Genomic DNA, 409550 nt, shown 5'->3' with positions numbered 1-409550 from the left:
TTCCGGCGGGCGCGTCCGTGACCGCGCCGTCGTGGTTCAGCAGAAAACCAAACGACCGGTTCAGTTCGAGATAATGGACACGGCGCGAAAGACGATGCGGGCATGGTTGGAGCGACGTGGAGGGACACTGAACGACTTCGTTTTCCCGAGCCGCAACGACTACATGGACCATATGAGCACGCGGCAATATGCCCGCCTTGTGCGCGAGTGGGTGGTCGGCATCGGCCTTCCGGCGCAGGATTATGGGACGCACTCGCTACGGCGCACGAAAGCATCGATCATCTACAAGGCGACTGGTAACCTCCGCGCCGTTCAGATCCTTCTCGGCCATGCCAAGATCGACAGCACGGTGCGCTACTTGGGGGTTGACGTGGAAGACGCTTTGGAATTGGCCGAACGCACCGAGGTCTGAGCGGACCCAGAAGCGGACGCTGAAAGGCTCCTCGCTTCTCCCCAACTCCGGTCACTCGTTCATTCTCAAACCCGACGTGATTGGGTCGAGCCGCCGTACCCGGTTACAGCAATATCTTTATCTGCTACCTCCCCAGGCGATGCGGCGGCTTTTGCCCTTTCTTGCCTGTTTAATGCTCGTCCTGACCGCCTGGGTCGGGGTGGCGCATGCGGCTGAAGTCGGCGGGTGCATCGAGACCAGCCAGTACGAGGCCGCGTCGCACCTTGATGGCGACGGGGATCAGGTCGCTGCCGATGCCGACAAGGGCTATCCACACCATCATGGCAGCTGCCACGCGCACCACATGAGTGCGCCCGACGCCGACACGCTTGCCGGCACGACCGGTCCGGCCGGCTCGATGCTCGCGCCCGTTGCTGGTGCCACGCTCGTCGGCCGCGATGCCGACGCCGCTCTGAGACCGCCGAAAGCCTGACGTGTCGATCGGGTGCGCCGTGCGCGCCCGCGTCCCCGTCGTCAGGAGCATCCCAATGCATCGCACCATCGCGGCCGTCATGGCCGCAGGGGTCTGCGCATCGTCGCTGCAGGCCCAGACCAGTCCGCCGGCCTCGGCCGAACCGGTACTAACCCTCGCCGAGGCGCTGGCCCGCGCTGGCGCATCCTCGCCCTTCCAGGATGCAGCATCCGCCGGAGTCCGCGTCGCCGAAGCACAGCGTCGCGTCGCCGCGCTTCGTCCGAACCCGTCGATCGTCGCCGAGACCGAGAACGTCGCCGGAACCGGCATCTATCAGGGACTGCGGTCGTCCGAGACGACGGTCGGCCTCGCACTGCCGTTCGAACGCGGGGGCAAGCGCAGCGCCCGGATCGCTGTCGCCGAGGCGCAGATCGGCCGCGCCGGTATCCAGGCCGACATCGCCCGTGCCGACCTGCGCCTGCGTGTCGCGCAGACCTATACCGTTGCCGTCGCCGCGCAGCGCCGCCTCGGCATCGCCCGCGATCAGCTCAGAATCGCCGCCGAGGTCCTGCGCGTAGCCCGCGTGCGGGTCCAAGCCGGTCGGGCATCACCGCTTGAGGAACAGCGGGCCGACGTTGCATGCGTAGCCGCCGATGGCGCCGTCGAGCGCGCGGCGCGTTCGGCGGTCGTCGCCACGGCGAACCTTGCCCACCTTCTCGGCATACCCGTTGGAGCGCTCGACGACGCATGGTTCCAACGCGTGGATACGATCCGCCAGTCGCCCGCTCCCGGCACCGCAAGCACGCTGACCGCAGCCGCCGCCCTCGCCGATCTCGACACCGCCACGGCCCAGGTTCGCCTTGCGCGAAGCCAGCGCGTGCCGGACCTCACGCTCAGCGCCAGTGCCCGAAGGCTCGAGCAGACCAACGATGTCGCGGCGGTCTTCGGCGTCTCGATCCCGCTCACCGTCTTCAACGGCGGCCGTTCCGCCGTCGCCGTGGCGAACGCCCAGCGCGACAAGTCCGACGCGCTGCGCCGCGTGGCGCTGCTCGACGCCGAACAGGATATTGCCGAAGCGCGGGTCGATGCAGCGAACGCCGCCACGACGGCGCGCAACGCCACCGGCCCTGCCCTCGCCTCCGCGCAGGAGGCCGCGCGGATCGCTCGCATCGGCTACCGCGAGGGCAAGTTCGGGCAGCTCGACCTGCTCGACGCCGAGCGCACCCTTCTCGATACCCGGACGGCCGCGATCAATGCGCTCGCCGCCTATCATGACTCACAGGCCCGTCTCGAACGGCTCACCACCGCCGCGCCGACGCCCAAGGACACCGATCGATGACCATCACCATGCGGGCGATCGCGCCCATCGCCATCGCCCTGGCCGTTATCGGCTGCGGACGCTCCTCCGAGCAGGAAACGGAGGCCGGCGCCAAAGCGCGTGTCGAAAAGGACAGCAGCCGAGGCGATCCCGCCGTCGCCACTCTGTCGGTCCAGCAGATCGCGGATGCCGGCATCGAGGTAACCCGCCCGACAGTGGGCGGCGTAGCCGGGGCGATCGAGCTGCCGGCGACGATCGAAGGCGATCCGCAGAGCGTGCAAATCGTGTCCGCCCCGATCGGCGGCAGGTTGGTTTCACTCACCCGGAATCTCGGCCAGTCGATCGGTCGCGGCGAGACGCTGGCGATCATCGAAAGCCGCGAGGCCGCCTCGCTCAACGCCGAGGTGGAGGCAGCCGGTGCGCGGTCCGCGCTCGCCCAGTCGAACCTCCGCCGCGAACAGCGACTGTTCGCCGAGCGCGTCTCGCCCGAGCAGGATCTCGTCGCCGCACGCACCGCCGCGACCGAGGCCGGCATCGCGCTGCGTATCGCGCGGCAGCAGCTGTCGGCCACCGGCGGCGGCGGCGGCGCGCTCAATCGCATCGCGGTGCGCTCGCCCATAGCGGGTCAAGTGATCGCCCGGTCGGCCACGCTCGGCCAGCAGGTCGCCGCCGATTCCGAGCTGTTCCGCGTCGCCAACCTCGCCAAGGTATCGGTGACGATGTCGCTGGTGCCCGCGGATGCCGGACGCGTGAAACCTGGCGCGCGCATGGAAGTGACCTCCGCCGGCCGCCGTCAGGAGGGCCGCGTCACCTTCGTCTCGCCGATCCTCGACGAGACGACGCGCCTGGTCCCCGTGATCGCCACGATCGACAATGCTGGCGGCGTGTGGCGTGTCGGCGAGAATGTCGGCGTCTCGGTCCTGCTGCCCGCCAGTGGCGACCGCAGCGTCGCCGTACCTTCGGCGGCCGTGCAGATGATCGGCGACCGGCCGCACGTGTTCGTCCGCATCGCGACCGGCTTCCGCGCCACGCCGGTGACGCTCGGCCGCACCAATGGCGGCACGGTCACCGTGACCGCCGGCCTGACCGGCGAGGAGCGCATCGCCTCCACCAACTCGTTCACGCTCAAGGCCGAACTCGGCAAGGGCGCGGCGAAGGACGAGGATTAAGCCATGCTGTCCCGTATCGTAACGCTTGCCGTCGAGAAGCGCTGGCTCGTCCTGCTGCTGACGCTTGCCGCCGCGCTCGCCGGCGTTTTCGCTATCCAGCGGCTGCCGATCGACGCCGTCCCCGACATCACCAACAACCAAGTCCAGATCAACGTTGTCGCGCCTGCGCTCTCACCCGACCAGATCGAGAAGCAGATCGCCTTCACCGTCGAGACCGCGCTCGCCGGTATTCCCGGTCTCGAATACAGCCGCTCGCTCAGCCGCAACGGCTTCGCGCAAATCACCGCCGTGTTCGACCAGAAGACCGACATCTATTTCGCGCGATCGCAGGTGGCCGAACGGCTGCGGACCGCCGAGGCCGACCTGCCCGACGGCGTGACGCCCGAGATGGGGCCGATCGCCACCGGCCTGGGCGACATCTTCATGTGGACGGTCGAATATCGCGAGCTCGACCAGGTCAACCACCGCAATGGCGAGCCCGGCCTGCAGAAGGACGGCAGCTACATCACGCCCGAAGGCGACCACCTCGTCAGCGAACCCGACAAGGCGACTTATCTGCGCACCGTGCAGGATTGGATCGTCACGCCGCAGCTGAAAAGCACGGCGGGTCTCGCCGGCGTCGACAGCCTCGGCGGCTACACCAAACAGTATCTCGTCGTCCCCGATATCCAGCGGATGGCGGCGATGAAGATCACGCTGAACGACCTCGCCACCGCGCTCGAACGCAACAACACCAGCGCCGGCGCCGGCATCGTCGACCGCAACGGCGAAGGTCTCGCGGTTCGCGCCGACGGCCGCGTCCGCAACGCCGACGAACTCGCGCGCACCGTCGTCGCGACGCGCGAAAGCGTGCCGATCCTACTCAGCCAGATCGCCACCGTCCGCACCGGCCAGGCGCTGCGCATGGGGTCCGCATCCGAGAACGGCCACGAAGTCGTCGTCGGCACCGCGGTCATGCGGATCGGCGAGAACAGCCGCACCGTCTCGACGGGCGTGGGCAAGCGGCTGGACGAGATCGGCCCCGCGCTGCCCGTCGACGTCGTGGTGAAGCCGGTGCTCAACCGCACCGAACTGGTCAACGCGACGATCGCGACCGTCGCCCGCAACCTCGCCGAAGGGGCCGTGCTGGTCATCGTCGTCCTATTCGTACTGCTCGGCAACTTCCGCGCGGCGCTGATCGCGGCGCTGGTGATCCCGGTCACGATGCTGCTCACCAGCATCGGCATGCTCAAGGCCGGAGTGTCGGCCAACCTGATGAGTCTGGGCGCGCTCGACTTCGGGCTCATCGTCGACGGCGCCGTCATCATCGTCGAGAACGCGCTGCGTCGCCTCGGAGAAGCACAGCATGACAGAAATGCACCGCTATCGCTTCGAGACCGCCTGGATCTGGTCACCGCATCGGCACGCGAGATGATCCGCCCGTCGGTCTATGGTCAGGCGATCATCATTCTCGTCTACGCCCCGCTGCTGACGTTCACCGGCGTCGAGGGCAAGATGTTCGAACCGATGGCGCTGACCGTCATCATCGCGCTCGTCTTTGCCTTCATCCTGTCGATGACGTTCGTCCCCGCCGCTATTGCGATAGGGCTGAGCAGGCCGGTCGACGAGAAGGAAAGCGGCATCGTCGGCTGGCTGCGTCGCCGCTACGAACCCGGGCTGGGCAAGGCGATGGGTCGTCCGAGCATGACGCTCGGGATCGCGGTCGGCGCGCTAGCGATCGCAGGAGTCGCCTTCACCACGCTCGGCCAGGAATTCCTGCCGCAGCTCGACGAAGGCAACATCCTCGTCCAAGCGGTCCGTATTCCCGGCACCTCGGTCGACCAGAGCCAGGCGATGCAGTTCCAGGTCGAGAACATGCTCGCGCGCCAGCCCGAGGTCCGCTTCGCCTTCTCGCGCACCGGCACGTCCGAGATCGCAAGCGACCCGATGCCGCCGAACGCTACCGACACCTTCGTGATCCTGAAGCCGAGGCCCGAATGGCCCGACCCGAACCTCGCCAAGGCAGCGCTGGTCGAACGGATCGAAAAACGGCTCTCGACGCTGCCCGGTAATGCGTACGAGATCACGCAGCCGATCCAGATGCGCTTCAACGAGCTGATCGCCGGCGTGCGCGGCGATATCGCGGTGAAAATCTTCGGCGACGACTTCGGCGGCATGAACGCCGCCGCCGACCGCATTGCCGACGTCCTGCGCAAGACCCGTGGCGCGGTCGACGTACGCGTCGAACAGACCGAGGGCCTGCCGATGCTCGACATCCGTCCGAACCGCATGGCGATGTCGCGGATCGGCGTCACGGCCAGCGACGTACAGGACACGGTCGCCGCTGCGATCGGCGGGCGCGGAGCCGGCCTGATCTTCGAGGGCGACCGCCGCTTCCCAGTCGTGATCCGTCTATCGGAGGCATCGCGTTCCGACCTGACCCAGGTGGCGCAGGTCCCCGTGCCGACGTCAGCCGGCGGCTTCGTACCGCTATCGACCGTCGCCGACATCGCGGTCGTCGACGGCCCTAACCAGATCAGCCGCGAGAACGGCAAACGCCGCGTCGTTGTCCAGGCCAACGTCCGCGACCGCGACGTCGCCGGTGTTGTCGCCGACGCGCGCGCTGCAATCGATGCGCAGGTGAAGATGCCGCCCGGCACCTATGTCGAATGGGGCGGGCAGTTCGAGAACCTCGCTTCCGCGCGCGATCGGCTGCTGCTCGTCATACCCGTTTGCTTCGCGGTCATCATGTTGCTTCTGTACGGCGCGCTCGGCTCGATCCGCGACGCGGTGATCGTGTTCACCGGCGTGCCGCTCGCGCTGGTCGGCGGCGTGCTCGCGCTCGTGCTGCGCGGCATGCCGTTATCGGTATCGGCCGCGGTCGGCTTCATTGCGCTGTCGGGGATCGCTGTGCTCAATGGTCTGGTGATGGTCTCATCGATCCACGACCTGATGGCCCGCGGCATCGACCGGGTCCGGGCCGCGCACGACGGCGCGCTCGCCCGATTGCGCCCCGTGGCGATGACTGGGCTCGTCGCCAGCCTCGGTTTCGTGCCGATGGCGCTCGGCCACGGCGCCGGCGCCGAGGTGCAGAAGCCGCTGGCGACCGTCGTCATCGGCGGCCTGATCTCGGCGACGCTGCTGACGCTCTTCGTCCTGCCAACGCTCTACGCACGGTTCGGCGCTGGCGGGCTTCGGAGGATATGACATCCGGGGACGAACTTGATCGGGGGGACGCTTGATGAGCTAAGACTGCCACGACCCACATTCGGTCGCTCAGCTCGCGTTTTCTGCTCCCCAGATCCGGTCGTTTGTTCAGGTCAGCTGCGCCGGTACGATCGAAGGTCAACGGAGGTCAGCAACAGTCCTGCCCTAAGCTCAGGCGCCAGCCAACATGTCGCTCACAATCTTGCCGACCTTTCCGTCCCGTTCGGCAAAGCGGAACGGCGTCACCTCGTCAACGATGATCTCATCCGCGGACGGGTGCGCGATGAGTTGCGCCATCACGTCGTCGGCAAATTTCGCGAGCGGAACGCTGAATGGGGAGTCCTTCAGTCCTTCCAACAGCTCGGTCGCCACTTGCGGGGGGATGATCTCGATCACCTGCGGCACATTTCGCAGAAGGGCGCGCAACGACACTGTGTAGGAATGCAGCGCCGCCTTGCTTGCCGAATATGTCGGTGCGCTAGGATACGGCACGAAACCGGTGCCCGAGGAAACCATGACGATGGCCGCTGCCGGACGATGCTTCAGATGCTCGACGAGCGCGTCGACCATACGGATCGTCCCCAGAAGATTGGTTTCGATCATCCTTTCGGCGCGCGAAAGGTCACGGGCGATCGTGGGATCTTCCACCCCTGAAATACCGGCGCAATTGACCAGCACATTGAGGTCCGGATGCTCTGCGATCAGTCGCCGGGCGACGGTGGCGATCGCGTCGGGGTCGGTGATGTCCAACTCGTAGAACGCCATGCTGGGTCGACCTTCGATCGTTTCCTGCAACGCGCTGCACCGACGACCAGCAACGATGACCGTGTTGCCCAGATCGTGCCAACGATGCGCCAGAGCCTTACCGATGCCGGAGCTTCCTCCGGTGATGAAAATGGTGTTCCCGACGGTATTCATGCTGCCTCCATGCGTGTCAGGCTGCAGATAGGCTGGTGCCGTATGTTCGGCGCACCCGATCCTGCCCGATCTTTGCCTATTTCTGGCAAACCGTTGATCGATGGCGTTCGGCCTGACATGTGCGCGCCATGGATCAGGTTATCGCCGAGCTGGCTGCCACGGTCGCTCGCAAGAGCGAGGAAGGGCTCACGGCCACCCCCATGCCGAATGTCGGGCTGTACAAGGTGAGCCGGTGCATCGACCTGCTGCCGGAAACCTATTGTCCGGTCGTCAGCCTGATATTGCAGGGCGAAAAGCAGCTCTCGATCGGGGATGAGATCCTGATCTATCGCGCTGGGCACACCTTTACCGCGGCTCTTGATCTCCCGGTGCTGGGAAAAATTACCGAGGCGAGTGCAAATCGCCCCTATCTCGCGATCAGTCTCGCGATCGAAGCTGAGATCGTCTCCGGTCTCACCATCAACATGCCTGATTTTATACACCGAGCCGATCGGAAAGGGTTCGCAGTCGATTTTGCTGACCGCGACCTGCTTGATGCCTGGAGCCGGATGCTACAGCTGATCGACCGGTCCGAGGAGGTCGGGATCATGGCTCCGCTGCTGGAGCGAGAGATCTTGTATCGCCTCTTGCGTGGCCCACAGGGCGCGGTCCTGCGGCAGATCGCGACCGCCGACCCTAGGGCATCGCAGATCAGAAAGGCGCTTGCCTTGATTGCGGAAAACTACGCCTGCCCTTTCAGGGTCGAGGACATCGCGCAGTCGGTCGGCATGAGCGGCTCCGCCTTTCATCGGGGATTCAAGGCCGCGACGGGCATGGCTCCACTTCAATATCAAAAAACCCTTCGACTCCACGAAGCAAGACGGTTGCTCTTGAACGAACCGACGAGCGCGAGCTCGGCCGCCTTTTCGGTCGGTTACCAGAGCGTGTCTCAATTCAGCCGGGAATACCGGCGAATGTTCGGCACACCGCCGATGCAGGACATTCGCACGCGCAGGTTGGATTGATCGCCAATCCGAGCTTCCATGTATGCGCGTGAACGGCCGCGCCTATTGCGGTCTACGACCCACAAACGGAAACTCAGCAGCTGCCAGCTGCTTACCGAAACCGGACGCCCATTCATCTTCGACGGCGGAGGACATAGGACAGCAAACGAGCTGAAGAAATTAGTGCGCATGTTCTCCAGCGTCAGTCGCACGCTCGAAAATCGTGAAAAGCTACGGATCGCCGCGATCGCGCGCCGCGAAGGGACTCCAAGCGAGGGTCCCGAACGGCGAGGTAAAAATTGAGAAAGCCCGTGTAGCTCTCGCAAGTTGCGCTCAGATCAGGACATCCTGTCGATCGACACTGGTGAAGCCATAGGTCCTGTACCGGCTCTCCACCTTGCGGCCGGCAATCGTGATGTCGGTATAGCCCTCCGGCGTGCCGAGGAACGAGCCGTGCCAGTCGGCGCCGGCGACGGCACCGGTCGTGATGAAGGATATCCCATTGAGCTCGATCCGCTCATAGACGTGGCTATGCGCCTGGAGCACGGCCAGCACGTCAGAGTCGCGCAGGATGCGCAGCACCTCCCGGCCGTTGACGACGAACGTCCAGTTATGCGGGGTGTCGAGCCAGGATTCGGGTTCGTAGCAGCGCATCGCGGTGACGAGCGGGATGTGCGTCACCACGATCATCCGCGTGCCTTTGGGTTGCGCGGCGAGATCGGCGCGCAACCATGCCAGTTGGGCGGCGTCGACGCGGCCTTCGTAATTGCGGTCGGCGGTCAGGCCGATCGAGTCCAGCACGACGAAATGCACGCCCTTGTGATCGAAGGCGTAATAGCGCGGCCCGAACCGATCGATGTAGAATTGCTTGCCGTAATCGGGCGCGGACGGATCGATACCGCTCTTGGGGAAGACGCCCAGGCAATCGTGGTTGCCGATGACGTGGTGGATCGGCTTGCGCAGATGCGCGCGTTCGGTGCGCTGATAGAGATCCATCAGCAGTGTCGCGCGGTCCCGCCCCGTTTCGAGCGCGTCCTCGACATGGTCGCCGCCCTGGATCACGAAATCGACGGGCGACGCGGAAATCTGTTCGAAGCACTGCGCGCAGGCGCGATCCGCGCCCAGTTCCGGCCGGATGTGGCAATCGCCCACGAACGCGAAGCTGAAGCTGTCGCCGCCGCCTACCGGCTCGGTCGCCGCGGCGCGGGCTGCCAGGGGGACGAGCGGCGCGCCAAGGGCGAGCTTCAGGAGATTGCGGCGTTCCATGGGGCACCTGTCGACAGGAGGATGAGGGGGCATTCCCGATACGCGGCGACGCTCAAAAGTGGACGCGAACGGTGCCGAACACCTGGCGCGGTGCGGCGGTTTGCAGCGTCGTGTACGTGCCGTTCGGATCGGACGTGACGAAACCGGCGGTCCCGGTCGAGGCGATGTATTTCTTGTCGAACACGTTCGTCAGGTTGAACTGGACGTCGAACATGCGGCTGAACCGATAGCCTGCCGACAGGTTGACGTTGACCGCGCCGGGCAGCTTCGTGTCGTTGAGATAGCTGTAATAGCGGGCGCTGCGGTAATGCGCGTTGACCCCGCCCCAGATCGTGCCGTCGTCGTAGTTGAGCTCGGCAGTGCCGACGTTCCTGGGCGACGCCACGACCTGCTTGCCCTTGGTGGCGACGAGCGCGCCGCCGAGCGGCTGGACATCGTCGTCATAGGTCGCGTCGTTATACGCATAGCTGCCGTAGAGCGACCAGCCGCGCGCGAACTTCCAGTTGGCGGCCGCTTCGGCGCCCCTCGACGAGACTCCGCCGACGTTCTGGAGCACGTTCTGGTTGCCGACGATGGTCGCGCTGATCGACGAGGCGAGCAGGCGGTTGGAGAACTTCACGTAATAGCCGGTCAGCGAGAGCTGAAGATCACGATCGTGGAAGCGGTAGCCGGCCTCGAACGTGTTGGTCATCTCGGGCTTCAGGTCGCTGCGGATGAAATCGAACCCGGCCTGCGAACTGCTCGAGAACGGGCCGCTGGAGGTGGACGCGACGAACGCCGCCATGTTGCGCGTATAATCCGCGAACACTTCGTTGTTGCCGTCCAGCGTATACAGCGCGCCGACGGTCGGCAGGAACCAATTCTTCGCCTGGATCGAGCCGTCGATCGGCTTCGTGCTGACGACGCTGTGCGCGCGGTTGGTCGACACCACGCCCTTGACGCCCGCGTTCAGCCGCAGCGCGTCGGTCGCCTGCCACGTGTCGCTGATATCGAGCTGGACGGTGTTCGTGACGTATTCGTTGTAGAAATTCGTCTTGAACGGGTTGGTGTAGAATTTCTGGAACTCGCTCGGCGCGACGCCCTTTTGCAGGCCGTAGAGATACGAACCCTGATCGAAGGCATTGCGTTCGTACCAGATGCCCCCCTCGATCTTGTGATCGCCGGCGGCGAACTTGAGCCGCGAGATCACCCCTTTCCGGTTGATCGCGTAGCGGAGCGCGGACACCGAGACGGGCGAGCCGCCAAACGCCGCGGGCGTCGCGTCGTACGGGCTCGCATAGGTGCCGATTCCCTTGTCGAGATGGATGTAGCCGGTGGTGAACCCCGACAGCCGCGACCCCAGCGTATAATCGAGCTTCTCGTACGCCAGCAGATCGCGCCGTACGCCACCGCCCTGGTAGATCGTGTCGTCGGCGGCGGCGAACGGTGCCGGCGGGGTGCCGCCGTTCTGGACGATCGTGGCGAGTTGCTCGGCCAGCGCGAAATCGCGGATGTTGTCGAACCTGTAGCCATAGGTCTTGAGGCGGGCGAGCGAGACGTCGTTGTAATCGTCCTCGCGCCGATCGATCAGGTTGAGGAACGTGGTCGACTTGACCGCGTCGCCCAACGGCTGGACGTATTTCGCGTTGATCTGGTCCTGCACCTGCTTGCCCCAGCCACGCCATTTGCCTTGCCGGTCATGCGCGTAGGACACCGCCAGCCGGCCGCCCCACGGCAGCTCGCCGCTGTTGACGCGAGCAAACGAGCGCCACGAATTGGCGCTGCCGTAGCTTTGTTCCAGATCAATGCCGAGTTTGTCGGTGGGATCGATCGAGGTGAAATCTACGGTGCCGCCGATGTTGCTGGTCGAGGCCGTGCCAAGCGCGCCGCTGCCCTGCGAGAGCGTCGCGGCGCCGTTGTTCTCGCTGAGCAGCGCACGGTTGATCGAAAGGCCGTTGTTGTTGCGGTACTGCATATTGCCGAGCGGCACGCCGTCGAGCGTGAAGCCCATCTGGTCGGTGAGGAAGCCGCGGATCGAGAGCTGCGTCGCCGCCTCGTACGTGCCGTGCGCGTCGGAGGAGTCGAAGTTCACGCCGGGCAGTCGACCGAGCGAGCGCAACGGCGACGATCCGCCGGTCAGCTTCGCCATCGCCTTGGCGGAGACCGTCTGGACCTGGCGGGACTGGCCCTGGCCCAGTACGACGATATCCTGTCCCACGGGGCTGGTGGCCGCGGTGTCGGTGGAGTCCTGCGGCGGTTCGGCCGGAGTGACCTTCAGCGATATCATCGAGGGGGTTTCCTCGGCGATCATCAGCCCCTGCCCCGCGATCAGACGGCGGAGCGCCTCGCCGCGCGTGAACCGACCGCGCAACGCCGCCGAACGACGATTGGCGACGGCATCGTAGGGAAAGCTGACATGCACACCCGCCTGCCGGGCGAACGCGTTGAGCGCGGTCGCGGTGTCGGAGGCCTTGATGTCGAACGCGACGCTTGCCGCCTGCGCCTGCGCACCGGCGGCAACGGGAATCGCCGCCACCGCCACGATGGCCGTCGTCGTCAAAAACTTGAACATGAAATCCCCGCATCGCACCGTGTGTCGGAGCAGGGATGGATGAGCGCGGACAAACCGCCATCGACCGCGAAAATAAATGCTACGCGCGGGTCAGGACTATCCCTCCGGCCGAGCCTGCGGTCGCGCGGATGCCGAACGAGCTGCGCAGCGCGCGCAGGAATTCCGCGGGCCGGGTGGTCGCGAAGCTGCCGCCCACACGGAGCCGCGACAGCGCGGGATCGCCGACCACGATCTTGTTCGGCAGATACCGGTTCATTTCGGCGACCGCATAGTCGAGGCTTTCGCCGTTGAGCACCAGCGTGTCGTGCTGCCACGCGGTGACCCCGCCGAGATCGTCGCGCGGCTGGACACTGACCTGCCCCGCCGTGACGAGCGCGACCTCGCCCGCACCGATGCGCAGCGTCGATCCATCGGCAATGCCGCCCGCCAGTACCGCCAGTTCGCACCCCGCGCCGCGCAGCCGGACGTTGTACGCGCCGGGATCGAGCTGGAACTGCCCCCCCGGCGTCATCAACTGCAGGCGCTGGTCGGCCGCCAGCCGCAGCGCGATCTCGCCGCGATCGAGCCAGAGCCGTGCAGGCGTTCCGTTGCGCCAGTAGACGCGGCTATCGGTATTCAGGTCGAGCGATATACCGGGCGTCACCGCGACCGCCATCCGCTGACCGACCCGCGTCTCCGCCATATCGCGCGCCGCAGCGCGGTAGGCGATTCCCCCACCGACCGCGGCAACGGCCACGATCGAGCCGGCAGCACGCAGGAGCTGGCGCCGGTTCGGCCGCGCGACGGTTTTCGGCACGGGCTGCGTTTCAGGCGAAGCCCTCGTCTCGCTCCGTGTGCCGCGCAGTGCGTCAAGATCCCGCCACATACTGGCGACCTCTGCAAAGGCTACGGCATGGCGAATATCGGCGTCGCGCCACGCCTCGAACGCCGCGACATCCGCCGATCCCGCGTCGAGCGCGGCCAGCCAGCCGGCAGCCTCGTCGGTCAGGTCGGCATGACGCTGCGGAATGTCGGAACGGCCTGGCACGCTTCCTCCGCCTGCGCTTCGCTATCGCGCCGGGCTCTCGTGATGAGCGCCAGCCCCTTAGCGATATGCTTTTCCACGGTCGAGACCGATATGCAAAGCGCTTCGGCGATGGCGCCCGGCGGCATCCCCTCGACCTTCCGCATGCGCAGGACACGCGAGCATTGCGCGGGCAGCGCGTCGATCAGGTCGAGCAGGCGTTGCAACTCGGATCGTCCCGACGCGATTGCAAAGGCGTCGGGCGCCGGGTCCGCGACTCCCAGCAGATCGAGCGAGGCAAACGCGTCGATCCGCACCACGTTCGCCCGTCGCAATCGTTCGAGGGCAAGATTGTGCACGATCGTCAAGACGAAGCCGCGCGGCGTGACGATCGCGCGGTAATCCGGCGTCTTCAGGACCCGCGCATAGGCATCCTGGACCAGATCCTCGGCATTGTCGCGGCCGCACAGATACGCCGCCTTCGCGCGATAGGCCGCCGCATGCGGCAGCACCTCGGCGAGAAACCAGCGGTCGATGTCACGCAGCCAGCTCAACACATGCTCCAAAAGCCATGCTGAGCCGCCTAGCCCGGTATTCTTACACGACGGGGACAGTGTCAATGAAACGTGGCATTCGAACGCAGCCCTCTGCTAATGCCCTGCGGCTGTATGCTCGCCCCCCGTAAAACGACCCATAAGTCGCCGTTCCCGGCGCTTTTCCGCGTTCCCAACTTCCGACATTCATTCATCGGTTCGCGACCGACCTGCCGCGCCGCGGGAATGGCGAAAATTGGGACATTTTTGCCGTTCGGCACCGCGACTGCGAATGTCCGGCTACGCCTAAACCGGCCGTTCGCCGGACCCTGAAAACCCTCTCTCCTATGATCAGGCCTGAAGACGATCCGGAAAGGCAGGTTACGAGACACGACAACGGGATGACGGACATCCAAATTGATCGGTGCCGGCTTCCACATCTGACCCTTGTCAGCCGTTCCATAGGCGATTGCCAGGCCACAGATGCGGAAATAGTCGATGAAGGCCAGATTGGCGACCGAATGGCTTTCGGCGTTATATGGAGTTGATCGCTGCAGAGTGCAGATTTCGCCGAGCCGCTCTTCATACATGGCTTTCGCGATCGCCTGAAGCTCACGCTCGGTTATATCGGTCTTACGCCTAGCTTCTTGCTCGAGCATCTCCAGCACCCTCGGCGTCACCGACGTGAGCGCCGCTCCCATATTGCGTGCCGCGTTCCTGTTCGTAGTCCGCAGCGATAGGCGCACATCTAGGGCACCATTGTCGAACAAACGATGAATTCGGCGCCACCAAAAAATGTGCCCACGCCGATAGACATGCTCCAGAGAATCCAAACCGGAGGCCTTCCCGGCCAGCGCATTGGCACAATGAGATGCACAATCGTGCATGTGCCAACGAGCCGGCCATCATGGTCATCCAGCTTTGTCAGATACTTAGTAGATCATTGGCTGAGATTACCAATGACTTGGCTGGGGCGGCAGGGTTCGAACCTGCGCATGGCGGCATCAAAAGCCGCTGCCTTACCACTTGGCGACGCCCCAACAGAGGCGGCCTTATAGCGGGGCCGCCGGATGTGAAAAGCCCTTCCGCGCCTCAATCGGCGAGATGGTGCAGCCAGCCATTGGCGTCAGGCGCCGTGCCGCGCTGGATCGAGACGAGCGCGTCGCGCATCCGCATCGTCAGCGCACCGGGAGCACCGTCGCCGATCGTGAAGCGGCCCTCGGGACTCGCTACGGTACCGATCGGAGTCACGACCGCCGCGGTGCCGCAGGCGAATGCCTCGACCAGGCGACCGCTCGCGGCGTCAGCCCGCCACTGGTCGATCGTATAGCCTTCCTCGCGGACCTCGACGCCCTGGGCTCGCGCCAGCGTGATGATCGAATCGCGCGTGATGCCCGGCAGGATCGTACCGGTCAGCGCCGGCGTCGCCATGCTGCCATCGTCGAACACGAAGAAAATGTTCATCCCCCCCAGTTCCTCGACCCAGCGCCGCTCAGCCGCATCGAGGAAGACCACCTGGTCGCAACCGTTGCGGATCGCCTCGGACTGCGCGAGCAGGCTGGCGGCGTAGTTGCCGCCGCACTTGGCCGCGCCGGTGCCGCCCTGTGCAGCGCGCGTGTATTGCTGGCTGACCCAGATCGACACGGTGGGCGCGCCACCCTTGAAATAGGCGCCGACCGACGAGGCTAGCACCATGTAAAGATATTCCGCCGAGGGCTTCACGCCGAGGAACACCTCGGACGCGAACATGAACGGGCGCAGGTAGAGCGCGCCGCCATCGCTTTCCGGGATCCAGTTCGCATCGGTCTTGACCAGCCGCTCGACCGATTCGAGGAACAGCGCTTCGGGCAGTTCGGGCATCGCCATGCGTCGTGCCGAATCCTGGAACCGGCGCGCATTCGCCTCGGGGCGGAACAACGCGGTGCCGCCATCGGCGAGTCGGTACGCCTTCATCCCCTCGAAGATTTCCTGCGCATAATGCAGCACCGACGACGCCGGATCGATCGTCAGCGGCGCGCGCGCGGTGATCCGCGCATCGTGCCAGCCTTCGGTTTCGCTATAGCGGATCATCGCCATGTGATCGGTGAACACACGCCCGAAACCCGGATCGATCAGCCGCTTGGCGCGCTCGTTCGCCTCGACCGGAGTCGCGTTCGGTTCGTGCCGAAACGCGGAGGGCGACGTAATTGCTGGAGCGGACATCGAAAATCTCTCTCGTGGCGGGTTGCCGACGACTACGGGCGATGGCTAAACCGGTCAACATGCCTGCCACAGCGTCCTCCGCCTCACCCCTGTTCCTTCGAGAACCCGAACTCCGCCGCGGCATGGAGCTGCTATACTTCGGGTATAGCCACCTGACGCGGTCGATCGACGCGGGCCTGGCGGAACAGGGACTCGGCCGTGCGCACCACCGAGCGTTGTACTTCATCGCGCGCAAACCCGATCTGACGGTCAGCGAATTGCTGTCGCTGCTGGCGATCACCAAGCAATCGCTCGGCCGGGTACTGAACGAGCTCGCCGAACGCAAGCTGGTCGAGACGCGCCCCGGCGAGCGCGATCGACGCCAGCGGTTGCTGCGCTTGACGGCAGAGGGCGCGACGCTGGAGCGCGAACTGTTCGAGGCCGCGCGCGTCCAGATGGCCGCCGCCTATGCCAGCGCCGGCCAGAGCGCCGTATCCGGATTCTGGGCGGTGCTCGAAGGTCTGGTGCCGGAAAGCGACCGCTCGCAGGTGTTCGGCCTGCGCGGTTAGTCGCAAGGCCAATCGCGAGCGGCGGTGTTTCTCGCGACGATCCGACCAACCCCGTCATCCTGACGAACGGCATCCCGCCCTTAACGCGCGGCGGCGGCCATTTCGCGATTGCGGCGTTCGGAGGCTTCCAGCGTCTCAACGAGCAACGTCACCAGCGCATCGTCGCGGTCGAGCACGTTCAGCCCTTCCCGAGTCGAGCCGCCAGGACTGGCCACGCGATCGGCCAGCACCGCGGGAGATACGTCCGAATCGGCCGCCATGATCGCCGAGCCCTCCAGCGTCGCGATCGCGAGCCGTGCGGCCTGATCGGCGGGCAGTCCGAGTGCGGCACCGGCCTTCGCCAGCGCGTCGGCAAAGCGGAACACGAACCCCGGACCACACCCCGCCAGCGCCGTCACCGCATCGAAATGCGCCTCGTCGGCGATCCACTCATAATGCCCAAGCGGCGCTGCAAAGGCTTCCGCCGCGGCAACGGCCTCGTCGGGGGCATCGCGCGCATACAGCGACGTCACGCCCTTTCCGATCGCCACCGGCAGGTTGGGCATCGCGCGGACGATCGTCTCCGCCTCGAAGCGCCGAGCCAATGCCGCATGGTCGACCCCGGCGAGGATCGACAGCAACAGCTTCGGCACGCTGCGCAACGGCGCGAGCAACGCCTGCGCCGCATCGATCTGCTGCGGCTTGAGCGCCAGCATGAGCGTCACTGGTGCATCCTCGTCGGGTAGCGCGGTCATCGATCGGACGCCCTCGGGTGCCCCCTGCCCGCTTCGCGTGATCACGGTCACGGTCGCAGGATCGAGCCCGGCCGCGATCCACCGCCGCAGCATCGCACCGCCCATGTTGCCGCAACCGATCAGCCACAACGGGCCTGCCGGAAAGCCCTTGCTCGCAATGCCCGTCATCAAGCCTCGCCGTGGGTTTCGATCAGCGCCGCGGCGATCGCGTCCTTGGGACTCTTGCCGCCCCAGAGGACGAACTGGAATACGGGGTAAAAGCGCTCACACTCCTCGATCGCCGATTCGACCAGCAGTTCGGCCGCGTCCAGCGACATCGTCCCGTCGTCGCCGCCATCGACCATCGCCGCGTGTCGGAACAACAGGATGCCGCTCGTCGACCAGAGTTCGAAATGGCCGATCCAGAGCTGTTCGTTGACCAGCCCGATCGTCTCGTACACAGCCAGCCGTCGCTCGTCGGGCACCTTGATGTCCGGAAACGCAAGGAATTGCAGCACGCTGTCGTCTTCGCGCCAGAGCGCGCGCAGCTCGTAGGTCGTCCAGCTGCCCTTGACGGTCGCGACGATCTCATCGTCATGACGCTCATGCTCCCAGCCATGCGCAGCGTAATAGCTTTCGAGCATGTCGATCGGGGCGGCGTCTTCGTGGTCGTGATCTACTTGGTCGAGCATCATAGGGTCCTGGCGGTCCTTATCGCACAACAAAGGGTGCCGAGGCAAAAATGCTTCGGCAACCCTATCGAACACGTTTCCGCGGAAAACTGTGGAAAAGTCAGTCGACCGATACCCCGGCCGGCGCATGGACTGCAGTCTGCGCGGCCGTTTTCGCCTCGATGGCATCGAGCCGTGCCTTCAACACGTCGTTTTCGTCGCGTGCCGCGGCAGCCATTGCCTTGACCGCGTCGAACTCTTCACGGCTGACGAAGTCGAGCCCGCCAAGCCATTCGCGTGCCCGCTCGCGCGCGCCTGAACCGGCTTCGCGGCCGACACCGGCCAGCGTACCCGCAGCACCGTTCAGGACCTTGACGATATCGTCGAATACGCGGTTTTCGGACTGCATTGCTTCAATTCCCGGAAGACTATTTCGTCACAGCATTTGGGACGTATGGCTGACCGGCGCAAGGGTGTCGGCGCCGGGGTTCAACTGCCCGATACTGAAGGCGAGCACACCGGCAAAGCTGATCCACACCATATACGGCACCATCAGCCACGCCGCAGCCGGCCGAATCCGCGCGAACACGAAGGTCGCGGCGATCGACAGGACCAGCATCGCAACGATCACGAGCACCGACAAACCGATCTTGTGCGCGCCGAAGAACATCGGCGTCCAGGCGAGGTTGAAGACGAACTGCGCGACGAACAAACCCACCGCCAGCGCGCGCTGCCGTGCACCGCGTGCGTTCAGGATCAGCGCGATCGCCAAGCCCATCATGACGTAGAGCGTGGTCCAGACGACCGGGAAAACCCAGCCCGGCGGATTCAGTGCGGGCTTGGCGAGCGCGGTGTACCACGCATTGTCGCTGCCGACCGATACGGACTGACCCGACGCGAAGCCGAGCAGCAGGATCAGGGGCACGGTCACGACCGCCCAGCGGAGGAACGACATCCTCAACTGGCCCTTCGAAGCGATACCGCCCACACACGTCCTTCCGTCTCTACGCGGGCACGTCCTGCCGCGCCTTTGGCGATCCGTAAACCGTATGTGCGAAGGAATCGTTCCGCTAGTGGTTCATTCCGGCACGGTGGGCCATCGCGTACCTGGATCAGACACCGCCTCCCTCCGTCATCCTGACGAAAGTCAGGACCCAGGGTACCAGGCGTGCCCTTTGTGGCTCCGGGTCCTGACTTTCGTCAGGATGACGGCAATGATCTGGTATCGCCCCGCACTTCTGCGCCGGTGTGTTCCACCGTCGTTCCGTCGATCTGCAAAGCAGCGATCAGGAACTCGACATTGCCTTCGGGGCCAGTGATCGGGCTCTCGACCACCCCCTCGACGTGCCACCCCTGCCCGGTCAGCCACGCCGCAACCTCGTCGCACACCCGCTGGTGGATCGCAGGGTCACGGACGACGCCGCCCTTCCCCACCTCCTCGCGCCCCGCCTCGAACTGCGGCTTCACCAGCGCCATCAGCCGCGCGTCGGACTTGGCGAAAGACATCGGCCGTTCCAGCACCTTGGCCAAGCCGATGAAGCTCGCATCGCACACGATCAGATCGATGGCTTCCGGGATATGCACGGGCGTCAGGATGCGCGCACTCGTCTGTTCGTGGACGATGACGCGGTCGTCCTGACGCAGCGACCACGCTAATTGGTTTGTGCCGCTATCGACCGCGTACACCTTCGCCGCGCCATGCTTGAGCAGCACGTCGGTGAAGCCGCCGGTCGACGAGCCGACGTCGATCGCCACCGCGCCGGTCACAGTCCAGCCAAAATGCGCGAGGCCATGCGCAAGCTTGATCCCGCCGCGCGACACCCAGGGATGGTCGCGCCCGCGCACGTCGAGCACGACGTCATCGGCAAGCGTCTGCCCCGGCTTGTCGACCTTCTTCGTACCAGCGAATACGAGGCCCGCCATGATCAGCGCCTGCGCCCGCGTCCGCGACTCGACCAGCCCTCTGTCGACCAGCATCTGGTCCGCGCGCAACTTTCCCATACCCCGCCTATCGCGCCGCAATCCGGCCGCCGCAAGCTGCCTTCCTTTCGCCGCAATCCCATTGCCCATTAGATAAGTAGGATTAGCTTCAACGTCGGGGAGCGAAGCCGGACGGCGTCCCCTAGAGCGTCGTTCGGCTACGCTCTCCACCCCGCTGAACGGGGTTTTGGAGAAGGAGAAACGCCGTGGGTAGTTTCGCACCGTATGAGTCCGTCCAGCCGACCATCCTGACCGTGCCGGGTCTCGGTGGTTCGGGGCCTTCGCATTGGCAGACGCTGTGGGAAGATGCGCGGCCCGACACGGTGCGCGTCGAACTCGGCATGTGGAACACGCCCCATCGCAACGCCTGGGTGACGCGGCTCGACGAAGCGATCCGGCGCGCCGATGCGCCGGTCATCCTCGCCGCGCACAGCCTTGGTTGCCTCGCGGTGGCGTGGTGGGCCGAACTCAGCCCGCAGCCCTATGGCTGGCCGGTGGCGGGCGCGTTGCTGGTGGCACCGGCGGATGTCGATCGGGGCGGTGCACAGGCGGAACTGAAAGGCTTCTCCCCCACACCGCGGACGCCGCTGCCCTTTCCGTCGATCGTGGTGGCGAGCAGCGACGACCCGTGGGTCACGCCGCAGCGCGCACATAGCATGGCGGCGGACTGGGGCAGCCACTTCGTCGACGCGGGGCCGCAAGGGCATCTCAACGCGGCAAGCGGGATCGGCTGGTGGCGCGAGGGGCAGGACCTGCTGGAGCGAGTGATCGCGGCGAGTGGTGATGGCCGGGGGCAGGCTCTGCCGCCCAGCACGGCGCGCTCGATCCTGGCGGTGAGCGCGACCGATGCAGCGCAGACGCATTATCTGGGAGGGTGACTTATCTGGGAGGGTGACGCCCCCCAAACGATACACCACACCGGCGGAGGCCCGCGCCCAGTTGGGGGACGTTGCTAATTGAGCGCCATCCCCCGTTACTGCGACCTCTCCAACTGGGCCCCGGCCTTCGCCGGGGTGGTGTGTTGGGGTTGGCCGCTCACGAAATCCGCGAACCGTTCTCATCGAACAGTTCGGGATTCGCCGCCTGCTCGGCCTTCGCCGCCGCGAGCCCGCCGCGCATCCGCCGCCACATCGCGATGTTCAACGACACCATCACGATCACCGCGAGTGCGATGATCACGAGGCCCTTGGTCGGCCCGGTCATGCGCGCGCTTCGGCAACCCCGCGCGAATTGTGGCGGAGCGCCTTGAGGACCGTGTCGACCAAAGCCGTAGCGTCGAGCCCGGCCTCGGCATATTGGACTTCGGGCTTGTCCTGATCCTGATACACGTCCGGCAACCGCAGCGTGCGGAGCTTGAGCCCGCCATCGATCAGCCCCTCGTCCGAGGCCATCGTCAGGACATGCGCGCCAAAGCCGCCGACCGAATTCTCCTCGATCGTCACCGCGACCTCGTGCGTGGTGAGCAGCTTGCGGATCAGGTCGACGTCGAGCGGCTTGGCGAAGCGGAGATCGGCGACCGTGGTCGACAGCCCCTTAGCTTCGAGGATCTCGGCGGCCTTGAGCGCCTCCTCCAGACGCGTGCCGAGCGACAGGATCGCGACCGTCTTACCCTCGCGCACGACGCGGCCCTTGCCGATCTCCAGCAGCTGCGGGATCTCGGGCAGCGCGACGCCGGTGCCGTTGCCGCGCGGATAGCGAACCGCGATCGGGCCGGTGTCGTACTGCGCCGCGGTATGCGTCATGTGGACGAGCTCGGCCTCGTCCGCCGCCGCCATCACGACGAAGTTCGGCAGCGTCGCCAGATAGGTGACGTCGAACGACCCGGCATGAGTCGCGCCGTCCGCACCGACCAGCCCTGCGCGGTCGATCGCGAAGCGGACCGGCAGGTTCTGGATCGCGACGTCGTGCACGACCTGATCGTAGGCGCGCTGGAGGAACGTCGAGTAGATCGCGCAGAACGGGCGCATTCCCTGCGCGGCGAGCCCGGCCGCGAAGGTGACGCCGTGCTGTTCCGCGATGCCGACATCGAAGAACCGGTCGGGATAGGCTTTCGCGAACGCGTCGAGCCCGGTGCCCGACGGCATCGCCGCGGTGATCGCGCAGATCCGCGGGTCCTTGGCGGCCTCGGCGACGAGCTGCGCACCGAACACGTTCTGGTATTGCGGCGGCCCCGGGGGCGCCTTGGTCTGGACGCCCGAGACCACGTCGAACTTCTGGACGCCGTGATATTTGTCCGCGGCGGCCTCGGCGGGGGCATAGCCCTTGCCCTTCTTGGTGACGACATGGACGAGGATCGGGCCCTCCTCGGCATCGCGCACATTTTCGAGCACCGGGATCAGATGGTCCAGATTATGGCCGTCGATCGGGCCGACATAATAGAAGCCGAGTTCCTCGAACAGCGTGCCGCCCATCGTCATGCCGCGCGCGAACTCGTCGGTCTTGCGCATCCCGCTTGCGATCGGTCGCGGCAGCCGCTTGGCGAGTTTCCGGGCCAGATCGCGGAAGCCGAGGAACTCGCGACTCGACACGATGCGGCTCAGATAGGCCGACAGACCACCAACCGGCGGCGCGATCGACATATCGTTGTCGTTGAGGATCACGACCAGGCGATTGCCCGCCTGCGCGGCGTTGTTCATCGCCTCGTACGCCATGCCCGCGGACATCGCGCCGTCGCCGATGACGGCGATGCCCTTGCCTGGCGTGCCGGCGATCTTGTTGGCGACCGCGAAGCCCAACGCCGCCGAGATCGAGGTCGACGAATGCGCTGCGCCGAACGGGTCGTATTCGCTCTCGCTGCGCTTGGTGAAGCCGCTGAGACCGCCGCCTTGGCGGAGCGTCCGGATCCGATCGCGCCGGCCGGTCAGGATCTTGTGCGGATAGCACTGGTGACCAACGTCCCACACCAGGCGGTCGCGCGGGGTATCGAAGACATAGTGGATCGCGGTGGTCAGCTCGACCACGCCGAGGCCCGAGCCGAGATGCCCGCCGGTGGTGCCGACCGCGGAAATCGTTTCGGTCCGCAGTTCGTCGGCGAGTTGGCGGAGCTGGTCCGGACGCAGCTTGCGGAGGTCGTCGGGTGTCGAAACGGTGTCGAGCAGCGGTGTCGCAGGAAGGTCGGCCATCGGACGGGCTTAATGCAGCACGCGTATCGTGTCGATTGTTACCGCGTCTTGACGTAGCATTCGCGCTGGAATCGCTCGGGAAGTGCACAAATATGACCTTTACGTACCGTGTTGCCGTCGAGGCGGATATCCCGGCGATCTCGGCGCTGATGGCGCGTGCGATCGGCGCGTTGCAGGGGGACTTCCTGACGCCCGCGCAGGTCGAGGCTAGCCGTGCGGTGATGGGGCTCGATACGCAGCTGATCGCGGACGGGACGTATCTGCTGGTCGAGACGGACGGGCGACTAGCCGGGTGTGGCGGGTGGAGCCGGCGGGCGACGCTCTATGGTGGCGATCACAGTACGGCATTGCGTGATGCAGCGTTGCTGGACCCGGCGCGCGACGCGGCGCGGATCCGGGCGATGTATACCGACCCGGAATTTACGCGGCGGGGTGTAGGGCGGTTGGTGTTGTCGGTTTGCGAGACGGCTGCGCGCGAGGCGGGGTTTGCGCGGGCGGAGATGATGGCGACGCTGGCGGGGGAACCACTGTACCGCGCTTGCGGGTATCTGCCGATCGAGCGGATCGAGACGCCGGGCGAGGTGCCGGTGCCGATGATCCGGATGGGGAAGGATTTGGGGTAGAACCTGATCCTCCCCCGCCGGGGGGGGGCGTAGGCGACGGAGTGGGAGGACACGGAACAGAGGTTGCCCTTCCCTCCCCCTCCGTCTGGCTAGCGCCAGCCACCTCCCCCTGGCGGGGGAGGATTGAGCGGACAGGCTACTTCGCCTCGCACTCCGCGCAGCGACCGCGGACTTCGATGACCGGCCTCACCGGGGAGAAGCCTGCCGCCTCCGCCGCGTTCCGCACACCCTTGGTGATGGTGTCGTTGTCGAGATGCGTGGTCTGGCCACACGAGTCGCAGACCAGGAAGATGCAGTCGTGCAGGCAATCCGGGTGTGCGTTGGCGACGTAGGCGTTGGCACTTTCGACTCGCCGCGCGAGGTTGGCGCCGACGAACAGGTCGAGGATGCGGTACACGCTGTTCGCGGCGACGCGGCGGCCTTCGGCTTTCGAGACGGCTTCGGCGATATCGTAGGCGGAGGCCGGCTTTTCGAAGCTGGCCAACGCGGCGAACACGCTGGCGCGCATCGTGGTCCACTGCTCGCCGGCCTTTTCGAGTGTCAATTGTGCTGCGACGGTGAGATCGGCGCCCTGCGGTTCGGTGTGGGTGTGAGCGTGCGCCATGCTGGGTGAAGTAGGATGCCGGAACGGTTCCAGCAACCCGCTCAGCTTTCGGCGCGACGGTTGAGATCGTGGCCGAATGCGAGCAGCCCGACGCCGACGATCGTCCACAACGTCTCGCCGCCGCCGCTGTCGTGCGGCAGTGTCATCGCGCCTGCCATGATGCCGAGCCCAAGCGCGCCCATTGCTGCGGGCATCATATAGCCGTGGTTCAAGACGCCGCGTCCGAGCGCCAATGCACCGAGGCCGATCGCGATCGTCAGGCCGACTTCGTGGAAGATCGGATCGAGCAGGAACCCGCCAGCGGTCGACATGAGCGCGACCAGTACCGAGGTGGCCAGGCAATGCACCATGCATAGGCCGGACAACCCGATCGCATAGCGATCGAGACCGGCGAAGCGGTGGGTATGCGTGGCCGAGGGCGTCATCGTCTGCCGGATATAGACGCCCTGTTGAAAGGATACAACATTACATCGCGCTTTTCTTGCGGGTAAATTTCGCGTTTCTCAGGCTGGATCTTGGTCCGGTATCTCGGGGAAGCCACGCCTCTCGATCAACTCGGCGGCGACTGCGCCATCTCCCATTCCCTCCGTCATCCTGACGAAAGTCAGGATCCAGAGCCTCAAACGGCGGCATGCGTTACTCTGGATCCTGACTTTCGTCAGGATGACGGGCGGAGAGGTTTACTCCCCCGCCTCCGCCGGCCCGGCAACATGAAGCAATGGCACACCATGAAGGAATGGCGCCGGGCTGCGCAAAGGACTATCTCATCGCCATGCTTCAACCCAGCGCCGCCTTTCTCACCAAAGCCCGTCCTCGTTCCGTCGCCCTGTGGTTGTTCACGGTCGCCGGCCTGATCGTCGCGATGGTCGTCATCGGCGGGATCACGCGGCTGACCGAGTCGGGGCTGTCGATCACGCAGTGGAAGCCGATCAGCGGGATCATCCCGCCGCTCAACGATGCGCAGTGGCAGGCCGAGTTCGACGCCTACAAGCGCATCCCCGAATACGCCGCGTTCAACGCCGACATGACGGTCGGCGGGTTCAAGGCGATCTTCTTCTGGGAATACCTCCACCGGCTGTGGGGCCGCGTGATCGGTCTCGTGTTCGCGGTGCCGCTGATCTGGTTCGCGGTGCGCAAGCGTATCCCAGTCGGCTATGGCTGGCGGCTGTCGGCGCTGCTGGCGCTCGGCGCGTTCCAGGGCGCGATCGGCTGGTGGATGGTCGCCTCGGGCTTGTCCGTCCGCACCGACGTCAGCCACATCCGACTCGCCGTCCACCTGCTGACCGCACTGACGATTCTCGCCGGGATCGTGTGGACCGCGCTCGACCTGATGGCGCTGCACCGCAATCCGCTCGCTGCCCCTGCCCGCCTCGCACCCGTCGCGATCCTCGCGCTGGCGCTGCTGTTCGTCCAACTCGTCTACGGCGCGTTCACCGCCGGGCTCGACGCGGGGTATGCCTTCGCAAGCTGGCCGCTGATGGGCGACGGGCTGTTCCCCGCCGACGTACCGATGGTCAATCCCGCCTGGAGCAACGCCGTCGACAACCCGATCGTCGTCCAGTTCATCCACCGCTGGTTCGCCTTCGCCGCCGCCGCCGGCCTCATCTGGCTGGCGATCAAGGCGACCAAGACCGGCAGTAGCGCTGGCTTCTTCGTCGTCGGACTGGTCACGCTGCAGATCATGCTCGGCATCGCGACGCTGATGACCGGCGTGCAGATCGACGTCGCTGTCGCGCACCAGGGCAACGCCGCGCTCCTCCTGATCGCCGCGATGTTCGCCGCGCACGCAGTCGGCAGCGCACCCCGCATCAAGCAACGGGTATAATAATACCCGTCAGGAAACCGGCGGAAAGCTTGACTTGAAGCCCCCCTTTCAGCATTAGGCCGGCATTCGCGCTGCGGGGCCTCCCCTTGGTGCGCTTGCATTCAATCTGGAAGGTCTAACGCCCATGAAGGCGCTCATGAAGACCACCAAGTCGGCGAAGCCGGCTGAGGTGGAGAAGCAGTGGCATATCGTCGACGCGGAAGGTCTCGTCGTCGGCCGTGCCGCATCGATCATCGCCAACGTCCTGCGCGGCAAGCACAAGGTGTCGTTCACCCCGCATGTCGATTGCGGTGACAACGTCGTCGTGATCAACGCCGACAAGATTCGCTTCACCGGCAACAAGGCCGCGAAGAAGATCTATTACAAGCACACCGGTTATGCCGGCGGCATCAAGGGCATCACTGCCGCCAAGGTCCTCGACGGCCGCTTCCCGGAGCGCGTTCTCGAAAAGGCTGTCGAGCGCATGATCCCCCGCGGCCCGCTGGGTCGTGAGCAGATGCGCAACCTGCGTATCTTCAAGGGCACCGAGCATCCGCACGAGGCACAGAACCCTGCCGTGCTCGACATCGGCAGCATGAACCGCAAGAACAAGGTGGGCGCATAATGTCCGACAACCGCCAGTCGCTCGCCGATCTCGCGAGCCTGACCAACCAGCCCGCGCCGGCTGCCCCCGCCGAGCAGGCTCTGCCGACCAGCGAAGGCGATATCGCAGCGCCGGTCTCGAACGAGCCCGTCCGCGAGCCGATGCCGCTGCGCGAGCAGATCCTCGACAAGCAGGGCCGCGCCTACGCGACCGGCCGTCGCAAGGACGCCGTCGCGCGCGTCTGGGTCAAGCCCGGCACCGGCAAGATCACGATCAACGGTCGTGACCAGGAAGTGTATTTCGCACGTCCGACGCTGCGTCTCGTCATCAACCAGGTGTTCGGGATCACCGAGCGCGAAGGTCAGTACGACGTCGTCTGCACCGTCAAGGGCGGTGGCCTTTCGGGCCAGGCCGGCGCGGTCAAGCACGGCATCAGCCAGGCACTGACCCGCTTCGAGCCGGTGCTGCGCGCCTCGGTCAAGGCAGCAGGCTTCCTGACCCGCGACAGCCGCGTCGTCGAGCGCAAGAAGTACGGCAAGGCGAAGGCCCGTCGTAGCTTCCAGTTCTCGAAGCGCTAATTTCGCTTTCAGTATTGCGTATCAGAAGGGCGGTCCGGCAACGGGCCGCCCTTTCTGGTTTGGGGCGTGCAGCTAAGATGACGGGTTGAGAGCTCTAGCGAAGCCCAAATCCCAAGCGGCCTCCCTTCCCTGAAGGGGAGGGGTTGGGGGTGGGTCGGCCAGCTTTAGCCTCAAGCGGTCGAATATGCGGAAACCGACCCACCCCCTGCCCCTCCCTTCCAGGGGGGGAGAGCGTTGGAGATGCGGTGTGCGGAATGGACCATCGCCTGCGCCCCCGCCAAGTCGAACAAGCTGCTGCTGGCGCTTGGCTAGGCCAACGCCCTCAGGATTTCATCGAGCGACGCATTGCGGATGCCGCGGCGATCGAGCGCATCGAGCATCGTCGTCCACCATGCATGGAAACGCTTGAGGTCCGCCGCATCGCGCACGTACGGCGTATGACCCGGCACCAGCGACGGCGAGTGGAACGACAGGTTGAACAACTGAAGGCCCTCGCCCGCCGCGACCGCGACGGCTTCGAGCGCGGCCTCGATCGGCATATCCTCCGGCGTCAACGCGATCCGCGACAGCAGGCCGGTCCGCGCGAAGAGCCCCCTGCCCTTCGGAATACCGCTCAGCGCCCGATACAGGCGCGCGCCGCCCTTCCGTACATAGCCCGTGAAAACCGTCGTCAGCGGCAGTTCGACGATCCCCTGCACGCGATACGCCTGCGCGTCCGCCAGCCCAAAATCGGGGCCGCCCTTGCCGCGGTAATCGTATCCCGATCGTACCGAGCTATCGATCGCGTACCCCAGTCGCCTCAGAAGGTCGAAACTGTTCGGGCCGATACCGTAACGTCCCGCCCGATAGACGCGCGGTCGAACCCCGAACGCCGCAGTGATCTCCCTCGTCAGCGTTTCAAGTTTCGCCGCCTCGACCGCAGCGGGAAGGTTGCCGGCAAAGCTCGATGTGTCGCCGGCACCGTCCTCGAACGGCGGCGTGACCCACGAATGCAGTTGTGCCCCGATCTCGGACCGACCGTCCTCAAGCACACGTGCCAGGATCGCGACCGCACGCGGGTCGGTGGCGATCGGGTGATCGACCATGCAGGTCAGGGCGACGCCACGCTCGGCGAACCGGCGATGCGCGGCGGGGAACGCCGCCATCGCGGTGGTCGCTCGGTTGCGGGGGTCGGGCGGCGCGTCCCAGTCGAACTCTTCCTCGACATCGACCATGACCGTGAAACGGGTCCCGAACGAGTCCGGCCAGACGATGCGTTGCGCGGTCGTCGGCCCCGCGGGGCGATACGCGCGGTCCGAAATCACCGGTGCTCGTCGACCGCGCGCTCGGGCTGGTCGGCGGCGGACTGCGTATCCGACGCAGGGAGCTGCAACGTGAGGCTCTCCATGCCGATCGTCAGCGCACCGCCAAGCTCGACGGCCAGATTCTGCGCGAGCCGCAGGGCGAAGCCCGTGCCCAGCAAGGGTGCCCCGTCGCCATCGCTCTCCTGCTCGGCGTCGATGCTCAGCAGGACGTCGGTCGCATGCGCGGCCAGCGCGGCGGGTCGGTCGAACGCGATGGTGACCGTCTCGCCGACCGGTCGCACGACGACGCAGAGCCGCTCGTCCGGCCGCCCCGCCGACACCAGCGCCGCCATCAGCCGCCCGATCAATCGCTCGACCGCGCGATCGTCGCCGAGGATATCGCAGTCGCCCGCCGGTGCGACGATCGCCACGCTCGTCCCGCGCAGCGCCGCGAGCGGTTTGAGATCGGCCACCACACGGTCGAGCAGCGGCAGGACCGGTACGACGCTGGGCCGCAGATCGAGTGCATGGCCTTCGATCCGCGCCGCGGTATCGAGATCGTCGATCGCCGAAAGCAGATCGCCTGCCTGCGTCCGGATCGCGGTCGCGCGGTCGCGATAGGTCGGCGAAACCGGCCCCAGCAGCTGAGTCTCGATCAATTCGGCGAACCCGGCGATCGCGTTGGTCGGCGTCCGCAATTCGTGCACCAACTGACGCAGCGAGTCGGATACCGGCGACGACATGCGGACCGGCGCGGCGGTCTCGTCGCGACGCGGTCGGCGTGCGGTACCGCGAAAGCCGATGAAGCGACCCGACGCATGCTCGAACGCGGGCACCCCGGACAAACGCCACGACCCGAATGCGTCGGACAATCCCCCGACCTCGAGCCGCGCATCGCTGAACCGCGATCGCCGCCGAAACGCGCCGGCCGCAACGCCGTCGAGCTGCGCCTCGCCCTGCCGCGCCGCATAGCCGAGCGATACGCCGACCAGCGCCGAGCGCGCGACACCCTCGATCATCCGAATCACGCCGTGCGCATCGGTTTCGTAGCGGAACGTCTCCGCTTCGACCGAGGCCGGCGCCGCCGTTTCGGCACCGACCGTACGATCCTTGTTGAACGCCTCGATCCGCGCGACGAGGTCGGAAATCTCGAACCGTTCGACATCCGCGTTGGGAGACGGCTGGTCGATCGGCGGCGGCGGCGCGTCCTCGGCGAGCTTGGCGTGGCGCATCGCCTCGGCCATGAACGGCAACCCACGCGCGACCTCGCTGAGCGCGAGGAACGGCGTCTCGCTCAGCGGCGCCGTTGGCGGCGTCGATACTGGCGGCGTCGTTATAGGTAGCGGCGATACAGGTGGCGGCGGCTCGGCCACGACGCGCTCTGCGACGGTCGGCACCGCGTCGTCGTTAGCGGCCTGCTCGGGCGCCACGTCGGCCTGTGCCTCGTCCGCTACCGCATCCTGCAAGACTTCAGGCTGAGGCAGGATGAAATCGACCGGACCGAAGCTCTGCAACCCGCGCTGGACGGCAGCGGGGAGATCGCGACGATGACGCAGCACGGAGCGACCCGCGGGAGTCAGTCGCGGCAGGATCGTCAGCCAATCATCGGAGGCGAGCTTGGCGGTGCGCAACACCGGCGCGGCGATCGCGAGCGCGTCTTCGGCGAAGAACGCGACCAGCAACGCATCCGGCGCGGCAAAGGCCAGCGCGCGGGCGCTAGCGGCACGCACCGTCACCGGCACTTCCGGACGCAACATCCGCAACCGGGCGATCAACGGCTCGTCGCACGCGATGCGACCACGGCCCATCAGATCGACGAGTTGCCGCCATGCCGACTGCGCTCCAAATCCGGAGGCCATGTCTGCAGAGAGGATCGTCTTCAGGCTGTCGTCGAACCGCACATCATCTCCCGGAACGGATGGCCTAGCACGCCGTCCGTTCCGATTCCTTAACGCGCGCGACTCTTCGAAGAAACTGCGCATTTGCCAGCCTTCAAGGGTTCGTCGCAATGTGGGACAATTGCGTTTCGCCGCAACAATCTTATCGCTATGGGGAAGGAACCAATTGGTTTGCGATGTTGCTCGGGAGTTGCGTGAAATGAGTTTTGACCGGATCGATCGGCAGATCCTGTCGCTGTTGCAGGCGGACGGACGGATGACAAACGTCGATCTGGCCGACCAGGTCGGGCTGACCGCTCCGCCCTGCCTGCGTCGCGTCCGCGCGCTCGAAGAAGCGGGGGCGATCCGTGGCTATCACGCCGATCTCGATGCGAGCCGGCTCGGGTTTCCGATCACGGTGTTCGCGATGGTCTCGCTACGCAGCCAGGCCGAGCATGACCTCGCGGCGTTCGAGAATCACATCGCCGACATTCCCGAGATCCGCGAATGCCACATGCTGAATGGCGAGATCGACTTCATCCTGAAGATCGTCGCCGCCGATCTGAAGAGCTTCCAGGAAATCCTGACGACCCACCTGACGCCCGCACCCAACGTCGCGAGCGTGAAGACGTCGCTGACGATCCGCACCGCCAAGGCGCTCTCGGGTATCCCGGTAGTGGTCGGCGACTGACCAACTCTCGGCGCGCTCCCCAAAGCCGGTCGCGGCACCTGAAACGAAAACGGGGCGGCATCGCTACCACCCCGCTTCCCCAGATCCGACCGGATCGGCTTAAGCGGCAGGAGCCGCCAGCCAGGTCGTCCACAGACCCGCGACATCGGCCTTCGGCGAGGCCTTGACCGCGGCGAACGCAGCCGCAGCGCCAGCCTTGTCGCCCGACTTCGCGAGCGCAATGCCGAGATGCAGGTTCACGTCGTCGGCGTCGACACCACCCTTGGTCAGCGCCAGCTTATAAAGCTCGGCAGACTTGGCGTAGTTGTTCTGCCCGAGATACGCGTCGGCCGTACCCGCGGCGAGCTTGCCGTTCGCAGCGGTACCGGCGCGCTTTTCGAGACCCGTAAGCGGACCATCGGCAGCGATGTTCTTGGTCGCGTCGGCCAGCAGGCCCTTCGCCATCGCGTTACCGGCGGGGATCTTGCCCTGCGCCATGCCTTCCTTGATCACCGCCTGCGCCTCGCTAGGCAGGCCGCGACGGTTCACGCTGTCCGCATATTGCAGATAGTCGGTCTGGTCGGCGAGCGAATTGGTCGCCCGCATCAGGCGGAAGATGTCGACCTTCTGCGCTTCGTCGAGCGTGATCAGCGCATTCTGCTGGATGCCCGCGAGGATCAGCGTGTCGCGCCAGTTCTTGGCCGACGGATAGGCGGTGACCCACTTCTTCAGCCACGCCATCGTGTCGGCGTTACGCTTGGCGGCGTAGGACTTGGCGATCGCATACCGATAATAATCCTCGGGAGCCTTCTGGCCCGCCGCGGTCATCTGCGTGATGGCAGCGTCGAGATCGGCGGTCGCGCCGGTCACGTCGCCGCTCTCCATCTTCGCCTTGACGATCTGCAGCCCGAGGTCCGGATTGGTGTAGCCGAGTTCCTTCGCCTTCGCGAAATACTGGAGCGCGATCGGATACTGCTTGCCGTTGAACGCGAGCGCACCGCGACGATACGCATATTTGCCGCGGTCCGCCGCCGGGGTGGCCGCATTGTTGATCAGCGCATCGAGCGGCTTGGCGAGCGTCGTCTCGTTGATCGGCGCGTTCGGGTTGGCGGCCTGCGTTGCGACGATCTTGTCGTTCTCGAGCTGATAGCGCAACGCGGCACCGATATACTTCTCGTAATCGGTCTTGGCGGCGGCATCGATCTGGTCGATCGCGGTCTGCGCACCGGCGAAATCCTTGGCGGCCAGCGCGGTTTGCGCGGCAATGCCGGGCTTCTGCACTTCGGGGCTCAGCTTCATCGCCGGCGCCGCGTCGGCCTTCTTGTCCTTGGCGAACGCAGGCTTCGACAGCGCGAGGCCGCTCGTGCCGGTGGCGAACGCCGCAATCAGTGCAAGCTTCGAAATGGTCTTCATGCGGAAACTCTCCCTCTGCGCCGACCTCGAATACCTTCGTGGCGCGCGGCGACGCTATATGGTCCGTCGTGCATACGTTCAAGCAAGCGGCTTGGATCCCATCAAAGCGGTTTTGCGCGTGAACGTCGATTGAACGTGCCCATTGCGGTCGCTAGATCGCGGACATGATCGCTGTCCTATCGCCCGCCAAGACGCTCGATTACGAGAGCGCGCTGCCCAAGCTCGACCCGACCGCGCCGCGGTTCGCCGCAGAGGCGACGACGCTCGCGCACGCCGCGGCGCACCTGACGCAGAAGAAGCTGTCCGAGCTGATGCATATCTCGCCGGCGCTGGCGAAGCTCAACGCTGACCGGTTCCGCGATTTCGACACCCTGCCCGAGCGGCCGGCGATGTTCGCGTTTGCGGGCGACGTTTACACCGGGCTGGAGGCTAAGACACTCGACGAGGCGTCGGTGGATTACGCGCAGGATCATATGCGGATGCTGTCGGGGCTGTACGGGCTGTTGCGGCCGCTCGACCTGATGCGGCCCTACCGGCTGGAGATGGGCACGCGCTGGGCGCCGCGGAGGACGAAGCTGACCGACTGGTGGGGGGACCGGATCGCCAAGCTGCTCGCGGACGATGTCGAGGCGGAGGGGTCGGGGACGATCCTCAACCTCGCGAGCCAGGAATATTGGGCGGCGGCGGACGGCAAGCTGCCGAAGTCTATCCGCGTCGTCGCGATCGATTTCCGCGAGGGCGAGGCGCAGAAATTCGTCAGCTTTCATGCAAAGAAGGCACGCGGGATGGTCGCGCGGTGGCTGGTCGAGCACCGTGTCGACGACATCGAGGGGATCAAGGGGTTCGACAGCGACGGCTATGCGTATGACGCGGCGGGCAGCAGCGACGCGCAGTTCCGGTTCGTCCGCAAGTGAGCAGCGCGGTCGTCATCGGCGTCTCGGGCGGCATCGGCAAGGCGCTGGAAGAGGCGCTGATCGAGGAAGGGGCTTTCGACAAGGTCTACGGGTTCGCGCGTTCGGAGAGTGGTGATCGGCATCTCGACCTGGAGGACGAGGCGAGCATTGCGGCGGCGGCTTCGCGGGTAGGCTCGCCGACACTGGTGATCGTCGCGACGGGGTTGCTGCACGACGGCGACAAGGGTCCCGAGAAGGCGATGCGCGAGCTCGATCCGGTGTGGATGGCGCGCAACTTCGCGATCAACGCGATCGGGCCGGCGCTGGTGGCGAAGCACTTCCTGCCGACGATGCCAAAAGCGGGGCGGATCGTGTTCGCGGTGCTGTCGGCGCGGGTTGGCAGCATCGGCGATAACAAGCTCGGCGGCTGGTACGGGTATCGTGCGTCGAAGGCGGCGCTGAACCAGCTGGTGAAGACGATCTCGATCGAGGACAAGCGCCGCAATTCGAGCGGGATCGTGGTGGGGTTGCATCCGGGGACGGTCGATACCGGGCTGTCGAAGCCGTTCCAGGGGAATGTGACGCCAGGCAACCTGTTCAAGGCCGACCGGGCTGCGGTGCAGTTGCTCGACGTGATCGACGGCCTGCGCGCGCCGGATAGCGGCAAGCTGTTCGCGTGGGACGGCGTAGAGGTCACGCCTTAGAAACCTGCAATCCTCCCCCGCCAGGGGGAGGTGGCTGGCGCTTGCCAGTCGGAGGGGGAGGACAGCGAAACCTCTGTTCCGTGTCCTCCCCCTCCGTCGCCTTCGGCGCCACCTCCCCCTGGCGGGGGAGGATCGCCGACCTCCGTCGCCCGATCCATGACGCCGATTTCACCTCGTTGCCACACTCCGTTCAGGTCCCCCGGCGCAGTCTATCCGCATCGTCCACCAAGGCCGAAACGAGAGGATACCCGCATGAAGAAGTCCCTCCCCCTCGCGATCCTCGCCGGTAGCGCGCTGCTCTCCGGCGGCGCAGCGGTTGCCGCCACGCAGGCGCAGACCAAGACCGTCCAGCCGAAGACCGTCGCGACGCACACCACGACGACCAAGACCACCACGCCGATGGGCAACACCAAGGTCGCCAAGCGCACGACGACGGTCAAGAAAGGCCGCATGGTCAGCGCCAAGCTCGCGAACGGCAAGACCGTGACCTATGATTGCTCGCTCGCCGGCAACAAGACCAAGACCGCCTGCAAATAAGCCCCAAATTAACGATGAAACCCTTCTCCCTCGCGTGCGTACGCGTGCGCGGGGGTAGTAAGGTGCCCCCCCCTCGGCTAAGGTATGTCATCATACCGCAACAAGCCGAAAGCGTTCAGATTTGACCGACGAGACCATACTCGCCGAACCCCAAGGCGGCGAGCCCGCCGGCATCGCCACGATCTCGATCGTCGACGAGATGAAGTCGAGCTATCTCGACTATGCGATGAGCGTCATCGTCGCGCGCGCGCTGCCCGACGTCCGCGACGGCCTGAAGCCCGTCCACCGCCGCATCCTCTACGGTGCGCACGAAAGCGGCTTCGTCGCCGGCAAGCCCTACCGCAAGTCCGCGCGCATCGTCGGTGACGTGATGGGTAAATACCATCCGCACGGCGACAGCTCGATCTACGACGCGTTGGCCCGCATGACCCAGGACTGGTCGATGCGCGTGCCGCTGATCGACGGCCAGGGTAACTTCGGCTCGATGGATCCCGATCCGCCCGCGGCGATGCGCTACACCGAGGCACGCCTCGGCAAGGTAGCCAACGCGCTGCTCGGCGATCTCGACAAGGATACGGTCGACTTCACGCCAAACTATGACGGCTCGGAGCGTGAGCCTTCGGTGCTGCCGGCGCGGTTCCCGAACCTGCTGGTCAACGGCGCGGGCGGCATCGCGGTCGGCATGGCGACCAACATCCCGCCGCACAATCTCGGCGAAGTCATCGCCGCGTGCCTCGCCTACATGGACAATGGCGCGATCACGACCGAGGAACTGTTCGAGATCGTCCCCGGTCCCGACTTCCCGACCGGCGCGATCATCCTCGGCCGTGCGGGCGCCAAGTCCGCCTACGAGACCGGCCGCGGCTCGATCATCGTCCGCTCGCGCCACATCGTCGAGGAGGGCAAGGGCGACCGTCGCTCGATCGTCCTCACCGAGATCCCGTTCCAGACCGGCAAGAACGGCCTGGTCGAGAAGATCGCCGAAGCCGCCAAGGACAAGCGGATCGAAGGCGTCAGCGACATCCGCGACGAATCGAGCCGCATGGGCGTGCGCATCGTCATCGACCTAAAGCGCGACGCGACCGTGGACGTGGTGCTCAACCAGCTCTGGCGGCACACGCCGGCGCAGTCGAGCTTCCCCGCCAACATGCTCGCGATCCGCGGCGGCCGTCCCGAGCTGCTCAACCTGCGCGACATCATCGGCGCGTTCATCACGTTCCGCGAGCAGGTCATCACCCGCCGCTCGAAGTTCGAACTCGCCAAGGCCCGTGAGCGCGCGCACCTGTTGCTCGGCCTCGTCATCGCGGTCACCAACCTCGACGAAGTCGTCAAGATCATCCGCGGCTCGTCCAGCCCGGCCGAAGCGCGCGGCAAGCTGCTCGCACGCGAATGGCCGGTCGAGGAGATCGCGCCGTACATCGCGCTGGTCGAGGCCGTCGAGGACAAGCAGGCCGACGGCATCTACAAGCTGTCCGAACCGCAGGTCCGCGCGATCCTCGATCTCCGCCTGCACCGCCTGACATTGCTCGGCCGCGACGAGATCGGCGACGAGCTGAAGGCGCTGGCCGCGACGATCGGCGAGCTCCTCCACATCCTCGGCGACCGTGCGAAGCTGTACGAAGTGATGCGCGGCGAGCTGATCGCGATCCGCGACGAATTCGCCACCCCGCGCCGCTCCGAGATCGCCGCTGCCGCCAACGGCATCGACGACGAGGACCTGATCGAGCGCGAGGACATGGTCGTCACCGTGACCATGCAGGGCTATATCAAGCGCACCAGCCTCGACACGTTCCGCGCGCAGGCGCGTGGCGGCAAAGGTCGCGCGGGCATGTCGACGAAGGACGAGGACGTCGTCACCGAGCTGTTCGTCACCTCGACGCACACCCCGGTGCTGTTCTTCTCGAACCTCGGCAAGGTCTATCGCTACAAGGTCTGGCGCCTGCCCGAGGGTGGCCCCGCCACGCGTGGGCGGCCGATGATCAACCTGCTGCCGCTGGCGCCGGGCGAGACGATCTCGACCGTGCTCCCGCTGCCGGAGGACCTGAGCGAGTGGAGCCGCCTGCACGTGATGTTCGCGACGCAGCGCGGCCTCGTGCGCCGCAACGCGATGGACGCGTTCACGAACGTGCCGTCGAACGGCAAGATCGCGATGCGCTTCGAAGAGGGTTCGGAGGACAAGCTGATCGGCGTCGCGCTGCTCAGCGAGCATGACGACGTGCTGCTCGCGACCAAGTGCGGCAAGGCGATCCGCTTCGCCGGCGACGACGTCCGCGAGTTCCAGAGCCGCACCTCGACCGGCGTGCGCGGCATCACGCTGAAGGGCGACGACGAGGTCATCTCGCTGTCGGTCCTGCACCGTGTCGGCGCAACGCCCGAGGAGCGCGAGACGTATCTCAAGTTCGCACCGTGGAAGGGCGAGCGCGAGGGCGATCACGGCATGGGCGCGGACCGCTACAACGATCTCAAGGACCGCGAGCAGTTCATCCTGACGGTCTGCGAGAACGGCTATGGCAAGCTGTCGAGCGCCTATGACTATCGCCGCACCGGTCGCGGTGGCCAGGGCATCACCAACATCGACAACATCGCGCGCAACGGTCCCGTCGTGGCGAGCTTCGCCGCGGCGAAGGGCCATCAGCTGATGCTGGTGACCAATCAGGCGAAACTGATCCGCACGACGCTCGCGTCGCTCCGCGTGATCAGCCGCAACTCGGCGGGCGTGAAGCTGTTCGACGTGGCGAAGGGCGAGCACGTCGTCTCGGCCGCGCGGATCGAAGAAACCGAGGACGAGGCCGAGGTCAACCTGGCCGACGCGACCCCGGAAATCGCACCCGACACCGGCGCGACGATCGGCGAAGACACGGCGGCAGGACCGGAGGACGGCGAATGAGCCGCGATCCGATCGCGTATAAGGTGCTGACGGGGGAGCAGCTGGCGACCCTGGAAAGCGGGAGCTTTGCGGGGGCGCCGGTGGATCTGGCCGATGGCTATATCCACCTGTCGACCGCCGAGCAGCTGACGGAGACGGTCGACAAGCACTTCACCGGCCAGTCGGACCTGCACGTCGCCGCGATCGATCTCGAAGCGTTCGGCGACGACGTGAAGTGGGAAGAGTCACGCGGCGGACAGCTGTTCCCGCACATCTATGGCGGGCCGTTGTTGCTGGAAGTCGTCCTGTCCTACGGCCCCCTGGAACGCGACGACGAGGGCAAGGTTAAGCTCCCCATCGCCGGCTGACCGGCACTCAAACCCAAGCCTGTTCTCCCGCGAAGGCGGGAGTCCAGCCTGGGCCCCCGCCTTCGCGGGAGAACAAGTTAGCAGGAAACATAGGTCGACTAGAGCATGTCGGTTCCGACCATGCTGCAACCACCCCGGCGAAGGCCGGGGCCCAGTTGGGGAACCTCGCTAACGGAGCGCTGTCCTCGGTTACATCGACCTTTCCAACTGGACCCCGGCCTCCGCCGGGGTGGATAGTTTACTTAAGTAGGCTGACCCCGGGCACAAATTCACCCAGCCGCGAACGCCGCCCGCACGAACCGCGCGCACGCCTCCGGCGCAGTGATCGGGATCATATGGCCGCCCTCGATCGTGTCGATCTTCGCATCCGCAATCACCGCCGCAGTACGGTGACCATTCCACGCCGGATCGAGGATCGCGTCCTGCCGCCCGTACAGGATGCGCGTCGGGAGCTGGATTTCGCCATACCTCACCGCCATCGCCGTCACGTCGTCGTTCGCCCCTGCCAGATCTGCTGCCGCTGCGGCGATCGCGATCGGTCGCGCCGCGAGCGCACCGCCGCCGCGGGTCACGAAGTCCTCAGGCACCGCCTCGGGGGCGAACACGCCTTGCAGCGTCCTGGTCGCCGTCAGCCGGCTGAGGGGCGTCCCCAGCACCTGCGCGAACGCGAGACGCGCACCGGCAGGAATCCGCGCGAGTCCGCGAAAACTCTCGGGCACCTGCTCCAGCGGCTGCGTCAGCGGCGCGATCAACGCCAGCGCGCGGACGAGGTGCGGATGATCGAGGCCGACCGCCAGCCCGATCGCGCCGCCCAGCGAATGGCCGACGAACAGCGGCCGATCGAGCCCGAGCTTCTGGATGAAGTCCGCGATGATCGCACCCTGCGCGATAATCCCCGGCGTGGCGTTGCCGGTCGCGACCGAATAGCCCGAACCAGGCCGATCAACGGCGATGACGCGATAGTCATCCTTCAGCAGATCGACGAGCGCGTAGCTGAAGTTGCGCAATTGTCCGCCGAGGCCATGGACCATGACGATCGTTGGTCCAGTCTGCGATCCGACATCGATATAATGGAGACGTGCTCCGTCGACGTCGAGAAAACGCCCGTCGGGCGGCACCAGATTTTCGGCGTGACGCGCGAGCCGGCTCGAATAGAGCGACAGCCCGAGCCCCGACATGGCCGCCAGCATCGCGCCCCCGATCAATCCCCTACCCGTACGCTGCATCACGATCTCCTGAATATGGTCCGGCATCTCAACGCCGCGGCCTGATCAAAGTCGCATTCCGGCGATGGAGATCGGCGAGGACCCCGAGATCGCGCATCGATGATGCGGAGAATGCCGTCGTTCAACAAGCCGGCATGAGAAAATGGTGCACCCAGAGCGATTCGAACGCCCGACCCTCAGATTCGTAGTCTGATGCTCTATCCAGCTGAGCTATGGGTGCATCGCCATACCGTGTCCGGTCCGGCCAAGCCCGCCGTGAAGCGGAAAATCCTGGTGCACCCAGAGCGATTCGAACGCCCGACCCTCAGATTCGTAGTCTGATGCTCTATCCAGCTGAGCTATGGGTGCACTGGAGGGGCGCTGATAGCAGGCATTTTCCGGGGCGCAAGGGTTTGCCGCGATAAAGTTGTGTCGCGATACGCGACGGCATAGAGCGGCGGACATGAAACACACCGTATTGCTCCGCCTCACATCGCTGGCCCTGATCGTCGTGATGGGCGCGTGCACGGAGGACAAGACCAGCTATCCGTCGCTTGGCGTCCGGCCGATCGAGAAGCTCGGGTTCGCCGAGCCCGCGGTGAAGGCCGCGGTCGCAGCACCCGATCCGGCGCTCGATGCGGAGATCGCAACGATCGCCGACAAGCTGGACGTGATCGCCAAGGGGTTCGCGCGCGACGCGGCCAAGGCTGAGGCGGCGGCGCGGACCGCGCGCGGCGCGCCGGTCGGCAGCGAAGGCTGGATCGCCGCGCAGTCGGCGCTGGCCGCGCTCGACGACTGGCGCGCGCAGAGTTCGTCGCTGGTCACCGACATCGAATCGCGCGCGACCGACCGCGCCGCCAAGCTCCAGCCCGACTATCCCGCGCTGGCTACGATCCGTGAAAAGGCGCAGGCCGAGACCGACCGCGAGGGCGCAACGATCGCCCGCATTCAGGCCACCCTGCCCGCCGCCTGAGCGCGCTTAAAACCCCTTCAACAGCGGCAGGATCGTCGAATAGTCGTCGGTCCACCCGGTAAAGCCCGCGCGCGGCGTCAGCGCGGTCCAGCCCGGGTCGCCGGCGCGCATCGCCGCAATGCCACGGGGATCGCGTGACAAGGCCACCCAGTCCGATGCCGAAGCGCGGTCGACGAGCAGGCTCGGTGGGCGATAGCGCAGGATGACTGCGGTCCAGCCGCCCTCGCGCGCCGCGGCGGCCACCACCGGCTCGAGATCGATGAACCGGTTCGAGATATGCACCAGCAACAGGCCGTCGTGCGCGAGCACCCGGCCATAGGTCGCGAACGCCTCGCGCGTCATCAGGTGCATCGGCACCGAATCGGACGAGAACGCATCGAGCGCCAGCAAGTCGAGGCTGTTCGACGCGTCGTGCGCCAGCGCGATCCGCGCGTCGCCCATCCGGATCTCGGGGTTGGGCAGGCATTTCGCCAGATAGGTGAACTGGCCGGTGTCGCGCGCGATCGCCACGACCGCCGGGTCGATCTCGTAGAACCGCCAGCGCTGACCGGGTTTCGCATAGCAGGACAGCGTCCCGGTCCCGAGCCCGACGACGCCGATCCGCGCAGTCGCTCCGTACAAAGCGGGTGCGGCGAGCATCGCCTGCCCGACGCCCGAGCCTCGTGCGTAATACGTGGTCGGCGTCCGCTCGCGAGCCCGCGAACCGCGCAGCTGGATGCCGTGGACGGTCGTCCCGTGATCGAGCTCGCGCGTCCCGCCGTTCGGGCCCGGCTCGTCACGCACCGTGTAGACTCCGAAATAGCTGCGGACGCGCGCGCCGGGCTCGATCGACAGTTCGAGCGAGCGGTAGCCGCCGAACAGCACGAGCGCCCCGGCCAGCACGATCATGTACGGAACGCGCGCACCGATCGCCAAGAAGCCTAGCGCCGCGATGACGAGGAAGTCCAGGCCCTGCCGGCTTTCGCCGAACACGCCGTCGGGGTGCGTGATTCGGAGGCCCGCGACCATCAGCAGTACCAGCGTGATCACGGCGAGCGCGAACCACTTCGTCCGCCCTCCCCCTGTCCACAGCGCGCGGAACTGGGCGAGTAGGTAAACCTGCGGCACCAGCGCCCCTGCTGCGAGGATCAGCAGCGGATATTCATAGGTCCAGTCGAACACCACCGGCGCGACCAGCGCGGCGAACACGCCGCCGAGCGCACCGCCTGCCGACATCGCAAGGTAGAACCCGGTCAACCGATCGGGCGCGGGGCGCTTGCGGTACAGCGCGGTGTGCAGCGCGACCGAGATCATGAACAGTAGCACCAGCGCGATACCCGCGCTGAAGAACGGGCGTTCGTTCATGCCGCCCATGATGATGCCGCCGAACAACAGAATCGTGATCGGCGCGATCCGCGTCAGCAGGTCGGCGAGCCAGCGATCGTTCGCGAACGCCACGCTGAAGCTCAGCAGATACAGCCCCAGCGGGATCACCCACAGCAACGGCATCGCGACGATATCGGTCGAGATATAGGTCGATGTCGCCAGCATCATCCCCGAGGGCACGAGCGCCAGCGCGATCCAGTGCGCGATCCGCCCGGCACCCGGCGGCGGGCTGGTCGCGGCGACGTGGTCGACCGCCGCGGTCCTGGGCAGGCGCGTGGCACAGGCGAGCACCAGCACGATCAGCAGCAGATAGCCGCCGCTCCACAGCAAGCTTTGCCCGTGGACCGCCATCAGCGGCTCGACCAGCAGCGGGTACGCGATCAGGCCGGCAAAACTGCCCAGATTGGACGCCGCATACAGCGCATAGGGATCGCCGCCCCCGCTCGCGTCGCTGAACCAGCGCTGGATCAACGGCGCCTGCGCGGAGACCGCGAAGAACAACGGACCGATCGACAGCCCCAGCAGCCAGGGCACCCAGAGCGCCGGCTGCGCCTCCGCCGACGGCGCCATCGCGACCAACCCGATCGGTAGCCACAAGGCCGCGACGATCAGCACGCCGAGGTGGATCGCCGCCTGCGCGCGCGGCCGCACTCGCCCGAGCCAATGCGCGTACGCATAACCCGCCAGCAGCAGCGCCTGGTATACCAGCATCGCTGAGTTCCACACCGCCGGCGCGCCGCCAAGCCGCGGCAGCGCCATCCGCGCCACCATCGGCTGGACGAGGAACAGCAAGAACGACCCGGTCAGGATCGTCGCCACGAACATCGTCCGGCACCAGCGCGCCATCAAGGGGGTTTCAGACATAGGCGGGACGGTCGATCCGGTAGAGGATGTGGCGGCGGAGAGCGTCGTCTTCAGCCAATTTTGGATGGTCGAAATCACCACCATGGACGCGCGCCATGCCGAGCCGTTCCATAAGCGTGCGGCTGGCGGTGTTTGCGGGGACGGTGATTGCCCAGACTGTCGGAAGGTTCAATTCCCGCCAGCCCCATGCGAGCGCCGCCTCGGCGGCCTCACGCGCGTAACCCTGCCCCCAATGCGCGCGCACCAGGCTCCAGCCGATTTCCGGCTCGTCTTCGATCGGCGTCCCGACCGGACCGGGCTTGATCCCGCACCAGCCGATGAACGTGCCGGTATCGCGTCGTTCGAGCGCCCAGAAGCATGCGCCAGAGCCGACGAGCATCGCGTTCTGGCGCACGACCACCGCGGCGGAATCCTCCAGCGACGGCGCCGGCCCGAGATACGCCATCACCGCCGGATCCGCACACATCGCATGATGCGCGGCAGCATCATCATCGCGCCAGCCGCGCAAGGTGAGCCGCGCCGTCTCGATCATCACCCGAGCAATTTGGCCGCGTGCGCCGCGTGGTAGGTCAGCACGCCCGAGCAACCCGCGCGCTTGAACGACATCAGCGTCTCCAGCACCATGACGTCGCGCTCGGCCGCGCCCGCGGCAACCGCGTGCTCGATCATCGCGTATTCGCCCGACACCTGGTAGGCGAACACCGGAACCTCGAACGCCTGTCGCACGCGGACGATGATGTCGAGATACGGCAGGCCGGGCTTGACCATCACCGTGTCGGCGCCCTCCGCCAGGTCCATCGCGACCTCGCGCAAGGCCTCTTCGGCGTTGGCGTTGTCCATCTGGTACGTCTTCTTGTCGCCCTTGAGCAGCCCGCGCGACCCGACCGCGTCACGGAACGGACCGTAAAACGCGCTCGCATATTTGGCGGCGTAGGACATGATCTGCACGTTGTGATGCGAGTCCGCCTCCAGCGCGCTGCGGATCATGCCGATCCGCCCATCCATCATGTCCGATGGCGCGATGATGTCGGCGCCCGCGTTCGCCTGGTTGAGCGCCTGCGCAACGAGCATCTCGGCGGTCGTGTCGTTGACGACGTAGCCGGCGTCATCGACCAGCCCGTCATGACCGTGACTCGTGTACGGATCGAGCGCGACGTCGGTCAGCACGCCGATCTCGGGCACGGCATCCTTCAGCGCGCGGATCGCCTGGCACATCAGGTTGTCGGGGTTGAGCGCCTCCCGACCGTCTTCGGTCCGGCGCTCGACCTGCGTGTACGGGAACAGCGCGATGCACGGGATGCCGAGGTCGCGTGCCTCGCGACCGCGTGCGACGATCCCGTCGACCGACCAGCGCGACACGCCCGGCAGGCTGGCGATCGGTTGCTCGACCCCCTCTCCTTCGGCGACAAACAAAGGCCAGATCAGGTCGGCGGGAGTCAGCACGGTCTCGGCATGGAGGCGGCGGCTCCAGGCGGAGGCGCGGGTGCGACGGAGGCGAAGCGCGGGATAGCTTGCGGTCATGCGCGGGCTTTGCGGGATGCGCACGGGCCAATCAAGCGTTACTCCAGAGCGTTACGGGTGCGAAACCGCATGCCGTGCGTTGGGGGCCTTATGTCGAACGATACGATCACGTCCGCGGCGCTCGTCGTCAACGCGAAGTCGCGCAAAGGCCAGAAGCTGTTCAAGCGTGCGTGCGCGGCGATGTCCGGGTTGCCATACGAGGTCGACGCGCACGCGGTCGAGGACCCGAAGGATCTCGAATCTACCGTGCTGCGCGCGCTGGCGAAGAAGCCAGACCTGCTGATCCTCGGCGGCGGCGACGGCACGGTCAGCGGGCTGGTGGACCTGATGGTCGGCCACGACGTGATCCTTGGCGTGCTCCCGCTCGGCACTGCCAACAGTTTTGCGCGCACGCTCGGCATTCCGCTGAATATCGAAGGCGCGGTCGAGGTGATCCGCACCGGCAAGCCGCGGCGGATCGATCTCGGCATGATCGACGGCGATTATTTCGCAAACTGCGCCGCGATGGGCATCAGCCCGAAGATCGCCGAGACGGTCCCGCACGGGCTGAAGAAGATATTCGGCAAGGTCGGCTACCTCGCGTGGGCGACGTATCAATACATGCGCTTCCGCCCCTTCACGCTGATCGTCGGCGAAGGCCCGACCGCGGTGAAGATCCGCGTCGTCGAGGTGCGGATCTCTAACGGGCCGTATCACGGCGGTACGGAACTAGTGGATGCCGCGGCGGTCGATTCGGGCGAGATCGTGGTGCAGGCGGTGATGGGGCATGTGAAGCGACGGCTGGTGCAGAACTGGGCGTCCAGTGTGTTCCGGCTCGAGTCTCGACATGAGAAGGTGCGGGACTTTCGGGGGAAGAGCCTGAAGATCAACACGATCCCGCCGTTGCCGATCTCGATCGACGGCGAGGTCCTGGCGAAGACCCCGGTGACTGCCAAGGTCGCGGCCGGGATCATCCGGGTGATGGCGCCGGCCTGAGGGCGAAGGTCAGCCCCCGCCCTCTTGTTCTCCCGCGAAGGCGGGAGCCCAGTCTGGGTCCCCGCCTTCGCGGGGAAACAATTTAGTGGGGGGTAACCTTTCCTCACACCACCCCGGCGAAGGCCGGAGCCCAATCGGAAAGGTCAGAGTAACTGATCGCAGTCCTACGTTAGCAACGTTCCCCAATTGGGCCCCGGCCTCCGCCGGGGTGGAATTGAGTGGTGGCCTTACTTTACTCGCCGCACCGTCAAAATCTTAACCGGCGCAGCAATCATCTGCCCCTTCATCACCCCAACCCCAGCCGTAGGCGAAGTCGGCGCAGCAAGGATGCGCTTCACCACGTCCATACCTTCCACCACATGCCCGAACGCCGCGAACCCCGCCGTATCCCCACTCCCCGCCGGATTAGCATCCAGCGACAACACCGGCCCGACGGTAATGAAGAAGTCCGCAGTCGCGCTCCCCGGCGCGAACCGTGCCATCGAGATCGTCGCGTCGACATGCGACAGCCCGGTCTGGCTGGTCGGCTCATGCTTTACCGGCGGTAGCAGCCGCTTCACCTCACCCTGCGGCCCGCCCTGGATCAACCCCGCGTCCGCCCCGAGCTTCATCGCGCGATAGAACGTCACCCCGTCGAGCCGCTTCTGGTCGACATACCGCAGGAAGTTCGCGGTCGTCAGCGGCGCGCGATCCTTCTCCAGCGCCAGCGTGATCGGCCCCTCGCTCGTCGTCATCACGATCGAGACAGTCGCCGGAGCAGCGGGTGGCGGCGCAAGCGGAGCCTCCTGCGCCGAGACGGAAGCGGCGCCGAGAACGGCAAGAGCGAGCGTGACGAATCTGGAAATCATCCGCTACGCTACCGCGTCCTCCCCTCCCTGTCAGCGGCCCGCGACACGATATTGCGCGCGGCAAAGTTTTGCTTGGGTTTGCACGCCCGCGCGCAATGCGTATCCGGGAAGCGATGACCGATCTCGCCATTCTCTACGAGCACCCGCTCTGGTTCGAACCGCTGTTCGCGGCCCTCGATCGCCGCGGCGTCGCGTTCACCCGCGCGACGTCCGACGGCTTCTGGAACCCCGCCGACCAGAGCGCCCCCGCCCCCGTCGTCTTCAACCGGATCGCGATGTCGAGCTTCCTGCGCAGCGACGAGCATCCGATCTTCGACACGATGGCGATGCTCGATCACTGGCGCCGCACCGGCGCGCGCGTGATCAACGGCACCGACGTCCTCGCGATCGACGCCTCGAAAGCCCGGCAGTTGTCGCTGATCGCCTCGCTCGGCCTCGCGATCCCCGAAACGCGCGTCGTCCACCGCGCCGCCGACGTCGTCCCCGCCGCCCAGACGCTCCGCTTCCCGCTGGTCGTCAAAGCGAACATTGGCGGTTCGGGGGCGGGCATCATCCGTTTCGACAGCCTCGCTGAACTGCGCACCGCAGTGGCCGCCGCCGGCCTGCCGAGCAGCGTCGACGGCGTCCTGCTGGTCCAGGAATACGTCCCTGTCCGCGACGGCGCGATCACCCGGATCGAGACTCTCGACCGCAAATTTCTTTACGCGATCGACGTCGCGGGCGGCGGCGCATTCGATCTCTGCCCGGCGGATGCATGCGTCGTCCCCGGCTCCGGCATCAAGATGTCCGCGGTCGAGCCGTCGCAGACCTTGAAAGACGCCGCCGAGGCGATCGCCCGCGCCGTTGATCTCGATGTCGGCGGAGTTGAGGTGATGATCGACGACCGCGACGGCGTGGCACGCTTCTACGACATCAACGCGCTGTCGAACTTCGTCGCCAAGCCGCTGGAAACGCTCGGCTGGGATCCGCACGACCGGCTCGTCGATTACCTCGTCGAACAGATCGAGAAGGCCCGCTGATGCGCTACGGTTACTGGACTCCCGTCTTCGGCGGCTGGCTCCGCAACGTCCCCGACGAAGGGATGGAGGCGAACTGGGCGTACACCAAGGCGCTGACGCAGAATGCCGAGCGCTGGGGCTATGACCTGACGCTGATCGCCGAGCTGAACCTCAACGATATCAAGGGCATCGAACAGCCTGCGCTCGACGCATGGTCGACCGCGGCGGCGCTGGCGGCGGTGACCGACAGTATCGAGCTGATGGTCGCGGTCCGCCCGAACTTCCACCACCCCGCGCTGTTCGCCAAGGCGGCGGCGAACATCGACCGCATTTCGGGCGGTCGCCTCGCGCTCAACGTCGTGTCGTCCTGGTGGGCGGACGAGGCCAAGCAATACGGCCTCCAGTTCGACCAGCACGACGATCGCTACGCGCGTACCGCCGAGTGGCTGACCGTCGTCGACGGGCTGTGGACGCAGGAGCGGTTCGACTTCGCGGGCCAGTTCTACACCACGCAGCAGGCGATCTGCTCACCCAAGCCCGCCAAGCGCCCGACCGTCTACGCGGGCGGCGAAAGCGAGAAGGCCAAGGCGATGATCGCCGCGCAGTGCGACGCGTACGTCATGCACGGCGACCCCGCTGACGCGATCGCCCCGAAGATCGCCGACATGGCGGCGCGGCGTGAGGCAGCTGGCGGCGCGCCGATGCAATACGGCATGGCCGCCTATGCGATCGTCCGCGACAGCGAAGCCGAGGCGAAGCGCGATCTCGAACGCATCACCAGCGTCACCGAACTCCCCGCCGGCTACGCGAACTTCGACCAGTGGCTATCGGGCACGCAGCTCGAACGCGAACTCAAGATCCAGGAATACTCGGTCTCCAACCGCGGCCTGCGCCCCAATCTGGTCGGCACGCCCGAACAACTGAAGGAGCGCGTCGCGGAATACGAGGCCGCCGGTCTCGACCTGCTGCTGCTCCAGATGAGCCCGCAGGCCGAGGAAATGGAGCGGTTCGCCGCGCAGGTCATGGGCACCGCATGATCCGCCTTACCGTCGTCGTTAAAACCTACCCGGCAAGCGAAGCGGCGGCCCTAGACGGCGTATCGCTCGAAATCCCCGCACGCGGCGTGTTCGGCGTCATCGGCCAGTCGGGCGCAGGCAAGTCGACGCTGATCCGCCTGATCAACGCGCTCGAACGCCCGACTTCGGGCCGGGTCGAAGTCGATGGCGTCGACGTAGCCGTGCTGTCGGCCTCAGACCTGCGCGCGCTACGCCGCCGCATCGGCATGATCTTCCAGAACTTCGGCCTGCTGTCGTCGCGCACGGTCGCCGCAAACGTCGCGTTCCCGCTGGTGCTGGCGGGCGTATCCAAAGCCGAGCGCGAGACGAAAGTTGCCGCGCTGCTCGACCGCGTAGGCCTCGCCGATCACGCCGCGAAATACCCTGCCCAACTCTCCGGCGGCCAGAAGCAGCGCGTCGGCATCGCCCGCGCGCTCGCCACCGACCCCGACATCCTGCTCTGCGACGAAGCGACCAGCGCACTAGACCCCGAAACCACCCGCTCGGTCCTCACCCTCCTCCGCGAGCTCAACCGAGACCTCGGCCTGACGATCGTCCTGATCACCCACGAAATGGATGTCGTCCGCTACGTCTGCGACCGCGTCGCCGTCCTTGAGCGCGGCCGTATCGTCGAGACCGGAGACGTTACCGACATCTTCGCCAACGCCGCCCACCCGGCAACGCAGCGCATGCTCGCGGCGCTGGCGGCATGAGCTTCTTCGCCAACATCGACTGGTCGGACATCGGCCAGGCCTGCCTCGACACGCTGATCATGCTCGGCGGATCGCTGATCCTCACCATCGCGTTCGGCCTCCCGCTCGGCGTCCTGCTCTACCTCACCGGCCAGGGCCGCCTGTCGCAGAACCGCGTCGCCAACGCCGTGCTCGGGGTCGTCGTCAACATCCTCCGCTCGGTGCCGTTCATCATCCTGCTGATCGTGATGATCCCGCTCACCGTGATGCTCGTCGGCACCTCGCTAGGCGTCGCCGGCGCGATCCCGCCGCTCGTCGTCGGCGCAGCGCCATTCTACGCGCGCCTCGTCGAGGGATCGCTCAAGGAAGTCGACCGCACCACGATCGAGGCGGTGCAGGCGATGGGCGCCACCACGCGCCAGATCGTCACCGGCGCGCTGATCCCCGAGGCGCTCCCCGGACTGATCGCCGGCGCCACCGTGACCGCCGTCGCGCTCGTCTCGTTCACCGCGATGGCGGGCGTGGTCGGCGCGGGCGGGCTCGGCGATCTCGCGATCCGCTTCGGCTATCAGCGCTTCCAGACCGACGTCATGGTCGTCACCGTCGTGCTGCTGGTCGTGCTCGTCCAGATCATCCAATATGCCGGCGACGCGCTCGCCCGCCACTTCACCCGCCGCTGATTTAACGCCGCTAGGAATTCGCATGAACCGCCGCACCTTGCTCGCCTCGTTCTCGCTGCTCGCGCTCGCCGCCTGCGGTGGCACCAAGACCAACGACGGCAAGACGCTGACCGTCGCCGCGACCGCCGTGCCGCATGCCGAAATCCTGGAGTCGATCAAGCCGACGCTCGCCAAGGAAGGCGTCGACCTCCAGATCCGCGTCTTCAACGATTACGTCCAGCCCAATCTCCAGGTCGAGCAGAAGCAGATCGACGTGAGTTACTTCGAGACCAAGCCGTATCTCGACCAGTTCAACGCCTCGCGCGGCACGCATCTCGTGACCTATGCAGGCGTCCACGTCGAACCGCTCGGTGCCTATTCGCGTAAGTGGAAGTCGATCGCGCAGATCCCAAACGGCGCCACCGTCGCGATCCCCAACGAGCCAAGCAACGGCGGCCGCGCGCTGCTGCTGCTCCAAAAGGCCGGGCTCATCACGCTCAAGAACCCGACCAACCCGCTGTCGAGCCTCAACGACATCGCCACCAACCCGCGCAACCTGCAGTTCAAGGAGCTGGAGGGTGCCACCCTGCCCCGCACGCTCGGCGAGGTCGATCTCGCGCTGATCAACACCAATTACGCGCTCGACGCGAAGCTCAATCCGGTCCGCGACGCGCTCGCGATCGAGGACAAGAACAGCCCCTACGTCAATTTCGTCGTCGGCCTGCCCGGCGGCGAGAAGGATCCGCGCGTCGTCAAGCTGATCGCCGCGCTGCGCAGCCCGGCCACCAAGACCTTCATCGAGCAGCATTATCGGGGTGCGGTGTTGCCGGCGTTCTGATACCGGCGCGAGCCCAGTCCGCGTAATCCTCGAGGCTCCATGACGGTCGTCGCCGCGTATCTCTATCGCCATGGCAAGCGTGTCCGCGCGGTCTCGATCGACGAAAAGGTCGATTGCCCGGCGGATCGCTCCGAGTTCGTCTGGATCGGCATCTGCGACCCGACCGACGCCGAGATGCGAACGCTGAAGGACCAGTATAACCTTCACCCACTGGCGGTGGAGGACGCCATCAAGGCGGACCAGCTGCCCAAGGTCGACGTCTATGGCGACCAGCTCTTCGTGGTCGCGCGCACCGCGCAGCTGGAGCAGGACAAGATCGCATATGGCGAAACCGCGATCTTCGTCGGCCACAGCCACATCATCAGCGTCCGCCACGGCTCGGCGCGGTCGCACAAGGCACTCCGCGAACAGCTCGAAGCCGCGCCGACCTTGCTGATCAACGGCGTCGATTACGTCCTCCACGCGATCCTCGATTACGTCGTCGACGGCTATCTCCCGATCGTCGAGAGCATTGAGGACGAGGTACTGGCGATGGAACAACGCACGATCGACGCCTTCCTGGGCCGCGACGAAATCGTCCGCATCTTCGGGCTCCGACGCGAGATGATCCGCTTCCAGCGCATCCTGGGCCCGATGGGCGAGGTCGCGGGCAAGATCGTCCGCCTCGACCTGCCCTGCATCGACACCGAGGCGAAACCGTATTTCAGCGACGTACTCGACCACGTCCGCCGCGTGCAGACGATGGTCGAAGGCCTTCGCGAGGTGCTGACGTCGGTGTTCGAATTCAGCAACCTGCTGGAGCAACAAAGGACCGGCGCGATCACCCGCCAGCTCGCCGCCTGGGCTGCGATCCTCGCCGTCCCGACCGCGATCGCGGGGATTTACGGCATGAACTTCGAACACATGCCCGAGTTGAAGACGGAATACGGGTATTTCGTCGTGCTGGGTGTGATCGGCGTCGTCTGTGCCGCGCTGTACGTGAAGTTCAAACAGGCGAAGTGGTTGTAGGCACGCGGATCGACCTGATCGTCATTTCAGCGAGGCGGTCAGACCTTGCCCCCACCCCGGCGAAGGCCGGGGCCCAATTGCGGGACGCGAATGACGGGCGATACGTTCCGTTACTGCGACCTTTCCAATTGGACCCCGGCCTTCGCCGGGGGGGTAGCTGCTGGAATGGAGGAAGTTTAACTCAAACCTTGACGAGCATCTTCCCCGTATTCCCACCCGAGAACAGCCCGAGAAACGCATCCGGCATCGTCTCGAGCCCCTCGTGCACCGTCTCCTGCCGCTTCAGCGTCCCCGCCGCCAGCATCCCGCCCATGTCCTTGTAGAACTCCTCGGCGCGATTCATGTAGTCGCTGACGATGAACCCGCGGATCTGCACACGGTTACCGATCAGCCGCGCGAGGTACTTCAGCTGCGTCGCCGCGCCGCTGTTGTACACGTCGATCATCCCGCACACCGCGAACCGTGCGTGCATCCGCGCATGCGCCAGCGCCGCGTCGAGATGCTCGCCCCCGACGTTATCGAAATACACGTCGATACCTTTCGGAGCGGCCTCGCCGAGCGCCTTCACCACCGGCACGTCGCTCTTATAGTCGATCACCGCATCCGCACCGAGCGACTTCACCCACGCGCATTTCTCCGCGCCGCCGGCCGAGCCGATCACCGTCATGCCCTTGGCCTTGGCGACCTGCACGACCGTCGATCCAACCGCACCCGCCGCCGCCGACACGAACACCGTGTCGCCCGCCTTCGCCTCGGCAACCTGGAGCAGCCCGAAATACCCGGTCATGCCCGGCATGCCGAGTTGACCCAGAAAAGCCTGCGCGGGTACATCGAGCGTGGGCAGCTTCTGCACCTGTGCGGCCGGCACCACCGCCTCGTCACGCCACCCCGCCATGTGCAGCACCATGTCGCCGACCTTGATGCCGTCGTCGTTGCTCTCGACCACTTCGCCGACCGCGCCGCCCTGCATCGCCTCGCCCAGCGCGAACGGCGGGACATAGCTTTTCACGTCGTTCATCCGACCGCGCATGTACGGGTCGACCGACAGCCAGCGATTGGCGATACGCACCTCGCCGGCGCCGAGCATCGACTGGTCGAGATCGATCATGGCGAAGTCGGTATGCTTCGGCATGCCTTGCGGACGTGCCTTCAGGCTCCATGCACGGGCCATAAACTTGCTCCTGTCTTGATTATTCGTGAACCGGGTATGGCGAAACGCGCGTCCGGCGCAACCCGCAAAAAAGCCCGGACGGTTTCGCCCGGGCTCGTTTTCGGCTAACGTCACGCGACGTCAGCCAATGCTTTCAAACGATTAGTATGTGGTCGACCCGGACTTGCCGAGCGTGTCCGATGTCGTGCCCGTGGTCGACGTCGCGCCGGCAGTGCTGCCGGCCTGCGTGGTCGAAGCATACCCCGTCGTAGCGGCGTCCTTCTTGTCGCCGCCGGTGCGATCGCCATAGTCGAACATCGCCGAGTTGCGCTCTTCTTCCTTCCACGCTGCCTTGGCTTCGTCGGCCGACTTCGACAGCGTCACCTTGCCGTCGACGGTCTTGATCCAGCGCGACGGGATCGAATGATGCACGCCGCCCGCATCGCGGTCGTTCTTGGTCAGCAGAATCCGGTCGCCCTTCACCTTGTCGACCGTGCCGACATGGCTGCCGTCGGACCCGACGACTTCCATGTGCTCGGTGACCTGCGACAGCGCACTGCGCTGGCCCTGCCGCTCGGTCCGCCACGACGAGAACTCGTTTTCGAACTTCGAGCGATGCTCGTTGCGATATTCGTCGTAATCACGGTCGAGTTCGGCAATCTGCGTGTTGCGCCAGCTGTGATAGTGATCGTCGTGCGGGTGCGACGACCGGCTGCCCGTCTGGCGGTCGTACCGCTCGTCATACCGCGCATCCGCCTCGCGACGACGCTCCGCCTCGTCATCGCCGAACCACGAGCGCACTTCGTCACCGGCGCGCGCGATGAATCCGCGATCGTCATAGTCGTAGCCCTGCGGCTGGCGGCCATAGCCACGATCCAGCCCACGACCGCCACGATCGCGGCCCTGATTGCGGTAATCGTCATCGGCGTGGCGATTCGGGCCGACATCCTCGAAACGACGCCCGTCCGACGCGTAGCTGCCATGATATTCGCTGGTGCTGCCGTACGACTGCTGCGAGCCACCGCGGTCATTAGGCTGGTAATTCCCGTATGATTCGCGGCCACCACGATCCTGTTGTGCGTAGTTGCGGCCATAGCCATCGCCGCGTGGCTGGCGGTCGCCTGCAGATCGATCGGAACGATTGTCGCGATCATACTCGCCGGCAGCTTCGTACTCGCGTGCGCTGGAGCGGCCATAGCCACCGCCATCGGTACGGAAGTCGCGGCCGTAATCCTGCGAATTGGGCCGGCCGTAGTAATCGCCGGAATTGGGGTCGCGGGTGTAGCGTTCGTAAGCCATAGGAAACTCCTATTGTAACGTCCTGCGGTTGCCGGCCCCGTCGGATGCGACGCCGTACAGTCCGACCCTTACAAGCGCCGAAAACCGCTTATGTTCCTGTAGTTACGCGGGTGTAACGTCGATCGGCCCCGCTATCGCGACGATCTGCGCGCGCAAGTTCCGGCAGCGCGATCGGACCGGTTGCATCGCCCAAAACGACCGGCTATTGGCTCGATCATGGCCTTTGGCCACAGGGCGCGGGGCCGTAGCTCAGATGGGAGAGCGCTGCAATCGCACTGCAGAGGTCAGGGGTTCGATTCCCCTCGGCTCCACCAGCGCCAAATGCTTCGAAGTGCGCGACGACGTGATACCAGCAGGCGCCTAAGCTTCAGGCCACGTTCGCGATCGGCGCATCGGCCGACTGCACAGCCGACATCCACTGCACGAAATTCGACGGTTCCATCGGCCGCCCGAACAGGAAGCCCTGCGCTTCCTCGCAGCCGATCTGCGCCAAGACGGAGGCCGCGTCCTCGGTCTCCACGCCTTCCGCGACCACCCGGTAGCCAAGCCGCTGCGCCAACCCGATCATCGTCTCGACAAGAACGAAGTCCGCGCCCGCCGGCACTGTCAGGTTGCGCACGAAGGCTTGGTCGATCTTCACCACCTGCGCCGGCAACCTTTGCAGATAGGCGAGGCTGCTGTGTCCCGTCCCGAAATCGTCGATCGCCAGCGAGATGTCGGTCGCCGCCAGTTGCGCGAGCATCGCCATCGCCTGGTCGGGGTGGTCCATGATCGCGCTCTCGGTCAGTTCGATCTCGAGCTGATTGGGGCGCAGATTTCGCCGCAACAAGGCCATCTGGATGCGTTCGATCAGATCCGGTTCTTGAAGGTTGGCCGCCGATATGTTCACCGACACCGCGACGGTGATGCCCGCCGCGGTCCAATCGACGATCTGGTCCAGCGCCGCGTCCAGCACCCATTGCGTCGTCGGACGCGCGAGCGAGGTATGTTCGATGATCGGGATGAATTCGGCCGGTGAAATCTCGCCAAGCTCGGGATGACGCCACCGCAACAGCGCTTCGACACCGATGCAGCGCCGCGTCGCAAGCTCGATCCGCGGTTGAAACACGAGCCGGAGCTGGTCGCCGGCTTCGAGCGCGGTCCCGAAATCCTCCAACAACATATACTGGCGGCGGTGTGCGATATCGTTTTCGGGCGAATACAGCGCGATCGCGCCGTCCGCGCTCCGTGCGTCCTGCGCCGCGCTGGCGGCGGCGCGCAACACGTCGCCAGCCGATGCATGACCCAGCGTGAAGGATCGCACGCCGATCGCGACGTTGGTTACGAACCGCAGCGACGACGATTCCCGAATCTTGGCGAAGCTGGCCTGAAGATCCGCCATATACACATCCTGCTCGACGCCGAGCGGGCCGAGAAACGCGAACTGGGCCGCGCCGACATGATAGGCGATTCGTGACGGATCGAGCGCCTTGCGCAACGACTGCGCGGCCTCCCGGATCAATTCGTCGACGCGCGTTGCGCCCATCGCGCGCAGGATCCGGTTGATCTGGTCGTCGCGCGCCAGGTCGACGACGACCACCAGACGCTGTTCGCCGTGGTGATCGCGCGTCAGGTCGATCAAATCCTCGCGAAACTGATTCCTGTTCGGCATGCCGCTGACCGAATCGATCCGGCCGAACGCGTGCTGCAATTCGATCTGAGCCATGACCATCGCCGCGAGATCGGTCAGCGCGGCCATCTCCGATTCGGACGCCTTGCGCGGCTCGGTGCCGAGCACGCAGAGCGATCCAAGGCCGTAACCGTCGCTCGTGACCAACGGTGCGCCCGCGTAAAAACGCGTGCCGGCAAGGCTCAACGGGCTATCGGCGTAGAATGCGTCCTCGAGAAAATCCTCGATGACCAGGGGACTGGTCGACTCGGCGACCTCCGAACACGGCGCCTTTTCGCGCACGATCGTGTCGTGGTCGATGCCGACGCGCGACTTGAACCATTGCCGGTCCTGATCGGTCAGCGACACCGCCGCGACCGGCAGGCCGAAGATCTGGCTGGCCATCCGCGTGATGCGGTCGAAACTCTCGCTTGGCGGCGTGTCCAGCAGCTTGAGCTGGTACAACGCGTCGAGCCGAGCCTTTTCTCTGTAATCAGGCACGCCATTCCCTTTCGGGACTGTCAGTAAATTACAATCATTAATAGTTTGATCTATGTAAGTCGCGCCGCATCAATCTTTTGCGAATTAAATCTACCCCTTAACCATGGTCGCCGCTTGTGCGCGAGCCAGCCTCGCCCAAGGATGGGAGGGCACAAGGCCCTCCCGCGGGATCATCCCTCCATGTCTTCGAGTTCGCGGCCGCGCGTTTCGTTGACCATCGCCTTCACGAAGAAGAACGACGCTGCCGCGAAGAAAGCGTAGCCGAAATAGGTGACGCTCAGGCCGGGCGAGACCGCCAGTGCCGGAAAACTCACCGAGATTGCGGCGTTGGCGATCCATTGTGCGAAGCCGGCGACAGCGAGGCCCGAGCCGCGGATCTGCTGCGGGAACATCTCGCCGAGCATCACCCACATCACCGGGCCCCAGCTGGCGTTGAAGAAGATGACGTAGAGGTTGGCGGAGATCAGCGCGATCAGGCCGTTGTGACCCGGCAGGCTGACCGCGCCTGCGGCATCGGTGACCGCGGTCGAGAACGCATAGGCGACGATCGCCAGCGTGACCGCCATGCCCGCCGAGCCGACCAGCAACAGCGGCTTGCGGCCGATCTTGTCGACCGTCGCGATCGTGAACAGGCACGCCGCGATCGACAGGACGCCCGACAGGATGTTGATCTGCAGCGCGTTGTCCTCGGTGAAGCCGACCGCCTCCCACAGCACCGCGCCGTAATAGAACACGACGTTGATACCGACGAACTGCTGGAAGATCGCGAGGCCGATGCCCGCCCACAGGATCGGCCGGATCTTGCCGCTGGTCTTGTCGATCAGGTCGGACAACTTGGGCTTGTGAAGATCCTTGGCCAGCGAATTGCGGATTTCGATCACCTTGCGATCGGCCTCCTCACGGCCGAACAGACGGGTGAGCACGGTATGCGCCTGCTCCTCGCGGCCCTTGGCGACCAGGAAGCGCGGGCTTTCGGGAATGATCGTCAGCGCGACCAGATAGATCGCAGCCGGGATCGCCTGAAACCAGAACATCCAGCGCCACGCCGACTGGTGAAGCCAGAACTCGGCGGTCGAACCACCGGCATAGCGTGCGACCGCGAAATTCGCTACGAACGCGCCGGTCAGGCCCGAGATGATCATGACCTGCTGGACGCTCGACAGGCGCCCGCGGATCGCCGCCGGCGTGACTTCGGAGATATAGACTGGCGAGGTGACGCTGGCGGCGCCGACGCCGAGACCGCCGATGATCCGCGCCAGGATGAAGATCGCCGACGAGCCTGCCGCGCCCGCGACCAGCGCCGACACCAGGAACAGCACCGCCGACAGCATCATCACGCTGCGTCGACCGATCGCGTCCGACAATCGGCCGGCGCCGAATGCACCGATCGCCGAACCGACCAGAATCGCGCCGACGTTCACGCCGATACCGAGCCGGCCGAGCGCAAAGGCGGCCTCGAGCCCCTTCTGCGTGCCGTTGATCACGCCCGAATCATAGCCGAACATGAACCCGCCGATGGTGGCGACGGCGACGATCGCGGTGATGAAACCGTAGTTTACCGCCGATCCGCCCGAGCCACTGCCGGCCCCTTGGATAGTCTGCGTCATAACCCCTCCTAAACGCCGTATTTATCGGCTGATTTGTGCATGTTGCAGGACGATGCCCAGATGATTTCGCAGCCTCCGGCTCCTCGTTCGAGCACGCTGGAATCGCCGATCCTGGCTGTGATCACGGTCGATGCGGCCGGTCGCAATCGAGGGTAGCGGCCGGGCAGACCGGGGCCGCGCACAGAACGGATGTAGAGTCGGTTTGATCACACCCAATCCTCAACAACGGCGCAGGTATCGATCGGCCGATCCGCGTCTCTATGGTATCGCTATCAATTCTGCGGCTCGCGTCAAGTGCGGCTCTCGCGCGGTCGACGGCGCGGCGCGGCGTCAGACTGGCGGCGGATCAGCGTGAAATCGAGCGTCTGGTGGCGTTCGATCTTTGCGCCGTTGCCCGATTGGCGGATCGCGGTGACCAGCAGGTCGACTGCCGCACGCGCCATATCGGCGATCGGCTGGTGGATCGTCGTGAGTTCGGGCCAGATCGCGGTCGACAGAGTCGTATCGTCGAACCCGCACACCGTCAGATCGCCCGGCACGTCGATCCCGCGACGATGCGCGATCGCGACGGTCGCCGCTGCCATGTCGTCGTTGGACGCGAAGATCGCGGTCGGCGGATTTTCGAGCGCGAGCAGTTGTTCCGCCGCGTCGAGTCCCGAGCGGTAGGTGAACAGGCCATCGGCGACCAGCGCCGGATCGAACGGCAATCCCGCCTGCTCGAGCGCCGCAGTATAGCCCGCATAGCGCTGGCCGCTTGCCGACAGATTAGGATCGCCGGTGATGAAGCCGATCCGGCGATGGCCGAGATCCATGATGTGCTGCGTCATGATCGACGCCGCTTCGCGATCGTCGATGCCGATCGCCAATTGGTCTGCGGATGGCATCGCGGTCGCGACGGCGATCGCCGGGATGCCCGCCTTGGCGAGAAGATCAAGGACTCCCGCGGCTTCGCACAACGGCGGCGGCAGGATGATTCCATCGATCCCACCCTCGATCAGATGCCGCGTGACCTCAAGCTCGTGATCGCCCAGTTCGCATTTTTCGACGACGATCTGCACGTCGCGGCGACTCGCCTGTTCGAGACTGCCGAGCAGGAATTCGCTCAGGAAGCCCGCGCTCGGATTGCTGTAAAGAAGACCGATCCGAGTCTGCCCGGCCCCGGCTAGGCTGCGCGCCGCGGGATTGGGCGCGTAGTTCAGCGCCTCGATCGCCGCATTGACGATCTCGCGGGTCTTGGGCCGCACGTTCGTCTCGCCGTTGATGACGCGCGAGACGGTCATCGGCGATACACCCGCGCGCGCCGCCACGTCGCTGATGGTGGGAGTCGAGCCTCCGCGGCGCGAGGAGCGGATTGGCGCTGGCGAAGAGACTGTCATGACAGCGGTGTTAGCGCAACGATCCGGGACCGCAAACCAAGTCGGCACGATTTCCGTTACTATGCCGAAGAAGCTTGAAGCTGGCGAACGGAGGTTCGACGAACGCGCCAGACTTGCCGACAAGACTAGGGTGGATCGAAATCGAATCTGCCTCTCTCTTGAGAGGAAGGGTCCAGCGTCTTTTCGCCTTCGCGAAAGGGAGGGTTGGGCGTGTATCGGCCCGCTTATGCTGCCGACGTTTGGTGATATGGAACCCGATCCTCCCCTCCCCCACCAATCCAAGACGGGGCGAAATGAACGACGGGGTCGCGAAGTCGGAGGTTCGAGAAATGGATCTGCCTGCAACGGCGAATCCGCCGCCGCGCTTCGTCAACGCTTGCCCATTGCCGACGCCCTGCATATGGTAGCGGTATCGATATTCACCGACAGGCTCCGTAGAGGGCAGGCGGTAAAAGAGAGGACCTATCCGCAATGCGCCATAGCCTGTTCCCCCGCACCGCACTGGCGATCGTCGCTCTCAGCGCGACCTCGCTGACCGCGACGATATCGGGCGCGCAATCGACGCCGCCGAAAACCGGATCGACGATCAGCCCCGATGGCAGACAGTATCGCGCGCAGCCGCTGACGCGCGAGATCTACGCCGCCGATCCGTCGGCTCATGTCTTCGGCGGCAAGATCTATATCTATCCCAGCCACGACGTCGACGCCGGCATCCCCGACGACGATCTCGGCAACCAGTACGCGATGCACGACTACCGCGTCCTCAGCATGGACCGGGTCGGCGGACCGGTGACCGTCCATCCGGTCGCGATCGACGTTAAGAACATCCCCTGGGCGTCGAAGCAGAGCTGGGCGCCTGATGCCGCCTACAAGAACGGCACCTATTACCTCTACATCCCCGCGCGCGACGCCAAGGGCGTCTTCCGGATCGGCGTGGCGACGTCGAAGTCGCCGGTCGGTCCGTTCAAGGCCGAACCGATGCCGATCAAGGGCAGCTATTCGATCGATCCGGCGGTGTTCACCGATACCGACGGCGCGAGCTACATGTATTTCGGCGGCATCTGGGGTGGCCAGTTGCAGCGCTGGGCGACCGGCAGGTTCGATCCGAACGCCGGCGACACCGACCTCAAGCAGGACGACAAGCCCGCGCTGATGCCCAAGGTCGCCAAGCTGACGCCCGACATGAAGCAGTTTGCCGCGCCACCACGCGACGTCGTCATCCTCGACGAAGCCGGCAAGCCGCTGCTCGGCGGCGATCACGATCGGCGCTTCTTCGAAGCCTCGTGGATGTTCAAGCGCGGCGGCAAATACTATTTCACCTATTCGACCGGCGACACGCACTTCATCGCCTATGCGACCGGCACCAGCCCGCTTGGCCCGTTCCGTTATCAGGGCAAGATCCTGCTGCCGGTGCAGGGCTGGACGACGCATCATTCGATCCTGAAGGTCGGCAACACGTGGCAGCTGGTCTACCACGATACGCAATTGTCGAACCGCAACCATCTGCGATCGGCGAAGATGACCGAGCTCACCTTCAATCCCGATGGCTCGATCCGCACCATCGATCCGTTCAAGAAGTAAGCGCATGTTTCTCGGAATCGATATCGGCACGTCCGGCGTAAAGGCGGTGGTGCTCGACGAGGCCGGCGCGGTCGTCGGCCAGGGCACCGCCGCGCTCACCGTCCAGCGCCCCCACCCGCTCTGGTCCGAACAGGATCCGGATGCGTGGTGGCGCGCGACCAACGCCGCGGTGCTAGCGATCGACGCCAGCGTCCGGCGCTCGGTCCGCAGCATCGGTCTCGCCGGGCAGATGCACGGCGCGACCGTCCTCGGCGCGGACGATCGTCCGCTGCGCCCCGCGATCCTGTGGAACGACGGCCGCTGCGCCGCGGAGTGCGCCGAACTGGAGGCTGCAGTACCCGAACTGCGCGCGATCTCCGGCAACATCGCGATGCCGGGCTTCACCGCCCCCAAGCTGCTGTGGCTGCGCAACCACGAGCCGGACGTCTTTGCGAAGATCGCGACGGTGTTGCTGCCCAAGGATTACGTCCGGCTGCAGATGACCGGCGACAAGGCGTCGGACCTGTCGGATAGCGCCGGCACCCTGTGGCTCGACGTCGGTGCGCGACGCTGGAGCAATACGCTGCTGTCGGCATGCGGCCTGTCCACCGCGCAGATGCCCGCGTTGTTCGAAGGGTCGGCGATAACCGGCCAGCTTCAGGCCGACATCGCCGAGACATGGGGCATGCGGCGCGTACCCGTCGCCGCAGGCGGCAGCGACAACGCGGCCGGCGCAGTCGGTGTCGGCGTCGTCCGCGATGGCGACGCGCTGCTCTCGCTCGGCACGTCGGGGGTGATCTTCGTCGCCACCGACGACTTCCGGCCCAGCCCGGAGCGCGCGGCGCATACCTTCTGCCACGCGCTGCCCGGCCTGTGGCATCAGATGTCGGTGCACCTGTCGGCTGCCTCGTGCGTCGACTGGGTCGCGCGGATCACCGGGACGCAGAGCGTCGCCGACCTGCTTGCACGCGCCGAGTCGGTCGGACCGGCCGGCGGCCCCGAGCTGTTCCTCCCCTATCTCTCGGGCGAGCGGACGCCGCACAACGACGCCGACGTCCGCGGCGCGTTTCTGGGCCTCGACAACGACACCGACGGCAACCGCCTCGCACAGGCCGTGCTGGAGGGCGTCGCCTTTGCGCTGGCGGACGGGCTCGACGTGCTGCGCGAGACCGGCACCACAGTCGATCGCCTGTCGGTGATCGGCGGCGGCGCGCGCTCGGGCTATTGGGGCCGGATCATCGCTGCGGCGATGGATGTCGAACTCGTCTATCTCGAAGGCGGCGAGGTCGGCCCGGCGCTCGGTGCCGCCCGGCTCGCGCAGCTCGCGGTCGACGGCGGCGATCCGGCCTCGGTCTGCGTCGCGCCGCCCGTTGCCCGCACCATCGTTCCCGATCCCGCCATCGCGGATACGCTCGCCGCCAAGCGAGACGCGTTCCGTGCCGCCTATTCCCGCATCACCCCCAAAAACTCGCCAAGGAATTTTTGATGGCCGACTTCTTCGCCGACATCGCCCCGATCAAGTACGAGGGCCCGGACACCACCAACGAACTCGCCTACCGCTTCTACGACAAGGACCGGGTCGTGCTCGGCAAGACGATGGCAGAGCATCTGCGCTTTGCCGCCTGCTTCTGGCACACCTTCTGCTGGCCCGGCTCCGACGTGTTCGGCGGCGGCACGTTCGATCGCCCGTGGCATCGCGGCGCCAACGACAGCGCGGCGGCAGCGGAAAAGCGCGAGGCGGCGTTCGATTTCTTCACCCGCCTCGACGTGCCCTTCTACTGCTTCCACGACGTCGACGTGATGGCCGACGCGAACTCGGTCGCCGAGCACCGCAAATACTTCGCCGAAGCGGTCGACCATCTCGAAAAGCTCCAGGCGTCGTCGGGGCGCAAGCTCCTGTGGGGCACCGCCAACGCGTTCAGCCACCCGCGCTACGCCGCCGGCGCCTCGACCAATCCCGACCCCGAAGTTTTTGCGTTCGCCGCGATGCAGGTCCGCGATGCGCTCGAGGCGACGCACCGTCTCGGCGGCGAGAACTACGTGCTGTGGGGCGGTCGCGAAGGCTATGAGACGCTGCTCAACACCGACATGAAGCGCGAGCTGGATAATTTCGGCCGTTTCCTCAACCTGGTGGTCGAGCACAAGCACAAGATCGGCTTCAAGGGCACGATCCTGATCGAACCCAAGCCGCACGAGCCGACCAAGCACCAGTACGACTTCGACACCGCCACCGTGTACGGCTTCCTCAAGCGCTACGGCCTTGAGAACGAAGTGAAGGTCAACATCGAGGCGAACCACGCCACGCTGTCGGGCCACACCTTCGAGCACGAGATCGCCACCGCCGCCGCGTTCGACATCTTCGGCTCGATCGACGCCAACCGCGGCGATCCGCAGAATGGCTGGGACACCGATCAGTTTCCCAACTCGGTCGAGGAACTCACGCTCGCGATGGTCGAAATCCTGCGCGCCGGCGGCTTCAAGACCGGCGGCTTCAATTTCGACGCCAAGGTCCGTCGCCAGTCGATGGACCCGATCGACCTGTTCTACGGTCATGTCGGCGGGATCGACGTCGTCGCCAAGGGCCTGCTCAACGCCGCCGCGCTGATCGAGGACGGTCGTCTCGATGCGTTCAAGACCGAGCGTTACGCCGGCTGGAACGGTGAGCTCGGCAAGATGATCGGCACCAGCGACCTCGCGACGATCGCCGACCTCGCGGGCGACCGCGCGATCGATCCGAAGCCGCGCTCGGGCCGGCAGGAGCGGATCGAGAACCTGATGAGCCGCTTCATGTGATCATCAGCCCCCCGGCGATGCGATCCCACCAAGGGACTCGTATCGCCGGGTCGCTGCCTTGCGTCGACGACAGCGACCGCCGCGCGCGTCAAACACCTGTTAAGATTGCTCCGAGCAATTGCTAGTGTCGTATGCGACGATAAAGGCATAATGCAAAGTTATGGACGAACCCCTCTCCGCGACACCAGAGCCCACCTCAGACGCGACGTTGCCACTGCGATCGTCGGGCCGCAGGTTGCGCGGGGCGGTGGCGAACAAGCTCGGCGTGGCGATCCTGTCGGGCGAATTCTCGCCGGGTGAGACGCTGTCGGGTGAGATCGCCTTCGCCGAGGAACTCAACGTGTCGCGCGGTGCCTACCGCGAGGCGATCCAGGTCCTGACCGCCAAGGGCTTGGTCGAGAGCAGGCCCAAGGCGGGAACGCGCGTGTTGCCGCGCAACCGCTGGAACCTGCTCGATCCCGACGTGCTGGCCTGGGCGTTTACCGGCGAACCCGATCCGCAACTCGTCCGCAGCCTGTTCGAGATGCGGATGGTCATCGAGCCCGCCGCCGCGGCGATGGCGGCGGCACGGCGCAACAAGGCCGAGTTGAAGATCATGCGCGACGCGCTCGCCGCGATGAAGCGCTTTTCACTCGCGACCGAGCAGGGCCGCCAAGCCGACCGCACGTTCCACGACACGATCTTGCAGGCGACGCAGAACGACGCGATGGTCGTGCTGAGCGCGTCGATCGGTGCGGCGGTCAACTGGACGACGCAGTACAAGCAACGCCTGCGCGCGCTGCCCCGCGATCCGATCCCCGATCACGTCAAGGTCTTCGACGCGATCGCCGCCGAGGATGCCGAAGGCGCCAGCGCGGCGATGACCGCGCTCGTCACGCTGGCGCTGGAGGATACGCGCAGCGCGATGGAGCGCTGAGCGAAGCGTCAGGGCGGATCGCACTTTAAAGGCCGACAGATCAGTTTGCTCTTCAGCATACCGGTGACGCGCACTGTTGGACTGCCGCAACGCCAGAACACTGCCCACACGCCGAATGACGCGCGCCCGACGTCGCCGGTGCCCATCCCCCTCGAAGAAGGACGAGGCCGCAAGGGTATGGCAACATGTCCCTCCATGTTCTCCCGCGAGGGCGGGAGCCCAGTCTGCATCCCCGCCTTCGCGGGGAAACATGTCTTGCGCGAAAGGGATAACCGCCGACGTCTTCCGCTGCCGTTTCGTCAACGCGTAAGAGCCGCCGATCCCCAATCGACCGAGATCTGCGCGCCACCGGCACCCGGACTGCGTGCGACCAGTTCGATGATCTTCACCCCCGCGACGTTCGCCGACAGGTCCTGCGCCGCCTCGCCGCCCCGCGCGGCACGCGACTGCGCCAACAGCCGCCCGTCGCCGTACACCAGGAAGGTCACCGCGCGCGCACGGTCGGTCGTCGAATCGTCGATCCCGACACGCGTCCGCAGCGTGCGATAGCCGGTGTTTCGAACCTCCAGCCGCGAATTGGCGAGCACGCCGAGACTGTGCGGCAGCGCTTCCCCCGCCACCCCCAGCGGCTGGTCATACGGCGTCCGATCGACGCGGGCCCCGCCCCAGCCACCATAACGCGGGAAGTCCCCCGCTCCTCGCGTGCCCTGCCACGCCAGCGGCGCACGGTGCACCAGCGGATCGGGTTGCGGCGTTTCCACCCCGTCGACCGCCGGATTGACGCTGCCCGGTTGCTCGGACAGGAACACGCCGCCGCGCAACTGCCGATCGCCCTTGGCGGTGAAGATCAGCGTTTCGCGCGGGGCCAGCTTCAGGCTCTGCTGCTTGCGGAATTTGCTGTGCGCGCCGGTCCACAGATCGGTCAGTTCGACATCGGCGGTATCGCGATACGCGAGATGATCCGCGGTCAGGACGACGTCCGCCGCGCCGCTCCCGCGATTGAACACCGCCACCGCCTTGTCGCCGTTGGCCAGCGTCTTGACGAAGATCTGCACCTCGTCGGTATCGAACGCCAGCGTCGCCTGGTTGCCCGCGCGATCCTGATTGACCGCGATGATCCGGGCGTTGCCGATCAGGTCGAGCAACGCGGGCGACGCTTTCCGCAGGTCGTAGCCGATGAACAGCGGCGCGTTCTCGATCGCCCACAACGCGAAATGCGATTTCGCCTCAGTCATGTGCCGTTCGTCGAAATCGCCGCTGCCCACGAACAGCATGTCCGGGTCGTTCCACGATCCGGGATGCGCATACAGCGCGCGCCGCGACACGGTGTCGAGATTGTGCAGCATCCGCCCCCAATGCGGCGAGATGTCTTCGCTGGTCCGCGATATGCCGCCGATGTTCTTGCCCCAGGCGCGGACATCGGCCGATCCCCACAGGCACAGCGAGAACAGATAGTCGTTCGTGTCGTTATACTTCGCCAGCGCGTCGGCGACTTGGGTGTACAGCCCGCGCACCGCCGGCACGTCGGTGCGCGCCAGCGAATCCGCATCGATCAGCGGCACGAACGCGCGGTACTTGCCGGCTTTCACCGCGGGATTGCTCGCCGGCAGACCGCGGATACCGCACGCATCGACCTTGATGAAGTCGAACCCCCAGTCCTTGAAATACAGCCGGATATCCTGATCGACATGGCCGTACAGACCGATCTCGCGCTCCATCACGCTGCCTTCGGGCTGGTTGGGCATCGTCGAGGTGAAGACCTGGCCACAGGAATTGCGCCCGATGTCGCTGTAGATCCCCGCCTTGAACCCCATCGCGTGGAGCTTGTCGGTGAACGGCCGGAAACTCGGGTCCTTGCCCGCGATCACCGAGGACGGGAAATTCGCCGATCGGATCATCATCCGGCTATCCGACAGACGTCGCTTCAACCACCAGCCATCGTCGATATTGATATAGCGATAGCCCTTGGCGGCCAGTCCCGTGTCCGCGATCACCCGCGCCGATGCGAGGATCTTGTCCTCGGTGATGTCGGTCGCGAACGCATTCCACGAACTCCAGCCCATCGGCGGCAGCGCGGCATCGCCGCGCTGGTTCGCGCTCCAGCGGCCGGTCGGCGTCAGCGGATCGGCCTGCGCCGCCGCAACCTGCGCCCCAACGGTCGACAGCAAAACCGTCAGAGCAGCCGTTATCCCGTGTCGGCGAGTAGTGCGCATTGTCTGATCCTCGTCCGTGCCGATCGTCACGCATGACCTGCGCGTCAGCGAGCGTATCCTCTGATTATGCGGGATCTTGTCAGGCTATATAGCGGCGCTGTCAACGCAGCAGGATAGTATTCGATATTCCGCTCGCCAGTAGAAAATCTCAACTTCCAAGTCGAACCTACGAAATGTCGTAGCCATTGCGCCGCCGCCCGGCTTAAGGTCACTCCTACAAAATACTGGAGGATGCTGGGGTGATACAGTCGCGAAACACTGCGAAGGGCAAATCGACGTTCGGCGTACTGCGCACGCTCATGCTGACCGGAGCTGCGCTCGCCGCCCTGCCCCTTCAGGCGCAGACGTCGCCAGCACCGCAGACCGATGCAGCGCGTACCCAGGCCGACGCGCTCGCCACGGCGATCGTCGCGCGGATGACCGTCGACGAGAAGCTCCCGCAGTTGCTCAACGTCGCGCCGGCAATCCCGCGGCTCGGCATCCCCGCGTATAACTGGTGGACCGAATCGCTTCACGGCGCGCTCGGGCCGGTGCCGACCACCAACTTCCCCGAGCCGATCGGCCTCGCCGCGAGCTTCGATGCGCCGCTCGTCCACGATGTCGCCGGTGCGATCAGCACGGAGGTCCGCGCGCTGCACACGTTGGGCCGCCGGACCGGACGGCTCGGGCGTATCGGCACCGGGCTCGATACCTGGTCGCCCAACGTCAACATTTTCCGCGATCCACGCTGGGGTCGCGGCCAGGAGACCTATGGCGAGGATCCGTTCCTCGCCGCGCATATGGGCGTCGCGTTCGTCACCGGGATGCAAGGGCCCAATCCGTCGTTGCCCGACGTGATCGCCACGCCCAAGCATTTCGCGGTGCACAGCGGGCCTGAATCGACGCGGCACAAGGCCAATGTGTTCGTCTCGCCGCACGATCTCGAGGACACCTATCTCCCCGCCTTCCGCGCGGCGATCGTCGAGGGTGGCGCCGGCTCGATCATGTGCGCGTATAACCGCATAGACGGGCAGCCCGCGTGCGCGAGCGACCTGCTGCTCAAGGACCATCTGCGCCAGGCTTGGGGCTTTACCGGCTTCGTCGTATCCGACTGCGATGCGGTGAAGGATATCGCCGACAACCACCACTACGCCCCCGATCAGGCGAGCGCCGTCGCTACCGCGCTGAAAACCGGCGTCGACAATGAATGCAACACCGCGACGCTCGGCGATCAGGCGGGGCTCGGCGAACGCTTCCGCGAGGCGCTTGACCGCGATCTGATCTCGGTCGGCGACATCGATCGGTCGCTCGTCCGGCTGTTCTCCGCGCGGATCCGCAATGGCGACCTGCCGGGGATACAGACCGGGCGCGATCGTGTCGTGCCGGTCGCGCAGATCGGCACGCCGGCGCACGACGCGCTGGCGTTGAAGGCGTCCGAGGAAAGCCTTGTCCTGCTCAAGAACGCCGGCATCCTGCCGCTCAAGCCGGGCACGAAACTTGCGGTCATCGGCCCGCTCGGCGACGCGACGCGCGTGCTGCGCGGCAATTACTCGTCACCGTTGTCCGCGCCGCCGGTGTCGGTCCTCGACGGGCTGCGATCGGTAATGCCGGCGGGCGACGTCACGCTGGTGCCGTTCTCCCCCTCGGTCACCGACGGCGACCGCGTACCGACGTCGGCGCTGCGCACGCCCGACGGCAAACCGGGCGTCCTCGTGCGCTACTACAACCCGACCAAAAAGCTGCCCGCGCTGTTCGATCCCGCGACCATGAAGCAGCAACTCGACGCGATCCGCTATCAGGACACCCCCGTCGCCGAACGGGTCGAGCGCGACGTCGGCGACTATAATCTCTCGCTCGCCAAGGTCGACACGCACCACCGTACCGTCTGGGCGGGATCGCTGACTCCCCCCGAAAGCGGCACCTACCGGGTCGGCCTCTCGGGCAAAGGCGGCGTGCTCGAATTCGCCGGCGCGGTCGCGTCCGATCGCAAGGGGTCGCAGTGGAACGACCTGCCGACCTTCACCACGATCGACCTCGTCAAGGGCCGCCGCTATCCGTTCCGCGTCACGTCGAACGATGGCGCAGACCTCGTTTGGAAGCGGATCTCGGCCTCCCCCGATGCCGACCTCGCGAGTGCCGCCTCGACCGCCGACGTGCTGGTCGCGGTCGTCGGGCTCACCTCCGACCTGGAGGCAGAGGAGACCGGCGTCACGGTGCCGGGCTTCGAGGGCGGCGACAAGACCACGCTCGACCTGCCCGCGGACCAGGTGGCGATGCTCGCCAAAGCCAAGGCGACCGGCAAGCCGGTGATCGTCGTCGCGATGAACGGCAGCCCGATCAACCTCGCCTGGGCGAAGGATAATGCCGCCGCGGTCGTCGAGGCCTGGTATCCGGGCCAGTCGGGGGGCCTCGCGATCGCCAACGTCCTGAGCGGCCGGACCAACCCCGCAGGGCGCCTGCCGCTCACCTTCTATCGCAGCGTCGCCGACCTGCCGCCGTTCAGCGATTACGCGATGAAAGGCCGTACCTACCGCTATTTCGAGGGCAAGCCGGTCTACGCCTTCGGCCACGGCCTGAGCTACACCAGCTTCGCCTACACGCCGCTGACCGTCACCCCCGCCGCCCACGGCGCCGAAACGGGACTGCGGGTCACCACCGAAGTCCGCAACACCGGCGCGCGGACCGGCGACGAGGTGGTCCAGCTGTATCTCAACTTCCCGGACCAGCCGGGCACTCCGCGCGTGGCATTGCGCGGATACAAGCGCATTGCGCTGAAACCGGGCGAGCGCCGCAGCGTCAGCTTCGACCTGTCGCCGCGCGATCTCAGCAGCGTCGCGACCGACGGCACGCGCCGGGTGATCGCCGGTAAATACCGCGTGACCGTCGGCAGCGGCCAACCCGGCACCGGCGTCCCCGGCCAGTCGGCGGCGTTCACCACCACGCGCGCGTTGCCGCTACCGCTCTGAATACGAAAGTCCCTACCGCTCCCGACCGGGAGCGGTAGGGCGCCGTCTTATTGCAGGTCGAGCACGACCACCGACATCGGCGGCAACGTCGCCGACACCGTACCGCCCGCCGCCTGCGCGCTGTTGAACGCGACCGGGCGCACCGTATCGGGCTGCTCGAAGCTGTTATGCGCGTCCATCGTCGTTCCCGTGACGATCCGCCCGGTCACGCCGCTCGCCTGAACGCCCGCGAGCGTCATCGCCACCGGGATAGCGCGATGCGGATCGAGGTTGACGAGCGCGACGTGCACCTTGCCCGCGACATCACGGACCGCCGAGACGCTGACCGCCGGCACCGCCACTTCGGACTCGTGATACCAGGGCGATTTCAGATCGACCGGCAGCGTCGTCGCGTCCTGCCAGGGCTTGTACAGGTCGAACACCCAATAGGTCGGCGTCTTCACCATCTTGGCGCCGTCGGTCAGCAGCATCGCCTGCAACACGTTCACCATCTGCGCGATCGCCGCCATCTTCACCCGATCGGCGTGATGCGCGAAGATGTTGAGGTTGAGCCCGGCGACCACCGCGTCGCGGACGCTGTTCTGCTGCACCAGGAAGCCGGGGTTGCTGCCCGGCGTCGGATCGTACCACGTGCCCCATTCGTCGACGACCAGCCACTTGGTCTTGCCCGGATCATATTTGTCCATGATCGCCGAATGCTTGGTGACGAACTCCTCCATCTGCAGCGTGTGCTGCATCGTCAGCGCCCATTCATGCTCCGAGAAACCAAGCGCCGGGCCCTTATCGGTCCACACCTTGTCACGCGGCCGCGTGTAGTAATGCAGCGACAGACCATCGATGTTCTTGCCGGCGATCCGCATCATCGTGTCGGTCCAGTCGTAATCCCCCTCGCTGGGGCCGCTGGCGATCCGGAGCATCTTGCCGTTCCCCGACTTGGCGAACACGCCGTAGCGGTTGGTCAGGTCGGCGGCATATTCGGCGCGCATGTTGCCACCGCAGCCCCACAGCTCGTTGCCGATGCCGACATACGGCACCTTGTACGGTGCGGGGTGGCCGTTCGCCGCGCGCTCCTTGGCGAGCGTCGAGCCATTCGGCGAGGTCATGTATTCGAGCCACTGCGCGGTCTCGCTGGGCGGCGCGCTGCCGACGTTGGCGGAGATATACGCTTCGGCGCCCAAGCGCTCGGCGAACCCCATGAATTCGTTGGTTCCGAACGCGTTGTCCTCGTTCACGCCGCCCCAGTTGGTGTTGATCTTGATCGGCCGCTTGCCGCGCGTGCCGATGCCGTCGCGCCAGTGATATTCGTCGGCGAAGCACCCGCCCGGCCAGCGCACCATCGGCACCTTGACCGCCTTCAGCGCCTCCAGCACGTCGCGACGATAACCGTGGTCGTTGGGGATCGACGACTTCTCGCCGACCCAGATCCCGCCATAGATGCCGTGGCCGAGATGCTCGGCGAACTGGCCGAACACCTGTCGGTTCATCACCGGGCCGGGCCGGCTCGCGTCGATACCGACCGTCGCCGTGGCGCTAGCCGGAGCGGCCGCGGGCGCGTCCTGCGCGGAGGCGGACATCGCCGTGGTCGTCATCAGAGTCATTGCCAGCGCGACGTTGCGATACAGTTGGCGCATTTCGATCCCTCCCGTTTTTATCTGCCGCAACCGATATTGGGCCGTCGAAGCGCGGTCAATATGTAAGACTAATTGCGCGACAGGATCTCACGGCAAGACCGCCTTTGCATGCAATTAGGGCCGAACAACCCACCTTGCCACTGGCTGATCTTGTCCGAGCAGACCGCCGTGCCGAGGACAGACCACCGATCCAATCGCGATCGAATTCATATTGCTACCGTCCCTGTTCCGCGTCAGCTTCCCCCAGCAGGGCGAAAGCCCGACCTCGCCGTGTTCGCCCATTCGATCCCCGCCCCGACACCTCTGGACTCGGTCGGCAATTTCCACAGGAGCCTCGATGCTGTTCAACCATGTTTCGCGTCTGTCGCTGAGCGTCGCCGTGCTGGCGCTGTCCTCACCCGCGCTCGCGCAGACGGCGCCCGCAACCGCCGCCGCGACCGGCACGCGCTACGGAACCTTCGGAATCGATCTGACCGCCGCCGACAAGTCGGTGAAACCCGGCGACGATTTCTGGACCTACGCGAACGGCAACTGGAACAAGCGTACCGAGATCGCCGCGGACCGGACGTCGGCCGGCGGCAGCGTCGTCCTTGCCGATCAGGCCGAGCAGCAGGTCCGCGCCATCCTCGATGACGCCGCGCGAGATCCTGCGGCGGTCGGGCCGGGTGCGAAACAGTTCGGCGATCTCTACGCCAGCTTCATGGATGAGGGGGCGATCGAACGCGCCGGCACGACACCCCTGAAGCCCTATTTCGCGAAGATCGATGCGGCCGGCGACAAGCAGAAACTGCAGACGCTGTTTTCAACGGTCGGCTACGCATCGCCGGTCGAGATCGGCCAGTTGCCCGATCCTGCCGATCCGACGCGCTATGCGGTCGCCGCCGGACAGGGTTCGCTCGGGATGGGCGGACGCGATTACTATCTCGAACAGGGCGCGAAGTACGACACCTTCCGCACCGCCTACCGCGCCTATGTCGAGAAAATCCTGACGCTGTCGGGGATTGCCGATGCGTCGGCCAAGGCGGACCGGATCGTCGCGCTCGAAACCGCGATGGCGAAGGTGCAGTGGTCGCCGGTCCAGTCGCGCGATCTCAAGGCGATGCTCAAGCCGATGGATGCCGCGGGCCGCAAGGCGCTGGCGCCCGATTTCGACTGGCCGCTGCTGCTGAAGACTGCGGGCTACGGCAATTTCCCGACCGTCTACATGACGAACTCGACCGCGCTGACCGAGCTGGCCAAGCTGTTCGCCGCAACGCCGGTCTCGACCTGGCAGGACTGGATGAAGTTCCGTCTCGCGTCGGCGAGCGCACCGGTCCTCCCGAAGGCATTCGATCAGGCGACGTTCGACTTCTACGGCAAGACGATGGCCGACCAGCCGCAGCAGCGCGCACGCTGGAAACGCGGCATCGCCGTCGTCAACGGCACGATGGGAGAGGCCGTCGGCGAAGTCTACGTCAAGCGCCACTACCCGCCGCAGAGCGAAGCGAAGATGGGCGAACTGATCGCCAACCTGCGCGCCGCCTACAAGGAGCGGATCGGGGCGAACACCTGGATGGACGCGCCGACCAAGACGCAGGCGCTCGCCAAGCTCGCCGCCTTCGATCCGCGGATTGGTCATCCGACCAAGTATATCGATTACAGCGCGCTCACCATCGTGCGCGGCGATCCGCTCGGCAATTCGCTGCGGTCGGGCGAGTTCGACCACCAGCTCGACCTGTCGCGCCTCGGCAAGCCGGTCGATCGCAGCCTGTGGGGTATGACGCCGCAGACCGTGAACGCCTATTACGACCCGCTCAACAACCAGATCACGTTCCCCGCGGCGATCCTGCAACCGCCCTATTTCGATCCAAACGCGGATGCAGCGGTCAATTACGGCGCGATCGGCGCGATCATCGGCCACGAGATGGGCCACGGCTTCGACGATCAGGGCAGCCAGTTCAGCGCATCGGGCAAGTTCGAGAATTGGTGGACGCCCGAAGCGCGCGCCGCCTTCACGAAGCATACCGCCGCGCTGTCGAAGCAGTACGACGCGTACGAGCCGATTCCCGGCGTGCACGTGAAGGGCGCGCTGACGCTCGGCGAGAATATCGGCGATCTCGGCGGCGTCGAAACCGCCTATGCCGCGTATCGGAAATACCAGTCGGTGCACGGCAAGGCGCCGGTGATCGGCGGGCTCACCGGCGACCAGCGGTTCTTCCTGTCCTATGCGCAGGCCTGGCAGGCGAAGCTGCGCGAAGGCGCGGCGCGCGCGCGGCTACTGACCGATCCGCACTCACCGCCGTTCTACCGGGTTAACGGCATCGTCCGGAATGTCGACGCCTGGTATACCGCGTTCAACGTGAAGCCCGGCGATGCACTGTACCTGACGCCGGCGCAGCGCGTTCACATCTGGTAATCCGCCGAGGGTGCGCGGCATGCCCGCGACCCTCGTTCGCCGATATATCAGGCGATCTCGAGGACCGCGGTCTTCACCTGCGCCGAACTCGGTCCGGCCATGATCGTGAACAAGCCGGGTTCGACAACCTCGCGCATATCGACGTCCCATAGCGCGAACGCGTCGGGCCCGAGCGTGAAGCGCAGCGTCCGCCGCTCGCCGGGCGCGAGCGTGACGCGTTCGAACCCCTTCAGCTCCATCACCGGCCGCGCCACCGATGACACCTGGTCGCGGACGTACACCTGCACGACCTCGTCGCCAGCTCTCTGCCCGATATTGGCGACGTCGACCTCGACCCCGACGCTGCCGGCGATGCCGATCTTCGCCGCCGACAGCCGCGGTGCGCCGACATCGAAGCGCGTATAGCTGAGGCCGTGGCCGAACGGGAACAGCGGCGCCATCTCCGCGAACAGATAGCCGCGCTCGGTCGACGGCTTGCGGTTGTAATAGAACGGTACCTGACCGACTTCGCGCACCACCGTCACCGGCAGCTTGGCGCCCGGATTGATCCGCCCGAACAGCGCCTCGGCCATCGCCGTGCCGCCCTCCTGCCCCGGATACCAGCATTCGAGCACCGCGTTGGCCTTCGCCATCACATTGGGCCAGCTCGGCGGACGCCCGTTGATCGCCGTGACCACGATCGGCTTGCCCAGCGCATGCAGCGCGTCGAACAGCGCATTCTGCTCGCCGATCAGGTCGAGCGTCGTGCGATCGCCGAGATGGTTCTTCGAGAACCCCTCGCGGCTGGTCTGCTCGGTATCGCCGATCGCGAGGATGATCGTGTCGGCACCGCGCGCGACCTCGACCGCCTCGGCGATCAACGCGCGGTTCCGGGCCGGATCGGCGAGCAGCACCGCGTCCTGCGATCGGTCCTCGCTCTGCGTGATGAACACGCCCTGCGCATGGACGATCGTCGCGCCGCCGCCGACCAGCGTCTTCACGCCCTCCAATAGCGACACCGTCTGGCGTGGCGGGGCGGAATACCCGCCGAGCCGCGCGATCGCCGCGTTGGGGCCGATCACCGCGATCTTGCCCTTGGGCGCAAGCGGCAGCGTGCCGTCGTTGGTCAGCAGACACAGCGCTTTCCGCGCCGCTTCCAGCGCGACGCCCCGCGCCTCGGCATTGCCGGTCAGGCGAGCCGCCGCACGCGCATCGACCAACGATTCCTCGAACAAGCCAGCGCGAAACTTCAACGCCAGCATCCGCGCACAGGCGGCATCCACCTCCGCGATCGGCACCGTCCCCGCCCGTACCTGCGCGGGCAACGTCCGATACGCCATCCCGTCCGGCAGAGCGCTATCCACGCCGGCCGCCAAGGCCAACCGTGCGGCATCGCCAAGATTGCGGGCGATGTGATGGATCGTATCGAGCTCCTCGATCGCGCCGTAATCACTGACAATCGCGCCCGAAAACCCCCATTCGCCGCGCAGCACGTCGCCGAGCAACCAGTGGTTGGCATGGCTCGGCACGCCGTCGATCTCGTTGTAGGACGGCATCACCGCGCCGATCCCGGTGCGCGTCACGACCGCGCGGAACGGCGGGAAGAAGCTCTCGCGCAGCTCGCGCTCACCGATCGGGGCGGGGCCGATATTGTTGCCCGCCTGCGGCTGGCCGTGGCCGGTCATGTGCTTCAGCGTTGCGAATACCTTGCCGGGCGCCAGCGTCGTGCTGTCGCCCTGCAAGCCCTCGACCGCCGCGACGCCCATTTCGCCGCACAGATATGGGTCCTCGCCGAACGTCTCCTCGATCCGCCCCCAGCGCGGATCGCGTGCGATGTCGACGACCGGTGAGAGCGAGAGGTGGCTGCCATGCGCACGAACTTCGCGCCCGATGATCGCCTGCCCGCGCCGCATCAGGTCGCGGTCGAACGTGCCGGCCATGCCGATCGCCTGCGGGAACATCGTCGCATCGGGCGCCATATAGCCGTGCAACGACTCTTCGTGGAAAATCACCGGGATGCCGAGCCGCGTTCCGCGCGCCCAGCGCTGGACCGCGTTGACGAACGCGATCGTCGACGCCGATCCCCGCCATTGCGCACCCGTACCGCCCGCCACCGCGGCTACCGCCGGACCGCCGCGCTTATCCGACGGCCGCGTAACCTGGCCGAACCCCGCCGGATACGCCGCCGTCGCGCGCGCCGGATCGAAGTCGAGCCCGCCGGGTGTCATCACGTCCGCCTTGGTCGCCCATAACGAAATGGTCTGCGCGACCTTTTCCTCCAGCGTCATCCGTCCCAGCAGGTCACGGACTCGCAGGTCGACCGGCGCACGCGCATCGCGGTAGATCGGCAGCGCGGTCGCAGCCCGTGCGATCCCGGGGATCAATCCGGCGACGGAAACCGATCCGAGCAGCCCGAAAAGGTCGCGCCGGGTCGGTGCGATCGTGGCAGTGTGCGGTCCGGACAATCCTGATCTCCCATCGTGAAACGCGGCATTGCTGTCGACGCCGTCGTCGTGATAGCGATACCATGACTGGTCATCCGCGACCCTGTCAATCGATCGCGGAACCGTGGGAGAGGTTTATGACGGCATTCGGCCGATGGATCGGCAAGGGCGCGACGATCATCGCGGCGCTGCTCGGCGTGGCTGGATCGGCGCATGCCGAGGACGGCTACGATCTCTGGCTGCGCTATCGCGCCCTGCCGACAGCGGAGGCCGGCGCGGTAGACGTGCACGGCAATTCGCCGACCATGGTCGTAAGCGCGAACGAGGTACGACGGGGAATCGCCGGCCTGTCCGGCAAGGCGCCGCTAGATGACCGACGTGCGCCCGCGATCCTGCTCGCCACCGCGAAGGATCGCGACGTGGCGGCGCTCCACCTGCCGCTCGCGCCCCTGGGTTCCGAGGGATACCTCGTCCGCCGCGTCTCACTCGGCAACCGCCAGGTCGTATTGGTCACCGGCAATACCGACATCGGCGTGCTCTACGGCAGCTTCGCGCTGCTGCGTCACCTCCAGACCGGCGGCAGCCTCGACCGGATCGACCTGACCTCGACGCCGCGGGTGAAACTGCGCGTGCTCGACCATTGGGACAATCTCGATGGCGTGGTCGAACGCGGTTATGCCGGCGCATCGCTGTGGGACTGGTGGACGCTCCCCGACTTCCATGACCCGCGCTACACCGACTACGCGCGCGCCAACGCCTCGATCGGGATCAACGGCACCGTCCTCAACAACGTCAACGCCAAGGCCGACAGCCTGACCGCGCCGTATATCGCCAAGGCGGCCGCGCTCGCCGACGTGTTCCGGCCCTACGGGATCAAGGTGTACCTATCCGCGCGCTTCTCCGCCCCGATCGAGCTCGGTGGCCTGAAGACCGCCGACCCGCTCGATCCCCAGGTCGCGGCGTGGTGGAAGGCGAAGAGCGACGAAATCTACCGCAGCATCCCCGATTTCGGCGGTTTCCTGGTGAAGGCGAACAGCGAGGGCCAGCCGGGTCCGCGCGATTATCACCGGACCCATGCCGACGGCGCCAACATGCTCGCCGCCGCGGTGCGCCCGCATGGCGGCATCGTGATGTGGCGCGCGTTCGTCTACGCCGAGACCGACCCCGAGGATCGCGCGAAACAGGCCTATACCGAGTTCAAGCCACTCGACGGCAAGTTCGCACCCAACGTTATCGTCCAGGTCAAGAACGGCGCGATCGACTTCCAGCCGCGCGAACCGTTCCACCCGCTGTTCGGCGCGATGCCCAAGACGCCGCTGATGATCGAATTCCAGATCACCAAGGAATATCTCGGTTTCGCCACGCACCTCGCCTATCTCGGCACGCTGTTCGCCGAGACGCTGACGAGCGAGACGTTACAGAAACCCGGTGAGATCGTCGCGCAGGTCGTCGATGGTGCGGCCGAAGGTCATACGCTGACCGGGATGGCGGGAGTCGCCAATATCGGCCGCGACCGCGATTGGGCGGGCTCCACCTTCAACCAGGCGAACTGGTACGCGTTCGGCCGGATGGCGTGGGATCCGACACTTGGCGCCGACACCGTCGCGCGCGAATGGGCCGCAATGACGTTCGCGCCCTCCCCCGCGATCGTCGATCCGGTGACGCGGATGATGATGGGATCGCGCGAAGCGGTGGTCGATTACATGACCCCGCTCGGCCTCGCGCATCTGATGGCGACGGGCCACCATTACGGGCCTGGCCCGTGGATCGCCGATCTCAAGCGCCCCGAATGGAACCCGGTCTATTACCACCGTGCCGACCAGGCCGGCATCGGCTTCGACCGCACGCGCACCGGCAGCGACGGCATCGCGCAATATAGTCCGGCCCTCGCGCGTCGCCTCGCCGATCCCGCAACGACTCCCGAACGCGAGTTACTGTGGTTCCATCACGTCGCCTGGGATCGTCGTCTATCGTCGGGTCGGACGGTGTGGGCGGAAATGGTGCACGATTACGATCGCGGCATCGCCTATGTCGCCGACATTCGCCGCACATGGGACGCGTTGAAGCCTGCCATCGATGTCGAACGCTGGACCAAGACCGCGACCTATCTGGCGGTGCAACAGCGCGAAGCCAGATGGTGGCGCGATGCGAGCCTTGCCTATTGGATGTCGGTCAACGGGTTGCCGCTACCCGCGGGCACGGCGCCGCCGAAGCATGATCTGGCATGGTACAAGGCCCAGCGCTTTCCCCATGCTCCGGGCAACCCGCAATGATCGCGACGGCACGCGGATAACCACGTCACTCGAAGGAAAGCGTCAAAGCGATGAGCAATAAGCAGGGTTCGCAGAAGATCACGCGACGGCACGGGCTGGCGATGCTGGGCGGCCTTGCGGTGTCGACCTATGCCGGTGCCGCGGTACCGTTCCAGGGTGCCGGATCGCCGCGGTCGAGCGGACTTCAGGCGATCGCGGCGACTAAGAATATGCGCCTGGGATCGTGTTTCGGCTGGAGCCCGCCGGGCGCCGATCGCGGATCGTTCGCCAACCCTGCCTATGCCGCGCTGCTGACCCGCGATTGCGGGCTGTTGGTGCCCGAAAACGAGATGAAGTGGCGCGCGATCCGGCCGACCGCGACCAGCTTCGACTTCGCGCACATGGACGCGATGATGGCATGGGCGACCGCGCACGCATTGCCGGTACGCGGCCATAATCTGCTCTGGCATCAACCCAAATGGATGCCGCGCTGGGAGGAAACGCACGACTTCGGCGCGAATCCGGCGCGGGCGGCGGCGCAGATGCTCGTCGAGCACATCACCACCGTCTGCCAGCGCTACGGCACCCGGATCGGCAGCTACGATGTGGTCAACGAAGCGGTGACGCCGGCGGATGGAAGCCTGTACCAGACCGCACTGTCGCGCGCGCTCGGCAGCCCGGAAGCGACGCTGGATCTGGCGTTTCACACCGCACGTGACGCAGCGCCTCACGCACAACTCGTGTACAACGACTATATGAGCTGGGAGCCCGGCAACGCGAACCACCGTGCGGGCGTGCTCAAGCTGCTCGAGGGTTTCAGGCGGCGCAACGTGCCGGTCGATGCGCTCGGCGTACAATCGCATATCGTCACGCAGGGTATCGATACGCGCAACGTCATCGCCGCACTCGAGGGCGATTGGCGGCGCTTTCTCGATGCGGTGACGACGATGGGCTACGATCTGGTGATCACCGAACTGGACGTCCGCGACAATCGGTTGCCGGCCGCTATCCCGATGCGCGATCAGGCGGTGGCCGACTATACGCGCGGCTATCTCGACCTCATGTTCGCCTATCCCTCGGTGCGCGACGTGATGCTGTGGGGGATGACCGATCGCTACAGCTGGATCGAAGGGTTCGAGCCGCGTGTCGACAAGGCGCGTCGTCGCCCCTGCCCCTATGACGCGGCGTTCGTCGCCAAGCCGATGCGCGCCGCGATCGCCGCAGCCCTCGCCGCGGCGCCCGCGCGCACGCCTCGCCACGATGCACCGACCGTGAGGACCGATCGATGAGCCGCTGGGCAACCGCAATTCTGGCCGGCGTCCTGATGGTCGCGAGCGCCGACGCCCGCGATACCGTCCCGCGCGCGCATTCGAACGCGGCCGACGCGCACTGGATCGCCAGCTGGGGATCGTCGCAGATGATCGCGGACGGCGACAACGCGCTGCCCGCCGATCGTGCGGCGGCGGTCACGCTACGGCAGGTGATCCGGCTTTCGGCAGGCGGCGATCGGGTTCGCGTGCGGCTGTCCAACGCGTTTGGGACGCAGCCGCTCGCGATCGGTTCGGCCCGGATCGCGCGCACGACTGCACCCGCCACGCCCCAGGTCGGCGGCGGCCTCGTCTTGACGTTCGCCGGACAGCCGGGGGCGGTCATTCCGGCTGGCGCCGAACTGTATTCCGATCCCATCGCGATGCCGGTCGCGCCCGGCGCTGATCTTGCCGTCAGCCTGTATCTGCCCGAAGCCGCCGTCCCGCAGACCGGCCACCCCGGCGCCCGCGCGTTCAGCTACACGCTGGCCGGCGATCACGTCGCCGATCCGGGTTTTGCCGGTGCGCGCCAGACGACGCACTGGTATGCACTCGCCGATCTCGAAGTATCCGGTGCCGAGACCGTCGGCACGATCGTGGCGATCGGCGATTCGATCACCGACGGCTACGGCGTGAAGCCCAACCACAACACGCGGTGGACCGACCGTCTCGCCGAACGGCTCCGCGACACCGCGGCGACGCGCGGGATCGGCGTCGTCAATGCCGGGATCGGCGGCAATCGCATCCTGCTCGACGGGCTCGGTCCCAATCTGATGGCGCGCTTCGACCGCGATGTCGTCGCGCGCAGCGGCGTGCGCTGGGCGATCCTGATCGAAGGGGTCAACGACCTCGGCGTGCTCACCCGAGAGGCGCCTGCCACCCCTGCGCAACATGCGGCGATCGTGGCGCAGGTCACCGCTGGCTACACGCAACTCGTGGCGCGGGCGCATGCGCACGGCATCCGGATGATCGGCGGCACGATCACGCCGTTCGGGGGCAACGACTATTACCACCCTGGCCCCGCCACCGAAGCCGACCGTCAGGCGATCAACGCCTTCATCCGCACCTCCGGACTGTTCGACGCGGTCATCGATTTCGACCGCGTGATGCGCGACCCCGCGCATCCGGACCGGCTGAACCCGGCGTATGATTCGGGCGATCATCTCCATCCATCCGAAGCGGGGTATCGCACAATGGGCGAGGCGGTACCGCTGGCTCTGTTCGCCAAGCCGTCGCGCCAGGTGATCGGCGCGGCTGCCACGGTACCCGTTGCCGGTACCGCAGAGACGCGTCCGGCGATCGCGATCACCTTCGACGATATCCCGGCGCATGGTCCGCTGGCGCCCGGACAGACCCGCGTCGACGTGATCCGCGGCATCACCGCCGCGCTCGCAGCCGCGCATGCCCCGGCCTTCGGTTTCATGAATGCAGGCTTCGGACTCGACACGCCGGCGGACTCCGCGAAGGCGATCGCGGCATGGCGCGCCGCAGGGCTGCCGCTCGGCAACCACACCTATTCCCACGGCGATCTGGCTAAGGTCGGTGCTACCGCATTCCTCGCCGATGTCGTCCGCAACGAAGCCCCGCTCGTGCGCGCCGCCAAGGGCACCGACTGGCACTGGTTCCGCTATCCATTCCTGTCCGAAGGCAAGACCTCCGCGGAACACGACGCCGTCCGCGCCGCATTGCGGGCGCGCGGCTACCGTATCGCTGCCGTCACGATGAGCTTTGACGATTACAGCTGGAACCCGCCCTACGCGGCCGCAGCTGCCAAGCACGACACGGCGGGGATCACGACGCTAGAAACCAGCTACCTCGCCGCGGCGCGCTCGGCAGCGCTGGCATCGCGTGCGCGGGCCATGTCGCAGGTCGGGCATGACATACCGTATGTGCTGCTGATGCACGTCGGTAGTTTCGATGCCCGGATGCTGCCCCGGCTGCTCGACCTCTATACGTCGATGGGATTTCGCTTCGTCACGCTACCGCAAGCGGAGGCCGACCCATATTACGCCGATACCGGTGCGACGGCGGCGGTTGCTTCGCATCGGTGAAGGGGGCACGGCGGCCAACGCAAACACAGGAGAGAGAGATGACCGTAAAAATCGTCGCGCTGGTTTCCGTCCTGCCGGGCAAGGAAGAGGCGTTCATCGCCGCCGCAAAAATATGCGTCGCGGCGTCGCGGGCCGAACCGGGCGTGCTGCACTACGAGCTCTGGCGTGAAACCGAGGGCGAACGGTGCTTCGTATTCAACGAGCTTTATGCCGACGATGCCGCCGTCCAGCAGCACATGGCTTCCGACCATTTCAAGGCGCTCGGTATGGCCGCCCGCGATCTCGCTGCGGGACGCCCGACGATCATCATGACCAATCCCGTCGATATCGACTGAAGCAGCCGCGATTGCACTGCGAAGGATAGCGACGGTAAGAGGTCGGCGGGTCGCAAGCCCGCCGACCGGAAAGAGTGTCGATGACCGTGATGGATCTGATCCCCGCCCGCGCCGCGAGCGTAGCCGCTCCCGGTACGGCCGCCGAACTGGTGACCAAGATGGGTAAGAACGCCCGCAGCGCCGCGCGACTGCTCGCCGTCAGCGATGGCGACGTGCGGAACCACGCCTTGCGCGCCGCCGCCGCTGCACTTCGCGACACGAGGCAGGCGCTGCTCGAAGCCAATGCTGCGGATGTCGCGAGCGTCGCCGACAGCAAGCCCGAATCGTTTCTCGATCGATTACGCCTCGACGCGGAACGGATCGAAGCGATGGCGCAAGCGCTCGACGATATCGCCGCGCTACCCGACCCCGTCGGTCGCGAGCTGGCCCGGTTCACCCGGCCGAACGGGCTGGAGATTACGCGCGTCGCCGTGCCGATCGGCGTGATCGCGATGATCTACGAATCGCGCCCCAATGTCGGGGCCGATGCAAGCGGCCTCTGCATCAAATCGGGCAATGCGATCATCCTGCGCGGTGGATCCGAAAGCCACCGCTCCACCGCCGCGATCGTTGCGTGCATGCAGGCCGGGCTCAGGGCCGCCGGGCTCCCCGAAACCGCGGTGCAGACCGTCGACACGCCCGACCGCCAGGTCGTCGGCGAACTGCTGCGGGCAGTCGACCATATCGACCTCGCCATCCCGCGCGGCGGCCGTGGCCTGGTCGAACTGGTCCAACGCGAGGCGCGCGTCCCGACCCTGCTCCATCTCGACGGCAATTGTCACAGCTATGTCCACGCCGAGGCCGACGTCGCCGAAGCGGTCGCGATCATCCGCAACGCCAAGCTGCGCCGCACCGGCGTGTGTGGCGCCACCGAAAGCATCGTCGTCGATCGTGCGATCGCCGGCGCGCTGCTCCCCGCCTTGGTCGATGCGATGCCTGATTGCGAACTGCGCGGCGACGCCGAAGCGGTCGCGATCGAACCCCGCCTCGTGACGGCCGATGCCGACGACTGGGATACCGAATATCTCGACGCGATCGCTTCCATCAAGATCGTCGACGGGCTCGAGGCCGGTATCGCCTTCGTCGCCGCGCACTCGTCGGGCCATACCGACGCGATCCTCACCCGCGACGCCGCCACCGCGCGCAGGTTCATGCTGGCGATCGACAGCGCGGTGGTTATGCACAACGCCTCGACGCAGTTTTCCGATGGCGGCGAGTTCGGCATGGGCGCCGAGATCGGCATCGCCACCGGCAAGATGCACGCCCGCGGCCCGGTCGGCGTCGAGCAGCTGACGAGCTACAAATATCTCGTCCAGGGGACCGGCCAAATCCGCCCCTGATCCTGCCGTTTCGAACGGCGTACCATGACGAAGATGTCATCGTATACAGACGCATCCTTGGTATCGATCGCGCGTTGCACCTCCGAAATGACGCCCCCTCAGCCGTCATACTGCACGGAGAACGATACGATGAGCCTGTTCGACGATCAGGTGGTCATTGTCACCGGGGGCGAGTCCGGGATCGGCGCTGCCTGTGCCAAGACCCTGGGTGAATCCGGCGCGCGCGTCGTCATAACCTATTTCAAGGATGCCGACGCGGCGCATGCCGTCTGCGCCGCGATCGGGGGCGAGGATCGCGCGATCGCGGTTCAGACCGATGTCGGTGACGAGACGGCGATCAAGCGGCTGTTCGCGCAGGCGGAATCGACCTTCGGCACGGTCAGCCTGCTGGTCAATTCGGCCGGGCTCAACATGAGCGGCGTGATGCTGGCCGACATGGAACTGGCGCAGTTCGACCGTGTGATCCGCTCCGATCTCTACGGTCCGTTCCTGACCTGCCGGCAGTTGGTGCGCGGGCTCGAAGCGAAAGGCGCCAAGGGTCGGATCGTCAACATCTCGTCGATCCACGAACGCGCACCCCGCCCCGGCGGTGTAGACTACGATTCGGCAAAGGGTGGCCTGGCACAGCTCACCGCGACCCTCGCGCTCGAACTGGCGCCCAAGGGCATCGCCGTGAACGGCGTGGCACCAGGCATGATCCTCACCCCGATGAACCAGTCCGCGCTCGACCACCCGCAGGAACTGGCGGCGAAGGAGGCGGCGATTCCATGGAAGCGCGCCGGCCGCCCCGACGAGGTCGCGGCACTGGTCGCGTTCCTGCTATCACCGGCTGCGGACTATATCACCGGCACGACCGTCACGATCGATGGCGCGCTGTCGCTCACCGTCGCACAGGGCGCCTGACCGATGATCACCTATACGGTCGAACAGCTCGATACGGTCGCCATCTCCGCTGGCTCGGTGATCGACGGCATGGACCTGATGAGTCCCTTCGTGTGGAAGGAAGGCAATCTCCACCGGATCATGGTGCGCGGCGTCCCCTATCCGCTCGGACCGCATGATCCGACCGGGGTGATCGCCCGCGGTGAAAGCCGCGATGGCCTGACCTTCACGATGGATCCGGGCCTCGCGATCGTACCCGGCCCCGGCGCCGAGGATCTCGGCGGGTGCGAGGACCCGACCGTCCTCGTGACCCCGAACAACGAATATCTGGTCTATTACACCGGCGTCGATGCGGCCCGATCGCAGGGTTGCATGATATTGGCAGCCGGGCTCGACCTCACCGCGCTGACCAAACAGGATTTGGTCCTGAAAGCCCCGCCTGGCGAGGGCAACATCAAGGAGGCGACGCTCGCACAGACCGATGCGGGCGACTGGCGGTTGTTTTACGAATATGCCGCAGATGGTGCGTCGCGGATCGGCATGGCGTCCGGACCGACCGCAAAAGGGCCGTGGACCGTGCAGCCCGACCCGTTCGACATCCGCGACGACAGTTGGGACAATTGGCATCTGTCGACCGGGCCGATGTGGCAGGCACCGGGCGAAGATCCGGTGATGTTCTACAATGGTGCGACGCACGACGCCCGCTGGCGGATCGGCTGGATCAGTTTCACCCCCGACTTCGCGCGCGTGACCGGGCGTGGGATCGAGCCGTTGCTGCTACCACCCCCCGCCGTAAGCCGCGACGCCACCGATATCGCCTTCGCCGCCTCCACAGTCGCACATGGCGACCAGATCGCCCTATATTATTCGCTGGAAGACCGGATGCTGCGCCGGGCGCTGATCGCCAGATACGCGCGCTAAGGGTTAGCGCGCCAAAGCCTGAAGTCTCGGGCGGACGCGGAGGAACCCTCGATACGTCCGCTCCAGCACCGCCAACACCACCCGGTTGCGGGCAGCTAAGCCAAGCGGGCGAAGCAGCGGAATGGCGCGCCACATCGCGGCGAAGGCCGCGGCGCCCGAGAGCATGCGGCCATCTTCCGAGGCGTGAAACCGAGCCAGCAACGCGTCGCGGTCGGTTGGGCATGTGGTTCCGGGGTCGCTCGCATCGACGAACTCGATCGCGCCACGACGATCGAGCCGCCGCATCAACGCGATCTCGCGCCGACACAAGGGGCATGACCCGTCATGCCAGACGGTCAGTTTCGTCATACCGACGACCCGCTCTTATCGTTGTTCCGCACCGAGATGCGTGCCGCCAATAGCGTAGCAAAGCCGAGCCAAGCCACGAACGGCACGCCCAACACCGCCGCCGGACGATCGACCTTGGCGGCGGTCGCGATATAGGCCGAGCCGCTGACGATCATCGCGCCCGACGCGATCGCGCCGGCTTCCAGATCGCGCTTGCGAAAAAATATCTCGGTCCAGGCGCCGATCATCCCGGTGTTCAACAGCCAGAGTCCGACCGCGGCGTTGCGGGTCCGATCGGAAGGCTGACGGAGCAACCGATAGCCACCGACAGCCAGCCCGGTTTCGAGCACCGGCCAAACTGCGCCGAACACCGCGTCGGGCGGGGTGAAGCTCGGTTTGTCGAGCCGCTTGTACCATCGGCGGATGCGCGGGTGGGATGGATCTGGCGCATTGCGTCGACCGAGCATCGCGCTGAACCCGAGCACGGTCGCGACGATCGCCACCGCCGCGGGACGCGACAGACCGGTAGTCGTTGGTGCGCGTTCACCGCTAATATCGATGATTTGCGTCATGATGCCAGATACCGCTCGAGATCGTCGCTGCCGCCGATCCGCTCGCCATCGATGAACACCTGCGGTGTAGTTGAAACGCCGTGTTCGCCCTTGAACGCATCGACATCCTCGCGCGACCGCAGGATCCGGTCGTCGACATCGAAGCCGTTATCCTCCAGCATCGCCTTCGCCCGCACGCCGAACGGGCAGGTGTGATCCGGCAGGATCATCCGGTACAGAATCGCGAGCTTCGCATCGGCCATATGAATTATCCTCTTTACCACTCGATCCCGATTTTTCCGAAATGCCCGCCACTCTGTTCGAACGCAAACGCCTCGGCGAGATCGTCCAGAGCGAAGCGGCGATCGATCACGGGGCGAATTCCGGTTGCCTCCAGCGCCCGGACGAAGTCCTGCTGCTCGCGCCGGCTGCCGACGATCAGCCCCTGGAGCCGCGCCTGCTTGCTCATCAGCGCCGCGGTCGGCACCTCGCCACCGATTCCCGTCAGGACACCGATCAACGAGATATGCCCGCCGACCCTGACCGCATCGATCGACTGCGCCAGCGTACCGGGTCCGCCGACCTCGACGACATGGTCGACCCCGCGCCCGCCGGTCCAGTCCGCGATCTTACGCCCCCACCCGGGCTCGCCACCATAGTTCACCGTGAAGTCGGCCCCCAGGTCGCGGGCGCGCGCGAGCTTGTCGTCGGACGACGACGTGATCGCCACGGTCGCCCCCATCGCCTTGGCGATCTGCAATGCCCAGATCGACACGCCACCGGTGCCAAGCAGGAGCACGGTGTCCCCCGCCTTGAGCTTGCCGTCGACCACCAGCGCACGCCAGGCGGTGAGGCCCGCGGTGGTGATCGAGGCGGCCTCGACGGAATCATAGCCCTCGGGCGCCTTGGTGAACGCGGTGGCCGGCAGCACGACATGGGTCTGGGCGAACCCGTCGATGCCATCGCCGGGCGTGCGGCTGAAATCGCCGATTATGGGCGTGCCGTCCTGCCAGTCAGGGAAGAAACACGACACGACGTGATCGCCGACCGCAAATTCGGTCACCCCCTTGCCGACGCTTTCGACCACGCCCGCGCCATCGGACAACGGCACGCGGCCATCCTCGGTCGGCATCCGACCGAGCGCGACGCCGAGATCGTGAAAATTGAGCGAACTCCCGTGTAGCGCGACCCGGATCGCACCCGGCGGTGGCGCCCCCGGATCGTCCCGCTCGGCGATCACGAGATTGTCCAGTCCGGCCGGGGATCGCAGCGTCATGATCTTCATATCGGTTCCTTCGACCTCCCAACGCGCCGACCGACCGAACCGACCCCAGATTTTCACGCGAGTATGCGTATCCGATCACAGGGGCACAAAAAAAAGGGCCCGCCATCGCTGGCGAGCCCTCAGGTCGGGGAGAAGAGGGATCAGAACTTGATCGTCGTACCGATCGCAATGTTGCGGCCGAGCGAATCGTAGCGCTGCGGGATCGTGTTGGTCCGCGCGAGCGCGACGTTGTACGAGTCCGGGACGATCGGCGGGTTCTTGTCGAACAGGTTGTTCGCGATCAGACGCAGCGAAAACTGCTTGGCGATCGCGAAGTTGAGCGCGAGATCGAAATAGCTCTGCGGCGCGACCCGGTAGTAGCTGGTCCGGGCGCGATCGGGAGTGCCGCCGATCGCCGCGTCGCCCGAATTGTCGGCGTTGGTCAGCGATCCGACATAGCGCCAGTTGAACGAAGCACTGAAGCCCCGGCCGACCGTCGTGTAGGTCGCGCGCAGACCGTGCGACCATTTCGGGATCAGCTGGCCGCAACCATTGCCGTAATAGCCCGCGCAATTGCGCTGCGGCTGGACCGGCGAGTCCTGGCCGCCCGCAAACGTCGTCAGCGATCCGTTGAAGTTCCAGTCGATCTTGCCGACCGTATCAAGATCCATCGTGTACTGCGCCTGGAAATCATACCCGCGCGCAATCGAGGTGTAGTAGTTGGTAGTGCCCTGGCGAATGAAACCCGTCGTCGGGTTGGTGCTTGCGTCCGAGTACAGCGTGCCGGTGCCAGGATTGCGGACGATGCCCTGACAGAAGAACGCGTCGCCGTTCGAACGCTGACAGCCATCGGTGTAATAGCTGTAGTCGTTGTACCCGAGCGAGTCGTTGATCTTGATCCGGTAACGATCGATCGAGAAGACCAGCCCGCGAACGAACCGCGGCTTCACGATCAGGCCGTAGGTCTGCGTATACGCGGTTTCCGGGTTGGCGGTGTATCCACCCGAGCGGACGGTGCACGCGGCCGAGCCGTTCGGGGTCGTTCCGTTGCTGCAGAGCAGGGTCTGGCTGCCGTAGAGCGCGTCGGACAGTCCGGTTGCCCGGCATACCTCACGCGACGCGACCGGCGCGCCGTAGGTCACGCCGTTGGGCCCATTGGTCACGGTCGGCGCACAGAAATCGTTGAAGCTGCCTGACCCGCCGGATGCGAAGTCGACGTTCGTCGCCTGGCGGATTTCCGTGACCGTCGGCGCGCGCTGCGCCTTGTTGAACGAGGCGCGGAACGTCAGATCGCTGACCGGGGCGTAGATGCCCTCGACCTTCCAAGTATTGAAGGTGTCCGGATTGCTGCTGTACTTCGACAGGCGATAGCCACCGTTGACTTGCAGCAGATCGGCAAACCGCTTGTGCTCGACCAGCGGGGCCTGAATTTCGGCGTTCGCTTCCCAGACGTCCTGCTTCAGATAGCTGTCGGTGCCGCCGAGGGCACCGCGATACGCCGCGTCGGCGGTCGATTTCAGCGTGTCCTTGCGGTATTCGGTCCCGAGCGCAATCGCCACGCCCTGCTCGGCGAACGGCGAGGTAATGCCGTATTTGCCGAGGTCGCCGGTGACGTTGGCCTGTACGTCGTACAGCGTGCCGGTGGTGACAGCGGTGCCCGTGTTGAACAGGTAATTGATCAGTGCGGGGTTGGTGTTGCCGGCGCTGAACGCGTCGAACGGAACGCAGGCGGCATCGGTCGTCGTGGCGCAGGTCGGTGCGGCGAGCGTGCCGCCAACGTTGATCGCGTTCTGCAACCGCGTCGAATCGACGAAGCTCGGCGTGTAGTCCTGATGGTTGCGTGCATAGACGCCGCCGACGTCATAGGTCCACGCGCTACCGACCTTGCCGCGGATACCGGCGGTGAAACGGGCGCCGGTATTCACATAGGTATCCGCCTGATCGTTGTTCCCGCCAAGACGATAGGCGAGATTGATCGGCGCGGTCGCGGCGGTGCCGGCGGCCGCACCGCAGATCGCGGTGGCCTGCGTGCCCGACAGGAACGGGTTGTTGCAATTGACCTGAACGGTGCCGCCCGCGATCGCTGGATAGTTATTATATGACTTATCGCGGAACCAGATCCCCGAGCCGTACAGCTCGGCGTTGGGCGAAATGTCGAGGCTGACGAAGCCGCCCGCGTTGAGGCGCTCCGAGGGACGCTGATAGGCGTAATTGCTGAAATAGTTCGAGGCGTTGCCGGCGCCCGCACCGAACGGCACGAAGGTGCGCGAACCGTTGGGATTGTTGACGTATTGCGCGTTCGCGTTGGCGCCGCTGAGCGGGGTGACGAGACCGCTGGTCGAGCTGCTCGGCGTCAGACCGCACGAGAGCGGCGCGTTCAGGCTGGTCTGCGTCAGATAGCAGCCGGTGTTCGACCGATCCGACAGCAAGATCGGGTCTGTGTGCTTGTAGTTCACGAACCCGGAAATCCGCAGCTTGCCGTCGAACAGCTTCTTCCCGGCGGTGAGCGTCAGGTCGGCACGGCCGCCGTCGTTGGTCAGGCCACGAATGCTGTTGAAGCCTGCGGCACGTGCCAGCGGCGACACCACCGTGTCCTTGTTGTTGTGGTTGTAGAAATTATAGTTGCCGTCGAGCTGGATGCCTTCGAAATCCTTCTTGAGGATGAAGTTGACCACGCCCGCGACCGCATCCGAGCCATACACCGACGAGGCACCGCCGGTCAGCACGTCGACACGCTCGAGCAGAGAGGCCGGGATGATGCCAACGTCCTGGCCGTTCTGCGTGCCGATGCGCTTGCCGTCGATCAGAACCAGCGTACGTTCGAACCCGAGGCTGCGCAGCTTGATGCGCTGGCGACCATCCGAGTCGTTATAGGTCTGCTGGCTGTCCGGCGCGACCTGCGGCAGGCGGTTCAACACGTCCTCGACATTGACCGCAGCCTGCGCGCGAATGTCCTGCGAGGTGACCGAGGTGATAGGCGCCGCCGACGTCGAGTTCGGCCGCTGGATGCGCGATCCGGTGACGACAATCGACTCGTTTGCGCCACTATCGGCGTTGGCGGGAGCCACTGCGGTGGTCGCGTCGGCCTGCACCTTGGCTTGTGCTGGGGTGTTGGCGCCGGCCTCGGCGGGGGCCTGAACCGGGGCTTGTGCCGTAGCCTCTGCCGGAGCTGGCGTTGCCTCAGCCGGAACTCGCGGCGGGGTCACCGGGCCGGCCGCTGCGTCCTGCGCGAGCACCGGCGTTGCCCAGATCATGAGCGAGCCCACGAGTGCGACGCGCGATACCGAATGACTGAAATTCATATCCTACCCCTAATGACCGACGCGCCGTAACGCCCGCGCAGTTCCTGTCCGGCACGCTTGATCAGATAAATGGTTCCGTCAATACCTATGCAATACCTTTATGGAACATTCACGATGAAATGTTGCAAAAGCGTGTCACCTCTTGGCGGATCGGCATACCCTGCGTAGCATGCCGTCCAATCGCCCGATGGAGGATCGACCGTTGACGACAAGGCGCTCATTGCTCGCGGGTCTCGGGACCTGCGGAACTCTATCGTTGGCCGCAACCTACGCACAGGCGGCAGGCGTCGCCGCTCCCGAAGGCACGTCCGGGGGCACGGGCGCAATGATCGTCTCGACCTGGGATTTCGGCGCGGCGGCGAACGCTGCTGCGTTTGCGAAACTCAGGTCGGGCGGCACGCTTATCGACGCGGTCGAGGCCGGGGCAATGGTACCTGAGGCGGATCCGACCAACCACAGCGTCGGCTATTCGGGCTATCCGGACCGTGATGGCCACGTCACGTTGGACGCGGTCATCATGGACGACGCGGGTGGGGTCGGCGCGGTCGCCGCGCTGGAGAATACGATCCACGCAATCTCGGTGGCGCGACGGGTCATGGAACGGACCCCCCACACGTTTCTGGTCGGCGAGGGCGCGACGCGGTTTGCGCGCGATCAGGGCTTTCCCCAGCAATCCCTGCTGACTCCGGAGTCCGAGAAGGCCTGGCGCGACTGGCTCAAGACCGCGAAATACCAGCCCGAAGCCAACAGCGAGAACCGTACGCGTACACCCGGTGGTGCGCTCGACCACGACACGATCGGCCTGCTCGCACGGACCGGCGAGGGTCGACTCGCCGGCGCCTGCACGACCTCGGGAATGGCGTTCAAGATGCGCGGCCGCGTCGGCGATTCACCGCAGGTCGGTTCGGGTCTCTATGTCGAAGCCGGCATCGGCGGTGCGACCTCGACCGGGCTGGGCGAGGAAGTCACGCGGGTGGCGGGTTCGGCGCGCGTCGTCGCATCGATGCGGTCTGGCGCCTCTCCGCAAAAAGCCTGCGAGGAGGTGGTTCGTCACATCGCCCATCTGCGCGGCGACGCCATTCGTGGCGTACAGGTTGGCTTCCTGGCGCTCGATCCAAAGGGCAATGTCGGCGCATTCTGCCTGCTGCCGGGCTTCACCTACGCCGTCACCGACGCGCACGGCGTGACCAAGGTTCTCAAGGCTGCGTCGCTGTTTCAGGCCTGACACGGGATCGACACCCGCTGCCGACGACGGCGGACCATACCAATTAAAACACGAAAGCACCTTTTAAAACCACGACATTCATGTTCGACCATGAACCGGGGCATGGCGGCCCCGGTTTACAAGGAGATCATGGGCTGGTGCAGTCGCTTACCCGATCGGTAAATCGAACAGCAGTTCGCGGACGTAACGCACCGGTGGCGACCCGTGGTTCAGTAACGCATCGTTGTAGCGCTTCAGATCAAACCCCGCCCCCTGCCGCTTTTTGGCTTCCTCACGCAGTGCCATGTGTTCCGAATAGCCGGTGAAATAGCTCAGCAGCTGGGTGGAGCCGAGCGACGCGCGGACCCATTTGCCCGCCGCCTCGCGCTCCTGCTGGAACGCGGTGTGGGTCATCAGCTGCATCGCCTGCTCGCGCGTCATGCCCTCGGTATGAATGCCGATGTCGAGCAACGAGTTCGAGATCGAGCGCAGCCGCATCTTCAGCACAGTCAGCTTGAACAGTGGATCGCCGTTCATGAAGCCCTCGTCCGCCATCATCCCCTCGGCATAGACCGCCCAGCCCTCGATGAACGGCCCCGAACCGAGCACCGCACGCAGCGTCGACTGCGTGGCGTTGGCGTGCGCGAGTTGCAGGAAATGCCCCGGCATCGCCTCATGCACCGCCAGGTCGTGGATCATGTAGTCGTTATATTCGCTGAGGAACGACGTCGCTTGCGCCTCGGTCCAGTCGCCAGGAACCGGCGACACCGCGAAGAACGTGCCCAGCCCCTTCTCAAGCGGCCCCGGTGAATCGCAATAGGCGACTGCGACGCCCTGCTGAAACTTAGGCATCGTGATGATCTTCACCGGACCGTCGGGCATGCCGACCAGTCCCTTGTCGCGGACGAAGGCCGTCGCCTGCGCCAAGGCCTTAGTCGAGGCGTCGATCATGCCGTCGCGCGCGGGGCGCTTGGCGTAGGTGAGTTCGAGCGCAAGCTGGATCGCGGCCTGTTGCTGCGCCTCCGACGGCTTGTCAGGGAGCAGCAGGGCGCTTGGCTTGGCACCGAGCACCTGGCGGGCGATCGCGTACATCTGCGCGCGCGTATCGACGATCGCGGCCTCGGCCCGGCGCTTGATCTCCGCTCGCGTGAGGTCGGATTGCAGCGCAAACTTGAGCTTTGTGTCGTACAGTGCCGCGCCGAGCCGGAAATCGCCCTTCGCCGCCGGGACGAGCGTCTTGTCGAGCCACAGCTGATGCTCGGCGACCGCGATCTTCAGCTTGGCGAGTGCCGCGTCGAACCGCTTGGCATCCGCCGCTGATAGCTCGCCACGATGTGGCGCGAGCATGCTCTCGGCGATATCGACGATGCCGCTGTTCTGCTTGGCCACCGTCGTCGCATAGATCGACGGCACGCGCGCCGGTATCAGGTTCGCGCGCGCCTGCGCGAGCAGCGCGGGCATCGCCTCCATCCGCGCGGTCGCCCCGTTCAGCCGCTGCGGCCACGGCGCGAAATCACGCGCGGCGAGCGAATAGAGCGAGCTGCCGGCGATGTCGTTATAGACCTGCGGATCCCACGCCCAGCCGCCAAGCGTCTCGGTATCCCAGATGTCGTAGCGCAGCGCATTGTCGAGCAAGGCCGCATCGACCTGCTCCTCGCGCGACAGCGTCTTGCGATCGATCCGCTGGAGATCCGCCAGCATCGTCTTCGAAAACGCCTCGCGCTTGGCGCGCCCGGCCGCCGACATGTCGGTGACCTGCGTGTCGTACCGGTGATCGCCGAGCCCGGTCGCCGACGACGGGTTGAGCCGCGCGAGGCCGTCGACGTAGCGCTTCGAAAGCGCGGCGAACGACGACGTCTCTCGTGCCTGGGCCGCAGCGACGGGCGCTGGAATCAACGAGACGGGAAGCGCCAGGATCGCAGCGCCGAATAGAAGGCGGAAATTACGCATCATGAATTCCTGACGATCAGCGCTGGGGACCAGAACCGAGTTGGCTGTTGAGATAGACGGTCACGAGCGCGGCGCGCTTGGCGTCCTCGATCCGGTCGGCGCCGGCCGCGTGGCCGCCTTCGGGGTTCTCGTAATAGAAGAACGGGTCGTCGTACGCTTCCAGCCGCGCCGCGAACTTTCGCGCATGGCCGGGGTGGACGCGGTCGTCTTCGGTCGAGGTATAGATGAACGGGACAGGGTATTTCACGCCGCGCTTCAGATTCTGGTAGGGCGAATATTTGGAGATGAACGCCCAGTCCGCCGGTTTGTCGGGATCGCCATATTCACCCATCCACGACGCGCCCGCTGACAGATGCGAATATTTCTGCATGTCGAGCAACGGCGATCCCATCACGATCGCACCGTACAGGTCGGGTCGCTGCTCCATCGCGACACCGACCAGCAGGCCGCCGTTCGACCGGCCCGACACCGCGATCTTCCGTTTGGCACTGACACCCGTCCGCACCAAGTCGTCGCCGACCGCGTGGAGATCGTCATACGCCTTTTGCCGGTTCTCGCGCAGCGTCGCCTGATGCCAGCGCGGCCCGTATTCGCCGCCGCCGCGAATGTTGGCGAGCACGAACGCGTTGCCTTCCTCGACCCAGAACAGCCCGGCCGGGCCCGAGCGATAGGGCTGGTCGACCAGATAGGTCGGCGTCTGCGCGTTGCGGAACCCGCCATAGGCGTGGACCAGCGCTGGGACGGGCACCGCCGCTGAACCTGGCGCGCCCTTTTTCCGCACCAGGAAATACGGGATCTTGGCGCCGTCCTTCGACGTCGCGAACCGCTGTTCGACCTGCATCGTTGAGGCGTCGAATCGCGCCGGCAGCGTATCGACGGCGGTCGGCTTCGCAGTCGGACGAACCGCGTAGAGTGCGGGCGGGCTGAGGAATCCTTCGACCATCGCGAACGCCAGATCATCCTTGCCGGCGGTCGCCTCCAGATGGATCGTCGACGCGGTCGGCAACGCCGCGACGCTCTGCGTCCAAACGCCATCCGGGCCGCGCGTCAGCGATACCAGCCGCCCCGACACGTCGTCGAGCATCTTCACCCACAGCACCGACTTGCTCGAACCGACCTGTTCTACGGCCAGGGTCGACGTCGGCACCAGCACCCGCTCGATGGTCGGCGACCGCCCCGCCAACACGTCGGCGATCGAATAGGCCACCACCGCCCCAGCCGGAATGCCACGCCAGTCGGATGCAAGCGTCGCGATCAACCGCCCGTCGAGCACCGCGTCGATCACCACATCGTCGGGCAGCGGCGTCGGTACGAGCCGGCCATCGCCAGCAACATGACTGCGCTTCGAATGGAAGAAGTCGGTATCGCGGGACACCAGCGGATACCGGCGATCGCCCTCGGTAAACACCGCGACATTGATCCCGACATCGCTCGGCGCCGCGCTTGCGATCTCGGTCGCGGCGGTCAGCGGCGTGCCCCGGCGCCACAGCTTGGCGGTCCGCGGCAGGCCCGACGTGGTGAGGCTGTCCGGTCCGAAATCGGTCGCGAGATACAGCGCATCCGGCCCGGCCCAATTCACCCCGGACTTGAACATCGGCACCACGAAGCCATCGGCGACGAACTTGCCCGAGGGGATATCGAACTCACGCTCGACCACCGCGTCGCCGCCGCCGTTCGACAGCGCGACCATGCAGCGATCATACGAGGGGGACCGACAGGTCGCGCCCTTCCAGACCCAGCTCTTGCCCTCCGCCTTGCCCAGCGCATCGACGTCGATCAACGTCCGCCACACTGGCTTGCCGCTGGTGAACGACGCCAGCGACGCGACGCGCCACAACCCGCGCGGATTCGCCTTGTCCTGCCAGAGGTTCACGACCTGATCGCCCAGGATCTGGTCCGGCGTGGCGATCTGCCGCGCGTCCTGCAACAGGTCGAGCGCGCGCTGGCGATACGCTGCATAACCCGGCTTCGCCTCGAGCGCCGCGAGCGACCGCGTGTTCCACCGCTTGACGGTCTCCAGAGCCCGCGCACCGTGAATGTCCTCTAGATAGGCGTTCGGATCGGCGACCGGCGCTTGGGCGAGCGCACTGGCGGAAACGGCGAGCAGGGTAAGAAGCGGCAGGCGAAGGTGCATCATCACTCTTTCTTCGTTCGGTTACCCGACCTTAGGCACGATCACCCTCCAGCGCGAGCAGTGCAAATGTCGCCAGCCAATGCTCGCCCATGTAATCGTCCGCGAGGTGCGGCAGCGCCGCCTCCAGATGCACGTCGGCGATCGCCAGCGCCTTGGTAGGATCGGGCATGGCGGCGGCCAACGCCCGCCAGCACCACGCACGCGCCAGGTTCAGCCCATCGAGATGCGCCAGCCGACCATCGGACCGATCGCTGACGACGGCGGGGGTTCGCAGACACGTCGTCGCCGCGCCGAACGGGTCGGGCATGAACGCCGCCAGCCAGTCGCTGAAATCCTCGGCGAGCACCGCCTGCATCAGCACCGCCTCGCACAATGTCGCCGACAGGAAGTCTTCGCCGCTTGGTTCGAATGGCCGACAATCATTATCGCCGCCAAACCAGTCGCGCGCGCGCGCTTCGATCAGCGTGGCGAGCGCGGCGTCGTGCGTCCTCGCCCAGCGGAGCGCGTGGACAAGCGCGAACGCGGTGCAGTCATGCTTGCCGCTCCGCACCGGATAGATCAGCTTCGACAGATATGCCGCAAACCGCGCGGCAAAAGCCCGCGCGAGCGGCTCGACCGCCGCCGCCCACGGTCGATCGGGCCGCAGCGCGAGTTCGTCATGCAGCGCGAGCAGCCAGCCCCAGCCATAAGGCCGCTCGAAACTCCCAGTTGACGGTCGGTCGAGATATGCGACCTCACCCGCGACCAAAGCCGGCACCAGCATCTGGTCCGCCAACGCCTCGACCTTGGCGGCTTCCGCCATGTCGGGGTAAAGTCGTGCGAGCCGCATCACTTGCCACCAGCCATGCACGCAGCTGTGCCAGTCGAAGCTGCCGTGGAAGACGGGATGGAGCGTCTTCGGCAACGCCAGATCACCCGGGCCTGTCAGCACCTGATCCAGCTTGTACGGCCATTCGCGCGTCAGATGCCCCAGCGTCAGCGCGGCAAACCGCGCCGCGGTCGTGCGATCGAGCGTTTTCGTCATGTCGTCGTCCTGTCGATGTGCGAACCCGACGTCAGCTGCTGTGGTCCGCGATGATCTGCCAGGCTGCACCGCGCCGCTCGAAGACCAAGGTCGTCATCCCGCTCTCCGTCGTCGACGGTCCGGTCAGCGTCCAGCGCGCGAACAGCATCGCATGACGCGGGTCCAGTCCGCGCATCTCTAGGAACGCGAACGACAACGTGCCGCGCGCATTGCCGATGCCGCGAAAGCTCGGCCGGTATTTGGCCGATATCGCCGCCTTGCCGCGCAACAGCCCCTTGGGCGTCACGAACACCGCGTCGTCGGCATACACCGCCATGAACCGCGCGAGATCGCCCGCATTCCAGCCTAGTGCGCTGGCCTCCATCGCCTGCCGGATCGCGGTCTCGGCCGGTACGGGTGCTGGCGCAGCAGCGACGGTCATCATCGCGATCGGTATCATCACGCCGCGCATCATTCGCTCCCCATCAAGTCGAGCAGCGCCGCCTCGTCGACCGGCTCGGAAAACAAGAAGCCCTGGTACAGGCCGCAACCGCCCGCCGCGAGCAGTTCGAGCTGCGACGACGTTTCCACACCCTCGGCGATCACCGCGAGGCCGAGCGACCGCGCCATCGTGATCGCCCCCGCGACGACCACGCGGTCGCGCGCCGATCCATCGATATCGCGGACCAGCGACTTGTCGATCTTGACGTAATCCAGCGGCAGCGACTTGAGGTAGGCGAGGCTGGAATACCCCGTACCGAAATCGTCGATCGCGACGCGGCATCCCGCCCCGCGCAATTCCGCCAACAGCCCCGATGCCGCCGCCAGATCCTCGATCAGTCCGGTTTCGGTGATCTCGACCGTCAGCCGTCCGCGCGGGAACCCGCTGGCGTCGACCCTGGCGAGAAACAGCGCTGCGAACCCGGGCCGCGTGATATCCGCGGCAGTCAGGTTCAGCGACACGCGCAACGCTCCCAGCGCCTCGGGCCATGCCACCGCACGCGCCAGCACGAGCCGCTGGATATGATCGGACAGTGCGATCCCCAGATCGGCGCGGTCAGCGGCATCGAACAGCGTGTCGGCGCCTAGAGGCCCCAGCGTGGGATGTCGCCAGCGCGCCAACGCCTCGACCCCGGTGATCTTCCCGCTCGCGATCTCGACCTGCGGCTGCCAGCGCAGATCGATCTCGTCGCGTTCGATCGCATGGTGCAGGTCGATCGCCAGCGCATCGATCGGCGCGACGCCATCGGGCAGCGCGACATGGAGCACGGATCCGTCGCTCACCTTGGCCTCGGCCAACGCCTCGCTCGCCCGGCGCAGCAACGCCGCCGCGTCGTCGCCGGGTTGGCGCTGCGCCACGCCGAACCGGCAGCCGAGCACCGCACGCGTCTCCGCCACCCGGAACGGGCGCGCGAGCGCGGCGTCGAGCGCCGTGATCGCCGCGGTCACCGCCGCCCCCGACGCCTCGAGCACCAGAGCGAACTCCGAGCCCCCGAGCCGGGCGACCATCGAATCAACACCGATCGCCGCGTGCGCAATCGTCTCGGTCCGCCGCACCGCTGTCTCGATCAGCGCGTCGACTGCGGGGCGGCCATGCGCTGCATTGACGATATCGAGCCGCGACAACGACACAAGCACCACCGCGACCGGGCAATCGCCCGCGATCCGCGCGATGATCCAGCGGCGCACGTCGCCGGTTTCGCGGTCGTAGAGCGACGCACCGGGGATCTTGCGCCGGTCGACCGCACTGCCCGCCGTGCGGACCGCGTGACGCCCGGCGAAGCGCAGCGCCTGGATCAACTCGCTGTCGCTGGCCGGACTGGTCAGAAACTGCGTCGCCCCCGCATCGAAGAACTCGCCGATCGCCTCCACGTCGCCGCGCGACACCAGCACCAGCAGCGCCGCACCGTTGGTGGCGACCAACCCGCCAAGCGCAAGCGTCGCCGCCACCCCCTCGTCGAGCGCACCGCGCGCGTCGATCAACGCCACCGCTGCGCCACTCGCGAGAAAGCGGCTTTCGATCGCGACCGCGTCGCTCGTCACCGCCGCATGCCAGTCCCCGCCGGCGCCTGCGCCCGCCAGAATCCTCGCAATCTCATCGCGTTGACGGAACGATACCGCGAACAGCGTCGTTGCCGTCTGCATGTCTTCCATATCCGTCGCACCCTGCCCCATCGGTGCGAGCCTAGCTGGCGTATCGCCCCCCGCCAATCCATTTGCCACTCCGATACCGGCCGATCCGGCCTTGTTACCGGCACAGTCAAGTCCTAGCTCTGAAGCGATGACGATCGCGCAAGCCCTAAAGCAGAAGCCGTTGCAGGATACGCACGGCCGCACGATCAAGTATCTCCGGATCTCGGTCACCGATCGCTGCGACTTGCGTTGTCGCTATTGCATGGCGGAACAGATGACGTTCCTGCCCCGCGCCAAGCTGTTAAGCCTCGAAGAGATCGCGATCATCGCCGAACGCTTTATCGCGCGCGGCGTTACCAAGATCCGGCTGTCCGGCGGCGAGCCTCTGGTGCGCCGCGACGTCGCGGAACTTGTCCAGCGCCTCGGTCACAACATCGGGTCGGGTCTCGAAGAGCTGACGATGACCACCAACGGCACGCGGCTGGCGCAGCATGCCAAGGCGATGGTCGACGCCGGCATCCGCCGCGTCAACGTCAGCATGGACAGCCGCGATCCCGAGCGCTTCCGCTATATTACCCGACACGGGGACGTCGCGCAGGTGATCGGTGGCATCTACGCCGCGAGCGATGCCGGCCTCGCGATCAAGATCAACATGGTCGCGCTGAAGGGTTTTAACGAGGACGAGATCGCGCCGATGCTCGCCTGGTGCCGCGACGAGGGGTTCGACCTTTCGCTGATCGAGACGATGCCGCTGGGCGCGATCGATGAGGACCGCACCGACCGCTTCCTGCCGCTCACCAAGGTGTTCGAAGACCTCGGCCAGCGGTTCACGCTCGCCCGCGACTCGCACAAGACGGGCGGCCCAGCGCGCTACTGGAATGTCGATGGCACGCCGACGCGCCTTGGACTGATATCACCACTGACGGCGAACTTCTGCGACGGCTGCAACCGCGTTCGCCTGACCACCGAGGGCAAGCTGTACATGTGCCTTGGCCATGACGACCAGGTCGACCTCAAGGCAGCCTTGCGCGAGGGCGGCACCGCCGGGCTCGACGAGGCGATCGACGCGGGCCTGTTTGCCAAGCCCAAGGCGCACGACTTCCGCATCGGCCAGGGCGAAGGCCCCGCGGTCGCGCGGCATATGAGCGTGACGGGCGGATGAGCCGGTTCGAGCGGCGGGCGCTGGTCGCGTCCACCACCCCGCCCGCTCGGGCTGCCGAGGCCCAGCTTGCCGATCTCGGCGATTGGGTGCCCGTCGACGATGCCGACGTGATCATCGCGCTCGGCGGCGATGGGTTCATGCTTCAGACGCTCCACGCCATGCTGGAGCGCCGCAAGCCGCCCGTACCGGTGTTCGGGATGAACCTCGGCACGGTCGGATTCCTGATGAACGAGTGGCGCCATCATGGCTTGGTCGACCGCCTCGAACGCGCCAAGCCGTTCAAGGTCGTGCCGCTCAGCATGACCGCCGTTGGCATGGACGGCCGCACTCACACGCTGCCGGCGATCAACGAGGTGTCGTTCCTGCGCGAGACCCGCCAGACCGCCAATCTGGAGATCACGGTCAACGACCGCATCGTGCTGCCCGAACTCGCCTGCGACGGTATCCTCGTCGCCACGCCGGCCGGCTCGACTGCATACAATCTTTCGGCGCATGGCCCGATCCTGCCCTTGGGCTCCGGGATGATCGCGCTGACGCCGATCAGTCCGTTCCGCCCGAGACGCTGGCGTGGTGCGATCCTGCCCGACAAGGCGCGGATCGGTGTCCGTGTGCTCGATGCCGGCAAACGTCCGGTCTCGGTGGTCGCCGACCAGCGCGAAATCCGCGACATCGCACGGGTCGACATCTGCATGGACCGCGCGCGCGAACTGACGCTGCTGTTCGATCCCGAGCACGCGCTCGACGATCGCATCACAATGGAGCAGTTCGTCGCCTGACACCGGGTTCGACGTGGCCTTCCGCGCGAAAGTTACGGATATGCGTCGAAACCGGGTTGCATGATCCGGAGGGCCAGTTATAGAGCCGCCCTCGGCAACGATCCCTGATAGCTCAGCGGTAGAGCTCTCGACTGTTAATCGAGTGGCCGTAGGTTCGAATCCTACTCAGGGAGCCACCCCGCCTTGAAAAAGGGCGGTGGTCAGCCGAAATCGAGATTGTCGATTTCGTGCATTTCACGCACGGCGCCACGACAAGCGCGTGGCAGCGTCATCATTCGATTGAGAAACGTCGGACGCGTGCAGGTTCAGCTTCCGATGACGTCCGGCATCAGAATATAGCCGTTGCCCCGGACCGTGCGGATGATCTCGGTCGTGTCGAACGCCTGCAGCTTGCGCCGGAGACGGCTGATATTGACGTCGATCGTACGGCCGCGCGACATGCTTTCTGCCCTGCCCGACTGCGCGATCATGTCGTCGCGCGAGTGAACGCGCTGCGGTTGCGACACGAACACGTTGAGGAGTTGGAATTCGCCATCCGTCAGGCGCACGGCGGTGCCGTCGGGCGTGTGGAGCGTCCGCATCCGGCAGTTCAAAGTCCAGCCGGCGAACGTGTAGGCTTCGACCCGGGCTGGCGTTCGTGTATCGCGTGCCGCGAGATCGGGCGTTGTAGAGGGGGCAGCCGCGCCGCCGCCACGACGACGCAGAACCGATCGTATCCGCGCGAGAATCTCGCGCGGACTGGACGGCTTCGTGACATAATCATCCGCGCCGAGTTCAAGCGCGACCACCCGGTCGACCTCGCCGGCGAGCGCGGAGAACATGATGACGGCCGGCGCGTCGCCGCTCTGCGTGAGTGTCCGCAGCACGGACAGCCCGTCCTCGCCCGGCATCATCATGTCGAGCACGATGAGATCGCACGGATGGCGGCTGAGCAGCGCACGCAGCGCAGCACCGCTCTCCACCGCCTCTGCGCGAAGCCCGTGATCGACCAGGAACTCGGTCAGCAATTCGCGCAGGCCGGGATCGTCGTCGACGATGACGATCCTCGCACTCTCGACGGTATGGTCGTCGCCGTCGCATGGGGCGATCTGGCGCGCGGGAAGATTTTGGTGGTTCGCGATCATGATGCGAACCGTGCATCGCACGTTTGTCCGGGATATTTCCGGATGTGACGCTCATGTTGCGGTGCGGCACGGATGGCAGCACGACCTACCGGTGGCAGGCTGCTGGTGGCCGGAAAGCGCGGGGCGGCAATGCGCCGCCCCGGCTGGTGGCTAGAACTTGAGGTTCGTGCTGACGAAGAACGCCCGACCGTATGGGTCGTAGGTCGAAGGATAGGTGTTCGCCTGTTCCTGGTTGTCGCCCAGGATCGGCGGCTGTTTATTGAAGACGTTATTCACGCCGACCGACCAGGTGAAGCCAGGCTTGACCTCGAACGCCGTGCTCAGGTCGAAATAATGATACGCCTTGATGTGATCGACCGAATACCCGCCGGTGTCGTCGTCGACCGGCGACAGATACCGGTAGAGCACCGAGACGGTGACGGGGCCGGTCGCGAACGTCGTCCGGCTCGACAGGCGCCATTTCGCGTACGGATTGCCACAGGTCGTCCCGAACTTGCCCGCACAGTCGATCTTGAGATCGGGGATCGCGGCGAGCGGGTTGTAGTCGAACGCGATCAGACGCGTGCCGCTGACCCGGAAATCGAGCCGGCTCGTGCCGCTGCCGAACGCACCAAACCCGAGCGGCACCGCATAGCGTGCCTCGAAATCGATACCGCGGGTGGAAACGCCGCCGGTGTTGGCCAGCGTGTTGACCGCGTCGGTGATCGCGTAGCTGTTGGCGTCACGCGGCAACGATGCGCAGTAACTGGTGTTGTACGAAACGTAGTTATTGCCCGCATCGCCATAGCAGGCGCGCAACAGGTTGGTCGTGCCGACGGTCGAGATGTAGTTTGCGATCTTGATCTTGTAATAGTCCGCGGTGAACGAGAAGCGCGGCAGGAACCGCGGCTGAAGGACGATACCCGCGGTGTAGGTGTCCGACGTCTCCTCGCGCAGCGCAGGGTTGCCGCCGTTGACCGTCTGGATCTGCGTGCTGCCGCCGTCATACGCGGTGCCGATCGCCGACGCCGGGACGCCGGTCGCCCGGCAGCTTGCGTTCAGGTTGGTGTTGGTCAGCGCGACCGCAGTCGTGCACGGGTCGGTCGCCGCCGGGAAATCCTGCGACGAGCCGCTGTAGAGATCGTTGACGGTCGGCGCGCGAACCGCGCGCGAATATTGCCCACGGAACGAGATATCGTCGATCAGCGACCACACCGCGCCGCCCGAATAGGTGTTCACCGACTTCGCCGCGGTCGAATAATAGGAATAGCGATACGCGCCGTTCACCTCGAGTTTCTTGATCAGCGGCTTGTCGGCGAGCAGCGGCACCGCGATTTCGGTATAGGCTTCCTTGACGTCGTACCCGCCGCCCAGGCCCTCGCCGGCGTTGAAGCCGACCACGTCGCCCGACGACAGCGAGAAGTCGGGATTGTAGCTGCCGTGCTCGCGGCGATATTCGGTGCCGAACACGATGCCGACGGGACCTGCGCCGAGATCGAACAGGTTGCGGTTCGAGATCGACGCGCTGGCGACCTGTTCGCTGATCGTGCTGGAGTTCTGCACCGGGATCGTGATGAACGCTGCCGCGGCCGAACTGATGTTGCCCGCGCCGAAGATGTTGAGCGGGACGCAGCCGTTGCTGGTATCCGAGCACACCAGGTTGCCGCTGGCGTCGTAGGTCGTGCGGAGCGCCTGAAGGACGCGGCTGCGTGAGACGTTGCCGGTCTGCGTCTCGATCGATTTGGTCCGCGAATAGCTGTAATAGGCGTCGTAGTTCCAGCCGCCGCCGATATCGCCGTTGGCACCGATCACCGCGCGGTAGGCCGAATTATCGAGGCTCGAGACGCGCGCGCCGACCTCGGTCAGGCGGCGATAGATCGTCGAGGTCACATAACCGTCGCCATCGGTGTCCTGGCTCTGCAACAGCGCCCGCGAACTGGCGGACAGAAACGACGAGTCCGCATCGAGCGCGACCGATCCGGTGAACGGCGTCGGCGCGAGCTGGTTCTTTACGCGATTGTTGATGAACTGGCCCTCCGCGTAGACATTGAGCGCCGAGCTGACCTCGTAGTGCGTCTGCGCGCTCAGCAGGAACCGCTCCTGCGGCACCTGAAGATAGTTCGACGGCGCGTAGTTATAGGCGTCGGTCGCTGCATTATAGGCGCTGTAGCTGCCGTCGGTCTCGAACTTGCGGTTGACGCCGCCGATCGCGAACCGCGTGCCCTCGATCGATCCCGAGCCGCCGTTGATCAGCCCGCCCGAACCGTCGTCGACCTTGGCCTGCTGCGAATAATCGCGCGCGGACTGAAGGATGCCGTTGCGCTTGGTGTAGTCGAAATAGATCGTCGCATTACCGCGGCCATCTTCGAAATTACCGCCAAGCAACAGATTGCCGTTGAAGGTGCCGCCATCGCCCGCTTCGTTGATGCGGTAGTTCGCGCCCGCCTGGACGCCGCTGAAATCCTTCTTCATCACGAAGTTGACGACGCCCGAGATCGCATCGGACCCGTAGACCGCCGAGCGACCGCCAGTGACGATGTCGACGCGCTCGATCAGCGCGGCCGGGATCGTGTTGAGATCGACGACCTGATTCGAGTCATAGGCGACGTAGCGGCGGTTGTTGACGAGCACGAGCGTTCGCGTCGAACCCAGCCCGCGCAGATCGGCAGTCGCCACGCCGCCACCGGGATTGTTCGATGCGCCGGTCGTGCTGGGGATCAGCTGCGGCAGGTCCTTCAACACGTTCTCGACGTTGATCTGGCCGGACAGCGCGATCTCCTTCGCGCTCACGACCGAGATCGGCGATGCCTGCTTCAGGCTGTCTCCGCCAAGACGCGATCCGGTCACGACGATCGCTTCGCCGTCTTCCGGCGCAGTCGGAGCGATGGTCGGATCGGTCGATGGGGATGCGGGCACGGCCGCCGGACCGGCAGTCTGCGCCCAAACCGGTGTTGCGAGGCCAAGCAACAGCGTAGACGCCAGAAGGCGCTTGCGAAAATCCAGACGCATGTCGGTACTCCCTGAACCGCAACATCAAGTGCTGCAGTGATTTTTTGCGATAACGGATCGGTTCCGCCGCCTTGGTTTGCGGTCGTCGTCGGGGTTCGACAAGCGCAAACATCGCCGCGAACAGTCATCGAAACGTCATCGTCTAGGGGTGTTGTATGGCCGGCACGGTTTGATACGGTGCGTTACGCATTGGCGACTTAATGCGACCAGCGGATCACCACAGCGACGTGCAAACCAGGGTTTGGGCGCAGAATTGCATTCAATAAAATCGCCGTGGCCGCCGTCGAGCGCGAGGCCCTCTCGACCCGGTCGCCGAACGCAATCCTAAAAGTCCGGCGGACCGCGCCGTAACCGTTTGGCGTGGTCTTGCCGGCGGGTGGGATCATCGGGCCTATTATGCACCCGGTCACTGGAACGTCGCTCCGCTTGCAATTGCCTTGCTGGGACTGAGCCCCTGTTGTTCGAGGAACTGGTTGAGCCCCGCGACCAACGCTTGTGCGGCGACACTGGTCAAGGCGATACGCCCGACGACCACGCGCTCGAGCGAGGGCGGCTGGAGCGCGTGATCGCAACGCGCGCTTTCGAGCGTCACGACGATGACCCCGTTGAGGTTCGCAAACCCCGCAAGCCCGGTCGCGAAGACCTCGGGTGCGAAGGGATTGTCGATCAACGCGGGCAATTCTTGCGACGGCATGGGCGCCGACGTCGGGATACCCTTGATCTCGATACGCATGATGTCTTCCTTACACTGGACGGTTCGGCCTTGCGGTCGACCGTGGCGTAAGGCGCTCCAATGTCCCCCACGTGTCCCGTGAGACACGACTGCGACACATGCGGGATCGCGAGCGACGTCGGCGTTGCCCGCCGTCGGTCAGTCCTGCGGGGTGACGCGAGCGTCGCCCTCTCCCTCGACACCCGCACTGCCGATCGAGCGGTCGATCATGCCCGAGCGGCTCATCCACCAGAACAGCGCCACGCCCGGCAACGCGAGCACCGTCGTCAGCAGATAGAAATCGACATAGCCGAACGCATCGATGAGCGCGCCGGCGGTAGTACCGGTGACGATCCGGCCGACCACGCTGGCCGCCGCCGAGATCAATGCAAACTGTGCTGCGGTAAAGCGCAGGTCGCATAGCGCGGAAAAATACGCGATCACGACGACGCCCCCGAAGCCGCTCGAGGCATTCTCGAAGCCGATCGCCGCAGCCATTCCGAAATTAGAATGCCCCGCCGCCGCCAGCGCAGCGAACGAGAGGTTCGATACGCCCATGAGAACGAGCGACAACAGGACCGATCGCTTCATCCCCATCCGCGCATAGAGGATGCCGCCAATGAAGATGCCGACCAGATACGCGAAGAAGCCCACGCCGACATCGTAGAACGCGATCTCGTCGCCGGTGAAGCCGAGATCGTCGAACAGCAGCCGCAAGGTCAGGTTGGCCAGCGTGTCGCCGACCTTGAAGATCAGAATGAAAGCGAGGACCACGAACGCACCTTCGCGCGAAAAGAACTGCACGAACGGCACCCAGATGGCACGTAACCCCTCGCCCAACCCGCGCCGTTCGATTGGCGGGCGGCGACGTTCGGGCTCACCGAGCACCAGCCCGGCCAGCACCGCCGGCAGGGCGAAAATCGTGCAGGCCAGATACGCCGCGTTCCAGCCGGCACGTTCCGCGACGACGAGCGCGAGCGCACCCGCGCCTGCGGAACCGATCCGCCAGCCATATTGGCTCATGCCGGAGCCGACACCCAGCTGGCGCGGTTCGAGGATCTCGATCCGGAACGCGTCGATCACGATGTCGAAGGTCGCCCCCGCCGCGCCGACCAATATCGCCGCGGTCGCGGTACTGGCGATGCTTGCAGACGGATCGACCAGCGCGAGATTGACGACCGCTGCTACTACCAGCGCGGCGGTCACGGTCAGCCAGGAAACGCGCTGACCCAGTCGACCGATGATCGGTAACCGGATGCCGTCGACGATCCAAGCCCACAGAAATTTAAGATTATAGACGAGGAAGGCAAGACTGAACGCGGTCACCGTCTTCTTGTCGATACCGCTTGCCGCGAGCCGGGTGGTGAGCGTCGCGCCGATCATCGCATAGGGAAAGCCCGACGACATCCCGAGTGCGAGCGCGGCCAGCGGCGCCTTTTCGGCATAGGGTCGAAAGCCGTCGCTCCAGCGCTTGCTCGCGGTTTCGTCCATACGCCAAACTCTCCCTACTCGATCGAGCGGGACCCTAACGCGAAAACCACGGGATGCCAGCGCCGGCTAGATTCGATGCCGGGCCGGCGCCGGCTAGGTCAGCGTCTCGAACAGCCGGAACCCAGGCGGCAGGCGCTTCGGCGCAGCTCCGCCAATCTTCGCATCGATGACCGCGATCGCCCCGATCAGATCGCGCGGCGTATAGGGCTTTGCGAGGCAACCCATTGCCAGCGCCATTGCCTCGTCGGGAAAATTGCCGGTCACGAACATCACCGGCACGCCCCGCGCCTGCGCTGCGCGGGCTACATCGAGCCCAGAGCCATCCGCGAGATGAACATCGACCAGCACCAGATCGATTTGGGTACCACCGCCCGCATCCGTGCTGGCGGCGATGATCGCGAGCGCATCCGCCACCCGGTCGACCGTCGCGACGACCGTGTAGGCAGCGTCAGTCAGGAAATGCTCGTTGTCGAAGGCGATCAGGGGCTCGTCCTCGACCAGCAGCAGACGCACGATGTTTCGCTTCTTCTTGCCGAACAACATGATCGTCGAGACCCCAAAGCGCGCCGGACGGTCGTTACGCTTGCGTGTCCTAACGCGCCGCAGCACGAACGGTCGCAAATATTTCGCGCTGGGAGGCGATCCATAGTATCAGCCGCGCCATGACGACTTCAAAAGACGATAACCCGACTGCCAGCCCGTCGAACGACGCGCCCGCAACCTCCCCCGACGCTGCTGCACCGATCAAGGGCGACCGCATCGCCAAACTGCTCGCCCGCGCCGGGATCGCCTCGCGCCGCGATATCGAGCGGATGATCGCCGAGGGGCGCGTCGCGCTCAACGGCTCGACGCTAGATACCCCCGCGACGATCCTGCGCAACCTCAACGGCGTGACGGTCGATGGCGACCCGGTCGAAGCGCCCAGTTCCGCACGACTGTTCCTGTATCACAAGCCGACTGGGCTGCTCGTCACCGAGCGCGATCCGGCCGGGCGCACGACGATCTACGACCGCCTGCCGCAGGACTTGCCACGACTGGTGCCGGTTGGCCGCCTCGATCTCAACACCGAGGGACTGTTGCTGATGACCACCGACGGTGGGCTCAAGCGCCAGCTCGAACTGCCCGCGACCGGGGTCGAGCGCGCCTATCGCGCGCGCGCTTACGGTAACATCACGCAGCCGCAGCTCGAGGAACTGATCGAGGGGATCGAGATTGAGGGCGTGCGCTACGGCTCGATCAACGCCAATATCGAGCGTCGCACCGGCGCGAACGTGTGGATCGAGATGATCCTGACCGAGGGCAAGAACCGCGAAGTCCGCCGCGTCTTGGAACATCTGGGGCTTCAGGTCTCGCGGCTGATCCGGACGCGCTATGGTCCGTTCATACTCGGCGACCTGCCGCCTGGGCAGATCGGCGAGGTGCTCCAGCACGACGTCGTCGCGTTCCAGAAGGAGCTGGCGAAGGGGCGTCCGGAGGGTCCGGGCGCGCGCGCGAACATCGGGATCAGCGCGAGTGCCGGCGCGGGGGCCGGGATCGGCGTACGATCGAGCCAGCGGGGCAGCAATGCCGCCCGTTCTGCGCCGATTGGGCGACCCGCTACGGGCGCGCGGCCTGCAGCCGGCGGTGCACGTGCTCAGGTTCGCAGCCCATACACCGCACCGGCGAGTTCGGGGTTCTCCAACGGTACTGTACCGACCGATCGGCCTTCGCGACCTGCTCGGCCGGAGCGGATCCGGCCGACTGCGGCGATGCAGCGCGGCGATGTCAACGATCCCTGGGCGCGGCCGGATGCGCGCAATGCCGCTCGGCCGACGGGGACGCATCACGCCCGGCCGACGAGTGGCGAAACCTCGAAGCCGTATGTGCGTCAGGAGCGGGCGGATCGTGGTGAGGAACTGAGCACCAACCCGAAAATCAAGCATTTTCGCGCCGCCAAGCCCCCGCGTGATCGCGCCGCACCGTCGCGCGTTGGAGCTAGCGGGACGGCGTCGCCCCGTACCGCTAGCGGTACTGCGTCGCCCCGTACGGCTACACCACAGCGGCAGGAGCCCCAGCGCGGTTTCCGCCCTCAGGCCGACGATTCGCGGGGACGCGGCGCACTCGACAAGCGGGCGGCACGTAGTGCGCACGGTCGGCCCGGTGCAGAGCCGCGGCCAACGCGGTCGGAGAGTCCCGCCCGGCCAGAGCGCGGCAATCGCCCGGCGGCTCCCGGCAAGGGCCCATCGGGCGGGCGCGGTCATCCGCCCAAGGCGCCGCGGACACCAAGTGGAGGGAAGCGCTGATGCGGATCATCGCAGGGCAGTATCGCGGCCGTCAGATCGCCGCACCCAAGGGTGACACCACCCGCCCGACCGCGGACCGGATGCGCGAGACGCTGTTCTCGATGCTGACCAGCCGCGTCGGCAGTTTCGAGGGGCTGGCAGTCGCCGATCTGTTCGCAGGCTCGGGCGCGCTCGGGATCGAGGCGCTCTCGCGCGGCGCGGCGACGTGCATGTTCGTCGAATCGGACAAGCTGGCGGTCGACGCGCTGAAGACCAACCTCGCCAAGCTTGAGATCCGCGGCGATGTGCGCGCGACATCGGTGATGGCGCTAGGACCCGCACCAGCGCCGCTCGACGTGATCCTGATGGATCCGCCGTACAACACCGGTGCCGGGCTGGTCGCGCTCGACAAGCTGTCGCGGCTTGGTTGGGTCGGACCGGCGACATGGATCAGCTTGGAGACGGCGAAGGCCGAGCTCGTCGAACTTGCAGGGTTCGAGGTCGACGCCACGCGCGTGCACGGCAAGGCGCGCCTGACGCTGTTGCGGCCAGCGTCAGCGTAAAGGCATGTTCTCCCGCGAACGCGGGAGACATGCCTACCTCTTCGGGGTACGACCGAGGATCAGCAGCCCACCGAGGCTCAGAACACCCGCCGCCATCAGATACCCACCGACCAGCCACAACCCGCGCGGCGCGAGCGCCTCCGCCACGATCGGCGCGAGCGCACCGCCGAGCACGCCGCCCAGATTGAACGTCATCGACACGCCGGTGTAGCGCACCCCCGCCGGAAACAGGCTCGGCAGCCATCCGCCGAGCGGGCCATAGGCGAACCCCATCACGAACAGCGCGCCCGACAGCCACAGCCACACCGTGAACAGCGATCCGGAGCCGAGCATCGGCCCCATCAACGCGCCGACGCCGATGCAGCCGGCAAACCCGATCGCCAGCATCCGTGCCGCGGAATGCCGGTCCGCCAGCACGCTCGCGACGATCACGCCGCCTGCCAGAAACCAGATCGCCACGAGTTCGACCGCAAGGAACGCCTCGCGCGAATAGCCGAGTGTCTTGGTGCCGTAGCCGAGCGCAAACGCGGTCGCGAGGTAGAACAGCGCGAAGCACGCGATGACGCCGAACGTGCCGGCCAGCGTCGCGCGGAGGTGCTGCGTCAGCAACGTCGCGATCGGTACCTTGGGAAGCGCTTCGGTCGCCTCGGCTTCGAGAAAGGCGGGCGTCTCGGTGAGCTTCAGGCGCACCCAGAGGCCGAGCCCGACGAGGATCGCACTCAACAGGAACGGAATCCGCCAGCCCCAGGCCAGGAACTGAGCGTCGTCGAGCACCAGCCCGATCACCAGGAACAGCCCGTTCGCCGCCAGGAACCCGACCGGCGCGCCGAGCGGCGGGAACATGCCCCAGGTGTTCTTGCGGTGCGGCGGCGCGTTCTCGACGGCGAGCAACGCTGCCCCGCCCCATTCGCCGCCAAGGCCCAGACCCTGCCCCAGTCGCATCAGGCAGAGCAGCGCGGGCGCGATCCAGCCGACTTGCTCGGAGGTCGGCAGGAACGCGATCCCGACGGTCGATCCGCCCATCAGCAGCAGCGAGGCGACAAGCGTGGACTTGCGCCCGACCCGGTCGCCGAAATGCCCGAATACGACCGCGCCGACGGGGCGGGCGACGAAGGCCAGACCGAACGTCGCGTAGCTCAGCAGCAACTGCGTCGAGGCCGACTGCCCCGAAAAGAACAGCGGGCCGAAAACGAGCGCGGCGGCCGTCGCATAGATATAGAAGTCGTAGAACTCGACCGCGGTGCCGACCAGGCTGGCGGCAAGAATGCGGCGATGGGAGGCTAGCGTCGTCATGCGTTCGACATCGCCTTGCGAGCGGACGCGGTCAACCGATTGCCGCGACGCTCAAGCGGGGAGGACGATCCTTGCAACCAGTCCGGGGGCGTTGTCCGCGAGTTCGAAATGGCCGTCGTGCAGCCGCGCGACCGCTTCGATCAGCGCCATGCCGAGGCCAGCGCCGGGTGTGGAGCGCGCACTGTCGAGGCGGCCGAAGCGTTTCAACGCCTGTGCGCGGTCGGCCGCCGCGATGCCGGGGCCACGGTCCTCGACCTGGATCGCGACGCCGTCGGTGCGGTGGACGATCCGCAACGTGACCTCGCCGCCGCCCGCGCCGTGGCGGAGCGCGTTGTCGATCAAATTCGTGATCGCCTGGCTGATCAATTCGCGGTGGAGCTTCATCGGCGGCGGACGGTCGTCGATCGCGATCGTGAAGACGAGGCCCGCGTCCTCCGCGACGGGGGCATAGAGTTCGCCGATCTCCTCGAGCAGGTTCGCGGGCGACACCTCGATAAAACGATCGCGCGAGACCGAGCCCGAGCGGCTGATCTCGATCACCATCGTCAGCATCCGCATGACAAGGTCGGTCTCGACCAACAACCCGCCGAGCGCGGCCTCGCGTGCCTCCGGATCAGCGATCAGAACCGCTTGCTCGGTCTTGGTCCGCAGGCGCGCGAGCGGCGAGCGCAGATCGTGCGCCAGACTGTCAGTGACAATCCGCAACTCTGCCATCACCCCTTCGAGCTTGCCGAGCATGACGTTGAGGCGCGCGGCTAGCCGATCGAAGGCGTCGCCTCCCCCAGCGATCACATCGACACGACGTGACAGGTCGCCTTCCCCCGCCGCCTCAATCGCCTTGGCGATCCCGTCGAGCCGACGGCCGACATAGCGGGTAAGGACCAGCCCGCCGACAACACCGAGCGCCAGCGACAGGAACACCGCTACCGCCAGCGCACGCTCGATCGCACGCTCCTCCGCGGCGATCAGGTCGAGGTTCCGCCCGGTCAGCAGCCAGTAGTTCCCCAACGGGTGGAGCGCGTACCCCGTTTCGCGGGCGTGCCAGAGTTCATCGACGCCGAGGCGGGCAATCCGGAACTGCGTGGCCTTGAGCGGGACGGCGAGGCGTTCGGGCGCGATACCGACCACCGCCCTCCCCTTGGGATCGACCACCGCCAGCACCAGGGAAACATCACCGGGAACAACCGCGCTATCGATCGCCTGTCGAATCGCAGGCAGCCCGCCGGTCCGCCACACGGCACGCAACGCTTCGGACTGCTCGGTGGTCTCGCGGCGGATCGCGTCGATCGCGTCGGCGCTCGTGGTCTTCCAGACGAAACCGACCAGCGCAAGGTTCGAAACGAGCGCGAGCGCTATCGAGAGAAGCGCAATCCGGGCGGTGACTGAAAGGCGGATCACCCGCGAGCGTCAGTTTTCAACGGCTAGCCGGTAGCCTGCGCCGCGAACCGTGTGCAGGATAGGCGTCGGAAAGCCATCCTCGAGCTTGCGGCGAAGGCGACCGATATGGACATCGACGACGTTCGAGCCAGGGTCGAAATGATAGTTCCAGATCTTCTCGAGCATCATCGTGCGCGTGACGACCTGACCAGCGTGGCGCGCCAGGAATTCGAGCAGATTGAACTCGCGAGCGCCAAGCGGGATCGAGCGGCCGGCACGTGACACGGCGCGGGCGAGCAGGTCGATCTCCAGGTCGCCGACGGAGAGCTTGGTCTTCTGCGGCTCGGTTGCGGCGCGGTCGGAGCGGCGGAGCATGGCCTCGATCCGGGCGGAGAGCTCGGCGAACGAGAAAGGCTTGCAGAGGTAATCGTCGGCGCCGGCTTTGAGCCCATCGACACGATCATCGACCGCGGCGAGCGCGGACAGTATCAGGACTGGCGTGGCGATGCCGGCGGCACGAATAGCGCTGACCATCGACAGGCCGTCGAGGCCGGGCAGCATGCGGTCGGCGATGATAAGGTCGAAGATGCCCTCGCTGGCGAGGAACAGGCCGTCGCGGCCGTCGGCGCAGGCTTCGATTGCATGCCCGGCTTCGGCTAAACCCTTGGCAAGATACGCGGATGTCGACGCATCGTCCTCGACGATCAGAATCTTGCGGCTCAACGCGCTATCACCTTCCCTGCCACCGAAATCGGTCACTATCTCCTGCCCTCATAAACGGAAAGGCCGGCGGAAAGAAGTCTTCCCACCGGCCCCCACGGTACCCCCGGGAGTGACGGGCACCGATCTCTGGAAACGCGTGCGACCGTTGCTGGCCACGGGTTGGTTCTAGGATCGAGCGGGGGTCAGGGCGATGACTGACGGGTGACAATTGCGTCATGTTGATGGGGGGGCGAGATGTCCGCGACAACGGATGCATCGCGAGTGTGCTTGCGATGATGGAGCGAGCCATCAAGGTGAACGAGAGTGGGTCGATACCCCCCCTCCGTCATCCCGGCGAACGCCGGGACCCATGGTTGCGGGATTGGTGGTGGTTGCGCGCTAACGCAGGGTGCCCCGTATCCGTGGGTCCCGGCGTTCGCCGGGATGACGGAGGGGGGAACCGAGTGACGTAAGATCGTCGCGCTCGGTAGCTTGTTCCCCCGCGGAGGTCGGGGCCCAGTCTGGGCCCCCGCCTCCGCGGGGGAACAACCTTACTTACGCCTACTCACCGTCGAGAATTGCCGAAATCGCCGAACCGACGTGCGCGATATCCGCCATACCATCGACCCGGTGAACCAGCCCCCGGGCGTCGTAAATCGGCAGGATCGGTGCAGTTTTCGCGCGGTATTCCGCCATGCGGTTGTGGACCGTCTCCGCGTTGTCGTCGGGACGGCGCTTGAACTCGGTCGAGCCGCAGACGTCGCAGACGCCCGCCACAGCCGGCTTCTTATAGCGATCGTGATACCCCGTACCGCACTTGGCGCAGGTGTAGCGGCCAACGACGCGGTCGATCAACGCGGCTTCGTCGACGCCAAGTTCGATGACGTAGTCGAGCGTGCGACCACGATCGGCAAGCAGACCGTCGAGCGCTTCCGCCTGAGCAGCCGTCCGCGGATAGCCGTCGAAGATGACGCCGTTCGCGGTGTCCGGCTGGTCGAGACGCTCGCCGATGATGCCCGAAACGATCTCGTCCGAGACGAGACCACCGGATTCCATCACGGACTTCGCCTGGAGGCCGACCGGCGTTCCGGCGGCGACGGCTGCGCGCAGCATGTCGCCGGTCGAAAGCTGGACCATGCCGCGCTCGTTGACGAGCGTGGCGGCTTGCGTGCCCTTGCCCGCGCCGGGCGGTCCAAGAAGGATGATATTCACGAAACGCACTCCCCTCGTTCGTGCAGGAATTAAACCGGGTTAGCCCCGCAACTTAACGAAGTCGATTGCCCTTGAGCTTCGCCTTCTTGATCAGGTCGCCATACTGGTGCGCCAGCAGGTGCGACTGAATCTGCGTCACCGTGTCCATCGTCACGTTGACGACGATCAGCAGGCTGGTCCCACCGAGGTAGAACGGGATCTGCAACGCGGTCACCAGATATTCCGGCAACAGGCAGATGATCGTCAGATACGCCGCACCGATCACTGTGATGCGCGTCAGCACGTAATCGAAGTAGTTCTCGGTGTTCTTGCCCGGACGGATGCCGGGAATGAACCCGCCGTTGCGCTTCAGGTTGTCGGCGGTTTCCTCGGGGTTGAAGACGACCGCGGTGTAGAAGAACGAGAAGAAGATGATGCCGGCGCCGTACAGCAGCATGTACACGGGCGAACCATGCTGAAGGTACTGGTTGAGCGTGATGATGAAATCACCCCACTTCGACTCACCCGCAACGCGCTGTCCGGCGAACTGCGAGATCGTCAGCGGCATCAGCAGCAGCGACGACGCGAAGATCGGCGGGATGACGCCGGCGGTGTTGATCTTCAGCGGCAGATGGCTGCGATCGGCCTGCATGCCGCGCTGCGTCTGGCGCTTGGGATACTGGATCAGGATGCGGCGCTGCGCGCGCTCCATGAAGCAGATGAACAGGATCAGCACGACCACCGCGACGACGATGCCGATCAGCTTGATCGGATCGAGCGAGCCCGAGCGGCCGCCTTCGAGCAGGTTGACGAGCGTGACGGGCAGATGCGCGACGATGCCGGCCATGATGATCAACGACACGCCGTTGCCGATACCACGGCTGGTGATCTGCTCGCCGAGCCACATCAGGAACATCGTGCCGCCGATCAGCGAGATGACCGCGGCGACGCGGAACATCATGCCGGGCTCGATGACCGCCTGGATGCCCTGTGCCGCGCCGAGCGTCTCAAGGCCGACGGCGATGAAATAGCCCTGCACCGCGGTTAGACCGACGGTGCCGTAGCGCGTGTACTGGTTGAGGCGCTTGCGACCCGATTCGCCGTCCTTTTTGATGGCCGCGAGCGTCGGCGACAGCGAGGTCGCGAGTTGCACCACGATCGAGGCGGTGATGTAGGGCATCACGCCGAGCGCGATCAGCGACATGCGGCTGAGCGAGCCACCCGAGAAGGTGTTGAAGAAGTCGAGCACGCCGCCCTGCGTCTGCTGCGAGAGCAGGCCGAGCGCGGTCGGGTCGACACCCGGCAGCGGGACATAGCTGAGCAGGCGGAAAATGATCAGCGCACCGATCGTGAACCACAACCGCTTCTTGAGGTCGGTCGCCTTCGCGAATTTCGAAAGGCTGATGCTTTGCGCCATCTGGTCGGCTGCGGATGCCATGCGTGTGATCGTCCTGGAAACAAAGAAGGCGGGATGCGTTGTGACCGCCCCCGCCGCTCATATAGGCGCACGGGCGCGCTTGTCTAATGGCTAAGGCGGATATGGATGGGTGGAGAGCCACCTCGTCCATTCAATTCCGCCGTCTTGTTGCCCTCACCCCATTCCGTTCGTCCCGAGTAGACGTCGAGCTTGTCGAGACGGCGTATCGAAGGACTGGCCCGCTCGGGTCTTGTACCTCGATACGAGTTCTCGACTACGCTCGACCTCTACTCGGCACGAACGGGATGGGGGTAAGATCGCGTGGGCTGCCACGGCGGAGCATCTCAGAAGCCCTTAACGAAAAGGGGAGGGAGCGCACCCAGCGCCCCCTCCCCCATCAAGGTCAGGCTTTGAACGACGCCTTGTGCGCCGCACGCTCCTTGTACTTCACGCCCTTCTTGGCGGCAGCCTTTTCGGCTGCGGGGACGAAGTGGATCACCTCGACCTTGCCGCCGATCTTCTCGACCGCCTCGATCGCGCCCTTCGACGCGCCGTCGACGGTGAACGAGAGGACCGTGGTCAGCTCGCCCTTGGCGAGGAGGCGGACGCCGTCCTTGCCGCCGCGTGCCAGGCCAGCAGCCTTGAGCGCGTCGTGGTCGAGCGTGGCGTTCGCCTCGATCTTGCCGGCGTCGACCGCGAGCTGGATCGCGCCGAGGTTGACCTCTGCGAAGTCCTTGCGGAAGATGTTGTTGAAGCCACGCTTAGGCAGACGCATGTGCAGTGGCATCTGGCCGCCTTCGAAGCCGGCGATGGACACGCCCTCGCGGCTCTTCTGGCCCTTCTGGCCGCGGCCTGCAGTCTTGCCCTTGCCCGAGCCGATGCCGCGTCCGACGCGCATCTTGGACTTACGGGCACCCTGGTTATCGCGGAGTTCGTTGAGCTTCATGGTAATGCACTCGCTTTCGCTTGTTACGCGCTGGTTGGATTCACGGTTGGAAACCGGAAATGAGGAAGGGGGCCGTTAGCCCCCTTCCCGGTATTTGTCACTAGGTAGCGTGAAGGCTCAGCCTTCGACCGACACCATGTGCTGCACCTTGCGGATCATGCCGCGGACCTCTGGGCTGTCTTCCAGCTCGCGGGTCTTGTGCATCTTGTTGAGACCGAGACCGATCAGCGTTGCGCGCTGATCCTTCTCGCGGCGGATCGGCGAACCGGTCTGCGTGATCTTGATGGTTGCCATGATCGCTTACTCCGTGATCGCAGCTGCATCGGCCTCGGCGGTCTTCGAACCACCATGGCCGAGCAGGTCGGCGATCTTCTTGCCGCGACGCTGTGCGACGGCCTTGGGCGAGGTCTGCTCGCCAAGGGCCTCGAACGTGGCGCGGATCATGTTGTAGGGGTTCGACGTGCCGACCGACTTGGTCACAACGTCCGCAACGCCCAGCGATTCGAAGACGGCGCGCATCGGGCCGCCCGCGATGATGCCGGTACCCTGAGGCGCCGACCGCAGCGTAACCTTGCCGGCACCGAAGTGACCGTTGCCGTCATGATGCAGCGTGCGACCGTCCTTCAACGGAACGCGAACCATCTTCTTCTTGGCAGCAGCCGTCGCCTTCGAGATGGCTTCCGGCACTTCGCGTGCCTTGCCATGACCGAAGCCTGCACGACCCTTGCCGTCGCCGACGACGACGAGCGCTGCGAAGCCGAAGCGCTTACCGCCCTTGACCGTCTTCGAGACGCGGTTGATGTGCACCAGCTTCTCGATCAGCTCTTCGCCGCCATCGTCCGCACCCGGACGACCACCACGATTGTCGCGACCGCGACCGCCGTCACGACCACCGCGGTTGCCGCCCGGGCCACCGCTGCGGTTGCCACCGGGGCCACCACGGCCACCGCCGCCGCCACCGGGACCGCCGCGACCGCGACCGCCACCGTTGTTGCCCTGGTAGCCAGTGCTCTGCGGGACATTCTGAGCCGTGACGTCCTGCGCGGTCGTCTCGGGAGCGATTACTGCCCCAGCGTTTCCTGGCGTGTTGTTTTCGTCAGCCATGTCTTAGAACTCCAATCCGGCTTCGCGCGCGGCATCGGCAAGAGCCTTCACGCGACCGTGGTAGAGGAAGCCGCCGCGATCGAACACGACCTGGGTCACGCCCGCTGCCTTGGCAGCCTCGGCGACGCGCTTGCCGACCGAAGTCGCCGCGTCGATGTTGGCGCCGGACGTGCCGCGCACGTCCTTCTCCAGCGTCGAGGCCGATGCGACCGTCGTGCCAGCGGCATCGTCGATCACCTGGGCATAGATGTGCTTGCCCGAACGGTGCACCGACAACCGCGGACGGGTGCCTGCACGTGCGCGGAGCGCGGTACGGTTGCGGCGACGCCGCTTGGCGAAAAGAGAAAGTCCCTTGGTCATTACTTCTTCTTCCCTTCCTTGCGGAAGATGAACTCGCCGTCGTACTTGATACCCTTGCCCTTGTAAGGCTCGGGCTTGCGCCACTGACGAATTTCCGCGGCCAGCTGACCGACCATCTGCTTGTCCGAACCCGAGATCTCGATCGTCGTGTTGTCGGGGGTTTTGACTTCGATCCCCTCCGGCACGTCGATGTTGACGTCATGGCTGTAGCCGAGCTGCAGCTTGAGGTTGCGACCCTGCGCTGCGGCACGATAGCCGACGCCGGTGATCAGCAGCTTCTTGGTGAAGCCTTCCGACACGCCGGTGACCAGGTTCTGCACCATGGTCCGCTGCATGCCCCAGAACGCGCGAGCGCGCTTGGTATCGTTTGCCGGCTGCACCGAAATGCCGCCGTCTTCGATCGTGTAGCTGATCTCGTCGCGAAGCGGCATCTTGAGGGTACCCTTGGGGCCCTTCATCGTCAGCTGCTTGTTCTCGATGGTCGGCGTGATGCCCGCCGGTACGGTGACCGGCTTCTTACCAATGCGGCTCATCAGAACACCTCCGCGAGGACTTCGCCGCCGACGTTCTGCTCGCGTGCTTCGGAATCCGACAGCACGCCGCGGGGCGTCGAGACGATGGTGATGCCGAGGCCGTTACGGACGCGCGGGAGTTCCTGCGAGCCAGAATAGACGCGACGGCCGGGCTTCGAGACGCGCGCGACATGCTTGATCGCAGGCTGGCCCTCGAAATACTTCAGCTCGATGCGAAGGCCGGCCGCGGGGCCCATCTGCTCTTCGCTATAGCCACGGATGTAGCCTTCGCGCTGCAGAACGTCGAGCACGCGGACGCGCAGCTTCGACGCCGGCGTGAGGACGGAGTCCTTCTTCGCGCGCTGGCCATTACGGATACGGGTGAGCAAATCACCCAGGGGATCGGTCACTGCCATGATTTAGTCCTTACCAGCTCGACTTCGTGACGCCGGGGATGAGGCCCTTGTTGGCCAGATCGCGCAGCTGAATACGGCAGAGCCGGAACTTGCGGTAATAGGCGCGCGGGCGACCGGTCAGCTCGCACCGGTTACGGATGCGGGTCGGGTTCGCGTTGCGCGGCAGTGCCGCCATCTTGAGGCGAGCGATCAGACGCTCACCGTCGTCGAGCGTCTTGTCCGCTGCGATAGCCTTCAGTGCCGCGTACTTCGGGGCATACTGCTTGACCATGCGCTTGCGGCGCTCGTTCTTGTTGACTGAACTCAGTTTCGCCATCGACTTAAGTTCTTTCTTTCTTCTGCCCCCTCGCCCCTCCGGGGAGAGGGTCGGGGTGAGGGGCAGCCCAGCAGGACCGCGCCTCCCGTTTTCGGGCGGGGCGAGGGAGACTCACTCCCCCTCACCCCAACCCTCTCCCCGAGGGGAGAGGGAGTTACTTAAGCTGCCTTCTTCTCGTCGGCAGCGTCGTCTTCGATCGGGAACGGGAAACCGAACAGACGGAGAAGCTCGCGAGCCTCGTCGTCGGTCTTTGCGGTCGTCGTCACGATCACATCCATGCCACGGACCTTGTCGACCCGGTCATAGCTGATTTCTGGGAACACGATCTGCTCCTTGATACCGCAGGCATAGTTGCCGCGGCCATCGAAGCTCTTCGGGTTGAGGCCGCGGAAATCGCGGACGCGGGGAAGAGCGATCGTGATGAAACGGTCGAGAAACTCGTACATGCGCTCGCGGCGAAGGGTGACCTTCACGCCGATCGGCATGCCCTCACGCAGCTTGAACTGCGCGATCGACTTCTTGGCCTTCGTCACCACAGGCTTCTGGCCGGCGATCAGCTCCATTTCGGAAGCAGCCTGATCGACCTTCTTCTTGTCCTGCGTGGCTTCGCCGACGCCCATGTTCAGCACGATCTTGTCGAGCCGCGGGATTTCCATGACGTTCTTGTAACCGAACTTCTCGGTCATCGCCTTGATGATCGTCTCGTCGTACAGCTTGCGCATGCGCGCGACGTAGACGGCCTCGGTGCCGGTGTTCTCAGCGCCAGTGTTCTGATCAACCATTGATCTTCTCCCCGGTCTTGACGGCGACGCGGACCTTCTTGCCGTCCTGCTCCTCGAAGCGGACGCGGGTCGGCTTGCCGTCGGCGGTCACGTGCGCGACCTTCGAAACGTGCATCGGTGCTTCCTTGCGGATCAGGCCACCCTGCGGGTCACCCTGAGTCGGCTTGGTGTGGCGCACGGCGATGTTGACGCCCGATACGACGACCTTGTCGGTCTTCGGCATGGAGACGGTGACTTCACCGGTCTTGCCCTTGTCCTTGCCGGACAGGACGATGACCTTGTCACCCTTCTTGATACGCTGCGACGCCATTACAGCACCTCCGGCGCGAGGCTGATGATCTTCATGTGCTTCTTGCCGCGCAGCTCGCGAACGACTGGGCCGAAGATACGGGTGCCGATCGGCTCCTCGTTCTTGTTGACCAGCACCGCGGCATTGCCGTCGAAGCGGATGACCGTACCGTCTGCACGGCGGATATCCTTGGCGGTACGCACGATCACCGCGCGGTGAACGTCGCCCTTCTTCACACGGCCACGTGGCTGCGCTTCCTTGATGCTGACGACGATGATGTCGCCAACGCCTGCAACACGACGCTTGGAACCCCCAAGCACCTTGATGCACTGCACCCGCTTCGCGCCGCTGTTGTCAGCGACGTCGAGATTGGACTGCATCTGGATCATGGATCCGTATCCCTTCTCTGTCTCTGGGGTCGATACCGACCGAACCCCGCCTAAAAAATCACCCCGCCACGGACGAACCGCAGCGGGGAGGAGCGGCCGCTTAGCCGTTCCCGTTTACGAAAACAAGAGCGCAGGAGGTTTCCCCCCTGCCCTCTTGACTCAAACCCGTCACCCCAGCGAACGCTGGGGTATCCCTGTTCGAGCCGATCGCCCTTCACCACGAGATCCCAGCTTTCACTGGGATGACGGGGTTTGGAGCGTACCAGTTCAGCCCTCGGCCGAAGCCCGCTCCGGCGTCGCGTGGGTGTTGACCCGCTCGATCACCTTCCAGGTCTTCAGCTTGGAGATCGGTGCGGTCTCTTCGATCCGCACGGTCTCGCCCTGCTTGAACTCGTTGCTCTCGTCATGAGCATGATACTTCTTCGAGCGACGGATGATCTTCCCGTAGAGCGGGTGCTTCACCTTACGCTCGACGTTCACGACCACCGTCTTGTCGCCCTTGTCGGACACGACCAGACCGGTCAGCACGCGCTTCGGCATGATACGTTCCTTACTTCGCGGCTTCAGCGCTGGTGCGCTGAGCCTGCAGGGTCTTGATGCGAGCGATGTCGCGGCGGACCTCACGAACGCGGCTCGGCTTTTCGAGCTGGTTCGTGGCGGCCTGGAAGCGCAGGTTGAACTGCTCGCGCTTCAGTTCGCCGAGCGACTCCGACAGCTGGTCGTCGCTCTTGGTCTTCATGTCGTCGATACGAGCCATGATCTTACTCGCCTCCCAGATGCGAGGTGTCGCCCAGGCGGGCAACGACCTTTACCTTGATCGGCAGCTTCATGGCCGCCCGCTCGAACGCCTCGGCGGCGATCTTGCCGTCGACGCCGTCGAGCTCGAACAGGATCCGACCCGGCTTGACGCGAGCGGCCCAGTATTCCGGCGCGCCCTTGCCCTTACCCATGCGGACTTCGGCTGGCTTTCCCGAGACCGGAAGGTCTGGGAAGATGCGGATCCACAAACGCCCCTGGCGCTTCATGTGACGCGTGATCGCGCGGCGAGCCGCCTCGATCTGGCGTGCGGTGATCCGGTCGGGTTCCATCGCCTTGAGGCCGTAGGAGCCGAAATTGAGCGAGAAGCCACTCTTGGCGTCACCCGAAATCTTGCCCTTGAAGGCCTTCCGGAACTTGGTCTTTTTTGGTTGCAGCATGTCTGTTCCTGCCCCTTAGCGACGATCGTCGCGCTGCGGCCGCACGCCGGAGGTCTGAGCCTCCATCATGATGCGGTCGTACGACGTCGGATCGTTGCCGAGAATCTCGCCCTTGAAGACCCAGACCTTCACGCCGCAAACGCCGTAAGACGTGTGCGCCGTAGCCTCGGCATAATCGATGTTCGCGCGCAGCGTGTGCAACGGAACCCGACCCTCACGATAGCTCTCCGACCGTGCGATCTCGGCGCCGCCAAGACGACCACCGCAGTTCACCCGGATGCCCTCGGCACCGAGACGCATCGCCGACTGGACCGCACGCTTCATGGCGCGACGGAAGGCGATACGACGCTCGAGCTGATCGGCGATGCCCTGCGCGACGAGACGCGCATCGACTTCCGGCTTGCGAATCTCGACGATGTTCAGCGACACGGTCGACGACGTCATCTTGCCGATCGTCGAACGCAGCTTCTCAATGTCCGCACCCTTCTTGCCGATGATCACGCCGGGGCGTGCAGCGAAGATGGAGATGCGGGCCAGCTTGGCCGGACGCTCGATGACCACCTTGGAGATCGCGGCCTGTGGCAGCGTCTTCATGATGAATGCGCGGATCTTGAGATCCTCGAGCAGGAGCCGACCATAGTCGGCGCCTTCGGCGTACCAGCGGCTATCCCAGGTACGGTTGATCTGCAGACGCAGACCGATGGGGTTGCTCTTCTGACCCATTATGCTTCTTCCTGCTCGCGCACGACGATGCGCAGACGGCTGAATGGCTTGAGGATGCGGGTCGACTTGCCGCGGCCGCGGGTAGCGAAGCGCTTCATCGTGATCGACTTGCCGACCGAAGCCTCGGCGACGACGAGTGCGTCGACGTCGAGGTTATGGTTGTTCTCGGCGTTGGCGATGGCCGAGGCCAGCACCTTGCGCGCTTCGATCGCCATGCCCTTGGTCGAGAAGGCGAGGATGTTCATCGCATCGCCGACCTTCTTACCACGGATCAGCGCAGCCACGAGGCCGAGCTTCTGCGCGGAACCACGGATCTGCGTACCGACCGAAAGCGCCTCGTTGTCCGCGACCTTGCGCGGGCTGACTTGCTTAGACATCAGCGCTTGCCCTTCTTGTCGGCGGAGTGGCCGGGGAAGTAGCGCGTGGGCGCGAACTCACCGAGCTTCATGCCGACCATGTCTTCGTTGACCGAGACGGGCACGAACTTGCGGCCGTTATAGACGTTGAACGTGAGACCCACGAACGACGGCAGGATCGTCGAGCGACGCGACCAGGTCTTGATCGGCGAACGCGCGTTGGTGTCCTGGGCGGTTTCTGCCTTCTTGAGCAGATGAAGGTCCACGAAGGGGCCCTTCCAGACTGAACGAGCCATGTTAGCCCTTCCTCTTCGTCGAATGACGCGACCGGATGATCATCTTGTCGGTCGACTTGTTATGACGCGTGCGCGCACCCTTCGTCGGCTTGCCCCAAGGCGTAACCGGATGACGGCCACCCGAGGTCCGGCCTTCACCACCGCCGTGCGGATGGTCGACCGGGTTCTTGGCGACGCCGCGCGTCAGAGGACGGATACCCATCCAGCGCGAACGGCCTGCCTTGCCCAGGTTCTGGTTCTGGTTGTCGGGGTTCGAGACCGCGCCAACCGTCGCCATGCAATCGCTGCGGATGTAGCGCTGCTCACCCGAGTTCAGGCGGACCATCACCATGCCCTTGTCGCGACCGACGACCTGCACGTACGTGCCGGCCGAACGGGCGATCTGGCCACCCTTCATCGGCTTCATCTCCACGTTGTGGACGATGGTGCCGACCGGCATCTGACCGAGTTCCATGGCATTGCCTGGCTTCACGTCCGTCTTCTTGGCCGCAAGGACCTTGTCGCCGACGGCCAGACGCTGTGGCGCCAGGATGTAGGCGAGTTCCTCGTCCGGGTACTTGACCAGGGCGATGAACGCGGTGCGGTTGGGATCATACTCGATCCGCTCGACGGTGCCTTCGACGTCCCACTTGCGACGCTTGAAGTCGATGTAGCGGTACTTCTGCTTGTGACCGCCGGCGATGCCGCGCGAGGTCACATGGCCCTTGTTGTTGCGACCGCCGGTCTTGTGCTTACCTTCGGTCAGCGCCTTGACGGGGCGACCCTTCCAGAGCGACGACTTGTCGACCAGGATGAGACCGCGGCGTGCCGGCGATGTCGGATTATAATGCTTGAGTGCCATGGCCTCAGATCCCCGTCGTCACGTCGATGGACTGACCGTCCTTCAACGTCACGATTGCCTTTTTCATGTCGGAGCGCGAGTAGTTCGTGCCCTTCCACTTCTTGGTCTTGCCCTTCTGGACGAGCGTGTTCACGCCGACGACGTTCACGTCGAACAGCGCCTCAACGGCCGCCTTGATCTCGGGCTTCGTGGCATCGTTCGATACCTTGAACACAACCGCGTTGAACTCCGACAGGGTCGTCGTCTTCTCGGTGATGTGCGGGGCCAGGATAACGTCGTAATGACGATTATCGATGCCCGCCTTCTGCTTCTTAGCCATGGAAGCGCGCCTCCAGCTTTTCGACAGCGGCGCGCGTCAGCACCAGCGTGTCATGCTTCAGGATGTCGTAAACGTTCGCGCCGGCAGCCGGCATCACGTTCACTTCGTACAGGTTGCCCGCAGCGAATGCGAAGCTGGTGTCGACCATGTCGCCGTCGATGACGAGCGCACGCTTGCCGAAGCCGAGCTTTGCGAGATCGCCCTGCAGCGTCTTGGTCTTGCCACCCTCGACAGCCAGGCTGTCCATGATGACCAGCGAACCCGCCTTGGCGTGGCTGCTGAGAGCCATCCGCAGGCCGAGCGAGCGAACCTTCTTGTTCAGCGACGGGTTGAAGTCACGGACGCGTGCGCCGTGAGCCTTACCACCACCGATGAACACAGGTGCGCGACGATCGCCGTGACGAGCCGTACCGCCGCCCTTCTGGCGACCGAACTTCTTGCCGGTGCGAGCGACGTCTGCGCGCTCACGGGTGCCGCGAGCCGTCTCGCGACGCTTCTCGAGCTGCCAGGTGACGACGCGGTGCAGGATGTCGGCGCGCGGGTCGAGGCCGAAGACCTCGTCGTTGAGCTCGATGTCCGCTGCGTCAGTGCCGGCGAAAGATGAAACCTTGATCTTCACGCTCAGCCCTCCTGGCCGTCGGCTGCAGGTGCGTCGGTCGTTTCGGCCGGCGTGTCTGCTGCGGTGTTGCTGTTTGCGGTCTTGAGACCGGCGGGGAACGGTGCGTCGGCGTGGCGCGCGACCTTCACCGAGTCCTTGACGAAGAGCCAGCCGCCCTTTGAGCCAGGAACCGAACCCTTGACGAACAGGAGACCACGCTCGACGTCCGTCGATACGATCTCGAGGTTCTGCTGGGTGCGATACTTGTCGCCCATGTGGCCGGCCATCTTCTTGTTCTTGAAGACCTTGCCCGGATCCTGGCGCTGACCGGTCGAACCGAGCGAACGGTGCGAGACCGACACGCCGTGGGTTGCCCGCAGACCGCCGAAGCCCCAACGCTTCATGCCGCCCTGGAAGCCCTTACCCTGGGTCTTGCCCTGGATATCGACGATCTGGCCTGCGACGTAGTGGTCGGCCGAGATCTCGGCGCCGACGTCGAGCAGGCCGTCTGCGTTCACGCGGAACTCATGGACTACAGCCTTGGGCTCCACTTCGGCCTTGCCGAAATGGCCGCGCTGCGGCTTTGCGACATTCTTCGACTTGGCGACACCTGCACCAAGCTGGACGGCAGTGTAGCCGTCACGATCCATTTCGCGAACGGAAACGACCTGATTGCCTTCGAGTGCCAGAACGGTGACCGGCACGTGCCGACCATCTTCCTGGAACAGGCGGGTCATCCCCATCTTCTTCGCGATCACGCCAGTACGCATGATCTTGTCCCTTCCTAGACAGAGGCCCCATCGGACTATTCCTCGGGGGCTTGCGGACCACGTCCGGAGCGAGCTCCATTATGCGTCCACCTGACCCCATCCCCGGCAAAAGCCCTGAATGGAGTCGGTTCAACCCGGTAAATACGAAACGTGCCCCCGTCCCGGGCTGGTGCCTCTGCGAATGCGGAAGCGTGACGGGGGACGCTGCCCCGTCGGTTTTCACCGACGGCGGTATCCCAATGTCGAACGGCGCGGGACCGTTACCGGTCGACCGCGCCGCGCCAGCCCTTAGGCGAGCTTGATCTCGACGTCAACGCCAGCGGCGAGGTCCAGCTTCATCAGCGCATCGACCGTCTGCGGCGTCGGCTGGACGATATCCAGCATACGCTTGTACGTACGCACCTCGAACTGCTCGCGCGACTTCTTGTCGATGTGCGGGCCGCGGTTCACGGTGAACTTTTCGATGCGCGTCGGAAGGGGAATCGGACCGCGGATGAGCGCGCCGGTGCGGCGTGCGGTGTCGGCGATGTCGCCAGTGGCCTGATCGAGCACACGGTGATCGAACGCCTTCAGACGAATGCGGATATTGCTGTCCATAGTCCCTACCGATGCGAAAGAGCGGGCCCGTTTCCGGGCTCTTGCTGGTTGATGTTTAAACCGAAGGCGGGCCATTACGGGAGAGTCGGGTGAAATGCAACCGGGGGTTGCGGGTTTTCCGGCTCAACTCGCCCGACACATGCTACCCATCGATCCTCCCCCGCCAGGGGGAGGTGTCGCCAAAGGCGACGGAGGGGGAGGCAAGCGATGCGGCTCAAAGGATCTCTACCCGGCCGCAGCAACGCCAAGCGCCTCCGAAAAAAGATGACCCCGCCAGAGATCGCCCTTTGGCTAGCGCTACGAGGCAATGAAGAAGGCCTACGCTTCCGAAAGCAACACGCCGCAGGCCCCTACGTCCTGGATTTCTACTGCGCCCCAGCTCGACTCGCGATTGAGGTAGATGGCGAATCCCACAACCACGGCAACCGCCCCGAACGAGACGTAATCCGCGACGCCTGGCTAGTCGCCCAAAACATCCTAGTCCTCCGCTACCCAGCCCGCGAAATGCTAGCCAACCTCGACGACGTCGTCCGCCAGATCACGTCCGTCGCACTCCAACGCCGAACCATCATCGAAAGCTAATCGCCCCCTCCCCCTCCGACGCCTCCGGCGCCACCTCCCCCTAGCGGGGGAGGATTGGGTCGAAAGCGGAATGGCGGGTTTCGGGAAATGCTTGCCAAGGTCCAGACATACGCATCCGAACCGCAGCGCAAAGACGGCAAGTCAGTTGATCCACAGGCCAGCCTGAGCCTCCGTGCGATCGCGGTTTGTCACCAGCCGTATGTTTCCGCCGTTCGCAAACTCCGGCGGGGTCACCTCATACAGCGTTGATGCCTCAAACTCGGGCCCCAGCTTTGGGCCGCCAGAATAGGTGTAGCTACTACCTTCGACACGGCGCTGCCGAAACGCAGCACCTTGAACGAGCTTCGGGAAGTCGGTTGGATTTAAGCTAAAGGTGCACGTTTCTAAAGTGTCCGGAAAGCCCCAGCTTTCACATTGAGCTTTACTTACTGATGCCGGAACAGTCGCAATTCGGAGAATTCCCGCGATGCGCCTCGCCGGTCGATGATGATGTGCGTAAGCCCCAGCAATTCCGGCTGCAAACGCTGCTAGCGCGCCCCAAACCCATTTCCCGGCTCGTCCCATATCATTACGCTAGGAGTTGGCAGCAGCGTTAGCAATCGGTTGGCAAAAACTCGCTATGGATGGGTCCTGGCAACGTCCGCGTTCAGGGTCCGCGTTCAGGAACGCTTTCGTCGCTCTTGAAGGTCCGGGGATGCCGCCCCCCAAGTCCCCAAAAACGAAAAAGCCCGGCCTCTCTCGCGAGAAGCCGGGCTCTTCGATCAACTCCCGAAGGAGGCGATACTTACTTGTCGATCTGGCTGACGACGCCTGCACCGACGGTACGGCCGCCTTCGCGGATCGTGAAGCGCTGGCCCACGTCCATGGCGATCGGTGCGATCAGCTTGATGCCGAGCGACACGTTGTCGCCTGGCATGACCATCTCGGTGCCCTCAGGCAGCTCGACGGTGCCGGTCACGTCCGTCGTACGGAAGTAGAACTGCGGACGGTAGTTGGCGAAGAACGGCGTGTGACGGCCACCCTCTTCCTTCGACAGCACGTACACTTCCGAGTTGAAGTCGGTGTGCGGCTTGATCGTGCCTGGCTTGCAGAGCACCTGGCCACGCTCGACTTCGTCGCGTGCAACGCCGCGGATCAGCGCGCCGACGTTATCGCCAGCCTGGCCCTGGTCGAGCAGCTTGCGGAACATCTCGACGCCCGTGACCGTGGTCTTGCGGACGGTCGGGTGGATGCCGACGATCTCGACTTCCTCGCCAACCTTGACGATGCCGGTCTCGACGCGGCCGGTGACGACCGTACCACGACCCGAGATCGAGAACACGTCCTCGATCGGCATCATGAACGGCTTGTCGAGCGGACGCTCGGGCTGCGGAATGTAGTCGTCGACAGCCTGCATCAGCTCGGTGACGGCGTCGGCACCCAGCTTCTGGTTCGAACCCGACAGTGCGCAGGTAGCCGAACCCTTGATGACGGGGATGTCGTCACCCGGGAAGTCGTACGAGCTGAGCAGCTCGCGGATTTCCATCTCGACCAGCTCGAGGATTTCCTCGTCGTCGACCAGATCGACCTTGTTCATGAACACGACCATTGCGGGCACGCCGACCTGGCGTGCGAGCAGGATGTGCTCACGGGTCTGTGGCATCGGGCCATCGGTCGCCGAAACGACGAGGATCGCGCCGTCCATCTGGGCTGCGCCGGTGATCATGTTCTTCACATAATCGGCGTGGCCCGGGCAATCGACGTGCGCGTAGTGACGGTTGGCCGTCTCGTACTCGACGTGTGCGGTCGAGATCGTGATGCCGCGCTCGCGCTCCTCGGGAGCCTTGTCGATGTTGGCGAAGTCGACAGCGGTACCGCCGGTCGTCTCTGCCAGAACCTTCGTGATCGCAGCGGTGAGCGACGTCTTGCCATGATCGACGTGACCGATGGTGCCGATGTTGAGATGCGGCTTGTTCCGCTCAAATTTTGCCTTGGCCATTGTTTCCTACCTTCTGATTCGTATTCCGGTGCCACCCCGGGAACCGCGCGAACGCGGCCCAATAGCGGCTGTTAAAGCGTTGCGCCAGCCCCTGCTTGGGGAGAGGCCGACGCGGAAGTAAATTCCGCGTCGTCGAACTTCGGTCGCTGACCGAAGCCGGCCGGCCTTTCGGCGTCTCCGAGCCAGGAAAACCTGGCTCGGCGCGCCTCGGGCTTACGCCAGCTTAGCCTTCACCTCGTCAGCAACGTTCTGCGGCACTTCGTCATAGTGCGAGAACTGCATCGAGTACTGAGCGCGACCCTGCGTGAACGAGCGGAGCGAGTTCACATAGCCGAACATGTTGGCCAGCGGGACCATCGCCTCGACCGTCTGCGCGTTGCCGCGGCTGTCGGTGCCCTGGATCTGGCCACGACGGCTGTTCATGTCGCCGATGACGTCGCCCAAGTAATCCTCCGGGGTGACCACCTCGACCTTCATGACCGGCTCGAGCAGCGTGATGCCCGACTTCTGCGCCACTTCGCGCATCGCGCCACGTGCACAGATTTCGAACGCCAGTGCCGACGAGTCGACGTCGTGATACGCGCCGTCATACAGCACGATCTCGAAATCGATGATCGGGAAGCCGACCAGCGACCCCGAAGCAGCGGTTTCGCGGAAGCCCTTCTCGATCGCAGGCAGATATTCCTTCGGAATGTTGCCGCCCTTGATCTCGTCCTTGAACGTGATGCCCGAACCGCGCTCGCCCGGCGTGACCTTGACCTTCACGCGACCGAACTGGCCGGTACCACCCGACTGCTTCTTGTGCGTGTAGTCGACGTCGACCGGCTTCTTCAGATACTCGCGGTATGCGACCTGAGGAGCGCCGACGTTCGCCTCGACCTTGAACTCACGCTTCATGCGATCGACCAGGATCTCGAGATGGAGCTCGCCCATGCCCTTGATGATGGTCTGGCCCGACTCGGGGTCCGACGACACGCGGAACGAAGGATCCTCGCGTGCGAGACGATTGAGCGCGACGCCCATCTTCTCCTGGTCGGCCTTGGTCTTCGGCTCCACCGAAAGCTCGATCACGGGCTCGGGGAATTCCATCCGCTCGAGAATGATCGGTGCGTTCATCGCGCAGAGCGTGTCACCGGTCGTGGTATCCTTGAGACCCGCGAGAGCGACGATGTCGCCGGCGAATGCCTCCTGGATGTCCTCGCGGCTGTTCGCATGCATAAGCAGCATGCGACCGACCTTTTCCTTCTTGTCCTTGACCGAGTTGGTGACCTGCGATGCGGTCTCCAGCTTGCCCGAATAAATGCGGGCGAAGGTCAGCGTGCCGACGAACGGATCGTTCATGATCTTGAACGCCAGTGCCGAGAACGGAACGTCGTCCGACGAAGGACGCTCGTCCGGCGTCACGCCGTCGAGCTTCAGACCCTGAATCGCGGGAACGTCGAGCGGCGAAGGCAGATAGTCGACGACGGCGTCGAGCAAAGGCTGAACGCCCTTGTTCTTGAACGCCGAACCGCAAACGACGGGGACGAACGCCATGCTCAGCGTACCCTTGCGGATCAGCTTCTTGAGGTCAGCGACGCTCGGCTCGTTACCTTCGAGATACGCCTCCATGAGGGCATCGTCCTGCTCGACGGCCATCTCGATCAGCTCGCTGCGATACTTCGCGGCCTTCTCGACCAGATCCGCGGGGATCTCGGCATATTCGAACTTCGCGCCCAGGCTCTCTTCGAGCCAGATGATCGCGCGGTTCTCGACGAGATCGACGAGGCCCTTGAAGCCGCCTTCCATGCCGATCGGAAGATACAGCACGGCCGGACGCGCGCCGAGACGCTCGATGATCGAGTTGACGCAGAAGTAGAAATCGGCGCCGGTGCGGTCGAGCTTGTTGATGAAGCACATGCGCGGCACGCCGTACTTGTCGGCCTGACGCCACACGGTCTCGGACTGCGGCTCGACGCCGGCAACGCCGTCGAAGCATGCAACCGCGCCGTCGAGCACGCGAAGCGAACGCTCGACTTCGATCGTGAAGTCGACGTGGCCGGGCGTATCGATGATGTTGATAAGGTGCTCTTCGCCCTTACCTTCTTCGGCGCGCCACTTGCAGGTGGTCGCAGCCGACGTGATCGTGATCCCGCGCTCCTGCTCCTGCTCCATCCAATCCATCGTCGCGGTGCCTTCGTGCACTTCGCCGATCTTGTAGGACTTGCCGGTGTAATAGAGGATGCGCTCGGTCGTCGTCGTCTTACCGGCGTCGATATGCGCCATGATTCCGATGTTGCGGTAACGGTCGAGCGGATGGCTGCGGGCCATGATCGTGCTTCCTTAAGGATATGGGGAGCCGAACGTGCCGGCTCCCCAATATATAGGTGTTTGCATGACAGGCGAAAGACCGCCCGTCACACGGATAGCAATGCTAGGCTTCAAAGCCCGCTGTTACCAGCGGCAGGAAGCCCGCTGTTACCAGCGGTAGTGCGAGAAGGCACGGTTGGCTTCCGCCATCCGGTGCGTATCTTCACGCTTCTTGACCGCGTTGCCACGGTTGTTGGCGGCATCCATCAGCTCACCCGACAGCCGTGCGGCCATCGTGTTCTCGCTGCGCGAACGCGCCGCACCGATCAGCCAGCGAATCGCCAGCGCCTGTGCACGCTCGGGACGAACCTCGACCGGCACCTGGTACGTTGCACCACCGACGCGGCGCGAACGGACTTCGATGCCCGGCTTCACGTTGTTCAGCGCATCGTGGAAAACGCCGATCGGATCGCGCTTGGCGCGGCTCTCGACGGTTTCGAATGCACCGTACACGATCAGCTCTGCGACGGACTTCTTGCCGTCCAGCATGACGCTGTTCATGAACTTCGACAGAACCTCATCCCCGAACTTGGGATCAGGCAGGATGACCCGCTTTTCGGGACGACGACGACGTGCCATTTTGTATTCCTTCTAAACTTCAGCCTTGATGATCAGATACCTGACCGGCTTACTTCGGACGCTTGGCGCCGTACTTGGAACGCGACTGACGCCGGTCCTTCACACCCTGTGTATCGAGCACGCCGCGCAGGACGTGGTAGCGAACACCGGGAAGATCGCGGACACGACCGCCACGGATCAGGACAACCGAATGCTCCTGAAGATTGTGGCCCTCGCCCGGGATGTAGCTGATGACTTCGCGCTGGTTGGTCAGGCGAACCTTGGCCACCTTGCGCAGAGCCGAGTTCGGCTTCTTCGGGGTCGTCGTGTAGACGCGCGTGCAAACGCCACGCTTCTGCGGATTTGCTTCCATCGCAGGGACCTTCGACTTGGCCTTCTGCGGATCGCGGCCCTTGCGGACCAGCTGGTTGATCGTCGGCATTGAAGCCTTCACCTTTCAAGTGGTTACTTTGCTGGAGCCATGAGGCGCCTGAGAATACAAAAAGGACCATAGGAACGCGGGAGCGCCCCTCAGGTCCTGGAATGCATCCAGCAATGTTCAAGCATGCCCGGCGGGAAACACTCCCGAAGAACAGGCCGCGCCTATAGGTCAGGACGTGGCTCGGGTCAACGGGGCGGAATCGGTTTGGGTGGGGGTAGCCTATTGGTTTCAGGTGGAGACAATGGCTCAAGCGAGTCCGCCGACGACACCTCTCTCATCCTCCCCCGCCAGGGGGAGGTGGCACCGGAGGTGACGGAGGGGGAGGAACACGAACGACTATTGCCCTTTCCTCCCCCTCCGTCTGGCAAAAGCCAGCCACCTCCCCCTAGCGGGGGAGGATCGCCCGGCATGCGTTACCGCGATCGCGTCCCGAGCACGGCAAGCAAAGTCTTCTCGAATCGCGCGGGATCCTCGACCTGCGGCGAGTGCCCCAACCCCTCGAGCATCACGAGGTTCGCATTCGGTATCTGCTTCACCGCGCGCGGCGCCACCATCGGCACCGGCTCGAGGAACTTGCGCAGGTTCGCCGGCGCCTGCGCGCGGCCGAACGCGGTCTTGTCGAGCGTGCCAATGATCAAAGTGGTCGGAGGCCTGATCCGATACAGCTCATGCGCAACTGGCTGCGTCTTAATCATCTCGCTGGTCTTGGCTTGGGCAAGCGCGACGGTATCGCGGCCTGGCCCTTGATACATGCCCGCCTGCATCCAGACCCAGCGATCATAGGATGGCTTCCACACACCGTGGTAATAGTTCTCGAGCTGATACGCCTTGATCGACGCGTAGCTCGTCTTTTTCTCGTTCGCCCAGAGCGTGTCGACGTCGGTATAGGGCACGCCCTCCTCGCCGCGATCCTTCAGGCCGAGCGGATTGACGAGCACCAGCTTCTCGACCGACGCCGGGTAGAGAATGGCGTAGCGCATCGCGAGCATGCCGCCCATCGAATGCCCGACGATCGTCGCGCGTATAATGCCGCGCGATTCGAGCAGCCGCTTGGTGAACGTCGCCAGCATTTCGAAGCTATACTGTGCCGCGCGAGGCTTGGACGATTTGCAAAAGCCGATCTGGTCGGGAACGATCACGCGGTAACCAACCTCGCTCAGCGCCCGCGCCGTACTGCCCCAGGTCGCGCCGCAGAAGTTCTTGCCATGGAGCAGGACGACCGTCCGGCCATTGGGGCGCTGCGGCGCGATATCCATGAACGCCATCTGCGCAGGGCTCCCGACGATATCGACTTCCATCGTCTGGACCGGCCACGGGTAGGTGAAGCGTTCGAGCTGTGGCCCGAGGTCCGGCACCTGCGGAACCGGCCCCGCCCCCATCAGCAACGCCGCGACCGGCAGCGCCAGCATCCCCAAACCTGCTCGCATACGATTACGCTTTCCTACATCCCACGATACGGCGTACGGTTAACGGGCAAACACGACCGTGTGCAATGCATCATCCTCATGGTGACGAATTGCACGCGAGACGCTTGCCCTTCCCGAAAACGCTGGGTAAGGGGCGCGTCCGTGTAGGAGTGTAGCTCAGTTGGTTAGAGCGTCGGTCTCCAAAACCGAAGGCCCTCGGTTCGAATCCGAGCACTCCTGCCACCCCCTTTAAGTTCCGGTTTTGAAGCGCACCGTTTTAGACGGTGCATTCGCGCGTCCATCGCGATTGCAGAAAATGCATTTAATAATGCAATTTTCGCAATTGCTCTCTTCGGTGCTGCGATGCACAACGATCAGGCCTTTCAGGCATCCTCTCCTAAAAACTTTCATGGCCGGTCTCGTACCGGCCTTTTTTTTCGTCCGCGTTGCGCGTACACCGGCCATGCCGTCGTCAAGCCGAACGATAAAAAGAAACCGTGGGAGCGGAGCCGCCGGTGAAACCGGCACCGGCAAGACGATCGTGCGGGGGATCGAGTGACCCAAGCGCTCTCCCCCGCCACTTCTCCGGCCATGCGACCACTCTCCCAGCACGTCGCCCCGCCCCGCTCCTGCCGCGCACTTGCTTTCACCTGTGACGGCAGCTATCTGCCGCGCTTCCGACAGCGAGGACGGACCTGCCGCCGTTGCCCTTCACAGGGAGCGGCTAGTGGGTCTATGTCTCGCATCTCAGTTTCTCAATCAGCGGGTTCGAAGAACATCGTGGCGAAGACGTCCCCCCTCGAATTCATCCAGCAGGTCCGCAACGAGACCGCGAAGGTCACGTGGCCGACGCGTCGCGAGACGGTCATGACCGGCGTGATGGTGGTGATCATGACGACGATCCTCGCGCTGTTCTTCCTGGGCGTCGACTCGATCCTGCAAGCGATCGTCTCCGCCCTCCTCAAACTCGCTCAGTAAGCAAGGTTCCGTCATGGCGCGCTGGTACATCATTCACGCCTATTCGGGCTTCGAGGGCAAGGTCCGCGACTCGATCATGGCCGAGGCGACCCGGATGGGTCTCGAACAGCTCGTCGAGCAGATCGAAGTCCCGACCGAAACCACCACCGAAGCCCGTCGCGGCAAGAAGATCGCGGTCGAGCGCAAGTTCATGCCGGGCTACGTGCTCGCCAAGCTGAACATGAACGACGACGTGTATCACCTGGTGAAGAACACGCCGAAGGTCACCGGCTTCCTCGGCAGCATGGGCAAGCCGCAGGCGATCAGCGAGGCGGAAGCCACGCGGATGCTGAACAGCAAGGAAGAAGCCGCCGCTGCGCCCAAGCAGAAGGTCAAGGTCGACTACGAGATCGGCGATCAGGTCAAGGTCCTCGACGGCCCGTTCGCGACCTTCAACGGGCTTGTGGAAGAACTCGACTTCGACCGCAGCCGTGTGAAGGTTTCGGTGTCGATCTTCGGACGTGCGACCCCGGTCGAGCTCGAGTTCGAGCAGGTCGAAAGAAGCAAGTAAGACGCAAAGCGGCGCACTTGTGGCCGCACGTGATTAGCTGACGGCTAATCACGAGACGGTTTCGACCGGCCGGCGGGCCAACGGCCCGGCCGACGACGCGGGATTTACTCCCGCGTCGCGTTTTAGGCGGGCGCGTCTAGCACCAGAGCCATTCCCCGTTCCGTCATCATGACGAAAGTCAGGATCCAGAATTACCGAACGTTGACCGGCTTGGCTCTCGATCCTGACTTTCGTCAGGATGACGGGGAAAAAGGCATCATACGATCCCAGAAACGTGCTCGAACCCTTGTCGTCCTCGCTTACAAGCGGATCCTCAAGACCGAACGCTATCGCCCACCACCCGAGCAGCCGCCGCGCTGCGGTCGTAGTAATACAAGCTCGGCGCCTTGTACGTCATCATATACAGCTTCCCGCATATACAGCTTCCCGCCGACCGTCGCGCCGCCGCAACCTCCCGTTCTGCTTTGAGACGGTATAGTTGAAGCGCACACCCTTGTTGCCAGCAAACTTGATCGGCCCGTCGTCCCGAGGCGTCTTCGAGTTCGTATATCTGAGGTCGAATTTAAGCCTCCAGGTGCGCGTGCCGCACCGCAAATGTCCGCCGTTCGCCGAATTGCCTATGCCAAAGTCCGGTAAGGATCGGCACGACGATCGATGTCACAATCACGCAGATGGCGACCAATGCCGTGGCATTTTTAGCTGTATGCTGGAATTGCGGGGCGATGGCCGCGATCGCTAAAGGATTGGCAACCGCTGCACCAGCCGTAGACGATGCTGCAAGGCCAGCAGTCCCGTTGCCTCGCCCAATCAGAATGTCAGCGATTATCAGCGGGACGCCAGTTACGACGATTACAAAGAGAGCGAAAACGACACCGAGTGTCCCGAGCGGGGAAAGCAACGTATGCAGATCAATGGTATTGCCTAGCGCGAACGCAAAGAATGGGATCAGCATTTTAGACCCCGGCGAGAAGAGGATGCGAAGCTTGGGATCTATATTACCAAAAGCAAACCCCGCCATAAATGGTAGGATAGCGCCAATAAATATCTGTAGCTTAAAATTCGCCACCCCCGCTGCGCCGAGTATGAGCATGCTCATCAGCGGCCCAGACTCAATCGACAACAAGACAAAAGCCCCCGCCTCCTCGGTGCTCCCAAAACTTTGCATGAGCGAAGCGTAAAGTCCTCCATTAGTCATATCGACTGCGCAGACCACTGCGAGCAGAGACATGCCGGCGAAAAACCCGGTCTGAACACCTTCAGGCGGAATATACCGGGAGGCGATGGAGACGATCACCCACGCAGTCAAGAGCTTGGTCAGCAACAGCGAACCAGACTTGCGGAGCACGGTCGTGGTCGTGCTCAGATGGACGGATGCTCCTATACAGAAGAACCACACGGCAAGTACCGGGATTACCCCGGTCATGAGCCCCTGCGTAAAGCCGCCGAAATAATTCGGCACGGTTGGGGCGAAGGTTCGGCATGATGCACCGATGAAAAGCGGCAGTAGCATCATGCCACCCGGAATACGGTCAACACGGTCTTTAATATTCATCATGACACCGCCATCGTTGCGAATTAGCTGAATTAAGCGAAGATCGATGTCTTTTACGATGTCAGGGGAATGATCAGCAGATACGACTGGTCGACCGATCCGTTACTACTCGCGGATATATTTCTTGCTGGCGCGAATATGTGCCGTCCGGTTCGGCGCGTTTTCTCTCAACCTGCGGTGCTTGCCGACTGATCACCCGTCAGAAGACTGCGGGTCGCGGCTTCTACATCGTCCTTGCGCATGAGGCTTTCGCCGACCAGAAACGCGTTGATGCCACACAGCTTTAGTCGCTGGCAGTCGGCATGGGTAAATATGCCGCTTTCCCCGACGATCAGACGATCGCTTGGCACCATCGGTGCCAAATTCTCGCTATTGGCCAAACTGACATCGAAGGTCCGCAGATCGCGATTGTTAATGCCGATGAGCGGCGATGACAGTTTCAGGGCTCGTTCCATCTCCGATGCGTCGTGGACTTCTACCAATACATCCATACCGAGCGCGAAAGCTTCGTCCTCGAGACGCTGCGCGTCGTCATCCGACAACGATGCCATGATCAGCAGGATGCAGTCTGCACCCCAGGCACGGGCCTCCTGAACCTGGTAGGTCTCGAACATGAAGTCCTTTCGCAAGACTGGCAACGCGCAGACATCACGCGCGGCAGTGAGGAACCCCGGAGCGCCTTGGAAGCTCGGTGCATCGGTCAGCACCGAAAGGCAGGCGGCGCCACCGGTTTCATACGCTCTCGCGAGGGCGGGGGGATCGAAGTCCGGACGGATCAGCCCCTTGGACGGACTGGCTTTCTTGATCTCGGCGATCAAACCAAACCGGCCTGCCGTCTGCTTTTCCATCAACGCTCGGCAAAAGCCCCGCGGCTCCGATTGTTCGGCTTGCATTGCCTTGAGGTCTGCAAGCGAAACTTCTGCCTTTGCTGCCGCGATCTCCTGACGCTTGTAAGCCTCGATTTTTTTAAGAATGCCAGTCATGTCGGAAGCACTTCTTTCATTCGCTGCGGTAAAAAGATTCCGGCTGTCAGGCAGCACGACAACATGCCTTCTACAGGGCAACCACCGGCGCCGCATCGGGCCGAATCGGTACTTTATCGCGGAGTTCGACCGTTTCGACCGACGCTCAACCTCCAACATACGACAGTCCGTCACCCCTCCCGATCCTTCAACCGCCAGCCGCCGAACAGCGCCAGACCCGGGTTGTGGGAGACCTTCGTCGGATCAGCCTTGCTCCACCCCGTGACCTGATCGAGCGCCGGCAGGTGTACCGCCTTCGGCGTCGGATACGGGTTCATCAGGGTCGGTTCGCCGCGTTCGTTGCGGGCGGCTTCGGCGAGGTCGAAGACTTCGCGGGCGCGGGCTTGGCGGGCTTCGTACATTGCCGACAGGCGGTAGCTGTGGGCTTCGCTCGATTCGCCGCGGCGGCGCTTGATGTGGGGCGGCTCCTCTTGGAGGTGGACCGTCTTGGCGTGCAAATGGAGGAGTTGCAGCGCCTGGTTCGCGGTCATTGGCGGGATCGGCGGGGGATCGTTGTGGCGCCACTCGTCATGGTCGTGCGCGCCGGGCAGCGATCCGGCGAGCAGCGCGGACTCGACCTGTTCGTAGCCTAGTTCCAGCGCGAGGCGCATTTCGCGGGCGAAGGCGGGGCTGGCTTTGCGGCGGGCGTAGAAGGCGGAGTGGCTGAACCCGGCGGCGGCGGCCGAGAGGCGGATGTTGGCGGTGGCGGAGAGCGCGGTGAGGAAGGCTTGCTCGGCGGCGTGGTCGAGGCGGTTGGCGGGCGGGCGACGGAGCTGGAGGCGGCCGTTGGCGGTTCTTGTCGTGGTGGGGGATCCGGTCGATACGGCGGCGTTCGTGGCACTCCCCTCCCCCGACCCCTCCCGCAGGCGGGAGGGGAGTTTTAGAGCGGCGGATGCTAGTGCCAGCGCGGCGTTCCATTTTGTGGCGAAGGCGGGGTGGGCTGCGCGGCGCTTGGTGAAGGTGGAGCGGTTGTAGCCTAGCGTGCTGGCGGCTTCGCGGGCGTTACCGGTTCGGCGGAGGGCGGCGAGGAATGCGGCGTTCTGCGCGGCCTGGCGGCGGGTGAATTGGTCGGGGGTGAACGGGCGCGCCATCGCTAGTGGGTCTGCCTCGATATCCTACATTGCAAGGGGCTTGGGCTGCGTGCGTGGTTTCCAAGTTTGTTTCCCCGCGAAGGCGGGGACCCAGGCTGGGCTCCCGCCTTCGCGGGAGAACAAGGAAGCGCTGTCTTTGGCAGGATTGGTTCACGCTAAGGCGCGGGGGCGCGAAGAGGAGTGAGAAGAGAAGTAGATTCGGGGTTCGCGCGGAGGCGCGGAGACGCGGAGGAGAAGGACGCGGAGAAGTTAGGGGCGGGTGTTGCCGCTTTGCGGGTTTTGGGGTATGCGCGCCGGCTTCCACCTTCACTGTTGGAATTGCGGGAGGTTGCCGAGAGGTAGCCGCCATCACCGCTAGACTCACATAAAGAGAGTGACATGGCTAAAAAGATTACCGGATACATCAAGCTGCAGGTGCCTGCAGGCGAGGCAAAGCCCGCGCCGCCGATCGGGCCTGCGCTGGGTCAGCGCGGCGTGAACATCATGGAGTTCTGCAAGGCGTTCAACGCCGGCACGAGCGAACTGAAGAAGGGCATGCCGATCCCGACCGTCATCACGGTCTATGCGGATCGCTCGTTCTCGTTCGAGACCAAGACCCCGCCAGCATCGTACCTGATCAAGGAGGCCGCTGGTCTCAAGTCGGGTTCGAAGGAGCCGGGCAAGGTCGTCGCCGGCACGATCAAGCGCAGCCAGCTGAGCGAGATCGCCACGACGAAGATGAAGGACCTCAACGCCAACGATATCGACGCTGCGACGAAGATCATCGAAGGCAGCGCCCGCGCAATGGGCCTCGAAGTGGTGGAGGGCTGATATCATGGCTAAGCTGAGCAAGAAGCAGAAGGCCGTCACGGTCGACCTCGTCAAGCTGCACGGCATCGACGAGGCCATCGGTCTCGCACGGTCGGGCGCCACGTCGAAGTTCGACGAGACGATCGAAGTCGCGCTGAACCTGGGCGTCGATCCGCGTCACGCCGACCAGATGGTCCGCGGCGTCGTCACGCTGCCCAAGGGCACCGGCAAGACCGTCCGCGTCGGCGTGTTCGCCCGCGGCGCGAAGGCTGAAGAAGCCCTCGCAGCAGGCGCAGACGTCGTCGGCGCCGAAGACCTGATGGAAATCATCCAGGGTGGCACGATCGATTTCGATCGCTGCATCGCGACCCCGGACATGATGGGCATCGTCGGTCGCCTCGGTAAGGTGCTGGGTCCCAAGGGCCTGATGCCGAACCCGAAGCTGGGCACGGTCACGATGAACGTCGCGCAGGCGGTCAAGGACGCCAAGGGCGGCCAGATCGAATACCGCGTCGAGAAGGCCGGCATCATCCATTCGGGCATCGGCAAGGCGTCGTTCCCGGCGGAAGACCTGCGCGCGAACTTCGACGCGCTGGTCGACGCGGTGGTCAAGGCCAAGCCGACCGGCGCCAAGGGCAAGTATGTCCGCAAGGTCGCGATCTCGTCGACGATGGGTGCGGGCATCAAGGTCGATACGACCGAGGTTGCAGGCGCCTGAGCCCGAGCCGCACGTGGTTAGCGCGAGCTAGCCACGAGACGGCGACAGGCCGGCCGGCGCGGTTCTACCGCGACCGACGATGCCAAAGACGGGGACGGGATTTATTCCCGTCCTGCCGCTTAGAGACAGAGAAGGGCCGGGAGCGATCCCGGCCCTTTTTTGCGTGCACGGTGATCGCATCGACCGACCACAGTTAGCGCCGCTCGGCTGCAAAGACGTCCGGTATTCCGGCATGCCGCGCGAAATCGCTGGCTACAACGCAGTCGGCGCGCATTTCAGTTCGTAGGGCATCACGCTCGGCGAAGCGGCAATCGCCGCGCCATTGACCCGCAACTGCACCTTGGCCTTGCCGATCGTGGCGGCACGCGTGCGGTCGAGCCAACCCGCGAATTCCTGCGCCGAGGCATAATTGTCGAACACCAGAGGCGCCGACGCCCCCAAACCAGGCGAGGCGATCAGACCTTGGCCATCCGGCGTCACGATTTGCCACAAGGGCAGCTGAGTCTCCTCTTCCCGCACCAGTATATGGCCGGCGGGTCTAGTCTCCCCTTGCACGAGCGAGACCGTCTGCTTGCCTTCGGTATAATATTCCGCGCCGGATTCGACCCGGCGCATCAGATACCGCATCGTCACGGAAGCCCGAACCGCGCATTTTATCGGTGGAGACAGCGGCTCAAGATCGATCGATGCCGCCTTCGCGGTTCGCAAGACGCCGTTTTGGACCAGGTCCTGGCTGGCCGCGAGAAACACGAGGGGAAGAATGTTGCCGTTCTCCGGCAGGCGCGGCACGATCGTCAGATTGACGATGGTGTTGCCGACGACGTCGAGCCCGCGCTCGCTTTCCCGGACGATGGTCATCGTCTCCGGGTCGATGTCGATGTTCAGCTTCTCGTATTGCTGGACGATATCCGCGCTGGTCGTGTGGCTTCGCGATGCCTTGCCGGAAATGCCGACGTCCCCGAGCGCCTTGATCGGCGGCGCCAGACTGACATCCAGCGACGCATCGCTCGTCGTCGAAAGCTTGGCGATGTCCTGAACCCTGTTATCGGTCGCAGCGATCGTGTAGCCGGCAAACTCGAACGACCGATTGACGGGCTTGATCGTGACGACCGTTCGCATCAACCGATCGCCAACGCCCGCACTGGCCGGTTTCTGGACCGAGACGACCACCGTGCGATCGAGCCCTGGACGGATCGTCGGGCCGATACCATGCTCGCCGTCGATCGGTGCAGCGAGCCGTTGTCGCAAGGTAGCGGCATCGCCCACCCCGCTCATCTGCGCGATATACGCCGCCTGTCCTTCCCCCGTCAGGTCGCGGAGCCGCATCACCGACCGACTCACCTGCGGCGTGGCGAATGAATATACCGCAACCGTCGGGGACTCGGTGTCGGTGGCGGATGCCGGTACCAGTGCGGCCCAGCGTCGATCCTCCGGATGCGCACATGCCGTGAGAGACAGAGCCGCGAGCGATAAACCGCCAAGCCAATATGCCCGCTTCACTTTGCACCGCCTTCTTCGTCGAACGCCGCTTCGAACTGGCTGGTTTTCAACGCGCAGATATATGCATCGAGTGGAGCGCCGCCGAACTGCGACGTGACGCTATGCTGGCCGATAGGAACGATGCTGCTACGCGGCCAAGTTGCGGCGGTCGATGACGGGTTGACCGATCTGGTCGCCATCAGGCCTGGGAAAGTACCCAGCAGCGTGACCGGTACGCCGACCGGCAAAGTATCGTATAGATAATATTTGAGTATCAATCCAAACATTGCCTGCCCCCCCGATCGCGACTTTTAGTGTTATACGTATACGCGAATTTTCAACATATTCGACATTACACCGAAACACTATCATCGAGCAGATTATTGTATCTGTTATGGCGGCAATTCATACCGAATACTGAAATGATATGTCCATTTTGGCAGAAGTCACCGCCATTGCCTGGACAAATAAACTTACACCGCCATGTGTCTAGACTACCCCTGGCTTCATCGAGCTTGCCTGGTCTCTTCGGAAGCTCGCGGAGATCGGCGGCGGGACCACGAGGTACGACCGGCACGATCCTCAACGCCGCACAGGTTGACTCCCCCACCAATTCCGCTAAGGCGCACCTTCGTTCGGCGGGCTTGCTCGTCGAACTCCGTCCGAGACAGTGGGTGCAGCGGGTTCGCCGGTGCTTAATCTCCCACCTAGACGGGGAATGGAATTTCAGCCCTGAGCCTTGCTCTTGGCGGTGTCGTCTGCCTCGTGCGTCGACTCTCCCATGCCCCATCGACGAGACACCCCGGAAGCGCGGGTTTGTCTGCGCCTCCGGTTAGTAACCGGGTCCTCTGCGCAAGCGGTGAACTCGTAAAACGTGGAGAATGGCATGGATCGTGATCAAAAGACCGCGGCCGTAGCCGAGCTGAACCGCACCTTTTCCGAGGTCGGCGTCGTCGTTGTCACGCGCAACCTCGGCCTGACCGTCGCACAGTCCACTGTGCTGCGGAACAAGATGCGCGACGCCGGCGCGACCTACAAGGTCTCCAAGAACAAGCTTGCCAAGATCGCAATGGACGGCACCGACTACAGCTCGCTGGGCGACATGCTCACGGGTCCGGTCGGTCTGGCCAGCTCCATCGATCCCGTCGCGGCCGCCAAGGTGGTCGTGGAATTCGCGAAGACGAACGACAAGTTCGAAATCGTGGGTGGGGCGATGGGCGCGACGACCCTCGACGTCGACGGTGTGAAGGCGCTCGCAACGCTGCCCTCGCTGGACGAACTGCGTGCCAAGATCGTTGGCCTCATCGTGGCACCTGCCACGAAGCTGGCGACGATCACGCAGGCGCCGGCAGCGCAGCTCGCGCGCGTGCTTTCCGCCTACGCGGAGAAGGAAGCCGCCTGATCTTGCAGGCCTTTCGTTACCTTTTTGAACTGATGGGGCACGAGCCCCGAGATGGAGATTTATCATGGCAGACCTGAACGCGCTCGTTGAGAGCCTGAGCGAATTGACCGTTCTCGAAGCGGCTGAGCTTTCGAAGCTGCTCGAAGAGAAGTGGGGCGTTTCGGCCGCAGCAGCGGTCGCAGCACCGGCAGCAGGCGGTGGCGCAGCTGCTCCTGCAGCAGAAGAGCAGACCGAATTCGACGTCATCCTGACGGGCGACGGTGGCAAGAAGATCAACGTCATCAAGGAAGTCCGTGCGATCACGTCGCTCGGCCTGACCGAAGCCAAGACGCTGGTCGAGTCGGCTCCCAAGGCCGTCAAGGAAGGCGTGTCGAAGGACGAGGCCGCCAAGATCAAGGCGCAGCTCGAAGCAGCCGGCGCGACCGTCGAGGTCAAGTAAGCCGCAGCGGGAGAGACGGGCCATACTGGCCCGCACTCCCGCAAGGCCGGCCGGCGGTGCCTGCACCGACCGACGAAGCAGCGGCTTTGCCCCTGCTGGCCGCAGCTAAGAAAAGGGCGGCCCCAGCGATGGGGTCGCCCTTTTCGTGTCTGGTGATGTCGACGGCCCGCTCCCACTTCACGCCGGGCTGGTTCCGGCCACCGGTTCGCGGGCTTCGCAGCGACTGGTCCGCGGAGCCGTGGATGCCGGAACGAGTCCGGCATGACGGAGAAGTAGATCAGGTCGCCGTGCCGAACACCGCTTCCGACCGACCACCTCGCACCGCAACCCGCGGCATCAGATCCACCCCTGCCCTCGTCGCGGCCCGCATCGCGGCGTAATAACCGCCAGCGGCCATGACCGCTGTCAGCCACCCGACCAGCAGCGAATCGACGATCAGAGCCGGCCAAAGCAGCACCTTCGGCCCGGCCAGTCCCAGCGCCGCGAACCCGTAATGCGGAATCATCAATGGCAGGATGACGACGAGTGTGAAGGCGAATGTCCACGGCACGTGTCGCGCCATGATCGAGATCGATCCGCGAGGTCCGATCGCCGGATTGCCGAGCGACGCGGCGACGCCCCACGCTAGCAACAGGTTGCCGACGATCGTGCTGACCACGAAGCTGACCGCCAGCACCATTCCCGACTGCGGAAGGGCGAACAGCTCGATCGCTGCCAGTGCGATGTTGAACGCAAAATATACCGCAAAGAGCTGGATCGCCACGCGGTCAGACGTACGGGCAAAACGCGCGTCGCGCTGTGGCAGAAACCGGACGACCCAGTAGAAGGGCAGTGTCAGGGACGCCACCTTGAGCATACCGAATGCCATGCGCAGCGGATGATGCTCGGTCGCCTTGGCCGCCGCGATGCTGTCATACATACCGATATGCACCTCGACCGCGTGCTGCATCAGTTCGAACACGACCGGGACCATTGCGAGCAACGGGCACGCGATGAGAAACGCCACGCTCCCGCTGTACGTGGCCTTGAATGCTTGCCAGAACGTCATGCCTCTTCCCCCTCTTGCGTGAAACTCAAGATCTCCCCCGGCTGGCAGCCGAGCACGGTGCACAGCGCCTCCAGCGTCGAGAAGCGGATCGCTTTCGCCTTGCCGGTCTTCAGGATCGACAGGTTCGCCATCGTGATGTCGACGGTCTGCGACAGCTCGGTCAGCGTCATGCCGCGCGCGGCGAGCACGGCGTCCAGCGTGACGATGACGGGCATCAGACGGTCATCGCCAGATCGTCGCGCATGCCTGCGCCGAGACGGAACACGCGGGCGAGCACGAAGATCATCACCACGCCGATCCATCCGGTGAAGGACGGGGTCCAGGTTACGAAATCGACGTTGATCCGGCTGAAATAAAGCGCGATCGCGCCGAGGACGAGGTCGAGCAACTGGAGTGCGAGCAAAGCCCAGCCGATCCGCTGTAGCCGGTCCGCATTGATCGCGACGAACGGGTCGCCGACGCGCACGCTCTCGACGATCGCGATCAGACGGGTGAAGAGCTGGTGCACGGCGACCGCCGCCACGATCGAGAGTATGCCGAGAATTCGCATGGTCGCCACCGTCTCCGCCACATGACGGCCGTGGTATTTCAACGCGATCTGCGCGGTGAGTGCGTCGGCGAAGACGAACGACAAGACGATCGCGACGGCAAAACCGATCGCCGACGTCCAGTTCACCCCGTTGGCGAACCGCAGCATGCCGCTCGCGACGCCGAGAAACCGATCCTGCATGCCGCCCTCCGTTTATCGAAGAACGATATGTATCGTTTATCGATAAACGTCAACAACGGTGCGAAAGCGGCGTCCTAGCTGTCGAACTCGGTCGCGTGCGGGCGGGCGGCGACGTTGCCGTACATGCGGGCGGGGGCGTCGAGCCAGAACGGCGCGAGCTTGGGGGAATCGACGCGCTCGATGCCGATCGACCAGGCGCGGGCGGTCTGCGCATCGTCGCCGGCGGTGACGTAGCGCAGGTTGGCGGCGACCACGGGGACGAACATCGACCGGTTGGCGGCGGTCATCGTGCGGATCGCCTCGCGCGCGACCGCGACGACGGTGCGCAGCATGCGCGTCTCGCCGGGGGCCAGCGCGAACGGCGCGGCGACCGGGCGGACGACCGGGGCGGCGTTGAAATTGGCGAGATCGATATCCTGGCCCGCATGGGCGGTCAGCAGCGACAGTCCCGCACGGATCGACTCGGCGGGGGCTGTGCCGGTGTTCGTGACGATCACCTCGCACTCGACCGTGGCGCTGAGCAGGTTGAGACCGGCGCGCAACGGCCGCAGTTCGCAGGCCAGGCGTGCCCGGGGCGACACGGGCGGGGACTTGCCGCGAGGCTCGAGGAATTTTGGTGCGGTCGGAGCCGAAACCGCGGCGGCGGCTGGCGCAGCGACCTCGGGGGCGATCTCGCGCGCGATGGGAGTCGCGACGGGTTCCGATACCACCGACTCGGCCTGGGCAGGTTCGGGGATCGGTTCGGGGACGCTCTCCGGCTCGACGCGATCGTAGCGGCTGGCGGGCTTGCGGCGGCGGAGGAACCAGAGGCCGGCGAGCACGACCACGACGACCGCCAACGACAGCCAAAGCGGCATCGCCCTGCCCGTTTCGGGCGCGGCGAGCGTCGACTCCTGCGACGTCGCCGGTGAAGGCGTGGGTGTTGGCGCCACGGACGGCGCGGAGTCGGACGTGGTAGCCGGCGCGGTCGGTGCGGGAACCGGCTCCCGCGTCGTTACCGGTTCCGGCGCGGTAACCGACGGCGCCGGACGCGGCGAGGTCGCACTCGTGTCGTCGGCGGACGGACGCGTGCGCGGCGTGGACTGTTGGGCGGGGCGGGTTGCCGACCGTTCGTCGTTCGCTGCCGCCGGGGGTTTCGCGCTGGGTTTCGTGGCGACCTTTACGGCAGTCGTCGACGGGGTCGTCGTGCGCGGCGGACGCGAAGCGGATGGCGTGATGCCTGGGAGGACGATCTTCGGCGCATCGGGGACCGGGATCTGCGATGTCTGGGGAGTCGTCAGCACTTCCAGGCCGCGGACCGGGGCGGGCTGCGGCGTTTGCTCGGTCTGCGACGTCTGCGCGGCGGTCGGTGTCGCGCTCAGCATCGTCAGCGTGGCGAGCAGGGCGGCAAGCGCCCCGCGGTCGGTCGTCATCGTCGAAAATCCCCTGCGCGCGGTCGTCGCGGCGTTGTGGGCGGGGGAGGCTGAACCTGCCGCGACGGCAACCCGCTATGCGACGAACTGCGTCTGGGCAGCGATGAAATGCGCAGGGGTGTTGCAGGGGTTTACCCCTGGACGCCGAGCGACAGAGGGTCGCCGGATCACAGCATCCTTGCATTTGGGCTTCGGTCTTCGCCGGGGTGATGCCGAGGTTCGAGGTTGCGGCGCAATCGCCATCATCCTCGGCATCCAATTTCACGCGTCAGCCTTTCCCATCGTTCCCGATGCAAAAACCAAAAGTTTCTCGGCTGATGCCCGCAAGGAGACAAACAGATAAAGTATTTGTCATTTGCTCCGTGGGCTCATCCTCAATAGCGTCCTCGCAAATACGAGGGAGAGATAGAAAGATGTCGCTACGGCTTGTGTTGATGATCTTGTCCGGATTGGCATTTACGACCAGTGCGCAGGGCAGCCCGACAACGTCGCGAGCGGCATGCATGATGACAGTCGTTAGCCCTACCCCCGCATTGGAGAATTCACACGCGGTGATGTCCAAGGGGACATTTTGGGGCCCTGCCACGCAGATGCGTATTGGGTTGACTGATGGGCACGTTAGCTACTGTGCGCATGGCGACTATTGCTACCCGGCGGATCACTTGCGATTCGTGACGCCCTGCACGCCCGATGCTACGCCAATGCCTGCGGACGCGGGCGACACCGAACGCTTTTATGGCTTACGCGGCCAGCCTTCCCGCTGAGCCATTGCAACAACAATCCCGGTGACCCCAATTCACCATCTGAGATCGTTGTGATTCAAAAATCACAGACCCAGCATCACAAGAAAAATGGTGGAAATCGGCGCACCGCCGTGATGCATATCTCTGACGCGTCGCCCATGCCGTTCTCCCGTGGAGGCGAGGGTCTAGGGTTGCGGAAGTTGGTGATTGTGGCTTCTGGCACCCCGCGTTCGCGGGGGAATGAAGAGCCGATCTGTTTCGCGCTGCTTACCGCGCGGTGACGACGACCGCGCCGCCCTTCATCACAAAGCTCGGATGTTCCAGCGCGCGGACGTCGCGGAGCGGGTCGGTGTCCACCGCGATCAAATCGCCGAAGCGGCCGGGGGCGATCGCGCCGACGTCGGCGGTCTTGCCGAGCGCCTGGGCCGCGCTCGACGTGGCAGCCTGGATCGCCTCGATCGGGGTCATGCCCCATTCGACCATCTTGGCGAACTGGAGCGCGTTGTTGCCGTTGGGGTAGACGCCGCCGTCGGTGCCGAACAGCATCTTCACCCCGGCGGCGTGCGCGGCGCGGAAGGTCTGGCGCTGCTTCAGGCCGATCGCGCGCTCCTTCTCCAGGCTCTCGGCGAAGACGCCGTTCTTGGCGCCCTCGGCGAGGATGTAATCGTCGTCGTAGATATCCATGTCGAACCACGCGCCGCTCGCCTTGGCCAGCTTGAACGATTCGGCGTCGGCGAGGCTGGCGTGCTCGATCGTGTCGACGCCCGCCCGCAGCGCGTCGTTGATGCCTTCGGTGCCGTGTGCGTGGACCGCGACCTTCATGCCAAGCATGTGCGCCTCCTCGACGATCGCCTTGATCTCGGGAAGGCTGATCTGTTGCGCACCGACGCTGTCGGTCTTCGACAGGACGCCGCCGGTCATGCAGACCTTGACCACCTCGGCACCGTATTTGCGGATCGTGCGGACGGCGCCGCGAAACTCGCCGGGCGTGTTGGCGATCTGCGGGTGCGGGACCTGGATCGAGGGCGGGAATTCGGTCGCATCGCAGTGCCCACCGGTCGCGCCGAGCGCGTAGGTGGCGGGGACGATGCGTGGGCCGGGAACATAACCGCGCTCGATGCCCTGTTTCAGCGCGACGTCGTCGTAATTGGCCGAGCCGACGTTGCGGACGGTGGTGAAGCCTGCGTCGAGCGTCTTGCGCGCATTGGCGACGCCGACGACGGTCCAGAAATTATCGGTGAATTCGAGCGTGCGATAGCCGCTGAGCGTCGGGTCGCTGGTCAGATGGACGTGCATGTCGATCAGGCCGGGGAGCAGCGTGCGCGTCCCGAGGTCGACGCGCTCGGCGCCGGCGGGAACCGCGTCACCCTTGCGCCCGACCGCGGTGATGCGGCCGTCGACGATCGTCACCTGCGGATTGTCGACCTGTTTGCCGGCGAGCACGTCGATCATGTGCGCGGCGGTGACGACCACCGTCTTCGCGTCTGCGGTGGTGGCGGCGGTCGCAAGCAACGCTGCGGCGAGAATCCTGGCGATCGTCATAGTGTCCCCTTCCCCGAATTGCCCTTCGTGTGCGGCACTGAGCGCGATCGGGCAAGAGGTGCCGCTGTGCAATCCTCCCCCGCCGGGGGGAGGTGGCGCCGTAGGCGACGGAGGGGGAGGACACGGAACAGGCGTTTCGCCTGCCTCCCCCTCCGTCTGGCAAGCGCCAGCCACCTCCCCCTGGCGGGGGAGGATCGAGAAGGAGTCCTTGCCCTAAAATCGACACCGGTACAGGCCATCGGTGATACCCCAGACGACGAGATCGCCCGTGATGATACTTCGCCTTCTTCCGTTCTGCGCACTGGCCGCCGCGCTCGTGCCGGCAGCCGCGAGCGCTGATCCCGCGCCGTTCGACCTGACGGGTCCCAGCTTGCGCGTCGGGGTGACGCATGGGACGACGACCTTGCCGATCGCGCAGGTGCCGCGGCTCGCGACCGGCGACCGCGTGACGATCGCGGCGGACCTGCCTACCGGGAAGACGGACGATGGCGCCCGCTATCTGCTGGTGGCGGGATTTTTGCGGGGTGCGACCGAACCGCCGCCGAAGAACTGGTTTTTCAAGGCTGAGACGTGGAAGACCAAGAAGGCCGCGCTGACGTTGACCGTCCCCACCGGGGCGCGGCAGTTGGTGGTGTTCCTTGTGCCCGACAGCGGGGGGTTCGATACGGTCGTGGCGGCGGTGCGCAAGCAGCCGGGGGCGTTCGTGCGCGCGGTGCAGGACCTCGATCAGGCGTCGCTTGACCGGGCGCGGCTGGATGCGTTTCTCGACGGGATCCATGCGCTGGAACGGACGCGGCCGGAGCGGATCGAGGCGGTGTCGCCGCTGCTGTCGCGCAGCCTGGCGATCAAGCTGAAGGCGGAATGCCTCGATCTCGCGGCGGATCTGCAAGCCTCCTGTCTTACACAAAGCCGCGATTCGCTGGTGCTGGCGGACGGCCAGAGCTCGACGCTGGCCGATACTTTGGTGGGGGCGCCGACCGATCTGGCGCTGCAACTGAGCGCGACGCCGGCGGGCGGGCTCGGCTATTACAGCCCGTATATCGGCGTGGTGCGCGATCTGGCGAAGATCTTCGGCGCGTTCCAGTCGACTCAGTTCCGGTATATTCCGGCGCTGGCACGGATGCGCGAGGACCGGATGGCGCTGCTGCTGAACGCGGCGCCGTCGTTCGCGAGCCCGAAATCGGTGATGGTCGTCGCGATGCCGGTGATCGAAACGGGCACGCCGCAGATCCCGACGCTGCGCCGCGAGGAATCCGACCGGCTGGTCTGCGCGGCCAAGCCCGATCTGGTGCTGCCGGTCGAGGGAGCCCCGCTGATCTATGCGACCAGGTTCGCGCACGACATGAGCTTGCGGGTGACGACGCCGCAGGGGGGCGTGGTCGAGCTGCCGGTGCAGGCCGATGCCGAGCGAGGCGGGTATGTGCTCGATCAGGTCGGGATGCGGACCACGGGGTTGAGCGCGGTGACCGATGCGACGCTGCACGGGCGCTGGGGCTTCACGCCGTTCGACGGGCCACGGTTCCGCTTGCAGGTGCCGCGCGCGGGCGGCTGGCAGATGGTCGACACCGATCCGGAGAATCTGGTGGTCGGGCGCGACAATACGGTCGCGCTGGCCGGGCCGACGCCGAGCTGCGTCGAGGCGGTGACGCTGACCAGTGCGGCGGGCGATGTGCCGCTGGCGTGGACGACGACGGCCGACCGGATCGGACTGACGCTGCCGCTCGCGAAGATCGCGCCGGGGAAACTGACTCTGCTGGTCAAGCAATACGGGATCGAGGCACCGGAGAAGATCGCGCTGACCGCGCTCGCCGAGGCGGGGCGGATCGATGGGTTGACGCTGTATGCGGGCGATGCGGCGGGGACGCTGGCGGGAACGCGGCTCGATCTGGTCGCGTCGATGACCGTCGACGGGGTGGCGTTCAAGCCGGGCGAGGTCGTCCGCGCGGACAAGGGCGATCTGCTGCCGCTGTCCGCCGATACCAGTCCGGCGTTCGCGGCGGGTCAGACGAAGACCGCGCTCGTCACGCTGACCGACGGGCGCAAGCGGTCGGTGAAGTTCACGGTAGCCGCCGCGCGGCCCAAGGCGACGCTGATCGCCAAGAGCGTGGCAGCACCGCCCTCCCCCGGTCTTGCCGTGACGTTGGCGGGCGACGCGGCGATCGCGCAGGATGCCCGGCTGACCTTCTCGCTGCGCGCCGAGGGGGCGACCAGATTCGCGGCGGGGGACGCCGTCGAGATCGGCGCGGTTGCCGGTGGGGCGACGACGAGCATCGCGTCGGGGCGCGGGCTGACGGTGCAGGACGAGCGGATCGCGGTCGTGTCGGTCGAGCCGGGCAAGGCGCTGGGGGTGTCCGCGCATGGGCCGCTGCGGTGGCGGCTGGTGCAGGACGGGGTCGCGGGCGACTGGGTGCCGTTGACGAGCCTGGTGCGCGTGCCGGCGCTGGCCGGGGTGACGTGCAAGGACGTGTGCACGCTGGCGGGGAGCGACCTGTTCTTGATCGAGTCGGTGGCGGCGAACGCGGGATTTGCGGATGCGGCTCGGGTGCCGGAAGGGTTTACCGGGGCTTCTCTGACCGTGCCCAAGCCGGTTGGCGGCGCGCTATTTCTGAAGTTGCGGGACGATCCGGGCGTTACGGCGACGGTGGCGGCGAAAAGCTAGCGTTCGAACGCGCGATCCTCCCCCGCCAGGGGGAGGTGGCGCGAAGCGACGGAGGGGGGAGGACACGGAACGCCGGTCATCGCTTGCCTCCCCCTCCGTCTGGCAAGGGCCAGACACCTCCCCCTGGCGGGGGAGGATCGCGCAGTTTGCGTTCGCCCCCCAAAGTTTACGGGATCAGCCGGTCGGCGCGCAGGTCCGCGAACAGGTCGAAGAACGCGTCGTCGGTGGGCTGGTATTCCTTGAACCCGAGCCGGCGGCTCTTGCCCATGTCCGTCACCACCTCGATCGGTCGGCCGAGATCGGCGTCGGTGTGCCACGGCGAGGCTAGCCGTGACAGGTCGGCTTCCGCCAAGCCTTCACGCGCGGCGATCTCGCGCCAGATTCCCGCATCGTCCTTCATCTGCTCGTCGAGCGTCAGGATGGTGCCGTCGAACGGGGCTGGCTCGATCCCGAACCATTCGGCGATGCGACCCCACATCCAGCTCCACCGGAAGACGTCGCCGTTGACCACGTTGAACGCCTGGTTGCGCGCCTCGGGCGTGGTCGCCGCCCAGATCAGGTGATCGGCGAGCATCGTCGCGCTGGTCATGTCGGTGAGGCCGTTCCACTGCGCCGCCGACCCGGGGAAGCGGAATGGGCGACCCGTCTCGCGACACAGCGTCGCGTAGACCGCGAGCGTGGTGCCCATATTCATCGCGTTGCCGACCGCCTTGCCGATGATCGTGTGCGGGCGGTGCACGCTCCAGCCGAAGCCGTCGCGCGCGGCAGCCTCGAACACCGCGTCTTCCTGCGCGTAATAGAAATTCTCGACGTCGAGGCGGCCCTGCTCTTCGCGGAACGGGGTCTGCGGGAGGACGCCCTTGCCGTACGCTTCGAACGGCCCGAGGTAATGCTTCAGGCCCGTCACCAGCGCGACATGGCCAACGCTGCCCGCCGGCGACAGCGCGCCAAGCAGGTTGCGGACCATGCCGCCGTTGACGCGGATGTTCTCGGCTTCGCTGTCCTGGCGCGACCAGGTGGCGATGAACACCGCGTCAGGCTTGAGGCCGGTGAGTGCCTTTTCGAGGCTGCCGGGATCCTGAAGGTCCGCCGCGACGGGCTGGACGCCGTCCTGCTCGGTCGGGCGCCGCGCGAGACCGTGGACGGTCCAGCCCGATTTCACCAATGCCGCGGCGGTCGCGCTGCCGACGATCCCGCTCGTCCCTACTACCAATGCCGTCTTGGCCATCTTCAGCTCCTTATCTGCTCGCTACCAGCTAGGCACCGAACGCACGCGCTTCTAGAAGGCACCCTTTGGGGACATAGGCACCGGAAGGTATCCACATGCAGGCGGGAACGGCCGACGAGGAATGGCGCGAGGATTGCGCGCCGCGGCGGACGCTCGAGCTGTTCGCGACCAAGTGGACGAGCATGATCCTGCACACGCTGCACGTACGGCACGACGGCCCGGCGCGGACCGGGGTGCTGCTGCGCTCGATCCCCGGCATCTCGAAGAAGATGCTGACGCAGACGTTGCGCGAGATGGAGGCGGCGGGGCTGGTCGTGCGGACCGTACATGGGACGGTGCCGCCGGCGGTGGATTATGCGCTCACGCCACTAGGCGCGCGGTTCGTCGAGCCGGTCGAGCTTCTGTACGATTGGGGCCGCAGGAATGCCGACGCGCTCGATGCGTTGCAGGCCAAGCCGACGTCGCGGCGGGAGCCGTGAACCCGGTTTGCGATGGCGACAGGCGTGCGATCTTCGCTATGGGGCGCGGATGACCGCATCGGAACTCCAGAGCCTGTTCGTCACCGACCTCGTCCGGCATAACAGCGGCGATCGGCGGCGGTGGCGGCTGATCGTCGGCGACGTGAAGGTCTACAGCCTCGCGACGCACGCGCATTGCAACTGGGCGGTGACCCCGTCGGGCAGCGCGAGCGAGGTGGACGCGGTCGAGCGGCTCGCGGACCGGCTGCGGGCGGATCACCCGATCATAACCGGCGGCTGACCGCCTTTTCTCTACGCAGGAGCATCACATGGCAAAGCAATATTGGGCGCAGATCATCGAACTCGACGAGGAAATGACCGCCGCGACGATTCCCGGCGCAACCGATCACGAGGATGCCGCGGATTCGCTGGTGGCGGATTTCGTCGGCGCGATGGGCGGCGAGATCACGTCGGGCGCCGTCCGCGTCTGGGTGCAGGGCGGGGTCGAGAAGGTCTACGACTGGAAGGCGGACTTCACGATGCCCGACATGGACGAGATGGGCGACGAGGACGAGATGGAGGTCGAAGGCGAGATTGAGCTGACCGAGCGGGTTTGAGTTCGAGCGGCGTAGCTAATTGCTCCACCCCGGCGAAGGCCGGGGCCCAATTGGCAAGGTCGGCATAACGGAGCGCCGTCTTTCGTTAGCGACGTCCCCCAATTGGGCCCCGGCCTTCGCCGGGGTGAAGTCAGGGTACAGTCTGACCGGCCGGCGCCAGTTCGTGCCAGACATGGCCGTCCTGCTCCAGGAGCGCATCCGCCGCGGCCGGCCCCAGCGTCCCCGCCTCGTACATTTCCGGCGCGCCGCCGTTCCCCCACAGGTCGAGGAACGGCTGCACCGCGGCCCAGCCCGCCTCGATCGCATCGGCACGCTGGAACAGCGTCTGGTCACCGACGAACAGGTCGTAGATCAGCGACTCATATCCCGTCAGATGGCCGATATCGAACGCATCGGCGTACCGGAAATCGAGCGCGATCGGCGCGGTCGCCACCTCGAGTCCTGGCCGCTTGATGTTGATGTCCATCGCCAGCCCTTCGTCGGGCTGGATCTGGATGATCAGCCGGTTGGGCGGCAGCATGTCGGCGGGTGCGCCCGGGAACGACGCGAACGGCACCGGCTTGAAGGTGATCGCGATCTCGGTATCCCGACACGTCATCGCCTTGCCGGTGCGCAGGTAGAACGGCACGCCCGCCCAGCGCCACGTGTCGACCATCAGCTTCAGCGCGACATAGGTCTCGGTGTTGCTGTCCGGCGCGACATCGGCGGTGGCGGTGTAGGCCGGAACGTCGTGATCCTGGACCTTGCCGGCGGTGTATTGCCCGCGGATGCCGTTGCGCCCCGCCTGCTCGGGGGAATAGCGCCGCACGGCTTTGAGCACCTTGCCCTTTTCGTTGCGGACCGCCTCCGCGTCGAAGCTCGCGGGCGGCTCCATGGCAACCATCGCGAGCAGCTGGAACAGGTGGTTCGGGACCATGTCGCGCAATGCGCCGGTCCCGTCGTAGAATTTGCCGCGCGTGCCGACATCGACCGCCTCGGCGGCGGTGATCTGGACGTGCGCGATGCAGTCGGCGTTCCACACGCGCTCGATCATCATGTTCGCAAAGCGTGCGGTCATGATGTTCTGGACGGTTTCCTTGCCGAGGAAATGATCGATCCGATAGACCTGCGCCTCGCCGACCTTGGACAGGATGCGTGCGTTGAGCGCCTGTGCGGAGGCGAGGTCGTGGCCGAACGGCTTCTCGATCGCGATCCGACGGAATGCGTCGGGGGTTTCCTCCATCAGCCCGTGGTCGGCGAGTTTGTCGACGATATCGCCGAAGAACTTGGCGGGGACCGCGAAGTAGAAAGCGAGGTTGCCGCTGACACGCGCCTTCAGCGCTTCGTAGACGCCGTCCTGCGTAAAATCGCCCTGGAGATAGCCGACGCGGTCCTTGAGCCGCGCCCAGGCATCACCCTTCTCACCCGCGCCCTCACCGCCCTTGGCATCGAAGCTGCCGAGCGCATCGCGGAGCGTCTGGTCGTTGCCCTCGTCGATGCCGACGCCGAGCACGTGAAAATCGTCGCCGACCAGCCCGAGCCGGGTCATGTTGATGAGCGCGGGCATCAGCAACCGCCGGGTCAGGTCCCCCATCGCGCCGAAGATGACGAGGGTCGTGGGCGGCGCGGGCTTGACGGGGGTGCTCACGAAGACGCCTCGGACATGGAAGACCCTTTCTGTAGTGGCCCCCTGAAACAGCGGGACGCACACCGATGTTCCGCGCCGCATAGCCGCGTGCCGATCGGGCGGCGACCAAAAAAAACCACCCCGTGCTAGTAGCACGGAGTGGCCTAGGTTCAGGGAGGAGGGACGCTAGAAGCGTCCCGTACGGCGCCGCGAAAGGGGGGGGACACGATGCCGTACCAAAGCTAAATGGGTGAGCGCCGATTTGGTTCAACCCTTGTTGCACCGCATCGCAAATAATTTTGCTTTAGCGGCCGGACCCGCGCTCAGCGGCGCCCGAAAACCGGTGCCATCCGCGCCAGCACCGTGTCGCGCAGCAGCAGGTGATGACGCAACGCCGCGCCGATATGCAGCACGACCAAGGCTAGCATCAGCCAGCCGAGCAGGCCGTGCGCATTGTGACCGAAGCTCGCCACCGCGCCCGATACCGGCAGTTGCGGGATGTCGAACAGGCCGAACCACGCGATCGGGTGGGGCTTGGCGGGATTGGACACCATCATCCAGCCGGTCAGTGGCATCGCGATCATCAGCAGGTACAGCGCCGCGTGCGTGGTATGCGCGAGGCCCCGCTCCCACGCCGGGGTCCGCGCCGGCAGCGGCGGCGGGCGGTGCGCTAGCCGCCATGCGACGCGCGCCGCGGTCAGCGCCAAGATGGTGATGCCGAGCGCCTGATGCGCGCCCATCCAGGCCCGCAGCGCCGGCACCGACTCATGCAGCAGGCCGACCGCGAGATTGAGGATGACCAGCAGCGCGATCGTCCAGTGAAACCAGATCGCTACCGTGGAATAGCGATCCGAACGATACTGCGCTGCCATGGGCCGTCCTCGTGGTTAAAGCCTCAGACGTTGAACTGCGGTGCGGCCATCTGCGGCTGCGGGGTCTGGCCGAGCTGCGCCTGGCGCGCGAAGATATCGCGCATCAGCGACAGCGAGAACAGGTGCGCGTAGAGCAACGGCAGCATGCCCGACTTGCTCATCTTGCGCAGCGCATCGCCGCGCATGTCGATCAGCTTCTCTTCGTTGATCATCTGGAAACCGCGATAGACGAACGGCTGCTCGGCGCCTTCGGGCTGGATCGTGACTTCGCCGTCCATCAGCAGCTCCAGCTCGCGCAGTTCGTTCATGAAGTTCTGCGTGCGCGCGCCGGCCTGTTCGAACGACTCGTTGAAGCCGAGGATGTTCTTGGTCAGCTCGGTCGGCTGGCCGTTCTCGAACAGCGCATCGCCGTCCTCGAACTCGCCCAGCGCCTGCGAGGTCGGATCGAAGCAGAGCGACAGCTCCTGCGCGTCGGGGTGGAGCCGCGCGAGCATGTACGGGTAGCGGCGGACATAGGCGGGGACATAGAAGGTATTCTCGGTCAGCTTGCCGTCGTCGCCGACGAACACGTTGACGCCCTCGTTCAGGCCCATCAGCGCGAGCGGGATGGCATCGTCACCGACCGAGAAGACGATCGGCATGTGACGCTGGACCAGCGGGAACTCGTCGACGGTGATCGGGATGGCGTGCTGGCCGACCAGGAACGGCGCGCTGTCCTGCGGGCGGACCTTGTAGTTGGCGTGCGTATCGCTCGAGAGCGGCTCGAGGCCATTGTAGAAAAGCGGAAGCTGGGCGGTGCTGGCCATGTTACTCTCCGGATCGGTCATTCGAATGCCGATGGCTGCTGCCACCGATTGGGGCGAGGCTCTATGGTGCGGCGGGCGGGCGTGCAAGTGTGACGAGCTTGCCGGGGTTGAGGATGCCGAGCGGATCGAACGCGGATTTGATCGCGCGCAGGGCCGTCATCCGCGCCGGCGACGAGAGGCGTTCGAGTTCGCCCAGCTTCATCTGGCCGATGCCGTGCTCCGCCGAGATCGAGCCGCCCGCCGCGACGACGAGGTCGCCGACGAAGCGGGTCACGACCGGCGCGTCCTCCGCATACCAGCGCGCGGGGTCGGTGCCGGGCGCGGCGCGGACGTGGAAATGGACGTTGCCGTCGCCGAGATGGCCGAAACCGCTCGCGTGCGTGCCGGGGAAGCGCGCGTCGCATGCCGCCGCCGCCTCGATCATGAAGCGCGGCATCGTCTCGACCGGGATCGAGATATCGTGCTGCGTCGCGGGGCCGAGCGCGCGTTCTGCGGCGGACAGCGAATCGCGGAGCAGCCAGAACGCGTCGGACTGCGCCTCGCTGGCGGCGATCGTCGCATCGTCGATCGCGCCGGCTTCGAGTGCGGCACCAAGCAGGCGTTCGAGCAGGGCCGAGGGAGATTCGCCGTCGGTGGTGGCGGCGGTCGCCTCGATCAGCAGATGCCAGGGATGACGCCCGCTGAGCGGCGCGCGCGCGTCGGGAAGATAGGCGATCGCGGCGTCGAGCGACTTAGCGGGGAGAATCTCGAAGCTCTCGATCGCCTCGGTCTTCGCCTGCATCGTCCGGAGCAGTTTCAGCGCCGCCTGCGGAGACGCGATACCGACCCAGGCGGTGGCCCGCGCCGCGATCGCCGGGGCGAGGCGGAGCGTCGCGGCGGTGACGATCGCGAGCGTCCCTTCCGCGCCGATGAAGAGTTGATCGAGATCGTAGCCGCGATTGTCCTTCTTCAGCGCGGACAGGCCGTCATGGATGCTGCCGTCCGCCAGCACCGCCTCGACCCCGGCGACGAGCCCGCGCATCGTCCCCCAGCGCAGCACCTGCGTACCGCCCGCGTTGGTCGAGACGAGCCCGCCGATCGTCGCCGTCCCGCGCGCGCCGAGCGTCAGCGGGAAGCGCCAGCGCTGCCCATTGGCGGCGGTGTCCAGGTCGGCGAGGATCACGCCTGCTTCGGCGATCGCGAGGCCCGCGTCGGAGTCGACGCTGCGGATGCGATTCATGCGGCGGAGCGACAGGATCAGCGCGCTGCCATCCGCCGGGGCCGTCGCGCCGCCGACCATCGAGGTGTTGCCGCCCTGCGCGACCAGCGGCACGCGGTGCTCGGCGGCCGCCGCGACGATCAGCGCCACTTGCGCCGTCGAGGTCGGTGACAGCATCGCGGGCGCGACGCCGTGAAAGCGGCCACGCCAGTCATGCAGCCAGGGATCGATATCGGCGGGGTCGGTGACGATCGCCTTCGCGTCGAGCCGCGGCCCGAGCGCGGCGAGCATCGCGGCTTGCGAAGGGGTCAGGGTTGCTGTCGGAATGTTGCTCACGCACCGGGCGCTAGACAAAATTCATCGCGCGTTCAACGATAAGCCCTAACGGTTACGTCAGCATCATGATCCATCCCGCGATTCCCACCATTTTGCTTGCGCTCGCAGGCCCCGCCGCCGCGGCCGCCGCGCTGCGGAATCCGCCGGTGCGTCCGGTGCAGGCGCGCGTCCAGATCACGCAGATCTCGATCCACGAACGCGTGATCATTCGCGTGCCGCGGATGAGCCGGATGCCGACGGTCGACCGATTTACCGAATGGAAGGAGCACAAGGGCCCCAAGTGTATCGCGGTCGCCGAGATCGCCGGGGCGATGCTGAACAAGGACGGCGCCGTCGATCTGCTGATGGCCGACCAGACTCGACTGCGCGCGCGTCTCGACGGCGATTGCCAGCCGCTCGATTATTATTCGGGGTTCTATCTGCGGCCCGGGCCGGACGGGATGGTCTGCAAGGAACGCGATGCGATCCGGATGCGGTCGGGGGCGCGGTGCGAGATCGATGGGTTCAAGAGTTTGCGGCCGAAGAAGTAGCGGGGCGTGGTCTTTGGCGGACCTGCCCTGCCCAGCCGCTGTTCCGTTCACGTATCATCCGCTCCCCCGTCATCCTAACGAACTTCAGGATCCAGGGTGACCAAGGGCGACGCTCGTGGCTCTGGATTCTGACGTTCGTCAGGATGACAGGCGGGCGTCAGGATGATCACGCATCACCATTTAGCCCGAATACGCCCTCTCCAGCTCCTCCGCTTACTCGATCCACCGCGTTTCCTTGACATTTGTCGACAAATCGGCGAGCCGGAAAGAGCTTGAGGGCAGTGCATTTCACCCTCCATTTACCGGACATTTGCATGAGTTTTGCCGATCTCGGCCTCTCCGACGAACTGCTGAAGGCAGTCACCGACTCCGGCTATACCGAGCCGACCCCGATCCAGGCCGGCGCGATCCCGTCCGTGCTGATGATGCGCGACATCATCGGCATCGCCCAGACGGGCACCGGCAAGACCGCGTCGTTCGTGCTGCCGATGATCGACATTCTCGCGCATGGCCGCAGCCGCGCGCGGATGCCGCGCTCGCTGATCCTCGAACCGACGCGCGAACTCGCCGCGCAGGTGGCGGAGAATTTCGAGAAATACGGCGTCAATTCGAATCTCTCGATGGCGCTGCTGATCGGTGGCGTGTCGATGGGCGACCAGCTCGCCGCACTGGAGAAGGGCGTCGACGTCCTGATCGCGACGCCGGGCCGGCTGATGGACCTGTTCGGGCGCGGCAAGATCATGCTCAACGGCTGTTCGATGCTGGTGATCGACGAGGCGGACCGGATGCTCGACATGGGCTTCATCCCCGACATCGAGGAAATCTGCACGAAGCTGCCGAAACAGCGCCAGACCTTGCTGTTCTCCGCGACGATGCCGCCGCCGATCAAGAAGCTGGCGGACAAGTTCCTGACCAATCCCAAGACGATCGAGGTGTCGCGTCCGGCGTCGACCAATCTCAACATCAAGCAGTATCTGGTGCCGGTGCCGAGCCAGACCGCCAAGCGCGACACGCTGCGCCGCATCCTCGCGCAGGACGAGGTGACCAACGCGATCATCTTCTGCAACCGCAAGACGACGGTGCGCGACCTGAACAAGGTGCTGAAGCAGGCGGGCTACAAGTCGGGCGAGATCCACGGCGACATGGAACAGCCGCAGCGACTGGCCGAGTTGGAGCTGTTCAAGACGGGCGCGGTGACGATCCTGGTCGCATCGGACGTCGCGGCGCGCGGGCTCGACATCAAGGGCGTGTCGACGGTGTTCAACTATGACGCGCCGTGGCATCCGGACGACTATGTCCACCGGATCGGGCGGACGGGTCGCGCGGGGGCTACGGGGACGGCGTATACGTTCGTGGCTCCGGACGATTCCGAGAATATCGTCAATATCGAGAAGCTGACGGGTCAGACGATCGAGCGGTTGAACGTAACCGAGCCGAAGGCCGCCGCACCCGTGGCTGAAGACGAGGGCGCTGCACCGCGCGGTCGGCGACCGCGTCGTGGGGCTCGGTCCGAGACGTTTACGCCGGTGCCGGTTGCGGAAGCCGTTGCCGAGGAATCGGATCGGCCGCGCACGCGGCGAGTGCCGCGGGCGGATACGGTCGCACCGGCAATCGTCGCCGAAGTGCTGGCTGCGGCCGAGCCGGTTGCGGTTGCCAAGCGTCCGCGCTGGGAGCGTACGCCGATCGACGAGCCGGTGCCTGCCGTGGTGCCTGCGGCAATGCTACGCGCCGACGCGCCGGTCGCGGTCGAGCCTGCGTATCGGGAGCCGGCGCGTGCCGAGCCGGTTCGGTCGGAACCGGTTCGTTCGGAGACGGCGCGGGTCGCGCAGGCCCGGCCACCTGCACAGGCCAAGCCTCAGCCGGATCGCGCGCCTGCTCGTGCGGACGCCCCGGGTCGCCGCCAGTCGGTGGACGATGCGCCGGCGGATGGCTGGAACGGGCCATTCCCAAGCTTCCTCAATGCCGTAATCGGAGGGTATGACTGATGACGATATGCCGCCTCGCCGCCCTTGCCCTTCTCGCCACGGCGGTCGCCGCCCCCGCGGCACCGCGCGCGAAAGTCGCGGCGCCGCATGTGAACACGGCCAGCTTCGACAAGCTGCCACAGCCCCTGCCGCTGCCGTATGACGAGGCGGCGAATGCCAATGCGCAGGTCGCCGCGGCGCGGGCACGCGCGCTGAAGACGCACAAGCGGTTGCTGATCGACCTCGGCGGCAACTGGTGCCTCGACTGCCGGTTGCTCGCGGGCACGATCGACCTGCCCGAGATGAAGCGCTTCGTCGACAGCAAGTTCGTGGTCGTCACGGTCGATATCGGCCGGTTCGACAAAAACGGGCAGATCGCGGCGGGCTATGGGATCAAGGGACGGCTCAAGGGCGTGCCTGCGGTGCTGGTGGTCGACCCGCGGACGAACAAGCTGTTGAATGCCGGGCATGAGACCGAGCTGGCGGATGCGCGGTCGATGGGTCCGCAAACGCTGGCTGATTGGTTGGCGAAGTGGGCAGCTTGATCATTTCTGGTTGAGGAATGCAGGCGGGATAGCGTTGATTGGCCTCGCGCAAGGGGCCTCGTTTCCCGGCGAAGGCCGGGGTCCAGTTGAGCGGACGGTCGCGAGAATCTGGAAGGCCTATCCAACTGGGCCCCGGCCTTCGCCGGGGAACTCTGGAGGGCTGTCCATTTGCCCTCCGTTCTCCCGCGAACGCGGGAGCCCAGGGCCCAGCAGCGATATCGATTGGAATCCTGGGCCCCCGCTTTCGCGAGCGAACGGTCAGGGCGCTTCGCTCCCGACATCTACCGGGATCAGCGCATCGTCCAGTGCGCCGGCTCGCACATAGGCCGGGCGTGCCTTCAACCGATCGGCATAGTCGGCGAACGCTGGACGGTCGGGGAGCGAGCCGAATTGCAGGCCCCAGATGACCTGCGATCCAACATAGACGTCGGCGGCGGTGAAGCGGTTTCCGGCGATGTGGTCATGCGCGGCTACCGCGCTTTCCAACACGTCGACGGCGGTATCGTAGCTACCATAACCGACCATCCGCTGCTGGCTGTCGGTGGGCACTACGCCTAGCGAGCGATTTGTGATCGCAGCTTCGAGGGGTCCCGCGGCGTAGAACAGCCAGCGGTAATAGGCGGCGCGTTCGTCGGGGCGCGGTGCGAGATCGGCGTCGGGGAACGCCTCGGCCAGATACGCGCAGATCGCGGCGCATTCGGTGACGGTCTGGCCGTTGTGGACGATCGTCGGGACCTTGCCCATCGGGTTGATCGACAGGAACGGCTCGGCCTTCATCGTCGAGGCGTAGTCGAGCACGACCGTTTCGTACTCGGCGCCGACCTCTTCGAGAATCCACCGCGCGATCCGGCCGCGGGACATCGGGTTGGTGTAGAGCGTTAGCATCATGCGACTCTCCTGAGAACGGATCGTGAACGACGGTCACATGGAGAGTACTGAAGGTCAAGTGGACGGGTATTAGAAGTAAGCTTGTTCTCCCGCGAAGGCGGGAGAACAAGGACGTGAAGTGAGGAACTCGGTTACGGGCCCTCGCCCCCGGTTACACCAGTGCCTTGTCGAACAGGGCGAGCATGCGAGCCCAGGCCTTGTCGGCCTGCACAGGGTTGTAGACCTTCGAGTCGGGCGGGCACCAGCCGTGCATGGTGCCAGCGTAGACCTCGATCTCGGCGGGCAGTTTGGCCGCGGCGAAGGCAGTGCGGAGCGTGTCCTTTTCGGTCGGGGCGCGCGCGTCGTCGTTGGCGGCGATCGCGATCAGGTACTGCGCCTTGGTCTGCGGGATCAGGAGATGCGGGCTGTCGGGGGTGTCGGTGACGAAGCCGCCGCCGTGGAAGGTCGCGCCCGCGCGGATCCGGCTCGGCACGGCCGCGGCGGTGCGCAGGACCATCGGGCCGCCCATGCAATAGCCGGTGCTGGCCATGCCGCGCTTGCGGTCGGTCTGCGGCTGCGCATCGATGAACGCGGCGAACGCCTTCGCGTCACGGACCGTGCCTTCGGACGTGAGCGCTTCGCGGAACGGGGCGATGCGGCTTTTTACTGCAGGTTGGTCGTAGGATTCGCCGGGCTTCAGGAACGGTGCCTTGGTCGAGCGATAGAACTGGTTGACGACCAGCACCGCATAGCCGGACTGCGCGAGGCGGTCGGCCATCTGGCGGAAGGCGGGACGCAGGCCCATGATGTCGGGCCAGATCAGCACGCCGGGGTGCTTGCCGGTCGCGGGCGCGACGAAATACGCGTCGGCCTTGCCGTCGGGGGTGGTGATCGAAACGTCGCGACCCTTGACCGTCGCGGCGTTCGCAGGCGCCGGGAGCATCATCGCGAGACCCGCGGCGCCCGTCATCATCCCGAACTGACGGCGCGAGACGCCGGCCAGATACTTTTCGTTATCCTCTGCGGTATGGTCGTCGCACATCGGGCTCTCCTCTGGGTTAAGCCCTTGATAAACTAGCTTGCGCGCCACCACCACACGCCATCGACGGTTTCGCCGATCGCGCGGCCCTCGACTTCGAGGCGGCGGAGGTGCGCGAGTGCTTCGCCGGTCGCCATGCCGAGCACATCGGGGCCGATCGCACGGCGGAACAGCCGGCCGAAACAGTCGACCGCGCGGCGCGGCTCGGCGAGAGAGACGGCGAGTTCGTCGAGTCGCTCGCGATGTTCGCGGTCCATCGCGTCGAGGCGGGTGTGGAGGCCGGTGAACGGGTCGCCGTGGCCGGGGAGGACGAGCAGGTCCGACGGCAGCGTCTTGAGCTTGGCGATCGAGGCGAACCATTCGCCCAGCGGGTCGGCGCTCGGTTCGGTGACGCCGAGCGAGACGTTGGGGCTGATGCGCGGGAGGACCTGGTCGCCGGCTATGAGGATGCCGCCGGCTTCGTCGAGCAGGCAGGCGTGTTCGGGGCTGTGGCCGGAGCCGGTGACGATCCGCCAGTCGCGCGCACCGATCGTGAGTGTATCGCCGTCCTGGAGGCGGGCGTAGCTGAGCGGGAGCGGGGTGATGATTTTCCGGAAGCCGGCCCAGCCCTTGGCGGTGGCGTGGTCGATCTGCGCGTCATCCCAACCTGCGCCGCGCCAGAAGGCCAGCATTTCGGTCGGGACGGACTCGCGAGCGTCGGCGGCGAGCATGCGCGCGGTCAGCCATTCGCCCCGGGTCATGATGAGGGGCGCGGCGTGGTGGTCGCACATCCAGCCGGCGAGACCGATGTGATCGGGGTGGAAGTGCGTGCCGATCATCCGGGTTATGCGGACGCCGGACTTGGGCCCCTTGAAGACCGCTTTCCAGGCTTCGCGCGCTTCCGTCGTGTTCATGCCGGTGTCGATCAACGCGTCGCCGTCGGTGTCGGCTAGGAGCCAGCAGTTTACGTGCCGTAAGGGGCCGGGGATGTGAAGGCGGACCCAGTCTATGCCGGGGCCGACCTGCATCGTGCCGCCTACTTCAGGTTCTGCGCCACCAAACGGGTAGGTCAGCCCCTTGTGGCTGGTCGGCGCGAAATTGGTATCGGGTGCGGTTGCCATCCGTTGCGGTTAGCAACTGGATGTGGCGGGAGATAGTGCGGGCGGGCGTTGGGCCCTCCCCGTCATCCTGACGAACGTCAGGATGACGGGGAGGGGTGCGCTTCTCTATCTCCGCAGCGTACGGGGCTTACCTCGCTCACTCGCCGTATCGAACAAGGTAAGCGCGTGCTCACCACCTTCCCCCCCCCCCCCCGCTTGCGGGAGGGGGGAAGTTTAGGTCAGCGCTTGAAGGGGTCGTCGAAGAGCGGCTTGACGGGGAGGACGCCGCCGTCTGCCACGAACTGTGCATCCGCTGCCGCCTGGGTGCGCTCGGCGCGGAGCTGCTGGAGGAGCACTTCGCGGTCGCCTTCGAGGCGGGTGTCGGTCGGGGCTTCCATGCCGGCGGCCTTGGCCGCCTTCGCCACCGCTGCGTCGAGTTCGCGCTGCGAGGTCAGGCCGAGCGTGACCGGGTCCTTCGGCGTGATGTTGGCGATGTTCCAGTGGCTGCGGTCGCGGATCGCGGCGATCGTCGTGCGGGTCGTGCCGATCAGCAGCGAGATCGCGCCGTCGGTGATCTCCGGGTGGTTGCGGATGATCCACGCAATGCCGTCGGGCTTGTCCTGGCGCTTCGAGACCGGCGTGTAACGCGGCCCCTTAGTGCGGCGGACCTGCTCGGGGCCCTTGATCATCTTGAGCTGGTAATCGGGATCGGCGGCACCCTTGTCGATCTCCTCCTGAGTCACCTCATGCGCGCGGACCGGATCGCGGCCGGTGAGCTTGGTCGAGGTCGTGTCGTCGGCGATCGCCTGGATCTCGAGGATGTGCAGGCCACAGAAGTCCGCGATCTGCTCGAAGCTGAGCGCGGTATTGTCGACCATCCAGGCGGCGGTCGCATGGGGCATGAGCGGCTGGGCCACGGCGAGAACTCCGTAAAAATAGAAAGGGCCGCCCCTTTCGGAGCGGCCTGACATGGAACGGACTTAGTGTGCGGCGGGCTATCAAGCAAGCACGCAAGCATGAGGCGGTATCAGGCCGCCATGAGCGGACGGTCCAGCGGGCGATCGAGCGGCACCAGCGCGTGCAGGAACTGCCGCGCGCTGGCCGGCCAGCTGTAGCGCGCGGCATAGGCGCCGCAGGTGACGCGGTCGCGGGTTAGCGCAGTGGCGATCGCGACGTCGAGGTCGTCGTGCATCGCGCCGACACGGGTGTCGAGGACGTCGATCGGGCCTGTGACGGGATAGGCGGCGACGGGCGTGCCGCACGCCAGGGCCTCTATCATGACGAGACCGAACGTGTCGGTGCGGCTCGGGAAAACGAGGACGTCGGCGGTGCGATAGGCGGCGGCGAGGTCGAGGCCCGAGCGTTGGCCGAGGAACACCGCGTCCGGAAACCGGCGCGCGAGCGAGGCACGCGCGGGGCCGTCGCCGACCACGACCTTGGTGCCGGGATGCGCGGAGGACAGGAACGCCTCGATATTCTTCTCGACCGCGACGCGGCCGACATAGAGCTGGATCGGGCCGGGCAGCGCCGCCATCTCGGGATCACGCGCGCCGTCGAGGCCGAACTGCGCGAAGTCGACGCCCCTGCCCCATTCGCGCACCTGATGCAGGCCTTGGGCGGCCAAGGTGGCGGCGACCGAGGGCGTGGAAACGAGGATCGACTGCGCGGGGCGGTGGAACCAGCGGATGTAACGCCAGATCCAGTCGGGGTTCGCGCCGGTGCGCGCGGCGATATAGTCCGGGAATTGGGTGTGATAGGCGCTGGTGAACGGGAGCGCGCGGGCCAGACACCACGAGCGCGCGGCGAGGCAGACCGGGCCCTCGGTAGCGAGGTGGATGGCGTCCGGGCCGAAGCTTGCCAGCATGCGGCCGACCGCGCCGGAGCGGGCGAAGGCGAGGCGGATCTCCGGGTAGGTCGGGCACGGCATCGAGGCGAAACGCTCGGGCGAGACGACCATGACCTGGTGGCCGATCGATTCGAGTTCGCGCTGGACCGCCTGGAGGGTGCGGACGACGCCGTTGACCTGCGGGCTCCAGGCGTCGGTCACGATCGCGATACGCATCGGCTTATCCTTTTCTCAAGCCCTCTCCCCATCGGGGAGAGGGAGGGGCCCGCTTGGCGCAGCCAAGTGGGAGGGGGAGGGCACGCTGTTCGCTGGCGTGGTGGACTTGCCCTCACCCTCGCCGCTTCGCGTCTTTCCCCTCTCCCCGACGGGGAGAGGGTTTAGGTTAGGCGGCCAACGCTACGACCTTGCCCTTCTCACGGGCGGCGATTTCGTCGCCCCAATGGAGCAACTCCATGCGGCCGTCGAAATGCTCGACCAGCGCGGTGCAGCCTTCGACCCAGTCGCCGTCGTTGTAGTAAGCGATGCCGGCGATCTCGCGCATTTCGGCGGTGTGGATGTGGCCGCAGACGACGCCGTCGACGCCGCGGGCATCGGCGGCATGCGCGACGACCTCCTCGAAGTGCGAGATGAAGGCGACCGCGTTCTTCACCTTGGCCTTGGCGTGCTTCGACAGCGACCAATAGGGCATGCCCATGCGGCGGCGGGCGCCGTTGACCCAGCGGTTGAGGCCCATCAGCATCGTGTAGGCGGCGTCGCCGATGTGCGCGACCCAGCGGTGCGCGAGCGTGATCGCATCGAACTCGTCACCGTGGAGCACCAGCAGGCGACGGCCGTCGGCGGTCTCGTGGATCGCCTTCCGACGGATCGAGATACCGCCGAAATCGAGTCCCGAATATTGCCGGAACACTTCGTCGTGATTGCCGGGAATATAGACGACGCGGGTGCCGCGCTTGGCGCGCTTGAGCAGGCGCCAGAGGACGTCGTTGTGCGCGGCGGGCCAGTAGAACTTCTTCTTGAGCCGCCAGCCGTCGATCATGTCGCCGACGAGGTACATCGTCTCGCTGTCGACGTGATCGAGGAAATCGTTGAGCATGCCTGCGTTGCAGCCGCGCGTGCCGAGATGGACGTCGGAAATCCAGATCGTGCGATATTGGCGCCGCTCGACGATCGGTTCGGGGGCTGCCGGCCACGAATGGATGAAGTCGGCGATATCGGTGATGTCGGCGCCCAAGACGCTAGATGGCGGAAACGTCGTAATGGCGTTCATGAGCCTGTCCCCCGGCAAGGTATCCCTTGTCGCGAGTATTAGCCGAGTATTGTTACAGGGTGGTCGCAGTCCGGTGACTGTTAGAAGTCATCGCCGAGTATAGCGTCTTTCCCCCGATGGCGGGGCTCCAGACTGGGCTCCCGTCTTCGCGGGAGAACAATTTTTGCTGGGTCGGCGCTTTCCTCCCCCCCCCCCCCGGCGAAGGCCGGGGCCCAATTGGAAAGGTCGCAGTAACGGAGGACGACGAATCGTTACTCAACGTTCCCAATTGGGCCCCGGCCTTCGCCGGGGTGGTGGTGAGCTTGGGGTGACCGTTGTCCGTCAAACGAGGGACCCCAGCTTTCGCTGGGGTGACGGGAAAGGGGCGAGGTGGCGGAATTTGGGGCCCCTTCCCCTCACCCCATCGTCAGGACGATCTTGCCGACATGATCGCCGGCTTCCATTAGCGCGTGTGCGGCGGGGGCGTCGGCGAAGGCGAAGGTGCGGTCGATGACCGGTTTCAGCTTGCCTGCCTCGACGTGTGGCCACACCGTCCGAGCCAGTTCGTCGGCGACCAGCGACTTGAACGCGGTGTCGCGGGGGCGGAGGGTGGAGCCGGTCAGCGTCAGGCGACGGCGCATGATCTCGAACAGCGGGACGGTCGCCATCATGCCACCCTGGACCGCGATCGAGACATGGCGGCCGTCCTCTGCAAGGCATTGCAGGTTGCGCGAGACATAGTCGCCACCGACCATGTCGAGCACCGCGGCGACGCCCTTGCCGCCGGTGATCTGCTTCACGCGCTCGACGAAATCCTCCGACTTGTAGTCGATCGCGTGCGTCGCGCCGAGGCTGAGCGCCGCCTCGCACTTCGCCTTCGAGCCGGCGGTGACGATGATGTCGATCCCGAACACGTTGCACAGGCCGATCGCCATCGTGCCGATGCCGCTGGTGCCGCCGTGGACGAGGACGGTGTCGCCCTCCATCGCGTAGGCGCGCTCGAACAGGTTGGTCCAGACGGTGAAGAGCGTCTCGGGCATCGCTGCCGCCTCGACCATCGTCAGCGCTTCGGGGACGGGGAGGCACTGGCCGAACGGCGCGACCGCATATTGCGCATAGGCGCCGCCGGAGATCAGCGCGCAGACCCGCTGGCCGATCTGTTCGTCACCGATCCCGTCGCCGACCGCGACGATCGTGCCGGCAATTTCCATCCCGAGGATCGAAGGTGCGCCGGGCGGGGGGGGATATTTGCCCTGGCGCTGCATGACTTCGGGGCGGTTGACCCCGGCCGCGGCGACCTTGACGAGCACTTCGCCCGGCCCTGGCTGCGGCACGGGACGATCGACGAGCACCAGCACTTCGGGACCGCCCGGCTGCTCCGGGTCGATCGCCTTCATGACGTCAGGTACACTTAAGTTATTGGATTGGTTTTCGGGTATCGCGGTCATCTGCTCGTCACGTCCCTTTTGAACTTCGCGCCTTATTGACATCACTCCGGTGCGGGTCAACGTTACAGAAATTATGGACCTGGAAGACACCCCCTCCCGTCCCGACGATCTGCTCGACGCGCTCGTGCGACAGGACCTCGATCCGTTGTCGGTCGCCGAGCTCGATGCACGCATAACCGTGCTGCAGGGCGAGATCGCCAGATGCCAGGTCAAGAAGGACCGCGCGGTCAGTCACCGGGCCATCGCCGACGACCTCTTCAGGCGGTGATCGCGCTGCCCGCCTCCAAAAGCGTCGCATTTAGGCAGCGCAGGAACGGACGGGGCCGGGTTCAAGTGCTTGATGCGACCGATATCAGTTCCGACATAGTGGCAAAGGGCTTGCGGTCTCGCGGCCCGACAGGAGTATTGTAAATGCCATCATTTGCACCCGCCCTCGAGACCACGCTGCACAAGGCGCTCGAGGCGGCATCGTCCCGGCGCCACGAATATGCGACGCTGGAGCATCTGCTGCTCGCGCTGATCGACGACGAACATGCGTCGAAGGTCATGACCGCGTGCAATGTCGATATCGGTGAACTGAAAAATACCGTCTCGCATTACCTCGACAGCGAACTCGATGCGCTGAAGGTCGATGCGGCGACCGACCCCTCCCCCACCAGCGGGTTCCAGCGCGTCGTCCAGCGCGCGATCCTGCACGTTCAGTCCTCGGGCCGCGATGAAGTGACCGGTGCCAACGTGCTCGTCGCCTTGTTCAGCGAGCGCGAGAGCTATGCCGTTTATTTCCTGCAGCAGCAGGACATGAGCCGCCTCGATGCGGTCAGCTTCATCAGCCACGGTGTCGGCAAGGGTGGCCAGCAGGCGACCGAGGCCTCGACTCCCAAGGGTGCCGACGACGAGAAGCCGACCAAGGGACAGGAGAAGAAGACGGAAAGCGCACTCAAGCAATTCACCGTTGATCTCAACGAGAAGGCGAAGGCCGGCAAGGTCGATCCGCTGATCGGACGCGGCCCGGAGGTGGATCGCACGATCCAGATCCTGTGCCGCCGGTCGAAGAACAACCCGCTCTATGTCGGTGATCCCGGCGTCGGCAAGACCGCGATCGCGGAAGGCCTGGCGCGGAAGATCGTCGAGGGCGACGTGCCCGACGTGCTGTTGCCGGCGATCATCTATTCGCTCGACATGGGCGCATTGCTGGCGGGCACGCGGTATCGTGGCGACTTCGAGGAGCGCTTGAAGGCGGTCGTCAACGAGCTCGAGAAGCTGCCCGACGCCGTGCTGTTCATCGACGAGATCCACACGGTGATCGGCGCGGGCGCGACGAGTGGCGGGGCGATGGATGCGTCGAACCTGCTGAAGCCTGCGCTCAGCGGCGGGACGATCCGGTGCATCGGTTCGACGACGTACAAGGAGTTCCGCAACCACTTCGAGAAGGACCGCGCACTACTGCGGCGCTTCCAGAAGATCGACGTGAACGAGCCGACGATCGAGGATACCATCAAGATCCTCGCTGGCTTGCGCTCGGCGTTCGAGGAGCATCACAACGTCAAGTACACGCCCGATGCGATCAAGTCGGCGGTCGAGCTGTCGGCGCGGTACATCAACGACCGCAAGCTGCCGGACAAGGCGATCGACGTGATCGACGAGGTCGGCGCGATGCAGATGCTGGTGGCACCCAACAAGCGCAAGAAGACGATCACCCCCAAGGAGATCGAGATGGTCATCGCGACGATGGCGCGGATCCCGCCGAAGTCGGTGTCGACCGATGACAAGCTGGCACTCGCCACGCTCGAGACCGATCTGAAGCGGGTGGTATTCGGTCAGAATGCGGCGATCGAGAAGCTGGCGTCGGCGATCAAGCTGGCGCGGGCGGGTCTGCGTGAGCCCGAGAAGCCGATCGGCAACTACCTGTTCACCGGGCCTACGGGCGTCGGCAAGACCGAGGTCGCCAAGCAGTTGTCGACGATCCTGGGCATTCCGCTCCAGCGGTTCGACATGTCCGAATATATGGAGCGGCATTCGGTCAGCCGCCTGATCGGTGCGCCCCCGGGCTATGTCGGGTTCGACCAGGGCGGCCTGCTGACCGACGCGATCGATCAGAACCCGCACTGCGTGCTTCTGCTCGACGAGATCGAGAAGGCGCATCCTGACCTGTTCAACATCCTGTTGCAGGTGATGGATAACGGGCGGCTGACCGACCAGCACGGCAAGTCGGTCGATTTCCGCAACGTCATCCTGATCATGACGACCAATGCGGGCGCCAGCGACATGGCGCGCGAGACGGTCGGCTTCGGCAATTTGTCGCGCGAGGGCGAGGACGAGGTGGCCGTGACGAAGATGTTCACGCCGGAATTCCGCAACCGTCTCGATGCGGTGGTGCCGTTCGGGTACCTGCCGACCGAAGTGGTCGCGCGGGTGGTGGACAAGTTCATCCTCCAGCTCGAACTCCAGCTGGCGGACCGCGGCGTGCATATCGTCCTCGACGACGAGTCGAAGGCGTGGCTGACGACCAAGGGCTATGACAAGCTGTACGGCGCACGGCCGATGGGTCGCCTGATCCAGGAGAAGATCAAGCAGCCGCTCGCCGAGGAACTGCTGTTCGGCAAGCTGGTCCATGGCGGTGAGGTGACGGTGAAGATGAAGGACGGCGCGCTGTCGTTCGCGATCGAGCCTGCTGCGCCGAAGAAGCCGAAGAAGAAGGGCAAGGTGGAACCGGTCGACGCGGACTAATTATTCCGTCGACGTGTTTGTGAAATCGACCAGGTCAAAAATCGGCAAGGTTACAACGTCGGCAAGGGTTTATAACTGCAAGATCCGGCTGCGCCCCACGGCGTGGCCGGATTATTGTAAGGAGGGTCTTTACGATTCATTGGCGAACCTCCTTTTATTGCGGAGACATGATACAGCGCGTTCGCATCGGTTGGCTGCTGGGCCTCATCGCGCTGGTTACCGGGCTTGCCTGCCCGGCGCCGTCGCATGCCGCCGGCCACCCGCTGGCAGTCTGCATCCTCCCCGCCAAACCGGGAATGACCGCCAAGGCGCTGTTCGCGAACCCCGCGCAGTTCGACTGCACCGCGCCGCAATCGCGGTTCGGCAGCGGCGACTTCTGGGTGCTGTCGCAACCTCTTCCGGGCGATATCGCCCGCATCCCGGACCTGGGCGCACGGAGCGCGAGCGTGTGGCAGAACCGACTGACGCTGTTCGTGCTCTACGCCGACGGCGCGATCCGGCGCAGCGGGTTCACCAGCAGCACGGTCGGTCCGCATCTCAAGCTCGGCGCCACGCTGTCGATCGCACTCCCCCGCCACGACGCACCTCCGGCCCGGCTGTTGTGGCATGTCGAGGGCGCCGGCAATCTTCGCGGGGTCTTGCTCGGCGCGTCGGTGGCCACGCAGAGCGAGGCCAATACGAGCGAAACATTGATGGCGGCAATCTATGCCGCGTTCGGCGGGATCGTGCTCGCGCTGATGATCTACAATCTCGCGTTATGGGGTGCGCTGCGCCAGGCATTCCAGCCGGTCTATTGCCTGATGCTGTTCTGTCTGGCGGCCTATGCGTTCTCGTCGTCGGGCGCGCTCGGGCAGGTTATGCCGTCGCTCGACAACAACGATCGGCTGCGGATCAACGTCGTCCTGCTGTCGGCGTCCGCGGTCGCGGTGCTGGCGTTCGCGCGCGTGTTCTTCGAGCGGCGCGTGTTCGCCGGCTGGCTGGGATCGGCGACCAGCGTCGTCATGGCGACCATCGCCGCGACGAGCGTCAGCTATGTCCTGATCGCACCGTCGCATCTGCATGCACTCGATCGCCTGTTGTCGCTGGCCTATGTCCCGCTGATGATGCTGATCCCGGCGATCCTGTACCGGGCGTGGCGGGTGCGCAGCAATTATTTGTGGATGTTCGCGCTCGCCTGGGGTGCGCCGATCGTGTTCGCGGGCATGCGGATCGCGAGTTCGATGGGCCTGATCGCGTGGAGCTTCTGGCTCGATCATTCGACCATTGTATCGATGATGCTGGAGGCGATGCTGTCGAGCGTGGCGATCGCGTACCGGATCCGGTTGCTCAGCCTCGATCGCGATGCGGCGCGCGAGCAGGAGATCGCGGCGCGGGTGCTGGCGGATACCGATCCGCTGACCGGGTTGCTCAATCGCCGCGCGTTCCTGTCGCGCGCGACCGCACGCACCGGCGATCAGACGTTGCTGATCGCCGACATCGACCATTTCAAGACCGTCAACCAGGCGATCGGCCATGATGGCGGCGACGAGGTATTGCGCCGGACCGCGCGGGCGTTGCGGAGCGCGGTGCCGCATGACGCCCTGGTCGCGCGGATCGGCGGCGAGGAGTTCGCGATCCTGATCGATGCGGCGGACCCGGTCCCGCCCGACGCAGTCCTGACGGCGTTGCGCAGCCAGCGGATGCCGCACGACATCGCCGTGACCGCCAGCATCGGCCGCTGTACCGGGCCGATCGCCAACGAAACCGACTGGACCGCGCTGTATCGCAGTGCCGACCGGGCGTTGTTCGATGCGAAGGCTGCGGGCCGCGACCGATCGCGCGACGCGACGTTGTTGCGCGCCGCCTGAGCCGCCTGCCCGACGGCTTGCCGATACGCGCGCGGTGCGGCATGATCCTGGCTCTGGGGGGGACGAAACGATGCGCAGTCGCAGAGGGATCTTGATCGCGGCCGGCGTGGCGACGGTGCTGCTGGTCGCGCGTCACCCGACCGCCGATATCCGGCTGATCACGCACGACGCGCGCGATCCCGCGCCGCACCGGATGCAGGCCGCGGTCGATTTCGGGCTGGTCGGCGTCTCGATCCTCTACACATGGACCGTCCACGGGTTGCGCTGATCGCGACGCGTCGCCTTGACCCTCGTCCGGTGCCTGCGCCATAGCGACGGGCATGGACACGCCGATCGAAGACCTCGCGTTCGAGGATGCATTGAAGGAACTCGAGCTTATCGTCGGGAAGCTGGAAAGTGGCGACACGCCGCTTCAGCAGGCGATCGAGTTGTACGAGCGCGGCAACAAGTTGCGCCAGCGTTGCGCCGACCGGCTGGACGCGGCGCAGGCGCGGATCGAGGCGATCCGGCTCGACGGCGAGGGCAAACCCGCCGGCGTCCGCCCGTTCGCGGCGGGCTGAACCGGTGACCGCGATGTCCGCCCCGCCGCCGTCCACCGCGTTGAACGACGCGCTCGCCGAGGTGGCCGCCGAGATCGATCGGCAGTTCGACCAGCTGCTGACGATCCCCGACGATCCGCGCGGCGACCTGTACCGGGCGATGCGGCATGCGGCGATCGGCGGCGGCAAGCGACTGCGGCCGTTGCTGGTGTTCGCGACCGCCAATCTGTTCGACGTGGCGCGCGAATGCTCGGCCCGCGCGGCGACGGCGATCGAAGCGATCCACGTCTATTCGCTGATCCATGACGACCTGCCGTCGATGGACAATGACGACATGCGGCGCGGCAAGCCGACCGTGCACAAGGTGTTCGACGAGGCGACCGCGATCCTGGCGGGCGATTGCCTGCATGCGCTGGCGTTCGAGATCCTGGCGGACCCGGCGACGCATGCCGATCCTTTCGTCCGCATCGAGCTGGTCCAGGACCTCGCGCGCGCCGCCGGCCCCAATGGCATGGCGGGCGGGCAGAAGATGGATATCGAGGCCGAGAGTACGCGCTTCGATCTCAATACCGTCACGCGGCTCCAGCAGATGAAGACCGGCGCGCTGATCTCGGCGTCGGTCGAGGCCGGCGCTATCCTGGGGCGGTTGCCGCCGGAGGGGCGTGTCGGGCTGCGCGGCTATGCGCATGACCTAGGGCTCGCCTTCCAGATCGCCGACGATCTGCTCGATGCCGAAGGTGACGAGGCGGTGGTTGGCAAGTCGTTGCGCAAGGACGAGGTCGCGGGCAAGGAGACGTTTCTGTCGCTGCTCGGGCCGGAGCGCGCGCGCGAACAGGCGCGGATGCTGGTCGACCAGGCGATCGCGCATCTCCATAGCTATGGCAAGGAAGCCGACCTGTTGCGGGATATCGCCCGCTTCGTGCTCGACCGCGACCGCTAGGAGAGCGCAATGACACCCCGCATCGGCGTTTATCCCGGCACGTTCGATCCTGTGACCCTGGGTCATATGGACATCATCCGGCGCGGCGCGAAGCTCGTCGATCGGCTCGTGATCGGGGTGACGACCAACCCCTCGAAGTCGCCGATGTTCACGATCGAGGAACGGATGGCAACGGTCCGCCGCGAAGTGGCGAGCATCGGCGGCGACATCCAGGTCGTCGAATTCGATTCGCTGCTGATGGACTTCGCCGAGCGTCAGGGGGCGAAAGTGATCGTCCGCGGCTTACGCGCGGTCGCCGATTTTGAATACGAATATCAGATGGCGGGGATGAACCAGCAGATCAATCCGCGCGTCGAGACGGTGTTCCTGATGGCCGACGTCGCGTTGCAGCCGATCGCGAGCCGGCTGGTCAAGGAGATCGCGCTGTTCGGCGGAGACATCGCCAAGTTCGTGCCCGAGGCGGTGCGGGTCGAGGTGGTCGCCCGCGTCGAGAAGATTGGCCGCAAGGGAAGCTGAGGGCCCTCCGTCATCCTGACTTTCGTCAGGATGACGGAGTACGAGGCTAGCGAACGCCCGGCCTGCGACGTCTCCCGAACGTTCAGATTGGCGCAAGCCGGGATTTGCTCTAAGTGGCGGCAGCCTGGTTGCGCCGGGTGTCTTACGAGTGGGAATTTGATGCGCTTTTTCGCCGGTATGTTCGCGTTGCTCGGGTGCCTCGTTGCGATGCCCGCGGTGGCTGCGCAGAAGAAGGATGTCGTCGTGACGGCCGCGCGGGCGACTCCGCCGCTCACGACCGACACGCAGAACCTGTGGCTGCTCGATTTGTCGACCGGTGGCCGCGTAACGATCTGGCTACGGCCCGATGTCGCCCCGCTGATGGTCGAGCGGATCAAGACGCTCACCCGTCAGCATTTCTATGACGGCCTCGCGTTCCACCGCGTGATCGACGGCTTTATGGCGCAGGGCGGCGATCCCAAGGGCGACGGCACCGGCGGCTCGACGCTCCCTGACCTGAAGGCCGAGTTCAATTACCTGCCGCACGTTCGCGGCGCGGTGTCGGCGGCGCGGTCGGACAAGGAGGACAGCGCGAACAGCCAGTTCTTCATCGTCTTCCAGCCGCGGCTCAGCCTCGACAAGAAATACACCGTGTTCGGTCGCGTGCTCGACGGGATGCAGTATGTCGATGCGATCGAGCGTGGCGAGCCGCCCGCGAACCCGACGCGGATCGTCCATGCCTATATCGCCGCGGACAATCCCCCCGCGTATGTCGCCGGACCGCCTGCGCCCGCGCTTGGAGCGCCGGTGACGTTGCCGGATACCGCGACCGGCCCGAACGCCGCAGCGCCGAAGCTTGCTCCCGCCGGCCGCAAGGCGCCCGTGAAGAAGACCCCAGCAAAGAAGTGATCCTGCGTTGAACGTCGACCTTTTCGACTTCGACCTGCCGACCGACAACATCGCGCTCCGCCCCGCGGCGCCGCGCGATGCCGCCCGGATGCTGGTGCTCGAAGGTGATGCGACCCGGGACGCGGGCGTTTCGGACCTCCCGTCGCTGCTGCGGCGCGGCGACATGCTCGTCTTCAACGATACGCGGGTCATTCCCGCGCAGCTCGACGGGCGCCGCGGCGACGCGAAGATCGGGGCGACGTTGCACAAGCGCGAGGGGCCGCGGCGGTGGCGCGCGTTTATCCGCAACGCGCGGCGGCTACACGACGGCGACGTGATCGATTTCGGCAACGGCGTCAGCGCGGCGGCGGTCGATCGCGAGGACGACGGCAGTTATGCGCTGGTGTTCGCGGGCGACGAGCCGGTCGAACTGCTGCTGGAGCGTGCGGGCCACATGCCCCTGCCCCCGTATATCGCCGGCAAGCGCCCGACCGACGAGCGCGATGCGGACGATTACCAGACGATGTTCGCGTCCGAGCCGGGCGCGGTCGCCGCGCCCACCGCCGCGCTGCATTTCACGCCGAAGCTGATGGCCGCTCTCGACGCAGCCGGGATCGGTCATGCGACGCTGACGCTGCATGTCGGCGCCGGGACGTTCCTGCCGGTCAAGGCGACCGATACGACCGAGCACCGGATGCACGCCGAATGGGGCCGGATCGATGCCGCCACCGCTGATCGGCTGAACGCGGTGCGCGCGAACGGTGGCCGGGTGATCGCGGTCGGGACGACGTCGCTGCGGCTGATCGAGAGCGCGACCGGCGAGGATGACGTGATCCGCCCGTTCGACGGCGATACCGCGATCTTCATCACCCCGGGATACCGATTTCGCGGGATTGATGGCTTGATGACCAATTTCCATCTGCCGCGCTCGACCTTGTTCATGCTGGTGTCGGCGCTGATGGGGCGGGAGCGGATGCAGGCGGCGTACGCCCATGCGATCGCGGCGAAGTATCGTTTCTACAGCTATGGCGACGCCTCGCTTCTGCTGCCATGACAGGTGGCATGTTGCTCGCTTTCGCCTTGCTCCAGGCCATTACCGCCGCGCCGCCGCCCGCCGGCGCGCCACAGCCGCCCGCGACGATCTTCGCCGAGCCCGCCGCGCTGTTCATCGCCGCGTGCGATGCGAACGGCGACGGGCGGGTGACGCAGGCCGAGCTGACCGCGGGAGTGGCGCGGAGCTATGCGACCGCCGAGGGCGCTGCGTCGGGGTCGATCGGCTATATCGCGTTTGCCGACTGGGCGCAGGCGTGGCTCGGCGATCGCAACGCGTTGCCGAGCCCGTTCGAAGTCGACCGCGACGGCGACAACCGGATCACGCTGGCCGAACTCCAGGCGCGGTTCGCGCAGTTCTTCGCGCGGTTCGACCGCGACAAGGACAATGTGCTGACCCGCGCCGAACTCATCACCATCCGCGGCGCGCCGGCTGGCGATCGCTACGGCCTGCGCAAGAAACGTTGATATGACTCGTCCCCGCTTCGACTTCACCATTTCCGCGACCGACGGCAAGGCGCGCACCGGCGTCATCGCGATGCAGCGCGGCGACATCCGCACGCCGGCGTTCATGCCGGTCGGCACCGCGGCCACGGTCAAGGGCATGAAGCCCGCCGACGTGGTCGGGGCTGGTGCCGACATCATCCTCGGCAACACCTATCATCTGATGTTGCGGCCGGGCGCGGAACGGGTCGCGCGGCTGGGCGGGCTGCACGCGTTTTCGGGCTGGTCGAAGCCGATCCTGACCGACTCCGGCGGCTATCAGGTGATGAGCCTCGCCGACCTGACCAAGCGGTCCGAGGAGGGCGTGTCGTTCAAGTCGCACCTCGACGGCACGCGGCATCTGTTGAGCCCGGAGCGATCGATCGAGATCCAGCGGCTGCTCGGCTCGAACATCGTCATGGCGTTCGACGAACTGGTGCCGACGACCTCGACGCGCGAGGTGCAGGCCGCCGCGATGGAGCGATCGATGCGCTGGGCGAAGCGGTCGCGCGCGGCGTTCGATGCGGGCGAAGCGCATGCCGAAAACAACGCGATCTTCGGGATCCAGCAGGGCGCGTTGAACGAGGGCTTCCGGAAGTCGTCGGCCGATGCGCTGATCGATATCGGCTTCGACGGCTATGCGGTTGGCGGGCTCGCGGTTGGTGAGGGCCAGGAGGCGATGTTCGGCTGTCTCGACTTCGCACCGGACCAGTTGCCGGTCGACAAGCCGCGCTATCTGATGGGGGTCGGCAAGCCCGACGACATCGTCGGCGCGGTGGAGCGCGGGATCGACATGTTCGATTGCGTGATGCCCACGCGGTCCGGGCGGACCGGCCAGGCGTTCACGCGGACTGGGCCGATCAACATCCGTAACGCCAAATTCGCCGAGGATATGGGGCCGCTCGATCCCGCCTGCCCCTGCCCGGTCTGCGCGACCTGGGGCCGGGCGTATCTGCATCACCTCGTCCGGTCGGGCGAAATGCTTGGCGCAATGCTGATGACGGAGCATAACATCTGGTTCTACGAAACGCTGATGGCAGACCTGCGGGCGGCGATCGCCGCAGGGACGCTGACGCAGTTCGCGAATGATTTCCGCGCGGTGTATGCCCGGAAGAGTGAAGGAGAGCCCAAGTGACCATCAAGATCGACAGCGACACGCCGAACGAAATCCTCGCCGCCGCGAAGGAAGCCAAGCTGCAGGCCGAAGCCGCCGCGCACAACGCCGCGGAGAAGGCCAAGAGCTGGCCGCTTGCGAAGATCGGGCTGGGCGTCGGCATCGGCTCGGCGGCGATCGCGGGCGCCGTGTTGTTCGCCAACCGCAACAAGTAAGGACCTCCATGCGCCTCCTCCGCTCCGCGCTGCTGCTGACCGCAGCATGTCTTCCAGTGGCGGTGGCGGCGCAGACCGCACCAGCCCCTGCGCAAGTGTCGGTCAAGCCGCTCGCCTATACCGAGCGCGCGTTGCCGAACGGGCTGCGCGTGTATGCGATCCGTGACACGGGCACGCCGAACGTCTCGGTCCAGGTCTGGTACGACGTCGGTTCGAAGGACGATCCCAAGGGCAAGTCCGGGTTCGCGCACATGTTCGAACACCTCATGTTCAAGTCGACGCGCAATCTGGTGTCGGAGCAGATGGACCGGCTGACCGAGGACGTCGGCGGCTACAACAACGCGTCGACCAACGACGACTATACCAATTATTACGAGGTGATCCCCGCCAACCACCTCCAGCGGCTGCTGTTCGCGGAAGCCGACCGGATGGCGAGCCTGGTCGTCGAGCCCAAGAGCTTCGGCTCGGAGCGCGACGTGGTGAAGGAGGAGCTGCGCCAGCGGACGCTCGCGCAGCCCTATGGCAAGCTGTTCTCGATCTATTATCCCGAGCTAGCCTATCAGGTTCACCCCTATGCACGACCGGGGATCGGCAGCCTGGAGAACCTCGAAGCCGCCGGGATCGACGACGTCCGCGCGTTCCACGCGACCTATTATCGACCCGACAACGCCATCCTAGTAGTCTCCGGCAATTTCGATCCGGCACAGCTGAATCGCTGGATCGACCAGTATTTCGCGGGCATCAAGAAGCCGTCCGCGGTGATCCCGCGCGTGACCGTGGCCGAGCCTCCGCGGACCAAGGCCGTCACGCGGACGGTGTACGAGCCGAACACCCCCCTGCCCGCGGTGCTGGTCAGCTATCACCTGCCGCCGGACCGCGACGCGGATATTCCCGCGCTGATGGTGCTCAAGGCCGTGCTGGCAACGGGCGAAAGTTCGCGGTTGTACGAGAGCGTCGTGTACCGTGACCAGCTCGCGCAGTCGGCCGAGGCGTTCCTCGATACCAAGCAGGCGACCGGCAACATGGTCGTCTATGCGATCCTCGCGGGCGGAAAGACCGTCGAGGCGGGCGAGGCTGCGTTGAAGCGCGAGATCGCGCGGTTCCGCGATGCGCCCGTGACCGCTGCCGAGCTGGCCGAGGCGAAGAACGAGATCCTCACCCAGTCGATCCAGTCGCGCGAGACCGCTGAGGGCAAGGCGAGCACGCTGGCGTCCGCCGTGCTGGTCGACGGCGATCCGGCCGCGGCGGACAAGCAACTCGCGGCGATCTCCAAGGTGACGGCGGCGGATATCCAGCGGGTCGCGCGGAAATATCTGGGCGATGCTCAATCGGCGACGATCCGCTACATGCCGCTTGCCGCCAAGCCCGCAACCGGCGTTACCGAGACGATCGCGGTGGCGCCCACCGTGCAGGTCGCCGATCTGAAGGCGCCGGCGAATGTCGAGATCGTGACACCCGCGCCCGAAGGCCAGCGCGTCCAGCCGCCCGCACCGGGTGCGCCGGTCTCGCCGACCATCCCGCAGCCGGTCGAGGTTCGCCTCGCCAACGGCATGCGGCTGGTCACGGTGGAGCGGCATGAGTTGCCGATCGTCACCGCCTATCTGGTGACCGCCGGCGGTGCGGCGACCGATCCCGCGAACCGGGCGGGCGTCAGCAGCCTGTCGGCAGAGCTGATGACCAAGGGTACCAAGACGCGGTCGGCGACCGAGATCGCGCGCGCGGTCGAGGGTCTGGGCGGCGCGATCGGGAGTGCGGCGGGCAGCGATGGCGCGTCGGTCGACGTGACCGTGAAGTCGGACCAGCTGGCGCCGGCGATGGCGATCCTCGCCGATGTCGCCGTCAACCCGGCGTTCGCGCCCGACGAGATCGAGCGCGCACGGACGCAGCAGATCGACGCGGTCACGCTGGCGTTGAAGGATCCGGCGCAGGTCGCCGGACTGGTCGCGGACCGCGCGGTGCTGGGTGGCTCGCCGTATGGCGCGCCGACCGGTGGCACGCCGCTGTCGCTGAAGGCCATCGCGCGATCGGATATCACCGCGGCATATGCGCGAAGCTTCCAGCCTGCGCAGGCGACGCTGATCATGGTCGGCGACGTAACCGCGGCGAAGGCGAAGGCGCTGGCCGAAGCGCAGTTCGGCGGCTGGACGTCGCAAGGCGCGGGTGCGCCCAAGGCAGCGGCGGTGGTCTATCCCAAGCCCCGCGTAATCGTCGTCGACATGCCTGAGGCTGGGCAAGCGGGCGTCGTCGTCGCTCGGCCCGGCATCGCGCGCGCCGACCCGCGCTATTATCCGCTCGCGGTGGGCAATACCGTGCTCGGCGGCGGTTTCTCGTCACGGCTGAACCAGGAGATCCGAATCAAGCGCGGGTTGGCGTATGGCGCAGGCAGCGCGCTGGATGCGGGCAAGACGCAAGGAACGGTCGCCGCGCGGACGCAGACCAAGAACCCGACCGCGGCCGAGGTAGTGACGCTGATCGCCGCCGAAATGACGCGGATGGGGACGTCGCCCGTTCCGCCGAGCGAACTCGACACGCGCAAGGCGGTGCTGATCGGCAATTTTGGTCGCAATATCGAGACGACCTCGGGCGTTGCGGGGATTCTCGGCGCCTATGTCCAGAACGGCGTGCCGCTCGGCGAATTGCAGCGCTACACCGGTGCGGTCGGGGCAGTCGATCCGGCCGCGGTGCAGGCGGCGGCAGTCGCGCTGCTCGATCCGAAGGCAGCGAGCATCGTCGTGGTCGGCGACGCCAAACAGTTCATCGAACCGCTCCGGCAAGCCTATCCGAACGTCGAAGTCATTCCGGAAGCAGCGTTAAAACTCGATACGCCAACCTTACGGTAAGCAATCCCTGCCACGATGAATGTCGTCCCGCGTTGGGACGAGCGGAAATGCGGGACAGATTGCAGCGGCGTTTTCGGCTATGCACGATCGTCCCGCGGACCGCGGGCGTTGGCGAGGTAGGAATTTGCGGGTTCGGTTGCAGACATTTCGGCTGATGCGCCGCATCTGGCTCGCCGCGGTCACGGTCCTGCTCGTGATTGGCGCGGGCATTTCCGCTCAGGCCGCGCTGCGGGCGCTGGCCGACCACGGGCGCGGCTCGACCAGCCGGACCGGGGCTGCGATCTCGCCGATCGCCGCACCCTCGGCCGGAAGCCTGGAAACCGCCGCACCCGCCGCCGGCGTGACCGGGACGATCGACCTGCCCGTGCTGCCGATTCCGGCCGGCGCGGTGAGCGATTCCGGCGTGGTCCCTGCCCGCCCGTTCACGATGACCGGCATCTCGGCGATCGACCGGGGCCGGGCGGTGCAGTGCCTGACCGCGGCGATCTATTACGAAGCCGCGTCCGAACCCGATGCGGGCCAGCAGGCGGTTGCCCAGGTGATCCTCAACCGTGCGCGTCATCCGGCGTTTCCCGGAACGGTGTGCGGGGTGGTGTACCAAGGCTCCGAACATGCTGGTTGCCAGTTCAGCTTTGCCTGCGACGGGGCGATGGCCCGCGTTCCCGATCGCGCCGCTTGGATGCGCGCGGCACGGAATGCGGGGATGGCGCTGTCGGGCTATGTCTATGCCCCGGTCGGACTGGCGACGCATTACCACACCTATGCGGTGACGCCGGCGTGGAACCGCAGCCTGGTGATGACCGATGTGGTCGGGGCGCATTTCTTTCACCGCTGGAAGGGGTATTGGGGCACATCTGCGGCCTTCAACCAGCGCTATGTCGGCGGCGAGCCGGTGCCGGGTCCGCATACATCGCTCGCGCCGATCGTGCCACCGACGCCGGAGATGATCGCGGCGGGAATCGCCGCTGCCAAAGCTGTGACGCCGCCGGCAGCACCGGTCGCAGTGGCTGCGGCGAGCGGGCAGCCGGGTGCCACGCCGGCCAAGGTTGCGCCGGTTGCGACCGACACGCTGCCGCCGGAATCGCAGATCCTCGACCGCTGGAAGGATTCGGGTAAGCCGCTCAAATAACCCGCGATTTACGGGACGACGATACGACGAAGCCCGGGTGCTGGTGGCACCCGGGCTTCGTTCGTTTTTACGTCTGACCGCGACGCATCGCAGCGGTGCGCCTATTCGGCGGCGACCATGACGTTCATCATGTTCATGCGCTCGCCACCCGGGGGGGCAGCTTCGCGGGCGGCGCGGAGGACCTGCGTGCGTTCGGCGCGCGATGCCATCTCGTCCCAGGCCTTTTCGGCGCGGCGGCAGCGATCGCGGACGTTGTCGAGCTGCGCGGCATCGCCATTGCGACGCTCTTCTTCAGCACGGGCCCGGTAAAATTCTGGGTTGTCTGCCATGCTGATGCGCTCCTGCAATGATTGGTAAAGGGGTGATGCGGCGACCCCGGGGGTGACCCAGGCGCCGCCGCATCGCAACCGAGATCAGGGTGGCGGACCGTAATCCGCCAGCGAGATCAATCGGCTGGCTGGAGGTTCACGGCCGACTGCTTGCCGCGCTTGTCGGGCTCGAGCTCGTAGGTGACGCGCTGGTTCTGGTTCAGCGTCGGCATGCCGGCGCGCTCAACCGCGGTGATGTGCACGAAGGCATCGTTGCCGCCGCCATCCGGCGCGATGAAGCCATAGCCCTTGTCGGCGTTGAAGAATTTTACGGTTCCGGTGATAGCCATATAACGGCTCCTTCTTAGTAGAGAGTAACCCGACGTTCGGGCGACCCGTGCCGCGGAGCAGGGAAAGAAGGAGAAAGGTGCCGCAAAGCGCCAAGAACCGTCGATGTGCGACTGTAGCTGAGCACTATATGGGCCAGGACCGCCGGAAATGCAAATCCTGCCGGCAAAATGGGTCACACACTGCGTCGATTTGCGCGTATAATATTTTCCCGCGCCGGGCCTGGCGCGGCCTCAATTCAGGACGACCGGCGCCGATATTTCGGCGCCGGTCGAGGCCTTTAGCGGCAGCGCGTCTCGTTGCTCGAGCGATCGACCGCACGCCCCGCGAGCGCACCGCCCGCCGCACCGAGGACCGTGCCGAGCAGACCCGAGCCGCCGGGCGCGATGACGTTGCCGAGCACGCCGCCCGCGACTCCGCCGACGATCAGACCGGTGGTGCCGTCGTTGCGGCGGCAGTAATAGCGGCCGTCGTTACCGCGATAGATGCGCTCGTTGCGCGACAGGCGGCGCTCGCGATAGCGGCGGTCGTCGCGGTAGTAGCGGCCGGCATCGTAGCTGCCATAGGCGGGATCCGGCCGGTTATAGTCGTAGGACCGATAGCGCGGGTCGACGCCGTAGCGGCCGCCGCCGTCGCCGACACAGCCGGCAACCAGGGTGGAGGCGGCCAGCAGGCCCAGCATCGCAACGCGCATTTCGTGTCCTTTCAGTGGGTTGATAGTCTATGCGCAATGCTCGGCGCCGACATTTGGTTGCCGGCGCCGATCATAGATCAATCCTTGAGGTTGGCGGGCACGGTGCCGCCGTTCTTCTCCAGCTCGCGCATGACCGCCTTGATCAGCCACATGTTCATCTCCGCGCTGCCGTCCTTGGCGCCGGTATAGCCGAGCTCGGTGGCGAGTTCCTTGCGGTTGTCGAGGCTCGAATCGAGATCGAGCAGCTTCATCAGGTCGACGATCGAGGTGCGCCAGTTGAGATCCGAACCCCTCTTGGCGGCGATACCCGACAACACCGCTTCGACGTCGACCGGTGCGGCGGCGGGGGCAGCCTGCGGAGTCGGGGCGGGCTGTGCCGCGGTCGTCTGCGGGGCGGGTGCGGCCTGCGTGGTCTGCGGCGCGGGCGCGGCGTCGGCCTTGGGCGTGCCGAAATGGCCGCTGCCGAGCGGGCCATGCTCGCCGAAGATGGCGGACTTGATCTTGCTGAAGATGCTCATGGGGGGTCTCCGTCGTCTGGAAGTGTGACGGCGATTGAACGCCCGGTCGGCGGTTTGGGTTCAGCGACCGGGCGTTTCGCGACGGGCGGTTCGTCGGGTATTTCGGTGTCGGGTATTTCGGCGCCGGGTATTTCAGCGGCTCGCCACCATGCGAAAGCGGAAGGTTCGCTCGGCGTGTCCGGCATCTCCGAGCGCTGCGCATCGCACGCCCAGGCTACCCCGGTGACGCGATCGGCATCGGTGTCGGCGATCGTTTCGACGCCGGCCGCGTCGATCAGGCCGACATCGATCGCATAGCCGAGGAACCACGCGTCGCGGTCCGCGCCCTCCGCCGCCGCGCGCGCGGCGACTTCGCGGCGGCGCGGCGTGTCGAGGATGATCGCCTCGTCGAGCGAGCAGTCGCGGCTGTAATCGTCGTCGCCGAAATGCGCGCCATCCTCGCCGTCGAAGTCGAGCGGCGGCGGGAACGCGGTGCGCCAGCAATCGGCGTCCTCGTCGAACCAGACCGGGTCCCGAACCGCGGGCGCCGTGTCGGATGCGGCGTGAAGTGCAGGAAGTGCAGACGCTGGAGCGATGTCTGCGGCGGCCTTTTGGGGGACGGGTTCTGGGGTGGGTTCGGGGACGGGTTCGGGGGCCAGGCGCAGCAGGCCCGCGGCTTCGGCGCGCGACCATTGCTCGGCGGTCCAGCCGGCGCGCGCGGCGGGATCGAGATCGGCGGTGGCGATGTCGGCCGCGCGCGTCGACCCGGTGCGCAGCCAGAGATCGGCGCGGGCGAGCGCGAGGATCGGCGCCATCGCCGCCTCTGCTTCGCGGTCCGGGTGGGCGCTATCCGAGGGCGCGCCATCCGCGGGGATCCGTTCGCCGAGGAGGAGGCCGCCGAGAAACAGGCCGGCGCGGGCCGGGCCGGCATCGTGCCCGACCAGGTCAAGGAACGCGTCGAAATCGGCGGCGACCAGCCGCGCGGCGGCGTTGCTCGTCTCGCTGTCGGCGGCGTGGCGATCGAGCCGGTTGAGCAGCGCCATGGCGAGGCGGTTGTCGTAGCGGTGGCGCTCGATCACCGCGCCGTCCGGTCTCGTCACGCGCTCGATCTGGCCGGCGATCGCGCGGTGGAACAACGCCTCGGCGACGATCGGTCGCGCGACCAGCTTGGCGGCGTCCCAGCCGAGCGCGAACGCGCCGCCCGCCGCACGGCGGCGCAGGCGGTAGGCGACGCCGGGCGTGAGGCCGACGCTGGCGCTGGCCTCGTCGACGGTGGCGCCTTCGGCGATGCGTTCGAGGAAGCCGCGCTGGCGCTCCGGGGTCCATCCGTCGAGGCGCTGGGTGTAGCGGGCGGGTTGCTCCGGGGTGAAAGCGCGCGGGTCGTGGTCGCGCGCGCGCGCGGCGTCCGGGGTATCGTGGCCGTCGTCGTCGACGGGTTCGGGCGCGAGCGGCGGGGTCGGCGTGGGGGCCGGCGGCGTGGGAGTGGGAGGCGTGGGGGCGGTCATCGGCGCATCGTCCGCGCGAGCGCGGTCCAGCGATCGCGGTTGGCGGCGATCTCGGGGGAGACGGGGATGCGGTGGCCGATGCGGCCGGCGTCGATATGCGCTTGCCAGGCGAGGACGTGGCGGGCGGCGTCGCAGAGGGTGTCGGGGATCGGCCGCTCTCCCGCCACCGCGCGCGGTGCGGCCGGGACCGGTGGATATACGATGCGGGGCTGGGGCGGATGCGGGGCCGGATGCGGCTGACACGGGGCCGGATGCAGTGCGTTCGCCATGATCGATCCTCTCGTACGGTGCGAAGAGGACCGATCAGATATGCCGGATCGGGGTCTGTAGGACAGCGGTTTCGTTGGGGCGGGGCGCGCGGGCTGGTCGGCGTTGGCGACCGCGGGGCCAACCGCGGGCTCGTTCCGCCGCGACAGCGGGGGAACAAGGAGCCACGATCGCTGTCCTGCCTGATCCTGGGCTCCCGCGTTCGCGGGAGAACAAGGGAGGCAATGTCCCCTTCCCGTCCCACCGGACGGGTCCCGGTATCCACCGTTCCGCTCGACCGCGGCTATCGCGTTTGGGGGACCGTGGACCCCGGAACCAGTCCGGGGTGACGGTGTGGGAGGGAGCGGCGTCAGGAGCGGCCTTCTACGATCCTCCCCCGCAAGGGGGAGGTGGCACCGCAGGTGACGGAGGGGGAGGACTCGGAACAGGCGTAATCGCCCCCTCCCCCTCCGTCTGGCAAGAGCCAGCCACCTCCCCCTAGCGGGGGAGGATCAGGGAGGCGCCTCAGCCGAGCGTCGAACCGCGATCCGCGGCGAACGACGGGGCCGGGCCGGTGGCGGGGCGGAGCGACTCGCGCTCGGCCTTGGTGGGGACCGCGGTGGGATCGGGGCGGAAGGCCTCCGGCGCGCGATCGGTCGCACCCGGGCGGGGCTTGTCGAGCGCGAGATCGGGCGCGGCATGCTCGGCGGGGTTGGCCTTCGACCGCAGGAATACCGCCAGCAACGCACCCCCGAGACCGATCGCCGCGGCCCCGATCGACAGCGCATTGATGCCGAACGTCTTGGCGTTTGGCTTGGGTTTCGGGGCGGGCTTGTGCGGGTGAGGCTTGGTCATGGGAATGTCCTTTTGTTCGGTGTGCCAACGGGTCGCGGTTGGTCCGGTTCCGATCCGCTTCGCCTTGACCGACACCGTCGAGCGCCTAGCCTGCCGGTCCCTGGGCCACGACTCTCAGGAAGTAGGCCCACCTGCCGACCGTAAGGACGCCTCTGGCGGAGTACTCGGTTTGTCGTGGTGGCAGGTGGGCTGAAACGCTTGGAGCGACATCCCTCCACGCCCCCTCACGGGCCTCGAAGCGAAGCGAGGCGGCGGCCCACCTCACGCGAGGTCAATACGGGGCTCTAAGGATAAAGTTGCCCAGCGTGGAGAACGGAGACAGCGATTCAGGCCGTACTTGATCGTCCACAACTTTTACCATTCAACTTTCCAGCGGCATCGCTGTAGGATCACGACAGCAATCTTCACGCCCGCCCCCCCCTTGGCGCGCAACCGGGATCGTACGAATGAAATCAATTGCGTTTTTCAATAACAAGGGCGGCGTTGGAAAAACGACGCTGTTATGTAATGTAGCAGGCTACCTTGCACATTATAACAAGCTGAAAATTTGCGTCGTCGATGCAGACCCCCAATGCAACGCGACCCAGTACTTCTTTCCTGATAGCACAATCGAAAAGATATATGGACCCAAAGGATCTTTTACGATCCACAGCGTTATCGAACCTTTATCGCTTGGCGAAGGGTACTCTAAAGACATCGAGGTTCGCAAATCGCCGTCATTTAAGGTAGACGTTATACCGGGCGACCCTAGATTAGCGCTCACAGAAGATTTGCTTGCCCGTGATTGGGGAGACGCCAAAGCTGGCGAGGTTCGCGGTATCCGAACTAATCTAGTATTTTCTGAACTGCTTGGCCAATTGGCCGACTACGATTTAGTTTTGTTTGACGTAAGTCCGTCTCTTGGCGCGCTAAACCGAGCCATTCTACTAAGCGCCGATTATTTTATCAGCCCGATGTCGATCGACATATTTTCCCTTAAAGCATTCGAAAATATTGCTGAATGGATTCATAACTGGTCGAACGATTGGGAACGTGGCTTAGCCAATGTCAAAGACAAAAAAAGAATTCCAGATTTTAAATACGGCCGCGCGGCATTCCTTGGGTATGTCACCCAGCAATATATGGCCAAGAGAGATAGCTCCGGCCAAAGGCGAGCAGTTCAAGCCTATGAGACTATTAGATCTCAAATAGATGCGATAATTGATAGTTCATTCCCAGCGTCCGCGCGGCCCGCGAAACCTTATGAAATGGGAACCGTGCCAAACCTTTTCAGCCTTATCCCCATGTCTCAAAGCAATCATAAGCCAATCTTCGAATTACAAGCTAAAGATGGCGTTGTGGGAGCACACTTTCAAAAGGTAAAAGACGCTAAAGAAATATTCGCCGAGGTCGCCGATGAACTTGTTAAGCGGATATAATCGGTGGATTGGCCACCTAATCTTGTAGAAGATATCGCACGCCGTCGCGCCGTGATCATCATAGGGTCCGGGGCATCTCGCCATGCTACTAATGACAAGGGAAAGACGCCCCCAGACTGGAAGAATTTTCTTCTACAAGCAGTTATAGACTGCCCTGATAAAGATACTGCGCACGTTTCAAAGGCGATTGGTGAGGGAGATTATCTTCACGCATGCGAATGGCTTAAAAAGCGGTTTGATGAGCAGTGGACGCCCTACCTCCGTAAAATATTTCAGCAACCTGGGTATGAACCGGGCGACCTACACAAACAAATCATCGGGTTAGATAACCGAATCGTCTTCTCTCTAAATTTCGACGATATTTACGAACGCGCCGCCCAAGGCGTGCATCGTGGATCACATATTGTTAAACAGTATCATGATCGAGACGTTGGGGAGTTTCTCAGGGGTGACGGCAGATACATTGTTAAAGTCCACGGAAGCCTCAACACTCCCGAGGATCTAATCTTCACTCAACACGATTATGCAAAAGCACGAACGAACTATTCAGCGTTTTATCAAGCATTTGATGCATGCCTTTTAACCCATTCTTTCTTATTCATAGGCGCTGGATACGCAGATCCAGATGTTAACCTTGTTCTCGAGAATCAGGCATTCAGCTTTCCATCGTCATCGCCTCATTATTTCTTAAAAGGCGGCGAGATGGATGCAGACCGCAAAGAATCTTTAAGGAAGAATCGAAACTTGAAAATTGTTGAGTATGATCCCATCGACGATCGTCACAGCGGTTTGGTCAAAGAACTTAAGCAATTAAGCATACTGGTTGATGAGAAGAGGCAGGATATGGCGCTTTACACTAGCTGGTAGAATTCATTGACGCTCACCGCTTCTCCAGCAACGGCGCAAGATACTTCCCCGTAAAGCTGCCCTTGGCCTTTGCTACCTTCTCCGGCGTGCCTTCGGCGACGATCTCGCCGCCCTTGACGCCGCCTTCTGGCCCCAGGTCGAGGACCCAGTCGGCGGTCTTGATGACGTCGAGATTGTGTTCGATCACGACGACCGTGTTGCCTTGCTCGACCAGCGCGTGGAGGACTTCCAGCAACTTGCGCACGTCCTCGAAGTGGAGCCCGGTGGTGGGTTCGTCGAGGATGTAGAGCGTGTTGCCGGTGGCGCGGCGCGAGAGTTCCTTGGCGAGCTTGACGCGTTGCGCTTCGCCGCCCGAGAGCGTCGTCGCCTGCTGGCCGACCTTGACGTAGCCCAGACCGACCTCGACCAGCATCGCCATCTTGTCGCGGATCGGGGGGACCGCCTTGAAGAACTCGGCGGCGTCCTCGACCGTCATGTCGAGCACGTCGGCGATCGAATGACCCTTGAACTTCACCTCGAGCGTCTCGCGATTGTAGCGCGCGCCGTGGCAGACGTCGCAGGTGACGTAGACGTCGGGGAGGAAGTGCATCTCGATCTTGAGCACGCCGTCGCCCTGGCACGCCTCGCAGCGGCCGCCCTTGACGTTGAAGCTGAAGCGGCCGGGCTTGTAGCCGCGCGCCTGCGATTCCGGCAGGCCGGCGAACCAGTCGCGGATCTGCGTGAAGCTGCCGGTGTAGGTGGCGGGGTTGCTGCGCGGGGTGCGGCCGATCGGCGACTGGTCGATGTCGATGACCTTGTCGAGATACTGGAGGCCGGTGATCTTGTCGTGCTTGCCCTGGACGATGCGCGCGCCGTTCAGCTCGCGCGCGGCGGCGGCGTAGAGCGTGTCGATCGTGAAGCTCGACTTGCCCGAGCCGGAAACGCCGGTGATGCAGGTGAAGGTGCCGAGCGGCAGGCTGGCGGTGACGCCGCGCAGGTTGTTGGCGACCGCGTTGTGGACGGTGAGCTTCTTGCCGTTGCCTTTCCGTCGCGTGGTTGGGACCGGCACCTCGCGCGTGCCGTTGAGATAGTCGGCGGTGATGCTGCCCTTCGACTTGAGGATCTGCTTGAGCGTGCCCTGCGCGACGACCTGGCCGCCGCGGACGCCGGCGCCGGGGCCCATGTCGATGATGTAGTCGGCGGTGCGGATCGCGTCCTCGTCATGCTCGACGACGAGCACGGTGTTGCCGAGATCGCGCAGACGGCGGAGCGTCTTGAGGAGCATGTCGTTGTCGCGCTGGTGCAGGCCGATCGAGGGCTCGTCGAGGACGTAGAGCACGCCGGACAGGCCGCTGCCGATCTGCGACGCGAGGCGGATGCGCTGGCTTTCGCCGCCGCTTAGCGTGCCGCTGGTGCGGTCGAGGTTGAGGTAGTCGAGGCCGACATTGTTGAGGAAGCCGAGCCGCTCGACGATCTCTTTCAGGATGCGTTCGGCGATCGCGTTCTGCTGGTCGCCGAGGTGCTGTGGCATGTCGGTGAAGAACTGGAGCGCGTCGACCACCGAGAGATGCGTGGCGTAGGAGATGTCCTTCATCGCGATCTTGACCGCGAGCGCTTCGGGCTTCAGGCGCGCACCGCCGCAGACTTCGCAAGGGGCGGCGGACTGGTACTTGCTGAGTTCCTCGCGCATCCAGGCGGAGTCGGTCTGGAGCATGCGGCGGTTGAGGTTGCCGATGACGCCCTCGAACGGCTTCGAGACGTCGTATTTCTTCTTGCCGTCGATGAAGGTGAGCGTGACGGGCTTGCCCTTCGAACCGTGCAGGATGGTGCTCTGGACCTCCGGCGCGAGGTCGGACCAGGGCGTCTCGATGTCGAACTTGAACTCGCGCGCGAGGCTGCCGAGGACCTGCATGTAATAGGGCGACGGCGGGTTGGATTTCGCCCAGGGCACGACCGCGCCCTTCTTGATGCTGAGCATGTGGTTGGGGACGACGAGGTCTTCGTCGAACAGCAGCTTCTCGCCGAGGCCGTCGCAGGCCGGGCACGCGCCCTGGGGGGCGTTGAACGAGAACAGGCGCGGCTCGATCTCGGAGATGGTGAAGCCGCTGACCGGGCAGGCGAACTTTTCGCTGAACACGATGCGGCCGTCGGGGGCGTTGTTGCCGAGGATCTCCGACTTGGGCGTGTGCGGCTCGACCGGGTCGGCGGGGTCGACATAGGCGAGGCCGTCGGCGAGCTTCAGCGCGGTTTCAAACGACTCTGCGAGGCGCGTGGCGATCTCGCCGCCTACCACCAGGCGGTCGACGACGACTTCGATGTCGTGCTTGTACTTCTTGTCGAGCGCGGGGGCTTCGTCGATGTCGTGGATCGTGCCGTCGATGCGGACGCGCGCGAAGCCGGCCTTCTGCCACTCGGCGAGTTCCTTGCGGTACTCGCCCTTGCGGCCGCGGACGACGGGGGCGAGCAGGTACAGGCGCGTGCCCTCGGGGAGCGCCATGACGCGGTCGACCATTTGGCTGACGGTCTGCGCGGCGATTGGCTCACCGGTGGCGGGGGAATACGGGATGCCGACGCGCGCCCAGAGCAGGCGCATGTAGTCGTAGATCTCGGTGACGGTGGCGACGGTCGAGCGCGGGTTGCGCGACGTCGTCTTCTGCTCGATCGAGATCGCCGGCGACAGGCCTTCGATATGGTCGACGTCGGGCTTCTGCATCAGTTCGAGGAACTGGCGGGCGTAGGCGGAGAGGCTCTCGACGTAGCGGCGCTGGCCCTCGGCGTAGATCGTGTCGAACGCGAGTGAGGACTTGCCTGACCCGGAGAGCCCGGTGATCACCGTCAGCGTATCGCGGGGGATGTCGATGTCGACATCCTTGAGGTTGTGTTCACGCGCGCCGCGTACGGAGATCTTGGTCAGCATGGGGTGAGTTCTACTTCTGTTCTCGGCCGGATGCCAGTCCGCCTTTGGCACCGGCATGTAGGAACGGGATAGACGCATCGCCAGCGCAGTTGTGCCGCACAATCGGTGTCTTATATTCGCGATACACAGGTCTGGAGGACGACATGGCCAAGACGAAGACGGGCACGAAGAGCAAGACCGGCAAGGTCAAGATTCCCAAGCAGATCGGCGGGATGAAAGTGCCGAAGGAGCTCCGCAAGAAAGGCGAGGCGCTGATCGAGAAGGCGAGCACGCCACAGGGTCGCGAGGCGATCACCGCCGGGCTGGCCATGGCGGCGACGGTTGCGGTCGCGGCGATCGAGCGGCAGCGGACCAAGCAGACGGCGGCGCCGGCGGCCGAGGCGAAATCGGAGACGGCGGCCCCGACAGCAGCGGCGCCTTCGGCAGCCGAGGCTACGGCATCGCGGGCAGCGGCGGCCGAGGACGGTCCGCAGAAGCCGGGAATGTCGGGGATGCAGTCTCCGCAGGCCGTCGCGGATGCGATCGGCCAGGCCGCGGAAATGATGCTCGGGCGGTTCTTCAGCAAGAAGGTCTGAGGGGTAGGGGAACGAGGCACGCCCCCTCACCGTCATTCCCGCGGAGGCGGGAGCCCATCGTGGGCTGGCTTAGCCCTCGGATCGCGAGCCTTCGAGGATATGGGTTCCCGCCTTCGCGGGGATGGCGAAAGAGCTAAGGGGCGAGACGGGGCGGGGACATTCCGCGCGACGGGTGTCTTTGTTGCTAGGCTCCTCCCCTATGACGGGAAAAAGCGCGGACTTATTTCCAGTGCGTCTTGGCGGCGGCGGCTTCCTGGTCGCGGGTTAGCGGGTCGCCGGCGGCCATGTCCTGGGCCTCGGCCATCAGCGCGGCGTCGGCGGAGCCGGCCTGGCGATAGTCGCCGGTGGCGGGCGCGGCGCCGATGCGGGTTCGAGTGAGAGTCCAGGCGTCGCTGTCGCGGCAGGCTATGCCGTCGAGCGCGGGCGCGGCGAATACCCGGCAATAGGCCCCGCCCCCGTTGCGAAAGCTCAGGAGCAGGCGGGTGTCGCCGGTCGTCGAGGCGAGCTGGGTATCGAGCGCGCGGGCGAGCGCGCCCGATGCGACGAGCGCGTGTCCCCTCGCCTCGACCGGGCCACTGGTTTGCCACTGGGTGCCGAACCCGACGCCCAGCGCAAGGCAGGCGGCCATCGCCGCGACCTGCATCCAGCGCGTCCGGATGGACGGTCGCGAGACTGCACCAGGAGCTGCAACAGGCGGGGCGAAGGGCACGACCGTTTCGGTCTGCGCACGGATCAGCGCAGCGAGCGGGTCTGTCGCGGGTGCGTTTTCCAGCGGGTAGGCCGCGGCGACGCGCGCACCCAGCGCGCGATGCGACGCGACGACGCGGGCGAGCGCGGGATCGGCGGCGATCGCCCGCTCGACCCGCCTGGCGGCGAGCGGATCGAGTTCGCCGTCGACATAGGCCATCAGCATCGCGTCGTCGGGGATCATGCCGCCTCTCCGAGTTCGGCGATCAACGCCTGGCGCCCGCGAACGAGGCGCGAGGTGAGCGTGCCGATCGGGATATCGAGCACCATCGCCGCCTCCTTGTAGGCGAGCCCCTCGACGAGGACGAGCGCGACCGCCTCGCGCTGGTCGTCGGGCAGGCGGTGCATCGCGGCGTCCACCTCGCCTTGCGCGACGTGACGTTCGATATCGGCGGCGCCGTCGACGCCGACGCTCTCGCCCGCTTCCTCCGCGACGAAGGTCTGGGCGGCGCGGCCACGCGCGCGGGCGGTGTCGATCCAGGCGTTGCGCATGATCCGGTACATCCAGCTATCCATCCTCGTTCCCGGCTGCCACTGCGCGCGGGCGTTGAGCGCCTTTTCGACCGCGACCTGACACAGGTCGTCCGCATCGGCGGCATCGCGCGACAGCGATCGCGCGAACCGACGCAGTCGGGGCAGCACCGCCACCAGCTCATCTTCGAATACCGCCAAGCCGTATCGTCCCGTGCCCGTGTCGTGCCCGTATCGTGCCCTGTTGCCGTGTCGCGGTCTTATAGCGCTCTTGCTGGATGAAACGGATGATAGTGGTCGTTTCATCCGCATGCTGGCATATTTTCAATCATGACGAAGGCGAAGCACCTCGCGACGGCGATAGCGGCGATCTGTGCGATGGCCGGGATCGCGCGGGCGCAGCTGGGCCTGCCCAGTTCGAGTCAGATGCAAGGCCCGGTGCCGGCGTTGGGCGACGTGCTGCGCGGCGACGTCCTGCGGCCGATCGACCAGGGATTCGATCGGATGGCCGCGCTGTCGGACCGGGTGGCGCAACGGCTGGCGGATAGTCGCGCCGCGCGGATCGCCGATCTGGTGCGCACGCATCCTGACCGGATCGCGATCGACCCCGACGGATTTCCCGCGCGCGCCGGCGAAGTGGTGGTCGACGATGCCGACGATGCGCTGATCGCGAAGGCGGTGGCGGGCGGCTATACGGTGATCGAGCGCGGCGACATATTGGGCGTCGGCTTCGCGCGCTTTTCGACACCGCCCGGCCAATCGCTGAAGACCGCGATCCGCGGCCTCCAGAAGCTCGGCGCGCGACAGGTGTCAGCGGATTCACTGCATGTGCAGAGTGGCGGCGTGACTCCGGGCGCTCCGCAAGGCAGCGGCAGGCAGACGGGCGCATCCGGAGGAAGCGCGGTGGGAATCATCGATGGCGGCGCCTGGACCGGGATCGGTGGACAGCGCGGTTTTGCGAGCGGCGCGCCGCGACCGAGCGATCATGGCAGCGCGGTGGCATCGCTGATCGTCGGCCGTGACGGCGTCCGGGGCGCGGACCCGGCGGCGCGGCTGCACGTGGCGGACGTCTATGGCAGCGATCCGGCGGGCGGCAACGCCACCGCGATCGCCAAGGCGCTGGGCTGGCTGGTGGGCGAGCGAGTCCCGGTCGTGACGATCAGTCTGGTGGGCCCGGCGAACCCGCTGCTCGCGCGGGTGATCGCGGCCGCGCAGGCGCGCGGGACGATCGTGGTGGCCGCGGTCGGCAATGACGGGCCGGCCTCGCCGCCGAGCTATCCCGCCTCCTATCCGGGGGTGATCGCGGTGACCGGCGTCGATGCGCGCGGCCGCGTGCTGATCGAGGCCGGGCGGGCATCGCATCTCGATTACGCCGCGCCCGGCGCGGACATGCTGGCGACGACGGCCGACGGGCGGGCGGTGGCGGTGCGCGGCACGTCGTTCGCGGCACCGTTCGTGGCGGCGACGATCGCGCGCGGCTATCGGGTGCCGGATCAGGGCGCGCGCGCGGAGGCGCTGCGGGCGGTGGATGCCGGTGCCAAGGCGGGAGCGCGGTATGGCCGGGGGCTGGTCTGCGCGGCGTGTCGGACGGCGGTGCAATAGGCGCGAGGCTGGGTTCGTCCTTGCGGGATCGGGGCCGGCTATTCCGGGAAAAAATTTTGCTGGGTCGGGATTAAACCGGTTTTGGCCGCCGTTCTCCGGGCATCAGACACGGAGACTGACGATGACCAAAGTATTTTTCGGTGCCGCTGCAATCGCCCTGCTCGCAACCACGCCCGCATCCGCGCAATTGCTCGGTGGTGGCGGCCTTGGTGGTGGCGCGGTCGGCGGGCTCGGTGGATCGCTGGGCGGATCCCTGGGCGGCATGGCCGGCGGCAGTATGCGCGGGGGCGGGATGATGGACGAAGTCGGCCGCGTGCCGGGCTCGGCCAGCAGCACGACGGCACGCAGCACCCACTCGGCGCGGGTCGACAAGTCGATCGACCGCCGCAGCGGCAAGGTCGGCGCGTCGGGCAGCGCGTCGAACGACACGGCGATCGACCGCACGACCACGGTCGCGAACCGGACGATCGGCGGGAACGCGGCGCTGACCGGATCGGGTAGCGGCGGCGTCGATGCGCAGCTTGTCGGCACCGATGCGGTCCGCGGCGTAGGGCAGCAGGCGATCGGCCAGGCCGGGAGCACCGTCCGGTCGGCGCGGGGCGCGGCGGAGTCGGCGCGGGGCGCGGTCGGGTCGACCGTGTCGAATGCGGCCGGCTATGCCCGTTCGGCGGCGGGGTCTGCGGCTGGGTCGGCGGCTGGGTCGGCGGCTGGGTCGGCGGCTGGGTCGGCGGCTGGGTCGGCGGCTGGGTCGGCTACGGGGTCTGCAACGGGATCCGGATCGGCGGGTGCCGCGGGATCGAACGCTACCGGGGGCGGCATGCTGGCACTGGCGGGCAGCGCGGCGGCGAGCGCGCCGGGCTCGCTCGGCATCGCACCGGGGATGGTCGTCAGCGACGCGAAGGGCCGCGCGATCGGCACCGTCCGCGACGTCCGCAGCGCCGCGAACGGCGCGGTGAGCGATGTCGTCATGCAGGTCGGCAACCGGACCGCGACGCTGCCCGCGGCGAACTTTTCGGGGTCGGGGTCTGGCTCGGCGCTCGTGTCGAGCATGGACAAGAGCGACGTGCAGGATACCGCCAAGACGCAGTCGAAGGACGCGAAGTCGGAGAAGCGGCCGGCCGCTTGACGGCTCTGGTCTGCATGCAAAAAGCGCGCTCGCTCCTTGGGGGGCGGGCGCGCTTTTTCTATCTGCGGAGGGCTTGGCCGGACAGGGGCAAAGCCCCTGTCGTCGGACGCGGCTTTTGGCCGCGCCGGCCGATCCGACCGCCGGGGGGCTCGGCCGTAGCTAGCGCTACGGCCTTGCGCGGTCGTATCAGATATGGATCGGCTTGCCCTGTACCGCCATCGCGGCTTCCTTGATCGCCTCGGCATGCGTGGGATGCGCATGGCAGGTGTAGGCGATGTCCTCGCTGGTCGCGCCGAATTCCATTGCGATGGCGGCTTCGGCGATCAGCGTGCCGGCCAGTGACGACACGATCCAGACACCGAGGACGCGGTCGGTCTTGGCGTCGGCGATGATCTTCACGAAGCCGTCGGTGTCGCGGTTGGTCTTGGCGCGGCTGTTCGCGGCGAACGGGAACTTGCCGACCTTGATCTCTGTCTTTTCCTTCGCGGCTTCTTCCGTGAGGCCGACGCCGGCGATCTCGGGCATCGTGTAGACGACGCTCGGGATGACGTCCTCGTTGACGATGCCGGTCTGGCCGGCAATGTTTTCCGCGACCGCGACGCCCTCGTCCTCGGCCTTGTGCGCGAGCATCAGGCCGGGGATGCAGTCGCCGATCGCCCAGACGCCATCGACCTTCGTGCGGAACGAGTGATCGGTCTCGATCTGGCCGCGCTTGTTGAGCTCGAGGCCGATGGCTTCGAGGTTGAGTCCGTCGACGTTCGCTTTCCGCCCGATCGAGACGAGCACCGCGTCGGCGGTCAGCGTCTCGGAAGCGCCACCGGCGGCGGGCTCTACGGTCACGGTCGCGACGCCGTCTGCGACGGTCACGCCGGTGACCTTGGTCGAGAGCTTCAGCTCCATGCCCTGCTTCTTGAAGAGCTTGGCGGTCTCGCGACGGACTTCACCGTCGAAGCCGGGGAGGATCTGGTCGACGAACTCGACGACCGTGACCTTCGCGCCGAGACGACGCCAGACGCTGCCGAGTTCGAGACCGATCACGCCGCCGCCGATGACGACCATGTGCTCGGGGACCTTTGGCAATGCGAGCGCGCCGGTGCTGTCGACGACGGTCGTCTGGTCGACCGCGACGCCGGGGAGCGGCATGACGCTGGAGCCGGTGGCGATGACGATGTTCTTCGCGGTGACCTTCTGGCCGTTCACGTCGACGGTGTGCGCGTCCTGGAACGCGGCCTTGCCCTTGAGCCAGGTGACCTTGTTCTTCTTGAACAGGAATTCGACGCCGCCGGTGAGTTCCTTGACGGCCTTGGCCTTCTCGGCGTGCATCTGGTCGAGGTTCAAGGTGACGCCCTGGAAGTCGATGCCGAACTTCGTCATGTGGCCGCCCTTGGCCTCCTCATAGATCTCGGAGGCGTGGAGTAGCGCCTTGGACGGAATGCAGCCGACGTTGAGGCAGGTGCCGCCGAGCGTCTCGCGGGACTCGGCACAGGCGGTGCGCAGGCCGAGCTGCGCGGCACGGATCGCCGCGACGTAACCGCCAGGGCCCGCACCGATCACGAGGACGTCATAGTCGTAGTCAGCCATTCTTCATCTCCGTCGTTCTCCTGCGAACGCAGGAGCCAAGGGTTACGGGAGGCGCCGTTCGTGGTCCTGGACTCCTGCGTTCGCAGGAGAACGGGTCAGAAGAGCGTCTCGTACAAATCCTTCCAGTGCGGGTTGGTCTGTTCGATCAGGTCGATCTTCCAGGCCCGCTTCCATTTCTTCATCTGCAACTCGCGTTGCCGTGCAGATTGTATGTCGTCACTCGCCTCGAACCAGACAAGGAGGATGCAGCCATGCTCCTTGGAGAAGCCGTCGATCAGGCGGTTGCGGTGTTGGTAGGCTCTGGCGAGCAGGTCGCTGGTGACGCCGAGGTAGAGCGTTCCGTTGCGGCTGCTCGCCATCAGGTAGACGAAACCGGCTCTCATGTTTTCCTGCGTACGCAGGAATCCAGGGTTACGGAGGGTGGTGTCCGTGACCCTGGGCTCCTGCGTTCGCAGGAGAACGAGGACCCGTTGTGGGTCAGAGGTCGATCAGGATGCGCGTCGGATCCTCGATCGCGTTCTTGAGCGCCACCAGGAACGTCACGGCTTCGCGGCCGTCGATCAGGCGGTGGTCGTAGCTGAGCGCGAGGTACATCATCGGGCGGATGACGATCTGGCCGTTGACGACGACCGGGCGCTCCTCGATGCGGTGGAGGCCCAGCACCGCGGACTGCGGCGGGTTAATGATCGGGGTCGACATCAGCGAGCCGAACACGCCGCCGTTCGAGATCGTGAAGGTGCCGCCCTTCATCTCGTCTATCTTGAGCGCGCCTTCCTTGGCGCGCTTGCCGAAGTCGCCGATCGTCTTCTCGATCGTCGCGACCGACATCTGGTCGGCATCGCGGATCACGGGGACGACGAGGCCGCCCGGCGACGAGACCGCGACCGAGATGTCGGCGTAATCGTGATAGACGATGTCGTCGCCGTCGATCGACGCGTTGACCGACGGGATGTCGCGCAGCGCCATCGTCGCGGCCTTCACAAAGAAGCCCATGAAGCCGAGGCGGACGCCGTGCTTCTTCTCGAAAAGGTCCTTGTACTTGGCGCGCGCCTCGATCACCGCGGTCATGTCGACGTCGTTGAACGTCGTCAGCATCGCAGCCGTGTTCTGCGCTTCCTTGAGGCGCTTGGCGATCGTCTGGCGGAGGCGCGTCATGCGGACGCGCTCCTCACCGCGACCCGATGCGGCGGGTGTTGCTGCCGGAGCGGGCGCTGCGGCGGGAGCGGGCGCTGGCTTGCTCGACGCGGCGGCGGTCACGTCTTCCTTGGTGATGCGACCGTCGCGGCCGGTGCCCTTGACGGTGCCGGGATCGACGCCGTGCTCGAGCACTGCGCGACGAACCGACGGGGAGAGTGCGGCGGGCGAGTCGCTGGTGCCGGCGCCGGGCTGGTCGCCGTACCCTGCGCCGGACTCGTCCTTGGCTGGTGCTGAGGGCGTTGCGTTTGCGGCAGGCGCAGGAGCCGACGCAGCGGCGCCGTCACCGGAGTCGATCGTGGCGAGCATCGCGCCGACCTGCACGGTGTCGCCGACGGCGACCGCGTGCTGGCCCATGACGCCGGCGACCGGCGACGGGACCTCGACCGAGACCTTGTCGGTCTCGAGGCTGGCGATCGGCTCGTCGACCGCGACGGGATCGCCGGGCTGCTTCAGCCACTCGCCGAGGGTGGCTTCGGTGATCGATTCACCCAGGACGGGGACGGTGACTTCGGTTGCCATGTTTGCTTCTACCTTTTGTGCTCCTGCGGACGCAGGGGCCTAGGGTTACTCTGCCGGACCCTGGGTTCCTGCTTTCGCAGGAAAACGGGGAGCGGGTTCAATCAGTTTGCGCGGGTGCGGCGGATTTCGTCGCGGACCGAGTGGCCGAGCGCGTCGGCGACGAGCGCCCCCTGCTCCGTCTGGTGACGCTTCATCAGGCCGGTCGCGGGCGAGGCCGAGGCGTTGCGCCCGGCATAGCGCGCGCGCTTGACCGGCGAGTTCACCGTTGCCAGCGCCTCCTCGATCAACGGCTCGACGAAGAACCAATAGCCGTTGTTCTTCGGCTCTTCCTGCGCCCAGACGATCTCCTCCAGGTTCGGCATCCGTGCAACGCGCTCGGCGATCGGCTCGCCCGGGAAGGGATAGAGCTGTTCGACGCGAACGATCTGCGTGTCCGTGTCGCCGTGCGCATCGCGCGCCTCGATCAGGTCGTAGGCGACCTTGCCGGTGCACAACACGAGGCGCTTCGTATCGACGTCCGCCGCACCGTTGGTGTCGGACAGGAGGCGGCGGAAGTGGCTGTCGCCCTGGAAATCCTCCGCGTTCGAGACCGCGAGCTTGTGCCGCAGCAACGACTTCGGCGTCATCACGATCAGCGGCTTGCGGAAGTTGCGATGCATCTGGCGACGAAGCAGGTGGAAATAGTTCGCCGGGCTGGTGCAGTTCGCGACCTGGATATTGTCGTCCGCGCAGGACTGGAGGAAGCGCTCGGGACGTGCCGAGCTATGCTCTGGCCCCTGCCCTTCATAGCCGTGCGGGAGCAGCATCACGAGACCGTTGGCTCGGAGCCACTTCGACTCGCCGGACGTGATGAACTGATCGATCATGATCTGCGCGCCGTTGACGAAGTCGCCGAACTGCGCCTCCCAGAGGACGAGCGTCTTCGGGTCGGCGAGCGCATAGCCATATTCGAACCCGAGCACGCCGTATTCGCTGAGCGGGCTGTCGAGCACTTCGAAACGACCGTGCTCGATCTCCTGCAACGGCACATACTTGTGCTCGTCGGTCTGGTCGACCCACACGGCATGGCGCTGCGAGAAGGTGCCGCGGCCCGAATCCTGGCCGGACAGGCGGACGCCGTAGCCTTCGGAGAGCAGGCCGCCGAACGCGAGCGCTTCGCCGGTCGCCCAGTCGAAGCCCTTGCCGGACTTGAACATCTCGCGCTTGGCGTCGATCACGCGCGCCAGCGTCTTGTGGATCTTCACGCTGTCCGGGACGGTCGTCAGCGTGCGGCCGAGCGAGTCGAACAGCTTGGGGCTGAGGCCGGTCTCGACGTTGCGCCGTGCCGACGCGCCATCCGTGGGCGCGCTGAGCCCGGTCCAGCGACCGCCGAACCAGTCGGCCTTGTTGGGCTTGTACGACGACCCGGCTTCGAACTCGCCCTCGAGGCGGAGCGTGAATTCCTTCACGTTCTCGTCGATCCAGGCCTGGTCGATCACGCCTTCCTTGATCAGGCGATCGCCGTACACCGACGACACGCCGGGGTGCTTGCGGATGATGTCGTACATCAGCGGCTGCGTGAAGGACGGCTCGTCGCCTTCATTGTGACCGAAGCGGCGGTAGCACCACATGTCGATGACGATGTCGCGGTGGAACTTCTGGCGGAATTCCATCGCCATCTTGGTCGCGAAGGTGACCGCCTCGGGATCGTCGCCGTTGACGTGGAAGACCGGCGCCTGGACGCCCTTTGCGACGTCCGACGGGTAAGGCGACGAGCGCGCGAACTGCGGCGAGGTCGTGAAGCCGACCTGGTTGTTGATGATGAAGTGGACGCAGCCGCCGGTGTTGTAGCCGCGGATGCCGGAGAAGCCGAGGCACTCCCAGACGATCCCCTGCCCCGCGAACGCCGCGTCGCCGTGGATCAGCACGGGCAGCGAGGCCGTGTGATCCTTGAGATCGTTGTTGAGCGTCTGGATCGCGCGCGTCTTGCCGAGCACGACCGGGTCGGCCGCCTCGAGATGCGACGGGTTGGCGACCAGGCTCATGTGAACCTTGTGGCCGTCGAACTCGCGATCGGTGCTGGTGCCGAGGTGATACTTCACGTCGCCCGACCCACCGATGTCGTCGGGGTTGGCCGAACCGCCAGCGAATTCGTGGAAGATCACGCGCAACGGCTTGGCCATCACGTTGGCGAGCACGTTGAGGCGACCGCGATGCGCCATGCCGATGACGAGCTCGCGCACGCCCATCTGGCCGCCATACTTGATGACGCTCTCGAGCGCGGGGATCATCGATTCGCCGCCGTCGAGCCCGAAGCGCTTCGTGCCGACATACTTCTTGCCGAGGAATTTCTCCCACTGCTCGGCCTGGATCACCTTGGTGAGGATCGCCTTCTTGCCGTCGGTGGAGAATTCGATCGCCTTGTCCTGGCCCTCCATGCGCTCCTGGAGGAAGCGGCGCTCCTCGACGTCGGAGATGTGCATGTATTCGAGGCCGACATTGCCGCAGTAATTCTTGCGCAACGTGTCGACGAGTTCGCGGATCGAGACCCATTCGAAGCCCATCGTGCCACCGAGATAGACCTTGCGGTCGATGTCTGCGTCGGAGAAGCCGTGATATTCGGTCTTCAGATCCTCGGGCATCTCGCGCTTCGACAGGCCGAGCGGATCGAGGTTGGCGGCGAGATGGCCGCGGACGCGGTAGGTGCGGACGAGCAGCTGCGCGCGGATCGCATCGGCCGCGGCCTTGGCGATCTCTTCCTTAGAGACGGGCGCGGGCGCTGCTGCGGCGGGCGCAGGCTTGCCGCCCTTCGACGGCTTGGGCGCGGGCTCCATCTGGGTCGGATCGAGCGCTGCGGTCAGGTCATCCGTGGTGGTGAGCGGCCAGCGGGCGCTCTCCCAGCTCGGGCCCTGCGCGGAACCTTCGAGACCCTCGAAGAACGCGCGCCAACCGGATTCGACCGAGGCCGGGTCCGCGTTGAACTTGGCGTAGAGCGTCTCCACGAACGCCGGGCTCACGCCGGCTGCGATATCGCTGAAATCCTGGCCTTCGTAGCCCATCGTTCTCGTCCTCAGTGTCCCTCTCCCCGCGGGGGAGAGGGAGGGGCCCACTCGCACTTGCGGGTGGGAGGGTGAGGGCACGGGCGGTAACGTGCCCTCACCCTTCCGCTGCCAAGAGGCAGCTCCTTCCCTCTCCCCGAACGGGAGAGGGGTAGTAGATCAGCCCTTCAACACGCTCAGCAGCGTCTCGCCGAGCAGGCTGGGGCTTTCCGAGACCTTGATCCCGGCGGCTTCCATTGCCGCGATCTTGCTCTCCGCGTCGCCCTTGCCGCCCGACACGATCGCGCCGGCGTGGCCCATGCGGCGGCCCGGAGGTGCCGTACGGCCCGCGATGAAGCCTGCCATCGGCTTCGACCGACCGCGCTTGGCTTCGTCGCGGAGGAACTGTGCCGCCTGCTCTTCTGCGTCGCCGCCGATTTCGCCGATCATGATGATCGACTGGGTTTCGTCGTCGGCGAGGAACAGCTCGAGCACGTCGATGAAGTTCGTGCCGTTGACCGGATCGCCACCGATGCCGACCGCGGTCGTCTGACCGAGGCCTGCGTTCGACGTCTGGAACACCGCCTCATAGGTGAGCGTGCCTGAACGGCTGACAACGCCGACGGAGCCCTTCTTGAAGATCGAGCCGGGCATGATGCCGATCTTGCACTCGCCGGGGGTCAGTACGCCGGGGCAGTTCGGGCCGATGAGCCGCGACTTGGAACCCGACAGCGCGCGCTTGACCTTGACCATGTCGAGGACGGGAATGCCCTCGGTGATCGCGACGATCAGCTCGATCTCGGCGTCGATCGCCTCGAGGATCGAATCGGCGGCGAAGGGGGGCGGCACGTAGATGACGGACGCGGTCGCGCCGGTCATCGCCCTGGCTTCGGCGACGGTGTTGTAGACGGGGAGGTCGAGGTGGGTCGTACCGCCCTTGCCGGGCGTGACGCCGCCGACCATCTGCGTGCCGTATTCCAGCGCCGCCTTGGTATGGAAGCTGCCGGTTTCGCCGGTCATGCCTTGGGTGATGACCTTGGTGTTCTTGTCGACGAGGATGCTCATTCTATCTCCAGTCCGGTCCGCCCCGGCGAAGGCCGGGGTCCAGTTGGGAAGGCGGTTATGGTAACGCGATACGATCGTACAGGTCATCCCAAGCAGGATTGAACCCTTCGATCTCACGCACTTTCCAGGCCCGCTTCCACTCCTTCATTTGCAGCTCGCGCTGCCGTGCCGCTTCCCATTCGCCGCAAGCCTCGTACCAGACGAGGATCTTGCAGCCATAACGCTTGGTGAAACCGCCGAAGCCGTTGCGGTGCTCCCACGCACGTTTCGGCAGATTTACGGTCGAACCGAGGTAGATCGCACCGTTGGAGAAGTTGGCCATGATGTAGACGAACGCTTGTTCTTCCATCATTTCGGCTTTCCCAACTGGACCCCGGCCTTCGCCGGGGTGGTGGTTACTCCTTTTGGTTCCTTACCTCACCTCAAATCAGTTCAGCGAACCATCGATACCCTTGCAGGCCACGATCAGTTCCTTGACCGCGTCGACCGAGACCTGAAGGTTGCCCTTGGCCTCATCATCCAGCTTGACCTCGACGATCTTCTCGACGCCGCCAGCACCGATCACCACCGGCACGCCGACGTACAGATCGGTAAGGCCGTACTCGCCCGAAACATACGCCGCCGCCGGCAGCACGCGCTTCTGGTCGTACAGATACGCTTCGGCCATCGCGATGCCGCTGGTCGCCGGCGCGTAATACGCCGAACCCGTCTTCAGCAGTGCGACGATCTCGCCGCCGCCGCCGCGCGTGCGCTTGACGATCGCGTCGATCTTTTCCTGGCTCGACATACCCATCGCGATGAGGTCGGGGACCGGGATGCCCGACACTGTCGAGTAGCTGATGACCGGGACCATCGTGTCGCCGTGGCCGCCGAGCACGAAGCTGGTGACGTCCTTGACCGAGACCTTGAACTCGTCGGCGAGGAAGTGGCTGAAGCGTGCCGAGTCGAGCACGCCGGCCATGCCGACGACCATGTGGTGCGGCAGGCCCGAGAATTCGCGGAGTGCCCACACCATCGCGTCGAGCGGGTTGGTGATGCAGATCACGAATGCGTTCGGGGCGTTGGCCTTGATGCCCTCGCCGACCGCCTTCATGACCTTCAGGTTGATGCCGAGCAGGTCGTCGCGGCTCATGCCGGGCTTCCGCGCGACGCCCGCGGTGACGATGATGACGTCCGCGCCGGCGATGTCGGCGTAGTCGTTCGAGCCGGTGATCTGCGAGTCGAAGCCTTCGACCGGGCCGCACTGCGACAGGTCGAGCGCCTTGCCCTGGGGGATGCCCTCGGCGACGTCGAACAGGACGATATCGCCAAGGCCCTTGAGTGCTGCGAGGTGCGCGAGCGTACCGCCGATGTTCCCGGCGCCGATCAGCGCGATCTTCTTGCGAGCCATTCCAATCCGTCTCCGTCTGATGTGCGGGGTGATTGGTGACGCCGGTTACGCGCATTATCCCGCTACGGCAACCGCTAAAAGGACAAAAGCGGGTTGTTATTGCAACTCGTTCGCATGTGCAATAAAGAGTGGCTACTCAAACCGAACCACCCCGGCGAAGGCCGGGGCCCAGTTGGGGGACGGTGCTAACTGCGCGCAGTTCATCGTTACGACGACCTTTCCAACTGGGCCCCGGCCTTCGCCGGGGTGGTGCGGATCGTATTAGAGGTGCCCCTCGGCGAGGTATTCCTCAGAGCGCATCTCTTCGAGACGGCTGATCGTGCGGTCGAACTCGAACCGACCGTCACCGCTTTCGTAGAGGTCGCCGGGTTGCGCATCGGCAGCGGCGAGGAGCTTCACCTTGTGCTCGTACAGCGCGTCGATCAGCGCGACGAACCTTGCCGCCTCGTTGCGGTTCTCGGGGCCGAGCTTGGGGATGCCGACGAGGATGACGGTGTGGAATTTTCGGGCAATGGCGAGGTAGTCGGCCACGCCGCGGGCTTCTCCGCACAGCTTCTTGAAGCTGAACACAGCGACACCCTTGAGCGATTTCGGCACCCGGAGCGTGCGGCCCTGAACGATCAGGTCTTCGGCGGGGACGTGCTCGCTGTCGTCGGTCGAGAAGTCGGTGAGGCGGAAGAATGCGGCGGAGAGCTGCGCGGTGGCCTCGGGGCCGTTGGGGACGAGCCAGGTGTCCTGGCTGCCGAGACGGTCGCGGCGATAGTCGACGGGGCCGTTGAGCGGGAGCACGTCGAGGCGCTGCTCGATGGTCGCGATGAAGGGCAGGAAATGCTCGCGGTTGAGGCCGTTCTTGTAGAGATCGGCGGGCGGGCGGTTCGAGGTGGTCACGATCGTCACGCCGGAATCGAGCAGCGACGTCACCAGCCGCGAGAGGATCATCGCGTCGGGGCTGTTGGTGACCATCATCTCATCGAACGCGAGCAGCCGCGTCTCGTCGGCGATCGCGGTGGCGACGGGGACGATCGGGTCGCCGACTTCCTTGCGACGTTCGGCGGCGATGCGCGCGTGGACCTCGAGCATGAACTCACCGAAGTGGACGCGGCGCTTCTTCTCGACGGGCGCGTTGGCGAAGAACAGGTCCATCAGCATCGACTTGCCGCGGCCGACGCCGCCCCAGAGGTAGACGCCGCGAGGGTCTGCTTTCTTGGAGAAGCGCGCGAAGAAGCCGGCGGATTTGGGGGTGGCGAGTTCGGTGGCGAGGGTGTTGAGGCGGGCGGCGGCGGCGGCCTGTTCCGGGTCGGGGCGGAGTTCGCCTGACGCTACTAGTGCTTCGTAGGCCTTGAGGACGGTCACTTACCCATCCCTTTACCACCCCGGCGGAGGCCGGGGCCCAATTGGAAAGGTTTCGATAACGGAGCGGGGCGCTTCAACACTGATCGTTTCCCAATTGGGCCCCGGCCTTCGCCGGGGTGGTGTTAGGTGGCGGTGTCAGCCCTTGGAGGCTTGCCGGACGGCTTGCGGATCGTGGCCGAGAAGGCGGCGATCTTCGTTTCGTCGTCCCCTTGCACCACGAGACCCCGCAGGAACAAGAGGCGGCCGGTTTCCTTGAGCACTTCGACCTGCGCCTCGATCGGCTCGCCGACGCGGCCGCCGCCGATGAACTGCGTGTTGAGATCGAGCGTGACCGCAGTGCCGGCGGTGATCAGGCCGAAGCCCCGCGCGGCGGCGAACAGGGCTACGTCGATAAACGCGAGGAGCGCGCCGCCGTGGACGTTGTTCTGGAGGTTGGAGTGGCGATGCTCGGGGGTGATGCGGACGCGGACCGTGTGGCCGTCGACGCGGTAGAGCATGGGGCCGAGCAGCGTGTTGAAGCGGGTCGGGTCGGAGAGCGACCAGCTCCGCCAGCCTGGGTTGGCGGGGTCTTCGGCTTCGACGAAATGGGGTTGGGGAGCAGTGGTGGTCACGAACCTGTCCTTCGATCCCCACACCGTTCGCCCTGAGCGAAGTCGAAGGGCATTGGGAAATTCCATCCCCCGCCCCCAGCGTGTGCTTCGACTTCGCTCAGCACGAACGGGGGGGAGCGGGACGGGAGAGCGGGACCGGAGGAGGAAATCGAATTGGGACGGAGAAGAGGGGGTGAAACACGCCCCCTCCCCCACAGGATCAGACGATCCGTTCGGCTTCCATCTTCTTGATCTCCGCGATCGCCTTGGCGGGGTTGAGCCCCTTCGGGCACGCGTTCGCGCAGTTCATTATGGTGTGGCAGCGGTACAGGCGGAACGGATCCTCGAGTTCGTCGAGGCGCTCGCCCGTCATCTCGTCGCGGCTGTCGGCGAGCCAGCGATAGGCCTGCAACAGGATCGCGGGGCCGAGGAACTTGTCGGCGTTCCACCAGTAGCTCGGGCACGAGGTCGAGCAGCAGGCGCACAGGATGCACTCGTACAGGCCGTCGAGCTTCGAACGGTCTTCCGGCGACTGGAGGCGTTCCTTGCCCGAGGGCGGCGGGGTGACGGTCTGCAGCCACGGCTTGATCGACGAGTACTGCGCGTAGAAATGCGTGAAGTCAGGGACCAGGTCCTTGATCACGTCCATGTGCGGCAGCGGCGTGATCTGGACCTCGCCCTTGCAATCCTCGATCGCGGTGGTGCAGGCAAGGCCGTTCTTGCCGTTGATGTTCATCGAGCACGAGCCGCAAATGCCCTCGCGACACGAGCGGCGGAAGGTGAGCGAGGAATCCTGCTCGCTCTTCATCTTGATCAGCGCGTCGAGCACCATCGGGCCGGTGTCGTCGAGATCGAGCTCGAAATTATCGTAACGTGGATTCTCGCCGCTGTCGGGATCGTAGCGGTAGACCTTGAACGATTTCAGACGCTTGCTGTCCCCCGAACCCTGGCTCGTAGAGGCGTGCTTGACGCCCTTCTTGACGACGCTGTTTTTCGGGAGCGAGAATTCGGCCATTGCGAGCGGTCCGTCCGTGGTGTGATTATAGGTTGTGGACGCCGATACATGACACGGGCCCCGCTCGCAAACGGTTAGCTTCGCGGGTGCAACATGGGTCACCACCGCTGTCGCGTCGCGTGCTCCCTAGAGCTTAGATGATGTCGAGGACGAGCCCGAGGTCGCGGGCTTCGTCGGCTTCGATGTACCAGTTGGAGGGGGCCTTCTTCTTCAACTCCTCGAGCGACACCTTCGAACCCTCGACGATCGCGCGGAAGCCTTCCTCCTGGATGTTGATCGAGTCTTCGATCTCGTGGAGCTTGGCCTTGAGCGTGTAGGAGAGCGTGTTGAGCGGGCCGTTAAGCTCGATCGTGCTCTGCATCTGGCGCTCGTGGATCATGATGCGGCTGCCGCGCGTCAGGAAACGGCTGTCGACCGGGAAGGCGGACATGAAGGTCGCGCCAGCGGAATAGACCGCGACCTTGCCGAGGAAGAGCGTCTCGCGGCCGGTATATTCGCGGAGCAGGCGGATGTTGTCGCCCATCGCCCGCGCGACTTCGGGATCGCCGCCGAGCGTGGTGATCGAGACGACGAGCGGGCCTTCGGTGGGGGCGGCGACGAGTTGCGACTTGAAAGTGTCGTACATCGCGTCGTCGACAGAGCCGTGGAGGTGGACGTGAGGGGCGGCCAGCAGGGGGTAGTTGCGGGCGTTCGAGGCGGGGGATGTGTCGGTCATGCGCGGCAAACTTTTGCGGGGGCGGTGGGTTCCGGACGGGTTGCGGCATATCAGCACGGTGATTTGGTCTGACCTGTTCGACGTGCTATAGACTGGTCATGATTGAGACCATATTTGCCGGCGCGACGGTTAGCATCAGCGACCTGAAGAAGAATCCCTCCGGCGTCATCGAGGCTGCGGGCGGGTTTCCAGTGGCGGTGCTCAATCGCAATACGCCTGCTGCGTATCTGGTGCCGGCGGCGGCTTGGGAAGAGTTGATGGATCGGCTGGAAGACGTCGAACTGGCAGACCTGGTGCGGGCGCGTGCCAACGAGGTGCCGGTCGCGGTGTCGCTTGGCGACCTATAGTCTCGCTTTCCTGCCGAGCGCGCTGCGGGAGTGGGAGAAGCTCGGCGCCAATGTTCGCGAGCAGTTCAAGGCGAAGCTGACCGAGCGGTTGGGCGAGCCCCACATCGCGGGTGCGCGGCTGAGCGGAATGACCGGGTGCTACAACATCAAGCTGCGGGCTGCGGGGTATCGACTTGTGTACCGGGTGGACGATGGCTTGGTGACGGTGATCGTCGTGGCGGTCGGGCGGCGGGATCGTAATCTGGTGTACAAGATTGCGGCGGGGCGGCTCGAGCGGTAGCACATCTGTCACAGCCGCCCGTTCTCCTGCGAACGCAGGAGTCCAGGGTTACGGAACGTGGCGTTTGTGATCCTAGGCTCCTGCGTTCGCAGGAGAACGGGGTTTTAGTTTACCTGCTTGGCCAAACGCTTGTGCTGGAGGATCCAGCCTACCAGGCCGCCCGGTACGCCGCCCACGAGCGAGAAGAGGGCGTAGAAGGTAATGGCGATCTTTTGCGGTTCTTCGCCCACGCCGCGGGGTTCGATGGCGAAGACGTAGATCGCGGTCAGGATCGCGACGACCACCGGCCATAGGAAGCCGGCGATCATCGGCTGGAAGCGCGTCAGGAGCCCCACCGCGACGGGCACCAGGAACCCGATCGCGATGATGGCCCACGTCATCAGTATACCCGCTTCTTGGGCTTGATGTAGTCGATGTCGTCGGTGAGCGTGTAGTCGTGGACCGGGCGGAAATCGATCTTGGTCTCGCCGCCCTTGCCGCCCCAGCCGTTGAAGGTGGTGATGGTGTGCTTCATCCAGTTCGCGTCGTCGCGCTCGGGGAAATCCTCGTGCATGTGCGCGCCGCGCGACTCGGTGCGGTTGGCCGCCGAGTTCATCGTCACGACCGCCTGGCCGATCAGATTGTCGAGCTCCATCGTCTCGACCAGATCGGTGTTCCAGATCATGCTGCGATCCTTCACGGCGACATCAGTCATCCGACTGTAGATCCCGGCCATCTTCTCGACGCCCTGGTTGAGCAGCTCGGTGTCGCGGAACACCGCGCAATGCTTCTGCATGGTCTGCTGCATGTCGAGACGGATCTGCGCGGTCGGCGACCCGCCCGACGCGTTGCGGAAATGGTCGAGACGCGTGAGCGCCAAGTCTTCCGAACCCTTGGGCAACGGCGCGTGCGCGGTGCCGGGCTTCAGCGTGTCCTTGATCCGCAGGCCGGTCGCGCGGCCGAACACCACGAGATCGATCAGGCTGTTCGAGCCGAGGCGGTTGGCGCCGTGGACCGAGACGCAGGCGGCCTCACCGACCGCGAACAGGCCGGGGACGACCGCATCGGGGTTGCCATCGACGAGGTTGACGACTTCGCCGTGGAAGTTCGTCGGGATGCCGCCCATGTTGTAATGCACGGTCGGCGTGACCGGCAGCGGCTGGCGCGTGAGGTCGACGCCGGCGAAGACTTTCCCAGTCTCGGTGATGCCCGGCAGGCGCTCGGCGAGCACCTTCGGATCGATGTGATCGAGGTGGAGGAAGATGTGGTCGCCGTTCTTGCCGACGCCGCGGCCTTCGCGCATTTCGAGCGCCATCGAGCGGCTGACGACGTCGCGCGAGGCGAGGTCCTTCGCCGACGGGGCATAACGCTCCATAAAGCGCTCGCCCTCGGAGTTGGTCAGGTAACCGCCCTCACCGCGTGCGCCCTCGGTGATCAGCACGCCCGCGCCGTAGATACCGGTCGGGTGGAACTGGACGAACTCCATGTCCTGGAGCGGCAGGCCGGCGCGGAGCACCATCGCGTTACCGTCGCCGGTGCAGGTGTGCGCCGAGGTCGCCGAGAAATAGACGCGTCCATAGCCGCCGGTGGCGAGCACGGTCTGGTGGCTGCGGAAACGGTGGATCGAGCCGTCTTCCATGCACAGCGCGATGACGCCGCGGCAGACGCCGTTTTCCATGATCAGGTCGAGCGCGAAATACTCGACGAAGAAGTCCGTGTTGTACTTCAGGCTCTGCTGATACAGCGCGTGGAGCATCGCGTGGCCGGTGCGATCGGCGGCAGCGGCGGTGCGCTGGACCGGCGGCCCCTCGCCCATGTTCTGCATGTGGCCGCCGAACGGACGCTGATAAATCGTGCCGTTCTCGTTACGGCTGAACGGCATGCCGGCGTGTTCGAGTTCATAGACCGCCTGCGGTGCTTCGCGGCACAGATACTCGATCGCGTCCTGGTCGCCGAGCCAGTCGGAACCCTTGACGGTGTCGAACATGTGCCAGGTCCAGTGATCCGGCGAGTTGTTGCCGAGCGACGCGGCGATGCCGCCCTGTGCGGCGACGGTGTGCGAGCGGGTCGGGAAGACCTTGGTGATGCACGCGGTCTTCAGGCCGCTCTCGGCGATGCCCATCGTCGCGCGCAGGCCGGAGCCGCCGGCACCGACGACGACCGCATCATAGGTATGATCGATGATCTTGTAGGCAGACATCAGGCGGGGGCTCCGGAGAAGGCGACCTTCAGGATCGCGAACAGGGCGATGCCGCCCAGCGTGAAGGTGAACAGGTTGAGGAGGATCATCGTCACGACACGGCTTTCGTCGTGCATGTAATCCTCGATCACGACCTGCAGACCGAGACGGAAGTGATAGAAGACCGACAGGATCAGCAGCGCCATCGGCACCGCGACCCAGGCCGACTGCAGCCAGAGGTGGACCGCGGCGTAATCATAGCCGGGCATCCGCGCGACCGAGATCATCAGCCACAGCATGAGGAACAGGTTCGCGCCCGCCGTGAGGCGCTGCTGCCACCAGTGATGCGCGCCGTGCTTGGCGCTGCCCAGGCCGCGGACGCGACCGATTGCCGTACCCGAACCCATTACTTGATCCCCATGTAGAGCCAGAACACGACCGTCAGCGCAACCGAAGCGACCATCGTCGCGAGCGCGCCCATCTTGTTCCGCTTCAGTTCGTAGCCCGCGCCGGTATCGAGCACGAAGTGGCGGATGCCGGTCATCATGTGCTGGAACAGCGACAGCGTCAGCCCGACCGCGACGATATAGCCGAGGATGTTGAGCCGGCCGGTGTCGGTGGTGAACACGTCGACGAAGGTCGCATACGCCTGATCGCCCGCGGCGATCGCGGCGAGCCACCAGACGAGCAGCAGGCTGCCGACGGTCGCCATCCCGCTGCCGGTCGCGCGGTGCAGGATCGAGACCAGCATGTGCGGCCCCCATTTATAGACCTGCAGATGGGGAGAAAGCGGGCGTGCCGGGTTGCGCGATGCCAAGGGCGGAGTCCTCAGAACAAAAATTGGATTGGTCGACCTATTAGACCCCGCGTGCTGCGATGCAACCCATTGGCCGTCGTCAAGTAACTCAAGGCAATAGCGCGGCTCCGCTCGCCCCGCCCGACGCACGGCGCCCCGCGTGTCGGGAATCGGCGCACAAGATTGCGGTCCATCCCTAACCAGCTTTTAATCAATCGGCCTTAGCGCTGGACGGGCAAAACCCGTTTCCGGAGTCTACCGCCTTGACCACAGACATGCCGATGACCGGCGCGATCGCCGCCACCATCGACCTTCCGGTACGGTTGCGGGCATTCGACTTCGACGGCTCGCTCGCCGCGGCCAGCCGCGCGGTCTGGGATGCGATCGAACCCGAGATCGCGATCGTCTCCAAGGCGTATTGGGAGCAGTGGCAACGCTGTTTCGCTGATGAACGGATCTGGGCGGCGCACAAGACCGAGGAAATGATCGCGATTGGCTGCACGTTCCTGCGCAATCGCTTCCTCGACACCGCGGGCCGCAGTTGGGTCGAGTCGATCGAACGGTCGGTCGCAGCGGCCTACGCCGCCGACGTGTCGCCGATGGCGTTGTTGTCGATGATCAGCGCGAGCGATCGCGCCGCGCTGGACGTACTGATGCGCCGGGTCGATCGCAGCAGCGAGACGTTGCCCGTCTATATCGACACGCTGATGCGACTGTCTGCGCTCGAGGGCGAAATCACCGTCGCGATCTATACCGCGTATCGCGCGCATTCGGCGCAGGACGCGCGCGACAAGCTGGCCACCGAGTTCCGCGACGGGATCGCGGCGATGGTCGAAACCGCGACGCACGAGGGCCACACGTTGCGCGAACAGGCGATCCGCAGCTCCGCGTCGACCCGCGCGGTGCTGGGCAAGGCGAGCGAAGTGGCGGCCGCCGCCGAACAATCCGCGGTGGCGATGCGCGAGGCGGCGCAGACCGCCGCCGGGCTGATCCGCGCGATCGAGGATGCGCGCACCGAAGTGGAGGCCGCCGCCGAAATCGCCAATCGCGCATCGGTGCAGGCGGGTCAGGCCGTCGGCATGTCCGAGGCGCTGAGCGACCATGCGAAATCGATCGAATCGATCCTCGGGCTGATCCGCGACATCGCCGGGCAGACCAACCTGCTCGCGCTGAACGCGACGATCGAAGCGGCGCGGGCGGGCGATGCCGGGCGCGGCTTCGCGGTGGTGGCGCAGGAGGTGAAAAGCCTCGCCAACCAGACCGCGCGGGCGACCGACGACATCGCCGCCAAGATCGCCGCGATCCAGTCGGCCACCCGCGGCACGGTCGAAACCAACGCCAGCATCAAGTCGACCGTCGCCGAGGTCCAGGAAAGCGCCGATCGGATCCGCTACGCGATGGAGGCGCAGGCGCAGACCGTGACCGCGATCACCGCGGCGGTCGACGAAACCGCGCTCGCGGCCGACTCGATGTCGACGACGATCGCGACGATCCGCGAGGACACCGAAACGGTCGCGCGCGAGATCGACAGCGTCGGGCGCGGGTTCGACGTGCTCGACGGGCGGCTCGGCCATCTGAAGAACAGCGCGGGCGATTTCGTGGCCAAGGTCGCCGCATAGGAACCACGATGACCGCGATGTCCGCCAGCCCGTCACCCCGCCCGATCCATCCCGCAGCCTGGGACAGCGACAGTCGATCGCTGCGCGAACGGGTGCGCGACTATGACTGGGACGGCCTGATCGAACCGACCTGCGCGACGTTGACCGCGTTGCTCGACGAGGCGGACCATCGCCGGATCGCCGAGACGTTCTGGCAGCATTACCTGTCGCTGGATGCGGTGCGCCATGTCGTGGCCTATTTCACGCCCGAGCGGCTCGAACAGCGGATCCGGGCCAGCGCGCACTATGCCCGGCTGAAATACCGGACGCCCTATGACGAGGCGTGGAAGGTCATCGCGATCGGCCATGCCGACGATTCGCGGAAATCGGGCATCCCCCTGCCCGCGCTGCTGTCGTCGCTGGCGTTTGCGCACAGCGTGACGCTCAGCCTGGTGGCGGACAAGATGGGGACCGACACCGCGCAGATGCGCACGCTGGGCGATATCGTCCAGCGGCTCGCCTTGGTCGAGGCGGACCTGATGGCGTCGCACCTCGGTGCCACCGATGCTAAACGGGCGCGGGCCGAACGCGGCGCGCGCGCGGCCGATTTCCGCGAAACCATCGCCGCCTCGATCGAGGATACCGCCGCACTCGGCGCGCGCATCCGGGTGCAGGCCGAGGGCGCGTCGTCGTCGACCCGCGGCATGCGGGGCAAGGCGAGCGAAGTCGCCGCCGCCGCCGAACAGTCCGCGGTCGCGATGCGCGAAGCAGCCCAGGTTGCGGCCGGACTGATCCACGCGATCGAGGATGCGCGCGTCGAGGTCGAGTCCGCGGCGCGCATCGCCGACCGCGCCTCGGTCCAGGCCGATCTCGCGGTGGGGACGTCGGACGCGTTGAGCGAGCATGCGAAATCGATCGATTCGATCCTCGGGTTGATCCGAAGCATTGCCGGGCAGACCAATTTGCTGGCGCTGAACGCGACGATCGAAGCCGCGCGGGCGGGCGACGCGGGGCGCGGCTTTGCGGTCGTGGCTCAGGAGGTGAAATCGCTCGCGAGCCAGACCGCGCGCGCGACCGACGATATCGCCGCCAAGATCGCCGCGATCCAGTCGGCGACCGCGGCGACGGTCGCGACCAACGCGATCATCAAATCGACCGTCGCCGAGGTGCAGCAGTCCGCCGACCGGATCCGCCACGCGATGGAAACGCAGGCGCAGACCGTGTCGGCGATCACCGCGGCGGTCGACGAAACCGCGCTGGCGGCGGATTCGATGTCGCACACGATCGCCGCGATCCGCGAGGATACCGAGACCGTCGCCGCGGAGATCGAGGGGCTTGGGCGGCAATTCGGCGAGGTCGACGACAAGCTGGGCGTGTTGCGCGGCGCGGCGGACGGGTTTTCGGCGAGCGTGGCTTGAGGGACGGCGTCCTTCTATCCGGGGCGCGATCGAAGAATTTTGCGCGCAGAGGCGCAGAGGACGCAGAGACTTTCGCGGAACCGTAGGTTCTTCAAATCGCAGTATTGCCGCGCCGTCACCTCGATGTTTACGCACTCTGCGTCCTCTGCGCCTCTGCGCCTCTGCGCCTCTGCGCGAACCCATTTCTCACTTGGTCTCAGGTGACGGCCTGAGCCTGCGGCGCTAGAGCGCGGGGATGACTATTCTTCTTACTGGCTCCAGTCGCGGTATCGGCGCGGCTATTCATGCGGCGCTGACCGACGCGGGCGCTTCCGTCATTGGGCATGGGACCGCCAGCGGTATCCCGGCCGACTTCAGCGACCCTGCGGGGCCGACTGCGTTGTGGAACGCTGCGTTGGAGCAGGCTGGCGGCGCGATCGGTGTGCTCATTAACAATGCCGGCGTGTTCGAGGCATCGCCGCTCGCCGACGACGACTGGACCGCGCAGTGGGAGCGGACGATGCGGATCAACCTGACCGCGTCGGCCGAACTGTGCCGACTGGCGGTGCTGCACTGGCAAGCGCGCGGGGTTGGTGGTCGGATCGTCAATATCGCCAGCCGCGCGGCGTATCGCGGGGATTCGCCGGCGCATTGGCATTATGCCGCGTCGAAGGCGGGGATGGTGGCGATGACCAAGACGATCGCTCGGGGGTATGCCCGGGAGGGGATCCTCGCATTCGCGGTGTGCCCGGGGTTTACGATGACCGGGATGGCGGAGGACTATTTGTCGAGCCGGGGCGGCGATGCGTTGCTGGCGGACATTCCGCTCGGCAAGGTTGCCGATCCGGCGGAGGTCGCGTCGGTCGCACGCTATTGCGCGCTTGAGGCGCCGGCCTCGATGACGGGGTCGGTGATCGACGTGAATGGGGCTAGCTATGTCCGATAGTTGGAAGCTCACCCTCCCCTGCACGCGCGCGGAGGCGGAGGCGATCGATGCGAGTGACGATCTGACGATCGATGGCGTGTTGATGACCACCGAGGAGATCGAGGACGACGTCGAATCCTGGCGGCTCGATGCGTATTTCGAGCATGAGCCGGCGGCCGACACCGTCGCGGCGGTGCGGGCGCTGGTGCCGAGTGCGGCGGGGGCCGAGATCGCGGTCGAGCGGTTGGGCGATGCGGATTGGGTGACGATGAGCCAGGCCGGGCTCGAGCCTTTGTCGGTCGGGCGGTTTATCGTGCATACCGGGGCGCATGCGGGCGCGGTGCCGGCGGACAAGCGGGCGTTTTTGATCGAAGCCAGCCGCGCGTTCGGGACGGGGCATCACGAGACGACCAGCGGGTGTCTGGCGATGCTCGACGGGTTGGCGGATGCCGAGTTTTCGAATGTCATCGATATCGGAACGGGGACTGGCTTGCTCGCGTTCGCGGCGGCGCATCTTTGGCCTGAGGCCAAGGTGATGGGGACGGATATCGATCCGGTCTCGATCGATGTTACGGCGGAGAATGCTGCGCTCAACGGGGTCGAGGGGATCGACCTCGTTGTGGCGGACGGTACGCTGGACGATGCGATCGTGGTTCGGGCGCCGTATGATCTGGTGATCGCGAATATTCTGGCGGGGCCGCTGGTGTCGATGGCGCCGGAGATCGCTTCGATTTCGGATGTGGGGGCGACGATTGTGCTTGCCGGGTTGCTGGAGACTCAGCGGGCCGGGGTCGTGGCGGCGTATGAGGCTTGCGGGTGCTCGCTCGAGGCGGTCGACCGGCGGGGGGATTGGAGTGTGCTTCGGTTGCGCGCCGGGGCGGAGAGGTTCGTGGCGGAGGGGCCGTTCGATCCCAAGGGGCGTGATGGGTGGGCTTTGGATATTTGAGGTAGCCGTAGAAGAGTGTTCCCCCGCGAAGGCGGGGGTCCAGTCTGGGCCCTCGCCTTCGCGGGGGAACAAGTTGGAAAGGGTTGCTCTTACCCCTCACCTGACACCACCCCGGCGGAGGCCGGGGCCCAGTTGGGCGAACCCTTGCGATAGAACCGCACCGCTATCCCAACTGGGCCCCGGCCTTCGCCGGGGTGGTGGCCTCTTCTGGGTAGTGGCCTTTTTGAGCGAAGCTTATGCGGTCTCAGCGGATGCCTTCGACGTCGCGTAGTCCTGCGTGCCTTCGGTCAGCACCACATCGCCTGGCTCGATCCGCGCGACGGGGATATCCGGAAGCGCCTTCAACTCCTCGTACAACGGCGCGAAGTCTGTCTCTACCGTCAGCCGCAGCAACTCCTCGAAGCTCGGGATGACGAAGTAGTTCTGCTGGAAATCGTCGATCCGGTATTCGGTCCGCATTACGCGAGCCAAGTCCAGCGCGATCCTGTTGGGACTCGGATCGTCGAGCGCAAACCGCGTTTCCGCATAGCTGGAAACGATCCCCGAGCCGTAGATGCGCAGGCCCTCGGGTTCCGCGATCAGGCCGAACTCGACCGTGTACCAGTAGAGCCGGCCTAGATATTTCAGTGCGTCCAACCCCAGCGCGCGCTGGCCGCCGCGGCCGTAGGCGGCGAGGTAATCCGCGAAGACCGGGTCGGCGAGCATCGGCACGTGGCCGAACACGTCGTGGAAGACGTCGGGCTCCTGCAGATAATCGAGCTGGTCGGGGCGGCGGATGAAATTGCCGGCCACGAACCGCCGGTTGGCCATGTGGTCGAAGAACACGTCGTCGGGCACAAGGCCCGGCACCGCGACGACCGACCAGCCGGTGAGCTTCATGAGGCGTTCGGACAGTTCCTCGAAATCGGGGATGCCGGGTTTCGAGAGCTTGAGCACGTCGAGCCCGCGGAGCCAGGCGTTCGAGGCGCGGCCGGGGAGCAGTTTGGACTGGCGCGCGAACAGCGTGTCCCAGGTCGCGTGGTCCTCCGTGGTGTAGGCCGCCCAGTTCTGCGGGATCGTCCAGTCGGGGGCGCCTTCGGGCGGGGTGCTCAGTACGTGCGTGTCATTGGCCATGCGGCTGGTCTAGCATGACGGAATGAAGACGGAAACGCGCTGGGTGCGGTGGATTTTATGGGCCGTTGCGGCGGTGGTCGGGGTAATCGCGAGCTATGCGGTAGCGGGGCTGATCGGCGGGGCCATCCCCAGCAATCGTGATTGGATCGCGCCTGCCGAGGGCGTGCATATCTTCGTCGAGAGCAACGGCGTGCATACCGGGATCATCGTGCCGAAGGTGGCCGCCGGGGTGGACTGGCGCGGGGTGGCGCGGGCGGAGGATTTGCGCGATCCGCGGTATGGCGCGTTCGATCATGTGGCGTTCGGGTGGGGGGAGAAGAGCTTCTACCTGGAGACGCCGACCTGGGCTGACGTGAAGCTGCGAACTGTGATCGGCGCGGCGTTCGGCAGCACGCAAACGCTGATGCATGTCGACCATCTGCCGAGGCCGCGCGCGGGGGATGGGGCTCGGGAGATTGTCGTGACGCCGGCGCAGTATCGCCGGCTGGCCGCGTATATCCGGGCGAGCTTTCGCGACGGGGGTGCGCGGTACCGGGGGTATGCAGGGTATGACGCGTTTTATGCGGCCAACGGGCGGTATGACGCGGTGCGGACGTGTAATAGCTGGACGGGGGATGCTTTGCGATTTGCGGGGGTTCGGGTTGGGGTTTGGACGCCGTTTCCGGTTACCGTGATGGGGTGGTTTTAGACGCTGCCCGGCCCGGCCAGAGATTGTTCTCCCGCGAAGGCGGGAGTCCAGACTGGGCTCCCGCCTTCGCGGGAGAACAAGGAGGGCAAGAGCAGGTGTTCGGGCCACCACCCCGGCGGAGGCCGGGGCCCAATTGGGAAACAGCGGTAACTGCGCGTAGTCCGTCATCAGCAGCGTCCCCCAATTGGGCCCCGGCCTTCGCCGGGGTGGTAATTGGGGGGATGGACGGACCGCTCAATACCCCGCGCGATAGCCCTGGTACTGTCCGCATTCGGAGCGCTGTGGGTCCTTCTTGCAGCGCTTGGCCAGTTCCTTGCGTTGCCTACCCTCTTCGGCTTCCTGCTTGCGCATCTTCTTGCCGTAGTTGCGGTCCGATTCCTGCTGGCTGGTCGTCGTCCAGTCGACCGCCTTGCCGGCGACCTGGAACGGCGCCTTCACGATCGAGGTCGCGGTGCCGATGCAGCCACTTACGAGGAACGGCAGCACCGCGAGTACGGGAAGAACCTTACGCATTTACTTTACTCCTGCACGCGCGGTTCCCCGGGCTCGGTCGCGCGCCTGGGCCCCGTATAGCGGAAAGTCGGTGAAGAAACCGTCGATACCTTGTGCAAGGCCGGCGTCGATCTCGGCGGCGATGTCGCCGTGGGCGGCGGGATCGGTGCCGCGGCGGAAGCGGGTCGGTTCGAAATAGTTTTCGGCGCGGTAGGTCCAGGGGTGGACCCGCAGGCCGGCCGCGTGCGCGTCGGCGACCAGCGTCGTCGGCGTCGCGTCGGTCCAGAGCATGCTCTTGTTCGGGCCGATGCCGTAGGCGTAGGCCGCGACCGCCTTGAGGCCGTCGGGCGTGATCATCGCCTTGTAGCTCGGGTGCGCGCCATCGGCGGGACCGCCCTCCCCGTCCATGAGCTGGATCAGGCGGACCTTGGTCATCTTGTGGAGGCGCTGGAGGTTGGCGACCTCGAACGACTGGATGAACACGGGCGCTTTGGCCGAATCCCAGCCGGCCTCGCGCAGTTCGGCGACCAGTTTCGCGTCGGTCGGGTGGCCGATCTTGGCGAAATAGGTCGGATGCTTGGTTTCGGGATAGATGCCGATCGTCCGGCCCGTCTCGGCCGTGCGGCGCTTGGCGAGCGCGATGATCTCGGCGAGCGTCGGGATCTCGAACTGGCCGTCATAGGCGGTGTTCGCGGGGCGGAGCTTGGGCAGGCGCTCCTTAGCGCGCAGCGTCTTCAGTTCGGCGAGCGTGAAGTCCTCGACGAACCAGCCGGTCATCGTCTGGTCGTCGATCGTCTTGGTGGTTTTCCGGCTAGCGAACTCGGGATGGTCGGCGACGTTGGTCGTCTCGGCGATATTGTTCTCGTGGCGTGCGACGAGGACGTCGTCCTTGGTCGGGACGAGATCGGGCTCGATGAAGTCCGCGCCCTGGTCAATCGCGAGCGAATAGGCCGCCAGCGTATGCTCGGGTCGAAGCCCGCTCGCGCCGCGGTGCGCGATGACGATCGGGGGCGACAATCGGGGAGAAGCTGGCGTCATCGCAACAGCTTGCCCGCTCGTCGCCGCCAGTGCCAGCGCAACTATGTATGAGAGCCTGTCGCAATAGGAAACGATTGGTCGCATCGGCGTTGAGTCCTCGAAATCCGTACATTCCCGGCACATTCAACCAGGGGCACCGCCATGCATTTCACGATCAATGGTCAATCATATGACGCCGAGCCCGATATTCGCACGTCGGTGCTCGACCTTTGCCGCGAGCATCTCGGGCTGACGGGCTCGAAGAAGGGCTGCGATCATGGCCAGTGCGGGGCGTGCACGGTGCTGATCAACGGGCGTCGCGTCAATTCCTGCCTGACGCTCGCGGTGATGCACCAGGACGACGAGATCACGACGATCGAGGGGATCGGCCAGCCGGGCAACCTCCACGCGTTGCAGGACGCGTTCGTGCGGCATGACGGCTATCAGTGCGGCTATTGCACGCCGGGGCAGATCTGTTCGGCGGTCGGCATGCTCGACGAGGTCAAGAAGGGCTGGGCCAGCCATGCGTCGGGCGACCTGACCGATCCGAAGTTCGACGATGCCGAGATTTCCGAGCGGATGAGCGGCAATCTGTGCCGTTGCGCCGCGTACCCGAACATCGTCGATGCAATCCGTGAAGTCGGTGGTGCCGAGCCCGCAGGCCGGACCGCGGACGAGAAGGACGCCGCGATGGAAGCAAACGCGCGTGGGGAGCTGGTGGCATGAAGACCTTTACGTACGAGAAGCCCGCGACGCCCGAGGCTGCGGTCAAGGACATCGATACCGTTGGCGCTAAATTCATTGCAGGCGGCACCAATTTGCTCGACCTGATGAAGTTGCAGGTCGAGACGCCGGACAAGCTGGTCGACATCTCGCGGCTTGATCTCGCGAAGATCGAGGAGCGCGAGGATGGCGGGCTGACGATTGGTGCGCTGGTGCCGAACAGCGATCTCGCCGCTGATCGCCGCGTCGTCGCCAAGTACGAGGTGCTGAGCCGCGCGTTGCTGGCGGGTGCGTCGGGGCAGTTGCGCAACAAGGCGTCGACCGGGGGCAATCTGCTCCAGCGGACGCGGTGCTATTATTTCTACGACACCGCCGCGGCGTGCAACAAGCGTGAGCCGGGCAGCGGCTGTTCGGCGATCGGCGGCTTCAACCGCATCCTCGCTGTGCTGGGGACTAGCGAGCATTGCATCGCGACGCACCCGAGCGACATGGCGGTGGCCATGCGTGCGCTCGACGCGACGATCGTGACGCTGAAGGCGGACGGCGATCGTCGGCGGATCTCGATCCACGACTTCTACCGTTTGCCGGGTGATACGCCGCAGATCGAGAACGCGCTCGAAGCGGGTGAACTGATCACGCACATCGAGCTGCCGGCACCGGTCAAGGGCAAGCAGGAATACCGCAAGGTTCGTGACCGTGCGTCGTATGCGTTCGCGCTCGTCTCGGTAGCGGCGATCGTCGACGTGCAGGACGGCGTGATCGCGTCGGCCTCGCTCGCGTTCGGCGGGCTCGGCCCGATGCCGTGGCGCAACCCGGCGGTCGAGGCGGCTCTGGTCGGCAAGGCGCCGTCCGATGCCGTGTTCGAGGCTGCGGCAACCGCGCTGCTGGCCGATGCCAAGGGCTACGGCTCGAACGACTTCAAGATTCCCCTCGCCCGTCGCACGCTGATCGCGACGCTGCGCAACGTCACGGGAGCATAAGCATGTTTGGTCTTGGCACTACGAATAGCCTGACGATGGACAAGCCGCATCCGGACAGTCTTCTGGATACGGGCGTCCAGGGCGTCATCGGCAAGCCGCTCGACCGGATCGACGGTCCGCTGAAGGTCACGGGCACGGCGACCTATGCCGCGGAATACCAGTTCGCCAACATGGCGTACGGCGTGCTGGTCGGCACGAAAATCTCCGCGGGCAAGGTCGTTTCGATCGACGTCGACGCAGTCAAGGCGATCCCCGGCGTGATCGACGTCGTCACCGATTTCGACCAGTTCATCCGCGTCTCGGCGCAGGGCGGTGCGACCGATGCGCCGACGCAGGGCGTTAAGGACATCGCGTTCTTCGGCCAGATCGTCGCGATCGTGCTCGCCGAGAGCTTCGAAGTCGCACGCGATGCGGCGGCGCGCCTGCCGATCGAATATGACGAGGCCGAGGGTCAGTATGATTTCGCCGCGCACCGCGACGAGACGCGGACGCCGCCGGACGACGCGACGCCCGCGCATTTCAAGCAGGGCGACGTCGACAAGGCGATGGCCGAGGCGGCGGTGACTATCGATTCGACCTATGTCACGCCGAGCCAGAACTCCGCGGCGATGGAGCCGCATGCCTCGACCGCGGTGTGGGAAGAGGACGGCTCGCTGTCGCTGTACGGCGCGTACCAGATGCCGACCTCGGATGCGCAGCAGCTGGCGAAGTCGCTGGGGCTGTCGGAGAAGAAGGTGCGGATCATCGCGCGCTATATCGGCGGCGGGTTCGGATCGAAGCTCGGCATCGCGCCCGAGAGCGTCGCGGCGGCGATCGCGGCGAAGCAGCTTGGCCGCCCGGTTAAGGCGGTGATGTCGCGCCCGCAGGTGTTCGAGGCGACGGTGCGGCGGTCGAATACCGAGCAGCATGTGCGGCTTGCGGCCGACGCCGACGGCAAGCTGCTGGCGATCGGTCACGAGACGCTGACGTCGAACCAGCCGACCGAGGATTATTTCGAGCCGGCGGGTATCGGCACGCACCTGCTGTACGGCGGGGAGAACCGATTGATCACGCATGAGGTGGTCGACGTGAACTTCGTGCTGTCGGGCTCGATGCGCGCGCCGGGCGAGGCGGTCGGGATGCTCGCGCTGGAAGGCGCGATGGACGAGCTGGCCGAGAAGCTCCAGATGGATCCGATCGAGCTGCGCAAGCGCAACGATCCGAAGATCGATCCCGAAAAGGACGTGCCCTATTCGTCGCGCAACCTGACGCGCGCGCTCGACGAGGGTGCGAAGAAGTTCGGTTGGGACAAGCGCCGGAAAGCCGGTACGCGTCGCGAGGGCGAGTGGCTGATCGGCATGGGCGTCGCCTCGGCGGTGCGGGGCAACATGATGATGGAATCGTCCGCCAAGGTCGAGATCCATCCGGATGGCACGGCCATGGTGTCGTCGGCGATGACCGACATCGGCACGGGCAGCTACACGATCCTGGCGCAGATCGCGTCGGAGATCCTGGGGATTCCGGTCGAGAACATCACGATGTCGCTGGGTGATACCAACGATCCTCCGGCGGCGGGTTCGGGCGGTTCGTGGGGCGCGGCGTCTTCTGGTACTGCCGTGTATCTTGCGTGCGAGATGCTGCGTGGGAAGCTGGCCAAGGCGGCGGGCGTCGACGAGGACGGCCTGACGCTGAAGGACGGCAAGGCGATCGGCGACAACCGCTCGACGCCGATCGGAGAGCTGGTCGGCAAGGGTCTCGAGGCTACCGGGCATATCAAGCCGGGCAAGCAGGAGAAGGAGACGACGCAGGCCGGGTTCGGCGCGCATTTCGCCGAGGTCGCGGTCAACGTGGTCACCGGCGAAACGCGGGTGCGGCGGATGCTCGGGTCGTTCGCGGCGGGGCGCGTGCTCAACGCGAAGACCGCGCGGTCGCAGTGCCTGGGCGGGATGACGTTCGGGATCGGCACGGCGCTTACCGAGGACCTCGTCCACGACACGCGGACCGGCAAGCTGGTGAACCACGATCTCGGCGAATATCACGTGCCGGCCAATGCGGACGTGCCACAGATGGACGTCCACTTCGTCGACGAGCGCGACATCCATGCGAACCCGATCCACGCGAAGGGGATCGGGGAACTGGGGATTTCGGGTGCGGGTGCTGCGGTGGCGAACGCGGTATATAATGCGACGGGGATCCGGGTGCGCGAGTTCCCGATCACGCTGGATAAACTGCTGGATCAGTTGCCGGCTGTTTGAGGGGGAAGCTGAGTAAAGCTTAGCTCCTGTAACAGTTACCCCCCCGGCGGAGGCCGGGGCCCAATTGGGAAGGCTTTGATAACGGAGGACCGTCCGCCGTTACTCTCGTTTCCCAATTGGGCCCCGGCCTTCGCCGGGGTGGCGTTGGGATGCATAGCGCCCTCGTCAAACGCCCCTGCCCTACCCATATCCTTCCCTCTACCCCGAGGACCGCAGAATGAACGAACACGTGATGGATGCGGCGTTTCGGCCGGGTGGTCTCGACCGCGCGAAGCAGGGCGTTCTTGGGCTCGGGCTCGACCGGATCGAGGGGCCGGCGAAGGTCACCGGTGTGGCCGACTATGCGTATGAGGGCACGCCCGTTCGCATCGCCTATGCCGCGATCGTCGGCACGCCGGTGGGCAGCGGGCGCATTCTCGGCATCGACGTCAGCGCCGCCGAGGCGTTGCCTGGCGTCATCGCGGTTATTCACGGCGATGCGCGCATGCCGGCTGGCGAGTCCAACTCTCGCGCGATGCCGCTGTTCGATACCGATGTCATTCTCCACCTCGGCCAGCCTGTCGCGATCGTCGTCGCCGAGGATCAGGCGATCGCGCGCGATGCTGCGGCGCTGGTCGTGGTTCGCACCGAGGCGGGCGAGGATCGGTTCGATGTCGAGGCACAGCCGGTCGACACCGCGCCGAAGATCGGCTTCCTGCCGCCGATCGACAACGGCGATCTCGATGCGGTGATGGCGGACGCGGCGGTGACGTTCGACCGGACCTACACGACGCCCGTCCATTTCCCCGCCGCGCTGGAACCGCACGCGACGACCGCGTGGTGGGAGGGCGACAAGCTCACCGTGCGGTCGAGCAACCAAGTGATCGGCGGTGCGCGGAAGACTATCGCGAAAGCACTGAAGATCGATGCGGACAAGGTGCGCGTGCTCGCGCCGTATGTCGGCGGCGGGTTCGGGGGCAAGACCGGTGTCGGGCCCGAGGCGATACTCGCGGCGATCGCGGCGGAGGTCGTGGGGCGGCCGGTGAAGGTCGCCCTCCCCCGCCGCCAGACCGCGTATATGGTGCATCATCGCTCGCACACGACACAGCGCATCCGCATCGCCGCTGACGCAAACGGCGTGATCCTCGGCATGGGGCATGAGAGCGTCGTCGCGCAGAACGACGATGGCGAGTTTCTGGAGCCGGTGCCGTTCGGGACGTTGCCGCTGTACCGGGGCGATGCTCGGCGGTTCAAGACCGACCTGGTGCGTGTCGATCTGCCCGCGAGCGGCGCGGTGCGGGCGCCGGGCGAGGCGGTCGGGACGTTCGGGGTCGAGTGCGCGATGGACGAACTGGCCGAGCAGCTCGGGATCGATCCGATCGAACTGCGGCGGCGCAACGAGCCCGAGACCGATCCGGTGAGCGGCAAGCCGTTCTCCACCCGGCGGATGCTCGATTGCTATACGGAAGGCGCCGAGCGGTTCGGCTGGCCTGCGAGCGTGCCGGCGCCGGGATCGGTGCGCGACGGCGAGTGGCTGGTGGGGATCGGCATGGCGGCGAGCCTGCGCGGTAACTTCACGGTCGAGGCGCAGGCGCGCGTGCGGCTGGAGGCGGATGGCCGCGCGACGGTCGAGTGCGACATGACGGACATCGGTACTGGGACGTACACGATCCTGGCGCAGACCGCGGGCGAGATGCTCGGGCTACCGGTCGCCGAGGTGAACGTGCGGCTCGGCGATACCGATTTCCCGCCGAGCGCCGGGTCGGGCGGGTCGTTCGGCGCGGGCAGCGCGTGTTCGGCGGTAGTGCTGGCATGCGAGGATATCCTTGGCGAACTGGCGTTGCGGATGAATGCGGCGCCCGAGGATTTGAGCCTGCACGACGGCTGCGTGAGCGCGGGCGGACGGTCGGTGAAGCTTGCCGATCTGGTCCGCGGCGAACCGATCGTGGCGATGGGCAAGACCGGGCCGGGTGCCGAGAGCAAGCGCACCAGCCAGGCGAGCCACGGCGCGCACTTCGTCGAAGTCGCGGTGAACGCGGTGACGGGCGAGACGCGGATACGGCGGATGCTCGGCGTGTTCGATGTCGGGCGGGTGCTCAATCGCAAGACCGCGACGAGCCAGATCACCGGCGGGATGGCGTGGGGGATCGCCTATGCGCTGAGCGAGGAGGGCGTGGTGGACACGCGGACGGGGGCGTTCGTGAACCCCGATTTCGGTGAATATCATGTCGCGGTGAATGCCGACATTCCTCAGCTGGAGGTGCATTTCATCGAGGAGATCGACGACTCCGCGAACCCGGTGGGAGCGAAGGGCGTTGGGGAGCTCGGGATTTCCGGCGCGGGGGCTGCGGTGGCGAATGCCATCTACAACGCGACGGGGGTGCGGGTTCGGGACTTTCCGGTGACGCTCGACAAGCTGCTGGCTGGACTACCCTCCTTATAAGCGCTGTTCCCCCGCGCAGGCGGGGGGCCAGGATACCAAACGGAGCGTTCGTGGCTCCTGGGCTCCCGCCTTCGCGGGAGAACGAGAAGAGAGACAACATGGCCGAAAACGATAGCGTGCTCGCTGCTGCGAAGACCTGGAAGGGCGAGAAGATGGCGATCGCCACGGTAGTCTCGACCTGGGGATCCGCGCCGCGGCCCAAGGGAAGCCATATGCTCGTCCATGCCGATGGGCGGTTCGAGGGATCCGTCTCCGGCGGTTGCGTCGAGAGCGATATCCTCGCCACCGCCGCAGAGGTGATCGCGGGCGCGCCGTTCCAGGTGCGCAACTACGGCGTCGCGGACGCCGCCGCCTGGGAAGTCGGGCTGCCGTGCGGCGGCGAGATCGCGGTGATGGTGCAGCCTGTGTCCGCCGAAGGGTTCGATCCCGAACTGTTCGACCGGATCGCCGACGCGCGCGACCAGGGCGATGCGCTGACGGTGACGACGGATCTCGCGACCGGGCACAGCGACGCGCGGCCGCTGGAGACGGGCGAGGTGTTCGTTAATCGCTACGATCCGCCACGCCGGCTGCTGATCGTCGGCGCGGTGCAGATCGCGCAGGCGCTGGCGGGGCTGGCCCGCGAACTCGGGATCGAGACGGTGGTGATCGATCCGCGTGCGCGCTTCCTGACCGAGGAGCGGTTTCCGGGCGTGACGCTCGACGATCGCTGGCCTGACGAGGCGATCGCCGCGCTCCGTCCCGGTCCCTCGACCGCGGTCGTGACGCTGAGCCACGACATCAAGATCGACGACCCCGCGCTGATCGCGGCGCTCGCATCCGATGCTGCGTATGTCGGTGCGCTCGGCAGCCGCAAGAGCCATGCGGCACGACGCGAGCGGCTTGCCTCGGAGGGCGTTACGGCGGAGAACATCGACCGGATCGATGCGCCGGTCGGGCTCGACATCGGCGCGATCGGACCATCGGAAATCGCGCTGTCGGTCGCGGCGGCGATGATAGGAGCGTTCAATGATCGCCGCTGAAAACGTCTTCCTCATCCTCCTCGCGGCCGGGCGCTCGGAGCGGTTCGGCATCCCCAACAAGCTGGAGGTGCCGTTCCTCAACAAGCCGCTCGGGATGCACGTCGTTACCGCGTTCGAGAACATTCCGTTCAAGCGGCGGCTGGTCGTCACGGATGGCTGCAAGCTCGACTTCCTCAGCCATCATTTCGAGGTGGTGCATAACGACGATCCGTCGTCGGGGATGTCGCAGTCGGTGAAGCTCGGCGTGCAGTGCGCGAAGGACGAGGGTGCGGAGGCGGTGCTGATCGCGCTGGCCGACATGCCGCGCGTGACCGCGGCGCATATCTATCGGATGCTCGATGCCGCCGATAGCGCCGACGCGGTGGTCGCATCGAGCGATGGCGAGAAGCCCAGCCCCCCTGCCCTGTTCGGGCGCGACCGGTTCGATTTCCTGCTGACGCTCGACGGCGATGCGGGCGCACGCGACCTGGTGAAGGCGGGGCGGCATGTCGTGACCGCGCCCGCCGAGCTGATCGATATCGATACGCCCGAGGATCTGGACCGGCTGCAGGCGCTGGTACGCGATCCCAAGGCCGCGATTACTCGTGCCTTAACGCGTCGATAGGGTTCATTGCCGCCGCGCGCCGCGCCGGAAAATAGCCGAAGACGACGCCGATCACCGCGGAGATCGCGAACGCGAAGATGTTGATCTCGGGAACGAACAGCCACTGAACCTTGATCAGCGGCGCGATGATCGCGATCGCCGCCTGCGCGACGATCAGACCGATGACGCCACCGAGGCACGACAGCGCGATCGCCTCGACGAGGAACTGTAACAGCACCTCGCGCGCGACCGCGCCGATCGCGAGACGGATGCCGATCTCGCGCGTGCGCTCGGTCACCGACACCAGCATGATGTTCATGATGCCGATCCCGCCGACCACCAGGCTGATCCCGGCGACCGCAGCGACGATGCCGGTGAGCAGGGTCGTGGTGCCGGTCAGCGTGTCGGAAATCTGCTTTGTATCGAAGATGTTGAAGTTGTTGTCCTGCCCCGCGGCGAGGTGGCGACGCTCGCGGAGCAGGTCGGTCAGCGACGCCTGGACCTGTTGCGTGTCATAGCCCTGGTCGACGCCGACGAGGATCGCCGCGACGTTCTGGTTGCCGGTAAAGCGGCGCTGGACGGTCTTGATCGGCATGACCACGACGTCGTCCTGATCGCCGCCGAAGCCCGCCTGTCCGCGCGTGCTGAGCGTGCCGATCACGTCGCACGAGATGTCGTTGAGACGGATCCGCTGGCCGATCGGATCGGCGCCGCGGAACAGGTTCTGGATGACGGTATTGCCGAGGATGCAGACCGCCTTGCCTGCCGCCTCTTCCTGGCCGGTGAAGACGCGGCCGCCCGCGAGCGGCCAGGGCTGGACCTCGAAATAGGCGCCGGTGGTGCCGTTGATCGTGGTGCTCCAGTTGGCGCCGTTGTAGATCGCGGTGGCGCTGCGCTGTTCGGTCGGCGCGACCGCGGTGACGCCGGCGATCTGCCGCGCGATCGGATCGATGTCGTCCATCTTGAGCGGCGGCGGCGGCGGCCCGCCACCACCGCGGCCAAAGCCCTGGCCGGGACGGATCTGGAGGATGTTGGTGCCGAGCGACGAGATCGACTGCTGGACGGCGGCCGTGGTCGCCTTGCCGAGCGTGACCATCGTGACGACCGCGCCGACGCCGATTACGATGCCGAGAATGGTGAGGAACGACCGCAGCATGTGCCGGCGGATCGAGCGGAGCGCGAGGACGAGGGTTGTGCCGAACATTATCGCGTCGCTCCGGTATCAAGGACGCTATTCTGCTGCTCCCCTTCCGCTTGCGGGAGGGGTCGGGGGAGGGGCTGACCAAACAGTCCGGACGCCAGTACGTACGTCACGCCCTCCCCTGACCCCTCCCGCAAGCGGGAGGGGAATGCGTTCAGAGGCACGCTCACGAAGCCACGCTTTCGCCCTGGCGGTGCTGGCTTTCGATGCGTTCTACCAAGCCGTCCTTGAAGTGGACCACCGTCCTCGCGAACGCGGCCATGTCGGGTTCGTGGGTGACCATCAATACCGTGATGTTCTTCTCCGCATTCAACCGCGTGAGCAATTGCATGATCTCGATCGAGCGTTCGCTGTCGAGGTTGCCGGTCGGTTCGTCCGCCAGCAGCACGTCGGGGCTGGTCACCAGCGCGCGGGCGATCGCGACTCGCTGTTGCTGGCCGCCGGACAGTTCCGCCGGAGTATGGTCCCACCAGTCCGCGAGGCCGACGGTGTCGAGGCTGGCCATCGCCGCGTCCCGGCGCGCGCGCTTTTCGTCGCCGCGGTAGAGCAAGGGGAGTTCGACATTTTCCAGCGCGGAGGTGCGCGAGAGGAGGTTGAAGCCCTGGAACACGAAGCCGAGGTGGTTGCGGCGGAGCAGGGCGCGCTGGTCGCGGTCGAGCGTCTCGACATGGTGGCCCTGGAACGTGAACGTCCCCGCGCTCGGCACGTCGAGGCAGCCGAGGATGTTCATCGTCGTCGACTTGCCCGACCCCGATGGCCCCATCACCGCGACGAAATCACCCGCCGCGATGTCGAGGTCGACGCCCTTGAGCGCCTGGAACATCGTCGCGCCGGTGCCGTACGTCTTGGTGACGCCGCGTAAGGAGATCAGCGGGGGCGGATTACTGGCCACCACCCGCACCTTTGCTGGCGCCGCCCGACCGGCGTGCGGCGGTCTTGGTCGTGTCGGTGCCGGTGCCGGTGGCGAGCTGACCGATGATGATCTGCGCGCCGGGCTGGAGATTGCCCGACAGCACTTCGGTCATCGTCCCGTTGGTGTCGCCGGTCGTGATCTGCACCGGCTGCGGCGTGCCGTCGGCGCCCTTGACGTAGATCGTCTGCTGCGAACCGCGATCGAGCTTGGCGGTCCGCGCGTTGCCACCGGCGCCGCGCCGTGGCCGGAAGGTCAGCGAGCCGGCGATGCCGCCGCCCGAATCCTTCGCACCGTCCGCGCTTGGCTTGAAGCGCAGCGCCGCGTTGGGGACCAGCATCACGTTGCGCTTGTCCGAGGTGACGATGTCCGCGGTCGCGGTCATGCCGGGGCGCAGCGTCAGCGACGGGTTCGCGACGGTGAGATCGGCGGCGTAGGACACGACCTGACCGGTGGAGGTCGTCGCCGTGGTCGTGGTCGACGAGGTCGCCGAGCTGACCGTCAGGTTCGAGCCGAGATCGACGCGCGTGATCGTCGCCGGGAAGGTCTGGCCGGGGAACGCATCCACCGTGAAGCTGGCCTTCTGGCCGACCTTGACCTCGCCGACGTCGGCTTCGTCGATCGCGACCTCGAGCTTCATCTTGGTGAGGTCTTCGGCGATCACGAACAGCGTCGGCGTGTTGAACGACGAGGCGACGGTCTGGCCGGGATCGATCTGGCGCGCGAGCACCACCCCCGTCACAGGCGAGCGGATGATCGCGCGCGCGCGCTGAGTCTGGTTCTGCGCGAGGAGCGCGCGGCTGGCGACGACGTTGGCCTCGGCTACCTTCTGTGCCGCGACGGCGCGCGCGTAGTCGGCGCGGCCGGTCTGGAGTTCTGTCTTCGACGGCACGCGACCACCCGACAGGCGCGAGACCTCTTCGAGCCGGTTCAGCTGCGCGCGCGATTCGGCGACGGTGGCCCGTGCCTGCGCGACCTGCGCCTGGTTCGCAGCAAGCTGCGCGCTGGTCTGGCGGATCTGGTCGTCGAGCTGTTCGGGGTCGATCAGCGCGAGCGGCTGGCCCGCGGTCACGCGGTCGTTGACGTCGACGACGACCTTGGTGACGAGGCCCGACAACTGCGAGCCGACCGTGACCTGCGTCGTCGGCGCAAGCTTGCCGGTGGCGGATACCGTGACGGTCAGATTGCCACGCTGCGCCGCTTGCGTGGAATATTGCGTCTGCTCTTTCGCGCCGAAGCACTTCGCGAGCAGCAGGCACAGCACGACCACCCCGACCGCGATCGCGACCCACTTCACGTAGCGCCGCCAGGGCGCCTGCGGCTTCACGCCGAGGAAATCGTCGATCGATGCGTCGGCCATCAGCGTGCCTCTGAAGTGTTCTGCGCACGCGGTGGCGCTTCGGGAATGACGGTCGAATCCCAGCCGCCGCCGAGCGCCGCATACAGCGCGATCAGTGCGGTGGCGGCATCGGCGCGCGCCTGCGTCGCGCCGTTGCGGGCGGACAGGAGCGCGGTTTCCTGCTGGTTGAGCGTGGTGAAATCGGTGAGGCCGGTGCGGTACTGGCTACGGCTGAGGATCGCGGAATTGTTCGCCGCGTCGAGCGCGATCGCGAACTGGCGCTCGCGTTCCTGTGCGGCCTGGAGCGCGACGACCGCGTTCTCGACGTCTTCGAGCGACGTCAGCACGGTCGACTTGTAGAGCGCGAACGCACCATCGGCGGCGGCTTCGCTGGCACGGACCTGCGAGCGGAGACGCCCGCCGTTGAAGATCGCCTGGGTCAGTCCGGCGAACAGACTGCCGGTGATCGCGTCACCGATGCTGCCTAGCGAGGTCGCGTTGGTATTGAGGTTACCGGAGATCGCGAGTGCCGGGTAAAGCTGCGCCTTGGCGACGCCGATCCGCGCGGTCGCCGCCGCCAGCGCGCGCTCGGCGGAGCGGATGTCGGGGCGCTGGCGCAGCGTGTCGCCGGGGATGCCGACGCCGACCGCGGCGGGGCCGGTCGGGATCGCCTTCACGGGCGCCATCATCGCCCGGAGCGCGCCGGGCGCCTGCGCGGTGAGTACCCCGATCCGCGCGACGGCGGCGGCATATTGCTGATCGAGACTCGGGATGGTCGCGGCGGTCTGTGCACGCTGGGCGCGGGCCTGTTCGGCGTCGACGCTGGAGACGAGCCCGGCCTGGACGCGGAAGCCGGCGATTTCGAGGTTGTCGTCCTGGATCGCGAGCGAGGCGCGGGCATTGGCGAGCTGTTGCTGGTAGAGGCGGGCGAGGACATAGTTGCGCGCGACCTCGCTTTCGACGGAAATGAGCACGGTGGCGTAGTCGTAGCCCGACGCGGCATAGTCCGCGCGGCTGGCCTCGACGGTGCGACGGATCTCGCCGAAGACGCCGACCTGGTAGCTGGCGCTGGCGCCGAGCGTGAAGCTGTTGGCGCCGCCGCCACCTGTATCGACGACGGTGCCGTCGGGGAGCGTGAACGAGCGCCCGCCGCCGCGGACGTTCTCGTTGCGCTGATAGCCCGCCGAGCCGCTGAGCGTGGGGAGCAGCGACGCGCGGTTCTGGAGCAGGCTCTCGCGCGCCTGGCGGAGCCGGGCGACGGATTGCGCGAGGTCGAGGTTGGCGGCGGCGGCCTGCTCGACGAGCTGGCCGAGGACGGGGTCGTCGAACTTCTGCCACCAGCGGGTGAGGTCTTCGGGCCTGGTCTCGGGCGTGACCGAATAGGCGTCGGGGACGCCTAGCTCGGCGGCGGCTTTCGGGTGGTAGTCGGGGCCGACGGTGCAGCCCGCCAGCAGCACTGGTGCGATGAGGAGGGCGCGGACGCGGAACATGGGCGGCAGGCATGGCCAACGGGCGTTTGCTAGTCCAGCGGTTTTGTGTCGCGAGGTGTCGCAAGCGGGGTGGGTGCAGGGTTTGGGTGACGGTGGCTTCGTGCGGAAACTGCCGCCACCCCGGCGAAGGCCGGGGCCCAGTTGGGCGACCGGTGGTCACGGAGGATTGCGGATCATCACGGGGGACGTGCCACCTGGGCCCCGGCCTTCGCCGGGGTGGTGTTATGGGTGGGCGTCGATCCTAGCCTGATTTGGTGTTGCCTCGCGGACGCGGGCGGGCAGGGTTACGGACGGTGTACTGCTTGATTCCTGGGCTCCCGCTTTCGCGGGAGAACGGGGTTGGGTGCGTCGCTTGGTACGGCGCTTGGTACGAAGCTAGCGACGCTAGCGACCGCGCGATCGGATCGCAGGCGTTACAATTTTGCAGTGCAGCGGAACGGAGCGGTGGGGCTATGGGTTGGACGATGATGCTAGCCGAACGCCAGCCCGCGACTGAAGTCCTCGCGCCGCCGCCTGTCGTGCCCAGCGATGTCAGCCTGTTCTTCGATTTCGACGGGACGCTCGTCGATCTCGCCGCGACGCCCGATGCGGTCGTCGTCGACCAGCGGCTGCTCGATGCACTCGATAGTCTCGCCGACCGCTTTCCGGGGCGGGTCGCGATCATCAGCGGGCGGTCGATCGCGCAGCTCGACGCGATGCTCGGGCGGCGTGCGCAGATGTTCGCGGTCGCGGGCAGTCATGGCGCCGAACGACGTACGCCGCTGGACGGCCATGTCGCCGCCGAACGCCCGGCTTCGCTCGAGGCCGCGGCCGACGCGTTCAAGGCGTTCGCCGACGCCAACGGGCTCGTCTACGAAGCCAAGAGCCTGGGCGCCGGATTGCATTACCGCATGGCCCCTGCCCTCGAGGCGGACGCCGTAGCGCTTGCCGAAGACCTGTCCGCCACGCACGGCCTCACGCTCCAGCGCGGCAAGATGATGGTCGAACTGCGCACGCCCGGCGACAAGGGCGGCGCACTGCGTCAGTTGATCGCGGCGCCCGACATGGCGGGGAGCACGCCGTATTTCTTCGGCGACGACATCACCGACGAGGACGGCTTCGAAGCCGCGCGCGATCTGGGCGGTGTCGGCATATTGATCGGCGAGCCGCGCCCTACCGCTGCTACCTACCGTTTAGACGACGTCGCCGCGCTCCGGCGCTGGATCGACGGCATATTGGAATGATGATGACCCCACTGACCCAAACCGCGGACGTGAATCTCTGGCCGATCGGCAATTGCCAGGTGTCCGCGCTGATCGACAAGACCGGCAGCTTCGTCTGGGGCTGCGTGCCGCGCGTCGATGGCGACCCGGCATTCTGCGCGCTGCTCGGCGGCGATGCGCCCGAGACCGGGTTCTGGGCGATCGAGATCGAGAACGCCGCCAAGACCACGCAGGCCTATATCCGCAACACGCCGATCCTGGTGACGCGGCACGAGGACGAGGCGGGCAACGCGGTCGAGGTGATCGATTTCTGCCCGCGATTCGTGCGCGAAGGCCGCACATATCGCCCCACCAGCTTCGTGCGGATCGTCAAGCCGGTCGCGGGCTCGCCGCGAATCCGGATCCGGATGCGGGTCGCGACCAACTGGGGCAAGCCGACCGAGCAGACGCACGGCTCGAACCATATCCGCTTCCTGATGGCCGACCAGACGCTGCGGCTGACGACCGATGCGCCGGTCGGGCATGTCATCGGCGAGAATTTCTTCCGGCTCGAACGCCAGATGCACCTGTTCCTCGGTCCCGACGAGAGCTTTGCGGGCGTGCTGCACGAGGCCGCCGAGGCGATGCTGTCGCGGACCAAGGAAGAGTGGCGGCACTGGGTGCGCGGGCTCGCGACGCCGGTCGAGTGGCAGGACGTCGTCATCCGCGCGGCGATCACGCTGAAGCTGTGCCAGCACGAGGAGACCGGCGCGATCGTCGCCGCACTCACCACGTCGATCCCCGAGCATGACGGGTCGGAGCGCAACTGGGATTATCGGTACTGCTGGATCCGCGACGCCTATTACACCGTGCAGGCGCTCAACCGCCTGGGCGCGCTCGACGTGCTCGAAGGGTATCTCGAATATCTCCGCAACATCGTCGACGCGTCGAAGGGCGGACATGTCCAGCCGCTGTACGGCGTCGGCGGCGAGGCGACGTTGATCGAGCGGATCGAGAGCGACCTGCCCGGCTATCGCGGCATGGGGCCGGTACGCGTCGGCAACCAGGCGTACGAGCAGATCCAGCACGACGCGTACGGCCAGATCATCCTGTCCGACGTTCAGGCGTTCTTCGACAAGCGACTGTTCCGGATGTCGAGCGAGGAGGACTTCAAGAGCCTCGAACTGGTCGGCGACCGCGCGTGGGAAACCTATGACAAGCCCGACGCGGGGCTGTGGGAGCTGCGCACCAAGGCGCACGTCCACACCTATTCGGCGGCGATGTGCTGGGCGGCGTGCGATCGGCTGGCCAATGCCGCCGATGTACTCGGGCTCGCCGATCGCTGCGTGTTCTGGCAGGACCGGGCCGACACCATTCGCAAGACGATTGAGCAGTCGGCGTGGCGCGAGGATACGCAGCGTATCTCGGCGACGTTCGGTGGCGACGATCTCGACGCGAGCCTGATCCAGCTGCTCGACCTGCGCTTTTTCGCGCCCGACGATCCGCGCTTCCAGTCGACGCTGAAGGCGGTCGAGGAGGGCCTGCGGCGTGGCAGCCACATGCTGCGCTATGCGACCGAGGACGATTTCGGCCTGCCGCATACCGCGTTCAACGTCTGCACCTTCTGGCTGATCGAGGCGCTGCACGCGACCGGCCGGACCGCCGACGCGCGCGCGCTGTTCTGCGAGATGGTCGCGCGTCGTACCCCTGCGGGCCTGCTGTCGGAGGATATCGATCCGGCGACCGGCGAGCTGTGGGGGAATTATCCGCAAACCTATTCGCTGGTGGGGCTGATCAACTGCGCGGTCCTGCTCAGCAAGCCGTGGAGTGCCGTCCGATGAGCCGCCTCGTCGTCATCTCGAACCGCGTCCAGTCGGTCGACGCGCCTTCGGGCAACCAGGGCGGCCTCGCGGTCGCGTTGCTCGCTGCTTTGCGCGAAAAGGGCGGGGTCTGGTTCGGCTGGTCGGGATCGACCACCGACACCTTCACAGGGCACATCAATTTCCAGCAGGGCAAGGGCGTCACCACCGCGACGATCGACCTCGAAGAGCAGGATTTCGACGAATATTATAACGGCTATGCGAACCGCACGCTGTGGCCGCTGTTCCATTACCGGATCGACCTGACCGAGTTCGAACGCGACTTTTCCAGCGGCTACGCGCGGGTCAACAAACGCTTTGCTGAGACGGTGCTGCCGTTGATCGAGCCAGACGATCTGGTGTGGGTCCACGATTACCACCACGTCCCGCTCGGCCAGGAATTGCGCAAGCTCGGCGTCGAGAACAAGATCGGGTTCTTCCTCCACATTCCGTGGCCGCCGATGGCGATGCTGCTGTCGCTGCCAAGCCATCGCGCGCTGGTCGAATCGATGTTCGCGTACGACGTCATCGGCTTCCAGACGCAGGACTGGCTCGACAGCTTCCTGCATTACGTTACGAGCCAGCTCGATGGCGTGGTCGGCAAGGACGGCTGGGTGACGGTCGGCGACCGCACGATCAAGGCGATCACGACGCCGATCGGGATCGAGACCGCCGACTTCGAAAAATCCGCCAACAGCGATGCCGCACGGCATGCCAAGGAGCGGATGTATATGTCCGCGACGGGTCGCAGCCTGATCGTCGGGGTCGACCGGCTCGATTATTCGAAGGGGCTGGCCGAGCGGTTTGCCGGATATGAGCGCTTTCTCGGGTCGCATCCGGATCGGCGCGGGCTGGTCTACATGCTCCAAATCGCGCCGCCTTCGCGCGAGAAGGTCGATACGTATCAGGAGATCCGTGCGAACCTCGATTCGATGTCGGGGCGGATCAACGGCGAGTATTCGGACATCGACTGGACGCCGATCCGCTACGTCAACCAGGGGTTCCCGCGGGATGTGTTGGCCGGGATTTATCGCGCGGCACGTGTAGGCTTGGTGACGCCATTGCGGGACGGGATGAACCTGGTCGCGAAGGAATATGTCGCGGCGCAGGATCCCGAGGATCCGGGCGTGCTGATCCTGTCGCAGTTCGCGGGTGCGGCGGCGCAGCTGAAGGACGCGGTGCTGGTCAATCCGTACAGCCCCGAGGAGATGTCCGACGCGATCGGGCGGGCGCTGACGATGCCGTTGGCCGAACGGAAAGACCGCTGGGCGAAGTTGATCGACAACGTCCGCAAGGAGGACGTGATGTGGTGGTGCGAGCTATTCATCACCGCGCTCGAGGCGGTGCCGGAGAATGAGGCGGCATAATTCAATCCTCCCCCGCCAGGGGGAGGTGGCTGGCACTTGCCAGACGGAGGGGGAGGACACGGAACGCACGTGGCGCGTGCCTCCCCCTCCGTCGCCTTCGGCGCCACCTCCCCCTGGCGGGGGAGGATTCGCTTAGGTCCGCGGCACTGGGTCCGGCGCCATCAGCAGGCGGTTTCTCGGGATAGCCTCAGGCATTTCCTCGCGGATATACTTCAACAATGCCTCGCGGACGTCGCAGCGCAGGTCGAACGCGATCGCCGCGTCCTTGGCGGTCATAAGGCCGCGCAACTCGATGCAGTCGGTTTTCACGTCGGTGACCTGGAGGTTGTAGAACCTTTTGTCCCAGCGCGGGTTGGACGTGACGATCTCCCCCAGTTTCTCGCGCAGTCGCGGCACGTCGGCGGACGGATCGACGTACCAGAACACCGACCCCATCAGCTGGCTGGTCTCGCGCGTCCAGTTCTGGAAACTCTGCTCGAGGAACTTCGAGACCGGCACGACCAAGCGGCGTTCGTCCCAGATCTTGATGACCACGAAGGTCAGGTTGATCTGCTCGACCCGCCCCCATTCCCCGTCGACGATCAGCACGTCGTCGATCCGGATCGGCTCGGTGAAGGCCATCTGCACGCCGGCGATCAGGTTCTTCAGCGCCGGCTGAGCAGCCGCACCGACGACGAGGCCGGCGATACCCGCCGACGCCATCAGCGTCACGCCGATCGAGCGGATGCCGGGGACGCTCAGCAGCATCAGGCAGACGCTGATGAAGATGATGAAGAACGTCCCGATGCGTCCGAGGATCGCGGCACGCGTGCGCTTGCGGCGGGCGCGAAGATTGTCCTCGACCGAGATGTCGGCGCGGATCTCGATGACGTCCTGGAACGCGCGGAGGGCCGCGACCGCGAGCCAGCCGAGTAGCGCGGGGACGAGGAAGCCGAGCAACTGCTTCCACAAATCCTCGATGTCGTTGTCCATCGGCAGCAGCCGCGCGACGAACGCGACCGCAATCGCCACGAACACGGCGCGCAACGGCCGCCGGACGCGGGCGAGGACGAGCCCGTCGGTCTTGGCGGTGGTCCGGCGCTGGGCGTGCCCGGCGATCCGCATGGTCAGCCAATGCGCGATCAACGCGACGAAGACGGCCGCCGAGACGACGGCGACGCTCTCCAGCCAGACCCATTCATGGGGTATGTGAAGCGATCTGAATATGCGCATCAAGGCGCAACGGTGCGTGGCCGCGGATGTTCCGCTGCAGTGCAGCATGATCGCGCGACACGGGGCAGCTTTTTTCCTGCCACACTTCGTGGCTAAGTTCGCTCGCATGAAGGCGATAATCCTTGCCGCGGGTCACGGATCGCGGCTGCTGCCGTTGACGCTGACGACGCCGAAATGCCTCGTGCAGGTGGGCGGTCGCGCGATCCTCGACCATCAGCTCGACGCGGTCGCCGCGGCGGGGTTTGCCGGCGCGGTGATCGTCGGCGGCTACCGGATCGACCAGATCGCCGCGCATCTCGCGACCCGAGTTTCCGGGCACGGGGGCGGCTTGCCGACCGAACTCGTGTTCAACCCGTTCTGGTCGACCGCCAACAGCATCGGCAGCGTCTGGGCGGCGCGTGCGTATCTCGACGCGCCGTTCGCGTTGATGAACGGCGACACCGTGTTCGACGCGCCGATCCTGCGCGCGGCGGTCGCCGATCCGGTCGCGGGCGTGAAGCTGGTGATCGAGCCGCTGGACGAGCCGGGGCTGGACGACATGCTGGTCGAGGCGGACGGCGACCGGATCGTCGCGGTCGGCAAGCATCTGGTCGGGCACGAGGCAACCGCGCGGTCGCTCGGGCTGATCGTGTCGACCGGCGGAACGGCCTATGCCGACGCGTTGCGCGCGGTGATCGGCGAGGAGGACGGCATCCATGCCTATCACCACGCGGTCGTCCGCCGCGCCGCCGAGACGGTCGGCGTCCACGCGTTGCGGATCGATCCCGACGCGCGCTGGCAGGAGATCGACCGGCCCGAGGATATCGCGCAGTGGCAGCACGATCATGATGCGCTCGCCGGAGACGGGTCGGGCGCATGAGCCGGAAAGTCGCGTTCCTGTTTCTTGGCGAGACGCTGCTGATCCCGCACCTGTATCCGATCGTCGAGGCGCTTGCCGCCGCGTCGGACGTGCCGATCGAACTGTGGGTGAGCACGTCGGTGCACGAGACGCTGCTGGCACGCTGGACCGCCCCCTTCCCCACCGTCCGCATCCGCCGCGCGCCGGGGTTTCGTGTGGTTGGGGACGATGGCAGCGGGCGAAATCCGAAGCTGCCGGCGAAGATGCCGATGCTGCTGCGGCTGCTCCCCTATCTGCGCAGCGCCAGCGTCGTGGTGTGTGCGGAACAGACCAGCTTGTGGCTGCCGCGGCTGTTTCCGATGCGGGCGCGGTTCGTGAAGACCTCGCACGGGGTGGGATCGATGAGCGCGCGCGACGATCCGCGGCGGCGGGCGGCGGCGCTGACCTTGGTGCCGAGCGAACTGGAGCGGCAGACGTATCTCGACCGCGGGTTCGCGCCCGAGCGGTTCGTCTCGACCGGGTATGTGAAGGCCGACTTCACGCACCGGACGCACGCCGCGCCGCCGTTCGCGGATACGCGGCCGGTGGTGCTGTATGCGCCGCATTGGCAGCAGCATCGCTCGTCGTGGTGGCGGTGGGGGGCGGAGGTGGTGCGGCGGATCGTCGCGGACGGGCGCTACAACCTGATCTTCGCGCCGCACCAGCGATTGATCGAACGCGCGCCGGAGGTGGCGACGGTGATGCGGGAGATCGAAGGGTTGCCGCATGTTCACTGCGACATCGACGGGTTCGCGATGGTCGACGGGAGCTATACCGGGGTGGCGGACGTGTATCTGGGCGACACGTCGAGCCAGGTGATCGAGTTCCTGATGCGGCCGCGGCCTTGCGTGTTTCTCAACGCGGGGGGTGTCGATTGGGAAGGCGATCCGAACTACGCGATGTGGGTTTGCGGCGAGGTGGTCGAGGACGTTGCGGACGTCGTCGCTGCGTTGGACCGGTCGGCGTTGAGGCATGCGGAGTATGCAGCGGTTCAGGCGAAGTTTGCCGGGCAGTCGCTTGGTCCTGTCGAAGGTGGTGCGGCGCGCGCTGCGGAGGAGATTCTGCGCGTGTTGGAGGCCACACACGTCCATTAAATCTCCACCACCCCGGCGGAGGCCGGGGTGGTGAAATCGGGGTGGGTGGCACGCATCCCGTTTAGTCTCCACCTGCCCTACCCCCTCTCGCTTTCGCGACCAGATCGGGTAACGGGTGCGGGATGGTAGATTCGACAGCTCCAACGCCAGCGCTCCGGACCGTCCGGGCGAACGACACGCTGCTCTGGGGCATGACCAATGCCGAGCGGATCCGGCGGATCGGCGTCGCGCACGGGTTGGTGACCGACACCGATGGCGGCGCCGGCGGGGTCATCCTCGCCAACCTTGCCTATGCGTTCGATCCGGTGTGGATCGCGTATCTCAAGTCCCGCCCCGGGACCGTCGTGACTCGCACCGGCGTGCCCGTGCTCGCGCATGTCCGCGACGCCGACGAGCGCGAGCGGATGACCGAGGCGATGCTGGGTGCCGCGCCGCTGGTGACCGGGCTGACGGTGATCGCCGCGGAGGCCGAGGACGGCATCCTCAACGAGGCGCTGCGCAAGCGCGAACGGCCGTTCGCCGAACTGCTGACCCCCGCCGCGGTGCCCGCGATCGAGCGCGCGAGCTATGTCGGCGCGTACAAGGGCGTCACCGACCTGCTGACCAAATATCTGTGGCCCGAATGGGCGCTGGCGATCACGCGGGTCTGCGCGCGCGCCGGGATCACGCCGAACCAGGTGACCGCGCTCGGCTCGGTGCTGTGCATCGTCGCGACCGTGGCGTTCTGGTATGGCTGGTTCTGGACCGGGCTCGCGACGGGTCTGGTCTTCATGGTGCTCGACACCGTCGACGGGAAGCTAGCGCGGTGCACGATCACCTCGTCGAAGCTGGGAAATGCGTGGGATCACGGCGTCGACCTGGTGCATCCGCCGTTCTGGTGGTGGGCGTGGGCGGCGGGGTGTGCGCCGTACGGGCGACCGCTCGAGGACGGCGTGTTCTGGGCGGTGATCGGGACGATGCTGTTCGGCTATGTCGCGCAGCGGCTGATCGAGGGGGCGTTCATCGTCCGGTTCGGGATGCACATCCATGTGTGGGAGCGGTTCGACAGCTGGTTCCGGCTGATCACCGCGCGGCGCAATCCGAACATGGTGATCCTGTTCGCGGGGCTGCTGGTGACGCGGCCGGATTGGGGGATCATCGGGGTCGCCGCATGGACTGCGATCTCGCTCGTGGTGCATCTGGTGCGGCTGGTGCAGGCGATGGTGCGCAAGGCCCGGGGTGAAACGCTGGTGAGCTGGCTGGCGTAAAGGGGAAGGCCGACGGCCTGAAGATCACCGTTTCCCGCTAGCCGACGGCCTCCGCCAAAATCTCCTCCCACCGAGCGGCAACGCGGTCCGTGCCGTATGCGGCGTCGAGCCAGAGATTGCCCGCGGCGATCCGTTCGCACTCGGCACTCCAGCCGCGCGCATAGGATTCCAGACCGGCGGACCAGTCGTCGAGAAAAACGAACGGCGCCAGTTGGCGGTAGGACGGCAAACCATCGGCGACGACCCCCAGGCCCGCGCGCAGCGCGGCAGCTGGCCGGTTGATCGTCTTGCCGACCGTGTAGCTGTTCTCCACGACGGGGATGACCGCGACCCTGTGCTGCCTGAGGACATGGGGAAAGCTTGCCAGCGACCAGGGTATGAAAATGTGCGGGATGCGCCATGACGTCGACGCCGTGCGGTAGCTGGCACGATCGTCGCTGCAGATCGTCAGGGTGACGGGGAATCCCCGGCTGGCCTCCTTCAGGGCTGCGATCGCGGTATCGAGATGGGCAATGCCCGACACGTCGCAAAAGCTCTTGCCGAACCAGATACAGTGCAGGGCCGACTCGTTGCGCTCGTGGAATCGACGAAGGCGGCGGCGATGGAAGCGCTCGATCCAAGACAAGGGGAGCGCCGCCAGCGCATCGAGATCCTCCACCATATCGTCGACGACCCGTAATTTCGGTCCGATCGCACCCGACTGCTGCTGCAAGCCTTTGCCGAGTTCCGCAGTCGCCACCGTCACCAGATCGGCCGCCGCGAATTGGCGCGCGATCCGTGCGGCCTTGCGCGGCTTGCCGCGGCGTTCGGCACGCTCGATGACGCTGTCGCACGCATCCGAGATGACGATGCATCCCTCGGCCCGCGCCGCGTCGACCAGCGCTTCGGCGCGGCGCGTGTAGCTTTTGGAAAAGATGATCGCGTCATAGCCACCGGGACCGACCCGCGCGCTGTACAGCTCGATATCCACGCCACGCTGTCGCAAGGCTGCGATCGGCCCGAGCACGCGTAAGCGGATGCTGGCCTTGCGGGGACAGTAGCTGCCCGAATGAAACGCAAATCGTTTGCCTGCCAGCGCAGGTCGAGCCGAGACGGTCATGAAACTTCCGTCATAAATACCGGGATTCTCCGCTACGGTGTTCCGCTGGCGCTGTCAAAGAAGCGGGGCACCGTGCCGCGAGGGATGGGCAGCCATTGTCGCGCGCATCGCTTGGCATTAGGGGCCGCACGCTATGAGTATCGGCGATCGCCTGCCCTCCCGGTTCCGAGCCAAAGGCGCGCTCGGCGCGGTCTTGCGCAACTTCGGCTGGCTCCTCGCGAGCCGGGGTCTGATGGCCGTTCTGTCGCTGTTCTACATCGGCTTCGTCACCCGCAGTCTGGGCGTCAAGGATTTCGGGCGGTTCGCGCTGGTTACCGGCGCCGCGCAGGCCCTGACCATGCTGGTCGGGTTTCAGACGTGGCAGATCATTGTCCGCTACGGGGTCGATGCGGTCAAGCACGACGACGACACGCGCCTCGCCCGACTGTTTCGCGCGTGCGCCATTCTCGACCTCACCAGCGCGATCGTTGGCACCGTGCTGGCGATACTGATCCTGGAATTCTGGGGGGAAGCGTTCGGCATCGGCCCGACCCTGCTGCGCGCCACGCTGATCTTCACGGTGATCCAGTTGTTGACGATCCGGTCGACGCCGGTCGGTATCCTGCGATTGCGCGATCGCTACTCGTCGGCGGCGCTCGCGGACAGCGTGACGCCACTGGTTCGGTTCGCCGGCGCGGTCGTCGTCATGTTCGTGCATCCGACGCTCCAGGGATTTCTCTTCGCGTGGGGCGTGGCGGAGCTCGTCACAGCCTCGATCTATTGGTGGTTCGTCGTCCAATGCGGCGACTGGCGCAGGATCACGCACGGACACTGGCTCGGTTGGCGGCAGGTGATCGCGGAAAACAAGGGGTTCCTGCGGTTCGCCGCCAGCACCAACACGAACACGACGCTGAATATCGCCAGCAAGCAGATCCCGCTGCTCGTGATCGGCGCGTATGTCGGGCCGTCCGCTGCCGGTCGCTTCAGACTGGCCGCGCAGCTCGCGCAGGCCTTGGCGAAAATGTCCCAGCTGCTGTCGCGCGCCGCGTTTGCCGAAGTCGTCAGGATGGTGGATCGCAACACGATCGCCCGCCTGCTGCGCCGCATGGTGTCGGGCAGCATCCTGGGAAGTCTCGTCATCCTCGCGGTGGTCGCCGCGATCGGCAGGCAGGCGCTCGAACTGATCGGTGGCCCCGGCTTCGGCATCGGCTACCCGGTTCTGCTCGGACTGGCCGCCGCGGGCTGCGTCGAATTGACGATCGTCGGCCTCGAAACGGTGCTCATCGCCAATGGCCGCGCCGATACCGCGCTGATGGCGCGTGCCGTAGGTGTCGGCGTCGTGGCGCTATCCGCGTGGCTGCTGGTGCCGGTGCTCGCCTCGCTGGGCATGGCCCTCGCCGTCCTGCTGGGATCGCTCGCGGCCGGGGTCATCTTGGGGGGCGCCGCTTTCAGGCTTACCCGCCAGGCTTGACCTTCGAAACGTCGGGGTTCGACCGTGAGGTGGCTCAGTCCGTCGGGCACTAGCGATAAAGGCCGCGTTCACGTCGCAAATGTCATCTGCGCGCCGCTGTATCGCCACTTTTTCCGGGTCTTAGTCTGTCGATGAACCATGTATTCCTTGTGGCACTGGGCGCGGCCGCGGTGCTGGCGCCGGTCCAGGCGCGTGCCACCGAGACCTGCCAGGGCACGCCGGGCAACGGCAATGCCAAACTGACCTTGGAAGCGACGACCATGCACAACGCCGTCGGCGAGGTCGCTTTCACGGTGTATCCCGATGACAAGAAGCGATTTTTGTCGAAGGGCGGCAAGCTCGTCCGGGCGCGCGTATCCGCCGCCAGCCCGCGCGCCTGTTTCTGGCTGAAGCCCGGCTATTACGCGATCGCGCAATATCACGACGAAAACAGCGATCATGATTTCAACCGGACGCTGTTCGTGCCGAAGGAGGGATTCGGCTTTTCGAACGACGCACCGACGTCGATCGGACTGCCGTCGTTCGCGTCCGTCCGCACCGCCTTGCCCCCCTCGGGCACGACCGTGCGGATGAAGATGCGGTATCGGCGATGAACTAAAACCCGTTCACAGACATTGAACGGAAATCTTCCTGACACAAATTTGTAGCGGTTATGTGCCGCGACGGGTATCTACTATCGTGGCTAATGTCGTTTCGAACTTCAATGCATTCAGCGGGCCTTCGCTCTCGCCACCGGCGCCGCCGGCATGGCGGCCCGACGGCCTGTTCGATCCGGCCGTCGCCGATCGGTACGGCGTGACCCCGCGCGAAGCGGCCGCCAAGATCCGTACCGGCATCATCTGCAACCCCAAGAGCCATCGCAACCGCAGCAGCGTCGAGGCGACCAAGCCCTTCCTGTCGGGCACCGTGCTGGCCGTCACGCCGCGGACGCAGGCCGAACTGGCCGAGGTGCTCACCGACTTCTCGCGCCACGGCATCGAGCTGCTGGTGATCGACGGCGGCGACGGCACGATCCGCGACGTCATGACCGCCGCCGCCCGCGTGTGGACCGGCGCCGCGCCGCGCGTCGCGATCGTGCCCTCGGGCAAGACAAACGCGCTCGCGCTCGATCTCGGCATCCCCGACGACTGGACGCTCGACCAGGCGCTGACCGCGGCACGCCACGGCCGCGTCAAGTCGCGCAGCCCGATCGAGGTGATCCGCAAGGACACCGGCGACAGGCTGTGCGGGTTCCTGTTCGGCGCGGGCGCGTTCGTCGATGCGACCGCATTGGCGCAGCGCACCCACCGCGCCGGCGCGTTCAACGGAGTCGCGGTCGGCCTCGCCTTGTGCTGGGCGATCCTGCAGACGCTGTTCGGCGGCGCCAACAGCGCGTGGCGGGCCGGCAGCAGGATGCGGATCAAGTTCGCCCCGCGCGGCGACGAGGGCGTCCACGCCCCCGGCAAGAATACTGACACCGATCGTGCGCGCTATCTGATGCTCGCCTCGACGTTGAAGCGGATGCCGATCGGTATTCGGCCGTTCGGGACCCCACGCGACGGACTGAAGACGCTGGTGGTCGACGCGCCGCCACGCTGGCTCGCGGCTGCAACGCCGTTGATCGTCACCGGATCGCCGGCCCCTTGGCTCGATCGCGCCGGCTATCACCGGATCGACTCGCCTAGCCTCGACCTGACGATGGACTCCGGGTTCATCCTCGACGGCGAGGTGTATCCCGGCGGCGAACTGACCGTCCGCGCCGGGCGCACGCTGAGTTTCGTGGTTCCGTGATCACGCTCGGCGACGTCGTCCGCCGCCAGCTCCACGTCCCGACGATCCCGGCGGTCCGCGCGGTCGCGGCGACGCTCGCGGAAGCGCCCGACGTCCTCGCGGTCTTGTTCTACGGCTCCAACCTGCGAACCGGGGCGACCGAGGGCGTGCTCGACTTCTATGCGCTGACCGCGGGGCAGGCGGAGCGAGGGATCTGGCCGACGGTCAGCTACCGCGAGTTCGACGCGCCCGGCGAACCGCTGCGCGCGAAAATCGCGACGATGACGCTGGCGACTTTTGCCAGGGCGGCGGCGGCGCGGACGCTCGATACGACCATCTGGACGCGGTTCGTCCAGCCGTCGGCACTCGTCTGGGTGCGGGATCCGGCAACCGCGACGCGGGTGGCCGACGCGATCGGCGAAGCGACCAAGTCCGCGGCGCGGTTCGCGGCGGCGCTCGGCCCCGAGACGGGCGAGGCGGACGATTACTGGCGCGCGCTGTTCCGCCAGACCTATGCCGCCGAATTGCGTGTCGAGCGCAAGGGTCGCGAGGGACAGATTCTCGGCTTCGATCCCGACCGTTATGCGCGGTTGCTGCCGCTCGCGTGGACCGCGGACGGGATCGCGTACACCGACGACGCCGGTGTGTTGCGGCCGACGCTCGCCGCCGCGACGCGCCGGACGCTGTTGCGCGCGTGGCGTCGCCGCCGCCGCGCGGGCAAACCGATCAACATCGCCCGCCTCGTCCGCGCCGCGTTCACCTTCGACGGGGCCGCGCAATACGGCTTGTGGAAGGTCGAGCGGCATACCGGGATCGCCGTGCCGCTGACCCCGTGGCGGGAGAAACATCCGATCCTCGCGGCGCCCGGCATCTTCTGGCGGGTCTGGCGCGCGCGGGGGAAACCGGCATGAGCGAGGGGTTCAGTGCCTTGATCCTGGCCGGATCGCGCGGCGGAGTCGATCCGGTCGCGGGCTATGCGGGCGTATCCCACAAGGCGCTGATCCTGCTCGACGGACAGACGCTGCTCGCCCGCGTCGCGCAGGCGTTGCGCGAGGCTGGCGCGACGCGGATCGCGGTGTCGGTGTCCGACGACGCGGTGCGCGCGCATGCGACCGCGCTGGGGCTGACCGTGCTGACCGCCGCCAACGGCCCCAGCCTGAGCGTGCGCGAGGGAATCGCCGCGCTCGGCACGCCATTGATGGTGACAACCGCCGACCACGCCCTCCTCCAGCCCGAGTGGATTCGCCGGTTCCGCGCCGATGCGCCGCCGGGCGCCGATGTCGCTGCGTTGCTGGCGCGGCGCGACGTCATCGAACGCGCCGCGCCCGGCACCACGCGGACCTATCTGCGGTTCGCCGACGGTGCGTGGTCGGGCTGCAACCTGTTCCAGTTCGCCACCCCGCGTTCGATCGCCGCGCTCGATCTGTGGGCGCAGGTCGAGGCGGATCGCAAGCGTCCGTGGCGGATCGTCCGGCGGCTCGGGATCGGCACGTTGCTGCGCTATCTGTCGGGCCGATTGACGCTGGTCGATGCGGTCGCGCATCTTGGCCGGATGGCCGGACTGGATGCCGCGGCGGTCGCGACCCCGTATGGCCTAGCGGCGGTCGACGTCGACAAACCCGCCGATCTCGACCTCGTGCGGACGCTCGTCGCCCACCACGATTGATCGGATTTATTACCCGCTCCGGGAAAAACCACCCTGCCCCGGTCGACGGTTTTGTGGCAGGGCAAAGGGCATGCAGACGACCACGCTTTCCGCCCGCGCGGACCGCCCCGCCCCGCCCTCGACCACCGCGATCGGGATCTATGGCAGCGCCGGCCGGATGGGCCGCGCGATCGCCGACGCGATCGAAACCGCGGGTGCGACCCTCGCCGGCGGCGTCGACGCGCGCGAGGACCCGAACCCGCTCGCCAGGACGGCCGACGTGCTGGTCGATTTCTCGACACCCTCCGCGATCGAGGCGCATCTCGCCGCGGCGCGTGCGGCCGGCACCGCGATCGTGATCGGCACCACCGGCCTGTCGCCGCAGCATCAGTCGATGATCGACGAGGCGGCCAGGGACATCGCCGTGCTCCAGACCGGCAACACCTCGCTCGGCGTGACATTGCTCAACATCCTGGTGCGCGAGGCGGCGGCGCGGCTCGGCGCCGACTGGGATATCGAGATCGTCGAGATGCATCATCGCCACAAGGTCGATGCGCCTTCGGGCACTGCGTTGCTGCTGGGCGAGGCCGCCGCGAAGGGACGCGGGACGACGCTGGCCGAGCTCCGTGTCGATAGCCGCGCCGGACTGGTCGGTGCGCGCAGCGAGGGCACGCTCGGGTTCGCCTCGGTGCGCGGCGGGTCGGTGATCGGCGACCACAGCGTGATCTTCGCGGGCGAAGGCGAGCGGATCGAACTGAACCACCGCGCCGACGACCGGTCGATTTTCGCGCGGGGCGCGGTGCAGGCGGCGATCTGGCTCGCCGGACAGCCCGCCGGCCGCTACCGGATGGGCGACGTACTCGGCCTGTGATCCGGTGAAAAAGGCCGACGTGATCGAATTCTATGCGCGACTGGCGGAAGCCGACCCGCATCCCGAGACCGAACTCGAATTCGTCAATCCGTACACGCTGGTCGTCGCCGTCGCGCTGTCGGCACAGGCGACCGATGTCGGGGTGAACAAGGCGACGCGTGCGCTGTTCCGCGAGGTCGACACGCCTGAAAAGATGGTCGCGCTCGGGCTCGATGCACTGAAGGCGCATATCAAGACGATCGGGCTGTACAACACCAAGGCGAAGAACGTCATCGCGCTCTCGCAGATGCTGATCGACGACTATGGCGGCGAGGTGCCCGACGACCGCGATGCGCTCGAACGGCTGCCCGGCGTCGGCCGCAAGACCGCCAACGTGGTGATGAACGTGGCGTTCGGCGCGGAGACCTTCGCGGTCGACACGCACATCTTCCGGGTCGGCAATCGCACCGGCCTCGCGCGCGGCAAGACGCCGCTCGTGGTCGAACTGAAACTCGACAAGGCGACGCCGCAGCCGTTCCGCCTGCACGCGCATCACTGGCTGATCCTGCACGGCCGCTATGTCTGCAAGGCGCGGACGCCCGAATGCTGGCGGTGCATCGTCAGCGATCTGTGCGCGTACAAACCGAAGACGCCGCCGCCCAAGGTAAAGGGCACGGAGGCGACAGGATCGGCGGACACGGCGGATGCTCGGCACGGTATCGATCGATCGTCAGACGCGACACCGGCGAAGTAACGCGAAAATCCGCGTGAAAACGGCTGGCGCGCCCCGCTTCGCTTTGCTAGGCGACATTTCTGGCACCCGTAGCTCAGCTGGATAGAGTACTGCCCTCCGAAGGCAGGGGTCGCGCGTTCGAATCGCGCCGGGTGCACCAGTTTTTTCTTCATCTTTGCGATACGCCGCTCGGGTTAGCCATTTTCCGGCATCCATGAGTGCGCCCCAGCTCCCGCGCGATCGATGAAGTCTTCGTCATGGCGCGGGTGGCGGTTGCAGGCGGAGCGTCGCGGGGCTAGGCGAACGGGCGATGCGGTCGGCGTACCATTCTTCGTCGATCGAGACGCGCGGGTCGGCACGGCGGCGGAGCGGTGCGATCGGCCTGACGGTCGTCGCGCATATCCTGATCCTGCTGCTGCTGTTGCGGCTGAGCCCGTCGCAGGTCGCCAAGCCGCCCGAACCCCGCAATCCGGTGACGTTCCAGCTCGCGCCCGACCAGCCCACGCCGACCCCGGCCAAGCGCACGCCCTCGCCGACCAAGGTGAAGCGCGCGAGCGGGGGTTCGCCGCAGCGTGCCGCCCCGCGCGCCGATGCTGCGCAGACGCCCCCCGCGCCCCCCAAGTCGCCGCCACCGCTTCCGATCAAGATGCTCGGCGGGATGGAGATGTTCGACGCCGCCGATATCTCGAAGATGCCGTCGCATCCCGAGGACCAGCTTGCCGGCGGGGACGGCGGGAGCGGGTCGGGCAAGGGTAAGGACAGCGGGTCGGTATACGGTCCGGGCGAAGGTCCCGGCGGCGAGCGGCTGATGAAGGTCGAATGGTATCGCCGCCCGACCGATGCCGAACTGAACGGCTATCTGAAGAGCGCGCCGCCGCCCAACAGCTGGGCGAAGATCGCGTGCCGGATGATCGCGAACTATCAGGTCGAGAATTGCCGCGCGCTGAGCGAGTCGCCGGTCGGGTCGGGCCTGGCGCGCGCGATGCGTCAGGCGGCGTGGCAGTTCCGGGTCCGCCCGCCGCGCGTCAACGGCAAGCCGGTTCTCGGCGGCTGGGTGGAGATCGACATCGAATGGAATTCGGGCTCCGCGCCGTAAAACGCGGCCGCCACGCGCCGAACTTTACGGCTTAGCCGGCACCATCCCCGCGGGTACGGCGCTCGTCCTGGGATCGGTCGGCGCCTGAAGCTGCTCGATGATCGGCATTGCCGCGCGGGGGGGCGGTTCGGTGACGCCGCCCGGTCCGAGGATGTCGTCGACGTTGCGGCCGTGGAGATGATCGATCTCCGCCTGGCGCCGGCGCAGGTAGAACTCGCGCGAGGCGGCGTAGGGATCGGCGGCGTTGTCGTGGAGGTCCTTCAGCGTATCATCGAATTCCGAGCGGTGATCGAGCGCGCCGAGCGCCCCGGCCGGGATCGTGTAGCTCGGGCTGGTGAACGGCTTGCCGACCGCGGCCGGCAGCATCAGACGGTCGATCCCGCCGCCGATCAGATCGCGCACCGTGGTCGGGCCGACCAGCGGCAGGAACAGGAACGGGCCGTTCTTGACGCCGTAATAGCCCAGCGTGTTGGCAAACCCGTTCGAGCGGCGCGGCAGACGGAACGGGCGGCGCTTGGCGATATCCAGCACGCCGACCGCACCGATCGTCGAATTGATCGCGAACCGACCGACGGTTTCGACGGCCTTGCCGGGCTTCAGCTGCAGCAGGAAGTTCACGAACACGATCGGCTCGCGCAGATTGTAGAGGAAGTTGTGGATGCCGCGGCGGATCGGCGACGGGACAGTCTTTTTATACTGCCGCGCGACCGGGCCGACGAACGCCTTGTCGACCGCCTCGGTGGCGTCGAACGCCGTGGCGTTGACCGAGCGCAACGGATCGCCCGCGAGCGGCTTGCGTCCGACGATGACGATATCGCGCTGGCTGCCTGTCGCGCTGCCAGTTGTGGGGCTCGGCTTGGCAGGCTCGGGCGGCGGCGCCTGCACCATCGGCAGATCGGACGGAGTCGGCGCCGGGGTTGGCACTTCACCCGGTGCCGGGTCGGGAACGGGAATTGGCGCGGGTTCGGGCACGATCGACAACGGCGCAGACGATGGGGCCACCGCCTGATCGTCGACGCGTGCCTGCGGCTGCGCGGGTTGCAGCACGAGCGACTCGCCGCTCGCCTGCATTGATGTTGCAGCCATCAGCAACGCGGTCGTCCAGCCCAACATACGCGAATATCACCCCTTTTGTCGGCTGCGTCGTGCGCTGTCCGCGACCGCGACGACCGATAGAGCCTAGCCGCTGTGACGATTAGCGGCGCAAGGCAAGCCTCTTATGATGCCAGAGTGGCATATGCGGTGAAATCGCGACAGCGGGTTGTCGCTGCCGGACGGTTCGGGTCACCGTGCCAGACGGATCGGTGCCTTGGCCTCCGACGACAGCGTTCGCGGCAGTGTCACGAAATTCGGACCATCGATCTGGATCTCGTTGAACGCGGGGGGCGTGCCGCGTGTCCGCTTCGACAACGTGCCCGCGCCGATCATCCGGATCGTCCGCCCGTCGCGATCGATCGGGATATCGAACGGATCATGGACGTGCCCCGACAGGACAGCATGCGCGCCCGCCCCGGCGAGCGCGGTCAGCGCCTCGTCGCCGTAGCGCGTTTTCGCGGTGCCGCTCGTCCCGCCCTCGATCAGCGGATGATGCGCGGCGACGAAGATCAGATTGCCCTTCGGCACATCGGCGATCATCGCCAGCGCGCGGCTGAGCGAGCGTTGCCCCACCCTGCCCTTCGACCAGTTCCAGCGCCACTGCGCGCGCGCGGTCGTCTTCAGCGGGACGATCGTCAGTCCTGGCAGTTCGAGCGGGCGTTCGATCATCTGCTCGACCGCGGCATAACGCTGATACGGCGCGAAGATGCGGCGGAACGGGTCCCAGTAATAGGGGATGTCGTGATTGCCGACCTCCAAGGTCACCGGCACGCCGAGCGCGCGCAACCAGTCGCCGCCCTGCTGGAATTCGCGCTTGGTGGCGCGCATCGTCAGGTCGCCGGTCATGATGACCGCATCGGGTTTCTCGTCGGCGACGCACTGGTCGAACCAGGCGATCGCGGCGGGATCCTCCGCGCCGAAATGAACGTCGCTGACGTGGAACAGCTTCAGCACGTGCGGATCAGGCAAGTTCGGCGAGCGTGGCCGGCTGGTGCATCGGGCAGCCGTTGAATTTGCCGCGGAACGTCGCCGACTGGACATAGGTGTCCCTGCGGGCGCGGTTGACCCCGCCGAGCGGCTGGTGCGCGGCGATGCCGTCCCAGACGCTGTACGACAGCGCATCGTCGGTGCGATCGGTGACGCCGTGCTCCCACGAAATCTGCGGCTCGACCCTGAGCGTGGCGACGGTGACGAACGGGCTTTCCGCTTCGTCCCAGACGACCGAGGCATCCTCGATCGGCATCGTCTCGAGGTCGCGGTTGAGCTGGACGCGAAGCTCCCACACGCCGCCCTGTTCGATCAGCGCCTCGCGTACCACCTCGCGCAGTGCGTCCGGGCGTGCGGTGATGTCGACGGTATCGCCAGTGAGTCGCGTCAGGCCGGGCGACACGGGGAACAACGCGACCTTGGCGATATAGTCGCCGTAGCGCAGCGGGGTCTGCGAATAATAGGTTTCGCCGAGCGGATGGACGGGCTTTGCGCCGCCGAGCGTGTTCAGCGTCGACGACTGGCCACCGACCGCCTCGAGCGCGGCTTCGACGACGCGGAAGGTGGCGGACATCGCCTTCTTCACGCCCTCGAACCGGTCGGTGGTCTTCGAGAGCAGCTTCAGGTTCTTCGAAAACGCCTTGGCATCCGCCGCCGCAAACGCAGGGCCGTTGACCATGATGAAGTCCTGCGTCGTCGCGTCTTCCGATCCCGGCAGGCGTGGCCCGGCGACGTCGAGAATCTTCAACGCGAAGCCGCGCGGCAGGCTGATGCTGTCGTCGAGGATGTCACCGGCATTGGTCGAGATCCGGAAGATCGCCTCGTGCTCGCCCGGGGTCGCGAAGATTCCCTGCGCCAGTTCGGGGGGCAGATCGGCGGCGATGGTCAGCGTGCCGCGGGCGATACCGTGCGCCTTGGCATGCACCGCGCGGACCGCATGGCCATAGTCCTGCGACGTGGTCTCGAGAATCTCGCGGAACGAGTCCTCGAGGACGGCCAGCGTCTCCTGCTCGTCGGAGGCGACCGTCTCGACGGACGGATCGTAGCGGACGGGGGACTTGCTGGGCATCGGGGAACTCCATTTCGTACCGCGTCGTAACCCCCTGGTCTCGAAAGACGTTCCGCCAGTGTTTCAAACGTGGCGTTGCAAAGCTGTGGCCGAGCGGCGATCAGCGTCCGCAAAAGGAGCTTTCGATGCAGATACCCGAGGTCACCCCGCCAACCGTCGCGATCTTCGGCACCACCGACCGCTTTCCGGTCCGCCGCATCTTCTGCGTCGGTCAGAATTACGCGGATCACGCGCGCGAAATGGGTTCGGACCCGGATCGGCAGGAGCCGTTCTTTTTCACGAAGCCGGCGGATGCGGTCGTCGAGACCGGCGCGACGCTGGCGTTTCCGCCGCAGACCGAGGATCTGCATCACGAGGTCGAGCTCGTCGTCGCGATCGGGATCGGCGGCAAGGCGGTCGCGGCCAAGGATGCGGCGGCGATGATCTTCGGGGCGTGCGTCGGCATCGATCTCACGCGGCGCGATCTCCAGGCGGTGGCGAAAAAGGCGGGGCGTCCGTGGGACATGGCCAAGGGGTTCGATTCGTCGGCGCCGATCGGTCCGCTGACGCCCGGCGTGCCGGCCACGCAGGGCGCGATCGCGCTCTTGGTCGACGGCGAGACGCGACAGTCGGGCGACCTGTCGATGATGATCTGGAGCGTGGCCGAAGTCATCGCGGCGCTGTCGACCTTCGTCGAACTGGCACCGGGTGACCTGATCTTCACCGGCACCCCCGCCGGAGTTGGCCCGATATGCCGCGGACAGCGTGTGCGCGCGACGATCGACGGGCTCGAAACGCTGGAGATCGCGTTCGAGGGCTAGGACGGACCGCCATTCGGTTTCTTTCGGGGCTGCATAGTTTGAGCATTGCTCCGTCACTTCCAAGGTGTTCCGCGCTTATCCTGTGAAGCGAGGATGCGACCGTGGTCGACCGATGATCCACTCTTCCTTGTTCTCCCGCGAAGGCGGGAGCCCAGTCTGGGTCCCCGCCTTCGCGGGGAAACACGTCCCTGCGGTTCCGCTATTGCACATCGTTATCATTTCTATACCAATGCGCGTATGAACGAGCGCGGCGCTACACAATCGGGACGGAAAATGGGCGTGCGTCCGTGACCCGCGGCGCGATCAAGGCCTGGTATCTCGTCCACAAATGGACGAGCCTCATCTGCACGGCGTTCCTGCTGATGCTGTGCGTGACCGGGCTGCCGTTGATATTCCACGAGGAGATCGACGGCTGGCTCGATCCGCCCGCGCCGCTCGCGGCGTTGCCGGCGAACACGCCGCCGCTGTCGCTCGACACGATCCTCGCGCGCGCCGCCGCACAGGCGCCGGGCGATATCCCGCTCTATGTGAGCTTCGACGACCACCGCCCGGTCGTCTACGTCACGACCGGCCCGACTCCCGACGCAGTCCCCGCCGCGATGCATTTCCTGGCGCTCGATTCGCGCACCGGGGCGATGCTGCCGCCGCATGTCGATGGGATCATGGACATCGTGCTGAAGCTGCATACCGACATGCTGCTCGGCTTCTGGGCGGAGATCTTCCTGGGGTTCATGGGCCTGCTGTTCTTCGCGGCGATCGTGTCGGGCGTGGTGCTCTACGCGCCCTTCATGGCGAAACTCGAGTTCGGCACGCTGCGGCGGGGGCGGAGCGCACGGCTCGGCTGGCTCGACCGGCACAATCTGCTCGGCATCGTCACGCTGGTATGGGCGAGCGTCGTTGGGCTGACCGGCACGATCAACACGTTCGTCGTGCCGATCACCGGGATCTGGAAGGCGAACGGGCTCGCCGCGATCATCGCCAGCGAGACGCGGACGCCGCTCGGGGCACAGCGCGCGTCGGTGCAGGCCGCGCTCGACGCGGTGCAGCGCGAGGCGCCCGGCATGAAACCGCAGTTCATCGCGTTTCCCGGCGTCGTGTTCAGCAGCAAGCATCATTATGCCGTGTTCCTGCGCGGGACGACTCCGTTGACATCGAAACTGCTGCTGCCGGGGTTCGTCGATGCGGCGACCGGGCGGCTCGACGCGGTGACGCCGATGCCGTGGTACATGCAGGCGATGTTGCTCGCGCAGCCGCTGCACTTCGGCGATTATGGCGGGATGGCGATGAAGATCGTCTGGGCGGTGTTCGACGCGCTGACGATCGTCGTGCTCGGCAGCGGGCTGTATCTGTGGCTGCGGCGGCGCGGTGGGCCGAGCGAGCAGCGCGTTCGCGAAGTCGTAATGGCGGGCGAAGCATGAGGCACCGGACGACTCTGCAGATCTTTGCCGTGCCGATGCTGCTCGGGATCGCGACTCTGCTCGGGCTTGGCGCTGGGCTGATCGGCGATGGCGGCTGGGATGTCGCGGCCGGGCTGCTGCTCGCCGCGCCGCTGGCGATCACCGGCTGGTACTGGACGCGCACCGCATCGCCGACGATCCGACGCGACCGTGCCGGCGCTGTACGGCCGGTGCGCCAAGTCCGTAGGGTATGAGAAGACGGGGCCGGCGGATGACCGACCCCGTTTTGCAGTTTCGCGATCGGCTCAGACGCCCCGCGCCGGTTGGGCGGTACCGGTCGTTGGAGCCGGAGCGGTGCCGGTCACCGGAGGCGGCGGCGTCACGCCGGGTGCCGGGACCGGCGGCAGCGCGCCGGGTGCCGTTCCCATCGGCGCCGGGGGGACGACGCCGGCTGGCGGTGGTGGCGGGGCACCCGGACCGCCGGGGCCACCCGGGCCACCATCGGGGCCATCGCGACCTGGGCCGTCACGACCTGGACCGTCACGACCGGGGCCATCAGGACCGGGCCCGGGACGGCCACGCGGCGGACCGCCGACCGGGCCGAGCGCGGTGACCTTGCCGCTGGCACCGACCAGATACGATGCATGGACGAAGCCCTGGTCGAACTGGCCCTGGACGGTGACCGGCTGACCCGCGGTGACGAGCGTGCCGTCTTCGCCTTCACGGCCGAGGTCGACCAGCGCGCGACCAGTGCGATCGGCCATCACGAACTTGTTGCCGTAGACCTCGGCGACGGTGCCGCGGATCGTGACGATGCCGTCCGACTGGAGCGAGCGGATCGCGACCGGCGTGGCGGGGGCCATGCTGACGGTCGGGCGGGTGGCGGCGACGGTGACGGCACCGGCGGCACCGCCGACGACGAGCAGACCGGCGGCGGCGATCGCCAGGCGGTTGCGGCGAAACTTCGAGCGATTGGCGGGGTGTTCGGACATGGGGTGTTCCGACATGATGTCTGTCCTCTCGTTGGTTGACGAGAGACGCTCTACGCCGAGTCAGCCGACGCCCGCTGAACCAAGCCGTTCAGTTTCCGTTTGGCACTCAGGCATAAGGCCGACGGGTCAGGGGGAAACGCGCATGCGGGTATTGGTGGTCGAGGACGACGCGGCGATCGCCGACGGGCTGGCGCGGGCGTTGCGCGCGGAGCATTTCGCGGTCGACGTCGCGACCAACGGCGAGGACGGCGGCCATCTCGGCGCGACCGAGCGCTACGACGCGGCGGTGCTCGATCTCGGCCTGCCCAAGCGCGACGGGCTGTCCGTATTGCGCGACTGGCGCGCGGCGGGGCGCGACCTGCCGGTGCTGATCCTGACCGCGCGCGACGGCTGGTCGGAAAAGGTCGAGGGGTTCAAGGCCGGCGCGGACGATTATGTCGTGAAGCCGTTCCGCGTCGAGGAGGTCGTGATGCGGCTGCGCGCGCTGGTCCGCCGCGCCGCCGGCCATGCCGCCTCGCGCGTGACGTGCGGGCCGCTGACGTTCGACGCACAGCTCGGCACGTTCGAGTTGAACGGACTGCCGCTGAAGCTGACCGCGTTCGAATGGCGGGTGCTGTCGGCGCTGATGCTGCGACGCGAAGTGGTGATCGAACGCGCCGACCTGATCGAACGCGTCTACGAGGGCGATGCGGATGTCGATTCGAATTCGATCGAGGTGATCATTGGCCGGCTGCGGCGGAAGATCGGCGCGCAGATGATCGAGACGGTGCGCGGGCGGGGTTACCGCCTGACCGGCGACGCGGCGTGACCAAGCGACGGTCGCTCGTCCCCCGGTCGCTCTATGGCCGGATGCTCGCGATCTCGGCGATCTCGACGCTGTTCGCGCTCGTGTTCGCAGGCGTCGCGATCAGCCACGTTCTCGAACGCTTCGTGATGCACGGGCTCGACGACCGGCTCGACGCGCAGGTCGCGGTGGTCGCGCGCGCGGTCCGCCCCGACGGCACGCTCGACCGGGCACGGGTGGTCGACCTCGACGGGTTCGATTCGCCCGGTTCGGGCTGGGCCTGGCAGGTGCAAAGCGCCGCCGGACGCTGGACGAGCGACGCGGCGGTGGCGGCGGGTATTGCGTTGCCCGGACCCGATCGAGCGCCCCCTCGCCCGCCCTTGGCCGGGCAGCCGCCCGCGCCACCGCGGCTCGACGACGGGCAGCCGCGGCCGGGCGACACGCGCGACCGGCACGGCGAGCGGCTGCATTCGCGGACCTCGACCGTACCCAGCCGCGCAGGTCCGGTGACGATCACCGCGATCGGCCCGCGCCGGATCGTCGAGGCGCCGTTGCGCGAGGCGATGATCCCGTTGCTCGGCTCCCTCGCGCTGCTCGGTATCGGGCTGGGTCTCGCGACGCTGGTGCAGCTGCGGATCGGGTTTCGGCCGTTGCGCGACCTGCGCGAGTCGCTTGCAGCCGTACGCGCTGGCAGCGCGCGGCACATTCCCGACGACCAGCCCGGCGAACTGCGCCCCGTGGTTGCCGAACTGAACGCGCTGATCGACCAGAACGCGGCAGGACTCGCGCACGCCCGCCAGCACGTCGCCAACCTCGCGCACGGGCTGAAGACGCCGCTCGCCGCGCTGTCGCTCAAGCTGGCCGCGGCGGGCGCGGCGGACGAGCTGCGCGACATGGTCGACCAGATCGATTCGCGCGTCCGCCATCATCTCGGGCGCGCGCGGGCCGATGCCGCGGGGTCGGGCGCGCGTGCCAGGACCGCGGTCGCGCCGGCGATCGGCGATCTGGTCGACGTGCTGCGACGCATCCACGCCGAGAGTCCGCTGTCGGTCGACATCGCGGTGCCGGCCGGGATCGCGGTGGCGATCGATCCGCAGGACCTCGACGAGATGGTCGGCAATCTGCTCGACAACGCGTGGCGGCACGCGCGCTCCCGGATCGCCGTCTTGGCCGTAGTCGAGGGCGCGGCGATGGCGCTGACGATCGCCGACGACGGCGACGGACTGGACGGTTCGGCGATCGGCGAGGCGATGATGCCGGGCCGGCGCCTCGACGAACGCGGCGACGGGCACGGGTTCGGCTTGTCGATCACGCGCGAGCTCGCCGAGTTGAATGGTGGCGTGTTAACGCTGGGACGATCGCCCGAACTCGGCGGATTGTCCGCGACGCTGACACTGCCGCTTCAGGCCCAGGTCGACGTAAACCCCCGACAAAACTTCGGGAATTTGTAAAATTATAACCTGCCGATGGGCGTCCTGGCGCGAACCGAGGCCGTTCTTGCCAGCGCGCTTAAGCCCAAATTAACCTTTTACCTTCATTTGTGCTGTGGTTAATGAATCGAAGTCGAGCGGCTGACATGGGGTGTCGGGCGGTCTCGCGATAAGGGGACGACGCATGCGGGTGCTGCTGATCGAGGACGAGCCGACCACGGCAAAGGCTATCGAGCTGATGCTGACGACCGAAGGGTTCAACGTCTACATCACCGATCTCGGGGAAGAAGGCCTCGATCTGGGCAAGCTATATGATTACGACATCATCCTGCTCGATCTGAACCTGCCGGACATGCACGGATACGACGTGCTCAAGCGGCTGCGGGTCGCGCGGGTGGCGACGCCGGTGCTGATCCTGTCGGGCGTCAACGAGATGGACTCGAAGGTCCGCAGCTTTGGCTTCGGCGCCGACGACTACGTCACCAAGCCGTTCCACCGCGAGGAACTGGTCGCGCGCATCCACGCGGTCGTCCGTCGCTCTAAGGGTCACAGCCAGTCGGTGATCCGCACCGGCAAGCTGGCGGTCAATCTCGACGCGAAGACGGTCGAGGTCGATGGCAGCCGCGTCCACCTGACCGGCAAGGAATATGCGATGTTGGAGCTGTTGTCGCTCCGCAAGGGCACGACCCTGACCAAGGAAATGTTCCTCAACCACCTGTACGGCGGGATGGACGAGCCCGAACTGAAGATCATCGACGTCTTCATCTGCAAGCTCCGCAAGAAGCTCAGCCTGGCGTGCGATGGCGAGAATTACATCGAGACCGTCTGGGGTCGCGGCTATGTGCTCCGCGAACCCGACGAGGTCGCCGAAGCCCAGGTCGCGTAACTCCCCGGTATATTTGGGAGCATGAGAGGCCGCGGTACCGGGGGGTGCCGCGGCCTTCGCATGTCAGGCGCGGTGCCAGCGCCGGAACAGCCCGCGCTTGCTGAGCGCTTCGAACATCTCCTCGGGGCCCTCCGGATCGAGCACTTCGTTGTCGGCGAGCCATTCCTCGACCGCGGTGAGGTCGGGCACTTCATAGGGGCGGAGCGTCTTGCCCTGCCCCCGCAGCGTCTCGATCGTCTGTATCAGCGAGCCCGTCTCGGCGATGCGGTCGGTAACGGTCTGCCGGTCCACACCGAGATGCTCGGCGATCAGCCCGTCTCGGATCGCGACGATACCGGTCGAGGTCGCCGCGTCGGTCGCACGGATCGCCAGATCGCATTCGGTGTCGAGCCGCAGCGAGCGATTGTTGACGTTCGACGAGCCAAGCCGGAACACATCGTCATCGGCGATCAGGATCTTGGCATGACAATAGATCGCCTCGCCGCCCGCGGTGTAGGGATGATACATCCCCAGGCGACCATGCACGTCGCGCCGGCGCAGCGCCTCCATCAGACGAGCCCGCGCGGTATCCATCGCGATCGGTTCGAGCCACCCCTGCGCGCTGGTCGGGTTGATGATGACGATCTCGGGCCCGTCCGCCTCGTCGAGCCGCCTGGCAACCGCCTCGGCGATTTTCCGCGACGCGAAATACTGGCTCTCGATGTAGAGATGGGTCTTCACGCGGGCGATCTGGCCGAGGAACAGCGCCTCGCTTTCGTAGACCGGGACCTGATCGGGCATTTCCGGCTCGCTGCGCGCGATCGCGACATCGACGTCGCGGAAATCGACCGAGAGGCCTTCGGGCCAGAGCTTGCCCCCCGGCTTGCCCGCCGCCAGTTTCATCCCGCCCGCCAGATGCCAGCGGCGGCGGAACAGCTCGCCCAGCGCGTGCGCGACAGGGCCCTGCACCGCGCTGATCGCGTCGTGCCACGGCTTGTACGGCTTGCCCGAGGGCTGGACCCGGTGCGGCTCGCCGTCGCGGTGCTCGCGCGTGTCCCAGCGGTCGCCGGTCATGTCGATGCCGCCGCAGAACGCCAGCGCGTCGTCGATGATGACGATCTTCTGGTGGTGCGACGCCGCGGTCGGATGATGCCCGTCGAGCTTGGTATGGATGCGCTTGTGCCGCATCCATTTCATCATCGTGAACACCGTCGAGCCGCGGAACAGCGATTTGATGGCGCCGGTATCCCAACGCAGCACGAAAATCTCGAGTTCCGGCTCGCGCTCGACCAGCCAGAGCATGAACTCGCCGAGCGTCTTGGGTTCGCCGGGCCGGTCGACGCCGGGTTCGAGTTCGATGCGCGCGTCGAAGTCCCAGCCGATCAGCAGGATGCGGCGCCTGGCGGCCATCATCGCGACGCGCGCGGTGCGGAAATAGTCCGCCGCATCGACGATCACCGCCATCTGCTCGGCACGTTCGACCCGCCAGCATTCCGTCCCGACCTGCATTCGCGTCCCTTCGTTGGCCCGTCGGCACTAGGTTCTGCCCGGAAGCACCAAGGCGCAAACCCGCATTTGGTTGCGCTCGCACCCTGTATCGTCGCCCTCGCCACGCCTATCTAACGCGCTGATGGCCGCCCCTCCTACCCAGCCGCCCGCCCAGCGCAAGGTGATCCATGTCGACATGGACGCCTTCTATGCGTCGGTCGAGCAGCGCGACGATCCTTCGCTGAAGGGAAAGCCGGTCGCGGTCGGCGGGTCGCGCGCGAGGGGCGTGGTCGCAGCGGCGAGCTATGAAGCGCGCGCATTCGGGGTGCGCAGCGCGATGCCGTCGGCCACCGCGATCCGGCGCTGTCCCGACCTCGTCTTCGTGCCGCCGCGGTTCGACGTGTACCGCGAAGTATCGGACCGGATCCGCGCGATCTTCGCGGACTATACCGATCTGGTCGAGCCGCTGTCGCTCGACGAAGCCTATCTCGACGTGACCGAGGATATCCGCGGGCTCGGCACCGCCTCGGCGATCGCCGAGGAAATCCGCGCGCGGATCAAGGCGGATACCGGGCTGACCGCATCGGCCGGGGTCAGCTACAACAAGTTCATCGCCAAGCTCGCCTCGGACCAGAACAAGCCCGACGGAATCTGCATCATCACGCCAAGGCGCGGCGCCGCGTTCGTCCAGTCGCTGCCGGTCAAGCGCTTCCACGGCGTCGGGCCGGTCACCGCGCAGAAGATGGAACGACTCGGCATCCTCACCGGCGCAGACCTGTTCGAGCGGAGCCTCGCCTTCCTCCAGGCCAATTTCGGCAGCTACGCGGAGTATCTGTACGGCGCGGCGCGCGGGATCGATCACCGCCCGGTGCGGGTCAATCGTGCCGCCAAGTCGGTCGGTGCGGAGCGGACGTTCGAGACCAACCTGCGCGATCCCGACGACCTGCGGGCCGCGCTCCACCGGGTGGCGGACGCGGCGTGGGTGCGGATCGAGAAGCACGGGACGCGCGGGCGGACGATCACGCTGAAGCTGCGCCATGCCGATTTCCGGACGATCACGCGCGCGCGGTCGTCGCTGTCGGCGGTCGACGACAAGGCCGCTTTCCTGGCCGCCGGGCTGGATTTGCTGATGGCGCAACTGCCGGTTCCGGACGGCGTCCGCCTGCTGGGGCTGACGCTGTCGGGGATCGTGGCGGACGACGACGCGGTGCAACCGACGCTGTTCTGAACCCGCGCGCGACGTTCCGACGACGCGCTAGGCCGCTCGCGACGTAGCGACCGCCGGACGGCGCAGCGACAGGATCGCGACCGCGCCGAGGCCCGGCCCCTCGCTTTCCAGCCGTAACGATCCCTCCATCGCGGTCATCGAATTGGCACACCAATGCAGCCCAAGCCCGCCGGACTTGTGATGCCGGGTCGAAAAGCCGCGTTGGAACAGCATGGGCGCCAGTTCGGGGGCGAAGCCCTCGCCGTCGTCGCGGATCAGGATCGTCACGCGGTCGCCCTGTTCGATAATCGACGTCATGATCGAGCCGCTGTCGAGCCCGCGCGCGGCGATCGATTCGGCCGCGTTGCCGAACAGATTGCCGATCACCTGGCTGAGGATCACGCGGCTGGCCAGCACGGGAATCGGGCCGGCGGGAAAGCTGAACGCGATCGAGACGGTCTGCGCATAGCGCGCGATCGTCGCGTTGCGGGCGATGATGTCGGCGACGTCGCACTGTTCCAGCGTCGGCCGCTCGTGCGCCGCCTTCTGCTGCTGGCCGATGATCTCGAGAACCTGCGCCATCGCTTCGCGCCCGACCACCAGGTCGCGGCGGGTCGCTTCGCGGTTGGCCGAGTCCGCCTCGATCGCGGCGGCGACGAACGCGACCAGCTTGCGCCGGCGCGCCTCGGGCACGTCGTCACGCATGAGTTCGCCGAGCGCGCGGTCGATCGTCGCGCGGTCGATCGGCGGCGCCTGCGCAATGCCCTGGCTGAGAATGGTGCTGATCGGGTTCAGCGCGTTGCGGACGTTGTGCATCACCGCGACCGCGCTCTCGCTGCGCCCGAGATCGAAGGACTGCACCTCGATCTGTTCGCGCAGGTCCTTCAACTGCCGCAGCATCGCGTTGAAGCTGCGACCGAGCGAGCCGATCTCGTCGCGGCGCCCCTGGTCGGTCAACAGTGCCAGCGAGCCCGACGCGCTCACCCGCTGCATATGCCTTTCGACGCGGTGGAGCGGGCGCAGGACGAGCCGCGTGATCGTACGGCGCAACACGACCAGCACGAGCAGGAGCAGCACGGTCGACCCCACCACCGCGAGCAAAAGCATGCGGCGGCCGAGTAGGGATACGTCGCGTCTCACGCTGAACCGCGTGCTCGCGACGCCGCGGCCGTCGGCGCCCTTCATCGGTACGGCGATCGTCAGCTTGCCCGTGCTGGAGGTGACGGTTTCGGTGACGCCCCCCGCCGTCAAGTCGATCCGGGCGTCGAGCTGGAGCAGGTCGGATATCTGCTGCGCGGTGATGACCCGCGCCATCAGCACATAGCCGCGCGGCGTGCCGCTGCCGTCCGACCGGCGCATGCGGGCGAGGCCGATTGCGGCCACGCGGTCGCCGATCCGCGCATAGAACCGCCTCGAACTCCGCCCGGCGAGCGCGCCTGCGAGATCGGTGCGGGCGATCATGGCGATCAGTCTCTCGCGCATCGCCGGACGCTCCACGCCGGTGACCGGGTCCCGCCAGCGGGCGATGACGACGCGGCCGTCGGGCGCGACATAGGCCATGCCGTCGACGCCAATCCTGCCCATCGCGAGCGACGACACGCCGTCTTTCGAGTCGCCATGGTCGCGGACCGCGCTTTCGACCTTGGCCGCGTAGTCGGACAGCACCGCGCGGGTGCGATCGACATGCCCGGCGATCGCCTTGTCCTCGAGCTGGGTGAAGCTCGGCGTGATGATCCCGGCGAGCAGCATCGTGATCGCGATCGCCGCGCACAGCCCGACCGCGGTCATGATGAGCACGAGCTTGGCACCGAGCGATGCCGGGCCGTGAACCCACCGGTACCGGGTCCCGAACCGCCGCGCGAGGCTGGCGGGCAGCATCGACATCAGCCGCGCTTTCCGTCGCTCCTCTGTCGATAGATCGCGGGACCGTCGCCCGCGGTATCGTCGCTACCCCCCATGATCCGCGCATGCGCCATGTCCAGCGCCACCTCCGCGGTGACCGGACGCGAGAAGAAATAGCCCTGGAGATGGCTGGCACCGGCGAGGCGGAGCGCCTGGACCTGTGCTTCGGTCTCGACCCCTTCCGCGATCACGCCGAGCCCGAGCGCACGGCCGAGATGGATGATCGAATGGACGATCGCCGCACTTTCGCGTTCGCGGCCCATGCCGTCGATGAACGACTTGTCGATCTTGAGGCAGTCGAGCGCGAACTTGCGGATGTTGTAGAGGCTCGAATAGCCCGTGCCGAAGTCGTCGAGCGCGATCCTGAAGCCCATCTGGCGCAGCTTGTACAGCGTGTCGGCGGCGCGCTCGGCATCGTCGAAGATCGCGGTTTCGGTGATCTCGATCTGAAGGCGGGCCGGCTCGATCCCGGCGCGCTGGACGCTCTTCATGATGTGGCCGACGAAATTCTGCCGACGGAACTGGCGCGGGCTGAAATTGACCGAAACATACTGGCCGGGCCACTGCTTGAGCACTTCGAGCGCCTCGCCGAGAACCCAGTCGCCGAGCTCGTGGATGAGGTTCGATTCCTCCGCGATCGGGATGAAGGTGGCCGGACTCATCGACCCGTATTCCCGGGTATTCCAGCGGATCAGCGCTTCGAACCCAACCACTTCGATCGCGTTGCCCGAGACGATCGGCTGGTAGACCAGACTGAGTTCGCCCTTTGCGATCGCCTGGCTCAAGCCGCCCTCGACCCGGCGGCGGAAGCGGATGCCTTCGTCCATGCTCTCGTCGAACAGCCGGACGATCCCGCGACCGCCGCGCTTGGCGTCGTTGAGCGCGAGATCGGCGCGGCGGATGACGTCGACCGGGTCGCCGCCCTCCCCGCCTTGGGTGACGACCAGCCCCGCCGACGCGCCGGCCTGAACCGAATTGCCGAACACCTGGACGCTGACCGAACAGGCCAGGATGATCCGGTCGCACGCCATCACCGCCGCCGCCTCGCCCGAGGTTTCGAACAGGATGCCGAACTCGTCGCCGCCGAGCCGGGCGACCAGCGCACCGTCGGGCGACGCGCGGTTGAGGATCGCGCACATCTCGCGGATCAGTTCGTCGCCCGCGAGATGCCCCAGCGTATCGTTGATGAGCTTGAACCGGTCGAGGTCGACCATCACCGTCGCGAACGCGCCCTGCGTCCGGGTGCGCTCGGCCAGCGCGCGAAGGAAGGCGAGGCGATTGGGCGCGTCGGTCAGCGAATCATGCAGGGCGATGTGGATCGCTCGGCTTTCGTTCGCGGCCAGTTCGGCGCCCTGCTCCTGGAGCTGGACGACCTGCGCCGCGAGCTGATCACGCGCCGTCGCCAGTTCGCGGTCGATCTCCCACCGCTGGGCGAGCGCGGTTGCGGTCTGCGTGATCTCGGCCACTTCGAACGGCTTGGCGATGTAGAAGATCTTGTCGGCGGGCCCGGCGACCTTGCTGATCTCGACCGGCGAGAAGTCGGAAAAGCCGGTGACGATGACGAGCGCGATCGCCGGATCGATCGCGCGGATCCGCTTGGCGGTTTCGCGACCGTCGATCCCCGGTGGCATGCGGACGTCGATGAAGGCCACCGCGAACGGATCGCCGTCGGTGCAGGCGCGCGCGACCGCTGCGACCGCATCGACGCCCTGATCGCAATGCGTCAACGCGAACCTCGGGGTCGCGTCTGCGGTATCGAGCGGATCATCGCCGAACAGCTCGGCGGCCATCGCGCCCAGCGTCTCGCCGCCGATCGGATGCTGCCCGGCGAAGCTGCGCCGATAGCCGTCGTGTACCGCCGGTTCGTCGTCCACGATCAGAATACGCATCGAATGTCCGCTCCTCGTCGGGCTTGGCAGCCCGCGGTTCGGCGGTACTTCGCGATGCCCCTCGCCGTCGCCGACAGGGGTTAACGGAACACGGTTAAGACGGCGTAAACGACGTTTCGAGCTGGTGACCGAGCGCCTGCGCCCCGAGCACGATCGCGCCGAGCGGACCGGCGTTGTTGCCGAGTGCGGGCGGCACGATGAAGGTGTCGGTCAGCGCGACCTCGGGCAGCGTGATGTAGCCGCCGAGGCTGCGCGTCATCGCCGCGCGCACCCGCGGGAACAGGTGCGATGCGCCCATCACGCCGCCGCCCATGACGATCCGGCGCGGGATGCCGGTGAGGACCAGCGTATGGCAGAGCTGGCCGAGGGCGTCGGCGACACCGTCCCAGACCGGGTCCTCGGCGGGGGCCTCGTCGGCGGGCTTGCCGATCCGTGCGGCGATGGCGGGGCCCGAGACGAGCCCCTCCAGGCAGGCGCCGTGGAACGGGCAATTGCCGATCCAGTCGTCGCCGCGGAACCGGACCGGCCGGATATGGCCGAGTTCGGAATGCGTGAGCCCGTCGATCGGGCGGTGGTTCGCGATCATCCCCGCGCCGACGCCGGTGCCGATCGTGACATAGGCGATGTCGGGCAGGCCCTTGGCGGCGCCCCAGCGTGCCTCGGCGAGCGCCGCGCCGACGACATCGGTATGGAAGCCGGTCGGGACGCCGTAGCGGCGGTGCAGCCGACCGGCGATGTCGGTGCCGGCCCAGCCCGGCTTCGGAGTCGAGGTGATGTGGCCATAGTCCCCGGCATGACGGTCGATCGAGACCGGCCCGAAACTGGCGATACCGATCGCGACGAACCCGCTCCAGCGGTCGAGCACCGCCTCGATCGCAGCCAACGTCTCTTCGGGCCGGGTGGTCGGGATGCGGACGGTTTCCTCGATCTGGTCGGGACCGCGCGCGAGGATGCAGATGCATTTGGTGCCGCCGAGTTCGATCCCTGCGACCAAAGGTGCTTCCGTCATCCTGAACTCCCTATGCGTTTGCCGCCGTTCGCTTCCTTTGCCCGCGTCGCACAGTCAAGAGGCTGGCCCGGCATCGGCGCACGCCACCAACGGATAATTCGATCACGCTCAACGATGTTTTCGTTCGCTATCGATCCGCGCAGTCATGCGTTAGGGTGGTTCTCCTATGCTTGCAGACAGGAATTCCCGATGGCGAAGAAACCCGCAAAAATGCCGAAGGTCGATACGTCGGTCGAAGCGCAGCCGCAGTACAAGGTCGAGTATCGCGAAATCCAGCCCTACGGCACGCTCAAGCGCCTGCCGATCGCGCTCGAAGACAATGCACGTGCGCAGAGCGTGGCGATCCTGAATCAGGTTCTTGCCGACACGATGACGATCCGCGACATGTACAAGAAGCATCACTGGCAGATGTCGGGTGCGACCTTCTATCAACTGCATCTGTTGCTCGACAAGCATTACGAGGAGCAGGCGGCACTGGTCGACATGATCGCCGAGCGGATCATGGCACTGGGCGGCATCAGCATCGCAATGGCGCACGACGTCGCCGAAATGACGACGATCCCCCGCCCGCCCAAGGGCCGCGAGGACGTGCCGACGCAGCTCGCGCGTCTGCTCGAAGCGCACGAGATCATCCTGCGTCAGGCGCACGAGGGCGCCGAGATCGCCGATGAATCGGGCGACGACGGCACCAACGATCTGCTCGTGAGCAATATCGTCCGCACGCACGAACCGCAGGTCTGGTTCCTGGCGGAGCATCTCGCCGAGACCGAACTGGTCCGCAGCGACAAGTAAACGAAACGGGGTCCGGTTGCCTAAGCGACCGGACCCCGTCTTCTACTCCGATCCGACGATTCAGCGGGTCGCGTTATACTTCAGCTGGTCGTCGGTGAGCTGGAAGCCGACCAGCGCCTCGAAGCTGGCACGGAGCACCGCCTGCCGCACTTCGGGCGTGCTCAACGGATCGACCGCGGCGTCCTGATCGCCGGCCTTGCGCTTGCGCGTCAGCTTCTCCCGCACGTCATCCGGCAGCGTCGCGGCGGCGCGCGCGATCGTCGACGAGGCGGTCGCCGATGTCGAGGCGAGCGCCTGGCCCGCATCGAAATGCAACGTGACGCGACCGATGCGCTTTGCGATCACGGCAGTGCCGCCGCGCACGACGGTGATGAAATACGGCAACGTCACGTCGCGCGCGCCCTCGGTACGGGTGCGGCGGGCGCGGATGTCGAAGGTGATGCTGGTCGCGACCTGGTCGGTGGCGTCGGCGCAGGTCGAGCGGACGTTGGTCATCAGCGCGACGACGTCGATCGCCGACTGATCACGGCTGGTGGCCGGATCGAACAGCGTGATATCGCCGGTCGCGGCGGGGATCGCCACGGCCGGGCAGACCGAACGGACCGCGGAAATACCGCCGGTCGCGTCGACTTCGCCCTTGCCGGCGCACCCGCCCAAGAGGATCGCAACTGCCGAAACGGCGAGGATGGGGGCTTTCACGGCGACGCTTACCTTCTCGAACGAGCGAAAGGGCCACCGCATGTCGCAAGCGGCCCCTGTCGCCGCGCACCATAGGAACCGGCTATCGTCCAGGCAAGCAATCGCGTAGAGGCAGGCGCATCATGAGCCCAATCGACAAGCCGCCGCTCGAACTGTTGATCGCAGCACCCCGAGGCTTTTGCGCCGGCGTGGACCGCGCCATCCGGATCGTCGAACTGGCGATCGAGAAGCATGGCGCCCCGGTTTATGTCCGCCACGAGATCGTCCACAACAAGTTCGTCGTCGACACGCTGAAGGCGCAGGGTGCGGTGTTCGTCGAGGAACTCGACGAGGTGCCCGACGGCGCCCCGGTCGTGTTCTCCGCGCACGGCGTGCCGAAATCGGTACCGCTCGACGCCCAGAATCGCGGGCTGGAGTATCTCGATGCGACCTGCCCGCTGGTGTCGAAGGTCCACCGCCAGGCCGAACGGCTGGTCGGCGCGGGTCGGCACATCGTGTTCATCGGCCATGCCGGGCATCCCGAGGTCATCGGCACGTTCGGGCAGGTGCCCGAGGGCGCGATGTCGCTGATCGAGACGGTCGAGGACGCCGAGGCGTTCGCGCCCGCCGATCCGGCGAACCTCGCCTTCCTGACGCAGACGACGCTGTCGGTCGACGATACCGCCGCCGTGGTCGCGACGTTGCAGCGACGCTTCCCGCAGATGCTGCCGCCACGCGGCGAGGACATCTGCTACGCAACGTCGAACCGCCAGACCGCGGTCAAGGCGATCGCCCACAGCTGCGATGCGATGCTGGTGATCGGTGCGCCCAATTCGTCCAACTCGGTGCGGCTGGTCGAGGTCGCCGAGCGCGAGGGGACGCCGGCGATGCTGATCCAGCGGGCGAGCGAACTCGACTGGGAGTTCCTGGCGGGCGTCGGTACGCTGGGGATCACCGCGGGGGCCTCGGCACCCGAATTGCTGGTCCGCGAACTGGTCGACCGGCTGTCCGAGCGCTTCACCGTGTCGGAGCGCGAGGTCGAGACGAACCGCGAGACGATCGCGTTCAAACTGCCGCGTGGCCTGGAGGCCGCCGCGTAGCATGGCGGTGTATACGCAGGTTTCGGCGGAAGCGCTGGGCGCGTTTCTGGCGCGGTTCGATCACGGCGACCTGCTCTCCGCCAAAGGCATCGCCGAAGGGGTGCAGAACAGCAACTACCTCGTCGACACCACCGCCGACCGCTTCATCCTGACGCTGTACGAGGAGCGCACGTCGACCGACGACCTGCCGTTCTTTCTCGCGATGCTCGATCATCTCGCCGACGACGGCAATCCGGTGCCCCGTGCGCTGCCCGACCGAAATGGCGTCGCGATCCAGCAGCTCGCCGGCCGCTCGGCGTGCCTGATCGAATTCCTGACCGGTGTGTCGGTCTCGCACCCGACCCCCGAGCAAGCCTATGCGGCGGGTGCGGCGATGGGGCAGATGCACGACAGCCTAGCGAGCTTCACGCAGACCCGGCTCAATCCGCTTGGTGCGGACACGTGGCGGCCGTTCCTCGAACGCTGCGGGCGCGATATCGATTCGATCGCGCCGGGGTTGTTCGATCGGACCGAGGCGGCGTTGACATCGGTGCTGGCGGAATGGCCGACCGACCTGCCGGTCGCGGCGATCCATTCGGACCTGTTTCCCGACAACGTGCTGATGCTCGGCGACCGCGTGACAGGCGTGATCGACTTCTATTTCGCATGCACCGACATCCGTGCCTACGACCTTGCGGTGATGCACACGGCGTGGGCGTTCGACGGCACAGGCGAGCAGTATGATGCCGCGGTTGGCGCGGCCTTGATCGCGGGCTATGCCAGTCGCTTCCCGCTCTCGGCGGCGGAACGGGCCGCGCTGCCGATCCTAGCGCGCGGCGCGTGCCTGCGCTTCCTGCTGACGCGGGCGTGGGATTGGCTCAACACGCCGGCGGATGCGCTGGTGACCCGCAAGGACCCGCTCGCCTATTGGCGGCGGCTGGACGCGTATCGCAAGGACGACCTGTTCGCATGACCGACGACATCGCCGCCCCGACCATGACGAAGGTCGAGATCTTCACCGACGGCGCGTGCAAGGGCAATCCCGGCCCCGGCGGCTGGGGCGCAGTGATCCGGATGGGCGCGCACGAGAAGGAGCTGTCGGGCGGCGAGGCGCCGACGACCAACAACCGCATGGAGATGACCGCCGCGATCCAGGCGCTCAACGCGCTGACACGGCCGTGCGCAGTGACGCTGTATACCGACAGCAAGTACGTCATGGACGGCCTCACCAAATGGGTGAAGGGCTGGCAGCGCAACGGCTGGAAGACCGCCGACAAGAAGCCGGTCAAGAACGCCGAACTCTGGCACGCGTTGCTGGCTGCGGTCGAGCGGCACAAGATCGAATGGCAATGGGTCAAGGGCCATGCCGGTCACCCCGAGAACGAACGCGCCGACAAGCTGGCGAGCGACGCCGCGGTGGCCGCCGGGCGGTCCTGACCCCGGTGTCTGGCCGGGCCCCGCGTCACGCGCCGACGACGTCGCCGAACTGCGTATCCTGCCGCGGCAGATCGTCGCGCCAAGACGCCTCATCGCGCTTCAGCGTCAGGTTGATGATGACGATCCCGGCATAGGACGGCCGCGTCGGGCGGGGCAGACGTAGTACGCGGCGTCCCGATCGATACGTCGCCAGCGAGGCGGCCTTGATCCGTCGGGCAGCATCCGCACCATGCCAGCCGACCACCGCAGCCGCGACGTGGGTCGCATCGGTCACCGCAACCAGCGCCTCGCGCCCTTGATCGCGGATCTGCTGCCACGAGCGCTGGGTCCACGACGGCTGATCGAATGCCGAGACGTCGGTCGATCGCCACGCCACGCGCAGCCCGTCGGGGACGCCGGTCCAGCTATCGGCCGGCGACGATACGCTTGCCGGGTCGCTCGACGGGTCGGTTGACGGGCGGGCGGAGCGTATCAGGTCGTGCCGGCACCGCAGGCAGCGGCTGAACAGAAAGCCCTGATTTTCCAGCACGAGCGGGGCGGCGACGTGTCCCGAGACGTGGCAGAGCAGGTTCATGATGATCCTCCTTGGTGAGCGATGTATCGAGGTGCAGCGCGGCGAGCACGATCAGGTCGCTCGGCCCCTGTTCGAGCACCAGATCGAGATTCCAGACCTCGAAATGACGCCCCATGCCGATCAGCAGCGCGCGCTGGCGGATGCCGCGCCGCGACCGCATCCATGGCGCGATCCGGATACGCCCCTTGCCGTCCATCTGCGCCGGCGCGACGAACCCGAGGCGTCGTCGCAACAGCGTCTCGCGCGCCTCGCGTTCCCAGCCGCCGAGCGCGATGTCCTGGGGTTCGTGATGATGCACCGCGACACTCTCGCGGTCCGAGACGACCATGCAGGGATGATCTGCGTGTAGACCGACGAACAGATCGTCGCGGATCGCCCGCGATTGGATCGCAACGCAGAAGTGATCGGGTAGCGGAAGTTCACCCTTGGCGTTGATCGTCGAAATCGCGCTGCCAACGAAAAAATCAACCATGTGACATACACACCGAAAAGCTGGCTCCACTGCCAGCCCCGGATTTATGTCTCGTTAACCATGCTGCGTATTTAACATTGCTCTATTTTTCATGACTAACCCGATTCTGTCGAGTTTTTCAGCGCGCGATCCGGATTTTTCCCAATGGATTCTTGGTCGTTCGCGCCATTCTGGTGTGCGAAAATGCCGATATATTCACATCGGCGACCATAAAGTCGCGCGAACTTACCCGGAACGAAGCCCGTGTCAGGTGAACGAAACGGGCCCGAATCGGATGGCCGCGCCGGCTCAGGTTTCTTCGACGGGTGCGGCGGGGCCGTTCTTGATGATCGATTCGATTGCGTTCCTGGCACCGGCCTTGCTCGAATAGCCTTCGGTCCAGAACATCACTTCGCTGTTGTACTTGAACTTGGCGACGTACTCGCCGGCCTTGTTCTGCTCGATCACGAACTTGTGCGCCATGTCACGTCCTCCTCATCGAAACCTAGGTCAGGCTAGCGGACAATCGATGCGGTGAATAGCGCGCCGGATCGATCGTCTCTACCGCCGTGCTGGGACTGTTCCCAAGCAACAGGCCGGACGCCAGCGCCGCGGCGGCGGGCGCCGTCTGGATCCCGAAACCGCCCTGCCCCGCGAACCAGAAGAAGGCAGGCGTATTCGGGTCGAGCCCGTAGATCGGCAAGCGATCGGGGGCGAAGGTCCGCAGCCCCGCCCAGCGCCGCTCGACCGCCGCAACGTGCCAGTCGACGACCTGTTCGAACCGGTCGATCGCCAGCGCGACGTCGATCTCTTCGGCGGCCGCGTCGCAGGCGGCGCTCGGGATCTCGTCATGGGGAGACAGCCAGACGCGACCGCCGGGCTCGGGCTTGAAATAGAAGCGGCCGGCGATGTCGGCGACATGCGGCAGGCCGTCGGGTGCGCCCGGGTCGGTGCGGAGCTGCGCCATCGTCCGGCGATACGCTTGCAGTCCGAGCGGGCGAACGCCGGCGCAGATCGCGACGCTGTCGGCCCACGCGCCGGCGGCGTTGACGAGCACGGTCGCCTCGTACTGCCCGGCGCGCGTAGCGATTGTCCAGCGACCTCCGGCACGGGTCGCGGCAGTCAACGCCGCGCCGGTGACGAACGTTGCCCCGGAGCGACGTGCGGCGGCGATGTACTCGGCGTGGAGCGCGGCGACGTCGATATAGGCGCAGCTCGCCTCGATCACGCCGATCGTCCAGTCGCGGCGGAGCCCGGGCACCAGCCCCGCCGGATCGACCCGGTCGAGCGCGACATCGCTATCGGCAAACGCGGCGAGGAACGCATCGGCGGCCGCCGCATCCTCGGCCCGACCGATGTGCAGCGATCCGAGCGGCGCGAGATAGCCACCGTCGCGGAGGAAGGCGCCGGATGCGGTCGTCAGCGGCTGGATCGCGGGACCGCCGTACGTTTCGGACCAGAAGGCGGCGGAACGCCCGGTGGCGTGGTAGCCCGGCATGTCCTCGGCTTCGAGGACGAGAATGCGGGCGTGCGGCGCGACCGCAGCGGCGAGGCTCGCGCCGGCCATTCCCGCACCGACGATCGCGATGTCGTAGACGGCCACCATCAGCGCGGCGGCACACACGCCGCCAGAGACGAATCGGCCAGAGACGAATCCGCCAGAAACGAAACGATCGCCGACAGCGCCCGGTCGCGCACCGGATCGGCCTCGCGAAGGATCTCGTGCGCCGACTCCGGACCGAACCGGACGACCTGCGCATCGCGCAATCGGGCCGCCAGCCGCAGCGCGGCGCGCGGGTCGACCAGCTTGTCGGCGTCGGCGACCAGCAGCAGCACCGGGATCTCGATCGATTCGACGCGGGGATCGGTCGCCAGCGCAGCCGCGCCCGCAAAGCCCTGCGCCAGCCACGCCCAGCTCGGCGGCCCAAGCACGAGGTCGGGCGAATTTTGCTGCCACCAGCGCTCGTCCTCGTAGCGCGCGACGTCGTGGGTCAGCAGTTGCTGGCGGGAGGCGACCGAGCCAGGCCGCTCGTTGGTCCGCCAGGCCGCACGCGCCGGATCGCCGTGGCTGGCCATCCACCGGGCGACCCGACCGGCAAAGCCCGCCCCGAACGGCGATTTCAAACCGATCATCGGCGCCACGAGGATCGCCGCGCTCGGCTCGATCGAACGGGCGGCCAGCGCGCGCATGACCATCATGCCGCCCATCGAGTGGCCGAGCACGACGCGCGGCCGTGGCGACGCCTTGTCATCCTCCGCGCCATCCTCCGCGCCATCCTCCGCGATCCAGTCCGCCCAGAACGCCGCGAGATCGCGGTCGTACACGCCGTAATCGCTTGCGTGGCCGACATGCGGATCGGCCGACAGTCGCCCCGAACCGCCCTGCCCGCGCCAGTCAAATGCGGTCACCGACCAGCCCTGTGCCCGGAGGTGCGCGAACGTCTCGAGGTACTTCTCGAAGATGTCGCCCCGGCCGGTCTGGAACAGGATGTAGCCACGCGGCGCCGCCGCAGGCCAATCGAACCGCCGCAGCTTCCACCCGTCGGGCGCGGTCCAATGGCCGATGTGGGCGCCATCGGGAATCGCCCGCCGCCCCGCCGAACCATCGTCCGATCCGGCGAAGGTATCGGATTTGGGCGGGAAATTACCGAGGACGGTTACTTTTTCGAAAGTCATCTCGGTTAGGACTTAGCCGATGGGGTCCAACATTGCTCTGCCAATTTTGATTTTCGTGCTCGGGGGGCTGCTGGTCTCGGTCGGGATCGAGGACGCGCGAACGCGGGAAATCGGCAACTGGAAGAACGCTGCGGTCGCGCTGCTCGCACCGATATGGTGGTATGCGAACGGGCTCGACATGTGGCCCGACATGGCGCTCCAGCTCGGCGTCGCGTTGGCGGTGTTCGCGGTATTCCTGGTCGCGTTCCACTTCGGGATGATGGGCGGCGGCGACGTCAAGCTGATCGTCGCGCTGGCGCTGTGGCTGCCGTTCCCGGCGTTCCTGTCGATGCTGATGGTCATGTCGATCGCCGGCGGAATCGTCACGATCGTCATGATGATCGAGCGGACAATCAAGAAGAATACGGGCCAGATCGAGGTTCCGTACGGCGTGGCGATAGCATTCGCTGGGCTTCTGGCACTCCGCGAACCACTCCTTAACCAGTTTCAGTGATTATTAACCTCGGAACAAGTACCGGGCGCCTGAAAGGCACGATGTAGTCATGGACAGCCGCAAGATACTTTTGCTGGTAGGCGCGCTTATTGTCGCGGCCGTCACAGCCTTCTTTGCCAGAACGCTCGTGGCGGGAAGCTCGGCGCCGCAAGCCGGCGCCACGACGATGGCCGCGCCGGTCGTCGATGGGCCCGAGGTGCTCGTCGCGACGCGCTCGCTGCCGGTCGGCACGATTCTGGACGCCACCGCGCTGAAGTTCCAGCCCTGGCCCAAGGAGCTGGTCGACAACGCCTATTATCTTCGCGACAAGACCAACCTCCAGTCGTTGCAGGGCACGGTGGTGCGCAGCATCATCACCGCCGGGCAGCCGGTGACGCAGGGCGCGCTGGTGAAGCCGGGCGATCGCGGGTTTCTCGCCGCGGCGCTCGGTCCGGGCATGCGCGCGGTCTCCGTCCCCGTGTCGGCGCAGGCCGCGGTTGCGGGCTTCGTCTTTCCGGGCGATCGGATCGATCTCGTCCTGACGCAGACGGTCGCCGGCGGCGGCGATGGGCAGCCGCTCAAGGTGTCGGAGACGATCATGCGCAACATCCGCGTGCTCGCCACCGACCAGCGGACCGACAATCTGGTCGGCGAAGACGGCAAGACCAAGGTCCAGACATTCTCCAACGTGACGATCGAAGCGACGCCGAAGATGGCCGAGCAGGTCGCGGTCGCGCAGACGCTCGGCACGCTGTCGCTATCGCTGCGCTCGATCGCGGACAATTCGGCCGAACTCGAAGAAGCGATCGCGTCGGGCGCGGTAAGGGTGCCCAACGGTACCGATCCGAAGGCCGAAAAGGCGATGATGGTGCGGCTTGCGAGCCAGCCTTCGGCCGGCGCGTCGAGCTACCAGACCGGTGCGGACGTTTCGCGGTATCAGCGCAGTACGGTGCCCGGCAAGCCGGCCGAAAGTGGCGGCGGGATGGGCGGCCAGGGGGGCATGCCAGTTCCGGTCGGTGCATCCACGACCAGTGCGGCGGTCGTGCAAGGACCGGTCGTGCGGGTGGCGCGCGGCAACGCAATGACCGTCGTTCCGGTCGGGGGGAAGAATTAAGATGCGTACTCCATCGACTCGCCCCATCGGCACGGCGCGCCGGAAAGCCGCGCTGGCATGGCCGCTCGCGGTCGTCCTGGTTGCGGTGACGGCAGCGCCTTCGGTGCCCGCGCTGGCGCAGCGCGCGCGCGGTGCCGTCGCCCCCGCCGGATCGCCGGTCGTGCAGGTCAACACCGGCCGCGGCCGGCTGGTGACGCTCGCGCGGCCGATGAGCGACCTGTTCGTCGCCGACGACGCGATCGCCGACGTTCAGGTCCGTTCGCCGACGCAGTTGTACGTGTTCGGCAAGAAGACCGGCGAGACGACGATCTCGGCCACCGCCAAGGGTGGCGCGGTCGTCTATTCGGCGACGATTCGGGTCGGCAACAACCTCGACTCGGTCCAGCAGATGCTTGGGCTGGCGATGCCGGAGGCGCAGGTAGTCGCGACGCCGATGAACGGCCTGATCCTGTTGACCGGCACGGTCGCCGCGCCGGAGGACGCGGCCGAAGCCGAGCGCTTGGTCCAGGCGTTCGTCGGCGATTCGACCAAAGTGCTCTCGCGGCTGAAGACCGCGACGCCGTTGCAGGTGAACCTGCAGGTGCGGATCGCCGAGGTCAGTCGCAGTTTCGTCAAGAATATCGGTGTCAATCTGCTGACGCAGGACCGGAGCGGATCGGGCTTCCTGTTCGGCAGCACCTCCGGAACGCCGGGAACGATCACGTATAATCCGACCACCGGCGTGAAGACCTCGACCTATGCGGTGGGATCGCAGCGCTCGACGCTCGGCATCGCGGGCCGACTGCTCGGCACCGACCTGCTCGCCGCGATCGATCTCGGCGAAACCACCGGGCAGGTCACGACGCTCGCCAATCCGAACCTCACCGCGCTGTCGGGCGAGACGGGGACGTTTCTCGCCGGCGGCGAAGTGCCGATCCCGATCGCGCAGGCGCTCGGCACCGTCTCGGTCGACTACAAACAATATGGCGTGAGCCTCGCCTATACGCCGACGGTTCTCTCGGATGGCCGCATCTCGCTGCGCGTCCGCCCCGAAGTATCGCAACTCGATTACTCGAACGCCGTGACGCTCAACGGCACGCGCGTGCCCGGCCTGACCACCAGGCGGACCGAGACGACCGTCGAACTGGGCTCCGGCCAGAGCATGATGATCAGCGGCCTGCTGTCGAACAGCCACAATAATTCGTACGACAAGACGCCCGGATTGGCGAACCTGCCGATCATCGGCGCGCTCTTTCGCTCGAACGCGTTCCAGCGCAACGAGACCGAACTCGTCATCGTGATCACGCCGTACCTGGTGAAGCCGGTCAACAATGCGAGCGACATCGCCCTGCCGACCGACGGCGCGCGCGCGCCGACCGATATCGACCGGGTGCTGCTCGGCACGTTGAGTGCGAGCGGCGGCGGCAAGCGTCCGGTGCCGACCGTAGCGCGTCCCGGCTATGTCCAGCCGTCGGTCGGCGCCGCCGCGCCTGTCATGCCGGTGCCGCAGGGGGATATCCGTCGCAACGAAGATGACGTCAGGGTGCCGGCGCCGGTCACTTCCGGCAGCGGCAATGGTACCGGCAGCGGTACAGGCAGGGGGGGCAAGCGCACCAAGCCCGGCACGGCCGCCGTCCCCGCCCCCGGCTTCTCGAATTGATCTGGCCGCAGCCATGCCTCTGCGCTTCACGCCCCAAGGATTTCCGATGATCAAGAAATCGATCCTAGCGTCGCTCGTCCCCGCGCTGCTCCTCGGCGGATGTATGGGGACCGAGAACCGCGGCCTCGAATCGGTGCATCAGCCGGTTGTGAGCCGCTCCGACTACGCGCTCGATCTCGCCGTGTCCGGTGGCGGCTTGGCGAGTGGCGAACAGCAGCGGCTGGCGGGCTGGATGACGACGATGCGGCTGGGCTACGGCGACCGCGTCGCGATCGACGATCCCGCCGGCGAGGCGCCCGGCGCACGCGGCGACGTCGCCGCGGTGGTCGCGCAATACGGACTGTTGCTCAGCGACGATGCCCCGGTGACCCCCGCCCCGCTCACCCCCGGCGCGATCCGCGTGGTCGTCAGCAGGATGCGCGCCGGGGTGCCGCATTGCCCCGACTGGTCGCGCGACGCGACCAACGAGGTCGAGTCGAACACCTCGTCCAACTATGGCTGCGCGATCAACAGCAACCTCGCGGCGATGATCGCCAATCCGGCCGATCTGGTCCGCGGCGCGCCGGGCGCAGAAACCACCGATGCGGCGGTGTCGTACAAGGCAATCGACACCTACCGCAAAAAGGCACCGTCCGGTGCCGGTGGCCTCAGCACCGCCAGCGCGGGAGGAAAGTAATGAACGCGCCCTGGAAACCGGGTGGCATCGCGCACCGCGAGCCGTTCACCGCTTATGTCTGCGACGATATCACCGCAGATGCACTGCGCCCGATCGCCACCGAACTTGGCTGGTCGGTCGACAAGATCCACAAGGGTGGCCTGCGCAACGCGATCCAGTCGCTGTCGGTATCGGCCTCGCCGCAGATCCTGTTCGTCGATCTCGCCGAATCGGGCGACCCCCTCAACGACATCAACGCGCTCGCTGAAGTCTGCGAGCCGGGCACGGTGGTGATCGCGGCGGGTCAGGTGAACGATGTTCGCCTGTACCGCGATCTGGTCGCCAGCGGGATCCAGGATTATCTGCTGAAGCCGTTGCAGCCCGACATGCTGCGCGAGGCGTTCTCGCACGCGCAGACGATCCTGAATGCACCCAAGCACATCGAGGTCTCGCTCGATCGTCCCCATTGTGCGGTCGCGGTGATCGGAACGCGCGGCGGGGTCGGCGCATCGACGATCGCGACATCGATCGCTTGGTTGCTGGCGGACCATGAAGGGCGCGCAACCGCGTTGCTTGATCTCGACGTCCATTTCGGGACCGGCGCACTCGGGCTCGATCTCGAACCAGGCCGCGGGCTGACCGACGCGATCGAGAATCCGAGCCGAATCGACGGGCTGTTCATCGAACGCGCGATGGTGAAGGCATCGGAGAAGCTGTCCGTCCTGTCGGCGGAGGCGCCGATCAATGCACCGCTGATCACCGACGGCTCTGCCTTCTTCCAGCTGCAGGAGGAAATGCGCGCGGCGTTCGAGTGCACCGTTGTAGACCTCCCGCGCGGAATATTGATCCAACATCCGCATCTGATCAGCGACGTGAAGCTGATCGTGCTCGTCACCGATCTGACGCTGGCGGCGGCGCGCGACACGATCCGAATCCTGTCGTGGCTGAAATCGAACACGCAGCAGACCACGGTGTACGTGGTGGCCAACCGGATGCACGCGGGCGGCCAGCTCGAGATCAACCGCAAGGACTTCGAAGGGTCGATCGAACGCAAGATCGACTATATCGTGCCGTTCGACCAGAAGCTGGCGGCGCAAGCCGCCAAGCTCGGTAAGCCGATCGTCGAGGTCGGCAAGACGTCGAAGACCATCGCGCCGATCCTCGCGCTGGCCTCCGACATCGCCGCGGCATCGGCCGACGTCGATATCGCCGGTAGAAAAGGGGCGAAGGGCAAGTCGCTGATCGGCAAGTTCAGCAATCTGAAGGGCCTTATCCCGAAGCGCGCGGCCAAGCCGGCACCCGTCAAATAATGGACATGATGCCGCTCCTGCTGGTGATGATCGGTGCCTTCGTGGTGCTGGGCATGGTGCTGTTCGCGTTCGCAGGACCGTCCGCGGGCCGCGCGCAGTCGCGCCGGATATCCTCGTTGCGCGAGCGGCACGGCGACGCACTCGTCGTCGCCGAAGCGCAGATGCGGCGGATCTCGACCAACCGCGACACCAAGATGGATCTCGCCTTCGGTCGCATCCTGCCGAACCCGGAGCAGTTGGCAAAGCGCCTCGCGATGACCGGCAAGGATTGGACCGTCGGGCAATACGGCATGGTGACGGCGGGGATCGCGCTGGTCGTCGCGATGCTCATGCTGATCAAGGGGTTGCCGATCCTGCTGGCGCTGATGTTCGGGCTGTTCGTTGGCGTCGGCCTGCCTCATTTCGTCGTCGGGAAGACCATCGCGCGACGGATCGGCAAGTTCACCGCGAAGTTTCCCGATGCGATCGACCTGCTGGTCCGGGGCTTGCGCTCCGGCCTGCCGATCAGTGAGACGATCGGCGTGGTTGGTCAGGAGGTCGAGGGGCCGGTCGGCGAGGAATTCCGGGCGATCAGCGACAAGATGAAGATCGGCCGGACGATGGACGCCGCGCTGCAGGAGACTGCCGACCGGCTCGGCACGCCCGAATTCCAGTTCTTCGTGATCACGATCGCGATCCAGCGTGAAACCGGTGGCAATCTGGCGGAAACGCTCGCCAATTTGTCGCACGTCCTGCGCATGCGCAGTCAGATGAAGCTGAAGATCAAGGCGATGTCGTCGGAATCGAAGGCGTCGGCCTACATCATCGGCGCGCTGCCGTTCATCGTGTTCGCGATGATCTGGTTCATCAACGGCCGATATATGCAGAATTTCTTCATCGACCAGCGGCTGATGGCGATCGGCATGGGCGGCATGGTGTGGATGGCGATCGGCGCCTTCATCATGTCCAAGATGATCAGCTTCGAGATTTAAGGGCCAGGATGATGGGCGGAACCGCCGGACCTACTATTCTCGGGATCGACGTCCTGCTGGTCGCGACGATCCTGTCGGGCGTCGCGGCGTTCGCGGTCATGATCGCGATCTATGCGGTGACCACCGTCCGCGATCCGATGACGAAGCGCGTCAAGGCGCTGAACGATCGCCGCGAGCAGCTTAAGGCGGGCATCACCGCCTCCACCAAGCGGCGTGCGAAACTGGTCCAGCGCAACGACACCGCCGACAAGATGCGCGGCATGCTGTCGTCGATGAAGATGCTGCAGGACAGCCAGGTCAAGGCGGTCCAGCTGAAGCTGATGCAGGCCGGCATCCGATCGAAGGAATGGGCGCCGGCGGTGATCTTCGGGCGCCTCGTGCTGCCGATCGTGCTGGGCGGCGCGATGCTGTACTGGGTGTACGGGACCGACGGTTTCGCGACCTGGGGGCCGCTGAAGAAATACGGGCTCGTCGCGATGACTTTCATCATGAGCTACAAGGCGCCCGACCTGTATCTCGACAACAAGATCAAGAAGCGCTCGGACGCGATCCGCAAGGGGTTGCCGGATGCGCTCGATCTGCTGGTGATCTGCGCCGAGGCGGGGTTGACCGTCGATGCCGCATTCCACCGGGTCGCGCGCGAACTGGGGCGGGCATATCCGGAGCTGGGCGAAGAGTTCACGCTGACCGCGATCGAACTCGGGTTCCTGACGGATCGGCGGATGGCGTTCGAGAATCTGGCACAGCGGGTGAAGCTGGATGCGGTGAAGGGAGTCGTCACGACGATGATCCAGACCGAGAAATACGGCACGCCGCTGGCGTCGGCGCTGCGCGTGCTGTCGGGCGAATTCCGCAACGAGCGGATGATGCGGGCGGAGGAGAAGGCGGCGCGGTTGCCGGCGATCATGACGATCCCGCTGATCCTGTTCATCCTGCCGGTGTTGTTCGTCGTCATCCTGGGGCCGGCGGCATGTTCGATCTCCGATGCGCTTATGAAAACCTGAAGCAACCGGCGGCGCGGAGGATCGTTGGGCTCCCGTAACAGGAGGGTTTTACGATGCTGTTGTTTTCCACACCTACGCAGTTCGCGGCGCTTGCGCTGGTTTTCGTTGCCGGCTGGCTGTTCGGATTGGCGAGCCATCCGGGGGGGAAGAAGTGGAAGGCGCGCTATCTGGCGGAGCGGGACGCGCATGCTTCGGTGAAGAAGGATGGCGATGTTCGCGCGGCGGCAGCGGAGAAGCGAGCGGTCGAGGCCGAGCGGGAGAATGCCCGGTTGGTGAAGGAGGTCGAGGCGGCGCGGGTTGCTCCGGCGGTCGTTGAGCGGGCGCCGGTTGTGGATACGTCGCGGTCCGGGGCGCTGTCTTCGTCGCGGCCGGGTTATGCTCGGCCGGCGTATAATGCCGATGGGACCAAGCGTGGGTGGTTCGATTTCGATCAGCGTCGGTAAGGGTTGGGGTTGATTTAGGTCGGCCCCCGCCCCCTTGTTCTCCCGCGAAGGCGGGAGTCCAGTCTGGGTCCCCGCCTTCGCGGGGAAACATTCTTTTGTTCTTCCACCCCGGCGGAGGCCGGGGCCCAATTGGGGGTGCTGAGTAACTGAGGGTGGTCCTTCGTTACTTTGGACGTTCCAATTGGGCCCCGGCCTTCGCCGGGGTGGTAGCCCTAAATAGAGTGGTGCTATTTTGGGTGGCGCTTACTTCTTCGACAGTGCCGCTTGGGCCGCTGCTAGGCGGGCAATCGGGACTCGGTACGGGCTGGCGGACACGTAATCCAACCCAACCTTCTCGCAGAACGCGATGCTCGCCGGGTCGCCGCCGTGTTCGCCGCAGATCCCTAGCTTGATACCCGCGCGGGTTTTCCGCCCACGTTCCGCGGCGATCTCGATCAGTTCGCCTACTCCCTCCACGTCGATGCTGACGAACGGGTCCTTCGCGTAGATGCCCTGCTCGACATACGCGCCGAGGAAGCGCGAGGCGTCGTCTCGGCTGACGCCTAGCGTGGTCTGCGTCAGGTCGTTGGTGCCGAACGAGAAGAACTCGCCGACTTCCGCGATTTCGCCCGCACGCAATGCGGCGCGCGGGAGTTCGATCATTGTGCCGACGAGATACTCGATCGTTCGGCCCTTTTCGGCGAACACGGCCTGCGCAGCCTTGTCGACGACGGCCTTCATCAGTTCCAGCTCGCGGCGGGTCGCCACCAACGGGATCATGACTTCGGGGATCGGGGCTGCGCCGGACTTCTCCGCGACGTCGACTGCCGCCTCGAAGATCGCGCGGGCCTGCATCTCGTAGATTTCGGGATAGGTCACGCCGAGACGGCAGCCGCGGTGGCCGAGCATCGGGTTGAACTCGTGCAGTTCCGCCGCGCGGCGCTTTAGCGTGTCAACGTCGACGCCAGCCGCGGTCGCGACTTCCGCGAATTCGGATTCCTCGTGGGGGAGGAATTCGTGGAGCGGCGGATCGAGCAGGCGGATCGTCACCGGGAGCCCCGCCATCACCTCAAGGATCTCGGTGAAGTCCTTGCGCTGCTCGGGAAGCAGCTTCTCCAGTGCGACGCGGCGTCCCTTTTCATCGCTCGCCAGGATCATCTGGCGGACGTTGGTGATGCGGCTGCTCTCGAAGAACATGTGCTCGGTGCGACACAGGCCGACACCCTCGGCGCCGAACTCGCGCGCGACTCGGCAATCTTCCGGCGTCTCCGCATTGGCGCGAACCTTCAGGCGGCGGACCTCGTCGGCCCACACCATCAAGGTCGCGAAATCGCCCGACAGCTCGGGCTGCACGGTCGCGACCGCGCCGATCATCACTTCGCCGGTGGTGCCGTCGATGGTGAGCAGGTCGCCCTCCTTCACCTCGCGGCCGCCGCAGCGCATGATCTTCGCCTTGGCGTCGATGGAGAGCGTGCCGGCGCCCGAAACGCAGGGACGGCCCATGCCGCGTGCCACCACCGCAGCATGCGACGTCATCCCGCCGCGTGCGGTGAGGATGCCCTTGGCGGCGTGCATGCCGTGGATGTCGTCGGGCGAGGTCTCGGTGCGGACGAGGATGACGGCGACGCCATCCGCCGCTTTCTTCTCGGCGGCATCGGCGTCGAACACGACTGCACCCGAGGCTGCACCCGGCGATGCGGGGAGGCCCTTGGTCAGCACGTCGCGGTGCGCTTTCGGATCGAGCGTCGGGTGGAGCAGCTGGTCGAGCGCCATCGGCTCGACGCGCAGGATCGCTTCCTCGCGGGTGATGAGACCTTCGTTCGCCATGTCGACGGCGATCTTGAGCGCGGCCTTGGCGGTACGCTTGCCGGCGCGGGTCTGGAGCATCCAGAGCTTGGTCTTCTCGACCGTGAACTCGATGTCCTGCATGTCGCGGTAGTGGTTTTCGAGCGTGTCGAACACGTCGGCGAGCTGGTGGTAGACCTCGGGCATCGCCTCTTCCATCGAGGCGGGCTTGGCGCCGGCGTCTTCGCGCGCGGTCTTGGTGAGGTATTGCGGGGTGCGGATGCCGGCGACGACGTCCTCGCCCTGCGCGTTGATCAGGAATTCGCCGTAATAGGCGCGGTCGCCCTTCGACGGGTCGCGCGTGAAGGCGACGCCGGTCGCCGAGGTGTCGCCCATGTTGCCGAACACCATCGCCTGGATGTTGACCGCGGTGCCCCAGCCGCCGGGGATGTCGTTGAGGCGGCGATAGACTTTCGCACGCTCGGACTGCCACGAGCCGAAGACCGCGCCGACCGCGCCCCAGAGCTGGTCGTGGACGTCCTGCGGGAAGGGCTTGCCCCAGAGCTTCTCGACGAGGCCCTTATACTCCGCGACGAGTTTCCGGAGATCGTCGGCCGAGAGTTCGGTGTCGAGCGTGAAGCCCTGGTCTTCCTTGGCGATCTCCAGCGCTTCCTCGAACGCGCCGTGATCGAGTTCGAGCACGACGTCGGCGTACATCTGGATGAAGCGGCGATAGCTGTCCCAGGCAAAGCGCGCGTCCTCGGACTTGGCGGCGAGGCCCTCGACGGTCTGGTCGTTGAGGCCGAGATTGAGGACGGTGTCCATCATCCCCGGCATCGACGCGCGGGCGCCGGAGCGGACCGAGACGAGCAGCGGGTCGGCGGGGTCGCCGAATGTCTTGCCGGTGACGCCTTCGATGTGGGCGAGGCCGGTGGCGACCTCGTCGCGCAGGCTTTGCGGGAACTGGCCGCCTTCGTCGTAATAGACCGCGCAGAAATCGGTCGAGATCGTGAAGCCCGGCGGGACCGGGAGGCCGATCGACGCCATCTCGGCGAGGTTCGCGCCCTTGCCGCCCAGCAGGTTCTTGTCGCCCTTGCCGCCATCCGAAACACCGCCGCCGAAGCGATACACATATTGGGTCATGGTCGGTCCTCTAAGTGCTTGTTTTCACTGGTAGGGCAAAAGTGAAGTGCAGGAAGTGCAGACGCTGGGAGCGGTCTGCACTTCCCTTCAATCAGCCCTCGATCTTCGAAAAATCTGCGACATTGTGCACTGCGGCACGGACTCGCTCAAGTAGCTGGAGACGGTGCGAGCGCTTTGCGGGGTCGGCGTCGTTGACGATAACGCTATCAAAAAACGCGTCGATCGGCGCGCGCAGCGACGCGAGCGCGGCCATCGCCGCGGCGAAATCCTCGCGCGCGATCGCGGCGGTGGCGCGGGGTTCGGCGGAGTCTAGCGCGGTCATCAGCGCGGTCTCTGCCGGTTCGGGGGTGTAGGACAGCATCTTCTCCCTCTCCCCTGCGGGGAGAGGGTCGGGGTGAGGGGCTGTTCCGGGCGCTGCATTGCTTGGCAGCCCCTCACCCCTACCCTCTCCCCGCAGGGGAGAGGGAGCAGAAGGCGCCTCCTTCTTCAGGATATTGGCGGCGCGCTTATAGCCGGCGAGCAGGTTTGCGCCGTCCTCGGTGGTGACGAACGCCTGGAGCGCGTGGACGCGCGCGAGCAGGCGGACGAGATCGTCCTCGCCACCGAGCGCGAACACCGCGTCGATCAGGTCGTGACGGACGCCGGCTTCGCGTTGCTGGACTTTGAGGCGCTCCAAAATTAACGAAACTACTGAAAGTCTAAAATCAGCAAAATTGTCGTTCTTACTTCCCTTTTGCCGAGCCAAGCGATCAACCCAAGTGTTAAAGCGCGGCTCTTCGCCACCTTCAATAAGTGGGCGTAACCTACTTGCCACATCATACCGAATGTCTTCGTATGATCCGCTAGTCAAAATACCGAATATACTCGCGAACTGATCGCTTCTGCGACCGCGCAAATCGTTGCTAGCGGCAGAATTATTCATATCTGTAGTAATTTGCTTAAGCGTTATAATAATCCACTGCAGGATTACTCGACTGAGCGGTAGCTCAACGTTGTTATCGAAAATAGTGCGGATTATCGAGATCACAGAACGGCGGATCGCAAAAGGATCCTTCGATCCTGTTGGTCCTAGATCGATTGAAAGAAAGCTGAGTGCGGTATCCAGCTTGTCCGCCAGGCTTACCACGACCGTTACCGGGTCGGTGGGGACATCATCGCCTTGACCGACCGGTTTGTAGTGGTCGCGGATGGCGGTGGCGACGGCCGGGTGCTCGCCCTGCGCGGCGGCGTAGTAGCCTCCCACCAGGCCTTGCAGCTCGGGGAACTCGCCGACCATGCCGGTGACGAGGTCTGCCTTTGCGAGGCGGGCTGCGCGGTCTGCTAGGTCTGCCAACTGCTCCCTCTCCCCTGCGGGGAGAGGGTTGGGGTGAGGGGCTGTTCCGGGGGTGGCGCTGCTTGGCAGCCCCTCACCCCGGCCCTCTCCCCGCAGGGGAGAGGGAGCAGAAGTGACCATGCCCTCTTCTACCAGCCAGCGGGCGAGCTTCGCGACGCGGTCGACCTTGTCGGCTACGGTGCCGAGCTTTTCGTGGAAGACGATCTTCGACAGCTTCTCCGCCTGCTCTTCGAGCGGGACCTTGAGGTCGGTGTCGTAGAAGAACTTGGCATCCGACAAGCGCGCGGCGAGGACCTTGCGGTTGCCCTCGACGATGCTCGCGCCGCCGTCGTGCGCATCGATGTTAGCGGTACAGACGAACGCGTTGGCGAGCTTTCCGTCGGCCCCGCGGCAGACGAAATATTTCTGGTTCACGCGGGCGGTGAGCTGGATCACCTCGGGCGGGACGTCGAGAAATTCGGGGTCGAATTGGCCTAGCAGGGGAATCGGCCATTCGGCGAGGCCGGCATTCTCCGCGACGAGTCCCTCGTCCTCGATCAGTTCGAGCCCGGCCTGCGCGGCGGCTTCGCGGGCGTGGTCGCGGATCAGCGTGGCGCGTTCGTCGTGGTCGACGATGACGTGGCAGGCGCGCAGTTTCTCGACATAGTCGTGCGCGCCGCCGATCGTGATCTGGTACGGGTGGTGGAAGCGGTGGCCGAGCGTGGCGGCGCCGCTGGCGATGCCGGCGATCTCGAACGGCACGATCTCTTCGCCGAGCAGCGCGACGATGCCCTGCAGCGGGCGGACCCACCGGAGCGATTCGGTGCTGGCCGACGCATCGCCCCAGCGCATCGACTTCGGCCACGGGAACGCGCGGACGATCGCGGGGATCGCGTCTGCGAGTACGGCGGCGGTGGCGCGGCCGGGCTTTTCGGTGACCGCGAACAGCGTGCCGTTGCGGTCTATCAGTTGCTCGCGCGTGAGGCCGGTTTTCCGCAGGAACCCTTCGAGCGCTTGTGGGGGGGCGGAGGTCTTGGGGCCCTTGGTTTCCTCGGAGACAGCGGCGGTCTCGAGCGGCAGGTCGCGCGCGATCAGCGTCAGGCGGCGCGGGGTCGCGTAGGTGACGATGTCGCTGGTGACGATGCCGGCCTTGGCGAGCTCGGCGGTGAACAGCTTGGCGAGATCGTCTCGCGCCTTGGACTGCATCCGGGCGGGGATTTCTTCGGAGCGGAGTTCTAGGAGGAAGTCGGTCATTTGGGTTCGCACGCGAAGAAGGGAGAAGGGGTTTCGCGCAGAGGCGCAGAGGCGCGGAGGAGAAGGGTAGAAGAGAAGGTTGGAGCGATTGCGCTGCGCGCGGCCAAGTGACGCCGCAGGCGTCTTTCACCATGCCGAAGCCGGATCGCCGGTCGATATACCGACGGGCCTTCCTTCTGCTCCGCGCCTCTGCGCCTCTGCGCGCAAAAACCTTCTTGTCGACGAACAGCCATCACGCCGCCCATCCGTGCTTGTCCATCCAGGCGGCGCAGGCGCCTTTGGCGAGGTCTCGGACGCGGCCCATATAGGCTTGGCGTTCGGCTACCGAGATTACGCCGCGGGCCTGGAGGAGGTTGAAGATGTGGCTGGCTTTGATCGCCTGCTCGTAGGCCGGGATCGGGAGCTTGGCGGAGAGGCTGTTCTCGCATTCGGCGACGTGCTTGCGGAACTGGTCGAACAGGGAGTCCGTGTCGGCGATCTCGAAGTTCCACTTCGACATCTCCTGCTCGTTCTCCAGGAACACGTCGCCGTAGGTCACGCCGGCGTCGTTGAAGGCGAGATCGTAGACCGAGTCCTTGTCCTGGATGTACATCGCGAGGCGCTCCAACCCGTAGGTGAGTTCGCCGGCGACGGGCTTCATGTCGAAGCCGCCCATCTGCTGGAAATAGGTGAACTGAGTCACCTCCATGCCGTCGCACCAGACCTCCCAGCCGAGACCCCAGGCGCCGAGCGTCGGGCTTTCCCAGTCGTCCTCGACAAAGCGGATGTCGTGCTTCAGCATGTCGATGCCGATCGCCGCGAGGCTGCCGAGGTAGAGTTCCTGGAGGTTGGCGGGGCTCGGTTTCAGGATGACCTGATACTGATAGTAATGCTGGAGCCGGTTGGGGTTCTCGCCGTAGCGGCCGTCGGTCGGGCGGCGGCAGGGCTGGACGAACGCGGCGTTCCACGGTTTCGGCCCGAGCGCGCGGAGCGTCGTGGCGGTGTGGAAGGTGCCCGCGCCCATTTCCATGTCGTAGGGCTGCAGGATCAGGCATCCGTGTTCGCTCCAGTAATCGTGGAGCGTGAGGATCATGCGCTGGAAGCTAAGAGGCTTTATCACGGGCTGGGTCACGCGCGGGCTTTGGCGGATGGGGGTGCGGGAGGCAAGTGGTGCGTTTGCGCCGGGGCCCCTACATGGGGCGCAACCCATGATGAGGATGCCATCGCCTTGAAGCTGTTTTCGAAGATTGTCTCGTTCCGGTCGGCGCTGTCCGCCATGGCGATGGCGTTCGCGTTGCCCGCCTGTGCGCAGGTAGCGCCCAAGCCCGTGCAGGCCGCCAATGACGCCGATCCGGCACTTTGGGTGGTGAAGGACAAGGACACGACGATCTACCTGTTCGGGACGATCCATGTGTTGAAGCCCGGCATGACGTGGTTCGACGAGGCGGTGAAGACTGCGTTCGATCGGTCGAACCAAGTGGTGCTGGAGCTGGTGATGCCCGATCCCGCGAAGATGCAGAGCCTCGTAATGGCGACCGGCGTGTCGAAGGACGGCCCGACGCTGACCGAGCAGCTGCCCGCGGACAAGCGGGCGGCGTATGCCAAGGCGGTGACGGATCTGGGGCTGCCGGCGAATGCGTTCGATCGGTTCAAGCCGTGGCTGGCCGCGACCAACCTGTCGATCGCGCCTTTGTCGAAGCTGGGGTACGATTCGGCAAATGGGCCGGAGCAGGTGATTACCGCGGCGGCGAAGGCTGCGGGGAAGCCGGTGATCGGGCTTGAGACGGCGGAGCAGCAGCTGGGGTATTTCGGCGGACTGTCGCAGACCGCGCAGATCCAGTTCCTCGGCAGCACGATCGACGAGTTGCCGACGCTGGAGAAGACGATGGCGACGATGGTCGACGACTGGGCGAAGGGCGATCCCGAGGCTTTGGCCAGGGAGATGAACGACGACCTGAAGGACTCGCCCGAGGTGGCGAAGGCGCTGCTGTTCGACCGCAATGCGCGCTGGGCGGAGTGGGTCGCGAACCGGATGAAGTCGCCGGGGACTGTGTTCGTGGCGGTGGGGGCCGGGCATCTGGCGGGCGCCGACAGCGTGCAGGCGCAGCTGGCGAAGCTTGGGGTCAAGGCTGAGCGGGTGAAGTATTGAGGTGCCGAGTCTCTCTCCCCTCGGGGAGAGGGAGGGAGGAGCACTTGCGACGGAAGGGTGAGGGGGAGTTGGGATAAACGTCCCGAGCCTCACCACCCCTCACCCTCCCACGTGCAAGCGCACGCGGGCCCCTCCCTCTCCCCGGAGGGGCGAGGGGTTTAGTTGATTCTAACGCCGCTTTCCGCTATGCGCCCGCGCTTCCGGTCCATGGTCATCCCTGGAGGCGTGGGCGGGAAGGACAACAAACGAGTTTCGGAGAATACAGATGAGCGACCAGTTGACGCTCGCAGCCGAGACGCGTGACCGGGTTGGCAAGGGAGCCTCCCGGGCGCTGCGTCGTGATGGCCGCGTGCCTGCCGTGATCTACGGCCTGAACAAGGAGCCGATGTCGGTTCACCTCGAGGAAAAGGCGCTGATGAAGGCGCTGATGACGGGCCACTTCATGAATTCGGTCGTGATGGTCAACGGCATCCGCACGCTGCCGAAGGACGTTTCGTTCCACCCGGTTTCGGATCGCCCGATCCATGTCGACTTCCTGCGCATCGGCGCGCACTCGACGGTGACGGTCGCGGTTCCGGTCGCCTTCATCGACGAAGACGACGCGCCGGGCATCAAGAAGGGCAAGGGCGTCCTCAACATCACGCGCCACGAGATCGAGCTGGTCGTCGACGCGTCGGACATCCCGAGCGAGATCACGATTTCGCTTAGCGGGATGGAGATCGGTGATTCGATCCACATCAGCGACGTGAAGCTGCCCAAGGGCGCGACGCCCGCGATCGACGACCGCGACTTCGCGATCGCCACGATCGTGCCGCCGACCGTGCCGACCGTCGAGGACGAGATCCTCGAGGCCGAAGTCGCCGAAGCGCAGGCTGCCGAAGCTGCTGCCGAGGAAGAGACCCCGGTCGAGCCGAACGACGATGACAACGACGACGACAAGATCACGCCGCAGAAGAAGGACTGAGGGTTCAGCCCTTCGTCTTAGGATGATCTGGCGGGCGGGAAAGCTAGGGCTTTCCCGCCCGTTTCGTTTTATGGCGTCCCCTACTGTTCCCTCGCGAACGCGGGGGTCCAGGAGCCAAGAGCGCCGCCGCCCGTTACCCTGGGCTCCCGCCTTCGCGGGAGAACAGCTTATGTGGTCGAGCGCCTGACCGTTTCGTTTTGGAGAATCACACGTGCAGATCTGGGCGGGACTGGGCAATCCGGGGGCGCAATATGCGATGCACCGGCACAATGTCGGGTTCATGGTCGCCGACGCGATCGCCGAGGTGCACGGCTTCGGCGCGGTCAAGAAGCAGTTCCAGGGCTGGACGCAGGAGGGGCGGATCGGCTCGACCAAGATCCTGCTGCTGAAGCCCGCGACCTTCATGAACGAGAGTGGGCGCGCGATCGGCGAGGCGCTGCGGTTCTACAAGTTGGGCGTCGAGGCGCTGACGGTGTTCCACGACGAACTCGATATCGCGCCGTTCCGCGTGAAGGTGAAGACCGGCGGCGGGACCGCGGGGCATAACGGGCTGCGCTCGACCGACCAGCATCTGGGGCCGGAGTTTCGCCGCGTGCGGCTGGGGATCGGGCATCCGGGACACAAGGATCGCGTGACCGGGTACGTGCTCGGGAATTATGCGAAGGCCGAGATCGAGCCGTTGAGCGACATGCTCGGCGCGGTCGCGGCGGAGGCCAAGTGGCTGGCGGAAGGCGACGACGTCCGCTTCATGAACGATGTCGCGTTGAGGATGCAACCATGACCACCCGTTCCCTGTTTGCCACGCGGTTCTACGAGGCCGATCTCGGCGATGACGATCTGGTCGAGGAACTGGAGGATGCCGCGCTCGAACTCTCGAAGGCGGATCGTGCCGGGGTCGCGTGGTCGAAGGCGCATGGGTATCGCGGGTATACGTCGTATGCGTCGCTGAACGACCTGCCGCTGCGCGATCCGCGGTTCGGGGATCTGGTGCGGCTGCTGAACAAGCATGTCGCGCAGTTCGCGAAGGATTGTGCATTCGATCTGGGCGGGCGGAAGTTGAAGCTCGACAGTCTTTGGGTGAACGTCCTGAAGCCTGGGGGCGCGCATTCGGGGCATATCCATCCGCATAGCGTCGTTTCGGGGACGATGTACGTGGCGATTCCCGAGGGGGCTGGGGCGTTGAAGCTGGAGGATCCTCGGTTGCCGATGATGATGGCGGCGCCGACGCGGCTGGAGGATGCGGCGGAGGATCTGCGGACGTTCGTCTATGCGGAGCCCAAGCCGGGGAGTGTGTTCTTATGGGAGAGCTGGCTCAGGCATGAGGTTGTGCCGAATGCTGCCAAGGGTCAGCGGATCAGTATTAGTTTTAATTATCGGTGGTGATTGGGGCGGCTGAGACAGTTCGGCCTGCAAAGTACCACCCCGGCGCAGGCCGGGGCCCAATTGGGGAACGTTGCTAACGAATGGCTGCCCTTCCTCACAACCGCCTTCCCAATTGGGCCCCGGCCTTCGCCGGGGTGGTGGTGTTTGGGGGAGCGGTCGACACCTTCTTCTTACCCCTCCCCTTCAGGGGAGGGTTGGGGTGGGGCTTGGCCGCAACTGCATGCGCTCGTGGCACTGCCCCACCCCGACCCTCCCCTGAAGGGGAGGGAGTTTGGGGCGGCACTCGTTGAGCACCGCCCCCTACCCGATCAGGCCGCCTTCATCGTCGCCATGTCGATGACGAAGCGGTACTTCACGTCGCTCTTCACCATGCGCTGATACGAGGGTTCGATCTCGTCCATGCGGATCATCTCGATGTCCGATACCAACCCGTGCTCGTTACAGAAATCGAGCATCTCCTGCGTCTCGGCGATCCCGCCGATCAACGAGCCGGCGATCGCGCGGCGCTTGAAGATCAAATTGCCGACCGAAGGCGACGGATGCGCATGCTCGGGGACGCCGACCAGAGTCATCGTCCCGTCGCGCTTCAGCAACGCGGTGAACGTGTCGAGGTTGTGGCTGGCCGCGACGGTGTTCAGGATGAAGTCGAAGCTGTTGGCGTGCTCGGCCATCGCAGCCTCGTCCTTCGACACGATCAGGTCCTTCGCGCCGAGACGCTTTGCGTCGTCGCGCTTGTTGGGCGAAGTCGAGAAGACGTAGACCTCAGCGCCCATCGCGTTGGCGATCTTGACGCCCATGTGGCCGAGACCGCCCAAGCCGACGATGCCGACCTTCTGGCCGGGGCCGACCTTCCAGTGCTTCAGCGGCGAATAGGTGGTGATGCCGGCGCACAGCAGCGGCGCGACCGCGGCGAGATCGGACTCGGGATGCGAGACCTTCAGCACGAAGCCTTCGTCGACGACGATCTTGTCCGAATAGCCGCCGAAGGTGTGGCCGCCGAGCACCGGATCGGGGCCGTTATAGGTGCCGACGAAGCCGGTGGTCTCGCAATATTGCTCCTCGCCGTCCTTGCACGACGGGCACTCGCCGCAGCTGTCGACCATGCAGCCGACGCCGACGACGTCACCGACCTTGAACTTGGTGACGTCGCTGCCGACGGCGGTGACGTGACCGACGATCTCGTGGCCCGGGACGCAGGGGTAGAGCGTGCCTTCCCACTCGCCCTTGGCGGTGTGGAGGTCGGAATGGCAGACGCCGCAGAACGCGATGTCGATCGCGACGTCGGTCTTGCCGGGTTCGCGGCGCTCGAAACTGAACGGGGCGAGCGGGGTTTCGGGGGATTGCGCGGCGTAGCCGTTGGCGGTCGTGGTCATGAGGTTCCTGATCTATCTCAAGCTGGGATCGGGATATAAGCGTCGACCATATGATAACTACCGGTCGGTATGATTATTTTGCTGCACTGCGGCAATCGAGTGGGTCGATCAGCGTTTCGAACGGAATGATCCTCCCCTGCCAGGGGGAGGTGGCGCGAAGCGACGGAGGGGGAGGAACACGCAACATTGGTTGCGTGTTCCTCCCCCTCCGTCAGGCAAGTGCCTGCCACCTCCCCCTGGCGGGGGAGGATTAGGAAGAGGCGGCCTTCACTGGCCTTCCTTGCCGCCCTGCCCTAAAGCGCCACCACATTCTTATACCAAGGGCATATCATGGGTTTTCGCTGCGGCATCGTGGGGCTGCCGAACGTCGGCAAGTCCACTCTCTTCAACGCGCTGACCGAGACGGCCGCGGCGCAGGCGGCGAACTATCCGTTCTGCACGATCGAGCCCAACGTCGGTAACGTCGGCGTGCCCGACAAGCGGCTCGACGCGCTCGCCAAGATCGCCGGATCGCAGAAGATCATCGAGACGCAGCTTGGCTTCGTCGACATCGCCGGCCTCGTGCGCGGCGCGTCGAAGGGCGAAGGGCTAGGGAACCAGTTCCTCGGCAACATCCGCGAGGTCGACGCGATCGTCCACGTGCTGCGCTGCTTCGAGAATGGCGACGTGACTCATGTCGACAACAAGGTCGATCCGATCGCCGATGCCGAGACGGTCGACACCGAGCTGATGCTGAGCGACCTCGAAAGCCTTGAGAAGCGCGTGCCGAACCTCGCCAAGAAGGGCATGCAGGGCGACAAGGAGGCCAAGATCGGCGCCGCGGTGCTCGGCCAGGCGCTGGAACTGCTCCGCGAGGGCAAGCCCGCGCGGCTGACCGTGCCGAAGGACGAGGACGAGGCGCGCGTGTTCGCGCAGGCGCAGTTGCTGACCGCGAAACCCGTGCTGTACGTGTGCAACGTCGACGAGGGCGATGCGGCGAACGGCAATGCGCTGTCGGCGCGGGTGTTCGAGAAGGCAAAGGCCGAGGGCGCCGAGGCGGTCGTGGTATCGGCGGCGATCGAGGCGGAAATCGCGACGATGCCCGCCGAGGATCGCGGCGAGTTTCTCGGCGAACTCGGGCTGGAGGAGACCGGCCTCGCGCGCGTCATCACCGCGGGGTACAAGCTGCTCCATCTGCTGACGTTCTTCACGGTCGGTCCGAAGGAAGCGCGGGCCTGGACCGTCCACGAGGGCGCGACGGCCCCGCAGGCCGCGGGCGAGATCCACGGCGATTTCGAAAAGGGCTTCATCCGCGCCGAGACGATCGCGTTCGACGACTTCATCGCGCTGGGTGGGGAATCGAAGGCGCGCGAGGCGGGCAAGCTGCGCGCGGAAGGCAAGGCGTACGTCGTCCAGGACGGCGACGTGATGCACTTCCTCCACAGCTGATCGAGCGGGCGACGGCGGATTTAGCGGCGATAGTCCTCGCACGCGATCCCGTCGCCGTCGCCGTCCATGCCTTCGCGGTAGCCGGGGGAGCCGCGATGCAGCGGCGTCACGCCCGCCGCGCGGGCTTCGCGGCATCCGCTGTAGACGACGCCCGCCGGGGCAAATCGGGCGACCGGCAGTGCGGCCCGCCCGTATACCGGTCGCGTGACGTTATAGGGCGCGGCATCACGGATCGGTGCGGCTGTCGCGACGCGGGCGCGTTGCTCGGCCTCTGGCGATTGCAGTACTCCCGGGACGGGGACCGGTCGGCCCAAGTCGGGCGGTGGCGCGCCCGGCGGCGGCACGGCGGTCCAGACGCCGGCGAACACCAGCGCCGATGAGATTGCGGTGATGGCGATGAACGATCGATCCATGACGCCCTTATAATCGCGAACCTCTTCACGAAGGCTTAGCAGCGCCGCTGCGGGCTTTGCCCCCTGTCATTGATACGTGACCCTGGCTATTCCCGATCTCGCGCGGTGTTGGACGGAGGGCGGCAATGACGGACCAGAATGCCAATCCCCTCGCCGGGCGACCGGGTATCGTCCGCACTGCAGCGCTCCTGCTCGCCGGGTGCGTCCTGCTCGCCGGGTGCGACCAGCGGCGGGATACGGGGGCGGTCGTCGTCAGTGCGATCGGCGCGCGGCCGGAAGCGGTCGATGCCAGCCGCATCGCGCTCGACACGCCTGCCCGGTTGCTGATGGATTCGACCGCGCAGGGGCTCGTGCGGTTCGATGCGACCGGCCAGATCGAGCCCGGTATCGCCGAACGCTGGATCGTGATCGACGGCGGCATGAGCTATATCTTCCGCCTGCGCGAGGTGAAATGGAGCGACGGCACGCCGGTCACCGCGGCGCAGGTCGTGGCGATGCTGGAACGACAGTTCCGGCGGGGATCGCGCAACCCGCTGGCGCCGTTCATGACCGCGATCGACGAGATCGTCGTGATGACGCCGCAGGTGATCGAGGTGCGGCTGTCGCGCCCGCGCCCCGACCTGTTGAAGCTGTTCGCGCAACCCGAACTCGCGCTGCTGCGGTTGCAGCCCGTCAGCGGCACCGGGCCGTTCCATATCGCGCGCGGCGGACCTGCGCCGCTGCTGCGCCCCGCCTTCGATCCCGGCGAGGCGGACCCCGACGACCAGCACGACGTGAAGGCGGAGGAGGACGTCCGGTTGATCGGCGAACGCGCCGCGCGCGCGATCGCGCGGTTCGCCCATCGCGATTCGGATCTGGTCAGCGGTGGCAGCTTCGTCGACTGGCCGTTGCTCGCCACCGCCGACATCGCGCCGGCCAACATCCGCGTCGATCCCGCGGTCGGGCTGTTCGGGCTGGCGATCGTTCGCCGCGACGGGTTCCTCGCCGATGCCGCCAACCGCGCGGCGGTGTCGGAGGCGATCGATCGGACCGCGCTGACCGCGGCGATCGCGCCGAACTGGGACGCGGCGGACCGGATTCTTCCCGATATCCTCGATTCCGCGGCGCTGCCCCAGGTTCCGCCGTGGACGCTGTTGACCCAGGACGAGCGGCGCGCGGCGGCGCGGCAGCGGGTCGCCGCATGGACCGGCGGGCCGATCGCGCTGCGGATCGCGCTGCCAAGCGGTCCGGGTGCGACATTGCTGTACGCGCATGTCGCCGCGTCGTTGATGGCGATCGGGATCACTCCGTCGCGGGTCGCGCTCGACGCCGATGCCGAGCTGAAGCTGGTCGACGCGGTCGCACCCTATGACAGCGCGCGCTGGTATCTGGCGAGCGCGTGCGTGGTGTGCGGCGAGCCTGCGCAGGCCGCGCTCGAGGCGGCGCGCGAGGCGCCGACGCTGGCGGAGCGGAGTGCGCGGATCGCCGCGGCGGATGCGGCGATGAACGACGACGTGGCATTCATTCCGCTGGCGCGCCCGCTGCGCTGGTCGCTGGTGACTGCGAGACTCGCGCAGTGGCAGGCGAACCCGCGCGCGTGGCACCCGTTGAACCGGTTGCGCGCCGATACCAACTAAAGCGTATGAAACCGACCGTCACCCGCATCACTCCCGGATCGATCCTCGACACGCTGCCGATGGGGCGCGACGCATTATCGGTGCGCCGCCGCGTCGAGGCGATGGAGCGCGTGATGGAGGGGCTGTTCCAGATCCCCGGCACCAACCGCAAGGTCGGCCTCGACGTGATCCTCGATATCATACCGTTCGCGGGCAGCACGATCGCCGCGGCGGTCGGTGGCTGGATGGCGTGGGAAGCGCGCAACATCGGCATGTCGAAGGTTCAGGTGGCGCGGATGGCGGGCAATATCGGCGTCGACTGGGCGCTCGGCATGATCCCGTTCGTCGGCGCGGTGCCCGATTTCTTCTTCCGCTCGAACACGCGCAACCTGCGGATCATCAAGAAGCATCTCGACCGGCATTATCCGTCGACGACGATTCTGGAGGGGTAGAGGCGTCATGCCCTTGATCCTCCCCCGCCAAGGGGAGGATTGGGACAGTCCTTACCGGGTGCCGCGCCAGATCTTCAAGGCAGCGCCCTCGGCGAGCCCACCCTGGTGGACCGGGCAGCGGCGGTAGCGGAAGCGGCGGTCGAGGCAGATCCAGACCTCGTCGAGCCAGCCCAGCTTCGTCGCCGTCACGCGCATCATGTCGGCGTTGAGCCCGGGATTGGCGGACGCCATCGCCGCGGCGAACCGCCCCGCGGTCAGCGGTGCGCGCGACAGGCCGTCCATATCCGGATAGCGCAGCTTGCCGTACAGCCCGGCGGACTGGTTGAAATATTTCGCGGGACGATAGCCTGGCATGCAGGTGCCGTGCTTGGCCCATTCGTGCTGGAGCAATTGCGCAGACGGGGTCGTGCAGAGATGCGCGCGGATCACCGGTGGCGGCACGAACTCGGCGGCGCGACAATATTGCGGCCAGTCCTTGTCGACGCCGTCGGGCCACAGGCCGTGCAGCGTAAACCCGAAGCGGTTGGCCGCCCCGCACTGGAACTGCGCCCCCGGGCGCGTGCCGTTGTCGCGGCAATATTGCGGGGCCCAGGTGATCGCGAGCGTATAGCCGCCGATCGGAACGATGCGCTTGGGCTGGCTATCGGACGGCAAATCGGGGCGCACGCGCTCGACGCTGGCCGGGGTCGAGCATTGATACGCCTGCGCCTGGACGACGCCGGGCAACGCCAGCGCCGCGGCGGCGGCGACGGTCAGTCTAACGATCATGCGGCATGTCCTCATCGAGAATAACGTCGGCACCCGGCCGCTCGCCGAACCATGGTTTCGCGTCGGGCTTCAGAAGCTGGAGCGCGGCGGCGACATAGATCACGCTCGACACGATCGATATGACCAGCGGGGCGGCGGGCGTCGCATGCCCGGTCGTCAACTGCACCAGCGAGATCGCGACACCGATCGCCGAGATGGCGGCCAGCACGACCACCACCCACTTCGCGGTCACACTCGGGGTGCGCGCGGTGAAATACCAGAGCAACAGCGTGATCGCGATCCCGGCGACCTCGAACGTCGGCAGTATCCAGGCGATCTGCGCGAGCACCGGATTGGCCGCGACCATCGCCTTGCGCTGACCCGCGCTCAGCGCCGAGACGATCGCCCCCAGGACGAACGACGCGAGATACAGCCGTTCGTAGCGGGCGATGGATATCGGCCTGATCATCGTCCCCCTATCCGCGTTTTCGACCCGGTCATGCCGTCGTGAAGTCCAGCCCTATATCCGCCGCCGGCGCCGACTGCGTCAAGCGACCGACCGAGACATAGGTCACGGCGGTTTCGGCGATCGCGCGGATCGTGTCGAGGTTGACGCCGCCCGACGCCTCGGTCGGCACACGGCCGCCGACCAGCGCGACCGCCTCGCGCAAGATCGTCGGCGGCATGTTGTCGAGCAGGAGATGCGTCGCGCCGGCATGCAGCGCGGGTTCGATCTGGTCGATCCGGTCGACCTCGACGATGATCTGCGCGATCCCCGCCTCCCGCGCGCGGCGCACCGCCTCGGCAACGCCACCGGCAACCGCGACGTGATTGTCCTTGATCATCGCGGCGTCCCACAGCCCCATCCGGTGGTTCTGCGCGCCGCCCATCCGGGTCGCGTATTTCTCCAGCACGCGCAGACCGGGGATGGTTTTGCGCGTATCGAGCAGGATCGCGCCGGTGCCGGCGATCGCATCGACGTAGCGGCGCGTCAGCGTCGCGATCCCCGACAGATGCTGGACGGTATTCAACGCCGAGCGCTCGGCCGTCAGCATCGCCCGCCCTGCCCCCGCGAGCCGCATCAGGATCGTCCCCGCCGCGACCTGCTGTCCGTCCTGGACAAGCCGTTCGATCCGGACATCGGGGTCGAGCGCGCGGAAGAACGCCTCGGCGAGGTCGAGCCCGACGACGACGATCGGGTCGCGGCTGTCCATCACGCCGCTGAACCGCGCGTCGGCCGGGATGACCGCGTTCGACGTGATGTCGCCGACCGTCCCGAGATCCTCCGCTAGCGTGGCGGCGACGAACGCATCGACGGCGAAAGCGGCGGGTAAGCCGGTCTTGGGCAAGGCTGCGTTCATTTCGGGACTTCCAATAAATGCGCGTCGGTCATACGCGCGCGGTTGCCGATGTCAGTGTTGCGGGACCAGCGGAATTACCGCAACCGATTGCGCACGAACTATTTTCGCCCTGGAACCGACACGCTCCAGACGGGTTGCCTGATCAATACCGAGGAATGACCGATGCCTACCAAGACTATCGCCGACACCGCCCGCCTGACCCAATTGCTCAGCGAGGCGCTCGTGCTGGCCGATACGCTCGAGTTGACGGTCGCCGCCATCCATATCGACCAGGCGCTGGCGCAGTTGCCGAAGGCGACGCCCGAGGCCTGACCGGTCAGCCTCGTCCGCTGCCGGCAGGGCCGAGATCGCCCTTGCCGACGGTGTTCGAAGCCATCCGCAACATCGCATCGAGGCTCTTCTTGGCCTGAAGCCTCAAGCCCTCCTCGATCTCGATCCGCGGTTCGAGGTCACGCAACGCGACGTAGAGCTTTTCCAGCGTGTTGAGTGCCATGTACGGGCAGATGTTGCAGTTGCAGTTGCCGTCCGCGCCCGGCGCCCCGATGAAACGCTTGTTCGGCAGCGCCTTTTCCATCTGGTGGATGATGTGCGGTTCGGTCGCGACGATCAGTGTATCGCCGGGCATCGCCAGCGCGTAGTCGAGGATGCCGCGCGTCGAGCCGACGTAATCGGCGTGGTCGAGGATGATCGGCGGGCATTCGGGATGCGCAACCACCGGCGCGCCGGGATGCTGCGCCTTGAGCTTCATCAGCTCGGTCTCGCTGAACGCCTCGTGGACGATGCACACGCCCGGCCACAGCAGCATGTCGCGGCCCGTCTTCCGCGCGAGATAGCCGCCGAGATTGCGATCGGGGCCGAAGATGATCTTCTGCTTGGGCGGGATCTGCGCGAGGATCGTGTCCGCCGACGAACTCGTGACGATGATATCGGAGAGCGCCTTCACCTCGGTCGAGCAGTTGATGTAGGTCAGCGCGATGTGATCGGGGTGCTTCGCGCGGAAGGCGGCGAACTGCTCGGGCGGGCAGCTGTCCTCCAGGCTGCAGCCGGCGTCCATGTCGGGCAGCACGACGATCTTGTCGGGCGACAGGATCTTGGCGGTCTCGGCCATGAAGCGTACGCCGCAGAACGCGATGACGTCGGCGTCGGTCGCCGCGGCCTTGCGCGACAGGTCGAGGCTGTCGCCGACGAAATCGGCGAGATCCTGCAACTCGGGCTTCTGGTAGTAATGCGCGAGGATGACCGCGTTCTTCTCCTTGCGGAGGCGCTCGATCTCGGCACGTATGTCGATACCGGCGAAGTTCTGGTTCAATTCCATGGTCGTATCCCGCGTTTAGCGCCCGATTCTAGCGGCCATTCCCTAGCACGTCCTGCAGCGAGCGCGAGGTATCCCAGCGTTCGGTGTTGGTCGTCGGCTCATCGGCGAAGCGCACCGCGACGGTTGCGTCGATCCCGGCGGCCCGCAACGGCATCGCGAAACTGCGTTCCACCGCCCTGCGCGTCGCGTCGCGCGCGAGCTTGATCATCGCCGGTTCGCGCGCCTGGCGAATCAGCTCGATCTGACCGGCGCGACGATTGGCGGCGTCGAGGCGCTTCTCGGCATCGGTGAAGGTCGTCAGCACGCCGCCAGAGCCATATTCGCGGACCGCGTTGAGATCGACCTGCGGCCCATCCGCCTCGACCGCGGGCAGGCGCACCGACAGCGTCTTGGTGGCACCGTCCCACGCGACGTCCGCCTGGGTCAGCTTGCCCATGTCGACCTCGTAGCGGACCATGCCGGGCATGATCAGCGTCTTCTCGGTGGTGAAGCCGAGCTGCGACTGTTTCGAGGTGACGACCGCGACGTAGCGCGCGGCGAACGCGGACAGGCGGTTCTGCTCGCGCAGGCCCTCCAGGCTGGCGCTCGCGATCGTCGTCGGATCGGGCGTCAGGCGGTCGCTGACATAGCGCTGCACACCCCACAGCGCGAGCAGCCCGGCGAGCACGAGGATCACCACCACGCCAGCAGCCTTGGCGAGGAACCCGCCGACGCCGGCGCCGTTACGCGGTTCGGTCACGTGTTGATCTGCCATGTTTCGCCCTTCTCGATCACCAAACCACGGTTTCGCAAGTCGTAGAGATGCGCCAGCACCGAACGCTCGGCGGCGGGCACGAGCCGCGCGTCGAGCCCGACGTACATCTGCGCGACCATCCGTTCGATCGGCTGCGGCGCGCTGCGCAACAGGCGAACGATCTGCCCCTCACGCTGCTTTCGGTGGCCGAGCATGCCGCGCACCAGCCGCTGCGGCTTGTCGATCGCCTCGCCGTGGCCGGGATAATAGACCCGGTCGTCGCGGCCCATCAGCTTTTCGAGGCTCGCCATATAGGCCGCCATATCACCGTCGGGCGGCGAGACGATCGTGGTCGACCAGCCCATCACGTGATCGCCGGAGAACAGCGCGCTGGTTTCGGGCAACGCAAAGGCGAGATGATTCGAAGTGTGCCCGGGGGTCGCGATCGCCGCCAGCGTCCAGCCTTCACCGGTGACCGCCTCGCCTTCGAGCAGCACGCGGTCGGGCGCGTAGGCTGCGTCAAACGACGCGTCCCCCCGTGCGCTCTTATTGTCGCTGGCGAACGGGGCGGCGCCGACGATCGGCGCCCCGGTGATCGCCTGGAGGGAACGGGTCGCGGGACTGTGATCGCGGTGATGGTGGGTGACGAGGATCGCGGTAACGGGACGTCCATCGATGGCGTCGATCAGCGCAGCGATGTGCGCAGGATCGTCGGGACCGGGATCGATCACCGCCAGATCGGTCGTGCCGACGATATGCGTCTGCGTGCCGGTATAGGTGTAGGGCGATGGATTCGGCGCGAGCACGCGGACGACGAGCGGCTCGAGCTGGATCGGGATACCGGTCGGATGCTCAGCCATGCGACCGAGATGGCCGCTGTGGCCGGCGATGGCAAGACCCCGTCATCACCCAGTGGTGTCGCCGTTCTTTACAGATCGTGCGGTCGGGTTTCCGGTGTTAACTAACATATGTCGCGCGGATCCGCGGTATATCGCGTTTTGGCACGTGCACTGCATCGTCGAGCACGTCACCGAACGCCGCGGCGTTCATACAGGGTGGATCGACCGCTACCGTCCGGTCTCGCGTCGATCCACCCTGTCCGGTGCTGCCTCAGAATGGATATTCCCCGCCCCGTCATCCTGACAAAAGTCAGGATCCAGGATGATGAAGGGTAGCCTTTCGTGGCTCTGGATCCTGACTTTCGTCAGGATGACGGAGGTGGGTGAGGCATGCCGACCGAGGTGCCCCTCAGGAGGCTACCCCTCCCCCGACACCTTCAGCCCGCCTTCTGCTTCTCGAACAGCTGCGCGAGTTCGCCGCTCTCGTACATCTCCATCATGATGTCCGACCCGCCGACGAACTCACCATCGACGTACAGCTGCGGGATCGTCGGCCAGTCCGAATAGGCCTTGATGCCCTGGCGGATGCCCTGGTCCTGCAACACGTCGACGCTCTCGAACTCGACCTCGAGATGGTTGAGGATCGCGATGGCGCGACTGGAGAAGCCGCACTGCGGGAACAGCGGGCTGCCCTTCATGAACAGGACGACGGGGCTGGCTTTAACCAGCGCGTCGATGCGGGCGTTCGTGTCGTCGGTCATGGCTTCGGTCATCTCCGGGTCCTCAGGAAATTGCGGTGGTAAGCTGAAGGGCGTGCAGGACGCCGCCCATGCGGCCGCCGAGTGCTGCGTAGACCGCCTGGTGCTGCTTCACGCGGCTCATGCCCGCGAAACTTGGGGCGACGACCTTGGCGGCATAGTGATCGCCGTCGCCGGCCAGATCGGTGATCTCGACCTGTGCGTCTGGAATAGCGTCGCGGATCATCGCGGCGATGTCGTCGGCAGTCATCGGCATCTTACTGCGCCTCCAGCAACTGGCGACGGGCCTCGATCATCTGCTGCGCGAGCGCACGGCGGACGGTCGCCTCGTCATGGTCGAGCCCGGCCGCGGTCAAATCGCCGACCAGCTTGCGCACGACGTCATCATCGCCGCCGCCCTCCATGTCGGCATGGACCAGCGCGGTGGCATAGGCGTCGGTCTCTTCGGGAGTCAGTTGCATCTCGCGCGCGGCCCAGCCGCCGAGCAGGCGATTGCGCCGCGCCGTTATGCGGAACGCCATCTCCTCCTCGCGCGCGAAATGCGCCTCGCTGGCGCGTTCGCGATCATCGAAACTGGTCATTGCGCAGGTCCCCGGTGCAGTCGTGTCTTGACCCGGAGATAGGTCGCGGACCGCGCATGCGCAACAATCGCGGGATATCGCGGTATTGCGCGGCGGTATTGCGCGGCGGTATTGCGCGGCGGCGAGCGCTCGCTGCTATCGGCCGACCTCGACCACGAGTTTGCCGATCGCGCCGCGTGCCGCCATCTTCGCGATCGCCTTGCCACCGTCCTCGAACTCGAAGACCTCGGTCACGCGCGGTGCGATCTTTCCTTCCGCCCACAGCTCGAACAGGGTTTCGATATGCGCCTGGTTCGCCTTGGGATCGCGCGCCGCGAACGCGCCCCAGAAGACGCCGCAGACGTCGCAGCTTTTCAGCAGCGTGAGGTTGAGCGGGAGCTTGGGGATGCCGGCGGGGAAGCCGACGACGAGGTACCTGCCCTCCCACGCGATCGATCGCAGCGCCGGCTCGGCATAGTCGCCGCCGACCGGATCGTAGATCACATGCGCGCCGTCGCGACCCACTGCCGCCTTGAACTGCTCGGCGAGCGCCTTGGACTGGTCCTTGTCGAACGGGGCACGCGCGTAGATCAGCGTTTCGTCGGCGCCGGCGGACTTGGCGGCGGCGGCTTTTTCCTCGGACGAGACCGCCGCGACGACCTTCGCGCCGAACGCCTTGCCGAGTTCGATCGCGGCGAGGCCGACACCGCCGGCTGCGCCCAAGACGAGCAAAGTCTGCCCCGCCTTGATGTGGCCGCGGTCGAGCAATGCGTGGATCGTGGTGCCGTAGGTGAGGATCAGCGAGGCGCCCTCGGCGAAGCTGCGGCCCTCGGGGAGGCGGTAGAGCTTGGCGGGATCGGCGATGACCTGCTCGCACAGGCCGCCGTGGCCGAGCATCGCGATCATCCGGTCGCCGATTTCCCAGCCGGTCACGCCTTCGCCGATCGAGGCAATCGTGCCGGCGATCTCGCCGCCCGGTGCGAACGGGCGCTGCGGCTTGAACTGGTATTTGTCCTCGATGATCAGGACGTCGGGGAAGTTGATCGCGCAGGCCTTGACCGCGACGACGACCTGTCCGGGGCCGGCCACCAGATCGGGCAGCGCGACCATTTCCAGAGCTTCAGGTCCGCCGATCGCCTTCGATACCAATGCCCGCATACCCGCTCTCCACCGTCATCCAAGGGCGATTCGATGCGACCGCCTCCTCGAAATTTGAAATCTGGGTATCCCTTGCCAGTGTCAGGCCGACTTCGTCCAGCCCTTCCATCAGGCATTGGCGGCGGAATGCGTCGAGTTCGAAGGTGAAGCGGTCCTGGAACGGGGTGGTGACGGTCATCGTCTCGAGGTCGACGGTGACGACCTGGTCCTTGGCGACCTCGAGCAGGCGGTCGATCGCCTCCTGCGGGAGGACGACAGGGACGATGCCGTTCTTGAACGCGTTCCCTGAGAAGATGTCGGAGAAGCTCGGCGCGATCACCGCGGTGATGCCCATGTCGGCGAGCGCCCACGCGGCGTGCTCGCGACTGGAGCCGCAGCCGAAATTGTCGCCGGCGATCAGGATCGGCGCGCCGGCATAGCGCGGGTCGTCGAAGATGTTGCCGGGTTGCGCGCGCACCGTCTCGAACGCGCCGCGGCCGAGGCCGGTGCGCGTGATCGTCTTCAGCCAGTGCGCCGGGATGATGACGTCGGTGTCGATGTTCTTCGCGCCCCAGGGATAGGCGCGGCCCGAGACGGTGGTGACGGGGGTCATCGCTGTTCCGTGCGCTCCGGGCCCGTCCGCTCCGGCCCCGTTCGCTCAGGGGTGGTGCGTGCCGATGCGACATAGGCCGCGACGCCGCTGATCATCGCGCCCGCCGCCAGCAGTACGAAAACCTTCTTCATGCTCCCACCCCTATCATATCACGCCCCATCAACTCTCTGACGTCGCTCAGCTTGCCGGTCACCGCCGCCGCCGCCGCCATCGCGGGTGATACCAGATGCGTGCGCGCTCCGGGACCCTGTCTGCCGACGAAATTACGGTTCGACGTGGAAGCGCAACGCTCCCCCGCAGGGACTTTGTCCGGGTTCATCGCGAGACACATCGAACAGCCCGGTTCGCGCCACTCGAAACCGGCGGCGATGAAGATCCGGTCGAGCCCTTCGGCTTCGGCCTGGCGCTTCACGAGGCCCGAACCGGGGACGACGAGCGCGCGGACGCCGGTCGCGACATGGCGGCCGTCGGCGATCGCCGCGGCGGCGCGGAGATCCTCGATGCGGCTGTTGGTGCAGCTGCCGATGAAGACGTGCTGGATCGGCACGTCGCGCATCGCGGTGCCGGCGGTGAGGCCCATATACTCGAGCGACTTCCGCGCCGCCGCCTGCTTGGCGGGATCGGCGAAGCTCGACGGGTCGGGGACGACGCCGGTGATCGGCACGACGTCCTCGGGGCTGGTGCCCCAGGTGAGGCCGGGGGCGATATCGGCGGCGTCGAGCGTGACCGACTTGTCGTATTTCGCGCCGGGATCGGTCGCGAGGCTGCGCCACCAGGCGACGGCGCGGTCCCAATGTTCGCCGGTCGGCGCCATCGGGCGGCCCTTGAGATAGGCGAAGGTGGTGTCGTCGGGCGCGATCAGGCCAGCGCGCGCGCCCGCCTCGATCGACATGTTGGCGATCGTCAGGCGGCCCTCGATCGACATGTTACGGATGACGCTGCCGGTGAATTCGATGACGTGGCCGGTGCCGCCTGCCGCACCGATCTTGCCGATGATCGCGAGGATGACGTCCTTCGGGCTGACGCCGAAGCCGAGTTCGCCGTCGACGCGGACTTCCATCGTCTTGGCCTGCGACAACAGCAGCGTCTGCGTAGCGAGGACGTGCTCGACCTCGCTGGTGCCGATCCCGAACGCCAAAGCGCCAAGTGCACCATGCGCAGACGTATGGCTGTCGCCACACACCAGCGTTGTGCCCGGAAGCGTGAAGCCCTGTTCGGGGCCGACGACATGGACGATGCCCTGCTCGATCGCGGTCGCGTCGATATAGTCGATGCCGAACTCGCTGGTGTTGCGGCGGAGCGCGTCGAGCTGTTGCGCGCTTTCGGGGTCGGCGATCGGCAGGACGCGGCCGGCGGCGTCCTTGCGCGCAGTGGTCGGCAAATTGTGATCGGGGACCGCGAGCGTCAGGTCGGGGCGACGGACTTTTCGGCCCGCCACGCGGAGGCCTTCGAACGCCTGCGGACTGGTGACTTCGTGGACGAGGTGGCGGTCGATATAGATCAGGCAGGTGCCGTCGTCGCGGCGTTCGACGACGTGCGCCGCCCAGATCTTTTCGTACAGCGTTTGCGGAGTGGCCATGATGCGCGTCGCGTTAACCGAAAGCTGCGCCGAGGCAAAGCCCCGGCGCAACTATCGGTCGATCAGGCGTGCATGCGGTACGCCGGTCAGGAATGCCTTACGCGTCCTGCGCGAGATCCTTCACCGACGACACCAGAACGCCGATGACGATTGGATTCTTGGGTTCCGACGTCGTCGTCACGACCAGATTGCTCGACGCATTGAAGGTGGTGCTCGTCTTCGTCATGCTGTCCGAGCTGTTGCTGACGTAATAGGGCCAGCACCCGTACCCCTCCTTGCTCACGGTATGCGCATAGGTCTGTTCGGCGGTGCTGAACGTCTCGGACGAGGTCGTCGTCGTCGACGTACCGTCCGCGATGATCAGGCTGGTGACAACGTACTGCATCGACCCCTTGGGCCCGAACAATGCATCCCATTGCGCCAGATCGATCCAGACCTGAGCGGTCTTGTTGTTATAGGCATAGGCCAGCGCCGCGCCGTAATACCACGGCAGATAGGTCGTCGTATCCGCCTTGATCGATTCGCCGGACAGCGGCAGCGCAGTCACGTTGATGAAGTGGTCATAGACCACCGCGACCGTGAAATCGGACGACGCGAACGTCTGCGAGAAATCGCTCGATTCCGAACTGCTGGACTTCGAATAGAAATAGGTTCCGCCGGTCGAGTTGCTGCTGTTCGCCCAGGACTTGCTGATATCCGAAGAGGCATCGGCCGAGTGCATCGTGAAGCTCACGCTTGGTGCCGCGGCGATATCGTCCAGCACATCATCATAGGTCTGGTTGAACGCTGTGGGGCCACCGAGCGGCAGGTTCGCCTGCAATTCCTGTGCGATGTAGATCGGATTCTCGAACCCGGCGCGGTACAGCGTGTAGCATTGCGCCGCCGATCCGGGATTGGGCACGAGTTCGGCCATGCTCCAGTTCTGGAAGAGGTTCTGCAACGCGGTCTGCAATACGGTCGCCGTGTCACTGAAGGCCGAGGGGTTAGCCTTGAAATAGGCACCCTTGACGGCCGTCCACGACGTCATGTTACTTGCCCCCATCGCCGCGGTTAAGTCGGCCGCGTTCGAGGCCTGCACGAACGACAGCAGCGATGTGTATTGACTCGAGAGGCTGACCAGCGTGTCGGGCGTGTAATATTGTACGACCGTATCGGCGGGCAGCTGGTTCATCATATCCCAGAGCTGATCGGTCGTCCGCGGCAGGATGACGTCACCCTGACTCAGCTGAAACTCTTCGACGGAGAGGTTCAGCTCCTTTGCAAGGGTATTGTACCATTTGGCATTCACGGTATCGAGAACCGTATCGGTATCTGACATGATGAATCTTTCGTTAATAGAGCGCGAAACGATCTAGCGAAAGATAATCATCATCTTCGATTTGCCGGCGCCACCGCGATGTCCGGCTTTCCGTACCCGGACGTCAACGATCACATGGTCCGATATGAAGCATTACTTATTTTTGACGGGATCTTCGACGGTTCAAATCCATGAATGTTATACTTAAATGAATAAGACACAGCAAATACCGTCACGATTAGTAAGCGCTGCGATGGTTCTATTTCAACGAATCAGTGCGTCGTTCGGACACTCAGCGTAGTGTTCAGGAACGCGACGCTGTCGGCGAGCACCGGCGCCTTGCCGCGGAACGGCTTCGAGAGCGCCATCGCGACGTTTTCGTGGCTGAGGCCGGGATAGTCGATGTGCGTTACCGGTGCGCCGAGCGACTTCAGCTTGGCGGTGAGATTGATCGCGTTGTGCGGCTTGACCTGCGTGTCGTCGCCGGCGGTGATCAGCAGCATCGGCGGGGCATCGGCGCGCGCGAAGTGGATCGGCTGGGTCATCACCGGGTCCGCCGCGCCCTGCATCGCGTCGATCGCGCGCTTGGCGGTGAACGGGTAGAAATCATACGGGCCGCACAGGCCGACCGCGGCCTTGATGATGTGCGGGTCGACGCCTTCCGCCTTCAGCCAGCGCTCGTCGAGCGTGAGCATCGCGACGGTGTAGGCACCCGCGGAATGGCCGGCGACGGCGATCCGGTTCGGGTCGCCGCCGGCCTCTGCGATGTGGTCGCGGGTCCACTTCACCGCTTCGGCACCGTCCTGAAGGAAGGCGGGGAAGCGGACGTCGGGCACCTTGCGGTAGTCGGGCATGACGACGACGTAGCCGGCCTTCGCATAGGCGCGCGCGGCGAATGCGTAGACGCCGCGCGAGCCGTGCACCCAGCCGCCGCCGTACCAGAAGATCAGCACCGGCAGACCGGTCTTCGCACCACCGGACGGCCGCCAGACGTCGAGCTTCTGGCCGTGCGTGCCGAACGGGACGCCTTCCCTCACTCGCGCCGTGCCGCGACCACCGCCCATGATGCCGTCGAGGAGGCTGAGCGTGCCGGGGCCGGCGGTGAACGCCGTGCCTGCGATCAGGATCACGATCAGCGCGATGACGATCGCAGCGCGTTTGACGGTATGGGGCATCAGCGGCGGAAATCCGCGGTGATCGACCCGCAGGTGAGAAGGTCGGCCTCGTGGCTTTCCTCGCGCCATGTCTCGGCGAGCGCGGTCGCTTCCCATTCGCGCATCGCCGGGTGCGCGATGATCCGCTCGACCCAGGCGAGTCCAGCCGGGCCGACGTCGATCCCGTAGGTCCGCACGCGGAACGCGACCGGGGCGTAGAAGGCGTCGACGGCGGTGAACTCGGTGCCGGCGAGCCAAGGTCCAGCGAACCGGTCGAGCCCCTCGCTCCAGAGTTCGGCGAGCCGCGCGACGTCGCGGTCGAGCGCGTCGCTGCCGGGGGCGGCGTCGACGCGGACGCCGACGTTCATCGTCCGCTCGTTGCGGAGCGCGGAGAACCCGCCATGCATTTCGGCGGTCGCGCAGATCGCCCACGCGCGTGCCTCGGCATCGACCGGCCAGACGCCGTCGTGGCGCTCGGCAAGGTAGAGGACGATGCCGAGCGAATCCCATACCGTCCGCTCGCCGTCGATCAGCACCGGCACCTGCCCGGTCGGCGAGAAGGCGCGGAAGGCTTCGTAGTTGACGGGCGCCAGGAACGGCTCGATCCGGTCCTCGAAGTCGATGCCGAGCGCCTTCATCAGGACCCAGGGCCGCAGCGACCAGCTTGAGTAATTCCGGTTCGCGGTGACGAGGGTGTAACGCATCAGGCGGTGTAGCGCGCAGTGGTCTTCGCGGCGATCTCGTCCGCGGTGACGCCCGGCGCCATCTCGACGAGCTTGAACGGGCTATCGTGATCGGGACGCTGGAACACCGCCAGATCGGTGACGATCATGTCGACGACGTTCTTGCCGGTGAGCGGCAGCGTGCACGAAGGGATGAACTTCGGCGTACCGTCCTTGGCATTGTGGTCCATCACGACGATGATCTGCTTGACGCCCGCGACGAGATCCATCGCGCCGCCCATGCCCTTGATCATCTTGCCCGGGATCATCCAGTTGGCGATGTCGCCGCCTTCGCTGACCTCCATCGCGCCGAGCACCGTCAGATCGATATGGCCGCCGCGGATCATCGCGAAGCTGTCCGACGAGCTGAAATACACAGACGAGGGGAGTTCGCTGATCGTCTGCTTGCCGGCGTTGATCAGGTCGGCGTCCTCCTCGCCCGCATAGGGAAACGGGCCGATCCCGAGCATGCCGTTCTCGGACTGGAGCGTGACGGTCATGCCCTCGGGGATGTTGTTCGCGACCAAGGTCGGAATGCCGATGCCGAGGTTGACGTAATAGCCGTCCTTCAGCTCCTGCGCCGCGCGCGCGGCCATCTGGTTGCGGTCCCAGGGCATCAGTGCATTCCTTCCTGGATGGTGGTGATGGTCGTGAACTGTTCGCGGAGTTCGGTGCCGACGCCGTCGACGATCGCCTGCAACGCGGTGTCCTCGGCGAGGCCCCAGGTGCCCGCATAGGCGCGCGCGGCGTGGCGGATCGTGTCGGCGAGGAGGTAGCCGAACACGGTCGGGTCCTCGAGGATGCCCGCGTCGATCAGCACGTTGCTGCCGGCGCCGTTGGTGATCCAGATGCGCGCGACCTCGACCGATTCGCCGGTGAGTTGCGCGCCCTCGTCGAGCGCGATCGCGTTTGGGTGGTCGGCCATCAGCGTACGCCTCCTGTCGGGGCCCAGCGGACTGCGGGCGGGAACACCTCGTCGCGGCTGCCCTTCAGCGCGGTGCCGTAGACGGGGTTGGGCAGGACGAACCACCCTGCCCCCCATTTCGCCGCGATCGCGGGCGACTGGACCGTGGCGCGGCGGGCGGCTGGAGACTGGCCCGCGTTGAAGAGGTCGCTGAAATCGCCGAGCTGGTCGCCACCCATAGCGACGACGCAGTATTTGGTGGCGATCGTCGCGCGGCGGCCATCCTTCTTCGAGCCCGTCGCGTCGTCACCTGCGAGGAACAGCGTTTCGCCGTGGCGCGCGGGGCCGAGGCCGGCGGCTTCGATCGTGGCCTGCGTCTGGGCGGCGTTGGCGGCGGAGCGGTTGGTGTTGAAGATCACCGTGACGCCCATCGCGCGCAGGGTGGTGAGCGCTTCGCGGGCACCGGGGACGGGGGCGACCTGCTTGATGCCGGTGCGTTCCCAGTCCTGCCAGCGGGCGTCGGACCAGGGTTGGCCGGACGCCGCGTCATATTCGAAGCCGACGTTGAGGAGGACGGTCTCGTCGACGTCGAACACTGCGGCTTTCGGCTTGGTGCCGCAGGTGGTCCAGGTGGGCGCGGCGAGCGAGGCGCCTTGCGCGAGGACCACGGAGGTTGGGGTGCGTTGGGTGCGGACGTAGCCGACGAGGGTGTTCCACGCCTGGATGCTGACGGCGGCGGCTTCGCCCGAGGCGTAGAGATATTGCATGCCGGCGGGGATGCCGTTCACCGTCACGGGGACCGCGGCGGTCGCGGGCGATACCGACGTGGGCGCGGAGACGCTGATGCATCCCTGGAGCGCCAGTGCCCCTGCGAACGCAGGGGCCCAGGATACCATGCGCAGCGCCCGGGACCCTGGGCTCCTGCGTACGCAGGAGAACGGGGTACGCTTGGGATACACTGGTGCGCTTCGTGTCACGCGGAAATCCGCTCGCGGACGGTGCGGAATTCGATCTGCTTGTCGTAGGGCGCGCCGACGATCATCCGCTTCACGTAGATCCCCGGCAGGTGGATCGTGTCCGGGTCGAGGCTGCCGACGGGGACGATCTCCTCGACCTCGGCAACGCAGATCTTGCCCGCGGTGGCCATCGGCTGGTTGAAGTTGCGCGCGGTCTTGCGGAAGATCAAATTGCCGCTCTCGTCCGCCTTCCAGCCCTTGATGATCGCGAGGTCGGCGCGGATGCCGCGTTCGAGGATGTATTCCTGGCCGTCGAAGACCTTGACCTCCTTCCCCTCGGCGACCTGCGTGCCGACGCCGGTCTTGGTGTAGAAGCCGGGAATCCCCGCCCCCCCTGCCCGGCAGCGTTCGGCGAGCGTGCCCTGCGGACAGAATTCGACCTCGAGCTCGCCGCTGAGATATTGCCGCTCGAACTCCTTGTTCTCGCCGACATAGGACGAGATCATCTTCTTCACCTGGCGCGAACGGAGCAGTTTGCCGAGGCCTTGCCCGTCGATGCCGGCATTGTTGCTGGCGATCGTCAGGTCCTTGACGCCCGACGCCTCGATCGCGTCGATCAGCCGCTCGGGAATGCCGCACAGCCCGAACCCACCCGCGCAGATCGTCATACCGTCGAACAGCACGCCTTCGAGTGCCGTCGCCGCATCGGTGTAGCGCTTGTTCGCCATGCATCCTCCTCAGGTCTTTGGCCTCGCATAAGCCGGAGGTTGGCACTCGGCAACGTAGGCTGGATCGACTTTTCGCGATCCTCCCCCGCCAGGGGGAGGTGGCACCGAAGGTGACGGAGGGGATGGCACGCGAAACGGCTGTTTCCCTCTCCTCCCCCTCCGTCTGGCAAGTGCCAGCCACCTCCCCCTGGCGGGGGAGGATACAGTGGCTTCAATACGCGAGCTTCAACCCCGGGCGCCTCCACCGCGTCTTCACCAGCCGGCCGCTGCCCGAGCAGGTGATGTATGCGTCCATACCATCCGCACCGCCCCAGCAGATATTGGTGGTGAAGACGTCGTCGGTCGCGACGAACTCGACCAGGTCCCCGGCGGGCGAGATCACGCTGATCCCGCATTCGCCGATCGTCGCGACGCAGATGTTGCCGCTCGCCTCGACGCCTAGCGAGTCGAAGAACTTGTAGCCGGCGGGGCGGTAGAGCGGCGTGCCCGCGGCGCTGGCGACCTTGCCGGGTGCGACGATGTCGAACGCCATCAGGCGGCAGGTGAACGTCTCCGCCGCGTACAGCCGCATGCCGTCCGGCGAGAGGCCGATGCCGTTGGGGTTTTCGCTCGGGAAGATGACTTCCTCGAGCTGAGTCCCGTCGGCTTTCGCGTAGAAGATGCCGGTGATGTCGCGCGCGCGGTCGCGCGATTTGCCGTGGTCGGTGAACCAGAAGCCGCCGTGCGAATCGAAGACGATGTCGTTGGGTCCGCGCAGCACGCAGCCAAAATCGCCGTCCTTGTAGAGGATCTCGACCGCGCCAGTGGCGATGTCGATCCGCTCGATCCGGCCGCCGGAATAGTCGTCCGGCTGGCCGTGCGGGGTGAGGAAGCCGTTGGTCTCGCGCCATGCGAAGCCGCCGTTGTTGCAGCAATAGAGCTTGCCGTCGGGGCCGAGCGCGAGGCCGTTGGGGCCACCGCCGGGTTCGGCGACCGTCGTTTTTATGCCGTCGGGACCGATGCGGGTGATGCGACCGGCTTCGATCTCGACGAGGATGACGCTGCCGTCGGGCATCGCCACCGGGCCTTCGGGAAAGCGCAGGCCGTCGGCGACGGTGGTGAAGTCTGTCATGATCCTCTCCGGGCGAGTCGGGTTGGTCCCGGCTTCGATGCCAGCGTAACCGCTTCTCGACTTCGCGCACAACGGACGGCAGGATGCGGCCATGATCACACCACGCACCGGCGGCCGTATCCTGGTCGACCAACTCGTCGCACAGGGCTGCGACCGGATCTTCACCGTGCCGGGGGAGAGCTTCCTTGCGGTGCTCGACGCGCTGCATGACACGCCAGCGATCGACCTCGTCGTGTGTCGGCAGGAGGGCGGTGTCGGGTTCATGGCGTGCGCGGACGGGACGCTGACGCACCGGCCGGGGGTGGCGTTCGTGACGCGCGGTCCGGGCGCGACCAACGCGTCGATCGGCGTGCATGTGGCGATGCAGGATTCGCAGCCGATGGTCCTGTTCGTGGGCGATATCGACCGCGGCACGCGCGACCGCGAGGCGTTCCAGGAGATCGATTTCCAGGCGATGTTCGCGCCCATCGCGAAGTGGGCGGCGCGGATCGACGATGCGCGGCGGATCCCCGAATATGTCGCGCGCGCCTATGCGACCGCGATGTCGGGGCGGCCGGGGCCGGTGGTGCTGGCGCTGCCCGAGGATATGTTGCTGGATGTCGTCGAAGCGGTCGATCGGCCGCGGGTCGAGCGGGTGGCGCAGGGGTGTGACGCCGATACGATGGATCTGCTCGCCGACCTGCTGACGACCGCCGATCGGCCGGTCGCGATCGTTGGCGGGGCGGGCTGGGATGTGGCGGCGTCGGGGGCGTTCTCGACCTGGGCGGATCGTAACGGCATTCCGGTGGCGGCCGCGTTTCGGCGGCAGGATGCGATTCCGAACGACTGTCCGGTTTGGGCTGGGAATCTGGGGTATGGGCCCAATCCGAAGCTGGTAGAGCGGGTGAAGGCGGCGGATCTGCTGCTCGTCGTCGGGCCTCGGCTGGGGGAGGCGACCACCGATGGCTATGCGCTGGTGACGCCCGATCATCCGGGGCAGCGGCTGATCCATGTGCATCCCGATCCGGACGAGTTGCACCGGGCGTACCGCGCGGATGTCGCGGTATGCGCGGGGATGGCGGAGTTTGCCGAGGCTTTGCTGGTGGTCGACCTGCCGCTGCGGACTGCCGGACAGGAGGCGCATGCGGAGTGGCTCGACTGGTCGACGCCGGCGCCGCGGGATCTGGTGATGGACCTGGGGCCGTGCGTGACGGCGATGCGTGAGCGGCTGCCGGCGGATGCGATTATCTGTAACGGCGCGGGGAATTATTCGGGGTGGTGGCATCGGTACTGGGCGTATGCCGGGCCGGGGACGCAGCTTGCGCCGACCGCTGGAGCTATGGGGTACGGCGTGCCGGCGGCGGTTGCCGCTTCGTTGCGGCATCCGGAGCGGACGGTCGTGGCGCTGGCCGGGGACGGGTGTTTCCTGATGAACGGGCAGGAACTGGCGACTGCGGTTGCGCACGGGGCGGACATGCTGGTGGTGGTCGTGGATAACGGTAATTACGGCACGATCCGGATGCACCAGGAGCGGGAGTATCCGGGGCGGGTTTCGGGGACGGCTTTGCGGAACCCGGACTTTGCCGCGCTGGGGCGGGCTTATGGATGTTGGGCGGAGACTGTTTCTAGGACTGAGGATTTTGCCGGGGCGCTGGACCGGGCGATGGCGCGGAGTGGGGTGCGGTTGTTGCACTTGGTGACGGATATCGAGGCGATTACTGCCGGGACGACGCTGGCGAAGGTTCGTGGCGGCTGATCTTCGCACTTCGCGCAAGCCACTGACCCACCACGAGCACCACCCCGGCGGAGGCCGGGGCCCAATTGGGGGACGGTGATGATGAAGGGCTTTCCTCCGTTACATTGGCCTTGCCAATTGGGCCCCGGCCTTCGCCGGGGTGGAGGTAATTGTAGGGGGTGACTTCATCAGCGCAGCCACTGTTCCCCCGCGGAGGCGGGGGTCCAGGAGTCAAGGCAGCTAGCGGTACTTAGCTGGGCCCCCGCGTCCGCGGGGGAACACTGCTTGGGGTTAGCGTGCTGCGCCGGCGAGCTTCAGGCGCCCGCCGTCTCCAGTTTAGCCCGCACCGCCGCCACCGCTTCGGCTGCCTTGTCGCCATCGGGACCACCGCCTTGCGCCATGTCGGGACGGCCGCCGCCGCCCTGCCCGCCCAATACCGCGACGGCGACCTTGAGCAGGTCGACCGCGTTGTGGCTTGCCACCAGATCCGCCGTCACGCCGACTGCGACCGAGGCGCGACCGTCGTTGATCGCGACCATCACCGCGATGCCGGAACCCAGACGCTGCTTGGCTTCGTCGACCGCGCCGCGCAGGCCCTTGGCTTCGAAGTCGTTGAGCACCTGGCCGATGAACGCGACGCCGCCGACCTGTTCGGGGCCAGCCGCTTCGCCCGAACCACCGCCGCCGAGCGCGAGCGCCTTCTTCGCGTCGGCGAGTTCGCGTTCGAGGCGGCGGCGGTCTTCGAGGAGGGACGCGACCCGTGCCGGCACCTCGTCGGGGGTCGACTTCAACACCGCTGCCGCTTCGCGCAGGCGATCGTCGCGACCGGTCAGGTACGCGCGCGCTGCTTCGCCGGTCAGTGCCTCGACACGACGGATGCCGCTGGACACCGCGCCTTCGCCGACGACCTTGAATAGGCCGATGTCGCCGAGCGCGGTGACGTGCGTACCGCCGCACAGCTCGATCGAATAGGTCTTGCCGTCGTCCTGCGACCCCATCGACACGACGCGGACCTCGTCGCCATATTTCTCGCCGAACAGCGCCATCGCGCCCATCGCGATCGCGTCGTCGGGGGTCATCAGCAGCGTCGTCACCGCGCCGTTGCCGCGGACCTGCGCGTTCACGTCGGCCTCGACCTGCGCGATGTCGGCGGGGGTCATCGCGACCGGCTGCGAGAAGTCGAAGCGCAGGCGGTCGGGCGCGACGAGGCTCCCCTTCTGCGCGACGTGCGTGCCGAGGCGCTCGCGGAGAGCCTCGTGCAGGAGGTGCGTCGCGGAGTGGTTGGCGCGGATCTGTGCGCGGCGGGCGACGTCGATCTGGAGCTTGACCGGGTCGCCGACCTTGATCTCGCCGGCGTCGACGATCGCGTGGTGGACAAACACGCGGCCGAGCTGCTTCGAGGTTTCGGTGACGTTCGCGCGCAGGCCGCTGTCGTTGGAGATGTGGCCCGCGTCGCCGACCTGTCCGCCGCTCTCGCCGTAGAAGGGCGTCTGGTTGACGACGATCGCGACCGTATCGCCGGTGGTGGCGTGGTCGACGCGCGCGCCGTCCTTGACCAGTGCGACGACCTCGCCCTCGCCGGTGTCGGATGCGTAGCCGAGGAATTCGGTGCCGCCGGTCTGCTCGACGATGTCGAACCAGATGTCGTCGGAGGCCTTTGCGCCCGAGCCCTTCCAGGCAGCGCGCGCGGCGCGCTTCTGCTCGGCCATCGCGGTGTCGAAGCCTTCGCGGTCGACCGCGATGTTGCGTTCGCGCAGCGCGTCCTCGGTCAGGTCGTACGGGAAGCCGTAGGTGTCGTAGAGCTTGAACGCGACGTCGCCAGCGAGCGTGCCGTCGGTCATCCCGGTGGTCGCTTCGTCGAGCAGCTTTAGCCCCTTGTCGAGCGTCTGGCGGAAGCGCGTCTCCTCCTGCTGCAACGTCGCCTCGATCAGCGGACGGGCGCGCGACAGTTCGGGATAGGCGGCGCCCATCTCGGTGACGAGCGCGGGAACCAGACGGTGCATCAGCGGCTGCTTGGCGCCGAGGATGTGGGCGTGGCGCATCGCGCGGCGCATGATCCGGCGCAGCACGTAACCGCGGCCCTCGCTCGCGGGCAGCACGCCGTCGGCGATCAGAAAACCCGCGGTGCGCAGGTGATCGGCGATCACGCGGTGGCTGGCGGTGTTGGCGCCGTCGGTCGCGGTGTGCGTCAGCGCGCCCGAGGCCGCGATCAGCGCCTTGAACGTGTCGGTGTCGTAATTGTCGGTAACGCCCTGCATGACCGCGGCGATGCGCTCCAGCCCCATGCCGGTGTCGATCGAGGGCTTTGGGAGGTTGCCGACGATCTCGGCATTCTCCTGCTCATACTGCATGAACACGAGGTTCCAGATCTCGACGAAGCGGTCGCCATCCTCGTCGGGGCTGCCGGGAGGGCCGCCGAAGATGTGGTCGCCGTGGTCGTAGAAGATTTCCGAGCACGGCCCGCACGGCCCGTTGTCGCCCATCGACCAGAAATTGTCCTTGGTCGGGATGCGGATGATGCGGTGATCGGGGAGTCCGGCGACCTTCTTCCAGAGGTCGAACGCCTCGTCGTCGGTGTGGTAGACCGTTGCCGTCAATTTATCGGGCGACAGGCCCCATTCGCGCGTGAGCAGCGTCCAGGCGTGGACGATCGCCTGTTCCTTGAAATAATCGCCGAACGAGAAATTGCCGAGCATTTCGAAGAAGGTGTGGTGGCGCGCGGTGTAGCCGACATTGTCGAGATCGTTATGCTTGCCGCCGGCGCGGACGCATTTCTGCGACGAGGTCGCGGTGGTGTAGGGGCGCGATTCGAGGCCGGTGAAGACGTTCTTGAACGGCACCATCCCGGCGTTGACGAACATCAGCGTCGGGTCGTTCTGCGGCACGAGCGGCGCGGAGGGCACGATCTGGTGCCCCTGCGATCCGAAATAGTCGAGGAAGCCGCGGCGGATGTCGTTCGTCGATGTCATGCGCGGGGACTTAGGCGAGCGGGGCGGTTCGCTCAAGTCGGGTGTGGTGGTGTGGTCGAGACATATCCCGTTGAACCGAGGCAGCATGTTTCCCCGCGAAGGCGGGGACCCAGACTGGGCTCCCGCCTTCGCGGGAGAACAAGGGAGTGCTGCCGCCGCCCCGATCTCACCTACCACCCCACAATACTGCAACCCCGGCGAAGGCCGGGGCCCAATTGGAAAGGTGGAAATAATGGAGCGCGGTGCCTCGTTATCACCGTCCTCCAATTGGGCCCCGGCCTTCGCCGGGGTGGTGGAGTGCGGCGTGTGCGTGACTGCCTCGTTGGAGATTACCCCAACGGCGCGTCGATCGACCTGGGCGGCTCGCTGAACCATGTCGGCCCCGCGTCGGTCATGTGGAAACAATCCTCGATCCGCACGCCGTACCGTCCGGGGATGTAGATCCCCGGCTCGTCCGAGAAACACATCCCCGCCGCCAGCTTGGTCGTCTCGCCGCGGACGAGGTTGACGGGTTCGTGGCCGTCCATGCCGATGCCATGGCCGGTGCGATGCGACAGGCCGGGAAGCTTGTAGCCGGGGCCGTAGCCAAGCGTTTCGTAATGACGCCGCACCGCATCGTCCACGCTGCCCGCCGTCGCACCGATCTTCGCGGCGGCGAACGCGATCTGTTGGCCGCGGGCGACCTGGTCCCAAGTCTTGCGCTGGTCGGCGGTCGCCGCGCCGTGGACCCAGGTGCGCGAGATGTCGGACTGATAGCCTTGCACGGTGCAGCCGCAGTCCATCAGCACGACCTGGCCGCCGGCGACGCGGTGGATCTCGCGGCTGCCGTGCGGATAGGCGGACGCTTCGCCGATCAGCGCGAGCGCGAATTCGGGGGCGCCGCCGAGTTTCTTGGTCGCGGCGTTCATCAACGCGCCAATCTCGGGGCCGGTCATGCCTTTCTCGACGCGCGGCTTGGTCCAGCGATAGGCGGCCAGCGTGACCTCGGTCGCGGCCTGCATCAACGCGATCTCGGCGGGGGTCTTGATCATCCGGCAGGCGCGGACGACCGGGTCGGCGGACACGATCTTCGCCTCGGGCAGCACGCGCGCGAGTCCGGCATAGGCGAAGTAGCGCACTTCCGCCTCCAGCCCGATCGGCCGCGTGGCAAGCTTCCGGTCGCGCAGGAACCCGGCGACCACGGCGAGCGGGTTCTCGTCCTCCTGCCAAACGCGGACCTCGGCGGGGACGGCGAGCGTCTCGCGCACCGACGGTTCCTCGAAGAACGGCGTGACGATGCACGGTTCGCCCTCGACCGGGAGGATCGCCAGCGTCAGCCGCTCGCTCGTGTGCCAGCGGACGCCGGTGAAGTAGATCATCGACGATCCGGGCTCGATCAGCACCGCGCCGATGCCCGCCGCCTTCATCAGCGATTGCGCGCGGACCAGCCTCGCGGCGCGTTCGATGGCGTCGATCGGCTTGGTCGTGCCGGTGATGTCGGACAGCGCCGACAGGTCCGGTTCGGCGGCGCGGAGGATCGCGGTGGTCGACAGCAACGGCGCCGCGATCGCGAGGCTCAGCAGGTCGCGGCGCGAGGGGCCGAAGGCGGATTTACGGGGGGTGGTCGACATCGTCGGACGATAGGGTCCTTGACCCGGGCGCCGCAATCCCCTTCCCTGTTCGCACGTCTCGGGAGCGATTAATGGCCAAGCGGCTAACCTATTACATCTTGTTCGGCCTCGTCGCGGGGATGGTGGTCGGCTGGGTTCTGAACGCGACGATCGACAACGGCACGGCCGAGTCCGCCGCGCGATTGAAGGACATCGCCGGGTATTTCTCGATCGTGACGACGCTGTTCCTGCGGCTGATCAAGATGATCATCGCGCCGCTCGTGTTCTCGACGCTGGTCGTCGGGATCGCGCATATGGGGGATACCGGTGCGCTGGGGCGGGTCGGATTGCGCAGCCTTGGCTGGTTCATCTGCGCGAGCCTGTTGTCGCTCACGCTGGGCCTGATCCTCGTCAATGTGTTGCAGCCGGGCGTCGGCCTCGCGCTCGCGATCCCGCCGGCGACCGCGTCGAGCGGCGTCGACCGCGCTGCATTCGATCTCGCCAAGTTCATCACGCACATCGTCCCCGATTCGATGATCGCGGCGATGGCGGGCAACGAGATTTTGCAGATCGTCGTGTTCTCGGTGTTCGTCGGCGTGGCGATCACCGCGGTGGGCGAGAAGGCCGCGCCGCTGGTCAAGGCGATCGAGGCGCTGGTCGCGGTCATGCTCCAGATCACCAACTACGTGATGCGGTTCGCGCCGTTCGCGGTATTTGCCGCGGTGACCGCAACGCTCGCCGAGCGGGGGCCGACCATCCTCGGCCAGCTCGGCTATTTCATGCTGACCTTCTATATCGGCCTCGCCTTGCTGTGGGCGATGCTGATCGGGATCGCGTTCCTGCTGATCGGGCCGCGGACGCGGTTGCTGGTGCGGTATATCCGCGATCCGTTGATCCTCGCGTTCTCGGCGGCGTCGTCCGAGGCGGCGTATCCGCGGACGCTGGAGGCGCTCGACCGGTTCGGGGTGCCGCCGCGGATCGCGAGCTTCGTGCTGCCGCTCGGCTATTCGTTCAATCTCGACGGGTCGATGATGTACATGACGTTCGCGTCGCTGTTCATCGCGCAGGCCTACGGCATCCACATGCCGATCGGGCAGCAGATCGCGATGCTGCTGGTGCTGATGGTGACGTCGAAGGGGATCGCCGGCGTGCCTCGCGCATCGCTGGTGGTGATCGCGGGGACGTTGTCGATGTTCAAGATTCCGGAGGCGGGGATCCTGCTGATCCTGGCGGTGGATCATTTCCTCGACATGGGGCGCTCGGCGACCAACGTGATCGGGAATGCGGTGGCGGCGACCGTGGTGGCGAAATGGGAGGGCGGGCTCGACGAGCGCGAGCCGGCGGACAGGGATTTCCCGCATGCGCCGACCGGGCATGGGCCGAAGGTGGATGTGGACAGCTACGAGAAGATCGGGCCTGGGCAGGTTTGAGGCGATTGGCGATGCTGAGCCGATGACGTCTCAAGGATGCCGTTTTACGCTGGCGGTCCACTGAAAATGTACCTTCCCGGCGAGGGCCGGGGTCCAGTTGGGGGACGCCGGTGATCACAGTAGCGCTTCGTTATTCCGACCTTTCCAACTGGGCCCCGGCCTTCGCCGGGGTGGTGTTCAGGGGAAGGTTGCGTTCTCAGCCTCGATGCGGTTTCTGATCTGTAGCCTTCAAGCGTAGGCGTATGGCCCACCCTTCTTGAGCCCCGTCTGATACGCCGGGCGGGCGTGAACCTTCGCCAGCCAGGCGATCGTTGCGGGGCGGGACTCGTTCAGGCCGCCGCGGCTGCGGGCGGCTTCCAAGGGAAAGCTCATCATGATGTCGGCGGCGGTCATCTCCGCGCCGGCGAACCAGGGGCGTTGCGACAGTTCGGATTCGACATAGTCGAGGTGGACGTCGATCATCGGCTGGATCTTCTTGACCGCGACCTTGCCCATGATCGGGATGCGCGCGAGGACGAGCTTCAGCAGCAACGGCGGCATCATCGAGCCTTCCGCATAATGCAGCCAGAAGCGGTAGCGGAGCGCGTCGGCGCGGTTCGCGGGGGCGCCGAGCCTGCCGTCGGCCTTGTCGACCAGATATTCAACGATCGCACCGGTTTCGGCGACCACCTGGCCACCCTGAACATCGGCATCCTCGATCACCGGCGACTTGCCGAGCGGATGGACCCGTTTGAGTTCGGGCGGGGCCAGCATGGTCTGCTTGTTCCGCTCGTAGCGCTTGATCTCGTAGGGCAGGCCGAGTTCCTCAAGCATCCACAGGATACGCTGCGATCGCGAGTTTTCGAGATGGTGGACGATGATCATGCTGGCTCCGCCTGTTGGTCTAAATGGCTGATTTGCGCGCGGTCCAGATCCAGGCGGCCGCGGGGAATTCCACCGTGGCGCCGTTGCCATGACGCGCGCAGACTTCGGTGAGACGCGCGATGTGGGCCTCGCGTTCCTCAGGGGCGGCGTCGCGGATGGCGGAGGCCGCCGGGCCTATCCGGCGAAAATAGTCGACGGCGTCGGGCACGGGATCGGTGCCCTCGCCGGCGCGGTAGGCGAAGTCGAGGCGCTGGGGTGGAGCGGCGTGCCAGCCGGCTCTTGCGAGAATTTCGGTGACGTAGGCCGGATCGGCGAACGCGAAGGGTCCGGGCGCGGTCGATGCTGGCACATCCGCGGTGCCGCCGATCAAGGTGACGGTTTCGGTGGCCCAGACATTGGCGGCGCGTTCGGCGAAACAGGAGAAGACGAGCGAGGCGTCGGGGGCGGCGGTTTCGGCGAGCGTGGCGAAGGCGGCGATGGGGTCGGCGAAGAACATGACGCCGTGGCGGGATATGTAGAGGTCTGTCGGGGCGTGGTTCCGGGCCGCGACGGTGATGTCGGCGCATTCGAAGCTGGCGTTGGCCAGGCTTTCGGCGCGGTGTCTGGCGATCTCGATCAGCTTTGGCGAGAGATCTATGCCGGTTACCGTGGCGTTCGGGAGGACTTGCGCGGTGGCGAGTGAGGTTGCTCCGGCGCCGCAGCCTATGTCGATGATCTTGCGGGTTCGGGGAGCGGCGGCGGCGAGGATCGCGGCGTTCAGATGCGGGGTCAGGTTGGTGAAGCTGCGGTCGGTCCGGCGCCATTCCTCGGCCCACACGTCGCCTATTCTGCCGGTCCAGTCGTACGCGGTGGTCATGGGTGGGGGGGCCTCATGGTCTGATCGGGCGGCGGCGGTTGGAGTGAAGTATAGGGAGTATAGACGCTCGCGCGAGTTTGGGGTTGGGTATTTGGAGACTTCATCGAGCCCGTTAAATAGCTTCGCGGGGTCTGCACTCGATGCGGCAGTCTGCGCTTCCTTGTTTCCCGGCGAAGGCGGGGATCCAGACTGGGCTCCCGCCTTCGCGGGAGAACAAAGGGGGCCAGGTGCTGCTGTTGGGTGAGAGCAGCCGCCCCGGCGGAGGTCGGGGCCAAGTAGGGGGACGGTCGTAACGAAAGATCGCGCTTCGTTATTGCCACCTTTCCAATTGGGCCCCGGCCTTCGCCGGGGTGGTGTGTTGGGGGGAGCGGCGGCGCGGTGCCTACGTAGAAATCCGACGCCGGCGCAAAGCCGATGCAAGCCCGATGCGCCACGCTCCTGCACGATCGGCCGCGTGCCCTCACCCTCCCATTGCGAGGGCAATGGGCCCCTCCCTCTCCCCTGAGGGAGAGGGTTTAGGTTATACGTCGTCTTCGGCGTCGGGGCCGGCCATCATTTCCTCGGCGACCTTGTCGGTGCGCGCGCGAATCTGCTTTTCGAGGCGGTCGGCGGTTTCGGGGTTGTCCTTGAGGAAGGTCTTCGAGTTCTCGCGACCCTGGCCGAGGCGGACGCTGTCGTAGCTGAACCACGCGCCCGACTTTTCGACGAGGCCGGCCTTGACGCCGAGATCGAGGATTTCGCCGAGCTTGGAGACGCCCTGCCCGTACATGATGTCGAACTCGACCTGCTTGAACGGCGGCGCGACCTTGTTCTTGACGACCTTGACGCGCGTCTGGTTGCCGGTGACCTCTTCGCCGGCCTTGATCGCGCCGATGCGGCGGATGTCGAGGCGGACCGAGGCGTAGAACTTCAGCGCGTTGCCGCCGGTCGTCGTCTCGGGGTTGCCGTACATGACGCCGATCTTCATGCGGAGCTGGTTGATGAAGATCACCATGCAGCGCGAGCGGCTGATCGAGCCGGTGAGCTTGCGCAGGCTCTGCGACATGAGGCGTGCCTGGAGGCCGACATGGCTGTCGCCCATCTCGCCTTCGATTTCGGCACGCGGCACGAGCGCGGCGACCGAGTCGACCACCAGCACGTCGATCGCGTTCGAGCGGACCAGCGTGTCGACGATCTCGAGCGCCTGCTCGCCGGTGTCGGGCTGCGAGACGATCAGTTCGTCGATGTTGACGCCGAGCTTCTTGGCATAGACCGGGTCGAGCGCGTGCTCGGCATCGACGAACGCCGCGGTGCCGCCGCCCTTCTGCGCTTCGGCGATCACGTGGAGCGCGAGCGTGGTCTTGCCCGAGCTTTCCGGACCGTAGATCTCGATCACGCGGCCGCGCGGCAGGCCACCGACGCCGAGCGCGATGTCGAGCCCGAGCGAGCCGGTCGAGATGACCTCGACCTGCATGGTTTCCTTCGAGCCCAGGCGCATCGCCGAGCCCTTGCCGAACGCGCGGTCGATCTGCGCGAGGGCGGCGTCGAGCGCCTTCTGGCGGTCGTTGGTTGCGGTTGCCATGCCGGTGTCGATCACTTTCAGATTAGCGGCCATTGATAAGCTCCCATCGCTAAAGCAAGCGCGCGTGCCATTCAACGCGTCATACGCCGTGTATTCCATTTGTTCTTATGGAACAAGTGGAGAACGTGGCGTTGTGAAAAAGATGCGCTGCGGCGTCGACGTGGCCGTCGGTGCATCGATCAGTCAGCCGACGGGTGGGGCGGTTAGGTCGAGATCGGGCCGGGTTGTTCAGTTGCGCGCTTTTGCGCCGCTCGACTCGGACGGGGCAGAGCGGGGTCCGCGACTGGCGGTTTCGTTGGTGGCTCGGATCCTGACTTTCGTCAGGATGATGGAGGTGGCGTGGTGGCGTGGTGGCGTGGTGGCGTGGGCGTCTTACCACCGGTCGTGGTCGCTCGCCTCAGGCTAAGGTCGTTGCGAGGGTCCACCAGCCTTTGGCCTGGGCGGCGATTGCGGCGATGTCTCGGGCTTCGGGTGTTTCGAATAGGGCGAAGCAGGTGGCGCCGGAGCCGGACATTCTCGACAGGAGGACGCCTTGTGCTTCGTCCAGAAGGGCTCGAACTTGGCCAATTTCGGGGGCGAGCGCCAGCGCGGGGGGCTCGAGATCGTTGCGGCCGGCGGTGGCGCGCGCGAGCAAGTCGCCTTCGGGCATCGGACCTCGGTCTTCACCGTCCCAGGCTTTGAAGACGGCGGCTGTGGAGACGGCGACATTGGGATTTACGAGCAGGAGGGGCGTGCCGGAAAGGCCTTCGAGGGTGGTGAGTGCGTCGCCTTTGCCGGTGCCGAGCGTGGTGCGGTTGGCGAGGCAGGCGGGGACGTCTGCGCCGAGCTTTGCGGCGATGTCGTGGAGGCGGGGGTCGGTCGGAGCTATGTCGTGGAGGCGGGCCAGCGCGCGGAGGGTTGCGGCGGCGTCGGCCGAGCCTCCTCCGATCCCTGACGCGATCGGGAGATGCTTTTCGAGGATTATGGCGTGATGGGTGGTGGGAGCGAACTCCGCTGTGAAGGCGTCGGCGGCGGCGGTGACGAGGTTGCCGTGCCAGGGGGCTTGGGTCGGGGTTGACGGGCGTGGCGGTTCATTACCAGCCGCTCCCAATTGGGCCCCGGCCTTTGCCGGGGTGGTGGGTGTGGATGGAGATGGGGCGGTCGAGGGGTTGGGTATAGCGGTTGCGGCGCATGTGGGGACCGTTACGAACCCAGCGGAGGCGGTGACGACGGGGTTTGCTGTTTCTGCTGCCCCCCCGGCGGAGGCCGGGGTCCAGTCGGGTGAACGTTGCGCATCTTCATCGGCCGCTCCCAACTGGGCCCCGGCCTTCGCCGGGGTGGGGTTGGGGGTTGGGGTTCCGCTTGAGGTTGGCAGGAGTGCGGCGGCGAAGGGGCCGGTTATTTTGAAGCTGTTCTCGGGGGCTGTTTCGACCGTGATCGTGTCGCCGTCGGTGGCGAAGGCGAAGAGGGTTTCGAGGTCGTGGTAGCCGTCGGGGCGGCGGCGGCGGACGTGGAGCGCCAGGTTGATCTTTGCGGGGGCGGGTTCGGTGATGCGCATGGGGGTCTCGGCGTTTTGGGGCGGACCGGGGGTCTGCTTTGCGCGTGGGCTTAGCCAAAGAATGTCCGTCATCCCAGCGGACGCTGGGATCTTTGTGTTTGGCGAGGGGTGTTGCCTCTTGGGAGACCCCAGCTTTCGCTGGAGTGACGGTGTTGAGGGGGCGGACGGCTGACGGGGCCGCGGGGATTGGATCGGGGCTCCGTCGGCGGGATGGCAGTCTCGACCGTCCAGTTCCATCGGCAGCGTGCCCTCACCCTTCCCACCCGGCTTTGCCGGACGGGCCCCTCCCCTCTCCCCTTCAGGGAGAGGGGAATATCGGTCAGCGTCTGGCTTTTGGGGGGAGGCCGTTGGTGATCTTGGCGGTCAGGCTGGCAGCTTCGCTCGGTTCGGCCGTCAGGAGGGCGGCGCGCCAGGAATAGCGGGCTTCGTAGTAACGGCCGACGGACCAGTAGGCGTCGCCGAGATGGTCGCCGATCTCGGCGTTGGTGGGTTCGCCCTCGACGGCGCGTTCGAGCAGCGGGAGCGCGCGCGGAGTGTCGCCCGAGAGATGATACGCCCAGCCGAGAGAATCGGTGATCGAGGCATTCTTGGGATCGAGGCGGCTGGCGCGTTCGAGAAGGCGGATCGAGGCGGGGATGTCGTCGCCGTGCTCCACTTGCGCGAAGCCGAGATAGTTGAGCGCGAGCGGTTGGGCGGGCCCGCGGGCGACGGCCTTTTCGAGCGCATCGCGCGCTTCGGGCCAGCGGCCGGCCTGGTCGAGCGCGCCGCCATATTGGAGCCACGCGCCCCAGCTTCCGCCCGTCTTGCCATCGGCGTCGATGATGCGGCGGTACCAGGTCGCGGCTTCGGCGGCGTTGCCGGTGGTCAGGAGCAGGTCTGCATAGCGTTGCCAGTCGGCGGCGTCCGCGCCCGGCTGGTCGACACGGTTCTTGGCAGCGGCGAGCGCTTCGCCGTCGCGGTCGGCGTTGGCGAGGATATCGATGCGTTCGGCGGCCGCGGCGACCGCGAACGGGCTTTTCGGGCCGATCTGGTCGAGCACGACGAGCGCGCGGTCGACCAGCTTGTTGCGGGCCAGCGCGTCCGCGAGGAGGATGCGGGCGCGGTCGTAGCTGGGATCCGCGCGCAGGGAAGCCTGGGTGAGCGCGATCGACAGCGGCGAGGGTTCGCCGAGCGCGAGGTCGCTGGCGAGGTGCGCGAGCAGGCGCGAGACGCCGATCGCGAGCGGCTGCCGGGCGGGCGCCTTGGCGATCAAGTCACGGGTTTCGGTGGCGAAGCGGTTGGCGACCGGGTCCTTCGCGGCGGTGGCGAGCGAGGGGCCGGGATCGCGACCTTCGCTGTGCGCAACCCAGGCGTAGAGCGACGGCACGAGTACCACCAGCGGCCCGGTCGAAAGGGTTGCGATCGCGGCGTTAGCGGCCTTCGTGTCGTTGGACCGCGCGGCGTCGGCGAGCGGGATCAGTGCGGCATCGGCCGGGGCCACGCCGGCCTTGTTGAGCACGGCCACGGCACGCGTTGCGAGCGGCATGTCGCCGGCCTCCAGCGCTTCGCGGTAGGCGCGGATCGCGACGACCGGATCGTCGGGGGATGCCGCCAGTACCTTGGCGTAGCTGGCGGCGGCGAGGTCCGGCCGGCCCGCGGCGTCGGCGGCGCGGGCCTTCAGATAGGCGGAGAGATTGCCCGTATCCGCGTGCGCCATCGCGGGGGCAAGGATCAGACCGATGGCGAAAATCAGGCGCTTACATGTTGGGATAATTGGGGCCTCCGCCGCCCTCGGGTACGACCCAGTTGATATTCTGGGTGGGGTCCTTGATGTCGCAGGTCTTGCAGTGGACGCAGTTCTGCGCGTTGATGACGAACTTGGGGTCGCCGGTCTCTTCACCGACCACTTCATAAACGCCGGCCGGGCAATAGCGTTGCGCGGGCTCGTCGTACATCGGCAGGTTGTATTCGATCGGTACGCTCGGATCCTTGAGCGTCAGGTGGACCGGCTGGTCCTCCTCGTGGTTGGTGTTCGAGATGAACACCGACGAGAGGCGGTCGAAGGTCAGCACGCCGTCGGCCTTGGGATAGACGATCGGCTTGACGAGATCCTTGCGCCACAGGCTCTCATGGTCGGGATGGTGGTGCATCGTGAAGGGGACCTTGATCCCCAGATGCTCGAGCCACATCGTGATGCCGGCGAGCCCGGAACCGATCAGGTCGCCGAACTTCTTGACCAGCGGCACGACGTTGCGGACGACCGACAGTTCCTTCTTCACCCACGACTTCTCGAACGCCGCGGGATAGGCGGCGAGTTCGTCATGGCCGCGCTGCGAGACGATCGCCTCGACCGCGGCTTCGGCGGCCATCATGCCGGACTTCATCGCGGTATGCGTGCCCTTGATCCGCGGCACGTTGAGGAAACCGGCGCTGTCGCCGATCAACGCGGCGCCGGGCATGACCAGCTTCGGGATCGACTGAAGCCCGCCGTCGCTGATCGCGCGCGCGCCGTAGCTGACCCGCTTGGCGCCCTTCAGCAGCGCGGCGATCTCGGGATGCGTCTTCCAGCGCTGCATCTCGTGGAACGGCGAGAGGTGCGGGTTGGTGTAGTTGAGCCACGTGACGAAGCCGATCGAGACCTGGCCGTTCGCCTGGTGATAGATCCAGCCGCCGCCGTTCGAGCCTTCGGTCTCGCTGAGCGGCCAGCCCTGCGTGTGGATGACGCGCCCGGGGACGTGGAGTTCGGGATCGATGTCCCACAGTTCCTTGATGCCGAGGCCGTAGACCTGCGGATCGCTGTCCTTGGCGAGATCGAACTTGGCGATCAGTTGCTTGGTCAGGTGACCGCGGCAGCCTTCCGAGAAGAAGGTGTACTTCGCGTGGAGTTCGAGACCAGGGGTGTAGTCGCCCTTGTGCGTGCCGTCCCGCGAGACGCCCATGTCGCCGGTCGCGACGCCCTTCACCGATCCGTCGTCGTTGAACAGGATTTCCGCCGCTGCAAAGCCGGGGAAGATCTCGACGCCGAGTTCCTCCGCCTTGCCCGCGAGCCAGCGACACAGGTTGCCGAGCGAGCCGGTGTACGTGCCCTTGTTGTGGAGGAACGACGGCGTGACGAAGTGCGGCATCTCGCTCTTCTTCGTCTTGGAGAGGATCCAGTGATGGTTCTCGGTGACCGGCACCTCGGCGAGCGGGCAGCCGTCCTCGCGCCAGGTCGGCAGCAACTCGTCGAGGCTCTTCGGATCGATGACCGCGCCCGAGAGAATGTGCGCGCCGACTTCGGAGCCCTTTTCGAGCACGCAGACGCTGATCTCGGCGTCCTTCTCGGCGGCCAGCTGTTTGAGACGGATCGCTGCCGAGAGACCGGCCGGGCCTGCGCCGACGATCACCACATCATAGGGCATCGATTCACGTGTCGTCATCATCGTCTCCCGGGGATCTCCCCTATTTGCCCCACTTCCCGAACGTTACGTTCGTTCGGGCTCGGGCGGACACCGTCTTGGCTAATATGGCGATTGCGCGAGTTGACCGCCACGTCAACCGTGCAGCATAGGTTACCGTGTGGGGGCGGATCAAACCATCGACTGGCGAAATGCCGCCGCGAGCGCGCTCGACTGGTGGCACGAGGCTGGCGTAGACACGCTGGTCGACGATGTGCCGCGCGACTGGTTCGCCGCGCCCAAGCCGCTCGTCGCACCTGCCGCAACGCCGGTCACACCGGTTGCCGCACCGTCCACAATGCCGGTTTCATTGGCCGAATTCCTCGCCTGGCGAAGCGGTGCGGAGGTTCCCGAGGCGGACTGGAGCGGGGTTTCGCTGGCCGCGACGGGCCCGGCTGACGCTACGGTCATGGTGCTTGTCGATTGTCCCGACCGTGACGATGGCGATGCGGGCGCGCTTCTGAGTGGCGCGTCGGGTCGGTTGCTCGACCGGATGCTCGCGGCGATCGGGCTGACGCGCGACGAGGTGCACCTTGCTTCGGTGTGTGCGAAGCGGCCAACCGCCGGGCGGATTCAGCGCGAGGTCGAGGACCGGCTTGCGGACATCGCCAAGCATCATATCGGGCTGGTTGCGCCGCAACGGGTGCTCCTGCTCGGCAACGCGGCAAGCCGTGCAATTCTCGGGACGGAATTACAGGCCGCCCGGGGGTGCTTACACCCCTTTAACCATAAGAGAGGACAGTCGTCGGTGGTCGCGAGCTTTCATCCGCGGTTCTTGATCGAAAAGCCGGCAGCCAAGGCCGAGGCCTGGAAGGATTTGCAGATGTTGATGCGCGGACCGACGTCGCAAGAGGGCGTGAGATGATTCGGATTCGATCTGTTTCGCAGGCTGTTTCGCTGGGGGCGTTGGTTCTCGGGCTCAGCGCCCTCCCCCTTCCGGCATTCGCGGATACCGCCGCGGCCGAACCCGCCGGCGATGCGCGCCCGATGGTGGCACCGCCGCTGGAGCAGATCCCCAACCAGCTCGATGCCGGCCAGCGCGAAGCCTATAAGATCGTGTTCGCGGATATCCGCGACGGCAAGTGGACCGACGCGCAGATCCAGCTCGACACGATGAAGCCCGGCCCGCTCCACGCGATCGCGCGCGCCGAGATGTATATCGCGAAAGGCTCGCCGCGGGTCGAGATGACGCCGCTCGTCGCGCTGCTCAACGAGGCGCCCGAGCTGCCCGAGGCCGAGCAGATCGCGCGACTGGCGAGCGTGCGCGGGGCGGTCGACCTGCCGCCGCTGCCGGTCGCGCAACGACTGATCTGGCAGGACGGCGCGCCGCGTCGCGTCCGCGCCAAAAGCCTGAAGGGTGACCTGATCGCCGCCGATCTGGCACTGAAGATGCAACCCTACGTCAAGGCAGACATGGGCCGCGAGGCGCAGACGCTGCTGGAAAGCACGCCGGGCCTGACCCCCGAAGCGCTGACCGAATGGCAGCAGAAGATCGCGTGGATCTATTTCCTACAAGGCGACGACGTCAACGCGCGAGCGATGGCGACGCTAGCGCAGGACGGCGTCGGCGACTGGGCGGTGCAGGGTCGCTGGGTCGGCGCGCTGGCGGCCTGGCGTCAGAATGATTGCGCCAACGCCGAGGCGGGGTTCGAGGGCGTCGCGGCACGTGCGGGCGATGTCGACCTGCGCGCGGCGGCGCTCTACTGGGCCTCGCGCGCGGACATGGTCTGCGCCCGGCCTGACAAGATCGAGGGTCGCCTGAAGGCGGCGGCGCAATTCGGCGAGAGCTTTTACGGCCAGCTCGCTCGCCAGCAACTGGCGATGCGGGACAAGAGCGTCGCGACCGGCGGGGTCGTCGCCGGCGACTGGAAGATCGTCGGCAACCGACCGAACGTGCGCGTCGCGGCGGCGCTGGTCGAGGTCGGCGAAACCGATCTGGCCGACAGCGTCATCCGCCAGCAGGCCAAGATCGGCGACCCGCGCGAGTTCGGCAATTTGGTCCGCGTCGCCGAGGCGCTGAGCCTGCCCGCGACCACGGTGTGGCTCGCCCATAACTGCCCGCAGGGGATCACGACGACCGCCGAGGCGCGCTATCCGACGCCGAACTGGACGCCGGACAGCGGCTGGCGCGTCGAAAAGGCACTGGTCTATGCGCACACGCTGGAGGAATCGCGGTTCCGCAACACCGTGCGCAGTCCGGCGGGCGCCTATGGCCTGATGCAGATCATGCCGGCCGCGGCGACCGATTTCGCGCGCGAGCGGGGCACGTTCATCGATACCAAGGCGCTGACCAAGCCGAGCACCAACATGGATATCGGCCAGCGTCATCTCGAGCGGTTGCGCGACATGGCGGGAGTCACCGGCGGGCTGCTGCCCAAGGTGATCGCGGCGTATAATGCAGGGCCGCGACCGGTCGGCGACTGGAACGCGATCGTCCGCGATAACGGCGATCCGCTGCTGTATATCGAGAGCATCCCGTATTGGGAGACGCGTGGCTACGTGACCACGGTGCTGCGCAATTACTGGATGTACGAGGCGCAAGCGGGCAAGAAGGCCTCGGTGAGCCGCAACGCGCTGGCGCAGGGCATGTGGCCGCGTTTCCCCGGCCTGCCGGGTGCGACCGCGGTGCGGATGAACGCGCGGCCGAACGTGCGCGCGAGTGCCAACGTGACGCCGTTGCGCGCGACGGTAACGGGCAGTGCGATGGTGGCGGGCAGCGCGCCGACGGGTCTGCAATCCGCTTCGTTCACGCGCGCCGACTGACCGCCATGCCGATCGACGAAAGCCGGACATTCCTGCCGGTCCGCATCGCCGTGCTGACGGTGTCGGATACACGCGGGCTGGCGGAGGATCGCTCGGGCGATACGCTGGTCGCGCGGCTGACCGAGGCGGGTCATGTGCTCGCCGATCGCCGGATCGAGAAGGACGATGTCGAGACGATCGTCTCGCGCCTGCATGCCTGGATCGGCGATCCCGAGGTCGATTGCATCATCACGACCGGCGGTACCGGTGTCACGGGCCGCGACGTGACCCCGGAGGCGGTCGAGCAGGTCGCCGAGAAGATGATCCCCGGGTTCGGCGAACTCTTCCGCATGCTGAGCTACCAGACGATCGGCACGTCGACGGTCCAGTCGCGGGCCTGCGCGTGCGTGTCGCACGGCACGTACATCTTCGCGCTGCCGGGCTCGACCGGTGCGGTGAAGGACGGCTGGGACGGCATATTGCGCGACCAGCTCGACAGCCGCCATCGCCCCTGCAACTTCGTCGAGCTGATGCCGCGGCTGCTGGAGCGGTAAAAGCACCAACCTTCCGTATCGCGCGCCAGATCATGGCGCCGCGTTCGGTGCGTGATTTGCGCGGCACCGGCAAAAGTTCGTGAAATTATGATGCATTGTGAACGCTTTGGTGTTCGCGTATCGCTGTATTAATAAACTGGCACACTCGGTGCATTGGTGATCAGGCAATCCGATCGGGTTGCAATGCCAACGATCCGAAGGACGCCATCATGTCACCGTTCATCCTCAAGAACCTTATCGTCGCCACCGCGCTCGTCTCCGCCGCGCCGGTCCTAGCCGCCGGTGGATCGCAACCGACGACCGAACTGAAATACGACGCGAAGACGCGGACATACTGCGTGACCGATCCGGCCGTCACCGGCAGCCATCTTCAGCGCAAGACCTGTAAGACCGCGACACAGTGGAGCGCGGACGGGCTCGACATGCCGAAGGCAGCGATCGGGGACACGAGGACGGTTGCTACGATCGTGCAGAAGTAACACGCAGACCGGCGGTGTGGGCGACATCGCAATCATGTCGCCCCGCCATTCGACGCTTCCCTGCCCACCCCCTTGACGGGGAGGATGGTTCGATCAAGCCTCGGTCCGCATTATCTGTGCAGGGCCCGGCCGGCGACCGCGGCAAGCTTTGCGACCAAGGCCGGATCGCGCGCCTCGCCGGCGGTTATGATCGCACTGTCCAGGCAGGTGTCGATCGGCGATGGCGTACGCTCCGCCGGTAAAGCGCGAAGGAGCGCCATCACCATCGCCCTGGCCTTGGCCGCGTTCGCGCCGAGTTGCGCGATCACCTGCGCGACGTCGACGCCCGCCTCGTCCTCGCGCCAGCAATCGTAATCGGTGACCATGCCGACCAGCGCGTAGGGAAGCTCCGCCTCGCGCGCGAGTTTCGCTTCGGGCATCGCGGTCATGCCGATCACGTCGCAGCCCCATTGCCGGTAGAGCCGGCTTTCCGCGCGGGTCGAGAATTGCGGGCCCTCCATCGCGAGATAGGTGCCGCGGTCGTCGACCTGCGCGCCGGCCTCGCGCGCGGCGTCTGCGGCGTAGCGCGACAGGCGCGGGCAGACCGGGTCGGCCATCGAGACGTGCGCGACCAGGCCGGTGCCGAAGAAGCTGGACGGGCGCCCCTTGGTGCGATCGATGAACTGGTCGACGACGGTGAAGCTGCCGGGCGGGCGCTGCTCAACCAGGGAGCCGACCGATGACACGGCCAGGACGTCGGTCACGCCGAGCCGCTTCAACGCATCGATGTTCGCGCGGGCGTTGAGGTCGGACGGTGAGATTCGGTGGCCTCGTCCATGCCTCGGCAGGAACGCGACGCCGACATGGCCGACGCGGCCGGTGTAGATCGCATCGGACGGCTCGCCCCACGGCGTCTCGACGGTTTGCCAGCGGCCGTCCTCGATCCCGTCGACCGCGTAGAGCCCCGAACCGCCGATGATGCCGATCGTCCAGCCGGTCATTCGGCCAGTGCTCTCGGGCGGGCGTAGACGAAGTAGATCATCAGCCCGAGCAGGTTCCAAAGCCCGAAATACAGCTGCGTCTTGGAGGGCAGGCTGAAGAACAGGTACAGGCAGCCGAGAATGCCGATCGTGCCGACCAGCGTCGCCGCCGGGGCGCGGAACGTCCGGATCGCGTCGGGCGCGCGGCGGCGCATCACGAGCATGCAGGCGCAGACCGCGACGAACGCCGCGAGCGTGCCGGCGTTCGCCAGCGCGGCGATCTCGGCAAGCGGCAACAGCCCTGCTATCACCGCGACGATCGCCGCGGTGATCCAGGTGATGCGGACGGGGGCGCCTCGCTTCGAGACCTTGGCGAGGCTCAAGGGGAGCAGTCCGTCGCGGGCCATCGTGAAGAAAATCCGGCTCTGGCCAAACAGGAACGCGAGCAGCACGGTCGGCAACGCGATCACGGCGGAGGCGCCGAGGAAGGTCGCGAACCCAGGTCGGCCGATCTCGCGCAGGATCAGCGCGAGCGGCTCGGCGCTACCGGCGAACTTCGTGTATGACAGCGCGCCGACGGCGGCGACCGCGACGAGGATGTAGATCGCGATGCAGGCGACCATCGACCCGACGATGCCGATCGCGAGATCGCGGCCGGGGTTCTTGGTCTCCTCCGCCGCGGTCGAAATCGCATCGAAGCCGTAGAACGCGAAGAAGATGATCGCTGCCGCCGCCATGACGCCCCGCTCGGCGCCATCGGGCTGGACGGCCTTGGGGAAGCCGTAGGGCATGAACGGGTGCAGGTTGGCGCTGTTGAAATAGTGGAGCGCGATGAACACGAACACGGTCAGCGCGATCATCTTCACAGCCACCAGCACCGCGTTGAGCGTCGCACTCTCGCGCGTGCCGAACGACAGCACGGCGGCGACGACCGCGATGATGAAGATGGCGGGGACGTTGAGGATACCGCCGAGTTCGGGGCTGAGCGTCAGTGCCTCGGGGAAGCCGAACGCGCCGCGCAGCAACGGCGCGGCATAGCCCGACCAGCCGACCGCGACGGTCGACACGACCAGCGAATATTCGAGGATGAGGCTCCAGCCGATCACCCAGGCGATCACCTCGCCGAGCACGACATAGCTGTAGGTGTAGGCGCTGCCTGACGCCGGGATCATCGTCGCCATCTCGGCATAGGCGAGCGCCGCGCAGGCACAGATCCCGCCCGCGATGATGAAGGAGAGGATCACGGCCGGCCCGGCGAGCCCTGCGCCGACGCCGATCAAGGTCAGGATGCCGGTGCCGACGATCCCACCGACGCCCATCGCGACGAGGTGCGGCCACGACAGGGTCCGCGCGAGCTGATGCTCGGGCGGCTGCTCGGTGACGATTTTTCGGCGAAACAGACTGGCCACGGATATCCCCTCTTGTTGCGCGGGGAGTGGCACAGGTCGTGACCGGGGGGCAAGGCCAGCGGCCAACCACTACCCGAGCGATAATATCCTCCCCGGCGGAGGCCGGGGTCCAGTTGGCAAGGTCATCGTGACGATGCGCAGCGCTATGTCAGCAGCGTCTCCCAACTGGGCCCCGGCCTCCGCCGGGGTGGTAGAAGAGGAGCCGAAATCGAACGGCAGTCCGCTCATCCGTGTTCTCCCGCGAAGGCGGGAGCACAGTCTGCGTCCCCGCCTTCGCGGGGACACAAACTAGCTAACGCTGGAACTCAGACGGTGAAGCTCTCGCCGCACCCGCAAGCGCCCTTGGCATTAGGATTCTGAAACACGAACCCTGCGGTAAAATCGTCCTCCACCCAGTCCATCGTCGACCCGATCAGATACAGGATCGACCCGCCATCGACGAACAAGGTCCCCCCCGGCGTATCGATCCGCTCGTCGAACGGCTTCGCCTCGGTGACGTAGTCGACCGAATAGGCCAGCCCCGAACACCCGCGCTTGGGCGTCGACAGCTTCACCCCGATCGCGTCCGCCGGTGCGCGCGCCATCAGGTCGGCGATCCGCGCGTGTGCCGTCGCCGTGAGGTTCAGCGCCGCCGGTCGTGCTCGCAATGTCGTCGCCATCACCAATTCCTTCTGCTCCCCTCCCGCCTGCGGGAGGGGTCGGGGGAGGGCTTGAACAGCAGCGTTCCGCTCTCCCCTCCCCTAACCCCTCCCGCAAGCGGGAGGGGAATGACTACAGCATGCCCAGCTCTAGTTTCGCCTCGTCCGACATCTTCTGCGGATCCCAGGGTGGATCCCAGACCAGGTTCACTTCCGCAAACCCGACCCCCGGCACCGAGCCGACCCGCATCTCGACCTCCGCCGGCATCGACTCCGCAACCGGACAATTCGGCGTCGTCAGCGTCATCGCCACCACCGCATGCCCGTCCTCGGTCACCTCGACACCGTAGATCAGCCCCAGGTCATAGATGTTCACCGGGATCTCGGGATCGTAGATCTCCTTCAGTGCATCGATGATCGCATCATACACCGCGCCGCCGGGCTCGACGGGCGAGTCCACCTGCGGCTTCTGCGCCAGGAACCCGGCGAGATAATCCCGCTTCCGCTCGGCGGCGGAGTCCGTCTCCATCACGACGCGCGCCTTGGGCGGCGAGGCGACGGCCTCCACTTCCTCGATCTCGAACCGATCGCTCATCCAAAAATCCTCGTTACTCGCTCAATACCGCGCACCAGCGCTGCGACGTCCGCCGGCCCGTTATACACGCCGAAGCTCGCGCGTGCCGTCGCCTCGACACCTAGCGCCTCCATCAACGGCTGCGCACAGTGATGGCCGGCACGGATCGCGACGCGCTCCTCGTCCAATATGGTGCCGATGTCGTGCGGATGAACCCCCAGAATCGTGAAGCTCACGATCCCCGCCGAGTCTGCCGGGCCGTAGAGGCGCACCGAATTGATCCCCGACAGGGCGTCGCGCGTCGCCGTCACCAGCGCGGTTTCGTGCGTGTGGATCGCGTCGAGCCCGATGCTCTCGACATAGTCGATCGCGGCATGCAGCCCAAGCGCGCCAACGATATGCGGCGTCCCGGCCTCGAACCGCCCCGGTGGCGGCGCGTAGGTGGTCTTGGCGAACGACACCTTGTCGATCATCGACCCGCCCCCCTGGTACGGCGGCATCGCGTCGAGCAGTTCCGGCCTGGCCCACAGCACGCCGATCCCCGTCGGGCCGTACAGCTTGTGCCCGGACAGCACGTAGAAGTCACAGCCGATCGCCTTCACATCGACCGCGATCCGCGGCACCGACTGGCAGCCGTCGAGCAGGATCTTCGCACCGACCGCATGCGCGATTTCCGTGGCGCGCTTCGCGTCGAGCACCGAGCCGAGCACGTTCGAGACATGCCCGAGCGCGACCAGCTTGTGCGCAGGTGTGATCATCCGCTCCATCGCGTCGAGATCGATGCGGTGGTCGGGGGTCAGCGGGATGACGTCGATCGCGACGCCGAGGCGCTCGGCGATCATCTGCCAAGGCACGATGTTCGAATGATGCTCGAGCAAAGACAGCAGGATGCGGTCGCCGGCCTTCAGCTGCTCGCCGGCCCAGCATTGCGCGACGAGGTTGATGCCTTCGGTGGCGCCGCGGACGAACACGACCTCGTCTGGCGAGCCCGCGCCGATGAACCGCGCGACGGCCTTCCGTGCGGCCTCATAGGCGACCGTCATGTCCGCCGACCGCTGGTACACGCCGCGGTGCACCGTCGCGTAGGTCTCGCCATACGCACGCGTGATCGCATCGACCACGACCTGCGGCTTCTGCGCGGTCGCGGCGGTATCGAGATACGCCCAGCCCTCTGGGATCGCCGGGAAATCCGACAGCCGGTCGAGAGGCTCCCCTCCCGCTTGCGGGAGGGGTCGGGGGAGGGCCTGGTCGAGAACGATACTCATGATGAAGCCCCTCCCCCAACCCCTCCCGCAGGCGGGATGGGAGCAGAAAGCGCCCGCTCCAGCCACGCATCGGCGTCCGCCACGAAAGCCTCGCGCACCGTCTCGTCCGCGATCTGCACGAACGCATCCCCGACGAACGCGCGCGTGAGCAGCGCCTGCGCCTTGGCATGCGGGATGCCGCGGCTCTGCATGTAGAACAGCGCGCGCTGGTCGAGTTCGCCGACCGTCGCGCCGTGTGCGCACTTCACGTCGTCCGCGAAGATCTCCAGCTCGGGCTTCAGGTTCACCGTCGCGGTGCGCTGCAACAGCAACCCGCGCAACGACTGCACCCCGTCGGTCTTCTGCGCATCGCGCGCCACCTCGACCCGGGCCGCGAGGCTGGCCGTCGACTTGTCCGCCGCGACCGCACGCCAGATCTGCTTGCTCTGCCCGTTCAGTGCCGCATGCCGCACCGACACCGCGCACTCCTGCCGCTGATCGTTCCGCGTCAGCAACGCGCCGCCATATTCGGCAAACGCGTCGTCGCCTGACACGATGATCGACCCATCGATCCGCGTCCCGGCATCGCCCGCGCCCAACACAGTGACGATCAGGCTCGCCTCGGCACCAATCTCGACCTCGTCGCGCAATGACACGAAGCCACCGGCCTGAAGCAACCGCACCGCGCGCGTCAGCTTGGCACCCTTGCCAAGCGCCATCCGCGTCGACCGGTTCGACCAGCCTGCCCCGACATAGGTCTCGACCACCGACGCGCTCGCTCCAGCGACGAGAACGATCTCCGCGGGAAGCTGATTGTCGCCGCCCGTAGCGATGTGGACGATCTGAATTAGTTCGGCCGTCGCATCCGCGTCGACGCGTAAGGACCAGCCCAAGCCGGTCGTCCGACGCCCGAGCGCATGCGATCCGCCGTCGATCGGAACGATCGCGACGTGCCGCAAATCGCTGCGACCTTCGTCGAGAACGCCATCGACGAACACCGCTCGCGCACCCGGCAAGTCGAGAAACCACTCGCCGGCATCCAGCACGACGCCCCGCGGCAGTTCAGCCGCCGCCGCAATCGCCGCCGGATCACCCCAGCGCCAGGATTCCTCACGCGTGGAAGGAAGTTCGAGAACCGCGGTCATCGCACGTGCTCACTCGAAAAGAAGAAAGGTGGTTCGCGCAGAGGCGCAGAGGCGCAGAGAAGAGGAGCAGAACCGCCCGTCAGGGCATTGATCTCTCGGTCATTGGTGAGTGGCGGGAGCGCAGTCTTTGCGACGACATCTCCGCGCCTCTGCGCCTCTGCGCGAACAAACTTCTTCCGGCCTGCGGCGCGAAGGAACGTCATGCGGCGATCCCCACATAGCCTTCGCTCTCGAGCTGCTTGGCGAGTTCCTTGCCGCCCGAACGAACGATCCGCCCCTCAGCCAGCACATGCACGAAGTCCGGCTCCACGTAATCGAGCAGCCGCTGGTAGTGCGTGATCAGCAGCACCGCCTTGTCGGGCGCGCGCATGATGCGGTTGATGCCGTCGCCGACGACGCGCAGCGCATCGATGTCGAGCCCGGAATCGGTCTCGTCGAGGATCGCGAACTTCGGGTTGACGATGCCCATCTGGACCATCTCGTTGCGCTTCTTCTCGCCGCCCGAAAAGCCGACGTTCACCGGCCGCTTGAGCATGTCGTAATCCATGCCAAGCAGATCCGCCTGCCCGCGCGCGAGCTTCAGGAACTCGCCCCCCGACAGCGGCTTCTCGTCCCGCGTCGCACGCTGGGCGTTGAGTGCCTCGCGAAGGAACTGGACGTTCGACACGCCGGGGATCTCGACCGGATACTGGAAGCCGAGGAATACGCCCGCCGCGGCGCGCTCGTGCGCCTCCAGCTCGAGCAGGTCGACACCGTCGAACGTCACCGAGCCCGCCGTGACCTCATAACCGGGCCGCCCGCCGAGCACATAGCCCAGCGTCGACTTGCCCGCCCCGTTCGGCCCCATGATCGCGTGCACCTCGCCCGCGTTCACCGAGAGCGACAGGCCCTTGAGGATTTCCTTGCCGTCGATCTCGGCATGAATGTTTTCAATTTTCAGCATCATCTTCTCAGATTTCAAGATTCATAAGAATGGCTACGCTGGCGACCCAGCCGATCGTGCCGCCAACGAGTGCATGGACGGCCCACGCGCCGTTGCGGTTTACCATGAACGAGATTGCGCCAACTGCGAGGGTCAACAGAACAGCCAAGGGAGCAGCAAACCAGAAATCCCGATCAAACATGCTGGCTAACACTGCCCCAATGACGGGCAGTGCAGAAACAAGCAGCCGAGACTGGGATTTGGCAGCGATCACCCCACGGACCCCTCAAGGCTGATTCCCAGCAGCTTCTGCGCTTCCACCGCGAACTCCATCGGCAACTGCTGCAGCACCTCCCGCGCGAACCCATTCACGATCAGCGCCACAGCCGCCTCCTGGTCCAGCCCGCGCGACATCCCGTAGAACAACTGGTCCTCGGAAATCTTCGATGTCGTCGCCTCGTGCTCGATCTGCGCGGACGGGTTGCGGACCTCGATATACGGCACGGTATGCGCGCCGCACTGGTCGCCGAGCAGCAGGCTGTCGCACTGCGTGAAGTTCCGCACGCCCTCCGCGGTCGGCGCGACGCGCACCAGTCCGCGATAGGTGTTGTCCGAACGCCCGGCCGAAATCCCCTTCGACACGATCGTCGAGCGCGTGTTCTTGCCGAGGTGGATCATCTTCGTGCCGGTATCGGCCTGCTGGCGATTGTTCGTCACCGCGACCGAATAGAACTCGCCGACCGAGCCATCACCGAGCAGCACGCACGACGGGTATTTCCACGTGATCGCGCTGCCGGTCTCGACCTGGGTCCAGCTGACCTTCGAGTTCTTGCCCTGGCACAACGCACGCTTGGTAACGAAATTATAGATCCCGCCGACGCCGTTCTCGTCGCCCGGATACCAGTTCTGCACCGTCGAATATTTGATCTCGGCATCGTCGAGCACGACCAGTTCGACCACCGCGGCATGCAACTGGTTCTCGTCGCGCATCGGCGCGGTGCAGCCCTCGAGATACGAGACGTACGAACCCTTGTCCGCCACGATCAGCGTGCGCTCGAACTGCCCGGTATTCTCGGCGTTGATGCGGAAGTACGTCGACAGCTCCATCGGGCAGCGGACGCCTTCGGGGATGTAGACGAACGTGCCGTCGGAGAAGACCGCCGAGTTCAGCGTCGCGAAATAGTTATCGCGCTGCGGCACGACCTTGCCGAGCCACTTCCGGACGAGATCGGGATATTCCTTGATCGCCTCGGAGATCGAGCGGAAGATCACGCCCGCAGCCTCGAGCTCCTTGCGGAACGTGGTCGCGACCGAGACGCTGTCGAACACCGCATCGACGGCAACGCGACGCTTGGGCGTGCCGTCCTCGTTCAGCGGATCCTCGACCACGCCGGCCAGCATCTTCTGCTCGCCGATCGGAATGCCGAGCTTCTCGTAGACGCGCAGGATCTCCGGATCGACCTCGTCGAGCGACCCGAGCTTCGGCTTCGCCTTGGGCTCCGCGTAATAATACGCGTCCTGGTAATCGATCGGCGGCACGTTGAGCTTCGACCAGTCGGGCGCCTCCATCGTCTGCCACAAGGCGAACGCCTTCAGCCGCCAGTCGAGCATCCACTGCGGCTCGCCCTTTTTGGCGGAAATGAAGCGCACCGTGTCTTCCGACAGACCTTTCGGCGCGAATTCCTGTTCGATGTCCGAGGAGAAACCCCACTCGTACGTCTTGTTCGCGGCGGCGTATGCCTCTGCGTTCCGGGTAGCCATCATTCCATCTCCGCCGCGGCGCGGCTCTCTAAAAACTCGGCGATCTCTGCGTCTCTGCGCGAACAAGTACTTTTGCGCGCAGAGACGCAGAGAGCGCGGAGGAAGGGGTAAGGCGCTGCGCGCGTCATGCGGGCACCTGCAAAACGGGGGCTTGCGAAAGGCTGGCGAGCGACACGCCGGCGAGCGCACCACGGACCGCGCCGTTGACGGCGTTCCAGTGCGGTTTCACCTTGCACGTCTGCTCGACGCAACAATCCTGCGATGCGCCATCGACGCACGAGGTCAGCGCGATCGGACCTTCGACCGCCTCGATGATGTCGGCGAGCGAGATCATCGCCGGTGGGCGCGAGAGGCGGAAGCCGCCGCCGGTGCCGCGCGTGCTCTCGATCAGACCGGCAGCAGACAGCCGGCTCACCAGCTTCTGCACGGTCGGCAGCGGCACCCCGGTTTCCTCGGCGAGCAGCGTCGCGTTCAGCCGCGCGATACCGCCGCAATGACGCGCCGCGGCGCTCATCATCACGACCGCATAGTCGGCTAGGCTGGAAAGACGCATGGTGGCTTGTGAGTCCAATCGGACCGATATGATCCGATTGGTCAAATGGGCTTTGTGCAGTGCATCGTCAACCCGGCGAGGGGTGCTAACGACTCGCAACTAGAGTGCGGTTTTGCGAGGCATTTTGACCTGCGCGCAAACCGATGCGAAGAGCGCGCATGGCCTTCTACCACCCGATCCTCTTCCGTCTCGACGCTGAGCGCGCGCATACCCTCACCATCGCCGCGCTCGGCGCATGGGGGAAGGCCGGCGCACCGCTAGCCCCGAACGTGCCACGGCTCGCGACGACCGTGGCGGGAATCGCGTTTCCCAATCCGGTCGGTCTCGCGGCGGGTGTCGACAAGGACGGCCGCGCGATCGACGGGTTCTTGGGGTTGGGCTTCGGCAGCGTCGAGATCGGCACGCTCACGCCGGTGCCGCAACCCGGCAACCCGAAGCCGCGCATCTTCCGCCTTCCCGAAGACCGCGCGATCATCAACCGGTTGGGCTTCAACAATGGCGGACTCGACGCGGCGCTGGATCGCGTCAGGAGCGGGGCTGGCGGTGAAGGCGTGCTCGGCATCAACGTCGGCGCGAACAAGGACGCGACCGATCGCACCGCCGACTATGTCCACGGCGTGACCCGTGCCGCGCGCCACGCCAATTACGTCACGATCAACATCAGCTCCCCCAACACGCCGGGGCTGCGCGATCTCCAGCATGGCGCGGCGTTGCGCGACCTGCTCGCCGCCTGCACCGCCGCCAAGGGCGACACGCCGATCTTCCTCAAGGTCGCCCCCGACCTCGAACCCGCCGATATCGACGACATCGCCCGCGCGGCGATCGACAACCGGATCGACGCGCTGATCGTCAACAACACCACGATCTCGCGGCCGGATTTGCGCTCGGGCAATGCCAGGGAAACCGGCGGCTTGTCGGGTGCTCCGTTGGTCCGGCTCGCCCGCCAACGCCTTGCCGATTTCCGCAAGGCGACCGGCGCGGCGATGCCGCTGATCTCGGTCGGCGGGATCGACAGCGGGGCGGAGGCCTATGCCCGCCTCCGCGCCGGGGCGAGTCTCGTCCAGCTGTATACTGCGCTGGTGTACGAGGGCCCCGGCCTCCCCGCCCGCATCCTGCGCGAGTTGGACGCGCTGCTCACGCGCGACGGGTTCGCGCGCGTCGCCGACGTGGTGGGGGTCGACGTCTAACCATCCTCCCCCGCCAGGGGGAGGTGGCTGGCGCTTGCCAGTCGGAGGGGGCGGCAAGAGCAACCCCTGCGCCGTGTCCTCCCCCTCCGTCGCCTTCGGCGCCCCCCCCCCTGGCGGGGCAGGATCGCGAGGTCGGACGGCGAGACTTGCCTCACAGTCGAACCGCGCTACGCTCGTCAGCAATGAAGACCTCTCTCCTCGCGCTCGCCCTCCTCGTCCCCATCGCCACCGTTGAGGCGCGCCAACCCGCTCCCGGCCCCAAAGACCAGGGCATGGTCAGCGCCGCCGACCCCCGCGCCGCTGCCGCGGGCGTCGAGATTCTGCGCGCCGGCGGCAGCGCCACCGACGCGGCGATCGCGACGATGCTGGCGCTCAACGTCGTCGAGCCGCAGAGTTCGGGGATCGGCGGCGGCAGCTTCTGGATCTCCCACGCCGCAGGCGGCGCGCTCAGCACGATCGACGCGCGCGAGACCGCGCCCGCCGCCGCCGATGCGCGCTGGTTCTACGCCCCCGACGGCACGCCGCTGAGCCATAGCGACGCGGTCCCCGGCGGGCGCAGCGTCGGCATTCCCGGCGCACTCCGCGGCATGGCGCTCGCGCACCGCGCCTCGGGCAAGCTGCCCTGGGCGCAACTGTTCGCCCCCGCGATCCGGATCGCGACCAACGGGTTCCAGGTCACCCCGCGCCTCGTCAACGGCATGGCGGCGTATGGCGGCCACGTGACGCCCGAGACGCGCGCGCTGTTCTCGAAGGCAGACGGAACGCCGGTCGCGGTCGGCGACACGGTCAAGAACCCGCAGCAGGCCGCCCTCCTCCAACGGATCGCCACCCGCGGCCCCGACAGCTTCTATGTCGGCCCCGAGGCACAGAAGATCGTCACCGCCGTCAACACCGCCGCACGCAACCCGTCGAAGATGACGCTCGGCGACCTCGCCAGCTACGACGCCAAGAACCGTCCACCGGTCTGCGTCAAATACCGCATCTACCGCGTCTGCGGGATGGGACCGCCCTCGTCCGGCGGCATCACCGTGCTGATGATCCTGAAGCAGCTCGAACGCTTCGACATGGCCAAGCTCGGCAAGGACAGCGCGCAGGCGTGGCACCTGTTCGCCGAATCCTCGCGCCTCGCCTACGCCGACCGCGACCTGTACGTCGGCGATCCCGATTTCGTCCGCGTGCCGGTCAAGGGCATGCTCGACCCGACCTATCTGGCCAAGCGCTCGGCGTTGATCTCGCCGACCACGACGATGGCGAACGTCACGGCCGGCTCGCCCCCAGGCGCCCCTGCCCGCGTCCGCGCGCCGGTCAGCGAAGTCCCCGGCACAACCGACATCGCGGCGGTCGATGCGCGCGGCAACGTCGTCGAGGTGACCACCACCGTTGAGGGCTATTTCGGCTCCGGCATCACCGTCGACGGCACCGTGCTCAACAACCAGCTCACCGATTTCGACATCGTGCCCGAGAAGAACGGCGCGCTGGTCGCCAATCGGGTCGAGGGCGGCAAGCGGCCGCGCAGCTCGATGTCGCCGATGATCGTCTACGGTCCCGACGGGAAAGTCCGCCTCGCGGTCGGGGCGGCGGGTGGCTCGACGATCATCGCGCAGGTGGCCAAGGCGATCGTCGGCGTGGTCGACTGGAAATTGTCCGCGCAGGACTCGATCGCGCTGGGGTTGCTGTATGCGCCGGGGCATGTCGCGGCGGCGGAAAAGGGCACCGAACGCGAGACGATGGTCCCGGCGTTGCAGGCGCTCGGCGAGACGGTCGAGGTCGCCGCGCTTGGGCTGAAGGCGAACGCGATCGAGCGCGTCGGCGGCAAATGGGTCGGCGCCGCGGACCCGCGCAGCGAGGGCGTGGCGATCAGTCAGGACGGCACCGTCACGCAAATCCAGCGCGTCGGCGTCCTCCAGCGCGCGCCGGAGTAACGCCAAAACCTAACATCTCCCCGGACACCGCCACCTCCCCGGCCTCCGCCGGGGAGGTGCTTTGCCCGTGGTAGCGGATGGGGTTGAGCCCCCGCCGGTTATGACGCACTAACCGTCCAACGCTCAGAATCGCGTCGTACAAGGCGCAACGGCACAGCGCCCAGGGAGAGACAATGGCCCGCCAGCTCGAACGATTCCCGAACCTCGTCACGATGTTCTTCACGCGCGCGGCGGAGAAGGGCGATGCGCCGTTCCTGTGGACCAAGACCAGCGGCGCCTGGGTGGCGACCAGCTGGGCGGACGCCGCGAAACAGGTCGCAAGCCTCGCCACCGCGCTCACCGCGATCGGTCTGAAGCGCGGCGACCGGGTCATGCTGGTCAGCGAAAATCGCCCCGAATGGTGCCTGAGCGACCTCGCGATCATGGCGGCGGGGTGCATCACCGTGCCGACCTATGTCACCAATACCGAGCGCGATCATCTCCACATCATCGAGAATGCCGGGGCGTGCGCGATCATCGTGTCGACCGCCAAGCTGGCCAAGACGCTGCTCCCCGCGGTCGTGCGCTCGAACCAGGCGCAGACGGTGATCGGGCTCGAGGATATGAAGGTCCCTGCCGGAATCGACTTCCACACCTGGCACGCGCTGATCGCCGCGCACCCGACCGCGCCAGATGCCGCCGCCGCCCGCGCGAATTTCGCGCGCGAGGACCTCGCCTGCATCATCTACACGAGCGGCACCGGCGGCGCACCGCGCGGCGTGATGCAGCACCACGGCGCGATCCTCCACAACTGCGCGGGGTGTGCCTCGGTCATATCAGAGGATTTCGGCTGGGACGACGAGGTCTTCCTGTCGTTCCTGCCGCTCAGCCACGCCTATGAACATACCGGTGGGCAGCATTTCCCGATCTCGCTCGGCGGCCAGATCTATTACGCGGAGGGTATCGAGAAGCTCGCCGCCAATATCGAGGAGACGCGCCCGACGATCATGTTCGTCGTGCCCCGCCTGTTCGAGGTGCTGCGCACGCGGATCTCGAAGACGATCGAGAAACAGGGTGGCGCGTCCGCCTACCTGCTGCGCCAGGCGCTCGACATTGGCGGCAAGCGCTATGCCGGTCGCCTGCGCCTGATCGACCGGCCGATGCAGGCCGCCGTCGCCACCCTCTTCAAGCCGAAGATCTCGAAGAAGTTCGGCGGCCGGCTGAAGGCGATGATCTCGGGCGGCGCGCCGCTCAACCCCGAGGTCGGGCTGTTCTTCGAAGCGCTCGGGTTGACGTTCCTGCAAGGGTACGGCCAGACCGAGGCCGCGCCGGTGATCTCGTGCAACCGCCCCAAGGCGGGCGTGCGGATGGATTCGGTCGGGCCAGCACTGAAGGACACCGAGGTGCGGATCGCCGACGATGGCGAGATCCTGGTCCGCGGCGAACTCGTCATGCACGGCTATTGGCGCAACGATGCCGAGACCGCAAAGGTGCTGAAGGACGGCTGGCTCCACACCGGCGACGTCGGCGAGATCGACGAGCGCGGGCGGATTCGCATCACCGACCGCAAGAAGGACCTGATCATCAACGACAAGGGCGAGAACGTCGCCCCGCAAAAGGTCGAGGGCATGCTGACGCTCCAGCCCGAGATCGTCCAGGCGATGATCGTCGGCGACCGTCGCCCCTATATGGTCGCGCTGATCGTCCCCGACCCGGAATGGACGCAGGAATGGTGCGCGGGCAACGGCGACGCGTGCAGCTTCGCGCGGCTGGCGGAGAACAGCGAGTTCCGCACCGCGATCGGTCATGCGATCGAGCGCGTGAACAAGGAGCTGACGGTCACCGAACGCATCCGGCGCTTCGTGTTGGCAGATGGCCCGTTCACGATCGAGAACGAGCAGCTGACGCCGAGTCTGAAGATCCGCCGGCATGTGTTGAAGCAGGTGTACGGGGCGCGACTGGATGCTTTGTATTCGGGGTGAGGTTTGGAGCCGGTGAGTTTCAGGCCTGTCCTGACAACTCGCTATTCCACCCCGGCGAAGGCCGGGGCCCAATTGGGAGGTCGCAGTAACGAAGCGCGTACTTTCGTTACGATTGTTCCCCAATTGGGCCCCGGCCTTCGCCGGGGTGGTGTTGATCTACTGGGGCAGGACTGGCCCCGCCCCCGTGTTCTCCCGCGAAGGCGGGAGCCCCGTCTGGGTCCCCGCCTTCGCGGGGAAACGGTTTGCGCTGCTTAGAGCGCTTCCATTCGGCGCCTTGCTTCGGCTGCGATGGCCTTTCGATCACCAAACTCCGCCGGATAGAACGGCTCGGCGAAGTGGAGCGTCGCGACGAACGTCCCCCGGCGCTTCAGAACGCGCGCGGCGTGGTGCTGGCCTGGTTCGTCACCGACCCACGCCAATTCGCTCGTCGCAGCGCCGTAATCGATCCGCACCGGCTGTACCCGAACCCCAGGCGGTGGCGGATCGAGCGCAGCGAGGAGCGCGGCCTTGAAGGGAAGGAGCGTGGTACCGTCCCCCGTCGTCCCCTCGGGAAACAACGTCACCGGCCAGTCCGCCGCTAGCGCGTCGCGGATCTGCGCGATCTGGGCGGTCACCGCCATGCGGTCGCCACGGCTGACGAAGATGGTGTGGTTCAGCGTGCACAGCCAGCCGACCAACGGCGCGCTGCGGAGCTCGGATTTCGCCACGAACGCGCTGCCGGTAGCGCCGGACAGCAGCAGGATGTCGATCCAGCTCAAATGATTGGAGACGAAGACGACGTCGTGACGCAGCGGTGCTCCGACAACGCGCACGCGCGCGCCAACGATGCGGGCGACCAGCCCCAGAAACCGCGGCGGCCAGGGCGACTTCCGCCCGAACATTCGCCACGTGCCGTGCAGCGCCAGCGCGATCCCCAGCGCCAGCAGCAAAGCCGCCAACCGCGCGCCAAGGCGGATCCGGCCGATCGCGTCAGTCCTTGCGGGTAAGCGCAACGCCGTAGAGTTCCATGCGGTGATCGACCAGCCGGAAGCCGAGCTTCTCCGCGATCGCCTTCTGCAACTGCTCGAGTTCGGGGTCGACGAATTCGATCACCTTGCCGCTCTCGACGTCGATCAGGTGATCGTGATGCGCCTCAGGGGCGGGCTCATAGCGCGCGCGGCCGTCGCCGAAATCGTGGCGGTCGAGGATGCCGGCTTCCTCGAACAACCGCACAGTGCGGTAGACGGTTGCGATCGAGATGCCGGGGTCGATCTGCGACGCGCGCTCATAGACCTTCTCGACGTCGGGATGGTCGTCCGCCTCGGACAGCACGCGCGCGATGACGCGGCGCTGCTCGGTGATGCGCAGGCCCTTCTCGTTGCAGAGTGCTTCCAGATCGATCTTGCGCGGCATGTGTCATTCCCTCGTTGAGTGCCATGTAGGGCCTCCGCGCTGTTGCGAAAAGGGATAGTGACTCGCAATAAGCCTTAACCGTTGATAACTCGCGAATAGGTATGGGCATCATAAGCGACGCCGGTCTTGCCGCGATAATAGGCGCGGCGCTCGCCGACCTTGGTGAAGCCGTGCGCGCCGTACATCTTGACCGCGTCGTTGTTGGCGCGGACTTCGAGGTGGAGTTTTGCGATATTGCCGGCCGAGCATTCCGCGATCGCCGCGCGGAGGAGCGCGTTGCCGACCCCGCGACGACGATGATCGGGGGCTACCGCGATCAGCAACAGTTCGGCTTCATCGGCGACCGAGCGCGTCATCGTGAAGCCGGCAGGGACATCGTCGACGAACGCGAGCGTCAGGTGGACGCCGGTCAGCGCAAGCACGCCGAGGCACTGGCTGCGCGTCCATGCCTCGCCATAGCGCGGGTCGAACGCCTCGGTCATCAGCGCGTCGACGATCGCGAGATCGCGTGCGTCGCCGATGCGGAGAGTGACGGTGCGGGCCGCAGCCTGACGGGTGGCCATTATTTCGGGACCGACGGTTTGGCGTCGGGCGCGCGGCCGTAGATCGGGCTCGGCGGCAGCGCGGTCAGCGCCCCGGGGAGCAGGATCGCGGAGGCTGCGTCGGGGAGCGCCTCGGTCAGGTCGATCGTGTCGTCGAGCGCGGCGAGCCAGCGGACGCCGTTGCCGACCGCGCGCCGTCCGGCCAGCGCGGCAAGCGCGGCGTCGGGCTTCAGCGATACCATGTCGGATCGCGGCGACAGATCGGCGGCAAAGGCCTGCATGAAGACCTCGCCATGGCCCCCTTCCATGATCACCGCAATATCGTGGGTTGGTCGCTCGGAAAAAGCGGCCGCGGCGATGAGGGGGAGTGAGGAAAAGCCGGCGATCTCCGCGCCCCAGCCGAGCGCCAGGCCGCGGGCGGCGGCGATGCCGACGCGAACGCCGGTGAAGCTGCCAGGGCCGCAGTCGACGATGATACGGTCCGCGCAGCCGCCGTTGGGGAGCTCGGCGATCATCGGGATGAGACGCTCGGCATGGCCGCGGCCGACCACGTCATGCTCGCGCGCAAGGAGCGCGCCGTCCTCGATGAGGGCGACCGAGCAGGCGGTGGTGGATGTTTCGATGACTAAGGTGCGCATGACTTCTTACCCTCTCCCCCCAGGGGAGAGGGCAGGGTGAGGGGCGCCGCGAGCGCTGCCCTTCCCAACTGCCCCTCACCCCGACCCTCTCCCCGCAGGGGAGAGGGAGCAGGTCCCGCTTCAGGCTATCGTGTTGAACTTCGCGAAGTCGGGACGCGGCGAGCGTCCGAAAATAGTCGCGGGATCGCCGTGGCCGAGCGTCGAGATGAAGTTGGTCCGCACCGCCGGCGTATCGTGGAAGAACGCCGCATCGACCTTGCCCGCATCGAACCCCGACATCGGCCCGGTATCGAGCCCGAGCATCCGCGCGGCGATGATGAAATACGCGCCCTGCAACGACGAGTTGCGGAACGCCGAGGCCTCGCGCAGTTCGGCATTGCCGTCGAACCACGACTTGGCGTCGGCGTGCGGGAACAGCTCGGGGAGGTGTTCGTGGAAATTGGTGTCCATGCCGATGATCACCGACACCGGGGCGTTCAGGATCTTGGGCTTGTTCTGCGCGCTACACGCATCCGCGAGCTTCTGCTTGGCCTCGTCGCTGGCAACCCAGATCAGCCGCGCGGGAAGCTGGTTGGCGGACGTCGGGCCCCACTTCATCAGGTCCCAGATCGCGTGCAGTTCGCTCTCGGCCACGGGCTCGTCGGTATAGCCGTTATAGGTACGGGCTTCGCGGAAGACGGTGTCGAGGACGGTATCGTCGAGTTTCTGACGCATCAGACGGCTCTCACTTCGGTGACTTCGGGGACATAGTATTTCAGCAGCTGCTCGATGCCGTTCTTGAGCGTGGCGCTCGACGACGGGCACCCCGCGCAGGCGCCCTGGAGCTGGAGGAACACCTTGCCCTTGTCGAAGCCGCGATAGACGATGTCGCCGCCGTCGTTGGCCACCGCGGGACGGACGCGCGTGTCGATCAGTTCGCGGATCTGCGCGACGATGTCGGCGTCTGCTGGATCATCGGACAGCGCGGGCTCGTCCGACGGCACCGAGAAGCCGGCGCGCGCGGGCTTGAACAGCGGCATCGCGGCGGAGAAGTGATCGAGCAGGATCGCGAGCACGTCGGGCTTCAGGTCCGACCAGGCGACGCCCGGCGCGGCGGTCACGGACACGAAATCACGGCCGAAGAACACGCCGGTGACGTCGCCGAGGTTGAAGATCGCCTCGGCCAGAGGACTGGTCTCGGCCTCCTCGGGGGTGGCGAAGTCGCGCGTGCCGGCGTCCATGACGGCGCGTCCCGGCAGGAACTTCAACGTCGAGGGGTTCGGGGTGGATTCCGTTTCGATGAGCATGAACCGCATGTGGCCCGACGGGGGCGGAGGATCAAGCGGGGAACGAGAAACGGTTTCTTTCCGACGCCGAGCGCAGCGTTCCCTCTGCACCAGGCACACTGCCGCTATTGGCCAAACGCGGCCCGCCCCCTCGAAACCCGGTGCCGGACAGCGCCAGGACGCGATCGGTAGCGAAGGATCACTTCGTCTTTAGTTTGGTGGCCCAGCGGTCGAGCACGTCCTTGTGTTCGGCGATCCACGCGACCGCCAGCTTCGTCAGTTCGGTGAGATGCTCCGGGCTTGCATCGTCGAGCCCGCCGCCATTGGGCGACAACGTGAAGTCGGCGCGATCGTAATGCGCCGTGCCCACCAGCCGCTCGGCCTGATACGAGATCGTGCTGGACCCAGCCTGCATCAGGATCGAGACGATCGGCACGCGGCGGAACGGATTGACCCAGCCGAAGATCGACCAATGTCCCGCGGATTTGTACGGGCGATCGGAGCTGCCCGTGCTCAGCGACAGGATTTCGAGATCGCCGATGTCCCAGCCGAGCTTGGGCGCCTCGGTGATCGCCGCGATCGTCGGGTCGTTGGCAAAGACTCCGCCATCGACGAGAAGAAGCTCGGGCATGGCCTTGGTCGACCCGACCGCCGCCGTCGCCGGGATCGCGGCGGGCGGAAAGAACGTCGGTGCCGCCGAGGTCGCACGCGCGGCGATATGCAGGGGGAACGTGCGCTGCGGGTCCTTGTCCGCGGCATTATAGCCCGGACCGCCGGCCATGAAGACCGCCTCGCGCCCGAGCAGGTCGTAGGCCGGAATAACGATGTTGGTCAGCGCATCGCGCGTGGTCGCGGTCGTCCCGATCCGCTCTGCCAGGATCTTCTCGAGCGGCCGGGCGCTGTAGGGAAACCCCGGCAGGCGCCGCGACAGGCCGAGTATGTGCGGAAATATCCGCTTGCCGTCGTTGCGATACAGGTCGGCGAGGTCGCGCGCCGTGCACGCCGCCTGCTTGGGATCGTGCCGGCTCGGCGCGGTGAGCCCGGCCGCGATGATACCGCCGGTCGAGGTGCCGGCGATCAGATCGAAACAGCTGTGCAGCGGTCGCCCGACCCGTTGCTCCAGATTGGCGAGGATCAGCGCGGGGATGAGCCCGCGGATGCCGCCGCCGTCGATCGTCAGCATGTATCTCGGTGTCGCACGATCGTTGCCCACGATGCCCACTCCCACTGTTCGGGCGAGCGTAGCAGCAGACGGGAGGACGTGGTGGGAAGACCGGTCCGGATTGGTTCGAGTCCGAAACGATCGGACCCGCCCGAAGCGTCACCCCCCGCGCTGGTTCACTGCGGCGTTCCAGAGGCTGATGTTGCGGATCACGTCCTGGACGAAGGCGGAGCGGCGGACGGTTCTGAGGAACAGGTCGGCGATCCACTTGCCGGGATTGCGCAACGGTCGTTCGACCTGGATCAGCAGGACGACGCGGGTGCCGGACGTGTCGTTCCACACCTCGTGCCGATAGGTGTCGTCGAACACCAACGTCTCGCCTTCGGCCCAGCGGACGGTGCGGTCATGGACCCGCATGCGGGCGTCGCCGTCGCGCGGGACGATCAGGCCGAGGTGGCAGGTGAGGAGCCCCTTGGTCACGCCGCGATGCTCGGGGATATGCGTGCCGGGCGCGAGGATCGAGAAGAACGCGCTGTTGAGGCCGGGAATCCGGGCGACCGCCGCCGCGGTCTGCGGGCAGCGCGCAATATTGTCCTCGATCGGATAGCCATAGCCGTAGAGAAAGAACGAGCGCCATTTGTCGACCTTGGCGATCGCACGGTGATCGGGCGAGATCGTCGCGAGGCTGGGCGATGCGTCGCCCCGCAACGCGACCGTGCGGGCCTCGTCGCGGATCGCAGCCCAGTTCTCGCGCAGGACCGCGGTCCAGGCGAAGTCGCGGACGTCGAGCACCGGGTCGTTGGCGACCAGCGACGACGCGGCGATCATCCGGTCGAACACGCCGCGCAACTGCTTGCCGACGCGGATGGTCAGCGGACGGTTGGCGTCCGCCACCATCGGCGCGCCGGGCTTTGGCGCCCCCGAGATCACGGTTAGATCGGGCACGCGGGCGCCGCGCCGCGCGCCCGGCTCGCCCAAATCCCGCCATATTGAAGACCGTTCCAGCTTCGCTTCGACCGACATCTTGACCCTGTATACCGGCGCGCCGCGACGCCGATCCCCTTGCTCCGCCACGACATACGCCGGGTGTTGGACGAAATGATGGCATTGGGGCGACGGTACGCGGGGTGACGCTGGCGATGCGCTCGCGGGGGCGCTACAGATGCGCCATGGTGTCCTTCCCGCGCTTGTATCGCGCCCCCGTCCTGATCCCCCTCATTCTCGGCCTCGCGATCCCCGCGAGCGGGCAGATGGCGACTCAGCCGGCTGCGGCCCCCGCCCCCACGTCCGCCAAGGAAGCGCCGACGCTGCCCGAACTGCCGGGGATCGATACGACCGCGTGGCTCTACAAGGGCAGCGATCTCACCCGCGACCCCGAGTGGAAGTTCGGCACGCTCCCCAACGGCATGCGGTTCGCGGTGCGCAAGAACGGCGTACCGCCCGGCCAGGTTTCGGTGCGCGTGCGGATCGATGCCGGCTCGCTCAACGAGACCGACAGCGAACGCGGATTCGCGCATTTCATCGAGCATCTGACCTTCCGCGGGTCGGAATACGTCCCCGACGGCGAGGCCAAGCGCGTCTGGCAGCGGTTCGGCGCGACCTTCGGCTCGGACACCAACGCGCAGACCACGCCGACCTCGACCACCTTCAAACTCGATCTGCCGTCGGCGACCGAAGCGGGGCTCGACGAGAGCCTGAAGATCATGTCCGGCATGATGGAAAAGCCGACGATCACCGACGCGTCGGTCGCCGCCGAGCGCCCCGTCGTGCTCGCCGAACAGCGCGAGCAGCCGGGCCCGCAGGTGCGGTTCGGCGATGCGATCCGCGCGACCTTCTTCGCCGGGCAGCCGCTCGCGGATCGCTCGCCGATCGGCAACATCAAGACGCTGGAGGCCGCGACCGGCGCCACCGTCAAGGCATTCCACGATCGCTGGTATCGGCCCGAGAACACCGTCGTCATCATCTCGGGCGACATGGATCAGGCGCTGTTCGGACGGTTGATCGTCAAGAACTTCGCCGACTGGAAGCGCACCGACCCGTTCACCCCGGCGCCCGATTTCGGCAAGCCGGATCCCAAGGCGCCGGTCGCGGCGTCGATCGCCGAACCGGCGATCCCCGCGGTGGTCACGCTCGGTGTGGTCCGCCCGTGGGTGTACAAGGACGACACCGCGATCATGAACCAGAAGCGGCTGGTCGACGTGCTCGCCACCCGCCTCATCAGCCGCCGCCTCGAAACACGCGCGCGGGCGGGCGGCAGCTTCCTGCAAGCCGGCGTGTCGATCGACGACGTCTCGCGCTCGGCGAACCTGACGAGCGTCAACATCGTACCGATCGGGACCGACTGGGAAGCCGCGTTGAAGGACGTCCGCGCGGTGATCGCCGACGCCCAGACCAATGCGCCGAGCCAGGCCGAAGTCGACCGCGAATATGCCGATTTCGACACGATCATGCGCACCGACGTCGAGACCAAGCGGGTCGAGGCGGGGTCGAAGCAGGCCGACGACATGGTCGGCGCGCTCGACATCCGCGAGACGGTGGCCGGGCCGGAAACCTCGTACAAGATTTTGCAGGACGCCAAGGCGAAGGGCATGTTCACGCCCGCCACCTTGCTCGCGTCGAGCAAGGCGATCTTCGAAGGCACCGCGACGCGCGCGCTGGTGAACACGCAGACGCCCGATGCCGGGGCGGCGGCAAAGCTCGCGACCGCGTTGAAGGCCGACGTCTCGGGACTGGCGGGCAAGCGGCGCGCGCAGGCCGCAGTCGATTTCTCGAAGCTGCCGTCGCTCGGCAAGCCGGGCGTCGTCGCAAGCCGCGAGAAGATCGCCGCGTTCGACATGGAGCAGGTGAATTTCGCCAACGGGACGCGCGTGCTGCTGTTCCCGAACACCGGCGAAACCGGGCGCGTCTATGTGCGCGTGCGGTTCGGCGGCGGCTATACCGCGATCCCGTCGACCCGACCGACGCCGGCCTGGGCAGGCGATCTCGCGCTGGTCGCGGGCGGCATCGGCAAGCTCGACCAGGGCGATCTCGACCAGCTGACCGCGGGACGTCGGATCGGGCTCGATTTCGGGATCGACGACGACGCCTTCACGCTGAGCGCGATCACCTCGCCGGCGGATTATTCCGATCAGTTGCGGCTGATGGCGTCGAAGCTCGCCTTCCCGGCGTGGGATCCGGCACCCGTCGCCCGCGCCCGCATTGCGGCGCTGGCCGGTTTTGCGGGCTATGACTCGTCGCCCGACGGCGTGTTGTCGCGTGACCTCGAAGGCCTGTTGCGCGCGGGCGACCCGCGCTGGGGCACGCCGTCCAAGGCGACCGTCGAGGCGCTGAACGCGAAGGACTTCCGCGCGTTCTGGGAGCCGATCCTGCAGACCGGACCGGTCGAGGTCTCGATCTTCGGCGACGTGAAGACCGAAGAGGCGATCGCCGCGGTCGCCAGGACGTTCGGCGCGATGAAGCCGCGCGCGGCGGTGTCGACGGTCGGCGCGCCGGTCGGTTTCCCGGCGCACAACACGACGCCGGTGATGCGCGCGCATACCGGCCCCGAGAACCAGGCGGCCGCCGTGATCGCGTGGCCGACCGGCGGCGGGATCGACAACATCGTCGAGTCGCGGCGCCTCGACGTGCTGGCGCAGGTGTTCAGCGACCGGCTGTTCGAGCGACTGCGGCAGGCGGCGGGCGCGAGCTACAGCCCGAACGTGTCGAGCCAGTGGCCGGTCGGGATGACCACCGGTGGGCGGATCGTGGCGATCGGCCAGGTCGCACCCGAGAAGGTGGCGTTCTTCTTCCAGATCGCGCGGCAGATCGCCGCCGAACTGGTGTCGACGCCGATCCCGGCGGACGAGCTCGACCGGATCAGGAAGCCGATGGGGCAGTATATCCTGCGCGCCTCTACCGGGAACCAGTTCTGGCTGCAACAGCTCGGCGGCGCGACGTTCGATCCGCGGCGGATCGCGGCGACGCAGCGGATCGCGAGCGATCTGGTGGCGACGACGCCCGCCGACCTCCAGGCGACCGCCGCGAAGTACCTGCGGCCGGAGAAGGACTGGACGATGGCGGTGGTGCCGGCGGCCGTGAAGAAGTGACCCCGTAATCCCTCTCCCCCACGGGGAGAGGGAGGGAGGCGCCGCTTGGCGACGGAAGGGTGAGGGGCTTTGGGGCGAACGGTCCGAGCCTCACGCCCCTCACCCTCCCACCTGCAAGAGCATGCGGGCCCCTCCCTCTCCCCGAGGGGAGAGGGGTATGTATGAGCACACATCGTTTGGCCCTAGTCCCTCTCCCCCACGGGGAGAGGGAGGGAGATGCCGCTTGGCGACGGAAGGGTGAGGGGCGTTGGGGCGAACGGTCTGAGCCTCACGCCCCTCACCCTCCCACCTGCAAGAGCATGCGGGCCCCTCCCTCTCCCCGACGGGAGAGGGGTGTAAGCGCCCCCTCCCCCCGCCCGCACAAATTTGGTACGGCCCCCAGCATGTCCCCTCCCAAAACCTTCCACGTAAAGTCGTTCGGCTGTCAGATGAACGTCTACGACGGCGAGCGCATGGCCGAGCTGATGGCCGCGCAGGGCCTGACGCAAGCCGACGCGGTCGACGCCGACGTCGTCGTCCTCAACACGTGTCACATTCGCGAGCGCGCCACCGAGAAGGTCTATTCGGACATCGGCCGGCTGCGGAAGGACCAGCGCCGCAAATCGGGCAAGACGCCGATGATCGCGGTCGCCGGCTGCGTCGCGCAGGCCGAGGGCGAGGAGATATTCACCCGCGCCAAGGTCGATATCGTCGTCGGCCCGCAAGCCTATCACAACCTGCCCGACCTCGTCGCGAAGGCCGCCGCGGGCACCCCCTCGCTCGACACCGACATGCCGCTGCTGTCGAAGTTCGGCGCGCTCCCCGCCCGGCGCAAGGTCGCGCCCTCGGCGTTCCTCACCGTGCAGGAAGGGTGCGACAAGTTCTGCACCTATTGCGTCGTCCCCTACACGAGAGGCGCCGAGATCAGCCGGCCGTTCGCCGCGATCGTCGATGAGGCGAAGGCGCTAGTCGATGCCGGCGCGCGCGAGATCACATTGCTCGGCCAGAACGTCAACGCCTGGTCCGAGAATGAGCGCGGTCTGCACGACCTGATCCGCGACCTCGATCGCATCCCAGGTCTCGCGCGGATCCGCTATACCACCAGCCACCCCAACGACATGACCCAAGGCCTGATCGACGCACACCGGGACATCGAGAGCCTGATGCCGTTCCTCCATCTGCCCGTGCAGTCCGGCAGCGACCGCGTGCTGAAGGCGATGAACCGGTCGCACACGCGCGACTCTTATCTCCGCCTGCTCGACCGGGTCCGCGAAGTCCGCCCCGACATCGCGCTATCGGGCGACTTCATCGTCGGCTTCCCCGGCGAGACTGACGCCGAGTTCGAGGACACGCTGAGCCTGGTCGACGCGGTAGGCTACGCGCAGGCGTACAGCTTCAAATACAGCCCCCGCCCCGGCACGCCCGCCGCCTCGATCGTCGAGCAGGTGCCGGAATCGGCGATGGACGAGCGCCTGCAACGTCTCCAGGCCGCACTCAACCGCGACCAGCACGCCTTCAACGCCACCACCGTGGGGCGGACGTGCCCGGTCCTGCTGGAGCGCACGGGGAAACTCCCCGGCCAGTTGATCGGCAAGTCCCCCTGGCTGCAATCGGTCCACCTGATCGGCGACCACGCGATCGGGGACTTGGTCGAGGTAACGCTGGCGGCTGCCGGACCCAACTCCCTGACCGGCGTGGAGCGCGTCCACGAGGCGGCTTAGTTCGCCACTTCCCCACCCCTACCACCCCGGCGGAGGCCGGGGCCCAATTGGGGAACGGAAATAACGACGGACGGTCCCTGATTACTTCGACCTTTCCAATTGGGCCCCGGCCTTCGCCGGGGTGGCACAGGTTTTGGTTCGATTACCGCGCCATACGCGACATTTCGCTCATTTACATGCGCCAACCTGAGGCTTTCAGGCAACGCCTCCCGGCCTTCCCGCAAACCCCAAAAGATTCCCCTGTCCTCCGTTCCGGTCCCCTGTCACACTCGCCGGCGATGCAGTTGCGCCCGCGCGATCCGATGCTCTTCCACACCGCCGTCGCGGCGCTGGTTGAAGGTCGTCGCCCCGCTCCTCATCTTCCTTCCAGAGGTTACGGTTCGACGCTTCCAGGCGTAGCCTTTGACACCCCGAAAGGACCGTATGAGCCGTAAACCCGTTCCCGCCCAGTCCGGTGACCGTGCCCGTGTCGAGCTGCTGTTCGACAAGCCCCAATTGCTCGTCCGGCTGTTCGGCCAGTACGACCAGAACCTGGTAGCGCTCGAGAATCGCCTCGGCGTCTACATCACCGCACGAGGGAACAAGATCGGGCTGGAGGGGACCGCCGAACAGGTCGCCAAGGCGCGCGACGTGCTCCACGATCTCTACGCCCGCATCCAGCGCGGTGAAGACGTCGACACCGGCCTGGTCGACGCGTCGATCGCGATGGCGGACGAGCCCGTGCTCGCCGGCATCATCCGCGCCGATGCGGGCGGCGGCGGCGCCCCGCCGATCATGATCCGGACGCGGAAGAAGACGATCGTGCCGCGTACCCCGGCACAGGCGCACTACATGCGCGAGCTGGCCAACAACGACATGATCTTCGCGCTCGGGCCAGCGGGCACGGGCAAGACCTACGTGGCCGTCGCGCAAGCGGTGCAGCAGCTCATCACCGGCAGCGTCCAGCGGCTGATCCTCTCGCGCCCCGCGGTCGAAGCCGGCGAGCGGCTGGGCTTCCTGCCCGGCGACATGAAGGAGAAGGTCGATCCGTATCTGCGGCCCTTGTACGACGCGCTGTACGATTGCCTGCCCGCGGAACAGGTCGAGCGCCGCATCGCGAGCGGCGAGATCGAGGTCGCGCCGATCGCCTTCATGCGCGGCCGCACGCTGGCCGACGCGTTCGTGATCCTCGACGAGGCACAGAACACGACGCCGGCGCAGATGAAGATGTTTCTGACTCGCTTCGGCCAAAACAGCCGGATGGTGATCTGCGGCGATCCGAAGCAGGTGGATATTCCGGGCGGAGTCGCGGCGTCGGGGCTGGGCGATGCGGTCCGACGGCTGGAGGGGATCGAGAGCATCTCGATGTGCCGCTTCACCGTCGGCGACGTCGTCCGTCATCCGATCGTCGGGCGGGTGGTCGAGGCGTATGAGGGCAAGGACGAGGCATAACGTGAGCGAAAACCCCTCCCTTCAGGGGGGGCAGGGGGTGGGGCCTCGCCACGCGCGCAGCGTCGGTGGATAGGCCCCACCCCAACCCTCCCCTGAAGGGGAGGGAGATTTTAGGTCAGGCTGCGAGCTTCGCCGCGGTCTCGGCGATGCGTTTGCCCTGATAGCGGGCGCCATCGAGTTCCGCGGGGCTCGGCATGCGGCTGCCGTCGCCGTCCGAGATCGTCGTCGCGCCGTAGGGCGAACCGCCCTTGACCGCGTCGACGCCCATCTGCGCCTGGAAGCCATAGTCGAGCCCGACGATCGTCATGCCGTGGTGCAGCAGGTTGGTCAGGATCGAAAACAGCGTCGTCTCCTGACCGCCATGCTGGCTGGCGGTCGAGGTGAACGCGCCGCCGACCTTGCCGACCAGCGCGCCCGAGAACCACTGCGCGCCGGTCGTGTCCCAGAACTGCGCCATCTGCGCGGGCATCCGGCCGAAGCGCGTCGGCGCACCGACGATGATCGCGTCATAGTTGACCAGCGCGTCGGGGCCTTCGATCTCGGCATGCGCGGTGTCGGTCTTGAAGTGTGCGGCCTCGACCACCGCCTGCGGTGCGGTTTCGGCGACGCGGCGGATGTCGACGTCGGCACCACCGGCCCGCGCGCCTTCAGCGACCGCGTCGGCCATCTGCTCGATATGGCCGTAGGACGAGTAATAGAGCACGAGAACCTTGGTCATATGTGTTTCCTTCTAGGCTCCCCCTCCCGCAAGCGGGAGGGGGCTGGGGGGTGGGCGCCCGGCTTCGGCAAGCGATCCGGGCTGAAAGCGTATCGTCGGCTACCGTATCTTTCGAGGTGAGCGCGAGCCCACCCCCTGCCCCCTCCCGCGAGCGGGAAGGGAAAGAAGCCTTACTCCGAGTCGACCAGAACGATCTCGGCATCATCCTGTGCCGTGATCGTGACGGTCTGGCCGCCGAGCAGCGCCGCACCGTCGCGCGCGCTGAACGCTTCGTCGCCGATCGTGATCGCCCCGGTGGCGGGGACCAGATAGACGTGACGTCCGTCCTCGATCGCATAGTCGACGCTGTCGCCGGCCTTCAGCGTCGCCGCCAGCACGCGGGCGTTGGCGCGGATCGGCAGCGCGTCGCCGTCGCCCTCGAACCCGCTGGCGAGAGTCACGAACTGGCCAGACCGCTCGCCCTTGGGGAACGGCTTGGCGCCCCAGCTTGGCGAGCCGCCCTTGCGCGATGGCTCGATCCAGATCTGGAAGATCGTCGTCGTCTCGGGCTCGAGGTTGTATTCGGCATGCCGCACGCCGGTGCCCGCGCTCATCACCTGGACGTCGCCCGCCTCGGTACGGCCCTTGTTGCCGAGCGAATCCTGGTGCGTGATCGCACCGGAGCGGACATAGGTGATGATCTCCATGTCCTGATGCGGATGCGGCGGGAAGCCGGAGTTGGCGGCGATCTGGTCGTCGTTCCACACCCGGATCGCGCCCCAACCCATCCGGGCCGGATCATAATAGCTCGCGAACGAGAAATGATGGCGCGCGTTCAGCCAGCCGTGATCGGCATGGCCGAGGCTTTCGAAGGGGCGGCGGTCTACTTTAGCAAAGGTCGTGGTCGTCATGGGATGTCTCCACTGGTTGGTCCCAAGATAGGGGCGCCAATCACGCCGTAAATAGAAACGCTGGAAACCGATCGTTTCGGTGCTAGCGTGACGATCAGCATGTAAGCCTCCCCGCCAGGGGGAGGTGGCGCCAAAGGCGTCGGAGGGGGAGGACACGCAACAGATGTCGTCGTTACCTCCCCCTCCGTCTGGCAAAAGCCAGCCACCTCCCCCTGGCGGGGGAGGATTCAGTAAAGGAGCCCCCCATGCGCCTGCCCGATCTCGAAGCCTGGGCGATTTTCGCCAGCGTCGTCGAGCACAAGTCGTTCAGCGCCGCCGCCGATGCGATCGGCCTGAGCAAGGCGACCGTCTCCAAGGCGATTACCCGGCTGGAGGCGCATCTCGGCCAGTCGCTGTTCCACCGCACCTCGCGCAGGCTCGCGCTGACCGAGGCGGGCAAGCCGCTCGCCGAACATGCCGCGCGCATTCTGGCCGAAGCGCGGCTCGCGGAGGAATCGGCCAACGACGCGGCCAGCGCCCCGACCGGCCGCGTTCGGCTTGCCGCACCGATGAGCTTCGGGATCACCAACGTCGCGCCGTTGCTCGCCGAGTTTCTCACCGCGCATCCCGGCATCGAAGTCGACCTGCATCTGTCTGACGCGCGCGTCGATATCGTCGCGGAAGGGTTCGACGTCGCGTTGCGGATCGCCGAACTGCCCGACAGCTCGCTCCGCGCGCGTCGACTGTGCACGATCCAGGCGCATCTCGTCGCGGCGCCGCGCTATCTGGCGACGCACGGAACGCCGACCCATCCGGCGCAGCTCGGCGAGCATAAGCTGTTCGGCTATTCGAATGTCGTCGGGCCGTGGCGCTTTCACGGCCCCGGCGGTGGCGAGGTGTCGGTACGCGCACAGGGCCCGCTGACCGCCAACAGCGGCGAGGCGATCCTCCCATCGCTGATCGCCGGCCTCGGCATCGCACGGCTGCCCGAGTTCATCGTCAGTGCGCATCTTGCCAGCGGTGCGCTCGTGACGATCCTCGACGACTGGGCACCCGCCCCGATCGGGCTTCACCTGCTGACACCGCCCAGCCCGCTGCGTCCGGCCAGAGTCGAGGCGCTGATCGATTTTCTCGCCGGCCGCCTGCGGGATCGATGATAAACGCGCTGGTGCGGAACTTCCGTTCGCGGGTAATGATTTCGCCCTGACGATCTCGCCTGAAGGACCTGCATGCTCGAAATCGCGCTCTCTTCCGACGCCCCCTGGCCTGAGCAGGACTGGGACGCGCTCGCTCTGCGCGCAGCGACCGCGGCGATCGAGCGGACCCCGCACGGCGAACTGCTGACCGGCGCAGCCACCGTCGAAATCTCGATCCGCCTCGCCTCCGACGACGAGGTCCACACGCTCAACAGACAATACCGGCAGAAGGACAAGCCGACCAACGTCCTGTCCTTTCCGATGGTGCAGCCCGACCTGCTGAACACGATGAGCCAGAATTCCGACGACGGCGAGGTGTTGCTCGGCGACATCATCCTCGCGCACGGCGTCTGCGTCGCGGAGGCGGCAGAGCGCGGCATTTCGGTCGAGGATCACGCGATGCATCTGATGGTGCACGGCACGCTGCATCTGCTAGGCTATGACCATATCGACGACGACGAGGCCGAGGGCATGGAGCAGATCGAGCGCGACGCGCTTTCCGCACTTGGTCTACACGACCCCTATCTCATCACAGAGGACTGACGACCACGATGGCCGATGGCCCCAATGCCGGAAACGGCGATAGTACCGACAGTATCTGGCGCGGGCTGAAGAGCCTGATCTTCGGTGCTCAAGACGAATCACTGCGCGACCAGCTCGAGGATGCGATCGACCGGCACGAGGGCGATCCCGCCCCCGATGCGAAAGGTGATCTCACGCCGCTGGAGCGCCAGATGGTCCGCAACCTGCTCCACTTCAGCGAGCGCGATGCCGGCGACGTCGGCGTGCCGCGCGCGGACATCATCGCGGTCGAGGAAGGCACGCCGTTCGCCGATCTGGTGAAGCTGTTCGCCGAAGCCGGGCACAGCCGCCTGCCGGTGTACCGCGACAACCTCGATACGATCATCGGCATGGTCCACATCAAGGACGTCTTCAACATCCTCGCGACTGGCGCCGAGCATCCCGCGTCGATCGCCGGGCTGATCCGCGAGCCGCTCTACGCGCCGATGTCGCGCGGTGCGCTCGATCTGCTCGCGGACATGCGGCAGAAGCATGTCCACCTGACGATCGTGCTCGACGAATATTCGGGCACCGAGGGGCTCGTCACGTTCGAGGACCTGATCGAGGAGATCGTCGGCGATATCGAGGACGAGCATGACGATGCGCCACAGGTGCTGATGACGCCGATCGAGGGTGGCGCCTGGGACGTCGACGCGCGCGCCGAACTGGAGGACGCCGCCGAACTGATCGATCCGCGGCTGGCGGAAGTCGACGGCGACATCGACACGCTCGGCGGGCTCGCGGCGCTGCTCGCCGGGCATGTGCCGCAGATCGGCGAGTGCATCGACCACCCCAGCGGCTGGAAGCTCGAGGTCATCGAAGCCGACGAACGCCGCATCAACCGCTTACGGTTGCACCCGCCGGTCGCGCCGGTCGAGGATGACGATTGACGTCACGACCCTCCCCGCCAGGGGGGAGGGTCGCTCCCCTCGACCGCCCCTCACCCGTCATCCCAGCGAACGCTGGGATCTCCCGGTTCAGGCGCCCACCCCTGCCTCACAGATATCCCAGCTTTCGCTGGGATGACGGACGCGGCGGGCATTGGGATGACGGCGAGCTTGCCGTGGCCATTGCCCCGGCCCTCTCGCCCCCCTAATCTCCCCCGATGCGCAAACACATCCTCATCGTCCTGGGCCTGATCGTGCTCGTGATCGCCGCGGGCGTCACGTATCTCGCCTGGCCCGACACCGCCAAATTGTCGGTCGATCAGGTCGCCGGCAAGCTGCCCAAGATCACCGATCCCCGCGTCCAGACGATCCCGACCGTCAAGGTCGCCAAGGTCGTCGGCTGGCAGAACGGCGCGATGCCGACGCCCGCCGCCGGCTTGGCGGTGAAGCCGTTCGCGACCGGGCTCGATCATCCGCGCTGGATGTACCGCCTGCCCAATGGCGACGTGCTGGTAGCGGAAACCAACTCGCCCCCGCGCGAGGGCGGCGGGATCACCGGCTGGGTGATGAAGGTGTTGATGGGCCGCGCCGGTGCGGGCGTGCCGTCGGCCAACCGGATCACGCTGCTGCGCGACGCGAACGGCGACGGCGTGGCGGAGACGAAGTCGGTGTTCATGACCGGCCTCAACTCGCCGTTCGGTATGACCCTGCTCGACGGCCAGCTCTATATCGGCAACACCGACGCGCTGGTCCGCGTGCCTTATGTCGACGGCCAGACGAAGATCACCGCCAAGCCCGAGCTCGTCATCAAGCTCAATCCCGGCGGCAATCACTGGGCGCGCAACGTCATCACCGCGGCGGATGGCAAGACGCTCTACGTCGGCGTCGGATCGTCCTCGAACATCGCCGAGAACGGCATGGACGCCGAGAAATACCGCGCCAACATCCTGCAGGTTTGGCCGAAGGACAAGAACTGGCGGATCTACGCGGCCGGCCTGCGCAACCCGAACGGCATGGCGATCAATCCCAAGTCGGGCGGGCTGTGGACCGTCGTCAACGAGCGCGACATGCTCGGCTCCGACCTTGCGCCGGATTACCTGACTCAGGTCGAGTTCGGCGATAATTTCGGCTGGCCCTGGTATTATTGGGGCGGCTATCCCGACGACCGGGTCGAGCCGAAGAACCCCGCGCTCCAGCAATATGCGAAGCGTCCCGATTTCGCGCTCGGTCCGCACGTCGCCGCGCTCGGCCTGACCTTCTCCGCCGACGCCAAGCTGGGCGACAAGTTCGCCAACGGCGCGTTCGTCGGCGAGCACGGCTCGTGGAACCGCAAGCCGGTATCGGGCTACAAGGTCGTCTACGTGCCGTTCGGCGACACCGGCTTCCCGGCAGCGAACGCCAAGCCGATCGACGTGCTGAGCGGATTCCTCAACAAGGACGGCGATGCGCAGGGTCGCCCGGTCGGCGTCATCACCGACAAGACCGGCGCCCTGCTGGTCGCGGACGACGTCGGCAATGCGATCTGGCGGGTTAGCGCTGGGGGCTGATCTTGGCGGAGGGCGGCCGAGACGCCGCCCTCCGATACGCTGGTAATTGGCGCGGGCGATCCCAACTTGTCGTCATCCCCGCGGAAGCGGGGACCCATATGCTCAAAGGTTGTCGATTAGCTCGCGAGCTTTGCCAGTATGGGTTCCCGCCTGCGCGGGAATGACGATCCGGGGGCTAGGTCGGCGGTTTCCTGCCAGCGCCTAACGCACTCGCTCACCCCGCCAAAAGCCCCCTAGCCTCTTCTAGATCGTCCTCGTCGACCATCACGCGGACCGGGATCAGCAACCAGCTCCCCTCCATGATCGACATCCCACCATCGAACGCGATCGCCGGGATGCCTTCGCTCTCGAGCCGCCCGACGATGATATGCGCCTCGTTGCGGCCGTACCGCCCCAGTTCGACGAGGCTCATTCTCCGGCACAGTCCGGCAACACGGTCGCGACTCGTACCGGCAGCCCGTCGATGCTCGTGGTCCGCCCCGCCCATTTCGCCAGCCGCTCGGTCCCCGTCTGCGCTGCGTGATATTTCGACAGCGTCTGGCGCTCGCGGTCCAAAGTCATGAACGGCACGCCCCAACCGCAACTCGTCTGCACCTCGTCGACTTCGATCACGAAGATCTGCCGCGTCCCCGGCAGCGGCGTGAACTGTCCATACAGGTTGTCCCAGCCGTCATCCTGCGGCAACACCGCGCGGCCCGTGCCATAAATGCGGAAGATCAGCGCCGGCTGGTCGAACGCGCAGAACATGATCGTGATGCGCCCGTCCGCGCCCAGATGCGCGTTGGTCTCGTTCCCCGACCCGCCGACGTCGAGATACGCGACCGTCTTCGGATCGAGTACGCGAAAGCTGTCCATGCCCTTGGGACTGAGATTGATCCGCGCGCCCTCGGCGGCCGTCGCTACGAAAAACACCGGCTGGCGGGCAACGAACGCGCGGTGATCGTCGGTGAGTGCGGAGAAGAATTCCATCGATCGGCTCCGAATTGACGCGCACTCTGCCTGCGCATAGGCTGTGCGCATGAAACATGATCCCATTGCCACCGGCAAGCGCAAATCGGTCAATATGTCGCTGGATACCGGCATCGTAGCGGCGGCACGGGAGGCAGGGCTCAACCTCTCCCAGATCAGCGAACACGCTATCAGGCACGCAACGAAAGTCGAACAGGAGCGGCGCTGGAAGGAAGAAAATCGCGAGGCGATCGAGGACTGGAACCACTGGTACGAAAAGAACGGCGATCCGCTCGCGCATCTGCGGCCGCTCTGATTGGCACAGTTCGACGTTTACCGCGTTCGCGGCAACGTGCTGGTGATCGATTGCCAGTCTGATCTTCTGGCTGATTTGCCGACCCGCTTCGTGGTGCCGCTTCGCCCGATCGACACCGTCGCACTCAAGAGGCTGACGCCGACCTTCGTTATCGACGGCGCGGCACTGACCATGATCACGCCGCTAGCGCGGGCGATCGATGTCTGCGATATCGAAGATACCGTCACTACACTCGACGCAGCACAGTTCGAGATCAAGGCTGCGCTCGATATGTTGATCTCCGGGTTTTAAGCCGCCGTCCCCCCGACCGTAAGCCCGTCGACCAGCAATGTAGGCTGCCCGACGCCAGCCGGCACCGACTGCCCTCCCTTGCCGCAGATCCCGATACCTTCGTCGAGCGCGAAGTCGTTGCCGATCCCGCGGACCTTGGTCAGCGAACTCGGGCCGTCGCCGATCAGCGTCGCGCCCTTGATCGGGGCGCCGAGCTTGCCGTCCTCGATCAGATACGCCTCGGTGCAGCTGAACACGAACTTGCCCGAGACGATGTCGACCTGCCCGCCACCGAACGCCTTGGCGAAAATGCCCTTCTTCACGCGCGACAGAAGCTCGGCGGGATCGTCGTTGCCCGCCTTCATGAAGGTGTTGGTCATCCGCGGCATCGGTGCGTGCGCGTAGCTCTCGCGACGACCGTTGCCGGTTGCCTCGACGCCCATCAGCCGCGCGTTGAGGCGGTCCTGCATATACCCCTTGAGGATGCCGTCCTCGATCAGCACGGTCTCGCGCGTCGGCGTGCCCTCGTCGTCGATCGTCAGCGATCCGCGGCGATCCTGGAGCGATCCGTCGTCGACCACCGTCACGCCCGGCGCCGCAACGCGCTCGCCGATCCGGCCTGAGAAGGCCGACGTGCCCTTGCGGTTGAAGTCGCCTTCGAGACCATGACCGATCGCCTCGTGCAGCAGGATGCCGGGCCAGCCATTGCCGAGCAGCACGGTCATCTCACCTGCCGGGGCAGCAATCGAGTCGAGGTTTACCAGCGCTTGCGACAAGGCCTCGTCGATCGCGCGGTTGTACGTCACCGGCTCGAACAGGTCGTTGTAGAGATAGCGGCCGCCGATCCCGTAGCTGCCCGTTTCACGACGGCCATTCTGTTCGGCGACGATCGATACGTTGAGGCGCACCAGGGGCCGCACATCGGTCGCGACGAAACCGTCCGCGCGGACGATCTCGACCACCGACCATGTCCCCGACAGGCTGACCGACACCTGCGCGACGCGCGGATCGCGGGCGCGGGCGGCGGCGTCGATCGTCTGGCAAAGGTTCACCTTGTCGGCGAATGGTACGAGGTCGAGCGGGTCGGCGGCGGTGTAGCGGTGGCGGTTGGTGCCCTGCGGCGGACCGGCCTTCGCGGCGACCCCCGGCTCGATCAGCGCCATCGTCTCGGCGGCGCGACGGATTGCGGCGGGGGTCATCTCGTTCGAATGCGCGAACGCCGTCATCTCGCCCGAGACGGCGCGCAGGCCAAAGCCCGAACTCGTGTCGTAGGAGGCGGTCTTCAGCCGGCCGTCGTCGAAACCGAACGCCTCGGCCTTGCGATACTGGAGATACAGCTCGCCGTCGTCAGCCCTGCCGAGCGCCTTGGCGGTCAGTGCCTGCGCCTGTTCGGGATCCAGGGTATCGCGGTAGAGGAACGAACGGGGGTCTGCTGCTATCGTCATCCGATAGATATAAGCGGCTTAGCGCCCTGCGCCATCCCCGTGATCACGCAAAGTCGACTGGTCCGCGCCATCGGCAGCACCGCCGACCAGGATGAAGCGGCGGTCGCAATAACCGCAATCGACGTATCCCGTCTCGTCGATCTGCAACCAGACGCGCGGATGGCCGAGTGCCGCACCGCCGGGAATGTCGGTGGCGCCATCGCAGGCGACGCGGGCGTGGGTGACGCGGGTGGTTTCGAGCGGCGGATGCATGAGGGCGCGATAGCAAGCGCGCGCGGGCCGGGCAATTGGTTCTTCCGTCTCCCCCCACTCAACTGTGATTAATAGAAGGAATGGTTCGCGCAGAGGCGCAGAGGCGCGGAGATGGTTCGCTCGGAACGAGCGCCTGATACCTAACATCGTGTATTGGAATCGGAGTTGCCTCGCGACAAGCGCAACATCTCCGCGCCTCTGCGCCTCTGCGCGAACCAATCTTCTTTGATCGTCGGGGGATGACCCGCCCTGCGGCCCCCGCTATGCCGCAGCCATGACCGAAGCTGCGATCGCAATCTCGAACCTTTGCAAGACCTATGCGGGCGGTAAGCGCGCGCTCGACGGGGTGACGTTCGACGTGCCGCGCGGGCAGATCTTCGGCCTGCTCGGCCCCAACGGTGCAGGCAAGTCGACGCTGATCAACATCCTCGCCGGGCTCGTCAACAAGACCGAGGGCAGCGCTGCGATCTGGGGCTTCGACATCGACGAACACCCACGCAACGCCAAGGCGTCGATCGGGATCGTCAACCAGGAGATCCTGTTCGACCCGTTCTTCTCGCCGTTCGAGACGCTGGAGATCCAGGCCGGCCTTTACGGCGTCCCCAAGGCGAAGCGCCGCACGATGGAACTGCTCCGCGCCGTGCATCTCGAGGACAAGGCGCACGCCTACGCACGAACGCTGTCGGGCGGGATGAAGCGCCGGCTGATGGTGGCGAAGGCGATGGTCCACTCGCCCCCCGTCCTCGTCCTCGACGAGCCGACCGCGGGCGTCGATATCGAGCTACGCCAGCAGCTCTGGACCTATGTCCGCAGCCTCAACCAGGCCGGCGTCACGGTGGTGCTCACCACGCATTACCTCGAGGAAGCCGAGGAACTCTGCGATCGGATCGCGATCATCAACAACGGCCGCCTGATCGCGAACGAACCGACCCGCGAACTGGTCGGCAAGGCGCAGGAGAAGATCGTCGCGGTCACCGTCGACCGCGACGTGACCGACATTCCCGCCAACGCCTGCTTCCAGAAGATCACGCTGATGGGCACGCGGACGCTGGAGATCACTTACAAGAAGGACCGTGTGAACGCCGGCGAAGTCCTCGCCGCAGTCCAGTCCGTCGGATTCGGGATCGTCGACGTCTCGACCAAGGAACCCGATCTCGAGGACGTGTTCCTCAGCCTGACGCGCGCCGCCAACGCCTGACTCAGTGACACACAGCGGGGCGAGCTGGTCCCGACGCCTTGTATGTCAGGATGAATTCGGAATGACCCAGCTCTTCGGACTTGGTCTGCGCGCCGTTCGCGATGCCGATGATCAGGTCGACAATCTCGGCGCCGACCTCGTCCAGCGTACCGCGCCCCTCGAGGATGCGGCCGGCATCGACGTCCATGTCGTCGGCCATCCGCCGATAGGTGTCGGGATTGGCACAGATCTTCACGACCGGTGAGATCGCCGAGCCGACCACCGAGCCGCGGCCGGTGACGAACAGGTTGATATGCGCGCCGCTCGCCATCAGCTCGCCGATCTCGGCGTTGTCGACGATGTTGGGAAAGCCGAACTTCGGATCGCCCGGTGGCACCACGTCAAGCAGATAGAGGCCTGGCCCCGGCACCAGTTCGGCCGGATCGATCACGCCGTCGATCGGGCGGCTACCGGACTTGGCATAGGCGCCGGCGGACTTCTCCTCCTGGCTCGACAGGCCGCCCTCGGCATTGCCGGGGGCAAAGCTGCCATAGCCCATCGCGCGGTAATAGAGCTCGGCCTTGTGGACCGACGCGATCAGCGCGTCCGCCACCGCGGGTGTCGCGGCGCGGCTCGCCATATGGCCTTCGCAGCCGATCATCTCGCCGGTTTCCTCGAAGATGCAGGCCGCCCCCGCGTCGATCAGCGTATCGAAGGCGCGGCCGACCGCCGGGTTGCCGGTGATCCCGCTGGTCCCGTCGGACCCGCCGCAGATCGTGCCGATCACCAGTTCCGACATCGCCATCGGCACGCGGCGCGCGCGCGCGTCGGCTTCGGCACGGACGCGTTCGACCGCCGCCATCCCCGCTGCGATCGCGGGGCCGGTGCCGCCGACCTGCTGGATCACCACCGTCTCGACCGGCCGGCCCTGCTCCCGCGCGTTCGCCCCGAGCAGTTCGCGGTTGAAGCTCTCGCAGCCGAGCGACAACAGCACGACTCCGCCGACATTGGGGTGCGTGGTCAGCGCCTTCATCATCGCCAGCGCGTAGTCGTTGGGATAGCAGCCGGGAAAGCCGATCAGCTGAACGCGCGGATCGTCGATCTTGTCGACGATCCGGCGCGCGACGTGATGCGCGCATTCGACCAGATAGACGACCACGATGGCATCGCGGATGCCCTTGCGGCCATCGGCGCGCAGCCAGCCGGTCATCGTCCCGTCGTTCTGGGCCACATAGTCCTGAGCCCCAGTGGTCTGGACCCCAAAGGTCTGCACCGCGTCGTTCATGAATGATCTCCTGCCGCGTCACGCAGGTGCGCGGGGATATAGTCGCTTTGCATATTATGCATGTGCACCCAGCCGCCCGCGGGCACGTCCGCCGTGGCCGACCCGATCGGCATGCCATATTTGACGATCTTGTCGCGCGTTTTCAAGGACGAGACTGCGATCTTATGACCGAGATCGACCTTTTCGGTGATCGCCAGCGTGGTGCCCTCGACCACGATCGTCTCGCCGGGGATCAGGTTGCGGCAGGCTACCGCGACATTGTCGCTGGGCGACAGGCGGATCGCGGCGGCGGTCATGCCGCAAACTCCGGCACCGGCGCATCGCCGCGCAGCAGCCCTTCGGCGCGCAAGTCCTCCCAGAATGCGGGCGGAGTCGACGCGTGATACAGGTCGACCGTCTGCGTCACGCGCGCCGCGCTGCCGATGCCCGGAATGACGCTGGCGACGAGCGGATGCGCGAGGACGAACGCGAGCGCGGCGGCGGGCAGAGCGACGGCGTGGCGGTCGGCGATCGCCTCGATTCCGCGCACGCGTGCCAGCACGTGGTCCGGCGCGGGTCCGTAATCATAGTGGATCGTGCCGCCACGCCGCGTACCGGTCGCGAGGATGCCGCTGTTGTACGGACCGCCGATCACGATCGACGTCCCCGCCGCCGCGCAAGCCGGGAACAGCGCGTCGAGCGCATCCTGTTCGAGCAATGTATAGCGCCCGGCGAGCAGGATCGCGTCGAGCCGTGCCTCGGCCATTACGTCGAGGCAGACCTGGATCTCGTTGACGCCGATGCCGAAGCCCGTGATCGTGCCTTCGTCGCGCAGCCGCTCGAGCGCCTTGAGGCCGCCGCCGTTAGTGAGCTGCTGCCAATAGCCGTCCGCAGCGTTGCCATGCGTGTACCGCCCGATGTCGTGGACATAGAGCAGGTCGATCTTCGCCACGCCCAGCCGCTGCAGGCTGTGCTCGTGGCTGCGCAGGATGCCGTCATGCGTGTAGTCGTAGCGCATCCGGAACGGCATCGGCGAGCGGAAGCCGTCGCGTTCCCGATCATCGGTGATCGAGGCATCGGGGTCCATCAACCGACCGACCTTGGTCGAGACGACGGTATCCGGCTGCAACCGCAGCGCATCGCCGACGCGCCGTTCGGACAGCCCGCGGCCGTAATGCGGCGCGGTGTCGACATAGCGTAGACCCGCGGCGAGCGCGGCATCGACCGCGGCGCGCGCATCGGCGTCGGCGACCGGCGCGTAGAGATTGCCGAGCGAGGCGGCACCGAAGCCGAGTTCGGGCACCGACAGCGCGGTGCGGCCGATCGGCCGGTGGGGAATATGCGTCAAAGGTCCAGGTCCAGTCGATAGATGCGGTTGGCGTTGCGGCCCCACAGGTCGGCGCGCTCGTCGTCGCTGCGGCCGGCGAGCAGGGCCTCATAGGCGCCGAGCGTCTCGTCCAGCGTCGCGAACAGGCGGTCGGTGGGGAAATTGGTGGCGACCATCACGCGGCGGGTGCCGAACAGGTCGATCACCTCGGCGACGATGTCGGCAAAGGCGGCGGGGTCGAACGGCGCGTGGATGAAGCCGGCGCCCGACAGCTTGATCGACACCTGCGGCATCGCCGCCAGCGCGGTTACCCCGGCACGCCATTGGTCGAGCCCGTCGCCGGGGATCGGCAGCCCGAGATGATTGACGATGACGGGAACGCTCGGGTGGAGCGCGGCGATCTCGACCAGCCCGGCAAGCTGCGCGGGGAAGCCGTGGAAATCGTAGCTGAGCGCGTGGTCGGCGAGCAGGCCGAAGCCGCGTCGCCACGCCGGATCGATCGTCAGGTCACGCGGATAGGCTTGCCGCACGGCATCGGGATGCCAGTTGACGAGGTGGCGGATGCCGCGGACGCGTGGTCGCGCGGCCTGCCGGGCCAGCAGCGCCTCGACGTCGGGATCGTCGAGTTCGACGCGTGCGATGATGGCGTCGGGCAGGCCATGCGTGTCGGCGACCGCGTTGAGCCAGTCGGTCTCGCGCTCGCCGTCGTCGCGGTGCGCGCCCGCGTCGATATGCACCGCGCCGACCAGATTCCACGCCGCCGCCGCCGCGCAGTGGTGCGCGACCGTATAGGTAGCGGCGATCGGCGCGGTGTCGGGCTCGTCGAGCCAAGGATAGCGCAGGCCATCCCTGTCCCAGAGGTGCAGATGCGCATCGACGAACGGCGGTCGGGCCATCCTAGTTGCGCGGCTGCCAGGCGACGAAGTCCTGGCGTTGCTCGCCGAGTTTCTCGATGCCGAGCGTGACGACGTCGCCCGCCTTCAGATACCGGGGCTCGGGCTTCTGGCCCATGCCGACGCCCGGCGGCGTGCCGGTGGTGATGATGTCGCCGGGCTCCAGCGTCATGAACTGCGAGCAATAGGCGACGATCTCGGCGACCGAGAAGATCATCGTCTTGGTGCTGCCGTCCTGCATCCGCTTGCCGTTGACGTCGAGCCACATCGACAGGTTCTGCGGATCGCCCACCTCGTCGGCGGTGACGAGCCACGGGCCGACCGGGCCGAAGGTCGGGAAGCCCTTGCCCTTGTCCCAGGTCGCGCCGCGCTCGATCTGCCAGTGCCGCTCGGAGACATCGTTGACCACGAGGTAGCCCGCGACATGCGCGAGTGCGTCGGCGGTCTCGACATACTCGGCGCGGGTGCCGATGACGATGCCGAGTTCGACTTCCCAGTCGGTCTTCTTCGAATCGCGCGGGATGACGACGGGATCGTTCGCGCCCTGGAGACAGCTGACCCATTTGTTGAAGACGACCGGTTCCGCGGGAATCGGCAGGTTCGATTCGGCGGCGTGATCGGCGTAGTTCAGCCCGATCGCGATGAATTTGCGCGTGCCCGATACCGGCACGCCGTAGCGCTGCTCGCCCTCGACCAGCGGCAGCGTGGCGGGGTCGATCGCGGCGAGCTTCGCCAGCGCTTCGGGCGCCAGCGTTTCCGCGGCAATGTCGGCGTGACCGGTCAGCGCGCGCAAGCGGCCATCGGCATCGATCAGGCCCGGCTGTTCGTTTCCGGGCGTACCATAGCGACAAAGTTTCATAGATTATCCTTTGCAGAAACCAGAATGGAGCGATCGATCTTGGCGATCGTGTTGACGCCGGTAAGTGTCATCGCGACTCGCATTTCCTTTTCGATCAGGTCGAGCAGTTGCGTCACGCCCGCCTCGCCGCGTGCGGCCAGCGCATAGAGCCACGCGCGCCCGAGCAGGACGCCGTGTGCGCCCAGCGCGAGCATCCGCACGACGTCGAGACCCGAGCGCACGCCCGAATCCGCCAGCACGGTCAGCCGATCGCCGACCGCCTCGGCGATCGCGGGCAGCGCGCGTGCGGTCGACAGAACGCCATCGAGCTGGCGGCCACCGTGGTTCGAGACGACGATCCCGTCCGCGCCGACATCGGCGGCGGCGCGCGCGTCGTCGGGGTCGAGGATACCCTTGATGATCAGCGGGCCGTCCCACGCAGCGCGAATCCAGTCGAGATCGCGCCACTGGATCGACGGATCGAAATTGGCGCCGAGCCAGCCCATGTAGTCGTTCATGCCGCTGGCCTTGCCGAGCACCGGCTCCAGATTGCCGAGCCGGTGCGGCCGCCCGCGCAGGCCGACGTCCCACGCCCAGCTCGGTCGGCCGATCGCCTGCAGCATTCGGCGCAATGGCGCGCGCGGCCCGGACATGCCCGAGTGCGCGTCGCGGTAGCGGGCGCCCGGTACCGGCATGTCGACCGTGAACACCAGCGCCTCCGCGCCTGCCGCCTTGGCGTTCGCGATCAGCTCGCGCATGAAACCACGGTCGCGCAGGACGTAGAGTTGGAACCACAGCGGCCCGTCGGTCGCGCGGCGGACCTCGTCGATCCCGCACAGCCCCACGGTCGAGAGCGTGAACGGCAGACCGCGTGCGTTGGCGGCGCGCGCCGCCTGGGTCTCGCCGCGACGGCGATACATGCCGCCGATCCCGATCGGTGCGAGCGCCACGGGCAGCGGCATCTGCCGGCCGAACAAGGTGGTCGACAGATCGATCGTCGCGACGTCCTGCAACACCCGCTGGCGCAGCGCGATGTCGGCGAGATCCGCGGTGTTACGCCGCAGCGTCTGCTCGGCATACGCGCCACCGTCCGCATAATCGAACAGGAAGCGCGGCAGCCGTGCCTTCGCCGCACGCTGGAAATCTAGGGTCGAGGCGATCGTCACCATCGCATCAGGCCATGCACCAGCCGCCGTCGATCACGTGCAGCTGCCCAGTGGTGTAGGCGCTCTCGTCCGACGCGAGATACAGCGCGAGCGCCGCGACTTCGTCGGCCTTGCCGAGCCGTCCCATCGGCTGACGCGCGATAAACGCCGCACGCGCCGCCGCTTCGTCGCCGGTCGCGGCGAGCCGCTCGTCGAGCGAGGGGGACTGCACCGTGCCCGGACAGATCGCGTTGCAACGGATACCCTTGCCGACATAGTCGAGCGCGACCGAGCGGGTGATCCCGGCGACCGCGGCCTTCGACGCGCAATAGGCGTAGCGGTTGCCGACGCCGATCACCGCGCCGGCGACCGAGGACATGTTGACGATCGAGCCGCCGCCGCGCGCGATCATCGCCGGCAGCAAAGCGGTCAGCATGTGCGTGATCGCGTGGACGTTGAGGTCGAACGACAAGTCGTAGCCCGCGTCGCCCGTCTCCAGCAGCACGCCCGCATCGACATAGCCCGCGCAGTTGAACAGCACGTCGACCCCGCCCGCATTTTCCGCAAACGCCCTGATCGCGGCGCGATCGGTCAGGTCGATGACGTGCGGCGTGCATCCGGCGAGGTCGGCCAGCGCATCGGCGTTCCGATCGAGCGCGAGCACCTCGGCGCCCTCCGCGGCGAACAGTTCCGCTGCGGCGCGCCCGATCCCCTGGCCGGCGCCGGTCACGATCGCGCGCTTGCCCTTCAGTCTATCCACGTCGTCTTTCCTTTCAGATCGATGCCCGCGCGGTCGCGCCGCGGGCGTAAAGCGCAAAGGCGAATACCGCTGCGAAACAGGCGGCTGGCACCAGCATCGCATGCGTGATCCCGGCGCGATCCGAGACCCAGCCCATCAGCGCGGTCAGCGCCGCGCCGCCGATGATCGCCATGACGATCAGCGACGAGCCGGCCTTGCGCAGCGGCCCGAGCCCTTCGACGCCGAGCGCGAAAATCGTCGGGAACTGGATCGACATGAACAGGCTGGCGGCGACCAGCGCATACAGCCCGATCGCGCCGCCGACGATCCCCGCGAAGGCTGCGAGCACCAGCGAGATCGCCGAGCACATCGCCAGCAGGGTGACCGGCGCGAGCCGCGCCATCAGCGCGGTGCCGACGAAACGCCCGCCCGCGAACAGCACCAGCGACACGAACAGCGCATCGGCCCCGGCACGCTCGCCCATCCCCGCGTTCGCCTGGGCGTAGCGGATCGTGTAGCTCCACAGCCCGACCTGCGCGCCGACGTAGAAGAACTGCGCGACCACCGCGGCGATCAGTTGCGGGCGGCGGAACACGTCGGTGAAACGACCCGTCGGCCCCTGATCATGCGCGACGCTGCCGCGCGGGAACGGCACCAGCGCGGCGGCGACCGCGAACAGCAGCACAATGCCGGCGATCGCGACATAGGGCATCACCACCGCCTGCACTTCGGCGCGATAGAACGCGTCGCGCGCGGCGTCGCTCATCGCGGCCAGGCTGCGCTCGTTATGCTCGATTCCCGACAGGATGAAATTGCGGCCGACCAGGATCCCGGTGATCGCGCCGAGCGGATTGGCCGCCTGCGCCCAGTTGAGCCGCCGCGTCGCGGTGCGCGGATCGCCCAATTCGGTCATCAGCGGGTTGGCGGAGGTTTCGAGAAATGCCAGGCCGCAGGCGATCACGAACAGCGCGAGCAGGAACAGCTGGTACATGCCGGCGACAGCGGCGGGATAGAACAGCAACGCGCCGCACCCGTACAGCGTCAGCCCGGTGACGATCGCGGTCTTGTAACCGAAGCGCCGCATCACCGACGACGCCGGGATCGCGACGACGAAATAGCCGAAATAGAAGACCTGCTGGACGAAGCTGGTGCCGAAATCCGACAGCGCGAACGCCTTGCGGAACTGCGCGATCAGGATGTCGTTCAGGTTGTTCGCCATCCCCCAGAGGAAGAACAGGCAGACGGTGATCACGAGCGCGGTCACGTAGCGCCCGCCGTCCGGCTCGCCCTCCGGATGGCCATTAGGATGCGGGCCGGCCCGGGACTCGATCATCGGCGGCAAGGCCATCCTGTCTCTCCAGTCTGTGTCGTTGCGACGGCCGCCGGGACCATCGTCGAACCCGCAACTGCGGGCTAGCGCCACTACGCACACGAGATTATCTTTTCACAAGCGAGAGCTACTCAAGCGGTCGGGCTTTAGCAAGTCAACCTTTTGCCGGGGTGGGATGGCCGGTGGGAGGCGCCGACGGGATGAATCGTGGCCTGCGCGCTAGGCTCCCTGGTCGCCGAGCGCGTAAATGCGGCGCATCAGCACCCATTTCTCGCCATCTCCGGCGCATGCCAGCGGTCGCTGGAACCGATCCATCGCCGCCTCCCAGCGCGCGTCGATCGCCTTGCCTTGCGCGTCCAATTCGCGGGGCCAGTCGTCGGCAACGTCGGCGATCATGAACAGATGATCCGCGGCGCGCCAGATCTCCATGTCGATGAACCCCTTTGCGCGGATACCTCGCGTCACGTCGGGCCAGACCGCGCCGGGCGCGTGGGCGGACTCATACGCAGCGATCAGATCTGCATCGTCGACCAGATCGAGCGCGAAACACACGCGGCGAACCATTCTTCTCTCCTGTTTTAGATATCGGTGTTTTCGATACCGGCACCAAGCGCAATTCGGGCGGGAGCTCGAATTCTAATTGCACATATGATATAGCCGTATCATGCAGCGTCAATCGACGCGCCCTGCACCCGTCTACCGGCCAGGCCGATGGCCGGTCGGCGACGTACACTATCCTTGGAGGACAGCGATGAAGGCATTGGTCTGCACGGCGCCCAACGCGGCGCGCATCGAGGACCGTCCGGCGCCACAGGTCGGCGAGGGCGAGGTGCTGTTGCGGATGCGGCGGGTCGGGATCTGCGGTACCGACTATCACATCTTCGACGGCAGCCAGCCGTTCTTCACCTATCCGCGCCTGATCGGCCACGAACTTGCCGGCGAAGTGGTCGAGGCGCCTGCCGACAGCGGCCTGACGCCGGGCCAGATCGTGACGGTCAATCCCTACATCGCGTGCGGCACCTGCGTCGCGTGCCGGCGAGGTCGACCCAATTGTTGCGCGCGGATCAGCGTGCTCGGCGTGCACGCCGATGGTGGCATGACCGAGTTTCTCGCGGTGCCGGTCGGTTCGATCGTGACGACCGACGGCCTCACCGTCGATCAGGCGGCGATGGTCGAATTCCTCGCGATCGGCGCGCACGCGGTACGCCGCGCCGCGATCGAACCGGGCACGCGCGTGCTGGTCACCGGGGCGGGCCCGATCGGGATCGGCTGCGCGCTGTTCGCGCGGATCGCCGGCGCCGGCGCCGTCACGCTGCTGGATCGCAGCGCCAAGCGTCTCGCGACCGCGGCGGAGCGGTTCGGTTTCGATGACGGCGTCGTCGCCGGCCCGGATGCCACCGCGGCGCTGGCGGATCGAACGGATGGCGAGATGTTCGACTATGTCTTCGACGCGACGGGGAATATTCATGCGATGAAGGCGGGCCTGTTCAACGTCGCGAACGCCGGCACCTATGTGCTGGTTGGGCTGTGCCTCGACGATCTGGTCTTCTCCGACCCCGAATTCCACAAACGCGAGACGACCTTGCTCGCCAGCCGCAACGCGCTCGCGGCGGATTTCGATCATGTCATCGCCTCGATCCGCAACGGCGCGGTGCCGGCCGACCGGTTCCTGACCGATCGCGTCGATCTCGACGATGCGCCCACTGCGATCCCCGCGCTGATCGCCCGGCAGGAGGATGTGTTGAAGGCGATCGTCACGATCTGAACGAGGCGCGACACGCACGGAGGCGGGCCGACGATGGGCGCGGGCCTTCCTTGGCAAAGGGATTGCCGCTAGTCTTTGCGTTCAGCACCGGGGTCGATGGAAACTATGGCGAAGCAGGACGGCGAACCGGCGCAACGCAAGGGCAGCTACAATGCACCCGCGCTCGACAAGGCGTTCCTGATCATCGAACTGCTCGCGAACAACCCGCAGGGATTACTGGCCAGCGAAATGGCGACCGCACTGAAACGGTCGCTCGGCGAACTATTCCGGATCGTCGTGGTCATGGAAGAAGCGGGCTATCTGCAGAAATCCAAGGTCACCGATCGCTATACCGTGACCTACAAGTTCCTCGACGTCGCCTATCGCGCCACGCCGGCGCGCAAGCTGGTCGTCACCGCGCAGCCCGAGATGCAGATGCTCGCCGCCGCGATCGGCCAGTCGTGCCATCTCGTGGTGGTGCAGCGCGCCGAAGGCCTGGTCATCGCGCGCGAGGAAAACCCCGGCGTGCGCGGCTTCGCACTCCGCGTCGGGGCCTCGATCGATCTGGTGCGCAGCTGCTCGGGCAGCGTCATCCTCGCCTTCACGCCCGAGGATGCGGCGGAACGGTTGCTCGCGCGCGCGTCGGCGTTGCGCAAGGAACCGGTCGGACAGGCCGCGCTGGCCAAGACGCTCCAGACGGTTCGCGCGCAGGGCCACGGTCTGCGCGAAAGCCCGGTCACGCGCGGCGTCACCGACATCAGCTGCCCGATCTTCGGCTTCGACGGCGAACTGCTCGCGGCGCTGACCGTGCCGTTCCTCGAACTGATCGACGGATCGCAGCTGGTCTCGATCGAAGAGGCGTGTGCCGAACTCAAGCAGACCAGCCAGCGGATCTCGGTCGCCCTGGGCTGGCAACCGCCGCACGGCGCCTGAGGCGACTCGCCTGTAGGATACAACGGATCGAGGACGGTCCGACCTCACCGCATCTCCAACTCGATGATCTGGTCCCACGCACCGCCGAGCGGCGGCAGGCCCGACAGCGTGAGCTGTCCGTTGCTGGCCGCGACCTTGACCGGTGCGTCGCCGTCGAACAGCCGGGCGGACGCGACCGCGCCTCTGATCGGTAGCGTCACCTGCCCGCCATGCTCGCGGATCAGATGGACGTACACCGTTTTGCCGCGCTGCGTGGTGACGCCCCAGTCGCCCGGCGCGACCGGGCCGCCGCGGGTGTCGTAGATCGCCTTGCCGTGCGTCTTCAGCCAGCCGCCGATGGTGTGGAGCGTCGCGAGATTTTCAGGCTGGATCTCGCCGTTCGGCATCGGCCCGGTGTTGAGCAGGAAATTGGCATTGCGGCCCGCCGCCCCGACCAGCGTGCGCACCAGCGTCTCGGGCGTCTTGTACGTGTCGTCGACGAGGTTGAAGCCCCAACTGCCGTTCATCGTCTCCGACATCTCGAGCGGCAGTGTGCCGACCACCGAGGTGCTGCTGTAGCCCATCGTGTTCTGCCCCGGCAGATCGCGCTCGAACGTCTGGTAGTCCTCGCCCGGGAAGGGTGCGTGATGGTGGTTGTTGACGATCAGCGCGGCGGGTTGCAGCGCGTGGATCAGGCGATAGGTCCGGTCGAGCCGCCAGCGGTCGCGCAGCGGCGTCTTCTCCTGATCCCACCAGCCATCGAACCAGATGCCGCCGATCGGGCCGTATTGCGTCAGCAGCTCACGCAATTGCGCGTCCTGATAGTCGAGATATTTCTCCCAATCGCCGGACTCCGGCCGGCCGGTGGTATGCCCGGTCTGGCCACGCGGAAAATAGTCGGGATTGTGCCAGTCGAGCTGCGAATAATAGAAGAACAGCTTCACGCCCTGCCGTCGGCACGCGGCCGCCAGTTCGGCGATCGGGTCGCGCGCGAACGGCGTCGCCTTCACGACATTGTACGGCGAGACCTTGCTGTCGAACATCGCGAAGCCGTCGTGATGCTTGCTGGTGATGACGATGTAGCGCGCGCCGGCGTCCTTGAACGATCGGACCCAGGCGTCCGCGTCGAATCTGGTCGGATTGAAGAACCTGGCCAGCCGGGCGTATTTGTCGGCCGGGATCTTGTTTTCCTGCATGATCCATTCGGCGAGCCCGGGCGAGCCGCCGCCGCCGAGTTCGCTGTACAGCCCCCAGTGGAGGAACACGCCGAACTTCGCATCCTGGAACCATCGGCGCGCCTCGAGATTGGCCGCGGTCGGGGTGTAAGTCTCGGGTGCGGTCGGTGCCGGCGAGGGCGTGGTGGCTGCCGATTGCGCGAGGGCGCTGGTGGACAGGCCGAGCGCGACCAGTGCCAGCAGCGTGCGCCGCATATGCGTGGTCAAGCCGGTCATCGCAATCTCCCGTACGAACTCTGAACGATATCGCTCCTACGCGGCGCGTCGCAACCTCTCATCCGCCGCGCCTGCCGGCCAGCGCCGCCAGTTCGGTATGCGGCGGCGCGGTATCTGCCTCGGCGACCCAGTCGACCAAGCTACCAACCTGCGGGCAGGATGGCGCGGATACGGTGACGTCGCGGTGTGCTTGCTGACGGTCGTATCCGCCACTGTTGACGCGGCCTGCGCCGATCGGGGACTACAACGTCGCTGCACGACTGCAATAATGTCTGGCAATTGCAGACGCAATGTGGATCTCGCCTGTGCTAAAGCTACGCTCACTTGCTGAGGTGGAATGCTGCTCGCCGAGACGAATGCGGGGCGCGAGCCTTGCTTGCAGTGGCGCAAAGAACGAGGGGATCGAGATGACCGGACAGACGCGACGCGGTGCAACGGCGGCCCTGATCGGCGCGGTGGCCCTGCCCTTCTCGTCGTCGATCCTGTCCGCGGAGGTCTCGCCGAACACGCCGCAACTCGCCGTCGTCAAAAGCCTGACAAATTACCCCGCGCCGCCGTCTGCCCGACAGGCACGATCGGCGTACCTGCTCGCCTATTTCAAGGATGAAACCCACTCGCTCAATTTTGCGGTATCGCGCGACGGGTACAGCTTCACGGATGTGCTCGGCGGACGACCGGTGCTCTCGGGTCGCGTGATCGCCGATCAGAAGGGCGTGCGCGATCCGCATGTCATGCGCGGGCCCGATGGTGCGTTCTACATGGCGCTGACCGACCTCCACATTGCCGCGCAGCGCGAGGGGCTGCGGACGACCGAATGGGAGCGGCCGGAGAAGGCGTTCGGATGGGGCAACAACCGCAACCTGCTGTTGATGAAGAGCCGCGACCTGCTGCACTGGACGCTGGCCAAGGTCGACGTGTCGCGGCTGTTTCCCACGTTCGCGAACGCCGGCAACGCCTGGGCACCGGAGACGATCTGGGATCCCGCCAAGCGGCGCATGATGGTGTATTTCACCACGCGCTACGGCAATGGACCCAATTTCATGGTCTATTCCTATGCCGACCCGGCGTTCACGACGCTGACCACGGTGCCGCGAAAGATCCTCGATTATCCGCGGCCCGACGTGAACGTGATCGATGCCGACATCACCCGCGTCGGTGGCAAATATCGGATGTTCTACGTCGCGCATGAAAAGCCGGGCGTCATCCTGCAGGCGGTGTCGTCGCGGCTCACCGGCCCGTATGCGTATGATCCGCGCAAGGTGGAGCCGGAAACGGTCGCTGCCGAGGCGCCGAATCTGTGGCGGCGCTATGGCACCAAAACCTATGTGCTGATGTACGACGTGTTCGGCGCGACCCCGCACAACATGGGCTTTGCCGAAACGACGGACTTCCGCACGTTCAGGAACATCGGTCGCTTCAACGATGCCGGCTCGCCGATGAAGGCGACCAATTTCGCGTCGCCCAAACACGGTGCGGTGATGGCGATCACCCCGGCCGAAGCCGATCGTCTGGAGCACTATTTCGGCACCGCCGCGCCGGCCGAACGCTGATTTTCGTGCATGCTGATTTTCGTGCATCCGGCCCGCACCGATTACGGCGAACAGCGCCGCTTCAGAAGAGTTTGCGCAGGCCGAGCCTGATCGAGCGACCGAGCGGATCGATATAGGCGCCCTGAAAACGGTTCGGCGTCCGCCCCAGCCGGTCGCGTACGCCGATCCGGTCGTTCAAGAGGTTTTCGATCGTCAGCTGAACCGTCGTGTTGCGCGCCCACGGACGCTTGACCATCTGGTCGACCTTGAGCGATCCGTACGGCACCAACCACGTCCGTCCCGAAAAGCGAAGATCCGACGCGGCGAGGTCGCTGCGGATCCGGGTCGGCCCCTGCAACCGACCGTATACGCCGATGCTCGCGGGCCCGAGCGATCCACCGAGGTTCAGCTCGCTTTCCCAGCGCGGCCGCCCACCGGTGCCGGTCAGCGTGTCGCCATCAAGCAGATCGAGCGCGGGCAGATCGTTGCGCAGGGCCAGGCGATCGTCGAGCCGCCACGTCGTCGTCATCGATACATAGATTTGCGGCCGGGGTTTGGGCGGCGGCGGGGGCGGTGTGGCGCTCTCCTTGGCGGTGGTGGTGGCGGCGGCGACCGGCGGCGTCGGCGGCTTGGGGGCCCGACCGATCGGCGTCGACAGGCTCAGCGTCACCTGCATCTTCTTTTCGCGTTCGCGCGCGATGTTGACCGGCCTCAGGTCGGCGCTCACGAGTTGCCCGGCTGCGTTGCGCTGGAACGCGCCCGAGAACGCGGTCTGGAAGGCTGGGGTCGCGCTGCCTAGCGTCGCGGTCTGGTTCGCGATCCGCGTTTCGAGATAATTGACGCTCAGCCGCAGATCCGTCTTCCTGATCGGCGACACCGCGACGCCGAGCGTGGCGATCCGTCGGCGTTCCGGGGCCAAGGACGGATTGCCGCCGGCGATGGTCGTAACGAGCACGCTGGTGCCGGTCGTGAAGTCGAAGAACGGCGTGTTCGGGGTCGTGACGGTCGGGTTGGTCAACAGCGCGATCGCCGGCGGGGTCTGCGCGGCGTTGACCGAGGCGATGAACTGGATCGGGCGGACCGGCGACCAGGTCAGCCCGTAATTGGAGCTGACCAGCCCCCCGTAATCCGACACGTCAGAAACGCCGATCATCCCGTTGACCGACAGCTGCCCGAGAAACGCGAGGACGTCCTGATTGGCGGAGGCGATCGGCAGATCGGCGTTGACGCTCGCGCCCCTGGTGGTGCGCGCGAGATCGAGCGTCGCATTCATCAGTCCCGGCAGGCTGCCCGAACTGCTCGATCGCGCGTAATCGGCCGACAGCGTGAGCTGCGCGTCGCCGGCCGGCAAGTGGACCAGCGGGCCGTTCGCGACCGCCTTGGTCAGCAAGGTGCCGGTGACCGTCCGGCTTCGATAGTCCTGGCGAAGCGCGGACGCCGCCGGGCTCAAATCCGCCAGCGGATCGCCGCCCGCATCGATCGACGCCTGCAGATCGTCGATCGGCACGCCCTGTTGCGAGTCCGCTACCCCGCGCACCCGGTCGTAGCTGGTCGTGACGTTCCACCCCCAGCGCCGGATACTGCCCTGCACCATGCCCGAGCCGTGCAGCGTCAGACTCGTGTTCCGCTGCCGCAGCACCGCGTCGGGGAGATAGCGATAGAGCAGGACATCGTCGGTAAACGGCAACGCGCCGCTTCCTCCCGGGACCGTCAACAGCGCAGGCGCCAACCCGTTCAGGCCCGAGCTACGCTGCGACTCCACCGACAGGTTGAGCGACCCGCTCATCGACTTGCCGATCGGCGCCGCCACGGTGCCGTCGACCGAAATCCGATCGCTGCGTTGCTGGAGCGAGCGATACCGCCCGACATCGGTCACCGCCGGGACACCCGCACCGGCGACGTAGCCCGCCAAGGTCCGACGGTCCGCCGGGTCGGCCGGCACGGCGGCGATCGTGACCGGACGCCCGACCAGCGCATCGAGCGCGGGGTCGATACTGCCACCGGCCATCCCCACGACGTTGCCGCCGAGCGCATAAAGCGTGTCCGGATCGGGCAGGATCCCGCGCTGACTCTGCAGGAGCGGATAGAGCCGCAGATGCGACGCCGTGAGCGTGATGCGCCGCGGGCCGTCGATCCGGGCGGCGGTCACCTCGGCATAGTTCGTCCCGCCCCCGCCCTCGGTCGTGGTGCCGCCGAGCTCCTGAAGGGTGACGGCACGAAACGTCTTCTTGGTGATGAAGTTGAGCACCCGGACGGTGGCGGGAAACCCGAAGCGTGCCGCCTCGGACTCGGGCAGGACCTCGATCTTCTCCATCGCCTCCTGCGGCAGGCTGTAGAGTTCGTTCATGCTCGACATCCGCCGGCCGTTGAGCAGATAGACCGGATCGCCGCCGCTCGCCGAGGTCGTCAGCGGCTTCAGGCGTTCGAGCAGCGTCTTCAGATCGGCCGCCCCGAGCGACTGGATCGCGGCTTGGTCGAGCGTCGCGGTCGGATCGGTCGCGCCGATCGCGGTGCCGGCGATGCGCTGGCCGGTGACGACGATGTCGGTCTTGCCGGGCGATGACGTCTCTGCTGGTATATCCTGCGCCGTCGCGGCTGCCGGCACGGCGACGCCACATGCGAGCAGGGCGCGATAAGGCAGTGCGCGGATCCGGCATATCATGGGGCGCGGCCGATCGTAGCGGCACAGATGTCGAATATCATCACGCGCTCCCGGTGAAAATCCGATCTCGAATTGAACGCGCGATCATGTCCGGAATGCGGCCTTTTCTGGCGCCGGCAAAGGCGCGCTGCGTGTTCGATCCATTATCGACGCAATCGCGGATTTCAGATGGTTAGATCGTCCGATGGAGACGCGTGATGCGGCGAAGCCTTCCTTGATGCGATGCCGTTGCCGACGTCACCTCGCATTAGCTGTAATTGGCCGGGTTCCGACCCTGAGCCTGGGATGCCGCTCGCCGGTGCGCAGCCGCCTTGCCCTGCATCAAGACCGCTCGGTTCCGATACGCTGCGTGGTGGCGGTGGCAATGCTCGACAGGTCCGCCGCCGGGTCGATCGGCACCCCCGCTTCCTTTCGTTCCGAATAGCGATCGACAAGCTGAGCGGTGTGTGGCCGTAGCAGCACCGTGAAGCGCACCAGCTCTTCCATCACGTCGACGATCCGGTCGTAGTAGCTGGATGGCTTCATCCGGCCGGCGTCGTCGAACTCGTTGAATGCCTTGGCGACGCTCGACTGGTTGGGGATCGTCACCATCCGCATCCAGCGGCCGAGGACGCGCAGCGTATTGACGCTGTTGAACGACTGCGATCCCGCCGACACCTGCATGACGGCGAGCGTCCGGCCCTGCGTCGGTCGCATCCCGCCCATCGAGAGCGGCAGGTGATCGACCTGCAGCTTCATGATGCCGGTAATCTGGCCGTGCCGTTCGGGGCTGCACCACACCTGCCCCTCCGACCACATCGACAATTCGCGCAGTTCGTGGACGGCCGGGTGATCGTCGCCCGTCACCTGGTCGGGCAGCGGTAGCGTGGCAGGATCGAAAATGCGGGTCTCGCAGCCGAAGAACTGCAGCACGCGGGCCGCTTCCTCGACGCACAGGCGTGAATAGGACCGCTCTCGAAGCGATCCGTAGAGCAGCAGAATACGCGGGGGCGGATCACCCGGCCCCAGCCCGAGGGCGGGGCGATCGAGCGCATAGCGGCGATCGAGCGCGGGAAGATGGTCTGGATCGGAAAGCGTATGAAGCGGCATTACAGACGGAGCCTTATGACGAGTGCTGCCAGCGTCGCCAGCAGCACCGGGATCGTCAGCGTCGCGCCGACCTTGAAGTAATAGCCCCAGCCGATCCGGATGCCCTTTTGCCCGAGGACGTGCAGCCACAGCAGCGTCGCGAGCGAGCCGATCGGCGTGATCTTCGGCCCGAGATCGCAGCCGATCACATTGGCGTAGATCATCGCGTCCTTGACCGCGCCCGTGGCATGGGTAGCGTCGATCGACAGCGCCCCCACCAGCACGGTCGGCATGTTGTTCATCACCGACGACAGCAGCGCGGCGATGATCCCAGTGCCGAACGCTGCGCCCCACACGCCGCCTTGCGCGGTGCGATCGAGCAGGCCGGCAAGGTGGTCGGTCAGCCCGGCATTGCGCAGGCCGTAGACGACCAGGTACATGCCGAGCGAGAAGATCACGACCTGCCACGGCGCGCCGGCCAGCACCTTGCGGGTCTGGATGACGTGGCCGCGCGCGGCGACGATGAGCAAGAGGACTGCGCCGACAGCGGCCACGGCGCTGACCGGCACGCAGAGCGGTTCGAGCAGGAAGAAGCCGGCGAGCAGCAGGGCTAGGACGACCCAGCCCGCCTTGAACGTGGCATGGTCGCGGATCGCATCGCGGGGATCGCGGAGTTGCGCCACGTCGTACTTCGCCGGTATGTCGCGCCGGAAGAACAGCAGCAGCGCGACCAGCGTCGCGGCGATCGACGCCAGATCGACCGGCACCATCACCGAGGCATACTCGGCAAAGCCGATCCGGAAGAAGTCGGCCGACACGATGTTGACGAGGTTGGAGACGATCAGCGGCAGGCTGGCGGTATCGGCGATGAACCCCGCCGCCATCACGAACGCCAGCGTCGCCTTGTCCTTGTATCCCAGCGCGCGCAGCATCGCGATGACGATCGGCGTCAGGATCAGCGCCGCGCCGTCATTGGCGAACAGCGCCGATACCGCCGCGCCGAGCAGAACGATCAGCACGAACAGCCGGCGACCATGCCCCCGGCCCCAGCGCGCGACATGGAGCGCCGCCCATTCGAAGAACCCGGCTTCATCGAGCAACAGGCTGACGATGATGATCGCGACGAACGTCGCGGTCGCGTTCCAGACGATCCCCCACACCACCGGCACGTCGGACAGAGAGACGACCCCGACGAGCAGCGCGACCGCGGCACCGCCCAGCGCGCTCCAGCCGATGCCGAGGCCCCTGGGCTGCCAGATGACGAGCGCGATCGTGGCGACGAAGATAGCGAGCGCGAGCAACATCAGGCGATGCGCTGCCCTGGGATGCGCTCGCCTTGGGCGTCCACGACCTGTTCGCCGTCCTCCTTGGCAAACGCGCCCTGTTGCGGCGCGGGCAGCAGATCGAGGACCGCTTCGGACGGTCGGCACAGCTTCACGCCGAGCGGCGAGACGACCAGCGGTCGGTTGATCAGGACCGGATGCGCCATCATCGCGTCCACCAGCGCGTCGTCGGACAGCGCCTCGTCACCAAGGCCCAGCTCCGCATAGGGCGTGCCCTTCACCCGCAACAGATCGCGGGGTGTGATCCCGGCGCGGTCTATCAACTCGACCAGCAACGCGCGCGAGGGCGGCGTCTTCAGATAGTCGACGACATGCGGCTCGATGCCGGCATTGCGGATCATCGCCAGCGTGTTGCGCGAGGTGCCGCACTCGGGGTTGTGATAGATCACGATATCAACGGCCGCGGTCTTGCTCATGGTGGGCGTCCTTTCAGCAGCAGGGCGTGAGTTCGGCCAGGAGCGGCGCGCACAGTTCAGGCGAGCCGGCGCAGCAATCCTTGATGAGGAACAACGTCAGCGCGCGCAGCCCGTCCAGATCGGCACGGTAGATGATCGACCGGCTATGGCGTTCGGATCGGACCAGTCCAGCGCGGGCAAGGATCGCGAGATGCGCCGACATGGTGTTCTGTGGCACGTCGAGCTGGCGCGCAATTTCGCCCGCCGCGAGGCCGTGCGGCTCGTGTCGGACCAGCAGACGAAACACATCGAGGCGGGTGCCTTGCGCCAGCGCCCCCAAGGCGGAGATAGCCGATTCGTTTTCCATATATCCAGCATAGAGGATATATTCAGTTCAGCCAGTCCCGATCGGCCCGGACATGATCCGATGAGCGCCGACCGGACCAGCGCCCCCGGCAAACCGCAACGAGCGGCGCTGCCTAATCCGGGCAGCGCCGTTGATGCGCCAGCCCATCGGTTTCGTCATCGATCTCGTCGTGGCCCGCGGATGTCACCCATGGGTATCACAGATGCGGATGATCAGGTCCGGGGTAGCGCGAAGGCCATGGTGTAATCGCCGTAGCGCGTGCCCAGCGCTCCGTGTCCGCCAGCGGAGATGACGACGTACTGACGGCCGTCACGCCCGCGATAGGTCATCGGCGTCGCCTGGGCGCCTGCAGGCAGGCGGGCCTTCCACACCACCTTGCCGGTCCGGAGATCGAAGGCGCGCAGATACTGGTCCGTCGTCGCCCCGATGAACGCCAGGCCGCCAGCGGTGATGATCGAACCGCCCAGATTGGGTACGCCGGTCTTGATCGGCACACCGAGATGCGAGCCGAACAGACCGGTGTCACGCGCGGTGCCCAGCACTTCGCGCCACAGCACCTTGCGCGTCTGCAAGTCGACCGCGGTCAAATGACCCCAAGGCGGGGCGACGCACGGCGCACCGAAGATACCGACCCACGCCTTCACCACCGCCACATACGGCGTGTTGTACTGCGTCTGGAGCTGCGCCTGCATCGCGTTCTCGCCACCCTTCTTCTGCGCCATCAGCGGTTTCACCCGCGGATCATCGCGGCGCATCAGCCAGAGCTTGAACGGCATTTCCATGGTGTTGACGGTCATGATGCCGTGCACCGGATCGACCGCCGCGCCACCCCAATCGGTGACGCCGTCGAAAGCGGGATGACCAATGACCGGTTTCAATCCCAGCGGCTGATAGATGCCCGTGCCCTGTGCGCGACGAATGTCGATACGGCACATCAGCTGGTCGATCGGCGTTGCGCCCCAGGTCGCCTTTTCGGTTGGCGCGGGCGGCGTGAACGACGGCATCCCGACCGAGAAGGGCTGCGTCGGCGACACTGTCACGCCCGGCGTTGCGCCATCGGTCCTGACGGGGCGCTCGGCGACCGCAGCGATCGGCGCGCCGTTGAGCCGGTTGAGGAAAAACACCTGTCCCATCTTGGTCGTCTGGATGAGTGCGGGGATCATCCGCCCGTCCGGTGCTCGATAGTCGAACAGCGACGGGCCGATCGGTAGGTCCATGTCCCACATGTCGTGATGGACGAGCTGGCGCACCCAGCGCAGCTTGCCGCTCGCCGCATCCAGCGCGACGATCGCGCTGCCGAACCGGTTGTCGAACGGTCGGCGATAGCCGATCCAGTAATCGGGCGAGGCGTTGCCCGTACCGAGATAGACGATCCCATTGGCCGCGTCGGCGGTGATCGCCCCCCACACGTTCGGCGTGCCCCGCGTGTAGTTCTGGCCGGCGGGCAAGGGTGCGATCGCGTCCTGCGAACGGCCGACGTCCCACGCCCAGACCGGACGGCCCGAGACCGGGTCGTAGGCGCGCACGACGCCGCTGGGGATATCGCGATTGACGTTGTCGACGATGCGCTCGCCAACGATCAGGCGATTGTTGACGACCACCGGCGGCGTGGTCGCGATCTGGTCGGACGGCGTCGAGACGCCCATGTTCGCGCGCAGATCTATCGAGCCGTTATCCGCAAAGCTCGGGCATGGCCGACCGGTATCGGCATCGAGCGCGACCAGCCGCGCGTTGAACGTCGGCGCGAAGATGCGATGCGGGCACGGCGTGCCGGCGGGCGCCTCGTAATAGACGACACCACGGCACACGAGGTAGTTGTTGCCCTTGACGTCGGCGGTCTCGTGCCAGCTCCATTTGGTCTTTCCCGTCGTCGCGTCGATCGCCTGAACGAACGAATGCGGCGTGCACGTGTAAAGCGTGTCACCGATGTGAATGGGTGTCGCTTCGGAATGGTATTCGCGCAAATGCTCCTTGGACTCCGCGGCCATCGGCAAATCGCCGGTTCGTTGCGTCCAGGCCAGTTCCAGCCTGGCGACGTTTGCCGGCGTGATGTCGCCCAGCGCGGAATAGCGGCGCCCCGACAATGTCCCGCCGTAATCGCGCCAGTCGCCATCTGCTTCGCCAGTCGAAGACGGCGGGCGGGCGGCAACGGCCGTCGCATCGCGCGCGGACGCATCCTCACCGTGCAGGAACAGCCCGCCTGCGAAGACCAAGGCGATGCCAGCTGCAACCGCCGGCATCGCGTGCGATCGGATCGATGACCCGCGACCGCGCCGCCATCCGGTCAGCAGCACCAGCACGAGCAGGACCGTCGGCGCGACCACCCGCGGCACCAGCTGCAGCCAGTCGAACCCGACCTCCCAGACCGCCCAGACAAGCGTCGCTGCCCAGATCGCCACGAACACGCCGCGACCGGCCGGATGCCCACGGCCGATCAAGGCTCCGCTGACGATCATCGCAAGACCGGTGATGAGATAATAAGGCGACCCGTTGCTGGCTGCGAGCACGCCGCCCGCGACGACGAAAAATCCGCCGAGGATCGCGACGATCCACGCCAAAGCCAAGGTAAGCAGCCGGGCCATCACGCCATTCCTCCACAATCCGGGATAAATTTTCTTTGATCCCAGTAGCTAACATTAATCAAGATCAATTTAGGCCTGTTAGTTCCGGAAAACCGGTCGGGCGCTTCGGCAGTCTATCCAGCGGTCGCCCATAGGGTGCGAGCCGCTGATGGCATGGCACAGCGTGCCGGCCATTCGAGGTATCCGACACCATTCCACCCTCATCGCCACCCGGCTTTTCTGGAGGTCTTTCCGATACCCGGATTGAAGATGTTGCGCGGATCAAGCGCGTAATAATGCGCCGCGAGTTCGGGCTTGGCGGCATAGAGGTGGCCGACATTATGCTCGGCCGGATATTCGGCGCCGCGAGCAGCAAGCAGTTCCAGCATCCTGTGCTCGAGTGCCTCGGGATCGTGACCCTTCGCGACGATATAATCCTGGTGGAACACGTGGCAAAAAAAGTGCCCGTAATAGAGCGTATGCAGGATCGGCGCGGCAAGTTCCGCGGGCAGCGTTTCGAACCAGGCGCGATCGTCCCGGCGCAACGCGATATCGAGTGCGACGATGTCCTCGACCGCGTCCGGGTGGATGGCGCGGTAGCGGACGGCGGCCCCCGCGACCGCAAAACGATGCAGAAAGGCCCTGGTCGCTTCGTCTGGCGTGCATTCGAAGACGTCACCGGTCGCGCTCGGGAATGTCGCAGACAAATGGCGACGGGCCTCGGCAATACCGTCTCCCGCCATCTTCAGAATGAGATGGTGCTCGAAGCGGTCGCGGTAGGTGCGCATGCGCTGCGGGAGATGGCTTGGAAAAAGCTTGCCCGCCATCTGGAGCAGGCGGTCACCCAGATTGGCAGGGACAAGCGGGAGGCGAGCGGCAACGGCGTCCACACGCCCCTTCAGAGCAAATAACGCCGGCAAGCGGTCGGTCCCGAGGTGCTGGATCGCAAGGAACGTGTCCTTGCCGTAGATCGCCGCGACATCGAACGCGTCGCGGTGGATATATTCCCCGGAGATCGGCAGATCGTTGAATTCCCCGAGAATCGTCCGACGCAGCGCGGTCAGTTCCGCAGGATCATTGGTACCGATGTAGAAGGTTGCCGTCTCCGCCTCCTTGGCGAAGGTGTCGAGCCGCACGGCGAGCAACATGATCTTGCCCGCGCTGCCGGACGCCTCGAACAACCGCGTCGGATCGGCGTTGAAGCGGGCCGGCGTGGCGGCATCGATCGCGCGAACATGCGTGCCATAGCCATGATCCGAGGCGACGCGACCGTCTTCCGACACGATATCGGTTTCGGTAAAGTCCCCCGCCTGCAGCCGGTCCAGTATTGTTTCGGGATCGTTGCCCAGCACGATGCCGAGGTGGTTGACGAGATGCAGATGCCCCGCCTCGTCCACCTGCGCATACAGCGCGAGTTCGGTATAGGCCGGGCCGCGACGGACCAGCGAGCCGCCGGAATTGTTGCAGACCCCGCCGAACACCGACGCGCCGATACACGACGAGCCGATCACCGAATGCGGTTCGCGTCCGAGCGGCGCGAGCGCGCGTTCCAGATCGTACAGCGTCGTTCCCGGCAAGCAGATGACCTGATCGCCGCCGGCAATCAGGTGAAGCCCGGTGACGCGCAACGTGTTGATGATGACGACCGGGCGATCGTAATCGCCATTGGGGGTCGACCCGCCGGTCAATCCCGTGTTCGCGGACTGCATGATGATGATGACGTCGGCGGCGACGCACCGTTGCAGGACGCGCCATTGCTCCACGAGTGATCCTGGCCGGACCACGGCGAGAACGGGGCCCGAACCAAACCGATAGCCGGTCGCGAACCGACGCGTCTTGGCCGGGTCGGTCAGGACGTGCTGACGTCCGACGATCGTACCCAAGGCCTGGGGCAGCGCCTCGATCGCGCCACGAGAATCCATCAAAACATATCCTTGGCGCGGCGCCGCTCGGCAAGGATTTCGGCCGACCCCGCCCGCATGAACGGGTTGCTCGCACGTTCGTCGGCGATGGTGAAGGGGATCGTTGGCGCACCGCGAGCGCGCAGCGCCGCCACGTGCTCGGCACGTTTTCGCAATGCCGCGTTTTCGGGCTCGACATGCAGCGCGAACCGCGCGTTCGCCTCGGTATATTCGTGCGCGCAATACACCGTGGTTTCCGGGGGAAGCGCGGACAGCCGTACCATATTGCCCCACATCTGGCTCGCACTTCCCTCGAACAGCCGGCCGCAGCCCATCGCGAACAGCGTGTCGCCGACGAAGATCGTGCCCGGTGTCGCATAGGCGACATGCCCGACCGTATGGCCCGGCGTCTCCATCACCGTGAAGATCGTATCGCCGAGTGCAACCGTCGCCCCGTCCCCCACGCCGATGTCGACGCCGGGGATCCGATCGGCCTCGACGGCGGGCGCCACGATTCTGGCGCCGTACCGCGCCTTCAACGGCAAGTTCCCACCGACATGATCGTCGTGCCAATGGGTGTTGAGCACCAGATCGAGTCCCCATCCGCGGCGATCGAGTTCCGCCGCGATCCGCGCCGCATCGGGCGTGTCGATCGTCGCCACGCGGTCGGTCGCCCGGTCGCGCACGAGGAAGCCGTAATTGTCCTCGAGACACGCGAACAGGACAATCTCGATCGACGGGGATGTCACAGCGCGACCTTGATCGCGGCAACGACGGCGCTGTGGAATATGGTCCCCGCGTCATGCGAATCGGTGTCGAAATAGCGCACGTCGAGACCCACGGCCTTGGTAAGGGCATAGGTGCCGCCCAGGTTCCAGACCGTAAAATCATCGAAGCGATGAATCTGTTCGACGCCCACGACGCCGTTGATCGTCAGGCGCGGCGTGACGGCATAACCGGCATTCGCTTCGGTGTAGAGCGCGGCGGTATTATAGGTCAGGAAATCAGGTGCGTAATATGCTTGGCCGCCCACCCAGCCCTTGCCGATGGTGTGCGTGACCGCCGCCTTGTATTCCACCGTGCCGCGGCCGATCCCGCGTGGTGCACCGATATAGCCGTAGCGGACCACGCCCACGTCGAACCGGGTCTTGCCGACGCGCGGCGCCCAGCCGACGTACAGATCATATTCGGCATCGGTGCCGTCACCGAAATCGACGTTCTCGCCGCCGACGCGCGCGTAGAAGTCGCCGTGCTCGGCCGAAACCAGGCCATAGACGAACGGATCGCGTCTGGTTTGGGAGATGCTTCGAAACCGGTAGTCGGTCGCAACCCCGCCGGCGACATGAAACTGGATGCCGCCCGCGGTTTCGGTGCCGCTTCCGGGGGCCGGATCGGCCGGTGCCTGACCCGCCGCAGTATCGGCCGGCTTTTGGCCGGTTGCGGTATCGTCGGCCGGCTTCATCGATTGCGCACTGAGCGGCGCGATGGCCACTGTCCCCGCCAATACAACGACGCCCGCCAGCACAATGCCGCCGCGGTTCAGCCCTTTGCGTTTCATGGTTTCTTCCCCCTCGTGGTATCGTTGACCGAAGGCAGCGCATTCCGCTCGCCGTTCACCGACGTTGCGCCTGCGGTTGAAAGGCGCGGCATCGTCGGCCGCGCCTCGGATTCAAGATCTTAGATCTCGTTTTTAGCCATGAGCCCGGCCAGGTGATCCGCCTGACGGATCGCGAGCGCGACGATCGTCAGCGTCGGATTCTCCGCGGCACTCGACGTGAACTGGCTGCCGTCGGAGACGAACAGGTTTTTCACCTCATGGCTCTGGCCCCATCGATTGACGACGCCGTCCTCCGGTTTCTCGCTCATCCGGTTGGTCCCCATGTTGTGAGTCGAGGGATAGGGTGGCGTGAGGACGGTGCGTTTTGCGCCGACCGCTTCGTAGATTTTCGCGCCTTGCTTGAAAGCGTGATTGCGCATCGCGACGTCGTTGGGGTGATCGTCGTAATGGACGTTCGCCACCGGCATGCCGAAGCGATCCTTGACGGTGGAATTCAGCGTGACGCGGTTGGTGGCGCGCGGCATGTCCTCGCCCACCACCCACATCCCCGCCATGTGATCATAATGATCCAGCGCCGACGTGAAGTCGCGCCCCCAGCCGCCGGGGTTCATGAATGCGCCCATGAACGGAACACCCAGCGAAATCGTTTCGAGTTCGTAGCCGCCGACGAATCCCCGCGAGCCGTTATAACGGGCTTCGTCGCGGACGATTCCCGCCATCACGGTGCCGCGGTACATGTGCACGGGCTTGTCGAATATCCCGTACACCGATCCCGTCGTATGGCGCATGTAATGCTTGCCGACCTGGCCGGCATTGTTGCCCAAGCCGTTCTTGAACAGGTTGCTCTCCGAATTGAGCAGCAGCCGCGGGCTTTCGATCGAATTACCGGCGACCGCGACCACACGCGCCTTCTGGCGGTGCATCGTTCCCGCCTTGTCGGCATAGACGACCGCGGAGGCACGACCACGCGCATCGTGCTCGATACGGATGACCTGGCTCTCGGGACGGACCTCCAGCTTGCCGGTAGCCTCGCCCTTCGGAATCTCGGTGTAGAGCGTCGACCATTTCGCGCCGGACTTGCAGCCCTGGAAACAGAAGCCGATCTGCTGGCACGCGCCGCGACCGTCGCGTGGCTGGCTGTTGATCGACATGTTGCCGGTATGGACTTCCTTGTAGCCGAGCTTCGTCGCGCCGGCATGAAGGACCTTGTAGTTGTTGTTGCCGGGCAACCTCGGAATACCGTTGGTGCCGGTCGTCCCCATCTTGTATTCGGCCTTGGCATACCACGGGGCCATGTCGTTGCTGTCGATCGGCCAATCGAGCAGATCGGCATTGGCGAGCGCGCCGTACGTCGTGCGGATCTTCCATTCATGCTCCTGGAACCGCAACGACGCACCGGCCCAATGGGTCGTCGTGCCACCGACCGCCTTGACGATCCAGGCGGGCAGTTCCGGGAAGTCCTTGGCGACCCGCCAGCTACCCGATGTCGTGCGCTTGTCGGTCCATGCCAGCTGGGCGAAGCTCTCCCACTCGTTGTTGATGAAATCGGGTATCTCGTACCGTGCGCCCGCTTCGAGGCAGATGACCTTGATGCCCTTTTGCGCCAGCTCGTTTGCAAGCGTTCCGCCGCCCGCGCCCGAGCCGATGATGACGACGACGCTGTCGTCGTTCAGATCGAATGTTCCAGCCATGTCCGTATATCCTCTCCGCGGCCCTTCAGGCCGGTAGCCAATCCAGGTCGTTGAATCCGCGATGGAGGTATCCGCCCTTTTCGGCAGACGAGCCCTCGTAACCGAACTTCATCCAGATATCGTCCTGGTTGTAGAGTCCGGTGATCATTCCCGATCGCATCGCCTTGAAGAACTCGGTGCCCTCTATCGACCGCAGCACGGCGACGCGGTCGTCCTCCTTGTCGATCGCGAGATACGGCTTGCCCTTGAGCTTGACGGCCGCGGCATCGAGCAGCTTGACGCCCTGCGCCATCGTCACCTTCTTGGCGGCATTGTCGGCAAGCTGGCCGTCGATGAACCCGACTGCCGTCTCATAGGCAGCGTCCGGCAGCCGATCATGGGGGTAGAGATCGCGCGCCATCTTCACCAAGGTCGAAACCGACGACGCTGGGCCGGTCTTGAGCGTGACTGCGGCATAGGCGCGGCCAGGCAATACGGGTACCGCGGCCAGCAACGCGGCAGTGCCGACCGAGCGCCCGAGAAAACGGCGCCGATCCATTACATCGATCTTGTCGATGACGCGCATCATTGATCCTCTCCTGTCGTTATGGTTGTGATGTCTGTGCGCTGGAAACCGACGCCCCTGGCTCGCTAGACGAAGCGGCCGTGGTGCTGGAGAATCTCGACCTTGTAGCCGTCGGGATCCTGGATGAAGAAGAACCGCGCCATCAGCGTGCCCTCGCGAAAGAACTCCTTGATCGGCAGTGGCGCGATGCCGGCGGCGTCCATGCGGGCATGTTCGGCATCGAGGTCCGGCACCGTCACCGCGACGTGGCCATAGCCGTCACCCAGCGCATAAGGCTCGCCGCGATCATGGTTGATCGTCAGTTCCAGCTCGTAGTCGTTCTCGGCGTTGCGGAGGTAGACGAGGGTGAAGCCATCAAAGGGATAGCGGTCGGCGACATCGAGATTTAACGCCGTCTTGTAGAATGCGACCGACCGCGCTTCGTCGAGTACGCGGATCATGGTGTGGATCATCTTGGCCATGGACGGCGATCCTATTTCGGGAGCTTGGTGAGATACGCGATGATCGCCTGCCGCTTTGCCGCGTCGGCTTGGGCGTAGCTCATCTTGCTGCCGGGAACGGTGGCCTGCGAACGGGTCAGCCATTTGTCGAGGCTCGCCGCGTTCCAGGTCAGTCCGCTCTTCTTCAGGGCCGCGGAATATTGGTAGCCGGGCAATGATCCTGCCTTGCGACCGAAGACGCCGGCCAGCGAAGGCCCGACACGCGTTTCACCCGCCTTTGCCGAGTGACAGGCGCCGCATTGTTGCCCGAAAAGCTTGTCGCCCGAGGCTGGCGCGGCCTTTGGCACCATCATCTGCGCGGAAAGCGGCGGTGTCGCTGTCGCGACGACGGCAATGGCGAGCAGCGCCCGGTGGACGGGATTGGGTCGAAATCCTCTGGTCATTCAGGTAGATCCTCTCGCGCTTCACAAGCGGCTTGGTTGCTTTTCCCCGCTTCGCAAATGCCGTGCCAAACGGCTTCAAGCACGCGCCACGACGGAGAGGTGAATGGCACTGCGTCGCGATCACCGCTGGCGACACGCCCGGATGGAACATTGATGTTCCGGTCGTGACACAAGTGTGTGTCAGACTGTTTCAAATGATGCCCCCCTGGATTGATGCCCGAAGCGCGTAATCGCGAAGATCGCCATGTGCTCGGTGGACTAAGGTCGATCAAAATCGGCTAACTCTTCTGTTCCCCAGACCGTCACCGGCGGACGAACTCAGGGCCGGAGTGCAATGCTTGTCCGGCGGCAGGCGTACGAAGCATGCCTCTTGCGTCCCGATCGAACGAATGTTCGGGGTGTACTCATTTATTGATTGTATAATACTTTGCTCTTCGCCATCGATTACCTAAGTTACTCTATTGGCGCGCGATCCTTCCGGGAGAGGGGGCGGCGAGTCATAGCGGGCGGCAAAACCGTTCGCAGTATCAGGAGACGATGCGTGGGCGCACTGGTCAGCGGCAATCTGGAAATCGAGAGTTCGGCGAATGCGCTTGTGGTCGACTATTCCGAACGTCTGGCGGGTGCTGCGTGGGAACGTTTTCTGTCGGGAGACTCGCCCGAAACGGTAAGCGCGCGACCGCATGTGCTCGCGTCATGGCAGCGCTGTCAGCAGTCGCAGGTCGATTATCGCGCGGACGCCGCGCCGCGCATCGAACCGGACGGCATGGGCGCGCTGCGCCGTACCAATCGCGAGCTCCTTCAGGCCGCGGCCTCGACGCTCGCCTATTCCGCGGATTTTCTGTCCGGGACGCGCTCCGTCATGCTGCTGACCGACGCGAACGGTATCGTGCTCGACTCCGTTGGCGACATAGGCACCCTGCATGCGGCCAACGACATCGCGCTGGCACGCGGGGGAAACTGGCGGGAAGATGCAGGCGCCGGAACCAACGGGATCGGCACCTCGCTCGCGACCGGCATGCCGGTGTCCGTCCACGCCGGCGAACATTATTGCGCAGGTATCAAGGGCTGGAGTTGTGCCGGCGCACCGATCATCGACCCGCTCGACGGGAGCGTCGCGGGAATATTGGGGATATCCGCGCGTAAACAGGAGTCCAGTGCCCAGATCCTGGCGCTTGCGGTGCTCGCGGCCAACGGCATACGCCAGACGCTGACACGGCATTCCGATCAGCAGCGCTTACAGCTTCTCGAAATGGGTCTGGACCATAGTCATCGCCGACCGGGCGACGGGCTGATTGCGCTCGACGACCGGGGCCGTATTCTTTTCGCGAGCCCGCGGACGCGCGAACTCCTCATGTCTCGGCTGGAGCGGGCGGTGCCGATACTCGGCCGCGGCGTGCACCTGATGGGACCCAATGGCGCGCTGGATCGCGAACTGCTGGACGAATGGCTTTATCCCCTGCTGATAGATGGCGACGTCGCGGGTAATCTGGTCATCGTTCCGGCAGCGGCACAACCGCGGTCACAACCGGCGCGGCCGCAAGTCGCGCATTCGCATCCTGCCCGCGCCCAGGCTGGCCGGACTCGCACTGCGGACGAAAGCGATGGCGGTCGATCCCGCTTCGACTCGATTGTCGGCACGTCCGATGCGTTGCGCGGCGCGATCCGGCAGGCGCAGGCGGTCGCACCGCTCGATGTTCCGGTGCTCGTGCTGGGCGAGACTGGTACGGGCAAGGAACTGTTCGCGCGCGCAATCCATGGCGAGAGCAAACACGCCGAGGGCCCCTTTGTCGCGTTCAATTGCGGCGCCGTTTCCCGGGAGATGATCGCGAGCGAATTGTTCGGTTATGCCAGGGGAGCGTTCACCGGCGCCGATCCGGCAGGCCGCGCCGGACGCTTCGAACTCGCGGAAGGCGGGACGCTGTGTCTCGATGAAATCGGCGAACTCGCGCTCGATCTCCAGCCGTATCTGTTGCGCATGCTCGAGGAAGGTGTCGTCACGCGGATCGGCGAGAGCACGCCGCGCAAAGTCAATGTGCGGATCATTGCGATGACCAACAGGAATTTACGGGACGAGGTGGCGGCAGGCCGGTTCCGCCTCGATCTCTTCCACCGCCTCAGCATCGTCGAGATCGTGGTGCCGCCATTGCGCGATCGCCCTGGCGACCTCCGGCAATTGATCGACTATTTCAATCCGCGGATAGCCGACCGTCATCATCGGACACCCGTAAGCTTTACCACCGACGTGATGGCGGCGTTGCAGGCGCACTCGTGGCCGGGCAATGTCCGGGAATTGCGCAACGTCGTGGAACGGTTAATCCTGTTCAGCCGCGACGGCATTGCCGATGTCGACAGCCTGCCGGCGGGTTTCACCGACGCCCAAGATCATTCAAGCGTGCCGACCGTGTCCCCCGGTTCCGATACGATGCAGATTTCAGGGGAGCAGATTTCAGGGGAGCGTGAAAAACTTGAAAATGCGATGCGGCGAAGCGGCGGCAATCTTTCCGCTGCGGCAAAACTGCTCGGGATTTCGCGCAGCACCTTGTACCGGAAAATGGCCAAATTCGCGCCGCATCGATACGACCCTCAAAATTCTACATTTTGAACGGATGACAGCAATCTCGTTTCCGGCACCGATGTTCGCGAACCGCGTGGCGATAATCGGCATCATCAACCCGGCAGCATGATCATGGAGCCCCTCTCGCGGGACGCATTCACCGCAAACGGTAGCGTGCCACCGACCCGAACACCGCCAGTTGCACGACCAGCATCGCGACCGCACCGCGGACTTCGCCGAGCGATGCACCCATCTGGTTCAGCGGCACGAAGATGTGCGTCGCCGGCGTGACGGGGATCATCCAGGCGATCGCCTTTACCCAGCCGGGCATCGCGAACAGCGGCCATGCGAACCCCGAAAGGAAGACGAACGGGATCGACGTCGGAATGAGCAGCTTCAGCGCATCGTCGCCACTCCTCACCATGCTGCCGACCGTCAGCGCGAGTGCGGACACGGTCGCGGCGAACAGCGGCACGGTCAACAGCAGCGCGGGGATGTTACCGCCGTGCGGGATGTCCTGCAGCCAGTAGATCAGGCCGAAGTAGAACAGGCCGCTCAGCGTGCCGATCGTGCTGCACGCAGCCCATACGCCGAAAAACATCCCACGCTGCCACCGGCCCGTGCGGCGGCGCTCGGCGATCAGACGCGCGACTGAAAACAAAAGCGTCTGCTGCAGGATGATGTTGGCAACCGCGGGGAAGATATAGTCGCGATACCCCTCGGTGGTGTTGAACAGCGGGCGTGTCACGACGGGCGTAAGAGGTACGGCCGCCGATTCCGCGAGCCCCGACAGCTGTCCCTCGATCGTCGCACCGATCGCTGCGCCGACCGTCTTTCCGACCGCCTCCGCGCGGAGCAGATAGGCGCCGTTGAGCCACACCGCGATGCCGTCGCCGGGTCGCCCTTCTGTCAGCGCCGCACCGAGATCGTGGGGGATCAGCAGGATGCCCTCGGCTTGCCGGCTGCGCACGAGCGTGCGGGCCGCCGCCATGTCCGATACGTCGGCGGCGATCTCCACCTCGTGGGCGGCGTCGAGGTTGCGGACGATCGCGCGCGAGACTGCGCTGCGATCGGCGTCGACGACGACGATCGGCAGCCGCTCGACCACCTGATGCGCATAGGGTGCCGGGTAATAGAAGGCGTAGAACAGCACCGAGATCACCGCGACCGCGACCAGATCGCGCGTCCGCAGGATTTCGAGAAGCGCGCCTTCGAAGGCCTGGCGGAACCTCATGCCGATTTGCGCGCCTGCCGCCGCAGCAGCAGCGTGGCTGCGCCGCCCGCGACCAAAGCCGACAGCACCAGGATCGCCGCCTGCTTCGCCCAGATCGCACCGTCCACGCCGATCGTCTGATCCATCTCGAGCGTCACATAATGGGTGAGCGGCAGGATCGCGCTCCAGATCCGCGCGACCGCGATACCGCCGGTGATCGGCAGCGACGCACCCGAATAGGCGAGCGCCGACCCTGCATAGATCACGCTCGCGGACAGGCTGGTGGCAACCTCGCCGGTCAGTGTTATGAGCAACGTCGAGATCGCCGCGGTCGCGACGAACAGCAACAGACCGCCGATCGCGACGAGTCCGATCGCGCCGGTAAAGGCGAACCCCTGACCCAGGGTCAGCCACAGCAGCCACAGGCACAGCCAGAGCGTACCGATCGCGACATGCGGGCCCAGACGCCCCGCTGCCGCCATCGCGGGGGAACCGACCCGAACAGCCCAGGGGCCCATCGACCCGTCGACCAGCTCGCGCCCCAGCGATGCGGCGCAGGTCACGGCGATCAGCAGATGCAGGATCGCCGGACCGAGCAGCAGGCCTAGATACCATTCGAGACTGGCGGACGGATTGCCGAGCAGCGTTACCTGCACACCCGGCAGCGGTACCCTGAGTAACGCGATCCCGCCGAGGCCGGCGTTCGGGGGTGCCTGTCTCGCCAGATCCGCGGTGATCGTCGCCTGGAGCAGCGCCGAGGTCAGCGCGCCGGTCGACAGAAACGCGGTCTGGTAGAAGATCTCGATCGTCCGCGGGGTCGCCGCCGTCCGCGTGCCGCCGAGACCGGACGGCAGCACGACCACCGCGATCGCCCGCTCGCGCCGGATCGCGGAAAAGCCCTGCGAGAGGCTCGACACGTTATCAACGACGGTCAGCGCATCGATCGCCTTGATCGCGCGGAGGATCGACCGGGAGGCGACGCTGCGATCCTGGTCGATGATCACCACGCCGAGGCCACGCGGGGAACCCTGCGACAGCATCCCGCCCATCACGACGAGGCATACCAAGGGCACCAGCGTCAGCAGCGCGAGATCGAAGCGGTCGCGCCAGAGATGCGCGAGCTCGTCGGCCAGCGCCCGCCGGAACGCGCTCATCGCGCCCAGTCGAACAGCACGCTCATCCCCGGTCGCAGATCCGCCACCCGCTCGACGGGCCGCAACTGGACCGCGAACGCGCGGACGTCGTAGCCGCTCGACTGACGCGTCGCGCGGACCGTCGCGAACGCTGCTTCGGGTGCGATATGCGTGATGCGGAACCGGACGTCGCGATCGAGCGCGGGGACGTGGCCGATCAGGATGCCACCCGGCCGGACGCCGGCATATTGGCTCTCGCGCACGGTGATCTCGACGCGCGGATGGTCGATGTCGATCACCTGATAGGCGGGCAGCACCGGGCTGACGATCTCGCCCGGCTGGAGCAATTTGCGCGAGACCTCGCCGTTGATCGGCGACACCAGCCGGGTCTCGGTCATCAGCGATCTTGCGGTCGACAGGCCCGCCTGCGCGATCCGGACCTGCGCCGCCGCGGCCTGCTTGTCCTCGCTTCGGGGCCCGGCAAGCGCCTTTTGATATTGCAGCCGAGCGGCCTCAGCCGACATCCGGCTGCTATCGCGCGCGGCATGCGCCTCGTCGCGTCGCTGGGCGGCGATGACCCCCTCGGCATAGAGCGTGTCCGCCCGGCGGCTCGACGTCGCGCCGAGATCGGCCGCGGCCTGCGCCGACTGCCAGATCGCGCGGAGCGACCCGACATCCTCGCTACGCGCGCCGGCCTGCGCCACCGCATCGAGCGCCCGCGCAGTGTCGAGCGCGCCCTGCGCCTGGCGTTCGGCATTGCCCAGTTCCGGGCTCGACAGCGTCGCGAGTACCTGCCCCGCCTTAACCCGCGCACCCTCGTCGACGAGCAACCGATCGACCCGCGCCAAGGCCTTGGTCGCGACGTTGACGCTGTCCGCCTCGACCATGCCCTGGATCTGCTCGGGCCCCGGACGGCTCGCGAGCCACAAGCCGATGCCCACGATCGCTACGACCACGATCAGGCCGACATAGAGCAACACGCGCGCGCGGCGGGTCGGCGGGGCGGTGGGATCGCTCATCGGTCGGTTCCGTAGGTGAGGCGCTGGTCGGCCTGGGCGAGGTGCGCGCCGAACGCGTCGAGCCGGCTGGCCGAGGCAAGCAGTCCTGCGAGCGCGAGGTCGTATTCATAGGCGACGGCGATGCGTTGTGCCTCGGCGGTATCGAGCGCGGCCTGCGCGGAGATCACCGGCGTGGCGGTCCCCTCGCCTTCGCGGAACGCCACCGCCTGCACGCGGACGTTCTCGCGCGCCGCGACCATGCTGCTGTCGAGCAGGACGAACGACCGGCGCGCGCCCTCGACGAGATTGTATGCGCGGATCGTCGCGCTGGTGACGATCCGGCGGGCTTCGGCGGCGGTATCCGCGGCGGCGGCGGCCTGCGCGCGCGCTGCGTCCTCGGTGCGCCTGCGGTCGATGTTCGAAAGGATGGTGTAGCGGACGCCGACGCCCGCGATCCAGTCCGGCTCGATCGGCAGCGCGTTCGAGCGGTTGAAGTTATATTCGCCGAATGCATAGGCCTGCGGAAGGCGGCGCGACCGGGCGAGCGCGACGCTGGCGTCGGCGATCTGCCGCCCGGCATCCGCCGTCCGTGCCTCAGGCGCCGTGCCCTCGCTGCCGAGATAGGTCCCGACCGGGGCGAGCGGCCGGGTCTGAACGAACAGCGCGGTCGTCGGCACCACGTTGCCGTCGATCTCGAGCAGCCGGGCGAGCTCGTCGCGCGCGGTCGCGCTGGACAGGTCGGCACGCTGATAGGTGCGCTCGGCGGTGTCGCGCGCGACCTGCACCTCCAGCGTCCGGGCGTGCGGAATGACCCCTGCCGCCTCCAGCTTGCGCGAATCCGACAGGATCTTGTCGAGCGCATCGCAGCTGCGGCGGGCGGCTTCGAGCAGCCCGGCGGCTGCCTGTTGCCCGAAATAGGCGCGGATGAGATTGATCCGCGCCAGATCGATAACCTGCGCGCGGCGTCCCTCGGCCATCGCGACGCCGCCTTGCGCGGCACGCTGGATCGCTGGGATCGCACCGCCCGTGTACAGCGGCATCGCCGCCTGCACGGTCGGTCGGAACACCTCGTCGCGGAAGCGGTAGCTGAGCTGGTCGGGGATCGCATCGAACAGACCCGGCAGCGCCTGCGACAGTCGCCCGGTGATCTCGCTCGCGATCTGTTGGAACGCCGGGGGCACGCTACCGGGAAAGGCCGCGAGGAAATCCTGCGTGTTGCCCAGCGCATTGCCCTTGGCCCCCGCGAGATCGACCGACAGCGTCTTCTCGTAGACGAGATATTGCGCCGACGCGGTGACGATCGGTCGGTGCAGCGTGCGCATCGCGTCCACCCCCGCCTTGGCCGCGTCGACCCCGTGATCTGCGGCACTCAGCGCGTGCGACGTCCGATCCAACCGCATCTGCGCCGCATCGAAGCTGAGCGCAGTCTGCGCGTCGGCCACCGACGGGAAGGTCGCCGCCAGCGCGACCACCATCGACCAGTGCCGCTTTATCCCCACCCGTATCGCCCTCGTGATCCCCGCCTAGCCTCGCTTTAGCAGGCCATGCCACGCGATGCGACGGATAAGCCAGTCAGATATCGATACCGCACTGGCATACCAGCCGGTGGCGGGATGCTTCACAAGGAGTTTCACCCGGCCAGCAGTGCGAACGCTGCCATCCCGCCGACGGTATCGCGGTTCTCGTGCGCGCCCGGCCTTATGGTCTGCATGACCGTGCAAAACTCCCGCCTAACCCAGCCATGGATGCGCCAAACGCGGAGGACTATTAGACATGGCGCGGTGATCCGCATCACCGAGCCGCTGGCAAAGAGGCGTAAGAGGACCCATTGCCTACTCCGCGTCGCGTTGGATGGCCACCACTCGACCGCGATGTAGACGGCCTCGTCCTTTACGGACTACTCGAGATCGATGAGGCCGAGGCCGCAATCGTCCGGCATATCTTTCGACGCCTTCGCGACCGGCGCTTCCGCTATTTGGATCGCGACCCGACTCAATATAGCTGGCCGGTCAGCGTGGCGCGGGCTGGCATGTATGGACGCTCCCCCGGCGATAAAAAAAAGACCGGTATCCCCAACACTCCGCTCACATCGGCTGTCTGGTATGAGAACGTCAGCAACGGCGCCGCAATCCAGACAGCGAGAAGCGCGAGCGGCGCTATCGGGAGCAATTATTCCGAATGGCGCGCATCAGCGATGTCGCATTTGCGCTTTGCCGACGACATCGAACCGACGACATCGATCAGCGATCGATTTGGACCCACGTCCAATTGCTCGCCACCGAATCCGACGGGAAATGGCCCGGCGGCTTGCAAGCGCGATGGCGCAGCAGGATCAGCCTGCCTGAAAAGGCTTGGTCGTCGATCGACACGCTCGCTGCCAAGATGTTTACAGCGGTAGCGAACGCCCTCTGCTCAATCTCCTCCCGTCGAGGGGGCCGACAAAGGCGCGGCGGGAGCAACAGCTGAAAGCGCCAACGGTTGTCGATGGTTATAGCATCATAATGGAGGACTATACGCCCGTAGCGGTTGTGACGAAAGCCTGCCGGAAAGGTTACACTCCTCGGGAAACGCTGGACGCCGAGACGGTCCCGCGATAGCCGGACAAAGCTCCACTCTCGCCGCCAAGGCGATTGAAGCGGCGAAGCTGGTGCTTGAGGGCGGAGTTGGCGGCAGGTGCGCACGGGAAGCGCACGAGCGCAGCCTTGAGCCGTAACGCACGAAAGCCCCGGTCCGGGGGGACGGGGGCTTTTGTGGTGTGTGGTTGCGGGGACAGGATTTGAACCTGTGACCTTCAGGTTATGAGCCTGACGAGCTACCGGGCTGCTCCACCCCGCGCCGAGATCCCATTAAAGTGTT

388 protein-coding genes and 8 tRNA genes are annotated in these 409550 nt (G+C 66.0%); 158 read left to right on the top strand and 238 right to left on the bottom strand.

Annotated elements, in window-relative coordinates; all coding sequences use genetic code 11:
• From ACLBWL_RS17095 to ACLBWL_RS17075, 5 genes are all read left to right on the top strand, one after another.
• Positions 1 to 412 (top strand): tyrosine-type recombinase/integrase (locus tag ACLBWL_RS17095; protein WP_447795020.1); only part of this gene is annotated, 412 nt, incomplete at its 5' end.
• A gap of 151 nt (positions 413 to 563) precedes the next feature.
• Positions 564 to 884 carry a hypothetical protein gene (locus ACLBWL_RS17090; RefSeq protein ID WP_447795019.1) on the top strand — a complete coding sequence of 107 codons (321 nt, stop codon included), beginning with the start codon at positions 564 to 566 and terminating at the stop codon, positions 882 to 884.
• 55 nt (positions 885 to 939) lie between these two features.
• The gene (locus ACLBWL_RS17085) at positions 940 to 2202 is read left to right on the top strand and encodes a TolC family protein (RefSeq protein WP_447795017.1); all 1263 of its coding nucleotides are present in this window, start codon (positions 940 to 942) and stop codon (positions 2200 to 2202) included.
• A complete protein-coding gene (locus ACLBWL_RS17080) occupies positions 2199 to 3350 on the top strand; it encodes an efflux RND transporter periplasmic adaptor subunit (RefSeq protein WP_447795015.1) in 1152 nt (383 codons plus the stop codon). Before ACLBWL_RS17085 ends, ACLBWL_RS17080 begins: the two co-directional genes overlap by 4 nt.
• 3 nt (positions 3351 to 3353) lie before the next feature.
• On the top strand, positions 3354 to 6536 hold the full coding sequence (locus ACLBWL_RS17075; protein WP_447795013.1) for an efflux RND transporter permease subunit: 3183 nt from the start codon (positions 3354 to 3356) through the stop codon (positions 6534 to 6536).
• 171 nt (positions 6537 to 6707) lie between these two features.
• Here ACLBWL_RS17075 and ACLBWL_RS17070 read toward each other — a convergent pair whose 3' ends face one another.
• Positions 6708 to 7454, bottom strand: coding sequence for an SDR family oxidoreductase (locus ACLBWL_RS17070; RefSeq protein WP_447795011.1), 747 nt, complete (start codon positions 7452 to 7454; stop codon positions 6708 to 6710).
• A 128-nt stretch (positions 7455 to 7582) separates the two neighbouring features.
• On the opposite strand from ACLBWL_RS17070, the gene ACLBWL_RS17065 reads away from it, so the two are divergent.
• The gene (locus ACLBWL_RS17065) at positions 7583 to 8458 is read left to right on the top strand and encodes an AraC family transcriptional regulator N-terminal domain-containing protein (protein WP_447795009.1); all 876 of its coding nucleotides are present in this window, start codon (positions 7583 to 7585) and stop codon (positions 8456 to 8458) included.
• 312 nt (positions 8459 to 8770) lie between these two features.
• On the opposite strand, the gene ACLBWL_RS17060 is transcribed toward ACLBWL_RS17065, so the two are convergent.
• The 7 genes from ACLBWL_RS17060 to ACLBWL_RS17030 all read right to left on the bottom strand — a co-directional run bounded on the left by ACLBWL_RS17060 (position 8771) and on the right by ACLBWL_RS17030 (position 15992).
• Positions 8771 to 9703 carry a metallophosphoesterase family protein gene (locus ACLBWL_RS17060; protein ID WP_447795007.1) on the bottom strand — a complete coding sequence of 311 codons (933 nt, stop codon included), beginning with the start codon at positions 9701 to 9703 and terminating at the stop codon, positions 8771 to 8773.
• 52 nt (positions 9704 to 9755) lie between these two features.
• Positions 9756 to 12254 (bottom strand): TonB-dependent receptor, encoded by a 2499-nt coding sequence (locus ACLBWL_RS17055; RefSeq protein ID WP_447795005.1) that lies wholly within the window; start codon positions 12252 to 12254, stop codon positions 9756 to 9758.
• 79 nt (positions 12255 to 12333) lie between these two features.
• A complete protein-coding gene (locus ACLBWL_RS17050; RefSeq protein ID WP_447795003.1) occupies positions 12334 to 13281 on the bottom strand; it encodes a FecR family protein in 948 nt (315 codons plus the stop codon).
• A complete protein-coding gene (locus ACLBWL_RS17045; protein ID WP_447795001.1) occupies positions 13239 to 13811 on the bottom strand; it encodes an RNA polymerase sigma factor in 573 nt (190 codons plus the stop codon). The genes ACLBWL_RS17050 and ACLBWL_RS17045 overlap by 43 nt, the downstream gene beginning before the upstream one ends.
• Before the next feature lie 62 nt (positions 13812 to 13873).
• Positions 13874 to 14677: a hypothetical protein gene (locus ACLBWL_RS17040; protein WP_447795000.1), complete on the bottom strand. Its 804-nt coding sequence runs from the start codon at positions 14675 to 14677 to the stop codon at positions 13874 to 13876.
• Positions 14678 to 14755: 78 nt separating this feature from the next.
• Positions 14756 to 14830 (bottom strand) — tRNA-Gln (locus ACLBWL_RS17035).
• A 52-nt stretch (positions 14831 to 14882) separates the two neighbouring features.
• A complete protein-coding gene (locus tag ACLBWL_RS17030) occupies positions 14883 to 15992 on the bottom strand; it encodes a branched-chain amino acid aminotransferase (protein WP_447794998.1) in 1110 nt (369 codons plus the stop codon).
• Between the two features lie 59 nt (positions 15993 to 16051).
• Here ACLBWL_RS17030 and ACLBWL_RS17025 point away from each other — a divergent pair, with 59 nt between their 5' ends.
• A complete protein-coding gene (locus ACLBWL_RS17025) occupies positions 16052 to 16540 on the top strand; it encodes a MarR family transcriptional regulator (RefSeq protein WP_447794997.1) in 489 nt (162 codons plus the stop codon).
• An 80-nt stretch (positions 16541 to 16620) separates the two neighbouring features.
• Here ACLBWL_RS17025 and proC read toward each other — a convergent pair whose 3' ends face one another.
• The 5 genes from proC to ACLBWL_RS17000 form a co-directional block, all read right to left on the bottom strand.
• The gene (gene proC, locus ACLBWL_RS17020; protein ID WP_447794995.1) at positions 16621 to 17442 is read right to left on the bottom strand and encodes a pyrroline-5-carboxylate reductase; all 822 of its coding nucleotides are present in this window, start codon (positions 17440 to 17442) and stop codon (positions 16621 to 16623) included.
• The gene (locus ACLBWL_RS17015) at positions 17442 to 17948 is read right to left on the bottom strand and encodes a YbjN domain-containing protein (RefSeq protein ID WP_447794994.1); all 507 of its coding nucleotides are present in this window, start codon (positions 17946 to 17948) and stop codon (positions 17442 to 17444) included. The genes proC and ACLBWL_RS17015 overlap by 1 nt, the downstream gene beginning before the upstream one ends.
• Before the next feature lie 97 nt (positions 17949 to 18045).
• Positions 18046 to 18333 carry an accessory factor UbiK family protein gene (locus ACLBWL_RS17010; protein WP_447794992.1) on the bottom strand — a complete coding sequence of 96 codons (288 nt, stop codon included), beginning with the start codon at positions 18331 to 18333 and terminating at the stop codon, positions 18046 to 18048.
• A gap of 27 nt (positions 18334 to 18360) precedes the next feature.
• Positions 18361 to 18879: a TspO/MBR family protein gene (locus ACLBWL_RS17005; RefSeq protein ID WP_447795060.1), complete on the bottom strand. Its 519-nt coding sequence runs from the start codon at positions 18877 to 18879 to the stop codon at positions 18361 to 18363.
• 245 nt (positions 18880 to 19124) lie between these two features.
• Positions 19125 to 19925 (bottom strand): TlyA family RNA methyltransferase, encoded by an 801-nt coding sequence (locus tag ACLBWL_RS17000; RefSeq protein ID WP_447794990.1) that lies wholly within the window; start codon positions 19923 to 19925, stop codon positions 19125 to 19127.
• Between the two features lie 185 nt (positions 19926 to 20110).
• Between ACLBWL_RS17000 and ACLBWL_RS16995 the strand changes: the two genes are divergently transcribed.
• Complete coding sequence (locus ACLBWL_RS16995) at positions 20111 to 20782, top strand: RBBP9/YdeN family alpha/beta hydrolase (RefSeq protein WP_447794988.1); 672 nt, start codon at positions 20111 to 20113, stop codon at positions 20780 to 20782.
• A 157-nt stretch (positions 20783 to 20939) separates the two neighbouring features.
• On the opposite strand, the gene ACLBWL_RS16990 is transcribed toward ACLBWL_RS16995, so the two are convergent.
• Positions 20940 to 21107, bottom strand: coding sequence for a hypothetical protein (locus tag ACLBWL_RS16990; protein WP_181321076.1), 168 nt, complete (start codon positions 21105 to 21107; stop codon positions 20940 to 20942).
• Positions 21104 to 23026 carry a 1-deoxy-D-xylulose-5-phosphate synthase gene (gene dxs / locus ACLBWL_RS16985; RefSeq protein ID WP_447794986.1) on the bottom strand — a complete coding sequence of 641 codons (1923 nt, stop codon included), beginning with the start codon at positions 23024 to 23026 and terminating at the stop codon, positions 21104 to 21106. Before dxs ends, ACLBWL_RS16990 begins: the two co-directional genes overlap by 4 nt.
• A gap of 92 nt (positions 23027 to 23118) precedes the next feature.
• Between dxs and ACLBWL_RS16980 the strand changes: the two genes are divergently transcribed.
• Entirely contained in the window at positions 23119 to 23649 is a 531-nt protein-coding gene (locus ACLBWL_RS16980) for a GNAT family N-acetyltransferase (protein WP_447794984.1), read from the top strand.
• Between the two features lie 136 nt (positions 23650 to 23785).
• Here the strand turns inward: ACLBWL_RS16980 and ACLBWL_RS16975 are convergent, their stop codons facing one another.
• Together ACLBWL_RS16975 and ACLBWL_RS16970 are read right to left on the bottom strand one after the other, a co-directional pair.
• Positions 23786 to 24253, bottom strand: coding sequence for a Fur family transcriptional regulator (locus ACLBWL_RS16975; RefSeq protein WP_447794982.1), 468 nt, complete (start codon positions 24251 to 24253; stop codon positions 23786 to 23788).
• Positions 24254 to 24294: 41 nt separating this feature from the next.
• A complete protein-coding gene (locus ACLBWL_RS16970; RefSeq protein ID WP_056047781.1) occupies positions 24295 to 24678 on the bottom strand; it encodes a MerC domain-containing protein in 384 nt (127 codons plus the stop codon).
• Between the two features lie 347 nt (positions 24679 to 25025).
• Between ACLBWL_RS16970 and ACLBWL_RS16965 the strand changes: the two genes are divergently transcribed.
• From ACLBWL_RS16965 to rpsI, 3 genes are all read left to right on the top strand, one after another.
• Positions 25026 to 26078, top strand: a complete 1053-nt coding sequence (locus ACLBWL_RS16965; protein ID WP_447794980.1) for a COX15/CtaA family protein — start codon at positions 25026 to 25028, stop codon at positions 26076 to 26078.
• Positions 26079 to 26202: 124 nt separating this feature from the next.
• On the top strand, positions 26203 to 26682 hold the full coding sequence (gene rplM, locus ACLBWL_RS16960; RefSeq protein WP_060524218.1) for a 50S ribosomal protein L13: 480 nt from the start codon (positions 26203 to 26205) through the stop codon (positions 26680 to 26682).
• Positions 26682 to 27239 carry a 30S ribosomal protein S9 gene (gene rpsI / locus ACLBWL_RS16955; RefSeq protein ID WP_082441435.1) on the top strand — a complete coding sequence of 186 codons (558 nt, stop codon included), beginning with the start codon at positions 26682 to 26684 and terminating at the stop codon, positions 27237 to 27239. The genes rplM and rpsI overlap by 1 nt, the downstream gene beginning before the upstream one ends.
• Before the next feature lie 308 nt (positions 27240 to 27547).
• Here the strand turns inward: rpsI and ACLBWL_RS16950 are convergent, their stop codons facing one another.
• Together ACLBWL_RS16950 and ACLBWL_RS16945 are read right to left on the bottom strand one after the other, a co-directional pair.
• Complete coding sequence (locus ACLBWL_RS16950; RefSeq protein WP_447794977.1) at positions 27548 to 28543, bottom strand: polysaccharide deacetylase family protein; 996 nt, start codon at positions 28541 to 28543, stop codon at positions 27548 to 27550.
• Positions 28540 to 30423 (bottom strand): sensor histidine kinase, encoded by a 1884-nt coding sequence (locus ACLBWL_RS16945; protein ID WP_447794975.1) that lies wholly within the window; start codon positions 30421 to 30423, stop codon positions 28540 to 28542. The genes ACLBWL_RS16950 and ACLBWL_RS16945 overlap by 4 nt, the downstream gene beginning before the upstream one ends.
• Before the next feature lie 196 nt (positions 30424 to 30619).
• On the opposite strand from ACLBWL_RS16945, the gene ACLBWL_RS16940 reads away from it, so the two are divergent.
• Entirely contained in the window at positions 30620 to 31090 is a 471-nt protein-coding gene (locus tag ACLBWL_RS16940) for an Lrp/AsnC family transcriptional regulator (RefSeq protein WP_056047776.1), read from the top strand.
• Positions 31091 to 31189: 99 nt separating this feature from the next.
• On the opposite strand, the gene ACLBWL_RS16935 is transcribed toward ACLBWL_RS16940, so the two are convergent.
• On the bottom strand, positions 31190 to 32482 hold the full coding sequence (locus tag ACLBWL_RS16935) for a hypothetical protein (RefSeq protein ID WP_447794973.1): 1293 nt from the start codon (positions 32480 to 32482) through the stop codon (positions 31190 to 31192).
• A gap of 164 nt (positions 32483 to 32646) precedes the next feature.
• Here ACLBWL_RS16935 and yaaA point away from each other — a divergent pair, with 164 nt between their 5' ends.
• The 5 genes from yaaA to ACLBWL_RS16910 all read left to right on the top strand — a co-directional run bounded on the left by yaaA (position 32647) and on the right by ACLBWL_RS16910 (position 37850).
• Complete coding sequence (gene yaaA, locus ACLBWL_RS16930; RefSeq protein ID WP_447794971.1) at positions 32647 to 33396, top strand: peroxide stress protein YaaA; 750 nt, start codon at positions 32647 to 32649, stop codon at positions 33394 to 33396.
• A complete protein-coding gene (locus ACLBWL_RS16925) occupies positions 33393 to 34079 on the top strand; it encodes an SDR family NAD(P)-dependent oxidoreductase (protein WP_447794969.1) in 687 nt (228 codons plus the stop codon). Before yaaA ends, ACLBWL_RS16925 begins: the two co-directional genes overlap by 4 nt.
• A 252-nt stretch (positions 34080 to 34331) precedes the next feature.
• Positions 34332 to 34616 carry a hypothetical protein gene (locus ACLBWL_RS16920; RefSeq protein ID WP_192974505.1) on the top strand — a complete coding sequence of 95 codons (285 nt, stop codon included), beginning with the start codon at positions 34332 to 34334 and terminating at the stop codon, positions 34614 to 34616.
• A 121-nt stretch (positions 34617 to 34737) separates the two neighbouring features.
• A complete protein-coding gene (gene gyrA, locus ACLBWL_RS16915; protein ID WP_447794967.1) occupies positions 34738 to 37503 on the top strand; it encodes a DNA gyrase subunit A in 2766 nt (921 codons plus the stop codon).
• Positions 37500 to 37850, top strand: coding sequence for a DUF952 domain-containing protein (locus tag ACLBWL_RS16910; protein ID WP_447794966.1), 351 nt, complete (start codon positions 37500 to 37502; stop codon positions 37848 to 37850). Before gyrA ends, ACLBWL_RS16910 begins: the two co-directional genes overlap by 4 nt.
• Positions 37851 to 38119: 269 nt before the next feature.
• Here ACLBWL_RS16910 and ACLBWL_RS16905 read toward each other — a convergent pair whose 3' ends face one another.
• The 3 genes from ACLBWL_RS16905 to ACLBWL_RS16895 all read right to left on the bottom strand — a co-directional run bounded on the left by ACLBWL_RS16905 (position 38120) and on the right by ACLBWL_RS16895 (position 39424).
• A complete protein-coding gene (locus ACLBWL_RS16905; RefSeq protein WP_447794965.1) occupies positions 38120 to 39076 on the bottom strand; it encodes an alpha/beta fold hydrolase in 957 nt (318 codons plus the stop codon).
• Positions 39077 to 39219: 143 nt separating this feature from the next.
• A tRNA-Arg gene (locus tag ACLBWL_RS16900) sits at positions 39220 to 39296 on the bottom strand.
• Positions 39297 to 39347: 51 nt separating this feature from the next.
• Positions 39348 to 39424 (bottom strand) — tRNA-Arg (locus ACLBWL_RS16895).
• A gap of 94 nt (positions 39425 to 39518) precedes the next feature.
• Here ACLBWL_RS16895 and ACLBWL_RS16890 point away from each other — a divergent pair.
• Complete coding sequence (locus ACLBWL_RS16890) at positions 39519 to 40028, top strand: hypothetical protein (RefSeq protein ID WP_447794963.1); 510 nt, start codon at positions 39519 to 39521, stop codon at positions 40026 to 40028.
• Between the two features lie 6 nt (positions 40029 to 40034).
• On the opposite strand, the gene ACLBWL_RS16885 is transcribed toward ACLBWL_RS16890, so the two are convergent.
• Genes ACLBWL_RS16885 through hemB form a run of 3 tightly spaced genes read right to left on the bottom strand, consistent with a single transcriptional unit; the run spans position 40035 to position 43778 of the window.
• Complete coding sequence (locus tag ACLBWL_RS16885) at positions 40035 to 42257, bottom strand: spermidine synthase (protein ID WP_447794961.1); 2223 nt, start codon at positions 42255 to 42257, stop codon at positions 40035 to 40037.
• On the bottom strand, positions 42250 to 42789 hold the full coding sequence (locus tag ACLBWL_RS16880) for a GNAT family N-acetyltransferase (RefSeq protein WP_447795058.1): 540 nt from the start codon (positions 42787 to 42789) through the stop codon (positions 42250 to 42252). The genes ACLBWL_RS16885 and ACLBWL_RS16880 overlap by 8 nt, the downstream gene beginning before the upstream one ends.
• Positions 42789 to 43778, bottom strand: a complete 990-nt coding sequence (gene hemB / locus ACLBWL_RS16875) for a porphobilinogen synthase (RefSeq protein WP_447794959.1) — start codon at positions 43776 to 43778, stop codon at positions 42789 to 42791. The genes ACLBWL_RS16880 and hemB overlap by 1 nt, the downstream gene beginning before the upstream one ends.
• A 90-nt stretch (positions 43779 to 43868) precedes the next feature.
• Between hemB and ACLBWL_RS16870 the strand changes: the two genes are divergently transcribed.
• A complete protein-coding gene (locus ACLBWL_RS16870; RefSeq protein WP_447794958.1) occupies positions 43869 to 44753 on the top strand; it encodes a diacylglycerol/lipid kinase family protein in 885 nt (294 codons plus the stop codon).
• Positions 44754 to 44980: 227 nt separating this feature from the next.
• On the opposite strand, the gene ACLBWL_RS16865 is transcribed toward ACLBWL_RS16870, so the two are convergent.
• Positions 44981 to 45601: a peptidylprolyl isomerase gene (locus ACLBWL_RS16865; RefSeq protein WP_447794956.1), complete on the bottom strand. Its 621-nt coding sequence runs from the start codon at positions 45599 to 45601 to the stop codon at positions 44981 to 44983.
• A gap of 113 nt (positions 45602 to 45714) precedes the next feature.
• Between ACLBWL_RS16865 and ACLBWL_RS16860 the strand changes: the two genes are divergently transcribed.
• Genes ACLBWL_RS16860 through ACLBWL_RS16835 form a run of 6 tightly spaced genes read left to right on the top strand, consistent with a single transcriptional unit; the run spans position 45715 to position 50851 of the window.
• A complete protein-coding gene (locus ACLBWL_RS16860) occupies positions 45715 to 46620 on the top strand; it encodes an ATP-grasp domain-containing protein (RefSeq protein ID WP_447794954.1) in 906 nt (301 codons plus the stop codon).
• A complete protein-coding gene (locus ACLBWL_RS16855; protein ID WP_447794952.1) occupies positions 46620 to 47636 on the top strand; it encodes an LLM class flavin-dependent oxidoreductase in 1017 nt (338 codons plus the stop codon). Before ACLBWL_RS16860 ends, ACLBWL_RS16855 begins: the two co-directional genes overlap by 1 nt.
• Positions 47633 to 48367 (top strand): methionine ABC transporter ATP-binding protein, encoded by a 735-nt coding sequence (locus ACLBWL_RS16850; protein WP_447794951.1) that lies wholly within the window; start codon positions 47633 to 47635, stop codon positions 48365 to 48367. Before ACLBWL_RS16855 ends, ACLBWL_RS16850 begins: the two co-directional genes overlap by 4 nt.
• Positions 48364 to 49026 (top strand): methionine ABC transporter permease, encoded by a 663-nt coding sequence (locus ACLBWL_RS16845; RefSeq protein ID WP_447794949.1) that lies wholly within the window; start codon positions 48364 to 48366, stop codon positions 49024 to 49026. Before ACLBWL_RS16850 ends, ACLBWL_RS16845 begins: the two co-directional genes overlap by 4 nt.
• Before the next feature lie 22 nt (positions 49027 to 49048).
• Positions 49049 to 49843, top strand: a complete 795-nt coding sequence (locus ACLBWL_RS16840; RefSeq protein ID WP_447794947.1) for a MetQ/NlpA family ABC transporter substrate-binding protein — start codon at positions 49049 to 49051, stop codon at positions 49841 to 49843.
• Between the two features lie 39 nt (positions 49844 to 49882).
• A complete protein-coding gene (locus tag ACLBWL_RS16835; RefSeq protein WP_447794945.1) occupies positions 49883 to 50851 on the top strand; it encodes a magnesium and cobalt transport protein CorA in 969 nt (322 codons plus the stop codon).
• Between the two features lie 181 nt (positions 50852 to 51032).
• Here the strand turns inward: ACLBWL_RS16835 and ACLBWL_RS16830 are convergent, their stop codons facing one another.
• A complete protein-coding gene (locus tag ACLBWL_RS16830; RefSeq protein WP_447794943.1) occupies positions 51033 to 52022 on the bottom strand; it encodes an NADP-dependent oxidoreductase in 990 nt (329 codons plus the stop codon).
• Positions 52023 to 52163: 141 nt separating this feature from the next.
• Positions 52164 to 53300 (bottom strand): DUF2171 domain-containing protein, encoded by a 1137-nt coding sequence (locus ACLBWL_RS16825; protein WP_447794941.1) that lies wholly within the window; start codon positions 53298 to 53300, stop codon positions 52164 to 52166.
• 238 nt (positions 53301 to 53538) lie between these two features.
• Between ACLBWL_RS16825 and ACLBWL_RS16820 the strand changes: the two genes are divergently transcribed.
• Positions 53539 to 53614 (top strand) — tRNA-Ala (locus ACLBWL_RS16820).
• Between the two features lie 53 nt (positions 53615 to 53667).
• Here ACLBWL_RS16820 and ACLBWL_RS16815 read toward each other — a convergent pair.
• From ACLBWL_RS16815 to ACLBWL_RS16805, 3 genes are all read right to left on the bottom strand, one after another.
• Positions 53668 to 55449: a sensor domain-containing phosphodiesterase gene (locus ACLBWL_RS16815; RefSeq protein WP_447794939.1), complete on the bottom strand. Its 1782-nt coding sequence runs from the start codon at positions 55447 to 55449 to the stop codon at positions 53668 to 53670.
• 170 nt (positions 55450 to 55619) lie between these two features.
• Positions 55620 to 57056, bottom strand: coding sequence for a sugar porter family MFS transporter (locus ACLBWL_RS16810; protein WP_447794937.1), 1437 nt, complete (start codon positions 57054 to 57056; stop codon positions 55620 to 55622).
• A 290-nt stretch (positions 57057 to 57346) separates the two neighbouring features.
• On the bottom strand, positions 57347 to 58432 hold the full coding sequence (locus tag ACLBWL_RS16805) for a LacI family DNA-binding transcriptional regulator (protein ID WP_447794935.1): 1086 nt from the start codon (positions 58430 to 58432) through the stop codon (positions 57347 to 57349).
• Between the two features lie 471 nt (positions 58433 to 58903).
• Here ACLBWL_RS16805 and ACLBWL_RS16800 point away from each other — a divergent pair, with 471 nt between their 5' ends.
• From ACLBWL_RS16800 to ACLBWL_RS16785, 4 genes are all read left to right on the top strand, one after another.
• The gene (locus tag ACLBWL_RS16800; protein WP_447794933.1) at positions 58904 to 60013 is read left to right on the top strand and encodes a glycoside hydrolase family 43 protein; all 1110 of its coding nucleotides are present in this window, start codon (positions 58904 to 58906) and stop codon (positions 60011 to 60013) included.
• A 4-nt stretch (positions 60014 to 60017) separates the two neighbouring features.
• Positions 60018 to 61478, top strand: coding sequence for a xylulokinase (gene xylB / locus ACLBWL_RS16795; RefSeq protein ID WP_447794931.1), 1461 nt, complete (start codon positions 60018 to 60020; stop codon positions 61476 to 61478).
• A complete protein-coding gene (gene xylA, locus ACLBWL_RS16790; protein ID WP_447794929.1) occupies positions 61475 to 62785 on the top strand; it encodes a xylose isomerase in 1311 nt (436 codons plus the stop codon). Before xylB ends, xylA begins: the two co-directional genes overlap by 4 nt.
• A gap of 160 nt (positions 62786 to 62945) precedes the next feature.
• On the top strand, positions 62946 to 63701 hold the full coding sequence (locus tag ACLBWL_RS16785) for a FadR/GntR family transcriptional regulator (protein WP_447794927.1): 756 nt from the start codon (positions 62946 to 62948) through the stop codon (positions 63699 to 63701).
• Between the two features lie 299 nt (positions 63702 to 64000).
• On the opposite strand, the gene ACLBWL_RS16780 is transcribed toward ACLBWL_RS16785, so the two are convergent.
• Positions 64001 to 65914, bottom strand: coding sequence for an NPCBM/NEW2 domain-containing protein (locus ACLBWL_RS16780; protein ID WP_447794925.1), 1914 nt, complete (start codon positions 65912 to 65914; stop codon positions 64001 to 64003).
• Positions 65915 to 66213: 299 nt separating this feature from the next.
• On the opposite strand from ACLBWL_RS16780, the gene ACLBWL_RS16775 reads away from it, so the two are divergent.
• A complete protein-coding gene (locus ACLBWL_RS16775; protein WP_447795056.1) occupies positions 66214 to 68859 on the top strand; it encodes a glycoside hydrolase family 3 C-terminal domain-containing protein in 2646 nt (881 codons plus the stop codon).
• Between the two features lie 47 nt (positions 68860 to 68906).
• On the opposite strand, the gene ACLBWL_RS16770 is transcribed toward ACLBWL_RS16775, so the two are convergent.
• On the bottom strand, positions 68907 to 70448 hold the full coding sequence (locus tag ACLBWL_RS16770) for an alpha-N-arabinofuranosidase (RefSeq protein ID WP_447795054.1): 1542 nt from the start codon (positions 70446 to 70448) through the stop codon (positions 68907 to 68909).
• A gap of 379 nt (positions 70449 to 70827) precedes the next feature.
• Between ACLBWL_RS16770 and ACLBWL_RS16765 the strand changes: the two genes are divergently transcribed.
• Positions 70828 to 72885, top strand: coding sequence for a M13 family metallopeptidase (locus ACLBWL_RS16765; RefSeq protein WP_447794923.1), 2058 nt, complete (start codon positions 70828 to 70830; stop codon positions 72883 to 72885).
• A gap of 47 nt (positions 72886 to 72932) precedes the next feature.
• On the opposite strand, the gene ACLBWL_RS16760 is transcribed toward ACLBWL_RS16765, so the two are convergent.
• A complete protein-coding gene (locus ACLBWL_RS16760; protein WP_447794921.1) occupies positions 72933 to 75329 on the bottom strand; it encodes a glycoside hydrolase family 3 N-terminal domain-containing protein in 2397 nt (798 codons plus the stop codon).
• 116 nt (positions 75330 to 75445) lie between these two features.
• On the opposite strand from ACLBWL_RS16760, the gene ACLBWL_RS16755 reads away from it, so the two are divergent.
• From ACLBWL_RS16755 to ACLBWL_RS16725, 7 genes are all read left to right on the top strand, one after another.
• A complete protein-coding gene (locus tag ACLBWL_RS16755; RefSeq protein ID WP_447794919.1) occupies positions 75446 to 77581 on the top strand; it encodes an alpha-glucuronidase family glycosyl hydrolase in 2136 nt (711 codons plus the stop codon).
• Positions 77582 to 77631: 50 nt separating this feature from the next.
• Positions 77632 to 78849 carry an endo-1,4-beta-xylanase gene (locus tag ACLBWL_RS16750; protein ID WP_447794918.1) on the top strand — a complete coding sequence of 406 codons (1218 nt, stop codon included), beginning with the start codon at positions 77632 to 77634 and terminating at the stop codon, positions 78847 to 78849.
• On the top strand, positions 78846 to 80918 hold the full coding sequence (locus ACLBWL_RS16745; RefSeq protein ID WP_447794916.1) for a GDSL-type esterase/lipase family protein: 2073 nt from the start codon (positions 78846 to 78848) through the stop codon (positions 80916 to 80918). The genes ACLBWL_RS16750 and ACLBWL_RS16745 overlap by 4 nt, the downstream gene beginning before the upstream one ends.
• 38 nt (positions 80919 to 80956) lie before the next feature.
• Entirely contained in the window at positions 80957 to 81253 is a 297-nt protein-coding gene (locus tag ACLBWL_RS16740; RefSeq protein WP_447794914.1) for a putative quinol monooxygenase, read from the top strand.
• An 89-nt stretch (positions 81254 to 81342) separates the two neighbouring features.
• Entirely contained in the window at positions 81343 to 82632 is a 1290-nt protein-coding gene (locus ACLBWL_RS16735) for a glutamate-5-semialdehyde dehydrogenase (protein WP_447795052.1), read from the top strand.
• A 129-nt stretch (positions 82633 to 82761) separates the two neighbouring features.
• Positions 82762 to 83535 carry an SDR family NAD(P)-dependent oxidoreductase gene (locus tag ACLBWL_RS16730; protein WP_447794912.1) on the top strand — a complete coding sequence of 258 codons (774 nt, stop codon included), beginning with the start codon at positions 82762 to 82764 and terminating at the stop codon, positions 83533 to 83535.
• A 3-nt stretch (positions 83536 to 83538) separates the two neighbouring features.
• Positions 83539 to 84435 (top strand): glycosidase, encoded by an 897-nt coding sequence (locus ACLBWL_RS16725; protein ID WP_447794910.1) that lies wholly within the window; start codon positions 83539 to 83541, stop codon positions 84433 to 84435.
• Positions 84436 to 84438: 3 nt separating this feature from the next.
• Here the strand turns inward: ACLBWL_RS16725 and ACLBWL_RS16720 are convergent, their stop codons facing one another.
• From ACLBWL_RS16720 to ACLBWL_RS16700, 5 genes are all read right to left on the bottom strand, one after another.
• The gene (locus tag ACLBWL_RS16720) at positions 84439 to 84783 is read right to left on the bottom strand and encodes a thiol-disulfide oxidoreductase DCC family protein (protein WP_447794908.1); all 345 of its coding nucleotides are present in this window, start codon (positions 84781 to 84783) and stop codon (positions 84439 to 84441) included.
• Positions 84780 to 85334 carry a TspO/MBR family protein gene (locus ACLBWL_RS16715; protein WP_447794906.1) on the bottom strand — a complete coding sequence of 185 codons (555 nt, stop codon included), beginning with the start codon at positions 85332 to 85334 and terminating at the stop codon, positions 84780 to 84782. The genes ACLBWL_RS16720 and ACLBWL_RS16715 overlap by 4 nt, the downstream gene beginning before the upstream one ends.
• Positions 85331 to 85576: a glutaredoxin domain-containing protein gene (locus ACLBWL_RS16710; RefSeq protein ID WP_447794904.1), complete on the bottom strand. Its 246-nt coding sequence runs from the start codon at positions 85574 to 85576 to the stop codon at positions 85331 to 85333. The genes ACLBWL_RS16715 and ACLBWL_RS16710 overlap by 4 nt, the downstream gene beginning before the upstream one ends.
• Positions 85577 to 85590: 14 nt before the next feature.
• Complete coding sequence (locus tag ACLBWL_RS16705; protein WP_447794902.1) at positions 85591 to 86598, bottom strand: zinc-dependent alcohol dehydrogenase family protein; 1008 nt, start codon at positions 86596 to 86598, stop codon at positions 85591 to 85593.
• 140 nt (positions 86599 to 86738) lie between these two features.
• Positions 86739 to 89879 carry a TonB-dependent receptor domain-containing protein gene (locus ACLBWL_RS16700; RefSeq protein ID WP_447794900.1) on the bottom strand — a complete coding sequence of 1047 codons (3141 nt, stop codon included), beginning with the start codon at positions 89877 to 89879 and terminating at the stop codon, positions 86739 to 86741.
• 202 nt (positions 89880 to 90081) lie between these two features.
• Here ACLBWL_RS16700 and ACLBWL_RS16695 point away from each other — a divergent pair, with 202 nt between their 5' ends.
• Positions 90082 to 91104 (top strand): N(4)-(beta-N-acetylglucosaminyl)-L-asparaginase, encoded by a 1023-nt coding sequence (locus ACLBWL_RS16695; RefSeq protein WP_447794898.1) that lies wholly within the window; start codon positions 90082 to 90084, stop codon positions 91102 to 91104.
• Between the two features lie 147 nt (positions 91105 to 91251).
• Here ACLBWL_RS16695 and ACLBWL_RS16690 read toward each other — a convergent pair whose 3' ends face one another.
• From ACLBWL_RS16690 to ACLBWL_RS16670, 5 genes are read right to left on the bottom strand one after another with little or no spacing between them, the layout of a single operon-like run.
• Positions 91252 to 93036: a DUF885 domain-containing protein gene (locus ACLBWL_RS16690; protein ID WP_447794897.1), complete on the bottom strand. Its 1785-nt coding sequence runs from the start codon at positions 93034 to 93036 to the stop codon at positions 91252 to 91254.
• 13 nt (positions 93037 to 93049) lie between these two features.
• On the bottom strand, positions 93050 to 95170 hold the full coding sequence (locus ACLBWL_RS16685) for a prolyl oligopeptidase family serine peptidase (protein WP_447794895.1): 2121 nt from the start codon (positions 95168 to 95170) through the stop codon (positions 93050 to 93052).
• A gap of 28 nt (positions 95171 to 95198) precedes the next feature.
• On the bottom strand, positions 95199 to 96191 hold the full coding sequence (locus tag ACLBWL_RS16680; protein WP_447794893.1) for a DUF2891 domain-containing protein: 993 nt from the start codon (positions 96189 to 96191) through the stop codon (positions 95199 to 95201).
• A gap of 31 nt (positions 96192 to 96222) precedes the next feature.
• Entirely contained in the window at positions 96223 to 96630 is a 408-nt protein-coding gene (locus ACLBWL_RS16675; RefSeq protein WP_447795050.1) for a YybH family protein, read from the bottom strand.
• An 11-nt stretch (positions 96631 to 96641) separates the two neighbouring features.
• Positions 96642 to 98315 carry a putative bifunctional diguanylate cyclase/phosphodiesterase gene (locus ACLBWL_RS16670; RefSeq protein WP_447794891.1) on the bottom strand — a complete coding sequence of 558 codons (1674 nt, stop codon included), beginning with the start codon at positions 98313 to 98315 and terminating at the stop codon, positions 96642 to 96644.
• 136 nt (positions 98316 to 98451) lie between these two features.
• On the opposite strand from ACLBWL_RS16670, the gene moaA reads away from it, so the two are divergent.
• The 3 genes from moaA (at position 98452) to ACLBWL_RS16655 (ending at position 100417) form a co-directional block, all read left to right on the top strand.
• Complete coding sequence (moaA, locus tag ACLBWL_RS16665; protein ID WP_447794889.1) at positions 98452 to 99465, top strand: GTP 3',8-cyclase MoaA; 1014 nt, start codon at positions 98452 to 98454, stop codon at positions 99463 to 99465.
• Positions 99462 to 100241: an NAD kinase gene (locus ACLBWL_RS16660; RefSeq protein WP_447794888.1), complete on the top strand. Its 780-nt coding sequence runs from the start codon at positions 99462 to 99464 to the stop codon at positions 100239 to 100241. Before moaA ends, ACLBWL_RS16660 begins: the two co-directional genes overlap by 4 nt.
• A gap of 101 nt (positions 100242 to 100342) precedes the next feature.
• Positions 100343 to 100417 (top strand) — tRNA-Asn (locus ACLBWL_RS16655).
• Positions 100418 to 100546: 129 nt separating this feature from the next.
• Here ACLBWL_RS16655 and ACLBWL_RS16650 read toward each other — a convergent pair.
• The 5 genes from ACLBWL_RS16650 to ACLBWL_RS16630 all read right to left on the bottom strand — a co-directional run bounded on the left by ACLBWL_RS16650 (position 100547) and on the right by ACLBWL_RS16630 (position 107099).
• Positions 100547 to 101365 carry a response regulator gene (locus ACLBWL_RS16650; protein ID WP_447794886.1) on the bottom strand — a complete coding sequence of 273 codons (819 nt, stop codon included), beginning with the start codon at positions 101363 to 101365 and terminating at the stop codon, positions 100547 to 100549.
• A 150-nt stretch (positions 101366 to 101515) separates the two neighbouring features.
• A complete protein-coding gene (locus ACLBWL_RS16645; protein WP_447794884.1) occupies positions 101516 to 104353 on the bottom strand; it encodes a TonB-dependent receptor in 2838 nt (945 codons plus the stop codon).
• A gap of 406 nt (positions 104354 to 104759) precedes the next feature.
• On the bottom strand, positions 104760 to 105086 hold the full coding sequence (locus ACLBWL_RS16640; RefSeq protein WP_447794882.1) for a hypothetical protein: 327 nt from the start codon (positions 105084 to 105086) through the stop codon (positions 104760 to 104762).
• A gap of 138 nt (positions 105087 to 105224) precedes the next feature.
• A complete protein-coding gene (locus tag ACLBWL_RS16635) occupies positions 105225 to 106556 on the bottom strand; it encodes an MFS transporter (protein WP_447794880.1) in 1332 nt (443 codons plus the stop codon).
• Positions 106557 to 106649: 93 nt separating this feature from the next.
• Positions 106650 to 107099 carry a response regulator gene (locus ACLBWL_RS16630; protein WP_447794878.1) on the bottom strand — a complete coding sequence of 150 codons (450 nt, stop codon included), beginning with the start codon at positions 107097 to 107099 and terminating at the stop codon, positions 106650 to 106652.
• A gap of 119 nt (positions 107100 to 107218) precedes the next feature.
• Between ACLBWL_RS16630 and ACLBWL_RS16625 the strand changes: the two genes are divergently transcribed.
• Together ACLBWL_RS16625 and rsmD are read left to right on the top strand one after the other, a co-directional pair.
• Positions 107219 to 108838 (top strand): pseudouridine synthase, encoded by a 1620-nt coding sequence (locus tag ACLBWL_RS16625; protein WP_447794876.1) that lies wholly within the window; start codon positions 107219 to 107221, stop codon positions 108836 to 108838.
• Positions 108838 to 109380, top strand: a complete 543-nt coding sequence (gene rsmD, locus ACLBWL_RS16620; protein WP_447794874.1) for a 16S rRNA (guanine(966)-N(2))-methyltransferase RsmD — start codon at positions 108838 to 108840, stop codon at positions 109378 to 109380. The genes ACLBWL_RS16625 and rsmD overlap by 1 nt, the downstream gene beginning before the upstream one ends.
• A gap of 33 nt (positions 109381 to 109413) precedes the next feature.
• Here rsmD and ACLBWL_RS16615 read toward each other — a convergent pair whose 3' ends face one another.
• The 26 genes from ACLBWL_RS16615 to rpsJ all read right to left on the bottom strand — a co-directional run bounded on the left by ACLBWL_RS16615 (position 109414) and on the right by rpsJ (position 126170).
• On the bottom strand, positions 109414 to 110673 hold the full coding sequence (locus tag ACLBWL_RS16615; RefSeq protein ID WP_447794872.1) for an MFS transporter: 1260 nt from the start codon (positions 110671 to 110673) through the stop codon (positions 109414 to 109416).
• Between the two features lie 51 nt (positions 110674 to 110724).
• Positions 110725 to 112071, bottom strand: coding sequence for an ATP-binding protein (locus ACLBWL_RS16610; RefSeq protein WP_447794871.1), 1347 nt, complete (start codon positions 112069 to 112071; stop codon positions 110725 to 110727).
• Positions 112072 to 112080: 9 nt separating this feature from the next.
• Positions 112081 to 112773, bottom strand: a complete 693-nt coding sequence (locus tag ACLBWL_RS16605; RefSeq protein WP_132741525.1) for a winged helix-turn-helix domain-containing protein — start codon at positions 112771 to 112773, stop codon at positions 112081 to 112083.
• Positions 112774 to 113313: 540 nt separating this feature from the next.
• Entirely contained in the window at positions 113314 to 113964 is a 651-nt protein-coding gene (locus ACLBWL_RS16600) for an adenylate kinase (RefSeq protein ID WP_447794868.1), read from the bottom strand.
• Between the two features lie 52 nt (positions 113965 to 114016).
• The gene (gene secY / locus ACLBWL_RS16595) at positions 114017 to 115381 is read right to left on the bottom strand and encodes a preprotein translocase subunit SecY (protein ID WP_055872627.1); all 1365 of its coding nucleotides are present in this window, start codon (positions 115379 to 115381) and stop codon (positions 114017 to 114019) included.
• 382 nt (positions 115382 to 115763) lie between these two features.
• The gene (gene rplO, locus ACLBWL_RS16590; protein ID WP_248522399.1) at positions 115764 to 116306 is read right to left on the bottom strand and encodes a 50S ribosomal protein L15; all 543 of its coding nucleotides are present in this window, start codon (positions 116304 to 116306) and stop codon (positions 115764 to 115766) included.
• 117 nt (positions 116307 to 116423) lie between these two features.
• Positions 116424 to 116600, bottom strand: coding sequence for a 50S ribosomal protein L30 (gene rpmD / locus ACLBWL_RS16585; protein ID WP_055872633.1), 177 nt, complete (start codon positions 116598 to 116600; stop codon positions 116424 to 116426).
• A 6-nt stretch (positions 116601 to 116606) separates the two neighbouring features.
• Positions 116607 to 117410, bottom strand: a complete 804-nt coding sequence (rpsE, locus tag ACLBWL_RS16580) for a 30S ribosomal protein S5 (RefSeq protein WP_447794865.1) — start codon at positions 117408 to 117410, stop codon at positions 116607 to 116609.
• 3 nt (positions 117411 to 117413) lie between these two features.
• Positions 117414 to 117770 carry a 50S ribosomal protein L18 gene (rplR, locus tag ACLBWL_RS16575; protein ID WP_031393749.1) on the bottom strand — a complete coding sequence of 119 codons (357 nt, stop codon included), beginning with the start codon at positions 117768 to 117770 and terminating at the stop codon, positions 117414 to 117416.
• A complete protein-coding gene (gene rplF, locus ACLBWL_RS16570) occupies positions 117770 to 118303 on the bottom strand; it encodes a 50S ribosomal protein L6 (protein ID WP_056047628.1) in 534 nt (177 codons plus the stop codon). The genes rplR and rplF overlap by 1 nt, the downstream gene beginning before the upstream one ends.
• A complete protein-coding gene (gene rpsH / locus ACLBWL_RS16565; RefSeq protein ID WP_031393751.1) occupies positions 118303 to 118698 on the bottom strand; it encodes a 30S ribosomal protein S8 in 396 nt (131 codons plus the stop codon). The genes rplF and rpsH overlap by 1 nt, the downstream gene beginning before the upstream one ends.
• Before the next feature lie 10 nt (positions 118699 to 118708).
• Positions 118709 to 119014, bottom strand: coding sequence for a 30S ribosomal protein S14 (rpsN, locus tag ACLBWL_RS16560; protein WP_056015537.1), 306 nt, complete (start codon positions 119012 to 119014; stop codon positions 118709 to 118711).
• A 158-nt stretch (positions 119015 to 119172) separates the two neighbouring features.
• A complete protein-coding gene (gene rplE / locus ACLBWL_RS16555) occupies positions 119173 to 119736 on the bottom strand; it encodes a 50S ribosomal protein L5 (RefSeq protein ID WP_082441396.1) in 564 nt (187 codons plus the stop codon).
• 52 nt (positions 119737 to 119788) lie between these two features.
• Positions 119789 to 120106, bottom strand: a complete 318-nt coding sequence (rplX, locus tag ACLBWL_RS16550) for a 50S ribosomal protein L24 (RefSeq protein ID WP_056047623.1) — start codon at positions 120104 to 120106, stop codon at positions 119789 to 119791.
• Positions 120106 to 120474, bottom strand: coding sequence for a 50S ribosomal protein L14 (gene rplN / locus ACLBWL_RS16545; protein WP_031393755.1), 369 nt, complete (start codon positions 120472 to 120474; stop codon positions 120106 to 120108). Before rplN ends, rplX begins: the two co-directional genes overlap by 1 nt.
• A gap of 267 nt (positions 120475 to 120741) precedes the next feature.
• Complete coding sequence (gene rpsQ, locus ACLBWL_RS16540; RefSeq protein WP_031393756.1) at positions 120742 to 121014, bottom strand: 30S ribosomal protein S17; 273 nt, start codon at positions 121012 to 121014, stop codon at positions 120742 to 120744.
• Between the two features lie 10 nt (positions 121015 to 121024).
• Positions 121025 to 121231 (bottom strand): 50S ribosomal protein L29, encoded by a 207-nt coding sequence (gene rpmC, locus ACLBWL_RS16535; RefSeq protein WP_055872644.1) that lies wholly within the window; start codon positions 121229 to 121231, stop codon positions 121025 to 121027.
• Positions 121232 to 121235: 4 nt separating this feature from the next.
• Positions 121236 to 121670 carry a 50S ribosomal protein L16 gene (gene rplP, locus ACLBWL_RS16530; protein ID WP_031393758.1) on the bottom strand — a complete coding sequence of 145 codons (435 nt, stop codon included), beginning with the start codon at positions 121668 to 121670 and terminating at the stop codon, positions 121236 to 121238.
• A gap of 15 nt (positions 121671 to 121685) precedes the next feature.
• On the bottom strand, positions 121686 to 122393 hold the full coding sequence (rpsC, locus tag ACLBWL_RS16525; RefSeq protein WP_055872646.1) for a 30S ribosomal protein S3: 708 nt from the start codon (positions 122391 to 122393) through the stop codon (positions 121686 to 121688).
• Entirely contained in the window at positions 122393 to 122770 is a 378-nt protein-coding gene (rplV, locus tag ACLBWL_RS16520) for a 50S ribosomal protein L22 (protein WP_056047621.1), read from the bottom strand. The genes rpsC and rplV overlap by 1 nt, the downstream gene beginning before the upstream one ends.
• Positions 122770 to 123045: a 30S ribosomal protein S19 gene (gene rpsS / locus ACLBWL_RS16515; RefSeq protein ID WP_031393761.1), complete on the bottom strand. Its 276-nt coding sequence runs from the start codon at positions 123043 to 123045 to the stop codon at positions 122770 to 122772. The genes rplV and rpsS overlap by 1 nt, the downstream gene beginning before the upstream one ends.
• Before the next feature lies 1 nt (position 123046).
• Positions 123047 to 123886: a 50S ribosomal protein L2 gene (rplB, locus tag ACLBWL_RS16510; protein ID WP_055872649.1), complete on the bottom strand. Its 840-nt coding sequence runs from the start codon at positions 123884 to 123886 to the stop codon at positions 123047 to 123049.
• 4 nt (positions 123887 to 123890) lie between these two features.
• Positions 123891 to 124205: a 50S ribosomal protein L23 gene (locus tag ACLBWL_RS16505; protein ID WP_056047618.1), complete on the bottom strand. Its 315-nt coding sequence runs from the start codon at positions 124203 to 124205 to the stop codon at positions 123891 to 123893.
• A complete protein-coding gene (rplD, locus tag ACLBWL_RS16500; RefSeq protein WP_056047616.1) occupies positions 124198 to 124824 on the bottom strand; it encodes a 50S ribosomal protein L4 in 627 nt (208 codons plus the stop codon). Before rplD ends, ACLBWL_RS16505 begins: the two co-directional genes overlap by 8 nt.
• 2 nt (positions 124825 to 124826) lie before the next feature.
• A complete protein-coding gene (gene rplC, locus ACLBWL_RS16495; protein WP_056060507.1) occupies positions 124827 to 125573 on the bottom strand; it encodes a 50S ribosomal protein L3 in 747 nt (248 codons plus the stop codon).
• A gap of 288 nt (positions 125574 to 125861) precedes the next feature.
• Positions 125862 to 126170, bottom strand: coding sequence for a 30S ribosomal protein S10 (gene rpsJ / locus ACLBWL_RS16490; protein ID WP_007406109.1), 309 nt, complete (start codon positions 126168 to 126170; stop codon positions 125862 to 125864).
• Positions 126171 to 126377: 207 nt separating this feature from the next.
• Between rpsJ and ACLBWL_RS16485 the strand changes: the two genes are divergently transcribed.
• Entirely contained in the window at positions 126378 to 126752 is a 375-nt protein-coding gene (locus ACLBWL_RS16485; RefSeq protein ID WP_447794856.1) for an endonuclease domain-containing protein, read from the top strand.
• 784 nt (positions 126753 to 127536) lie between these two features.
• Here ACLBWL_RS16485 and tuf read toward each other — a convergent pair.
• The 5 genes from tuf to ACLBWL_RS16460 all read right to left on the bottom strand — a co-directional run bounded on the left by tuf (position 127537) and on the right by ACLBWL_RS16460 (position 133506).
• Positions 127537 to 128730 (bottom strand): elongation factor Tu, encoded by a 1194-nt coding sequence (tuf, locus tag ACLBWL_RS16480; protein WP_031393767.1) that lies wholly within the window; start codon positions 128728 to 128730, stop codon positions 127537 to 127539.
• 213 nt (positions 128731 to 128943) lie between these two features.
• Positions 128944 to 131040, bottom strand: a complete 2097-nt coding sequence (fusA, locus tag ACLBWL_RS16475; protein ID WP_447794853.1) for an elongation factor G — start codon at positions 131038 to 131040, stop codon at positions 128944 to 128946.
• A 147-nt stretch (positions 131041 to 131187) separates the two neighbouring features.
• Positions 131188 to 131658: a 30S ribosomal protein S7 gene (gene rpsG, locus ACLBWL_RS16470; protein WP_031393769.1), complete on the bottom strand. Its 471-nt coding sequence runs from the start codon at positions 131656 to 131658 to the stop codon at positions 131188 to 131190.
• Positions 131659 to 131707: 49 nt separating this feature from the next.
• Positions 131708 to 132079: a 30S ribosomal protein S12 gene (gene rpsL, locus ACLBWL_RS16465; RefSeq protein ID WP_010164594.1), complete on the bottom strand. Its 372-nt coding sequence runs from the start codon at positions 132077 to 132079 to the stop codon at positions 131708 to 131710.
• 413 nt (positions 132080 to 132492) lie between these two features.
• On the bottom strand, positions 132493 to 133506 hold the full coding sequence (locus ACLBWL_RS16460; RefSeq protein ID WP_447794851.1) for an alpha/beta fold hydrolase: 1014 nt from the start codon (positions 133504 to 133506) through the stop codon (positions 132493 to 132495).
• 145 nt (positions 133507 to 133651) lie between these two features.
• Between ACLBWL_RS16460 and ACLBWL_RS16455 the strand changes: the two genes are divergently transcribed.
• From ACLBWL_RS16455 to nusG, 3 genes are all read left to right on the top strand, one after another.
• Positions 133652 to 133728, top strand: a tRNA-Trp gene (locus tag ACLBWL_RS16455).
• Between the two features lie 537 nt (positions 133729 to 134265).
• The gene (secE, locus tag ACLBWL_RS16450; RefSeq protein WP_056047594.1) at positions 134266 to 134463 is read left to right on the top strand and encodes a preprotein translocase subunit SecE; all 198 of its coding nucleotides are present in this window, start codon (positions 134266 to 134268) and stop codon (positions 134461 to 134463) included.
• 13 nt (positions 134464 to 134476) lie between these two features.
• On the top strand, positions 134477 to 135013 hold the full coding sequence (gene nusG, locus ACLBWL_RS16445) for a transcription termination/antitermination protein NusG (protein WP_055872668.1): 537 nt from the start codon (positions 134477 to 134479) through the stop codon (positions 135011 to 135013).
• A 562-nt stretch (positions 135014 to 135575) separates the two neighbouring features.
• On the opposite strand, the gene ACLBWL_RS16440 is transcribed toward nusG, so the two are convergent.
• From ACLBWL_RS16440 to ACLBWL_RS16430, 3 genes are all read right to left on the bottom strand, one after another.
• Positions 135576 to 136568 (bottom strand): 2-keto-3-deoxygluconate permease, encoded by a 993-nt coding sequence (locus ACLBWL_RS16440; protein ID WP_447794848.1) that lies wholly within the window; start codon positions 136566 to 136568, stop codon positions 135576 to 135578.
• Positions 136569 to 136732: 164 nt separating this feature from the next.
• On the bottom strand, positions 136733 to 137548 hold the full coding sequence (trpC, locus tag ACLBWL_RS16435) for an indole-3-glycerol phosphate synthase TrpC (RefSeq protein ID WP_447794846.1): 816 nt from the start codon (positions 137546 to 137548) through the stop codon (positions 136733 to 136735).
• Positions 137549 to 137718: 170 nt separating this feature from the next.
• The gene (locus ACLBWL_RS16430; RefSeq protein ID WP_447794844.1) at positions 137719 to 138678 is read right to left on the bottom strand and encodes a hypothetical protein; all 960 of its coding nucleotides are present in this window, start codon (positions 138676 to 138678) and stop codon (positions 137719 to 137721) included.
• 378 nt (positions 138679 to 139056) lie between these two features.
• Here ACLBWL_RS16430 and rplK point away from each other — a divergent pair, with 378 nt between their 5' ends.
• Both rplK and rplA read left to right on the top strand, forming a co-directional pair.
• Positions 139057 to 139488 carry a 50S ribosomal protein L11 gene (gene rplK, locus ACLBWL_RS16425; RefSeq protein ID WP_056047586.1) on the top strand — a complete coding sequence of 144 codons (432 nt, stop codon included), beginning with the start codon at positions 139057 to 139059 and terminating at the stop codon, positions 139486 to 139488.
• Positions 139489 to 139492: 4 nt separating this feature from the next.
• Positions 139493 to 140185 (top strand): 50S ribosomal protein L1, encoded by a 693-nt coding sequence (gene rplA / locus ACLBWL_RS16420; protein ID WP_447794842.1) that lies wholly within the window; start codon positions 139493 to 139495, stop codon positions 140183 to 140185.
• 252 nt (positions 140186 to 140437) lie between these two features.
• Here rplA and ACLBWL_RS16415 read toward each other — a convergent pair whose 3' ends face one another.
• Both ACLBWL_RS16415 and ACLBWL_RS16410 read right to left on the bottom strand, forming a co-directional pair.
• Positions 140438 to 141511 (bottom strand): hypothetical protein, encoded by a 1074-nt coding sequence (locus tag ACLBWL_RS16415; protein ID WP_447794840.1) that lies wholly within the window; start codon positions 141509 to 141511, stop codon positions 140438 to 140440.
• Between the two features lie 170 nt (positions 141512 to 141681).
• Complete coding sequence (locus ACLBWL_RS16410) at positions 141682 to 141951, bottom strand: hypothetical protein (protein WP_447794839.1); 270 nt, start codon at positions 141949 to 141951, stop codon at positions 141682 to 141684.
• A gap of 599 nt (positions 141952 to 142550) precedes the next feature.
• On the opposite strand from ACLBWL_RS16410, the gene rplJ reads away from it, so the two are divergent.
• Together rplJ and rplL are read left to right on the top strand one after the other, a co-directional pair.
• Complete coding sequence (gene rplJ / locus ACLBWL_RS16405; protein WP_055879768.1) at positions 142551 to 143066, top strand: 50S ribosomal protein L10; 516 nt, start codon at positions 142551 to 142553, stop codon at positions 143064 to 143066.
• Positions 143067 to 143130: 64 nt separating this feature from the next.
• The gene (gene rplL / locus ACLBWL_RS16400) at positions 143131 to 143505 is read left to right on the top strand and encodes a 50S ribosomal protein L7/L12 (RefSeq protein ID WP_031392842.1); all 375 of its coding nucleotides are present in this window, start codon (positions 143131 to 143133) and stop codon (positions 143503 to 143505) included.
• A gap of 277 nt (positions 143506 to 143782) precedes the next feature.
• Here rplL and ACLBWL_RS16395 read toward each other — a convergent pair whose 3' ends face one another.
• The 6 genes from ACLBWL_RS16395 to ACLBWL_RS16370 all read right to left on the bottom strand — a co-directional run bounded on the left by ACLBWL_RS16395 (position 143783) and on the right by ACLBWL_RS16370 (position 148980).
• Positions 143783 to 144553: a hypothetical protein gene (locus ACLBWL_RS16395; protein ID WP_447794837.1), complete on the bottom strand. Its 771-nt coding sequence runs from the start codon at positions 144551 to 144553 to the stop codon at positions 143783 to 143785.
• Complete coding sequence (locus ACLBWL_RS16390) at positions 144550 to 144768, bottom strand: helix-turn-helix domain-containing protein (protein ID WP_447794835.1); 219 nt, start codon at positions 144766 to 144768, stop codon at positions 144550 to 144552. Before ACLBWL_RS16390 ends, ACLBWL_RS16395 begins: the two co-directional genes overlap by 4 nt.
• Positions 144768 to 145283 carry a DUF2975 domain-containing protein gene (locus tag ACLBWL_RS16385; protein ID WP_447794833.1) on the bottom strand — a complete coding sequence of 172 codons (516 nt, stop codon included), beginning with the start codon at positions 145281 to 145283 and terminating at the stop codon, positions 144768 to 144770. The genes ACLBWL_RS16390 and ACLBWL_RS16385 overlap by 1 nt, the downstream gene beginning before the upstream one ends.
• 74 nt (positions 145284 to 145357) lie before the next feature.
• A complete protein-coding gene (locus ACLBWL_RS16380; RefSeq protein ID WP_447794831.1) occupies positions 145358 to 146695 on the bottom strand; it encodes a hypothetical protein in 1338 nt (445 codons plus the stop codon).
• Positions 146696 to 146963: 268 nt separating this feature from the next.
• Positions 146964 to 147257: a hypothetical protein gene (locus tag ACLBWL_RS16375; protein WP_447794829.1), complete on the bottom strand. Its 294-nt coding sequence runs from the start codon at positions 147255 to 147257 to the stop codon at positions 146964 to 146966.
• Between the two features lie 448 nt (positions 147258 to 147705).
• Positions 147706 to 148980 (bottom strand): Xaa-Pro dipeptidase, encoded by a 1275-nt coding sequence (locus ACLBWL_RS16370; protein ID WP_447794827.1) that lies wholly within the window; start codon positions 148978 to 148980, stop codon positions 147706 to 147708.
• A gap of 271 nt (positions 148981 to 149251) precedes the next feature.
• Here ACLBWL_RS16370 and ACLBWL_RS16365 point away from each other — a divergent pair, with 271 nt between their 5' ends.
• Complete coding sequence (locus ACLBWL_RS16365; protein WP_447794825.1) at positions 149252 to 151639, top strand: hypothetical protein; 2388 nt, start codon at positions 149252 to 149254, stop codon at positions 151637 to 151639.
• Between the two features lie 166 nt (positions 151640 to 151805).
• Here ACLBWL_RS16365 and ACLBWL_RS16360 read toward each other — a convergent pair whose 3' ends face one another.
• A complete protein-coding gene (locus ACLBWL_RS16360; protein ID WP_447794823.1) occupies positions 151806 to 152867 on the bottom strand; it encodes an SDR family oxidoreductase in 1062 nt (353 codons plus the stop codon).
• 95 nt (positions 152868 to 152962) lie between these two features.
• Here ACLBWL_RS16360 and ACLBWL_RS16355 point away from each other — a divergent pair, with 95 nt between their 5' ends.
• From ACLBWL_RS16355 to ACLBWL_RS16345, 3 genes are read left to right on the top strand one after another with little or no spacing between them, the layout of a single operon-like run.
• On the top strand, positions 152963 to 153346 hold the full coding sequence (locus ACLBWL_RS16355; protein ID WP_447794821.1) for a winged helix-turn-helix transcriptional regulator: 384 nt from the start codon (positions 152963 to 152965) through the stop codon (positions 153344 to 153346).
• 49 nt (positions 153347 to 153395) lie between these two features.
• Positions 153396 to 153626 (top strand): hypothetical protein, encoded by a 231-nt coding sequence (locus ACLBWL_RS16350; RefSeq protein ID WP_447794819.1) that lies wholly within the window; start codon positions 153396 to 153398, stop codon positions 153624 to 153626.
• 28 nt (positions 153627 to 153654) lie between these two features.
• On the top strand, positions 153655 to 153942 hold the full coding sequence (locus ACLBWL_RS16345) for a hypothetical protein (protein WP_056047554.1): 288 nt from the start codon (positions 153655 to 153657) through the stop codon (positions 153940 to 153942).
• 130 nt (positions 153943 to 154072) lie between these two features.
• On the opposite strand, the gene zwf is transcribed toward ACLBWL_RS16345, so the two are convergent.
• The 4 genes from zwf to ACLBWL_RS16325 form a co-directional block, all read right to left on the bottom strand.
• The gene (gene zwf / locus ACLBWL_RS16340; protein WP_447794817.1) at positions 154073 to 155569 is read right to left on the bottom strand and encodes a glucose-6-phosphate dehydrogenase; all 1497 of its coding nucleotides are present in this window, start codon (positions 155567 to 155569) and stop codon (positions 154073 to 154075) included.
• A 302-nt stretch (positions 155570 to 155871) separates the two neighbouring features.
• Positions 155872 to 156420, bottom strand: coding sequence for a cytochrome b (locus ACLBWL_RS16335; protein ID WP_447794816.1), 549 nt, complete (start codon positions 156418 to 156420; stop codon positions 155872 to 155874).
• A gap of 23 nt (positions 156421 to 156443) precedes the next feature.
• Positions 156444 to 157226 (bottom strand): SapC family protein, encoded by a 783-nt coding sequence (locus ACLBWL_RS16330; protein WP_447794814.1) that lies wholly within the window; start codon positions 157224 to 157226, stop codon positions 156444 to 156446.
• A 61-nt stretch (positions 157227 to 157287) separates the two neighbouring features.
• On the bottom strand, positions 157288 to 158715 hold the full coding sequence (locus tag ACLBWL_RS16325) for an FAD-binding oxidoreductase (RefSeq protein ID WP_447795047.1): 1428 nt from the start codon (positions 158713 to 158715) through the stop codon (positions 157288 to 157290).
• Between the two features lie 110 nt (positions 158716 to 158825).
• Between ACLBWL_RS16325 and ACLBWL_RS16320 the strand changes: the two genes are divergently transcribed.
• From ACLBWL_RS16320 to ACLBWL_RS16310, 3 genes are all read left to right on the top strand, one after another.
• Positions 158826 to 159290, top strand: a complete 465-nt coding sequence (locus ACLBWL_RS16320; protein WP_447794813.1) for a hypothetical protein — start codon at positions 158826 to 158828, stop codon at positions 159288 to 159290.
• 314 nt (positions 159291 to 159604) lie between these two features.
• The gene (locus tag ACLBWL_RS16315) at positions 159605 to 161275 is read left to right on the top strand and encodes a DEAD/DEAH box helicase (protein ID WP_447794811.1); all 1671 of its coding nucleotides are present in this window, start codon (positions 159605 to 159607) and stop codon (positions 161273 to 161275) included.
• On the top strand, positions 161275 to 161799 hold the full coding sequence (locus tag ACLBWL_RS16310) for a thioredoxin family protein (RefSeq protein ID WP_447794810.1): 525 nt from the start codon (positions 161275 to 161277) through the stop codon (positions 161797 to 161799). The genes ACLBWL_RS16315 and ACLBWL_RS16310 overlap by 1 nt, the downstream gene beginning before the upstream one ends.
• Positions 161800 to 162057: 258 nt before the next feature.
• Here ACLBWL_RS16310 and ACLBWL_RS16305 read toward each other — a convergent pair whose 3' ends face one another.
• The 7 genes from ACLBWL_RS16305 to ACLBWL_RS16275 all read right to left on the bottom strand — a co-directional run bounded on the left by ACLBWL_RS16305 (position 162058) and on the right by ACLBWL_RS16275 (position 169273).
• On the bottom strand, positions 162058 to 162687 hold the full coding sequence (locus ACLBWL_RS16305; RefSeq protein WP_447794808.1) for a glutathione S-transferase family protein: 630 nt from the start codon (positions 162685 to 162687) through the stop codon (positions 162058 to 162060).
• Positions 162688 to 162838: 151 nt separating this feature from the next.
• On the bottom strand, positions 162839 to 163708 hold the full coding sequence (locus tag ACLBWL_RS16300) for a dienelactone hydrolase family protein (protein ID WP_447794806.1): 870 nt from the start codon (positions 163706 to 163708) through the stop codon (positions 162839 to 162841).
• A gap of 32 nt (positions 163709 to 163740) precedes the next feature.
• Positions 163741 to 164805 carry an MBL fold metallo-hydrolase gene (locus ACLBWL_RS16295; RefSeq protein WP_447794804.1) on the bottom strand — a complete coding sequence of 355 codons (1065 nt, stop codon included), beginning with the start codon at positions 164803 to 164805 and terminating at the stop codon, positions 163741 to 163743.
• A 218-nt stretch (positions 164806 to 165023) separates the two neighbouring features.
• On the bottom strand, positions 165024 to 165701 hold the full coding sequence (locus ACLBWL_RS16290) for a DUF1013 domain-containing protein (protein WP_254688307.1): 678 nt from the start codon (positions 165699 to 165701) through the stop codon (positions 165024 to 165026).
• A 110-nt stretch (positions 165702 to 165811) separates the two neighbouring features.
• Positions 165812 to 166846, bottom strand: a complete 1035-nt coding sequence (locus ACLBWL_RS16285; protein ID WP_447794801.1) for a glycosyltransferase family 4 protein — start codon at positions 166844 to 166846, stop codon at positions 165812 to 165814.
• 166 nt (positions 166847 to 167012) lie between these two features.
• On the bottom strand, positions 167013 to 167897 hold the full coding sequence (locus tag ACLBWL_RS16280) for a UDP-2,3-diacylglucosamine diphosphatase (RefSeq protein ID WP_447794799.1): 885 nt from the start codon (positions 167895 to 167897) through the stop codon (positions 167013 to 167015).
• Positions 167898 to 168292: 395 nt separating this feature from the next.
• Positions 168293 to 169273, bottom strand: coding sequence for an NAD(P)H-quinone oxidoreductase (locus ACLBWL_RS16275; RefSeq protein WP_447794798.1), 981 nt, complete (start codon positions 169271 to 169273; stop codon positions 168293 to 168295).
• A gap of 124 nt (positions 169274 to 169397) precedes the next feature.
• Between ACLBWL_RS16275 and ACLBWL_RS16270 the strand changes: the two genes are divergently transcribed.
• From ACLBWL_RS16270 to ACLBWL_RS16205, 14 genes are all read left to right on the top strand, one after another.
• On the top strand, positions 169398 to 169592 hold the full coding sequence (locus ACLBWL_RS16270; protein ID WP_447794796.1) for a DUF1192 domain-containing protein: 195 nt from the start codon (positions 169398 to 169400) through the stop codon (positions 169590 to 169592).
• A 143-nt stretch (positions 169593 to 169735) separates the two neighbouring features.
• On the top strand, positions 169736 to 172051 hold the full coding sequence (gene clpA, locus ACLBWL_RS16265) for an ATP-dependent Clp protease ATP-binding subunit ClpA (RefSeq protein ID WP_447794795.1): 2316 nt from the start codon (positions 169736 to 169738) through the stop codon (positions 172049 to 172051).
• 167 nt (positions 172052 to 172218) lie between these two features.
• Entirely contained in the window at positions 172219 to 173898 is a 1680-nt protein-coding gene (locus tag ACLBWL_RS16260) for a diguanylate cyclase domain-containing protein (protein ID WP_447794793.1), read from the top strand.
• 70 nt (positions 173899 to 173968) lie between these two features.
• The gene (locus ACLBWL_RS16255; RefSeq protein ID WP_447794791.1) at positions 173969 to 174166 is read left to right on the top strand and encodes a hypothetical protein; all 198 of its coding nucleotides are present in this window, start codon (positions 173969 to 173971) and stop codon (positions 174164 to 174166) included.
• A gap of 52 nt (positions 174167 to 174218) precedes the next feature.
• Complete coding sequence (locus ACLBWL_RS16250) at positions 174219 to 174458, top strand: exodeoxyribonuclease VII small subunit (RefSeq protein WP_128454318.1); 240 nt, start codon at positions 174219 to 174221, stop codon at positions 174456 to 174458.
• A 13-nt stretch (positions 174459 to 174471) separates the two neighbouring features.
• Complete coding sequence (locus ACLBWL_RS16245) at positions 174472 to 175377, top strand: polyprenyl synthetase family protein (RefSeq protein ID WP_447795045.1); 906 nt, start codon at positions 174472 to 174474, stop codon at positions 175375 to 175377.
• Positions 175378 to 175386: 9 nt separating this feature from the next.
• Positions 175387 to 175893, top strand: a complete 507-nt coding sequence (gene coaD / locus ACLBWL_RS16240; protein ID WP_447794789.1) for a pantetheine-phosphate adenylyltransferase — start codon at positions 175387 to 175389, stop codon at positions 175891 to 175893.
• Positions 175894 to 176052: 159 nt separating this feature from the next.
• Entirely contained in the window at positions 176053 to 176781 is a 729-nt protein-coding gene (locus ACLBWL_RS16235; RefSeq protein WP_447794787.1) for a peptidylprolyl isomerase, read from the top strand.
• Positions 176782 to 176788: 7 nt separating this feature from the next.
• On the top strand, positions 176789 to 177814 hold the full coding sequence (queA, locus tag ACLBWL_RS16230; RefSeq protein ID WP_447794785.1) for a tRNA preQ1(34) S-adenosylmethionine ribosyltransferase-isomerase QueA: 1026 nt from the start codon (positions 176789 to 176791) through the stop codon (positions 177812 to 177814).
• A gap of 8 nt (positions 177815 to 177822) precedes the next feature.
• The gene (locus ACLBWL_RS16225) at positions 177823 to 178278 is read left to right on the top strand and encodes an EF-hand domain-containing protein (protein ID WP_447794783.1); all 456 of its coding nucleotides are present in this window, start codon (positions 177823 to 177825) and stop codon (positions 178276 to 178278) included.
• Position 178279: 1 nt separating this feature from the next.
• Positions 178280 to 179428: a tRNA guanosine(34) transglycosylase Tgt gene (gene tgt / locus ACLBWL_RS16220; RefSeq protein ID WP_447794781.1), complete on the top strand. Its 1149-nt coding sequence runs from the start codon at positions 178280 to 178282 to the stop codon at positions 179426 to 179428.
• A complete protein-coding gene (locus ACLBWL_RS16215; RefSeq protein ID WP_197978314.1) occupies positions 179425 to 179622 on the top strand; it encodes a hypothetical protein in 198 nt (65 codons plus the stop codon). The genes tgt and ACLBWL_RS16215 overlap by 4 nt, the downstream gene beginning before the upstream one ends.
• Before the next feature lie 8 nt (positions 179623 to 179630).
• Positions 179631 to 182462, top strand: coding sequence for a M16 family metallopeptidase (locus ACLBWL_RS16210; protein WP_447794779.1), 2832 nt, complete (start codon positions 179631 to 179633; stop codon positions 182460 to 182462).
• Between the two features lie 154 nt (positions 182463 to 182616).
• Complete coding sequence (locus ACLBWL_RS16205; protein WP_447794777.1) at positions 182617 to 183591, top strand: cell wall hydrolase; 975 nt, start codon at positions 182617 to 182619, stop codon at positions 183589 to 183591.
• Between the two features lie 101 nt (positions 183592 to 183692).
• Here the strand turns inward: ACLBWL_RS16205 and ACLBWL_RS16200 are convergent, their stop codons facing one another.
• The 7 genes from ACLBWL_RS16200 to ACLBWL_RS16170 form a co-directional block, all read right to left on the bottom strand.
• Entirely contained in the window at positions 183693 to 183920 is a 228-nt protein-coding gene (locus tag ACLBWL_RS16200; RefSeq protein WP_447794776.1) for a hypothetical protein, read from the bottom strand.
• Between the two features lie 116 nt (positions 183921 to 184036).
• Entirely contained in the window at positions 184037 to 184249 is a 213-nt protein-coding gene (locus ACLBWL_RS16195; protein ID WP_031394996.1) for a cold-shock protein, read from the bottom strand.
• Between the two features lie 278 nt (positions 184250 to 184527).
• Entirely contained in the window at positions 184528 to 184941 is a 414-nt protein-coding gene (locus tag ACLBWL_RS16190; protein WP_447794775.1) for a glycine zipper 2TM domain-containing protein, read from the bottom strand.
• A 77-nt stretch (positions 184942 to 185018) separates the two neighbouring features.
• Positions 185019 to 185459 carry a DUF3597 domain-containing protein gene (locus ACLBWL_RS16185; RefSeq protein ID WP_447794774.1) on the bottom strand — a complete coding sequence of 147 codons (441 nt, stop codon included), beginning with the start codon at positions 185457 to 185459 and terminating at the stop codon, positions 185019 to 185021.
• Entirely contained in the window at positions 185456 to 186943 is a 1488-nt protein-coding gene (locus ACLBWL_RS16180; RefSeq protein ID WP_447794773.1) for a hypothetical protein, read from the bottom strand. The genes ACLBWL_RS16185 and ACLBWL_RS16180 overlap by 4 nt, the downstream gene beginning before the upstream one ends.
• On the bottom strand, positions 186940 to 187212 hold the full coding sequence (locus ACLBWL_RS16175; protein ID WP_447794772.1) for a hypothetical protein: 273 nt from the start codon (positions 187210 to 187212) through the stop codon (positions 186940 to 186942). The genes ACLBWL_RS16180 and ACLBWL_RS16175 overlap by 4 nt, the downstream gene beginning before the upstream one ends.
• 502 nt (positions 187213 to 187714) lie before the next feature.
• Positions 187715 to 188044 carry a hypothetical protein gene (locus tag ACLBWL_RS16170; protein ID WP_447794771.1) on the bottom strand — a complete coding sequence of 110 codons (330 nt, stop codon included), beginning with the start codon at positions 188042 to 188044 and terminating at the stop codon, positions 187715 to 187717.
• Between the two features lie 446 nt (positions 188045 to 188490).
• Between ACLBWL_RS16170 and ACLBWL_RS16165 the strand changes: the two genes are divergently transcribed.
• Positions 188491 to 189462, top strand: a complete 972-nt coding sequence (locus tag ACLBWL_RS16165; RefSeq protein WP_447794769.1) for a ParA family protein — start codon at positions 188491 to 188493, stop codon at positions 189460 to 189462.
• Positions 189463 to 189465: 3 nt separating this feature from the next.
• Entirely contained in the window at positions 189466 to 190329 is an 864-nt protein-coding gene (locus tag ACLBWL_RS16160) for an SIR2 family NAD-dependent protein deacylase (RefSeq protein ID WP_447794768.1), read from the top strand.
• A 13-nt stretch (positions 190330 to 190342) separates the two neighbouring features.
• Here the strand turns inward: ACLBWL_RS16160 and uvrA are convergent, their stop codons facing one another.
• Entirely contained in the window at positions 190343 to 193225 is a 2883-nt protein-coding gene (gene uvrA, locus ACLBWL_RS16155; protein WP_447794766.1) for an excinuclease ABC subunit UvrA, read from the bottom strand.
• Between the two features lie 143 nt (positions 193226 to 193368).
• On the opposite strand from uvrA, the gene ACLBWL_RS16150 reads away from it, so the two are divergent.
• Complete coding sequence (locus ACLBWL_RS16150; RefSeq protein WP_447794764.1) at positions 193369 to 193800, top strand: hypothetical protein; 432 nt, start codon at positions 193369 to 193371, stop codon at positions 193798 to 193800.
• Positions 193801 to 194020: 220 nt separating this feature from the next.
• Here ACLBWL_RS16150 and ACLBWL_RS16145 read toward each other — a convergent pair whose 3' ends face one another.
• Complete coding sequence (locus ACLBWL_RS16145; protein ID WP_447794762.1) at positions 194021 to 194731, bottom strand: anti-sigma factor family protein; 711 nt, start codon at positions 194729 to 194731, stop codon at positions 194021 to 194023.
• A complete protein-coding gene (locus tag ACLBWL_RS16140) occupies positions 194728 to 195219 on the bottom strand; it encodes a sigma-70 family RNA polymerase sigma factor (RefSeq protein ID WP_447794760.1) in 492 nt (163 codons plus the stop codon). The genes ACLBWL_RS16145 and ACLBWL_RS16140 overlap by 4 nt, the downstream gene beginning before the upstream one ends.
• A 129-nt stretch (positions 195220 to 195348) precedes the next feature.
• On the opposite strand from ACLBWL_RS16140, the gene ACLBWL_RS16135 reads away from it, so the two are divergent.
• Positions 195349 to 196620, top strand: coding sequence for a S8 family serine peptidase (locus ACLBWL_RS16135; protein ID WP_447794758.1), 1272 nt, complete (start codon positions 195349 to 195351; stop codon positions 196618 to 196620).
• 121 nt (positions 196621 to 196741) lie between these two features.
• The gene (locus tag ACLBWL_RS16130) at positions 196742 to 197746 is read left to right on the top strand and encodes a hypothetical protein (RefSeq protein ID WP_447794756.1); all 1005 of its coding nucleotides are present in this window, start codon (positions 196742 to 196744) and stop codon (positions 197744 to 197746) included.
• Between the two features lie 186 nt (positions 197747 to 197932).
• Here ACLBWL_RS16130 and lpdA read toward each other — a convergent pair whose 3' ends face one another.
• The 11 genes from lpdA to ACLBWL_RS16075 form a co-directional block, all read right to left on the bottom strand.
• The gene (gene lpdA, locus ACLBWL_RS16125) at positions 197933 to 199327 is read right to left on the bottom strand and encodes a dihydrolipoyl dehydrogenase (protein WP_447794754.1); all 1395 of its coding nucleotides are present in this window, start codon (positions 199325 to 199327) and stop codon (positions 197933 to 197935) included.
• Positions 199328 to 199422: 95 nt separating this feature from the next.
• Entirely contained in the window at positions 199423 to 199710 is a 288-nt protein-coding gene (locus tag ACLBWL_RS16120; protein ID WP_259467544.1) for a GIY-YIG nuclease family protein, read from the bottom strand.
• 94 nt (positions 199711 to 199804) lie between these two features.
• Complete coding sequence (gene odhB / locus ACLBWL_RS16115; RefSeq protein ID WP_447794751.1) at positions 199805 to 201043, bottom strand: 2-oxoglutarate dehydrogenase complex dihydrolipoyllysine-residue succinyltransferase; 1239 nt, start codon at positions 201041 to 201043, stop codon at positions 199805 to 199807.
• 101 nt (positions 201044 to 201144) lie between these two features.
• On the bottom strand, positions 201145 to 204081 hold the full coding sequence (locus ACLBWL_RS16110; protein ID WP_447794749.1) for a 2-oxoglutarate dehydrogenase E1 component: 2937 nt from the start codon (positions 204079 to 204081) through the stop codon (positions 201145 to 201147).
• Positions 204082 to 204240: 159 nt separating this feature from the next.
• The gene (gene sucD / locus ACLBWL_RS16105) at positions 204241 to 205125 is read right to left on the bottom strand and encodes a succinate--CoA ligase subunit alpha (RefSeq protein WP_447794748.1); all 885 of its coding nucleotides are present in this window, start codon (positions 205123 to 205125) and stop codon (positions 204241 to 204243) included.
• A gap of 55 nt (positions 205126 to 205180) precedes the next feature.
• Positions 205181 to 205477 (bottom strand): GIY-YIG nuclease family protein, encoded by a 297-nt coding sequence (locus tag ACLBWL_RS16100; RefSeq protein WP_447794746.1) that lies wholly within the window; start codon positions 205475 to 205477, stop codon positions 205181 to 205183.
• Positions 205478 to 205552: 75 nt separating this feature from the next.
• On the bottom strand, positions 205553 to 206515 hold the full coding sequence (mdh, locus tag ACLBWL_RS16095; RefSeq protein WP_447794744.1) for a malate dehydrogenase: 963 nt from the start codon (positions 206513 to 206515) through the stop codon (positions 205553 to 205555).
• Positions 206516 to 206776: 261 nt separating this feature from the next.
• Entirely contained in the window at positions 206777 to 207868 is a 1092-nt protein-coding gene (gene zapE / locus ACLBWL_RS16090; protein WP_447794742.1) for a cell division protein ZapE, read from the bottom strand.
• Between the two features lie 122 nt (positions 207869 to 207990).
• Entirely contained in the window at positions 207991 to 208479 is a 489-nt protein-coding gene (locus tag ACLBWL_RS16085) for a PaaI family thioesterase (RefSeq protein ID WP_447794740.1), read from the bottom strand.
• Positions 208480 to 208678: 199 nt separating this feature from the next.
• On the bottom strand, positions 208679 to 209473 hold the full coding sequence (locus tag ACLBWL_RS16080; protein ID WP_333929350.1) for a succinate dehydrogenase iron-sulfur subunit: 795 nt from the start codon (positions 209471 to 209473) through the stop codon (positions 208679 to 208681).
• A 133-nt stretch (positions 209474 to 209606) separates the two neighbouring features.
• Positions 209607 to 210188 carry an ATP-dependent Clp protease proteolytic subunit gene (locus ACLBWL_RS16075; protein ID WP_447794737.1) on the bottom strand — a complete coding sequence of 194 codons (582 nt, stop codon included), beginning with the start codon at positions 210186 to 210188 and terminating at the stop codon, positions 209607 to 209609.
• Positions 210189 to 210286: 98 nt separating this feature from the next.
• Between ACLBWL_RS16075 and ACLBWL_RS16070 the strand changes: the two genes are divergently transcribed.
• Positions 210287 to 210535 (top strand): type II toxin-antitoxin system Phd/YefM family antitoxin, encoded by a 249-nt coding sequence (locus tag ACLBWL_RS16070; RefSeq protein WP_447794735.1) that lies wholly within the window; start codon positions 210287 to 210289, stop codon positions 210533 to 210535.
• Complete coding sequence (locus ACLBWL_RS16065) at positions 210522 to 210815, top strand: type II toxin-antitoxin system RelE family toxin (RefSeq protein ID WP_447794733.1); 294 nt, start codon at positions 210522 to 210524, stop codon at positions 210813 to 210815. The genes ACLBWL_RS16070 and ACLBWL_RS16065 overlap by 14 nt, the downstream gene beginning before the upstream one ends.
• Before the next feature lie 104 nt (positions 210816 to 210919).
• On the opposite strand, the gene ACLBWL_RS16060 is transcribed toward ACLBWL_RS16065, so the two are convergent.
• Genes ACLBWL_RS16060 through sdhC form a run of 4 tightly spaced genes read right to left on the bottom strand, consistent with a single transcriptional unit; the run spans position 210920 to position 213790 of the window.
• Positions 210920 to 211195 (bottom strand): hypothetical protein, encoded by a 276-nt coding sequence (locus tag ACLBWL_RS16060; protein ID WP_447794731.1) that lies wholly within the window; start codon positions 211193 to 211195, stop codon positions 210920 to 210922.
• A complete protein-coding gene (sdhA, locus tag ACLBWL_RS16055; RefSeq protein WP_120299368.1) occupies positions 211195 to 212997 on the bottom strand; it encodes a succinate dehydrogenase flavoprotein subunit in 1803 nt (600 codons plus the stop codon). Before sdhA ends, ACLBWL_RS16060 begins: the two co-directional genes overlap by 1 nt.
• Positions 212994 to 213380 (bottom strand): succinate dehydrogenase, hydrophobic membrane anchor protein, encoded by a 387-nt coding sequence (sdhD, locus tag ACLBWL_RS16050; RefSeq protein ID WP_060524023.1) that lies wholly within the window; start codon positions 213378 to 213380, stop codon positions 212994 to 212996. Before sdhD ends, sdhA begins: the two co-directional genes overlap by 4 nt.
• Complete coding sequence (gene sdhC / locus ACLBWL_RS16045) at positions 213380 to 213790, bottom strand: succinate dehydrogenase, cytochrome b556 subunit (protein ID WP_447794729.1); 411 nt, start codon at positions 213788 to 213790, stop codon at positions 213380 to 213382. The genes sdhD and sdhC overlap by 1 nt, the downstream gene beginning before the upstream one ends.
• A 254-nt stretch (positions 213791 to 214044) precedes the next feature.
• On the opposite strand from sdhC, the gene ACLBWL_RS16040 reads away from it, so the two are divergent.
• The 4 genes from ACLBWL_RS16040 (at position 214045) to ACLBWL_RS16025 (ending at position 218635) form a co-directional block, all read left to right on the top strand.
• Positions 214045 to 215388, top strand: a complete 1344-nt coding sequence (locus ACLBWL_RS16040; protein ID WP_447795044.1) for a methyl-accepting chemotaxis protein — start codon at positions 214045 to 214047, stop codon at positions 215386 to 215388.
• 17 nt (positions 215389 to 215405) lie between these two features.
• Complete coding sequence (locus ACLBWL_RS16035; protein ID WP_447795042.1) at positions 215406 to 216785, top strand: methyl-accepting chemotaxis protein; 1380 nt, start codon at positions 215406 to 215408, stop codon at positions 216783 to 216785.
• 235 nt (positions 216786 to 217020) lie between these two features.
• Positions 217021 to 217710 carry an SDR family NAD(P)-dependent oxidoreductase gene (locus tag ACLBWL_RS16030; protein ID WP_447794727.1) on the top strand — a complete coding sequence of 230 codons (690 nt, stop codon included), beginning with the start codon at positions 217021 to 217023 and terminating at the stop codon, positions 217708 to 217710.
• Complete coding sequence (locus ACLBWL_RS16025; RefSeq protein WP_447794725.1) at positions 217700 to 218635, top strand: 50S ribosomal protein L11 methyltransferase; 936 nt, start codon at positions 217700 to 217702, stop codon at positions 218633 to 218635. Before ACLBWL_RS16030 ends, ACLBWL_RS16025 begins: the two co-directional genes overlap by 11 nt.
• 234 nt (positions 218636 to 218869) lie before the next feature.
• On the opposite strand, the gene phhA is transcribed toward ACLBWL_RS16025, so the two are convergent.
• Positions 218870 to 219748, bottom strand: a complete 879-nt coding sequence (gene phhA / locus ACLBWL_RS16020; protein WP_447794724.1) for a phenylalanine 4-monooxygenase — start codon at positions 219746 to 219748, stop codon at positions 218870 to 218872.
• 22 nt (positions 219749 to 219770) lie between these two features.
• On the opposite strand from phhA, the gene ACLBWL_RS16015 reads away from it, so the two are divergent.
• A complete protein-coding gene (locus ACLBWL_RS16015; RefSeq protein ID WP_447794722.1) occupies positions 219771 to 220436 on the top strand; it encodes a TIGR02117 family protein in 666 nt (221 codons plus the stop codon).
• Between the two features lie 234 nt (positions 220437 to 220670).
• Here the strand turns inward: ACLBWL_RS16015 and ACLBWL_RS16010 are convergent, their stop codons facing one another.
• Together ACLBWL_RS16010 and ACLBWL_RS16005 are read right to left on the bottom strand one after the other, a co-directional pair.
• The gene (locus tag ACLBWL_RS16010) at positions 220671 to 220949 is read right to left on the bottom strand and encodes a hypothetical protein (RefSeq protein ID WP_447794721.1); all 279 of its coding nucleotides are present in this window, start codon (positions 220947 to 220949) and stop codon (positions 220671 to 220673) included.
• Positions 220950 to 221966, bottom strand: coding sequence for a glycerophosphodiester phosphodiesterase (locus ACLBWL_RS16005; RefSeq protein WP_447794719.1), 1017 nt, complete (start codon positions 221964 to 221966; stop codon positions 220950 to 220952). It lies immediately after the preceding gene.
• A gap of 141 nt (positions 221967 to 222107) precedes the next feature.
• Here ACLBWL_RS16005 and ACLBWL_RS16000 point away from each other — a divergent pair, with 141 nt between their 5' ends.
• The 6 genes from ACLBWL_RS16000 (at position 222108) to ACLBWL_RS15975 (ending at position 229930) form a co-directional block, all read left to right on the top strand.
• On the top strand, positions 222108 to 222671 hold the full coding sequence (locus ACLBWL_RS16000) for a 2Fe-2S iron-sulfur cluster-binding protein (protein ID WP_082441359.1): 564 nt from the start codon (positions 222108 to 222110) through the stop codon (positions 222669 to 222671).
• Positions 222668 to 223648: an FAD binding domain-containing protein gene (locus ACLBWL_RS15995; RefSeq protein ID WP_107964072.1), complete on the top strand. Its 981-nt coding sequence runs from the start codon at positions 222668 to 222670 to the stop codon at positions 223646 to 223648. The genes ACLBWL_RS16000 and ACLBWL_RS15995 overlap by 4 nt, the downstream gene beginning before the upstream one ends.
• Positions 223649 to 223683: 35 nt before the next feature.
• Complete coding sequence (locus ACLBWL_RS15990) at positions 223684 to 225882, top strand: xanthine dehydrogenase family protein molybdopterin-binding subunit (RefSeq protein WP_447794716.1); 2199 nt, start codon at positions 223684 to 223686, stop codon at positions 225880 to 225882.
• Positions 225883 to 226099: 217 nt separating this feature from the next.
• The gene (locus tag ACLBWL_RS15985) at positions 226100 to 228304 is read left to right on the top strand and encodes a molybdopterin cofactor-binding domain-containing protein (protein ID WP_447794714.1); all 2205 of its coding nucleotides are present in this window, start codon (positions 226100 to 226102) and stop codon (positions 228302 to 228304) included.
• 98 nt (positions 228305 to 228402) lie between these two features.
• Positions 228403 to 229326, top strand: a complete 924-nt coding sequence (locus ACLBWL_RS15980) for an XdhC family protein (protein ID WP_107964075.1) — start codon at positions 228403 to 228405, stop codon at positions 229324 to 229326.
• Entirely contained in the window at positions 229313 to 229930 is a 618-nt protein-coding gene (locus ACLBWL_RS15975) for a nucleotidyltransferase family protein (protein WP_447794712.1), read from the top strand. Before ACLBWL_RS15980 ends, ACLBWL_RS15975 begins: the two co-directional genes overlap by 14 nt.
• Here the strand turns inward: ACLBWL_RS15975 and ACLBWL_RS15970 are convergent.
• From ACLBWL_RS15970 to ACLBWL_RS15955, 4 genes are all read right to left on the bottom strand, one after another.
• On the bottom strand, positions 229905 to 231113 hold the full coding sequence (locus ACLBWL_RS15970) for an ABC transporter permease (protein ID WP_121886052.1): 1209 nt from the start codon (positions 231111 to 231113) through the stop codon (positions 229905 to 229907). The genes ACLBWL_RS15975 and ACLBWL_RS15970 overlap by 26 nt on opposite strands.
• Before the next feature lie 163 nt (positions 231114 to 231276).
• Positions 231277 to 231933, bottom strand: coding sequence for an ABC transporter ATP-binding protein (locus ACLBWL_RS15965; RefSeq protein WP_447795040.1), 657 nt, complete (start codon positions 231931 to 231933; stop codon positions 231277 to 231279).
• A 58-nt stretch (positions 231934 to 231991) separates the two neighbouring features.
• Positions 231992 to 233380, bottom strand: a complete 1389-nt coding sequence (locus tag ACLBWL_RS15960; protein ID WP_447794710.1) for an efflux RND transporter periplasmic adaptor subunit — start codon at positions 233378 to 233380, stop codon at positions 231992 to 231994.
• Complete coding sequence (locus tag ACLBWL_RS15955; protein WP_447794708.1) at positions 233380 to 234849, bottom strand: efflux transporter outer membrane subunit; 1470 nt, start codon at positions 234847 to 234849, stop codon at positions 233380 to 233382. Before ACLBWL_RS15955 ends, ACLBWL_RS15960 begins: the two co-directional genes overlap by 1 nt.
• 464 nt (positions 234850 to 235313) lie before the next feature.
• Here ACLBWL_RS15955 and otsB point away from each other — a divergent pair, with 464 nt between their 5' ends.
• From otsB to ACLBWL_RS15940, 3 genes are read left to right on the top strand one after another with little or no spacing between them, the layout of a single operon-like run.
• Complete coding sequence (gene otsB / locus ACLBWL_RS15950) at positions 235314 to 236072, top strand: trehalose-phosphatase (protein ID WP_447794706.1); 759 nt, start codon at positions 235314 to 235316, stop codon at positions 236070 to 236072.
• On the top strand, positions 236069 to 237871 hold the full coding sequence (locus ACLBWL_RS15945; protein WP_447794704.1) for a glycoside hydrolase family 15 protein: 1803 nt from the start codon (positions 236069 to 236071) through the stop codon (positions 237869 to 237871). Before otsB ends, ACLBWL_RS15945 begins: the two co-directional genes overlap by 4 nt.
• The gene (locus tag ACLBWL_RS15940; RefSeq protein ID WP_447794702.1) at positions 237868 to 239256 is read left to right on the top strand and encodes an alpha,alpha-trehalose-phosphate synthase (UDP-forming); all 1389 of its coding nucleotides are present in this window, start codon (positions 237868 to 237870) and stop codon (positions 239254 to 239256) included. Before ACLBWL_RS15945 ends, ACLBWL_RS15940 begins: the two co-directional genes overlap by 4 nt.
• A 132-nt stretch (positions 239257 to 239388) precedes the next feature.
• On the opposite strand, the gene ACLBWL_RS15935 is transcribed toward ACLBWL_RS15940, so the two are convergent.
• Entirely contained in the window at positions 239389 to 240468 is a 1080-nt protein-coding gene (locus ACLBWL_RS15935) for a mechanosensitive ion channel family protein (RefSeq protein WP_447794700.1), read from the bottom strand.
• 106 nt (positions 240469 to 240574) lie between these two features.
• Here ACLBWL_RS15935 and ACLBWL_RS15930 point away from each other — a divergent pair, with 106 nt between their 5' ends.
• The 3 genes from ACLBWL_RS15930 (at position 240575) to ACLBWL_RS15920 (ending at position 243686) form a co-directional block, all read left to right on the top strand.
• Positions 240575 to 241327: a phosphocholine cytidylyltransferase family protein gene (locus ACLBWL_RS15930; protein ID WP_447794698.1), complete on the top strand. Its 753-nt coding sequence runs from the start codon at positions 240575 to 240577 to the stop codon at positions 241325 to 241327.
• The gene (locus ACLBWL_RS15925) at positions 241324 to 242439 is read left to right on the top strand and encodes a hypothetical protein (protein ID WP_447794696.1); all 1116 of its coding nucleotides are present in this window, start codon (positions 241324 to 241326) and stop codon (positions 242437 to 242439) included. Before ACLBWL_RS15930 ends, ACLBWL_RS15925 begins: the two co-directional genes overlap by 4 nt.
• 122 nt (positions 242440 to 242561) lie before the next feature.
• Positions 242562 to 243686, top strand: coding sequence for a CDP-alcohol phosphatidyltransferase family protein (locus tag ACLBWL_RS15920; RefSeq protein WP_447794694.1), 1125 nt, complete (start codon positions 242562 to 242564; stop codon positions 243684 to 243686).
• A gap of 37 nt (positions 243687 to 243723) precedes the next feature.
• On the opposite strand, the gene ACLBWL_RS15915 is transcribed toward ACLBWL_RS15920, so the two are convergent.
• Positions 243724 to 244785, bottom strand: coding sequence for a hypothetical protein (locus ACLBWL_RS15915; protein ID WP_447794693.1), 1062 nt, complete (start codon positions 244783 to 244785; stop codon positions 243724 to 243726).
• A gap of 133 nt (positions 244786 to 244918) precedes the next feature.
• Between ACLBWL_RS15915 and ACLBWL_RS15910 the strand changes: the two genes are divergently transcribed.
• The 9 genes from ACLBWL_RS15910 (at position 244919) to ACLBWL_RS15870 (ending at position 252308) form a co-directional block, all read left to right on the top strand.
• Positions 244919 to 246235: a lipopolysaccharide biosynthesis protein gene (locus tag ACLBWL_RS15910; RefSeq protein ID WP_447794691.1), complete on the top strand. Its 1317-nt coding sequence runs from the start codon at positions 244919 to 244921 to the stop codon at positions 246233 to 246235.
• Positions 246236 to 246366: 131 nt separating this feature from the next.
• On the top strand, positions 246367 to 246828 hold the full coding sequence (locus ACLBWL_RS15905; protein ID WP_447794689.1) for a DUF2141 domain-containing protein: 462 nt from the start codon (positions 246367 to 246369) through the stop codon (positions 246826 to 246828).
• An 85-nt stretch (positions 246829 to 246913) separates the two neighbouring features.
• On the top strand, positions 246914 to 248005 hold the full coding sequence (locus ACLBWL_RS15900) for a diacylglycerol/lipid kinase family protein (protein ID WP_447794687.1): 1092 nt from the start codon (positions 246914 to 246916) through the stop codon (positions 248003 to 248005).
• Positions 248002 to 248895, top strand: coding sequence for a hypothetical protein (locus ACLBWL_RS15895; protein WP_447794685.1), 894 nt, complete (start codon positions 248002 to 248004; stop codon positions 248893 to 248895). The genes ACLBWL_RS15900 and ACLBWL_RS15895 overlap by 4 nt, the downstream gene beginning before the upstream one ends.
• A complete protein-coding gene (locus ACLBWL_RS15890) occupies positions 248892 to 249650 on the top strand; it encodes a nucleotidyltransferase family protein (protein ID WP_447794684.1) in 759 nt (252 codons plus the stop codon). The genes ACLBWL_RS15895 and ACLBWL_RS15890 overlap by 4 nt, the downstream gene beginning before the upstream one ends.
• Before the next feature lie 70 nt (positions 249651 to 249720).
• Positions 249721 to 250500 carry a 4-hydroxy-tetrahydrodipicolinate reductase gene (dapB, locus tag ACLBWL_RS15885; protein ID WP_447794682.1) on the top strand — a complete coding sequence of 260 codons (780 nt, stop codon included), beginning with the start codon at positions 249721 to 249723 and terminating at the stop codon, positions 250498 to 250500.
• 4 nt (positions 250501 to 250504) lie between these two features.
• Positions 250505 to 251233 carry an endonuclease III gene (gene nth / locus ACLBWL_RS15880; RefSeq protein WP_447794680.1) on the top strand — a complete coding sequence of 243 codons (729 nt, stop codon included), beginning with the start codon at positions 250505 to 250507 and terminating at the stop codon, positions 251231 to 251233.
• A 62-nt stretch (positions 251234 to 251295) separates the two neighbouring features.
• Positions 251296 to 251372 (top strand) — tRNA-Arg (locus ACLBWL_RS15875).
• Between the two features lie 150 nt (positions 251373 to 251522).
• Positions 251523 to 252308 carry a hypothetical protein gene (locus tag ACLBWL_RS15870; protein WP_447794679.1) on the top strand — a complete coding sequence of 262 codons (786 nt, stop codon included), beginning with the start codon at positions 251523 to 251525 and terminating at the stop codon, positions 252306 to 252308.
• A 24-nt stretch (positions 252309 to 252332) separates the two neighbouring features.
• On the opposite strand, the gene ACLBWL_RS15865 is transcribed toward ACLBWL_RS15870, so the two are convergent.
• From ACLBWL_RS15865 to ACLBWL_RS15855, 3 genes are all read right to left on the bottom strand, one after another.
• Positions 252333 to 253394: an MlaA family lipoprotein gene (locus ACLBWL_RS15865; RefSeq protein ID WP_447794677.1), complete on the bottom strand. Its 1062-nt coding sequence runs from the start codon at positions 253392 to 253394 to the stop codon at positions 252333 to 252335.
• A gap of 198 nt (positions 253395 to 253592) precedes the next feature.
• Positions 253593 to 254357, bottom strand: a complete 765-nt coding sequence (locus tag ACLBWL_RS15860; RefSeq protein ID WP_447795038.1) for a metallophosphoesterase family protein — start codon at positions 254355 to 254357, stop codon at positions 253593 to 253595.
• Between the two features lie 7 nt (positions 254358 to 254364).
• Positions 254365 to 255459, bottom strand: a complete 1095-nt coding sequence (locus ACLBWL_RS15855) for a catalase family protein (protein ID WP_447794675.1) — start codon at positions 255457 to 255459, stop codon at positions 254365 to 254367.
• A 125-nt stretch (positions 255460 to 255584) separates the two neighbouring features.
• Here ACLBWL_RS15855 and ACLBWL_RS15850 point away from each other — a divergent pair, with 125 nt between their 5' ends.
• The 3 genes from ACLBWL_RS15850 to ACLBWL_RS15840 all read left to right on the top strand — a co-directional run bounded on the left by ACLBWL_RS15850 (position 255585) and on the right by ACLBWL_RS15840 (position 257910).
• Positions 255585 to 256259 carry a fumarylacetoacetate hydrolase family protein gene (locus tag ACLBWL_RS15850; RefSeq protein ID WP_447794674.1) on the top strand — a complete coding sequence of 225 codons (675 nt, stop codon included), beginning with the start codon at positions 255585 to 255587 and terminating at the stop codon, positions 256257 to 256259.
• A gap of 287 nt (positions 256260 to 256546) precedes the next feature.
• Positions 256547 to 257677, top strand: coding sequence for a PepSY-associated TM helix domain-containing protein (locus ACLBWL_RS15845; RefSeq protein ID WP_447794672.1), 1131 nt, complete (start codon positions 256547 to 256549; stop codon positions 257675 to 257677).
• Positions 257674 to 257910 carry a hypothetical protein gene (locus ACLBWL_RS15840; RefSeq protein WP_447794670.1) on the top strand — a complete coding sequence of 79 codons (237 nt, stop codon included), beginning with the start codon at positions 257674 to 257676 and terminating at the stop codon, positions 257908 to 257910. Before ACLBWL_RS15845 ends, ACLBWL_RS15840 begins: the two co-directional genes overlap by 4 nt.
• Positions 257911 to 257961: 51 nt before the next feature.
• Here the strand turns inward: ACLBWL_RS15840 and ACLBWL_RS15835 are convergent, their stop codons facing one another.
• On the bottom strand, positions 257962 to 258663 hold the full coding sequence (locus ACLBWL_RS15835; protein WP_447794668.1) for a hypothetical protein: 702 nt from the start codon (positions 258661 to 258663) through the stop codon (positions 257962 to 257964).
• Between the two features lie 127 nt (positions 258664 to 258790).
• On the opposite strand from ACLBWL_RS15835, the gene ACLBWL_RS15830 reads away from it, so the two are divergent.
• From ACLBWL_RS15830 to ctrA, 3 genes are all read left to right on the top strand, one after another.
• Positions 258791 to 259456 (top strand): response regulator transcription factor, encoded by a 666-nt coding sequence (locus ACLBWL_RS15830; RefSeq protein ID WP_447794666.1) that lies wholly within the window; start codon positions 258791 to 258793, stop codon positions 259454 to 259456.
• Positions 259453 to 260883: a sensor histidine kinase gene (locus ACLBWL_RS15825; protein ID WP_447794664.1), complete on the top strand. Its 1431-nt coding sequence runs from the start codon at positions 259453 to 259455 to the stop codon at positions 260881 to 260883. Before ACLBWL_RS15830 ends, ACLBWL_RS15825 begins: the two co-directional genes overlap by 4 nt.
• Before the next feature lie 163 nt (positions 260884 to 261046).
• A complete protein-coding gene (gene ctrA / locus ACLBWL_RS15820) occupies positions 261047 to 261748 on the top strand; it encodes a response regulator transcription factor CtrA (RefSeq protein WP_447794662.1) in 702 nt (233 codons plus the stop codon).
• A gap of 63 nt (positions 261749 to 261811) precedes the next feature.
• Here ctrA and ACLBWL_RS15815 read toward each other — a convergent pair whose 3' ends face one another.
• A complete protein-coding gene (locus ACLBWL_RS15815; protein WP_447794660.1) occupies positions 261812 to 263236 on the bottom strand; it encodes a phospholipase D-like domain-containing protein in 1425 nt (474 codons plus the stop codon).
• Between the two features lie 121 nt (positions 263237 to 263357).
• Between ACLBWL_RS15815 and dinB the strand changes: the two genes are divergently transcribed.
• Complete coding sequence (gene dinB / locus ACLBWL_RS15810; RefSeq protein ID WP_447794658.1) at positions 263358 to 264443, top strand: DNA polymerase IV; 1086 nt, start codon at positions 263358 to 263360, stop codon at positions 264441 to 264443.
• A 27-nt stretch (positions 264444 to 264470) separates the two neighbouring features.
• Here dinB and ACLBWL_RS15805 read toward each other — a convergent pair whose 3' ends face one another.
• From ACLBWL_RS15805 to ACLBWL_RS15795, 3 genes are all read right to left on the bottom strand, one after another.
• Positions 264471 to 266306, bottom strand: a complete 1836-nt coding sequence (locus ACLBWL_RS15805) for an ATP-binding protein (RefSeq protein ID WP_447794656.1) — start codon at positions 266304 to 266306, stop codon at positions 264471 to 264473.
• Positions 266306 to 268213, bottom strand: a complete 1908-nt coding sequence (locus ACLBWL_RS15800) for an EAL domain-containing protein (RefSeq protein ID WP_447794655.1) — start codon at positions 268211 to 268213, stop codon at positions 266306 to 266308. The genes ACLBWL_RS15805 and ACLBWL_RS15800 overlap by 1 nt, the downstream gene beginning before the upstream one ends.
• Positions 268214 to 268307: 94 nt before the next feature.
• Entirely contained in the window at positions 268308 to 269222 is a 915-nt protein-coding gene (locus ACLBWL_RS15795) for an ROK family protein (RefSeq protein WP_447794653.1), read from the bottom strand.
• A 189-nt stretch (positions 269223 to 269411) separates the two neighbouring features.
• Between ACLBWL_RS15795 and ACLBWL_RS15790 the strand changes: the two genes are divergently transcribed.
• Positions 269412 to 270014: a Dps family protein gene (locus tag ACLBWL_RS15790; RefSeq protein WP_447794651.1), complete on the top strand. Its 603-nt coding sequence runs from the start codon at positions 269412 to 269414 to the stop codon at positions 270012 to 270014.
• Positions 270015 to 270074: 60 nt separating this feature from the next.
• Here the strand turns inward: ACLBWL_RS15790 and ACLBWL_RS15785 are convergent, their stop codons facing one another.
• Complete coding sequence (locus ACLBWL_RS15785; RefSeq protein ID WP_447794650.1) at positions 270075 to 270755, bottom strand: hypothetical protein; 681 nt, start codon at positions 270753 to 270755, stop codon at positions 270075 to 270077.
• 80 nt (positions 270756 to 270835) lie between these two features.
• Here ACLBWL_RS15785 and ispH point away from each other — a divergent pair, with 80 nt between their 5' ends.
• From ispH to rnhA, 3 genes are read left to right on the top strand one after another with little or no spacing between them, the layout of a single operon-like run.
• Positions 270836 to 271792 (top strand): 4-hydroxy-3-methylbut-2-enyl diphosphate reductase, encoded by a 957-nt coding sequence (ispH, locus tag ACLBWL_RS15780; protein WP_447794648.1) that lies wholly within the window; start codon positions 270836 to 270838, stop codon positions 271790 to 271792.
• 1 nt (position 271793) lies between these two features.
• The gene (gene thrB, locus ACLBWL_RS15775; protein ID WP_447794646.1) at positions 271794 to 272744 is read left to right on the top strand and encodes a homoserine kinase; all 951 of its coding nucleotides are present in this window, start codon (positions 271794 to 271796) and stop codon (positions 272742 to 272744) included.
• Complete coding sequence (rnhA, locus tag ACLBWL_RS15770; RefSeq protein WP_447794644.1) at positions 272741 to 273208, top strand: ribonuclease HI; 468 nt, start codon at positions 272741 to 272743, stop codon at positions 273206 to 273208. The genes thrB and rnhA overlap by 4 nt, the downstream gene beginning before the upstream one ends.
• 25 nt (positions 273209 to 273233) lie before the next feature.
• On the opposite strand, the gene ACLBWL_RS15765 is transcribed toward rnhA, so the two are convergent.
• The 5 genes from ACLBWL_RS15765 to ACLBWL_RS15745 all read right to left on the bottom strand — a co-directional run bounded on the left by ACLBWL_RS15765 (position 273234) and on the right by ACLBWL_RS15745 (position 276909).
• Positions 273234 to 273584 carry a hypothetical protein gene (locus ACLBWL_RS15765; RefSeq protein ID WP_447794642.1) on the bottom strand — a complete coding sequence of 117 codons (351 nt, stop codon included), beginning with the start codon at positions 273582 to 273584 and terminating at the stop codon, positions 273234 to 273236.
• A gap of 28 nt (positions 273585 to 273612) precedes the next feature.
• Complete coding sequence (locus tag ACLBWL_RS15760) at positions 273613 to 274254, bottom strand: hypothetical protein (RefSeq protein WP_447794640.1); 642 nt, start codon at positions 274252 to 274254, stop codon at positions 273613 to 273615.
• Between the two features lie 288 nt (positions 274255 to 274542).
• Positions 274543 to 274716, bottom strand: a complete 174-nt coding sequence (locus ACLBWL_RS15755) for a YegP family protein (protein ID WP_447794639.1) — start codon at positions 274714 to 274716, stop codon at positions 274543 to 274545.
• Positions 274717 to 274738: 22 nt separating this feature from the next.
• Positions 274739 to 275839, bottom strand: a complete 1101-nt coding sequence (locus ACLBWL_RS15750; protein WP_447794637.1) for an NAD(P)/FAD-dependent oxidoreductase — start codon at positions 275837 to 275839, stop codon at positions 274739 to 274741.
• Positions 275839 to 276909 (bottom strand): alpha/beta fold hydrolase, encoded by a 1071-nt coding sequence (locus tag ACLBWL_RS15745; RefSeq protein WP_447794635.1) that lies wholly within the window; start codon positions 276907 to 276909, stop codon positions 275839 to 275841. Before ACLBWL_RS15745 ends, ACLBWL_RS15750 begins: the two co-directional genes overlap by 1 nt.
• Positions 276910 to 276928: 19 nt before the next feature.
• Here ACLBWL_RS15745 and ACLBWL_RS15740 point away from each other — a divergent pair, with 19 nt between their 5' ends.
• The 8 genes from ACLBWL_RS15740 to ACLBWL_RS15705 are packed head-to-tail and all read left to right on the top strand — an operon-like array spanning position 276929 to position 284517.
• Positions 276929 to 277402, top strand: a complete 474-nt coding sequence (locus ACLBWL_RS15740) for an A24 family peptidase (RefSeq protein ID WP_447794633.1) — start codon at positions 276929 to 276931, stop codon at positions 277400 to 277402.
• Positions 277403 to 277451: 49 nt separating this feature from the next.
• Entirely contained in the window at positions 277452 to 278495 is a 1044-nt protein-coding gene (gene cpaB, locus ACLBWL_RS15735) for a Flp pilus assembly protein CpaB (RefSeq protein WP_447794632.1), read from the top strand.
• A 1-nt stretch (position 278496) separates the two neighbouring features.
• Positions 278497 to 280134, top strand: coding sequence for a type II and III secretion system protein family protein (locus ACLBWL_RS15730; protein WP_447794631.1), 1638 nt, complete (start codon positions 278497 to 278499; stop codon positions 280132 to 280134).
• A gap of 46 nt (positions 280135 to 280180) precedes the next feature.
• Entirely contained in the window at positions 280181 to 280810 is a 630-nt protein-coding gene (locus tag ACLBWL_RS15725; RefSeq protein ID WP_447794629.1) for a CpaD family pilus assembly protein, read from the top strand.
• Positions 280810 to 282099, top strand: coding sequence for an AAA family ATPase (locus ACLBWL_RS15720; protein ID WP_447794627.1), 1290 nt, complete (start codon positions 280810 to 280812; stop codon positions 282097 to 282099). The genes ACLBWL_RS15725 and ACLBWL_RS15720 overlap by 1 nt, the downstream gene beginning before the upstream one ends.
• A complete protein-coding gene (locus ACLBWL_RS15715) occupies positions 282099 to 283070 on the top strand; it encodes a type II secretion system F family protein (protein WP_447794625.1) in 972 nt (323 codons plus the stop codon). Before ACLBWL_RS15720 ends, ACLBWL_RS15715 begins: the two co-directional genes overlap by 1 nt.
• Positions 283071 to 283081: 11 nt before the next feature.
• Positions 283082 to 284074 (top strand): type II secretion system F family protein, encoded by a 993-nt coding sequence (locus ACLBWL_RS15710; RefSeq protein ID WP_447795036.1) that lies wholly within the window; start codon positions 283082 to 283084, stop codon positions 284072 to 284074.
• A 53-nt stretch (positions 284075 to 284127) separates the two neighbouring features.
• Entirely contained in the window at positions 284128 to 284517 is a 390-nt protein-coding gene (locus tag ACLBWL_RS15705; RefSeq protein WP_447794624.1) for a hypothetical protein, read from the top strand.
• 243 nt (positions 284518 to 284760) lie between these two features.
• Here the strand turns inward: ACLBWL_RS15705 and ppdK are convergent, their stop codons facing one another.
• From ppdK to ACLBWL_RS15690, 3 genes are all read right to left on the bottom strand, one after another.
• Positions 284761 to 287424 carry a pyruvate, phosphate dikinase gene (ppdK, locus tag ACLBWL_RS15700; protein WP_447794622.1) on the bottom strand — a complete coding sequence of 888 codons (2664 nt, stop codon included), beginning with the start codon at positions 287422 to 287424 and terminating at the stop codon, positions 284761 to 284763.
• Between the two features lie 91 nt (positions 287425 to 287515).
• Positions 287516 to 289990, bottom strand: coding sequence for a glycine--tRNA ligase subunit beta (glyS, locus tag ACLBWL_RS15695; RefSeq protein WP_447794620.1), 2475 nt, complete (start codon positions 289988 to 289990; stop codon positions 287516 to 287518).
• A gap of 232 nt (positions 289991 to 290222) precedes the next feature.
• Positions 290223 to 291062 (bottom strand): glycine--tRNA ligase subunit alpha, encoded by an 840-nt coding sequence (locus tag ACLBWL_RS15690; protein WP_056047263.1) that lies wholly within the window; start codon positions 291060 to 291062, stop codon positions 290223 to 290225.
• 189 nt (positions 291063 to 291251) lie between these two features.
• Here ACLBWL_RS15690 and ACLBWL_RS15685 point away from each other — a divergent pair, with 189 nt between their 5' ends.
• From ACLBWL_RS15685 to ACLBWL_RS15670, 4 genes are all read left to right on the top strand, one after another.
• On the top strand, positions 291252 to 292118 hold the full coding sequence (locus tag ACLBWL_RS15685; protein ID WP_447795034.1) for a TraB/GumN family protein: 867 nt from the start codon (positions 291252 to 291254) through the stop codon (positions 292116 to 292118).
• Between the two features lie 265 nt (positions 292119 to 292383).
• Positions 292384 to 293082, top strand: coding sequence for a 50S ribosomal protein L25/general stress protein Ctc (locus tag ACLBWL_RS15680; RefSeq protein WP_447794618.1), 699 nt, complete (start codon positions 292384 to 292386; stop codon positions 293080 to 293082).
• A 211-nt stretch (positions 293083 to 293293) separates the two neighbouring features.
• Positions 293294 to 293863: an aminoacyl-tRNA hydrolase gene (gene pth / locus ACLBWL_RS15675; protein ID WP_056488650.1), complete on the top strand. Its 570-nt coding sequence runs from the start codon at positions 293294 to 293296 to the stop codon at positions 293861 to 293863.
• Positions 293860 to 294465: a TIGR02466 family protein gene (locus tag ACLBWL_RS15670; protein WP_447794615.1), complete on the top strand. Its 606-nt coding sequence runs from the start codon at positions 293860 to 293862 to the stop codon at positions 294463 to 294465. The genes pth and ACLBWL_RS15670 overlap by 4 nt, the downstream gene beginning before the upstream one ends.
• A gap of 308 nt (positions 294466 to 294773) precedes the next feature.
• On the opposite strand, the gene ACLBWL_RS15665 is transcribed toward ACLBWL_RS15670, so the two are convergent.
• Entirely contained in the window at positions 294774 to 295838 is a 1065-nt protein-coding gene (locus tag ACLBWL_RS15665) for an NAD(P)-dependent alcohol dehydrogenase (RefSeq protein WP_447794613.1), read from the bottom strand.
• Positions 295839 to 296168: 330 nt separating this feature from the next.
• On the opposite strand from ACLBWL_RS15665, the gene ychF reads away from it, so the two are divergent.
• Positions 296169 to 297266, top strand: a complete 1098-nt coding sequence (gene ychF / locus ACLBWL_RS15660) for a redox-regulated ATPase YchF (protein ID WP_187505160.1) — start codon at positions 296169 to 296171, stop codon at positions 297264 to 297266.
• A gap of 20 nt (positions 297267 to 297286) precedes the next feature.
• Here ychF and ACLBWL_RS15655 read toward each other — a convergent pair whose 3' ends face one another.
• Positions 297287 to 297679: an excalibur calcium-binding domain-containing protein gene (locus ACLBWL_RS15655; RefSeq protein ID WP_447794611.1), complete on the bottom strand. Its 393-nt coding sequence runs from the start codon at positions 297677 to 297679 to the stop codon at positions 297287 to 297289.
• 125 nt (positions 297680 to 297804) lie between these two features.
• Here ACLBWL_RS15655 and ACLBWL_RS15650 point away from each other — a divergent pair, with 125 nt between their 5' ends.
• Positions 297805 to 299295: an ABC transporter substrate-binding protein gene (locus ACLBWL_RS15650; RefSeq protein WP_447794609.1), complete on the top strand. Its 1491-nt coding sequence runs from the start codon at positions 297805 to 297807 to the stop codon at positions 299293 to 299295.
• 5 nt (positions 299296 to 299300) lie between these two features.
• Positions 299301 to 299726, top strand: a complete 426-nt coding sequence (locus tag ACLBWL_RS15645) for a DUF4112 domain-containing protein (protein ID WP_447794607.1) — start codon at positions 299301 to 299303, stop codon at positions 299724 to 299726.
• A gap of 51 nt (positions 299727 to 299777) precedes the next feature.
• Here the strand turns inward: ACLBWL_RS15645 and ACLBWL_RS15640 are convergent, their stop codons facing one another.
• From ACLBWL_RS15640 to nadC, 3 genes are read right to left on the bottom strand one after another with little or no spacing between them, the layout of a single operon-like run.
• Complete coding sequence (locus tag ACLBWL_RS15640) at positions 299778 to 300494, bottom strand: ribonuclease T2 family protein (RefSeq protein WP_447794605.1); 717 nt, start codon at positions 300492 to 300494, stop codon at positions 299778 to 299780.
• Positions 300484 to 300942, bottom strand: a complete 459-nt coding sequence (locus ACLBWL_RS15635; RefSeq protein ID WP_447794603.1) for a hypothetical protein — start codon at positions 300940 to 300942, stop codon at positions 300484 to 300486. Before ACLBWL_RS15635 ends, ACLBWL_RS15640 begins: the two co-directional genes overlap by 11 nt.
• 28 nt (positions 300943 to 300970) lie before the next feature.
• Positions 300971 to 301834 (bottom strand): carboxylating nicotinate-nucleotide diphosphorylase, encoded by an 864-nt coding sequence (nadC, locus tag ACLBWL_RS15630; protein WP_447794601.1) that lies wholly within the window; start codon positions 301832 to 301834, stop codon positions 300971 to 300973.
• 162 nt (positions 301835 to 301996) lie between these two features.
• On the opposite strand from nadC, the gene ACLBWL_RS15625 reads away from it, so the two are divergent.
• Positions 301997 to 302146 (top strand): hypothetical protein, encoded by a 150-nt coding sequence (locus tag ACLBWL_RS15625; RefSeq protein WP_447794599.1) that lies wholly within the window; start codon positions 301997 to 301999, stop codon positions 302144 to 302146.
• A gap of 4 nt (positions 302147 to 302150) precedes the next feature.
• Here the strand turns inward: ACLBWL_RS15625 and nadA are convergent, their stop codons facing one another.
• The 18 genes from nadA to ACLBWL_RS15535 all read right to left on the bottom strand — a co-directional run bounded on the left by nadA (position 302151) and on the right by ACLBWL_RS15535 (position 316240).
• Positions 302151 to 303149, bottom strand: a complete 999-nt coding sequence (gene nadA, locus ACLBWL_RS15620) for a quinolinate synthase NadA (RefSeq protein ID WP_447794597.1) — start codon at positions 303147 to 303149, stop codon at positions 302151 to 302153.
• Between the two features lie 28 nt (positions 303150 to 303177).
• Positions 303178 to 303903: a DUF4230 domain-containing protein gene (locus tag ACLBWL_RS15615; RefSeq protein WP_447794595.1), complete on the bottom strand. Its 726-nt coding sequence runs from the start codon at positions 303901 to 303903 to the stop codon at positions 303178 to 303180.
• Positions 303885 to 304742 (bottom strand): MBL fold metallo-hydrolase, encoded by an 858-nt coding sequence (locus tag ACLBWL_RS15610; protein ID WP_447794593.1) that lies wholly within the window; start codon positions 304740 to 304742, stop codon positions 303885 to 303887. The genes ACLBWL_RS15615 and ACLBWL_RS15610 overlap by 19 nt, the downstream gene beginning before the upstream one ends.
• A 416-nt stretch (positions 304743 to 305158) precedes the next feature.
• Entirely contained in the window at positions 305159 to 305482 is a 324-nt protein-coding gene (gene grxD, locus ACLBWL_RS15605; RefSeq protein WP_447795032.1) for a Grx4 family monothiol glutaredoxin, read from the bottom strand.
• 22 nt (positions 305483 to 305504) lie between these two features.
• Positions 305505 to 305735 (bottom strand): BolA family protein, encoded by a 231-nt coding sequence (locus tag ACLBWL_RS15600; protein ID WP_447794591.1) that lies wholly within the window; start codon positions 305733 to 305735, stop codon positions 305505 to 305507.
• 1 nt (position 305736) lies between these two features.
• Positions 305737 to 306060 carry a DUF1476 domain-containing protein gene (locus tag ACLBWL_RS15595; protein WP_447794589.1) on the bottom strand — a complete coding sequence of 108 codons (324 nt, stop codon included), beginning with the start codon at positions 306058 to 306060 and terminating at the stop codon, positions 305737 to 305739.
• Between the two features lie 135 nt (positions 306061 to 306195).
• Positions 306196 to 307197 carry an NADPH:quinone oxidoreductase family protein gene (locus tag ACLBWL_RS15590; protein WP_447794588.1) on the bottom strand — a complete coding sequence of 334 codons (1002 nt, stop codon included), beginning with the start codon at positions 307195 to 307197 and terminating at the stop codon, positions 306196 to 306198.
• A complete protein-coding gene (gene leuD / locus ACLBWL_RS15585) occupies positions 307160 to 307789 on the bottom strand; it encodes a 3-isopropylmalate dehydratase small subunit (protein WP_447794586.1) in 630 nt (209 codons plus the stop codon). Before leuD ends, ACLBWL_RS15590 begins: the two co-directional genes overlap by 38 nt.
• Positions 307786 to 307920, bottom strand: a complete 135-nt coding sequence (locus tag ACLBWL_RS15580) for a hypothetical protein (RefSeq protein ID WP_447794584.1) — start codon at positions 307918 to 307920, stop codon at positions 307786 to 307788. Before ACLBWL_RS15580 ends, leuD begins: the two co-directional genes overlap by 4 nt.
• A complete protein-coding gene (gene leuC, locus ACLBWL_RS15575) occupies positions 307917 to 309368 on the bottom strand; it encodes a 3-isopropylmalate dehydratase large subunit (protein WP_447794582.1) in 1452 nt (483 codons plus the stop codon). Before leuC ends, ACLBWL_RS15580 begins: the two co-directional genes overlap by 4 nt.
• Positions 309369 to 309465: 97 nt before the next feature.
• The gene (locus ACLBWL_RS15570) at positions 309466 to 310686 is read right to left on the bottom strand and encodes a hypothetical protein (protein ID WP_447794580.1); all 1221 of its coding nucleotides are present in this window, start codon (positions 310684 to 310686) and stop codon (positions 309466 to 309468) included.
• 251 nt (positions 310687 to 310937) lie between these two features.
• Positions 310938 to 311840 (bottom strand): alpha/beta hydrolase, encoded by a 903-nt coding sequence (locus tag ACLBWL_RS15565; RefSeq protein WP_447794579.1) that lies wholly within the window; start codon positions 311838 to 311840, stop codon positions 310938 to 310940.
• Positions 311840 to 312523, bottom strand: a complete 684-nt coding sequence (locus ACLBWL_RS15560; RefSeq protein WP_447794577.1) for a glutathione S-transferase family protein — start codon at positions 312521 to 312523, stop codon at positions 311840 to 311842. The genes ACLBWL_RS15565 and ACLBWL_RS15560 overlap by 1 nt, the downstream gene beginning before the upstream one ends.
• Positions 312523 to 313158, bottom strand: coding sequence for a 3-oxoacid CoA-transferase subunit B (locus tag ACLBWL_RS15555; RefSeq protein WP_093399662.1), 636 nt, complete (start codon positions 313156 to 313158; stop codon positions 312523 to 312525). Before ACLBWL_RS15555 ends, ACLBWL_RS15560 begins: the two co-directional genes overlap by 1 nt.
• On the bottom strand, positions 313158 to 313466 hold the full coding sequence (locus ACLBWL_RS15550) for a DUF5076 domain-containing protein (RefSeq protein ID WP_447794574.1): 309 nt from the start codon (positions 313464 to 313466) through the stop codon (positions 313158 to 313160). Before ACLBWL_RS15550 ends, ACLBWL_RS15555 begins: the two co-directional genes overlap by 1 nt.
• Positions 313466 to 314341: an HAD family acid phosphatase gene (locus ACLBWL_RS15545; protein WP_447794572.1), complete on the bottom strand. Its 876-nt coding sequence runs from the start codon at positions 314339 to 314341 to the stop codon at positions 313466 to 313468. The genes ACLBWL_RS15550 and ACLBWL_RS15545 overlap by 1 nt, the downstream gene beginning before the upstream one ends.
• Before the next feature lie 77 nt (positions 314342 to 314418).
• On the bottom strand, positions 314419 to 315129 hold the full coding sequence (locus ACLBWL_RS15540) for a CoA transferase subunit A (RefSeq protein WP_447794570.1): 711 nt from the start codon (positions 315127 to 315129) through the stop codon (positions 314419 to 314421).
• 211 nt (positions 315130 to 315340) lie between these two features.
• Positions 315341 to 316240, bottom strand: a complete 900-nt coding sequence (locus ACLBWL_RS15535) for an SMP-30/gluconolactonase/LRE family protein (RefSeq protein WP_447794569.1) — start codon at positions 316238 to 316240, stop codon at positions 315341 to 315343.
• A 91-nt stretch (positions 316241 to 316331) separates the two neighbouring features.
• Here ACLBWL_RS15535 and ACLBWL_RS15530 point away from each other — a divergent pair, with 91 nt between their 5' ends.
• On the top strand, positions 316332 to 317975 hold the full coding sequence (locus ACLBWL_RS15530; RefSeq protein ID WP_447794567.1) for a thiamine pyrophosphate-binding protein: 1644 nt from the start codon (positions 316332 to 316334) through the stop codon (positions 317973 to 317975).
• Between the two features lie 293 nt (positions 317976 to 318268).
• Here ACLBWL_RS15530 and alaS read toward each other — a convergent pair whose 3' ends face one another.
• Together alaS and ACLBWL_RS15520 are read right to left on the bottom strand one after the other, a co-directional pair.
• Entirely contained in the window at positions 318269 to 320923 is a 2655-nt protein-coding gene (gene alaS / locus ACLBWL_RS15525; RefSeq protein WP_447794565.1) for an alanine--tRNA ligase, read from the bottom strand.
• A gap of 329 nt (positions 320924 to 321252) precedes the next feature.
• Complete coding sequence (locus tag ACLBWL_RS15520; protein WP_447794563.1) at positions 321253 to 322533, bottom strand: M24 family metallopeptidase; 1281 nt, start codon at positions 322531 to 322533, stop codon at positions 321253 to 321255.
• A 71-nt stretch (positions 322534 to 322604) separates the two neighbouring features.
• Between ACLBWL_RS15520 and ACLBWL_RS15515 the strand changes: the two genes are divergently transcribed.
• Positions 322605 to 323942 (top strand): dicarboxylate/amino acid:cation symporter, encoded by a 1338-nt coding sequence (locus ACLBWL_RS15515; RefSeq protein WP_447794561.1) that lies wholly within the window; start codon positions 322605 to 322607, stop codon positions 323940 to 323942.
• Between the two features lie 228 nt (positions 323943 to 324170).
• Here ACLBWL_RS15515 and ACLBWL_RS15510 read toward each other — a convergent pair whose 3' ends face one another.
• The 6 genes from ACLBWL_RS15510 to ACLBWL_RS15485 form a co-directional block, all read right to left on the bottom strand.
• A complete protein-coding gene (locus tag ACLBWL_RS15510; protein WP_447794559.1) occupies positions 324171 to 324806 on the bottom strand; it encodes a glutathione S-transferase family protein in 636 nt (211 codons plus the stop codon).
• 19 nt (positions 324807 to 324825) lie between these two features.
• Positions 324826 to 325662 carry a class I SAM-dependent methyltransferase gene (locus ACLBWL_RS15505; RefSeq protein ID WP_447794557.1) on the bottom strand — a complete coding sequence of 279 codons (837 nt, stop codon included), beginning with the start codon at positions 325660 to 325662 and terminating at the stop codon, positions 324826 to 324828.
• Positions 325663 to 326182: 520 nt separating this feature from the next.
• Entirely contained in the window at positions 326183 to 327256 is a 1074-nt protein-coding gene (gene recA / locus ACLBWL_RS15500) for a recombinase RecA (protein WP_132739051.1), read from the bottom strand.
• 364 nt (positions 327257 to 327620) lie between these two features.
• Positions 327621 to 328760, bottom strand: a complete 1140-nt coding sequence (locus ACLBWL_RS15495; protein WP_447794555.1) for a 4-(cytidine 5'-diphospho)-2-C-methyl-D-erythritol kinase — start codon at positions 328758 to 328760, stop codon at positions 327621 to 327623.
• Between the two features lie 319 nt (positions 328761 to 329079).
• Entirely contained in the window at positions 329080 to 330456 is a 1377-nt protein-coding gene (locus ACLBWL_RS15490; protein WP_447794553.1) for a tetratricopeptide repeat protein, read from the bottom strand.
• A 40-nt stretch (positions 330457 to 330496) separates the two neighbouring features.
• Positions 330497 to 332158 carry an electron transfer flavoprotein-ubiquinone oxidoreductase gene (locus tag ACLBWL_RS15485; RefSeq protein ID WP_447795030.1) on the bottom strand — a complete coding sequence of 554 codons (1662 nt, stop codon included), beginning with the start codon at positions 332156 to 332158 and terminating at the stop codon, positions 330497 to 330499.
• Positions 332159 to 332297: 139 nt separating this feature from the next.
• Between ACLBWL_RS15485 and ACLBWL_RS15480 the strand changes: the two genes are divergently transcribed.
• The 4 genes from ACLBWL_RS15480 (at position 332298) to ACLBWL_RS15465 (ending at position 335951) form a co-directional block, all read left to right on the top strand.
• Positions 332298 to 333041 carry a uracil-DNA glycosylase gene (locus tag ACLBWL_RS15480; RefSeq protein WP_447794551.1) on the top strand — a complete coding sequence of 248 codons (744 nt, stop codon included), beginning with the start codon at positions 332298 to 332300 and terminating at the stop codon, positions 333039 to 333041.
• Positions 333038 to 334939, top strand: a complete 1902-nt coding sequence (locus ACLBWL_RS15475) for a transglycosylase SLT domain-containing protein (protein WP_447794549.1) — start codon at positions 333038 to 333040, stop codon at positions 334937 to 334939. The genes ACLBWL_RS15480 and ACLBWL_RS15475 overlap by 4 nt, the downstream gene beginning before the upstream one ends.
• Before the next feature lie 5 nt (positions 334940 to 334944).
• Positions 334945 to 335472, top strand: a complete 528-nt coding sequence (moaB, locus tag ACLBWL_RS15470) for a molybdenum cofactor biosynthesis protein B (protein ID WP_056057366.1) — start codon at positions 334945 to 334947, stop codon at positions 335470 to 335472.
• 209 nt (positions 335473 to 335681) lie between these two features.
• Positions 335682 to 335951 carry a hypothetical protein gene (locus ACLBWL_RS15465; protein WP_447794547.1) on the top strand — a complete coding sequence of 90 codons (270 nt, stop codon included), beginning with the start codon at positions 335682 to 335684 and terminating at the stop codon, positions 335949 to 335951.
• Between the two features lie 110 nt (positions 335952 to 336061).
• On the opposite strand, the gene ACLBWL_RS15460 is transcribed toward ACLBWL_RS15465, so the two are convergent.
• From ACLBWL_RS15460 to ACLBWL_RS15415, 10 genes are all read right to left on the bottom strand, one after another.
• Positions 336062 to 336931, bottom strand: coding sequence for an S-methyl-5'-thioadenosine phosphorylase (locus tag ACLBWL_RS15460; RefSeq protein WP_447794545.1), 870 nt, complete (start codon positions 336929 to 336931; stop codon positions 336062 to 336064).
• Positions 336928 to 338319, bottom strand: coding sequence for an amino acid permease (locus tag ACLBWL_RS15455; RefSeq protein WP_447794543.1), 1392 nt, complete (start codon positions 338317 to 338319; stop codon positions 336928 to 336930). Before ACLBWL_RS15455 ends, ACLBWL_RS15460 begins: the two co-directional genes overlap by 4 nt.
• Before the next feature lie 305 nt (positions 338320 to 338624).
• On the bottom strand, positions 338625 to 338978 hold the full coding sequence (locus ACLBWL_RS15450; RefSeq protein ID WP_332754289.1) for a HesB/IscA family protein: 354 nt from the start codon (positions 338976 to 338978) through the stop codon (positions 338625 to 338627).
• Positions 338979 to 339090: 112 nt separating this feature from the next.
• Positions 339091 to 339552 (bottom strand): SUF system Fe-S cluster assembly protein, encoded by a 462-nt coding sequence (locus tag ACLBWL_RS15445; RefSeq protein ID WP_254687883.1) that lies wholly within the window; start codon positions 339550 to 339552, stop codon positions 339091 to 339093.
• Positions 339549 to 340796, bottom strand: a complete 1248-nt coding sequence (locus tag ACLBWL_RS15440; protein WP_447794541.1) for a cysteine desulfurase — start codon at positions 340794 to 340796, stop codon at positions 339549 to 339551. Before ACLBWL_RS15440 ends, ACLBWL_RS15445 begins: the two co-directional genes overlap by 4 nt.
• Positions 340793 to 341920: a SufD family Fe-S cluster assembly protein gene (locus ACLBWL_RS15435; protein WP_447794539.1), complete on the bottom strand. Its 1128-nt coding sequence runs from the start codon at positions 341918 to 341920 to the stop codon at positions 340793 to 340795. The genes ACLBWL_RS15440 and ACLBWL_RS15435 overlap by 4 nt, the downstream gene beginning before the upstream one ends.
• A gap of 199 nt (positions 341921 to 342119) precedes the next feature.
• Positions 342120 to 342863, bottom strand: coding sequence for a Fe-S cluster assembly ATPase SufC (sufC, locus tag ACLBWL_RS15430; protein WP_447795028.1), 744 nt, complete (start codon positions 342861 to 342863; stop codon positions 342120 to 342122).
• Between the two features lie 7 nt (positions 342864 to 342870).
• Positions 342871 to 343116: a hypothetical protein gene (locus ACLBWL_RS15425; RefSeq protein ID WP_447794537.1), complete on the bottom strand. Its 246-nt coding sequence runs from the start codon at positions 343114 to 343116 to the stop codon at positions 342871 to 342873.
• Positions 343113 to 344603 (bottom strand): Fe-S cluster assembly protein SufB, encoded by a 1491-nt coding sequence (gene sufB / locus ACLBWL_RS15420; RefSeq protein ID WP_447795026.1) that lies wholly within the window; start codon positions 344601 to 344603, stop codon positions 343113 to 343115. Before sufB ends, ACLBWL_RS15425 begins: the two co-directional genes overlap by 4 nt.
• Positions 344604 to 344727: 124 nt before the next feature.
• Positions 344728 to 345156, bottom strand: coding sequence for an SUF system Fe-S cluster assembly regulator (locus tag ACLBWL_RS15415; protein WP_423327416.1), 429 nt, complete (start codon positions 345154 to 345156; stop codon positions 344728 to 344730).
• A 158-nt stretch (positions 345157 to 345314) separates the two neighbouring features.
• Here ACLBWL_RS15415 and ACLBWL_RS15410 point away from each other — a divergent pair, with 158 nt between their 5' ends.
• The 3 genes from ACLBWL_RS15410 to ACLBWL_RS15400 all read left to right on the top strand — a co-directional run bounded on the left by ACLBWL_RS15410 (position 345315) and on the right by ACLBWL_RS15400 (position 350226).
• Positions 345315 to 346343: a quinone-dependent dihydroorotate dehydrogenase gene (locus ACLBWL_RS15410; RefSeq protein ID WP_447794535.1), complete on the top strand. Its 1029-nt coding sequence runs from the start codon at positions 345315 to 345317 to the stop codon at positions 346341 to 346343.
• Between the two features lie 182 nt (positions 346344 to 346525).
• A complete protein-coding gene (ggt, locus tag ACLBWL_RS15405; RefSeq protein WP_447794533.1) occupies positions 346526 to 348265 on the top strand; it encodes a gamma-glutamyltransferase in 1740 nt (579 codons plus the stop codon).
• A 173-nt stretch (positions 348266 to 348438) separates the two neighbouring features.
• The gene (locus tag ACLBWL_RS15400) at positions 348439 to 350226 is read left to right on the top strand and encodes an AMP-dependent synthetase/ligase (protein WP_447794531.1); all 1788 of its coding nucleotides are present in this window, start codon (positions 348439 to 348441) and stop codon (positions 350224 to 350226) included.
• A gap of 251 nt (positions 350227 to 350477) precedes the next feature.
• Here the strand turns inward: ACLBWL_RS15400 and ACLBWL_RS15395 are convergent, their stop codons facing one another.
• From ACLBWL_RS15395 to ACLBWL_RS15360, 8 genes are all read right to left on the bottom strand, one after another.
• Complete coding sequence (locus ACLBWL_RS15395; RefSeq protein WP_447794529.1) at positions 350478 to 351218, bottom strand: lysophospholipid acyltransferase family protein; 741 nt, start codon at positions 351216 to 351218, stop codon at positions 350478 to 350480.
• On the bottom strand, positions 351196 to 351618 hold the full coding sequence (locus tag ACLBWL_RS15390; RefSeq protein WP_056047123.1) for a Fur family transcriptional regulator: 423 nt from the start codon (positions 351616 to 351618) through the stop codon (positions 351196 to 351198). The genes ACLBWL_RS15395 and ACLBWL_RS15390 overlap by 23 nt, the downstream gene beginning before the upstream one ends.
• 74 nt (positions 351619 to 351692) lie before the next feature.
• Positions 351693 to 352181: a GNAT family N-acetyltransferase gene (locus ACLBWL_RS15385; protein ID WP_447794527.1), complete on the bottom strand. Its 489-nt coding sequence runs from the start codon at positions 352179 to 352181 to the stop codon at positions 351693 to 351695.
• On the bottom strand, positions 352181 to 352798 hold the full coding sequence (gene tsaB, locus ACLBWL_RS15380; protein WP_447794525.1) for a tRNA (adenosine(37)-N6)-threonylcarbamoyltransferase complex dimerization subunit type 1 TsaB: 618 nt from the start codon (positions 352796 to 352798) through the stop codon (positions 352181 to 352183). The genes ACLBWL_RS15385 and tsaB overlap by 1 nt, the downstream gene beginning before the upstream one ends.
• Positions 352799 to 352918: 120 nt before the next feature.
• The gene (locus ACLBWL_RS15375) at positions 352919 to 353512 is read right to left on the bottom strand and encodes a malonic semialdehyde reductase (RefSeq protein WP_447794523.1); all 594 of its coding nucleotides are present in this window, start codon (positions 353510 to 353512) and stop codon (positions 352919 to 352921) included.
• Positions 353512 to 354084 carry a NifU family protein gene (locus ACLBWL_RS15370; RefSeq protein ID WP_187504735.1) on the bottom strand — a complete coding sequence of 191 codons (573 nt, stop codon included), beginning with the start codon at positions 354082 to 354084 and terminating at the stop codon, positions 353512 to 353514. The genes ACLBWL_RS15375 and ACLBWL_RS15370 overlap by 1 nt, the downstream gene beginning before the upstream one ends.
• A gap of 178 nt (positions 354085 to 354262) precedes the next feature.
• The gene (locus tag ACLBWL_RS15365) at positions 354263 to 355246 is read right to left on the bottom strand and encodes a patatin-like phospholipase family protein (RefSeq protein WP_447794521.1); all 984 of its coding nucleotides are present in this window, start codon (positions 355244 to 355246) and stop codon (positions 354263 to 354265) included.
• A gap of 138 nt (positions 355247 to 355384) precedes the next feature.
• Positions 355385 to 356248 (bottom strand): aspartyl/asparaginyl beta-hydroxylase domain-containing protein, encoded by an 864-nt coding sequence (locus ACLBWL_RS15360; RefSeq protein WP_447794519.1) that lies wholly within the window; start codon positions 356246 to 356248, stop codon positions 355385 to 355387.
• 146 nt (positions 356249 to 356394) lie between these two features.
• Here ACLBWL_RS15360 and ACLBWL_RS15355 point away from each other — a divergent pair, with 146 nt between their 5' ends.
• The 3 genes from ACLBWL_RS15355 (at position 356395) to ACLBWL_RS15345 (ending at position 362441) form a co-directional block, all read left to right on the top strand.
• Complete coding sequence (locus ACLBWL_RS15355; protein ID WP_447794517.1) at positions 356395 to 359310, top strand: M16 family metallopeptidase; 2916 nt, start codon at positions 356395 to 356397, stop codon at positions 359308 to 359310.
• Positions 359311 to 359693: 383 nt separating this feature from the next.
• Positions 359694 to 361010: a tRNA (N6-isopentenyl adenosine(37)-C2)-methylthiotransferase MiaB gene (gene miaB, locus ACLBWL_RS15350; protein WP_447794515.1), complete on the top strand. Its 1317-nt coding sequence runs from the start codon at positions 359694 to 359696 to the stop codon at positions 361008 to 361010.
• A 423-nt stretch (positions 361011 to 361433) separates the two neighbouring features.
• Entirely contained in the window at positions 361434 to 362441 is a 1008-nt protein-coding gene (locus ACLBWL_RS15345; RefSeq protein ID WP_447794513.1) for a PhoH family protein, read from the top strand.
• Between the two features lie 115 nt (positions 362442 to 362556).
• On the opposite strand, the gene wrbA is transcribed toward ACLBWL_RS15345, so the two are convergent.
• Positions 362557 to 363159, bottom strand: a complete 603-nt coding sequence (gene wrbA, locus ACLBWL_RS15340) for an NAD(P)H:quinone oxidoreductase (RefSeq protein WP_447794511.1) — start codon at positions 363157 to 363159, stop codon at positions 362557 to 362559.
• 170 nt (positions 363160 to 363329) lie between these two features.
• Complete coding sequence (locus ACLBWL_RS15335; protein WP_447794510.1) at positions 363330 to 364049, bottom strand: pirin family protein; 720 nt, start codon at positions 364047 to 364049, stop codon at positions 363330 to 363332.
• Positions 364050 to 364294: 245 nt separating this feature from the next.
• Between ACLBWL_RS15335 and ACLBWL_RS15330 the strand changes: the two genes are divergently transcribed.
• The 4 genes from ACLBWL_RS15330 (at position 364295) to ACLBWL_RS15315 (ending at position 368219) form a co-directional block, all read left to right on the top strand.
• A complete protein-coding gene (locus tag ACLBWL_RS15330; RefSeq protein WP_447794508.1) occupies positions 364295 to 365185 on the top strand; it encodes a LysR substrate-binding domain-containing protein in 891 nt (296 codons plus the stop codon).
• Positions 365186 to 365257: 72 nt separating this feature from the next.
• On the top strand, positions 365258 to 365767 hold the full coding sequence (ybeY, locus tag ACLBWL_RS15325; protein ID WP_447794506.1) for an rRNA maturation RNase YbeY: 510 nt from the start codon (positions 365258 to 365260) through the stop codon (positions 365765 to 365767).
• 8 nt (positions 365768 to 365775) lie between these two features.
• Positions 365776 to 366675, top strand: coding sequence for a hemolysin family protein (locus tag ACLBWL_RS15320; protein WP_447794504.1), 900 nt, complete (start codon positions 365776 to 365778; stop codon positions 366673 to 366675).
• A 215-nt stretch (positions 366676 to 366890) separates the two neighbouring features.
• Complete coding sequence (locus ACLBWL_RS15315) at positions 366891 to 368219, top strand: PQQ-dependent sugar dehydrogenase (RefSeq protein ID WP_447794503.1); 1329 nt, start codon at positions 366891 to 366893, stop codon at positions 368217 to 368219.
• A 214-nt stretch (positions 368220 to 368433) separates the two neighbouring features.
• On the opposite strand, the gene ACLBWL_RS15310 is transcribed toward ACLBWL_RS15315, so the two are convergent.
• Positions 368434 to 368631 carry a putative signal transducing protein gene (locus tag ACLBWL_RS15310; protein WP_447794501.1) on the bottom strand — a complete coding sequence of 66 codons (198 nt, stop codon included), beginning with the start codon at positions 368629 to 368631 and terminating at the stop codon, positions 368434 to 368436.
• Positions 368628 to 369188 (bottom strand): pyridoxamine 5'-phosphate oxidase family protein, encoded by a 561-nt coding sequence (locus ACLBWL_RS15305; protein ID WP_447794500.1) that lies wholly within the window; start codon positions 369186 to 369188, stop codon positions 368628 to 368630. Before ACLBWL_RS15305 ends, ACLBWL_RS15310 begins: the two co-directional genes overlap by 4 nt.
• A gap of 49 nt (positions 369189 to 369237) precedes the next feature.
• On the opposite strand from ACLBWL_RS15305, the gene ACLBWL_RS15300 reads away from it, so the two are divergent.
• Together ACLBWL_RS15300 and ACLBWL_RS15295 are read left to right on the top strand one after the other, a co-directional pair.
• On the top strand, positions 369238 to 369483 hold the full coding sequence (locus ACLBWL_RS15300; RefSeq protein ID WP_447794499.1) for a type II toxin-antitoxin system CcdA family antitoxin: 246 nt from the start codon (positions 369238 to 369240) through the stop codon (positions 369481 to 369483).
• A complete protein-coding gene (locus ACLBWL_RS15295) occupies positions 369484 to 369774 on the top strand; it encodes a CcdB family protein (RefSeq protein WP_447794497.1) in 291 nt (96 codons plus the stop codon). It abuts the gene before it with no gap.
• On the opposite strand, the gene tldD is transcribed toward ACLBWL_RS15295, so the two are convergent.
• Positions 369771 to 371198: a metalloprotease TldD gene (gene tldD, locus ACLBWL_RS15290; RefSeq protein WP_447794495.1), complete on the bottom strand. Its 1428-nt coding sequence runs from the start codon at positions 371196 to 371198 to the stop codon at positions 369771 to 369773. The genes ACLBWL_RS15295 and tldD overlap by 4 nt on opposite strands.
• Before the next feature lie 18 nt (positions 371199 to 371216).
• Positions 371217 to 371450, bottom strand: coding sequence for a zinc-finger domain-containing protein (locus tag ACLBWL_RS15285; RefSeq protein WP_031393477.1), 234 nt, complete (start codon positions 371448 to 371450; stop codon positions 371217 to 371219).
• Positions 371451 to 371724: 274 nt separating this feature from the next.
• On the opposite strand from ACLBWL_RS15285, the gene ACLBWL_RS15280 reads away from it, so the two are divergent.
• Positions 371725 to 372648 carry an ABC transporter ATP-binding protein gene (locus ACLBWL_RS15280; protein ID WP_447794492.1) on the top strand — a complete coding sequence of 308 codons (924 nt, stop codon included), beginning with the start codon at positions 371725 to 371727 and terminating at the stop codon, positions 372646 to 372648.
• A gap of 1 nt (position 372649) precedes the next feature.
• On the opposite strand, the gene ACLBWL_RS15275 is transcribed toward ACLBWL_RS15280, so the two are convergent.
• From ACLBWL_RS15275 to ACLBWL_RS15235, 9 genes are all read right to left on the bottom strand, one after another.
• The gene (locus tag ACLBWL_RS15275) at positions 372650 to 373837 is read right to left on the bottom strand and encodes a UxaA family hydrolase (RefSeq protein ID WP_447795024.1); all 1188 of its coding nucleotides are present in this window, start codon (positions 373835 to 373837) and stop codon (positions 372650 to 372652) included.
• Between the two features lie 71 nt (positions 373838 to 373908).
• Positions 373909 to 374208 (bottom strand): UxaA family hydrolase, encoded by a 300-nt coding sequence (locus ACLBWL_RS15270; protein WP_447794490.1) that lies wholly within the window; start codon positions 374206 to 374208, stop codon positions 373909 to 373911.
• Positions 374205 to 375239 carry an aldo/keto reductase gene (locus ACLBWL_RS15265; protein ID WP_447794489.1) on the bottom strand — a complete coding sequence of 345 codons (1035 nt, stop codon included), beginning with the start codon at positions 375237 to 375239 and terminating at the stop codon, positions 374205 to 374207. Before ACLBWL_RS15265 ends, ACLBWL_RS15270 begins: the two co-directional genes overlap by 4 nt.
• Positions 375236 to 376114 carry an amidohydrolase family protein gene (locus ACLBWL_RS15260; protein WP_447794487.1) on the bottom strand — a complete coding sequence of 293 codons (879 nt, stop codon included), beginning with the start codon at positions 376112 to 376114 and terminating at the stop codon, positions 375236 to 375238. Before ACLBWL_RS15260 ends, ACLBWL_RS15265 begins: the two co-directional genes overlap by 4 nt.
• Before the next feature lies 1 nt (position 376115).
• On the bottom strand, positions 376116 to 376970 hold the full coding sequence (locus tag ACLBWL_RS15255) for a fumarylacetoacetate hydrolase family protein (protein ID WP_447794485.1): 855 nt from the start codon (positions 376968 to 376970) through the stop codon (positions 376116 to 376118).
• Positions 376967 to 378115, bottom strand: coding sequence for an FMN-dependent L-lactate dehydrogenase LldD (gene lldD / locus ACLBWL_RS15250; protein WP_447795022.1), 1149 nt, complete (start codon positions 378113 to 378115; stop codon positions 376967 to 376969). The genes ACLBWL_RS15255 and lldD overlap by 4 nt, the downstream gene beginning before the upstream one ends.
• A gap of 7 nt (positions 378116 to 378122) precedes the next feature.
• Positions 378123 to 378854: an SDR family oxidoreductase gene (locus tag ACLBWL_RS15245; RefSeq protein ID WP_447794483.1), complete on the bottom strand. Its 732-nt coding sequence runs from the start codon at positions 378852 to 378854 to the stop codon at positions 378123 to 378125.
• 13 nt (positions 378855 to 378867) lie between these two features.
• Positions 378868 to 380166, bottom strand: coding sequence for an L-fucose:H+ symporter permease (fucP, locus tag ACLBWL_RS15240; protein ID WP_447794481.1), 1299 nt, complete (start codon positions 380164 to 380166; stop codon positions 378868 to 378870).
• Positions 380167 to 380382: 216 nt separating this feature from the next.
• Positions 380383 to 380727, bottom strand: coding sequence for an L-rhamnose mutarotase (locus ACLBWL_RS15235; RefSeq protein WP_447794479.1), 345 nt, complete (start codon positions 380725 to 380727; stop codon positions 380383 to 380385).
• A gap of 187 nt (positions 380728 to 380914) precedes the next feature.
• On the opposite strand from ACLBWL_RS15235, the gene ACLBWL_RS15230 reads away from it, so the two are divergent.
• On the top strand, positions 380915 to 381928 hold the full coding sequence (locus ACLBWL_RS15230) for a zinc-binding alcohol dehydrogenase family protein (RefSeq protein ID WP_447794477.1): 1014 nt from the start codon (positions 380915 to 380917) through the stop codon (positions 381926 to 381928).
• A 105-nt stretch (positions 381929 to 382033) separates the two neighbouring features.
• Entirely contained in the window at positions 382034 to 382840 is an 807-nt protein-coding gene (locus ACLBWL_RS15225; RefSeq protein ID WP_447794476.1) for an IclR family transcriptional regulator, read from the top strand.
• Positions 382841 to 382884: 44 nt separating this feature from the next.
• Here the strand turns inward: ACLBWL_RS15225 and ACLBWL_RS15220 are convergent, their stop codons facing one another.
• Positions 382885 to 384270 carry an alpha-L-fucosidase gene (locus tag ACLBWL_RS15220; RefSeq protein ID WP_447794474.1) on the bottom strand — a complete coding sequence of 462 codons (1386 nt, stop codon included), beginning with the start codon at positions 384268 to 384270 and terminating at the stop codon, positions 382885 to 382887.
• Between the two features lie 407 nt (positions 384271 to 384677).
• Here ACLBWL_RS15220 and ACLBWL_RS15215 point away from each other — a divergent pair, with 407 nt between their 5' ends.
• The gene (locus ACLBWL_RS15215; protein ID WP_447794472.1) at positions 384678 to 385820 is read left to right on the top strand and encodes a glycoside hydrolase family 43 protein; all 1143 of its coding nucleotides are present in this window, start codon (positions 384678 to 384680) and stop codon (positions 385818 to 385820) included.
• Between the two features lie 61 nt (positions 385821 to 385881).
• Here ACLBWL_RS15215 and ACLBWL_RS15210 read toward each other — a convergent pair whose 3' ends face one another.
• The 13 genes from ACLBWL_RS15210 to ACLBWL_RS15150 form a co-directional block, all read right to left on the bottom strand.
• Positions 385882 to 388404, bottom strand: coding sequence for a TonB-dependent receptor (locus tag ACLBWL_RS15210; protein ID WP_447794470.1), 2523 nt, complete (start codon positions 388402 to 388404; stop codon positions 385882 to 385884).
• 378 nt (positions 388405 to 388782) lie between these two features.
• The gene (gene arsH, locus ACLBWL_RS15205) at positions 388783 to 389550 is read right to left on the bottom strand and encodes an arsenical resistance protein ArsH (RefSeq protein WP_447794468.1); all 768 of its coding nucleotides are present in this window, start codon (positions 389548 to 389550) and stop codon (positions 388783 to 388785) included.
• A complete protein-coding gene (locus ACLBWL_RS15200; RefSeq protein WP_447794466.1) occupies positions 389550 to 390833 on the bottom strand; it encodes an arsenic transporter in 1284 nt (427 codons plus the stop codon). Before ACLBWL_RS15200 ends, arsH begins: the two co-directional genes overlap by 1 nt.
• A complete protein-coding gene (gene arsC / locus ACLBWL_RS15195; protein WP_447794464.1) occupies positions 390833 to 391288 on the bottom strand; it encodes an arsenate reductase (glutaredoxin) in 456 nt (151 codons plus the stop codon). The genes ACLBWL_RS15200 and arsC overlap by 1 nt, the downstream gene beginning before the upstream one ends.
• Before the next feature lie 13 nt (positions 391289 to 391301).
• Positions 391302 to 391634, bottom strand: a complete 333-nt coding sequence (locus ACLBWL_RS15190; RefSeq protein ID WP_447794462.1) for an ArsR/SmtB family transcription factor — start codon at positions 391632 to 391634, stop codon at positions 391302 to 391304.
• Between the two features lie 212 nt (positions 391635 to 391846).
• Positions 391847 to 394216, bottom strand: coding sequence for a membrane-bound PQQ-dependent dehydrogenase, glucose/quinate/shikimate family (locus tag ACLBWL_RS15185; protein ID WP_447794460.1), 2370 nt, complete (start codon positions 394214 to 394216; stop codon positions 391847 to 391849).
• A 200-nt stretch (positions 394217 to 394416) separates the two neighbouring features.
• Positions 394417 to 396117: a D-lactate dehydrogenase gene (gene dld, locus ACLBWL_RS15180; protein ID WP_447794459.1), complete on the bottom strand. Its 1701-nt coding sequence runs from the start codon at positions 396115 to 396117 to the stop codon at positions 394417 to 394419.
• Positions 396117 to 396845 carry a hydroxyacylglutathione hydrolase gene (gene gloB / locus ACLBWL_RS15175; RefSeq protein ID WP_447794457.1) on the bottom strand — a complete coding sequence of 243 codons (729 nt, stop codon included), beginning with the start codon at positions 396843 to 396845 and terminating at the stop codon, positions 396117 to 396119. The genes dld and gloB overlap by 1 nt, the downstream gene beginning before the upstream one ends.
• Positions 396842 to 397654 (bottom strand): TorF family putative porin, encoded by an 813-nt coding sequence (locus ACLBWL_RS15170; RefSeq protein WP_447794455.1) that lies wholly within the window; start codon positions 397652 to 397654, stop codon positions 396842 to 396844. Before ACLBWL_RS15170 ends, gloB begins: the two co-directional genes overlap by 4 nt.
• 119 nt (positions 397655 to 397773) lie before the next feature.
• Entirely contained in the window at positions 397774 to 399345 is a 1572-nt protein-coding gene (locus ACLBWL_RS15165; RefSeq protein WP_447794453.1) for a GMC family oxidoreductase, read from the bottom strand.
• A 25-nt stretch (positions 399346 to 399370) separates the two neighbouring features.
• Entirely contained in the window at positions 399371 to 399913 is a 543-nt protein-coding gene (locus ACLBWL_RS15160) for a gluconate 2-dehydrogenase subunit 3 family protein (protein ID WP_447794451.1), read from the bottom strand.
• A 62-nt stretch (positions 399914 to 399975) separates the two neighbouring features.
• Entirely contained in the window at positions 399976 to 400371 is a 396-nt protein-coding gene (locus ACLBWL_RS15155) for a VOC family protein (protein WP_447794449.1), read from the bottom strand.
• An 11-nt stretch (positions 400372 to 400382) separates the two neighbouring features.
• Positions 400383 to 400793 (bottom strand): c-type cytochrome, encoded by a 411-nt coding sequence (locus ACLBWL_RS15150; RefSeq protein WP_447794447.1) that lies wholly within the window; start codon positions 400791 to 400793, stop codon positions 400383 to 400385.
• Between the two features lie 541 nt (positions 400794 to 401334).
• Between ACLBWL_RS15150 and ACLBWL_RS15145 the strand changes: the two genes are divergently transcribed.
• Positions 401335 to 403398: a sigma-54-dependent Fis family transcriptional regulator gene (locus ACLBWL_RS15145; protein WP_447794445.1), complete on the top strand. Its 2064-nt coding sequence runs from the start codon at positions 401335 to 401337 to the stop codon at positions 403396 to 403398.
• 109 nt (positions 403399 to 403507) lie between these two features.
• On the opposite strand, the gene ACLBWL_RS15140 is transcribed toward ACLBWL_RS15145, so the two are convergent.
• From ACLBWL_RS15140 to ACLBWL_RS15120, 5 genes are all read right to left on the bottom strand, one after another.
• Complete coding sequence (locus ACLBWL_RS15140) at positions 403508 to 404584, bottom strand: ABC transporter permease (protein ID WP_447794443.1); 1077 nt, start codon at positions 404582 to 404584, stop codon at positions 403508 to 403510.
• A complete protein-coding gene (locus tag ACLBWL_RS15135) occupies positions 404581 to 405717 on the bottom strand; it encodes an ABC transporter permease (RefSeq protein ID WP_447794441.1) in 1137 nt (378 codons plus the stop codon). Before ACLBWL_RS15135 ends, ACLBWL_RS15140 begins: the two co-directional genes overlap by 4 nt.
• The gene (locus tag ACLBWL_RS15130; protein ID WP_447794439.1) at positions 405714 to 406715 is read right to left on the bottom strand and encodes an HlyD family secretion protein; all 1002 of its coding nucleotides are present in this window, start codon (positions 406713 to 406715) and stop codon (positions 405714 to 405716) included. The genes ACLBWL_RS15135 and ACLBWL_RS15130 overlap by 4 nt, the downstream gene beginning before the upstream one ends.
• On the bottom strand, positions 406712 to 408193 hold the full coding sequence (locus tag ACLBWL_RS15125; RefSeq protein WP_447794437.1) for a TolC family protein: 1482 nt from the start codon (positions 408191 to 408193) through the stop codon (positions 406712 to 406714). Before ACLBWL_RS15125 ends, ACLBWL_RS15130 begins: the two co-directional genes overlap by 4 nt.
• A 1259-nt stretch (positions 408194 to 409452) precedes the next feature.
• A tRNA-Met gene (locus ACLBWL_RS15120) sits at positions 409453 to 409529 on the bottom strand.
• Positions 409530 to 409550: the final 21 nt, after the last annotated feature.

The organism is Sphingomonas sp. M1A8_2b, assembly GCF_053345535.1.
Note: the sequence above shows the minus strand (reverse complement) of the source record. Positions and strands in the feature narration are given on the sequence as shown.

Excerpts from the sequence above, each read along its gene's own strand:
- ACLBWL_RS15530 (WP_447794567.1), top strand. The coding sequence starts at position 316,332 with ATGATCACACCACGCACCGGCGGCCGTATCCTGGTCGACCAACTCGTC.
- ACLBWL_RS15135 (WP_447794441.1), bottom strand. The coding sequence starts at position 405,717 with ATGAGCGCGTTCCGGCGGGCGCTGGCCGACGAGCTCGCGCATCTCTGG.
- mdh (WP_447794744.1), bottom strand. The coding sequence starts at position 206,515 with ATGGCTCGCAAGAAGATCGCGCTGATCGGCGCCGGGAACATCGGCGGT.
- ACLBWL_RS16635 (WP_447794880.1), bottom strand. The coding sequence starts at position 106,556 with ATGGACGAAACCGCGAGCAAGCGCTGGAGCGACGGCTTTCGACCCTAT.
- ACLBWL_RS16690 (WP_447794897.1), bottom strand. The coding sequence starts at position 93,036 with ATGATGCGTAATTTCCGCCTTCTATTCGGCGCTGCGATCCTGGCGCTT.
- ACLBWL_RS16920 (WP_192974505.1), top strand. The coding sequence starts at position 34,332 with ATGAAGAAGTCCCTCCCCCTCGCGATCCTCGCCGGTAGCGCGCTGCTC.
- rpsN (WP_056015537.1), bottom strand. The coding sequence starts at position 119,014 with ATGGCGAAACTGAGTTCAGTCAACAAGAACGAGCGCCGCAAGCGCATG.
- ACLBWL_RS15625 (WP_447794599.1), top strand. The coding sequence starts at position 301,997 with ATGCCTACCAAGACTATCGCCGACACCGCCCGCCTGACCCAATTGCTC.
- ACLBWL_RS16410 (WP_447794839.1), bottom strand. The coding sequence starts at position 141,951 with ATGTTTGGATTGATACTCAAATATTATCTATACGATACTTTGCCGGTC.
- ACLBWL_RS15445 (WP_254687883.1), bottom strand. The coding sequence starts at position 339,552 with ATGAGCGATCGGTTCGAGATCGAGGAAGTGGAGGCCGTCGCCTCGCCG.
- ACLBWL_RS16075 (WP_447794737.1), bottom strand. The coding sequence starts at position 210,188 with ATGACCGACACATCCCCCGCCTCGAACGCCCGCAACTACCCCCTGCTG.
- ACLBWL_RS15665 (WP_447794613.1), bottom strand. The coding sequence starts at position 295,838 with ATGACCACGACCGCCAACGGCTACGCCGCGCAATCCCCCGAAACCCCG.
- ACLBWL_RS15725 (WP_447794629.1), top strand. The coding sequence starts at position 280,181 with ATGATCAAGAAATCGATCCTAGCGTCGCTCGTCCCCGCGCTGCTCCTC.
- xylB (WP_447794931.1), top strand. The coding sequence starts at position 60,018 with ATGTTTCTCGGAATCGATATCGGCACGTCCGGCGTAAAGGCGGTGGTG.
- ACLBWL_RS15610 (WP_447794593.1), bottom strand. The coding sequence starts at position 304,742 with ATGGCTGAGCATCCGACCGGTATCCCGATCCAGCTCGAGCCGCTCGTC.
- leuC (WP_447794582.1), bottom strand. The coding sequence starts at position 309,368 with ATGGCCACTCCGCAAACGCTGTACGAAAAGATCTGGGCGGCGCACGTC.
- ACLBWL_RS15570 (WP_447794580.1), bottom strand. The coding sequence starts at position 310,686 with ATGTCAGATACCGATACGGTTCTCGATACCGTGAATGCCAAATGGTAC.
- ACLBWL_RS16880 (WP_447795058.1), bottom strand. The coding sequence starts at position 42,789 with ATGATCGAGACGGCGCGGCTCACCTTGCGCGGCTGGCGCGATGATGAT.
- rsmD (WP_447794874.1), top strand. The coding sequence starts at position 108,838 with ATGCGGATCATCGCAGGGCAGTATCGCGGCCGTCAGATCGCCGCACCC.
- ACLBWL_RS15370 (WP_187504735.1), bottom strand. The coding sequence starts at position 354,084 with ATGCTCATCGAAACGGAATCCACCCCGAACCCCTCGACGTTGAAGTTC.
- ACLBWL_RS15365 (WP_447794521.1), bottom strand. The coding sequence starts at position 355,246 with ATGCTGACGATCGACGGCGGCGGCATCCGCGGGCTCATCCCCGCGCTG.
- tsaB (WP_447794525.1), bottom strand. The coding sequence starts at position 352,798 with ATGCGCACCTTAGTCATCGAAACATCCACCACCGCCTGCTCGGTCGCC.
- ACLBWL_RS15540 (WP_447794570.1), bottom strand. The coding sequence starts at position 315,129 with ATGGCGAACAAGCGCTACACCGATGCGGCGACGGCACTCGAAGGCGTG.
- ACLBWL_RS16395 (WP_447794837.1), bottom strand. The coding sequence starts at position 144,553 with ATGACGTTCTGGCAAGCATTCAAGGCCACGTACAGCGGGAGCGTGGCG.
- ACLBWL_RS15260 (WP_447794487.1), bottom strand. The coding sequence starts at position 376,114 with ATGGCCCGACCGCCGTTCGTCGATGCGCATCTGCACCTCTGGGACAGG.
- ACLBWL_RS16980 (WP_447794984.1), top strand. The coding sequence starts at position 23,119 with ATGACCTTTACGTACCGTGTTGCCGTCGAGGCGGATATCCCGGCGATC.
- ACLBWL_RS15960 (WP_447794710.1), bottom strand. The coding sequence starts at position 233,380 with ATGGCCGACGCATCGATCGACGATTTCCTCGGCGTGAAGCCGCAGGCG.
- ACLBWL_RS16225 (WP_447794783.1), top strand. The coding sequence starts at position 177,823 with ATGTTGCTCGCTTTCGCCTTGCTCCAGGCCATTACCGCCGCGCCGCCG.
- ACLBWL_RS16715 (WP_447794906.1), bottom strand. The coding sequence starts at position 85,334 with ATGACGCAAATCATCGATATTAGCGGTGAACGCGCACCAACGACTACC.
- ACLBWL_RS15600 (WP_447794591.1), bottom strand. The coding sequence starts at position 305,735 with ATGCCGATGACTGCCGACGACATCGCCGCGATGATCCGCGACGCTATT.
- moaB (WP_056057366.1), top strand. The coding sequence starts at position 334,945 with ATGCCGATCGACGAAAGCCGGACATTCCTGCCGGTCCGCATCGCCGTG.
- ACLBWL_RS16390 (WP_447794835.1), bottom strand. The coding sequence starts at position 144,768 with ATGCCCGTCATCGTCACGCTGGACGCCGTGCTCGCCGCGCGCGGCATG.
- ACLBWL_RS16810 (WP_447794937.1), bottom strand. The coding sequence starts at position 57,056 with ATGACGCAGACTATCCAAGGGGCCGGCAGTGGCTCGGGCGGATCGGCG.
- ACLBWL_RS16650 (WP_447794886.1), bottom strand. The coding sequence starts at position 101,365 with ATGATCGCGAACCACCAAAATCTTCCCGCGCGCCAGATCGCCCCATGC.
- ACLBWL_RS15165 (WP_447794453.1), bottom strand. The coding sequence starts at position 399,345 with ATGGCTGGAACATTCGATCTGAACGACGACAGCGTCGTCGTCATCATC.
- ACLBWL_RS16145 (WP_447794762.1), bottom strand. The coding sequence starts at position 194,731 with ATGATCCCCGACGACGCGATGCTGATGGCCTATGTCGACGGCGAACTC.
- cpaB (WP_447794632.1), top strand. The coding sequence starts at position 277,452 with ATGGACAGCCGCAAGATACTTTTGCTGGTAGGCGCGCTTATTGTCGCG.
- ACLBWL_RS15490 (WP_447794553.1), bottom strand. The coding sequence starts at position 330,456 with ATGGCGCACGCGGATACGGGCAATCTCTCCGCCTATCTGAAGGCCCGC.
- rpsE (WP_447794865.1), bottom strand. The coding sequence starts at position 117,410 with ATGGCTGACGAAAACAACACGCCAGGAAACGCTGGGGCAGTAATCGCT.
- tgt (WP_447794781.1), top strand. The coding sequence starts at position 178,280 with ATGACTCGTCCCCGCTTCGACTTCACCATTTCCGCGACCGACGGCAAG.
- lpdA (WP_447794754.1), bottom strand. The coding sequence starts at position 199,327 with ATGGCTGACTACGACTATGACGTCCTCGTGATCGGTGCGGGCCCTGGC.
- ACLBWL_RS16800 (WP_447794933.1), top strand. The coding sequence starts at position 58,904 with ATGCGCCATAGCCTGTTCCCCCGCACCGCACTGGCGATCGTCGCTCTC.
- ACLBWL_RS16195 (WP_031394996.1), bottom strand. The coding sequence starts at position 184,249 with ATGGCTATCACCGGAACCGTAAAATTCTTCAACGCCGACAAGGGCTAT.
- ACLBWL_RS16005 (WP_447794719.1), bottom strand. The coding sequence starts at position 221,966 with ATGACGCCAGCTTCTCCCCGATTGTCGCCCCCGATCGTCATCGCGCAC.
- ACLBWL_RS16365 (WP_447794825.1), top strand. The coding sequence starts at position 149,252 with ATGATACTTCGCCTTCTTCCGTTCTGCGCACTGGCCGCCGCGCTCGTG.
- ACLBWL_RS16660 (WP_447794888.1), top strand. The coding sequence starts at position 99,462 with ATGAGCCGGTTCGAGCGGCGGGCGCTGGTCGCGTCCACCACCCCGCCC.
- ACLBWL_RS17000 (WP_447794990.1), bottom strand. The coding sequence starts at position 19,925 with ATGGGAAAGTTGCGCGCGGACCAGATGCTGGTCGACAGAGGGCTGGTC.
- ACLBWL_RS15315 (WP_447794503.1), top strand. The coding sequence starts at position 366,891 with ATGCGCAAACACATCCTCATCGTCCTGGGCCTGATCGTGCTCGTGATC.
- ACLBWL_RS15510 (WP_447794559.1), bottom strand. The coding sequence starts at position 324,806 with ATGATCATCGTCCACCATCTCGAAAACTCGCGATCGCAGCGTATCCTG.
- ACLBWL_RS16685 (WP_447794895.1), bottom strand. The coding sequence starts at position 95,170 with ATGATGCACCTTCGCCTGCCGCTTCTTACCCTGCTCGCCGTTTCCGCC.
- rpsJ (WP_007406109.1), bottom strand. The coding sequence starts at position 126,170 with ATGGACAGCAATATCCGCATTCGTCTGAAGGCGTTCGATCACCGTGTG.
- rplO (WP_248522399.1), bottom strand. The coding sequence starts at position 116,306 with ATGAAGCTCAACGAACTCCGCGATAACCAGGGTGCCCGTAAGTCCAAG.
- ACLBWL_RS16460 (WP_447794851.1), bottom strand. The coding sequence starts at position 133,506 with ATGCGAGCAGGTTTGGGGATGCTGGCGCTGCCGGTCGCGGCGTTGCTG.
- ACLBWL_RS16670 (WP_447794891.1), bottom strand. The coding sequence starts at position 98,315 with ATGCAGACGGCAACGACGCTGTTCGCGGTATCGTTCCGTCAACGCGAT.
- ACLBWL_RS15990 (WP_447794716.1), top strand. The coding sequence starts at position 223,684 with ATGGACAAGCCGCATCCGGACAGTCTTCTGGATACGGGCGTCCAGGGC.
- nusG (WP_055872668.1), top strand. The coding sequence starts at position 134,477 with ATGGCGCGCTGGTACATCATTCACGCCTATTCGGGCTTCGAGGGCAAG.
- ACLBWL_RS16360 (WP_447794823.1), bottom strand. The coding sequence starts at position 152,867 with ATGGCCAAGACGGCATTGGTAGTAGGGACGAGCGGGATCGTCGGCAGC.
- ACLBWL_RS16355 (WP_447794821.1), top strand. The coding sequence starts at position 152,963 with ATGCAGGCGGGAACGGCCGACGAGGAATGGCGCGAGGATTGCGCGCCG.
- ACLBWL_RS15580 (WP_447794584.1), bottom strand. The coding sequence starts at position 307,920 with ATGAAGAAGGTTTTCGTACTGCTGGCGGCGGGCGCGATGATCAGCGGC.
- ACLBWL_RS16335 (WP_447794816.1), bottom strand. The coding sequence starts at position 156,420 with ATGGCAGCGCAGTATCGTTCGGATCGCTATTCCACGGTAGCGATCTGG.
- ACLBWL_RS15355 (WP_447794517.1), top strand. The coding sequence starts at position 356,395 with ATGGTGTCCTTCCCGCGCTTGTATCGCGCCCCCGTCCTGATCCCCCTC.
- ACLBWL_RS16315 (WP_447794811.1), top strand. The coding sequence starts at position 159,605 with ATGAGTTTTGCCGATCTCGGCCTCTCCGACGAACTGCTGAAGGCAGTC.
- ACLBWL_RS15360 (WP_447794519.1), bottom strand. The coding sequence starts at position 356,248 with ATGTCGGTCGAAGCGAAGCTGGAACGGTCTTCAATATGGCGGGATTTG.
- ACLBWL_RS16965 (WP_447794980.1), top strand. The coding sequence starts at position 25,026 with ATGCTTCAACCCAGCGCCGCCTTTCTCACCAAAGCCCGTCCTCGTTCC.
- ACLBWL_RS16100 (WP_447794746.1), bottom strand. The coding sequence starts at position 205,477 with ATGATGGAAGAACAAGCGTTCGTCTACATCATGGCCAACTTCTCCAAC.
- ACLBWL_RS15920 (WP_447794694.1), top strand. The coding sequence starts at position 242,562 with ATGGTAGATTCGACAGCTCCAACGCCAGCGCTCCGGACCGTCCGGGCG.
- ACLBWL_RS16725 (WP_447794910.1), top strand. The coding sequence starts at position 83,539 with ATGATCACCTATACGGTCGAACAGCTCGATACGGTCGCCATCTCCGCT.
- ACLBWL_RS16250 (WP_128454318.1), top strand. The coding sequence starts at position 174,219 with ATGGACACGCCGATCGAAGACCTCGCGTTCGAGGATGCATTGAAGGAA.
- ACLBWL_RS17075 (WP_447795013.1), top strand. The coding sequence starts at position 3,354 with ATGCTGTCCCGTATCGTAACGCTTGCCGTCGAGAAGCGCTGGCTCGTC.
- ACLBWL_RS15460 (WP_447794545.1), bottom strand. The coding sequence starts at position 336,931 with ATGACCGGCTGGACGATCGGCATCATCGGCGGTTCGGGGCTCTACGCG.
- ACLBWL_RS15645 (WP_447794607.1), top strand. The coding sequence starts at position 299,301 with ATGAAACCGACCGTCACCCGCATCACTCCCGGATCGATCCTCGACACG.
- ACLBWL_RS16025 (WP_447794725.1), top strand. The coding sequence starts at position 217,700 with ATGTCCGATAGTTGGAAGCTCACCCTCCCCTGCACGCGCGCGGAGGCG.
- ACLBWL_RS16840 (WP_447794947.1), top strand. The coding sequence starts at position 49,049 with ATGAACCGCCGCACCTTGCTCGCCTCGTTCTCGCTGCTCGCGCTCGCC.
- tldD (WP_447794495.1), bottom strand. The coding sequence starts at position 371,198 with ATGACGATAGCAGCAGACCCCCGTTCGTTCCTCTACCGCGATACCCTG.
- ACLBWL_RS15155 (WP_447794449.1), bottom strand. The coding sequence starts at position 400,371 with ATGGCCAAGATGATCCACACCATGATCCGCGTACTCGACGAAGCGCGG.
- ACLBWL_RS15550 (WP_447794574.1), bottom strand. The coding sequence starts at position 313,466 with ATGGCCGACCACCCAAACGCGATCGCGCTCGACGAGGGCGCGCAACTC.
- clpA (WP_447794795.1), top strand. The coding sequence starts at position 169,736 with ATGCCATCATTTGCACCCGCCCTCGAGACCACGCTGCACAAGGCGCTC.
- ACLBWL_RS16130 (WP_447794756.1), top strand. The coding sequence starts at position 196,742 with ATGACCAAAGTATTTTTCGGTGCCGCTGCAATCGCCCTGCTCGCAACC.
- ACLBWL_RS16205 (WP_447794777.1), top strand. The coding sequence starts at position 182,617 with ATGCGCCGCATCTGGCTCGCCGCGGTCACGGTCCTGCTCGTGATTGGC.
- dapB (WP_447794682.1), top strand. The coding sequence starts at position 249,721 with ATGCAGACGACCACGCTTTCCGCCCGCGCGGACCGCCCCGCCCCGCCC.
- grxD (WP_447795032.1), bottom strand. The coding sequence starts at position 305,482 with ATGACCGACGACACGAACGCCCGCATCGACGCGCTGGTTAAAGCCAGC.
- ACLBWL_RS15985 (WP_447794714.1), top strand. The coding sequence starts at position 226,100 with ATGAACGAACACGTGATGGATGCGGCGTTTCGGCCGGGTGGTCTCGAC.
- ACLBWL_RS16935 (WP_447794973.1), bottom strand. The coding sequence starts at position 32,482 with ATGAAGACCATTTCGAAGCTTGCACTGATTGCGGCGTTCGCCACCGGC.
- ACLBWL_RS16675 (WP_447795050.1), bottom strand. The coding sequence starts at position 96,630 with ATGATACCGATCGCGATGATGACCGTCGCTGCTGCGCCAGCACCCGTA.
- ybeY (WP_447794506.1), top strand. The coding sequence starts at position 365,258 with ATGCTCGAAATCGCGCTCTCTTCCGACGCCCCCTGGCCTGAGCAGGAC.
- ACLBWL_RS15690 (WP_056047263.1), bottom strand. The coding sequence starts at position 291,062 with ATGATCCTCACGCTCCACGATTACTGGAGCGAACACGGATGCCTGATC.
- ACLBWL_RS16330 (WP_447794814.1), bottom strand. The coding sequence starts at position 157,226 with ATGGCCAGCACCGCCCAGCTTCCGCTTTTCTACAATGGCCTCGAGCCG.
- phhA (WP_447794724.1), bottom strand. The coding sequence starts at position 219,748 with ATGGCCAATGACACGCACGTACTGAGCACCCCGCCCGAAGGCGCCCCC.
- ACLBWL_RS15465 (WP_447794547.1), top strand. The coding sequence starts at position 335,682 with ATGTCACCGTTCATCCTCAAGAACCTTATCGTCGCCACCGCGCTCGTC.
- ACLBWL_RS15215 (WP_447794472.1), top strand. The coding sequence starts at position 384,678 with ATGACCGGACAGACGCGACGCGGTGCAACGGCGGCCCTGATCGGCGCG.
- ACLBWL_RS16860 (WP_447794954.1), top strand. The coding sequence starts at position 45,715 with ATGACCGATCTCGCCATTCTCTACGAGCACCCGCTCTGGTTCGAACCG.
- ACLBWL_RS16185 (WP_447794774.1), bottom strand. The coding sequence starts at position 185,459 with ATGAGCATCTTCAGCAAGATCAAGTCCGCCATCTTCGGCGAGCATGGC.
- ACLBWL_RS15710 (WP_447795036.1), top strand. The coding sequence starts at position 283,082 with ATGGGCGGAACCGCCGGACCTACTATTCTCGGGATCGACGTCCTGCTG.
- ACLBWL_RS15865 (WP_447794677.1), bottom strand. The coding sequence starts at position 253,394 with ATGGCTGCAACATCAATGCAGGCGAGCGGCGAGTCGCTCGTGCTGCAA.
- ACLBWL_RS15170 (WP_447794455.1), bottom strand. The coding sequence starts at position 397,654 with ATGAAACGCAAAGGGCTGAACCGCGGCGGCATTGTGCTGGCGGGCGTC.
- ACLBWL_RS15905 (WP_447794689.1), top strand. The coding sequence starts at position 246,367 with ATGAACCATGTATTCCTTGTGGCACTGGGCGCGGCCGCGGTGCTGGCG.
- rplB (WP_055872649.1), bottom strand. The coding sequence starts at position 123,886 with ATGGCACTCAAGCATTATAATCCGACATCGCCGGCACGCCGCGGTCTC.
- dxs (WP_447794986.1), bottom strand. The coding sequence starts at position 23,026 with ATGGCCGACCTTCCTGCGACACCGCTGCTCGACACCGTTTCGACACCC.
- ACLBWL_RS16295 (WP_447794804.1), bottom strand. The coding sequence starts at position 164,805 with ATGGCAACCGCACCCGATACCAATTTCGCGCCGACCAGCCACAAGGGG.
- ACLBWL_RS15830 (WP_447794666.1), top strand. The coding sequence starts at position 258,791 with ATGCGGGTATTGGTGGTCGAGGACGACGCGGCGATCGCCGACGGGCTG.
- wrbA (WP_447794511.1), bottom strand. The coding sequence starts at position 363,159 with ATGACCAAGGTTCTCGTGCTCTATTACTCGTCCTACGGCCATATCGAG.
- ACLBWL_RS16855 (WP_447794952.1), top strand. The coding sequence starts at position 46,620 with ATGCGCTACGGTTACTGGACTCCCGTCTTCGGCGGCTGGCTCCGCAAC.
- ACLBWL_RS16645 (WP_447794884.1), bottom strand. The coding sequence starts at position 104,353 with ATGCGTCTGGATTTTCGCAAGCGCCTTCTGGCGTCTACGCTGTTGCTT.
- ACLBWL_RS15635 (WP_447794603.1), bottom strand. The coding sequence starts at position 300,942 with ATGATCAGGCCGATATCCATCGCCCGCTACGAACGGCTGTATCTCGCG.
- ACLBWL_RS15415 (WP_423327416.1), bottom strand. The coding sequence starts at position 345,156 with ATGCGTCTTTCCAGCCTAGCCGACTATGCGGTCGTGATGATGAGCGCC.
- ACLBWL_RS15650 (WP_447794609.1), top strand. The coding sequence starts at position 297,805 with ATGACGGACCAGAATGCCAATCCCCTCGCCGGGCGACCGGGTATCGTC.
- ACLBWL_RS15915 (WP_447794693.1), bottom strand. The coding sequence starts at position 244,785 with ATGACCGTCTCGGCTCGACCTGCGCTGGCAGGCAAACGATTTGCGTTT.
- ACLBWL_RS16000 (WP_082441359.1), top strand. The coding sequence starts at position 222,108 with ATGCATTTCACGATCAATGGTCAATCATATGACGCCGAGCCCGATATT.
- ACLBWL_RS16190 (WP_447794775.1), bottom strand. The coding sequence starts at position 184,941 with ATGCGCGTTGCGATGCTGGGCCTGCTGGCCGCCTCCACCCTGGTTGCC.
- ACLBWL_RS15685 (WP_447795034.1), top strand. The coding sequence starts at position 291,252 with ATGGCGTTCGCGTTGCCCGCCTGTGCGCAGGTAGCGCCCAAGCCCGTG.
- ACLBWL_RS16430 (WP_447794844.1), bottom strand. The coding sequence starts at position 138,678 with ATGGCGCGCCCGTTCACCCCCGACCAATTCACCCGCCGCCAGGCCGCG.
- thrB (WP_447794646.1), top strand. The coding sequence starts at position 271,794 with ATGGCGGTGTATACGCAGGTTTCGGCGGAAGCGCTGGGCGCGTTTCTG.
- ACLBWL_RS15890 (WP_447794684.1), top strand. The coding sequence starts at position 248,892 with ATGAGCGAGGGGTTCAGTGCCTTGATCCTGGCCGGATCGCGCGGCGGA.
- ACLBWL_RS15140 (WP_447794443.1), bottom strand. The coding sequence starts at position 404,584 with ATGAGGTTCCGCCAGGCCTTCGAAGGCGCGCTTCTCGAAATCCTGCGG.
- ACLBWL_RS15385 (WP_447794527.1), bottom strand. The coding sequence starts at position 352,181 with ATGGCCACCCGTCAGGCTGCGGCCCGCACCGTCACTCTCCGCATCGGC.
- rplM (WP_060524218.1), top strand. The coding sequence starts at position 26,203 with ATGAAGGCGCTCATGAAGACCACCAAGTCGGCGAAGCCGGCTGAGGTG.
- ACLBWL_RS15390 (WP_056047123.1), bottom strand. The coding sequence starts at position 351,618 with ATGCCGCGCAAGATCGATCTGGAAGCACTCTGCAACGAGAAGGGCCTG.
- ACLBWL_RS15935 (WP_447794700.1), bottom strand. The coding sequence starts at position 240,468 with ATGCGCATATTCAGATCGCTTCACATACCCCATGAATGGGTCTGGCTG.
- ctrA (WP_447794662.1), top strand. The coding sequence starts at position 261,047 with ATGCGGGTGCTGCTGATCGAGGACGAGCCGACCACGGCAAAGGCTATC.
- ACLBWL_RS15330 (WP_447794508.1), top strand. The coding sequence starts at position 364,295 with ATGCGCCTGCCCGATCTCGAAGCCTGGGCGATTTTCGCCAGCGTCGTC.
- ACLBWL_RS15755 (WP_447794639.1), bottom strand. The coding sequence starts at position 274,716 with ATGGCGCACAAGTTCGTGATCGAGCAGAACAAGGCCGGCGAGTACGTC.
- ACLBWL_RS16825 (WP_447794941.1), bottom strand. The coding sequence starts at position 53,300 with ATGGCTTACGAACGCTACACCCGCGACCCCAATTCCGGCGATTACTAC.
- sucD (WP_447794748.1), bottom strand. The coding sequence starts at position 205,125 with ATGAGCATCCTCGTCGACAAGAACACCAAGGTCATCACCCAAGGCATG.
- hemB (WP_447794959.1), bottom strand. The coding sequence starts at position 43,778 with ATGACCGCAAGCTATCCCGCGCTTCGCCTCCGTCGCACCCGCGCCTCC.
- ACLBWL_RS15850 (WP_447794674.1), top strand. The coding sequence starts at position 255,585 with ATGCAGATACCCGAGGTCACCCCGCCAACCGTCGCGATCTTCGGCACC.
- ACLBWL_RS15855 (WP_447794675.1), bottom strand. The coding sequence starts at position 255,459 with ATGCCCAGCAAGTCCCCCGTCCGCTACGATCCGTCCGTCGAGACGGTC.
- ACLBWL_RS15615 (WP_447794595.1), bottom strand. The coding sequence starts at position 303,903 with ATGGCAGATCAACACGTGACCGAACCGCGTAACGGCGCCGGCGTCGGC.
- ACLBWL_RS15375 (WP_447794523.1), bottom strand. The coding sequence starts at position 353,512 with ATGCGTCAGAAACTCGACGATACCGTCCTCGACACCGTCTTCCGCGAA.
- tuf (WP_031393767.1), bottom strand. The coding sequence starts at position 128,730 with ATGGCCAAGGCAAAATTTGAGCGGAACAAGCCGCATCTCAACATCGGC.
- ACLBWL_RS15975 (WP_447794712.1), top strand. The coding sequence starts at position 229,313 with ATGATCGCCGCTGAAAACGTCTTCCTCATCCTCCTCGCGGCCGGGCGC.
- ACLBWL_RS16320 (WP_447794813.1), top strand. The coding sequence starts at position 158,826 with ATGATCCATCCCGCGATTCCCACCATTTTGCTTGCGCTCGCAGGCCCC.
- ACLBWL_RS16135 (WP_447794758.1), top strand. The coding sequence starts at position 195,349 with ATGACGAAGGCGAAGCACCTCGCGACGGCGATAGCGGCGATCTGTGCG.
- ACLBWL_RS16485 (WP_447794856.1), top strand. The coding sequence starts at position 126,378 with ATGCGGCTCAAAGGATCTCTACCCGGCCGCAGCAACGCCAAGCGCCTC.
- ACLBWL_RS16975 (WP_447794982.1), bottom strand. The coding sequence starts at position 24,253 with ATGGCGCACGCTCACACCCACACCGAACCGCAGGGCGCCGATCTCACC.
- ACLBWL_RS17005 (WP_447795060.1), bottom strand. The coding sequence starts at position 18,879 with ATGTCGTTCCTCCGCTGGGCGGTCGTGACCGTGCCCCTGATCCTGCTG.
- rplV (WP_056047621.1), bottom strand. The coding sequence starts at position 122,770 with ATGTCTAAGCAAGTCAGCCCGCGCAAGGTCGCGGACAACGAGGCGCTT.
- ACLBWL_RS15795 (WP_447794653.1), bottom strand. The coding sequence starts at position 269,222 with ATGACGGAAGCACCTTTGGTCGCAGGGATCGAACTCGGCGGCACCAAA.
- ACLBWL_RS16505 (WP_056047618.1), bottom strand. The coding sequence starts at position 124,205 with ATGGCTAAGAAGCAGAAGGCGGGCATCGATAATCGTCATTACGACGTT.
- ACLBWL_RS15220 (WP_447794474.1), bottom strand. The coding sequence starts at position 384,270 with ATGACCGGCTTGACCACGCATATGCGGCGCACGCTGCTGGCACTGGTC.
- ACLBWL_RS16370 (WP_447794827.1), bottom strand. The coding sequence starts at position 148,980 with ATGACGATCGCCAGGATTCTCGCCGCAGCGTTGCTTGCGACCGCCGCC.
- ACLBWL_RS15910 (WP_447794691.1), top strand. The coding sequence starts at position 244,919 with ATGAGTATCGGCGATCGCCTGCCCTCCCGGTTCCGAGCCAAAGGCGCG.
- rpsI (WP_082441435.1), top strand. The coding sequence starts at position 26,682 with ATGTCCGACAACCGCCAGTCGCTCGCCGATCTCGCGAGCCTGACCAAC.
- ACLBWL_RS16905 (WP_447794965.1), bottom strand. The coding sequence starts at position 39,076 with ATGCAGCGTACGGGTAGGGGATTGATCGGGGGCGCGATGCTGGCGGCC.
- recA (WP_132739051.1), bottom strand. The coding sequence starts at position 327,256 with ATGGCCGCTAATCTGAAAGTGATCGACACCGGCATGGCAACCGCAACC.
- ACLBWL_RS15515 (WP_447794561.1), top strand. The coding sequence starts at position 322,605 with ATGGCCAAGCGGCTAACCTATTACATCTTGTTCGGCCTCGTCGCGGGG.
- ACLBWL_RS16180 (WP_447794773.1), bottom strand. The coding sequence starts at position 186,943 with ATGACCGCCCCCACGCCTCCCACTCCCACGCCGCCGGCCCCCACGCCG.
- ACLBWL_RS16765 (WP_447794923.1), top strand. The coding sequence starts at position 70,828 with ATGCTGTTCAACCATGTTTCGCGTCTGTCGCTGAGCGTCGCCGTGCTG.
- ACLBWL_RS16735 (WP_447795052.1), top strand. The coding sequence starts at position 81,343 with ATGGATCTGATCCCCGCCCGCGCCGCGAGCGTAGCCGCTCCCGGTACG.
- ACLBWL_RS15130 (WP_447794439.1), bottom strand. The coding sequence starts at position 406,715 with ATGAGCGATCCCACCGCCCCGCCGACCCGCCGCGCGCGCGTGTTGCTC.
- ACLBWL_RS16260 (WP_447794793.1), top strand. The coding sequence starts at position 172,219 with ATGATACAGCGCGTTCGCATCGGTTGGCTGCTGGGCCTCATCGCGCTG.
- ACLBWL_RS16850 (WP_447794951.1), top strand. The coding sequence starts at position 47,633 with ATGATCCGCCTTACCGTCGTCGTTAAAACCTACCCGGCAAGCGAAGCG.
- ACLBWL_RS15495 (WP_447794555.1), bottom strand. The coding sequence starts at position 328,760 with ATGCGCATCACCGAACCCGCCCCCGCAAAGATCAACCTGGCGCTCCAC.
- arsC (WP_447794464.1), bottom strand. The coding sequence starts at position 391,288 with ATGAGCAAGACCGCGGCCGTTGATATCGTGATCTATCACAACCCCGAG.
- ACLBWL_RS15745 (WP_447794635.1), bottom strand. The coding sequence starts at position 276,909 with ATGACTTTCGAAAAAGTAACCGTCCTCGGTAATTTCCCGCCCAAATCC.
- rplL (WP_031392842.1), top strand. The coding sequence starts at position 143,131 with ATGGCAGACCTGAACGCGCTCGTTGAGAGCCTGAGCGAATTGACCGTT.
- rpsQ (WP_031393756.1), bottom strand. The coding sequence starts at position 121,014 with ATGCCGAAGCGCGTGCTGACCGGTCTGGTCGTGTCCGACAAGGGCGAC.
- ACLBWL_RS15190 (WP_447794462.1), bottom strand. The coding sequence starts at position 391,634 with ATGGAAAACGAATCGGCTATCTCCGCCTTGGGGGCGCTGGCGCAAGGC.
- ACLBWL_RS16845 (WP_447794949.1), top strand. The coding sequence starts at position 48,364 with ATGAGCTTCTTCGCCAACATCGACTGGTCGGACATCGGCCAGGCCTGC.
- ACLBWL_RS16060 (WP_447794731.1), bottom strand. The coding sequence starts at position 211,195 with ATGACGTGGGCCATCATCGCGATCGGGTTCCTGGTGCCCGTCGCGGTG.
- glyS (WP_447794620.1), bottom strand. The coding sequence starts at position 289,990 with ATGACCGACTTCCTCCTAGAACTCCGCTCCGAAGAAATCCCCGCCCGG.
- ACLBWL_RS15815 (WP_447794660.1), bottom strand. The coding sequence starts at position 263,236 with ATGCAGGTCGGGACGGAATGCTGGCGGGTCGAACGTGCCGAGCAGATG.
- proC (WP_447794995.1), bottom strand. The coding sequence starts at position 17,442 with ATGACGGGCATTGCGAGCAAGGGCTTTCCGGCAGGCCCGTTGTGGCTG.
- ACLBWL_RS17080 (WP_447795015.1), top strand. The coding sequence starts at position 2,199 with ATGACCATCACCATGCGGGCGATCGCGCCCATCGCCATCGCCCTGGCC.
- odhB (WP_447794751.1), bottom strand. The coding sequence starts at position 201,043 with ATGGCAACCGAAGTCACCGTCCCCGTCCTGGGTGAATCGATCACCGAA.
- ACLBWL_RS17030 (WP_447794998.1), bottom strand. The coding sequence starts at position 15,992 with ATGTCCGCTCCAGCAATTACGTCGCCCTCCGCGTTTCGGCACGAACCG.
- ACLBWL_RS15925 (WP_447794696.1), top strand. The coding sequence starts at position 241,324 with ATGAGCCGGAAAGTCGCGTTCCTGTTTCTTGGCGAGACGCTGCTGATC.
- trpC (WP_447794846.1), bottom strand. The coding sequence starts at position 137,548 with ATGACTGGCATTCTTAAAAAAATCGAGGCTTACAAGCGTCAGGAGATC.
- ACLBWL_RS15185 (WP_447794460.1), bottom strand. The coding sequence starts at position 394,216 with ATGGCCCGGCTGCTTACCTTGGCTTTGGCGTGGATCGTCGCGATCCTC.
- sufB (WP_447795026.1), bottom strand. The coding sequence starts at position 344,603 with ATGGCTACCCGGAACGCAGAGGCATACGCCGCCGCGAACAAGACGTAC.
- fucP (WP_447794481.1), bottom strand. The coding sequence starts at position 380,166 with ATGATCGAGTCCCGGGCCGGCCCGCATCCTAATGGCCATCCGGAGGGC.
- ACLBWL_RS15335 (WP_447794510.1), bottom strand. The coding sequence starts at position 364,049 with ATGACGACCACGACCTTTGCTAAAGTAGACCGCCGCCCCTTCGAAAGC.
- ACLBWL_RS15475 (WP_447794549.1), top strand. The coding sequence starts at position 333,038 with ATGATTCGGATTCGATCTGTTTCGCAGGCTGTTTCGCTGGGGGCGTTG.
- ACLBWL_RS15930 (WP_447794698.1), top strand. The coding sequence starts at position 240,575 with ATGAAGGCGATAATCCTTGCCGCGGGTCACGGATCGCGGCTGCTGCCG.
- arsH (WP_447794468.1), bottom strand. The coding sequence starts at position 389,550 with ATGCCGCTTCATACGCTTTCCGATCCAGACCATCTTCCCGCGCTCGAT.
- ACLBWL_RS16350 (WP_447794819.1), top strand. The coding sequence starts at position 153,396 with ATGACCGCATCGGAACTCCAGAGCCTGTTCGTCACCGACCTCGTCCGG.
- ACLBWL_RS15280 (WP_447794492.1), top strand. The coding sequence starts at position 371,725 with ATGACCGAAGCTGCGATCGCAATCTCGAACCTTTGCAAGACCTATGCG.
- ACLBWL_RS16175 (WP_447794772.1), bottom strand. The coding sequence starts at position 187,212 with ATGGCGAACGCACTGCATCCGGCCCCGTGTCAGCCGCATCCGGCCCCG.
- ACLBWL_RS16745 (WP_447794916.1), top strand. The coding sequence starts at position 78,846 with ATGAGCCGCTGGGCAACCGCAATTCTGGCCGGCGTCCTGATGGTCGCG.
- rplF (WP_056047628.1), bottom strand. The coding sequence starts at position 118,303 with ATGAGCCGCATTGGTAAGAAGCCGGTCACCGTACCGGCGGGCATCACG.
- ACLBWL_RS16280 (WP_447794799.1), bottom strand. The coding sequence starts at position 167,897 with ATGAACGCCATTACGACGTTTCCGCCATCTAGCGTCTTGGGCGCCGAC.
- ACLBWL_RS15275 (WP_447795024.1), bottom strand. The coding sequence starts at position 373,837 with ATGACCGGCTGGCTGCGCGCCGATGGCCGCAAGGGCATCCGCGATGCC.
- ACLBWL_RS15760 (WP_447794640.1), bottom strand. The coding sequence starts at position 274,254 with ATGGTTGATTTTTTCGTTGGCAGCGCGATTTCGACGATCAACGCCAAG.
- ACLBWL_RS15345 (WP_447794513.1), top strand. The coding sequence starts at position 361,434 with ATGAGCCGTAAACCCGTTCCCGCCCAGTCCGGTGACCGTGCCCGTGTC.
- ACLBWL_RS15835 (WP_447794668.1), bottom strand. The coding sequence starts at position 258,663 with ATGTCGGAACACCCCATGTCCGAACACCCCGCCAATCGCTCGAAGTTT.
- sdhD (WP_060524023.1), bottom strand. The coding sequence starts at position 213,380 with ATGGGTTCGGGTACGGCAATCGGTCGCGTCCGCGGCCTGGGCAGCGCC.
- sufC (WP_447795028.1), bottom strand. The coding sequence starts at position 342,863 with ATGCTGAAAATTGAAAACATTCATGCCGAGATCGACGGCAAGGAAATC.
- ACLBWL_RS16285 (WP_447794801.1), bottom strand. The coding sequence starts at position 166,846 with ATGCGTATCGCGATCGTGACCGACGCCTGGAGCCCGCAGGTCAACGGC.
- ACLBWL_RS15285 (WP_031393477.1), bottom strand. The coding sequence starts at position 371,450 with ATGCATCCGCCGCTCGAAACCACCCGCGTCACCCACGCCCGCGTCGCC.
- ACLBWL_RS15670 (WP_447794615.1), top strand. The coding sequence starts at position 293,860 with ATGACCACCCGTTCCCTGTTTGCCACGCGGTTCTACGAGGCCGATCTC.
- ACLBWL_RS15230 (WP_447794477.1), top strand. The coding sequence starts at position 380,915 with ATGAAGGCATTGGTCTGCACGGCGCCCAACGCGGCGCGCATCGAGGAC.
- ACLBWL_RS15555 (WP_093399662.1), bottom strand. The coding sequence starts at position 313,158 with ATGCCCTGGGACCGCAACCAGATGGCCGCGCGCGCGGCGCAGGAGCTG.
- yaaA (WP_447794971.1), top strand. The coding sequence starts at position 32,647 with ATGATCGCTGTCCTATCGCCCGCCAAGACGCTCGATTACGAGAGCGCG.
- ACLBWL_RS16310 (WP_447794810.1), top strand. The coding sequence starts at position 161,275 with ATGACGATATGCCGCCTCGCCGCCCTTGCCCTTCTCGCCACGGCGGTC.
- rplX (WP_056047623.1), bottom strand. The coding sequence starts at position 120,106 with ATGGCGTCGCAGCGTATCAAGAAGGGTGACAAGGTCATCGTCCTGTCC.
- miaB (WP_447794515.1), top strand. The coding sequence starts at position 359,694 with ATGTCCCCTCCCAAAACCTTCCACGTAAAGTCGTTCGGCTGTCAGATG.
- ACLBWL_RS16700 (WP_447794900.1), bottom strand. The coding sequence starts at position 89,879 with ATGAATTTCAGTCATTCGGTATCGCGCGTCGCACTCGTGGGCTCGCTC.
- ACLBWL_RS16380 (WP_447794831.1), bottom strand. The coding sequence starts at position 146,695 with ATGACGACCGACCGCGGGGCGCTTGCCGCCCTGCTCGCCACGCTGACG.
- ACLBWL_RS15255 (WP_447794485.1), bottom strand. The coding sequence starts at position 376,970 with ATGAAACTTTGTCGCTATGGTACGCCCGGAAACGAACAGCCGGGCCTG.
- ACLBWL_RS15730 (WP_447794631.1), top strand. The coding sequence starts at position 278,497 with ATGCGTACTCCATCGACTCGCCCCATCGGCACGGCGCGCCGGAAAGCC.
- uvrA (WP_447794766.1), bottom strand. The coding sequence starts at position 193,225 with ATGCTGACCAAGATCTCCGTACGCGGCGCGCGTGAACACAACCTCAAG.
- rplC (WP_056060507.1), bottom strand. The coding sequence starts at position 125,573 with ATGCGTACTGGCGTGATCGCGAAGAAGATGGGGATGACCCGCCTGTTC.
- ACLBWL_RS16755 (WP_447794919.1), top strand. The coding sequence starts at position 75,446 with ATGACGGCATTCGGCCGATGGATCGGCAAGGGCGCGACGATCATCGCG.
- ACLBWL_RS16385 (WP_447794833.1), bottom strand. The coding sequence starts at position 145,283 with ATGCAGGATCGGTTTCTCGGCGTCGCGAGCGGCATGCTGCGGTTCGCC.
- ACLBWL_RS16705 (WP_447794902.1), bottom strand. The coding sequence starts at position 86,598 with ATGAAGATCATGACGCTGCGATCCCCGGCCGGACTGGACAATCTCGTG.
- rplE (WP_082441396.1), bottom strand. The coding sequence starts at position 119,736 with ATGCGCAAGCTGTACGACGAGACGATCATCAAGGCGATGACCGAGAAG.
- ggt (WP_447794533.1), top strand. The coding sequence starts at position 346,526 with ATGAAGACCTCTCTCCTCGCGCTCGCCCTCCTCGTCCCCATCGCCACC.
- ACLBWL_RS16150 (WP_447794764.1), top strand. The coding sequence starts at position 193,369 with ATGGCCAAGACGAAGACGGGCACGAAGAGCAAGACCGGCAAGGTCAAG.
- ACLBWL_RS15750 (WP_447794637.1), bottom strand. The coding sequence starts at position 275,839 with ATGGTGGCCGTCTACGACATCGCGATCGTCGGTGCGGGAATGGCCGGC.
- ACLBWL_RS15940 (WP_447794702.1), top strand. The coding sequence starts at position 237,868 with ATGAGCCGCCTCGTCGTCATCTCGAACCGCGTCCAGTCGGTCGACGCG.
- ACLBWL_RS16870 (WP_447794958.1), top strand. The coding sequence starts at position 43,869 with ATGTCGAACGATACGATCACGTCCGCGGCGCTCGTCGTCAACGCGAAG.
- ychF (WP_187505160.1), top strand. The coding sequence starts at position 296,169 with ATGGGTTTTCGCTGCGGCATCGTGGGGCTGCCGAACGTCGGCAAGTCC.
- ACLBWL_RS16865 (WP_447794956.1), bottom strand. The coding sequence starts at position 45,601 with ATGATTTCCAGATTCGTCACGCTCGCTCTTGCCGTTCTCGGCGCCGCT.
- ACLBWL_RS17065 (WP_447795009.1), top strand. The coding sequence starts at position 7,583 with ATGGATCAGGTTATCGCCGAGCTGGCTGCCACGGTCGCTCGCAAGAGC.
- ACLBWL_RS16245 (WP_447795045.1), top strand. The coding sequence starts at position 174,472 with ATGTCCGCCCCGCCGCCGTCCACCGCGTTGAACGACGCGCTCGCCGAG.
- ACLBWL_RS16885 (WP_447794961.1), bottom strand. The coding sequence starts at position 42,257 with ATGTCTGAAACCCCCTTGATGGCGCGCTGGTGCCGGACGATGTTCGTG.
- ACLBWL_RS15320 (WP_447794504.1), top strand. The coding sequence starts at position 365,776 with ATGGCCGATGGCCCCAATGCCGGAAACGGCGATAGTACCGACAGTATC.
- rplR (WP_031393749.1), bottom strand. The coding sequence starts at position 117,770 with ATGACCAAGGGACTTTCTCTTTTCGCCAAGCGGCGTCGCCGCAACCGT.
- otsB (WP_447794706.1), top strand. The coding sequence starts at position 235,314 with ATGATGCTAGCCGAACGCCAGCCCGCGACTGAAGTCCTCGCGCCGCCG.
- ACLBWL_RS16040 (WP_447795044.1), top strand. The coding sequence starts at position 214,045 with ATGCCGATGACCGGCGCGATCGCCGCCACCATCGACCTTCCGGTACGG.
- ACLBWL_RS15640 (WP_447794605.1), bottom strand. The coding sequence starts at position 300,494 with ATGATCGTTAGACTGACCGTCGCCGCCGCCGCGGCGCTGGCGTTGCCC.
- dinB (WP_447794658.1), top strand. The coding sequence starts at position 263,358 with ATGGCCGCCCCTCCTACCCAGCCGCCCGCCCAGCGCAAGGTGATCCAT.
- ACLBWL_RS16615 (WP_447794872.1), bottom strand. The coding sequence starts at position 110,673 with ATGACGACGCTAGCCTCCCATCGCCGCATTCTTGCCGCCAGCCTGGTC.
- ACLBWL_RS16415 (WP_447794840.1), bottom strand. The coding sequence starts at position 141,511 with ATGCGGCTCCGCGACCTGACGGGGGAAGGACAGGCGGCGTATATCGCG.
- ACLBWL_RS16775 (WP_447795056.1), top strand. The coding sequence starts at position 66,214 with ATGCTGACCGGAGCTGCGCTCGCCGCCCTGCCCCTTCAGGCGCAGACG.
- ACLBWL_RS16890 (WP_447794963.1), top strand. The coding sequence starts at position 39,519 with ATGAAACACACCGTATTGCTCCGCCTCACATCGCTGGCCCTGATCGTC.
- ACLBWL_RS15970 (WP_121886052.1), bottom strand. The coding sequence starts at position 231,113 with ATGTTCGGCACAACCCTCGTCCTCGCGCTCCGCTCGATCCGCCGGCAC.
- nadA (WP_447794597.1), bottom strand. The coding sequence starts at position 303,149 with ATGGAATTGAACCAGAACTTCGCCGGTATCGACATACGTGCCGAGATC.
- ACLBWL_RS16255 (WP_447794791.1), top strand. The coding sequence starts at position 173,969 with ATGCGCAGTCGCAGAGGGATCTTGATCGCGGCCGGCGTGGCGACGGTG.
- ACLBWL_RS15965 (WP_447795040.1), bottom strand. The coding sequence starts at position 231,933 with ATGTTCCAGGCGCTCAAGGGCGTCGACCTCGACATCGCGGCGGGTGAT.
- ACLBWL_RS17060 (WP_447795007.1), bottom strand. The coding sequence starts at position 9,703 with ATGGAACGCCGCAATCTCCTGAAGCTCGCCCTTGGCGCGCCGCTCGTC.
- ACLBWL_RS15800 (WP_447794655.1), bottom strand. The coding sequence starts at position 268,213 with ATGCGTATTCTGATCGTGGACGACGAACCGGCGGTACACGACGGCTAT.
- rplJ (WP_055879768.1), top strand. The coding sequence starts at position 142,551 with ATGGATCGTGATCAAAAGACCGCGGCCGTAGCCGAGCTGAACCGCACC.
- ACLBWL_RS15485 (WP_447795030.1), bottom strand. The coding sequence starts at position 332,158 with ATGACGACACGTGAATCGATGCCCTATGATGTGGTGATCGTCGGCGCA.
- ACLBWL_RS16940 (WP_056047776.1), top strand. The coding sequence starts at position 30,620 with ATGAGTTTTGACCGGATCGATCGGCAGATCCTGTCGCTGTTGCAGGCG.
- ACLBWL_RS15150 (WP_447794447.1), bottom strand. The coding sequence starts at position 400,793 with ATGACCAGAGGATTTCGACCCAATCCCGTCCACCGGGCGCTGCTCGCC.
- rpmC (WP_055872644.1), bottom strand. The coding sequence starts at position 121,231 with ATGGCTCGTATCGACGACATGAAGACCAAGAGCGACGACCAGCTGTCG.
- ACLBWL_RS16970 (WP_056047781.1), bottom strand. The coding sequence starts at position 24,678 with ATGACGCCCTCGGCCACGCATACCCACCGCTTCGCCGGTCTCGATCGC.
- rplP (WP_031393758.1), bottom strand. The coding sequence starts at position 121,670 with ATGCTGCAACCAAAAAAGACCAAGTTCCGGAAGGCCTTCAAGGGCAAG.
- ACLBWL_RS15715 (WP_447794625.1), top strand. The coding sequence starts at position 282,099 with ATGGACATGATGCCGCTCCTGCTGGTGATGATCGGTGCCTTCGTGGTG.
- ACLBWL_RS16805 (WP_447794935.1), bottom strand. The coding sequence starts at position 58,432 with ATGACAGTCTCTTCGCCAGCGCCAATCCGCTCCTCGCGCCGCGGAGGC.
- ACLBWL_RS16015 (WP_447794722.1), top strand. The coding sequence starts at position 219,771 with ATGAAGACGGAAACGCGCTGGGTGCGGTGGATTTTATGGGCCGTTGCG.
- ACLBWL_RS17010 (WP_447794992.1), bottom strand. The coding sequence starts at position 18,333 with ATGCAGTCCGAAAACCGCGTATTCGACGATATCGTCAAGGTCCTGAAC.
- ACLBWL_RS16120 (WP_259467544.1), bottom strand. The coding sequence starts at position 199,710 with ATGAGAGCCGGTTTCGTCTACCTGATGGCGAGCAGCCGCAACGGAACG.
- ACLBWL_RS15505 (WP_447794557.1), bottom strand. The coding sequence starts at position 325,662 with ATGACCACCGCGTACGACTGGACCGGCAGAATAGGCGACGTGTGGGCC.
- ACLBWL_RS15720 (WP_447794627.1), top strand. The coding sequence starts at position 280,810 with ATGAACGCGCCCTGGAAACCGGGTGGCATCGCGCACCGCGAGCCGTTC.
- ACLBWL_RS15680 (WP_447794618.1), top strand. The coding sequence starts at position 292,384 with ATGAGCGACCAGTTGACGCTCGCAGCCGAGACGCGTGACCGGGTTGGC.
- ACLBWL_RS16640 (WP_447794882.1), bottom strand. The coding sequence starts at position 105,086 with ATGCGTATCGAGATCAAGGGTATCCCGACGTCGGCGCCCATGCCGTCG.
- ACLBWL_RS16785 (WP_447794927.1), top strand. The coding sequence starts at position 62,946 with ATGGACGAACCCCTCTCCGCGACACCAGAGCCCACCTCAGACGCGACG.
- moaA (WP_447794889.1), top strand. The coding sequence starts at position 98,452 with ATGACGATCGCGCAAGCCCTAAAGCAGAAGCCGTTGCAGGATACGCAC.
- ACLBWL_RS16110 (WP_447794749.1), bottom strand. The coding sequence starts at position 204,081 with ATGGGCTACGAAGGCCAGGATTTCAGCGATATCGCAGCCGGCGTGAGC.
- ACLBWL_RS16730 (WP_447794912.1), top strand. The coding sequence starts at position 82,762 with ATGAGCCTGTTCGACGATCAGGTGGTCATTGTCACCGGGGGCGAGTCC.
- ACLBWL_RS15160 (WP_447794451.1), bottom strand. The coding sequence starts at position 399,913 with ATGATGCGCGTCATCGACAAGATCGATGTAATGGATCGGCGCCGTTTT.
- ACLBWL_RS15595 (WP_447794589.1), bottom strand. The coding sequence starts at position 306,060 with ATGACCAGTTTCGATGATCGCGAACGCGCCAGCGAGGCGCATTTCGCG.
- rplN (WP_031393755.1), bottom strand. The coding sequence starts at position 120,474 with ATGATCCAGATGCAGTCCAATCTCGACGTCGCTGACAACAGCGGCGCG.
- ACLBWL_RS15945 (WP_447794704.1), top strand. The coding sequence starts at position 236,069 with ATGATGATGACCCCACTGACCCAAACCGCGGACGTGAATCTCTGGCCG.
- ACLBWL_RS16750 (WP_447794918.1), top strand. The coding sequence starts at position 77,632 with ATGAGCAATAAGCAGGGTTCGCAGAAGATCACGCGACGGCACGGGCTG.
- ACLBWL_RS15270 (WP_447794490.1), bottom strand. The coding sequence starts at position 374,208 with ATGACCGCCGCCGCGATCCGCCTGTCGCCCAGCGACAATGTCGCGGTA.
- ACLBWL_RS17015 (WP_447794994.1), bottom strand. The coding sequence starts at position 17,948 with ATGATGCTCGACCAAGTAGATCACGACCACGAAGACGCCGCCCCGATC.
- ACLBWL_RS15400 (WP_447794531.1), top strand. The coding sequence starts at position 348,439 with ATGGCCCGCCAGCTCGAACGATTCCCGAACCTCGTCACGATGTTCTTC.
- rplK (WP_056047586.1), top strand. The coding sequence starts at position 139,057 with ATGGCTAAAAAGATTACCGGATACATCAAGCTGCAGGTGCCTGCAGGC.
- ACLBWL_RS16010 (WP_447794721.1), bottom strand. The coding sequence starts at position 220,949 with ATGCGTAAGGTTCTTCCCGTACTCGCGGTGCTGCCGTTCCTCGTAAGT.
- ACLBWL_RS16035 (WP_447795042.1), top strand. The coding sequence starts at position 215,406 with ATGTCCGCCAGCCCGTCACCCCGCCCGATCCATCCCGCAGCCTGGGAC.
- ACLBWL_RS16325 (WP_447795047.1), bottom strand. The coding sequence starts at position 158,715 with ATGCTCGCCGCGCTCGGGCCGCGGCTCGACGCGAAGGCGATCGTCACC.
- ACLBWL_RS16305 (WP_447794808.1), bottom strand. The coding sequence starts at position 162,687 with ATGATGCTAACGCTCTACACCAACCCGATGTCCCGCGGCCGGATCGCG.
- ACLBWL_RS16835 (WP_447794945.1), top strand. The coding sequence starts at position 49,883 with ATGACGGTCGTCGCCGCGTATCTCTATCGCCATGGCAAGCGTGTCCGC.
- fusA (WP_447794853.1), bottom strand. The coding sequence starts at position 131,040 with ATGGCCCGCAGCCATCCGCTCGACCGTTACCGCAACATCGGAATCATG.
- ACLBWL_RS15535 (WP_447794569.1), bottom strand. The coding sequence starts at position 316,240 with ATGACAGACTTCACCACCGTCGCCGACGGCCTGCGCTTTCCCGAAGGC.
- ACLBWL_RS17040 (WP_447795000.1), bottom strand. The coding sequence starts at position 14,677 with ATGCACGATTGTGCATCTCATTGTGCCAATGCGCTGGCCGGGAAGGCC.
- ACLBWL_RS16270 (WP_447794796.1), top strand. The coding sequence starts at position 169,398 with ATGGACCTGGAAGACACCCCCTCCCGTCCCGACGATCTGCTCGACGCG.
- rpsC (WP_055872646.1), bottom strand. The coding sequence starts at position 122,393 with ATGGGTCAGAAGAGCAACCCCATCGGTCTGCGTCTGCAGATCAACCGT.
- ACLBWL_RS17055 (WP_447795005.1), bottom strand. The coding sequence starts at position 12,254 with ATGTTCAAGTTTTTGACGACGACGGCCATCGTGGCGGTGGCGGCGATT.
- ACLBWL_RS15995 (WP_107964072.1), top strand. The coding sequence starts at position 222,668 with ATGAAGACCTTTACGTACGAGAAGCCCGCGACGCCCGAGGCTGCGGTC.
- rplA (WP_447794842.1), top strand. The coding sequence starts at position 139,493 with ATGGCTAAGCTGAGCAAGAAGCAGAAGGCCGTCACGGTCGACCTCGTC.
- ACLBWL_RS15565 (WP_447794579.1), bottom strand. The coding sequence starts at position 311,840 with ATGCCCCATACCGTCAAACGCGCTGCGATCGTCATCGCGCTGATCGTG.
- ACLBWL_RS15225 (WP_447794476.1), top strand. The coding sequence starts at position 382,034 with ATGGCGAAGCAGGACGGCGAACCGGCGCAACGCAAGGGCAGCTACAAT.
- ACLBWL_RS16990 (WP_181321076.1), bottom strand. The coding sequence starts at position 21,107 with ATGACCGGGCCGACCAAGGGCCTCGTGATCATCGCACTCGCGGTGATC.
- ACLBWL_RS16910 (WP_447794966.1), top strand. The coding sequence starts at position 37,500 with ATGAGCCGCGATCCGATCGCGTATAAGGTGCTGACGGGGGAGCAGCTG.
- ACLBWL_RS16440 (WP_447794848.1), bottom strand. The coding sequence starts at position 136,568 with ATGATGAATATTAAAGACCGTGTTGACCGTATTCCGGGTGGCATGATG.
- ACLBWL_RS16275 (WP_447794798.1), bottom strand. The coding sequence starts at position 169,273 with ATGAAGGCGATCGACCCGGAGCAGCCGGGCGGTCCCGAAGTGCTGGTG.
- coaD (WP_447794789.1), top strand. The coding sequence starts at position 175,387 with ATGACACCCCGCATCGGCGTTTATCCCGGCACGTTCGATCCTGTGACC.
- secY (WP_055872627.1), bottom strand. The coding sequence starts at position 115,381 with ATGGCATCCGCAGCCGACCAGATGGCGCAAAGCATCAGCCTTTCGAAA.
- ACLBWL_RS15545 (WP_447794572.1), bottom strand. The coding sequence starts at position 314,341 with ATGGTATCCTGGGCCCCTGCGTTCGCAGGGGCACTGGCGCTCCAGGGA.
- ppdK (WP_447794622.1), bottom strand. The coding sequence starts at position 287,424 with ATGACCCAATATGTGTATCGCTTCGGCGGCGGTGTTTCGGATGGCGGC.
- ACLBWL_RS15300 (WP_447794499.1), top strand. The coding sequence starts at position 369,238 with ATGAAACATGATCCCATTGCCACCGGCAAGCGCAAATCGGTCAATATG.
- ACLBWL_RS15980 (WP_107964075.1), top strand. The coding sequence starts at position 228,403 with ATGGCCGAAAACGATAGCGTGCTCGCTGCTGCGAAGACCTGGAAGGGC.
- ACLBWL_RS15235 (WP_447794479.1), bottom strand. The coding sequence starts at position 380,727 with ATGGTTCGCCGCGTGTGTTTCGCGCTCGATCTGGTCGACGATGCAGAT.
- ACLBWL_RS16080 (WP_333929350.1), bottom strand. The coding sequence starts at position 209,473 with ATGGCCGAATTCTCGCTCCCGAAAAACAGCGTCGTCAAGAAGGGCGTC.
- ACLBWL_RS15955 (WP_447794708.1), bottom strand. The coding sequence starts at position 234,849 with ATGTTCCGCGTCCGCGCCCTCCTCATCGCACCAGTGCTGCTGGCGGGC.
- ACLBWL_RS16720 (WP_447794908.1), bottom strand. The coding sequence starts at position 84,783 with ATGACGAAACTGACCGTCTGGCATGACGGGTCATGCCCCTTGTGTCGG.
- ACLBWL_RS15435 (WP_447794539.1), bottom strand. The coding sequence starts at position 341,920 with ATGACCGCGGTTCTCGAACTTCCTTCCACGCGTGAGGAATCCTGGCGC.
- ACLBWL_RS16630 (WP_447794878.1), bottom strand. The coding sequence starts at position 107,099 with ATGTTGTTCGGCAAGAAGAAGCGAAACATCGTGCGTCTGCTGCTGGTC.
- nadC (WP_447794601.1), bottom strand. The coding sequence starts at position 301,834 with ATGAACGCAGCCTTGCCCAAGACCGGCTTACCCGCCGCTTTCGCCGTC.
- ACLBWL_RS16625 (WP_447794876.1), top strand. The coding sequence starts at position 107,219 with ATGACGACTTCAAAAGACGATAACCCGACTGCCAGCCCGTCGAACGAC.
- ACLBWL_RS16170 (WP_447794771.1), bottom strand. The coding sequence starts at position 188,044 with ATGACCAAGCCTCACCCGCACAAGCCCGCCCCGAAACCCAAGCCAAAC.
- ACLBWL_RS16030 (WP_447794727.1), top strand. The coding sequence starts at position 217,021 with ATGACTATTCTTCTTACTGGCTCCAGTCGCGGTATCGGCGCGGCTATT.
- ACLBWL_RS15310 (WP_447794501.1), bottom strand. The coding sequence starts at position 368,631 with ATGAGCCTCGTCGAACTGGGGCGGTACGGCCGCAACGAGGCGCATATC.
- ACLBWL_RS17070 (WP_447795011.1), bottom strand. The coding sequence starts at position 7,454 with ATGAATACCGTCGGGAACACCATTTTCATCACCGGAGGAAGCTCCGGC.
- ACLBWL_RS15870 (WP_447794679.1), top strand. The coding sequence starts at position 251,523 with ATGCGGTCGGCGTACCATTCTTCGTCGATCGAGACGCGCGGGTCGGCA.
- ACLBWL_RS15740 (WP_447794633.1), top strand. The coding sequence starts at position 276,929 with ATGGGGTCCAACATTGCTCTGCCAATTTTGATTTTCGTGCTCGGGGGG.
- ACLBWL_RS16200 (WP_447794776.1), bottom strand. The coding sequence starts at position 183,920 with ATGGCAGACAACCCAGAATTTTACCGGGCCCGTGCTGAAGAAGAGCGT.
- rpsH (WP_031393751.1), bottom strand. The coding sequence starts at position 118,698 with ATGGCAGTGACCGATCCCCTGGGTGATTTGCTCACCCGTATCCGTAAT.
- ACLBWL_RS16680 (WP_447794893.1), bottom strand. The coding sequence starts at position 96,191 with ATGACGAAAACGCTCGATCGCACGACCGCGGCGCGGTTTGCCGCGCTG.
- rpsG (WP_031393769.1), bottom strand. The coding sequence starts at position 131,658 with ATGGCACGTCGTCGTCGTCCCGAAAAGCGGGTCATCCTGCCTGATCCC.
- ACLBWL_RS16070 (WP_447794735.1), top strand. The coding sequence starts at position 210,287 with ATGATTGAGACCATATTTGCCGGCGCGACGGTTAGCATCAGCGACCTG.
- ACLBWL_RS17085 (WP_447795017.1), top strand. The coding sequence starts at position 940 with ATGCATCGCACCATCGCGGCCGTCATGGCCGCAGGGGTCTGCGCATCG.
- ACLBWL_RS16830 (WP_447794943.1), bottom strand. The coding sequence starts at position 52,022 with ATGGCCCGTGCATGGAGCCTGAAGGCACGTCCGCAAGGCATGCCGAAG.
- ACLBWL_RS15655 (WP_447794611.1), bottom strand. The coding sequence starts at position 297,679 with ATGGATCGATCGTTCATCGCCATCACCGCAATCTCATCGGCGCTGGTG.
- rpsL (WP_010164594.1), bottom strand. The coding sequence starts at position 132,079 with ATGCCGACGATCAACCAGCTGGTCCGCAAGGGCCGCGATCCGCAGAAG.
- ACLBWL_RS15450 (WP_332754289.1), bottom strand. The coding sequence starts at position 338,978 with ATGGCGACGACATTGCGAGCACGACCGGCGGCGCTGAACCTCACGGCG.
- leuD (WP_447794586.1), bottom strand. The coding sequence starts at position 307,789 with ATGACCCCCGTCACCACCGTCTCGGGCCGCGCCTATCCCTGGGGCGCG.
- rpsS (WP_031393761.1), bottom strand. The coding sequence starts at position 123,045 with ATGGCTCGTTCAGTCTGGAAGGGCCCCTTCGTGGACCTTCATCTGCTC.
- ACLBWL_RS16300 (WP_447794806.1), bottom strand. The coding sequence starts at position 163,708 with ATGTGCGACGACCATACCGCAGAGGATAACGAAAAGTATCTGGCCGGC.
- ACLBWL_RS15805 (WP_447794656.1), bottom strand. The coding sequence starts at position 266,306 with ATGTCGATGCTGCCCGCCAGCCTCGCGCGGCGGTTCGGGACCCGGTAC.
- ACLBWL_RS16770 (WP_447795054.1), bottom strand. The coding sequence starts at position 70,448 with ATGACGACCACGGCGATGTCCGCCTCCGCGCAGGACGCGCCCGCGGCC.
- ACLBWL_RS15440 (WP_447794541.1), bottom strand. The coding sequence starts at position 340,796 with ATGAGTATCGTTCTCGACCAGGCCCTCCCCCGACCCCTCCCGCAAGCG.
- ACLBWL_RS16165 (WP_447794769.1), top strand. The coding sequence starts at position 188,491 with ATGAAATCAATTGCGTTTTTCAATAACAAGGGCGGCGTTGGAAAAACG.
- ACLBWL_RS15790 (WP_447794651.1), top strand. The coding sequence starts at position 269,412 with ATGGCGAAGAAACCCGCAAAAATGCCGAAGGTCGATACGTCGGTCGAA.
- ACLBWL_RS17025 (WP_447794997.1), top strand. The coding sequence starts at position 16,052 with ATGCCTGCCACAGCGTCCTCCGCCTCACCCCTGTTCCTTCGAGAACCC.
- ACLBWL_RS15705 (WP_447794624.1), top strand. The coding sequence starts at position 284,128 with ATGCTGTTGTTTTCCACACCTACGCAGTTCGCGGCGCTTGCGCTGGTT.
- ACLBWL_RS15840 (WP_447794670.1), top strand. The coding sequence starts at position 257,674 with ATGAGGCACCGGACGACTCTGCAGATCTTTGCCGTGCCGATGCTGCTC.
- ACLBWL_RS16740 (WP_447794914.1), top strand. The coding sequence starts at position 80,957 with ATGACCGTAAAAATCGTCGCGCTGGTTTCCGTCCTGCCGGGCAAGGAA.
- ACLBWL_RS15590 (WP_447794588.1), bottom strand. The coding sequence starts at position 307,197 with ATGCGGGCATTGGTATCGAAGGCGATCGGCGGACCTGAAGCTCTGGAA.
- ACLBWL_RS15785 (WP_447794650.1), bottom strand. The coding sequence starts at position 270,755 with ATGCGGTGGCCCTTTCGCTCGTTCGAGAAGGTAAGCGTCGCCGTGAAA.
- ACLBWL_RS15410 (WP_447794535.1), top strand. The coding sequence starts at position 345,315 with ATGGCCTTCTACCACCCGATCCTCTTCCGTCTCGACGCTGAGCGCGCG.
- rnhA (WP_447794644.1), top strand. The coding sequence starts at position 272,741 with ATGACCGACGACATCGCCGCCCCGACCATGACGAAGGTCGAGATCTTC.
- alaS (WP_447794565.1), bottom strand. The coding sequence starts at position 320,923 with ATGACATCGACGAACGACATCCGCCGCGGCTTCCTCGACTATTTCGGA.
- ACLBWL_RS16780 (WP_447794925.1), bottom strand. The coding sequence starts at position 65,914 with ATGCGCACTACTCGCCGACACGGGATAACGGCTGCTCTGACGGTTTTG.
- ACLBWL_RS15200 (WP_447794466.1), bottom strand. The coding sequence starts at position 390,833 with ATGTTGCTCGCGCTCGCTATCTTCGTCGCCACGATCGCGCTCGTCATC.
- rpmD (WP_055872633.1), bottom strand. The coding sequence starts at position 116,600 with ATGGCAACCATCAAGATCACGCAGACCGGTTCGCCGATCCGCCGCGAG.
- ACLBWL_RS16235 (WP_447794787.1), top strand. The coding sequence starts at position 176,053 with ATGCGCTTTTTCGCCGGTATGTTCGCGTTGCTCGGGTGCCTCGTTGCG.
- dld (WP_447794459.1), bottom strand. The coding sequence starts at position 396,117 with ATGGATTCTCGTGGCGCGATCGAGGCGCTGCCCCAGGCCTTGGGTACG.
- ACLBWL_RS15305 (WP_447794500.1), bottom strand. The coding sequence starts at position 369,188 with ATGGAATTCTTCTCCGCACTCACCGACGATCACCGCGCGTTCGTTGCC.
- ACLBWL_RS15520 (WP_447794563.1), bottom strand. The coding sequence starts at position 322,533 with ATGTCGACCACCCCCCGTAAATCCGCCTTCGGCCCCTCGCGCCGCGAC.
- ACLBWL_RS15560 (WP_447794577.1), bottom strand. The coding sequence starts at position 312,523 with ATGCGTTACACCCTCGTCACCGCGAACCGGAATTACTCAAGCTGGTCG.
- ispH (WP_447794648.1), top strand. The coding sequence starts at position 270,836 with ATGAGCCCAATCGACAAGCCGCCGCTCGAACTGTTGATCGCAGCACCC.
- ACLBWL_RS16710 (WP_447794904.1), bottom strand. The coding sequence starts at position 85,576 with ATGGCCGATGCGAAGCTCGCGATTCTGTACCGGATGATCCTGCCGGAT.
- ACLBWL_RS16345 (WP_056047554.1), top strand. The coding sequence starts at position 153,655 with ATGGCAAAGCAATATTGGGCGCAGATCATCGAACTCGACGAGGAAATG.
- ACLBWL_RS16210 (WP_447794779.1), top strand. The coding sequence starts at position 179,631 with ATGCGCCTCCTCCGCTCCGCGCTGCTGCTGACCGCAGCATGTCTTCCA.